Here is a 461,373-nt window from a genome sequence, read left to right as displayed (position 1 = left end):
GGGGATAGATTTAATGGTTATCGTTCCCGGAATACATTCATAGGGGGGTATGGACGACAAATTCTTAAAGCACAAAATCATAACTTACGTTTAGAAGCCGGTCCAGGTATGCGTCACGACGAGCATGATGGTGGCGGTAGAATGACGCAGGCATTGGTTTATGGCTCTGCTGCATACACTTATCAGTTAAGTAATTATGCAAAATTTACTCAAGGGCTATCAATATTTGCTAATGGTAATGCGATGATTCATTCTGAAACAGCATTGAATGTTGACATAAATAATCATTTTTCTTTATTATTTGCACATAATATTACGTGGAATAAAATGCCAATAAGGAATGCTACAAAAGAGACGGACATAAAAACATCACTATCTTTAGTGTATCGTATCTAGTTTGTATTTGATGGCGAAAAAGAAAAGCCATTCATACCCTTATACTTGGAAAAATCAAGCGCTTTTATATAATTCAAACTCTTGGAGAGCTTTATGGAGCATGTTTGATCAGATAAAAAAGCACTTATCCCGAAATAATTCGGGAAATAATATTAGCGCGCTCACGATAGGGTGAGCGTAACTGCGAGGTAAGAAATTAAAATTTGTATTTTTGTTTTTTTTCTGACTAGCGCTCAATCATAAATTTTCTTCTAAGTATATAATGAAAACCCCAGAAATTACACGTTATCATTATCTCCTGCTGACCGCAATAGTTATATGTCTGTGTCGCCTTCCCCCTATTAACTCTGCCTTTTAAAACACTTATAGATAGTCAATTAGCGCTGTTTTGCCATAATAGTCGTTGATAATAATGATATCATTTTGTCAAAAAACTCTTCACCAGCAAATCACACTTTTTTATTAGAAATATCATATACCATATGTATCTCTTAACAACGTTTGTTGATAAAAGCTAATGTGTCAAAAAATGCCTTTTTTATGCATCAAAGCTCTTAAAATATTGTTTTCCCAACACATATCGTAATTATATAAGAGTCTAGAAATTTAACTTTTATTGCAAACTATTCTACCGTTACTGATTTAGCTAGATTACGTGGATGATCGATGTTTGTCCCTTTAATTGTGGCGATATGATAGGCCAGCAATTGCATTGGCACGGTGTAGCAAATGGGCGCAAGAATATGTTCTACCTTCGGTAGCAAGATAATGTTCATATTTGCGCTACTAGTAAAGCCGGTTGCCTCTTCTGTAAAAATAAACAGCAATCCCCCACGTGCACGCACCTCTTCGATATTAGATTTTAGCTTCTCCAGTAATTGATTTTTGGGTGCAATAACAATGACAGGCATATAGGTATCGATCAGAGCTAGCGGTCCATGTTTCAATTCCCCTGCGGCATAGGCTTCGGCATGAATATATGAGATTTCTTTTAGTTTCAATGCCCCTTCCATGGCAATAGGATAAAGATTGCCGCGGCCGATAAAAAGAACGTGCCGTTTTTCAGAGAAGGATTTCGCTAGTGTTGCCATGGACTTATCCAGCAACAGCATCTGCTCGATGCGGCCAGGAAGAATCTGTAGCGCATGAACGATGCTTTTCTCTAGAGTCTTATCCATCCCCCGCATGCGACCGATACGTGTTACTAGCATCAATAGCAGGGTCAACTGGGTCGTGAACGCTTTCGTAGAGGCCACACCAATCTCAGTACCTGCCCGGGTCATCAGCGCCATATCAGATTCTCGGACCAATGAAGAATGATCGACATTACAAATAGTCAATGAAGCTAAGTAGCCAAGAGGCTTGGTCAACTTCAGCGCTGCTAGCGTATCGGCTGTTTCGCCAGATTGGGAGAGTGTAAGCAATAGATTACCAGTGCGTAATGCGGATTTTCGATAGCGGAACTCAGAAGAGATTTCTACATTACAAGGCACGCCAGCCAACTCCTCAAACCAATATCGGGAGACCATAGCTGCATGATAGGAACTGCCGCAGGCAGTAATCTGTACATGTTCTACTTGACATAGTAATGCATCGGCACTGTCGCCCAATTCGGACAATGTTACCATGCTATTCGTGCAGCGACCCTCCAGCGTGTTTTTGATCGACTGAGGCTGTTCAAAAATCTCTTTTTGCATATAATGACGGTAAAGTCCTTTATCACGCGCGTCGTCTTGTGCATGGGATTCGATTACCGAACGTTCTACATTATTGCCAGCTTGGTCCCATATCCTAATAGTACGGCGGGTAATTTCAGCAATATCGCCCTCCTCTAGAAACATAAAGCGACGAGTAACTGGTAGCAGCGCCAATTGATCAGACGCTACAAAGTTCTCGCCAACGCCGCAGCCAATAACCAGTGGACTACCAGAGCGTACGGCCACGAGCACGCTAGGATTCCGTATATCCATAACAACCGTTCCGTATGCACCTCGCAGTGCTCTGACCACACGTTTCATGACTTCATAAAGAGCGCCGCCCTCTCGTTTCTGCTCCCAATGTGTTAAATGCGCAATGACTTCAGTGTCCGTTTGTGTAACAAACGTATAGTTGTATTCGCGTAGCCGCTCACGCAAAAGTTCATGATTTTCGATGATACCATTATGGACGACTACAATGTGCTCTGAAATGTGAGGATGTGCGTTATTTTCTGTCGGCTCACCGTGAGTCGCCCAGCGCGTATGGGCGATCCCTATACCACCAGCAAGCATGTTCATGGGCACCGCCTCCATCAGTGTGTTCACTGTACCTACCCGACGCAGGTGCTGTAAATGCCCTTCATTAGTCACAACCGCCAGTCCAACAGAATCATAGCCACGATACTCAAGACGACGTAACCCTTCTAGAAGGATCTCAACAATATCACGCTGTGCAACTGCGCCCACTATTCCACACATCTCGTTTATTCCTAATTGGACGGCCGAAATTGCCATCATGTTAGCACTATCGCATCTACTCGGCACAAGGGGGGGGGTAGCACACTGCCAATGCATCATTCACAGTTCTTGTCGACTAACTAAAGTTAGGCTGCTTTCAGGGAGCCACTGACTGCTCACAACCCTCTAATTTATTACTTTTTCTTTAATGGCCGCTTCCAGTTAGCTACAGAAAACTGACGTATGCGACTAATGACCATTTCACCATCAGCCACATCGTGTGTCACGGTCGTGCCCGCACCGATTGTAGAGCCATGGCCAATGGTTATCGGTGCTATTAGTTGGCTATAGGATCCGATGAACACATCGTCACCAATAACGGTTTTATGCTTATTGGCGCCATCATAATTACAAGTGATCGTACCAGCGCCGATATTGACATGTGCCCCGACCTCAGCGTCCCCAAGGTAGCTAAGATGACCAGCTTTCGACCCCTTACCTAATCGGGCCTGTTTTATCTCGACAAAATTACCCACGTGCGCTCCCTCCCCCAGCTCGCTACCGGGGCGAAGGCGGGCAAATGGACCTAGTGTGCTATGCGCGGCGACTCGTCCATCTTCGATCATTGTGTAAGGGCTAATGACTACATCATCACTGATGATCGCATTTTTTAGTACGCAACCTGTACCGATTCTTACACGGTTTCCCAGCGTTACTTGGCCTTCTAAGATTACATTAGCGTCAATGAATACATCTTTTCCGTGCTGTAATTCTCCGCGCAAATCAAAACGTTCAGGATCTGATAGCATGACCCCGGAAAGCAGAAGACGTTCAGCTTGCTCTCGTTGAAACAGCCGCTCCAGATGCGCAAGTTGTAGACGATTATTCACACCCAGGACCTCACTATGCCGTGTGGGTTGAACTGTACTGATTCTACGACCTTCACGCCAAGCCATGGCTATAATGTCCGTTAGATAGAACTCACCTCTTGCGTTATTGTTGTTTAACTGTCCTAGCCAGCGTTTTAAATCACTACCTCCAGTAACCAAAATACCAGTGTTGACCTCCTTCATTTGCCGCTGCTCTTCACTGGCGTCTTTATGCTCAATGATACCAGAGACTGCGCCGTTAATACGCACGATACGGCCGTAGCCGTATGGTTTTTCGAGCGTTACCGTTATCAGGCCAATGCCTCCCCTTGGTCGTGCTATGAGTAGACGCTGCAACGTTTCGGGAGAAATAAGAGGTACGTCACCGTACAAGATGAGGATGTCTTCTTCTCCCTGAAGATAGGCTAGCGCCTGCTGGACTGCATGGCCGGTGCCGCGCTGCTCGGCCTGTAACACCCAGTGTAATACATTAGTGTGCCCAGCCAGGTGTTCGCGCAATAATTCTCCACCGTGACCATAGACTATAGAGATGCGTGATGCGTCTAGTTGAGTTGCAGTATCAATAACGTGCTGAACCATAACTTTACCAGCTAAGACATGCATCACTTTCGGTCTGGACGAAAGCATTCGATTGCCTGTGCCTGCTGCTAGAATAACCACACTTAATGCTCGATTCGACATAACCATACCTACAGGCATCGTGTTATCAGGTAAGAGTAAAGTATGTTAAAAACGTGCTTACTACGTATCTAGACCCGGGAAATACATTAAAGCGTCTAGCCGTTTGGTGCTCATGATTTTTAGAAAAATTCTATTAATATAAAAATAAATAACTGATTTAATGAATTTTTTATTTATATCACGATTAATAATATAGCGTCATGCTTTGCCCTGATTTTGGTTGGGAAAATGGAACGTTAGGTCCTCATGAGGTGAGAAAAATCGGTTCATTTTTATAATACGTTTTGATCATAAACAGTTTAAAATAACTAATTGGTCTACGTAACACCAGACTCTTAAGCAGTGCTGTTCTCTGCTAGAGTACATTCATCAGGTAGCTCTTAGCACAGGCATAGAGCGCACTTCTCTTAGGCGACGTCTATCAGCATGTTGTTATTTAGATGCCAAGATCAAGCAGAGTGTGTTAACAATAACACAAGCATTTGATTTTGCATTGCAGTCTTTACAGGAGTACATAGACGCAATTTTAAATCGTATAACACCGAAACGTATATTTTTGGACTAGGCTTATACAAAAAATAACTTATTTCATTTCAGGAGATATAGCGTGAGCACGCGCTAGAATTATCTTTTTGGTCACTACATTTGGTTATTGAAGATTGTGGCGCAGAAGCATAAAAAATTCGGTAGCATAATATCGAACAAGGTAAGATATTGCATAGACCTTATCCAGTAAATTAATGGATCGGACGAGAGGTGCTTTATGAGTGCTGATGTATAGCAAAAAAGTACCAAATTAGCAATATTGTATGCTCTCGATCGAATGTCATGCGCTAACGCCAAAGAAATATCAAAGCAGCTGAAGAAGACAAAATCGTTGATACACGTAGAATGCTACAATCCATCCTTTGATGAGGATCAATTTGCCCAGTAATCCTGCTTAGGCAGGGTGCCCCAATATTTATCAGGTCATACTATTTATGCGTTGCCGCTTTAAAGTAACGTTAAAATAACGTGCAGTGTTCTTAGAAAAACACATGCAGTCATTACCATAACTCCCTGCCCAAAAACTAGTTTTTGTTCAAAAGCTTTTTCACCATCTATCAAGTTTACGTGACGTGCAATACGTAGGCACGCAAGACTTTCAAAATGTTCATAGCAATGAACCATACTCATTTCTTTTTAAAAAGGCCGAACACCGTTTGTGTTGCATAATAATAATCTTCACTAGCTGGTAATTAGTAAATATGTGGCCGCTATCTGTCAAAGCTATGACTCGGGCAGCTGTCTGAGCATGAACGGATCTACTATACCGTTTGTAATGACCGAATTATATTCAATTAGCGAATTGTGAGTAACCGATCTTATTGATGTCCAAGTATGTAGTCAGTAAAAAAGTTAGTGGGCGTTGCTGAAAATGCACAATGCACTACAAAAAATAGCTAGCGATGATGAGTCTTTCCTTTGCATGGACAGCATCGCTCTAACATTACTGACATGCAACGAGAGTTTTAGCCTTTTTAACATCATGCGAGCACTGACCAATAACAACGCTATCTATCATACATGAGTATAAAACTACGTCAACATCAAGAAATGAATATCATTCGATTTTGATCGCTTATCGGGATTAATAAAATTTTATAGATTTTATCATTAAATGATAGCAAATCATACTATTCTGCCAGGAAAGTATTTAGTAGAAAATCTTTTGCATTTCTGGGAGCGTGGGCAGTGCGCTCTGAGCTATTGCATAACCTAACCTATGTTATGCAATAGCTGCGTTGAAAACTGTCTTGCCTAACTGCTAAACCTGAGCTATGCATTTTTTACTGTGTGTAATGTAATAAAAGTTTCCCCCAGCTTATCCCACCGGAAGTCACCGATAATTCACAGGATAAAAAGATAGATAATTCCATGTATACATTGAGGAAAAAAAAGTTATCCACAGATAAGTACGATTATAGTAATATATATAATATTAGCTTTTTAAATAAATAAAGATCTTTTTTAACTAGCCCGATAGATTGTCGAGACTTGCATCTCGCCTAAACTTGCGTACAATCTTTCTGCTAAGACCATTGATGATCGCTGCGCTTTGATGTGAGGTGTTTCTAGCATGTTGTATTCCGATCATTTTGACGTCATTATAATTGGTGGCGGCCATGCAGGCACAGAAGCTGCAATGGCGGCAGCGCGCATGGGATGCCAAACCCTGATGCTAACTCATAACATTGATACACTTGGAAAAATGTCTTGTAATCCGTCGATCGGTGGTATCGGTAAAGGTCATTTAGTCAAAGAAATTGACGCAATGGGCGGTTTGATGGCGAAGGCCATCGATAAGGCCGGCATTCAGTTCAGGACACTAAACGCCAGTAAAGGACCGGCGGTTAGAGCGACCCGTGCACAGGCCGATCGTATCTTTTACCATCAGGCGGTGCGCGCCGCCCTGGAAAAACAGCCTAATTTAATCATCTTTCATCCGGCGGTAGTAGAGGATTTAATCGTAGAAAGTGATCAGGTGGTAGGCGCAGTCACAGATATGGGGCAAAAGCTCCGTGCACGTGCTGTGGTGTTAACGGCCGGTACATTCCTTGATGGCAAGATCCATATTGGCATGGATCACTGTAGTGGCGGTCGCGCAGGGGATCCATCTTCGATCTCTCTGGCGCGTCGTCTTCGTGAGCTACCGTTCCGGGCGAATCGACTGAAAACTGGAACACCGCCGCGCCTTGATGCGAGAAGTATAGATTTCTCAGGTCTAGAGATCCAACGTGGTGACACCCCTCTTCCTGTCTTTTCGTTTTTGAAAACACCAGATCAGCATCTTCGACAAATACCCTGTTATATTACCTCTACCAATGAGAAGACTCATGAGATTATCCTCCAGAATCTAGATCGTAGCCCAATTTACGCCGGAAGTATCAAGGGGGTCGGGCCTCGATATTGTCCGTCGATTGAAGATAAGGTTATGCGTTTCTCGGACCGAGATGCTCACCAGGTCTTTCTTGAGCCAGAAGGTTTGATCAGTAATGAAATTTATCCTAATGGCATCTCAACTAGCCTTCCCCTATCTGTACAGATAGGGATGGTTCGCTCTATAAAAGGGCTAGAGAAGGCGCGTATAGTACACCCGGGCTATGCAATTGAGTACGATTTTTTTGATCCTCGCGATCTTCAGTTAACTCTGGAAAGTAAAGTGATTGCTGGTTTATTTTTTGCAGGCCAAATCAATGGCACCACCGGATACGAAGAGGCAGCTGCGCAGGGGATGCTCGCGGGTCTGAATGCTGCAATGTTTTCCAAAGGAAAAGATGCCTGGTTCCCGCGGCGCGATCAGGCTTATCTTGGTGTGCTAGTAGATGATTTATGCACATTAGGCACTAAAGAGCCTTATCGTATGTTTACCTCTCGGGCCGAATACCGACTGCTATTGCGTGAAGATAACGCCGATCTGCGTCTAACTGAAATCGGCCGGCAACTTGGGTTAGTAGATGAGCTACGCTGGGCTAGCTTCTGTGTTAAGAAAGAACGCATTGAACTCGAGCGTCAACGTCTTCGAGAGATCTGGGTGAATCCTACTAGCGAATGTGTAAAGCAGCTTAATTTAATACTCAAAACCCCACTGATGAGGGAAGCCAGTGGGGAAGAGCTGCTACGACGACCCGAGATGAATTACGTCCAGCTGACCGGCCTGGATCGCTTTAGTCCAGCGGTGAATGAAGACCAGGTGGGGGCACAGGTTGAACTTCAGATTAAGTACGAGGGTTATATTACCCGTCAGCAGAAGGATATCGCACGTCAGATACAGCATGCGAATACCCCCCTGCCAGCGAATATGGATTTCAGTGCTGTATCAGGCTTGTCCAAGGAAGTCATTGACAAATGCCAAGATCACAAACCGAGATCTATCGGGCAGGCATCACGTATCTCCGGAGTCACACCTGCGGCAATTGCCATCTTGTTAATCTGGCTTAAAAAAAGAAGTGGGTCGGTTATCGAGGGCAATCCTAATATCATTACTGATATTTGAGTTACTCGGATGCTGTATTGAATACGCAAGACATAGTGCTGTTGAAATTGAAAAAGCGACTTTCTGAGTTAGGGAGTATTGCTTAAAAAAGAGACATAGGGATATAACCTGTTGTTCATGTGTTTGCTACAGAAGATGCTAGATTCCCCGATTATAGCTTGCATTTTCGTTAACCTTCTTGTTTTTAGAAGATTTAGTGTTATTGATATTTAAGCCATCGAGGTAATTGGTACGCATCTGTACATGTGTAAAGAGTGCTTATAGAAGGAGGCAGCTTGTATTCTTATCTGCATCGTTGCAGCGTGACAATGTTCTTGTGGTTTATAAGAGTGAGCGTGAAACAAGCGCATGTCAGTAAAAATTTTTATATAAGAATATATCATTCAGACTCTTGAGATGTAGCTGGGAACATTTTGACCTAGAATATTACGTGGTCAATGCATTTTTTTGGTGATGTTAAAAAAGCCGCTAGTGCCTGCACTGAAGTACTCTTTTATATTGTGGCAGCGGAAATGCTGCGAACTAAAACATAGGCAGCAACTAAAAATATTTTTTGAGCATTGCGCTACAGTGCGAATTTTTCTTAAATAGCAGCCGTGTTAGCGCCGGTCTGATGACAACATGAGTGGTGCATGTCTAGATGCGAAGTGAAAATAGATTCATTGAGTTGAGCTTTAAACATACTAAGAGACGCTGATAAGATTGCTAAATTATTCTATTTTGAGAAAAAGAAAAAAGATAGTTGATATCAACCTAAGAATATTAACATTACGTCAAATAATTAGTGTAGTTACTTAGCGCGCTATCCTGAAAGTTTTGGTAAAATCAAAAAACCGTCTGCAGAAATAGTATGGAAAAATGCAAAAGATATCGTAGGCGCGATGTCTGGCACTATTTGCGTGAAATAGATGCAATGATCATGCATGCTGAAGCAGCATTAAAGACGTGAAAATGATGCGAACTTTTTTGCTAGTTAAAGAAATGCTAAAAAATCGTCCAGAGTCGCTTAATTTTGTGTAAAAATCCAAGTAACTACCGTAATCTGCTCTTGAAGAAGGGCCCGCATCACTCATCCCGCTGCAGCGGGATGAGTGATGCGGGCCTCTGGCGCCATGAAAATAACGAGATTATTAAAAATACGCACCGGATACGAACGCGGTATCTCTTAAACTAATACTTATTTGGGCAAGACGACTGCATATCCGTATAAAATCTTTCTGGATAATCATCGTCGCTTGAACGGTTCTGCTTATGAAGAACCAGAGCCGTAATGTCAAAGGTTTAGTCGTGTATCTAGATTGCCCGGTTAGCAATATTTAAGAGTAGTGGAATTGTATAAAGACAGCTTCGATGAGAGATAAGTCATCATAAAAAACTCTATAGTTTACAATCTATCTGTACAGGGCTTATATGTAAACGTTTTCAGCCAAATAAAATTTTTAGTATATAAAAATACATCAATAAAGTATTTATAAGACAATGAATTAATATCTAGACCTTAATAACCCTTACATGAATAATATTCCAGTATAATTTACGGGGTTTTATCTTTTGACTGATCTTATAAAAAGCATATGTATACATACTCGCGGACCTGTGAGCCGTGTTGGGGTAACATATAATGCATAAACTCTGAGCCATTATAGTTTTATAGATGCCGCGAAGTGACCTGCTACGCAGAGTTGATGAAGCTTATATTATTGAGTAAGCCTTGAGCTTTGTAAAAACTCCTGACATCTAGGAGGTCTGTTCTGGTCGTTTACCCTCATGAGACACAGAAACTGGCGTCTATGAACGCATTTCTGGTCATCACGCTTAAAATGATGCTCAAGCGTCACTATTGTTTATGCATACTGACTGTTTATCGGTACTGACTATATCGATAGCAGAGCTTGTTATCGGCCATACTTAATGAAAGGGGTAAGACGCATGATGTCTGCATCAGGAGCAATTATTACTCCACAGGAGTACATAGCCCATCACTTGAAAAATCTCCAAGTAGACCTGTGTACGTTTGAACTGGTTAATCTTCAGTCTTCGATGTCTTTTTGGGTCTTGAATGTTGACTCAATGTTTTTTTCTCTCCTGCTTGGCGCGATTTTCCTGCTGATATTTAGCTGCATAGCTAGAGGTGCTACTAGCGGTGTCCCTGGAAAAATGCAGACCTGCGTAGAGTTGGTGGTCGATTTTGTTGACGGCACTGTACGAGATATGTTCTACGGTAAAAGCAAGCTCATTGCCCCGTTAGCACTCACCATCTTCGTTTGGGTATTTTTAATGAACTTAATGGATTTATTGCCAATTGATTTTCTGCCCTATATTGCTGATCGCATCCTGGGAATCCCGATGATGCGTGTCGTTCCATCCGCTGACGTTAACATTACCTTGTCGATGTCTCTTGGCGTTTTTATCCTCATTCTTTATTATAGTGTAACCATTAAAGGGGTTGGTGGTTTCGTCAAAGAGCTTACTATGCGACCGTTTAATCATCCGATTTTCATTCCTATCAACTGTATTCTCGAAGGTGTCAGTCTATTGTCGAAACCATTTTCACTGAGCCTGAGGTTATTTGGCAACATGTACGCGGGTGAGTTGATCTTTATGCTAATTGCCAGCATGTTACCTTGGTGGTCTCAATGGATTTTAAATGTGCCATGGGCTATTTTTCACATTTTGATTATTACGTTGCAAGCTTTTATCTTTATGGTTCTCACAATCGTTTATCTTGCGATGGCCTCTGAAAACCATTGATTGTAAAATACTTTAATACTGATATTCACTGAAAAAACCGGAGATTTTCATGGAAAACCTAAATATGGATTTGTTATACATGGCGGCCGCTGTGATGATGGGTCTGGCGGCAATTGGTGCTGCGATCGGTATAGGCATCCTAGGAGGTAAATTTTTAGAAGGCGCTGCACGTCAGCCTGATCTGATCCCCCTCCTACGTACGCAGTTTTTTATCGTTATGGGTCTTGTTGACGCCATTCCCATGATCGCCGTTGGCCTGGGTCTGTATGTAATGTTTGCCGTAGCTTAATGTTGCGATACGAAAACATAGACGTTTTTATTCCCTGAATGTTTTTAACGCTCAAAGCCATAGCGGTGGTTGACGAATATCTAAAGAGTAAAGTAAATTTTCGATTACATGTTTGCTTTACCTTCATCGGTTCATAACCTTTCGATATTGGGTCATGTTTGATATGTCTAGATACTGGTGTTAAACCAACATCAAATAGTTAACTTTACAAGAGATATAGAGCTGTGAATCTTAACGCAACAATCCTCGGTCAGGCCATTGCATTTATTTTGTTTGTGCTATTTTGTATGAAGTATGTTTGGCCGCCTTTAATGTCTGCTATTGACATGCGGCAGAAAGAAATTGCTGCTGGTCTGGCAGCGGCCGAACGTGCCCAAATCGATTTGGAGATCGCCCATAATGCAGCTAACGAGCATTTACAGCAAGCAAGGCTGGAAGCCAGGGTGATTATCGAACAGGCGCATAAGCGTAAAGGGCAAGTGATTGAGGAAGCTAGAACTGCAGCTGAAATGGAACGTAATAAAATTTTGGCGCATGCGCGAACAAAAATTAATGCTGAATATAATCGCGCTCGTGAAGGTTTACGAAAGCAGGTTGCTACGCTAGCCGTGGCCGCTGCTGAGAAGATCATCGAACGTTCTCTTTATGAACATAATACCGACATCATAGATAAAATTATCGATGAACTTTAATCAGGAAGGTGACTGGTGTCTGAACTCGTAACTGTAGCTCGTCCGTATGCCAAAGCGGCGTTTGATTTTGCTGTTGAGCACCAGGACGTCGCACACTGGCAGGCAATGCTGGAGTTTTCCTCTGCAGTAAGCCGAAATGAGCAGATAGCTGCACTGCTTTCGGGTACGGCGTTGCCTGAAAAGCTGGCGGAAATTTTCCTCGCGGTATGTGAGAAAAACATTGATGCTTTTTTTCAGAGTCTGATTAGGATCATGTCAGAAAACAAGCGTTTAGCAGCTCTACCTAATGTGCTAGAGCACTTTATTCTTTTTCGTGCCGCACAGGATGCTGTAGTGGAAGTAAATGTTATTTCTGCTTACGCGCTGCAAGAAGAGCAGCTAGTGAAAATGAGTACTGCACTGGAGCAGCGTCTTGCACGTACAGTGAAGCTTAATTGTAAAATTGACAAGTATATAATAGCTGGCATCGTAATACATATAGGCGATGTGGTGATAGACGAAAGTGTACGCGGTCGTTTAGATCGCCTGAAGGACATCTTGCAGTCTTAGGAGAGGCTAGAGAGTATGCAATTAAATTCCACCGAAATCAGCGAACTAATTAAGCAGCGCATTGCTCAGTTCAATGTCGTGAGTCAAGCGAAAAATGAAGGCACCATTGTTTCTGTCAGCGATGGCATTATTCGCGTACATGGTTTGGCTGAAGTGACACAGGGGGAGATGATCGCGCTACCCAGGAACCGTTTTGCCATTGCCCTGAATCTGGAGCGCGACTCCGTTGGAGCGGTGGTTATGGGTCAGTATGCGGATTTGGCGGAAGGCATGAAAGTCAAGTGCACTGGGCGTATTTTAGAAGTACCGGTTGGCGCAGGCCTCCTTGGCCGTGTAGTGAATGCCCTGGGTATGCATATCGACGGTAAAAGCCCGCTAGAGTACGATGGCTTCTCGCCTGTTGAAGCTATCGCACCAAATGTCATTGAACGTCAGTCGATTGATGAACCATTGCAGACCGGTTATAAATCTGTCGACACGATGATTCCTATCGGGCGAGGTCAGCGTGAGCTTATTATTGGGGATCGTCAGACAGGAAAATCAGCTTTAGCAATTGACGCTATTATCAACCAACGCGACAGCGGTATCAAATGTATTTATGTGGCGATCGGCCAGAAAGCATCTACTATTGCCAATGTTGTTCGTAAGTTGGAAGAGAACGATGCGATGATGAACACTATTGTTTTGGTTGCCACAGCATCTGAATCCGCCGCGCTGCAGTACCTAGCGCCTTATGCTGGTTGCGCGATGGGGGAGTATTTTCGTGACCGAGGTCAAGATGCGCTGATTATTTACGACGATCTCTCTAAGCAGGCGGTGGCCTACCGCCAGATTTCACTTCTGCTTCGTAGACCACCTGGACGTGAAGCCTATCCTGGCGATGTATTTTACTTACATTCCCGCTTGTTAGAGCGGGCTGCTCGTGTCAATGCGGCATACGTTGAAAACTATACAAATGGCAACGTAAAAGGAAAGACTGGTTCGTTAACTGCACTGCCTATTATTGAAACTCAGGCCGGTGACGTTTCCGCATTCGTTCCAACTAACGTAATTTCAATCACTGATGGTCAGATATTTCTAGAATCAAATCTATTTAATGCTGGTATTCGGCCTGCTGTAAACCCCGGGATTTCTGTTTCCCGGGTCGGCGCTACGGCTCAGACCTCGATCATGAAAAAACTTTCTGGAGGCATCCGAACGGCGCTGGCTCAGTATCGTGAATTAGCTGCTTTCTCCCAATTTTCGTCTGAGCTCGATGATGCCACTCGCAAGCAGCTAGATCACGGTGAGAAAGTAACTGAATTGCTAAAGCAGAGACAATGTGCGCCTATGTCAGTCGCTCAGCAAGCGCTAGTTCTGTTCGCAGCTGAACGGGGTTATCTGGAAAATGTTCAGCTAGAAAAAATTAGTGATTTTGAAACAGCACTAATAGCTTATGCAAACTATAACGAAAGCGACTTGATGCATTATATCAACCAGACTGGTGCTTATAATGATGATATCGAAGGGAAACTGCAAGGGATTCTCGACACCTTTAAGGCAACCTCTTCCTGGTAATGCGTAATAAGTTACGTCGCCAGGCCATACAGCAATAAGGAGCATTAGACATGGCCGGTGTAAAAGAGATCAATAGTAAGATTGCAAGCGTACAGAATATGCAAAAGATTACTAAAGCGATGGAAATGGTTGCTGCGTCTAAAATGCGTAAAACTCAGGAACGCATGGCTGCTAGCCGTCCTTATGCAGAAGCAATGCGAAAAGTAATTGGTCACCTTTCATTATGTAATTTAGAATATAAACACCCTTATCTAGAAGAACGTGAGGTGAAGCGCATAGGTTGCTTGGTGGTGGCAACTGACCGTGGCTTGGCAGGTGGTTTAAACATGAATGTATTCAAAATACTGCTGGCTAAGATGAAAGATTGGGATGGGAAAGGTGTAAAAACCGACTTGGCTCTCATTGGTGCAAAATCGGTGTCTTTTTTCAGTTCGGTCGGTATAAAAGTACTGGCGCAGGTAACGGGAATGGGAGACAGCCCCACGCTGTCTGAATTGATCGGACTAGTCAATATTATGTTACAGGCTTATGACGCAGGCCAACTTGATAAACTCTATATTGTCAGCAATAAATTTGTTAATACTATGTCCCAAGTGCCGAAAATTCTGCAAATCTTGCCTCTTCCGACAGCGGAATCGGAGTATTTAAAGATAAAATCTTGGGATTATCTATATGAACCGGATCCTAAAACACTACTGGATACTTTACTGCGTCGTTATGTAGAATCACAGGTTTATCAGGGCGTCGTTGAAAACTTGGCTAGCGAACAAGCTGCTCGTATGGTAGCCATGAAAGCTGCGACTGATAACGGCGGAAGCCTGATCCAAGAGCTACAACGTGTTTATAATAAGGCTCGACAGACTAACATTACTCAGGAACTCGCTGAAATCGTCTCGGGAGCTACCGCAGTTTAGGTTACGCATTACGCAGAGGATTCAAGATGGCTACTGGAAATATTATCCAGGTTATTGGCGCCGTAGTTGATGTCGAGTTCCCACAAGACGCTGTACCCAAGATCTACAACGCCCTTGAAGTGGGTAAAGGTACTACAAAATTGGTGCTTGAAGTAGAGCAACAGCTGGGAGGCGGCGTCGTTCGCTGTATCGCAATGGGATCCTCCGACGGGTTACGTCGTGGCCTCATGGTGACCGATCTCGAACATGCAATTGAAGTGCCGGTTGGTAAAGCCACCCTGGGCCGTATTATGAACGTATTGGGTGAACCTGTTGACATGAAAGGCAGTATCAACACGGAAGAGCGATGGTCTATTCACCGTCTTCCTCCGACCTATGAAGAACTAGCGATTTCGCAGGATCTTCTTGCAACAGGGATTAAGGTTATCGATCTTATGTGTCCCTTTGCTAAGGGCGGTAAAGTCGGCCTATTTGGCGGCGCTGGCGTGGGTAAAACTGTGAACATGATGGAACTAATCCGCAACATAGCTATCGAACACTCTGGTTATTCCGTTTTTGCTGGTGTAGGCGAACGCACCCGAGAAGGTAACGACTTCTATCATGAAATGACGGATGCCAACGTTATCGATAAGGTTTCTCTAGTGTATGGCCAGATGAATGAGCCCCCAGGGAATCGGCTGCGCGTTGCACTAACTGGCCTCACCATGGCGGAGAAATTTCGTGATGAAGGTCGTGACGTTCTCTTGTTCATCGACAACATTTATCGTTATACTCTGGCTGGGACAGAAGTATCAGCTCTCCTGGGGCGTATGCCGTCTGCAGTAGGTTACCAGCCGACTCTCGCGGAAGAGATGGGCGTATTACAGGAACGAATCACGTCTACGAAAACTGGATCTATTACCTCTATACAGGCAGTGTATGTCCCTGCTGATGATTTGACCGACCCGTCCCCCGCAACCACATTCGCGCATCTTGACGCCACCGTGGTTCTAAGCCGTCAGATTGCCTCATTAGGTATTTATCCATCAGTAGATCCCCTCAACTCTACCAGTCGTCAGTTAGATCGACTGGTGGTTGGGCAGGAGCATTATGACGTGGCGCGCGGCGTACAGTCTATTTTGCAGCGCTATCAGGAGCTGAAGGATATCATTGCTATTCTTGGTATGGATGAATTGTCCGAAGATGACAAAGTAGCAGTTTCTAGGGCGCGTAAGATTCAGCGCTTTCTGTCTCAGCCATTTTTTGTCGCGGAAGTTTTCACAGGCTCTCCAGGCAAGTATGTAGCGTTAAAAGACACAATTATTGGCTTTAAAGGCATCCTAGACGGAGAATACGATCATCTCCCGGAGAAAGCATTCTACATGGTAGGTTCAATCAATGAAGCTGTAGAAAAAGGCAAAACACTTTAATGCCTTAATGGGGGGTTATGTCTGCAAAAACTTATCATCTCGAGGTTGTTAGTGCTGAAAAAAAAATTTTTTTCGGCGTCGTTGAGAAAATCCAGGTGACAGGTAGCGAGGGTGAGCTGGGGATTTTTCCTGGCCATGCACCGTTGCTAACTGCCATTCAACCTGGTATGGTGCGGATTGTAAAAGAACACTGCACTGAAGAGTATATCTACTTGTCTGGAGGGATGCTTGAAGTACAGCCCAGTAGTGTTACAATACTGGCCGATACTGCTATTCGAGGTAAAGATCTTGACGAATCTAGAGTGCTGGATTCTAAGCGGAGGGCAGAGGATCATATGAATAACTGCCACAGTGATCTTGATTATGCTCGGGCATCGGCTGAACTATCTAACGTGCTAGCAAAACTACGAGTCATAGAATTAATAAAAAAAGCGATGTAAAAAGAGAAAGTATCGTAATTAGAACCGAGATGGTCTATTATTTCAGTTCATGTGTTACTCTTACTTATTCTTTTTTTTGCATTATTAATAATGAGCCATTACATCGCTGTCTTTGATCAACACTTCTAATGTTAAACAAGATAAATAAATATCATCTCTGATGTTATTGAACGAGGTTGCTTAATAAGGAGTAATAAAAAATTATATTGCGCGTGATGTCAGTTAACATTGTTCGAATTTTTCAGAAAATCTGCTTGATTAAATGCGCTAAAGCCTTTTATCATTATTGTTTTTGGGTGAATAGTTATAGCTACGGAGAGCATTTTTTCTTGTTCTCTCAACTGTTACACTAGGAAGGTTTCCATGCTTCTTGCTTGTCGATAACATGCGACTGGATGTTGTAGTCTCACTTACTAAAATCTTGCAGCTAGTTTCCATAAATGATTAGATCGCTATAATTTTAGCACATGTTAATGTGTGCATGTTGCTACTAACATTCTGTTATCGATTATTAAAGAAAGAACGATCCGGAAAGCTTGTCGGACACTTTATAAGTTCACATGTCGACTGACAAAAGTTTTGTAAGATTCGCAGAAAAATATTAAAAACTTATTTTTTCGCGAACATCCTAGGTATAGTTTTTCGTCTTGCTTAGTAGAAAAATAGTAGGCCTAACCGACCTCTAAAACATTATCCATCTAGGATCAGAACTGAACCCAGATTTTGAAATAGCAAAAACTGGTTTCTGAAGTTTTTCTTATAAGAAAATCAGTGAATGATTTTGAGAAAAAATGTACTGAGTACATGGTCAAAGTTTTTTTAAAATCTTATATACTAATGAATGACTCTGATTAACATCGCTCTCAGTACTATCAAGCCCGTATTGATCCTCTAGAAATGTTCCATGAGAATGTTTTTGCTGAACTATAAGCTTTTTCTGGTTTGAGATTGAGCTCGAATAATACTAGAGAGCCAGAAAATACCATGAATGCTAAAGACGCTAAAAGCTTTTATTTTACTACTCTTTTAGAGTAGTGGCTATAAACTTTCTATTATTATAGAATATGCAGTGATATCTGTACATTCATGCGTGGGTTCTATGATAAGAGTGGAGGTGAGAGAGAGAAAAGAACACGGCGCTCCTCTGAAGAGCATGGAGCTAGGTATGGTGGTGAGCACGCTCTGTATCAAGAAACAGAGGTGCCACAATTTGAGCGTGTAGGTTAATTAATTCCGCCTGGATAGTGTTGTTGGTGATCAGTCACTGCTATTTGAAGAAAGGGCACGTTTATAAAACGTGAAAGCAAAATACCGGGAACAATTCTCACTCCTGAACATCGACCAGAACATACTCTAACATAGCGAATCTTCAATATTGTACACCTACCCTGGGGTGATTAACCCTAACCAATTTTTTAGTGTGAATGATAATCATCATGTAGCAAAATTAATTACGAGCTGATATGTCTTGAATAAGACACTTTCAAGTATGAGCTAGTGTTATTGATAGGCAGCGCATAAGGAGCCTACCGATCCAGCATAACAAATCACTAGTTGTGAAAATACTGATAAGAATACTTCTGATTACAAGTAGTTTTCTGAGCCCCACATTAAAGCTCAAATGTTACATAACCTACCGACTGTTAACGGCGGTGTTGCTCTTCGGTTGACTCTGGAAGAATACTTTTAAAGTAGTTATCTAGCCTTCATGTTTACGTATCACTAGGCTATCATTCTATCAACAGGCGCGCGGGGATGGACAGCACTTTTCTGGAATGGTAATATTTAAAAAAATATTTTTTCCACTCAAAATAGTTGCCAACGGACTCATTTGTCTGTACAGAATAATGTTAAAGGAAAGGAGTCACTGCAGGAACGTCATACTGAAGCGGCTATTCAGTGCATCGACATGAAGAGTCGCGCTCAGCATTTTTCCAAAAACCTAACAACCTTTTGACAACCGTAAAAATCGATATATAGCCAGCTGTATTGGTTAATAAAAATTTAAGATGCGATATTTCATCACAGGTCAGGTGACAACATACCCCCATAATAATCGCAATACTTATGTGCATGGTTCTTAGATAGCTTGCTACTAATGCTTCTTGTAATCACGGAAAGCGCGCATTCCACTATGAGGCTCTTTACATGTAGAACCGCATAGTGGAATGCGTTTTTATTTTTTTGGCAATCATTCTTTTGTTAATGCCAATACTATCGCAACGCTGCAGTGGTAAAATGTGTTATTTCTATTCGTGTTATATAACTGCCATGAGTAGGTAAGAAGCTTGCAGCGAGTATCTTATCAAACAATGTAATCTTTAATCAAATATATTTATAGTGCCTCATATCTTAATTAAATCCATTATTCGTGCTCATGACTTATCGGAGTGTAACTGCTTTTTGGCCATTCTGAATATTGTGCGTTAAGGTTAGCAATGTAAGGCCATCACTATAACAATCAGCATTACCGTACCGTGCCGTACCATACCTACCTAAATATCATTAGATGATATTCTAATTTTAATTACTCATTAGATATTTTATGAACTGGAAATAATTTTTATTTACTAAACGCTGCTAACAGTTAATGTTAATTTTAAATGAACATCTTATTACAGAAACATTGAGTTAAGAAGCCATGGTGATGAACATAACAATTTAAATTTCATTTGATCAAAATAAATTATTCAATTATTATGATTTGATCTCATCATCAGCAATGCTATACACGATTTTTATAGAACAGTAACATGTTTACTGATCAAGTAGACCATTTATATTAAGGATGTTCAAGCGATATGACTTTCTAGCAGCATGACGCGATAATTCAACTATTCTCTTCACAGAGAGAAACTTAATTTTAGAAAACGTTTAATTGACTTCTCATTAGTACAGCAGGCTTATCACTACGGAAATTCTATTTAAAAAAGTTTGTTTGGTTTTTTTCTCGTAGATTAGATACAAAGCTTAGTCTGCTCAATTTTTTAAACATGATGGAGCAGCGGCTAAGTTTCTCATGTGATCTATACCCATTACAATAAGGCCTCTTTTTTATTAATAAACAAGCTATATAGCTTATTGTAGCCTACAACCGCTGCGGTCGCATGAGTCCAAGGGGTGCATTAGAAAACTTGCAGCCGATGCAGCGAAAAGAATCGCCATGCTACTGCTATGTAATGCTTAAGAGTAGAGCATTTTGCCTAGGGTAGCTCAACAAGCGTACAGCATGCATTTCCATGCGTGAAGGAAGAGTGGCGTTTTTACACTCTAATCAGACGTAATTTCCTGCTCTAATCCTGTCAAGGTAGACCTTTAGCGGTCGCATATGTTTAGAAATGTAATCGGCAAGACAGATGACGATAGCTCGGCTAATATCAACTATGTTTTTTTTCATGCTGCGTGGCGCTGAATTTATTTCTAATGGTGTTGCATCAAACAAAACCGATTGAATTTTATCATCATTTATCGTTACAAGAAGGTTATATCTTGGGTGCATCAGACGTGTCTTTTAGTGCCTTCATTAAGCTGGAGTCTTCACGATGCCAGCGCATTGTTAACTCGTCATTATTGACCGCTTGAACTCACTTTTTTCTACAATGCAGAATATGGGGCGATGCTCTTCTTGTCCGACTTTCGTCGGAACTATGTTGTGTCTCTTACTGAACGCAGAATTACTTTAGTAGAAACTGGATCGTCTAGATGGATGAAGTAAGAAAACCTGCCGATGACTTAATAACGCCAGATGGAAAAAATTTTTTTGCTTAGGTTCGCTGGCTGCAGCTTATTGACTCTAGAAAACTAATATACCTCACGGATATCCCCGCTCTTTTTTACAACTACGCACTCAGTAGAATGCGCCGTATCTAAGACGAAGCAATTAGCGCCTAGTTACTAATCAGTATAGGAAGTGGCTATAGTTGTTTTTGTATTGGTTTTAAAGAAATCTATAGTATTTCTTCGAAAGGACGCATACATAGATCATGATGATGATCATGTTATTTTCATGTCTCTTTTCATATAAAAAGATTCTTTCTTGTATAAAATCGTAACTAGTGGAAAAAAGTTTACTGCTACAGTTTTTCAGCGATATTCATTCTTTATAATGTGCGTTATATCTATACCGGCTCTCATCGCTGCTTGAGGTTTGCTGAATAGCCAAGTATTGCTAACGGTTCTTGAGTGTTAGCACCAACATTCTAGAAATGAATTACAGCAAGAGTTAGTCAGCAGCACCTCTCCCTGCAATAATCAAAGGTCAGGTCATCTTTTATACATGTGCACTTGAGTATTATTCTGGCGATAAGTGCATGCTTTTTTATAAAAGCCGCATTTGTTTTGATAAAGTGTATTCTGAATGCATACAGATGGGATAGATAAGAGCCCTGATTGATGCAAGAATGAATAATAGCCAATCTCCCCGATAGATTCGGATGCTCTATTCTAGAAAGGTTGTATCAATTGATAACGAGTCCCTGTTTGTGAAAGGGGCCTGTATTATTCGCCACCTGAAAACATTTATACCTACGTATTCTTAATGAGCTATAAGTTCGTCTTGTATGGCTGCTCGAATGGAGCAAAGTTGACTATCGGACTATCCACCTTGGCAGAACACAGTTTGCATTGCTGCTAATGAGATCAGCAACTATACTCCGGTTAGCTAGAATGAACAACTAATTAGCTCATGAATAATATTTAGCATTAAGTGCTTAGCAACTTTTTCAACTTGTTCAACTTGTGCAGTCTTGTGGTAAGGTACTTTTACCTTAAATAGATAAAGTATCTAGTTTGCTAAAAGAGTAAGTTCCTACTGTAATGTAGGCAACGCTTCTCGTAATCAAGCTTTATTTTTCCGGGCCAAAATGATTTGTTGAATGAATAGATTTTTCCGTCGGTTGAATGATCAGATTGTTCCCTGTAATATAACCTGATGCGCTAAAAACGTATAAAAAAGGCACGGTAAGGAGACGACAGATCTTATCTACTAACATAATACTTAATAGTAGAAACCTATCACGCTTTATACATTTATATAATTTTGACATATGAAATTAGGTCTAGAGTGTTGCTAAAGAAAAACATCGTTAATGTTTTAGCGCTACTTGCCTTGATAAAGCGAACGTCCTAGAAAATTGAATAAGCATGTGATGATGGCTCTAATAATATAGCTTCTTGGTATCATACAGGTTGTATAAAAAAGATAGCTTTTGATTTCTCCTTTGCAGGATACGAAATGTATATTATTTTCATGATGCTAGTGTCGTCATGAACAGACGCTACATTCTCACTCTACTCATGGTTTGAAGCAGTCATATGCTAGCTCAGCATAGCGCTCTATAGTATCCATGTAAATTTTTGTGTAACAATGACGAAAGGTAGGCGATAAAAGAAGCAATAGCAATTTTTAAAGTGTTTTACTTGCATGACGTTGTTAGAAATTATTCACACACCCTCACAGGGCGCAAAGAGATTGCACGGGGTAGCGAAATTTAATCCACGATATCTTATTGTATATACGTTAAAAGAAATGGTTTTCATATTGGGAGTTTAGTTTTCTTATAATCTTTAACGCTATGACTGTGCATGAGAAAAATGTATCCTTTTACTGAACTAGCAGGATCAATCCTTTTTAAGGATCTCATGAGAAGTTGTAAAATGTCGCTTAAAGGCGCAACGGGGATTCCTACATATTCTAGAACCATAAATTTTTAATCATTGATTTAAAAAAATAAAAATCTATTACAGCATGCCTCTCTGTTTTTTTTGAAGCATTAGAGCATAACACACACATCTGACTGAAGATTTATCATGTTTAACTGCACCCAGTTAAGTTCTTTCATGCTTCTGGTGTTATTTAAAAGTTCTAATATCAGATTCTTCACTAAAGTCTCGTAGAAAAGAAGATTATACAGTTAAAAACTTTACAACCTTAACAGATTTAAAGTAAGATTATGAACTTTTTTTGAAAAGCGCTAAAACAAGTCAGCAAGTACATCCAAATTCCATCAAGAAGAGAATCACATGCCAGTAATTAAAGTACGTGAAAACGAGCCTTTTGATGTCGCGCTGCGTCGCTTCAAGCGCTCTTGCGAAAAAGCAGGCATTCTAGCTGAAGTGCGTCGTCGTGAGTTTTATGAAAAACCAACAACTGAACGGAAGCGCGCCAAAGCATCTGCTGTTAAACGTCATGCGAAGAAACTGGCTCGCGAAAACTCACGCCGTACTCGTCTTTATTGACTTTTAAGGTGAGAGGCTAGTCTGATTGCGTGATAAATCTTCAGACGTACCTGTCTCGTCGTCTGGATCGAGCGGTCTAGAAAAGTTTCACGCTTTTATTGGTTAAGTGCTTATTCGACAGGACTTATGGCTGGACGAATCCCACGTATCTTTATCAATGCTTTATTAGCGCGTACCGATATCGTCGATCTAATTAACTCGCGGGTGCCGCTCAAAAAGCAGGGAAAAAACTTTCACGCCTGCTGTCTATTCCACCATGAGAAAACCCCGTCATTTACTGTGAACGAGGAAAAGCAGTTTTACTATTGTTTTGGATGTGGCGCTCATGGCAATGCGATCGATTTTTTAATGCATTATGATCGGTTAGATTTTGTTGCCTCGATCGAGGAACTTGCCGCCCAGCTCCACTTGGAAGTGCCGTATGAGAGCGGTATAGGCCTAAATCAGAAGGCTCGTCATCAACGAAACACGTTGTATCAGCTTATGGGGAAGCTTAGTAGTTTTTATCAGCAGGCGTTGCAATCCAGAACGGCAAATTTGGCTAAGAAATATTTGCAATACCGTGGATTAAGCGAAACAGTTATTACACGTTTTGCCATCGGTTTTGCGCCGGCTGGCTGGGATAATATCATTAAGCATTTCGGTCAGTCGTCAGCCGATTGCAATGCGCTTAATAACGCTGGCATGGTGGCAATCAGCGATTATGGGCGAGCTTACGATCGTTTCCGTGAACGCATCATGTTTCCGATCCGAGACATGCGCGGTCGTGTTATCGCCTTCGGCGGGAGGATATTAGGGGATGAGCAGCCGAAGTACTTAAACTGCCCGGAAACAGAGATTTTTTATAAGAGCCGTCATCTTTATGGTTTGTATGAGGCAAAAAAACAGTATCCGACATTACCCCGGATGCTCGTAGTTGAAGGCTATATGGATGTAGTTTCACTATCCCAGTTCGGGATCCACTATGTAGTTGCTTCTCTTGGTACCTCGACAACGGCCGATCACATGCAAGTACTATATCGGCTTACTGACCAAGTGATTTGCTGTTATGACGGTGACAATGCTGGGCGTAGAGCGGCCTGGCGGGCGCTGGAGAATGTGTTGCCCCACCTGAATGATGGTCGGCAGCTAAATTTTATGTTTCTTCCGGAAGGTGAAGATCCCGACACTCTTGTGCGTAAAATCGGGAAAAAAGCTTTTGAGAATCGCATCGAACAGGCGATTCCACTATCAAGATTTTTATTTGAAACACTGATACCGCAGGTAGATTTGAGTAATCCCGACGGACGGGCAAAGCTCAGTACCTTGGCCTTGCCACTGATAGGCCAAATCCCAGGAGAAACCCTGCGTCTTTATTTGCGTCAGAAGTTGGGAAATACGCTCGGTCTTCTTGACGACAACCAGCTTGAAAGGCTGGCCCCTCAGGCAGCTCTAAAGAAACACATTAGAACAAGGCCGGGGATAAAACGCACAACTATGCGTATCCTGATAGGATTGCTCGTACAATATCCACAACTATCTGCACTAGTGCCTAACGTGCAGGATCTGGAGCAATCCAAACAGCTGGGTGTGCCGCTATTTATCGAATTAGTACAGACCTGCCAGGCAGGCTCTGGGCTTACTACCGGTCAATTACTGGAGCATTATCGGGAGACTCAATTTTCTTCCCAGCTTAACACCCTTGCGACCTGGAACCATATGATCATTGATGAGACGGTCGAGGCGACATTTCTTGACACCCTAGAAAATCTCTATGACTCTATACTCGAAGATCGCCAAGAAGCGCTGATCACTCGTGCTCGGACACATGGACTAACGGCCGAAGAACGCCAGCAGCTCTGGTCACTGAACCAGGCGCTGGCAAAAAAAACTTAATAATGAGGCTGCATCATTATCTAACATTTAGCAGGGCAAGACCCTGCGCTATGCTGCATTGGGCCGCGGCGTGAAACGGAGCCCATCTCTCTCGTTGGTCATCTATTTTTGTCAACCAACACCGATTATTACTCTTGAAGTGTGGATACCGTCTTATGGAGCAAAACTCGCAGTCACAGCTGAAGCTGCTTGTCACACGTGGTAAAGAGCAAGGTTATTTGACCTTTTCTGAGGTTAATGACCATCTACCTGAAGATATCGTCGACTCTGATCAGATAGAAGATATCATCCAGATGATAAATGACATGGGCATCCAGGTGATGGAAGAAGCGCCAGACGCCGATGATCTGCTTCTCGCCGAAACAACCTCCGACACCGATGAAGATGCGGTGGAAGCAGCGGCCCAAGTCTTGTCTAGTGTTGAGGCGGAGATTGGACGGACCACTGACCCAGTTCGTATGTATATGCGAGAAATGGGTACTGTGGAGCTGCTGACTCGTGAAGGTGAGATTGACATTGCCAAGCGTATTGAAGACGGGATCAATCAGGTGCAGTGCTCAGTAGCCGAGTATCCAGAGGCGATTACTTACCTTCTCGAACAGTACGAGCGCGTTGAAGCGCAAGAGGTGCGAATGTCTGATCTGATTACCGGGTTTATCGATCCGAACGCGGAAGAAGATATGACGGCCACTGTGACTCATATCGGCTCTGAACTTGCTGTTGACGATAGCACCGCTGATGACGATGAAGAAGACAGTAGCGGTGATAGTGCTGAAGACGATCATAGCATTGATCCGGAGTTAGCGCGACAGAAATTTCTTGAACTACGTGAACAGTATGAAATTACCCGTAATATGATAAAAGCTAATGGGCTGAATCATATTACATCTGCCTCGGAGATTCTTAATCTTTCAGACGTGTTTAAACAATTCCGTCTAGTGCCGAAGCAGTTTGACTACCTGGTTAATAACATGCGCGCCATGATGGATCGCGTGCGTAATCAGGAACGTTTTATTATGAAGCTATGTGTAGAAATCAGTAAGATGCCGAAGAAAAGCTTTGTCACTCTCTTTTCCGGTAACGAAACCAGTGATAGCTGGTTCAAAGCGGCATTGTCCATGAATAAGGCCTGGTCTGAAAGACTGCATGCAGTCGATGATGAGGTGCATCGTAGCTTGAAGAAGTTACGGCAGATTGAAGAAGAAACTGGGCTGACTATCGAACAGGTAAAGGACATCAACCGCCGAATGTCTATTGGCGAAGCCAAGGCGCGCCGTGCTAAGAAAGAAATGGTTGAGGCGAACCTGCGTCTTGTTATTTCTATTGCAAAAAAATACACGAACCGTGGACTGCAGTTTCTGGATCTAATTCAGGAGGGCAATATCGGTTTGATGAAGGCTGTAGATAAATTTGAATATCGTCGCGGCTATAAGTTCTCGACATACGCTACTTGGTGGATCCGTCAGGCGATTACTCGCTCTATCGCCGATCAGGCGAGGACTATCCGTATTCCAGTGCATATGATTGAAACTATCAATAAGCTCAACCGTATTTCTCGACAGATGTTGCAAGAAATAGGACGTGAACCGACACCAGCAGAGCTAGCAGATCGCATGCTAATGCCGGAAGATAAGATCCGTAAGGTACTAAAGATCGCGAAGGAACCGATCTCAATGGAAACACCTATCGGTGACGATGAAGATTCGCATCTAGGAGATTTTATCGAAGACACTACCCTGGAGCTCCCGCTAGATTCCGCTACTTCAGAAAGCTTACGTTCAGCGACACATGAGGTACTGGCTGGGTTAACGGTTCGAGAAGCAAAGGTATTGCGCATGCGCTTTGGTATCGACATGAACACCGATCATACATTGGAAGAAGTCGGTAAACAGTTTGACGTCACTCGAGAACGGATTCGTCAAATCGAAGCGAAAGCGTTGCGTAAACTGCGTCACCCGAGCCGGTCTGAAGTCTTGCGCAGTTTCTTAGATGATTAATTTTTTGAGCGCCTTGTGTTTACAAGCATTGGCTTCATTGGAAGCATGCCCGGCATTTCGGAGACATTCTGGAACAGGTAGATTGACAGCTGCAACGAGGCCAAATATTACGATAGTTCCCCTAACAATGATTAACTTTCTGGGATTCAAAAATGTATGTAGCTATTGTGAGATCCATGCCGGATTGCCTTAGTATCTGCTCAAAACACCTATTTTCAGAAGAGGCTGACGATTAGCGGGGCCTTGTGATTTTATTGGTATGGGTTGATCTCCTCCTTTTTGCAAAAGGCAGCGATATGCTCTGCTTTTCAATTTCGGCGTGAAAATAGAGCTCATATGCCCTATCCTTTGCATGTGAATGGGTTGTTTGAGAAGTGATCTTTATCTAGCACAGATAACTTGCGGTAGTTTTGCTAGATAAAAACGGGATATCTCTTAGAAAGAGCACCCTTAACTCTTGGCGTGAGCATGTTTTTCTTAGGGAATCTTATATGTTCTGAAGTCTCGTGTTGTGCTGCTATGAGAATTTTATAGATATGTATTGATTGCGAGCGTGTAATTTTTATACACTTGCGCTTGATGATTCGACGTTGTAGAGATTTATTTTAAAAATATCATCACCATAAATTATAATGCGCTCAGGTCATCATGGTTTTTATAAAATCGTTTTTTTTAAAAAAGCATTTAACATTAATAAATAGGTTTTTTATACCACAGATTTAAAGCATCGTACTGTCTTTGACAGTAGTAGATGCACAAGGTAGCTACTATTTCTGCACTAATGGAGACAACACTGCTTAGATTGTGCGTTCTTCGACGATTGCAATCGCGCATAGTGAACTGATATTAATTGATCTACGGAGATAGCCTGACTTTCAGGTCCAATTAAGAAGTCTAATTACTACATTAAGTTGCGCAATTTCACTATTTTCTTTGCATGCAACCCCAGCGGGGTTCTCAAAAAAGATAACACGGGGAGGGGAATGCACAGGCTAATTGAGTCCTTGACTCATGACTTCTCGTTGCTGATAAGAAGAGTCGCATTTAGGCATAAAGAGACTCAGAACTAGAGAACACTCGTGTCTAGTAGCGGTTCTAAAATAAAATTACCATTAGGCGTGTATGTGATGAAATCTCGAAAATCCATGTAAAACTTTAGCTAATTTATTAAATAATTGAGGAACATATATACTGCTGAAATTATAAGCATTTACTAGAAAACGTGTGTCGTCTTAAGTTTACAAGTCTTTTGTGACGTCTAATAGAATGCTTTTACATTACAGAGGTTAAGCGATTGGGTTGGGATATGGTTGTGACATTTCCTCTAGGGAGAATAATATACTGCTTCTTTGAAGTGCAAGAGAAGAAAAATTTTTTCTTCTTAAACAGCACATTGACCTGATGCTCGCCGCCATTTTCTTGTTCAAACCTGTAGGGATTACAATTTTAATATCTGTTTTTGCGCCTGCTTAGCAGATGCGGAGCTGGGATATAGTTTTCCAACCTGTTGAAAAACGGCCCGGGCGTTATCTTTTTGGCCTTTTTCCTGCATTAGCATGCCTACCTTCAACAGCGAGGAAGGAGCTTTAGAAAATTTTGGATAGGTCTTCGCGACCAGGGCGAAGTAATATATAGCATTCTCTTTTTTACCTTGCTTAACATTCAGCTTTCCAAGCCAGTAATACGCGTTGGGTTGATAAATTGAATTAGGATAGCTTTTAACAAAGTTCTGGAATCGACTAATCGCCTGGGCATACTGTTTTTTCTGTAGTACTAGCGCTACCGCTTCATTATAGTCTATTGCTTCATCGTTACTGCTAGCTGTTTTAGACGTTTTAGCCTCATTTTTCTTGGAAGCCGGCGGAGATTTACTGTACGGACTATCCATATTCTGGTAGATCTGTTGCTGCCGCTCGATCACGAGCGACAGCTGGTGTTGGTTTTCCTGAAGCTGACCTCGTAGAGAATCAATCTCGTGCTGATTGGCGACGAGCTGATCTTGAATCTGGGTTAGCAGTTGACTATGCGCGATAGCAATACGATCAATGTAAGTGACCCAGTCTTCTACTGCGCTAGAGCAGACGGTACTGATTGGCGCTTGAATTGTAGCAGCCAAGGGAGTTGATACACCAATCAATAATGACAGACTCAATAGATAAAATCTGAAATAATTTCTCATTGCATTCTCTTAGTAGGATAAGACAGCACGACGATTTTTAGCGTAAGCTGCTTCATCGTGCCCTAATACAGCTGGTTTCTCTTTACCGTAAGATACGATAGCAATCTGATCAGCGGGAACACCTTGCCCTTGAAGATATATTTTTAGGGCATTAGCCCGGCGCTCACCCAGCGCAATATTATATTCTGGCGTTCCATGTTCGTCCGCATGGCCTTCAACAGTCACTGTGTAGAGCGGGTTAATGCGCAAGAAAGTTGCATGAGCGTTAAGCATCTGAGTGTATGCAGAGAAAATATCGTATTTGTCTAAATCAAAGTACACCACATTGTCGCACTGAGGCTTCTTCATGTTCAGAGGGGCCTCCTGATCGTTGGAAAACGTATTGTTATTGTTTATGTCTATAGCAGTATTAGCATCGGCACTCATTGAAGCTAAGTCGGCATTGTTAAGCATTCTCTGAGAACTACATGCGGAAAGTATTATCACCGGCAACGCGACTATTAAATTTTTAAGCGCCTTCGTTATTGCCATTTTATATTCCTTTTATAGTGTAAAATTACATGCATAAGGTGTTTTGTTGAGCAACTTAGTTTGTTTAGAGCCGTTCCCTAGCGGGGCTATCGTTACGCGATAGTAGCGCTAATCTGTACTCAAGCGCCTTGAACATTATCAACGCCTCGAGAGTTTTTTACTTTCCCGCGATAATCACGTAAACATATGAGAGCTCTCACAGGTCTTTTCAACAGGCACATTCCTCTTTGCTCATAAAGCGCTGGTTGCCACTGATCTTGTTTAATCATACAACCTTTGGCTCAAATGCTGATTTTTAACCGCATAGTCACGCATATAGTATCATGAAGCATGAATCACTAACACTTCACCCCCAGCGTGGGCTTATGGGCTGTATCTAATGCCTCTTAATAAATGATTATTAAAAAATGTCTATTGCATGTCCGGTGATCTACTTATATGTTACATTTTCTGTTAGGTTTTCTGTATTTAATCATCAATGATGTTGCATCTGTTAGACTACTGTGATTCTGATAAATCAGTACAGATAGTTTTATCTATATAGGTATTTACGGCCTGATGGTGCTTAGGGTATATAATTTACCTTGTTCTAGATTTTTATGTTGGGTTTTCCTGTTCCCTTTGACTTAACTCTGTTAAGCGAATATGATGAGACATAGGCCAGTCATAGTAGGACGTAGATTATATTGTAACTCTAAGAGTCGCTTTTTTACGTGCAGTCTACGTAAAAATAATATAAGCATCTTAGCGTTTAGTTTATGCATGTGTGTGTTTCAAGATCGAGTCAAGAAATTCCGCTTACGCGCTCTGTAAGAGACCTAATATTCACTTTATTATCAACATAATGGGAAGCCCCGATCTAAAAAGACAAATAGCGACCTTCTCGATTCAATCGGAGTTTTGCTTTGTAAGGGGGAACAATGAAAATTGATGGATTAAGCCTATAAGGTTAGAGATCAGCGCTGCTTGAAGGTCTTATTATGAGAGGGAGCATGACTGATTTAAAACCTTTTTTTATCAACACTATTTTTAATATGCATCCAGTGAGCATCATTGATGATGATATATGATTTTTATGCTTGAAAATAATACAGCCATGTCTTACAGATATGGTGACCAGGCGGGAGATTTTACGTGTCCATCAGTTGCTGGAAGACGCGTTTTAAACTGCCCATTACTAGAAACTAGCTTTAACTCAGAACTTATCCCTTGAGAAGTGCTGTAGATAATCATTGTGCAATTGGGAGAAATGCTAGGCGTCTCATCCAATATACTATCTGTCAATACGTGTAGTTTTCCTGTTAGCAGATCGAGCTTTACTATATGCTGCGTGCCTTTATTGCTGCTGACCATAGCTAGGAACTCGCCATTTGAGCTAACGTTCACATTTTGGTTCTGGTAGCCATCCCAAGAAAGGCGCTGTGGTGTGCCGCCATTAATATTAATTTTATACACCTGAGGACGGCCGCCTTGATCAGAGGTATACGCCAGCGTCTGGTTGTCCGGGAACCAAGTCGGCTCTGTATTATTGCTACGACCATCCGTCACCTGACGAATATTATGCGATCTTAAATCCATGACATACAAATTTAGGCTGCCCGTTTTAGATAGAGCGAAAGCAAGCATATTTCCGTCCGGCGAGAAGGCCGGCGCACCGTTATGCCGCGGAAAACTAGCAACCTTATGAACAGCGCCGCTATCTAGAGTCTGAACAACCAATTCTGCGCGTCCGCTTGCAAAGGTAACGTACGCTAGCTTCGCCCCATCAGGGGACCAGGCCGGAGACATGAGTGGTTGAGGTGAGCAGTTTGCCTGCGTTTCATTATAACCATCATAATCAGCTATGCGCAATTCATATGGAAAGTGCGCGTCGTTAGTTTTTGCTACATAAGCGATACGCGTGCGGAACGCGCCTTTTATTCCCGTTAACTGTTCAAAACTATCATCACTAATAGTATGCGCTGCCCAGCGCAGCCATTTCCGGGCCACTGTGAATTGGTTTTGCGCTAAAATCGCACCAGGACTTTTTGAGGTATCTACTAACTGATAAGAGATTATGTAGTCACCGTCTGCACTTGGCTGTATTTTACCAACGATCACCTCGTCAATGCCACTTGCCGTCCAGGTGATTGGGGTGACTTCTGATGCGGTAGTTGGCTGCTGTGGTAGGCGGGTAGTGTCTAGAGGAGCAAACTTACCGCTGTTGCGTAGGTCATTAATGATAATACCGGCAATATTTTCAGGCGCAGCACCCGGCCCATTCCATTGAAACGGTACTACCCCAATGGGTCGGGCCGATTCCGTCCCCTGGGTGATTAAAAGCTGCACTTCCGCCTGCAGTACCGAAGTCCATAAAAAAAATACAACACTTAACACCGCTCGTAATACCTGATGCATTTTATCTCCTAAACCAACGATAGGGTCGGCTAATACAATTATAGCATTGTAAAGGAATCGGGTTACAAGCCCTTATATCTTTACTTTAAATAAATTATAAAAAACATTTAAACTAAAGCAGACTGTATAGATGACACTAAAGTTTCACAAAAGCATTTTATTCTGGCCTAAAGATTATCCTACCTTCTTTGGCAGCTTTATATATCGCCTGATTAGGTGGAGGGGGGATATTTGCTAATTTCGCTGCAGAGAGCGAAGCTTGGCATAGTTCCGGGTCACCTCCAATGGCATTGACCGATATCAAAAGACCGTCTGAAGCTAATTTAAAGCGGATGTCACAGGTTTTACCTCTATAGGCTCTATAGTCATAGAATTTTTTCTGGATAGCCTGCCGTATCTCCGCTGCGTAGGAGTCGATCATGGCTTGCTTGTCGCGACGGTGTTGCCGACCTTCCTCTGCTCGCCCTTCTTCGAATATGCTGTCGTTGGGTGCGTTCTTAATATCTGTAAGGGCGTTCAGCAAGGCATCGATATCTTTAGGCCATGTGGCAGTTTGCACGGTCGTGTATTTCTCAATCGAGGTAATATTATTTTTTACCTCCTCCTCGGCCTGAGTCTTGGTTTTGGGTTGAGTTCTGACAGTCTTATCCTGCCGCTTCTTGAATTTTACCTGTCTTGCTGTTGTTCGAGTGAAATCCTGTTGTTGCGTTTCGGCTCCGCTCTTCGCGGAAAAAGGTTGTTTCTCACAGACGCTGAGAGACGGCTGTTCTTGACGGTTATAATGCTGCATTACAGCATTGGTATCGACTATTACAGCATCAATATAGTCTCCGTTACCGCCTTGTCTAGATTCTTTTGGATTAGACATCGAGCCCCAGATCAGGAGGCCGCTCAGCAGGAAATGAAGTGCGAAAGATAGCATCATTGCACGTTTAAGTGTGTTGTTCTGTGTAATGACCTTCAAAAAAGTCGATTCCCAAAATGAGGTCGGCTGATAATAACGCGTGTCATAAGGGTATGTGTCATATAGGACGCGTCATCAGACCTACTGAATGTGCGCCAGCCCGATGTAGTAAGTTTAATGCCTTTATGATCCCATCATACGGTACCTCCTTGGCGCCGCCTATCAAAAACACCGTCTTAGTGTTAGTGGTTATATGGGCCTGTACCTCGGAAAAAATCTTTTCAGATGACAAGTTTTCTTGGCGGCGCTGATCTACCATGAGGTTGTATTGCCCGATCCCCGTCACTTCAACGATGATTGTCGGATTTTCGTCCTGACCGACGATCCTAGAGTCGGTTGAATCCGGCAAATTTACCTCAACACTCTGCGTAATCACTGGTGCTGTTGCCATAAATATTAACACCAGTACTAGCAGTACATCGAGCAAGGGGACGATGTTAATTTCGGACTTGATGGTGCCGTGAAAACGTTTTCTAGACAAAATATTATTTCCTGCTTATTTGGGGCTATCGCCGGCGAACGCCTGACGGTGCAGGATAGCGATAAATTCTTCTGTAAAGTTATCGTACCTCTGTGCAATCTTATTGACCCGAAGGGTCAGGTGATTAGAGCCTATGACTGCGGGAATGGCTGTGAACAGACCGATGGTCGTAGCGATCAGTGCTTCAGCTATTCCAGGCGCTATCATCTGCAGCGTGGCCTGCTTGACACCGCCTAGCCCAACAAAAGCATTCATAATGCCCCACACTGTACCGAAAAGACCGACATATGGACTGATGGAACCGATCGTGCCGAGAAATGAAACATGAGTTTCCAAAGCTTCTACTTCACGATTCATGGATATACGCATGGCACGGGAGGCGCCCTTTACCACCGATGAGGAGGCCCTGCTATTCGCACGATGCAGGCGTGCAAACTCCTTAAAGCCAGAGTAAAAAATCCGCTCCAAGCCGCTTAAATTGTCCCGGCGCGTCAGGCTTTCCTGATACAAGCGGGACAATTCGATGCCAGACCAGAATTTATCTTCAAAGGTTACTGATTCACGTGTGGCAGAGACAAGAACACGCCAACGCTGCATAATAATCGCCCAGGAAACGATAGAAAAAAAAATTAAAATGAGTATAACGCATTTTACTAAAAAGCCTGCTTTTAGAAAAAGATCAAAGAGGTTCATATCAGTCACTGCTTGTGCTCCGAAACAAAAGAAGAATGAACGTGCACAGACCATTAGAAACACGTCACACCGGGTCTAATGATGAGATAATAAAAACAGTGTTTATTATACGAAAGACAGTTTCTATTGGAAATGTATTACCCGAGGAGTAGATGAAATATTTTTAGGTAGTTTACGTCACAAACGGTTTTATTAGGCACTCGGGCTATTGTGACGAAATGCAGTCGGTTTTTTACTCTTAACACATTAATTAAATTACGCTTTTTACTCTTAACGTCGATCATTTACTGGCGTAGCATAATCATTCCGATGTAGGGGACTGCCTATAAGTACTGCGCGCAGGAATATAGCTGCTGTATGTAGCAGATGTCGCTAATCACTGACTGTTTTTTCTGGGAATACAAGTGCCTTCTGGGTGCTTATGTTTAACTATGTGGTGATGGCTCCAAGCCGGGCCTTCGGGCTGTTCGGCAAGGAGGTGCAGAGATTATTCCGTGCATCACACTCTCTACCATCAGATAGAGCTGATGGCATTTTTTGCGTTGCTCGATATTCTAGTTCTAGATGTTGAAGGTTTTTTTATAACAATCATTGAAGATTTTTTATCTATGAGATAACAGTGAAACTGCGTTATCTATTGATATGTTTATGATGTAATAGAGTTTATTGCTTCTCTTTCTAAATCAGGGATCCTGTAAGTATCCTAGCGTTAGCGAGATCAACTGTAAGCATAGGACTAAAAACTACTTTAGCTTCCTTCGTCATAAGTTGAAATGCCCATTGTATGCTTAGCACTATGATGATTGTCTGATGTGAGTAGTAAAATTATGCCCAATCATGCAAGAGCAGTTATCTATTTTTATGTAGCAATAGCCGACGTATTTATCAATTCTATTGATTTCTTTTAAAGGGTCGCGCTGCTTTAAGAGAGTTTATAAGTCAATAGAGGAGTAGAGCAGATAACGTCACGGTGCTGTTGAGACATGACGACTATTTATTAACATGAAGCTCATGAGTTGAGCTGTTAATTTACTAACAAGGAATGTTTTTTCAAAAAAAACTTAGTTATAGTGAGACAAGACCATTGCATGTAATGCACGACCTCATCACGCATGCCACGTTTTTATTAATCACCAGTTAATCAGCGAGATAAAATAAAATGAAAACGCTTGGAAATAAAATAAATTTTTATCGTTTACCGTGAGGCATCATGGAGTTTGCTTTTGCAAAATATATCTTTAAAGGTGTGCAATACGGCGTCAGAAACACTTTATAGGCAGGTGTTCATATTCCCATCGCGTAACGTAATAGCCACTGCTTAAACTTAGGTGTGCGCTGAACGAGCATTAGGCCGAGATTTCGCGCAATCTTGATGGGCGGCAAATCATTACTAAATACCGCATAAAACGTATCTATACTAGCTTGCATCATGAAATTATGGCCACGGCGCTGTTGCTGATAACGTTGTAATATTGGAAGCGTATCCCAGGGCTCGCCATGATTTCGAGCGTCAATTAATACCTCTGCTAAAGCCTGAGCATCACGCAACCCGAGATTGGCTCCTTGTCCGGCCAGTGGATTCAGAGTGTGCGCAGCATCCCCGATCAGCGCCAGCCCTGGCTTGACATATTCCCTGGCATGTCGGCGTGTCAGGGGAAATGATGCCGAATTATGTAGCGTAAACTCCCCGAGCCGATAGGGAAAGGCCTCCCGCACTTCTTTCGTTAGCAACGGCCGAGAGAGTGTTTCTAGTTGACGAATACGTGAAGCCTTGTCATACCATACAAGAGACGCCCATCTACCATAGAGCGGCAAAAATGCGCGCGGCCCGGAAGCATGCACAGCTTGCCAGGCGACATCCTTTTTTGGATCTAGAGTTTCTACATTGAGAAGAAGACAGGATTGCCGGTACTGCCAGCCGCTAACTCCAATACATGCTTGCCGCCGTATCCAAGACTCTGACCCATCGGCGCCTACCAAGACTTGGCTAATAATGCTAGTGTTGTCACTAAGCGTCAAGCGCCAGTGCCCATCCTCATAAATCATGCTCTTGAGGGTGTCTGGGCAACGGAAGTCTAGTGTATCGCAGGTGGCAAATCCCTGCCAAAGCGCCCTCTGAAGTCTAGAGTTCTCTACAATAAAACCCAGCTCTGGAAGGTTTAAGGAGGCGGAATCAAACACAACTCGTGAGGACGGCCATTCCCAGGTTTCTAGTCGGCGGTATGGTGAGCAGAAACGATCACCAATACGTTGCCAGGCTTTGATACGGCGCAGTAGCGCTACTGAAGCACAGCTCATAGCCGACACGCGTAAATCAGGTGTCAACTCATCCGATAAGGATTCTGGAAGCCTTGAGTCAACAACCAGCACTCGAAATCTCGCCAAGGCTAAGGTCAAGGCAAGCGTCGCACCTACTATGCCGCTGCCACTCACGACTACCTCATAGCATGCTGTTTCAGTGCTTTTCATTATCAGCTAATCCCTATTGTTGTTATTTTTGTATATTCAGGCAGTGTAGAAAAATATAAACAGTTGGAAGATGTTAGCGGGTTACTCTTGTTAAAATTTGAAAGTTAATATTAGTTGCATTGAATGGTATTGTTGATACTCTAACAACGTAAGAGATTAAGCGCCATCGAAATTAGAACGTAGCATGGTATATAAAAATATCAACGTGGTGTTTTAGAAGCTTTCTAAATAACAGTCACATTTTCCATAGTATAAATTTTTAGGCAGGACATGTGTGTTATCTCAAGCGTATCAGCTACTCATGCATTCTAACTGCATGACTGTCGGTCACAGTGATTCATCGGGTAACTGAAAAGTCATGATAACATCATTCTTATTTAAGAAGACTGATACAAATGCAACTTCGCATCTAGAAATGTACGGCAGTGCAGAAGAGTTATTTTATGGAAGCAAGCGGTTGTAATCCCTTTACTTTTTTAGGCATAGTGACCGCCAAATGGATACTGATTATTCATGGCTGTGGTATTTTGATAAAATCAACACGCCACCAGATTACAAACTTTGTTTTCACATATTATGTGTATAGCAATTCTAAAGTTTAGAAGCATGGTTTCCATTATTTATGAAAAGCACCAACAACATCGCCTCTCTCTAACCGCGTGCAGGCAGAATGAGACTGGCATTAGTAAAAAAAGATCACCGCTTGTTTGCAGCGTGACAGACTTCTGTTATGCCCAGATAAGACTATAGTACTATAGCATCGATGATGTAGTAGGTGGGTGTGCTGTAGATGGCGGTTGGAGGGTCGGGGGAGGTAACGAATTTTTTCAATTACTGTACTCGATTGTTTTTATTAAGCATAGGAAATAGCTGCTGCATTGCATAATAACTGCGCCACAATATAGTATTTCATGCTTTATAAGCCCTGCTGGGTTTAATTAAGGCCATTGCAGTACCTATCAATTCCTCGTGCGAGTCTTTGAGGAATCTATTGTCGATAATGAAGACGATTATCATCGCTAATAGCTTTTTTATCATATCAATGATCTATAAGGCGTCGCTTTGTTTTATACCGCTCCAAGGGTTACGTTCCGATACACCTTTAATGATGTTCCAGAACACCTACCTTGCTGGCTATGCGCCTGTAGGCATGTTGACGAATGTATCGTTGCTTATCTTCTCATGTATAACGAACATTTTCGACATATGGTCCTTATGAAGACGGAGTCATAGCCCGAGCCCTGCCAGCAGGCTTAGAGAGCCGTTTAGTTGCTACGTCAGCTCGCATGTCATCCGCAAGGTGTAGATGTATTATCAATCGTTCGCAGAAAGAGAGAGCCACCTCTTGTTTCAACCTGTCTGCTTCTGCTTTGCCCAATAGACCCCAGGTTGATATTCTTTTGGTAGTAGTTTTGCTAATTTCTGCAGACTGCTGCTAAGTGTGATTCTATCAGGGTGGGTCAGGTTAACATGCCCGACTTTTCGTCCAGCGTATACTTCCTTATCATACCAGTGTAAATGTACTAATGGGTCTTCCAGCCAGGCGGTATTAATACCATTTCCTATGATATTTACCATGGCTGCAGGAGCGCTAACGACGGGTATAGGTAGCGGTAGTTCTAAAATAGCGCGCAAATGTAGTTCAAATTGACTGATAGAGGCACCATTTTGCGTCCAATGGCCACTGTTGTGCACCCGCGGAGCTAGTTCATTGATAATCAGCTTCTTTCCGACAATAAAGCATTCCATCGCCATCACACCGACATACTCAAGCTCATCTAAGATCCTGCTGAGCATGTTTTCTGCTTGCGTCTGCAGGCAGCTATCTTGTAAGGGAAACGCGACGCTGGCACGTAGAATGCCAGTTTGATGAAAATTATAGGTCAGAGGATAAAAGACTTGGGTGCCATCAGCAGACCGTGCGCCCACTAACGATACTTCCTCGTCAAAGTGAATACCTTTCTCGACGATGCAGTGGCCGTAGCAATCCTGTGGTAGGGTATCCTGCCACCCCGGCTTGATCTGCCATTGGCCGCGACCATCATAGCTACCTTCCCGACGCTTTACGATGGCTAGATCATCGAAGGAGATAAACACCTCCGGCCATTGATTATCCCTTATCAACAGCACCCAGGGGGCTGTTGATAAACATAGCTGATCTAGAAACTGTTTTTGCATAAGCCGATCAGCTAGCCTCGGAAAGATATGACGATTAATAAAATTAGGATGACGTGTTAATTTACGGGTGAGATCGGTTGCCGACCATTGCTCTATTTCATTAGTAATCACGGCGTTCCTGAAAGGAATGTCCGAGGGTGCGGCATCTATCCCAACCTGGCACACTGTAATACCCAGGGGCTCACCAGCTTGTCGTAGCATGCGACCTAGTTGACCCGTCCCAAGGACATAGACTGGCTTCATACCCCCCCCTGAGGATCTGAATGACTCAGTACCTCATTGGTTTGTCGGCGGCGCCACTGGCTTAAACGAATCGCTAATGGCGCGTCATGTAGGGCTAAAATCTGGGCACCTAGCAGGGCGGCGTTGGTAGCGCCGGCAGTACCGATGCCCAATGTGCCAACTGGAATACCGCACGGCATTTGCACAATGGAATAGAGACTATCTAGTCCCCCTAGCGCCCCGCTTTGCACGGGCACCCCCAGTACCGGCACTAGTGTTTTAGAGGCCAGCATGCCAGGCAAATGCGCGGCCCCGCCCGCCCCGGCAATAATGATTGCATAACCGTTCTCAGCAGCCGTCTCAGCAAAATAAAATAATTTATCAGGCGTACGGTGAGCTGAAATAATTTCTGCATCAAAGGAAACGTTTAGAGCTGTCAAAATTTCAGCAGCACATTGTAGCGTGCCCCAATCGCTTTGCGAACCCATGATAAGCGCGATTTTTTCCGTAGCTGGGTTACACTGCATAGTGTGTGTGTTCCTCCTATATTTAGGATCGTGTGATTTTGAAAGGCACTGATTAAATAAACTGATTATATGTGCTCGTTTTCGTTAACAGATTAATCAATGAAAAGTAAAATTATAAAGTTAGGTCATATGTAAGAAAGTCGAGGTTGAGATCATGAGCATATTCTCATACAGGCTTATGCCAGAATAGTTAGTTTATATATTATTTTTAACTTTAAATAATTATTTAATCTCGGACAATAGTGCGCTGCTATATTAATCTAATTAAATACAACAACATTGACAGCATTACGCATCATAAACAGTTAAAAATTTTTAATTAAAATAACAATTTATTATTTTCAATTGCATTGATGCATTTAAAGTCTCTCATGGTTTATAACTATCTGTGATCGATTAGGAAATATAAAGCACGAGAGTGCTTCTGCTGAACCTAATAATGAGTCTATCTAAAGGGTGTAGGCTGTATGTGTGTTCTGATCTTTAGAAGAATCGAGGGTATAGATCTAAGAGAAATGCCATGCTTTGATTGCACGGCTTTACGCATTAGTTTTTTCATGCGTCAATGCTCTGTCAATAAAAGACGAGTGAGTAGGTTGCCTGTAGAAAAGATATTAACCGTTACCTACCGCTCACTGTGGTCCTAGAAGAAGTTATAATGTTTCTCGATGCTGCTTGGGACTTAAACAGTAACTCTTAATGCTTAAGAGTTTAATAGTTGATGGCGATCGATAATAACTGCCAGTAGAGCCATTGTATTGTTTCGCGTGCAGAGAGTTGTGCAGGCCCTGCTCAATCAGGCGAGTGGTGTCCTGTTCATGCATGTATTCTCATCAAAAAACTATAAACATAGAACGACCTCTTCTTCCGATAAGCACTTATAGCTGGCAGGTTAATCAAGCGCTCTTTATAGAAAAGACAGTATACTGTATTCGTCGGTAGACATGAGGGGATTCAGTTTCTCAAGAAGAGAGCGCTCAGAACTGCAGAGGAAACTCATGCAGTGAGACGTATTCTCCCGTAACCTCAATAGCTACGCCTTGGTGGTACCACGCTCCAAGCACTGCGCGAAGGCGTCCCCCAGGCAAAACGTGAATAGCCGGTTGATGCGTATGGCCATGGATCATCACCATGGCGTCGGTATGCGCCATTACCGACATCACGGATTGTGCATTGACGTCCATGACGCTGGCAGTTTTTTTAGCATTAGCGAGTCGACTATTGGCGCGTATTTTTTTCGATATTTGTTTTCGCAGTCGCAATGGAAGCGCCAAAAAGAGTTTCTTCAACCAGTCTTGATGAAATATGCGGTGCAAACGCTGGTAGTTTTTATCGTCGGCGCACAAGGTGTCACCGTGCAATATTACTACTCGAACGCCGTGAACACATATAACTTGTGGTGCGGAAAGCAGTTTCATATCGGAAATTATAGCATATCGGTGGCCGAGCAGAAAATCACGATTACCGTGAATGAAATAGCAGGGAATGCCTTTCTGACCGAGTGCCTGTAGCGCGTTAGCGATCTCGTAATTCAGGGGATTGGTATCATCATCGCCTATCCAGACCTCAAACAAATCGCCAAGAATATACAATGCTTGAGCGGCGGTAGCGCGGGTACGTAAAAAATGTAGAAAACTGCCGGTAATGACCGGCGCTTGTATGTTAAGATGAATATCAGAGACAAATAGCGTTGACATGCTAGGTAGGTTGACCTCGCGATCCGTAAAGAGCTGATAAAAAGTTTTGCTGTACTATTTTTGAATCCCACTACGATGCTTTTAGTTTTATATTCCACATGGAGATCCTTCTTGACCTCGTCAAAGAAAGACGATTTCCAGTTGTCTGGATGCTGAAAAACACTCAGAAAGTCATTATTCACCACGTTCATGCAATGGAGTATGCCTTGCATGCTGTGAATCGTTTCTATACTTGACTGCTACCATAACGCGATTTTTTCGGGGTATAATGTGTTTTCACTAGTGTTCAGACAACTTTTTTCTCTCCCAGTAATAAATCAGATACCTTTTATGAATAAATTATTAATGGTGATATAAAAATCATTTATTTCATAAACAATCCTGCTAGGGATCATTGAAAGCATGTGCTAAATGGCTATTGAATTTTTTTAAAAGCCCCGAGAAAGTTATTGTCGTAACGAGTAGGAAAAATCGTCATATCGAATGTTCAGGCAGGTTGATAAGGTGCATGCATAAACAGTATTCGAGTCAAAGATATTTATAGCCCTCACGTTAGGATGGCCTGAGGGGGCTGACCGAGCCTTTCCTTAAAGCTCAACGATAGATAGCTCCGCATCAAGAAAAGGTGTTATGCATAACATGCCTACCCCATAATCGCTACGGCTGAAGAGTTAAATCAACGCTTTTAATACCCTTAGCTGATGCTTTAGTTGCAGCATATCGATGCATCTCTGCATATGCAGAGATGCAGTTAAACTCTATAAGATAATGATCACTCCAAGATGACAAGCATGTGCTACTTAAACTTCATAGCAGCACAGCATAATGTGTTTTGATTTGATACGGATGCTTTCTTTAATGCCTTGTTAGGTTTATTGACCTGGCACGCCAGGCTTCGCTACACTCGTTATTTAAAGACATATGGAATAATTTTTGATGCTAAAGATCTTTAACACTTTGACGCGCCAAAAAGAGGAATTTAAACCTATCGATGCCCTTAAAGTTGGCATTTATGTCTGCGGTATGACCGTATATGACCTATGCCATATTGGACATGGTCGCACTTTCGTTGCTTTTGATGTCGTTATCCGCTATCTGCGCTATCGCGGTTTTGATGTTAATTATGTCCGTAATATTACCGATATAGAAGATAACATTATCCGCCGTGCTGCTGAAAGCGGCGAGCCCTATCATGAGCTAACGAATCGCATGATTCGGGCGATGCATGCTGATTTCGACAAGCTAAATATTCTTCGTCCTAACCATGAGCCACGCGCTACTCAATATATAAATTCAATAATTGCACTAGTAGGGCAACTGCTCGATAGAGAACATGCGTATGTGGCGACTAACGGTGATGTGATGTTCTCTGTTCAGAGCCATAGCGCTTATGGATTATTGTCGAAGCAGGATCTAAGGCAGCTACAGGTTGGAGCTCGTGTTGATGTAACTGAAGCAAAACGCAACCCCATGGATTTTGTCATGTGGAAAATGTCGAAGCCCGATGAGCCCAGCTGGCCATCACCGTGGGGTGCTGGTCGTCCGGGGTGGCATATTGAATGTTCTGCGATTAATCTTCAACAGCTTGGGCATCATTTTGATATTCACGGCGGCGGATCGGACTTGATTTTCCCACATCATGAAAATGAAATAGCGCAGTCCACCTGCGCTTATGATGGTCCTTATGTTAATATTTGGATGCATACCGGGATGGTGATGGTGGATCGAGAAAAGATATCTAAATCGCGCAGCAACTTTTTTACAGTGCGTGACGTTCTTCACTCTTATGATGCGGAAACAGTGCGATATTTTCTGATGTCCGGGCATTACCGTAGTCCGCTTCATTATAGCGAAGAAAGTTTGATGCAATCTCGGTCTGCGCTTGAGCGGCTTTATACCGCTTTGCGCGGCACGCATTGTGCAACCGTGCCCTCCTATGGAGAAAAATTTGCAGCGAAGTTTGCCGAGGCCATGGATGATGACTTCAATACCCCAGAAGCCTACTCAGTCTTGTTTGATCTTGCCCGAGAAGTAAACCGCCTAAAAAACACGAAGCCGATGGTCGCCCATGGGATGGCGGGAATTTTACGCCAGTTAGCTGGCGTGCTAGGGCTGCTCGGTCAAGATCCGGATATCTTTCTCCAGCAGCGGGGAGGTGCTAGCGGCTCCCCGTCTGTAAGTGCTGAAATCGCACTCTTAATCCAGAAGCGCAATCATGCACGTAAATCGCGGCAATGGGCATTGGCGGATGACATTCGCGACAGACTAACTGCACGGGGCATTGTATTAGAAGACGGCTATGAGGGTACGACCTGGCGCCGAGGTTAACCCCCCCTAAAACGCTGTTAGATCAAAACCGGGTAGTAGAGAGATGTGTTATCTCCTGGGTGCTCTTCCGCCTCCAGCTCACAGCGTTCATATTAGAGCGTCTTGGGGTGCCTTCTTGCAGTTTACAGTCATACAAATTGTTAGCTTTATGTATTACTAGCTTACTGATCTTGCAGGGCTTTTATCTTCCGCCAATCTTTAAAAGATTGTATGACTTAAGAAGAGAGAGGGGGCTCTTTAAAAAAGCAGACATTTTTATAATAAGGTCTTCTGTGTTGACGTATCGTGATAATCCTCACAGGCCTGCAAGGTATTCTGAATGAGTGTGGCAACCGTCATTGGGCCTACCCCGCCGGGTACCGGCGTAATGTACGCCGCACGCTTAGAAGCGCTAGCATAATCCACGTCACCGACTACTTTACCGCTATCTAAACGATTAATCCCGACATCCATGACTACTGCTCCAGGTTTAATGCCCTCACCAAGAATAAAACCAGCCTTGCCTACTGCCACTACTAGTAGATCGGCGTTTGCAATATGACGCCCTAAATCACGCGTGAACCGGTGTGTGATAGTTACGGTACAGCCTGCCAGCAACAGCTCAAGACTCATGGGTCGTCCGACGATATTCGATGCGCCGACCACGACAGCATTGAGGCCAAAGGTATCGATGCGATAACGCGTAAGCAGCGTCAAAATACCACGCGGTGTACAGGGTCGCAGTAACGGTGCGCGTTGACATAGCCGGCCGATATTATAGGGATGGAAGCCATCTACGTCTTTATCCGGCGCTATGAGCTCTAGCACGCCAATATTATTAATTCCCTCCGGAAGTGGCAGTTGCACTAAAATGCCATCTATGCGGTGGTCAGAGTTTAGCTGATTAATCAGGGCTAGTAATTCCATCTCCGTAACTGTGCTCGGAAGATTATGAAATAAAGAGAGAAAGCCAACGTCCTCACAAGCCTTACGCTTGCTGGCAACATAAATTTGCGAGGCGGGATCAGCGCCTACTAGTACTACCGCCAGTCCCGGTGGTCGCTTACCTGCCTCGAGGCGTTTTTGTACCCGCCTTGCCACTTCATCCCTGACTTGCTGAGCAATAGCCGTACCATCAATTATTTTTGCTACCATCTGAATAGGACATCCATTGTTGCAATTACCCTGAAGGGGCTATTTTGTCAGAAGAGCGTTCCGCTGTCAGGTGCAGAATGTATCCTAATCTTGTATTCGTAAAAGAATCGACAGAAAGAACATTGACTGAAATACTGATCTCAGTATAATGCAATATCAATGTAAGATTGCAGCTATTGCGTTTGCGCCCTTAGCTCAGTTGGATAGAGCAACGGCCTTCTAAGCCGTAGGTTACAGGTTCGAATCCTGTAGGGCGTACCAATTTGGTCAATCACTTTTGATGATGATTACAAAATTTATTTAACAACTGGTTGTATGAAAATGCAAATCCGTTGTTCTATATATCAACTGTATGCGGTTTGCTTTATCTGGAGGTAGTTATGAAACATGTTCAGATAAAAAATCTATCGTTCGGCAATGCATCCGCCGTTCAGAACTTCTAAAAGCTTAGTTCAGGAACGTGCGATTGAGACTATAACTACAGTACCTGCTACCTACGCAGAACGGTAGGTTAGAAAATTCATTTAATCAAAAGTGTGTATATTGTTGCCTCTAATGCTATTTCTTTATTTATTTTCTTAGCTTTGCTAGCGTAAAGTGCAGAATTAATGTTCTTTGATCATACTAGACCTGCGAAAAGAGAGGTGGGATATGCTCCTTTCCGATAGAAATTATGCTAGTAGCATGTACTCTACAGTTCTCTATATTTCCTGTAATAAAATTAGACTTATCCGAGTATTATAATAACCTTTTTGACAATATGTGTGATACACGTTACTTGCATAACGCTTTGTTGGGAAATGTAAAGATTGAGCATTCGTCTTAAACTTGCTCGAAAGATTAGTTAGATTAACCCTACTATTTTAAATAGGCTATCATTTATTATAGGTATGCAGTATAGCTGAAGATAGATCAAAAAACTTCTCAGTGGTTATGTGGGCTGTATAACTATAATGCGATAGGCATATTAGCCAATGGTGATATCAGCAGTACTGCACTAACTGATACACATCAGCCTGCCTAAGAGAGATATCTATATCAGCATTACATCTTTATAATTATTCGCGAAACATGCGTGTAGCACGCTCGAAAACGCACACCCCTCTCTAGGGCTTACATTAAATTTAAAATAATAACTTATCAGAAAAAGTAGCGCAACTATCATAAAGAACTATATAAACTATTGTTCTTACGTGAGTAAGTAAATATAGATGCATTACATAAGTAGAAGATCATGCAGAACCATAAAAGAGCAGGAAATCATTAGGTGCAGCATCCGCATCTCAAAAAGCTGCGGTCCTGAGGATACAAGCATTGTTGAAAAAAGTTATAACACTATGAAAGATATTATATTTTTAATTTAAATATACTATAGATGTATTGTTAAAGAAAAGACTGTAAAAGTTTTTTAAATAAAATTTAAGCATCAAGATATCGATCTTACTTATATATATTTTCCTCAATAAAAAAGCCTATGCTGTCTTGTTGTGCGTTGATCCCTGTCGGGTAACCTAAAATCATTAAGTAACACCTTATGGGCGGCATTACGGGTCTGATGTTATCAATATCTTTACTATACAGCGCATAGTGTGTGCGAAGAAAGTACGCGTGTTCAAAAAAATAATTACAATTATTAATAAATATACATAATTATATATTGATGCTCTCCTATGCAAAATTAGCCCTGGTTTTTCTGCTTATTAGCCTGGTCTTCTTTATATTACTGTCGGTTTATGTAAAGTATGTTCGGTTTTCTTCTGTTCGATAAATTAGAACAGCGCCTTTATATGCAGCGCGTGCGTTATCTTGAGATGTTATTAGGCTAGATGCGATGTGTTGATCTTTATACTGCTGATTTTTAACCACTTATTTAAAAACCTTAAGCCTTTTAAGAATAGAAGAGGTCATTTCATAACGCTGTGATATTTTCTTCTTATGCGAAAAGTCTTAGCTTGCTTTTGTAGAAAAGCACAGTTTAGTTGTGATTTCTTTACAATAACAGACGTTAAAATACAATCAATCAATGATTGAAATACATTCAATAAAAAACTTATTATCCATACTATTCTTTATGCTCTGTTAATTATTGTATCCGCGCTAAAGAGCAGATGTCTGGACCTTCTAAGCAAAGCTGCGGTCTATATATATAGTTAACAGGTAGCGGTGCTCTTGATGTCTTGAGCGCCAAACTTTATTCTAGAGAAAGCGTATCATAAAGAAGATATGTTTTTAATTTAACACTTTTTCATCAATGAGCGGTATTGAAATGAATACGGTAAGATGCGTCAAAGTTGACCATGGTGATTCGGAACCGGCTGAATGATGCGGTATCTACTCAGACTCGAGATAGGGTATCGCCGTGCTAATATATTTAATGCGTGCTCAACTATATGCCTCGTATGCTACAGAGAAGAGTGATTGCATTGTTAAACTGATGGCACTTCCGCCAAGGGTTAAAAGGTTATTTTTTATTGCCAAATAATATCCAAAGATTATTTCTATTAGTATATAAACATTAACATGCAGTGAAATCATTCCCTAGATGATTAAGAGAGTAGTTACCGGCTCACGTCTGGTGAAGTCAGCTAAAATAACTTACAGTCTCGTGGTGACGAATGAGTCATTTTTCTTTCGCACTATCTAAAGGAGATATGGTAAAATATGCACTGTTTCTTTTTTAGATGCTTCGCATAATAGCACCGTCGATGTATAGACGGTCCGTAGTTTGATAAAAAACTCCCTGGTGAAGCCGAACGCTGGCTGATATGACGTGGCTTAGGAGAAGTGTTACTGGTATCATTTTCTACTAGGTAATATTTAGCACCCCGTTTCTTCAAGGGGTAATAAATATTACCTAGATGTGAATATGTGCGTAGCTGCTGTATTGAGAGTGACTTTTAAGCGGGTGCTGTAGTCAAAACACCTGAGAAAGAACGTAGGTTATCAAAGGCAATCAGTAGAAAACTGCTACATAATTTTTTCAATCTTCATTCCTGATCCGCTTAGCTTTTGCATCGTAGAGGCTAAGGCTAAGGCTAAGGCTAAGGCTAAGGCTTAGACTAAGACGAAGCATTGTGCTAGCAATAACTATTTTTTGTACATTGCCTGCACTGGATAAAGCTGTTAAGAAGCCAAAATATGGCCAGCATCAACTTAAAACATCCTTTTTTAGATGGAAGATTGTTAAAAATTTTCTTTTTATTTAATAACATCATGTTGCTTATAATCCTGATATTAATCAGATAGAAAATATATCCTGAACACTTTAATGTTGTGCCCAGGAAGAAGCAGAACAGGTTAAATTGGGGCATTCGACTTACAAAAGTAATGCTTTTGACGATTTCTGACAGCGCCAGAGCTCGCTTCGTTGCAACATGAATTTTCTCTAGCATCATCATAAAAATTGACCGATATTGCGTATTTAAAAAAAGCATTTCCTAATATTACCTGGTGCGCCTACTCCAGGCAGGCATGAATCCTTATTTATAGAAGATATCGTGAACACATTAACAAATGAGTGAAACTCTCTTATGCCTACTGCGAAGTAAGGCATTCGTCTTCCTGTTCTTGGCGCTCTATCTGGTATTCAACACGAGTCAATGCTTCTTGGCAACGCTGTAATCGGCCTCCCAGCGCAGCGATTTCTTTTTGTAGTCGGCACGCGTTCACGTGATCGTTTTCAGTAGAGCATAGGCTATAGCGATCTCGGATCATGGCCTGTAGCCGCCTCTCGTAATTTTGATGTTTCGCCAGGAGGGCATAAATATCTTCCTCCGCATCAGAGGAGGGGTTTTGGGATATATTGTTTAGAGTCAGTTGTCGGGAAAGAGCCGACATTTGATCAATTAGCCGCTGCGATAGCCACCTAACACGATCGGCTTGCCCTATTTCCACAGCTCTGGACAAACGTGAAAGCGTTGTACGGCTCTCGGACATATAATCACTCAGGCGGTTGCTACGGGTGGCAAATAGAAGATGATCAAAACATGATTTTTTTGCAACATGTTGCCCCTGGGTTTCGAGGCGTATGCCTAGATTGTTAAGGTGGGCACTAAGAACGGTAAGCAGTTGAAATGCGCGCACGCTATTTGCCTTTAAAGCTGTCATATATAAAAGAAGAGTAGAATGCGATCATGCGCTTATACGTGTTGAATAATAGAAAGGATGTTATTGTTATGATGCGTTAGCAGAGCATGTTTATCGTCTTAGGTGTACTTTTCATTAGTTTAGAATTTTAAAAGATGTCTTGAGACACACTTAAAAGCATTAGCGCTATGGTCTCAAGGTATAACAATAGTTGATTTAAGCAATTTGAACATACCCTGTTATTTTTCATAATGTCAATATGTACGTGTGCATGACAAGCACGCAGTATGCTTTAAGTTAATATTTAACTCGTTAGCAATAACGCCTCGGCGATGCACTATCTGCTTACCACCGCGGTATAATCAGTGCCAAGGGGCATCTTATGCAACAATTTTATGCGATATATCAGGACAGCAGCACACATTATCTCTCTAGTAACCCTCAGAGCCAAAATATTCTTTAACACTATTGATGTAAGGAGCGACACCTGGGAGAGGCGGGCCTTGCTCACTGATGAAAACAGTCTCGCGCTGTTGCGTGCTGCTATGTTAAGATTATTTTCTATCCTTTCCACGTAAACGATGATTCATGAGCTACCAGGTGCTTGCCAGAAAGTGGCGTCCACAAATATTTGCCGATGTAGTAGGCCAGGAGCATGTCCTGACGGCACTAGAAAATGGCTTATCATTAGGCAGGATTCATCATGCTTATTTACTATCTGGCATCCGAGGCGTGGGTAAAACCACCATTGCTCGTCTCCTAGCAAAAGGGCTGAATTGCAAAACCGCTATTACTTCTAAACCCTGCGGACATTGCGATAATTGCCGTGAAATTGAGCAAGGTCGATTTGTTGATCTGATTGAAATAGATGCTGCCTCGCGCACAAAAGTTGAAGATACGCGCGAACTTCTAGATAACGTACAGTATGCCCCTGCATGTGGTCGATTTAAGCTGTATTTGATTGATGAAGTACACATGTTATCCCGCCATAGTTTTAACGCTCTTCTGAAAACTCTGGAGGAGCCCCCTGAACACGTGAAATTTTTATTAGCTACAACCGATCCAAAAAAACTGCCCGCAACAGTGCTTTCTCGCTGCTTACAATTTCATTTAAAGGCACTTAAGGTCGAGCAAATCCGAGGTCAGCTTGCAAAGGTATTGCAGCAGGAGGATATTGCTGCAGCGCCTCGCGCGCTGCAGCTGCTGGCCCGGGCGGCAACTGGCAGCATGCGTGATGCTTTAAGTTTAGCTGATCAGGCTATTGCCATGGGGAAGGGCGAGATCAGCGATCAGGTGGTCAGTCTGATGCTCGGAACGCTTAATACCGAGCAGCCACTGGCGCTTATCGAAGCGCTGGCGAATGCTGACGGCGTTGCGATCATGTCTCAACTTGCACAATGTGCTGCCCGAGGTATGGATTGGGATGCTCTTCTGCTGGAAATACTCAATTTACTACACCGTCTTGCAATAGCACAGTTATTACCCGGACAATTAAATGATGAGTCAGACCCTGACATTTTATTACGGTTACGAGCATTAGCCTCTCAACTGACTGCGACTGATTTGCAGTTGTATTACCAAATTATGTTGATAGGGAGAAAAGACCTTCCTTTTGTGCCAGATCCGATGATGGGGGTTGAAATGGCGCTACTCCGTGCACTAGCTTTTCATCCCACTGCAGTAGAGGTCGGCGATACAACACCAGCTAGTGTCGCGCTCTGCCAAAACGAGTCTTCTAACAGCGCGCCCAAAGATTACTTGAGGTCGCATACCGGAGTGCGCCTCGCTCCGATGGTTAAGGCTAGATCGCGAACCGCCCCCGGACTATCAACTTTTAAGGAGTCTAAAAAAATAACAGGCTCCTATGAGAAGGGGAGCAACCGGATCGCAGATACGGCATCTAGTAGCTCTTCTGGGAACGTTGCTATCGCCGAGCCTGTCGAGGAGGGTGAGCAGGAAAACAGACCTGCATTTGTGCACGCTGTTTATGAAAATAATCATGCTAGGGATTGCTGCTTATCTGAAGCCCCGACACAGAATATTGCTACTAGGCATTTTTCTGAACGGGCGGAAGCAGAATACCAGCAGGCTTCTGAGGATTCTCTAGACACGCGCAGGTTGACTGACCAGCATCTATTTTCTTTACCGAGTAGCAGCAAGCCATCCAAAAGGCACGTTACTACAATTAATAGCACGGATAAAAGCTTAATGGAGGGATACGTAAACAGCGGCGGTGATGATGATGAGGCTGCTCTGACTGGAAAGATAGGGCCGGGAACACTGAGGGACGCTAAGTTGCCAGCACCGTTCATTGGTGTCGATAGCTACCTGTTGGTAAATACGACACCGCAGCGCTTACAGACCCAAATCGGATTGTTACGACCTCAGGAGAGCAAACAAAAATCTAGACCGGAGTTTCCGAGCCAGAAAGAGGCCGTCCGTGCAGTAAAGCAACCGGAAGATATGGATGCAGGCGAGCAGTATAATCAGCAAAGCTTTAAGAGATCCAGGTCACCTAATAGGCCACTTTTGGATGCATACCGATGGCGCTCTAGTCAGAAGAATGCAGCAGTTACGCCGGTTCCGAGGGGCACCTTAAAAGGGCAGAATGTAAATCTGGAGCATAAAATAACCTCAGAATTGATGTTATGTCTTACGGAAGAATTGCAGAGACGCGATCACTGGGCAGCACAGGTGAATCGGTTAGCTTTGCCCCAACTGGCGCAACAGCTTGCACTGAATACCTGGAAAGAAGAGTTGGCCCCAGGTAAGTTCCGTCTACATTTGAAGACCTCGCAGCGCCATTTACACTCAGTTATGGCACAAAGTATCTTACGCAATGCACTCAGTGCAGATTTAGGCGTGCCAGTTGAATTAACTATAACAGAAGACAATAATTCAGCCATAAAAACCCCCACGGAATGGCATCAAGAGATCTATAAAGAGAAACTGATGCGTGCAAAGAAAGCGATGAGAACCGATGCACACATTCAAATGCTGAAGCAATTTTTTGACGCTGAGTTGGATGAAGACAGTATCCGACTAGTTTAACCAGAGCTGCGTCCCGTTAAAACGCTGCTAGAGTAGCTTTCTTCTACCACTAAAATAAAAAAATATGTGTATTAACGTTGAAATAATTTAATAAACTAGCACTTTTCAGTGAAAGACAATCTGTCCTTTAAAAATAAAGTTTCTAAAGATTAAGGTAAGTATTGTATCAAGAGATAGGCTAGTCTTAATCATTACTCAAAGAATTAAAAATACAATAGCGGTTATGTTTTAACCAATTCTAGTCGACTAGATGATACTGAACTACATCAATAAAGTTTCTGATTTAAAGTAACTGAAGTGAATCATGTTTTCATTATAACATGGTGCAGTACAGTGGGGCTTATTGAATGGAGAATAAACCGTATGATACGCTATCGGCTATCAGGTTCATTTTTTTTGATACTCTATGCGGATGCCGTTCTGCAACGCTTGACAGCGTCATCTCATTAAGGATTTTGACGATTACCATCGTTTTACTTGATTATGGGTTATCATCACCTGCCATTAGATGACTATTCAGATGTTTTTTATTGCAATAGCAACTTTAGCCAGTAAGTGCCTCGTTGGTGACCTACTTTTTAGGTCTTGTGATTACTCACTTAGATTTTATCTATAAACCTAGTGGTTACACCTATAGGATGATCTAGTTGTAGGCGGATCATCAGGTTGATTTTCTTTTATAATAGATCAGAATCATGACGATCATGCGTGTAGCGCAAGCGCTATGATACTGATGCGGTTCTTAGTGCCCAATTCCTTTGCTTTAAAAATCCCCAGAGGCTATGCATGCACAGAGCTGCGATACGATCACAGGATAAATTTTTATAGATTAACGTTATATATCGAGCTATCTATCTTTTCGATAATCTTTACTACTTATCCGGTTTTGCAAAACTACATTGCCGGATATCTTATTCTCTTTCATTCACAAAAGTTACGCTAATGCGACTAATGATTACATGGGAACATATATCGCTAGGTGACCGGTTACATGCCGATATGCATTATCTTTTCGCGATTATTGAGAATACCAGGCGGGTTAAACATTGCTTTTATTATTAGCGTGCGATTTAGTGATCGGGCTATCTGCATCGCATCGTAATTTTGCATGCTCTTCAGCAGAGATTACGTCTGTTTTGTAGCAGCAACTAGCGCCTGCCTGTTCTCAGAGCACTACGCTGCAGAGAGTCAGCAGATCAATAAATTGATTGCTTTTCAGCATTGTGCTTTAGAAAAGCTCTACTGTATACAAAATAATTTTTCTAATTTATACTATACTAGTATGAGCGACGCATGCCTTGTCTGGATTTAATTAAGCAGGCTAACTTCACATCCCGGTTAGCATAAGCTAACGATGTCTTCGTTATATGTTAATAATAGAATGTTGCTCTGTTTTAAGAAAAAGCAAGAGTTACTTATGCTATCTTAGCGAAGGTGAAAGACTGCTGAATCTACACCCTGAGCGTTATCACATGGCTGTCAAGCAGAGCAGTGGAGCCTCAGTGATGAGATTTCTAGTAAAGATTAGTAGATCACTATCAGAGCAGCTTGCTGAAAAGTGCTTTTTTAGTGCTAAAGCTTATTTTTTTAATCATCTGCATCTGCTTGAACATGACAGCAGGAAAAGGGATGAGGGGATGGTAATCGTAAAATAATTCACCACACTATGTTATAGTGATGTGGATTTTACTCTTAATAACGTGATATCACAGTCACTTTAATGGTATAATGCGAAATCGACAGTGTATTATCCTGACCCTACTTTTTAGGGTAAGATAAATAATAATCCCTATAGTCTCTTTGCGCATACAATACCCAGTGCAGTCAGCAACCAGACGTAAAGGCATAGGGAAATCCATCATCATAACAGTATAAGCTACGCGAGCATCTTCACATAGCGCGCATTGTCGTTGAGAGCGGTAATATAATACAACGATCTAGCGACGACATGTTCAAAGATATGTCGATTTTTTATTTGGATCTCTACCCAAGGCCTCTAAGTCATTAGCCGTACACCAGGACCACTCATCTGCACTCGAGTGACCGCCTGGGGATGGTAGCGCTTTCATTTTTTTCTTTGGAAGGCGCACTGGCTAGAGATTCAGCCTAAAGCGTTACTGAAAAGTCATTATCACCTGCTTTTCCGGATAATCTAGTCTTGAGCTCAGGGTTTCAGTCAAGGCCTGTCGGGTGGTGTCGCATCGCTGCGGCTAATCATCCTCCTCTTTAGTGTAGCTCTGTAGCATGTCGTGAAACGTGTTAGCGATATTGTAATTCAGTGCGACAATATATGCTAGATACGCCGCGTAATCGTCGCGAATAAATCTGATCTAAAAGTAAGGCCGCACGGCAGTGCTCGCTAATGCCCTGATAGAGTTTAGAGCTACTTTTGGCGCACGAAAAGGCGAGATAGCTCCGTAAAGCAGGAACTGTTCACAGTGCGTGAGGATTATGTATGACCCGCTTCTCGCTGAGCAATTCAGATAAATAGAGATTGACGGTCTTAGGATCAGGGGCTGATAAAGTTCCTAGATTAATTATTAATACGCTGTGTTGTTCTTACTTTATTGCAGGATCCTTATCCATCCTACCGTTTGTAGTGTTTTTTTAAAAATAATTTTATTGCTTCGATTGATTGAACTAATTAATCAGTTAAACATTAAAGCATGCATGCTAGACTTTGCGAAGCAACATCTCCTGAACTAAAATCTGTTCTTGTAGAATGACAATCTAGAGTAGAATTTGTGCTCTATTGCCCAATAGTAAGCTTTTTTAGATTTTACACTACTCATTGATAAAAATATAAACAGTTTTTAGAGTGGTGATTTTTACCTAACCAGCAGTCATTTACGTATATATGTTATTTGTTAGTGATTCTAAGCGGTAATATATATGAAAGCCTATTTAATCGTTTGGCATACTAGAGTGCGTTGTTTCAGTTTTAAAGATATTTAATAAAGACACCTAGGCAGTATGCAACTAGGCTAGCGCTTAGTTGCATATAGAGACGACGTTCTTGGGTCCTGAAAGATAGATTTAATAGTTCTTTTCTGTCAGTGCCCTAAAATGCGGTTAGCTGCGCGCTCACTTCTTTCACATTCCGAGTGGCATCGATAGTAACATAACGTATTTTCCCACTTTCTGCTTTTTGACGGTAATATGCAATCAAAGGTGCTGTCTGTTGATGGTATTCAGCTAGACGTATTCGCATAATGTGCTCCTTATCATCTTTTCGGCAGGATAAAGGCTCACCGGTAACATCATCTTTACCCTCATGTATGGAGGGGTTGAACATTACGTGATACACTCGACCTGAAGGAATATGAACCCGGCGACCTGTAATGCGATCGATAATTAGGGTATCCGGTACTATGAATTCTAGAACATAATCTACCGCTATACCGGCTGCTTCCATGGCATTCACCTGAGGAAGAGTGCGCGGAAACCCATCTAGCAAAAAACCATCTCTGCAATCATCTTGTTGAATTCGTGTCTGGATCAGCGAAATCACAATCGCGTCGCTTACGAGTTGTCCGGCATCCATTGAGATCTGGGCATACTGCCTGAGTTCGGTACTAACCTGCATTGCAGCACGTAGTATATCACCGCTGGAAATCTGTGGAATACCGTACTTCTTCATTATAAATTGCGCCTGAGTCCCCTTACCAGAGCCTGGAGGACCTAGCAGAATGATACGCATTTTTTAAAGCTCCTTTCAGACTCCCAAACTATGTGAAAGTTAAAAAGTAAACATTCAATGTGTTATCGCCCTTGGTAGTCTGAACCGCCACCCGAAGAGGGCATGCGGAAGCATCGATCGTACATTTAGCTATAGAGTAACGCGAGTCTAGCTTCATGTAGAAAAGTAGAGAGCAACACTGATTTTTTCTCAAGAAGGTTGTGCTATGCTATCGTCATGCTTTTAAAAGATGATTCATGCGTCGAATAAACTTATTAGGATCTTCAAGCGTACCACACTCAGCTAGCAACGCCTGGTCCAACAGTAGCTCTATCCATTCGCTGAATGTTTCGTCATCAGAGATATTAGCAGTACGTTTTACGAGCGCATTCTCCGGGTTCAGTTCAAAAATATACTTAATTTCTGGGGCTGTTTGCCCGGCGGACGCAAACAGTTTAGCCATTTGTGTTGTCATATCATTCGTGTCCGTGATAACAATAGCTGGGGTATCCGTTAAGCGATGAGTGAGCCGAACTTCTTTAATACGCTCGCCCAGGTATTTTTTCACACGTTCAACAAAAGGTTGAAGTGCTTTTTCGGCTTCTTTTTTTTCCTCTTGGTCCTTATCAGCTAGTTTATCCAGCTCCGGATCGGATTTGCTGACCGACTGAAAGCCTTTTCCGTCAAACTCTGTCAAATAGCTCATCATCCATTCATCAATACGATCGGAGAGCAGCAGCACTTCAATGCCTTTTTTACTCAGTAGCTCCAGATGGGGACTGCTCTTGGCAGAAGAATAGCTATCGGCGGTGATATAGTAAATTTTTTCTTGTCCTTTTTCTAATCGACCAACATATTCCTCTAGCGAGACGGTTTGTGTTTGACTATCGCTGTAGGTTGATGCGAAACGCAGTAGTTTGGCCACCACGTTACGGTTAGCAGAATCCTCCCCAACGCCTTCTTTCAGAAACAAACCGAACTCCTTCCAGAATGATTGATATTGTTTTGGGTCGTCTTTGGCCAGCTTTTCCAGCATCAATAAGGCCCGTTTAGTCAGAGCTGCTTTTAGATTGTGAGTAATACGGCTATCTTGTAAGATTTCTCTCGACACGTTCAGCGGAAGATTCTTGGAATCAATCAACCCCTTCATGAAACGTAGATAGTTCGGCATGAATTGTTCGGCATCATCCATAATGAAGACGCGTTGAACATAGAGTTTAAGCCCGTGTTTATGCTCGCGATGCCAGATATTCATAGGCGCCTTCGCCGGGAGATAAAGAAGACTGGTATATTCCTGCTGACCTTCGACACTGTTGTGGCTCCAACTTAACGGGTCACTGTAGTCATGTGAGAGATGTTTATAAAATTCCTTATATTCTTCATCGCTTATCTCTTTCTTTTTCCGAGTCCAAAGTGCCTGCGCTTTGTTGATTTTTTCCCAGGTTATTACTGGTTCATCGCTAACTTCTGCATCTATTTTAGTGGGTATCGCAATTTCGACCGGCAGTGCGATATGGTCTGAGTATTTTTGGATGATACTTTTAAGTCGGAACGCATCGAGGAATTCGTCCTCACACTTACGCAAATATAGAGTGATATCAGTCCCGCGGTCTGGCTTGATAATATCAGCAATGGTATAATCGCCCTCGCCAGCAGATTCCCAGAATACTCCCTCATCAGCATGCGCGCCAGCGGCTCGTGTCCGGACGGTAACTTTATCGGCCACGATAAACACGGAATAAAACCCCACGCCAAATTGACCGATAAGCGGATGCTCTTTGAGGTGATCGGATTTCATAGAGTCAAGGAAGGCTTTTGTGCCGGATTTAGCAATTGTTCCTAAGTTCTCGATGACTTCGGCGCGGCGCATGCCGATACCGTTATCGCTAAGTATAATCGTGCGTTTTTCTTTATTGAGAGCAATACGGAGGCGCAATTCGCTGTCTGTTTCGTATAAAGTTGGTTGCGACAGGGCTCGAAAACGAAGCTTATCCGCTGCATCAGATGCGTTGGAAACCAACTCTCGCAAAAAGATTTCTTTATTGGAATAAATAGAATTTATCATTAGATGAAGCAGGGACTTGACTTCTGACTGGAAGCCGCGAGTTTCTTGTCCTTTAATACTCATATTGCACCTCAATCCTAAATATGATTAAATAAATGGTTAACAACGAGAATGATTAATAAATGGGGTTAAGCGCAAGAGATTTCAAGCAGAAAGGCACTATCGTACTAACGACTCGCCCCAGACACGGGGCGATGATAGGTATGTGATGAGGTGATACTCTCGCTTCTAGCGTGCTAGAAGCGATAAAAAAGTAGGTAATAGCATCTTTATGTGCATGGATTTCCGATGGCTTCGTTGTATAAATTATAATATTCGGCACAAGCATCGGAAAAGTGCATTGAAGTGATGTTCACGCATACTCTTTACAGAATAGTTAAGGTGTAAAATGACTCACGATCCCATATGTAGGTAGCTAAGGTCTAAAATAACTAGGGGCTCTCATAGTATGAACGCATTCGGCAGTAATCTCTTCCGATTCAATTATAAAAATATAACGGTTTTCGCTTATATTTTAGGGCTGTTCTGTACGCATAACATGAGTCAGGATATTAAATATTAGCATAAAAATTAAAATTACGTGCAATCACTTATTGGGTCACGGATAGCGCTGCCTTAAAAGTTTGGTTCAGGTTAATAGATAGCCTCCGGCACCATGGACTAAAGATATGTAGCAAAGCATTATTGTAAGAAGCGCAATCTTCTAGTAGATAGCACGACACATGCAAGTGCCTATCTCTGTCGTTTATGTATTTTTCGGGAGTGCGCTTGATACACTGCCGCTCACGGATTTTTATCAAGAAATTTTATCAGACCATCCGGGTAACAGCATCCACCGTATTTAAAATACCTCCGTTTGTGTATAGGAATCAAATCAAGAGCCATTTCTGCTGTGAAGCAGAGAGATTGTAGTGTGTAATCTTGATTAAGGTTTTCTTATTCGTCTTATAACGCGCTTTCAACTTAGCTTCTGAATAAGGTCATGTTTCCTGAAAAATCGTGGCTAACTATTGCCGAATATCTGGCTGAAATTAGCATATGAAAAATTAAAGCATTTCTAGCGTTAGGAGAAATGGAGGTCGCATGATTATGCTGTTGCAGTAAGAAAAGGTAAAATAAAGGGGGTCCTAGTATTAAACTGTTGTCAGTTTATTAAGTAGTCCACATCGCTTCAACCTACCTGCGCCTACGAAGACCCTTGCTAGCAACTAATGCGTCAAAAACATGCTGCTTTGTTCAACACATCCACCTGCACGTTCAGTTAACTCAGCATATTAAGCATGATTGATTTTATCATAAACAGTGATTAATGACTTGTTGCATATGACATTAATGTTTGGCTACAGGTGTTAGCCGTCTTTCCACCTTTGAAAAAGATCTTTCGGTAGGACAAGATCGAATTGGTCTAGCACTCGATTTATCGTTTGGTCGATAAGCTCACTGATCTGTGCAGGCTTATGATAAAAGGCAGGAACCGGGGGCATGATGAGCGCGCCGAGCTCAGCTGCTAAGGTCATCAGGCGTAAGTGACCCAAATGCAGTGGTGTTTCTCGTACGCCTAGCACCAATCGTCGCCGTTCTTTTAGCACTACATCGGCCGCGCGCGTTAGTAGCCCATCGCTGTAACTATTAACGATACCCGAGAGGGTTTTTATGGAGCAGGGAAGAATGATCATGCCAAGAGTTTTAAATGCACCAGAGCTGATGCTAGCGGCAATGTCTTGAGGGTCATGAACTGCAGATGCTAGTGCCTGCACTTCGTGTAAGCTGTACGCTGTCTCCAGGGTTAAGGTTTGCTGCGCTGCCGAGCTCATGACCAGATGGGTTTCAAGCGCGGGTAGTGCGCTCAATACTTGTAGCAGTCGTACCCCATACAGGGCGCCGCTGGCGCCACTTATACCGACAATCAGACGTTTCATTGATCGAATCCCGTGAATAGGAAAACTATAAACAACCAGTGTGGTTGACCGGAATAGTGCTTGCCAATTATTGTAAAAAAGCGGGTCCCGCGGCAGAGCTTAGTGCATCGAGATGTCAAAAATGACATAAATAAAAAACGATCCCCCTCCTTAGTTGGGCATGGCAAACATTCATGGGGGCGCATTACTGCCAGACATATGCGGAAAAGCATCTTTACATGAAATCAATGTTCATGGTGTGTTTTAAACTACGACTTCACGGGTACGGCATTAATTAATTTTCGTCATGCATTGCAAGATGTTGCACTTCAGCTCGTGCGCGAAGTGCTTTGGCGTGATCGTTGCGAAGCGACTCTAGATAATCAAGGTATGCTTGATCTACATCACGCGTGATGTAGATGCCGTTGAATACCGAGGACTCAAATTGCTTAACATCGGGATTATCTTCCCGCACCGCTTTTTCCAGAGCTGCTAAATCTTGAAAGATCAGCGCATCGGCGCCGATCATCTGTCGAATTTCCTCTACCTCACGACCGTGAGCAATCAGCTCGCTTGCGCTAGGTATATCGATCCCATACACATTTGGGAAGCGGATTTCTGGTGCAGCGGAGGCCAGGTAAACTTGACGGGCACCCGCTTCCCTCGCCATTTCAACAATTTGCTCTGAGGTCGTACCGCGTACGATTGAGTCGTCAACTAGCAGTACATTTTTATCGCGGAATTCAGCACGGTTAGCGTTGAGCTTACGACGAACTGATTGACGCCGAACCTTCTGACCGGGCATGATAAAGGTTCGACCAAGATAGCGGTTTTTGACAAAACCTTGACGATAAGGGTTTTTGAGAATGCGGGCGATCTCTAGAGCGATATCGCAGGAGGTTTCTGGGATGGGGATCACCACATCGATCTTGAGCGTATCCCACTCGCGAGCTATTTTCTCTCCCAGCATCTTACCCATTCGTACACGTGCACTGTAGACTGAAATTTTATCAATAAATGAATCCGGCCTGGCGAAATAGACATACTCAAAAAGACATGGATGATGTCTAGGGTTCTGAGCACATTGCCGACTAAAAAGCTGCCCTTCTCCCGTAACGTACACCGCCTCACCTGGTGTAATGTCGCGTAGAAAATTAAATCCCAGTGTATCCAGCGCTACGCTTTCTGAGGCGACGATATACTCACTTCGTCCATCTTGTAGTGTTCGTTGACCAATCACTAGGGGGCGAATGCCGTTGGGGTCGCGAAAGGCAAATAGACCGTGGCCGATGATCATGCCGATGCATGCGTAGGCGCCTCGAATTTTCTGGTGGGTAGCTGCTACTGCGGCGAAAATATTGTCCGCCTCCAGCGGATAATTCGGGAAACAATCAAGCTCAGCCGCGAAGACGTTAAGCAGTATTTCTGAGTCAGAGGTGGTGTTGACATGACGACGACCGTTTTTAAACAGTGTCCTACGCAATTCGTGGGCGTTAGTCAGGTTGCCGTTGTGCGCTAGGGTTATGCCGAAGGGGGAGTTGACGTAAAATGGCTGTGCTTCTGAGGCACAAGAGCTTCCGGCGGTCGGATAGCGTACATGCCCCAGACCTATGTTGCCCTGCAAGCGCTGCATATGTGAAGCCTCGAAAACATCCTTCACCAGTCCATTCTCTTTATGCAGGTGAAAGCAATTCAATGCATCGATAGTCACAATGCCTGCTGCATCTTGTCCACGATGCTGCAGCACCGTTAATGCATCATATATAGACTGGTTTACCGGCATAAAACCAGCGATTCCGACAATACCGCACATGTTGTTATTTCCTTATCAGAATTACTGATTAACACTACCCAGGTGAGACACGTACCGTGCTTTACGGATAACCAAAAAACCATCTAATGATGTTTCTAAACATCGGTATCAGCTGGGACTGCTGCCAGTCCTGGCTATTGGAAAAACCAGTGAAGTGATTAAGAAAAAATAGTCCAGCTGTTACGATAAAAATGCCTCGTAGAATGCCGAAACAGACACCAAGCTCCCGGTCAGTGCCAGACAAACCGCCCCGTTCCACCAAAAAGTTAAGCAAATACTGTAGGATTGACCCAACAAGTAGCACTAATATGAATATTATTACAATAGCGATGCTGTTCCGCACCATCTGAGCTTTAAAACTACTGAAGTGTATCGCAAGGTCACCGTAGTAATGACTGGTGACAAAAAATGCACATCCCCAAGTCACCAGAGACAATGCTTCACATACGAACCCACGAAAAACGCTTACTAGAGCGGAAAATATAATGATGCTGATAATGACGTAGTCAACCCAGATCATGGATTTTTTCCTTGCTCATACGTGTAGTGAGCTGGTAGAAGTTGAAGTCTAACAGAAACAGTAACCATTTACTCAAGGGGATTAATACCTCATGGTGAAATAAATCATCGAGATTAAAAACTACTTTTTATTTATGAAAGCTCGTGCAGAGGTGTATCCACTGATCACCTGCCTCCCATTGGATGAACAGTCTCAGCATGATTCAGTGAGTCGGATTGAGAATGATGCAGTTGCGGTAACGGCATCGTCACCATGCTCGTTATAGCAGAGCCTACTGCTATGTCTCGTAACCTTTTCCTGGCTGCATGACAGACTTGCAAAGATGTATCATTTATTTATAGAAATGTAATACCCTATTTATGTCGCTACATTTTCTCCAGATTTGGGAGCGAAGGTCGTAGTTATTCCTTGGAGGCTACGGCCCAAAAAATATTCACCTAATCTGTTCCTTTGCTGGGTCTTTAAGGGTGGGGGATAAATAACATAAGCTAAAAATCGAATCTTAGTGATGATTTCTAAGACTTTTACAACGTTTTTCAGTGCTTCTAACTGTACCACCGAGGCTATATTCGCCCTTGGCGCCTTTTGGTTGACCGTCAAGGGTAATGGGTTGTATTGATTGCTATTAGTTTAGTAGTAACTGGGAAAGTGGCGGTGTAATATTATGAGGCTATCACGGTTTTCAGGTTGCGGCATCAGCAGAGTGATGGCGCGTGTTTTCTGGTAGCGTTTCTTGTTACTGTCTAGTAAACCACGCAGTATCAGTACTATTAGTGAGTATACGCACAGCAAGAAGAATCATATACTCTCATCAGGCAGAAGTGCATACCGGTGCTCGGCACATTATGTTTTTATGTCTTCTTTTTCGGCTACAGCCATGACTTCTGATATGGTATGGAACGAGCCGAAGATCAGTACGCAATCATCCTGAGCAGAGTCCGCTCTTGCTTGACGCCAGGCGCTTATCACATCATTGAACTGTTTCGAGTTACCGTCAAGATGGTCGGCGAGTTGCGCGGCGCTGGCGCCTCGTGGTCCATCGAGAGATGCGCAATACCAGACATCTACCTTCTTTTTCAGACAAGCGAGCGTACCTGCAATATCTTTATCCGATAGCATGCCTACGACCGCCAGGAGCCGCCCAGCTCGGGGTAGGACTCTGAGGCTGCTGGCTAGGTAGGCAGCAGCCTGGGGGTTGTGCGCCACGTCTAATATTGTTAGAGGCGTTTGGCTGATACACTGGAAACGTCCAGGCAGCTCTGCCATACGCAAGCCCTGGTGCACCGCTTCTTCCGGAACAGCGAATGATAAGCGGTTAATAGCAGCTAACGCGGTGGCGGCATTTCCCAGAGGAATCCCAGGTAGAGGTAGTGTCTTTAGCTCACGTACGCTGTCCCACCAACGCCAGTGCTGGCCGTTGCTCTGAAACCACCAATCGCGATCGCGGGCGTATAAAATAGAGCCGATATCGATTGCAGCAGAATCAACCGTCGTTGGCCTATCTGGCTCTCCCACAATTACTGGCCGATTACGCCTAAAGATACCGGCTTTTTCCCGCGCGATACTAGCGCGATCCGTGCCAAGGCAATCTGTGTGATCGAGAGCAATGGACGTAATAACTGCAAGATCGGCATCAACTATATTAGTGGCATCCAGACGTCCTCCTAGTCCAACCTCAAGGATAACGATATCCAGCGAGGCTTGCCGGAATAGCTCTAGTGCCGCGAGCGTGCCAAACTCAAAATAGCTAAGGGACATTTGTCCGCGGCCAGCCTCGATCACTGCCATAGCGGCGCTATGATCAGCGTTTGTCAACTCACGTCCTAGAATACGCACCCGTTCGGTGTAGCGCAGTAAATGAGGGGAGCTATAGACCCCAACCTTTATGCCATGTGCTAGCAAGATGACCTCTAATAGACGGCAAGTGGTGCCTTTTCCGTTAGTACCACCGACAGAAATGACGTAGGGCGCTGGATTTAGTAAGTTTAGGGTAGTGGCTACATGTCCTGCTCGTTCCAGACCTAGATCACAAGTCTTATCATGCAGGTGTTCAATATAATACAGCCAGGAGGCCAGCGGCGAGCTGGCCGTAGGGACGGGAAGATGTTTTATTTTTTTTTTCATTAGTTTATATGCAGTTCTCAATAAACCCGACCATGAACATAGGAGGGGGTAGAAGACTGTCACGGCCTATCTATGACTCATCCTGGCGATTGTCCTGAATAGGATCGGAGGAATCTTCGCGCGGTATTGTATCCCTTGGCTCCGCTTGGTGGGTAAGTTTTGCCAGTATGCGAGCAAGATGCAAGCGCATCTCTGGGCGCCGCACTATAAGATCGAGCGCACCTTTTTCCAGCAGAAATTCACTACGCTGAAAGCCGGATGGTAGTTTTTCACGTACAGTCTGTTCAATCACACGTGGTCCCGCAAAGCCAATGAGCGCTCTGGGCTCAGCAATGTTCAAATCTCCAAGCATTGCCAGGCTTGCCGAAACCCCTCCCATGGTGGGATCGGTCAGCACGGAAAGGTAGGGCAGCCTTCGCTCGCGCAGGCGAGCTAGGGCAGCGCTGGTTTTGGCCATCTGCATTAGCGACATCAATGCTTCCTGCATGCGCGCACCGCCGCTGGCGGAAAACAATACTAGCGGACAGTCGTCTGCCATGGCCCCTTCCACGGCGCGCACAAAACGCGCGCCGACTACCGAGGACATTGATCCACCGATAAAGGCGAATTCAAATGAAGCGGTTACCAACGGCATACGGTATAACGTTCCTTTCATGACCACCAAAGCATCTTTCTCTTTAGTAGTTTTCTGGGCGGCGGCTAGGCGATCCTTGTACTTTTTAGAGTCCCGGAATTTTAGGATGTCTTTCGGTGACAATTCGCTTCCGATTTCGGACCCACTGCCTGCATCTAAGAAAGACTTTAAGCGCGCACGCGCCGTGATACGCATATGGTGATCGCATTTAGGACAGACTTCTAAATTTCGCTCGAGCTCGGCTCGATAAAGAACCTGGCTACAGCTATCACATTTGGTCCATACGCCCTCAGGAATATTAGCGCGGTGCGTTGCGGTGATCGTACTTTTATTGAGAATTCGTTCAATCCAGCTCATCGATAGCCTTTCTTCTTGAACCCGGCATGTGCCAGTCGGGTATATGTCTACTGCATCTTTATATCGCCGCCAGAAGATCATCATCTCTGGTGCTTTCGGCGAGAAATGGTGGGAAGTGAAGTTTAACTATTACACCATAACGCTAGGGACTTGGCATCGAAAAGTATTACTTTTTGTATATTTTTTTGATAGTGTCTCGCTATGACTCGTGCGCCCTGTTAAGAAAAATGCAGTTTTGCTCTGCTTTTCCAGCAGGTCTAGCAGTGCTGAAAGTACTATACTCTCTAGGGCAAATCACTAATATATTTTTCTGAGCGATCGAAGTGTTGCCGAAAACATGACCTAGATACTTACGTAATAAAGTAACCGAAATGTGTTTTATTATTATAAAATTGAGATGCTCATTTATAAGACATGCTGGTGTTTTTTTGGAAAAATGATTTTTATGAGTCAAGCCAAACTTGAACATCATCTATGAGTCTCCTGACTACAAATTTTTTTAAGCATCGCGGGTCTTTGCATTGATGACTGAATGTGTCAGTTACTGCTGAATGGAGAGAGAAGGCACTCTTTAATGAAATAGATTATTGTTTTTTTCAAAACAAGCCACCGTAACACGATCGCCATGATGACCGTGGTGGGTCTCCCCTTTCTATGAGGATTCGCCAGAGATGAACGAACTATATTTTTACGCTTCAATAGAGTTATTCGGTTAGATTCTCCAGATTATTCCTTATTAAGAGGCAGCGAAAAGGTATTTTTTATCATCATAACCGGCTGCGTTCATTAATAGAGATGAACCTATATCTTTTATGACGACTCAGTATGAAGATAAGCGTTATCTCCCCCGGGGCCATCTTATCATGTATTCTCACTGCATGATTTTACGTTCTAATAATCGGGGGGTCAGTTTTGTTCACGAAGAAATAATAATCTATTGATTTAGAGAAATTGATATTATTATCACCATGATTTACTGGGACTCCCTGCGTAAAAATATTCAAGACCCGTCTAAATAGAGGCGTCTATCTACATTCAGTAAAGAGCCCCAAGGCATATCTCTTATACAGTATACTTTTTAGGGCGATGTGCTACTGCCGTGCCTTGTTGTACATGGCTTGTGGATGATTATAAACTGTAGTTATTTTACAGACGTCACGTGCTTTTAGCCATGTGATGAATTGAGCCAATGCGTCTCTAAACATTAGATTTCTGCGACATGTTAGTGCATGACACAACCCTCAGCATAAGATCCTATAAATCTTATTTACCCTGCCCATTACTTAAGTTGAGATATCCCAAAATAGCAACCAGGGAAAACAACGGACTATTATACTAATCTGCATTGGTGTCCGAAGTAATTTTGAGGGGGGAGACAGGTATATTACCAGCAGGTAGGTATACTGCCGGCTATCCCATAATATGCGCAGATTAAAAGAACATAGATTATCCAGACGTGGCGTGGAAACCTTCTAGGCACTGTTTTCCATTAATGAACAGTCAACGCAAGGTAGTCGTGGTTCGGTATAAATACATCGACCCATTAACTCGCTCTTTCCCCAGGTGAGTGTATTGAGTGCTTCTTGTACTGGCGGCGTGTGAGCATACATCTCATTGCTGTAGTATGATTGGATAGATATTACATTACTAACTGCGCATTTGATAGGCGCCGGGTATGCGCTAGCGGATTTGACGAACAGTCTCTAGAAGACGTCACCTGATAGTGAGGTCTTCTATCATTTACCTTATCAGGTTACGGTTGAAGATTGCGTGTGCCCTTAATATTGCGAGGTTTTGATAGTTATGACGAATGTAGGAATTTTTTTTGGCAGTGATACTGGTAATACCGAAAATATTGCTAAGAGAATCCAGGAGAAACTCGGTACCGATGTTGCTGATATTTTTGACATCGCTCATAGCAGAAAAGAAGATTTGGAACAGTATGATCGGCTTTTGTTGGGTATCCCGACCTGGTATTACGGAGAAGCGCAGTGCGATTGGGATGATTTTTTCCCTACGTTAAAAGATATCGATTGCAGAGGGAAGCGTATTGCACTGTTCGGATGCGGGGATCAGGAAGATTACTCGGAGTATTTCTGCGACGCAATGGGTACCCTTCGGGACATCATTCAATTTTGTGGGGCTACCCTGGTTGGCTATTGGCCAACTGCCGGTTATTGTTTTGAGGCATCTAAAGGATTAGCTGACGCGGATCACTTTCTTGGCTTAGCGATTGATGAGGACCGACAGCCTGAGATGACCTCCGAACGTGTTGACCTCTGGGTTCAAAAGGTTCGTGCAGAGATGGATTTGGGGGTTAACTGCTGATTGTCTCTCCAAGTTAAAAAAGCAGATTATATACTGAAATCATTTTTCACTTTTAAAGTGATAGTCATATTTTTACACCTTATTTGCGCTAAAAGTATAGTTATATAACTCTTATTGTGAATTTGTAACCTTACAGGATAAAGATAAGCGCCACTTCTAACTTAACTATAGCTACACATGATGCTCGTTTCCATGTTTGACTGAGAGTTTTAGAATGAGCAATGATACATGTTTACGCCGACGATTGTCATAGGATGTGTTATGGGGTCACCTGATTAGCAAGTAACAGGACTCAAGTTGCATGACTGACTAGAGCATTAGATTAAAAAAGCCGGCTTGAAAGTGATGTTGCCTAGACTGAAGATTCTAGAGGTGTTTCAAGTTCCGGCATGCTTCTATGTTAGAGTGAAAAATTTTTATAAAAAATGGATATTAAAGAGGATACAGGACATGAGCTACGGTTTGCCACATGCTCAATCAGTGCAATACCGCTGGTATTGTTACGCGTCATAATTTTCATGGCGGCAAAGCGGTGTTTAAGTTGACGCAGAAAAAAATAATGATCATCTATTTATGTGGTTTGTGGGCAGGGTCATCGAATTTCATGATGAGCTTACAGAGGCGCGTTAGCACAATATTGCGAAAAAGCATAACATAATACTTACTAACAACAGCCCCTGTCTTTAATTGCCATTTTATGGCAGGCAAATTCTATGAATGTAAAAACTGCATGATCTAATAGATTAGAGTCGTATGTAATAGCATTGAGATCATCTCTCTAGGCCCTGCACAAGCCTCATTCAGACGATATCCATGTCCTGCGTTCTATGAGACCCCGCTGAATATAAATCTATTATACTGTTAGTTCAGTACACTAAGGCAGCATCATTATGATGAAATGATTTAATGAATGACTTTCATTAGATCATTAAATAATAAAACAGCATGTTGTGCTGTTGCACGGCTACTTAGAATATGCTCATTATGACGAATATCACATTTTCTAATGAAATCTAGCTGAAGTATTATATATTGAGAATACTGGATTATGTTATTGAATTGATAAAATAAAATACTTTTAAAGATTGTACGCTGTCGGCGTACGGGAATGGCAGATATATCTAATCTAGAATCACGAGGCCATAGTTTATTGGCAAACTCAAGCTTGATACAGGCACGCTTTTTATTACAGTGACATATCGGGAAAGCGCAATATCAGAAAAACACAATCTCTATTCTCCAATAAGCACTATGACACCTTCATTATATTGCAATATAAGATTTCAAAAAAAATTTAGCAGTCAGTAAACTCACATAACCTGGCTAAATTTTCAGAGCACCACCAACCCTGCTGCTTACATTTTTGGGGGGCGCTTTGTCATGTGCTGTATGTTAACGTTAGGTCCCTAAACCGCACCAGAATGAGAGAGATCAAAACAGATGGAAAGAAAAATATAACCATTTGATTTAGATAATGTAAAGTTTTTATAGACGGAATTCTATTCCGTTAGTAAAAAAAAACGGCCTTCTCCCCTTGAAGCTTCTCTCAACGCCCCCATCTTAGTTCATTAACTAAGCCAGGTATGCCATCATGCTTGGCATTCATCCCAAAACTGCTATTGACTTTCTCAAAGGAGAGTTATCAATGAAAATTCGTCCACTACATGATCGCGTTATCGTTAAGCGTAAAGTTGAAGCCAAATCTGCAGGCGGCATAGTCTTAACTGGTGCTGCAGCAGGCAAGTCTACTCGCGGTGCCGTCATGGCTGTTGGGAACGGCCGTATTCTAGAAAACGGTGAAGTGAAATCGCTAGACGTAAAAGTTGGGGACATTGTCATTTTCAATGACGGATATAGCGTGAAAGCTGAGAAAATTGACAACGATGAAGTGTTGATTATGTCTGAAAGCGACATTCTTGCTGTCGTTGAGCAGTAATCTGCACGTCACTATCTAAACTGAAAGAATGTAAGGAAAATAAAAATGGCAGCTAAAGACGTAAAGTTCGGTAACGATGCCCGCGTAAAAATGCTGCGCGGCGTAAATGTTTTAGCCGATGCAGTAAAAGTCACCCTAGGCCCTAAAGGTCGCAATGTGGTGCTAGATAAATCCTTCGGTGCACCTATTATCACCAAAGACGGCGTGACGGTCGCACGTGAAATTGAATTGGAAGATAAGTTTGAAAACATGGGTGCGCAGATGTTGAAAGAGGTTGCCTCCAAAGCCAATGACGCTGCGGGCGATGGAACCACTACTGCAACCGTACTGGCACAATCTATTGTTAATGAAGGCTTGAAGGCCGTAGCCGCCGGTATGAATCCAATGGATCTTAAGCGCGGTATTGACAAGGCGGTTATCGCTGCAGTAGAAGAACTGAAAAAATTGTCTGTACCTTGCTCGGATTCCAAAGCGATCGCTCAGGTGGGCACCATCTCCGCCAATGCTGATGAAACCGTCGGCACCTTAATCGCTGAAGCGATGGCAAAAGTCGGTAAAGAAGGAGTTATAACTGTCGAAGAGGGCTCTGGTTTACAGGATGAGCTCGATGTAGTGGAGGGTATGCAGTTCGATCGCGGCTATCTCTCCCCGTATTTTGTGAACAAGCCAGAAACCGGCACGGTTGAACTTGAAAGCCCGTTTATTTTGCTGGCCGACAAGAAAATCTCCAATATTCGCGAAATGTTGCCAATGCTAGAAGCTGTAGCCAAAGCAGGGAAGCCATTATTGATTATCGCTGAAGATGTTGAAGGCGAAGCACTGGCCACACTGGTGGTAAACACTATGCGTGGGATAGTAAAAGTGGCTGCTGTAAAGGCGCCAGGTTTCGGTGATCGTCGCAAGGCAATGCTAAAAGATATTGCAATCCTGACCGCAGGTACCGTAATTTCCGAAGAAATCGGATTAGAGCTTGAAAAAGCTACCATGGAAGATATGGGACATGCCAAACGCGTCGTTATCACTAAAGATAGCACCACCATAATTGACGGGTTAGGTGATAAAGCGTTGATCAATAGCCGCATTGCGCATATTAACCAGCAGCGAGACGAAGCTACTTCTGATTACGATCGTGAAAAACTACAAGAACGTGTGGCTAAACTAGCCGGTGGTGTTGCGGTGATAAAAGTAGGGGCAGCTACCGAAGTTGCCATGAAAGAGAAAAAATCTCGTGTTGAAGACGCTTTACATGCCACCCGTGCGGCAGTTGAAGAGGGCGTGGTCGCAGGTGGTGGTGTGGCACTCATTCGTGTAGCCAATAGCATTGCTGAATTGCGTGGCGACAATGAAGATCAAAACGTTGGCATTAAGGTTGCTCGCCGCGCGATGGAAGCTCCCCTACGTCAGATCGTAGCTAACGCAGGAGAAGAACCGTCCGTTATTGCCGATAAAGTAAAGGCTGGTACAGGTAATACAGGTTATAACGCCGCTACTGAAGAGTACGGCAACATGATAGATACTGGTATTTTAGACCCCACTAAGGTCACTCGTTCCGCGCTGCAGTATGCAGCTTCTATTGCTGGTCTGATGATCACTACAGAATGCATGGTAACGGATTTACCAAAGGAAGAAAAACCTGACTTAGGCGGAGCAGGTGGCATGGGGGGAATGGGCGGAATGATGTAATCATTCTCTATTTTTCAGAGCATTAAAAACCCTGGCCTTGCCAGGGTTTTTTTTATCAACGTACCAGAGAGGATTGCTTGTTGTCGAGATTAAGAGCACTATCTAGGGGTGGTGTTTAAATCTAAAAAGTAACAGTTTCAGTTAGCAAACATTAGTAATGCAGCTTGCCCTTTTACTAGGTATTGTGAATGCTCTACGGATTCTTTTTGTTAACCACGACGCGATTATGTCGATAGCGTGAGATCGTTCAGCATTATGCTCGGCACTGCAGAATTGAGATAAACCTCCTTTTAGCTTATGTTTTTTAGATATTGCGCTACTGTGCATCTGTATTAAATTCAGAGAACCGTATTCATCAATGTCCTGTATCTGCAGAATAAACCTGCACAGAGAGTGACTCGTGTTATTCTTTTTACCTCCATATGGCATATGCAAAACTCTACTGTTTTTAACGCTCGATGACTTGACTAACCTCAGGTTTTAGTTAAAAAATTTATGGTTAGCGCTAAAATAGTCATATGAGTGATTTCTCGTTGTTGTGGTTATGTTTTTATTGCTCATTAACTATCCTTGCAAGGATGTCGCACACTCCGTTGAAAGAGAAGCTGTATACAGCACGGCAGCGCTCTGGGTAAGATCTTAAAAATATTATTTATTATTCGAATAATAATCAATAGCCAACTTAGTATAGTCAATCAGGCGATGAGGGTCTTCATAAAAAATGAGCCCTTTCATTTTTGCGAATAACAGAAATATTGAGCTTGGTTCTGAATAGAGCTACGATGTTTGAGATAGATTTTATAACATCACTGGTTGAGTGATTGTAAATTTTAATGTTATTATACTTGAATAACGTCACTATGAAATTAGTGTTCTGATCTGACGATCACTGAGCAGTGTTATTGATTCAACCCATCCCTTTATAACCTCAACGTTTAATGCGTTACTATAGAGTGTTCACTAGAGAAATAGCTTTCGGTCAGTATATGGTCAGGGGAATTTTTTTTGATACTGAGAGTTGGCTAATATTGTGCTAACTGAGAAAAAGCATTATTGTCAGTACCGGACTCCGGCTGAAAGGTACTAGTCTGTTGATCCGTCAGTAATGTTTGCGTTTAATTTTAATACTGAGATCAATGTTTTCTGAACGTGAGACTCTCTCGTCGACACTCTTAAGCAGCGATTACAACCAAGAGATGCACAACCTTTAACTACATGCTTTCTCAGTTTCGACTTGATACTATCTTGGGTCAAGAGACGTACGGTTTCGCGATTATTTCATTACATATAATGCCGCGTAACTGGTCTGTACGTATGTTTTTCCCCAGGGCTGGAGGGTGTACAGAATGCTCTAAAGAATCACTTTTATCTAAGTCTGTCATAGAAAAAGCGTATCTCTGTAATACTAAGAACGCATAGTAGTTTTCTTATTAGAACGGGCGTGTTTCTTATTAAGTTCAGGTCTTCTTCCCTATAATTAGCAGACTAGATAATATGATTGCAGGATAAAGTGCCGGCTCTGGAAGCGTAAGAAGCCTCGAGCACATTATCATAAAGAAGGGATATAAGGTACATTACTTCACCACGCGCAATAACGGTTTGCCTCGGCCTTTTAGTGGTGTGGATGGTGTTTTTTCCTGCAGATCCGACGGCGTTTGATCTGGCTGGGCGCCATAGATAACTGACATAGCAAGCGGTGTGTTCGGGTGATCAACTCTTTTGTTATCTTCTGGCGACATCGTCTCGTATGCCACCTCGGATTCAAATATTTCGCCGATCCCATTTTCGTAAGCGTAAATAGCTAGAATGCTTGACATTGGTAACAGAACCTTATGCGGCATCCCACTAAATCTAGCATTGAATTTTAATTCATCGATGCCGAGAAATAGATTGTTCACTGCACACGGTGCAATATTGAGCACGATTTTCCCGTAGCGCGCACATTCGATTGGCGCCATCACGCCATCAATGTTGACATCTACTACAAGATGCGGTGTGAGCTGATTATCAAGAAGCCATTGGTACCACGCTCTCAGAAGGTAAGGCCTGCGCGGTGAAAAGGGCATCACTTCCATTTTTCTTTATCCCCTGACTTTCAGGCGCATGTCGCGCTCTGCTTCTGTTAAAGACGCCAGGAATGTATCGCGTTCAAATACCCGCGTCATATAGCCCTTTACCTCTTTAGCACCAGGACCAGCCAGTTCAATGCCTAGTTGCGGCAAACGCCAGAGAAGTGGGGCTAGATAGCAATCTATTAGGCTGAATTCTTCGCTCATGAAGAAGGGCGCTTCGTTAAACACTGGCGCCGCAGCCAGGATCTCTGTGCGCAATTGCCAGCGCGTGTTATCTATTTCACTAACTCGGTTTTGTTCGATTTTATGCATCAGGGTGTACCAATCGTTTTCTATCCGGTGCATCATCAAGCGGCTGGTGCCTCGTGCTACCGGATAAACCGGCATCAGCGGAGGATGAGGGAATCGTTCACCTAAGTATTCCATTATAATACGGGACTCGTAAAGTGTTAGTTCGCGATCAACCAGCGTCGGTACGGTGCTGTAGGGATTAAGGTCAATTAAGTGCTGCGGCAGATTATTCATGTCAACCAGTTCAATTTCAACACTAACCCCTTTTTCCGCTAGGACTATGCGTACTTGATGGCTAAAAATGTCGGTCATACCGGAAAATAGTGTCATCACCGAACGTTTGTTGGCAGCGACAGCCATAGAACCCTCCAAGTTTTATTAAGAAAATACCGGCAATAACCCTAAATCTAGAGCTATATTCCTAACTTGTTTACCGTTGATTAGCAACCATTTTTCTGGTCCCAACCAGAGCTAGTAAGCATGTGGCCGATTAAAAACAAGGCTCGTTAATCAAAGGCAATAGACATAGAGTCTCTGCTTAGTTTAGCAGAGTTTGCTTATTTTGTGGGATCATATGGTCAATGACAGGTTAAATGTATATATACATTACATTTTAGCCTAACAGTGCTCTCACTGATGAAAAGAGTCTTCCATCACGAGGGCGCTGATTATCTTGCCATGCATGTTTATCCTTACGCTAAAGGGGTCTGAAGGACTATGTTGAGTAGATTGCTTTACATATTGAGAGATGCTTCTAAGATAGTAGAGACTATGCTTGCCTTATTAAGAGATAAAAGACAATTTATGATAGCATAAAAGGTTAATGTATTGTTTCATGCTGCTTTTGGTCTTTGATGAACTGCACAGGTCTGGCCGTGTGTGTTAAAGAAGCATTGACAATCTGGCAGTAGGGTACTAAAACATGACGTATCAAGCAATTAGCGTCTGACGCTTGTCTTAAGCATGAAATATAACAGTATCTTTATGCTGATGCTTTTTATAAGACTCTCAGTGATGCACTACCGCTACCGGGATGCAGTAGGTCACGTCTATCGGGCAACTTAGTAAACCATTGACTGATGCAGCTGACGATAAATGTGTGCTTGGTTTAGGAAAAACATAGCATAGCTCATCCAGCCATGGTGGCGATATTTTAGTAGCGTCACGCTATCCTAGCGTGCATCATCCTGATCATTGAATATCAACATCCGTGTAGTTAAAATTTAGAACCTGAACTGCAGATGTTAGATCAGTAAATGATAACCATTTCATCATCGTTAGGCATAAGGGGATCTGGCTATCTTCCGGTTTAAAACACTGTCAATCATTGCTTGATAGTCTGTGTGACTATAATGTGTAGGTGAGTGGCGGATGTCTAAGGTGTTATTTGTGCTCTTAAATTACTAAATAATATTTTTAAAAATGATTAATACTACAGACATGCCGCAAGAGCCGCGCTGTTAGCGACAAACTTATTATTGACGTGAGTGCATCCACAATACTCACTGAAAGAATGTTCAATTATTAGAAAGCGCTTGTTTCACATCTTTAGGTGCCTATAATTAATTGACATAAGTTGTTGTTTGTTAACCTATGAAACGCCCCGTCAACAGAAAAAGTTAGAAAAATTAAAAAAGCTTGACATTGTATACAAAACGCAGATAATGGAAAATTAATTTACTATTTTTCTTTTTTAACTTTTTTACTAAAAAAGCTAGCAGCTAATAAAACATAAACACAAAAGTAATAAAAATGTATATAGTCTAAATTATCACAAATCACCTACTTTTTAAAAAATTTTTATCCACTTACTAATCAAAGTTAAAGCATCCTAAGAGTAAAAATGGAAAAATATCTAATGTACTGCGTAAAAACTTTTCCGTCAAGAGGCTTCTAGATAAGAAGAATTTTAAAAACCTTTTTAATGAAAAGGTTGAGAATAAGATAAAAACATATTTAAAATACGGGTCAAGCCTATCTTTACGCTTCAAAACATAAAAAAGTGGCTACTTTGCAGTGTAACTTTAATGAATAAAAAACTTGCAACAAGCAGTAAAGCACGATAGGTTACTATAACACAAACAGAAATAATCACTTAGAAAAGCATGCATAATCTTATAATGACTTTAATTTTTTACAATAATCACAATTGAGTCTATGTCTGTGATCACTCGTAGTCATTATATATTTTATAGGTAAAAAGTAGCGCTTGCTTATACAGTAGGTTTTGGTGTAAGACTAATACCCAAAGGGTAATCAAAAAGCGGACAGCCCTATTAAATTTAGAGAAAAAATACAAATAAAGCCTTTAATGGGCGTTTTTCACAACTTTACCTATGAAATAAATTGCAATTCATGTCGTGCAGATTAACGCAAATTTTATGGTAAAGACTCTATTACAAGAGCAGGGACTAAGAGTTTTATAAACCACAACACTATGAAGCAAGTATCGTCAAATTTATTAAATAACAAAACCAGCGCCATGTGTCGCATAAGAAACATCTTATGTTATCATTCCAAATTTGCAGCGGGAAGTAATAACACCTTGATGATATTATTTTTGTAGAAAAAACATCTGGGGCTATACAAAAAATTAAATATGTGATATGCTTCTATCCATCGGTAGAAGACCAGCAAAATTTATTTTGCTAGATAATAAAAAAGCCTAATTTTGGTATAGGTTTTGCGTAGTAGAGCCCCATGTTAGCATGCTCTACTTCCCTCAGCTTTGAGCTGACCAACCTACTTATAGGGTAGGTTGGGTGTGATAGGCGTCACAAGGCAAGCAGCTTGTAGTCGCCTCTTATATGACGTTTTGTGTCCCCTTCGTCTAGCGGCCTAGGACACTGCCCTTTCACGGCGGCAACAGGGGTTCGAACCCCCTAGGGGACGCCATTGTTACGTGATTTCTGAGCTCGTTTTTTTAAAGCGTGCTGCGAAATACCGTTCTTTAAAAATCTGGAATAAGCTGACAATTTAACAATACTTGATTACAAGCTTAGTATCAAAAACAGCTCAGGGTTGTGAGGTTAAGTGAATAAGCGTACACGGTCAATGCCTTGGCAGTCAGAGGCGATGAAGGACGTGCTAATCTGCGAAAAGCGCCGGCAAGCTGATATGAAGCGTTACTAGCCGACGATCTCCGAATGGGGAAACCCGGTGTAACTCGTTACACCATCTTCAGGTAAATCAATAGCCTGATGAAGCGAACCAAGGAAACTGAAACATCTCAGTACCTTGAGGAAAAGAAATCAACCGAGATTCCCTTAGTAGCGGCGAGCGAACGGGGAGCAGCCCAGAGCCAGCATCAACTAACGCATTAGGAAAGCAGTCTGGAAAGACTGGCAATAGAGGGTGATAGCCCCGTATCTGAAAATGCGCTTGTTGTGAGCTCGATAAGTAGGGCGGGACACGTGATATCCTGTCTGAATATGGGGGGACCATCCTCCAAGGCTAAATACTACTGACTGACCGATAGTGAACTAGTACCGTAAGGGAAAGGCGAAAAGAACCCCGGCAAGGGGAGTGAAATAGAACCTGAAACCGTGTACGTACAAGCAGTGGGAGCACTTTTGAGGTGTGACTGCGTACCTTTTGTATAATGGGTCAGCGACTTATATTCTGTAGCAAGGTTAACCGTATAGGGGAGCCGTAGGGAAACCGAGTCTTAAATGGGCGATTTAAGTTGCAGTGTATAGACCCGAAACCCGGTGATCTAGCCATGAGCAGGTTGAAGGTTAAGTAACATTAATTGGAGGACCGAACCGACTAATGTTGAAAAATTAGCGGATGACTTGTGGCTAGGGGTGAAAGGCCAATCAAACCGGGAGATAGCTGGTTCTCCCCGAAAGCTATTTAGGTAGCGCCTCTTGAACTCATCTTCGGGGGTAGAGCACTGTTTCGGCTAGGGGTCCATCCCGGATTACCAATCCGATGCAAACTACGAATACCGAAGAATGTTATCAAGGGAGACACACGGCGGGTGCTAACGTCCGTCGTGAAGAGGGAAACAACCCAGACCGCCAGCTAAGGTCCCAAAGTCATGGTTAAGTGGGAAACGATGTGGGAAGGCCTAGACAGCCAGGATGTTGGCTTAGAAGCAGCCATCATTTAAAGAAAGCGTAATAGCTCACTGGTCGAGTCGGCCTGCGCGGAAGATGTAACGGGGCTAAACCATGCACCGAAGCTGCGGCAGCGGACGTATCACTTAAAACGCTTAATATGTTAGACAGCAAGTGCATCTAACACGCATAAAGTCCTAACACGGTCGGCTGCTATGGAAAAGCATTTTAAGGATACGTCCGTTGGGTAGGGGAGCGTTCTGTAAGCCTGTGAAGGTGGCTCGTAAGGGCTGCTGGAGGTATCAGAAGTGCGAATGCTGACATAAGTAACGATAAAGCGGGTGAAAAACCCGCTCGCCGGAAGACCAAGGGTTCCTGTTCAACGTTAATCGGAGCAGGGTAAGTCGACTCCTAAGGCGAGTCCGAAAGGCGTAGTCGATGGGCAACAGGTTAATATTCCTGTACTAGGTGTGACTGCGAAGGGGGGACGAAGAAAGCTAGGTTTTCTGGGCGCCGGTTGTCCCAGTTCAAGCGTGAAGGTGGAGTGAGTAGGAAAACCCGCTCATTCTTAACACTGAGGCGTGATGACGAGCCACTACGGTGGCGAAGAAATTAATGCTCTGCTTCCAAGAAAAGCCTCTAAGCTCCAGGTTGCATCTAATCGTACCCCAAACCGACACAGGTGGTCAGGTAGAGAATACCCAGGCGCTTGAGAGAACTCGGGTGAAGGAACTAGGCAAAATAGTGCCGTAACTTCGGTAGAAGGCACGCTGGCATGTAAGTAAAAGGCGTTCGCCATGAGCTGAAGCCAGTCGCAGAGAAAAGCTGGCTGCAACTGTTTATTAAAAACACAACACTGTGCAAACACGAAAGTGGACGTATACAGTGTGACGCCTGCCCGGTGCCGGAAGGTTAATTGATGGGGTTATCGCTTGCGAAAAGCTCTTGATCGAAGCCCCGGTAAACGGCGGCCGTAACTATAACGGTCCTAAGGTAGCGAAATTCCTTGTCGGGTAAGTTCCGACCTGCACGAATGGCGTAATGATGGCCAGGCTGTCTCCACCCGAGACTCAGTGAAATTGAATTCGCCGTGAAGATGCGGTGTACCCGCGGTAAGACGGAAAGACCCCGTGAACCTTTACTATAGCTTGACACTGAACATTAAGCCTTGATGTGTAGGATAGGTGGAAGGCATTGAAGTGTGGACGCCAGTTCGCATGGAGCCAACCTTGAAATACCACCCTTAAATGTTTGATGTTCTCACTTAGGCCCGTCATCCGGGTCGAGGACCGTGTCTGGCAGGTAGTTTGACTGGGGCGGTCTCCTCCTAAAATGTAACGGAGGAGCACGAAGGTTAGCTAATCACGGTCGGACATCGTGAGGTTAGTGCAAAGGCATAAGCTAGCTTAACTGCGAGAGTGACGGCTCGAGCAGATGCGAAAGCAGGTCTTAGTGATCCGGTGGTTCTGAATGGAAGGGCCATCGCTCAACGGATAAAAGGTACTCCGGGGATAACAGGCTGATACCGCCCAAGAGTTCATATCGACGGCGGTGTTTGGCACCTCGATGTCGGCTCATCACATCCTGGGGCTGTAGTAGGTCCCAAGGGTATGGCTGTTCGCCATTTAAAGTGGTACGCGAGCTGGGTTTAGAACGTCGTGAGACAGTTCGGTCCCTATCTACCGTGGGCGCTGGAAGATTGAGAGGGGCTGCTCCTAGTACGAGAGGACCGGAGTGGACGAACCGCTGGTATTCGGGTTGTCATGCCAATGGCATTGCCCGGTAGCTACGTTCGGAAGAGATAACCGCTGAAAGCATCTAAGCGGGAAACTTGCCTCAAGATGAGTCTTCCCTGAGGCTTCGAGCCTCCTGAAGGAACGTTAAAGACGATGACGTTGATAGGTTGGGTGTGTAAGCGCTGTAAGGCGTTGAGCTAACCAATACTAATGATCCGTGAGACTTAACCTTACAACACCTGAGCTGTTTAAAAAAATTCAAGGCAGTATGCCGCTCATATAAGATTCAAAAATCTAAACATGCAATAGCTGCTAAGCATAGAAATAATTCTTTTAAAAAAAGATGTCAGCGATCTTTCAGAAATACTTGAATAGTCACGATAATCACTGTAAAGCAAGAATAGCCTACACCCAAAAAAATAGTGTAGGAAACGATTTTTCCTGGCGGCACTAGCGCAGTGGTCCCACCTGATCCCATACCGAACTCAGAAGTGAAACGCTGTAGCGCCGATGGTAGTGTGGGGTCTCCCCATGTGAGAGTAGGGAGCCGCCAGGTATTTAATATGTCATACTCTGGGCCTGGGTAAAGCAGGCAAAATAATCAGGCATAAATAAGCAACGAGCATGATTAACAAAGAAGATCGTAAAAAAATCTTCACTACGTTTACACTATACTATTTGGTATAGTCAAAAGCCCTGAACCCTGGTTCAGGGCTTTTTATTTTTTCACTCTGTTAATGATTGTGTCAATACATTTTGATACGTACCAAATGCTTAAGATGCACCATGTCGTATTTATGAAGCTTCATAATTCATAATATCAACCTTCCTGCTCAAGAAATAAAAATTAATTTTCGGACGTTCTCTGAACCCATATCGAGTCTCGTCACAGAAACGTAAAAATGCGGATGATGTCGTGCGTGGATATCGATCGCGTTTGGCATGTTAATGTTGCTCAAGAAAGCATGAACATTGTGACTCACATGTATTGATTCCTTTGGCAGATTTATGAGTTATTATCAATCGCAGTATCATTAATATAGCAATGTATGGTTTTAGATTAAGCGTATCGCACGGGCATTGAGCATTAATCTAAATGTTTATTTAGATCCCCGGAAAGATTCAGTCAAGGCGGTTTTTTAGATAGAGGAATGCTTAAGACTGTAATCATGATCTTCTTATAAAGTAGATAAAAAATAGTTTTATTGAATACAAAAAATACTTTTTATGCTCTTTATCTAAACATCACAAGAAAAAAATTTAAACGTATATTATTTTGCTGAAAATTATTTTTTTGAACTCAATGAGGTGTTTCACGAGTTAGATTCTATTAAGGCGATTTTTATTTGACGCAGATAGTGTACATCATTTCTAACAGCGTAATCCGCTTAAAAAAGTGTTGATCATCATAGTTATCACCCCCCGGATGGTTAGATGATGGTAAGATAGAAGAAGATGACGAGCAGAAGGTGTTGTCATGTGAACAGTACTCGTGTAAGATAGAAGATAATAATGACAACCTATATTTTTATATGTTTTACGGTTAAAGATGTAGAGAAGCCGATATGAAGAAGGTTTACGTTCCTTCTCAAGCATAATAGCGTTTATTAAGGATAAAAAATCAGGCAAAAATGGCATTTACCACGCTAGAATAAATAGAAGGTTCAATAAATAAAAAGTTGCTTGACCTACTAGGTCAGCTTGCGTTTATTAATATTAAAGTAAAGGGTATGCAGTTTTTAATTCGTAGCAACATAAAAAAATTGATTAAACCAATAATCCCCAGATTATTATCTCACAGCACATCCCTCAGTGCCAAATTGTGTTATCGAGGCCTTATAGAAGCAGTTTCCTTATAAAAAAAGATAAAATCTGACTTAGTCAGTGTCTAAAATAATGATGTCTGCATTAAAACATAGTATTTATAAGAAAGAAAAGTTTTAGTGAATCAGTGTACTTTCAACGCGCCTCTCAAGCAGCACGATCGTCCAGATGCCCTCGATAAATGAAGAAACTATTACTGTACAGAATACACGAACCTTGCTCTTGCATAAGAGACGCTAGACCAGCTGTCTATATCAGAAAAGGCTATTCAAAACGCTGCGAACCATGAAGAAAAATACGCAGCTCTTTTATGAAGAGCTCTAGAATAATGGATTGAGCGTATTTTCAATGGATGACTCTAGAGGCACTGATAAGAAGGAAGGGTGATGCTTTGCTAAAAAATGAGCAAAAAAAACATAGTTTACTTAGCATTAATAGATCAATATGCAGTCAGACTGGCTATTAAAAGTGATAGAAATTTGATCTTGAAAGTGCCGGTGAAGGCAACTTTCAAGATCAATGGTGTTATTTATATACTAGAAAAGCATAGCAAAAATGCTATCTATTTTTTCGTGCATGACGCAAGACATTGACGTTTATTTTCGTCTACTGATTGCACATTGCTGCTCTGATCTCATCAGCTTTTTATACATCTGATCAAGAAAACCACCAAGACAAGAAGGGAAGAAATGACTTCATAAATTTTAAGATAGAAATGAGTAAGATTTTCTTATTTTGAGGAGTAAAATAACACAGCCACTGAGACTTCGCCGGATAACCGAGATCAACACATTAACAACCCTCATACTATGAACATCACCAGGTGTTAATTCACAGGCATGACGCCTGTGGACAAGAAAGCAGACTATTATACCTGCTGAGTAGTTGAAACAGCTATATTTTGCTTAAGAATAGCGCGAAAGATGTCCTTTTTTGACTCTGCTTCATCATACAGGAGTGCTTCGGATTTACAGGTTCTGCTAAAGATGATACAGCGCATGCCGGAAAAATTCAGGATTTTTCTGCTGAAATTACTAACGATACACGTTAGTGTGATAGGCGTATTGTACGCAAAAAATAACGCTGCTTATGCCGCTTCGGCGTGTATACACTTAATCTTATTGCACAAAACCAGAATCAATGTATCATATTTTTTATTCGCCACTCTTGATTATTGCCCTGTGAATCTCTAAAAGTCTCTGCATCAACTAACACTTACTCTTTCAGGTGTGAAAATGAAAAGGCATAATATATTGCAAAAAGAGATGAACAAATTTCAATACTTTACTTTTAACGACTGCATATATTTTATAATTTTTATTATGGGTCTATCAGTAACGTAGAAAACAGCATCCCAAACAAAACTTGTCCTAGTCATCTTAAAAATATGAAGATAAATGGTGTTCTTCAGGTATGAGAGAGCTCTGCCACATTTAGATCCATTATATCCACCCTGGCCTGTCTCTAACAAATTTTTGGTATCTTGGTTTTTGTGACATCAGGACATGAGATTAATTGTGCGATGTTGCTTAGAGGAACATCAATATGAGCAAGGCTGAACCCCGTTCAACTAACTTTATTCGTCACATTATCGAAAAAGATCTTGCCTCTGGAAAGCATAGATCGGTGCATACTCGTTTTTCTCCGGAGCCTAATGGCTATTTGCATATCGGCCATGCAAAATCTATTTTCCTTAATTTTGGTATTGCACAGGATTATCAAGGTCAATGCAACTTACGTTTTGACGATACCAACCCTGTTAAAGAGAACATCGAATATATTGAATCTATTAAGCGTGATTTACAGTGGTTGGGTTGCAATTGGAGCGGTGACATTCACTACTCTTCCGACTATTTCGATACTTTGTATGAGTATGCACTGGAGCTAATCGGAAAAGGACTGGCCTATGTTGATCAGCTTTCCCCTGACGAAATACGTGAACATCGCGGTACACTGACACGCCCCGGTCAAAATAGTCCCTATCGGGATCGTAGCGTAGAAGAAAACCGTGTGCTATTCGCTAAAATGCGTAACGGTGAATTTGCTGAGAGCTGTGCCTGTTTACGGGCCAAAATTGATATGACATCACCTTTTATGGTGATGCGTGACCCAGTATTGTACCGAATTAGGTTTGCCTATCACCATCAGACCGGTGACACTTGGTGTATTTATCCAATGTATGACTTTACCCACTGCATCTCCGATGCTTTAGAAGGTATCACGCATTCCTTATGCACTCTGGAATTTCAGGAAAATCGACAGCTGTATAATTGGATTCTGGACCACATTACGATTGATGGGCATCCCCAGCAGTATGAATTTTCCCGACTAAACCTTGAATACGCTATCATGTCTAAACGGAAGCTTAATTTACTAGTGACGGAAAAAATTGTTGAAGGCTGGGATGATCCACGCATGCCAACCATTGCTGGCCTCCGTCGACGAGGCTATACTGCCAATTCGATTTACGAATTTTGTCAACGCATCGGCGTGACAAAGCAGGACAGCAATGTAGAAATGGCCGCGCTAGAAGCCTGTATTCGCGAAGATCTAAACGAACGTGCGCCGCGAGCCATGGCAGTGATCGACCCCGTTCGTATAGTCATCGAAAGCCTCCCGGCGGGGCATGAACAGGATATTTTGATGCGAAACCACATCAAAAATCCGGACATGGGTACCCGATTGGTCGCGTTTAGCCGCGATATTTTTATCGATAGGTCTGATTTTTGTGAAGAGGCCAAGGAGCAATACAAACGTCTAGTGCTGGGTAAGGAAGTCCGTTTGCGCAATTCCTATGTGATTAAAGCTGAGCGCGTGAGAAAAGATACTCATGGGACTATCACCACGATCTTCTGCCGACATGATCCAGACACACTAAATAAAGATCCCAGTAATAAAAGAAAAGTGAAAGGAGTGATCCACTGGGTATCTGCCACCCGCAGCATTTTTGCTGAATTTCGTCTCTATAATCGGCTGTTTATAGCAGTTAATCCGTCGATAGAAAGTAATGTTTTCTCTATGCTAAATCCAGACTCACTAATAATACGTAGGGGTTTTGTTGAAGCAGGTCTAGAATCAGCGAAAGCGGGTGAACCTTTCCAGTTTGAGCGTGAAGGCTATTTTTGTGCTGATAGCCGCTACTTTACCCCTGCCTATCCGGTGTTCAACCGCATAGTGGGATTACGTGACACCTTTTTAGCAAAAGTCAGGATGTGATCTGCAGCTAACCCATGCCGTTAAATTTCTATCTCTAGCAATGTTAGTTTTAGTTACTATTATGCCAAAAGAGGGCATAGAATATCATTTATTTTTTTTCGTTATTGCCTGTTGTTTTTATGATCCAGCAGCCTATTTCGTTGTTATTTAGAAGTGATTTTGCCGAACTTGATGTAGATACTCTCTTTGCAACACATTCAGCCAGTCATAACGATTCTTCAGCCTCAATAGTAAGTGAAAATGGTACAGAAGAACTAGTCGAGAATAGTTGGAAATAGTTGAAACTGGAGAGCTGACCTTAAGTTTTATTATAAATGTAATCATCATTACATAATAATTAGATGCACAATATATGCTTAATATTAGTTTTGCAGAGGAGCAAGAGCACTCCGTCGATATCTGCATCTGGGGGATTACGGTGCTGAAAATTACAAAAAATAATTTTTTGAATCAACGATTATTTTTTGGTAATTCCATGCCTAGATAAACCTATAATTTCTGCTTTAGATACTGCTAGGGCCGTCTAGCGGTGCGCTCTAGAGATCACTTTAACCCTTTTCTCAGCTACTAGGGCAGAACGAGAAGACTAACTTACATGCCTCTTTAGAGAGTGTTCTAAACTACAAATAGCTGTTTTAGCTACTGATGTGCAATGGTAGTTTACTTTTTTTCTAAGTCTCATTTGTTCTAAAACAGATGCTGACTGACGACACCAAGGCGATGCTAATGATGCTTTTCCGGAAAAATACCGCACCCTATTGCACACAGAATCATTAGCCTTATGGTCTCTTCTTAGTAGAGAGTGATGCTTATCACATGTCATATAATCGGCGTGATTCAATATTTAATACTTTTGTGGGATTTCCAGCAGAGGTTTGCCTTATCAAATTTTGCAGAGCCAGTACCTCCTTGAGGCTGTTATGAGATAAATCAGTATAGAATATATATAATGCATTTTCGCAATATAATGCCCCAGATAACATGCATGTTATACATATCTGCATTTTTAATACCCAATTCCTAGTATTTATTGTCATTGTTTTCAGTAAACATGTTTAGAAGGGCATTCTATTCAACATAAAGTAGGTTATTGCACCCCACCTTGACATTTTATCTTATTGTTTTCCGTTTTTCTTTCTGAAAAAGGAATAGAGCGCGTCTATTAGTGTGTTCTTCTATCAGAATTGTATATAGTTAATACTCGAGTTATCGATATCTCGTAAAGTTCTTTATAAGAAGCTAAACACCGGTTGCATCAATGAGCAGATCAGAACGGTAGTTTTCATGGCTTGATTCATCTAAAAATGATCTTTTAGGCGATCTAAGAGCAACATTCTCGACTGATGTAGTTAATTATATTAATATATTTTTATACCTTCAGAGAGCCTCTTTTCTTGAGAGCCTTTTTGAAAATGGGGGAGTTTAGTGATGGTAATAATTTACTGTGCTGTATATCAAATATATTGAACTACGCCGCTAAGCGTACCTAATGAGTGCCGAAAATTTATCTTAATGCAATATTTTTGGTTATTTCTTGCTCGCTTTTACGTACAATAAAAGAATAACGCTTTATGAAAGAAAAACATTTCAGAGCGGGAGTTTCTTCTCAAGAAAAAATAGCATAGAAGCTTGCGTCTTTCAATAACATAATGTTAAAAAACAGCTAGGTTATGAGTCTCATGTTAAAAAACGCTCTTATGAGCGTAGTTTAACAGACAGCTATCATCAACGTACATAATGGGCTTAGACTGTAAGGCATCTCGTAAATTTTACGCATCTTACAATAAGAATACTTATAAAAGAAAAGTTAAGAACTTTTTTAAAGCATGTAGATTATAACTTTATGGGTTTACTAAAATAAACGCAACCATGTATTGAGTGAGCCCTACTCCCCTGGTGGGGGCTACATGATGCTAACCAACTCGCACGAGATCAAATGCCCCAGGCGAGTAAATACCCCGCTGTCCGGTCAGCACGCCAGCTGCTATAATGAGCGGACAAAAAATATCTCAATCAGGGACCTATGTACCAGACCCCGGCGTCACCCGCAGCGCCGTTTCGGCGCAGCGGGATACTTATTGCTTGTATGCTGGCCATGTTTATGTCAGCAGTAGAAGTGACTATCATCGCCACTGCCATGCCAGATATTATCGCAAACCTAGGGGGATTCCCGTTGCTCAGTTGGGTTTTTTCCATCTATCTGTTATTGCAGGCTATCTCAATACCAATTTACGGTCATTTAGCGGATATTTTTGGCCGTAAACCAGTCTTTTTTGTCGGTATAGGGCTATTCCTTACCGGATCCATGCTATGTGGTTTTTCGAGCCATATGCTAGCGCTTATTTTTTTTCGAGCACTTCAGGGGCTAGGAGCGGGCGCTATCGTTCCCCTCTCTATCACGATTATCGCAGACGTCTACAATCAGCAAGAACGCGCTCGTTTGCAAGGTTATCTTTCCAGCGTCTGGGCAGTATCAGCGATTATTGGCCCTCTGATGGGTGCGTTTATCGTAGAGCATTATCATTGGTCAGGTGTATTTTGGGTCAATGTGCCATTTGGCATTATCTCAGCGGGATTATTAGCGCGGTATCTGCCGGTTTCACCTAACCAGTCTGACGCTTCATCGCTCGATATGGCCGGTATTACCTACATGACATTGTCGGTTGGCTGTCTGTTAATCGCTCTTTTGCAAGGAAATGAGATAATAGGTCAATGTCGGGTAGGCCTGCTCGTACTGTCTTTGATCAGCGCAGTTTTATTGGTGCAGGAACAACGTCGAAGCACCTCACCACTGTTCCCGCTGGCTTTATGGAAAAGCCAAATCATTATTGCTGGTAACGTCGGCGGGCTGATTATTGGAGCATCTATGATGAGTATTGCTGCGTTTTTACCTACTTACATTCAGGCGGTGCTAGGCGGAACCACTCTCGAGGCAGGCTGGACCTTGGCAGTGATGTCTCTGGGTTGGCCGCTAGCAAGTACGCTATGCGGCAGATTCATGATACATACTTCTTACCGGCTGATGGCGTGGTGTGGCGCAGGTTTGCTCGTGGCTGGTAGTTTATTATTGCTGCGGCTGAACGCCGAGAGCAGTATGTCCTTAGCCCGACTAGCATCTTTTGTTATTGGCTTGGGGATGGGTGTAAGTAATACCACTTTTCTGGTTTCAGTACAAAATGAGGCGCCATTTGCAATTCGCAGCATCGCCACCGCCTCTACCGTTTTTACCCGTATGGTCGGTTCAGCCTTAGGAACGGCGCTCCTGGGTGCCACGCTGAATATAAACTTGCAGCGATTCCTACCAGGGATTGATAATCCTGTTCAGCATCTGATCGCGCATCACGGGCAGAGCAGCCAGGAGCTAGCATACATGGCACAGCAGGTAGCAGTATCGATGCATGGAGTTTACTGTGTCTCGTCGCTAATTGCACTCTGCGCATTGGGTGCTGCAGTACTCGTGCCTCGAGGATTGCGACCTCGTCAGGACGAGTAGCGCGCATTTGATAAGAGCCGGATGGAAAATAAAAGACATATACTTGTCTCTAATGTTGAGGAAAAACTTTCTATTAAAGAAATAGAATTTGTGACGTGCTCGACGCTAGAAACACTATTTTTACGTAAAGAAAGCGGTGTGCAGGCTGTCTAATAGAGGGGGGTAATCTCCTCCCCCTTCGTTTAGCCTTTTTACTATCGCTAACCACCTTGATTATCCGACGTCGAAGTCACTCAGACTCATATAACCATTCGGAAACATCTGAAAGATGCGCACACTTTTTAGTTTCTAGCCAGTTCTTAATAACCTAATGTTTGTAAGGTCTTATTGATTAGCATTGTGGGGATTACGTAAAATCAAAACCTTTTATTATTGCACCAATCCAAGAGATCTCTACAACGCAAAATTGCTCTTTTAAAAGATTCAAAAACCATGCATGTGCTGTAATTAATGCAATACACTGAGGCAATGCTGAGCAAAAAATTTTATTTCATTATCCTTGATAAAAGCTCAATCGATAGACTCTGTGCGATATCTATAGCTGCGAAGCTCGCGGAAGCTAACGCCGCTCACGCCAGCCGGTATGCCCTAAAAACTAGTAGCTGTTGCCCGGCACGTTAGACAACGACTAACAGGAAATGTATTTTGGAAAGGCGCTAATGTTTAATAAAGAGCCCAAAATAGATCTAAACATAGCTGTGGGCTAGATCGTGCGATCACCGGCACATATTTATGACTATAGAGAATGTACTGTTTCCCTACTCAGAAACCCTTAAGGATATGGGCTCGTGAAAAATGCACGTCGGATCGGGTGGTGGCCTTATGCTAAGAATTGGTAACTGTTATTTCGCAAAGCATACCGCCCATACCCGACAATTATGTAGAATTTTAAACACGTCCCACTTTTAGTTTTGAGCGCGCACTAAATCACGGTGTCTTCCGAGTACAGTCTTCTGGGTATGTTGCGCAGTATCGAGCTTTAACATGGCTAGTAACGACTGTTAGTGAGCGGCAGTCTCAGGTAGTCTATGTACTGCGAAAGCAGTATGTCATAGTAAATTTTATTTCCCATAGAACATTTAAAGATAAGACGCAAGCAACCAGGACGGTAACTCCGTTCAATAAAGATCAGTCAATCTGATAGAGGTCCACGGATAACTACAGCATCAACCGTTATTAATGAGCGTGTATCGGCTGAATAAATTAGAAGATTTTCTGAGAACTTGAGCTAGAACGGGCTATCCAGGAGCTTTTCCGTCGTTGAAACATCATCCTCTTTTACTACTAAAAGAATTGGGAGTAGGTAAAAAGATTATTAGAGAAGGGGGTAAATTAACGGATTTTGAGCGGTGCAGCTTCTGCAATTATTACTACATGCACCATGTACTATTTAATATACTTTCTATTCTGGTCGGAACTAAGCATTACAGTGCTTTCAAGCAATACTTTAATATGCTATGCGATTGACTTAAGCAGGAGCAAAACAGCATTTAGTGTATTGATATAACCTATAAATATGATCAGCTCCGGTGCGGCTTCAGGTAGGCAGGTAGATACTACTAACCTCATGCAGCCTTTTTCTTTAGTAAAAAGTGTATGTAATAGGCTCTACGACTAGTCAGAAATTCAGAAGTATTTTTAACAACAGCTCACGGTTTATTGTTTCATATCCAGAAGAGAGATATTACAGAACTGATAGTAAAAGATATAGTGCAGTTCCTAATGAGACTGAATTCTTAATATGCAGCCCATCATAACGGTATCCTGACCTATCCATGCGGTTTGAAGGATAAACGTGCGTCATGTTATGCTAGTCATTACTATTAATGCCGACGTACAGTAAGCCCCATCAGAAGTTGAGGAAACTGATTCAAAAGGATAACAACACGGCAGCTATATCAAAGATCAATAAAATGTTTGGGCTAGAATTGTACAACTGTTTTAATAGTGTGATTTGGTTGAAGGATCTCTCTACATAGATGATGTAACAGGTGATTGCGAGATATATTACTTTGTGCCAGGTTCAGATAGAGGTTTTTCGGTGTTTTTCTGGCACTTGGATAGAACTAATACGAGTAGCGGAGTGTAAAAACCATGATAAAGAGATGCCAGAATACTTAATGGGCCGCGTCATTTAAGACAATTCTGAGTCAACGAGCTCTTTTTTGTTAGTACATGACAGTTCGATTCAGGTAGAAAAGGAAGAAAAAATTGAAAGACTTGAGTGTCAGTTCTTAAGTGCCAAAAAATGTAGAGCTGATGAGAAATGCATTGAAATTGCCTTTCAGTGTGATCAGAGTAGGCTAAGACTATATCTCTTTTGTATCCCGCGAACACTTACGGAGCAGGCCTCTATTCCCTTTAAGTATTGCCCTTTTACCCAGAATACGGGTAAAAGCGAACAAAACGAAACAATACAATATGCTCGCTTTTACCGCAGAAACTGATTAGCTATTACAATGTGGCATTAGGCTTCGAGTGCGATGCATGCGGGCATGTAAAAGGATACAGATGACAAATGACATAGAAGAAAAAAATACAAAATTAGCCAAGATAGATCAAGGCTCAAAATAGGTTCTGATGTTAAAGGAGCCAGCCTTCGCGACATAATGCTCGTACTGAACGACATTAGACTATCTAACCTGTAGCTTAAAATTTATTGAATAAAAAACATATTATGCTCTTTTAATATAACGTTTTATGAGTACAGTCTTTTTTATTTTGAGAATTTTTTATGAGGTCATTTTGCATAACTTTTTTTAGGGATCAAGAATAAATAATTAATTGAGCGGTTCACTTTAGTTAAAAACACATCTAGAAAAACACCCGATTCTGCTGAACTATAATACATAGTTGGAGGTCAAGTAATGGTCATAGTTAAACAGCCGAACCAGAGAATTTCATTAGGACTACCGGACAGTGCTTGCACTATCTAATAATAGCCACTGATAGCAGAATGGCTATTATATTCTCTAGTGGATATACTCAATGCCTCCTAATGGGGAGGTGCGGGATTTATCGCTGTCTTGTAAACTGTTTTGAAGCTTAGAAAGGTTCACCTTGGTCTCGGTAAAGTAAATTTATCTCGAGCATGCTGCTGAGGGGGGATTATCGTAACTGAAAAAGCCTTGAAGAAACCCTGATCAGAATATCTTATCGGCTACGGAAGACAATGCGGCCTTTGCTTAGATCATAGGGTGTGAGCTCAACAGTAACTTTGTCGCCTGTCAGGATTCGGATATAGTTCTTGCGCATTTTACCAGAAATATGTGCGGTTACTACATGCCCGTTTTCTAATGCCACCCGAAACATAGTGTTAGGCAGCGTCTCCAGTACTGTTCCTTGCATCTCAATATTGTCTTCTTTGGCCATCTAATCCTCTAGGGGGGCGACTTTCTTTGTTGAAGAAATGGTTCTTATGTTGTTGCGTTACTGAACCAATGGATCTGTACAACCTCAAATGATGAAGTGAGGGTAGATGAAACAATCTTACGCCTTTGATGTGAAGCGTCATCTACTAAAATGTCATAGTAGAAAGCATGGTTCGCGATCATTCAAGAATGAATGTTTAAATACCATAATTCATGGGGAGAAATAATGCCGAAAAACCATCATCATGTAAAGCAAGGATAAGACAAGTTGCATAATCTGATTTTTAACATCTATAAACAGAATACATAGGTTTTTCAGTTGTCAGCAGATAACTACACGCGATACAGAGGTAGTAAGTACCCGGTCCTTCACTTCACCCATCAACTCTCCGTGCTTAATATTCTGTTCTTCAAGTTATAGAATAGGTCATTGAAATGATCTTTAGTATACTATTTTCGCTTTTCATGCAGAATATCGTACGAAAATACTCAAAAAGTATTATTAATGCATTCGAACAGCGTACATAATCTTTAAATAAATCTGATTTTGTGACCAGTGTGCCGCTAGACAATCGGGGCTTGTTATGCGATTGAAATGCCCCCATCATTGTGATGGGAGGCTGATCTCCTACAGCGCTTTGATTTTAAAGCAGTCAATTAGAATTACCTGTCTAGCCAGGAAGTGTTTGATATTGCGAAATTTATAGCAGTAATGAGGTATTTTATTTTGCGTTTGAACAGAAGATCTTAACGGAAAAGCCAGATTTCGCGCTACTTATCTGGGAGGTAGTCACGGATTCTGTTGAGATACCTCCTTGCCGGAATTGCTTTTCTGTGTTAAAAAATTCCAAGTCGATTCTCTCAGTTAAAAAATGCTGTATTTCCCCCTCACAAAGATCACTTTTAAAATCGACTTAACAGATTTATAGATAGGTCGCAGCGATCAGCAAATAAAATACGCGGCGCAGCATCACCGCCTTGAGAGAAAGAGAGTCGCGGAGTAGAGGAAAGAAGAGTCTATGACCCGGTGATAGGATCTTTGTACGGACGCTAACTTTAGTTCTTGTTTATGATTTTCGTGCCGGAGACAGCTGGAATTACTGCATGAGGGATAGCTGAAAACCAGGCATCGAGTTTCTGACGCAAAGTATCCACGCCCTGTTTTTTCAGTGATGAAAATGCTTCAACTTCCACATTACCCATAAATCTTAACACTCTTTTACATACTTGGTTGAGCTGTGCTTTGCAAGAGCGAGAAGATAGTTTATCGGCTTTAGTGAGCAAGATGAGCGTAGGAATATGATTATCAACAGCCCATTGTACCATTTTCTGGTCGAGTGCTTGCATTGGATGACGGATGTCCATCAACACTACCAGTGCCTTAAGGCTGTTACGTTTTTTCAGATATTCGCTCAGGGTTAGCTGCCATTTACGCTTTAACTCTGCCGGTACTGCAGCATAGCCATACCCAGGTAGATCTACCAGTCGGATGCCGGGCTCTATTTCAAACAGATTAATAAGCTGCGTTCGTCCGGGCGTTTTACTGGTTCTCGCTAGGTTTTTTTGATTGGTTAAAATGTTAATCGCGCTAGATTTTCCAGCGTTAGCGCGCCCCGTAAAAGCGATTTCTATCCCACTGTCAATGGGCAAATAGGACATGTCCGGCGCGCTAGTCATAAAATGGGTATTCTGATAATGATAATGTTTCGTCAAAGTGATTTGCTCTTTTCTTTGGAAGACAACATGTAAGTTTCTATGATACTGGTTATGAAACCAGTCCTATTTGTTGCCAAATAAGACTGTGTAGCGACGACCATATGAGAAGACCGATAATGTTCTAAGGTGATACGGATCGGAGCTCATTAAATGCCGGTAGCGTTTGCGATCAGTATTCAGATTTTTGGGTCATTATTACCTAGCGTGCAGGGTGTGCGGCATGCTCCGGAGCATCATCAAGGTAAGACTTTTGGTCATATGCATAGCTGCACGTGTATTTGCATCATAGATACGTAGACTCAAATAAGCATTTAGAAGTGTTTTTACTAACCTTCCTCTTTTCGGTCAGCAAGGATCGGCTCATTCTTTGCTGTTGCTAGGAGATAATCAGCTGTGCCACAGTTGATTATCAACCGCGTGTTCATATAGATAGTAAGAGAATAGGCTGGCGAATATTACTAGAGGGGACTTAAGTAGCGAGATTCTCATTGTAAGAGATTATAATGCACGTAACGTGTATTACAAGCGTCGTCAGCTGACACTTTCTCGATTTTTCAAATGTAATTTTGTCTTAAAGCTTGCTTAAAATCAGCAGTGCTGTGTGCACTCTCTATCTTCAGAGAAGATGTCATTTGTTGGGGGGGTCACCCACGGCTAGATAGAGCTGACGCTATCCTGTGTTTTTTTGATGCTCTCCTCGGGAGTTTTTCATTCTTTTGTGTGAAAAACTGTCAGACTGATAAGAGGACTGAGGCTATTGTTACTTTTACTCAAGCTGAAGTGTCTTATGCTTGCCTTAACTTTCTTCTTCTTGTTTTTAGCAGACAACAGTATAAGGACTTTAGGCGGTATCTGCATAAATGTAAACATTTCGCTCATGAATCTTTGTAACATCCTCAGAAAAAAGACAATCCTCATTTAATTACCGTCTGGCATTCATTAAGGATATGCAAGAAGAAAGCGTGCAGCGTTATTATAAGAGATGTTTTCTCCATCCGTGAAGACAATAGCTCACTTATTCTCTCTAATGCTACTAGAGAGCCGCACTGATTATTTTTTTTACTGGGGTGAGTGAGTAGATGTAAGGTTAGTCTTTGCTAGAGAGGTCGAGGTTTAAATGAAGTTCGTGAAATTAGGTAATGATTGGCTAAAATTTAGATGCATGCAAGGACAGCCTGATCTTGTTGATCGATAAACCTTAGAGCAACCTAGAAAGCTTTTTTTGAGACTCATTGTAATAGAGGCTACTAGCACGACGTGCTATTTGAGATAAGCAATCCATTTACTTCTTTCTCTGCGATGGGACACTCAACATTAACTAGATTGATTAATAGTATGCAAGTAAGTACATGTTTGCAATGTCGCATCCTCGGGGCGGTCATACTTTTTTTAGAAAGACAGTACGTTATCTTCGTTTTTTACTAGATGAACACATAATAGTTTTAATTCAAAACACTTCTAGATGGTTCACTGAGTCTATATGAGTAGTATATGAAGGCAAGTAAGCGGCTGAGAACAGTCAAAGCGTTTAACTAAATTATATATCCTATTAAGAATACGCACGCCATCAGTTTTCCGTAACATGAGCCTTGTGAGCAATCCGGGTTTTGCTCAGTATTGCAATAGATTCAATAATAATACGAAGTACATTCATGACACTCACAGTATAACTCCTTTATTTGGTACAGCTAAACATTAGCTTGTTCGAACAAAGTCCGTGCTATGCTATTAATTAGAAAACGGTATGTATACCCCCCCGGGAACAACTCTGAGCCACCTGATTCAAAAAAAGTGATATGCTGCCGTGTAACAACGAAAAAGAAGTCGTATCAAGACTGAATCAAGCGTAGTTTTTTATACCGATACGGTAGGTGGGTGGGGTTGAGTATCTGAATTCTAAGTTTTCGAAGGCATCAAAAGCAGCATTATTGCGGCGTCAATAACAGCCTGAAGAGGGAATGCGCTAAAAAAGACTACATTGTGTTCACGGTTTTAGGGGGTTGAAAAACTGTCATCCCACCCCACTTAATAGTTATCCGTGCACTCTCTGATGCATGAGAGTGTCCACCATCTCCATTCTAGGGGGTTGACTGTGACAACAGTCTTAAGTGTACGCCGAAATGGGCATGTCGTCATCGGTGGTGATGGACAAGCTACCCTAGGTAATACCGTCATGAAAGGTAACGTGCGTAAAGTCCGTCGCCTATATAATGAAAAAGTGATCGCGGGTTTCGCCGGTGGTACCGCGGATGCCTTTACCCTATTTGAACTATTTGAGCGCAAATTAGAGGTGCATCACGGCCAGCTGGTCAAAGCTGCGGTTGAATTAGCTAAAGACTGGCGTACTGACCGCATGCTGCGCCGGCTGGAAGCTGTGTTAGCTGTGGCCAATGAAGCCGCCTCGCTTATCATTACTGGCAGTGGTGATGTAATACAGCCAGAAAAAGACCTAATTGCCATTGGATCTGGCGGTCCTTATGCCCAATCCGCAGCGTGCGCATTGTTAGAAAATACCGATCTAGGAGCACGTGAGATCGTTAAAAAATCTTTAGGTATTGCCGGAGATATTTGCATCTACACTAATCATTTTCAAATAATAGAAGAATTAACGTTTAAGGCGTAAGGATCCTGAAGATGTCTGAAATGACCCCACGGGAAATTGTCGGTGAACTTGATGGTTATATCATAGGACAGAACAACGCAAAGCGTGCAGTAGCCATCGCATTGCGTAATCGCTGGCGCCGTATGCAACTAAATGATACATTACGGCATGAAGTAACACCAAAGAATATTCTCATGATTGGCCCTACCGGCGTCGGTAAGACAGAAATTGCCCGGCGCCTAGCAAAACTAGCGAATGCTCCATTTATTAAAGTTGAAGCCACTAAATTTACCGAAGTTGGCTATGTAGGCAAGGAGGTGGATTCTATCATCCGCGACTTGACCGATGCGTCTATCAAAATGGTACGTCTACAATCCATTGAAAAAAACCGTTTTCGTGCAGAAGAGCTGGCGGAAGAACGAGTCCTTGATATCTTGATTCCACCAACTAAGACTGACTGGTGGCAGTCAGCGGAGAGTTCTGATCCCTCCAGTATGCGACAGAATTTTCGAAAACAGTTGCGGGAAGGCAAGCTAGATGACAAGGATATTGAAATTAATCTTTCTGTAGCACCGATGGGGATGGAAATCATGGCTCCTCCTGGTATGGAGGAAATGACCAACCAGCTTCAATCGATGTTCAAGACTTTAGCCGGACAAACAAAGAAACAGCGTAAGATAAAGATTAAAGAGGCTCTAAAGCTGCTCGTAGAGGAAGAGGCAGCTAAACTGGTTAACCTGGAAGAGCTAAAAGAAAAAGCGATCGAAGCAGTTGAGCAGAATGGGATCATATTTATCGACGAGATAGATAAAATCTGCAAACGCGGTGTAGTATCTGGATCTGACGTCTCTCGTGAAGGTGTACAGCGAGATCTTCTACCTCTCGTAGAGGGATGTACCGTTTCCACTAAGCACGGTATGGTGAAGACAGACCATATTTTGTTTATCGCCTCCGGCGCATTCCAGGTTTCCAGCCCGTCTGATCTTATTCCTGAGCTACAGGGGCGTCTACCGATCCGTGTTGAACTGGAAGCCCTAACCACCGAAGATTTTAAGCGAATCCTAACTGAGCCAAGCGCTTCACTTACTACCCAATATATAGCCCTGATGGCGACAGAGGGGGTGCATGTCTCTTTTACAGAAGAGGGTATTAAGCGTATCGCTGAAGCAGCCTGGCAGGTCAATGAGCGAACAGAAAATATTGGCGCCCGCCGTCTTCATACTGTTCTTGAGCGTTTAATGGAAGACATTTCTTATGATGCCAGCGAGTGGAGCGGTAAAGCTATTTCTATTGATGCAGAATATGTTCGTAGACATCTAGATGCATTGGTGTCTGATGAAGATTTAAGCCGATTTATCCTGTAAAGCCTTATCACAATCATTGAGATTGACAATAAACGCTGCCTCCCTCTCAAGGTATGATGACATAAAATCATTAGACATTAAATTTGACATGTTATTTTTAAAGTATAGGCCCTGACTCTAGCGAAATTGATGATTTTTTGAGACTTTTCCAAAAATATGGTAATGGTAGAGACTGTCTGCTTTTTTTATTAAAAGGAATAGACTGCAATACCCTGGTTCTTCTATATTATACGCTTCCTGTGATTAACATTTTGATCATAGTTATGCAGACTTGGATATAAACAGTAGAAACGGATGGAGACAAAACGTGATTGTTGCAGAATCGCCTCTTTTCTGTAGCAAAAGATATTATTACTGCTTTTCAGGTGCTATTTTTAAATCTATATTGACGCTGGTAGTAAATTTTCGTGACCACTTAGACCCCAATAATGGGGGGGGTCTAAGTGGTCACTTTTTCTTAACAAAGCATTATGCTTGTCATGCTGTACAATACATCTTAGCTGATGTTTTGTGGGAGGCAATAAAAAACTATATACGTTGCGTTTTTTTAAGATTCTGCTACCGGATAGATTATTCGTCTTTACTAAACAATCCAATGCATCTATCCTGATGTTAATTTGATCGCTCTCGTTCTAGAGAGCAACCTACCCTGCAATTCACGCATTTTAGCAGCAGCACCAGAAGTTATAGAGGGAGTCAGGAGGTTTTTTGGACATGACTCAGCTAAAAGAGAAATGCTTTTTTACCAATCAGTGCTGCGATGATGATTGCGTCTAAGTAAAAAGTAATCGGTAATGTCATTCAAGATGCGTGTTCTATTTTATATAAAACGCGTTAAATCACCCATGATTTCCGAGAGCCGATCTGCTTGAACGACCTATTATAAAAGAGAAAATGGGTCATGAAGACCCTGTCTTTCTTATAGCAAGCATGTTTTTTTGAAGTTCATGTAGTAGGCCAAGAGGATGATCATATAAATTTTTATTTATGTAGAAAAGATACATGGCACAGCCAAAGCATTTAGAAAAATTCTATCAAGAGAGCGTATTATTTTAAGCAGTTGAAAAGATACACTTTCGATTTTTTGATATTTTCAGAAGAAGGTGATATAAATTATCAAAAAAAGAAAATCTTAAAAACCTTTAACCAATTATGCTATGTTTTTTTAAATTGAAATTAATCACTTAGATGCTGTAAAACTAAAAATTGAATATAAGTAATATTACTTGCATCCTAAGCTAGGGTGTTTTTATTGTGATCAATCAGCATCACGAAGCGTTCTGACCTATTAAGGATCATGTTGAAAATAAATCATCGCACTGATTGATGCTATCTACCTGTATTTAGGAGTGCATTTTATAGTCTACTATCTTATACTCATGCAACATGAGCAGCTTTCCGTTCTGAAATGATCTTTTATTAAAAACTTGGTGGCGTCATTTTTATTATCAATATGCTTCACTAGAGATACATACAACGATAGTGCACTTTCCCTTTACACTCTCAATGCAACATATCTTTATGAGAGGTCTTAGGGGAAAGTGCACTACTCTTCTCCATATGCGCAAACACGTAAGCACAAGCAACCTTCAGTCAGCGAAGAAACTAATTCAGCATTCGTTCTCTATTGTGAAAAAACGAAATGTAGTTTTATGGATGTTATTTTTATTGCACGATAGATAGTCATGCTACACTAGTAGACTTAAAAAAATCAGTAAGTATCTGTGATGAGTGAACCGTTGGTGAGGTGAGGGGTTATACAGTGGTACTGCACGTTATTCACTATTTCTAACAGCGTAATGCGCCTAAGTATTTTTTATAATAACTTTTATCGTCTCATCCCTACCTATGTATCTTACTCATATCAACTAATATGGCACGTCTGTCTGGAAGTGCTTTAAGCTGCACGAAAACGGTTTTGGCTCGTGAAAGACAGCGTTCTTTTTTCAGGAACTGCTTTTCCCTTCTAGAAGATTATCTTAGATCAAGCACGCTGGTGCTATCCGCTTTCTGAAGCAGTAGATAGTGTAAAATATATTTATCCCACAAAAGTGTTGGTGTATGCTGAGTAACAGCATCTCATTTAAAAGAGAGACGCAAAGAGGTTTTAGTGCTAGGTATAAACGCAAGAAGTGCATGTTGTATATAAAGGCGGCACCATGGCATCACATGCCAATGCCGTGACTATAAGCTAACCGCAGCTATCATGAATCTTTGCAATAATTTTTCTTAAAATAATTGACTATAACAACGCCCGATTGAGTAACGATTTTATTTCTGTGCGCTATTACCATGAGCGCACATGCCGTCTTAGTTGACACAAGGTCATAAAAAAGAGTAAAAATAAGACTGTATCTAACCAAAAAACCGCGGTTCTTTATGTTTCTCTCGAGATCGCCAATTGCCTATCGCGGTAGTTTGTAAATCTATTATAGTCAACAAGCACTTTTTAACTCTCCGCTTTTGATGAGTAGCATATAAAATGTTGATAAAAAATGAAATGACCGCTCATTATTGGGCCTTTGGTGTATTCCTCTTCGGTGCTCTGGGTCTGTGCGTTTTTATGCTAATCAGCGGGTATCTTCTAGGCGGACGCGCTCAGACGCGCTCGAAAAACCTGCCATTTGAATCCGGAATTAATTCGGTCGGTACAGCAAAATTGCGACTGTCAGCTAAATTCTATCTAGTGGCGATGTTTTTCGTCATTTTTGACGCTGAATCCCTTTTTTTATACGCTTGGGCTACCGCTATCCGTGAAACAGGATGGGTTGGCTTTATCGAAGCCGCGATTTTTATTCTTATTCTGTTAGTAGGCTTACTTTACCTGGTGCGTATTGGAGCGCTTGACTGGACGCCGGAACAATCCAGGCGTTTACGTCGAGCGGGCCCATTGGTTACAGGCCCTGTAATTCAAAGTAATAGCGAGGCTTAAAGATGAATTATACGCTCACCCGAGCGGACTCAGGCGGTGAAAATAACCAGTATCCTCTTCAAAAACAAGATATCGTTATGGATCCTCTCGATCAGCATGCCCACCGCAGTTTTTATTTCTACAAGCTCGAGCTAGCGCTTCACAATGTTGTGAATTGGGGCCGCGGCAATTCTCTTTGGCCCTACAATTTTGGCCTCTCTTGCTGCTACGTTGAAATGACTACCGCTTTTACTGCTGTGCACGACATTGCACGTTTTGGGTCTGAAGTGATTCGTGCATCACCACGCCAGGCGGATTTTATGGTGGTGGCCGGTACACCTTTCATCAAAATGGCCCCTGTCATTCGGCGTCTTTACGATCAGATGCTAGAGCCAAAATGGGTTATCTCCATGGGAGCATGCGCAAATTCCGGCGGCATGTACGATATTTATTCTGTTGTGCAGGGTGTCGATAAATTTCTTCCAGTAGACGTTTACATTCCTGGCTGCCCTCCACGACCCGAGGCATACATTCAGGCACTTCTGCTACTGAAGGAGTCTATAGGAAAAGAACGGCGTCCTCTCTCCTGGGTAGTGGGAGATCAGGGAGTCTACCGCGCCAACATGGAGTCAGAACGTCAACGTAAGCATGGTGAACGCATTTCGGTCACGCATCTGCGAACGCCAGACGAAAGTTAAACGCGTGGATACGCATACAGCTCCGGCTCAATAGTGCTACCGCATGCGTCGGCACAGTAAAATGTGGTGAAGATAATTATGACAGAGTCAATGACGCAACAGCTTGTCGCGCCGGTCTGGAAAACTCACGAGCATCTTGATGACCCGGTGATTCGGGAGTTACGTAGCTATTTCCTGAGCCCGGACACGTTTTTTTTACAGCCGACCCGTAACGGCATACCAGTGGTGTGGGTCAAACGAGCGCAGCTTCTCGACGTTTTAAGATTTTTGAAAAATCTTCGGAAACCTTACGTGATGCTCTACGACCTCCATGGGATGGATGAACGCCTCCGTACTCACCGTCAAGGTTTGCCAGAGTCGGATTTTACCGTTTTTTACCATTTGATTTCTATCGATCGAAATTGCGATATCATGATGAAGGTGGCACTTTTAGAAAAAGACCTACGCCTTCCGACCTGTACCGGGATTTTCCTGAATGCTAACTGGTATGAACGCGAAACGTGGGAAATGTTTGGCATAATATTTGAGGGCCACCCTCACCTCACCCGCATCATAATGCCAAAAAGCTGGGAAGGGCATCCGCTGCGTAAAGATTATCCAGCACGCGCTACTGAATTTGACCCTTTCGCTCTTACCAAGCAAAAAGAAGATTTAGAAATGGCAGGACTAACCTTTAAGCCGGAAGAGTGGGCCATGAAGCGAGGGACTGACAGCGAGGACTTTATGTTCCTCAACCTAGGTCCGAATCACCCCTCTGTTCATGGAGCCTTCCGGATCATCTTGCAGCTTGATGGCGAAGAGATTGTCGATTGCGTACCAGATATCGGTTATCACCATCGCGGCGCCGAAAAGATGGGGGAGCGCCAATCCTGGCACGGCTATATTCCCTATACTGATCGTATCGAATATCTTGGCGGTTGCATTAACGAAATGCCTTATGTTCTAGCGGTAGAAAAGCTAGCAGGTATCGTGGTGCCTGAGCGCGTCACTGTGATTCGGATTATGCTATCTGAACTGTTCCGAATCAACAGTCATCTGTTGTATATTAGTACTTATATTCAGGATATCGGCGGGATGACTCCGGTCTTTTTGGCGTTCACCGATCGTCAAAAAATTTATGATGTTGTTGAGGCAATCACAGGTTTTCGTATGCATCCCGCTTGGTTCCGCATCGGAGGTGTAGCTCACGATCTTCCGCGAGGGTGGGACTCCTTACTGCAGGAATGCCTTAGCTGGCTACCGAAACGTCTGGATAGCTATGTAAAAGCGGCTCTGAGAAATAGCGTACTTCGCGCCCGCGCGGAGGGCGTCGCCGCCTACGGTGCGAAAGAAGCCCTGGACTGGGGCGTAACCGGTGCAGCGCTACGTGCCACTGGCATCGATTTTGACGTTCGGAAATGGCGTCCCTATTCTGGATATCAAAACTTTGACTTCGAGGTGCCTGTGGGTGATGGTGTGAGCGACTGCTATAGCCGCGTGATGATAAAAGTAGAAGAGATGCGACAAAGTTTACGCATCCTCGAGCAGTGCCTGAAGAATATGCCGGAGGGGCCGTTCAAGGCCGATCATCCTCTAACCACGCCACCTCCGAAAGAGCGCACCCTGCAGCATATCGAGACCCTGATCACGCACTTTTTACAGGTTTCCTGGGGGCCGGTGATGCCAGCTAACGAAGCATTCCAGATGATCGAGGCCACTAAAGGTATCAATAGCTATTATTTAACCAGCGATGGCGGCACGATGAGTTATCGTACGCGTATCCGTACTCCTAGTTTTCCTCATTTACAACAGATCCCATCCGTTATTCGCGGTAGTCTGGTATCAGATTTAATCGTATATCTGGGCAGTATTGATTTCGTTATGTCAGATGTGGATCGATAATTATGCAGAAACAGACAGAAACTCTCCAGCATGCAGGAGGGGGCGTAGATACCAAGACCGAAATATTTGAGCTAAGTCATGAGGAGGGCATAGCCATCGGGCATGAGAGGCTCCATTATGAGGATGCGCGTGCAGTCTCGATCGAAGCGCTAAAAATTGTGCAGAAACATCGAGGATGGGTGCCGGATGGAGCGATTACTGCCATCGCTCAGTGTCTAGGTATTTCCGGTAGCGATGTTGAGGGGGTAGCTACCTTTTACAGTCAGATTTTTCGTCAGCCGGTGGGCCGTCACGTTGTTCGGTATTGTGATAGCGTGGTCTGCTATATTACTGGTTATCAAGGGATTCAGGGTGCTCTTGAGCAGGCACTGAACATCACACTGGGCCAGACAACACCTGATAACAGGTTCACGCTGTTACCCACCTGCTGTCTGGGTCACTGTGATAAGGGGCCAATCATGATGGTGAATGAAGACACCTACTTAGATCTGACGCCTGATGCGATCGTTCTTTTGCTGGAGAAATATCAATGAGCAAGCCCTTTATCCGCACTCCTGAAACGCATCCTTTGACCTGGCGGCTGCGTGATGACCACGAGCCAATTTGGCTTGCGGAGTATCAAAGTAAAAACGGATATGTTGGTGCACAGAAAGCATTAAGCTGTATGGCACAGGATGATATCGTTCGTCTGGTGAAAGACTCTGGTCTAAAAGGCCGCGGGGGTGCTGGCTTTCCCACTGGCCTTAAGTGGGGCCTGATGCCAACAGATTCCGCTATGAATGTTCGTTATTTGATATGTAATGCTGATGAAATGGAGCCGGGGACTTATAAAGATCGTCTGCTGATGGAGCAATTGCCCCATCTTCTGCTGGAGGGTATGCTAATTGCTGCATTTGCGCTGCAAGCCTACCGGGGCTATATTTTCCTACGCGGCGAGTACATCAAAGCGGCAAAAAATTTACACCGTGCAATTGTGGAGGCTACTACAGCAGGATGGTTGAGCAAAAATATTCTGGGGATCGGATTTGATTTCGAGCTTATCTTGCACACTGGAGCCGGCCGTTATATCTGCGGTGAGGAGACGGCGCTCATCAACGCCCTGGAAGGGCGACGTGCTATCCCGCGATCAAAGCCACCTTTTCCCGCCAGCGTCGGCGCTTGGGGGAAACCTACCTGCGTCAATAATGTTGAAACTTTGTGCAATTTGCCAGCTATCCTTGAGCATGGAGTGGGTTGGTATCAAGGCATCACCGCCGGTAAGAGCAAGGATGCTGGCACTAAGCTAATGGGTTTTTCTGGCCGAGTAAAGCATCCTGGTGTCTGGGAGCTGCCTTTCGGCATTAATGCGCGCGAGATCCTCGAAGATTACGCGGGCGGTATGCGTGATGGCCTAACCCTGAAAGCCTGGCAACCCGGTGGCGGCAGCACCGACTTCTTGACCCCGGATCATCTAGATCTGCCGATGGATTTCGAGAATATCAGCAAAGCTGGCAGTCGGCTAGGTACCGCATTGGCAATGGCAGTGGACCACGAAATCAACATGGTGTCGTTAACGCGTAATCTAGAAGAGTTTTTCGCCCGGGAATCCTGCGGCTGGTGTACGCCCTGCCGAGATGGCCTGCCCTGGACTGTCCAACTGCTACGAGCACTAGAAAACGGCAAAGGCCAGCCGGGGGATATTGAAACCCTCGAGCAGCTATGCCGTTTCCTGGGACCTGGTAAAACCTTTTGCGCGCATGCGCCTGGCGCGGTGGAGCCGCTGCAAAGTGCGCTTAAGCACTTCCGCTCCGAGTTCGAGGCGGGGATTAGCACAGAGTTTCTAAGCAATACCCACGCCATAGTGGGCGTGCAGTCAAACTTATTAAAAGCGCTCGAGTCATGATTCAATTGGCCCGTGCGGATCAGGCGGGTGATAAGCGCTTTCCATCCTAACACGGACGTTGATTAACATCCGCTCTTTGCGGACCTAACCTGAGCATGCTAACTTTGGCTACCATTCATGTCGATGGAAAAGAGTACGAGGTTAATAAATCAGACAATCTTCTAGCGGTGTGTTTGTCCCTCGGCTTTGAGATCCCCTATTTTTGCTGGCATCCGGCGCTAGGTAGCATAGGATCGTGCCGCCAGTGTGCGGTTAAGCAATACCAAAACACTAAGGATGCCCGCCGCTCACAGTTAGTGATGTCTTGTATGACACCAGCTGCTGATGGTACCTGTATTTCCATTGTTGATGATGAAGCAAAGCTTTTCCGCCAGAATGTGGTGGAGTGGCTGTTGACTAACCATCCGCACGATTGCCCGGTCTGTGAAGAAGGTGGTCACTGCCACCTTCAGGATATGACAGTTATGACCGGCCAGCATTTCCGACGCTACCGTTTTAGCAAGCGCACCCATCGCAATCAATATCTGGGGCCGTTCATTTCCCATGAAATGAACCGCTGCATCGCATGCTACCGCTGCATCCGTTACTACAAAGATTACACGGACGGAGATGATCTCGGTGTCTATGGTGCCCACGACAATATCTATTTTGGCCGCCTGAAAGACGGAGTGCTGGAGAGCGAGTTTTCCGGAAACTTGGTTGAAATTTGCCCTACTGGCGTGTTTACTGATAAAACCCATGCTAAGCGTTATAATCGTAAATGGGACATGCAGTTCGCTCCCAGCATCTGTCATCAGTGCAGCGTTGGATGCAATACAAGTCCTGGGGAACGCTATGGTGAGCTACGCCGCATTGAAAACCGCTACAACGGTAGCGTCAATCATTACTTTTTATGTGATCGAGGGCGTTTCGGCTACGGTTACGTCAATTTGCAAGACCGTCCGCGTCAGCCTATGCAGCGTTGCGGAGACGCCTTGATCACTCTAAGCGTGGATCAGGCGATCCAGGGTGCTGTAGCTGCGCTGCGCTATGCAGGGGCTACAATCGGCATTGGCTCGCCTAGAGCTAGCATTGAAAGTAATTTCGCTCTACGCGAACTTGTGGGGGAGGAGAATTTTTACGCAGGGATTAGCGGGGGAGAACAGGATTGTCTAGCGCTGATGCTTCATATTTTGCGTAATAGTGGCATCCGAACTCCATCGCTGCGAGAAATAGAAAGTTATGACGCTGTGCTGGTGCTTGGAGAGGATCTAACCCAGACTGGCGCGCGGGTTGCGCTTGCAGTGCGTCAGGCTGTAAAAGGAAAAGCGCGCGTGATGGCCGCAGCTCAGAAGGTGCCTGATTGGCAGATCGCTGCCATCATGAACATCGGACAGAATGCCAAACATCCGCTATTTATCACAAACGTTGACCGCACGCGTCTGGACGATGTCGCTACCTGGAGCTACTGTGCACCAGTAAATGATCAGGCTCGGCTTGGCTTTGCGATTGCTCATAAGCTAGACAAAACTGCACCGGCAGTCGCTAACCTTGATGATTCTCTTCAAAGTAAAGTTGATGTGATCGCACAGGCACTAGCCGATGCCTGTAAGCCTCTGATCATTTCCGGCAGCAACGCCTGCAGCGCCGCGGTGATCTCGGCTGCCGCAAACGTCGCGTACGCCCTAAAAAGCCTCGGAAGCCAGGTGGGGATTAGCTTTATTGCTTCTAGCGCGAATAGTATGGGGCTAGCGATGATGGGGGGGGGCAGCTTAGATGATGCGCTGGCCGCTCTCGAGAAGCGCGCGGCGGATTGCGTGATTGTACTAGAAAACGACCTTTACCGGCATGCACCTGCCTTGCGTATCGATGCTGCGTTAGCCAATGTTAAAAACCTTATTGTGCTCGACCACCAGCGCACTACCTTACAAAACAAGGCTAATCTTATTCTGTCAGCAGCAAGCTTTGCCGAAAGTGACGGTACACTCGTCAATCAGGAGTGTCGGGCGCAGCGCTTCTTCCAAGTCTATGATCCGACGTACTATAATAACAAGGTAGTCATGTTGTCTAGTTGGCGCTGGCTGCATTTAGTACACTCCACCCATTTACAGCGTCAGGCGTCTTGGACCCAACTTGATCATATTATTGATGCTGCTGCGGAAGCGATGCCTCAGCTCTCAGGAATCAAGCATGCTGCACCAGACGCTGGATTTCGTGTTCATGGCCAGAAACTAGCATGTGAACCACACCGATACAGTGGACGTACTGCGATACGCGCTCAGATTGATGTGCATGAACCGCGTGTGCCGCAAAATAAGGACAGTATGTTCGCCTTCTCCATGGAAGGAAATAATGCGCCCCAGGCGCCGCGGCAGCAGGTGGCATTCGCGTGGGCACCGGGTTGGAATTCACCCCAGGCCTGGAATAAATTCCAGGATGAAGTTGGCGGTCATTTGTGGTACGGAGATCCTGGGGTGCGGCTTCTAGAAGAGAGCGAGCACCGGGTGGAGTACTTTAAAGATATTCCACCCGCTTTTACGCTAGCGAAAGACGCTAGCTGGCGCATCGTTCCTTACTGGCACTTATTTGGGAGTGATGAAACCTCACAGAACGCTCCTGTTATCCAGGAGCGGATGCCGGCACCTTATGTGATGATGAGCCGGTCGGACGCCTCTAGGATGGGCATTAAGTGCGGGACATTGCTCGATGTCACCTGTGAGGATATAAAGCTGCGTCTGCCTGTGAAGTTCAGCGATTGCCTCATTTCTGGACAGGTAGGGCTTCCGCTGGGTTTCCCGGGCATTCCTACTATGTTAGCGGGACAGAGGGTGGTGAATCTTCGGGAGGTATCGCCATGAGGTGGTTGATACCAGAAGGCAATGCAATCTTCTTGGAGGTGTTGAAGGCGGTGGTTATTCTGCTACTGGTGGTCACCTGTAGCGCTTACCTAAGCTTTGTCGAACGGCGCCTACTCGGTTTGTTTCAAAACCGCTATGGACCTAACCGTGTAGGTTGGGGCGGATCCCTTCAGCTGCTAGCAGATGTTGTGAAAATGATGTTTAAAGAAGACTGGATCCCGCCGTTTGCTGATACATGTATTTTTACCTTGGCTCCGGTTATCGCGTTTACCTCATTTCTGATTACCTTTTCCATTGTGCCAGTGAGTCCGACTTGGTTAGTGGCTGATTTTAATATCGGAGTATTGTTTTTTTTGATGACAGCCGGTCTAGCGGTTTATTCGGTGCTTTTCGCCGGCTGGTCGAGCAATAATAAATATGCTTTGTTGGGAGCCATGCGTGCCTCAGCGCAGACGCTAAGTTATGAAGTGTTCCTCGGTCTATCGTTGCTTGGGGTGGTGGCACAGGCCGGTTCATTCAATCTTACCACGATCGTTGAGGCGCAGGCTTCCCTATGGAACGTGGTGCCACAATTCTTAGGTTTTGTCGCCTTTGCGATGGCGGGCATCGCGGTATGTCACCGCCACCCCTTCGATCAGCCAGAAGCCGAGCAGGAACTGGCTGATGGGTACCATATCGAATACTCAGGCATGAAGTTCGGTCTGTTTTTTGTCGGCCAATATATCGGCCTCGTGACCATATCAGCTCTGATGGTGACGCTATTCTTCGGTGGTTGGCAGGGACCGTGGTTGCCGCCATGTATTTGGTTTACAGTAAAAACCGCTTTTATTGTGATGATTGTTATTCTTATTCGAGCAGCGCTACCGCGTCCACGCTATGATCAAGTCATGGCGCTCGGCTGGAAAATTCTCCTGCCTCTTACGCTGCTCAACCTGTTAGCGACTGCAATAATCATTTTGTACAATGCGCACTAAGAGATCAATTAATCATGACGTTAAAAGAGTTAGTGATTGGCTGCGGAACCACGTTGCGCAGCATCTGGATGATAGGCAGGCAGGCATTTAACAAGCGTGAAACCCGCATGTACCCGGACGTGCCAGTCAATCCACCGCCACGTTTTCGCGGCCGTATTGTACTAACGCGCGATCCTGATGGAGAGGAGCGATGCGTGGCGTGTAACCTGTGCGCGGTCGCTTGCCCAGTGGGCTGTATCGCACTACAAAAAGCAGAGAGAAAAGACGGACGTTGGTATCCGGAATTCTTTCGTATCAATTTTTCGCGCTGTATTTTCTGCGGTCTATGCGAAGAAGCCTGTCCTACCACTGCTATTCAACTGACCACAGATTTCGAGATGGCCGAGTTTAAGCGCCAGGATCTGGTATATGAAAAAGAAGAATTGCTAATTTCGGGTCCAGGTAAATATCCGGAATATAACTTCTACCGCATGGCTGGTATAGCTATTGCTGGCAAGGAGAAGGGTGAGGCGGAAAACGAAGCCAAACCTGTCGACGTAAAAAGCTTGCTGCCCTAAGGAGAGCAATATGGAACTAGCGTTTTATCTGTCAGGCTTCGTCGCAATTTTAGCAACATTACGTGTCATAACCCATAACCAGCCAATACATGCATTGTTGTATTTTATTATTTCGCTACTAGCCATCGCTTGCGTATTTTTTTCGCTAGGTGCCTACTTTGCTGGTGCTCTGGAAATTATCATTTACGCTGGAGCTATCATGGTATTGTTCATTTTCGTGATCATGATGCTCAATACTAGCGTTAGCCATGAAAAACAGAAAAGTCGCTGGTTTCGGCCTCGGGTCTGGATCGGACCGGCTATCTTGTCGCTAATCCTACTAGCAGTGCTGGTGAATGCACTATCTTGGATCAACGCTCAAGGCATGTCGGGGGAAATTATTACACCTAAAACTGTCGGTATAGCTCTTTTTGGTCCTTATGTGTTAGCCGTGGAGCTCGCTTCAATGCTCTTACTAGCCGGGCTTGTAGGCGCTTTTCATTTGGGGCGACACGATCGCGTCAATCTCCAGGCGTTGTACAAGGAGGCGAATAAGGTAGATACGATCAAGAGCGACAGGGAGGGGAATACATGATCCCGTTATCACACGGACTCATTTTAGCTTCTATTCTGTTTGTTCTGGGCCTAACGGGTATGATGATTCGCCGTAATCTCCTATTTATGCTTTTAGGGTTGGAAATCATGATAAACGCCTCAGCCCTGGCATGCGTTGTAGCCGGAAGCTATTGGAACCAGGCGGACGGGCAGGTGATGTATATCCTCGCCGTGACTCTAGCCGCTGCCGAGGCCAGCATCAGCCTGGCCCTGCTCCTGAAATTACACTATCGCTACAAAACCCTAAATATCGACAGAGTCAGTGAGATGCGCGGATGAATATACTCTATTTAATTCCATTGTTCCCTCTGATGGGTTTTCTTTTTATGGTGTGCCCCCCGGCACGCCGGTCTGAAAGTTTGGCAGCAATAGTGGGTGTTGGGAGTATCGGAATATCGGCCATGACCACGGTTTTGGTGGGACTAAATTTCATCCTTGACCAAGGCGAAGAGTCATCGGTTTTTTCCCAGACGCTATGGCACTGGATGATGATTGGCGATTTTCTCATTCCTATTACACTCAGTCTTGATGGCCTATCGCTGACGATGTTGTCCATCATCACTGGTGTTGGGTTTTTTATTCATCTTTATGCTTCATGGTACATGCATGGGGAAGAGGGGTATGCTCGCTTTTTCGCCTATACCAATCTGTTTATTGCTAGCATGACCTTACTAGTACTGGCAGATAACTTGCTGCTAATGTATCTCGGCTGGGAAGTGGTCGGGCTGTGTAGTTACTTACTGATAGGCTTCTATTACAGCGAGTCGAAAAACGGTGTAGCAGCTATGAAGGCGTTTATTGTTACACGTATAGGGGACATCTTACTCGCATGTGCGTTGTTTATTTTGTATGACCAGCTAGGGACGCTTAATTTTCACGAGATAACGGTATGCGCGACTGAAAAGCTGGGGGAAGACTCACCGATGATCACCTTGGCAACCCTAATGCTATTGGGCGGCGCAATAGCAAAATCGGCTCAGCTGCCGCTACAAACTTGGCTGCCTGATGCAATGGTCGGTCCGACCCCGGTATCGGCGTTGATACACGCTGCCACCATGGTGACCGCCGGCGTGTATCTTATTGCTCGTACCCACGCTCTATTCCTTATGGCTCCGGTGGTATTGCATGTGGTTGCGATTATCGGGACAGTCACGCTGCTCCTGGCTGGGTTTTCCGCCCTAGTACAAACCGATATAAAGCGGGTTCTGGCGTATTCCACCATGAGCCAGATCGGCTACATGTTTCTTGCCCTGGGCGTTCAGGCCTGGACCGCTGCCATTTTTCACCTAATGACTCACGCCTTTTTCAAGGCCCTGCTATTCTTGTCCTCCGGTTCGGTGATCGTCGCGTGCCAATACGAGCATAATATTTTTAAGATGGGCGGTTTGAGAAAATCTCTTCCATTAGTCTATATTTGTTTTCTGGTCGGGGGTGCGGCGCTGTCGTCACTTCCGCTCGTCAGCGCCGGTTTTTATTCCAAAGATGAAATCCTCTGGCGGACCATGGTTAATGGGCATGACGTGCTAATATTGGCTAGCCTGATGGGGGTTTTCTTGACCTCGCTCTATACATTCCGCATGATCTTTATCGTTTTCCATGGTCAGGCGAAAATACATCCCCATGCCTGTCGAGGAGGCATCAGTCATCATCTACCACTAATCATACTAATAATATTGTCCACCTGCATTGGGGCGTGGATCACCCCCCCGTTATCAGAGGTTTTTCCGGCTAGCGAGTGTAGTCATGAAGGCAAAGTGGCGTTCGGTATCATCTCGGGCGCAATCTCTATCATAGGAGTTGTCCTGGCAGCAGGGCTCTGGCTTGGTCAGTCTCGTTTACTGACAGCTATCTCCGCCAGCGCGCCGGGACGTTTCTTCACAATCTGGTTGTTGCACGGATGGGGGTTCGACTGGCTTTACGATAAGCTCTTTGTCAAACCTTACTTACTTATTGCGCAGTTACTGACGAGTGACCCCCTTAACGCACTAATGACTCTTCCTGCTTTCCTGGTGCGCCGGGGTGGGCGGATCCTGACGGCGAGCGAGAACGGAGAGGTGCGTTGGTATGCGATCTCGTTAGTTATAGGGGCAATTTTTGTGCTAGCAATGTTAACGTTTATCTAAGTACTCTGAGCTTCATTTCCTATTTAGAGTGACACGGTCAGATAAATATTGCCCCTGTAATATGAAAGTTAATTGATTTTAGAATGAGGGACGCAAAACGCCATGCTATTACCTTGGCTAATTCTTATCCCCTTTATCGGCGGTCTGTTATGTGTAACATGTGAGCGTTTCGGTAACGGAGTTCCTCGCTGGGTCGCCATGATTGCTATGGGGTTAACACTAGCAATTGCATTACTGTTATGGAGGCAGAGCTGCTACATAGTAGCTATTCCCCGCGGGGCTCTGCAATGGCAGGAAGAGTATCTTTTCCCTTGGATTCCGCGATTTGGCATCAGCGTCCATCTAGCCCTTGACGGTTTATCACTTCTTATGGTGGTGCTTACTGGGATGCTTGGGACGCTGGCTATTCTTTGCTCCTGGGAAGACATTCGGCGCCATCAGGGGCTCTTCCACTTTCACTTGCTATGGATTCTGAGCGGCGTGATAGGCGTGTTCTTGTCTATCGACATGTTTCTCTTTTTTTTCTTTTGGGAAATGATGTTGGTACCGATGTATTTTCTCATCGCGCTTTGGGGGCATAAGCCCTCTAACGTTACAGCCCGCATGGGCGCCGCGATAAAATTTTTTATTTATACTCAAGCAAGCGGTCTGGTAATGCTAGTGGCGATTCTTGGGATAGTGCTAGCGCACTATAACGCTACCGGCATCTGGACTTTTAATTATGAAGACTTGATGCGCACTCCAATGTCGCTAAAAATAGAATATCTTTTGATGCTTGGGTTCTTTTTTCCTTTCGCCGTCAAAATGCCTGTGGTGCCCCTGCATGGCTGGCTTCCTGACGCGCATAGCGAGTCCCCAACCGCCGGTTCGGTCGACCTATCGGGGATTTTGTTAAAAACTGCTGCTTACGGCATGTTGCGATTTATCTTGCCGCTGTTTCCGAATGCCTCGCAGCAGTTTGCCCCGATCGCTATGTGGATAGGGGTGGGGAGCATCCTTTACGGCGCCTGGATGGCCTTCTTGCAAAACCACATCAAGCGCCTTCTTGCCTATACCAGTATCTCCCATATGGGCCTCGTGCTGATTGCCATCTATAGCGGCAGTCAGATGGCCTACCATGGGGTGGTGGTGCAAATGATCGCTCACGGCCTCGCGTCTGCTGGCATGTTTATTATTTGCGGTCAACTGTATGAGCGGTTATATACTTGGGATATGCAGGAAATGGGGGGGCTATGGAGTCGGCTGAGACTGATGCCCGCGTTTTCGTTATTCTTTGCTGTTGCAATGCTAGGCATGCCGGGTACAGGAAATTTTGTGGGCGAGATTACTATTTTATTCGGTAGTTTCCCGGTTGCACCTGTAATTACGGTGATTGCTGCATTCGGTTTGGTATTCGCATCGATTTACTCGCTTACTATGATACAGCGCGCGTATTACGGCCCGGCCAAATCCATTGATCCGCTACCGGGCATGACTTTACGAGAACGCTGTATTATTGTTTTTCTGGTTGTGATGTTACTACTGCTCGGGTTCTTTCCACAGCCAATTATGGATACATCGTCCAGCGCCATGAGCAATATCCAGAAGCGGTTCTCTGCCGCCGACGGTTTTACTATTTCAACGACAAGGACGTAATTTTTCATGACAATTACTTCTCAAGAACTGATCGCATTATTACCACTTTCGCTTATCGGATTAGCGGTAGTGTTGCTGATGCTATCTATTGCATGGCGCCGAAAGCATTTTTTTAACGCAATGATAACAATCATTGGGCTAACTTTATCACTGCTGTCGCTGTGTTTCTTGGCAAAGTTTGACTCAATAGACGTGACGCCGCTAATTAGAATCGATGGTTTTGCCAAATTCTACACTAGCCTGGTTCTGATAGCTAGTCTGGCTACAAGCGCGCTATCCTACGCCTGGCTGGAGGGATATCCGGGAAATCGTGATGAGTTTTATTTGTTATTATTGCTTGCTGCAATGGGGGGTATCCTGCTTGCCTGCTCCAATCATTTAATATCTCTATTTCTTGGTGTTGAGCTGATTTCGCTTCCGCTATTCGGGATGGTCGGTTATTCTTTTCAGAATAATTGCTCTCTAGAGGCCGGCATCAAATACACTCTTTTGTCAGCTGCTGCGTCATCATTTTTGATTTTTGGTATAGCGCTGATATATGCTGGTACCGGAGAGCTGTCTTTCACCGGCGTTGGTCAAGCGCTTCAGGATGCGATGCTGATGCATCCTGCCATGATAATAGGTTTTGGGATGATGATCGTAGGACTCGGCTTTAAGCTATCGTTAGTGCCGTTCCATCTCTGGACCCCGGATGTCTATCAAGGTGCGCCCGCATCGGTGTCTGGATTTCTGGCCACGGCCAGTAAAATTGCGATTTTCGCAGCGGTGGTGCGCTTTTTCTTTTGTACGCCGGTGACCGCCAGCGAACCGTTGCGGTTAGTGCTGACTATTATTGCTTTTGCCTCCATGTTGTTCGGAAATATGATGGCGCTTAACCAAAATAATATCAAGAGGATACTAGGCTATTCGTCTATTGCTCACCTAGGTTACCTACTGGTGGGCTTGATCGCAGTGAAAGCCCACAGCACTCTAGCCCTGGAAGCTATCGGCGTTTATCTCACCGGGTATTTGTTTGCAAGCTTGGGAGCTTTCGGCGTCGTGAGCCTACTGTCTAGTCCTTATGCTGGCGAGGATGTAGATTCACTGTATGCCTACCGTGGTTTATTTTGGCATCGTCCAGTGTTATCATCAGTACTAACAGTCATGCTGTTATCATTAGCTGGCATTCCTATGACTCTTGGTTTTATCGGGAAGTTCTATGTTATTGCGCTCTGTGTTCATAGTCATCTTGCTTGGCTAACGAGCGCTGTAGTAGCCGGAAGTGCAATCGGTTTATGTTACTACTTGCCTATCATGATTAGCCTATACCTATCCCCGAAAGAACAATGTTGCCATGCTGTTCCTGGCAACTGGGCAAGGAGCATCGGGGGTATGATGTTGTTGATATTCTCCTTCTTGGTGCTGGTTTTAGGGTGGTACCCAAAGCCACTCATCATGCTGGTGCAGTTGGGAAAGGCTGTTCTTTAACTCTCGAAAGAGCGCGCTAATTAGGTCATTTCCTCCCTAGACTAATTCAAGAGTTTCAAGACATCAACAATAACTCACGGCTGAGATTAAACAATGTGCTGGATAGTCATATACAGATCTGATCCTATGGTTTTAATCGACAAACATTTTATATAGACACTTAACTATAATGTAGTTGGAGCTATTGATACAGTAGAGCATTGCTTAGTGTAACTAGCCGGATGTAATAATCTATCATCCAAAAGCTATGTTTATAGATTTAAAAAATATCTTACATAAACTTAAAAACAAAAAGAATTTTTATAGAGTCTTTTCATACCTCAGGTAGTAATATGAGTGATATCTGAGTTTTTATGTGATAACAAGTTTCAAAAGATAGAGAAAGTGTGATTATTGCATGGCACATCAAAGAGTGGTTTTGTCTTTTTTACAAAAGATTATGACCGTTATCGTTATGCGCGATGAAAATTTTTTTGAATTAATAGACTGCATTTATTTAGCGTCGTAAATGTGCGTAATTTCTTTAACATAACACGATCTTGATTGAATCAAGAAGAACTTGAAACATGGTTTTGTTGTTATCTGAAGTTAGTATTATATGACATAAAAGGTGTGTGTTCTTAAAAATATTCAAATCTTATGATCATATGCTATGTAATATAATTAAGAATTCATCTATCTTGAGCGTTGAGTTTACTGCAAGTGATTGTTTTAATTTAATTATGTTTACTTTGTCCTCTAGTTGAAGGGCTTTAATCGATGCATAGAATAAAAACTTCCAAAGACTAAGATGATGCTTCAGTAGTATTTTTGGTATTAAGACGTGCATTGCAGTCTGTAAGATGAGACGGTAATTTAATGAATGACTCAGACTATCTTGTTTGCCATTTAGAACATGATATGTTCTTGCATTCTGATGCTCAGAGTAGAAGATTTTTAATTTTTTTACCAGTCAGAAATTTTGATTAGTAGTTTTAAATAGAGCGTTATGGTAGAGATGTCTCTCGCACGTACGGTTATCTAAAATATTACCGGATTTTCTAGTAACCTTGAGTCATTAAGGTTTGTAGATTCAGATTGAAAGTAATCATTTTAAAAAAATAGCATAGCACGATAAGTGCATGAGGCGTCATTCTTTATCTACTAATACATGGTGTTGCTTTATGTTGAAAGCTTTTCTACAGCATATTCTTAAACTTCCCCCATTCGTTTTTTACTAAAAAATCTACGGTCGATACGATCAATAACTAAAATAGGTAATTCTATCGTAACTTGAATATTTTCATTTTTTTGCCTAAAAAGAATAGTTACAAGGCTCTATGATAGATTGCAGAAGATTTTTATGGTCTCGCGTGTACCGTTTCCTTATCAGGACGTATGCTGTGATTGTATGTTGAATAGTAAAACACTTAATAAAAATGATAAAAACCAACCTAGTGATACAATAACGCTAATAGGCACTTCTTGAGCCTTAGGTATCTGTCTGAAGACAGTATAAAATAGTAGAGAGTTGTTCTACGAGAGCCTTTATTCCTCTTATTTGAGCGTAAGATTTTGTAGAGTGCTGACGGCCGGCGTACCGATGTGATCGTTATATAACTAAGCTATAAAGTTTTAAAAAATAGCACTCTAATCATATCAATATGGTTTTGCTATATTTCTTTTAAGCGCAACGATAAAAATGTGATCGAACTTTCGATAAACTTTTCTTTAAGACCCCCTTGACTTCTTTAGAGTGCGGGGGTCTTAAAGAAAAGTTCTCTGATTATACGTGAGGGAGCGCTTTTCCGACTTGCTGCATAAGACGATCTAGTTCGCTTAACTATTCTCAATTCTCCATTCGTGAGAAGGACAATTTAATCGATCAGCTCATCAACTGATGGGTTGTAAAATATAAATTTGTAAGAGCTCTAATTTCAGGCATATGCGCGTCAGCATTAATTATCATCTAGCGGCTGTGACTTAGATAAGATCTGAACAAATATTCCTTATGCTCTCTATTTAGAGAAGCATATTTATATATGAAATGTAAAACAATGACCTTAATCTAATGAGCAATTAGTATAGTAGAGATCATACCGATTATAGAAAACGCTAAATAGCACAAAAGCATGCTTTACTATGATTAAAGAGATTTTTAGTGACGTGTCGAGATACGAGCTATCGATTTTCTGTAAAGCACGAGAAAAGTAATTGACGGTCAATAAAGAGTAGGGCGGTGACCAGTCCCTGCTCAAAACTTAAAGCCTTCGAGCTGATATTCAGCATCAAGGTAAAATTAAAAGTGCTGGAGTTAATAAATATATATTAGCATCAGGAGTCTTCGTTAGCAACTAAATACATAGGGTGAAATTTTACTATATCTAAAATTTTTATGTTGAAACTCTTTTACATCACATGGTGAATCTTAAGTTTTTTAACAACCAAAGACTGTCTAGTAGACATTGTTACAGCAATTCTCTATGTATTACCAATTACCAACAACCTTCCGGAAGTCCGATATCTTCGGAGGCTTGAGACTCTTACCGCACGTTGATCTTATCAACGCTGAGAATACCCATTAAACTAGTCACTTTTTAAAAATATTTTGTTATATATGATATATTTTTGAAAAATTTTTCTATAATCAACAGAAAACTCAGACATAACATGAGTTTGACCTATAGTATAAGACAAAAAGAGTATAAGACTGGTCTAGAGTGTGAGCACCTAACTCATCAACGATCCAGGATAGCATTGCTGGGAAAAAAGATCGGCTATGAAGTCGCATGCTCGCGTTGAGCTCTGCTCATTCGGCGGTCTGTAAACACAGGACCATGTCTAAACTGTGAGTTTCGAAGTTCTGCTCGGGCATGAGTCTGTCTTGCCCATCTATAAAGCAGGAGGCGTGTCTTGATTCCTCTAGTTTTAGAGAAGTAAAGACGCATTAAAGATAAAACCACAATCAGGTTAATTAACCTATAGCTGTTGCGCAGCTTTTGGCATAGGTCGCAAGGCAGTACGCGTTATTGCAACTTGATCGTTAGAGCGTAATCTTAGGTGACAATCGTAGAGTAGTGCCCTATACTCCTCTTAGGAGTTGACTAGACAGTCGCCGCTTCGTCTTAATCCTCGCGAGGACAGAAAAGAACAAGGGGAGGAAAGTCCGGGCTCCATAGGGCAGGGTGCCAGGTAACGCCTGGGGGGCGAAAGCCCACGACAAGTGCAACAGAGAGAAGACCGCCGATGGCCTGCGAAAGTAGGATCAGGTAAGGGTGAAAGGGTGCGGTAAGAGCGTACCGTACGCTTGGTAACAGTGCGTCGCAAGGTAAACTCCACCTGGAGCAAGGCCAATAAGGGGTTCGCCTGGTACGGCCCGTACTGAACCTGGGTAGGCCGCTTGAGCTAGTGCGTGAGCACTGGCCTAGATGAATGACTGTCCACGACAGAACCCGGCTTAACGGTCAACTCCGTTCTTAGATTAATGCTATATAGCATTCTAGTATATTTCCTCTTAGCTCAACTGCAATGAATCAATAAAGTAGAATGCTATTCTGTGATGTGGTGTTACCAGAGAATACTTTTTATTTCTTCTGTGTGTTAGTTATCGGATGAAGCCTAACGTGATACTCGTAGCGGTGTATTGAAGACAGTAGAACCTTTAACTAACATATAGAAGTTAATGTTTTTTGACGTGTTATGGCTCGGCTCAGACAGCTAATCTCATCATAAAAAGTTAAGATATGTTATAGCATCGGCCTTAATGTTTTTGTTACAGGAGTATAATAGACGTTATTTCTATCATACTTTTTAAGTAAAAATTACTCATCCCTGAGCAAGGAAACATATAATGTCAGTCAAATTCATACTATAAGGCTAAGAAGCGTATAACAATGACCTCTTAAATAAAAAAGATGATATCTTTGGAAAAGATTACGTTATTACGAGGGAATGTAAAGTAGTCTTTGACTGTAATAACTATCTTGTTAGCTCAAAACATTGTTCAGTAGCCAGAGTAGTTTTAAATAAAAACACATTCTGCTATCGGGAAGAATGTAAGAGTATATTGCTACAACTAAACATTATTAGGGTAGGTCGTATCAGAAAATGATACACCTGCGATAATAAAGATCTGCTTTAAATACTGCTATAGCAGCATAGGACTGCTGTTGGTCATTTAATACACTCAAAAGTCATCTGAAGCTTCGTCATGATTATACTAAAGGTATAACAAAGCAAGCATGATTTCGACTGTCAAAAGACAGAGCTAATTATACGTATAAGCATATTAAATAAGTATGCTATATGCAACAAGCGCTGACTTGTTCTAGCTTTTTTATATAAATCATAATATATTCAATTAATGATGTCAGATTGAGTTATGGGTAGCTTACCCACCTTTTCTATCAGAAAGTCACGTGGCCTGAAGTTTTTTTATCGTTTTATAACTCAGTAATCTTATGCTCTGGCATCAATAAAAGCCATATATTGAAGTAACTTCAGTGCGCTTTCCTCATAATTACCTAAAGACTTTTTGTTTTAAAAAAAAGATTTTATATAATGTATAATGTTTTAAAGGCAATAATTCAAACGCATTTTTATAGTTAAAATATAGTTATTATTTATGCATAGGCATATAGACAAGTCTAACGCTAGTTGATACAGAAAAGCATTAGGGGAAATTGCCTATGTTCTAATTGAACTAGTTTGCTAAATACTTTTATACTAATCTTGATTCCCATGATCTTGATCTTGTTTATAACTAAAGAGTGATAATGAAAAAGTATATTGAAAGGATCACTTATGCATCTAGATGGCTTTTATTTCCTGTCTACATAGGCCTGTCGTTTGGATTCATGTTACTTACTGTGAAGTTTTTTCAACAAATATTCCATATTATCCCTGAGCTTTTTGCAATACCTGAGTCAGGATTAATACTAATAGTTTTATCTCTTGTTGACATTGCCTTAGTGGGCGGGCTTTTAGTTATGGTTATGTTCTCAGGTTATGAGAATTTTATTCTTAAAATGACCGTAGATGATCAACATCAAAAACTAAGCTGGATGGGGAAAATGGATGTTAACTCAATAAAGAATAAAGTTGCCTCTTCGATTGTTGCCATTTCCTCTGTACATCTATTAAGAATATTTATGGAAGCAGAAAAAGTACCGGATAATAAAATTATGTGGTGTGTCATCATCCATTTAGCTTTCGTTATCTCTGCGTTTGGCATGGCGCATATCGATAGAATGAGTAAAATTTCACAAAATTAAATAGTTATGTGCGATCATGATAACATTAACAAATCGCGGGCCTCGTCTTCGCACTAATGAGCACGTTGCCTTAACATTAGATTGTATTATCTTAATTGTGCAATATAAGCATTTAGATGTGTTGTACAGAATCTCTGCTTCCCCCCAAAAAAAGGGGGGAAGCAGAGATTCTTGTGCTCATCGAGACTATTTATAAATAAACGTTGACATACAACTTAATGACGACTCAAGATTTTGAATGAGAAATATTATCAAATACTTATCTCCTGCATCAAAAAATTTTTATTTTTTACAGATAATGTAATAATCACACTATTGCTTTTGCGTGTTTCAAAATTTATGTGCATCAATAAACATCAAGAGTAATGGGTGATATATTCTAAAGAGATAGAGAAAACCTTCCCTATACGGTATAGCTAAATAATTTTTACTACTAAAATAAAGCCAGCGCCACTGTGGTAGATGACATAAGGCTTTAGTTTTTTCTAATAAGGTTAGGGAGCCAAATTGACTGGAAGTGTAAATTTATCGCGCTTCAGTGAATCGACACTGAGTATTTTCTTCACAGAAAAACTAAAACAGTATGATCAGAATATAAACGTAACATGCGGTAAAATTAACTCTTGAGTTATTTTAGAATGATTTTCTAGTTTTTGGCGAAGAACAAGCAAAATAAGATAGTATGCTATTTATAAAAAATAGACCATAACATCAAATCCATATAGCAGTTTATGGCGTGAAAATAAGATGATCTATGCGGAATGATCATATAAACGTATCGTGTACGCGCAATCTCTAATGGATGTAATTAACCATGCATTAACCGATAAGTTATCGTATGGACGACTGATCACAATGATGATGAACGTGTTTGTAATAACACTGGTTAATGAAGTACATAAAACCTGGTCGCCTTCAATGGCGAGAGACGTAATCTTGACCTTCCTCGGGCTTGTTCAGCATCAAGATCAGCAGGCAGCTTAAAATCAGCATCTATAGACGGAGTAGTAATGCCGTTCCTGGAAAGTAGGTTATCACTTTTTTTTAATTGAGTGAGCATGATGCTTGTTGATCATGAAAGGAGATCAGGCAATGACTCAAAGTGTGTAAACCCATGATCGTACTAGCAATGCTGCTTATAGTCGAAGCGCATGAAGCAAGTTTGGCGCATAATATCTCTCAAGGGCTCTTACTTCATAACTTTTATATTGTGATCAGTAATAGACTCACGAAGTCTATGGCCTAAATGTTTTATTAAATAGCGATTAAGCGCCTTGCTAGCAGCTAATGCGACTTATCTATACGACTTTCTCCAATTTTACCCCGTAAAGCCTCAGAGAATAACAAAAGCTCTCTTTCACCATCATTACACCGCGGTTTCTTGTCTTGACCTGATGAGAACAACAGCAGCCTGAGACATATCGTCTAACAGAGAGTCTCTCTATTTAACATATGGAATAGCTAGCTCATCTATTTTCTGAGGCAGGAGATCGCGTTGCTCGAGGGTGTTCTTGTCAGTAGACAATTGAATAGGTGTATGCCATCTCGCTATAGAGATCGTTGATTGTAATGAATGTAGTGCGCTAATGGCCATAATGCGCGGAATGTTTATGTATGTACGATATCCTCTATAAAAGGTAAGTTCTGATACTCGTGTAGTATGACTCTAGCTAGATTCATTACTTTTTATATTACTGGTCGTGTGCTATATATTTAATATAGTGCCACCATAATGAAAAGAAAGCCGATGCATTTTGATGTTCAGCGGAATGGTATAGATTTCAGCCCCTCACATGGAATGACCATTACATCTCACTGCATAAGCTCTACTATCACCACGATCGATCCTATAAATCTCTGCCATCATTAATTATTAAAATCGTAGAGTGTAATTAAACACATCGCTGAATCACCCCTCATGAAGCAACATGATAAGTCTTTAGGAGGCAGGACGACGTTCAAGCAGCATAGCGATCAAGCCAGTTACTAGTGTCATAATCCAGAGCGGCCAGGCCCCGGCGCGGGCATAAGGGGTAACCCCGCGCGTTGGTGTGACGCGGACGCTGAGTACATCACAAGTAAATTGAGGCAATTGAGCTTGCGATGTCCCATCAGCGTTGATAACTGCGGTGATGCCGTTATTAGTGCTACGTATCAGCGGTCTCCCAAGCTCTAGTGATCTCATTCGTGCCATTTGGAAATGCTGCCATGGGCCTATAGAATGACCAAACCAAGCATCGTTGGACACGGTTAGAAGGAGGTCAGTATCCGGACGGAAATTATCCCGAACCTGCTTTCCCAAAATAATCTCGTAGCAAACGGTCGCGGTAAGCTTCACATCCGCCACCTTCAGCTGCGGCTGTAGGTATGGCCCTTTGCTGAGGCAGGACATGGGCAGATTAAAGAGCGGTGCGAGCGGGCGGAGAAGACTTGGAAACGGAACTGTTTCACCGAAAGGCACTAGGTGATGCTTGTTATAGCGATCTTGAGAGGGATAATGGTAAGGTATTTTTGCACCTAAGACTACGATACTGTTGTAATAATCATACCCGTATAGAGTGGGCCGTGCGTCAATAATGCCAGTGATTAAATGAGTTTGACATTGTAGTAATGTTTTGTCGAGTCTACTTAGAAAACCATTCTGGGTAATTTCAGCGAGGGGAATTGCCGATTCTGGCCAGATGATTATCTTCGCCTTACCGAGAGCCGGCAAGGTTCTCTTTAAATAAATATTTAACGTTGGCTCCACCTGAGCAGTGTCCCATTTTATTGACTGTGCAATATTACCCTGAATTAGCGCCACGTCAATTGCGCGCGTCGGCTGAGATTCGTACCATTGCAAAGAGCGCAGCGGCCAGGGGAGGAGCAAGAGTGCTAGGGCGCTGAACGTTGGTAGAGGTTTTTGCTTCGCTATTCCAAAGACCGCTATGCCGCTTATCATCATTAAAAAAAAGGTGATGGCCTGAACACCTAAAAGCGGCGCGATGCCTTTTAGCGGCCCATCAATTTGACTGTAACCGAATTCCAGCCAGGGGAAACCTGTCAGTATCCATCCGCGCAAAAATTCAGTGATCGACCATAGTGCTGGTGCACCAAGAGCCAGCCGAAATAGACTTGTACGTTGCCATAGCAGTGCTAGAAGGGCAGAAAATAGCATGGGGAATAGCGCTAAATAGCCAGCTAGCAACGCTACCAGTCCTACATGTATTGGACAAGGCAAACCGCTGAATTGTGCAATGCTTATGCCGACCCAGTTAACGCCGGTGCCAAAAAAGCAAAATCCCCAGACAAAGCCAAGCCAGCCTGCCTGCCGGCTACTGCGGTTGAGCGTTACCGCCAACAGGCCGCTGAGAGAAAGAATAGCTACTGGCCACAGATCATAGGGGGAAAATGCTAGTGTGCCGCTGGCACCGGTAACCATCGCAAGCAGGATGCGGAGCTGCTGGGGCATAGAACGTGGAGTGATGTCCATGTGGAATAGCCAGCTTTTATAGTGTGTTAAAGTGTATGCTTTGGTATTTTGACATGCATCTGGATAATGCGACGGTTGTCGGTTATTGCGGCTGTGAAATGATCGCCCTTGATATCGATAGCCTCACCATGTTCGGGTAAACTCCCACAGAGTTGCATCACTAGACCTCCTATGCTATCCCACGGCTTCGTCACTAAAGTGCGTCTTGAATTCCTTATAGGAGTCAGGTCCCAGAGAGTGCAGGTTTGAAGGTTCAGCTGGAGGATATTCCGCTCTTTCTTATCATCGTATTCATCCTCAATCTTGCCGACGATGAGCTACAAGATGCCTGCAATAGTAATTAGGCCAAAGACGCCCCCACATTCATCTATGATGATGGTCATAATGAGATAACATGTGGATCGGAACTCCTTAAGCATGAGATCGACCCGCTTACTTTCCGGAACTACTAGCACCGGCATCAGTATCCGCGAGATGCTAAAGAGGTCTTTGTAGCTCAGCATAAATGGTAGTAAATTTTTTGCCAAGAAGATTCCGTCTACATAATCTTTATCTTCGTTCATGACCGGAAGTCGGGAATGGGTTGATTAGACGATTATGCTAAGATATCCTTTTAGGGATTGGTGTTGCTTCAGCATGATAATCTGTGAGCGGGGATCATGATACCCCGGGCCCGCTTATTAGCAATATCGATGACTCCTTCTAGTATTTTGCATGTGTCGGGGTCGATTAGCTTATTATGTTTGTAATCCCGAATCAGCTTCAAAAGCTGGTCACGATTTTTTGCTTTACCGTGAAATAGTTGATGTTTCATCAAGGAAAAAATTTCTTTTTAGAACTGATGCGGCCATTGGACTGAGAGTAATCATTGTTCATAGCGTTTAGTTATTTTCAGTCTTTCATAATTAAAGGGAACAAGAGCTTACGTTTCTTGTTCCAAAAGATAGGGGTCTGGGTAACTAAGTTTTTGCATTATTATTGCTTCCATTGATTCCATCTCTAATGCTTCTTGATACAAGATATGCTCATACCCTAGTAAATGCAGTGAACCATGGACAACCATATGCGCCCAATGTGCATTTAACGCTTTTGCTTGTTGTTGCGCTTCACGTTCTATAACTTGGCGGCAGATGACCAAATCTCCTAGCAGTTGCAGTTTAACTTCTGGAGGTGATTCAAAGGGAAAGGCGAGCACGTTCGTAGGTTTGCTTTGACCGCGGTATGTAAGGTTGAGTTCGTGGCTTTCTGCTTCGTCTACTAGACGAACAGTCACTTCCGTGTAGTTGCGAAACAGTGGAAAAACGCCCTGAAGCCAGCGAAGAAAATCTTTCTCGTTAGGTAGATCACTTGTATTATGACACGCTACCTGCATGTCTAGTATTACCTTACTCATCTCTTCTGATCTCCGGAAGACAGCATGGCTACGTTTCCCTAGTGGTCCCTCGTTACTCTAGATTGTTAAATCTTTTGGGGCGCGCATAGAGTAGCCCCTTTTTTATGTTTCTGGTTAGCGATCTCATAGGTTTTATAGGGATGGATGAGAGGCCTCCCTATCAAATAAGGGCGCTAAGTGTTTTCTGTTGAATAAAATGATGCCTCGTTCCTCGATGCCTGCTAACGCTTCCCTTTTTTAAGGGACCCTCATTATTCATTAAGCAACTTCTCTCACTGCTTCCTCTCGCGGTTGGTTGCGTCTAAGAGATTATAGCCGATGCATGTCTTCAAGGTAAAAAAATACAGTAAGAGGTCATAAAAAATGACACCAGGGGAGAAGAAGGACATGTTCTACTAACACCTTATAGGAGAGTAGAATAGGTCTGTTTTTTTGCAATCCTTGATTTAGCGAAGTTACGGTCATCGCTTGATAGCGTACACCTGCGTCTCATCTGGCTCATGGATGTGTTGAAGCAAATCTCATGATTGAGCATGCAGGTGATGGATGATATCTAGTGACATGTATGCAGTTTTTCAATCCCCCTTGAATGGGGCACGGTATTTTGTGTTTCGTAATGTGATAATAAACCTAGTGAAATCGACCACATTATCTAACTATTTTTAATATATTACCATGTTAACTTCGCTTTATTTCTAACAGGCGCACTAGATGCTGGATGTTGTCATTAGACAAGTTACCTAGTATCAATAAACCATTGTTGTATATGAGGTCTAGAATTATTTCTTTTTTTCGATACATGCATTCTGTGTCGCTAAAAAATATTATAGGGCTCGCCACCAGTTATAAGCTGAGGCCGGAAACGGGAATGGCTCATAAGTTCAGTGTTGTCATCTTTAGCCTTAAGGGGCGCGAATTTTTTTTACATAGGATTGGTAAATAGTTGACTGAAAGTCACGCTATTGTGTCGCGCTGCAGATAATGCTAATCCTAAGTTACCGTGCACAATGCGCGTATGGGCTTTGATCGTTATTGGCACCCGACCTACTAGCATATTGTTGCTAGACAGATACGGCTGACCACCCAAAGGTTTGGCAAAAAATCTTGACTATGTTAGATAGTGATTTCTGTTGATAGCCCGTTGTTTTTTAGAGAGTTCACAGACGCTAGTAAGATATTAATGTTTAACCGTGTGGTAATGCTGAGAGAATGATCGGCTAGTCAATATTTCGGAGCCTATGAGCGTTGCCGTAGCGTTATGTGTTTCTCAATGGAGGGGGTCATGATAGTAATGCGCGCACTTGGTCGTCATGCGATGGTTTTCTGTTTTCTTGGTAGCGTTTATTAAATCTAGCAGAGCCACCCCCCATCATGAAAAGTGCTATAAAGCAGTTAAGAGTATTATTGCATCTTTTATGTATGCAGTTATCAGATGGATAGTGAGTCTACAATCTGCGTTTTTCAACGATATTTTACAGGACTGTCTGCATGCTTTTTTACTTTACCGGCTGATTGCGTAAGGCATCATCTGGGTACTATGGTGAGTGACAGATACATAAGTTTACAACTTGAGTTACGGAATGCTTTTAACCCCACTTTGATGAGACTAAATAACCCTTGTATTTTTTAGAACTTTAGTGATGACTATCCAAGTCAATAAGATCTTGTCAATCTCCTTTAAGAGATGTCGTTCCTGTCTCGTTAGCATAGATAAGTGATTCATACGTGTTTTTAAAAACTCCCTCTAATTGAGGCAGCTCTTGTACCTACGCTCGTAGATGATTGATCATTTTTGGTTTTCTGTAGAGTCTAGGCATTGTAATGCATGCACTGCGCTGAGCTTTTGATAATAAAAATTTTTTTAACAAACCTTTACATAACTAAACATGTGCATGGCTCTATTGATCCATAGAATGACTACATGCGTCATGTTGTGAATGTTCAGTAGATATGGTTCTGCATTTTAGGGTTGCTTTTGATGTCATACAGAAAAAGTGCATGATTTTACTTCATATGCGTGACTCAGTGCCTGGAAAAATACAAGGCATCACCATATCTTACTGGCTGCAGTAGGAGTCTACTGATTCAACATAGCTCTATCGGCTTATATAAGCTTATGTCACGATTATGCCGAATTTAGGCGATTTAGTATTCATGCTCGCAGACATTAACCCAATAATCCTATCAAGCACACCGAATGACGCATAAAAGTATCATAAAATTCGGCATAACACATGATTACAAGTATGTTTTCGACATTAGCTAGCGTTAAACCATTAGCCGTTCTAAAGGCATATTATGAATAGAAAGTGATTATTCCCTTTTAAGGTTATATGAGGGTAGAAAAGTTCTTTTGAGCAGCGTCAATACTATCCTCATGGTAGATGAAAAATTGAAAGTATACTTAAACGATCTTTGATCTCGAGAGTATTATAGCAATCTCCCCTCACTATGGGAGCGGAAGCACATCGTACAGGCAAGATTTAAATCTTTTCAAGCTTGCGTAGAGACGTAAATCTCTTGGTCGAATAGCTTTTGCATAAGTAACTAGCTGAAATAACAAACTTACATCAGTATCCCTGAGGAAAATAGAATCTAGATTCTATTTTCCTTATATTTGATATAGTCTGCGTTTTTCTAGTTACGCATCAGAGAGCCGCGGATCATGATCAGCAAGACGCTAATAAGGGTGAAATATTTTACTGTGAAAGAGCGTAGCAGTATATAACCGCACTGTGAATACTAATGAGCCAATGAGTGCGTCGTCTGCACAGTAAATGTTTTGCAGCATACTCATAATAAAAATATTTTAAGAGTGGGGAATAAGAACATTTCTGTATGAACTGTCATCGGTAAATATGTTATCCGCCGTTATTTTGGCTCCCGTAAAAACATATAAAGACGATAAAGATATAGCAGAAAAAGAGCGGAAATTAGATTGCTCAAGCTATTTAATAAAACAGTAACTGCAAGTGATGATAAGAGCGTTAACTTAGTTGCTAACAGCAGTATTCCTGCTTTAGCTAGTAGCCAGAAAAATACCGCCGGCGACAATAGTCGGAGATTGGAAAACGCTAGATTGGCACTTAGAAACATTGATTGTAGAGGTCCTAGGCTATCGTTTGTGCTAATAATCGGCGCTAGTATAAAAGCGATAGCTAATAAAATACCCGGGACAATCATAAGTAGCAGACCGAGTTGCACCAGGAGCGTCGTAAGAACCATGAGGAACAGCAGGCGGGGTAATAGCAGCGCCAATAGGGATAGTACAGGCAAAAATTTGACGAGCTCTCGGTTAGATACCAAGCGAATTATGGCAAGCATTCCGCCTGATAGAAAGACATTGCAGATTAGAGAGGACACTGTGCTAGCAGCGTAGGCTTTGAACAACACACGACGCTGATCGTTAGACATCTGCTCTATAAGCTGCTTCTGGTTAAGCTCGTTGTTTTCGGCTACATGGGCAACATCAATAAGCGTCATCAGCTGCTCATTGCCTGGGGACAATACATGCCCCAAGACAACGCTGATTATTGCCGTCAATATTGATAGTATAATGATACTAAAAGACTGATTACGGAAAAAATACAGCATGTCTCGAAAAAGGGTGCGTGCCATAATTGGCATAGTGGCTCCTTATAAATATTAAAAAAATAGGCTAAATGTTGATTCTACCTTGTTCATTTACAGGTTAGCACTCTATGTGTGCTCGCAAGGGCACGTGCAAGACAATAATTTATCTATTCACCTCCGATCATGCCAAGGGGAATAGTTTATTATGTTTTTTAGTGATTTTTCTCATAGCGTTCGGCGCTATTTTGTCCTTTATTTAGAAGGTGCGGCAAGGTGCAAAATGGTAGGCATAGGAGACATAGATACTTACTATCGTGAATCTATCCCAGAAAGAGTGCGCTGTTGTTTTTTTAAGGGGGGTGGATTTACATAAAGCAAAAATATGTGAGTAGTGCTCTTAATGCCACTAATACTGAAGATACGTTTCCCGTTACCATTGTTTGCCTCACTTAGTTCAAAAACAGGAGGGATATTAAGGGTAGCAGGATATCCAAAAAGTTGTCTTTATGCTTTATATTGACACTTATTCAATAAATAAGAGAAAAGACTAATTAGAAGACGACAAGGATAATTTGCTAAAGTTTTATAGCAGAAGAGTAAAAACATTTTTTTGAAAAAGTATTTCTTGGTAATAAAATATTATTAATTATGATCATGTATTATTAAAGATTCATGCTTTACTACTAAAAAATTTTATCAAATTATCTTTGTCGTCTTCGGGGGAAAACATATTCGTTGAATAATTTAAAACTTCAAGGAATCAACGGCTTAGTGTACTAGATTCATTGCAATAAATGGTTTTTATTATACAGTTAAATTGTGTAAGCAGATGCGAATATATTTATAAAAAAGCGTGTATGCAACACGGTCATTGGACAGTATGAATCGATGAGTGAAGTGTTGCTGTATAGATGGAGCTAGTTGCCGGTTGCCGTTTGATCAGAGCACTGCTCTCGGCAATGAAGAGTTATAACCAAGGTGATGTTTTTCAGTCGAGCTTGCTTTTTCACTATAAGAGTTAAAGATTTTTATTGACTGGATTCTTAAATATATGAAGTTCTTGCTTAAAACCCTAGAATGTTCTTTTCTTAGAAAGAAACGATAACGAATAACGGGATACAAACGTAAATATGAGATGCAATGGCCTATGTTGTTACTTCTTGCGCTAGAAAAAATTTTTTAGTAGAGGGGTCAGCAGTCTGGTTCGATGTGATCGAGTCACATAGAAAATAGCGTAAATGTTATCTGGTAGGAGGTGATGAAAATATTAAAGCAACAATGCTAATTAATTGTACTTTGGTCCAAAAGTATTTCTTTCAACAATCAATTGTAATGACATTGTATAAAAAAATTTTCGTCAACATGCCGGTCATGCATCCTCTACAGGATGTAAATGGGCAATATTAGTTCATTTTATACTGTGTTTTTAACTAAAAGATTGAAGACCAGCTTCTGATTAGGAGGCATGCTTTATGAGAACGAAAGCAGGCTATTAGCTTCGATAGAGGCTTCCTTCCTTAATACACTTCTGGTCATTCACCTGACTCCGCGTTATGTTGATGGACAATAGAACATGTAGGCGAAGGGGTAAAATTATCAAATAGTTGCAAGCGATCTTGCTAGGTTGTTGAGTAAAGATATATAATCTTAACAATTAGTTAAATTTTAATTTTAGCAAACTCGGAAGGCAATGGAAAGCCTGCAGGCTCTAATGAGCATGTGCTATACACTTCTCATGCTTTGCCGATTCCTCGTAAAACAAACCGGTTAGTTTTTCGTCAAGCGAAGAAAGTAAAAAATAGTTACTTTTATTTAAAACTAGCACTTTATCTCAAATAAATGAATTATTTTTTTATTGCAATGTACATTGCAATAACGAATATTACAGGCATGGCATATGCTATGTACATGCGAATATAGATGTTGCTGCTAGTTTTTTAGCTCAAACGCTTTTTTGCACTGGAAACATAATAACTAAAAGTAACGTTATAGTATGATAGTTATGTTAAAATCCCTAAGTATTTGTAAGGTTGATAAAAACAGTAAATTGAAAATGCTTGGTAAGACAGGCAGCTAATAAAAAAGACAAAGTCTTACCTTATGCTCAATAAGGTTGCGGCATATTATCTTTACACACGGAATAATGAGCGATGCAGTGCTTGATAGCAGGCACTAGCCTTGAAGTATTTAGCGAAAAACGATAGATAGTTTATACAGGAGGGTCTCAAGACGCCGAGTATTCGGCCTAGCGTCATCTCGTAGTAGATCGAAAAATGTATTAAATTATTTTTTTAGATTTATTCTACAGCAATACCACTAATCAAGAAGCTTTCTAGATTTGAAAATGCTAACCGAAAAGAATACCAAAATTATCTTAGCTATTTGTGCTAACGATACACGTTATTCTTATGCTGCTCTTTTGCAGCAGAAAATATATCTGTTAATCCTGCCAAAGCAGAGGTGTAATTTTCTTCGTCCCGCCCATAACCTAAAGGCAAGTGCACGGTTGAATATTAGCAACTAATTAGCTTATTTAAATAAATAGACTTTTGTGATTGATACAATAAAGCAAACTGATTTATTCCTGTAATCTAACAGATTACATAAGAATGTACGATACAACAGTGCGCTCGACATAACAATGATTGTTTAGTAAACCCATACAACAGCACCGTATACTGTTTTTACATTTAGAATAATGCAGTTATCTAAGCATGCATCACTATGATGCGTAAGAGGAACAGACCTAGCAGTAGTCAAAGTCGTCAATGAATCTTCGCTGTTAGGAATGCTGAATACCGATAACACCATTATTTAATGTGTGCTATTCAAATAAATAAATACAATTTTAGAATTATTCAAAAGCCGACTCTCTTATAGAGAGGTTAAGATGCTTAGAGTCGTGGTTTTTGTGCCTTCGTGGTAATATAGCGTTAGAAATCGTGAATCGGAGACTATTATGAAAGGCACCATTGAAAACCTACTTCTCCGCCAGGCTGAACAATTGTGTGAGGAGCGTAATGTTCGCTTCACGCCGCAACGTCAAGAGTTATTGCGCCTAATGCAGAGACAGAATGGCGCAATCAGTGCGTATCATTTGCTCGATTTATTGCGTCAGTCTGAACCACAGGCAAAACCACCAACTGTGTATCGCGCGTTAGATTTTCTTCTTGAGCAAGGCTTTGTACATCGCGTTGAATCAACCAACAGCTTTGTGCTATGCGACTACTTTTCCGAACCGTCGCATACCTCAGCTTTTTTTATTTGTGACGGTTGTAGCCTAGTCACTGAACAAACTACACAGAGCATTGAAGATATATTGCAGTGCATGGCTTCTGTTGCTAACTTTATAATTTCACATAACGTAGTAGAGGCGCATGGGCTCTGTCCGAAATGCGCTGAAGTGCAGGCCTGTGAAGATCCTAACAAATGCGAACACGACCATAGCATTGTAATTAAAAAACGATAAATCAGTTCTGATTGATCTGAGTCTCATCTTTAAGGTCGATGCACGCCTCATACGCCCAAGGGTTGGGGTTCCTTCTCGTTAGAATAAATACATTTTGGTTTTTTAGCCTAAGTTGTTCAATAAAGATCTAAAAGCATCAAGGTATATATTGTTAGGACGCAATACACTAGACATGATCATTATACTTTTCTGCCATTTCAGAAGATAATAGAATTATTTTATATAATACAACTAATTGCTATATTCTCTTATATATTATTATAATTTTATGGCATCTCTCGAAGAGATTATAAGATAGCATGATAGTTGTGGTTACTATATTAGTATCTTTGATGGACAAGATCAAGCGCTAGTAGCACTGTTGTTGAATTTCTACGCTCTGCGTACGGGGTGCGCCGTATGCCTGGGATGACAGATCCCAGGCATACGGCAATGTAACTGTTTTGATTTTTTATTGCCCCGTCTCTCTTAGCGTGAGAGACGCGGAGACTATGAGATGATCACCTGGCAGTGTTTTGATTTAGACGATGGCCAATTTATCTAGTAAGTACTAGTGATAATCTACAGTTTTGTCTAGTCATAATGACTAGCAGTCAGATGCTAATTATAAATCAAAAGGTCAGGCGCATAACATATTCTTGATCAAGACCATACACTGCGTGTCGAAGAGAAGTACAGCAGTTTTCTGTTCTATATTTAACTATGAACCATGACGTTTACTTGTAGCGTAAGCGTCGTTAGCCAATGCCTTTTTAAGAATTGTATAGGTTTATTTTATTATCATATCTATCATAGTACGTTCATGAGTATTAGGGATTTTTGAAAAGGGCCCATGGATTTTTTTATGTATTGTATGCTCTTTTTTCTACCTAGTGAGTATACCATGCGTTACGTGTGTAGAGATTTTTTACGCCAGATTATTTATCTGCTTTTTATCAAAATATTTCAGCCCGGTCTATTAATTATTTAATAGGGAATGTTACCTAGTGTTGGCATTTTATGTTGCTCTTCATTATCGTTGCTCGTTTGCTAAGAAAATAACCGATTGTGTATCTTAGAGGCTGTTTTATAATTTTAAAAATGGCATGAACGAATTCTTGTAAAACTTTCCGAGAAAGATCAAGACGCTGTTACATCATCAGCACTTTGGTAATCAGGATCTCTGAGTAGTGCAGTAACCGGTTATGCTATTCAAGAAAAACATTGACTGTTCATACAAGTACAGACTCTAGCATTGCTAGTATTAGAAAATTGCCCTGATTTAGGATTTTGTTGTAAGCAGGTCAGCGGGTCATTAGGCATATGGGTCGTGCCATGGTTGACCAGTTGTTGAAATGAATATAGTGAGAGAAGGGTATGATTACCAAAAATTTTGATTTACTTAAAAAACACATGCAGCCTCAAAACATTGTTGTGTTTTCTCTGTGTTTTGTGAAGGGAAGACCCAGATAGATAAAGTGAGAGTCGCGGTCTGATAGCTTTGAATAAATCTGTTAGGCATGCGGAGCGGCATCCGCATTACACAAAAATACCCTCTCTAGCAACTAACTCATAATATATGTTAAAACGTTCAAAAAAACCGAGACACTATATTTTCGAAAATCTCAGGCAATGAAAATATTAATTTTTAGAAATTCTAGCATATAACATGCTGGTGCATGTGCGTTTCGGTGTCGATCTAATCGTACTGTCGAGTTTATTTTAGCCGAAGAGCGAGCTATGCAGGGCTCTGACCACCTTTTCAGCGTCGCTACCTGGTACAAGTAGGCAGAGATTATGGCTGCTAGCGCCGTAGCAAATAAGGCGAATATTAAACGGCTCTAAGACGCTGAACACTTCTTTCCCCACCCTGCCGCCCTGCGATAATTGATTACCAATTACTGCTACTAGAGCGAGGCCTTCTTCCACTTCTACTCGACACAGAGTAGTGAGTTCGGCTAAGAGTGTGTGAGTTATGAGGCTCGCGCCAGTCGTGGTAGAGCCGGTAGTGTCTATGGTTAATGCGATACTGACTTCGGATGTGCTGATCAGATCCACTGAAATAGCATGTCGCGCCATTATATTAAATACCTCTGCTAGAAAACCGCGGGCATATATCATATTCAGACTGTGTAGCGTCAGTAGGGTTTGGCGACGGCGTAAAGCTAGAGCACGAAAAATCGGCGGATGTCCGGCATCATGATACACCAGAGTACCACCTGCACTGGGTTCTTTACTAGAGCCCACAAAGACCGGAATTTCGCTGCGTACCGCTGGAAGTAATGTAGCTGGATGCAGAATTTTAGCACCAAAAGTGGCCATTTCTGCCGCTTCTTCAAAGCTAATTTCGGTAATCCGTTTTGCTTGAGGTACGACTCGTGGATCGGTGGTATAGATTCCGGGAACATCGGTCCATATATCGATCCTCCCGGCATTGAGTGCTTCTCCTAGCAATGCTGCGGTATAGTCACTACCTCCTCGGCCGAGGGTGGTGGTCCGTCCTCGCCGCTCGCTGCCGATAAAGCCTTGAGTAATAACGAGCTCACTTGCGAGGCGAGGTAGAAGCAGTCGGCGAGTCTTTACCTTGAGTATATGGTTATCCGGCTCGGCCCTACCGAATTGAGCATTCGTGCGCATTACTTGACGCACATCAAACCACGCTACCGCGACATGCCGCTGCTGTAGGAGCGCAAAAAACAGCCGGGTTGACATAAGTTCTCCGTAGCTGACCAGCTCATCGGTAAGCGCAAGTGATGTCGCAAGGCCCGCTTCTTCAGAAAGCATGGCGATACTATCGATCATTTGATCTATTTCTGTACGGATTAACGTTTTCTCGCTCAAGCGATCAATAATGCTATATTGTATTCGGCGAATTTCGTAAAGATAGTGTGTTCTCTGTTCTGCTGCGTTCCCTTCTGACAAGGTGATTAACATATTAGTGACACCAGCCGAGGCAGAAAGCACGACTACACGGACTGCGGGACTGGCTAATACGATATCAGCGCTTCGGTTCATCGCGTCGAAATCTGCCACGCTAGTGCCGCCGAATTTTGCTACCCGAAGGGGGATAGAAGAGTTATTTGACATGCCTAAAAATGCCTCTTGTCAGATGAGATGGCTAGGTAACATCGATGATACCAAACCAGGTGCGTGTCAAGCGCGGCGAATGAGTCTCAAGTGATGTATGTGCGGCGGCCTACGGAATAGGTATTATATACCCCCCCAACAAAGCGTCTTATTATAGCTATGGCTTGGTGGCGACAATACTTTCTGAAACCTTAGAATACGCATCCTTCCTGGGTTGATGACGGTTTTCCCGCACGGCCCCTATTTTTTCGATAGACTGAAGGCTGTATTGAACAAAGTAGAAATTCTTGTGATCAGTATCTTTCTAGTTGGGGTATTGTGATAGGATCCGAAAAATGCTTGTCATGTTTTCATGGTGTCATTTTATCCAGCGCTGTGACTATGTTCATATTGCCGTTTCTGCCCAAGAATCATAGTTATGCAAAGTTAGATACTCACCTAGCAGTTGTTGAATGAAAAGACGCCTCCTTCAGCGAAGGTCTTCGGTTGATGGCGTATTTTCTCGAGGCATCTGGATTTCAGTTCAGTTTCGTGATTGCTCTCATGCTATAAAGCAGGAAAATTTTTTATACGCTGCTGTTAGGGGATAGGTAGTGTTGTTTTTTCACCATACCACGCAATGATCATGGCCCTGAATGGGGAACTTCATCAGAAGATGCTTGCCTGCTCTTTAGCTATTTAACTTGTTATGCTCGCGAGGAGATTTAGTAGCCCAGTAGTGCGGCTTTGTGAGAAATTAGTACTGGTAATGATATTGCATCGCGCTGTTTTTTCCAGATGTAGTGTACGCCATACTTTGCGTTTTTTGATAACCTACTCTACTGCTAGGATTATCCATGCGACTGTGCTAAAGAAACTAGCAACCAGTCCCTGACTTTTCACTTATATGCAGAATTGCACCATGTGTTAACGCTGTGATGCTTATATACATTTTTGTTGCTTTCTTAGCAAGAAGCGGATAGCGCTCGCATCTTAAGGCCAGTTCTATAAGTTTAAAAATTGACTCCAGTACACCTATGCTGCTTTCATCAAAAGATGAAATGCCGTTTACTTTATTACTCCGGGGTGTGCGCCTGATCTCAGGCTATTAGGGGTCGGGCATGTCGGCTAATAACAATGTTTTTTCGATGCAGCAATAGCTGACCGTGATTCACGGATTTTTTCAGAGAACCAAATTTCTGGAGCACCTGCTGATCATTTAGTCAGCAGGTAATGATAAACTTTAAGTTTGCTAGTAGAGGGCGTTTTGTTGAAAGGCAGGAACTAATTGATGCCGATAATAACCTAATATCTAATTTGTTAAAAATTTTATCACACTATAATGTTAGAATAATAAACAACGGAGCCTCTCTTAGAGAAAGAGATGGTTCAAAAAAATTAATATCAACACAGCAGGAGTTCGATTATTTAATACTTTCTCGTTCGGGTTAGCCTGCATAGGCAGACCGAGCTGATACGTCTAGAGAGGATTAATTTAGGCTCGGGCATTATTAAATTTTCTATCTGCACTGTTAGAGATAATGAGTAGTGGCCATGATGTCTATGTTATAGCTCTGACCTTTATGATTCATCATTTTAATTTCTAATCAGTCCTAATATACGGCAGTAACATTATTAAATATATTACATTTATTTTTATTTTAAATAAAACATTAGATATTTTTTACTTTAAAAAATATGTTGTTACTATAAATGATAATAATTTAAATTAAAATCATCATATAATGATCTTTTTTTTAAAATGCTTTATGAAATATATCAGTTTTGAGAAATGCTCACTTTAGATTAATCGGATTTGATGTGATTGAGCGATGCATTAATGTATGAGATATGTGAATGATGAGTTACGATCTCGCATTGACGTAATTTTATCGAATAGAAAAATTATCTTCCTGCAGTGCAGTTAAAGAAGATATTATTTTTAATATAGCATCAGTTTCTTTAGAAAAGCTAAAGTTTAGAAAATGATCACTACAGCTCAGAAGTTGTATCTTAAGAAAGTCTTTTTATGATAAAGTAAAAGGTGAAATCATTACCTTCGTGCTCATAAATCATCTTAATGCATCACGATTTTTTTAACAACATCAATAAATTCTCTAGCGATTCCTGGATGGAAAGAGCGCGTGCTTTTTTAAGGCCTGTGCCGATGATTTTTTACTAAGATCACACTATCTCTAGAGCACTGATAATGACATGAATGTTTTTTTTAAAACAGGCATGTCATTGATTCCTCGACTGACTTTTTCAACTTATTTAGTTCCTGCTAAGATTCTTGAAGTCTTTTTCAGCAGCTCGCATAAAAAGTGCATATCATCATAAAAATTTTAGTATGAAGTGCGCGTATAAATTACGTGATGATGATAGCATAGATTGCTAGGTGTTTATTTTTTCACCATCTGCATCCCGACGGGCTGTATCAAAAAAAGCAGAGCATGGTGTAAGTAGTATCCGTCAACAGACAGAAGGCTATATAAAATGAAGTGTACTAATTTATTGCACCTCAGTATTGATGGTGTTCCTGAGATGCCGGCTTTGATACAAGCTAACTAGCGGAAAAGTTAGAAGCATGATGATAACGGCGTGTAGGGGTAAAGATTCTTTATATGATGTTCTATTGAGAGAAAAAGAGTAGCCGCTGATGCTATTATGCTTTGGCGTGCAATCTTAGATTGCAACCTATTATACTATGCGTGTAATTTAGCAGTTGAAAATGCACATTTGATCTGGATTTAGCATGTTGTTTAAGGACAAGAATTTTCTCTCAGGGCTCGCGCTGAATCAGTAGATTCTAGTTCACACGATACTCTTAAAATACGCATCTTACTCTGCATGACCAAGATGCGTAGGTAAACCAGACGATAAAATTGCAGGAGCTCTATAAGAGAGAAATGCTTTTCGTTATGTCAAAAAGCACCTTTATCATGCAACAACAGTGAGGAGATTAATACACGGATCAAAAAAATTCTAGTTGTCTAAAGCCCTGAGTAGAATGAAAGGATATATAACATTTAGATGTTTATCTAAAAAATACTTTGCACTCAATTAGGGGTTTTTTAGAACACACCATGTCAGTAGCGTCAAAAATAATGTACGTAATGCTAACTGCCTGAGTATGTCAACATGTCAATAAGAGGGATATGCTAAGTAATACACCTCTCTGGTGGTGTATGATAAAAAACGAGTCAAAATAGCAACAATTTTTATCATAGGCATGACATGCGTTGAGTCTTGTCATATGATCTTTGTTAATACATGCAATATGTTCCACGGTGTTATTTTTTATTTTCAGTATGTTTATTTTTTTGATTATTACAGGTGAATACACCATTATGTGTTATGATAGTAATAATAACCGCCAGCGTTAAAAAATAGTTCTATACCTTCTGGTCGATTTTTTGATGGTTGATTCGGAAACGAATATAACCCCAATATTTCATTATATGATGATTGGTTACTAAATTCTTTCCAGAAGGTTATTTAGAGATAGGAGAATACAACATGCCCCTATCAAGGTGACGAGAATAATGAGTAAAAAAGTACAGTTGATCAATTTTATTTTTTCGATCCTTCTCATCTTTACATCTTCGTTGTCGGCTAGTAGGAGTATGCATGACATAGAGGTTGGATTTTCACCGGGAAAGATGGCGCAGTGGATTATCCTGAAAGCAATTCAAGAAGCAAAAATATCGATTGATATTGCCGCGTATTCATTTACGAGCTTACCTATTGCATTAGCGCTTGTTGATGCAAAAGCGAGAGGTGTTAATATTCGTATGATTACTGATAAAAAATCGAAAAAAGGAAAGAATATAACTGTTACGTATTTAGTAAATCACTGCGTACCAATCAAGCTCAATCATAAGTATGCGATTATGCATAACAAGTTCATGATTATTGATAATCATGCAGTTGAAACCGGATCGTTTAATTACACGAAAAGTGCTGCATGCTGTAACGCAGAAAATGTACTGTATCTACGTCATCGACCAGACATTGCCGATAAGTACACACGAGAATTCAATAGATTATGGACTGAATCGAAAGATATACAATCTAAACATTAGCACACGACGTAAGTAGAGATACTAACTTTAGGCATGTGTTTTTCTCCAGTAAAAAATTTGAAAATGAGTTACTAGCAGTAATGAGGAATAAAATATTATGCACAGATCTTTGATGAGAGCTATCAAGAAATAAAAAATATACGATATGTAAAAAGATCTCAGTACTAATAAATATTTTTAATATTTAACTTTAGGTCTAGACTTATAATGCTACGCTGCAGAGCGTTATATATTTACTAACTAAAAATAATAAAATAAATTTATAAAAAAATAATATGACGTAAAATACATAAGAAATTTTGCATATTAGTCAAATGATTTATGATCTGCTATAGCGGAATGAGCTATTTCCTTTTAACAATAAAAGGATATCAGAAGAGATAGACATGCATCCTGTAATTAAAAATACGCAATCTAGCGGTGTTGTTTAATGTAGTAAATATTTTTATTCAAACGGGAAGAGTAAAAAATTGGTAGTTATATTAAAAAATAACTAAGTTATTAAATGTTTTGATAAAAATAGCGTGAAAGCATTAGATGCTTGCCTGATTTTCAGGCAGCTATTTATAAAAATAAAAATCATCGCACACGTGCCAGATAGTGACTATGCAATAATATCTGAACGGGGAAATATCTTTCAGATCCTGAGACGATCGCCAAAATCAAAGAGGGGGGGGGTAACATGCAACTAAATAATATTTTTTAGGGCATTAGAGCTGCATGATAGAAAAAGCGTATGCTTCTCAAGAAAGAGCATAGTTTAAGGTACTGTTATATTTCTATGCTAAGCTAGCATAGCTCATCATAGCCATAAGCATCATCGCTTAATTCCAGTAGTGCAGAATAGCATTATTTCGTCACATACAATTCTAGCTATGAGAGCATTCAATCCATTCAATTCGCTTGAAGCTACGTTAAGCAATATCCAGATGCTCGTGTAAGCATGTCCTGTTATTAAAGATGCGTATAATCATTATGGCCATATCTGATAGACCATTCGGGAGCATGGTAAAAAATAAAGCAATATAAGTAAATAGCATGGAAGTGACTTAAGAGAGTACTGTGCGAAGACATCGTATATTATTTAATATATCTATTAGGTGCGTGATGATCGATTCAGCATGCTACATTAATTTTTAATCATAATCTTTATGGCAAAAAATGTCAAGTTACTCACCGATCTACTGCGACAGAGCTTCAGCAGTAGTGCTGTGCTGTTGATAGAATAAAAGAATGAGAGTCAAAAAGAGTATTCCTGAATGACACATCAAGGATTGCGCTTAGATGGGATATCAGACTGAATATTTATTCAGATATGTCTGGATGTTAATTGCTATCAATTTGCATGATAGCAAATGGCGTGTGGTCTTTATCTACGCACATGAGCGGCGATGCTCTAGAAACTTCGATACCAAATTACTACAGTAACCGTTAAGATGCCTCGACTTTTCTTGAAAAGTTTAGCGAGAAAAGTACAGTTGCTATTAAGATAAAATCTCCAGCATGCTGCGATAGCCTGTATTGATGTATTGATGTTAGCTCTCTCAAGTTATTTGCCGGGAGAGAGAGTGCCCAGTATGGCAAAACTGTGTTGCAGAACATCTTGTATGCCGTCACCCTGCTTAAGTCATGTAGAGTGTAAGGCATCATAAATTATCTTTTTTGATTTTACGCATCGCAGTCCCCGCGATCTACAAGTTTTATCACCTGTGATAAAGTACACTTTCCAAAAAATAATGCACGGGTTTGCTAACTTTCTTTACGACACGTGCTGTTATTATAATGCTCTATTAAGGACAAAAAAGAGATTATGTCTATTCTACTACAACTATTAAAATTTTTCAGTTTTTTAGACAAATTCGCTTGCACAACCCCGTACACTTGGCAAGATCAGTCAGTAATTTCTTAAAAGGTGCATAATTATCTAGCATGTTGTCTCTAAAAGAAGATCATAGTGCAGAACACAACAACACCATTTTCTTAAAATAAAAAGGGAGAAGTTGCTCTCGCGGCGGGCAGCGAGAGCGTCATATTCAGCAAGGGCATCACTATCAATGCTACCACTCAATTTTAAAGCAATATCTGATCTTTAGTCATGATAACTAGCCTAAGAAAGTAGACTTATGAACGTCCCTAACTATCTCAAGAAATGATAGTTTTATTCTCATCTTTAGATGGGTTTTCAGGCTTCGTTATTATCCTAGCAATAGGGAAGGTATTCATGATGGTCAAAGCATAGATATAATTAATTGTACCTTCTTAAGAAGCCTGGACACCGTAAGCGTGACGTATGAAGAGTGTTTTAGTCGCTTACTCACTATAGGTTTTTAAGTTATTCAAAATATTTTTTGACCATAAAAGTAAATCATTACATGATGCATAACTATCAATTCTATTGTAGTAGATGTGATGAATAGGTAAAAGATAAGCGCCTAGCTGTTTTTTGACCCTAAAAAATATCAAAAGATCTGAATTATCTTGCAAAATTAAAAAATAATTCTATCGTAAGCTAATACGATGTTCTATTAAAGCGTGAAGCAGCTTTTCAATCTGAAGGGCATCATGCCTCGATCCTTTAGGATTTAGTGGAAAATATTTTTTAGCTCGAATTGACAATGCATCATATTCTCTTAGAAAGAAATTTATTCAACAAAGGTACGTAAGTTTTTCAGTAGTAATGGAGCGTTTACAGATAAAACCCAAAAGCATGATTTCTTTCCCGAGAGTTCTATGCAATAGAAGCGTAGCATAGCGGCACTAAAGAAGTTGAAAGCAATAACATAAGTCTTTATAGTAGCAATAAGAACGGGTATAAAAAACTAGCAATATCAATTTTTTGATTTTATCAAATGGAGTTGTACAAGAGAATTTTCCTAAAAAGCGGAACGATTTTCATCGTTTTAGCAGAACAGACATAATATCCCTCAGCTTTATTTCGCTAGCGTGCACTGGCTACGACCCCCGATATTCTCTCCTTGATGAGAGGTCAATGGATGCGGACTATACGTATTAATTTCTGGATCAACGATGGTACGTAGGCATCATAATACCTTACCGATGCAGTGTAGATTGCAGATATAGTTCGCCATTTTATCAAAATAACATAGTGCGGGTTATCTATACGAAATTTTTTGTTTTTTAATCAAAACCATCCAGGGCTCGGGGTCTTGAAATGTTGAGCCTGAATGCCGGGGTGTAGAGCAAGCGTCATGAAGCACAAGCAATATAGAAAAAAGCTGGCAGAGCAATCACGCCCTTCTCAAGAAGCTTACCTCCTTGAGAGCGTTAATAACTGAATAAGGGATGGCTGTATAGATAGTAAAATCGTTTCTTAGATAATGTGGCTGATCATCTGTTATTTAAATAAGGTCATCAGCACCGAGCCGATAGTGCATCGGTGTTTTTCCTTATATGCAAAACCTCAGATGAGTGCATAGACTTGCTTTTTAATATTACAGCGCTGCCATTAAGATACTCGGACTATGTGGTTCTCAGTAAGAGAGTATAGACAGACATTACATGAACAATCATTAGTCACTTATTAAAAACATTAATCTTAAAGTTTTTTGGCGAAGAGGTATAAAAACAAATGCATGGTGTCGAAAAACGCAAAATACGGTATTCATCACGGGCCAGAAGTAGTAAACGCCCCGATGAGGGGCATTTACTATTACTTGGCATGATGTTCAATCACTCGGGCTAATTCAGGCTCGGCACCAATTGCGATCTTCTTCGGTTTTTCCTGCTCAGGAATATCATAAGTAAATTGTACAGTTAATAATCCCTTATCTATACTAGCCTTATGGATACTGATACGATGCTCGAGGTTGAAACCCAAGGAAAAGTCATGTTTTCTTATACCTTGATGCACCCATTTAATGCCATCTTGTTCCTTGGATACGGCGGTTTCCTCAACTTTCGGTTTACCGCTAATAGTTAACTGCTTATTTAGCAATGAAATATTCAACTCATCTTGTGTATAGCCGGGTACACTCACCGTGATTTCATAATGCTCTTTATTTTTCTTCAATAGATTATAGGCGGGCGTGTCAGTCACAGGACTTGCACCCGTCAATCGACTAAACAGATTATCGATCTGTGTAAAACGGTCAGATAGTAGATGATTACTGAGCGTTGGTATGAGAGAAAAAGAACGATAAGCCATAACATTCTCCTTTAATATGATTTTTATTGACTCAAGATTGACAATATTTATATAGGGACATTTGATGCATTTTCAAGCTTGATCATAATCAGATGAGACATTATTCTTCCTACATGATATTCAATGCAGTTTGCTGAAAATAAATACTGTTAAATAGATCAAGATGATTCGCTAAATTTGCAGTCTGAAATCTATTAATTTAATAAAATCGCGCAGCGATAGAAGTTTAGTAAGGTTAGAGTCCTTGACCGATAAGTATAAGCATATAGCAGAAAAAAGTACGCTTTTATGGGTCACGGCTTGATCTCTACATTATCACGGCAGAGGCTTCCTGTATGTGATGTGAGATAATTAATATGTACGCCGATGCTGCGGCGCACATTGCTCGTTCTAATGAGAGCGCTATCATGTGTGGGTTGAGGTTGACAAGATGTATTATTAGGATATTCAAAGCGACTGCATCTGGATAATACAGATGATGTAAAGTTAGTAACGCTCAGCTCAGTTTGAGCCTAAGGTAACAGAAAGTTATTGTAGATAGTCTACGGTTGCATGTCTTCTATGGAGGCTAAAAAAAGAAATAAAATGTTATGCTTTATCATTAACTGCAGCAAAAAAGTGTAGTGTTATTTAAAATAACTTCCACCTAACCGGTAGGGAGTGAGGGCTTATTTATGTCTAGAGACTATTAATGACGTATAGAGTATCCTTATCGCTTAACATTTAAACGTCTTAAAGTCACAGTGCAGAAATTCTAATGCATTTCATACATTTTATTTTCGGTTTAAAATTAAACTAAAGATATTCGGGTATGACGAAAAGCATTGCATAGTGCTATAAAGACTGATGCCGCGCTTTTTACTTTATTGAAGCGGGAGGATGACGCTCCTATCTCCCAGATCTTTCTTCTAACCTGCATTGCCTATTTTATTCTTTAAGCCTCAGACTAATATTATCTAGCATTCTACACCGCAAAAGACCTTATCGCTGGGCTCTGCTGTCAGATGCTGCAGGGATGCTGGTGTGGTAGGAGTAGTATACTGATTTTTCTTCTTATCTTTAGGCTATTAGGGAGGGAAGAAGTTTAGCTTCTTGAATGTAGCATCAGAGATCAATTTTATCATCTGTATAGTAATAGTGGTAGCAGCCGGGTGCTATTATAGGCAGTGTTTTCTGCTCATGCTCTAGATCATCGCGATGATTTATTTGGCCTGTATTATGCTAATACAGGGGAAGAGAGTGCTCTCTGAGAAGCTGCGCTAGTTTAATAAGTAATATTAGACTAGCGCTATTTTCTTATGCTCTGTTGATTACTATCGTAATATCTGATTACGAAATGACATAACATGTTTGTTGACTAAAAAATCACATCCTAATTTTTTATGCCGACATGTTGTTTCTAATGAGGCGAGCTGAAATTTTTTACAGCAATCAGTTCGCGTAGCATTCTTGATGCTAACACGCGTTAGCGGTCTGTGTTGTATATGGTTTCTTGTCATGGCCGCATACCGCGCTATAAGGCCATACTCTTTGTGATTGATTGGCAGCTGTATATAATAAATGTCATGAGTTGATGAAGGTTTGCTAGACTGACTGGAGTCATGTTTTGTTAAGTAAAGCTATACCAGCTGATAGGGTTGCATGATTTAAAGCAATATGCTCAAAAAAACAGTGTTTTTTGTAAAATACTCTTGTCAAAGACAGCAAGATTTCATGATAAGAATATTTAAAAGTATATGACTATTTATTATTGTTTGCCAACATAAATGATTATCTTTATATGTGCAATATATAAATACTCCGAATTACACGGAGTATTGAAAAGATGTACGAGAAATTTCTTGTTAGAGTGAGAAAAAATTATCTTTCTTCTTTACATTGGCATTTGGTAGGTCGGTAATAGTGTGTTCGTAAACTTCCGCTGCTAGACCTACTGATTCATGCAGCGTGGGATGCGCATGAATGGTAAGTGCAATGTCTGCCGCATCGCAGCCCATTTCGATTGCTAGACAGATTTCTCCCAAAAGTTCCCCGCCGTTGACGCCAACTACCGCACCTCCGATCACGCGACGGGTTGATTTATCGAAAAGTAGCTTAGTCATACCATATGGGCAGTCCGAAGCGATTGCGCGGCCGGATGCCGTCCATGGAAAAGTGGCAACTTCATAGCTGATATTGTGTTCTTTTGCTTTTTTTTCAGTCAGACCGACCCAAGCAACTTCTGGCACGGTATAGGCGATAGAAGGGATAATTGTCGGATCGAAATAGTGCTGTTTTCCCGAGATCACTTCTGCTGCAATATGCCCTTCGTGACTACCTTTATGCGCTAGCATCGGCTGGCCAACAATATCGCCGACAGCATAGATATATGGTACATTCGTGCGCATTTGTTTGTCTACAATGATAAAGCCCTGATCGTCCACTTTTACCCCGGCCTGGTCGACATCGAGTAGTTTACCATTTGGTGCGCGACCGATAGCGACCAGTAGGGCGTCATAGCGCTGGGTTGTCGACGGCGCGTTTTTCCCTTTCATATTGACGTAGACGCCATCTTTTTTGCTATGCACCTCGGTGACTTTAGTTTCGAGCATTAGATTAAAATCAGCACTGATCTTCTTGCTAAAGATCTTGATCACGTCTTGATCAGCCGAAGAGATCACTTGATCAAATACTTCTACAATATCAATTTTGGACCCTAGTGCATGATAGATAGTAGCTATTTCTAGACCAATGATTCCTCCACCTATCACTAGAAGTCTCTGCGGAAGGGAAGTCAGCGCAAGGGCGTCTGTGGAATCCCATACTCGGGGATCGTGATGGGGGATAAACGGCAGTTGGAGTGGCCGTGAGCCGGCAGCAATGATGGCGTTATCAAACGTTATAATTTTCATACTTTTTTCGCACGCCACCTGAAGTGTGTGGGCGCCGGTGAATTTTCCGTAACCGGTTATGACCTTGACGTTACGTGCGTGAGCCATACCACTTAGGCCGCTGGTCAATTGATGAACTACTTTTTCTTTCCATCTACGTACTTTGTCAATATCGGTTTTCGTTTCGCCAAAGATTATTCCATTTTTTCTCAGCTCTGTTGTTTCTTTGATGATTTTAGCGACGTGTAATAAGGCTTTTGAAGGGATACAGCCGACATTCAGACAGACCCCGCCAAGGGCTGCATGACGTTCTACCAAGACGGTCTCTAGACCTAAATCCGCACAGCGGAATGCCGCAGCATACCCTCCGGGGCCCGCCCCAAGTACCATGACCTGCGTTTTTATTGCTGTATTCATGATTTCCTCTCAGTTGATTCTCTGGCGGGTTAGACATTTATTCTATCGTATGTATTTATATGACATGCTGTATCAAAAAGGGATATCTGTATTAAGCATCTTTACATAAATGTAAAGATGCTGAAAAGCATATAACGTGTTCGAATCTGCAGTGGTATCCGTGACAACCGCCGTTCCACGGCGTCAGTTTTTCAGAAAAATCAGCTCAGCCTAGCCTTTATATTACTAAGCGACGGATATCGGACATCAGATAAGTAATAAAACTCATAAAACGCGCCCCGGCAGCGCCGTCTATCACTCGGTGGTCATAAGAGAGAGACAGCGGTAGCATCAGTCGGGGCATGAACTCTTTACCATCCCAAACCGGCTTGAGTGATGATTTAGACACGCCAAGTATCGCTACTTCCGGAGAATTAACGATAGGTGTAAATGCTGTACCGCTGATTCCACCGAGGTTGGATATGGTGAAACAGCCTCCCCGCATATCCGACAATGTCAGCTTTCCGGCTCGTGCCTTGTTCGATATTGCAGATAGATGGCATGATAGCTCTAAGATACCTTGCTTATTTACATCGCGGATGACTGGCACTACTAGACCATTCGGGGTATCTACCGCCACACCTATATTTATGTATTGCTTCAGAGTTAGTTTTTTTGCATCTGCTGATAGCGAGCTATTAAAACGCGGAAACTCCCCAAGCCCTTTGGCTATTGCTTTCATGATAAAAACAAGTAGAGTGATTTTTACATTCTGCTTCTTCTCCGATTCAGAATTCTGTTTTTTAAGGAAGGCTGCTGCGTCAGTAATATCGGCCTCATCGAACTGAGTGACATGGGGAACCATCATCCAGTTACGATGCAGGTTAGCACCGGAGATCTTCTGGATTCGGCTCAACTCTACCTCTTCGATTGCGCCAAACCTGCTGAAGTCCACTACCGCGCATGGAAGCCTGTCTGGCAGAAGCGCAACGTCTTCAGCACTGCTGCTGGGCTCGACTTGCTTGACGGCGTCTTTGATGTACGGTTGAAGATCTTCGTGTAAAATACGCCCTTTACGCCCGGTACCTTTTACATTTTCTAGGTTAAGACAGAATGCGCGCGCCAGTCGACGGATCAAGGGGGTTGCGTGCACGTAGGAACTGTTTTCTGCAGTTTTGGTCTTGCCTTCGGGTAGAGGATCGCTTTCTGCTTCGCAAACCATTATCAGAGATCCGGTACGGATTTTGTCACCAACATTAATCCTGATCTCTTTAATGGTCCCCCCAAAAGGAGCAGGCACCTCCATCGAGGCCTTGTCACCTTCTACTGTTAGCAGAGACTGTTCAGCATTAATTTTATCGCCTACCTTGACCATAATGTCGGTGATTTCCATTTCGTCGTTTCCGATATCTGGCAGATTGACGTCTTGACATCTGCTGGACTGATGAGGTTGACGTTGTCGTGTTGCAGCGGCTGATATAGGGATGCTTTTATCGCCTTCAGCCTCAAAAATCATAATCACTTTTCCGCTAGAGACCTTATCCCCGACAGCTACCTTTAGCTCTTTTACAACTCCTGCCTGAGGCGAAGGCACCTCCATCGAGGCCTTGTCTCCTTCAACGGTAATCAGAGGCTGCTCAGCTCTGATCTGATCACCTACCTTAACCAGGACTTCAATTACTTCGACTTCATCGGGACCGATATCCGGTACGTTGATTTTAATAGCCATATTTTACTCTACCTCTACCAGACGCGGATTGACTTTATCAGCATTAATGTCGAATTTTTTGATGGCCTGCACCACTGTATCAGCGCAGATATCGCCGCGTTTGGCTAATGCACCTAGCGCTGCTACTACTACATAGCTGGCGTTCACTTCAAAGTGATGACGGAGGTTCTCTCGGCTGTCGGAAAGCCCAAAACCGTCGGTTCCCAGAACTCGGAACTCACTGCTAGGGATATAGTGTCGGATTTGCTCAGCGAATAGTTTCATATAGTCAGTACACGCTACAGCCGGCGCATCGTGCAGTACGGTAGCTACATACGGCAAACGTGGCGTTTTATTCGGATGCAGTATGTTCCAGCGTTCGCAATCTTGACCATCTCGCGCCAGTTCAGTGAAAGAGGTCACGCTGTAAACATCTGAACCTACCCCAAATTCTTTCAACAAGATCTGTGAAGCTTTGCGCACGTGGCGAAAAATAGCACCGGAGCCCATCAGCTGTACCTTACCTTTGCTGCCTTTTAAAGTATCACACTTGTATATGCCCTTACGAATGCCCTCTTCTGCGCCTTTCGGCATCGCGGGCATGGCGTAGTTTTCGTTCAGCGTTGTCAGATAGTAGTATATGTTTTCCGGTTTATCGCCGTACATCCGGACTAAACCGTCTTGCATAATAACTGCAACCTCATAGGCATAGGCCGGATCGTAGGAGATGCAATTTGGTATGATTAGCGATTGAATGTGGCTATGGCCGTCTGCGTGCTGTAACCCTTCTCCGTTCAGCGTAGTGCGCCCGGAGGTGCCGCCTATCAGGAAGCCGCGTGCTTGCTGATCGGCGGCAGCCCAACACAGATCGCCGATACGCTGAAAACCGAATATTGAATAGTAGATGTAGAACGGAATCATTGGAAAATCATTGGTGCTGTATGAGGTTGCAGCGGCCAGCCAGGAGGCTGCTGCTCCCAGCTCGTTGATGCCTTCCTGGAAAATCTGTCCTTTCGCATCTTCACGGTAATAAGCGACTTGCTCGCTGTCCTGCGGTGTGTACTGCTGTCCCTGCGGGCTATAAATGCCGATCTGGCGGAATAGACCTTCCATCCCAAAAGTACGGGCTTCGTCAGCAATGATCGGAACAAGGCGATCTTTGATCGCCTTGTTCTTCAGCATCACGTTTAGAACTCGTACAAAAGCAATAGTCGTGGAGATTGATTTCTTCTGTGCTTCTAGAAGAGGCTGGAATTCTTCTAGTGTAGGGAGTGCTAGTGCCTTGGTAAAGTGCTTCAGGCGGTTCGGCAAGTAGCCATGCAGCGATCTACGACGCTCGTGTAAATAGTTATGCTCTTCAGAGCCTGCATTAAATTTGATATAGGGTAGCGTTTCGAGAGTCTCATCAGTAATGGTGTGCAGATTGAAGCGATTGCGGAAGTAGCGTACTCCTTCTATGTTAATTTTCTTTACCTGATGCGCAATATTCATGCCTTCGGCGGTTGTGCCCATCCCGTACCCTTTGATAGTGTGGGCTAGGATGACCACGGGCTTACCTTTTGTTTTTTTAGCCTTTTGAAGAGCCGCATAGATTTTCTTCGGATCATGACCGCCGCGATCGAGCGCCCATATCTCATCGTCGTTCATGTCCTTCACCAGCGCGGCGGTTTCTGGATATTTTCCGAAGAATTTTTCACGCACGTAGGCGCCGTTTTTTGATTTTAAAGTCTGATAGTCCCCGTCAACAGTTTCGTTCATCAATTGAATCAGCTTACCGGAGGTGTCTTTTCGCAGCAGTGCATCCCAGCGGCTGCCCCAGATTACTTTGATCACTTCCCAGCCGGCACCGTTGAATACGTCTTCTAGTTCGTTAATAATCTTACCGTTACCAGTGACCGGACCATCTAGACGCTGCAAGTTACAGTTAATGATGAAAACCAGATTGTCCAGCTTATCGCGTGTGGCAATAGTGATGGCACCTTTGGATTCAGGTTCATCCATTTCACCGTCTCCCAGGAAGGCGTAAACGGTTTGATGCCTTGTGTCTTTTAGCGCACGATGGTGCAGATGTTTTAGGAATTTTGCCTGATAAATAGCACTGATGGGGCCAAGACCCATAGACACCGTCGGAAACTGCCAAAATGAAGGCATGAGTTTGGGGTGGGGATAGGATGATAGCCCTTTTCCGTGAACTTCTTGTCGGAAGTTATTCATCTGATCTTCGCTCAAGCGGCCTTCCAGGAAGGCGCGGGCATAGATGCCGGGTGAAATATGCCCCTGAAAATAGACCAGATCCCCGCTGTCTTTGTTATTGGGTGCGCGGAAGAAGTGGTTAAAGCACACCTCATAAATCGTAGCGGAGGACTGGAATGAAGCGATATGTCCGCCAAGTTCTAAATTTTTCTTTGATGCACGCAGCACCATCATCATCGCATTCCATCGAATGGCCGAACGTATACGGCTCTCCAACTCTAAATTTCCCGGATACTCAGGCTCTTGCTCGATCGGGATTGTGTTGATGTAATGACGCCCATCGGATTTTAATTTGGTATTAACCCCATGTTTACGTGCTTTGTCTAACACCTTATCAATCAAAAATTGGGCGCGTTCAATACCTTCCTCACGGATAACAGATTCGATCGCCTGTAGCCAGTCACGTGTTTCGATCGGATCCACGTCATTGTAAAAATGTTCTGACATGGTGATATTCCTTTTGGTTGAATTAGGAGTCTATCTTTTTTATTCTCCTTACGTTAAAGCATAAGGGAGCAAAACCAATAGGTTATAGCGCTGCGGCGCGTCAGACTGCTATGTCCAGCGGCCGCATTTTTTGGCATTGAAGATATCGTAGCGACCATATGCATCCGCGATTACTCCGATCTAAGTCTAGAAAAAATTTCTTCAAGAAACGCCAGATTTCGCTGTGATATCTGGCCTGTTTTTCTCTTACATGAGGTTTTTCCACAAAATGCCAGTACGTTGCCTACTAGCTCTCCACAAGATGGCCGGCTGCAGATATAGCAAGTCAACAGTCTGAGTTATTATGTTATTTCTCAGCATCGGGATTTCATCCAGTGCAACAGATGCAATAAACGGGCATTGTCTCTGCGCGGGGTCGATAACGGCGATTTAACAATGCCTGCAAGCGTCGATATTTTCGTCAAGATCGTCGGTATCCGACGGTGCCTGATTGGAGTGCACTGAATATGCTCGAGAAAGCCTGCCATCTCCCCCCGCGTCTTTGAAATAATGGGTAGCAATACCTTTCGGGGGCAATAAAGGGTATCCAACAGGTCGTATTGCGACTTAAGAGATTCCGCTCATATTGAAGGTCGGCGGATCGCTGAAGCTTTTCCAAAATTGAAATTTTCAAAAACGTTTTTCCCTGCTGTCACTGCGGCAAGTCTGTGGTTGCTATTCGCTAGATGGCCTCAACTGCGAGGGGGAGTGAGACCTCAAATGCTTTCACGAGCACACGCGCTAGAGAAAATATTGCTCTGGTGTACAGCGCCTCTTCGAGCATAAACATTACAACTTTGGTTCTATGAAAGCCGATTGCTGGGGTGATCGGCTCTAGCTATAGGCCGTTGTTTAATGTCTCAGAGGGTGAGGCGGAGTAAATTGACAATACCGATGATATTTACATTTTATAAAATTAACAAAGTATTCACCTTCTGTCTATCGCGGCTTTTGATTTAAAGCAAGGTTAGCGCATACTTTTATTCATTATTAAATATACGAATGTTTTTGTTGAGAGAGCCGCGAGTGGGGGCTATGTTTACGTGATGCAGTTGATGTTTATGTATGATTCACTACGTAACCCGCTTCGGCGATTTAACTTTTTTAGCCCCTGACTAAGACCCGCATCATGCTCACGTAGGTCAAGATGACTAACTAGAGATACTTCTAAAATGATACACCGTTGTTATCATTAATTGCGGAATGTAATGATTGTCTATATCTTCATAATTATCATTAGACTACCGATTAGTAGTTGCTGATTTTCAGCTACTTGGTGGTCCACATTGACAGTAACACTCTAGGTACGTCTCGCATTTTGCTTTGGCAAAAAGCAACTTTGGCTTTTATTGAATCAATAAAGTGTAGGCTTTTATTTTAGTGAATGAATTTCGTTTTACAATCTGTAATCATTGAGTAAGCTTTCATAAGAAAATGTGCCAGTGATGACCAGTGATGCTTAATCAATTATTCATAATGTAACATAAGGATATGTCTCTATTATTCTACAACACCGTCGGTTTTACTTTCTGCCTAAATATAATATCATGGTGGTTGCATATATCGTAAACGTCATCAGTCGACGTTTTCCGGGTGTATCGATGATTGTGTTTTATTAAATACGCCTGAGTCTATAACTCAGTGCTGGTGTTTTTCGACAATACAACAGAGAGCTAGTTGAACGTGTCGTTCTATCTACTAGCGCCGACAGGTTACACACTCTTGCTCTGCGTTTTTTTGACACCCCGTTGACGGGATTTCTATGTTTCTTCACTAAAGACGCAAGACAGGGTGAAAAAATTCAGGACCGGTCCTATCAATTAGTCAATAGTTAATTTCAGTATGTTTTTATGTTATATGATCAAACGCGCTGTCTTTTGTATGTTCCGGGAACGGTATTGTGAAAACATTTTAGGGAGGTAGCACTATTAAGGTTACACATCGAGCCAATGTATTTTTCTATAGCGCTCAACGACAACTCGGATACTCGTTACATCATGAGCGACGCACTTAAAGAGACTACCGAGTGCTCTATATTGGGTGGTCGGGTCATTCAAGAGAGATGCACTCTTGTTTCGATAAAGCAATAAATACAGCCAACATATTTATCTATGCTGTTAGAGCACTTTACAGATTAAAAACATAATTATGAGAGGGAGCCTGTACTGTTAAATCATGAGATTTGCTATAGCGATAATACATGAACGTCTATCTAGTGAGCGGTTGCAATTATCACCAAGTATTGATTGATTTAAAAAAGCCAATTCTATTAGTACTATAGATGTTTGCAATGCCAACTCATTCCATCACCGTGACTTTTCCCTCTTTCTGCGGAATAGTACCGTACTTAGATGTTTATCTTCTGTCATTTATGATAGCAGAATTGCTTGTTTTCAATCGCTTCCTTTCCGCTCCCGATTACCATCAGAGATAGATCGACCATTGCGTTGGTATTGGCGTGGCTGGGGCGTCGGTCATTAGATCGACCGCCGAGGTGGTTTTTGGGAACGCGATAACATCTCGGATATTTTCTGTGTTGGTAAGCAGCATCACCAAACGATCTAGTCCCAAGGCTAGGCCGGCATGCGGCGGCGCACCATATTTTAATGCATTAAGCAGGAAACCAAATGCTTCCTGCTGCTCACGTTTATTGATACCAAGAATATCGAATACGGTCTTTTGCATATTGCGGTCGTGGATGCGCACTGAGCCGCCACCGATTTCATAACCGTTGATTACTATATCGTAGGCATTAGCTACCGCCGCTATCGGGCGGGATGATAGCGTCTCGGCATCAATATCTTTCGGTGCGGTGAAGGGATGATGCATCATGGCCAGACTACCATCTTCGTTCTCCTCAAACATCGGGAAGTCTATCACCCATAGAGGTGCCCAGGAGTTTATTTCTGTAAGCCGAAAATCTAGGCCGAGCTTGATACGCAGCGCTCCAAGGGAATCGCTTACGACACTTGCGCGATCGGCGCTGAAGAAAATGATATCGCGATCGTCGGCATGAGTTCGTGCAAGGATTGCTTCAATCACCTTAGGCCCCAAGAATTGCGCTATTGGGCTTTGGACCCCCGCTGCACCGGCGCCGCGTTGGTTGACCTTCAGCCAGGCCAGCCCTTTGGACCCATAGGGTTCAATATATTTAGCGTACTGCTCAATCTGCTTACGGCTTAACTGCGATCCACCAGGCATGCGCAACGCGGCAACACGGCCTTTTCCGTCGTTGGCGGGACCGGAGAATACATTGAACCTTACATCCTTGACCAAATCCGCTACATCGACCAACTCCATTGGATTGCGCAAATCCGGCTTATCAGAACCGAATCGGCGGATAGTGTCGGCATAGATCATTTGCGGAAAGACCCCCAGGTCGATACCGGTAATGTCGTGCCAAAGATTTCGTACTAGACGCTCTATTAATTTGCGCACCTTCTCCGCAGTCATGAATGATGTTTCCACGTCGATCTGAGTGAACTCCGGCTGACGATCAGCACGTAAGTCTTCATCTCGAAAACATTTTACGATCTGATAGTAGCGATCGAAACCCGAGATCATTAGCAACTGTTTAAATAGCTGGGGTGACTGTGGCAAAGCATAACATTTGCCTTTATGCACCCGACTGGGTACTAGATAGTCGCGCGCACCTTCCGGCATTGCTTTGGTCAACATCGGTGTTTCGATATCGAGAAACCCTTCTGTATCCATGAAGCGACGCACAATACCACAGACACGCGCCCGTGTTTTGAGTCGTTCCGACATTGCGGGACGACGTAAATCAAGATAGCGGAATTTCAGGCGTTGCTCTTCGGTGTTAGGCTGATTAGTGTCAATCGGAAGTGGCTCAGAGCGGTTGACGATGGTCAGTTGAGTTGCTAAAACTTCTATAGTGCCCGTAGCCATATCACTATTAATTTGGCTATCCGGGCGAGCTTGCACTATGCCAGTCACTTGTAGGCAGAATTCATTTCGTACCTCATCGGCGCGAATGAATGGATTCTGATGGCGGGGATTAAAACACACCTGAACTAGACCTTCCCGGTCACGCATGTCAATGAAAATCAGACCACCAAGATTGCGACGACGGTTGACCCACCCACATAATGTCACTTCCTGGCCAGCATGTGCTAGGTTCAGCTGTCCGCAATATATAGTACGCATAAGGATATCCTTAAAATTTAGCCAGTTAAAGAGTAGGTGAGGTAAGAGTGATCTAATGCTCCTTCATGCATTCCATTCTAGACGTCACCTGGCGTAGGCATATGTTGTGCTGGATCTTTTCCTGACATTCTCAAGAAGCGGGCGCGAGCAGTACAGGCAGTATTAAAAAAGAACAGTCTATAATCATAAAAGAAATTTAAGAAGAGCATCAGTACATCTTTTTTTGTCGGCTAGGGGAAACACGTACTTTCTCTAGTCTAGAGAAAGTAATGTTCTTTATGAACAATAGCGCCCTGTCCTCCCTTTCTATTTGTAACTTAGATTTTCTTATAGGGCTAAAAAGCCATATGTCATTTAATAAACCTCGGATGTATCTCCTGTCTGCTTTAGAACGCTCAATGGCTGTATGAGTAATACTTTTTATTTTAGTAGGTAGTTTTAACTTATGCTGTTCTGTTCATCGGGCATATGTGCACCACTTGATGCCTCGCTGTTTTTAACAAGATATAATAAATAGGCGTGACTATGTATTAGTTATCTAACAAAGAAATATATTCAAGAATATTATCTCATGCTTTCGGTTTATTAAGCGTATGAAGTGTGATATCTTCAATCATAATTTAAAAATTGAAAAATTATAGTAGACTTGATTAAGAAAAGAATTTTCTACTAAAATGACACAATAAAAGAGCATAATGCTTTTTTTCAAAAAATATCATAGATACACGTCTTATGCATCACTTTATAGCAAGAGCAAACTGATCGTAGTCGGCACGCTGACTGCTTTCCCCCGGATAGATTTAGTTAAAAAACGCTAATAATAAATCGGTTTTGCCCATCCTTGTAGTCTTCGTATGAATTTTTTTTGATTTTTTAAATTTAAAATCCTCTTTTTTATAATATGGACAATTTTTTCATAAAGTGAATAAATATACTAAAGATTATAACGCAAACATTAACACGAGCTGATAGTGAGCGCTGGAGCCTTGGCAGTAGTGCCCTTCAAGTTTTTGGTAAAAACATCAGGCGGGTATCAGGCTGCTGAAAAGCGCAGAGTATAGCATAAGAGCCATTATGCACTGAACAGCATAATATATGAGAGCTATCACTGCCTATTCACTACATCACGGTTCAATTAATTCATCGGCTCTTCTGGATTTGATAACGTAAACTCACTTGAAACTTAGGAAATCGCTGACTGACAAGACTGGCGATATACTTTAGTATTACGGTACTTTTTTAAGTAAGAACAGAAAGATGCTGATCGTATGGAGATGCGGCATGCAAAAAATATTGACTATGACACACTTTTAGCTAAACCGCGTCGTTCAAAATCAACAGCTCCACAATAGTAATGCTATTTAGGATAGGATAGGTAGATGTGTACGGCGGTTGAGCATCATAAAGCGGCGTTATGCTATCTGCTATATAATACCGTAATAAAACATGCTTATCATGCCTAACGTTCATTTTTGTGCAGGATAAGGCATTAAGAAAAGCACTTAAACCACGGAATACAATTTATTTATTCAAGAAAAATAATGATCACGTGCTAATTATAAATACCTATGGATCGCTAGCTGCGTCTGAGTTATCCTGAAACCTCAGAAAATTAATCAATTAAGAATTTTTATAAAGTGATGCACCGGATTATGTTCTGAGGAATCACTCATTCGGCTAGAATAGCCTATAAAACCCCGCCGCCTGCTAACTCATCACATACTCTAGTAAATTTAATGACTCTATTAAGTAGAGAGGTTAATCGCTGAGAGGCGAAACACGCTCTATAATGCAATGTGATTAGTGACGCCAGGACTTATAGCAATTAATCAAGCCGTTAGTCGAGCTATCATGGACTTCAATCGGATGATCCTGTACTAATTCAGGTAAAATACGGTTAGCGAGTTGCTTTCCTAATTCAACGCCCCATTGGTCAAATGTATATATATTTAATATTGCCCCTTGAGTAAAAATTTTATGCTCATACATCGCAATCAACGCTCCGAGCGTATAAGGAGTAATCTCCCGCAGCAAAATAGAGTTGCTAGGACGATTACCCTCAAAGACTTTAAATGGTGCAATATGCTGGACCTGATCTTTTGATTTACCGGCCGCTCTGAATTCTTCCTCCACTAAATGCAGTGACTTGCCGAAGGCTAATGCTTCGGTCTGGCTGAAAAAATTGGATAGTAGTTTTGGGTGATGATCAGTCAGTGTATTATGGCTGATAGCTGGCGCAATGAAATCGCAAGGAACGATTTTTGTTCCCTGGTGCAGTAGCTGATAAAATGCATGCTGCCCGTTGGTTCCAGGCTCGCCCCAGATAATCGGCCCAGTTTGATATGTAACAGGGCGCCCATCACGATCGACAGATTTTCCGTTAGACTCCATATTTGCTTGTTGAAAATAGGCCGCAAAGCGGTGCATATATTGATCGTAAGGTAGAATTGCCTCAGTTTCCATGCCATAGAAATTATTATACCAAATGCCGATGAGTGCTAAAATTACTGGTAAATTCTTATTTAGCGGCGTTTTGATGAAATGATAATCCATAGCGTGTGCACCGCTAAGTAATTTTTCAAAATTCTCAAAACCGAGTGATAGCGCAATGGATAAACCGATAGCGGACCAAAGAGAATAGCGTCCGCCAACCCAGTCCCATAACTCAAACATGTTTTTGGTATTGATACCAAATTCTTCCACCGCTTTTACATTGGTGGACAAGGCGACGAAATGGCGGGCGACGTGTTTCTCATTACAGGCGCTTTTCAGGAACCAATCTCGCGCGCTATACGCATTAGTCATGGTTTCCTGGGTGGTAAAGGTTTTGGATGTCACAAGGAATAAAGTAGTCGCCGGATTTAGGTATTTAATTGTTTCAGCGATATGAGTGCCGTCAATGTTAGAAACATAATGCATATGAATATGGTTTTTATAAGGCCGTAGCGCCTCAGTTACCATATAAGGGCCGAGATCAGAGCCACCGATGCCGATATTAACGATATCGGTGATCGTATAGCCGGTATATCCTTTCCATTCACCGCTGATCACCCATGTACAGAAGTGTTTCATTTTCGCCAGCACTACATTGACGTCCGCCATCACATTCCTGCCGTCAACATTAATCGGTGTATTGCTGCGGTTCCTCAATGCCACATGTAGTACCGCACGATTTTCAGTACGGTTTATCTTACTACCTTTAAACATGGAGATAATAGCCTCCTTTACCTTACATTCGTCTGCCAGCGCTAATAAATAAGTTAAGGTGTCAGCAGTAATGCGATTTTTGGAGAAATCTACCAGCATCTGGTCCTCGAATATTGCCGAGAAAGCTGCAAAACGCCCCGGCTGCTTCTCGAACAAGTCACGGATTTGTACGTCTTTCATCGAGTCAAAATGTTGTGTGAGTGCTTTCCAGGCTACGGTATGAGTTGGATTAATGTTGTTCATAACAATACTCTTACTTATCTGATTAAATTCTCGCATGTTTGTATTGTATCGCTTACAGCCCCTATGGGGGATATTTTTTCTCGAGAACGGATTCTCTTGCATTACCTAATGAGCGGTAGTGTTACTCTTCGGACTTTAGAGTCATCTTCTGACGTGATGATTAACAGGATGTTGCTAACGGTCAGGTCTACGAACTATTAATTTCTCATCAAGCTAGCAAACATAGCGTATGTCAGCATAAAAGTCTCAATACCTGGTCAATGCGTCTAGGTGGTCATTGATAATAGCATTGGACTTGCATGTGTTCATAAAGGCGAATCGAGCAGATGACGAGATAATGTTAGATAAAAGAGAGAATGGAGTAAGTGCTGTCTAGCAGCGGAAAATGCGCAATACAGCTGTATCTGGCAGTACGAATGCTGCCATGGCGATAATGAATTTAATAAATAGACTGATTTTTAAATGTACGATGAAGCAATCGTTAGCGAAACATATCGATGATGGAAGTAACTGTTATTGCCAATCTATATTGAGTTAGGCAATTAATGTTACCTACCCCTTTTTATCGGGGGTACATACGCCAGAGGGAATGCTATGTAACATAACATAAAAGGTTAATAATAAGTCCTTGAATAGCATAAATAGTAAAATTATCAGAATAGCATGAAATTATTACTGACACGAACAAGCCGCGATGTTGATCGTTCGGTGCAAGAGATTTATAAACAATCATCTAAGTCCGGATAACGATCAATACATGAGTGTGTGAGGAAATTATAATGCTCACAGTGCTTAACTGTGATGACTCTGTTAGGAATATCAAATAATGTTTCCATGATGACTTAATGACATTGCCAGTAGTTAAGACCTTAGAAGGTGGCCTAACTGACTTAAAAAAGTTGACCTTTTAGCTTAGTTTTTTGCTTTTATGAAGCAGTATATAGCAGGAATGATGACCAGTGCCTCATGCTATTCTGCTATTCTTGTATGCTGCTGAGACTATTGATGTCTTAGGGAGTCTGATTCACTGGCGATAAAGTCCTTTTCTGATACTTATCTGTTAATAGGAATATGGCTATAGTTAAGGATATGCTAGCTTAAAAAGCTGGTATGTCCTTTTGCATAGAAAATGTTTATCGGCAGTGGTGCAGGCTTTGCAGTGATATGTGTATTAAAACAGTCGCCTTTTCTTTTTCCTTTGGCATTTTATCGCAGACCATGCGATCCATTTATGTAAAAACAAGGGCGTAAAATGCTATGCTACATCTCTTCACTGGCCTAGAGTTCTATACCGGTCTAATGCTGGTACTTGGGTTAAGCTTTGTTCTAGTTTATGAGGCTATTAATGGCTTTCATGACACGGCTAATGCCGTAGCTACTGTTATATACACCCGTTCACTACGTTCTCAGCTAGCGGTCGTAATGTCTGGGGTGTTTAATTTTCTTGGCGTTTTGTTGGGCGGCTTAAGCGTAGCCTATGCCATCGTTCATCTCTTGCCAACCGAGCTCTTGCTTAATGTCGGTTCTGCTCATGGTATCGCAATGATCTTTTCCATGCTGATGGCAGCTATTTTGTGGAATCTAGGCACCTGGTATTTTGGTCTTCCGGCATCCAGCTCACATACCCTGATCGGTGCTATTATTGGGATCAGCCTAACAAACGCTTTGGTTAGCGGTAGCTCGTTAGTGCTAGCGCTAAATATACCTAAATTAATTGATGTTCTCCTCTCCCTGATTGCCGCACCAGTGGTAGGGCTGGTGTTGGCGGGTTCGATGGTTTTTATGCTGCGTCGCTACTGGGGTAGTACTAAAAAACGTCGCCGAATTCATTTAACGCCTGCGGAGAGGGAGAAAAAAGATAGTAAGCGTAAGCCACCATTCTGGACTCGTATTGCTTTGATCTTCTCTGCCGCTGGAGTCAGTTTTTCCCATGGCGCAAATGATGGCCAGAAAGGCATTGGGCTGATCATGTTGGTGCTGATAGGCGTTGCACCGGCGGGGTTTGTTGTTAACATGAGTGCTAGTAGTTACGATATCAGCCGCACTCGAGATGGGGTAAATCATTTTCAGCACTATTATACTGAGCACCTCCCCTCATTCACTCATGCTCTCGCTTTGGACGGGCGGTCTTTTCTATTTTCGGAAAGTCCGAGGCTTGAGGCACCTCTGGCGGGTAGCTACGGTTCGGAGCAGGGACTCCCTGAGCACACCCAGGTTTTTCATTGCGATCTTTCGCGGGTACTATTTGCGACTAATCGTGCTTTGCTGCTCTTGGAAAATCTAGACAGCTACGAAACGCTCAGTGCAGATCAGAGATTCCACCTACGATGTTTATTGATGTGTATCGCTGACACGGCCGATCAAATAGCGAAGCTGCCGGAAACCTCACCCGTAGATAAACGCTGCTTATCAAATTTGCGCCGGGATCTTCTCTATACCGTGGAATATGCTCCGATGTGGATTATTATCGCAGTAGCATTGGCATTGTCTTTTGGCACGATGATTGGCTGGCGACGGGTCGCTATAACTATCGGCGAAAAAATTGGTAAAAAGGATATGACTTATGCCCAGGGTTTATCTGCGCAAATGACTTCGGCAGTGTCCATTGGGGTTGCCAGCTATACTGGCATGCCAGTGTCTACCACTCACGTTCTGTCGTCTGCAGTGACTGGCACCATGATAGTAGACGGCGGTGGCGTGCAGATCAAGACCGTGAAAAACATTTTATTGGCCTGGGTGTTGACGTTACCGGTAGCTACCCTGCTATCAGGAGGTCTATACTGGCTGGTTCTAAAGCTGATATAAGCATCGTTAGGTCAATGAAGATACTTATTAAACAGATTTTTTAAACTACAAGATAGTGTTAGATGTCTAAAGCTATGCAGTGGGTACAGGGCCACTGGCAAACATAGAGTGTTTTGCCTGGAGGGAGTAGCAGACTATCGTCTAATATGTCTTGAAAATTCTATAATATTCTAATATATGTACTCATCTCTTCATAAATTTTATTTTTTTGATATTGACGAGCAATGATGCTCGAATAACATGCTTTGTGTATGTATTATATCTGTTTTTGACATAATAATATTTTCATCATCAAGACGTTGTATGTTATGGGGTGCATGGAAGGTATACTTCCCCTCTCGCTAGGTAGGGTGTTATGAACTCTTATAGCTGGTTAAGTCTGAGCAGATTTCCTAAATAACCTATGCAATAATAATTTAAAATTCTATATAGCATGCAATTAGCAATGCGAATACTTTTCTTAGGACTTGTGTATGTTTCAAGCAGCTGTGTTGCATGCCACTAGCACATGCAACACGTTAATTGCTAGTGTCGCTAGTCTGAAGCGATATATATGGTGTTCGAGATTTTTTTGTAACAAATCGTAAGTATGGTTAAGTGCTACTAGCATTGCTACAAAATTCAGCGACCTGCACATATGTAGTAATAAAGATTTAGATAATCATCTATACGTCCTTTGAATAAAGGACGGGCCTATTGTAGTTAGTGAAATTTAGTCTGATACCAGATGCTTTTTATAGAAAGTATTATTACTTCTGATTAGATATTGACCTTCAGTTATGTACTTGCGATAATAATAGCACTCTAAATGATATGATGCGCTTTGGTGCGGCGGGATCAGTAATTGTCTTTTCTTCCTTAAATGAAGATAGGGTAATAAATAGCTAATTTTACTACATTTTAAATAAACAGTTCCTATTAGTAAAGCAATATTTTATAGCACTATATTATTCTGCTTATAGCAAGATAAATCCGTAGCGTACTTTTCTGACAGGATGCTTGATCCTGAAAATTATTTGCTGTCTGAAGACAGATAACCTCTCGTTGAGAACGTGTTGCGTCCTTTTCTCTTCATAGGTAGAATCATCACGAAGGCACTGATAATAAAGCACAAATTTAGCCTTGTCCTAAAGGCTATATAAAGCACTTCGTGACTTAGTTTTAAACTTACACATCCTGCATTAGAGTCGCGGGGCTTTTCTTGTCAGAAAAAAGTCAAGACATTGATTGTCATAATAGAATCATTAAGACTTAGGGATATTAATTATGGCGTTATTAATAGCATTAGCTTCAAATTTCTAGTAAAAAATCAAGACGTTTTCTCTGTACCGTAGAAACACGAATGGGGTGGCGTCAGCAGCATAATTGCAGTGGACCGCGCCACAGCATTGAATGATCTATGCCTGATGCATCGCACAGCGGTATCACTGATGCACAGGCCTGCTAGATGCAGAATACAACACTCTATTTGAAACGTCGCATCAACAGCTGAGGTCGTGTAGAGTACACGTTACTCATTTCATTTCCTTTCGAAGAAGAAAGTTAGGCGACATAACTGGCTTCGGCTAGGCTCATCATAGATCCTGCTTGATTCAATGCAAAATAGACAAGCCAGAGAGCGTATATTATCCCTGACTTTATATGATACCACCTAGCTATTTCTAGAAAATAACATAGATGCATGTGATGCACAGTGACCCGAAATGACTTTCGCCACCCAATAGGTAGCAACATAATAGGTAGCATATAAATCCGACAGAACGCATCTGGAATGTAATTAATGACAGGACTGCCAAACAAGTGCTGTTGCGTGTTACCATAAGTATTTATAGAGAAACACACCCACTTCCTCTTCTGGGATTCATATACCGCAACTGGTAGTGATCTTCTGCATCAGGGTTCACGATAACTACTAGAGTCTATAGATTGCAAATTAACATGCGTCTCTCTATATCACCAAGCGTTTTACTATTAGCGTTGTCTTGAAAAGGGTGAATATAAGAATAGTCAATAAGGAACAGTTCGTGCAGCTATGCAAAAGACTAAAGATTTTTTGAATAACAAGATCTCGTGTTGTCGACTGAGCGAACTCATTATCCGCTAAAATATACGGCCATACAGATACAACTTATAAGTCAACCTTGCAGGCAATGCGAAAGTGAGATAAAATCTTTTCTACTCACAAGAGATATCATATATAATATGAGTTTTTATGATTTAAGACAGGTCACCCCAGTGCGTATCGCGGTTGCCGGCGCGGGTGGTCGAATGGGACGCCAGATAATCCAAGCTGTGGTGGAGTCAAAGCAAACGGTCTTGGGCGCGGTGTTAAGCCGACCCAGTTCGGGATTATGTGGCCTAGACGCTGGTGAGTTGGCCAAAATCGGGGCTCTAGGCGTCATTATCACTTCTGACCTCTCGGCAGTAAAAAAAGATTTTGATATTTTTATCGATTTCACCCGTCCTGCTACCAGTCTAATATACCTTGATTTTTGCCGCCGGCATCATAAAGGCATCGTGATCGGCACTACGGGGTTCAGCAATGAGCAGAAAGAGACTATTAACGCAGCATCAAAGGAAACGAGCATTGTTTTCGCTGCCAATTTTAGTGTCGGGGGTAATCTAATGCTTAAGTTGCTGGAAAAAGTAGCCTTGGTGATTGGAGAGGAGGCAGACATTGAGATTCTCGATGTGCATCACCGCCATAAAGTAGATGCCCCGTCAGGCACTGCGCTGACTATGGGGAAAGCAATCGCCGGCGCACTCGGGCGGGATTTTGCTCATTGCGCAGTATATAACCGTGCAAGTCATCCGGGCGAGCGCAAAGCGAAAAGTATCGGCTTTTCTACGATTAGAGGGGGTAACATTATAGGGGAGCATACCGCAATATTTGCGGAGGGTGGTGAACGTCTAGAGATTACCCACAAAGCATCGCATAGGATCACGTTCGCTAGAGGGGCAGTACGTGCAGCCGTTTGGCTTGTCAAGCATCAAAAAGGTCTTTTCGACATGCTGCATGTACTTAATCTTAATAAATTATAATATTTTTCTGAGAAGTTACTGGACGTTGTAGTAAAAGTAGATTTTTTCTATACACGTCAATATAAGTACAAGCAACACAAAACAAGATCTAAATTGTAGGCAATTTTTTATTTAAGCATTTTTCTGTATTAATAAAAATGATTGATGATACTGTTTTTCATAACAGCTATCCATATCATGGGAATGATCATTCACCCAACAAAAATATCGAAAAAATCTTAGAAATTTTTTCTTGGTAGAACATGTCGACTCTCATGTATATGAATAATGATACGGTTTTTTCTTTTTTTACGAAGATAAATAAACATCAGAAATAACTTCACACTCGCAATATATTATGTGAAACTACGTTATTCAATTACCTCAATGACTCAATGAATAAATAAGGCACTTACGACTTAAAATCGCGACTCTGATAGTTATCCGCATTAAGAGAAAATCAAAAGATAAATGGGCTATTAAAATTAAAATTCCTTGGACGATATTGATTAGTTTTGAAAAAATTTCTGCATGTTGTGGTATCCGGCAGTTCATTCCAAGTATGATGCGATGGTTGTACCTTAACGGTTTTGTTTTATAGAAGGCTTGCGGGGAGTGTGTTCCCTAAAACATGCCCTTTAGAAATGTAGTTGGCATTTCTGAAAATTTATAATGTAATAAAAAACATAGTAAAAATGAACGCATTATGTTTATCGATGTCGTTCATGCAACACAGAAAATAAAATTAGTGTTATAGCCAAATATCGTCTGGAAAGCACCTCAGATAGCAGATAAATGCACATTTCTAGCCGTACCCGTTTAAACAGCACGTACCCCGAAATCTGCATGACATCGACTGGTTTCTAGTGCAGAGCATGAAAGTAGTGATAGTTTTAATATCGTTTGATGTTATATCGCAATCCGGACATCTTGCTCGATCTTAGACTTCTTTGAACATAAAAGGAAGTTAGCGGAGCATGCGCGAAGTGCGCTGCCTGCGTTGCACAAAACAGTTTGTATAGTAAAGCTATAGTTTAGAGTGCGTTACTCACTTAATAACCGACAACAGGTCCCGGAAGAAGTAGGGTCTTCAACAATATGAGTGAGCTGAGTTAGCGAATGCTGGATGGGCAGAGGATACCGCTCCTACTCATCCTACATTGAGGGTGATTCTGATAAAGATAGAATGAATGCCTGCGGTGTACATGATGCACTAGGTGTGTAGCCTATTTCCGAGCATCGTACAGACATTCATTGACTGAATTTGGAAACTTGTTAAGGCTGCATACTCAAAGATGGTGGGTCTGGTCTTTCCACAGAAAGTGGGTACAGGCATTTGCTATTAGCATAGCAATGCTAAAATGTGCTGACAGTACTAATTGGAGTGCGCGATAAGAACGGTGTTTAATTTTTTAGTAAAGAGAGAAATGCAGGGTAGAGAAATGCAGGGTGTAGTAGTGCATGGCCCAGCAGAAGGCAGCGCGGGGTGTAAAGGCATCCTGTAGTTAGATATCTCATGACACATGAGATTATAATCCTTACTGATGGCTGTATTATATTAAAAAATAGATTGCATAGTATCGGCGTAGTGCACTGATTTATCTCGACAGCATACAGTCAAATTTGTTAAGCGTTTATGCTGAGTACCCTAATAAGAGGGCCTATTGTAACGCTATTAAATTTTTGCTTAAGACGCTTCATTGCGTAGAGCGTTTTGACTCTTGCTATCCATCTACCACGTGCTTCACGTCCTCATTTTAAATACTTCAATGAGCTAATATTATGTATCTAAGTCATATGCTCGATCTCGACTCAACATAAACGGCCTTATGCTCTCTCTTAAATAGATAATGGTAAAAAAACAACCCTGTATCATAAGCGCCACCAGCTTCTATCGCCCAGATAAGTCTGGTATAGACGTGATTGCATCCGGAAGCGCCGGTGTCTTTTTTTAAAAAACTTCCAAAGCGATGTTATCACAAACTCTCCAAAAGTACTGTTATCACGTCTAAACGTTCGTTTTCTAGCAGTAAATGGTTTTAACCATCATGCTGAAAAATGATTCGTGCCCGCATCTTTGCAACAGCATCTTGATAAGTTGCAAATTGATTAATGCATTCCCGTCATGTCCTAAGAAACATGCTACATGCCTATCTTGCATTACAGAAGCTTTATAAGCGTTCACCGTATTTTTAACAGAACAGTACTGGCGAAGATGAGCAAAAACGGCATGCTCTTCTGATGCAGTAATCTCTGACCGATCTCTTTAATAATACCAAAGACGATCTTAATTGAAAGAAATTAAGATCCAGCCTCAGTGCATATGTGGTAAATGTCTATTTTCAAAAAAAAATAGCATGAGTTAAATTATTGAAGAGAGATGATACTATCAGTAATACCAAATAGCGTCCTCATCGTGTTGCAACAACCTTTCTATCTCCTTAAAGTTTGAAAAACTTCAGACCATTCAATAAATTTTTTATGGGTTTTTTATGCATTGATTTATTCCTTTTAAATGAATTAATATGAAACTATTATGACTAAAAAGTTTTTTGGAGAATGTTTTGAGCTTGATAAAGTCAGCGCTATTAGTTCTAGAAGACGGCACCCAATTCCACGGTCGGGCGATTGGGGTGGAGGGCATTGCTGTAGGGGAGGTGGTATTCAATACATCAATAACTGGTTATCAAGAGATCCTCACTGATCCTTCCTATGCCTCCCAAATCGTTACTCTTACTTATCCCCATATCGGTAATACTGGCACCAATGCGTCAGACGAGGAATCACCTTGTGTTCAGCCAAAGGCGTTAGTAATCCGCGACCTAGCACCTATCGCTAGCAACTTTCGCAATACGCTACCTCTATCTGACTATTTGAGGCAGCATAACATTGTCGGCATTGCCGATATTGATACCCGAAAGCTAACGCGGTTGCTGCGGGAGCAAGGAGCGAAAAACGGCTGCGTCATCGCTGGCGATAGTCCAGATGCATCTTTGGCTCTGCAGAAGGCTCGTGACTTTCCAGGGCTAAAGGGCGTAGATTTGGTCAAAGCAGTAAGTACTACAGAACAGTACATCTGGACACAGGGTAGTTGGGCTCTAGAAGGGGGCTTACTCTCTCCCCCAATAACGCCTCTATTGTATCATGTGGTTGCCTATGACTATGGAATCAAGCGTAATATCATGCGTATGCTCGTAGACCGAGGCTGTAGTGTGACGGTCGTACCTGCACAGACTCCTGCTGAAATAGTGTTAGCTATGAATCCCGACGGCATTTTCCTGTCCAACGGCCCTGGGGATCCGTCGCCCTGTGATTACGCCGTCGAAGCCATCCAAATATTGCTTACCAAAAAGATTCCGTTGTTCGGAATTTGCCTGGGTCATCAATTACTAGCTTTAGCTAGTGGCGCCAAGACTGTAAAGATGAAGCATGGCCACCATGGTGCGAACCATCCAGTAAAAGATTTGCTGGCCGATAGAGTGATGATCACCACCCAGAATCACAGTTTCGCGGTAGACGAGAACAGGCTGCCGCTTAGCCTCCGTGTAACTCATACGTCACTATTTGATGGTACGCTACAGGGATTGCATCATACCGAGAAACCGGCGTTCAGCTTTCAGGGGCATCCTGAGGCTAGCCCGGGCCCGCACGATGCTGCTGCGCCGCTGTTTGATCATTTCATCGAACTCATTAACGCTTATCGCTCACACCCTAACGTACTCGGAGCCTGAGATGCCAAAACGTACCGATATAAAAAGTATCCTGATCCTGGGCGCCGGTCCTATCGTTATCGGCCAGGCATGCGAGTTCGATTATGCCGGTGTGCAAGCGTGTAAGGCACTACGAGAGGAGGGGTATCGCGTGGTGCTGGTGAATTCTAACCCAGCCACAATTATGACTGATCCTGATATAGCCGACGCTACCTATATCGAGCCTATTCACTGGGAAGTCGTGCGTAAAATTATCGAGAAAGAGCAGCCAGATGCACTTTTGCCAACCATGGGAGGCCAGACAGCACTAAATTGCGCCCTAGATCTCGAACGTGAGGGGGTAATGACAGCATTCAGTGTAGAGATGATCGGAGCCACTGCCGACGCGATTGATAAGGCAGAAGACCGGCAGCGTTTTGTGCGGGCGATGAAAAATATCGGCTTAGATACTGCCCGTTCCGGCATTGCCCATACCATACACGAGGCACTGGCGGTGGTAGCCGATGCTGAGATTGGCTTCCCCTGTATTATCCGCCCTTCGTTCACCATGGGCGGCACTGGCGGTGGTATTGCTTATAATCGCGAAGAGTTTGAAGAGCTTTGCGAACGGGGCATAGATTTATCGCCCACCAGCGAATTACTCATTGATGAGTCTCTCATTGGATGGAAAGAGTATGAGATGGAGGTAGTACGCGATAAAAAAGATAACTGTATCATTGTTTGTGCTATCGAGAACGTAGATCCGATGGGAATTCACACCGGCGACTCAATAACCGTCGCGCCTGCGCAGACTCTAACTGATAAAGAATACCAAATCATGCGTAACGCTTCGATGGCAGTATTGCGCGAAATTGGCGTCGAAACTGGCGGGGCTAACGTTCAGTTTGCGGTCAATCCGAAAAATGGACGGCTTCTTATTATCGAGATGAATCCGCGTGTTTCTCGTTCCTCTGCTCTTGCCTCCAAGGCGACGGGCTTCCCTATCGCCAAAGTGGCTGCGAAGCTAGCAGTAGGGTATACGCTCGATGAGCTCATGAACGACATTACCGGGAGCCGCACCCCTGCCTCTTTTGAGCCCTCTATCGACTATGTAGTGACCAAAATCCCGCGCTTTAATTTTGAGAAGTTCGCGGGAACAAATGACCGCCTGACTACGCAGATGAAATCGGTAGGTGAAGTCATGGCGATCGGGCGTACCCAGCAGGAGTCGCTGCAAAAAGCACTACGTGGATTGGAGGTTGGTGTAAGTGGATTTGATCCTAAGGTTAATCTCGACGATCCTCAAGCTTTGACTATTTTGCGGCGCGAGCTGAAAGAGCCTGGTAGCGAACGCATCTGGTATGTGGCAGATGCGTTTCGCGCTGGTATGTCAGTAGATGGCGTGTTCAACCTGACGAATATCGACCGTTGGTTTCTTATGCAAATCGAGGAGCTGGTCGAGATGGAAAACGACGTGTCGATAGGGGGAATTGCTATTCTCAGCAATGATTACCTGCGGCAGTTAAAACGCAAAGGATTTGCCGATGCACGGCTGGCCCGCTTAGTAGGTGTTAAAGAGGAGGCTATACGTAAATTACGAGAAAGCTATAATCTGCATCCAGTATATAAGCGGATTGATACCTGCGCTGGTGAGTTTTCGACCAATACTGCTTATATGTACTCGACCTATGATGAGGAATGCGAATCCTTGCCTAATCAGAATCCCCAGAAAATTATGGTGCTAGGTGGCGGTCCAAACCGGATAGGCCAGGGCATTGAGTTTGATTACTGTTGCGTACACGCCTCATTGGCATTACGGGAAGACGGTTACGAGACCATCATGGTCAACTGTAATCCTGAAACAGTTTCCACCGATTACGATAGTTCGGACCGTCTTTACTTTGAGCCAGTAACCTTGGAAGATGTGCTTGAAATTGTACGTATCGAACATCCCAAGGGCGTTATTGTGCAATATGGTGGGCAAACACCTCTAAAACTAGCGCGCTCGTTGGAAGCGGCAGGCGTGTCAGTGCTTGGAACAAGTCCCGATTCTATCGATCGGGCAGAAGATCGGGAGCGGTTTCAGAATGCGGTCAAGCGTATTGGTTTGCAACAGCCGGCCAACGCTACCGTGACTACCCTTGACCTGGCGTTAGAAAAAGCTGCTTTGATTGGTTATCCACTTGTAGTGCGCCCATCCTACGTTCTTGGTGGAAGAGCGATGGAGATTGTTTACGACGACACGGATCTTCTACGCTACTTCCAGAGTGCGGTTAGCGTATCCAATGATGCTCCCGTTCTGCTTGATCGTTTCTTGGACGATGCGGTAGAAGTAGATGTTGATGCCGTTTGCGACGGAAAAACTGTACTGATCGGCGGCATAATGGAGCATATCGAGCAGGCGGGCGTGCACTCTGGTGATTCGGCTTGTTCTCTTCCAGCATATACGCTGAGCCGTGAAATTCAGGACGTCATGCGTCAACAAGTAGAAAAACTAGCTTTTGAGCTGAAGGTTAAAGGGTTAATGAACGTTCAGTTTGCGGTCAAGGACCGAGAAGTCTACCTTATCGAGGTTAATCCTCGAGCCGCGCGCACGGTGCCGTTTGTTTCGAAGGCGACCGGTGTGCCGTTGGCTAAGGTTGCGGCTCTAGTGATGGTAGGAAAATCTTTGGTGGAGCAGGGTCTAACAAATGAAGTCATTCCTCCTTACTACTCAGTTAAGGAGGTTGTCCTGCCGTTTAATAAATTTCCTGGCGTAGACCCAAGCTTGGGGCCGGAAATGCGTTCTACAGGCGAGGTTATGGGTGTGGGAAAAACTTTTGCAGAAGCGTTTGCAAAGGCCATGCTTGGCAGTCATGTGCGCATAAAGAAAAGCGGCCGTGCGCTGCTCTCGGTGCGTGAAAGCGATAAAGATCGGGTAGTAGCCTTAGCAGCTCAGCTGATAAAATTTGGTTTTGATTTAGATGCCACCCACGGAACAGCCGTGATTTTAGGCGAGGCCGGCATCAATCCACGTCTGGTGAATAAAGTCCATGAGGGAAGACCTCATATTCAGGATCGGATCAAAAATGGTGAATATAGCTATATCATTAATACTACCGCTGGTCGTCAAGCTATGGAGGATTACAAACTCATCCGGCGGAGTGCTTTGCAGTATAAAGTACATTACGATACAACGTTGAACGGTGGGTTAGCTACCGCAATCTCTCTTAACGCCGACGCGACTGCTCAGGTCATTTCAGTTCAAGAAATGCACGCGGAAATCACCGGCTAAGAGACCTTGGATTGGCTTAAAAAGAGGAAATCACCCTTCTTATAGCTTTTTTCTCTACTTTGAGTACTGCACTGTGCTGGTAGCAAGAAGATTTTCAGTTCCTTTAAAAATTTTGACATCTTACAGAGACAGCTATCGAAATCCTGCATTTCTTTCCGTACAATGCAAACATTTTTCTGTAAGAGTGCTTATTTATGATTAGCCTTATTGCTGCTTTGGCGCTAGAGCGTGTTATTGGGATGAAAAATATGATGCCGTGGCGTATTGCCGACGACTTAGCTTGGTTTAAAAAAAATACTCTGAACAAGCCGGTTATCATCGGAAGGCAAACGTTTGAGTCCATAGGAAAACCGCTACCTAGAAGGCATAATATTGTGCTAAGCACTTATCCCGGCGATGCAGAAAATGTGACCTGGGCATCAACGCCTCAGATAGCTCTAGCTGCGGCGGGCGCAGTAAAAGAAGTAATGGTAATCGGTGGAGGGAAGGTGTACGAAACTTTTTTACCACATGCCAGCAGGCTTTACTTGACTCACATTGACGCTACGGTAGATGGCGACACCTGGTTTCCCTGCTATCAGACGGCTGAATGGAAATGTACCTTTACTGAATCTCATGACATAGATGAGGAGAAATGCAGGATCCGCTATCGCTTTGAAGTTTTAGAACGATCCCGATGGAAGACGGATCCGATGTGGGGGTTAGGCAAGAGGCACTGATGTACGTAATTTTTTCGTCATTAAGCTAATGTTTTATTAATAGAGACCCCAAGAGCTTTCATCGTATTTCTTGGTCTCAAAAAAATTGAGAATTTTATATGTTGGTCTTATGCTGCAAATTTGAGAGAACACGAGTAAAGGCTTTCTCCTCCCAGTGCAGTAAGGTTAGTTTTCCTCCCCAGCAGCAGCCGGTGTCGATCCCATATATATTCGTTTTTTTTCTATGTCCCATTAGTGAAGCCCAGTGACCGAAGACGATGCTGTAACACGTGGATAGCTGGCTCGGTAGTTCAAACCAGGGGTGTAGAGCTGCAGGTGCTTTTTCTGGAGCATCCTTGCAATTCATTTCCAATGCTCCATCCGAAAAGCAGTAGCGCATTCGCGTGAAAACGCTGATGCTGAACTGAAAACGTGCAAGCCCGCTGAGTTCAGAACTCCAATTTTTTGGCATATGATGGCTATACATGGCATTAAGGAATAGTGGATACCTATCACTCCTCAACACCTCCTCAACCTCGCGGGCGCATTGACGCGCTGTCGCAAGATCCCACTGTGGAGTAATACCAGCATGAGCCATGATTAATTTTTTATTCTCATCTACTTGTAGTACTGGCTGATGGCGAAGCCAGTAGATTAATTCATCTGCATCTGGCGCATCTAGTAGTGCTGTAATGCGATCGTCAGGCTTATTTCGGCCGATACCGGCATAGACGGCTAATAAATGTAGATCATGATTTCCCAGAACCATACGCAGGTTATAGCCAAAGCTACGCACTAAGCGTAGCACTTCCAGCGACCCAGGACCGCGCGCGACAAGATCCCCAGTGAGCCATAGGGTATCTAGCTCTGGATTAAAGCGAACATGGGATAATATGAGCTTTAGCTCGTCAAAGCAGCCGTGAATATCACCAATTAAATAAGTGGACATAGTGAGTAGTGTATCAGAGAAAGTTTTGCCACGAGAAAGCAAGGGAATGGTAACTTAGCCCTGGCTGCGCTGATTTAAAAAATATCTTGATAAGTCTTTATTTTACGATTCTGATTAACTAATACCGTACTAAGAATATCTTGACGCTCTTTACCGCGAAAGAGTGTGGGCTGTTTGCCCATTACACTCTCTACCTTCACCTGACTTTCTTGGCTGTTAATGCTTTTTTTGATATCGCAGTAAAGATGAGGCATCTTCATAAACCAGTTTCTAATATTACTCGATCTTAGCGTATAGGGGAAACGCTAAGGCTGTTTATTCTAGAAAATATCATTTCGCTAATATACATGTCTGAACATATTTATTGAGTCAATTGATGTTATGAATACCTAACGCGTCATCAGATGCATCCGTATAATGTTATATAATGCAGTGAAAGTAAGGGCTCATGAAAAAACATTATAGCCGAGGAAGAATATTTCCCCACTAAAATAGACTAGCATAAAAGCATAAAATTCTATTTTTAAACAGACAGACTCAGATCATGCATTTGAAGATTACGAGAAAACAGCACTTCCGAGATGGCTTAGCATGTTGCATCGAGAAACTTTCTACAGGCGGAGGATACAGCCGTTTTCTTGCAAAAAGTTTTTTAAATCCGTTATTAGAGATTAGATGAGCGGTGAATCACCATAATACTGATATTAGTTTTTTGCAATAGAACGTTCCGTAAGAACGTTAGCTAATCGGCAGTAATGCTCAACGCTCACATTTTCTGCGCGTAGCGTCGCGTCTATATTCTGTTCTTCTAGTTGTTGTACACTAAAAAGATTAGCAAGGCTATTACGCAGCGTCTTGCGGCGCTGGTTGAAGACCACTTTAGTTAAGGTAGTCAGTGTGTTTAAATCGTAGACTGGAAACGGTAGCGTCAAATAGGGCACTAGACGCACGACCGCTGAATCCACTTTTGGAACCGGCCGAAATGAAGCCGGCTGCACCTCCAGTATCGGGATAATATCGCAGTAGTATTGGGCCATGACGCTTAATCGGCCGTAGGATTTACTGTTCGGACGCGCTATGAGCCGGTTGACTACTTCTTTTTGCAGCATAAAGTGCATGTCACGAACAACATGAGTATATTGGAAGAGATGAAAAATCAGCGGTGTGGAAATATTGTAAGGCAGGTTACCAAATACCCGAAGAGGCCGTCCCAACTCGTTGGAAAGCTCGGAAAAATTTACTGTCAGCGCGTCCTGGTTTTTGATGTTCAGCCGGCCCCGTAAAAAAAAATGAGTAGCTAGGCGGTTAATTAAATCACGGTCAACTTCAATTACAGTCATGGCGTTAACGCGCGCTGCCACGAGCGCAGTCAGGGCACCTAATCCAGGCCCTATTTCAACCATTGCATCGCCTGCCTCGGGATGAATAGCAGAAACAATAGTGTCGATCATTTTTTTATCGTGCAAAAAGTGCTGGCCGAAATGCTTTTGAGCTACATGCCCCCGATAAACGCGGTTATTCATTACGATTTCTAATCATTCTTATGGTAAGATTCAGAGCAGTTTTAATACTGCCAGCCTTTGCATATCCTGAACCCGATAGCTCTAGAGCTGTGCCATGGTCAACGGACGTACGAATAAAAGGAAGCCCCAGCGTGATATTAACCGTACGGCCGAATCCCTGATATTTTATCACCGGTAGCCCTTGATCGTGGTACATAGCTAGTACCGCATCTGCCTGTTGCAAATATTTTATTTGGAATAAAGTATCAGCGGGCAACGGTCCGATCAAATGGTACCCTGTATCGCGCAGTTTATCCAGAACAGGGGTGATTATCTCAATTTCTTCCAGCCCCATATAGCCGCTTTCGCCGGCGTGGGGGTTCAGCCCACAAACATAGATGCACGGCTGCGGGACGCTGAATTGTTTTTTCAGGGACTGGACTAAAATCGTAATCACTTTCTGAAGGGACTGACGAGTGATGGCGCCTGGAACTGCCAGCAGCGGCACGTGAGTGGTTGCAAGAGCGACACGCAGCGACTGTGTCGCTAACATCATGACTACGAGATCACACCCACTCCGCTCAGCGAAATATTCGGTATGGCCGATGAACGGAATGCCTCCCTCGTTAATAATGCCTTTATGCACCGGACCTGTTAGCAGTGCTGCGAATTCGCCGTTGAGGCAGCCGTCACAGGCGCGGGCCAGAGTTGCTATTACATAATGGCTATTATCTACATTAAGAGTGCCGGCAATGACCGGTACCTGCGCTGAGACGGGTAGCACAGTTAGTTCGCCGGCTCTAGAAGGTATGGCTGGTTGTTCAGGTCGATAAAGAACAAGACGTAAAGGGAGGTGAAGTTGCTTTGCCCGGGACATCAATATTGTAGGCTCAGCACATATTACCAGCTCGACTGGCCACGCCTGCTGAGCTAGGATAACGATGAGATCAGGACCTATTCCAGCGGGTTCTCCCGGTGTGATGATAATGCGTTCGTTATTATTTCTCATTAGTTATTGATAATTTTCACATAGGCTGAAACACGCCGTTCCTGCAGCCAAGGCTGCACCTCATCGGAAAACTTGCGGTTTAATAGTAGTTGATAGGCACGGTCTTTCCTTGCGGCATCGGTGCAGTCTACTTGACGAATGTCTATAAGCTGAATTAGATGCCATCCGAAGGAAGAATGCACCGGCATGCTAATTTCTCCTTTCTTTAGCTGCATTAGTGCATTACGGAAGAGTGGATCGAATGCCGACGCGGAGATCCAGCCTAGATCCCCACCCTGATTCGATGAGCCCGGGTCCTCTGATAGCTGTTTAGCAGCAACGCTGAACTTGATCCGACCGTTCTTGATGTTCGCCGCGATATCCTCAAGCTTACCTCGGGCCTCTTGATCGCTGATCAGTACCGAGGTGCGTAAAAGAATATGACGCGCATGTACTTCGGTGACTGCTACCTTGTTATCACCGCCGCGGATGTCGGTGACTTTTAGAATATGAAAACCAACACCGGAACGAATCGGGCCGATAATGTCTCCTTTCTGAGCGTCCTGTAAGGGCGTCACGAATAGCGATGGCAGCTCTTCGAGTTTTGCCCACTCTATTTTACTTCCTTTCATTAGTCGCTGATTCTCAGGGTCTGTGATTGCATACTTGACTAAGTCATCAACGTATTTGCTTTTTTCAACTAAAGCATTGGCTATTGCCGCTGCTTGATGCAACTGATCTCGGGTTGTTTTTTCTGGTAGCGGAACCAGAATATGGCTGAGATTAAATTCCGTTCGGTTCGCCGCTTGCGCGGCGAGCTGATGAGCTAGTTCATCAATTTCTTGAGGAGAAATGGTAACTCGGGATCGGACTTCGCTATTACGTACTTCGGAAATCAACATCTCCTTTCGGATGTTCTCCCGATATGTCTTGTAGTTTATGCCGCTATGTTCTAGACGATTATGCAGCTGATTGAGAGTCATGTGGTTTTGGGAGAGGATATTACCGATAGCTTGATCCAGCTGCTGTTCGCTGATGGAGAGATTAGCGCGCTGAGCCAACTGTAGAAGGATATTGTCTATAATAAGCTGATTAAGGATCTGTCGACGCATCGACGTGTCATCTGGCAATTTTTGTTTGGTTTCTTGAATACTGCTCTTCAAAGCGGTTAATATGCTGTTCACATCACTTTCTAGGACGACGCCGTTTTCCAGTACGGCAGCCACTTTATCCACGACCTCTGGGGACGCAAAGGAAGGAATCGTGAACAGACCGAGGAAAATGATAAAGGCGCTCCATTTTTTCATGATCGTCCCATATATATCAGTGGTATATGCTGATTATGTTTAATGCGTCTCTTCGAGCATGCCGCATCACAAACCCGCGTAATATGGTTAGGTGCTCGATGTAAGCATGCTGTATGTATCCCGGCTTGAATTACTATTCAATCCGCGTAGTTCAATATTAAATGATACTTTGTTTTCGTACTGGCTAGAACTTTCAGTATTATTCAAGCCGGTAATCTTCCGTTCATAGCCTAGATTAATCGCCCAGCAGCAGGTGTTGTATCTTAAACTGATACATTGATCCGCCGTTTGGTTAGACTTAGTATCGTAACAATAAACACCGACAAGCGACCAGCGGTGAATCAGCGGCCAACTTCCAGTGACTCTCATCTGTGATAAGCCCTTGCGATACTTGGGGTGGCTAATGTTGGTAAGTATTTGATCCGTATATTTCGGACTTGTGTAACGGTAGTTTAGCTGTAGAATATTATTCTCGTCAAATCGGTACTGCAGCACTGCATCTCCGTGCGAAATGCTATTGATTCGGGAGTTATACTGTAGACCGCCACGTACCCGCAACTGATTGCTGAGCTGCCAGTAAGCATCTCCGGCCCAAACTACTTTTCCTATATTAGCATAATTATTGAAGGTGTTGTTGATATCCTCGGTGCGGGGCCGTGAGAAGTAGTAGATTTGACCTAGCGAGGCGTTAAATCGTTCTATGCATTGATCTTTATAAATTTGCGTAGTCAAGCCGCCAACTAATTGGTTAACAGATGCAATACGGTCAAGACCACTATAGATACGTTCGCGGAACAGGCTAGAGTAGTCAGAGGTTTGTAGCATCATGGAGTCGAAGACATTAATATTTTCCTGGTTTCGATAAGGCACATACAGGTATTGTAGCCGCGTTGCTAGCGTCTGTGTGTAATTTGGCGCGGAAGTTATATCACGTTCGAACACCATTTTTCCGCCGGTTTTAAACTGCGGTACAAACCGCTTGACTGACCTTTTTCGGTGATGATTAGGAATGGTATTATTTTTGTAATAATAGCTATTATCCTGTTGATAATAGGTGGCCATTAGTTTTGCTTCGGTATTGAGATGCCCCCAGATATTAGTCAGCGGGAGATTTAGGGTAGGCTCAATATGCAATCTCGTGGTTGCGGGATGGTCATTTCTAACCTTAACAAAGGTGCCTGCCTGGCTAATGACCTTGAGGTTCAATGGACCTATGTTGTTTTTATAGTAGATCAATGCGAACTGAGGCTCGGTACGATAACCGGCGCTGATATTTTTATCAAAAACTTGGAACTGCTTGTGTGATAAAATAGAGTCCCAGTGTTTATTAGTGTAGCTTATGCTGAATTTTTGTGGGGCGTAGCCGGCGATGGGGCCATACTTAGCATCCAGATCGTCGAAATAGTTCGAGTCACTGACTTTTGTGTAGTCAACATTGAAACGCCAGACCTGATTCATGACGCTGTCATGATACCAATAGACCATACAGCGGTCACTTTCCTTGGTGTTAGTATGCGCGGAGCTGTACGCCTGATCCTTGGGTAGCCAGTCAAGCTCTACTAGACCCTCGCCTCGGGTAGTTATATAACGGCACTCAGTCTGGATCTGGGTGCGTCCTCTACTCATGTAGTTCGGAGTGATGGTAGTATCGTAATTCGGTGCTAGCGCTAAATAGTAAGGTGTGTAAAACGCAAAGCCATTATTGCTGCCATATTTAGCATTGGGGATCAGCAACCCGGAACAGCGCTGTCCACTAACCGGCATTTGTAAATACGGGCTGTAGAATACCGGCACCTTGCCGATAGTAAAGCGTGCATTCCAAATCTCAGCGACTTGCTCTTCACGGTCATGAATCACCTCCGATCCACTCACGATCCAGCTGTCATCCCCCAGCATACAAGAGGTAAAATTGCCATTTTTTAAGACTGTGTAGCGGTTATTGCCCCGTTGTTTTATCGTGTCAGCCGCGCCACGGCCCTGCCTTCCTACTAATTGGTAATTACCGTGATAGACGTTAGTATCCTTAGTGTTGAGATTTGACCACGCCTTGTCTCCCTGCAGCTTGATCTCATTGTTCGCGTAATGAACATTACCAGTGGCGGTCAAGATACATACCGGCGTCTGATTGCTTTCCTGTCGCTGTATAAGCTCTACTTTATCGGCCGTTAGTGTGTTATTACCCTGCTCAATGTTTACGTTTCCGCTAAATAAAGCATGTGCTGGATCATGCGATGCAGCTTTATCAGCCTGTATATGCACTGGTAGTATCTCGGGATTATCATTAATAAAAGTTTTAGCATAAGCTGTTACGCCTGAAAAACATTCATCGCCTAGATTGGCTAGTGCTTTCTGGCTATTAAAAGCCAGCCACATAAGGCTTGCTAGCACTGTAGGTAAATATTTTTTATAAGGGTTATTAAAATGTGCCGTCATCTCTAGCCTAGCTTACCCCAGTAAACAGCTAGCGACTATATCACTTATAAGCGTTACGTCAGCGATGAATCCTGTTCTATCGCTGTTTTGCCTAGTGAAGTTAGGCTTCGTGTTTAATGATCGGTATGATACAGCAAAGTATGTAATGACGAGATTATAAATTGAGGAGTATATGCTTTATTGGGGTAAGTTATTAGGAGTGATTATAGCCATCTTGTCAGGTGGTGGCGTCTGGACAATCTTACTAGGTTTATTGCTTGGCCATATAGTAGATGTGGGGAAAGCGCGAAAATCGCGTGTGATAGGTGCTGGCTCTTTTTCTGATCAACAAACTCGGCAAAAGATTTTTTTTCGAACTACTTTCCAGGTAATGGGTCATTTAACGAAGTCTAAAGGGCGGGTTACCGAAGTTGACATCGTGAACGCCAATAGGCTCATGACCAGGATGCAACTGAGTGATGCGCTGAAAAGCAACGCGCATAAGGCTTTTCGAGAAGGGAAAGATAGAGCTTTCCCGTTACGGAGCTGCTTGACCGAGTTTCGACAGGTCTGTTATGGATGCTGCGATCTTGTGCGCATGTTTCTAGAAATCCAAATTCAGGCGGCCTTCGCAGATGGTTGGCTTCACCCTAAGGAACGGCAGGTTCTGTACGTGATCGCTGAAGAGCTAGGTATAAGCCGTAACCATCTTGATCTATGCCTGAGCATGATGGAGGGCACGGCGAAGTTCAGCTCGCAGAATCAGACTAATCATAGCAGCTACCGTCAACCGGGACAGGCGCCGATGCTAACCCTGTCAGCTGCCTGTAAAGTCCTTGGTGTTAGTGTTCAAAACGATGGGCCTACAATTAAGCGCGCCTATCGCAAGCTAATGAGCGAGTATCATCCCGATAAGCTGGTCGCGAAAGGCCTGCCGCCGGCAATGATGGAAATGGCGACACAAAAAGCCCAAGCAATCCAGCGGGCCTATAATTTCTTGAAGAAGGAAAAAAACTTCCGCTAAGCCACACAGATTTTACAGAATTAATGTACTGAGCGCAGGTCGTTTAAGAACGAGTAACGAGCGCTGAATAACAGTCAAGTGCTCGGAGATCAGAATGCAGTTTTCGATGTTGAAAGAGAGAAAATACGGTTTAGCAACACCCTTCGAAATAGCAATATATTAGTGAGCGCCTGATGAGGATGCATTATTGCCAGGGCGGTTAGGTTATAGGTTCATAGTCTTTACACGATACCCTGAGATTACACATTCATCGCCGACGCTGGCCTGATTAAAAGGAGCTGCATCTTGCTTCACTGCTCTCTGATGCGATCAGCTAGTGATCAGTTGACGCAGCCAACGAGTGGACTCTCATTAGCTGTGCGTATACAGCTTTTATAGGACGAGCTTTCGGGGAAAACAAGAGTGTACAAGAAGACTTCGGCTACGCGGATGTGTTCATTGAACATGACCAGGACACTACTGGTTGGCATCTGTAGATGATAACCTATTTAGAGTCATCAAGGCGGGCGTAGTATTTGTGAGACGACGCTAAAAAGGCGTAACACACGTTTGAGGTTTAGAAACTGAGCGGCGGCAGTAACGTAACAACATTTAGAGCAAAAAGTCGGTCATTATCGGCATTCACGGGTTGATACTGACTCACTTCAGTGTATAAAAATTAGTTTTATGTGACGCTGATGCACGGGTAGATGAAAGTATGCTAATGATTAAAGTTGCTGAATCCGATGATGCCTGTTAGTTATCCCTCTTCGGCTGGAGTAAGCATGGTTTTCGTAACAATTTATTGCTCACAAACTTTAATTTATTCAATTAAGTTCCGAGAGAGATGTGCAGTCATCCCGCTGACCATAAGAAATCTAATCTATTAATGTACTAAGCCAGCCAGCAAGGTGGCACTCCACGTGCCTCTGGCTCATAAAGGCCGTGAGGTGTGACGGGGATGTCTAGCAAGGGAAGAGAGGTACAGTGCTGATGACACGTGTAGCAATACCTGCCTCGACTTGTCATGTAGCTCGGTCTTCCTGCTGTAATTAGAAATTCAAGTCTAAGAAAAAGCATGATTGATGAACTCAACTATTTTAGTATCTTGACCTCAGAACGAAGAGCCTTGGGCACTTCAAAAAGAATGTTCTCTTCACAGCCCACGAGCTCTCTTTCGTCTTCAGCGCCCAGCGAGCGCAGATGTTTGATGACTTGCTCTACTAGTATATTCGGTGCCGAGGCGCCAGCGGTAACGCCAATAACCCGCTTTCCGCGCAGCCAGTTTTCCTGAATGTTGCTGGCCCTGTCAATGAGATAGGCTGGCGTGCCAACCCTCTGCGCCAGTTCTGCCAGGCGATTAGAGTTAGAGGAGTTTTTTGATCCTACTACTAGCACTACATCTGCACCAACCGCCAGAGAGCGTACGGCTCTCTGGCGGTTGGTGGTAGCGTAGCAAATGTCTTCTTTACGCGGCCCAATAATAGACGGAAACCGTTCACGCAGTGCTTGAATGATGTCGGAAGTACTCTCTACCGAGAGCGTCGTTTGGGTCATAAAACACAGATTATCGATGTTTTTAACTTGCAACTGCCACACATCGTCCGGTGATTCTACCAGATACATGCCGCTATCGGGGTTGTTGTATTGACCCATAGTCCCCTCTACCTCAGGATGACCGGCATGCCCAATTAGAATGGCTTCAATCCCTTTACGGCTGGCTCGGGCAACTTCCATATGTACTTTGGTTACGAGCGGGCAGGTGGCGTCGAACAGCGTCAAGGTGCGTTGGCGCGCCTCTGCTCGTACGGCTTGGGAAACACCGTGGGCAGAGAAAATCAGAATCGAGTTATGGGGTACTGTAGCGATGTCCTCAATGAAAATTGCCCCTTGTTGACGTAACGTATCGACTACATAACGATTATGTACCACTTCATGGCGAACATAAATTGGCGCACCGTATATTTCTAGCGCGCGCTCAACTATGCTAATTGCTCGGTCAACACCCGCGCAAAATCCGCGCGGATTAGCCAACAGTATACGCATCTTTCGCCTCCAGTTGCAGTTTATAATCTCCAGCACCTCAATATCACACTAGACTACTCGACCGGAGATTGCCTTGTTGTAATCAGCCGTCGTAGAGGTTTGATAAACGTCATCACGTTTCCCTAGAATTCCTCTAACGTTGTTGATTCTGCTAAATAAGGCGCTGTTACCCCCTACGACTGCTTTCCGGTCGCAGCAAAATTGCATCGCGAATAAAGCTCAATGAGCTTGAGGATTAATTAAACTGAATACTACCTTTAGTTTTAGGGAAATGACCGGCGTGTCTCCTGACCCTAGCCGCGTAGATTTTTCTTCAATGTAGCGTATAGTTTAGCGTTTCTCCTAACTAGAAAATAACCGCTTGTTCTGTGCTGAGTCGCATGAGGCTGACAGGGCTTAGCTTAGCCTGCCAAAGATTAAAATTCACCCATACGTTACTGTTTAGTTGATGGGTCATGAGGCATTACTTCATCTTTCTATTTAGTAATTGTCTTGCGGTGGTGCAGAAACAGTCTTCTCGTACAATGAGTACAGCGCCAATAAAAATTCCTATATCCGCTAAGTTGAAAGTCGGCCAGTGCCAATGACCTAAATAGACATCAATAAAGTCGATCACCACACCATGTACTATTCGGTCATATACGTTACCCAGGGCTCCACCAATCATCATCGCGTAGGCTGCTTTCGAAAGCCGGTCGCGCGTATCCAAATGATACATTATGATCAGCAGTATCATTGTTATGATTATTGCGATGCCGGAGAACGCGAAGCGGGACCATCCGCCCTTGTCTGCCAGAAAACTAAAGGCGGCGCCCGGATTCTGAGTATAGGTAAAATTAAGAAATGGTAGAACTGGTACCGACTTACCAAGCCAGAAATTCTGTACGATCCACTGTTTGCTAGCGCGATCCAATGCTATTACCGTTAGCGCTAGCCAAAGCCAGCATAGGCCCGTAGACATTATTTTTTTATGCATTAGACAAACTTACGTCCTTCTCCTAAGCCGACTACATTCGTGAGGCAGCGACTGCAAATCTCAGGATGATTGGCATGCTGGCTGATATTCATTTCATAATGCCAGCAGCGGGGGCATTTCTCCCCATCGGCTTTTGCCAACGCAATTCTTAACCCCTTTATCCCCGAAGACTGCACCGCGTCATCGCTTGCATCACCATAATTCGCAACAACGGCTCTTGAGGTTAGTAGCGCGAAGTGAAGCTCATCCCCTAATTCGCGTAGTGAAGCGGCAAGAACCGGTACTGCATAGAGCGTGACGGAGGCCTCTAGTGAACCTCCAATACGCTTGTCTACGCGTGCCTGCTCGATCACCTTATTGGTTTCGCTACGCACCTGAAGCAAAGTTTGCCAATAAGCATCATCCATTAACTGTGGAGCGGTGAGTCCGAACAGGCCGTCATACCACTCTTCCGTAAAGACATATTGCGAACGTTCTCCAGGAATGAAGCCCCAGATTTCATCAGCGGTAAAGGAAATAATGGGCGCGATCCAGCGCACTAAGGCTTCAATAATATGATACAGAGCTGTCTGGCAGCTTCGGCGGGCGATACTGTCTGCTTTAGTTGTGTACTGCCGGTCTTTGATTATTTCCAGGTAAAAAGAACCCATTTCGATCGAGCAAAACTGCATCGTGCGTTGTAGGGCATTATGAAAATCATAGCGTTCGTAAGCTGAGATAATCGAAGATTGCGCTGCTAGCGCTCGGCTTACCGCCCACAGATCTAGAGCTACCATCTTCTCAGGGCTAACCGTATCGCGCACCGGATTAAAGCCGTTGAGATTAGCCAGAAGAAAACGTGCAGTATTGCGGATCCGGCGATAGGCGTCGCTAGACCGCGCGAGAATCTTATCGGACACCGCTATCTCGCCGGTGTAGTCGGTAGAGGCGACCCAGAGACGAAGGATGTCTGCGCCTAGCTGATCTGTAATTTGCTGCGGACTGACCACATTACCCGCCGATTTAGACATTTTCCGGCCATGTTCGTCGACGGTAAAACCATGGGTGAGCACCTGACGATAAGGTGCTGTGTCGTAGATGGCGGTAGATATTATCAGCGATGACATGAACCAGCCGCGATGCTGATCAGACCCTTCTAGGTACATGTCGGGCACATGGCTTCTAAATTCCGGCCGGACCGCTACCACAGAGGCATGGGTGGATCCAGAGTCAAACCAAACGTCAAGGGTATCTTGTACTTTGTGATAATGAGCGGCATCCTCGCCTAAAATCTCGGATGGATCTAAATTCCACCAGGCCTCAATACCGTCTTTCTCAACCCGCTTCGCCACTGTTTCCATCAGCTCTACTGTGCGAGGATGAAGCGCTTCAGTCTTGTTATGTATGAATAAAGCCATTGGCACACCCCAGGCGCGCTGCCGTGAAATACACCAGTCTTGACGGTGTTCAACCATGGTTTTAATGTGCGCTTCGTTCCATTGGGGAATCCATTCGACATCCTTGATGTTTTCAAGCGATTGTTGACGAAGGTCGCGTTGATCCATACTGAGGAACCACTGCGGGGTGGCACGAAAGATAATTGGCGTTTTGTGGCGCCAGCAGTGTGGATAGCTGTGCCGCCGTTGATCCACGTGAAGCAGAGTGCCGCTGTCGCGGAGTAGGCCTATCACCACGTCATTAGCTTTTAACACTGGCAAACCATCCAGCAGCGGAAGAGTTCCAGGAAGATAACAGCCGTCAGGGCCTACGGGATTGGAGCACTCCAGGCTGTATTGTTGCCCGACGACATAGTCATCGGGGCCATGGACAGGGGCGATGTGTACTGCTCCGGTGCCCTGGCCCAGTGTTACGTGATGGCCTAGAGTGATCGGCAAATCGCAGCCCGTGAACGGATGGCGGAATCGTAGTAGCTCAAGCGATCGGCCTTTGGCACTACCTAACAGCGTCCAGTCCGTAATGCCTATGCGCGACATAACGCTTTCTACCAGAGCCGTGGCCATAATATAACCTTGCCCGTTACATTTGACTAATTGATAGTCAAAATTGGGGTGGACGGCGATAGCACGATTAGCCGGAAGTGTCCAGGGGGTGGTAGTCCAGATCACCAGTGAAACTTGGGCCGTAAAATTAGAAACGCCGAACTTAATGGCCACCGCGCTGGCGTCTTTCGCCGAGAAAGCCACATCAATAGATGGCGAAGTTCGGTCATAATACTCAACCTCAGCCTCTGCCAAGGCAGAGCGGCAATCGATGCACCAATGAACAGGCTTAGCGCCTTTATACAGATGGCCTTTGGCGATGATCTGCCCAAGAGTACGAATAATGTTCGCCTCTGTACTAAAGTGCATGGTGAGGTAAGGATGTGCCGAATCAAAAAGCACGCCAAGCCGCATGAAATCTTTTTTTTGTCTTGTTACCTGCGCGGCTGCATAATGACGGCAGGCGATCCGGAATTCCGAGGAGCTAACTTTTTCGCCCGGCTTTCCGATTAGTTGTTCTACTTGAATTTCAATCGGCAGGCCGTGACAATCCCAGCCAGGAATATAAGGCGTATCATACCCCATCATTCCTTTGGATTTTAAGATAATATCTTTAAGGATTTTATTAACTGAGTGTCCGATATGAATGCTGCCATTAGCATAAGGAGGTCCGTCATGGAGAATAAACATTTTCTTGCCTTTCTTAGCCTGACGCATAATCCCGTATAGATCTTGTTCATACCAGCGTTGCAGCATGATAGGCTCACGCTTGGATAAATCCCCACGCATGGGAAAGTCTGTTTTAGGCAAATTCAGTGTATTTTTGTAATCAGTCATTCGATTCTCGGTTCCGTTTTCGGTTTGAGAATTATTGAAGGCTTACCAGCCTGAAATAATCGCGCGCGCTCACGACATCATTAATAATTTGTCGCTTCAAGTCGTCTAAAGAAGCAAAGCGCTTTTCATTGCGTACTTTTTCGTGGATTATAACCTCTATATGCCTACCGTATAGATTCATGGCCACATCCAACAAATGTACTTCTAGGCGTTGGCGTAAACCAGCTACCGTAGGGCAGGTGCCGATATTAGCAATGCCAGGCAGCGGCTTAGCGCTGATACCGTAGACCCGTACCGCATACAAGCCATTTATTGGCGCCTGGCGCCCTTTTAGTGATACGTTAGCGGTCGGGAATCCGATAGTTCGACCCAGAGCGTCTCCATGCACTACACGGCCGGAAAGTCGATAGGGATGCCCCAGAAGCATTTCCGCTTCTACAAGACGATCCTGTGCGAGCGCCTCCCGTACAGCAGTGCTGCTAATGCGACGTCCACCTTCAGTGTAGGTTATAGTGCTCATTACTTCAAATCCAGTAGCTTTTCCCAGCCGCTGAAGCATGGCGTAGTCGCCCTGCTGCCGAGCGCCAAAACGAAAGTCGTCACCGACGCCTATAAAGCTTACGCCCATTTTTTTTACCAGCACATCCGTGACAAATGCGCTGGCGCTGAGTGCTGAAAACCTTTTGTCAAAAGTGACGCATATCACTACTTCTACGCCTGCAGCTGATAGATATTTTATTTTATCTCTCAACCGGGTCAAGCGTGCTGGTGCTGTATCACCCGCGAAATATTCTTGCGGCTGAGGCTCAAATATCATGACCATTACCGGAAGACTGCGCCGTCGTCCCTCAGTTTGCAAGGCTGCTATAAGAGCCTGGTGTCCACGGTGAAATCCGTCAAAATTTCCGATGGACAAGACGCACCCATAGTGACGTGGCTGTAAATTATGCATGCCGCAAATCAGCTCCATAGCAGCTTAAGACACCTAAAACAGTGGAAATCAACGCATTATACCTTTTGCTATGGCTAAGGGTAACCTGCAATTTGAATTTTTCAGAAAAACCATTCTTTTGGCTGATAATGACCAAAAAACGTTTTGATTGCATTAAGGAGAATGTCTAACGCGGGAAGACTATTAAGGCTGGTTATAGCTATGTCCTTCGGGGTCTGCAAGACCCCTAACAGAACAATAATAAGATGAGGCATTTTATTTTTTATCGTCCTACCTACCCGTTCATCATTATTTCTATCCCGCATCCTACGCTAATTATTCAGAAAGTATTTTAAATAGGAATAAGGAATAAAATCGGTGCAGGAAGTGAGAAAAAAGAATGCGTCCGGTGTTTCTTTTTCTAGAGATGATTTTACCCCCACGTAGAAGTAGATTTAGGAGCGCGTAGTTGCTCTCCATAGCAGGATCTAGTGTAATATTGCACACCAAACCTTGGCGGGTTCAGGTTTTTAACTCTCTCATCTAAGAGTCAATCTTACGTTGCGAAGATCAATTATTTGACTGAACTCACGAGGGCTCAAGTCTCTTCTGTGAAAGAGATATTGGCTGGTATTAATTGTCTTTTGTCGATTACTGCGCAAAAAAATACCTGGAAATCATAGCAGAAGAGTTGTGCGTTTACACATCAACGCAACAAAGCTTTACAGAGACTGCAGTAAAACTCTAAATACCTGTTTTAATATAGCTGTGTAGTGGGGCCTCCTGCCTGAGAAAATAACCTGTCTCTCGTGCGCAAGCGAAGTATTGTCTATTTATAAAGTGTTTTAGAATACAGACAGGTGATGCTGCAGTTTCAGTGAAACGATTGCCGTCCTTCATGTAAACTTATGATGTTAAACCTCAAGTGCAAGCAGAGGTTGTTGCAAAAATAAAAATTTTGGTGCGAATTAACTCTGTTCATCATTATCTTATTTCATAACGTTCTCTCACGGTCACTCAAAAGTTTTAAGTTACCCACTGATTGACTGATAATAATGTTATAAGAGCAAGTTGTTCTCTAGCAGCATGAAGAAATAATTATGCTATTGCTGAATCGTACAGAAAACATTCCTCTTAGATAACGTAAGAAATTTATTTTTTAATTAGATGGAGTGTTCAGCGCAAGGTAGATGATGTTGCGCTTCTTTGCGCTTCACTACGGCCGTTAAAGATACGTATTGTATCAATGTTAAAACTTATAGCACTATCAGTAATAGGATAGGCTAATTCTTTGTTTTTAAAACAAAAAATATATCATAGCATTATTAAGACGTTAAAATACGGTGAAATTACCCATTGTGTAATTAACTGACGCGACCTTGAAGTTTTTTTTTGAAACAAAATATCTCCTTTAGAAGCATGATGTCGAGCAATGTAGTTCGTGGTGTTGTAAATGCCATCAGGCGTTGGAAGGCATGGCACAGGGACTGCTTTTTGCTAATGCATTACAGAGTAGTTTACTAATTAATAAGTTCTGAAGGAGAAGACCAAGTTTACGCACTGGAAAAGTGGATCCACGTTGAATTAAGAGCGCTGACAAAACACCGGCATGTCATAACGCTCTACTGAGTATTATCATAACGCCGCTTCTTCTTGCCCAAAGGGCGATAATATCGCACATCGTCTAGTATGAATGCAATAATTCAATTAAAAATCAATTTTTAATTAGCGGTAATGATGCCTTAGGAGCAATAGCAGGTTTGAATTGTGCAGACCGCCCGGAATAGTTGTTGTATGGTGAATAATACTAGTCGGTAGTTTTAAGCAGGTGCGACTATAATACGTAAGCAGGAAAGCCGGTGAATAATAATTTAAACGCTTACTGGCATGCGCTGGTGAGGCATCCTTCCGCTGTTTGTATCGTAAAGACACAGCATCCCTAGAGTTACGCTTGTCATTTCCGCTAATGAGATGCTTTAGAATATCTTCTCCATGGAGCCACATACGCCCCATGGGGGAGTGCACTATATATTCTATAAGTGCACCCTGTTGCTTGCATCGCTTATTTTTAATTGTCTTTAGTTGTTACTTTTAAAGGTTATCTTTTGTGATAGAGGTTAGGCCTTGTAGGCACCCTACTGAGATGAGCAGTCATTATCAAATGTTCAATTTATTGATTTAAGCTATAGTACACTAATGAAGCTGAATGATATCAGCGGTCAATAGCATGAAGACAGATCACGTAACCCAGAAAGATTGGTGATGGGGCGTTTTTCTGTAAGTTTGCACCTGTATAGGTGATTATCTGCACGAATCAAGAAGAGTTCATTTATTTAAGGCGAGCTGCCTGCGGCCTGCAGTATTTTTCAGTTTAGGTCTTCCGAACCTGCGCATACATTTCCCACTATCGGGATGCTAAGATTGCTAAATGTAGCCTATTAAGCGGGGACAAAAGCTATATACGGGGCGGGTATTAGGTTCATAAAAATCAGCGACAGATGCTATTATTAGAGCAATGAGGGAAGAAAGATTACACCGGCACCCGCTTATTCTGCCTTAATTTCAATTTTTTTAAGTAGGTTCGCTAAGAGTTAGGAGTAAGAGATGTTAACGCGTGATATAAATATTATGGATGACACCGAATTATGGCAGGCAATCAATCAGGAAGTAGTGCGCCAGGAAGAGCACATTGAACTCATTGCTTCTGAAAATTATGCTAGCCAACACGTTATGCGGGCACAGGGCTCACAGTTAACTAATAAATATGCTGAAGGTTATCCTGGAAAACGTTACTACGGCGGATGTAAATATGTCGATGTAGTAGAGCGTCTTGCTATCGAGCGCGCAAAGCTGCTTTTTGGTGCCGATTATGCAAATGTTCAGCCTCATTCAGGATCACAAGCCAATTTTGCCGTTTATACTGCCTTGCTTCAGCCGGGCGATACTGTGCTGGGCATGAATTTATCACACGGTGGTCATTTGACCCACGGTTCTCCGGTCAACTTCTCTGGAAAATTATATAATATTGTGCCTTACGGTATTAATAGGCATGGGCATATCGATTATAAGCAGCTAGAAGAACTGGCGACTACGCATCAGCCAAAAATGATTATCGGCGGTTTCTCTGCTTATGCTTGCGTAGTAGATTGGCCAAAAATGCGGAAAATCGCCAACAGCATTGGCGCGTATCTCTTTGTAGATATGGCTCACGTGGCCGGTCTTATCGCCGCCGATGTGTACCCGAGCCCAGTGCCCTACGCTCACGTAGTGAGCACTACGACTCACAAGACTCTGGCCGGCCCCCGGGGCGGGTTGATCTTGGCAAAGGGGGGAAGTGAAGCGCTATATAAAAAGCTGAACTCCGCCGTATTCCCCGGAGCGCAGGGCGGCCCATTAATGCATGTGATCGCTGCTAAGGCGGTTGCGTTAAAAGAAGCGATGGAGCCTGCCTTTAAAACCTACCAGCAACAGGTGGTCAATAACGCTAAGATTATGGTAGAGGTCTTTTTATCTCGAGGCTTTACAGTCGTTTCTGGTTCTACCGAGAATCACCTGTTTCTGCTAAATTTAGTGGATAAAAATTTGACTGGTGTAGAGGCAGATTCAGCCCTAGGCCGTGCCAATATTACTGTTAACAAGAACAGCGTCCCGAACGATCCGCAAAGCGCGTTTGTTACCTCCGGAGTACGTATCGGTACGCCAGCCGTCACCCGCCGCGGTTTTAACGGGGCTGATGTTCGCGAATTAGCGGGCTGGATCTGTGACATACTCGAAGATATTAATAACGATACAGTGATTGAAAAAACTAAACATAAAGTGCTTGAGATCTGTGCCCGTCATCCTGTTTACGCCTAACAACCTACTGAAAGTTTTTTTTAGAAAACGAGGGCTCTCATGCTATCACTACTAGTGGGGAAGAAGAGGTCTTTGTTGGGAAAAGTGCCCTTAACCCTGCCTCCATGGGGCTGAAGGAGTATAATCGTGGTGATTGGCGGAGGACCGTTGTAACTAGATCGGAGATGTTCTGACGCATGAGTCTACTTTCTTTCGGGCCTAAAAATCCGTGACGAGTAAAGAGCAGGTTTTTATTTAAACATTAGAATGCCTATAATTGTTTTTTAAATGCGTACATTGCCTGCATATTGCTGACGGATTAAAAAGCGATCTTTAGAAATTATGGTATCTGTTCACAGTTTTATATCTTTACTTTATACGTTTTTGCCCCGTTTTCTGTAGGGCCACTTTAAATTGACCTAGCATGGAAATGCACGACAGCAGTCCGAGATTTTATTTGGTAAAAAAACACGATACTCCTTATTCCAGAGAAAAATATTACAGCGCGTTGGCGCGTAGAAAGATAAAGATATGTTGTATCTATTGTTATTTTAACTTTTCAGGTTTCTGTTATTGCCTTTCTGGCAATGGACGGCATGTAAAGGTAGAAAAATATTGATTGCTAAATGTTTTGATATTAAAAGATTGTTTATTGCGAAGGCTTGAGAAACTGCGAATCAGTCGATTAAAAGCCCACCGTAGCTGCCCGTTATTAGACTACTAATAAAGCTCTAGGGGCTTTACCTGTGTTATTATTTCATGACTGTTAAATTTTTTAGTGTTTTCTTGCTGAGGTGAATACTGTTTTATGCCTACTGGTCAGGTAGAATCGAGCATAGCTTTTCCCCTAAGTGATGTTTTAAATTATCTGGTTGTTAGAATCGGATGCGAATCTAGATAATGCGTGGCAAATATAAAAATATTTCAGTGAGCCGAGGAGATGTTTGTTCTTCTTAAATCTTAGGGACAATGTCCCCCTCTGGGAGGGGAGATATTACATCAAGCTGTTATTTTCGACAATTTCTTCTAGATTGAAATAGATTGCATCCTGTCAATGTGCTAAATGGATTGATCTTTGCAGCAGTTAATCATGGAGCCAGCCTTTATTAGTAAACATTAATTCGAGATGGCTACTTTTAGCGACTAGCAAAATTCACAGACGAATAGTAAAGTACGAATTTATTCAATAGTCTAATTGAGGAGGGCTGCACCGTAACAGACATTAGATCAGCATATAGTCGTGCTTGTTCATGAGGGAGAAAGTGCTCCTCTGAAGCATCGATCACAATGCTATATTTAGTGTCGAATATAGAGACATCTTGCGCGCGGCTAGAACCGGCTACAGCATGACACGAGTAATAAGTATCGGTGATCTGGACACTTACTCAGTCGTAAATCAGACATGATGATAATCGTGAGCCATCATATATTATTCAATTATTTTGTCATCTCATCATTTTTGTGTTTAAAAATAGTTTGAAATCAAGACCGTTGATATGGGTACGTACATTCAAGTGATGCGGCTGTATTGATCGGATATGTTTATTCTTTAACTAGATGAATAAAGTCGATGCAATAAGATCTTATAAAAACTCATATATAAGTCATTTAAAAGACTGTAACTGCATCTGCTTAAAGCAGACACCTACTTTTTCGGAGTCAATAAAGTTATTGCGAGTTATCTGCTTTCCGTAAAAAAACCATGCTTATCTTATTTAAAGTAGGATAATAAATATATTATCATACTATGAACTATTTTTAACCACGTTTACTGTGATTTTTGTAGATCTATGAAAACATTTTACAGAAAAATGTTTAATACCAGCTCAGTAAGCTAAAAGAATTAGTTTTTCTATTACGATATTTTAGTATAAGAACATAATGTTTCTAGTGTAGAATTTCTGTGTGAAGTTTTATACTGATAATGTTAAATTACAGATATCAATTAGCACATAGCATTCAATAACCTTTGATGTTTAGAAGACTAACAGATAATTATCTTCATCGAAGAATATCAATGATAGGAAAACATTTTACATTTCTCGCGATCTAGATTTTTAAGGAGCTAACGTGCATTGATGTTAAGGGTATATTGCAAAGAAAACTACTGCACATGTTTCTAAAACCATAAATCTGTGTTCTCCAGGTTTACCTTGTAAAGTGTTTTGAATACCCCTTATACTGCTTTCTGAAGGACCGCAGGAGCAGTAATTTTTTTGTTATCGTGAGAATTCCCCTTTTTAGACTATAGTCTTTGATGCATCAGTCGTGATTTCATTTGGGGTGCGAAAAACCTTTTTTAGCCCTCCCTTTCTTGCATTGAAAGAAAAATTTATGATCAATAGGATGGAAAATATCCTGCAGCTTTTTCCGGCCTTTAGCGCTGCTGAAGACTTTTGTGAAGGTTATGATACCGTTGTCAGAGAGTGTCTACACCTTTACAGTATCGGTTAGGTTTAGTAGCATATTGCATGTTTACAATTTCGAGCAAGATAGTTGCTTGAGAGCGATAATGTGGAGGCGCTGCAAGCGGCTAGCAACACTTTTTTGAGCGATGATTTTATGAGGATTTCTTAGAGACTCACACTGACAAGGGATGTGTCAGGTATACTGGGCAGTAACTGATTATGTAAAACACTACTAATATTTTTCATTTCATCATCATGCATTCATCAAACCTATTCAATAGATTTACTAAAATTTTTCTATATTAGAAATTCTATCATTAATTGATAGGAAAAATAGCCGACTTGCGAAGGCAGATCTTAGGATGTGCTGCCATGCTCCTCCTTAAATGCAAGATTGAAGGACCCGAACCTCTGTAGCATCCAACGTTCTTGAACCCAGTAAATAATCAAGAGCCAAAACTTGAAAAGTTTATTTTCGGCCACATATCAGTTTTACGACCATAACTAAATTGAACTTTTAGTGGAGATGTTTAGATGGGTAAAATCATTGGTATCGACTTAGGCACGACCAACTCCTGCATTGCAATTATCGAAGGGAAAAAACCTCACGTTCTTGAAAACAGCGAAGGTGATCGTACGACTCCTTCTATTATTGCCTATACGCAGGATCATGAAATTCTGGTTGGCCAGCCAGCTAAACGTCAGTCCGTTACTAACCCACAGAATACATTGTTCGCCATTAAGCGTCTGATTGGCCGTCGTTTTAAGGATGAAGAAGTACAGCGTGATGTCAGTATCATGCCTTACAAGATTATTGAAGCAGACAACGGTGACGCATGGTTGGAAGTCAAAGGACAGAAAATGGCGCCCCCCCAGATTGCAGCTGAAATTCTTAAGAAGATGAAAAAGACCGCAGAAGATTATTTAGGAGAGCCGGTGACTGAAGCGGTTATTACTGTTCCCGCGTATTTTAACGATACTCAGCGCCAAGCTACTAAAGATGCTGGTCGGATCGCTGGTCTAGATGTTAAGCGTATCATTAATGAACCCACCGCAGCTGCACTGGCCTATGGTCTTGACAAAGAAACAGGCAACCGCACTATTGCGGTGTATGATCTCGGGGGCGGGACGTTTGATATCTCCATTATCGAAATCGACGATGTAGATGGAGAAAAAACTTTTGAGGTCCTTTCAACTAACGGCGACACTCATTTAGGTGGTGAAGACTTTGACAGTCGATTGATAAATTATCTAGTAGATGCATTCAAGAAAGAGCAAGGCATAGATCTACGGAACGATCCTCTAGCGATGCAGCGCCTGAAAGAGGCCGCGGAAAAAGCCAAGATCGAATTGTCTTCCGCGCAGCAAACTGACGTCAATCTACCGTACATCACTGCAGATGGCGCCGGCCCGAAGCATATGAACCTAAAAGTCACCCGAGCGAAGCTCGCTTCTCTAGTAGAAGAACTCGTCAATCGTACGCTTGCGCCGCTGGAAGTGGCACTGAAAGATGCGGGATTGTCAGTTTCGGACATTAAAGATGTTATCCTCGTTGGAGGGCAGACCCGGATGCCTCTAGTGCAAAAGAAAGTTACTGACTTCTTCGGAAAAGAGCCTCGTAAAGACGTCAACCCAGATGAGGCTGTAGGTATCGGCGCCGCAGTGCAGGGCGGCGTATTGTCAGGAGACGTAAAGGACGTGCTGTTGCTGGATGTCACCCCGTTGTCGTTAGGTATTGAAACCATGGGCGGTGTGATGACGCCATTGATTTCTAAGAACACCACCATTCCTACCAAGCATAGTCAAGTATTTTCGACTGCGGAAGACAATCAGTCCGCTGTCACCATTCATGTTCTTCAGGGTGAACGCAAGCGTGCTAGTGATAATAAATCCTTAGGTCAGTTCAACTTAGACGGGATTGCTGCCGCGATGCGTGGCAAGCCTCAAATTGAAGTGACGTTCGATATCGATGCTGATGGTATCCTTCATGTCTCAGCTAAGGACAAAAACAGCGGCCGTGAACAAAAGATTACTATCAAGGCTTCCTCTGGTTTGAACGAAGAGGAAATTCAAAAGATGGTACAGGAAGCGGAAGCGAACGCTGAATCTGATCGCAAGTTTGAAGAGCTAGTACAAACCCGTAACCAAGCGGATCATCTACTGCATAGCACCCGTAAGCAGCTAGAAGATATGTGCGGAACGCTGCCATCAAACGATAAGGCTGCGATTGAGGAAGCACTTCACGATCTAGAAAGCTCGCTGAAAGGTACGGATAAGGCTGATATCGAAGCAAAAATGCAGGGGTTGATTCAGCTGTCAGGGAAGCTGCTCTCAGCAGCTCAGCAGCATGCTCAGGCAGGGAGCGCAGGTGGCACAGACCACTGCATCAAGCCAGAAGAAGATGTGGTTGATGCTGAGTTTGAAGAAATTAAAGACAAAAAATAATTGTCCTAAAGAGGTGAGGGGTGGCAATCCTGAGCCCCATGCAGTAATAAAAACGGGTGGTGCAGGCACTTCTTCGCCCCTGTAATCATGTTCGGGGCAAGTTATAAGAGACGACGATGGCGAAATCAGACTATTATGAGATTTTAGGCGTTTCCCGGGATGCGGAAGAGCGTAAAATCAAAAAGGCCTATAAACGCCTAGCGATGAAATTTCACCCGGATCGCAACCCAGGCAATGCTGAAGCTGAAGCAAAATTTAAAGAGATAAAAGAAGCCTATGAAGTCTTAACCGATACGCAAAAGCGTGCCGCCTACGACCAATATGGTCATGCCGCTTTTGAACGAGGCAGCATGGGCAGCGGAAGCGGCAAGGATTTTAGCGATATTTTTGGGGATGTTTTTGGCGACATCTTTAGCGGCGGCCGGCGTCAGCGATCCAGCCGAGGGGCTGATTTACGCTATAATATGGAACTATCCCTTGAGGAAGCTGTTCGTGGGGTAACTCATGAAATTCGAATTCCAACGCTTGAAGAGTGTATTTTCTGTCAAGGAACCGGTGCTAGGACGGGCACGTCACCTATGGCCTGCCCTACCTGCCATGGACAGGGTCAGGTGCAGATACGTCAGGGTTTTTTCGCTGTCCAGCAGACCTGCCCTACTTGTCAGGGGCAAGGTAAAATCATTAAAGATCCCTGCACTAAATGTCACGGTCACGGGCGTGTAGAGAAATCTAAGGCTCTCTTGGTAAAGATCCCGGCAGGCGTAGATACTGGAGACCGTATCCGATTAACGGGTGAGGGTGAAGCGGGTGAGCATGAGACGACCGCTGGGGATCTTTACGTACAAGTCCAAGTACGAAAACATCTTATTTTTGAACGTGAAGAAAACAATCTTTACTGTGAAGTGCCGATCAGCTTTGCAATGGCAGCGCTTGGAGGCGAGATTGAAGTCCCAACGCTCGATGGTCGAGTTAAGCTTAAAGTGCCTCCAGAAACGCAGACAGGTAAATTATTTCGTATTCTTGGTAAAGGTGTAAAATCTGTTCGCGGTGGATCAAAGGGAGACTTGTTGTGTCGGGTTGCGGTAGAGACGCCCGTAAAACTCAACGAGCGTCAGAAACAGCTACTGAGAGACTTAGAGGAGAGTTTTAGTGGACAAAGTGGCGTTCAAAATAGCCCCAGATCAAAAAGTTTTTTCGATGGCGTAAAAAAATTTTTTGATGACTTGACCCGATGAACAACCTCAAGTCTCTAAATAAGGCGCGGATTACCCTGACCCCAGGCTTCGCCCCCACTTTTTAGTCTTCGCGCAACGGGGGCGAATAAGTTTGATTCCAACAACGCTGGTCTTATACTGACCTACAAGATTCCCAGGTATATTTTTTTAAGTCCTGCTTTTGCCGTTCGGGATTGTCGTGGGGCTATTAAGCCGATGATAGGGGGCGGCTTTGTACCATCGTCATTATACATAACAGTCAATTTATTTATTTTCTGCTGTGTACTTTTCTGCTGAGGTCCGTGAAGAAGCGGCATTATTTAATGAGGATGGCCGGCTTTATTGACGAGTGTGGGTATATTATACGCGTGTTAGGGGCACTCAAGGGATTCAGGTTACGTCATGTGGGTCTAAAAAGCAACACATACTCTATAAAAGAGAGTGTGTATAAACACACCAGGAATTAAGTGGGATTGTGTTCTCAAGATAGCAAAAGAGCAGTGAAGGAATAAGTGTTTTCTATTACATTATTTTTTAGTAAAAACACTTTTATCTTAAGGGTTTTGTTGATCTTGCATTGCTCATTTTATCACGCTAGCTTTCAGGGCTTCATCGACTCATTGAACCAATAGTATGTAATACATGAATTCCATAAATACTATTATCACAATTACTGCATCGCATTAATTTTCGAGGTGAGATTTGATTTATGACGCGCTGCTTTATTTTTATGGATTAAACCTTTGCTAGCTTGTCGGTCAACAATTGGCTGCATCACAAAAAAGGCATCCCATGCGGCTTTTTTATCGCCTGCAGCAATAGAAGCGTAAACTTTTTTCAAAAAAGTGCGCATCATGGAGCGCCGACTTGTATTATGTTGACGACGTTTCTCAGACTGTACAGAACGTTTCTGAGCTGATTTGATATTAGCCAAGTTTTTACTCTCCCTAACTTTTTCTATGAAGCAATTTTCAGTAAAATTCAAAAAGCTATTCTATCAGCTTCTTCCTGTACAATACAGTTCTTTATGTCATAGCTGAATAAATAAAATCTCTGGCAATCATCAGCTTCACTGCTTATATTCATTTCAATATATCATTTTATAGCAGCACAAAAGTGTAAAATGATGATCTGGGAAGATAAAAAATGCTCAATTAATGAGTGACTTATGTCTGCATAAAACAGAAAGCTGAGCTTAGACAGTTTTTCTGCTCAAATACCGGAATTAACCAAGGGAATCATTAAAAAGTGGTTGACTCGATTTTTAAACTTATGAAGCTCTTGGTAAGATAGTGAGAACATGCTTTACGCACCTAGCGTAATGCAGATGGTCTATATTAGAACAAAGATGTTAAGATTCTACATACCTTACCATTAAATCATAAATATCAGCAGATTTAAAGTATTAGCGAAGAATCATAAACATCAGGGCGGGGAAAATAATTTAAACTTTAAAAATAGAGAGCATAACATAACAACTGCTGAAAACGTCACGCCAAAAAATGAGTCTTGGTTTCTACCAACACCTCATAGCAGAAATGCATACATCCTCATAAGTCTATTCTTCTTTTTTGAGGAGTATTGCTTAGTTCAGCGATAATGTAGCTTAAATTTAAGGAAGCTATACAGCATTCTTTAATTAGACAGGCGTACGCTGATGATGTTAAGTTCAACCTTAGACTCAGTGAGGACACTGCGGTGTTTCGATAATTTTTATCAGGGTGCTTACTGATAAACTGCGGCATGATCTGGCACGTAGTCAAGACAGTTACATATTTACTGTTCTTGACAGGGTCATGTTTTGACGATCATTAACACATGGTCCAGAATGCTAGATTCTATTATTTATGCACTAGTATTTGTTCTTGATCGTGTGAGATTGGGGTCGGTATGAGGACAAATCGTGCCCCGTATTACATAAGAGAATACGCCTTCAATAATAGTTTCCTGCTTCTGCATTACGCTCCGAGATTACTGGAGAAGAATAGTGCACATTGACATGTATGAGGATAGCGCATGTTTTGGTCAGTCAGCCACCTGGTGCCTGTTTTAGCACTATCTCACGTAGCCGTGGCAGGCAAATTACCAGAGATGAGAGGTTGGCTCTATCGGCAAGGTCCCTAAGAACGTGAATTCTGGAATGAGTTTTTGAAATCAGGGATATATGTTGTCTGTTTCTGTTATTGATGTTATATTTATAGATTTTTCATGTTTTTGATCAAAACCTGACTGCGGCTAACTCTAGTAAAAAGAAAAAGATCACTGATCTAGAGCGCTCTATTGATTGTGTTATCTCAGTTTAACTGTAATTTTGGAAATAACTGTTTAACTTGAGTGCGATATTTATCATGGTCTCTGCCGGTCAACCATTCGGTGCGGGGCAATTTTGCGGTTAGGGGGTCTACAGCCCGCTGATAGAGCCAAAATTCATAATGTAAATGCGGGCCGGTAGAGCGTCCGGTATTACCCGATAAGGCAATGCACTCACCGCGGTTTACTTTTTGTCCCTGCTTTACAAACAATGTATGTAGATGCATATAGCGGGTCATGCATTGTCTGCCATGCCGGATCTCGACGTAGTTACCAGAAGCACTGTTCCTTTTACTAACAATAACCTCGCCATCACTTACCGCTAGTACCGAGGTGCCGACTGGCATAGCAAAATCAACACCGTGATGTGCTGATATACGTCCTGTGATCGGATGTAGCCTTCGGGGATTGAAATGAGAGGAGACGCGAAATGTTTTTAGGGTAGGAAGTCGTATAAAACCACGCGTCAGACCGGTGGCTTCATTATTATAGAATTGACCGTTGTCTGCGAGAAAAGCGTAATAATCTTTTCCCTTTGTATGTAATCGCATGCCGTATAATTGACCGGAGGAGGCTGTTCCTTTCAGCGGTTCCCTCGAGGAAAGCACCGAGAACTGGTCCCCTTTACTCAACTTGCGAAAATCTATCTGCCATTGCAGTGCTTTAATCATAGAGTTGATATCGCCGGCTGTCAGACCTGTTAGGCGAGCGCTAGTGACAAAGCCTCCATTGAGCTGTCCGGTCAAGAGGGCAGCACGCGACTCGTCGGTTATATAAGTAATACTTTTTTTAAAATTGCCGTTAATGTGCTCATGTGTGCGAGTTTTTCTACGGGAGACATGCCAGGTTAATCGCCGAAAATATCCCTGAGAGGTCATCCTCCAGAAGAAAGGCTGATTTATCTTTAAACTATACAGTACCAGGTTTTTCTGAGACAACATAGTAGCGTCAGTGAGAGTAATTCTGTACTGAGAGAGAACCCTACTTATATCATCCCCAGTGGAGATGATATATCTATGCACTTTTTTCTCTCCTTCGATACTGATCTCATCTGCATCCTCTGGTATATCTGCATCTCTTTCAGGAGGGATCTGGTCGACTATCCTGTTGGCCTCTGGCACGAGTGTATGCGGTCTCTGATCTTTTAGAAGGAAGAGGCAATTAGTAAACTGTGGCACCAATAGTGCGTAGAGAGCCGGTCGCCAAATGGCAACTACTAAAGTCACTATGGTGAGTGAACCCAGTATTATACGTTGGGCTCTTGGCCGATCATTAAAGGCCAGAATGAAGGCGCGAGCTATCTGCTGCACTAATAACGATCCTCACTCATGTGTTCCTCTTTAAGTAGCTTGTGTACTAGTGCGTCAATTGCGACCAAAATGGCGCAATGAGTGTTGCTTTGAAAAAAAGCAACACTCATTGCAAGCCGCTATGGCATGTTAAATATGTGAGGGGGGTTGTTTCGTGGGTGAAAACGTTGATTATTGATAATAGATAGCCTGCATTGATAGGCCTAAAAAAATATACATCACTTTTATTTAATACACCACATGCTAGCTCTTACAAAGCTTGGTGTCAGTGGTGTATTTCAAAGCTAATAATGATAGATGGTGATCTTGCTTATTGGCATAGTTTTATTAAAAATAACCATACAATCGTGAAATACGTGATAACTTGCAGTGTGAACAAGTTACCTTTTAGTAAGGCTCTTCCATGCGATACTGAGGCTGTTCTGCATTCTTGGCCGCATTATTATTTTTTACAGGTTTATTATGACTATTTTCATTGCTATATAACATTGTTAGTGCTGCCTATGTATTTAACTAGCAGGTATACTCAGATGACCATCGGCTGTTATTTTAAACAGTAGATCTCTTTTTTAAAGATTAGGCTATGGATCATAGCTTAAGATCTTTTGATCTTGACTATTACTTCCGATGAGATCAATGGTTTTAATTGATAAAAAAAGCATTTCTCTATGTTATGAGAGTTAAATAAAAACATTTATCATTACGTTTTAAATGTTTTGATGATATCCAACTGCATGATACCAAGATAGCATTAAAATATAGATTTTATATTATCCATTGCGTGAATCAATTGATGGTTACAAAGTAAAAGCATGCAGTGAGGCGTTAGGAAAAAGCACTGGATCCGAGGCGATACGTGTTTTCTTCTTAAGATTTATACTGAAATAGTATACAGTTTTTTTTCAATAACGCCACATATATCATTAAGACTATTAGATGATACTCACTCAATGTGTCGGCATTTCTTATTATAAAACATAAAAGAGGGATTTCAGCAGGGCACTGCTAGATAGTGCTGATGCGATACTCTATTATGTTTTCGACTCTCTTCCTAGTCAAAGAAGAGAGTACACATTTTAGCGATAGCTAAGTAAGTTTAAAAGCGCCTTAACGTATACTTATAACACCCTCAGTACAAAGCTAAATATTTGTTTCGGCCTCAGAAGCAAGCTAATGGGTTGATTTAAGAAAAATGGAATCAAACATTTAAATTAAAAATAGGTTTCTGTGTTGATTAAGTAATAACTCATTTTTCCGTCGATGCTGTTAGAAACCCGTGATGAGTAAGGGCATTGTGATTAACAAGAGAGCGTGTTTTTGTAACCATGCGTTTTGTTATAGAGAGCATTTTTTAATATCAGTCGTTAGCTGATTTAGTAATGACCTAAATATTTTATTTTTAACAAATCAGGGTGAAAGATGCATGTCACGCCATATGATACTCTCTCGGTTAATTAAAGGGGTAAAAGCAACATGCTACAGAAAAGTATGGAAGGGGAAAAGGCTTTGCTAGTACATACCCAAGATTGAGAAAAATATTTACCCTGTTTCAGGGCAGCATGCTATATAGCTAGGCTCAGCTGTAGCTGATGACGGTGTGCGAATACTTGTGGTATTCTTTTTTGCCTGACTAATTATTCATGTGATTACAGTTTATCTAGCATTGTTACTAATGGTTTTTTTTGGAGTTATTATAATTTCACTTCCGATAAGGTTGACTTACCCGTCAACCCTTAACGCGTCGCTTTTTTGTAACTGACTCTTAGAGAGACCCGCTTGATTCAGATCATGTTTATACCCGCCTGGGTTTTACTGATGAGTTATTTTGTATTCTGACATTAAAACATTATTTAAAAAATCTAAATTCAAGCCTTATGTTGTCTGGAGGCGAGCAAGATCCTTGTCTTGTGGGTTAGATCACGAAGAGAACGCTGTGTCACTGATGAAATATACAGGGCGTAGCGCACAGACAGTAACTACTACTGCATTGTGATTCTTCAGGAGACAGAAGGTCTGAGGGGCATGCCCTCAGCTGGTGATGTGCGGGTGATCATCGGAGAATGACAGTATCTTTCTGAGAAAAACAATGTCTATGTATCACAGAATATTAATACTATATCGGTATGATTACCGACTCTTTGGTCGGAGTACTGCAATATCTATTTTTCTGCTTCTAGTTGGTACACTAACGGGTAATGTACTTCGGCTTTCAGTTTCTTAGGGCTCGCTGCGTCTTGTACAGGTTCTTTGGGGTTTCTGAGAGGTTAAGGCTTTGTCTGCTTTTGCTGTCATAAAATTTCTAAATAATCAAATAGCGCACGAAGAAGCTGAGCTTTTTTTACATTCCTACTATGGATCTGATATAGCCTTACTAGTTCTTTTACATAGTCTTTCCGTCTCTGCTCGGTTAAGAGAGTCTTACGATGCTCCAGCCAGCGTAATTGCTCATCGTGATTTAACGTATGCGGAAAATTGCGCGCACGGTAGCGAAATAGCAATGGCGTCAGGCGAGGATCTACACAACTAAGATCCAGCGAGTGTAGATGTTCCGGGGAGGTAGTTTGAAGAATGCTCATCATTGCATAGTCAGCATCGCTAAAAAAACCGTCATACAAAGTAGTATCTACGTTGGAGGAAGATATGAAGGAGGTGTTTTCAGAAAATATCGATATCACTTTTTTTTTGACTTCCGGCCGGCTCTTTAGCCATTGGAGGGTTTCCAGACAGTGCTCGCGATGAATACCTAGTCGTTCTGCATCAATCCGCCGCAGGGTATTAGCGGGAGCCAGCACCGGACATTTATTAAGATGTACTAGTTGTAGTGGTACAGCCGGATTGCTCCCCAATTCTGCACGCCGGGTATATAGCCGAGTCCGGAGCATCTCACTATTACAGTCCGCAAGAGCTCGTGTATCGCCGCTAAGATCACAGACGATGAGTGCATTAGGATTGTTGGGATGCCAGGCTAATGGGGCGATCCAGGCCGTATTTCCCCGGGCGGCGCCGAAGAGACCTGAAACATGAACTAGTGGGGTCATCTGTCTAATATTTATGAGTTTTTTTAACTGATGCTTACCTCGATGGCGGTAAAGATAGTTAAATAGCTTTGGTTGCGCTAGTCGTATTAATTTTGCCACTTCCAGTGTCGCGTATACATCGGTCATGGCATCATGGGCATTAGTATGTTCAATATTGTTAGCGCGGGTCAAATGTTTTAGGCGAAAGCTGGGTAAGCCCTCTGTATTCAACGGCCATGCAACGCCTTCGGGGCGAAGTGCATAACAGGCACGCACGACATTTAGTATGTCCCAGCGGGAATTACCATGCTTCCAGCTCCAGCCGTAAGGATCGTAAAAGTTACGGAAAAATAGGTTTCGAGTTATTTCATCATCGAAGCATACATTATTGTACCCTAGAATACATGTACCCGCCACGTTGAATAGTAGGTAGATACAGCGAGCGAATTCAGCCTCGGTAACGCCATCTTGTAATGCCTTTTGGGGCGTTATCCCGGTCATGAGTACTGCCTCAGGTTCTGGTAAGTAATCATTTGCTGGACGGCAAAACAAGATTTTTGGCTTGTCAAGAGTTTTAAACTGGCTATCGGTACGAATACTTGCGAATTGCGCCGGTCTGTCAAGGGCGGGGTGTGTGCCAAATGTTTCATAATCGTGCACTAAAAACGTGGGCTTTGATAAAGAGTTAGCCATTGTCTGATATCCTGCTTTTAAGGTAGTGGCTGTTCTTCGGGGGTCATTTTTAAGACGTAGAGCATGTACATAGGTTTTCCCTATAGTGTAACAGAAGAACAGCACTGATGTTGCTGGACAAAACGGCGTATGGCAGCTATGTAAACCTTGATAAACAGGGTCGACGCTACCGTCACTAAATGATTACCCGTAGAGGTAACCGCTACAGTTACGTGGTACTATTTTCATGCATTTTATCGGGCATGCATAATCGTACTTTCTGGTATCTTGATGCGCTAAATGATGTAATAAAATGTTTTTTTGATTTTTACCATCTGTTGCATCCAGATCCTCTTGGATATTTTTAAAAGTCTCAATAGGCTAGGTCGATCCTAGATTAGAATAGGGCTGAGCCTTTTTCGGTAAAGCCTGATTTTTCTTTAACCACTAGCGCGATCAAGTTTTAGGAGACTTGTTAGGTTACGTTCACTCCTGTTTTTCATAAATGTGACCAGATATGGATCTTTCCGCTGGTTAACTATTAGTTAAAGCAGCTATAACTGATTAATAATGCTATCCTCCGATGAGGGGCATTGATGGATGTAAAAGATACTAGATTCTTTGCCTGACTTTACTATCGTCAGTTAAAGTTACTAGTGTGAATCACAGCCACCTTGTATCGTGTCGCACAAGGTACTCTGGGAGTAAGTAGATACATGACATCACTGCTAGTAAGTTTATTTTACGTGCTATAACGTTCTTAACTAAGGAGTGCTTTTGTAGAAACCTATATTATTTATAATAACAATGTTATATATGTATTTAATTTTTACGGGCCCTCGAAGCATGCAGCCATCGTTCTTACTTATTTAAATATCTACAAGAATTTATAAATATAAATCATTAAAAGGACTGAGCTCCTGACGCTTGTTTGATGATGATAAGGATTGCAATGCCTGATCATGTTATCATTTATCTAGGGCGTGTTTGAAAAAACAATGACATCAGGATAATGTTTTATGTGCATACATGCATGAAAACATTTCATTTTACCTGAAAAGTATTATATTGCATCATAAAGAAAAATATTATTCTACCATGAATTATTTAGTAGAATAACGGCAGTTATTTTAGACGTACCATTGCGTTATTTTATGAGCTATTTATTTTTACTCCACCGGTTTTGATTCAATAGATTACAATTTTAGCTAATTCTTATCTGAGCCACTAGATGCTTTTTAAAAACGGTCTATAAATAAAAAGCTTAAAACTACCAATTAACTTATTAGCCAAAAGTAGCTTACGAAGAAGAGCGTTTTAATAGTCTAGAGTGATGAGTCATTTATTGCTGTATGGAAAGAGAGAGGGCCTTTTTGACAGATCGCTGATTAGCTGTCTATTAAGAAAGCATGGGTATTGCTCTGTTGAAAAAGGTGTTTAGCTTTTTCTAAATGCATTGAGGGGTTAGTTGGCTAGCTTTTAAACATATTCAGCATCTTCTTTTTGCAGAAAAGCACGCAAGGACAGGGAATGGTCAGAATCAAAAGTTAATACACAATGCAATGATCTATTTGAGTTCTGGGGGTTACTTAGCTTAAAGCGTTTGATCAACAGAATAGGTAAAAAAATAGTTATAGTATTGAAAAAAGAATAGCACAGCCTAATCGCCATCTGGGGAGGCATGCGGCGTGACTCATAAAGTGCTCTGTATTGATTGGGGCACGAAAATCAGTGTCATCACTGAAAAAGAATTTCGGATTGATATGTTACATTCGTTTCCTTCATCAAATACTCCGAGAGATCAGCACCTAACGGCGCTTACGGTAGATATAACTGCGATGATGCTCTATTAAGAAAAATAAAGTTAATTTATTCCTTAAACGCGTGCTTAATCGAGGGATTAAAACTCAGCATCTTTCGCATAAGTTACGATTTCTTTTAAAATAAAGCAGGCGATCTTCGTTGCTCGCTGGTTACAATAGCCAGTCTTCCGACTAACAACACTGTTACTTATTCAGATCAGTCTTCCTGACTATAATGCAAAGGTAGGCCACACCTACGGCAATAATATTTTTTGAATCAAATAATTATTTGAAGATAATAAAAATTATGTAGTTAGATTTTATAAGAACAATGCATGTCTACTAAAACCCGCACTAAACAAGCATTATGCTCTTTTATCTAACAATGGAATAATAATAGCGAAAGCGTTTCAGTGGAGTGTATTGTTAAGAATGCTAATAAAGTTTTCATCAATCAAAAAGAGCTCTGATACCGATTAACGCGCTATAGACGCTGCTTTATTTAAAAACATTTATTATATAAAATATGATATCAAAATATTTTTTTGATATAACCAATTTTTATCCAAATGTAAAATACAACCTAAAATAATCATAATATTAGCATAATTTAATCGCATTCTTCAGCCGATAGCCACGCAGGTGCATCGTTTAATCCCATCATCTGCTTAAGTAAGTGCTGTTTAGCGCTGGGGAGCGTATCGATTAGCCGAAAACCGGTAGAGCGGATCCACCTCTGGAACGGTTGATGGGTAGCGACAAGCTCATCCAATCCCCTCATTCTTAACAGCATGAGCGCCGCGCTGAGTTTTCGCCGGCGCTCGTATCGCCGCAGGTAAGGGTAATGGCCTATATCTTTTCCTGCTTTTTGCAGGCGCCTAACCTCTCCCAATAGTTCTGCGACGTCCATGAATCCTAAGTTGACGTCGTGTCCCGCTAATGAATGAACGGTATGCGCGGCATCTCCTAGCAGCACGAGGCGATGGGCGGCGAAATTGAGTGCATAACGGCTCGTGAGTGGAAAAGTGTTACGATGCCCCTGGAGCTCACATAGCCCTAGTGTTAGGTTGGAGTGTATGGCCACTGAGGCGTTAAATGCCGAGGTGGACGTTTTCAGGTACTCTTTCGCAACTGATGGTGGCAGTGACCATACTATAGAGCTTAAGTGAGGATTGCTTAAGGGGAAAAAGGCTAGAACACTATCACCTTTAAACGTCTGTCGGGCGATGTTGCTATGCGGTTGGGCAGTACACACGGTCGCTACCAGTGCATGATTCTGGCAGTCCCAAAAAGTCAGGGGGATATCAACATGACTCCTTAACCAAGAGCGCGCACCGTCTGCTGCTACAACTAGTCGTGCAGTGAGCATATGGTCGTTGTCAAGGGTGATAAATGCCGCATTTTCTCCCCAGACTACTTGTCGAAGCGTGGTAGGTGCTATCAGTATCACCTCGGCCAGTTGCTCAGCGCGGCGCCATAACGCTTGCTGAATGATGCAATTTGTAATGATATGCCCTAGCTCGGAATATCCCATTCCAGTAACATCAAAGGAAATACGACCGAAACTATCTCCCTCCCAAACTTCTAGGCTACGATAAGGATTGGCGTACTCTGCGGCGATTTCTTGCCAGACTTGTACGTGCTGTAATAAACGGCGGCTAGCAGTATTAATGACAGACACTTTGCGTTTCGATTGTTCTTCTATCTGCAGTGACAATGGTCTCTGGCGCTCAATGACTGCTACACGTAGCCCAGTTCCTTGTAACCCACAGGCCAACGCCAGGCCCACCATGCTGCCGCCATTAATTACGACATCAAATGCTTTACATTCCTTCATCGATCCTCTTGCTACAAGATAGAGCTCATCGCGCCACCCATCCCAGGGTTTTACGCGCCAGACCTGTGCGCAGAGATGGGATATAAGCCATCGCCAACATCCCTATATTACGGACAGCTACTAAAGGCAGGTAACGGTTGCAGAATAGATGGATAAGTCCGTCGGTAATGGTAATGATAACAGACTGATCCGGTTGCCGGCGTTTCTGATATGCTAATAGCACAGCATACGCCCCGAGATCCATCTTTTTTTCCTCTGCCTGAACAAGAGTTTCTGCTAGCGTCATCACATCGCGTAGCCCTAGGTTGAAACCTTGGCCAGCAATTGGGTGTAGCGTTTGCGCGACATTACCTACTAGCGCTATCCGGTGAGAAATGTGCTGCTCTGCAGTACGCAGCCTTAGCGGGTAATACCGGCGCTCGCTAGCAGTAGTAATACGACCAAGAGACCAGCCAAATGCTTGTTGCAGTTTTTGGCAAAACTGTTCTTCGTGCCAGGCAGTAATCTCCTGTGCATGCGCAGCGGGTAAGCACCAGACTAACGCGCTGCGCGCGCGCGAAATAGGAAGCAACGCTAGTGGGCCCTGTGGGGTAAATCTTTCAAACGCCGTGCCACCGTGAGGGACGGTGGTCCTGATATTAGCGATAATTGCAATCTGTTGATAGTCCCACTGGCGCCAGCGGATGCCGCATTGTGCCGCGAGTGGCGACTGAGAGCCATCAGCCACTACTACTAGTTTCGCGTTAAGTGCTACGCCATTATTCAGGAAAATGAAGCTGCCATCTTTCTCGCGTCTGATATTTTGAAAGCTCGCAGGGCAATGCAATTTCACGCCGGGGGCTTGGTACAGTAGGTCAAAGAGCTGTTTGCCAGCGGCATGGAGCTCCAAGACATAACCTAGGGCAGGCACATGATAATCTCTGGCCCTCAGGCACACTTTACCAAGGTGTCCTTTTTCGCTCACCTCGACTTGGGTAATCGGGGTGGTGTAAGGCGCCAGCGCTGACCAGAGGCCGATCGCGGTCAATTCGCGGCGGGTTCCGTCTGTCAGCGCAACGGCGCGGGTGTCGAATCCGGGATGATCGCGAGATTCTGGGTTGAGCGCTTCTACCAGGTCGATGCTCAAAGCGCCACGACTCATATGTGAAATTGCTAGCGCTAGCGTGGTGCCCGCCATGCCGCCGCCTATAATAGTAATGCTCATCCTGAGGTCGCCAGTGCCATAATGGCCTCAATCTCCGTAGCATTTTTGACGACTGAGGCAGTCAGGTTTTCATTACCCGAGGCGGTAATTACAATATTGTCCTCAATACGGATGCCGATACCGCGGTAGGCGTGCGGAACATTGGCATCGTTAGAAATATAGATACCCGGCTCGACAGTCAGCACCATTCCTGGCTCTAGTGGTCGATCACACTGAGATGTACTATAGTCCCCAACGTCGTGCACATCAAGACCCAGCCAGTGACTCAGGCTGTGCATAAAGAATTGACGGTACGCATTTTCTTTGATGAGCTGTTCCATATCCCCCTGCATGACGCCAAGCTTTACCAGTCCAGAGACCATAATGCGAACAGCCTCCTGACTTACGCTTTGAATATTTTGCCCTGGGCCGTAGAGCTCTAGGGCACGGTTTAGCATCGCCAGGACGAGGTTATATAGCGCATGCTGTTCCGGCGAGAACCGTCCATTGACTGGAAAGGTGCGAGTGATGTCCGCATTGTAGCCCTGGTATTCACAGCCGGCATCGATCAGCACTAGATCACCGCTTTTTATCTTAGATGCATTTTCGGTGTAGTGCAAAATGCAGCCGTTTTCGCCGCTGCCGACGATAGTATTGTACGACGGGTATCGGGCGCCATGACGGTTAAATTCATGCAGGATTTCACCTTCCAGCTGGTACTCGTACATACCCGGGCGACATTGCTTCATGGCACGGAGATGCGCCAAGGAGGTGATGTTGCAAGTCTGTCGTATTATGGCCAGCTCTTCTTCAGATTTTCTTAACCTCATGTCATGTACCCAAGGCCGCCAATCAACTAGCGTGGCCGGTGCCTGTAATTTCTTACGCCTGCCAGAGCGCAACTTATCAAGCGCGCTAAATAGCAATGTATCCGCAAAGTGGTATTCGCCCTGCGCATGATAAACCACTTGCAGGCCATTAAGAAGTAAATACAATCTCCTGCTAATGTCATGCCACGGTAGCGCTCGGGCAACTCCTAGGTGCTCTAGTAAGGCCTCTTGACCTAAGCGTTTTCCGGTCCAGATTTCATCGGCGTTATTTCGTGACCGGTGGAATAATATGCTATGGTGATTGAGATGCCCGCTCTTGAGTAAAATTAAGAGTGCCTGTGGTTCGTTAAAGCCTGTAAAATACCAGAAATCACTATGTTGACGATAGGGATACTCACTATCGGCACTGCGCTTCGTTGCGGGAGCGGCAAAGATTAGTGCTGCGCTATCTGGCTTCATTTTTGCCAGCAACGTTTGACGACGGAAAAGATATTCTTGTAGTTTCATTATTCCCTTTAAGATTTTTAAAACATCGATCCTCTCTGCTAGAGTCAACACTCTGAAGGAATAGCAGAGTTAATGTGACTGTATAGTTAAACTATTCAGCGTGAAAGCTACACTCTGATTCGCATCAAGTATAATATTACCGTAAAAGATGATAGTCATGCGGACATTCTCAATAATACCCGACAGTTATTAAGTGTACTCCTTGAAATATTAGATCTTTAGATAACCTAACTGTGCTATGTGACAAACACCGCGGATCGTCTCATGCAACTCGCATTTTACTTAATCTAAATCTCACTTCGTTTTCAGCACTTCAGACTGAGTAAGAAATGGTTTTCTTTCCGGGAAAACTTTATCTACCTATCTATTGACATCTGCGGATAGCGCATACTATGGCGTTATCTAGTGAAAATAATATCTGCCGACATATTATTGAGATGACCGACACGCTAGCGCTCTGGCGAGATGACCTAGTAGCACATCTCACGCCTCATGCTTTCTAAGCGTGGGGCGTGAGATGTGCTCATTATTAGTCAATACATGAGGCAATAATTAGTGCAACTATTCTTGTGAATGTCAAACACCTCCTCACTTAATATCGTATCTATTTTTTTAGTGGCTAATGCTAGCATCAGTTCTTCCAGATCTAGTTAAAGTTGTTATAAGAGGGCATGGTATTGGTCTAGATCTGTCCTCTTATGAACGGAAAAATATGCTGAAATTTATGATTGCATTAATGTAGCGAGCTACAGCATAAAGCACCTATCACTTCTATATTCATATAAATTATATTTAGTATTGTGATTCTCTCCTCGCCGGAAGGACGAGTTATTGATGAGGATTGGCTCGATAAAAAACAAGACTGTATCATGTCCGCAGAATTATCAGATGTGCAATTTTTTGGTCGTGCATTATGAGTCAATTGCCTGCCGAAACAACGGCTAGCGTTGAGACAGGTTGCTGACAAGCAGCATCAGCAGTTGGAAGATCTGCAGGTGTGTACTAAGGGTTACTAATAAAGAATAACCGTTTTTTATTGTCGGACTACATGTTTATTATAAATTAGCATAGGAAAGATTGAAAAACCTTAAAAATGTATCCCGCATTGAAGAGCGCATCCGTTTGCTGCAGAAAATAATTGAAAGGTATTGATTAAGAAGATTCGTACTATAACAATAGTGAGTAACTAGTTTTAATAACTGCTGCTTTGTCATGGACTCGATGCTGTAAATAATTGCATTTTAAAAAATCTCTTTTCAGAATATTGCTAGCAGTTAGATGACTTAAGAGAATATTCTATTCTAGAAGTATGCTGCTATTATTTGCATAGAGCCCCATGATCTATTGATCAAGGAAACTTTCAGGTCCCTACGCGTCATCTCGTTGACTCAAGTATTTCAGGATTAGAGGATGTAGCAGTTTTACGGAGATTTACATAAATCATCACCGCGTCCTTGTCTCCTTATCAACAGCAAAACACTGATGCGGTAGTCGATCTGCGCGCCTACTTTCTGTCGGCGTCGTGCGTTATCAATTTAAGAATAAAAAATTTCATATGAAGTGTCCTGGGGTTTATGATGCGCCATGCATATATCCATATCTACTCCGTACTTTCTCCGGATTTTTTTCGTTCGATGGTGAGCTCAATATGCATGTAATGATCAACGCCCTATGGGGATAGAAAGCAGGCTCATATCCCAGTGATGAATTCATATGCTCATAATCATCTGCTGTTCAAAAATTATACGGTTATGACGTCTTCGGCATTGAATTGCGCACTTAGTTACAAGCCCCTGTTAAATAGCGCCGCTTTATTGACGCGCTAGCTGATTAAGATATTTTGTTTACACTGCTGGTGGTATTTTCTTTTCAAGGATAGCACCCCGGAATGGAAAGTAGATTTTTTGACCTCGAGCCGAAAAATTCTAGACTAGAAAGTTTTTTCTATCGGATTAGAGCACGACTGCCAGTATTTGAAAGAGCCGCCGCAGGTTAAATAGACATAGAAAATAACCACCAACGCCACGATCTGTGATCGTGCTATTCGTAGATAGGCTTTCTATGTCATCTTTCGGAAGAAAGTAATATAATAATGAGACGCAATGTATATTCATAAGCGTCAGTTATTATAGTTCTATCAGCTGCAGGCTGGATAGCTATCCGGCGTCATTTCTGCATCGATCAGAAGATAATTTCTTTCCGAGGTTGTAATTGCATCTTGTATAACCATATGGTTTCGAATGATTTTCAGTCAGAAAAAGTATTGTAATATGGTGTAAGCGGTGTGAAATATTATATTATATCAGTATGATCTAATTAAGGCTCTTATACGACTTTATCGTCTTGTCTATCGGTGCATCATAGGCATTCAAACTTAGAGGATAACCCAGAGTTATGTTGTAGAAGAATATGGCGGTGTTATCTAGTGCATATTACCTGATAATTTACTATCTGTTTTCAGGCATCATAACTTTCGCTTAAAGACCGAAGCTTAACGGCATCATAAAGCTTATAGGTGCAGGCGCATAGCGCTGATGAATATTGCTTAGTCCCACTTATAGCAAATAACCGACTGGGTTTTTTCTTTAACAAGGTATTGTTAAGAAAGCCTCTATGCATAATCAATAAACCTCTCTTGCATATTCTTTTAGTTTTCTTGATCTAATCCGGAAGAGGTGATTGATCATCTGTACTGATATCAAATTAATTAGCATGAACATTTTGTAATTCTCGCGAATTACTGATAGATTTGTCGGGTTAGAAAGGTTTTATGTTCGCGATCCTCCTAATTAACTCTATATACTCCTGCATAAACAACCCAAGAACTTATGGTGATTAATTATATCACCAGATGGTTTCATCACATGTTGACGTTGTATGTTGATATGACTTGAAACTATGTAATTCCTAGATTGTTCTTACTCTATTTCTTTAAAAAAAGAAGCGCGTAAAATCTTATCTGCTCTTTAAGAGTTGTGATAATAAAACCAAGGAAGCGCTATATAGCTATCAGCAAAAAACTATAAAGTCGCATAATCATAAGCGAGCCATCTAGTATCGGGTTGCTCTTTTCATGCATGAACGGTTGTGTGATCAAGTTATGCCCCCCTCATCATGTCGCTTGAAAACTGCATGATGAGGCGGTGGTGACTGTATTTTTTCTTTAGAGTAGAGAAAGTATATTGGAATCAATGTTGTCAGCTGCAGAAAAAATGATTAACAATTTTAATTATGTAATCAATTCAAGAAACGGACATATTCGAGGTAACATGTATTTTTCTAAACCTTCACATTAGAACAGCATGACCCCAAAGGATTAAATAATGGGGGAATGCAGAATACTCAATCGGACTAATTTCTTTCTAGGAATTACATAGTTTCAAGTTTAACATCCCGAGTTTCACGTGCAAATAGATATACTATAGAGCCGAGAAAAAAAATAAAAGCGAATATAATAAAGGGAAAAGAGACTGAATCTTCAGACAAGGGCTCGCTTTTAATTAACCCCCCCAAAAAAAAAGGACCAATAATTTTCGCTATAGCACCAATACCATACCCTAGCCCAAGACATGTCGAGCGTATTTGATTAGAAAACATTTCTCCACCAAAGACATTGATAACACCAAATGCACCATCGCCAAATATCATGACCATCAGAATGCCGAAAAAGAAGACCCAGCCTGAAGAAGCGAGGTTTAAATTATAGGAAGGTATGATTACGCTAATTTGTGTAGAAAGTGCAGCAATAATACAACCTAACGCGCCCATGCAACCGAAGAGAAAGAGTGTTCGACGCCTTCCGAAACAATCAGAGAGCCATGCTGACACTAATCGCCCAATTAAGTCCCCTAAGGAGAGTATCATGAATAAATTTGCTACAGCGTGAATGCTAAAATGAAAAATGTTACCTAATAATGTCTGTCCCCATGACTGAATAAAAAAACTTCCGAGCATGAAACAAAATGAACCAATAGAAACAATACTTAGTTGTTTAGGATAATCTTGTATTATGTTAAAAAAGGATTTTTTAGTAAAGTATACATCTTCAGATAAATGTCCAATTTTATTGATCGGTCTGTTCATCGCCCAAGCGTAAGCTGCACGCGCTTCCTGAACATGTCCTCTAGATAATAAATATCGCGGTGATTCTGGAATAAAATTTTTCCATGCTAATACAATAACAGACAGACATCCAAGAATTAACATGCCTCTCCAACCAAGTGGTTCAGCAAGATACCGCGTTAAAACTGAACCAAGCAACAGGCCTAATGGCACAAATGCTGATGTTAAGCCAGTAAAAAAACCCCTATTTTTAGATGGTAAAAATTCTTGAACATAAGGTATGGAAGTTACATTAAGTCCACCAACGGCTATGCCGACGAAGATGCGCATGATTGACAAAAAGACCCAACTATTTTCAGGTGTTAGTGCAGACAGTCCGGTGAATATTACAAGTAATAACACACATAAGAAAAATGGTTTTTTTCGGCCATATTTGTCAGCAAACCTCCCCCAAAAAATTGCACCGATGACAGTTCCAACTCCAGCCCCTGAAAGAATTAGGCTAGACTGTACTGTGTTTAATGACCATCGCTGATCTTGCATAAGCAAGGTAACAGTAAAACCTATCAGGAATAAATCAAAAAATTCAAGAATGTTTCCTATAGTAACCATGCATATGAGAGATTTTTGATTTTTTGTTAGAGGAGATGCATCCAGTTGTTGTATAGCGGAGACATTTAATTTTATTGATTGCATATTTATTCCTTTTGCATCTAACGAGTGCACCCCGAGAAAAGAGTATGCACTTGGGATGTTGCATAATTAAAAATTATGCCTATCTGTCATGATTGTTTCTTAGTAAATAATTTTCGTCTCGGGTATATCCTTCAATCCTTAATACCAAATGAGTCATTTTTTTAATAAACTCACTGTATGTGGTGGGCGCAAGAAGCTTTATTACCTCTTTAATGTAAAATCAGTTTTTTAAAAAAATGGGGGCGCCTAACGATTGAGCTCTTAGCAGAGCTATTGTTACGAGATTCAGTTTATGCTCGGCTTGCTTAAGAGTATCGCTTAGTTAAGCATCTTAACCATTGTTAAAACTTTTCTGAGCTGCGAATCATAGTGAGTTAGGCTTCGATGCCTAGGACAAGTGTTTTTAACTCAATGATGGGCGTTAAACTAGTGATCTACTGTGATTATAGGTTTGTTTATTTTCAAGATAGCATAGCTGCTGTTTAGATTCTGATTATCAACCTCGTGCTTACGCTTTAGTTCAGGTGGATAAGATTATCATTACTTTACCTCCCTGTAGGGAAAGCGATTTTATTTTATTTCTCAATAGACCATAATGGGGCGAAATGTATATCACTACTTACCGTTATCGAATGCTGCCTGAATTGTTTAGTAGTCTTCTTTAGGAATCCCAGAAGCCCTTCTCGATCATCAGCGCTACTATGCGATCTATTGGCAAAAATATATCAAATATTTTTCACTATTTACTACCCGAGGTAGCTTACGTTGTACTTTAAAGTTGCTCACGCTATGCGTCCAGGCTTTTCTATGCCTCGCTTGTTAAAGAAAGCATAAGAGTTTATGAAGAGTGAGCTGCTAATAGCGCTATGCTGATGCGAGCCTTTTTTGTAATGCCTCACAGCGCGTAATCCAGAGCAGCACCTCAACCATTATTATCGACGAGCTTTTGCGGAGCAAAATATTCAGGGGGCCTTGTATGATAACTCAGGCATTTACCGAAACCGAAACCTCTTTATCTCGGATATTAATCACTTACTTTGCAACTTTATCTAAGTATCATGCGCTTTCTATCAGCTGTAGAGTGTTTACTCTATAGTGACGTTAACTTCACTGAAGTAGTGAGTATTGTGCATTCCATGACGGAATGATAAGAAGAATGTTTTTCCCTACAGTATTGCTATTGAAATAGATATTTTTAGTAAGAATTGACTCATGTCATTACAGTGATTTCAACATATGTGATATATAGCAAAAAAAATTTAAAAGCACTAGCTGCTGAATAACAATAAGATCTGTAGCAGAGGGGTGTTCTGACAGAACAGATGCATGCGTCAGATGTTGCCGAATGTAAAAAGAAACTGCTTGTAATTGCCTAGATGACTAATTTTTCCGAAAGGAAAGGTAAGAAGTGCTTAGCAACATAAAAACGTCACAAAACTCTGTAATTACCCATTTAGTCGTTAATGGAAATGACTTTACAGTTTTTGGTAAGGGAGCATAAAACGTCCTGAAGCCTAGTATTGACAAACGACCAGCACGACGTCAGTTACAGCAAGCATTAGATAGCGTAACAGATGCAAGGATTTTTTCGGCAGATCACGGTACTAATGATGCGTTCGCTCTTTTGGGGTAAAGGTTTCCTGAATGAGTGACTATCATTTTTTCTGTGATGATGTTGTAGAAGAATATTTCTGGCATTGCCAGGACAGGATCCTCTCATGAGCGCGAACCGCATGATCTTGCCTTAAGGCATCTCGATGTAAGCTCACTGAGAAGACAGGAGTAAATATATTTACTCAATAGTGTTGCTAGTACCATGATCGTAACTGCGCCGTTATGCATCAGCGTCTTACTGCTAGTAACGATCTCGGGAACAGGCCGGTAAACTTATTATCGACATGTGATCATTGAAAGAGTGAGATGCGGGTTAACAATACTTCCAGATGGTATGCTAATTGTTTCTGACTATAAGTTACCGATCGTTGAAATGATCGGCAATGGTCAAATCGCTGAACTAGATTTATACTTATAGGTATACCTATAAGTATAATAATAGCCTAATAACGGGCTCTTTCTGGGTTATGCAGGTACTACAAAGGCTCATGTATTTAATAAAGAATTGATATTGACTTAATGTAGATTGATTCAAAAAATACGATGGTACGGTAAAAATCGTATGATGATGCTAGAATAGCTACAAACAAACAAATCACTCCGGAAAAGAGGGTTATAATAAAATGAACATAGCCATTATGTTACCCGGAGATGCAAGATGACGGAACTAGCCGTTAAACATATTATACTGGGTGTCAGCGGCGGCATCGCTGCCTATAAGACTCCAGAGCTCGTTCGTCTTTTGCGCGAGCGTGGCGCTGAGGTGCGTGTAGTTATGACGGCGTCGGCTAAAGCATTTATTACCCCCTTAAGCCTGAAGTCGGTATCAGGTTACCCTGTAGCAGAAGATGTTTTGGATTCCTATGAAGCAGGGCCGATGAGTCATATTGAGCTGGCAAAATGGGCGGATCTGGTGCTTCTTGCACCAGCAAGCGCTGATTTATTGGCGCGTCTAGCAGCTGGAATAGCTAATGATCTACTAACTACGCTCTGCCTTGCGACAGAAGCGCCTATCGCTGCAGCGCCAAGTATGAATCAGAAAATGTACAGAGCAGCTGCTACACAGGCGAACTTAAATACGTTAAGCGGCCGAGGCGTACTACTGTGGGGGCCAGATAGCGGTTGTCAGTTATGCGGCGATATCGGCCCAGGCAGGATGTCTAATCCTCTTGTGTTGGTAGATCAAGTAGAACAGTATTTTACACCTTCTCCTACCCTACACCACCTGAATATCATGATAACAGCTGGGCCGACCCGAGAAGCTCTGGATCCTATACGTTTTCTTAGTAATCATAGCTCTGGCAAGATGGGTTTCGCCATTGCTAGAGCTGCTGCGGCCAAAGGCGCACGAGTGACGTTGATCTCGGGACCTGTCTGCCTACCAACGCCAGCGGATGTGCAGCGTATCGACGTAACCAGTGCGCTAGAAATGCAGGATGCGGTGATGGGCAATATCCACAAACAGCAAATTTTTATTAGCTGTGCAGCGGTGGAGGATTATCGCGTCCGCCACTTTTCTCCAGAAAAAATCAAAAAACATAGCGATGATTTAATCATTACCCTGATTAAGAATCCTGATATAGTAGCAACTGTAGGCGCATTAAAAACACAACGTCCTTACGTCGTCGGATTTTCTGCTGAAACTCACAATATGGAAGAGTATGCCCGTAAAAAGCGCATTAATAAGCAGATGGATTTAATTTGCGCCAATGATGTTTCTCAGAAAGGACAAGGATTTAATAGTGATAACAATGCATTGCATCTTTTCTGGCAGGATGGAGAAAACCTGTTACCTCTAAGCGACAAATCACAGCTTGCTCAGCAATTGATTGACGAGATTTGTAGCCGTTATGATGAAAAAAATCGACGTTAAGCTATTGGACCACCGTTTTGGTGATCGTTTTCCGCTACCGGCTTATGCTACTATAGGCTCTGCCGGTCTCGATTTGCGGGCCTGTATCCATGAGCCTCTTGTGCTAGATCCGGGGAAAACAAGGTTAATCTCGACCGGGTTAGCGATTCACATTGCTGATGCTAATCTAGCGGCTATTATATTACCGAGGTCCGGTCTAGGTCATCAGTGCGGTATAGTATTAGGTAATTTAGTGGGGCTAATTGATTCAGACTACCAAGGGGCGCTGATGGTCTCGGTCTGGAACCGAGGAGAGTATGCATTTACTTTAAAACCAGGAGAGCGTATGGCGCAGATGATATTTGTTCCGGTCGTGCAGGCGGAGTTGAATGTAGTAGTATCCTTCGATGACGCCAGCGAGCGTCGAGATAAGGGATTTGGGCACTCTGGTCGACAATAGATTCTGAAGACTCGGTCCATGATACGGTATCGAACAAATATTTTTTGACGCTATAGGACCTCGCCCGTTAAAAATATGTCTGGTGTTTAGCGACACGATTGACAGTTATGATAAAGAAAGTGATTTTGCATGAATGAGAGGGCGAGAGCATAGGACATGCAACTAACGCGAGAAGGTATTTCTGCATAAAGAATGAAACACTATCAGTCCATATTGGTGTTTCGGAACGACGCTTCACCGTCACTATTTCAGTAAAACAAAAATTACAGAGAGCTTGAATCGGGATGATGCATATGTTATACGAGTGTCTCATCTGGGTTTCTCTGAAGGTAATGCAGGACTCATGTGCATTATTATCAGCTATATGCTCTATAACGTTTGAACAAGATCGATGTTAAGGTCGCATCGATGAGCTGCATGAGAGTATTTAGGGCAGTTTTCGCTCCGTTTTTGGGTCTTGCCTTAACAAAACTTACATTAAGAGGCGGCATTTCAGCTAGAGTAGTCGTTTCTCTCCATAGTGATATTAGCTTCTTTCGAAGGGATGCTATCGCGATTGTTACGTACTGAATTGAAACATCAGCCCGTGAAGAGTGGTGCGCATTGCAGCACTGGAACCTGCTGCTTTTGGAGAAGGTCAATGAGCTGTTTTGTGTCAGATACAGTATTTTTTCTGATAGTCTAGGACCGCCTCAAGGTGGTCGGCCATTTCGTCTTTTTGTTTTAGATACGTGAGAAGATCGAACAGCGTGATGATAGCAAGTACCTTGCAGCAATACTCTCCCTCTATTTCCTGAATAGCAGAGGAATTGCCACGCCCTTTTTCTCGCCGATCTAGTGCAATCAGCGCCCCAGAAAGCGTTGCTTGATGATCATTGATGATAATCATTGACTCTCGGATGGCGGTACCCATGGTAATGACGTCGTCGAGAAGCATGACTCTCCCCTGGAGAGGACTACCAATCAGGATCCCGCCTTCACCGCGTTGCTTGACTTCCTTACGGTTAAAACAATAAGAAACATTCCACTGATGCTGCTGAGCCAGCGCCACAGCAGTTGTAGTAACAATAGGGATCCCCTTGTAGGCAGGCCCGAATAACAGATCAAATCTTAGGTCTGAGTCGACTAATCTCTCCGCATAAACTTGCCCCAAAAATTCTAGATCACGCCCTGTATTAAATAAACCAATATTAAAGAAATAGGGGCTAACACGACCGGATTTAAGTATAAATTTGCCGAATTTTAATGCCTGCCTTTTTAAGGCATACTCGATAAATTTATACTGATATGTTTTCATCAATTTTTGATTTCTCACTATAAGAACGGACAAGACTGCACTGTAGTTAGGGTCGCTCTGGGTGGATCATAACATCACTTCGGCCCTGGATATGAGTTTTCTCGATCGTGCAATGCACTATAGATGTGCAGTGCACGATCGAGAAAATGATAGAGTGTGTAATGAGCTAAACGCCAGCATGACCGCTTCTGATACGATGTTGAAATTGTTCGTCATTCCTAGCAGCGTAATCTTGTTTAGTGCCTTGACTATTTCTATCTCCGCACCTTATTTTTTTTATCATAGTTACGTAGAGATAGCTGAATATCAAGTGTTTAATTTTATGTTAGGCAAAAAGTTTTCTCTAACATTGCATAATTGCCTTACCTAAAAGGCAAGGCAGCCTGTTGTTATACGCAGTGAAATAACTACACGTACCACATTATGTATCGTTACTAAAACGACGGCGCCGTCCGCTGTCACGGCGGTCACCACCATAGTTGCCACGGTTAGCGCTCGGTATGCCGCGGCGTTCGCTGTTACGAGTCGGTGACTCACCTATGAACTTCATATTCATTGGCTTGTTTAGAATACGCGTACGTGTAAAGTGAGATAGAATTTCTCGCGGCATGTTTTTCGGTAGCTCAATTATTGCATAAGAAGAAAATAATTTAATATTACCAATATAGCGGCTACTGATATCGCCTTCGTTGGCGATCGCGCCGACTATATTACGAACCTCGACGCCATCATCACGACCGACTTCGATGCGGTAAAGATTCATTTCTCCTAGGTCACGGCGTAAACGCCGCGATGAACGTTCACCAGCGGCATCCCTGCGCTCGTCCCGTTCACGGGGGGGGAGGAGGCGCTCTAGCACTGTATCCTTCGGAAGAAGGAGAGGGCGTTGGCCTTGGGCTATTTTCAACAGCGCCGCTGCGAGCGTTTCCATATCTAGCGCTTCCGCTGGCAACAGTTTAGCTAGAAGTGTGCGGTACATGTGTAGATCGCTGCTTTCCAGGTGGGTTTTTACCTTACGGGAAAACTTTTCCAGGCGGCGGGCTTCTAGTACTTCAGCGCTCGGTAGTGCTACTTCCGGGATAGTCAATTTCATGATGCGTTCAATATTGCGCAATAGACGTCGTTCGCGGTTTTCTACAAAGAGCAGTGCACGCCCCGCACGTCCAGCACGACCTGTACGGCCGATACGGTGTACGTAGGATTCGGCATCCATGGGAATATCATAGTTCACGACCAGGCTGATGCGATCAACATCTAGACCGCGTGCAGCGACGTCAGTTGCAATTAGAATATCTAGTCGCCCATCCTTTAAACGATCAAGTGTCAGCTCGCGTAGTGCCTGGTTCATGTCTCCGTTTAGTGCAGCGCCATTGTAACCACTGTTTTCCAGTGCTGCGGTTACTTCTAGTGTAGCACTTTTAGTGCGTACGAAGATAATAGTTGCGTCGAAATCTTCGGCTTCTAGGAAACGTACAAGTGCTTCATCTTTACGCATTCCGTGTACTGTCCAATAGCTCTGGCTGATATCAGGGCGGGTAGTTAAATTGGATTGAATTCGCACTTCCTGTGGCTCATTCATGAAGCGGCGGGTAATGCGGCGAATTGCGTCTGGCATGGTGGCGGAAAATAGAGCCGTCTGATGCTGTGCGGGCACCTGAGTTAAAATGTTTTCCACATCTTCGATAAAGCCCATACGTAGCATCTCATCGGCTTCGTCCAGTACTATCCCGCGTAAATTAGACAGATTGAGTGTGCCTCGTTTCAAATGGTCTAGGAGGCGGCCAGGAGTACCGACCACAACCTGTGGTCCCTGACGCAGAGCGCGTAATTGCACTTCGTAACGCTGCCCTCCGTATAGGGCGACTATGTTGATACTTTTCATATGCTTCGCAAAATCAGAGCAGGCTTCTGCAACCTGCACTGCAAGTTCGCGGGTCGGTGCCAGTACTAGCAACTGAGGCACGGATAGCGCAGGATTGATATTGTGCAATAGCGGAAGAGAAAACGCAGCGGTTTTACCGCTACCCGTCTGCGCAATACCCAGCACGTCACGTCCGGCTAATAAATGCGGGATACAGGCGACCTGAATAGATGACGGCTTGTCATAACCGAGATCAGTGAGCGCACTCAGGATAGGAGCATTGAGCCCCAGATTGGTAAAAGAGGTTTCTACTTCAGACATGTATACGAGCCTTATTTTTTAATGGCCGCCAGTCTACATACCTCGTACTGAAAACTTTTATTCATTTTCATCAAAAGTGTGAACCGGCTCAAATGAGATTTAAAACAAAAAATAAACCCTCAAACGCGCAGGTGCAAAAAAAAGAGTAACGCGGGCTATATAAATTTTTTGTCAGCTATTTCTGGTCCGATTCTGATAGATGGTTTTGTACATGTGCTAAGCTTCAATTGAAACAATGCATAGTAGTAGTTAATAAAATTATACATGTTGTTAGTAACTGTCAGTGTTAACAGTGGTGAAGACGCCTTATTATTTCCTAGACTCAGATGATTTTGCTGAAATAGCAGTCACTGTCTGAGTCGTTACATCCGCCTCAAGGCAGACTATCAGTATTGATTATCTCATGGACCTCAGATTAAATCTCTCTTTCTTTTAATTCGTTTTTATACCAAGGTGTTGTAGAGGGCTATCTATAGTACGCAATTATAAGGTGTTCGGGGGAGACCTCGAACTTTTTTGTGCTTAGTATATGTTGTTCAGCATATGCCGAAAAATTAATATTTTCTTGGCATATTGAGTTTAATGCTATGATACAGCACTTTTCCCTCATAGCATAGCTCTAAGGATTTTTACTAAATCAGGCTCTGGTGCGTCAGTGTTTTTGTTTATATAATTTACGATGAGCCTTTTCATAGCGCGCGCTGGTGTAACCACGACAAGAACTTTCTTGTTATCCTACCAGGATTAGCACTTTGACAACAATCAGCTATGTTAAGTAAAACGCATTTTTGCTTTAGGCACTACAGCGGTTCTGTCGGCGGATGCTAGCTTCCTTGATGCTGAGTCGCACGCGACCTTGACGGTCAACTTCCAGAACCTTTACCTGAACTATCTGGCCTAGTGCTAGGTAATCGGTTACTTTCTCTACATGCTGATCGGTGATTTGGGAGATATGTACTAATCCTTCTTTTCCGCCTCGGATCCCAACAAAAGCACCAAAGTCTACTATGCGGGTTACTTTACCATTATAAATACGACCGACTTCTATTTCTTCAGCGATCTCTTCAATGCGGCGAATTGCGTAGCGCGCTTTATCGCTGTCAGCAGCCGCTACTTTCACGGTGCCATTATCTTCAATTTCGATAGTTGTACCGGTCTCTTCGGTCAGAGCACGGATAACCGTCCCACCTTTACCAATGATGTCTTTAATTTTATCGGGATTAATTTTAATGGTATAGATACGAGGCGCCAATGCAGAAATATCGGCCCGTGGCGAGCTGAGTGTCTTATCCATTAGGCTGAGGATGTGCATGCGCGCACCTTTGGCTTGATTTAGGGCTACTCGGATGATATCACGTGTGATGCCTGAAATTTTTATATCCATTTGCAGCGCGGTAATACCTTCACGGCTACCAGCAACCTTGAAGTCCATATCGCCCATACGATCTTCGTCTCCTAGAATATCAGATAACACAACGAAGCGCTCGCCTTCTTTTACTAGACCCATGGCGATACCGGCAACGGCTGCCTTGATGGGCACCCCGGCGTCCATTAGAGCGAGCGATGCGCCACACACGGAGGCCATAGAGGATGAGCCATTGGATTCTGTAATTTCCGATACCACGCGCACTGTGTACGGGAATTCGCTGGCGCTTGGCATCACCGCTAGAATAGCACGCTTTGCCAAACGGCCATGGCCTATTTCTCGACGCTTTGGTGATCCTACGATACCAATTTCGCCAACGCAATATGGAGGGAAATTATAGTGTAGTAGGAAACGGTCTGTTCTTTCACCCATCAATTCATCAATATTTTGTGCATCTCGTTCGGTGCCAAGGGTCGTGGCGACCAAGGCTTGGGTGTCCCCGCGTGTAAAGAGCGCAGATCCATGGGTACGTAGCAGGATGCCGGTACGCATATCTAGTCGACGAATCATATCGTTTTCACGGCCGTCGATGCGTGGTTCACCGCACAATATGCGGCCTCGCACAACGGTTTTCTCGAGAGAAATTAAAATATCTTTGATTTCAAATATGTTTACGTTTTCGTCTTCGTGCGTTAGCGATGCTACGATATCGGCTTTAATTGACTCTATCGCGGTATAGCGCTCTTGTTTTTCGGTGATACGATAGGCTTCTCTAAAACGGGATTTCGCTAGTTTTGTGATTTGTGTCTTAAGATCGAGGTTAACATCCTTAGCTTTCCATTGCCACTTTGGTTTACCGGCTTCAGTCACGAATGTATTAATATTTTCGATTACTACCTGCTGCTGTTCGTGGCCGTATACTATGGCGCTTAGCATTTGGTCCTCGCTTAAAATCCTCGCTTCGGATTCTACCATCAGCACTCCCGTTTGAGTACCAGCTACCACTAAGTCTAGGTGGCTTTCAGCGAGTGCCGTCTGTGTCGGGTTTAGAACATATCGATTATTAATGTAGCCAACACGTGCAGCGCCGATAGGGCCGTTGAACGGAATACCGGAGAGGCTGAGCGCAGCAGACGCACCAATTATCGCTACGATATCAGGGTTCACCTGAGGATTAACGGATACAACAGTAGCGATAATCTGCATTTCATTCAGGAAGCCTACTGGGAAAAGCGGACGGATGGGACGATCAATCAGGCGCGAAATCAGCGTTTCGCTTTCGCTTGGGCGGCCTTCCCGGCGAAAAAATCCGCCCGGGAAACGCCCTGCGGCATAAATTCGCTCTTGATAGTTCACAGTCAGCGGAAAGAAGCACTGCCCCAGTTTTGCTTGTTTTTCGCCAACGACTGTCACAAATACTGCCGTATCGTCCATGCTGACCATGACTGCGGCAGTCGCCTGACGTGCCATCATTCCAGTTTCCAGTGTTACGGTGTGATGGCCATATTGAAACTTGCGAACAATCGGATTTAGCAAAATCATTTCCTTTGTAAAGTACACGATACGGTTACATTAACCGCGCGCCATTGACTAAAAACTGCTTATTACATACTCGCTATTAATCACAATCTTTCATAATTGTGGAATGAATACAGCTCGCTTATATATGTTTATGATCACATATACAGACAACCCCACGACTGGGTTACTCACCCCCTAGAAGAAAGGGGCCAGATAAGGCCCCTTTCTCTGAAATAGCTTGGTTTAGCGCCGTAGACCCAGGCCGTCAATAATGCTGACGTAACGTCCCACATCTTTATGCTTCAGGTAGTCTAGTAGTTTACGACGCTGCGCAACCATACGCAGTAAGCCACGGCGGCTGTGGTGATCTTTTTTGTGTTCCAAAAAATGGCCTTGTAGGTCGCTAATTTGAGCGGTTAAAAGAGCAACCTGTACTTCAGTGGAACCGCAATCTTTGATATCACGACCGAAATCAGAAACACATTTCGCTTTCGCTTCAACACTTAAAGACATAGTAACGCTCCAAATATCACTATAAAATGCTTGCAGCAACAGATTCAGGCCGATTGCTAATTTAGATAATGATTTTATAAGACCCTATATTATACGCTTAGAGCTTGATTAGCACAAGCCGATCACATTATTACGCAAGGAAAGGTAAAAATTAAATGTATTTTTTAGCAAATACAGTCTTTTTTTGCACAAATATTTTATCCCCTTTCTGCAGATGACTGCTGACATCTTTTAGCTGAAAGATAAGTATTTTTCAAAGGTGGTCTAGAAAGAGTGACACTTTTAATTGCTCTTGTGCCATTATTAAATGTTAACACGCTAATAATCTTGATGCAGCATAACGTCAAGTATTTAGTGCATTTTAATTGCAAAATTTTTAATGTCCGAAAATGAGATCTGCTAGATTCTTTGAATCTTCAGGGAGCTCTAGTGAGAGAATTGTTTCTCTTGGTCTAGAGGGTTGTTCCGCATGCTTTCAGGTGAGGCCGGAGACTGTTATTAGCATATTGTGAGTGATGTAGACTTATGATCATTCTCTGTAAGATTAAGAGTTAAAACTTAAATAAATTTATCTTTCTTTATGGTGGCGTAGTTGATTAAGTGCAATATCATTATCATTTGATATCAATTTTTTAATGCTAAATTTTGTATACTATAGCGGCAAACGTTTTAGTGCGATGTTCATTATAAAGCATCCTAGTTAGATATAAAAAACTATCATTGATATACGAATGATCAGTGCCGTATGCAGGGATGTTATGCGGATATTGTAGTAGCCTGTAGACTATTTTGATGCATTTGAAAAGTCTCAACAATGCTTCATTGTTGAAGAAATAAAAATAGATTATTAGCTTAGTGAATCGATAGTTTACTACACAGCAAGATAATAACACAGAAAGATGATCACACTAGACTTAGTGAAACGCCATTTTTGATCCTACAAGGATTGAGTACAAACACTTGATAAAAAACAGCATGATGGTCTATCATTTAACAAATCCCATCATGGTTATTATAAGAAATAAAGCTAGCTAAAAGTGTTTTTCACTAACTTGCTTGATAAGAAGGTTCTCATATAGCACCGTCTCTGACGATATAGATAAAATCAATCAGAATATTCCGGATGATGAAATAGGCACTGAGAGTTTCGGGGGTATGATGATTTTATAAGACCTTGCCTGAGCTATCTTCTTAATAAGATAGCTCTAAGGAGGGAGGTCTTAAATACATAGCTTTTGTACGGTCAGTGATTATTTAATTACTGATGCAACAGGTTGTTTCATTAACCTAACGCACACAGCGCAACCTAATTTTTTTACACAATGTCTGATGTGTCATATGGAGGCATAAAAAATCTGGCTTTGCTTGCCTCACAAGCAACGTCACCCCCAGCATATGCAGGGGGTGACGACTCCCTACAGTTTTACCATTCTAGATTAAAAGAAGCATTATACATAATGTCATTTCCTCCAGAATAAGCAAGGCCGATTTTAACCGCTGCATTTTCATTCATACGATACCCGCTACCGACAGCCAACGCTTGTGAAGAGCGGTAACCGCCTAGACCCGCAGTGACATTCGCTTTGCCGACACAATAAGGTTGGAAAAGACCCGCTAACGCAGCGGAAGCGGCTAGCCCTCGGTCAATTTTCGTGTTGGTTTTAGATACTTGCTGTTCAAGCCTATTAATACGTGGAGTATTATTTTGCCCCATAGTATAGGCGGACCTAGCAGTTCTTCTAATGCGATTCAATTGAACATGATTAACAGGAGGATGATTATCTTCAGTAGTATTCGCTACACTGGTACTGGCTATTTCTCCAGAAGTGCCCGCAACCGCATGGTACTTTTCTTCGAGACCTGCACCCATATGCATTGTATGGCTTGTGTTTTTAGAGATCTTCAGATTTTTGCGCGAAGCCTTAGAAAGCATGCTTGTTGGATGAGCATCTTCCTGCGCAACAGCCGCTAATGCTGCTTTGTTAGCAGCGGTGTAATATAGATTCGTATGCGAATCTTCATCTTCTTGAGCGGCTACTGTTTTGATGTCTTTTTTAGATGCAGTGTCGGTATTTTTGTATGCATTAGCATCGCTAGCGGAACGCTGCGCCCGTTCTTTTTTTTCTTGTTCGGCTAGAGTAAATTTTCTGTCTAAACTATTTACCGTGCTATTTACCGTACCGATTCTTTTATCTATACTCTCTTTTAGGGTATTTAATTGATAAAGATTCACGGCATCAGTTTCTTCGGTGCCGGAGGCAACATGAGTAATTTGAGCGTATTTTCTATAGAATAGTTCATCGTTAGTATCATCCTCATATGTGCCACCAACAGAGACTTCAGCAAATCGATTATCAATCTGCGCTGAAGCGTCCGAATTATAATAAAGCCCCCTATTTGGCATTTCATTTGCAATTTTCTCATTGAGAAACGAAACGTATTTTCTTGTTGTGGATGCATGACTACCTAATGCTGTTGAATGCTCTTGGTACGCTTTGGCTCCATGTCCAATTGCAGTGGTCTCCGATGCACTTGCTTCTGTGTCTTCACCCATCACATAAGCATTTTTACCAGTACCAGAGTGTGTAATTTCATCTGCGATTGCCGTATAAGGCAATGCGGTCAGAGTGCTGATAATAGCGTACGAAAAGACGGTTTCAGGTAAAAATTTTATTTTACTTAACACTCTTTTTCTTTCGCTGATGATTGCCGTGTGCGTATTATTGCAGAGATGAAATGCACTTTTTAAATCTTTTTTTAATAGAGAATGTCTATTCTTTTGAAGTAGTTTATCTATTATTTTTTCTTTGCTTAGTGGTGCTGTTTTTATTTTTTTGTTTTTAACTAAAATTACTTTAGAAGTAAAAATATTATTTACGCTTAACCGTTTATTTTGAATAAAAACATGATCTGTAAGTGCTGTTTTTAAAGCATGGATTGTTTGCATAGCAGATGCTAAATAAGCAACAGGAGGTACGTTTAATAATCTAGCTTTTTTTTCTGTTTTATTCATAATCATTCCCTTTTTGAAATAACGTGGTTACATCATTTATGCGAAAAGACGAGCTTATGAGCATGATTTAAAATATTCATCAATGAAAAAGAAAAATAAAACGAGTTATATTGATAGTATCGATTCATTTTTTTAATGGAACATTGTACTTGTTTTTTTATAGAAAATGATGCTATTAGTTTTAATATTTATATTTTTATCCTATTAATATAGGAATAGCATTTCATAAAGTGATTAAAAAAACTTTATGTTGTCTTGAATAATTTTCAAGAGAACGGGCTGATTTATTTAAATAGTTGTTGAATAAATAAAGAGTCTGTGACGATACTACTTTCGTACGAGTCATTGTCGAGCAATGCCTATTTTATTAGCGGGCTATGTTTGCAACATGGCCCGCTTTTCGCCAAAATCATATGCGATAGCATCATGGTGCATTCTGGATTAGGTCAACAGATGTCCATCAGCCGCCTAGGATTCCTACTGGTGTTGTATGATCCAGATTGGCACCGAGTGATGCGTAATTTAAATTTTCAAATCGCGAAAGAAAGTCGCGACTCAGAGTTGTTAGCAATGTACGAAGATCAAAGAAAGAAAAAATTTTCATGATAAAGATCATTACTTTTATTATATGCAGTATAAAGAAAGCAAGAATCTATCTACAATCATTGTAGATAGTAGAGTCAGTCCTAATGCGATATTCATTCAGGGTCACAGGCTCAACATGTCTTGATATAAACGATATGCCTTATGTTTATAAGTGGGTTTTTCTATTTTTTCTATTGAAATGTATAACTAATTATACATGAAACTATAGTTGTTACAAGTTTATAGCATTAAAAATAAAAAGACGCTAAATAAGCGTTAGTAGTATAACCTAATCACTCAGGTCCATCTTTTATCTTTTATAAAGCAGTTAAAAATCATTAACTTCTGATCGAATAAATAAGCATTTCGACGCGTTGACTAGTATAGGACGCTATTTCAGCAATCGATTCGGTGTGCAGTCTTAAAAAGAGCGAACCTTGGTTCGTCGCATCTATCCGCGTATCGATAGCTACGAGGATGCAAACAACTATCCAGAACATTTCTTAACAGACAGAAAACATACTGATGATGTTATTTTTTAGTAAAGTATCTTTTTAGGCGGTGTCATGACTTATATGAGGTTGAGCTTGAGGACTTTATGTTAGAACAGCTCATGACCGCAATAAACCAATAGGATTAAAGTCTTATTGTAATTAAGCATATGATGTTATGTTTTTTATTCGAATCAAGTGTCTTGTTTGCTGTTAGGCATGACATAACTCTTCTCCTAGAATAGGAGTTATGGGATAAAAACCAGAAAGAGTCTGCTATATATTCCGCTGCATCATCTTTTAAACAGTGCGATCTAGAGGATCACACTGCTGATCTCTCTCCCAAATATCTATCTGTTAACAAAATTTTTTCATAGCTATTTGAACAAAAATTTTTCACAGGTTCTTGACGCCTGCGATTAATGCGGCTGATTTTCGAAATCTAGCGCTGTTGAACCAAACGGCATGCATAACGATTTCGCCAAGGAGAAGTTGATTGTAAAGTGATTGTGACACTGTAAGACATATACCTAGAATCAAAAATAGTTAAGTACGTTGACGATTGCTGTCGTCTCGCTTATTTTGGTGATCACTGAAGAGTGATATGAACCGGAGCGTACCTGTTTTAGGTAGTGAGCTGCAATGATGACATAGTGAATTTACGAGGTCTCATACGGAGCTACTCAGATTCGGATTTTTAAACATATAGTTACCCTAAGAGTACAACTCAGCCGACATGATGCGCTCCTGCGTGACTGGAATAAGGAGCGCGCGTTTTTGCTTTAATAAAAGCGCATGGCAGTAACATGCATCTTAAATAAAATTAGCCACCACTGCTCTGATTGTCTTTAGCCTTGGCTGCATTAAATCCGGAAGAGCCGCTGTATGTGTAGGTACTGATCTATGATCGACCTGCAAAGATAAAGTTTATTTATAGCACTCCCAATATTAGATCAGATTAATCCCCTGCTGCGTTGTTCAACACTCTCTTACTGTATGTTCTGTGCCCGCTAAGTAAACATTTTAGGCTGATGCGATTCATCATACGAGAAATTATCTTATTTACACCTTGACGTTTCATGTTACTAGTCACTGCCTATTCCCGTGTTTTCAGTTAAGAATGAGCTGCACCCCGAGCGACGGCCTCAGATAGCGTAACATTTTAGTTAATTAATTTCTGTAAGACTCTAAGTTAGCAATTAAAAACTTTTTTATCATTCTCACGGGAAGTGAAAGCCGCATCCGAGTAGAAAATATTCCGCTACAACGTCCAAGAAAGACTGTTTCTTGCTATTTGGTCATAGACCAGTGATCCAGCAATGCTGTCAGAGAGCCGAGCTTCTTTAGAACTTTTTTGCAAGTAGCTGAGGTGGTTGAAAGAATCGTTTTCTATAGAAATTATTTTTAAATAATGGGAGCGGGTGAAGTGAATAATTAGCAGAATATAAATATATTCAACAAGTTCTCCCGAAAATGACCGCCTGTATCATTTCGTCATCGCATAGGGGTCCCGGTGATGACGTGGCCGCTTCTGAATGTTATGAAGTGCATTTATCGTAACAGAAAAGAACCATCAAAGCCGATCGCTTTTATGAGAGACATGACTAATATAACGCTTTGTTGAGGAAATAATAAAGCCGTTTACCCCACCACCTTAAGATGCGCAAGATTAGCCAGTCTGTATTATGAGTATAACTATGCGGTTGAAAATTAGCCCGTGAAACAGCACTAGCGATAACTGGAAAAAGATATTCACGGATCACTCAGTGTGCTAATTAAAACAGCGATGTTCTGTTTCAAAATATTCTCTAGCCTAATGATGTCTGATGTTTCATGACGATTCCAGGCGGCAGTTGAGACAGCGGGCAGAGTGAATGTATTGAACCAAATTACGCTGTTAGGAATTTGGAAAACCAGGCGGGTCACTTCCCTATCTTCCGGCTAGAGGCACCCTAGTCATTAACTAATCAACGCATGAATGAGGTCAGACTATTAATTATTTATGCTAACACTGTTAAGCACTTGTCTCTAGATTATCTTCTAGAGCGGCCCCGCACCTGGGATAGCCAAAATAACATATTGATAACTTTATATGCACATCACAGCTGCCTAGCGGTCGAGAGTTTTGTAAGAATAGTGTTGACAGGCAAAAATTTTTATCAACAAAACTAGAATTCAAACACAAAGCAATAAACTTTGCGTTATTTCATTTTTTATTTCATATCACCTTTATCACAAGATCAAAGATCATATTGATTTATTTTTCAGCTTTATAAGAACCTGTTTATTATCTGGCGTTGACGGGTGTTTCATGAAATCTCACAACATGCTTCTACGTTGCAGCAAGTAATCAGCTCATTGACCCGACAAATCAATTTTTTCAACAACTTATTCTATGGCTTCTCGGTACTGCATTGCTATTCAAAGGCTAACGTCGTTTGGTTAATAAGATTTTTCTATACCTGCATAGAGTCACGTTTTTTCTATTTTCTTTATTGTCACGTCAGGAGCAACGAGCTAATAATAAGATCATGTCTTGTCAAGACGTCTTCTGCGCGAGCGTCACAGTGTTTCACTTAAGGATCCCTGTCTACCATGCAAGAACTTTATCGTCCTAAAGAGATCGAATTCACCGCCCAGCAATACTGGGATGCACATAATACGTTCAGGGTCACTGAAGATTCTGGAAAGGAAAAATACTACTGTCTCTCCATGCTGCCCTATCCCTCTGGCCGTCTGCATATGGGGCATGTACGTAACTATACCATCGGGGATGTGATCGCACGCTATCAGCGCATGCTAGGAAAAAATGTCCTTCAGCCCATAGGATGGGATGCCTTTGGTCTGCCAGCCGAAGGAGCTGCGGTGCAACATAATACCGCGCCTTCGGCATGGACCTACACTAATATCGCTTATATGAAGCGCCAGCTAAAACTGTTGGGCTTTAGTTACGACTGGAATCGTGAAATCACCACGTGCCGACCAGAATATTACCGTTGGGAGCAATGGTTTTTCACCCGCCTGTATAAACAAGGCTTAGTGTACAAAACGACCTCGGCGGTCAACTGGTGCCCACAGGACCAGACGGTCTTGGCTAACGAGCAAGTAATCGACGGTTGCTGCTGGCGCTGCGATAGCAAGGTTGCGCGGAAGGAAATCCCGCAGTGGTTTTTAAAAATTACTGCTTACGCTGATGAGCTGCTGTACGGTCTAGATAAGCTAGAGAGCTGGCCTGAAAAGGTAAAAACCATGCAGCGTAACTGGATCGGCCGTTCAGAAGGAGTGGATGTCACTTACAAGGTTGTCGATAGCGAAGAAACCCTCACGGTTTACACCACCCGCCCGGATACCTTGATGGGCGCCACTTATTGCATGATCGCAGCGGGTCACCAACTTTCCCTTCAGGCGGCGGTGTCGAAGCCGGCACTGGCCACTTTTATCGAGGAATGCAGCATAACCAAAATAACGCAAGCAGACATGGCTATGATAGAAAAAAAAGGCATGGACACAGGCCTGCACGTACTACATCCGTTGACCGGTGAGAAGTTACCGATTTGGGTCGTCAACTGCGCGTTAACAGATTATGGGACTGGTGCGGTGATCGCGGTTCCGGGCCATAACCAGGGCGATTTTGATTTTGCCCGAAAATATAATTTGCCAGTCAAGTCAGTTATCCGTCACGATGCCGGTAACGAGCCAGATCTTAGCATCCAGCCAATAATCAACAAAAGTGTGCTGTTCAATTCTGGTGAATTTGACGGCCTAGATTCCCAGGCTGCCTACAATGCCATTACCGAGGCGCTTGTAGAGCGCGGTGTAGGCGAGCGAAAGGTCAATTATAATCTGAGAGACTGGGGAGTGTCCCGGCAGCGCTATTGGGGTGCTCCGATTCCGATGATCACGCTTGAAAATGGTAGCGTGATTCCGACGCCTGAAGACCAACTGCCAGTTGTTCTGCCAGAAGACGTGATTCTGAACGGTATTACAAGTCCGCTAAAGACCGATCCCGAGTGGGCTAAAACCACTTACCTCGATCAACCTGCGATGCGTGAAACCGACATTTTCGATACCTTCATGGAATCCTCCTGGTACTACGCACGCTATACCTGCCCAGATTATGACCGTGGCATGCTGAATCCCGATGCTACCTACTATTGGCTGCCGGTGGATCAGTATATTGGGGGTATCGAACATGCCATCATGCACCTAATGTATTTCCGTTTTTATCACAAGCTGCTTCGCGATGCGGGACTGGTGCCCTTCGACGAGCCTGTAAGGCGTCTTCTCTGTCAGGGTATGGTGCTGTCTGATGCCTTCTACTACATTAGCCCTGGCGGAGATCGAGTCTGGGTATCTCCGGCGAAGGTTAACGTAGAGCGAGATAAGAAAGGCTGTGTCGTCAAAGCGACTGATGATACTGGTCGCTTACTCGTATACGCCGGCATGAGCAAGATGTCAAAATCGAAAAATAACGGCATTGATCCGAAGGAGATGATAGAGAAATATGGCGCTGATACAGTGCGCTTGTTTATAATGTTTGCCGCGCCTGCAGAGATGCAGCTTGAATGGCAGGAAGCTGGGGTGGAAGGAGCTAATCGGTTTTTGAAACGCGTGTGGAAGCTTGTGTATGGTCATATACAGCAGGGCGAAGTAGGTAGGCTGAATCTCTCAGCTTTGAACAACGAGCAAAAAGCGCTGCGGCGTGCAGTGCATAAAACTATCATAAAGGTTACCGACGATATCGGCCGCCGCCAGACGTTTAATACCGCTATCGCTGCAATTATGGAACTGATAAACCATCTGGCACGTGCACGTCAGCAAACTAGGCAGGATCGTGCTTTGCTGCAAGAGGCTCTTTTGGCGGTTGTGCGGATGTTGTATCCCTTTACGCCACACGCCTGTTTCACACTTTGGAAAGCGCTCAGGGGAGAAGGGGGGATCGATCAGGCCCTGTGGCCAATTGCTGATGATATCGCGCTGGTAGAAGATACTAAGCTGGTTGTTATTCAGATCAACGGCAAGTTGCGGGGTAGAATTACCGTACCTGCAGACGCCGATGAAACCTTAGTGCGTGAGCATGCATTTCAGGAGCGTGTGATAGCAAAACATCTAAAAGGGACTACAGTACGCAAGGTGATTTATGTGCCGGATAAACTGCTGAACTTGGTTGTGGGTTAACAGAGGAGAATCTTTTGCGATATTACCCATTACCACTAATACTGGCGTTGGCGGTGATAAACACCACAAGTTGTGGTTATCACTTGTACGGCAAAACCGCACAAGTGCCGCCTTTAATGAAAACCATTACATTAAATAGTTATGATCCTTATAGTAAACTGACCCGCGCCATACGAACTGAGTTAACTCTGAACGCTGTGACGCTGTTGGATGCTACCAAGGAACAGCATAATACGCTTCCATCGCTTCAAATTCTTAATGCGTCAGAAAGTCTGTTAATCGCATCGGTACTCCAGGACGGGAAAGCTGCTGAATACCAGATGATACTGAGCGTAAATGCACAGGTGTTGATTCCTGGAAAAAATTCCTACCCTATCAACGTAAAAGTGTATCGTTCGTTCTTTGATACCCCAAGGACGGCGCTCGAAAAAGATTCCGAAAAAGATCTCTTCCTTCAAGAATTGCGACAGCAGGCGGCGCAGCAGCTAGTGCGTAAACTGCTGACGGTTTCTACCCCTGAGCAGGTGGATAAAGTGCTAGAGGAAAAATTGAAAAAGCAAAAATCATGGCATCTTGCGGCCTCAGCCTGATGAGGCATACAGACTCCTCCATATCACGAAAGAAAGCCTCATGATCCGGTTATATGCCGAGCAGTTAGATGCGAAGCTACAGGAGTCATTAGGGCGCTGCTATTTTCTGTTCGGAAATGAACCCCTTCTACTGCAAGAAAGTCAGAGTTGTATTCGCTCCTGCGCACAGAATCAGCAGTTCGAAGAACATGTTAGCATCACGCTAGACGCTACTACAGACTGGTATGCGATCTTTAGCTTATGCCGAGAACGTAGCCTGTTCGCTAGGCGACAGACGCTATTGTTAATCCTACCGGAGAACGGTTTGCAAGCCCCTATGGGGGATAAACTGCTTGAGCTAATATCACTGTTGCATGAAGATTTACTACTGATCGTGCGTGGCAATAAGTTAACCCGTTCCTTGGAAAATAGCAGATGGTTTAAAGCGCTGAGCGCTCAGGCGGTCCTAGTGCGCTGTATCACTCCAGAACAGGAAGAATTGTCGCACTGGGTGGCAAATCGTGCCAAAAGTATGCATCTAACGCTAGATGACGTCGTCTGCCAGACTCTATGCTATTACTATGAAAATAATCTGCTAGCGCTAGCCCAAGTCCTAGAACGGCTTTCTCTCATTTATCCTGATGGTTATCTAACGTTGCCGCGGGTTAAAGGCACATTAAATGACTCCGCGCATTTTACGCCATTTCATTGGGTAGATGCTGCAATAGCGGGCAGAAATAAACGCGCGATGCGAATTCTATGGCATCTGCAGATTGAAAGTGCGCAGCCAGCCCTTCTGCTACGTAGCATGCAGCACGAAGTCTTACAGCTGCTGACCTTTAAAAGGAACCTGCATGCTGTGCCAATAGGCAGATTATTTGATCGGCATAAGGTATGGCAGAATCGCAGGCCTTTGCTTACCCTGGCATTGGAGCGGCTAACTTTCTCGCAATTGCGAAAGGCGGTGGCTTTGATGGTTCATATTGAACTGGCGCTAAAGCAGGATTACGATTATTCCATCTGGTCTAATCTGAATGCATTAGCCCTGCTCTTGTGTGGTAATACCCTACCTACGGGGGCGCTTGATGACTAACGGCACTCTGCGCGCTTTTTACGGCGGCACCTTCGATCCCATTCACTACGGCCATCTTTTGCCCGTGATTGCACTAGCACGGCTTGTCAACCTACAGAAAGTTATCCTCCTGCCGAACCATGTACCACCGCACCGGCCACAGCCGGTAGCGTCGGCATATCAGCGGTTGTCAATGGCGCGCCTAGCAATTGCCGAGCTTCCTGGCACGCTCTTTAGTCTTGATGATCGTGAAATACGTCGCCCAATACCGTCCTGGACAGTAGATACGTTTGAAGATCTGAGGGGAGAATATGGTCCTAACGCAACGCTGGGCTTTATTATCGGGGAAGACTCGCTGCAGACCCTGCCTCAATGGCACCGTGGTTTAGCACTGTTAGACCTTTGTCATATTCTAGTGTGTCTCCGTCCTCACCATAACGACCTGATGAATAGCGGTGAGGGCGATAATTATTGGCTTACTAGCCGCTTAACCCGGAATCCGCAGGCACTATATCAACAGCCTTCAGGAATGATTTATTGCCCTTCGACGCCAATATTTTCGATTTCCGCCAGCGACATTCGGGCGCGTTACCGGCAAGGAAGAGCCTGTGATGGTCTGCTTCCCTCTTCAGTATGCCTGTATATTCATGAACAGGGGTTATACCGCTAGCTATAGAGAACACACATACTGTGGGAATGTTATGTAAGACATTAGAATTTTTAACATCCGTGCCATAGAGGGATTGTTTGCTATATAATGTAATCGTGTGAGTGCTGCTGAACATTTTTACGCAGTCTTATCGCCGTGATGATTGCTATATTTTTTAGTCATTCAACACATGCATGTGTGACCACATACCTCGATATTTATGGATTCAGAGATCGGCATATTTGCCATAGAGGAGGGGTTTTACATACCCCTTCTAGTCTTTTCTTAGAGTAGTTCTTAAGACTCTATATCCCTGACCCCTCTTAATGGTAAAGCCAAATTGTACGAAAGATGTGCTTCTGAATTAGAGGTGATAAGCCTTGAATGAACCGCGATCCTCAGCCTTAGCTGAATATCGGTCTTTTTAAATTACTGTTATTTCAAATAGGTGAAGGCAGTATAGACATGTTTCACCCCAGTCACCTTACTGGCGATGTTAGCAGCAGTTTTTCCTTCAGCATGCGTTACGAGCCCTAGTAAGAACACTTCACTATTTTCTGTGATCACCTTTACATTGCAAGACTTGACTGCGTCGCTGACCAGTAGCTTTGAAAAGACCTTGGTGGTTATCCAAGCATCTAGTGACGCACGGCCAAGCGATACCGGCTTCCCCCGACGGATTGCGTTATAGACCTCATTGGTGCCATCGACGCCTATCGCAATTTTCCTGGCGCGAGCGGCAATCACGGGGGTCGGTGCCTGGCCAGTAAGAAGGACTTTACCCTGATATACGGTATTGATGACGCGATTGTTTTTATTTATAAACTGATCTTTCGCCAGCGCATTAGCGATGCGAGCTTCAAGCGTGCTGTCATCGACCTGGGTGCCGATAGTGCGACGATCAACCGAGGTTTTGGTAGCCACAACCGTAGTTCCAATCACTACCGCGCTGACGCAGCCTTGCAGACTTACAACGGCACACAGCAGGATTGATAACATATGAACCTTCATCTTGCCTCCTGTATCGTCTTAAATTAGGGGAAAGGTTGTGTATCTCTCAAATCACATAGATCTTTTACGATGAACATATGCATCGTAGCTTTTTTTAAAAGTATATTTTTTGACGCATTCACTACTAGTAGTACTCTTGTTAGGCGATAGGGCTTTATTTACCATTCCTAACAGTTTCTGCATAGGCCAAAAATTAGCCTTACCGGGCATGCAATCGTGATCAATTTCTGATGTATGCACACCCCTTGATTCTGTTGGTTGTATGAGTTTACGTGCCGAATCAGCTAAATATATGTTCTTTATGCTTGTATTCCAGGGCGCCTCCCCACATATTAGGTCTTTGGCATACTTTTTACTGGAGGTCTCATGATTGCCAGCAAATTTGGCATAGGACAGCAGGTCCGGCATAAGCTGCTGGGTTACCTGGGGGTCATTATAGATATAGACCCGGAATACTCCCTAGAGAAGCCTTCGCTGGATGACATAGCAGCTGACGATAGTCTTCGTGCAGCTCCTTGGTATCATGTCGTAATGGAAAATGAGGAGGGAAAACCAGTTCATACCTATCTTGCAGAAGCGCAGCTGGGCTATGAATCTTTTCCCGTTCATCCTGAACAGCCAACGCTCGATGAGTTGGCTGAATCTATCCGTCTACAACTGCAGGCGCCTCGTCTAAGAAATTAATCTCATCGTTATCTACGCATGCCACCCTAATGGTATCCCGAAAATAGGGAGAGACATTTAATGCTTAATGCTTCTAGCACTATGAAAGTAAATATACTCGCTTGTATGAGCGGGTAATGTTTGATTATGAAACATATGTATGAGAGTGGTGCTGGATTGCTAAGAAATAAAAATAAATCATTGTAAAGGTTCATGTTATCCGTGATAATTTTAGTGCTATTTCTAGTAAAATTACAGCAGAATAGTATAGCGAAGATTAATTCACGTCATTCTCACTTTATTAGTGCCAGTTAGACTCAGTCAGGCATGTATGGTATTTAATATACCGAAATGGCAAAAAAGACATGCAATGTAGGTGCTCAAAGCAAAACGGTTGCTCGTCCACCCTTCATTGTTCATATTAAAAATATGTATGAAAAAATTAGTGTATGATGATATGACGAGTGATGTGGTATCAGAAAACCTGGGTTACGATCCAGTAATGAAGAGAGGACGCACAATAACACGCTATGCTCGAATACGGTAGGGATAAAAGTGTTATCCTTTATCAGGTTGACTATTGCGGAATGCAACGTTCTATGGCAGTTCTGTTATCAGCATCTGACTCAGTCAGCGTTTTTATTATTGTTACCACCACCCTTACTTGGGCTGCATTATCAAGCAGATGCTTGGTTGTATATTAAAAAATAACCTTCTCTGATAACGAGCAGAGAAGTCAGTAGACTGCATGCACTGTTATAGTACAGTGAATAGATATTCATCTATCAATGATAATCATGCAGTTAGCACTGATGAATATACGGTCTTCCCAAACAATAGCAGCATAATTCTTGATTATTCAATCGTACATCATGAAGATTCTTATCCCGCAGTTACTAGTAACAAAAGATGAAACCATTGCATAATGATAAAACTTAATACGTGCTTGAAAATAGGCTCTAATTAACATTCATGATATCTAAAATAATCAGTCGGCACCCATAGACGCTTGCCGTTTAAATACGCTTTCGTTTAGTTCACAATATTTTGTATGAGCATCGCATAATGCATGATAGTCAAGACTAAGATGAGTGAGCCTATGAAAGGAATTTAATTTATTAAGAAATATAACGTTAGATATGCTAAAGACCGTCCGCATAGCATAATAGTAACGTTAGCATAGATCAATAAATTACATACTTTAATTTATGCAACTATTTTATATCGAGTCAATATAAATAAATAACAGTATCTATTGCTTGATGATGTAAGAATTTTATGCGCAATTTCTAGCAGATCGGTTTTATCTAAAACCTCCCCGCTAAATCTGGAAAACTAGAAAAAATGAATCGCACAATGCTTTTTTTTAAAAAGAGCATTGATAGACTTGCACTTCCGTACTAGTGACAATATATTTGAGATACTACATAGTTTTGACTATAGCAATGTGCAATCAACATTAATTAGAATAGCTGAGATGAAAACGATGCATAATTTGCGTCTGATTTTAATCGTGGCGGTTGCAGTGACGATTGCAGCGCTACTGTTATACGCTCTTTGGATAAACCGTAAAGAGAAGCTAACGGTTTTTCGCGAGCCCTTGGCCAAACGACTAAAAATAGAACCTCAGCATCAGAGCGAGTCGATAAAGTCTGAACGCAATGAGCAGTTAAGTAGAGCCCGACTTTCGCGAGTCTGTTATCTCGACGATGTGAATGATGAACGTATCGATGCCTCGCGCTTTTCAGGTCTCACTGCTTGCTCTTCCCCGTCCTATGAGGCAACAACGCCGGATGAAGAGATCGATCCTCCTCTCAATGCCGATTTCAGAAAATCGGCATGCAGTGCAGATAGACCTCATACCCTGATGCTGACAATCCACAAACCTGATTGTTATACGCCGGCTCACTCACAGGTGGCGCCACGCTGCCATTCTGGGTCAAAGAACTATTATGGGTCTGTGCTCCCTTCGCCTGAATTTGAATCCATCGAAGCAAAAGAGAGTGCAGCGTTGAAGGTGCCGGAAAAAGAAATAGTCCTGGTGCTGCATGTCACCGCCCAAAACGGCAAGGTGTTAGGCGGGGAGCAATTGCTGAAAAGCGTGGGCCAAGCCGGTTTTCAGTTCGGGGAGATGAATATTTTTCACCGCTACTCTAATACCATAGGCGGCGGGCCAGTACTGTTCAGTCTGGCAAACATGGTAAAACCCGGTTTTTTTTATCTTGAAGATATGGCTTCTTTTATGACTCCTGGTATTTCCATATTCATGAAGGTGCCAGGGTATAGCGATGCTCATCAGAACTTCAAGTTAATGGTGGAAGCCTCGCAGTGTATCGCTGATGATTTCGGAGGGTTCGTGCTTGACGATCACCGTCGCATGATAACCTCGAAGACACTTGACGAGTATAAAAAGCGAATTCTTCGGGCACTAAACGTTTATGCTTCTAGCAACTGAGTTCTGTATTGCAAAGATATGTTTGCGAACAACTCCATCCGAAGTTGCTATTGAGTCATCTTTTTCTACTGCTTAAAACTATGCTTATTAGGTTTATGACTCTTGCAATAGTTATAACTGCCCTACTTCCGCTTACGGGGTTTTTTCTGATGGTGCATGATGAAACGGATAGAAAAACATATTTTGCGGTTACGTGCGAAGCTACAACATTGGGAAGATCTTTATTACGTCGCGTCTTCCCCTGAAGTGCCAGATAGTGAATATGATCGGATGATGGCCGAGCTGCGCGTACTAGAGACTAAACGACAGGACTTACTGACCGTCAACTCTCCTAGCCAGCGTGTCGGAGGGCATGCTCAGCATAGCTTTGGCCAGGTGCGTCATCATGTGCCCATGCTCTCGTTAGATAATGTTTTTGAAGAGTCTGATTTCCTGGCGTTCGATCAGCGGTTGCGGGAGAGGCTTAAGTGCTATGAGGACCTGACCTATTGTTGTGAACTCAAACTAGATGGTCTGGCGGTAAGCTTGCTATATGAACGAGGAGAGCTAGTACGGGGAGCCAGTCGGGGCGATGGAACTACCGGAGAAGATATCACCGCCAATATCCGTGTTATTCGCACTGTTCCATTGCGCTTGAGGGGGGAGACCAGCTCTCTGCCGCGCTTGCTTGAGATCCGTGGGGAGGTGTTTATGCCAGAAGCTGGATTCCAGAAGCTTAATCACGCTGCAAAAAGAAATGGGGGAAAAGTCTTCGCCAATCCACGCAATGCCGCTTCCGGCTCCTTGCGTCAGCTGGATCCTGCCATTACCGCTCAGAGGCCGCTGATGTTTTCTTGCTATGGCGTTGGGTTGCTGGAACATGGCATGTTGCCTGATAGTCATTGGCAGAGGCTACAGCAGTTGAAATCCTGGGGTGTATCAGTTAGCGATCAAATGCGACTCTGTACCGGCACCGATGCGGTACAGAAGTTCTATCAAAAAGTGTATAAAGCGCGTTCAACGCTCGGGTTTGATATCGATGGAGTGGTTATTAAAGTAGATGCGCTATTGTTACAGCAGCGTTTAGGTGTTGTTGCACGAGCGCCACGCTGGGCCATTGCCTACAAGTTTCCAGCGCAGGAAGAAATAACACGAGTGCGTGATGTGGCGTTTCAGGTAGGGCGTACCGGGGTGATTACGCCGGTTGCGAAACTAGAGCCGGTCTTGGTATCTGGTACAATGGTTACAAAAGCTAGCCTACACAACGCAGATGAGATCAATCGGCTAGGGGTAAGAATTGGCGATGCGGCGATTGTTCGCCGTGCGGGGGATGTAATCCCACAAATCGTCGGTGTAATCTCCTCTAAGCGGCCAAAGAATGCGCGGCTAGTCGCCTTCCCATCTCAGTGCCCGTCCTGTAGCACGGAGCTGGAGCACGTAGGGGGTGCGGTAGTGTTACGTTGCCCCGCAGGTCTCGTTTGTTCTGCGCAACTACAGGAGGCGCTGAAGCATTTTGTGTCGCGTCGAGCGATGAACATCACCGGGATAGGGGATAAGACGATCGATCAGCTCGTGCAGCGAGCGCTAGTGAAAACGCCGGCTGATTTATTCCGGCTAACAAAAGATATCTTGAGACAACTTGATCATGTGGGGCCAAAGGCGGCGCAAAATTTGCTGGATGCACTCGAGAAGGCTAAGAAGAGTACTTTCGCGCGTTTTCTCTACGCGCTCGGGATCCGCGAGGTGGGAGAGACGACGGCCGAAAATCTAGCTGCCGCTTATGGCACCCTAGACTCGCTGATAGCCGCCGATATTCATTCACTAACTGAGGTGAAAAATATCGGCAATATTGCGGCAACCCACGTGCAAAAGTTTTTTGAGATAAGGCATAATCTTAAGGTTGTTAGAGAGTTGTTAAGTCCACCGATAGGTATTCATTGGCCGGTGTCTGTGGTCCCTTCTACCGAAGAAGAGAGCTGTTTTTTTTCTGGTAAGACCGTTGTACTTACAGGAGTACTCAGAAGCCTTTCGCGAGATGCAGCCAAAGATAGGCTAGTGTCGCTCGGTGCTCGGGTCAGTAACAGAATTTCTGCTACAACTGATCTCCTGATCGTAGGGGAGCTAGCTGGCTCTAAGTTATTTAAGGCACAGCAATTGAGTATTCCGATGATGGATGAGGCAGAAATGATACGTCATTTAGGATAATCATTGAGGCGGACGAAGCAGAAACAATGAAGAAAAATATCTAGTGAAATATTCAATATGAATATATCGTTGAGCACGAACTAGGGGGAGACTAATCGATATATGATAAATTCAGCATTCTACCCGGCATGTTGAGATATAAAAACCTCAGGTAAAGATATTATTTTGCAGTTTGCTGCATGCATATCAATTCATAGGTCTTATGGTGCAGGTCAAAGCTTAAGACGACTAACTTTTTTCTTACAGATTAGCCCTCACACACCGCCGTGCTCAAATGGTCGGAGCGTGTTTTGTTGAAAAAACCTAAAGAGAGTATAATACATATCCGATATAAACGTTATTACACAGTAACATTATTCATGCAGTTCTGGATAATGTTGAAAATGCAGAGTATTATGGTTGAGGCGCCAGTTGCAAGTAGAAAGAGGCATAGTATAAAAGTGTCTATGATAATGTATCGTACAGAAGCATCACTCATGCACAGAATTCACCTGCTTTGTGATAAAGTCGATTAACTAGAAAATTCGAGCAATGTCGGCTGAGGGCGATGCCGATAGGCTCTGCTTTTCTGAGTTATTGTTTGAAGAAGAAAATACAGCTGCTTATCACCCTCTAGTTTAATATTGACCAGTTTCCAAGTATAAGCGTTACAATGCAATTGATAATCAGCATGTAACTAGCAACGTTCATAACGTCTAGAAAAAACAATAGCTGATTTTTTATCTGCCTACGGATTATTTGAAAGTGTTATTTTCTGGTTTAAACTACTTATGATGAGCCGTTTGAGTCTGGTGATTATCATGCGGGATGAGCATTACTACTATAATGTTGAGGGCAGATGTCCCGACGAGCCTCAGAACGCAAACAAGAGTGTATACACATCCTATTGATGTTGAAGTGAGATTTATTTTGAGTTCAGGGAGGGTGTTGAATGTGGTTTTACCAGCCTAATATTACATGAAGCCTGCCCCGTCACTTTATTATTGATCCATATCTCCTGCGCGTCATCTAGCGATTTTTTTGATGAGATAGCGCTGACTCTGAGACAAGATGATACTAAATCAAAGATGTTTTTCAGCTCTCATCGAGAGGAAGTCAGGCGATGCTGTGATATTAAGCGCAATGATGACATGCTGTCCCCTGAAGCTAAGGTTGTATTTTCGCTAAGGGAAATCTCAAGAAATTCCCGCGCCTGACAGACAACCTATCCCAGTTGCTTCTGTAGCAAACGAACCTGTGTCAACGCTTCCATCGTATCCACGCCTATGAAAGACTCAACGCTTGCCATCGCAACATGTATTTTCTCTCCATGCCATAAGACACGGAGCTGTTCAAGGCTTTCTATCTTCTCCAGAGGACTGGCCGACCATCTAACATAGCGACGAATAAAGTCAGCGCGATAAGCATAAAGACCAATATGACGCAGTAGAAAATGGGACAGGTGGTCACGACCACAGGCGAATCCAGAATGATTCCAAGGAATTGTGGCGCGTGAAAAATACAGAGCATAACCTTGCGAACTGACGACTACTTTAACCGCGTTTTGGTTAAATGCCTCTTCCGACGTGGTGATAGGCACTGCCAAGGTGGTCATGCTCGCATCGGTGCTCGCCAGATTCTCGACCACCTGACTGATAAGCGTAGGTGGAATGAGTGGTTCATCCCCCTGAACATTGACGATGACCTGATCGTCAGGAACGTCATATCTGTCAACGACCTCTTGTAGACGCTGAGTGCCAAACTGATAATTTCCCCGTGTTAGGCAGACTTCTCCGCCGGCCCGCTCAACTGCCTTGACCACGTCGGCATGATCGGCAGCTACAATGACCCGATCTGCACCAGAGGCTTTCGCGCGTTCCATGACACGCACCACCATAGGTTTACCATTAATGTCAGCCAATGGCTTACCAGGCAGCCGTCTGGAAGCAAAACGGGCAGGAATAATTGCGATAAAACTCATGAATGGGTCTTGCTAACCGTCATGGCACGCGCTTTACTCTTTAGAAGTACGGGAACGCCGTCGCGCACGGGGTAGGCCAGCGCATCAGACTTACACAAAAGTTCTTGTCGTTCTAGGTTGTAATCAAGCTTACCATGACAGCATGGGCAAGCAACGATTGCCAATAGGCGATGAATCATGATCTCTCTAAGTATTAGATATTTGGGGGAAGGAAAGATAGCGGATAGAATAGCATAAGTGTTACAGGTACGGGAACCACTGACAGACAATATTTTTGCTGATTATAGCATGTATTATAATCTTAGGAATAGCGGACGGAGGATATGTGCGTACTAAATAATATCTTAAAGATGTAATAAAGATTTGCGAGTTAATTTTTCTCAATAGAAAAGATACTATAGATTCAATTGAGCAGTTAGCCCCATGTATCCGGTCTGCATATTTTTTATTTCCTACTCTGAATATCATATTTTTTCGACGCCGTGAGTACTTGATTATAGCTCTGGATAGCCTGAATAATCGGCGTCAGTAAATTATGCTCAGCATCCTCAGGCAGGCGTGCGTAGACTGGCAGATACCACCAATTCTCACGGGCGAAGGATCGGCACTTAACAGCGTCTTTCTCGGTCATGAGCAACTGTTCATCTGGCGCAATGAGAGGGTAGAGCATTTCTTTTCGGTAGGCTTGATGATCAGCAAACGCCACCTCTCGTATCGGAATCGCGCCTCCCGCTCGTACTGTTTGAAAGAATCGCGGTGGATAACCAATACCGGCCATAGCCACAATCGGCGTCAAATCAGTCAGGAAGCGACGTTGACCTGTTATTAAATTGACGGCTGCACTAGCATCAAGCCACATCGGCACTTCGCCACAACGGGCGTTACCGCCGTTGACGATAACCGCCTGCACCGTCTCTAGACGGCTTGCTAATTCGCGCATAGGGCCTGCCGGGAGCAACCAGCCATTGCCAAACCGACGCTCACCATCTATGACGACCCACTCAATATCCCTGCCTAGTGCATAATGCTGCAAACCGTCATCGGCAATCACCACGTCTAGGGGATGTGCCCGCAGAAGCGCTGCTACCGCTTCTGCGCGTCGGGGCGCTACTGCAACCGGCGCCCCTGTGCGCTGCCAGATTAAGAGTGGCTCATCACCGCATTGAGTACTGGTCGTAGTGGCATCGAGTAATAGCGGGTATTTTTTAGTCCACCCCCCATAGCCGCGGGAGACCAATCCAACCCTCCAGCCGAGCGATTGTAATCGTGTCACTAACCATAGAACCACTGGTGTTTTACCGCTTCCTCCCGCTGTCAGGTTGCCTACCACGACAACCGGCAGCGGAAAGCGATGAACTTTACGCCAACCTCGTCGGTAGCTGCAACGGATAAGTGCGGTTATCAACCCATATAGCCAGGAAAACGGTAACAGAAGAAGATACAGCCGCGAGGTGCCGGACCAGATACGGGCAATCATTGACCGCACTGTAATCTGTGTAGTTGGGCGTAAACCCCCTGGAGGAACATTAGTGTTTTATGATTGCCTCGTTCGACAATCCTGCCCTCTTCAACTACTAAAATCTCATCAGCCTTTTCAATAGTGGATAGACGATGGGCGATAACCAAGGAGGTTCGATTTTTTTGTAGCGCATCGAGAGCTTGTTGGATGGCTCTTTCCGATTCAGAATCCAGCGCCGAGGTGGCTTCGTCTAAGATCAGTATGGAGAAATTGCGTAGAAGCGCGCGGGCGATTGCAATACGCTGCCGTTGTCCGCCTGATAGCAAGACTCCATTTTCGCCGATTACCGTGTCCAGTCCCCTATCCATTTTTTCGATAAACTCCATAGCATAGGCCATGCGAGCGGCGTTCTTTATCTGCTCTAGGGAGTAACCTGCCTTACAGGCATAAGCGATATTATTGGCGATAGTATCGTTAAACAAATGCACATTTTGAGAAACCAATGCTACCTGCTGACGAAGCGAAGCGAGTTTATAAGCGCGCAAATCATTGCCATTAAGAAGAATCTCTCCTTGTTGAATATCGTAAAAACGTGTTAGTAAATTGGCAATAGTTGATTTTCCGGAGCCGGAGCGCCCTACTAGCGCTACCGTATGTCCTGAAGAGATTGTGAGATTAATGTCATATAGGGCGGGTGTCTCTTTGCCCGGGTAGGTAAAAGTTACGTGCTGAAAGGTGATATCACCTTTACTGCACTCAACTTCCATAGTGCCCTCATCCTTTGCAATAGCCATGTCAAGAATAGAAAATAGCGTTTGGCAAGCTGCCATACCGCGCTGAAACTGAGCGTTGACGTTAGTCAAAGATTTTAGAGGCCGCATCAGAGCGATCATTGACGAAAATACGACGGTCATGGTACCGGCCGTCAAGGTGTTCATAACTGCCGGTAAACTTGCGGCATACAGCACAAAGGCCATCGCCAGGGATGCGATAAATTGAATCACTGGATCTGAGACCGAGGATGCAGCTACCATCTTCATGCCCTGTTGGCGCATTTGGTTGCTGACGTTATTGAAACGTTCTTTTTCTACCTTCTGTCCGCCAAAAATTAGCACTTCCTTATGTCCTTTTAGCATCTGCTCGGCGCTGGTAGTGACCTGCCCCATGGTGTTTTGCATTCTTTTGCTAATCTGACGGAAGCGCTTTGATACCTGTCGAATGGCAAACGATACCACTGGCGCAATCACTACTAGGATTAGAGATAGTTGCCAGCTGTAATAGAACATCATCGCGAATAGGCCGATGATTGACGCGCCTTCACGAATGACGGTAATCAGAGCGCCGGAAGACGATGAAGCCACCTGTTCGGAGTCGTAGGTAATTCGGGAAAGCAAGGTACCCGTAGATTGCCGGTCGAAAAAAGACACTGGCATATCCATCATGTGATTAAATAACCGACGGCGCATCTGCATCACAACTTTTCCGGAAACCCAGAATACGCAATAGCTAGAGATAAAGCCGGTCACACCACGTAGTACCATCAGGCTAATCACCATTAAGGGCATCCAGACTAGAATATTGCTTTTAGCCTTGCCAAATCCATCATCCAGAAGCGGTTTGAGTAGCGAGAGCATTAAGGTATCACTGGCAGCATTGAGTATCAGGGCAATGGCGGCGACGATTAGACCTGTCTTGAAGGGTGAGATCATCGGCCAAAGACGACGGAAGGTCTGCCAGGTGGAAAGATCTTTATCGTTTAGCATGCAGTATACCATGACCGGGACTAAGATGTTTATTCTACCTACTTTAGCGCGGTGACGCCAAATCACCAACCATCCCATCATTGTGAACTGTGATCGGGACAGGGCGGTATTTTCAATAATAGGAGATGAAAACGTGCGTTTCGCTCGTCATGTATCATTCTGTTTTGCTCATGAATGATGAGATCTCGCTATGAGGTCCTCTAGAACGACCAGTTTTCTCCGGAAGGCTCCCGAAAGGCCCATGGAAAGGAGGGAAGAGGTCGCGCTTAGCAAGAGGAACAGACTCCTTTGTAGTGCAGTGCCCAGAAAAACGGTGCCACTAAAATATATGTAACTTCCTCATCAGCGCATGCCTTAACTAGCTTTTCTCGTGTTTAACGTCTTAGACCCTAAAGAACTGACAGGCTCTATTTCTCTGGGGCTACCGATGTTGCTGGTGAAGAGTAGGAGGAGGCGATCGTTAACTGTCAGTTGCAAGGAGAGTTCGTTATTATCGGTGTTTCCATTCGATGAGGATGGCTCGGCTAGAGACTGCTGCAGACGGAAATCCTCCATAAGTAACTTATTACTGAAAGGAGGTAACGCAGGTGCTTATGCGCTTTCCTGGAAGTAGAAGCGAGTAAGTTTTGCATAAAGACTCTCATTCCACGATCTACGGTACTGCTCATTAAAAAAAGATTATCAGCCCTGATGGACTACCTACAATAAAACTTCTGGTTAATTAGACAGCCAAACCAGTAGATCGGTGATTAGGTTGCTCAGAACTTTTATCGAAAAACATTTCGCAGGCGCAATGTGAGGCCACGTTCATGAACGGAGACCCAATACTTCGGTCTCATCAGGAAGTCCTGAGGAACCTGGCAGTTTTCTACTAGAAGGCTCTTGCCTCCTACGCATAACCAGAAAAACAGTAAAAACCCCACCTCACGGACGATCCGCAACCCAGAAGAGCGTCTTGATTTTAAGCCGATATTGTTCTATGATAAATATCATAGCAATAGAGAAAAATATGAGATATCTTTTTCTATTTTAGGTCTCTTGATTCCTATATTTTTTCATGCAATCAATGCTATTGAGCAAACTAATAAACTAAATTATTATGCCGCGGCAAGGTCCGCGGTATTCATCAACCTCAGATCATACATGACATGCATGTCATGTATGTAGTTGACAGTCATACACTGCACAGAAGGTAATGCTAGATGATAAAAAAACTATCCTATGATCAGTGATCATGCCTTTCTAGGGCCATTTTTCGGGTTTAAAGAATTACTAAATAGTTATCGGATTTTGCTCAACTATGATGTGCAGAGAAATGAGATCATGGCGATGATCACAGCACTGTGCAAAATGATGCCGTCCTAGGAGACGTAACAGCATTGGGATTGTAGAGCAATAGAGCGTGCCAGTTTGCAGTCGTTGCAAATTTATTTTATTCAATAAGTATTATGTAGGTTTGCAGTAGACAACTGCCTGCGTATAATTCTTTCGCATTTTTCGGGAGAGGCAATATGCGCAGCATTAGAACATTAGCTGATAATATACAGCAGCTACATTTTACTCGGGAAGCCAAGCAGTCAAGTCCTGCTTGCGTTCTGTACTATTTTTATTATAGCTCCTCAATGAGGGGCTTTTTTTTGGGTGAGACCCGGCGCGTTGTGTTGCATCTAATGGCAAGACCTGCACTTAAGGAGGAAAGAAAGATGGTAAATCCCCTTTATCAAAAGCATATAATTTCCATTAACGACCTGAGCCGTGGGGAGTTAGAAATGCTCTTATCTACCGCAGGCGCCCTAAAGGCGCAACCACAGCCAGCATTATTAAGAAATAAAGTGATCGCTAGCTGTTTTTTTGAGGCTTCAACACGAACCCGCTTATCTTTTGAAACGGCGATTCATCGGCTCGGTGCTTCGGTCGTCGGCTTCCCCGATGCCGACAATACTTCATTGAGCAAAAAAGGTGAGACATTAGCGGACACCATTTCAGTCATTAGCACGTATGTTGATGCAATCGTCATGCGTTATCCGAAGGAGGGAGGAGCTCGACTCGCTAGCGAATTTTCCGGACAGGTACCAATTCTAAATGCAGGCGATGGTGCCAATCAGCACCCCACCCAGACCCTCTTAGATCTATTCACCATTCAAGAAACTCAGGGTCGCCTGGATCATCTCAGCATCGCGATGGTCGGTGATCTGAAATACGGCCGTACCGTACATTCACTAACCCAAGCACTAGCTAAATTCGACGGGAACCATTTTTATTTTATCGCTCCGCAGGTGTTGGGAATGCCACGTCATATTCTGAACATGCTAGAAGATAGTGGCATTGCTTACAGTCTTCGCATGAGCATTGAAGAAGTGGTACCGGCCCTAGATGTTCTTTATATGACTCGAGTGCAAAAAGAGCGACTAGATCCATCAGAATACGCCAACGTGAAAGCACACTTCGTCCTCAATGCCGCAGATTTGCTTCAGGCACGTACTAATCTGAAGATCTTACATCCACTACCGCGAGTTGATGAAATAGCTATTGATGTCGACCATACGCCGTATGCGTATTATTTTCAGCAGGCTGGTAACGGAATTTTCGCCCGCCAGGCGTTGTTGTCCGCTGTACTCGGTCATCACTCGCACTAATTCCCCTCTGAAGTCGTGAGATTTTCGTTTTCTTCCGGAAAATCAGTGCTCTATTGCCTTCTCATACAGGAGGCAAAAGTCGTATTATGCGCTACTAGCATTCTCCTCCTGTAGAAGATCATGCTGAATTAGAGATTAGAATACAAACTTGCTAGTAGTTGTAAAAGTAGCTGTCATTGGTGCTGTGCAGGGGGTGGCAGGGTGCTGAAGAGGCTAATTAATGCTCTACCTAATGAACTGTCGCTAGTGTAAGGTTTACGAGTGGCATTCTGAGATTCTTCACCAGTGCCCTTCAGGATCATTCCAGCATGATGCGAATCATGATTCCGAACGCCGTGTGCTAACGCGCCTTAGGATAATAGACAGAGATGCTGCTTTACGAAGTAACCGATTAATCAGAAATAGGAAAATGAGGGTACCGTTCATGACGCAAGATAATAAATTACAAGTAGAAGCGATATGCCGCGGTACGGTTATCGACCATATCCCTGCACAGGTAGGCATAAAATTGCTGAGTTTGTTTAAGTTAACCGAAACTGATGAACGGATTACGATTGGCCTTAATTTGCCATCTAACCAGCAGGGAAAAAAGGATCTGATCAAGCTAGAAAATGTATTTTTCACTGAAGAACAGGCTAATCAGCTAGCTATTTATGCGCCATATGCCACGGTAAATCGTATTGATCGTTACGAGGTAGTGCGTAAACAGATGCTGCAATTGCCGGAGCGTATAGATGGCGTTCTCACCTGTCCCAATAGTAACTGCATTAGCCGTAGCGAGCCCGTAGCGTCAGGATTTCACGTAAAGTTTTTCGCTCAGCAGGTGCACTTACAGTGCAAATATTGCGAGAAAGAATTTGAACATCAAGCAGTGATTCAAAACTCCTGATCTCCTCGTAGAGGCAGATCCACGTCTTAGGCTATCAGTTTGCTGCATCTAGGTATTTATTCGATTGTTCTTTAGATTAACGTGTGGTGGTAAGGCATCATATAACATCTAGTTTTTCTATGTGTATAATGTAATTTATAAAAAAACAGTGTTGAGCGAGAGACCTGTGATGTAAACAGGTGCGTTTAAGTTATGCTTCTGGATCCGAAAGATATATTTTTACTTGCTACATGATTAACGAAGTCCGAATATACCGCATAGAAAGACAATACATCACTCATAACAGCTTATATAACTTTGTTTAATAGTACTCATACTTTTTAGATATTTTGCAGTACGAAGAAAAAATGATCTCACGCTAACATACTTATCCAAATATAACCCGTAAACAGCTATAGCGCATGCGATTTTTTCTGCAAAAAAGCTCATAGTTCGTTTATCGCATAACAGAAAAAGACCAACGCCTTAGCTGAGAACATCATTTTTGACCTGCTCTGTTGTGATATAATATTTGAAATTGATAAGCATAGTCTTTACGTTAATGCCTGATATTCTTACCATCTTTCCGCATCCAAAACCATGCATCATCACATTAATGATGCTTTAGTTTGTGGCATGTTTAATGGCGCGCTTTGATAGTGAAAGAAGTGTTTAAGGATGTTCAGGTACAGCTTACAGCTGTAGTGTGTCGCCTTTGATATCAAAGGACTGTGATATCGTACTCTATTAGCATTACCACTACGAGTACTCGTAGTGGCTCAATCTGTGCGATAGTATTTTTCTTAAAAACGGAAAGCATACTCAAGCGATGATGAGTTATGACTTCATGTTGCATCAATCACCAGAGGTAGCCATGATCTGCATCATCAAGAAAGAAACCGGCCTGTATTTATTGCCCCTGATGTGCAGGTAGTCGAGCGTGGTCATATCATTATTACGGCCATCTATATTGTAGGGTGTTTGAAGAGCGGCGAAGTAGCAATAGCAGTTACCGATGAGATGTGCAAGTCGCTTAGAGAATAGTGAAGTTATCGTCAGCACCGTGACTACCCAACTTGACAGATATGATCAAATGAAAAATGTTAGAAATAGATCAAAAGGCCTGACTCAGGAAAGGTTGTTGTAAAGTATTTTGACTGCATATTATAGTCTGCTTTTTATATACCTAGACATTGCCCGTTTGTCAAAAAATAAAAAATTGGGATTTTATCTAGTTGCGATTTCATAGCGTATTTCTATACGTCTTATCTCTTAACGATATCTAAGGTTAGATCGATAATCAATAATATTACTAATAGATTAGTAAGCTTAGATTGCATGCGGTGTGGCCGTCATATTGCCGCATAATTGGCCGTTCTTCTCTAGCCTTATCTATATTAAGTGAACCTTAATAATACGTTATCCTCATTCTCATTAGAGACACTACTGTTTAAGTAGAAGTCTCTAATGAGAATGAGGGCACATTACACTTCGACAGTTAGTGAGTAATTAGGTAATGAGTGATAGATGCTGAGCATGAAAAGGATACCGAGTAGCACATCATGTGGCTCACCGACCCAAAATTTACCTATATACTCCAGACGTGGTACCTAAGAATTAGATTTATTGAATAAATAAAGTGCTCTGGTAAACCCTGGAGTCAGCTCACTACATGTCCTCCAAAAAATTATTTATTATAAGCAATGTAATCTTATGAAGGAATGTTTTCATCAGAAGGCGCTCAATCAGCTCATGTATCTAATAAGTGTAGATGTATGCTTTAGATATTGCCATATGAAAATAGAAAACTGATGAGGGCGGTGCACAGTTTTACCGAGTGTTGAGCCTTTTACTACCAGCATTACAGAGATTCGTTATCTCTATTTTTACATTTATAGATTTTTCGCTAAGACTCGAAAACTATGATGTTCGTAGTACGCGCGAAAAAAGATTGATCTCATGATAGAAATGGCTTTATTGAAAAAAGTTAAAACCTGTATCGAGTTGTAGGCGAACAAGGCTATTGTAATACGATGAAGGCAGTGTGCGGTATTGCTAATACCCTCATTCTGTTGCAAATCTTCTCATTATTACATCTTTTTTGCCTAATTAAGTATAATACTTTAGGCAGGATGAGATGGTGCTGGCCCAGTCTTTTAAACCAAAATATTACCGTTTGAGGAATCGAGTGCTCGTGTAGTAATTGATGTACTCTTCTCAGGGAGCACGAGAACCGGTTAGAGGTTAATTGTTAACCACGTGCTGACCTGTTTATATAACTTTTCGAAAATAAAACATTATTTCGCTCTACTATACGTCATGATTAGCAAATTTTGCTCTTTTTGAAAATGTTCTTGTCTCATGTGGGTCTAACTTAATAATGATGAATGCTGGTAGGGATTCAGCTATTCACTGAACCGACAGTATTAATCTATAGAGTTAAAAATCCCACTCTATGCTAATATGTCCTATCTTCACTTAAGTGAAGAGGAAATACCGGTCCCTGTATCTTTACAATCGCTCTATGAGTTGTAAAATACCAGTAACCCATTCCTGTAACTCTCTTAGATAAAATCTAGATATTTGTTGCACCATGAGCATGGTGCTCATACCACTTCTCTGACTAGAACAGTTTTCGCATCTAGGGTCGTAAAGAGATCTGTGCTCTCTTTTGCAGCAATAATCTACCTTAATACCTCTCTGTGCTATTAAAGAGCTGCGCTGCTTGACGAGGCAAGCACGTCGGTGAGGCATTTGAAAGAGTTTTCTTTGCCATGAGAGACCATTGATTAAAATAAACATCATGATCTAAATGCATCATTACCGATCATATAGTTGATTTAATCAAGATATGTCTTATTGCTTTAAGATGGAGATGCATGGACTAGATGATCGCTTGATAGAGCAGGGTGCGACACACTTTCCTGGGTTCAGCACTCGTCCAGATCTTTGACCCGAAGACTTTATAAGAAAGTCTTATGTGACAAGAATATGAGTTGTTTTCCTCACTTTCTGAGATGGGATGGTCGGCACACGGCAGGTGACGTTAAGTAGAGCGCTGACTGTTCCGTATGGTCTCCACGAGACATACGAGGTTGATATCTTTCTTCCTGGTTTCTAGATCGTGCAGCAGATCAACCTTGGGCCCCTCCACGCTAAGACAGGAGGGCAACATGCACCTCAAAGGACGGAGGGAGCCTGAGGCGATCGCATCGATATAGTTATAGTGCGCCTGATGTGATATTTCCAGTATCTTACTGATTTTGCATGCTCTTTAATAGTAAAGCGAATATTCTGTATACAGGAGGTAAGAGGTGCAACAGACCCCTTAGGAAGGCAGATAATGCATTCCGTCAGAGTCGTTTTCGAGGCGTGGTTCGACAATATTTTTGAATAAAGCTAACCCTGATCTAATCCCCGTACTGCAGTAGTTCACGTTCCATGAGAGGATGCTGAAGGGAGATGTGAGACGCGATAGAAACAGGTTATACTGATATTTTCTGTACTAGCGCTGGTCGTCTAGTGTGACTCCTTCCGGAAGTGTAAAATAGAATTTTTTATCCTCCTCCAGGGGAGTCTTTTTAATGCTTAACTCATAAACACTTCTCTGTCTATCTTGGCCCACAGTAGTGAAGCCCTCAATGGTGCCATTGGCAGTGACTGTAATCGTCAGCTGATTCAAATTACTGTTATAGGACTTTGGCTCTAGCGAGAATCTATTGCCTTTCTGCGTTACATGATATTGGTTCCAGTCGATCGGGTTATTGCGGGTTATTAGAATAATAGGTGTATTGCCGGTAGTATTTTTCAGCCAGGTTGCGGTCGCTTGTGCAATAAAAGGATTATAAAACCACAGCGTTTTTCCATCGGAAACTAGTACGATTTCATCTGGAAACGTTATATGAAAGTGAAAAAGATTAGGTCGCTTCACCCAAAGTTTACCAGCACTATCCTGGACCATAGCGCCTTTAGCGCTAGTCACACGCTGTGTGAAACTAGCATAGAAACTATTAATTTGATCTAATCGGCTTTTTAAAACATCGGCATCGTCGGAAAAAGCAGGGGCCGACAGTATGGCAGACAATAGACAGGCCGTGATCAACTTTTTTCCCATTATGAGGGTTCCTTGAAGGCGCCAACTCGGGGTGCTCCTTCGAGGCGCCGAAAGCGAGCGTGAACGTTATCTTAGAGGACGTAGGAAGGTATAGATAGGTATTCCTCTGAAATATTTGATTTTGTATACTGTCCTCGACATCTTCCCTGAAGGGTGAGGGTTAAGCCTCCTTCAGATGTTCATGCTCTGCAAGGTGATGGGGGTGATCGAGCCGTAACGCGGTAATGCTTTGCCATCTATTGGCTTGACGATGAGCGCATCAAAAGATGTATAGTCAGTGCTGAAATAGTGCTGAAAATCTCTGGCGATTCAGACAAGGTAATTGCCGCTAAGGACACGTTAGTACCTAGTCACATAACAAACTTAGCTAGATTTTTCACTATCTATGCCCTACTGTCATTGGACTTATTCGCTGGCGCTGGTTATTCTTTTGGTCCATTATGGCCGTCTGGAGACTTTCTAATCTTGACCAAAAAAGTACCTATAGATCATAGAACATGCATGATAAATAATTCTTGGTGGCGAGAACCGGCTCCGGATCAACAGGGATGACGATTTTAAATGTTCATCCGGGGGTATTGAGCAGAATAATTTAGCTACTTCGGGAAGCCCAGAGAAAGACCATCTGCCTCTGAGACTAAGGCCGCCCCTTGGTAGATTTGTTACCTGCTTTTTTATGCGTAGGCAACAGGTCATCGTTGTTCTGTGAGCGGCCAAGAGATAGAATCAGAATGATGCCCCTGCCGGTAATTGGGCATAGTCCTGATCTAGAACGTCGCGTAACCGGGATTTTGCTGGCGTATTTCTATGCCTAAACCATACAAACGGCCGGTTAGCAGAAGGGACACGGCGCTCCCGATAATCCAAGCAAGTGGGAGCGGATTTAGCGGTTAATATTGTGGCGCGATGGTAGAGGCGATGTACTTATAAGGGTACGGATAACACCGAAGGAAGTAAAATAGCAGAGGTTTTCTATAGTCAGCGCTTCCTTACCCGTAAGAGAAGAGTATAATGACTATGGATCGACTCATCCGCCGAAAAAATTAATTTAGGCATATAGAATAGGTTTTTTTACCGGGCACGTAGGCTCTACCAAAGCAATGAAAGGATGCATGGTAGAAAATCAGCCAGTACCAATAAGGTATAATGCAGCAGGTGGTGTCAGAAAACTATGACTCTACACGCCACCTAGATTTTTACAGGGCTATGTTCAGTGGGTTTGTGAACAACTAGAATCGGACAGGCTCAAACTTATCATCACGTCTATTACATAAAAAGCACACTCTCCAAGATACTCACGATAGAGTTTAGTAAAAACATTGGTCTAGATCTTAAGTGTTTAGCGGTCTGTTGTATTTATGTTTTATATGTTTTAGTTCAAGAAAGGGTCATTAATGTGTTCTTATTAACTAATGCAATAGTATCTTCAAGATTTTTTTCGGTGCCCAACTGATACGAATTCAAAGAAAATTTTGCTAAAATAGATTTTATATACGCCTGAAATTATATGTAACGTGTGTTAATAACGCGCAGCTGCTTTTTTGCTTCTGCTATGAACAAACATAGGCGAGGGTGTTTATTCACTCTAGAAAGCTGTATTAGTATCTTACCCAGCAGTGTGCAATAAACAAATATATTCCTTCCTGCATTTTCTAATAACAGTTAAAATCCGCTGCAACCACATAGCACGTCGGAATGTCTTGTGGCGTCTTCACGGACACCATGAAGTGCTCGAAGACATATTTTTTCAATATTGACGCGATGTTAAAAACACGAGTAGTAGCGATCAATCTAAATAGTACAATATAGCAGTTGTATTTTTTGCAGGATTACTGTGATTCTTGCGACCAAGATCTTTTTCCTTGCACCGTTCTTGTTTATTATCGTAGGCAGATTTCCTAATTTCTTTTTTATTCTGATAATGCCTTTACTAACTTTATTGTTTAGAGTTAAGTAAATGCTTATTGTCATTTTTAAGAATATTTTAGCAGTCATTTGAAATGATTTCATCAACATACTAAAAGCTAAAAAATAATAGGTGTCGTGACAGAAAATTACAATAGAAGCAACGTCTACCCACTCTGTTTAGAGTGCGGTCGGTAGCTATATGACGTGTTGATTAATTACCAATAGTATCATATTAACATGATGCATAATAATCAAAGTACAACGTTAAAAATTAGGATAAAAGACTAGTTTTTAATAATAATATTTAGCTTAAGGCGTATTTAACGAGGCCCTCTCTTCCGATTATGCCTTATCGGTGGTATTGATGCCCGCGCGTTTTTTTGGAAACGTTGTTAACTACTTTTTGTATCTGTTTTTAACTCTCTTAATATTCTTATAAATCCTTAGTTATTGCGTCTATGACAACGAGGGCAATATGTCTACAGTGAAATACAGTACATTGCTTATATTAGGTTCAGGACCTGCGGGTTATACTGCAGCAGTATATGCGGCGCGCGCTAATCTAAACCCCGTTTTAATCACTGGCCTGGAGCAAGGTGGACAGCTAACGAGTACTACTGAGGTAGAAAACTGGCCTGGTGAGCACAATGGAGTGAGTGGGCCATTGCTGATGGATCGCATGCACACCCATGCTAAAGCATTCAATACGGAAATTATTTCCGATCATATTACTCAGGTTGATCTACAGAATCGGCCATTTCACCTAATCGGAGACAGCAGCGAATACGCTTGCGAGGCGCTGATTATTGCCACCGGCGCCTCTGCTCGGTATTTGGGTCTACCCTCTGAGGAGGCTTATAAGGGAAAAGGGGTTTCCGCCTGCGCTACTTGCGATGGCTTTTTTTATCGCAATCAGAAAGTAGCGGTGGTAGGCGGAGGCAATACCGCCGTGGAGGAGGCTTTATATCTAGCTAAGATCGCTGAAGAAGTGCATGTAATTCACCGCCGTCTTACCTTCCGTTCGGAAAAGATTCTTATCGACCGGATGATGGATCAAGTTGATCACGGTAATATTATTCTGCATACTAATTGCACCCTTGAAGAGGTGTTGGGTAATAAGATAGAGGTCACCGGCGTACGGATTAAAGAAGTGTCCAGCAATTTTCATGCAGATTTAGCCGTTAAGGGGGTGTTTATCGCTATCGGCCACAGCCCCAATACGTCTATTTTCGGCTCTCAGCTGGCTTTGAAAAAAGGCTATCTACGCGTGCAGTCCGGAATTAACGGTAATGCAACTGCGACATCAATCCCAGGCGTCTTTGCGGCAGGTGACGTCACGGACTCTCACTATCGCCAGGCGATTACCTCCGCGGGGACCGGCTGTATGGCGGCTTTAGATGCCGAACGGTACCTTGATAGACTCTTCCTTGCTTCTACCTATTGACTTAGTAAGGCCTTTGTTGAGCGCAAAAGAATTTCGTATCCGATGAACACTTTTTTGCTACTTTATCTGATAGCTTGACAAGAAAAGGTGATTCTTTTTCATCTTCTAGTGCTATTGACTGTATAGTAGTGCGGAGATCAAGGCTTTGGAAGTATTAACCTTCAACTTTTAGCAATCATTATCTTAACGCGCTATGTTTATTCCAAAACACAGTCTTGATGGTAAAGAAAAAGTTTAAAATTATACAGGAATCGCCTTATAATGAGGTCTTTAAGAAGCAGAATTATCTAACAGTATAAATGGGCGAACGAGCGCTTTGGTCACGCTATCAGAAAACAGACCTTCCTGATAAGCGTGAATGACCAGGTATCTTTTTAGATGCATCTATCACTATGGCGCTGTGATAATAAAATAGGTGTTGCGTTTTTTTGATGACGGCTTGCCAGGAAGCCTTTGCCTCGATTTTGAAAGTATATAGAGGCCAAACAAGATCTCTAGACTGGATTAATATCTAGAAAAGCGAAAAAAAAGTTTCTTTTAGAATAAAAATATTAAGATGCAATAAAGTTACTGCATGATGTTGAAGAAGTATAGTAGGCCATTAGCATTATCTACTCATGACCGTGTCACATATTCAATTCTCTATACCGCTCTATGGTATCAAAAAGCCATTGATATTCAGGGTTTTCTGGGTGTAATAAAGAAAAAGTACACCGGTAATTTAGAAAGATTCGCATGACGTCGCTGACAAAGCATTAAAGTGGCCCATCCCACCGTCGCGGTGCATATAAATTTTAGGATTATACGCTATTTCGGTGACTACATGAATAAATATCAGCAGCTAAGAGTTGTAATGATGAACGGGCAAGATAAATAGAGCATTATGGGTGTTTACGACCTAAAACGGGTATCTTCTGGCTTGTTAAGTGGTTAAGAAAACTTATTTGATTCTGTATAACTATGATGCACAGGTAAACGTAGTCATGGAGATGATTCAAATGCTTAAATAAATGACACCTTGTTGGATATACTGCACTCTATCTCCATCGCGCAACCATTGACATGCTAGTAGAGAGCTCATTACATTTTCTTTTTTTAACAAAGCTATGATGATCTGAATGTTTTATTTTTTTCGAGAAAGCTAACCACGATCCAAACTAACTCTGCATTAGGTATTGGCGCAGACTTGTCGTTACTTCTAGATTTTTTTTGAAAAAATTCTGATGTCCAGGACAATCAGCCAATGTAATTTTAGATGTAATGATGGTGTCTTAAGATCACAAAAGATAGTCGCTTAACGCTATGCTAAAAAAAGATAAAATCAATCACTTTTTCAATAAAAAATCGCTTTTGTTGTATGATAGAGGAATATTTTATATTGCTATGCATTTTAGTGGCATATTTTTATCTCAGATATGCTATTTTTAATGATTGTTCACCTCATCATTTGACGCTTTAGAGCTCAATTAGTTTGCTAATCTCGTCATCAAATAATCTAGCGATTCAATAAAATTAATTAGACCTCGATTCATTTCCTGATAAAGTCCTGTTTAGGATACGGCATCGCATAATAATCACAGCTTACCTTACACGGAAGACCTATATCTAAAAAAACGAGCTATGAAAAAAATGAGGATAACAGCTAATGGCTCTTGCTGCTCTACAAAAAGATCCAACTCTCGAGTGGTTCTTATCTCACTGCCATGTTCATAAGTATCCATCAAAGAGTACGTTAATTCATCAGGGTGAAAAGGCAGAGACACTGGACTATATAGTCAAAGGTTCTGTCGCGGTACTTATCAAGGATGAAGACGGTAAGGAGATGATACTCTCTTATCTTAATCAGGGTGATTTTATCGGTGAAATAGGGCTTTTTGAAGAAGGGCGGGAGCGAAGTGCATGGGTAAGAGCTAAAACAGCCTGTGAAGTGGCCGAGATATCCTATAAAAAATTTCGTCAATTGATTCAGGTGAACCCTGATATTCTTATGCGCCTGTCTTCACAAATGGCTCGTCGTCTTCAGGTAACTTCTGAAAAAGTCGGCAACCTGGCTTTTTTAGATGTGACCGGTCGTATTGCTCAAACGTTACTACATTTAGCTAAGCAGCCAGATGCGATGACTCATCCAGATGGTATGCAAATAAGAATCACTAGGCAAGAAATCGGCCAAATTGTTGGCTGTTCAAGGGAAACGGTCGGCCGTATTTTGAAAATGCTTGAGGATCAGAATCTCATATCTGCCCACGGAAAAACGATTGTTGTTTACGGTACTCGGTAATTCCTGTGTACCACGAATCTGGTGAGGAGAACGGATTTGTTGTTATTAGTGTACTCCTCCATTTAGTATAGTCCGCTTCTACTACCTTGCACTGTGTTCAGCTCGCTATAGGCGCGGTATAAAGTAGACGTGATAATTTTAGTCGGATATCTAAATAAGGGATTGAATGATTTTAATATTTTAAGTTATTGCCTATCCTCAGGGTATACGTTTTACTGACTATATGGTTGACAGAGTTTAAAAGACCATATAACAAGCTATGTATAAGTTATGTGCAAGGCTATAATATGTGTTGATGAATAAGAATCACGCTATTTCCTAGTTCCGCTTGAGTCAGTAATTCATCACATCTGGCTACACCCTGTTCTGATGAGAATGAAGTGGATGATGTTGTGTTGCAAGCAGTCGGCGGGTCATTCAACCTACCGACTACAATATTTTCATTGAAAGCAAGTGACTACACTAAGATCAGATATCAGGAGAGAGTTCTCCTGGTTGAGAATTCTTACTAAAATAGTGTACAGCGGTTTGCTGTATGCAGCAAGAGTGCTATTTGTTTATCAGGCGTCGGGGGGTCAGAAGGCCTGAGGCTTCAAGCTCTCCAATACCGAAAAAGCGTCGGGCACCTCCCTCGGTGAGTCGTACGAGACCCACCTTCTTCGGTACCGTGATCGCTACTTTTTGTCCGAGCCGTATTCGTTCGGCAGTTTCAATCCCTAGATTCACCTCAGGCATTTCAGTCAACGCGCTATCTATTGGCAACAGCAATGAATCTAGCTGCGCTAAAGTTTCAGGATGTCCCGGTGCCTCGGAAGCGATACCCTCTAGTGTCGCAAGGGTTATCATACGCTTTCTGGGAAAGCAAGCGACTCCTAGACGGCGTAGCGCTATGACGTGTGCGCCGCAGCCAAGACGTTCACCTAAGTCGTCGACCATGGTACGAATATAGGTTCCTTTAGAACAATGAATTTCCAGCTTCACCTCCGTAAGATTCCAGTGGAGTAGACGTAAATCATAAACATAAATCGGTCTCTCCTTGCGCACGACGTTGATGCCTTTTCTAGCATATTCATACAGAGGCCTTCCTTGGTGCTTAAGCGCTGAAAACATCGAAGGTATTTGGCGCCCTTCGCCGCGGAAGTGCTCAAGGGCGGCCTCCAGCAGTTTTTCTTCTAGCAATACAGGCCGGATGCTAACTGTCTTGCCTTCGGCATCATACGTATTAGTACGTATGCCAAGACGAGCAGTCACCCGATATCGTTTATCGGCCGAGAGTAAATGTTGGGAAAACTTAGTTGCTTCACCAAGACATACAGGCAGCATGCCTGTTGCCAGAGGATCCAGCGAGCCAGTATGGCCGGCCTTATTAGCACGAAATAGATGTTTTACCCTTTGCAGCAGATCGTTAGAGGAAATTCCAATGGATTTATCCAACAGAATGATGCCGTCGATATTACGACCACGGCGAATTAGACGGCTCATTAGTCTTTCTTATCCTCAAATTTTTTCTACTGATGTGTTCCTGCTGTAGCGCAGTCGGTCATTTTGTACCGTCTGACTGACCAATTTAGAAATGCTCATGCCTGTTGCTAGCGAATTATCATAAGCGAACGTTAGCTCCGGCACCACACGCCTATTTGCAACTTTACCTAACAGGCTACGAATAAATCTTGCTGCATTCTGCAGAGTCTGGACGCCGTTTTTCATCTGATCAGGTTTGCTCTCATCCAAAAAAGTGACAAATACTTTGGCATACGCCAGATCACGCGAGACCTTTACTCCAGATATTGTCACCATCGCCAGGCGAGGGTCTGTTATTTTTCGCTGAAGAATAATAGCGATTTCTTTTTGCATCTCCTGAGAGATACGTTGCGTACGAGTATATTCTTTTGCCATTGCACATTCTCTAGATAAACAACAGAAGGTGTTAACTTTATGATCTGAAATTTCTGATAACCCGATGTCAGCTAATTACACGTTGAATTTCTATGGTTTCAAAGACTTCAATCATGTCGCCTGAGCGAATATCGTTATAGTTTTTTATGCCGATTCCGCATTCTATCCCGTTACGCACGTCGTTGACGTCTTCTTTGAAGCGTCGTAGCGACTCGAGTTCACCTTCGTAGATTACGATGTTTTCACGCAGTATGCGGATTTTGTTGTGACGCTTTACTATGCCTTCCGTGACCATGCAGCCGGCGATATCTCCGAATTTAGGTGAACGAAACACATTACGTACTTCTGCCAGACCAATAATTTCTTGCTTGTATTCTGGCGACAGCATGCCACTCATCGCTTGTTTGACTTCATCAAGCAAGTGATAGATAACTGAGTAATAGCGAAGATCTAGATTTTCCGCCTCTATGAGGCGTCGAGCCGATGACTCGGCTCTAACGTTAAAGCCTATCACTATGGCGTTAGAAGCCGCAGCGAGTGTCGCATCTGTTTCGGTAATACCTCCTACGCCGGAGCCGACAATCCTTACCTTCACCTCGTTAGTAGACAAATTCTCTAGTGCGTCACTAATGGCTTCGGCGGAGCCCTGCACGTCAGACTTCAGAACAATGTTCAGCTCGGACACTGCATCTTCGTTCATGCTGGTAAACATGTTTTCTAGCTTGGACTTCTGTTGGCGCGCCAGCTTGACATCGCGGAATTTACCTTGGCGATATAGCGCTACTTCACGCGCTTTCTTCTCGTCACGCACTACCGTCACTGTATCACCAGCTTCGGGAACCCCGGAAAGACCGAGGATCTCGACTGGAATCGATGGCCCAGCGAACGCAACATCACGACATACTTGATCTTGCATACCTCGCACGCGACCGTACTCAAAACCGCATAGTACAACATCCCCCCTATGAAGAGTGCCTTCACGCACGAGCACGGTTGCGACCGGGCCACGGCCTTTATCCAGCGAGGATTCGATGACCACACCACTGGCCATACCATTGCGAATTGCCTTGAGCTCTAGTACTTCCGCTTGAAGCAAGATGGCAGTTAGCAGATCATCAATGCCCTCGCCGGATTTTGCAGAAATATGCACAAACTGGCTTTCACCACCCCATTCTTCGGGAATGACTCCATGTTGGGTTAGTTCTTTCTTAACTCGCTCTGGCTCTGCTTCTGATTTATCGATTTTGTTAACCGCAACTACTATTGGTACTTTGGCCGCTTTTGCATGCTGGATGGCTTCAATAGTTTGCGGCATTACTCCATCATCGGAAGCCACTACCAGTATAACGATATCTGTTGCTTGGGCACCTCGGGCGCGCATTGCGGTAAAAGCCGCATGTCCAGGTGTGTCAAGGAAGGTGATCATGCTGTTGCCGGCTGCGACATGATAGGCTCCGATATGTTGTGTAATACCTCCAGCCTCTCCTGAGCTTACTTTGGTGGAGCGGATATAGTCCAAGAGCGAAGTCTTGCCGTGATCGACATGGCCCATGATTGTTACGACTGGCGCACGCGATTCCGCAGAAGCCCGGATGCCGGTGTTACGGTCGGACATAATAGATTCTTCTAGCTCATTTTCACGGCGTAAAATGACTTTATGACCCATGTCTTCGGCTAAGAGCTGTGCAGTTTCCTGATCGATCACTTGATTAATGGTCGCCATAGCGCCTAGCTTCATCATTACTTTGATAACGTGCGATCCTTTCACGGCCATTTTATTGGCCAAGTCTGCCACGGTAATGGTTTCGCCGATGATTACAGCACGATTCACCGCCTGAGCTGGTTTGTTAAAGCCTTGCATCAAGGTGCTGAGTTTACGCTTTCCCTTGCTGCTACGACCCACTGCACGCGCTTCTTCGCGATCAGCCTTTGATTCGGACAAGCGGCTGGTCTTCTTCTGTTTGATAGCCTTGCCGCTACGTGGATGGCTACGACGATCGCCTTCTACTTTGCGATCGTTTTCATCTTCAGCTTCTCGCGCGTGATGAGAAGTTGTCACGTGGTAATCGGTGGCGTCTTCTTCAGCTAGCTCAGGCACATTATCCCAAGTACCGCCGTGTTCTTCGGCCATGCGGCGCACGTCTTCTGCGATCAGACGAGCTTTTTCTTCAACCTTGCGCCGCATGCTTTCTTCTGCTTTGCGTCTTAGCTCCGTCACTTCAGCCTCACGACGAGCTTTTTCAGCTGCCGGAGATGCTTTAGTCACGGTATGTGTTTGAGGGTTAATAAATTGATGATTTGTTGCTGAAAGATGTTTCTCTGAGGTAGCGGAAGCACGTTTCGCCTTCTCTGTAACTGTATATTTTTCTTTTTCTGTGGCCTTACGTTTTTCTATCTCATCGGCTACATGCTGACCCTGTTGCTGAGCGAACGCCTCCGATTTAGGCTGTTCTTGTTGCGTATGCAGATCGCGTCGTACATAGGTGCGCTTCTTTCGGATTTCGATTTTTACTGACTTACTTTTACCGCCAGAGCTCGGAATGTTTAAGGTACTGCGCGTTTTACGCTGTAAAGTTAGTTTATTAGGCGCGGGGCCGCGTTCCTGATTTAGGTGCTCCAGTAAAGTTTCTTTTTCTTTCTGAGTTACGACACTCACTGCGGTTTTATGGATGCCGGCATCAGAAAATTGCTGTACCAGGCGTTCAACTGGAGTTTGGATTTCTTCGGCGAGCGATTTTACGGTTACATCTGTCATGCTGTTCCTTTCCTGCTACTTATTACGTGTTGTCGCCAAACCAGCAAATATTACGCGCAGCCATAATCAGCACGCCAGCTTTTTTACTACTGAGCCCTTCAATATTTGACAGGTCGTCGACACCCTGTTCGGCAAGATCTTCCAGCGTACAAATACCATTCGCCGCTAGTTTGAATGCCATGTCGAGCTCAAGTGCAGGTAAACTCAGCAGGTCTTTATCTGGCACACCCGTACCGCGATGTTCGTTCTCTGATAAGGCAATCGTGGTTAATGCATGCTTTGCCTGTTCGCGCAGTCCTATCACCGTTTTTTTATCGAGCACTTCAATTGCTAGTAGTTCGTTTATAGGTACGTAAGCGAGTTCTTCCAGGGTTGAAAAGCCTGCTTCTACTAATACCGTAGCCAATGCTTCATCGATAACCATATTTCGGGTAAATATATTGATGGCTGCATGGGCTTCAGCTTGATGTTTTTCCTGAAGAGCCTCCACTGTCATTACGTTTAGCTCCCAACCGCTCAGTTGAGAAGCGAGCCGGACATTTTGCCCGTTTCGGCCGATAGCCTGGGCAAGATTTCCCGATTCTACAGCAATATCCATCGTGTGCGTGTCCTCATCTACCACGATAGAGGCGACATCAGCAGGAGCCATGGCGTTAATAACGAACTGAGCTGGGTTGTCATCCCAGAGAACGATATCTATACGCTCACCACCCAATTCACTAGAGACCGCTTGGACCCGCGCACCGCGCATGCCAACGCAGGCGCCGACCGGATCAATGCGCTTGTCGTTAGTTTTTACGGCAAGTTTCGCCCGAGACCCAGGATCACGAGCGGCGGCCTTGATTTCAATGACATCCTCGCCGATTTCCGGTACTTCAATACGGAATAACTCTGCAAGCATTTCTGGTCGAGATCGGCTGACAAACAATTGCGCACCACGTGCTTCCGGCCGCACAGAATATAAGACGCCGCGAATACGATCTCCAGGTCGAAAATTTTCTCGTGGGAGCATCTCCTCTCGACCGATCAATGCTTCGGCATTACTTCCTAAATCTAGACTAATGCTTTCCCGGTTAACTTTTTTTACTATGCCTGTTACGATTTCACCCTCATGACTGCGGAACTGCTCGACCACCATGGCGCGCTCGGCTTCACGTACTTTCTGAACGATTACTTGCTTTGCGGTTTGGGTGGTAATACGATCAAATACTACCGATTTAATTTCATCCTCTATGTACCCTCCCAGCTTCGACTCAGGGGCGTCAAACTTCGCTGCTTCTAAGGTAATTTCCCGGGTAGGCTGGGTGACGCTGCCCACGATGAGCCAACGGCGGAAAGTATCAAAATCCCCCGACTTACGGTCGATGCTGACGCGTACTTCGATGTCTTGTGCGTATTTTTTTTTCGTTGCCGTAGACAGTGCTGTCTCTAGCGCCTCAAAAATTTTTTCCCGAGGGACGGCTTTCTCGTTGGACACTGCTTCAACAACAGCCAGAATTTCTTTATTCATCCTCGTTGCCTTAGTAAAACGTTAAAAGTCAGGTACCGGGTTCATTTTGTGGATATTGTTTAAGTGAAATCGTGCATCCTCGCTTTCACCTGCAGGGTAAGCATCCCATTGCATCAACTTGGTTAAGACTACCGCCATTTCTGGTGGTGTTGCACTGCGATACGAAGGAACACTCTGATGTCGCTATTCTGTAGCACATTGGCTTTTTAAATGCGCGGTAGTATACAGAGGGCAAAATTCACAGGCTCGGTGATAAAACCGCAAGGCTATAGGTCATTTTGGGGAAAGTATAGTCGATGTTGAGTGCCCCGCTGAGCCGGTGTTTGACAACAAGATCATCCATCCATGGTTTATGATCTTGTCACTATCGATATTAATACGCAGCGCTGAAAGCTTGGGTATTCCAAAAGTTTCATGATCATTTCTGTCAATTTTTTAATATAGATACATTACCACCCCAAAGACATAAAAAAAGGGCTTATTAGCCCAGTATTACTGCAGTGAAAGAACAACAAGCCCCGAAATTTCGGGGCTTGTTGTGACCTAGACCCTGTAAACGGCACGCGGCTCTTAAAATCTTCCGGAAGACTTTCTTTAAAAACTCGTGATCATACACTGAATGCTTACATGTAGTATATTTGAAAAATATTTCTAAATCTATGCTTTTATGGGATATGTCTTTGCGACGACGAGCGTTGGAGGGTAAGGTCGTGCAGATATTATGTTGATATGCCTCGCTGCTGAAAACGCTTAAAACGCTAGATTGATAACCCAAAAAAACAAGAATTTTTTTGGACTGGTACCGAGGGCGGGACTTGAACCCGCAAGCCTAATTAGGCACTACCACCTCAAGGTAGCGTGTCTACCAGTTCCACCACCTCGGCTCATGCTATCGTTATAGTCTATTTTTTTATTTTTTGACTAGTAAAATTTTTTAAAACTTTCTGGGGAGTATCCTTATCGGGTGTCGATCACGTTTTTTTTGACGCTGCATCCATCCGCCTGTTGCGTTTTCGTCAAGGTGTCCCAAGAATTATTTTTTTTAGGATTATTGTTGTTCAGGTTCCCCAGTAACAGGCTAAGAAAGAAGAAAAACGTCGCCAGCACGGCTGTCATGCGAGTCATGAAGTTACCGATTCTACTTGAACTGAAAAGCGTGCTAGAGGCAGCTGCACCGAAAGACGCGACCATATCAGCGCCTTTACCTTTTTGCAGAATAATCAGCGCTACTAAGCTGATCGCTACTAACAGGAATATGACTAACAGAGCGTAGTACATAACTTTCAGTATCCTTTTATTTTTTAATATACGTTAAGCTATTATGCCCTCGAGCCAGCGATTGACGTCTGAGACTGTAGTATTGCTCAATACTAACTAAAGCGTCTTTTTTATGCAAGGAAATGGGGACGATTAGGTGCTTTTTAAGGAATAAGAAGCGGTTTTTATTGATATAAAGCCGAAAAGCTGCTGATACTAGCTCTCGGCTTTCACGGCATCTGCGATATTCTGCGCTAGCCGGCTAATTTTCCTGGCATCATCTCCTTCCACCATGACGCGAATCAAAGGCTCGGTACCCGACTTACGCAACAGCAACCTCCCGTGCCCAGCTAGGTGATGCTCCGCCTCGGCGCTGGCTTTTTTTACCGCCGCCGATTTTAGTGGATCCTGAAGTCCGGCAAGGCGTACATTGACTAAAACCTGTGGCAATAGGTGCATGTCGCTGCACAGGTGATGTAAATGCATCTTATTACCGACCATGGCCGACAAAACCTGAAGACCGGCAATAATACCATCGCCAGTAGTAGTCTTATCTAGTAAGATGACATGACCAGAATTTTCTGCGCCAACACGCCAATTTTTTTCCTTCATTTTTTCAATCACATAACGATCTCCAACGCGAGCACGTTCGAAAGGCACCCCCAGTTGCTTAAGCGCAAGCTCTAAGCCCATATTGCTCATTAGCGTACCAACTACGCCGCCAGATAACTTTCCCTGGCGTAATTTTTCTCGTGCAATGACATACAAGATTTGATCGCCATCCACTTTTCGTCCCAAATGATCCACCATGATTATCCGATCGCCGTCGCCGTCATAAGCGATACCTAGATCAGCTTTTTCTGCCAGTACCCGGCGTTGTAGCAGCCGCACATCGGTAGAACCGCATTGCTGGTTGATATTTATACCGTTCGGTTGGCATCCGAGTGGTACCACCAGCGCGCCTAGTTCGCGCAGCACGGTAGGCGCGATATGGTAGGTTGCGCCGTTGGCACAATCAATGACTATCTTTAATCCCTGTAAACTCAGATCGCTCGGGAAAGTACCTTTGCAAAACTCTATATAGCGCCCGGCTGCATCGATGAGTCGACTGGCTTTCCCTAACTTCGACGATGCGACGCAGGTTAATGGTTTGGCTAATGCCGCCTCGATTTCCTTTTCTACCTCATCGTGCAGTTTCGTACCGTCGATTGAAAAAAATTTAATACCATTTTCATCGAAAGGATTATGGGATGCGGAAATGACAATACCAGCCTCAGCGCGAAAGGCGCGGGTCAAATAGGCGATAGCTGGTGTTGGCATCGGACCGGTAAAAGCAGATGATGAACCAGCCGCCGCTAGCCCCGCCTCCAGTGCTGACGCTAGCATATAGCCAGAGATGCGAGTATCTTTTCCGATGATAATTTGACGCGATCCGTGGCGGGCGAGAACTTTACCTGCGGCCCATCCTAGCTTAAGGACAAAATCTGGAGTGATAGGGGCATTGCCGACTTTGCCGCGGATGCCATCGGTGCCAAAGTATTTACGCTTACTCATTGAAAAAATCTTTCCTTAGCTGCAAGCGTAGCTTCCACTATGCAGATTGCTTCAACGGTTTGCTTAACGTCATGCACCCGGATAATTTTCGCCCCCTGCAGCGCAGCGATTACTGCACAAGCAACGCTTCCCGCAACCCGATGGTCTGGCGGCAGATCTGACAGCTGACCGATCATTGATTTTCTCGACATCCCGACTAGCAGGGGTTGGCCAAGATGCTGGAAATGCCCTAGCCTAGCTAGTAATTGATAATTATGTTCTAACGTTTTTCCGAAGCCGAATCCGGGGTCGAGTAACAGACGATTTTTGATAATGCCGGCTGCCTCACAGCGATGTATTTGTTCGAGAAAGTACGTCTCTACCTCCCCTAGGACATCCTTATAGTAAGGCGCTTGCTGCATGGTGCGTGGATTGCCCTGCATGTGCATCAGACAGACGGGTAACTGGCTGGCGGCAGCTTCGACTAAAGCGCCAGGTTCGCTAAGCGAACGGACATCATTAATCAAATGTGCACCAGCTATTGTGCTTTCGCGTATAACCAAGGCCTTAGAAGTATTTACTGAAATAAAGGTGTCGAGGCGCTCCGCTATCGCTTCCACTACTGGCACTACGCGGGCGGCCTCTTCTTGTTCGCCCACTGTCTCCGCCCCTGGGCGGGAGGATTCACCACCTATATCGATAATAGCTGCGCCGGCATTTAGCATCGCCGCGGCGTAGTCGATAGCAGCCCCTAAAGATTGGTAGCGCCCACCGTCGGAGAATGAGTCTGGCGTTACGTTAAGGATCCCCATAACGCGTGGTACTGAAAGGCAAAGAGTGCGTTCTCGAGCTATTAGTTGCTTAACGACGAGTCCTTGTGATTTACAAGCTTTCCTGCCGATACGTAAAGGGGTCATGAGCTATTGCCATATTGTTCTGGTATCGTATTGCTGGGGTTAGGCGTGTGAGGCGGTTCATCCATCGGTGTTGGAGAGCGCGGCGTGCTATCATCGCTGCCATTACTAGCGATGGTATCGTCCCACCCTGCTGGCGGTCGAACGGAAGGCTTTCGTCCCATCAGATCATCTATCTGCGGCGCATCGATTGTTTCATATTTCATCAGCGCATCCTTCATGGCATGAAGAATATCCATATTGTCAATTAGCAGATTGCGAGCGCGGATATGATTTTTTTCAATGAGTAACTTCACTTCCTGATCGATAATACGCGCCGTTTCATCAGACATATGCTTTGCCTTAGCCATCGCGCGACCGAGAAATACTTCGCTCTCTTCTTCTGCATATAGCAGAGGGCCTAGTTTTTCTGAGAAGCCCCATAGGGTTACCATGTTTCGGGCAATAGAGGTCGCTACTTTAATATCATTTGAGGCTCCGGTAGATACTTTTTCCGGCCCGTAAACAATCTCCTCCGCTATCCGGCCACCGTAAAGGGTGGAGATTTGGCTTTCAAGCTTTTGGCGACTGGCGCTGATAGCATCTTCTTCCGGAAGGAAAAAAGTTACTCCTAAGGCTCTTCCTCGTGGTATAATTGTCACCTTGTGTACAGGATCATGCTCCGGCATTAAGCGGCCGACGATTGCATGACCGGCTTCGTGGTAAGCGGTGGACTCTTTCTGCGCTTCGGTCATCACCATCGAGCGGCGTTCGGCGCCCATCATGATCTTGTCCTTGGCTTTCTCGAATTCGACCATAGATACTACACGCTTGATGCCGCGCGCAGCGAACAATGCAGCCTCATTCACCAGATTGGCCAAATCGGCTCCAGAAAATCCGGGCGTACCACGTGCAATGATCGATGCATCCATGTCAGGGGCCAGAGGGACGCGTCGCATGTGAACTTTTAGAATCTGTTCACGTCCTCGCACATCGGGGAGGCCTACTACTACCTGGCGGTCGAAACGGCCGGGCCTCAGCAGGGCTGGGTCTAACACATCGGGGCGATTGGTTGCGGCTATAACGATAATGCCTTCATTTCCTTCAAAGCCGTCCATTTCCACCAGCATTTGGTTCAGGGTCTGCTCACGCTCGTCGTGACCCCCACCTAGGCCAGCGCCACGCTGACGTCCGACGGCGTCGATTTCATCAATAAAAATGATGCACGGCGCCGATTTTTTCGCCTGCTCAAACATATCGCGCACGCGAGAGGCGCCTACACCCACGAACATTTCTACAAAGTCAGAACCAGAAATGGTAAAGAAGGGGACTTTGGCTTCCCCCGCAATAGCTTTCGCTAAGAGCGTTTTACCAGTCCCAGGTGGCCCTACCATCAGCACACCTTTAGGAATCTTTCCGCCTAGCTTTTGAAACCGGCTCGGCTCGCGAAGATAATCTACTAACTCGCTGACTTCTTCTTTCGCTTCATCACATCCTGCAACATCGGCGAAGGTGGTTTTGATTTGGTCTTCGGTCAGCATTCTGGCTTTGCTCTTACCAAACGACATTACGCCTTTACCGCCGCCGCCTTGCATTTGACGCATAAAGAAAATCCAGACTCCGATCAGCAATAGCATTGGAAACCAGGAGATAAAGATAGACGTTAGTAGACTGGGTTCTTCTGGTGGCTCGCCCACGACTTTAACGTTTTTAGTTAAAAGGATATCAAGCAGTTTTGGGTCGTTGACCGGAATATAGGTCGTGTAGCGATTATTGTCTTTTTTAGAAACAGTGATTTCACGACCGTTAATGCGAGCTTCTTTAACCTGATCCTGATTTAATTCAGACATAAAGGTAGAGTAATCTACTTTACGTCTATTAGACTCGTTGGGCCCGAAGCTCTGGAATACCGACATCAAAACAACTGCGATAACTAGCCAGAGAATCAGGTTCTTCACCATATCACTCAAGGAATTAACCTCATATTACAACGGTCTTAACAATTAGCGAAGGATACTATATTTTGCGCCCTGTCGCTACAATGTACACTTCGCGAGCCCGCCCCCGAGATGCGTCTGGCTTACGGATTTTTACTTTCGCAAAAAGGGAGCGTATTTCTTGCAAATAGGAATCAAAACCCTCCCCCTGAAAGACCTTGACCAGAAAACTCCCACCCGGAGCCAGCACATCTCGGCACATATCGAGCGCCAGCTCTACGAGATACATAGATGCGGGAATGTCGACCAACGGCTTACCGCTCATGTTGGGCGACATGTCGGACAGCACTACCTCTACCTTCCTCTCGCCTACGCGCTCAATTAGAGCCTGCAGCACAAGGGGGCTGCGAAAATCCCCGGATACAACTTCTACTCCTGGGATAGGAGCAATCGGTAGGATATCGCAGGCAATTATAGATCCCTTGATACCAATTTTCGTAGCGACGTATTGCGACCAACTGCCGGGCGCTGCACCAAGATCCACTACGGTCATTCCCCGGTGCAGCAGGTTGTCTCGCTGCTGTATTTCATCAAGCTTAAACCAAGCACGGGAACGGAGTCTTTTTTTTTTGCCTGCTGAACATATTTATCGCTGAAGTGTTCTTGTAGCCAGCGGATGGAGCTTGCAGAACGCTTTTTAGTCGCCATCTGATTTCCAACTATCGTAGTCATCGAGTACAACGGTGAAAAGATTTTGCCGATGAGGGGCCTATATCGACGGCCGTCGATTTGATAATATGTATGAGATGGCGGTAAAATATGCTATTTTCAATGCCCATCTAACTAAAAAACATTACTTAATCTTAATTCTCAGTAAAAATAGTATGTAAAATGAACATGCGATTCATTGCACTCTGTAGTTATGCTAAGCAATAAGGGATTTTCGTAAGAATTGCATGCGAAAATTCAACAGGTATTAGAACAATATCCGCCAAATAATATGTAACTCTTTGCGTATAGAGTAAAAGACGAAAATATTACTAGCCACTTCCATCATCTATAAAAGTAGCATTAGAAAGGGAGAGGTTAGTTAAAAGATTTTGGCGTTATAACATCCGATAGAAGAGGAGTCATGCCGCTGTTACCCTAACGGAATCTTTTACGATAAACAGCAAACGCGTTGAATAATAAAGAATTATGTTGTTCTGTTGTGTATTGTGATCAGTGCATGCCTGTCATCTCTAGTGCACTTTATATTCATGATTTCTTGCGTCATGATTTTACGTTTCAGAGCTTAATCAGGTTACAGGAACCGACAAAATTCTTAATTGAATACATGATATCATTTCACCAGGATGGCTGATAAAAAGACTATTGTGAGGCCATAATTATGCAATGTTGACAAGATATTATTTCTCCATCATCCCTCATAGCGTAATTCATCTAAGTGCTTGCAGCACATCTTCAGTTCTTCTCTCATCCATAATGCATGACAGTTAGAGAGACCATCAAACATGCGAGGAAGTATTTTGAACCCGAGCATATGCGTTACAGCAAGTGAGCGTGATAACCAATTTTACTGTTCCATAGATTATTCTTTCTAATCAGATCTTGGTTGTCAATTAAGTGGTGACGTTAATAGTACAGGTTAGCTTAATCTTGAAGACTTTAATTTCTGCCTATTTAGTAGATGCATATTATGTCAAAACAGGGGGTCGTGATGCTGACGTGTATCGTCAGTGTCTAAATCTAATGCTGGCCTGATTTTAAGATAGACTTTTCTTTTGTGCAGTTCCGTATAGCTTGTGTGGCAATTTTACTGCTGTTTTATTAAGGCGCGCCGAAAATGTTATTTTGTTGTGCTGTTTGCTTCTAGCCGCAGCTTATGGCTATACATATCTTCGGTTTGTGACCCCCTTCAGTCGGATTATGTATTCTAGTTCACGAAAAACTTTTAGGAGAATGATCGATAGACTTCATAGGTCATGTCACTATATTTTGATTTTTTGACGCTTAAAGTCACTGTTTTTGCATATTTTATGAGAAAAAAGACTCTAGGAATCTTAGAATCAGCTGTATAATTTAAAAAACGATTGAAAGAATCCTCGGCGCGTTCTTAGCGAGCGGTCACAGATTTTTTGCATTACGAAAATTGTAGGTCATCGCCTACACTAAGCAGAAGAAAAACCTACTTATTGACAAAGAGAGGGTAGATTTTGATAGGCATCAAAAGTTAGTGAAGCTATCTCTAGCCTCTTAGAGAGAGGCTCTAATTAACAGCCAGCCGTATTGTAAGTTAGGCAGATGATGATCGTGAGCTTAACTGTATCATTAATAGAATACGTGTTGAATTTTAGATCAAAATATCGGCCAATTATAACGAAAGGTTTTATGTATAAAGCAAATGAGCGTGTACCGTACAGCAGCTGTGTCACTGCTGTACAATCCTCTGCGACCTATTATTAATTAGATCCACAGGACTATCAAGAAAGGTCGGAATAACTTTACTTATGAGCGTTCTGTATATTTGGAATATACAGGTTTTATTTTATCGATTTATTTCAGTTGAGTGTTTTCTTCAACATACATGTATTAAAAGAGGTGCTATCAGCAACAAATATTCTCGAGATGACGAGCATTTTCTGGTAACAACCGCATAGGGAAACAGTATACGGCTCAATTTTATAAGAAAAAATATGATTTTAACTTATGTCTATTAAAAAGTAAGCAATATTACAATATTCAACCTAGAAGGACAGGATATGCGCGATCTTTTTCTTTTTTTAAAAAATCTAACAGCGTATTACAGGTCAGAGAAGTGACTGAGTTCGGATGAGAGGCCGTCTGATTAGAGATACGCTACTTGCAGAATCTCGTACTCTACCTCTCCGCGAGGAGTGTTGATGACAACAATATCGCCTGCTTGCTTGCTCACCATCCCTCGGGCGATGGGAGAATTGATGGAAATTAGGTTTTTTTTAAAATCGGCCTCATCATCTCCCACGATGAGGTATGTCTTCTTTTCTGCGCTATGAAGGTTTTTTACACTAACTGTAGAACCAAAAATGACTCGGCTGCTTGGTAAGAACTTAGTCACATCAATGATTTGTGCATTAGACAGTGTTGCTTCTATTTCTTGAATTCGCCCTTCGCAAAAACCTTGTTTTTCTCTAGCTGCATGATACTCGGCGTTTTCTTTTAAATCGCCATGCTCGCGGGCCTCGACGATAGATCGGATGATGTCAGGGCGCTGAACGTTTTTAAGATATTCGAGCTCTTTTCTTAGTTTTTCAGCGCCGCGCAGTGTCATGGGAATTTGGTGCATCATTGTACCTCTTTTTGGCTGTGTTAAATACAACGAGAGTTTTCGGGAAGTTAGACATTATCACATTGTGTGATACGGGGTGTAGGCAATATGCAGCATTCTTAATGCCATGATGTTGGTAAACGCGTCATGGCCTTGAAATCGCGTCGCCATACATACCTGCGCATCATCATCAGGTAGGATCAGGCTGCCTATCAGAATTTGAAACAAAAAATAGCACTTTCTATTCAGTGAGTTCCGGTGATCATTTACGATTATACAGATGCTGATTTGTCACCGCGTAGTTACTAACATACTTATAAGCTGGGATGATGGTTATCACCCCGCTGCGGTGCAAGAAGAAGCTTGATTGTCTTTGACAAAATAGAGAGAAAATTATGACAGTACCGTCTATCGTGAGCGCTTTTAGCGCTATTGCTGCTCTATTTCCCGGCGGGCCTGTCTTAAAAACCCGGCAGATCTGGGTTTTACTGGTAGCGCTTGACGATAAGCATTAGCAATACTTTCATGTTTCTATCTGTCCACTAATATATGCGGCGGATGGGAGGCTTTGTGTTTTTTTATTCTATTCTGTTCTTTGTTTGATTTTGTAGTCTTTACTAAACACTTTCAGGTCCTTGATGTGATTAATTTAAGTAATCATGTCAATGTATGTTCATGCTTGAATGCTAACATTCAGTTTCTTTTTCAGTTTCTGATAAAAGAACCTAGAGCATCTTAGCAACAGATTTGTAAGTTTACACATAGAGTCAATACGCCCCTGAATAGTCTTTATTGAAAAACGCAATGTCTATTGCATACTTTGGACTGTAGTAATTTTATATCGGGTGTAAAATAAGCAGTGCTCATTCATTTTCTACAAGCGCAGCTGTCTTTTTTCATGAAGCAATAGCTAAGTGCTGCCTATTCTGTTAGAGAAGCACGTTCCTTGAGGGCTTTGTGTCAGTCATTGGCGAGTGATGTTAAATTTTTGCTTTGCGATATATGTTATTTTTTGACATTTACGAAGCAGATGTAGCAAATAATTACAAAAAATTTTTGATTGTTTTAAACACTAGGCAAATCGAGTTACTTAAACAGTAAGTATTTCTAAATAACTTTCGCTATGCATAACATCATTTTCTAGTTGTTACCTAACTTTTAGCGCAACATAGCCCCAGGGCGCAACTCCACGTTGCTTAACAAGTCCAGCACATGCAAGAGTTTTTTTAAACAACTGCCTTCCTGCAGGGTCAAGAATTCAGTATCCCCTTACGGTTAGCATAGCACACGCGTTTAGTAAGAAAAAAGCAATACGAATGCTTTGGGTTCGCTGCTGAATGAAGCATTAGTGTCTTCTTTGAATAGGAATTTTCTAATACAGAAAAGATTTTGGATCATCGTTTACTATAGCTCTCTTTGAACTCTAGTGGTGCGGTGCATTACTTTGATGCTAATAAAAATATAAGTTTTTACGATTTTTAAATAAGACTGCACTTTATGTTTTTACTTGCAGTGCAGGTTGACCACTATAGTAGATATCTTCTCTACAGTGCGAACCTGGGGCTAATGGCGTACATGGTCCTATCCCGGCTCTTGATTTTTAATCATTATTAGCAGATAGACTTAGGATCGTTAGCGGCATGAAACGGCGTATTACCCTTCTGGTCTTGGTCTAGGAAAAACTTTAACTATTGATCGTCTTATGATCCGCTATCTACTTATTTGTAGCGAGTGCCAAGCCTGCTGCTAGTCTTGGAAAGAATTTGATGAAAGACTTTATCATCTCATTAGGTTCGGCCGCTTCACTCGCAAGGATTGCGTGCCTTCTTTCTGAAGCATCTGAGCACCTAGGGATCCAGTGTTGTGTCGCGACAGCTGTTATGAGCTCGGTGTATATATTCAGCAAGCTTTCTGCCTAGAGCGGAGGAAAATTGATATACAATATTGCGGACCTGTAGCGGGATTAGTGAGGCGGAAAGCTTTACTGCATATTATTTTCTTTTTTGGATTCATAGCAACCTAAAGTGATCCTTATCTTTGTTGACATAAGTCATTGTAACATATGGTTTCCATAGGAAATCTAAGGTTTCAAATGAGTAAGTCATTTTTTTACAACAAACCCTCAAGCAGCGCAGTGCTCTGACAGTATAAATAGATGAGTTAGTTATTACCTTTTACAGAGACAGCTTGCTTTTTAAACTAATAGATCATTTGATAATGGCGCTCAGACTATGCTTTTCGCAACCAAAGAGATAAGAATGATGACTATCAGCATAAAACCAGCCATGCGTTATTCAATGACCTATTGGGGTGTTGATAAATAGCACAGGTCTTAAAGTGTTGTAGTATAAAATCATCCACAGTCTTTGAGCATGGTATTAAAAACAAAGCGCATGGTGTAAGCATCACGTAAGCGTATAGAGCGTGAGAGATGCAAGATTCCCTGTGCTAATATATGATGATTGCACATAAGTGCGACTTATTTTGCTTCCATGGTGAATCTGATAAAGCTAATCTACTAAAAGATGAGGGAGTAAGAAGCTAAAATTACTAATAACATGCGTTCCTGGCATCATATTCTCTCTTAGAGAAGAGAAGCAATCTGTTCGTCCCACTACTGCTATGTGCACAATATCAGAAAAGCTCATTCGAGCAGTATGGCCCCTTTTGAAACTGAAAATGTAATTAGCAATAACAAGCTCTTTGAAAACACAGTAGGTTATAGCGTTCAGTTAACAACCCTTTGATCTCCCCCTGATATTGCGTAACTATAATCTGAAACTAGATTGGTAATGGCTATAGACAAAGTGTCGAGGATAATGCTATCAGAGATTCTGAATAAAATTCAGAACACATCAGAGTAACCTACTGGCCGTTAATATATAAAACATAATGATGTATTTAATAAAATAGTATAGTGAATGCGTATTTATGCAATAAAAATCCAGAAATAATACACTAGTATTTAGATATCAGTCAATACATGAGAGAGGATATTTGCAATAAAAATAAGCAATGTACGCAATGCATATTGTTTCATGTTCGGAGATGCTGGGTTATTAAAAATAAGCATCTATATAGAGCGAGATAGAAATTGAGCTGCCTCTCCCAAGAAACAGGCCCATTGCGTCCATGGGTTAGATCTCACAGGATCGTCGTCTCATTCAGCATTCTGGGATATAAGGCATAATGTCGCTGACGAACGGCCTCAAATAAGCATATCCCGGTGGCCACTGATACATTAAGAGACGAAACTGTGCCGGCCATGGGAATGCTGGTCAGTGTATCGCAATGTTCACGGGTCAGGCGACGTATGCCTGCCCCTTCAGCGCCCATTATTAAAGCTAAAGGTCCTGTCAGTTTACTTTGATATATATGACGCACCGCTTTATCGGTGGTTCCAACGATCCACACATTATACTTTTTTAGTAGGCGTAGCGTGCGCGCTAGGTTAGTTACACGGATCAAAGGCACTGATTCTGCAGCAGCGCTGGCGACTTTTTTAGCGATAGCGTTCAGAGGCGCAGCGCGATCGTGAGGTGCAATTACTGCATGCACACCTGCGGCATCGGCACATCGTAGACAGGCGCCAAGATTATGTGGATCAGTAACACCATCTAAAATTAGTAGGAGCGGTTCACCTTTCTGCGACAATAGCGAGGGCAGATCGTCCTCGCGGAACCGCCGCCCCGCCTGCACGCGTGCGATCACTCCCTGGTGTACTGCCCCGGATACTTGTTTGTTTAGCCACTGGCGACCGGCTATGTGGATAATGATGCCGGCCTGCTCTAGTTGCTGAACTAGAGGCCGTAAGCGGTGGTCAGAGCGTCCTTTTAACAAATAGATTTCTAAAAAACGCTGAGGTTCGCGTTCTAAGACGGCCTGCACGGCATGAATACCATAAATGATTTCGCTCATGATCGTCTTTCATCGTACACGGGACGACAAGCCCGTTTCGTGTTTAGGTAATGAACGTCACGTCCCTGCGCTCAGTATTCTGAGCGACCAGAAGAAGAAGTGGGCTTCCTGTGACGACGTAGTTTTCCTCTGGCAACTTTATTCTTCGCATCCCACTCAGGAGAGGATTTTTCTCGTACTAAGCATGTGGGACTGCCTGTCCGGTTGCGTTCATGCCGGACCGTAGGCTGAGTTACGTGGTCACTCTGATCTGTTTCTATAATAATGCCACGTTCATCTTCAGGCTTGTCGCTTGCTTTCCCTCTAGCTCGAAATGCGCGATCAGGTGAAAAATTGACGGGTTTTTGACTTCTGCGTCGACGCTTTAGGGCTCCGGCTATATGACTGTGGCCCGCTTTCTTCTGACGCTGAGGCTTGGTTTTTCCTGTAGTGCGCAGTTTACGTTCGCTAGAAATTAATGAAAAATCGATTTTTCGTTCGTCCATATGTACAGCTTCGACGCGGATTGTTACCGCATCCCCCAGACGGTATATTGTTCCGCTGGACTCACCTATCAGCCTCTGACCAAGGTTATCATGCCGGTAATAGTCATTATCCAGAGAAGAGACATGCACCAAGCCATCGATAAACAGTTCATCCAGACGCACAAAGAAACCGAAACTAGTGACGCTGGTAATGACGCCCCTAAAAACATGCCATACCTGATCCTTCATAAAATCACACTTTAGCCAGTCTGCTACGTCTCGGGTAGCTTCATCGGCTCGTCGTTCACTCAGAGAGCATTGCTGCCCAAGCTGTAACATTTCCTCCTGTTCAGAATGCCAGCCACCGGTTGATGTAGACCTCCCATTGACGTCGCCATTCTCTCTCCCAAGAAGATATTTAATTGTCCGGTGAAGTACAAGATCTGGATAGCGGCGAATAGGTGAGGTGAAATGAGCATACGCTTGCAGGGCTAGCCCGAAGTGGCCGCGGTTTTCGGGATCGTAAATTGCTTGTTTCATCGATCTGAGCAACATAGTTTGCAGCATTTCGTGGTCTTGGCGGCTGGCGATTAGCTGCATAATATGCGCATAATCTTTAGGCTCAGGCTTGTCGCCACCCCCTAAGGTCAGTCCAAGTTCACCTAATATCGCACGTAATGAGTTGATATGCTCATCACTTGGCCTGTCATGTACGCGATAAAGCGCCGGTTCTTTATGTTTCTCGACAAATCGTGCTGCAGAAATGTTCGTTAGAATCATGCATTCTTCGATTAGTTTATGGGCATCATTGCGCTGCACTGGCTCGATACGCGCTATGCGACGTTCCGCGTTGAATATGAACTTAGCTTCTTCGGTCTCAAAAGAGATGCCCCCACGCCGCAATCTGGCTTCTTCTAGCGTCTGATACATTTTATGCAACTGTGTTAGCGGTTTAGTTAGTGATGCATCATGGATGTCTAAACCCTCCTGTCCCTTTAAGATCTGCCAAGCCTGGTTATAGGTGAGGCGAGCGTGAGAATGTATCACAGCTTCATAAAACTTGTAAGAAGAGAGACGACCCTGGGCGGAGATAGTCATCTCGCATACCATGCACAATCTGTCTACCTTAGGGTTTAGGGAGCATAAGCCGTTAGACAGCACCTCGGGGAGCATTGGTATGACCTGAGAGGGAAAATAGACAGAAGTCGCTCGCCGGTTTGCTTCCTGGTCCAAAAGTGTATGTGGTTGGACATAGTAGCTTACGTCAGCAATCGCTACCCAAAGACGCCAGCCTCCACTACGTTTTGTCTCGCAGTACACTGCGTCATCGAAATCGTGCGCATCCTCTCCGTCGATGGTCAAAAAAGATAATGTACGTAAATCGATACGGTTGCGCTTAGCTTCTTCTGGTACTGCTTCTTGCAAATTCTCGAGCAGCTGTCCGACTTCTGGCCACCAGAGGTAGGGAATATCGTGCGTGCGAAGCGCAATATCTACTGCCATACTGGTACCCATATTATTACCCAGCACCTCGACTACTTTACCTATGGCTTTGGTGCGCCGTGTAGGACGCTGAGTCAATTCCACCACCACCACGAACCCTATGAGGGCTCCATGAGTTACGTCCGGCGGGATCAGGATATCAAAACTGAGACGGCTATCGTCCGGCACGACAAAAGCACTGCCGGCATCAATGAAAAAGCGCCCTACGATTTGGCTGGTTTTCGGAACCAGCACTCGTACAATACGTGCCTCACGGCGGCCTTTTCGGTCCGAGCCTTGCGGTTGAGCCATGACAACATCGCCGTGAATCGCCATTTTCATTTGTTCGGCGGATAAATAATAATCATCTTTACTGCCTTCGACCCGGAGGAAACCGAAACCGTCACGATGGCCGATAACTTTTCCGCGCAACAAATCGAGTCGTTCTGGAAGCGCATAGCACTTTCGGCGGGTAAAAATCAGTTGTCCGTCACGCTCCATCGCGCGCAGGCGGCGGCGCAAGCCTTCTAATTGATCTTCGCCACTGATATCTAGTTCTTGTGCTAATTCTTCTCGATTAGCCGGCGTTTCACGCTTGGCTAAATGGGAGAGAATGAAGTCTCGGCTAGGTATCTGGAACGCATATTTCCTCACCTCTCGTTCCATAAAGGGATTTTGTGACATTCTGCTATCTCCATAATGTCAAAATAGGCTACGCTCTTCCGCTAGTGGGAGAAAGCGCGGTTTTTTATAGGGTGGCGTTTAGCGCAATCATGCCGGCCACGCAAGGTATGGCATGATGCTATGAATACTATAAAACTACCTTCGGGCAGGACCTTTTCAGCCTCAGAACACGTGTCAATGGAAGGCCCTGTAATCTCCGTTAGAGCATGCACAGTGGTAAAAAAGGGAAACTTGCACCAAAAAGAGTAAACGTTAAGCAGCAAGGGACCTTAATGCCTGTTAATTGGTAATGAGAAAGTTTGTGATTATAGTGGGATAATCAATTGGAATATAAAAACAAACCGGGTCAATCCCGGTTGTCTCTCATTATTGCTAATCTACGCCTGACCCCCGCTAAGCGTCAAAGGGATCGCGTAGAATCATGGTTTCAGTACGATCAGGCCCGGTCGAAATAATGTCAACTGGTACACCGGTCATTTCTTCTATGCGTTTGATGTAGCGACGTGCCGCATAAGGCAGCTTATCGAAGTGCTTGACGCCTACGGTGCTTTCCTCCCATCCCGGCTGTATCTCATAAATCGGTTCAATTTCGTCCCATTTTTCTGCTGCCAAAGGAGTATGTTCCACAATGCTGCCATCAGAAAGGCGATAGGCGGTGCAGATTTTTACCTCTGGTAGACTGTCAAGGACGTCAAGTTTGGTGAGGCAAAAGCCAGAAAGAGAGTTAAGCTGCACCGCACGGCGTACCGCTACAGCATCTAGCCATCCAGTACGGCGTCGACGGCCAGTAGTGGCCCCAAATTCATTGCCCTTTTTGCACAAGAACTTGCCTGTGTCGTCAAATAGTTCGGTAGGAAATGGACCAGCCCCGACGCGGGTAGAATATGCCTTTACGATGCCAAGAACGTAATCTATATAGCGAGGGCCAAGCCCGGAGCCGGTAGCGACCCCACCGGCGGTAGTATTGGATGAGGTAACGTAAGGATAGGTCCCATGATCGATATCTAGCAGTGCTCCCTGGGCGCCTTCAAACATTATTATATCACCACGTTTTCGGGCAGCGTCCAACATTTCAGAGACATCCACTACCATCTCGGTCAGAACCTCGGCTACTCCTAGAACATCATCTAGCACTCTTTGATAATCTACCGCTTCGGCTTCATAATACTGTACCAGCTGAAAATTATAGTAATTTACAACCTCTTTAAGCTTAGCAGCGAAAGTCTTTTTATTGAACAGATCACCGACACGCAGCGCGCGTCGTGCCGCTTTATCTTCATAGGCCGGACCTATGCCGCGCCCGGTAGTACCGATAGATGTGGCGCCGAGAGCTTTTTCGCGCGCGACATCCATGGCTACGTGATAGGTAAGAATGAGGGGGCAGGCCTCAGAAATTAGCATGCGCTTGCGTACTGGAATGCCCTTCGCCTCTAGCGTCCAAATTTCTTTTATAAGGGCTTCCGGGGAAAGTACGACGCCGTTGGCGATAATACTAAGGGCGTTTTCACGTAGAATGCCTGAGGGGATCAAATGAAGGATTGTTTTTACACCGTTGATAACTAAAGTATGGCCGGCGTTGTGTCCGCCCTGATAGCGAACAACATATTTTGCCCGTTCGGTTAGTAGGTCGACAACCTTGCCTTTACCTTCGTCACCCCATTGAGTGCCAAGTACGACGATATTCTTACCCATATCTTAACTTTACCCGATTGCTTAAAAATGGATTCTATCATCTGCATCCATGACTTTCAGCACTTTTTCACGATGGTTGTTTCTGATATTAAGTGTCTATTTTTTATTAAAAATACGGAATACTACGCAGTAGACGACAACTAAATTATTGCCGAAAAAACGACGGACCCTCTCCCGGGTCGCTGTTGTCAGCATAATCTATCATCTGGCAATAAATAACAGGGAAGCGTATTGATACCCCGATCTTTTTTCGCAGTAAGACTTAACCAAGCACTATGTCAATAGCTACACTGATGACATCACGTTAAAAAAAGCTGAGGAGTCATCGAGCCTAATGCACTTTACAAGACAACCATTAGGGATGGTTTTTCCCTCGGGCATCTTCCGGGGACTGCATGAAGCGAAAGAAATGGCTGTCTGGGGTTAAAATCATCACATCATTATAACTGTTAAAGCTGTTTTCATATGCACGAAGGCTTCGGATAAATGCATAAAATGCCGGAGCCCGGCTGAACGCATCGGCATACAGCTTTGCGGTGGCTGCATCCGCTTCACCTCGGGTAATCAGCGCCTGCCGTTCAGCTTCCGCCAAGGTTCGGGTCACTTCGTAATCCGCGGCTGCACGCAACTTCTCCGCCTCTTCCTGTCCCTGCGATCGGTGCCGGCGTGCGACGGCCTCACGTTCCGCGCGCATGCGTTGATAAATAGCATCAGATACTTCCGTCGGAAGGCTGATCTGCTTAATGCGTACGTCCATCACTTTAATGCCCAGCACCGCCATACTATTTGAGTTTACAGCTGCTTGGGAGCTATTAGCTTCATGCTCCACCTGCTCGGCGACGGAGGCGATAGCGTTATCGGCCGAGGTAGCGCTTATCTCTTCATCGTTGCCGGAAGTCCCATTATTGAGCGCATCTCGCACATCAGTCATCAGGCGGTTGCGAGAGTCGGTGACGATGCCTTTAACATCTAGCTTCCCAAGTTCAGAACGCAGGCGGTCGGAAAACTTCCGTTTCAGTAATACTTCCGCCTGCGATACATCGCCTCCTCCGGTCGCCAGGTAATAGCGGCTGAAGTCACTGATACACCATTTGATATACGAATCAACGATCAGGTCTTTTTTTTCCATGGTTACAAATCGATCAGCCTGGTTTTCCATGGTTTGAATGCGTGCGTCGAGATTTTTAACCTTTTCGATAAAGGGTATCTTCATGTGTAGCCCTGGATTGTAAATCAAGGGTTTATTGTCTTCCTCGCGCAATACCTTACCAAAGCGTAGGACGATGCCTCGCTGTCCTTCCTGTACCACAAATAGTGACTCATACAACGCGAGTAGCACTATAATTAATAGAATCATAAAAGGTTTATGCATCGATTATTCCCTCCTGTTACGCTTTATATCGTAACGCTGTGCATTGGCGCGGCGCTGATCCATAACAGTTTCACTGTCCCCCTCGTCGGTTCCAGAAGACAGCCGCAACAGATTCAGTGGTTCGTTGCCTGATGGTGTTTTTCGATTGCCATCCGGCTGGCTAGACAACATTTTATCTAGCGGCAGTACGAATACATTCTTCCCCTCCTTGTCAGTGACCAGAATTTTTCGGGTCTTGCATAGTACGCGCTCCATCGCATCGATATAAAGACGCTCACGGGTGATGCCGGGTGCCGCTTTATACTCCGGAAGGACCTTGACAAAACGCTGCACCTCCCCTTGCGCTTCGAGTACAGTGCGAGCTTTATAGGCACGGCCCTCTTCTAGAATACGCTGGGCCTGACCGTTAGCCCGTGGCTGGACTTCATTGGCATAGGCTTCCGCTTCGCGGATGTATTGCTGTTCGTTTTCCCGTGCGGCGATGGCGTCGTCAAAAGCTGCTTTCACTTCTTCCGGAGGGCGAGCGACTTGAAAGTTAACGTCCAGCAGGTTGATGCCCATGTTATAAGGCTGAATGGTTTCTTCTAGTACTTTTTGGGTATCGCTACGCACAACGGTTCGACCTTCTGTCAAGATGCGATCCATCGTATATTTACCTATAACGCCTCGTAGAGCACTGTCAGTGGCCTGGCGCAAACTGTCGTCGGCATGGGTGACGCTAAACAAATAATGCTTGGGATCTGTCACGCGATATTGTACATTCATTTCAACCCGCACCACGTTCTCATCGGAGGTCAGCATTATTCCTGAAGCCGCCAGTTCCCGCACTGATTCTACGTTAACCGCGCGCACTGTATCAATAAAAGTCGGCCTCCAGTTTAAGCCAGGCTGCACGATATGAGAAAACTTACCGAAACGCAGCACTACACCGCGCTCTGCTTCTTTAATGGTGTAGAAGCCGCCGCCCGCCCAGAGAAGCGCCACGGCTGCAATCGCTAGGCCGAAATAGCACCCGTTTCTACGTGCTCCGCCAGCGCCGCCGCTTTTTTTGCCGAACACGCTTAGCTTCCGGCTGAGCGTGCGGAAGAGATCATCTAGATTAAGCGCCCCTGGCACATGCCCGGGGTTATTTTTTTCCCCGCCAGAGTTGCCGCTATTATTAGTACCGCCTCCCCACGGATCACGGTCATGTCCACTATTACTGGGCTGGTTCCAAGCCATGTTTTAGCTCCATTGTTACTTTACATTAGTAATCTTCAGGATTGCACTCCCAAAGGACCGTCAGAGCAGATAAGTATATTCAGGCCATACCTGCTTATAGTATGTGATGCCAGTCGATGATGGGTCGTCACAACACAATCCCTGCAGGGTTTTGTGAAAGTAATTAAGTTGTAGGTCTGTGCTTCAGTCAACCGAGTACTCTTTGAACACTAACAGTATCCAGTCAGACTCCATGCGAAAACCCCAGCTGCGATAGGACAAGCATTTCTAATAAAATGTCATAGTAGAACAACATGATTCTAAATGATGCAATATACTGTTCCCAAGTTTCTAGATTACTGGATGCAGGTTTTTTATATTTTTCAGTTTGTAAAAATAGATGCGATATTAGCCAGGCCTGCGGGCGAAACTATAGGGACAGCTAATGGGAGATCGCCATCAGAGGGCAAAACACCTCAGTACAGTGTGCAGGCATCAGGAACGTTATCGTTTTCTCTGATATAGTCCCTGAACATGACACCTGCACCAATCGGCTTTCTGGATCGCAAGTAAGATGCGAGGCCCTACATTATCAGTCAGATTTTTTTATTAATGACCACTGAAGTTAGAATACTGTTGAATGCGATCTTACGCAGCTCTAGACGTTCACCACATTAGTGTTTTCAGTAGTATGCGTATAAGCGACTTCAAAGCTATATAGCAGAATGCTAGCTAACCGCATTTCATATGGTATTGATTTAAACACCCTCGCCAGCTTCTGGGAAAGAGGGTAGAGCAATTTTAGTCCGTCTACCAGAACGATCTCCCTCATGTTGCTGAGGGCGATACGCTGGAGCAGCCGGTTAAGCATTTCAAACAGCTGAGCATCATATCTAGCCCCGGTATTCAGATTACACAGCAAGCCTTTTCGCTGTTGGTATAATCTCTCAATGAGAAGCTGAGCATGGCCGGCTCTTATTAGCGGATCTTTCTTGCTTCTTCTTATGACCCTCGTGAGCGGTTGCGTAGTCTCAGCATGCAATGTAGAGCATGTATGTCACATAATCTCTGTGCGGATAACCCGCTAGTTGCACAGGCGTTGCAGATGACCCGAATAGGCAGAAAATGAAGACACAATACAAGCAACATACAGACGCGCGCTACGGATTTTAGTCATCTCTGTGAACTTCTCTCTTTCTACCCTTGTCTAGAATATTAATGAAGCCGTAGTGCTTTGCAGTAGTTTCTAACCATCTCAACCACCTCTACTCATAGGGACAAGAGCGGGAATTAACGCTGCTGTATATCTTTCATAATTCTTGTCTGTTGAAAAAATATATAGGCCGGTGGTATCTGCTCCCTGCATAATAAAGGTTAAACAAGCAGACGTCTGTACATCTCTGTATATACTGAAGCTATAATCTCAGGTAATCCGTGCCAACAGCATGCTAAAGTGCTGTGTTAAGATTAACCGGGCTGGACGTTATTCGTCATGTTTTTTTTCCGGCTGCGACGGTTGTGCATCAGAGATGCTGCCATGGCGATAGCTACTGGAGATACCGCTCAGATTGTTATTGTGATGCGATATAGGGCGCGAAGGTACGACGGTGGAGATAGCATGCTTGTAAACCATTTGACTTACCGTGTTTTTTAGCAATATGACAAATTGATCGAAAGATTCAATCTGCCCCTGTAGTTTAATGCCATTTACTAGATAAATAGAAACCGGAACACGTTCCCGACGCAACGCATTCAAGAACGGATCTTGCAAAGATTGCCCCTTAGCCATTCTGTTTTTTCCTTATGTGCTTGTTGTGTATAACAAGAACCATGTGGCTCTAAATAAAATAATTGTTGTAAAAAGCGCGTGTAGTCTCATCAATTGTACACAATCATCCAACCTATGCACTAACAACCTGTATTATCCTGCCGATGGCAGCAGTTTCATCTCTATCCGGCCAATGAAGATCACTCCATCCCTTCATCCAGGTAATTTGACGCTTAGCAAGCTGTCGTGTTGCACAAATCCCGTGAAATACCATGTGATCGTAATCGGTTTCACCAGCTAGATATGACCACATCTGTCGGTAGCCGACGCAACGCATGGATGGCATGTCTCGGTGAAGATCCCCTCGGGCAAGAAGCATACTAACCTCTTGCTCAAATCCCGCAGCCAACATCTGATAAAACCGTTTTGCAATACGTTGATGCAGCAATACACGCTCAAGTGGTGCAATAGCAAATTTATGCACCCGATAAGCAAGCTTTTTACCGGAAATTTTAGTTAGTTCTGTTAGAGTGTGACCCGAAATGAAAAACACCTCCAATGCGCGCGATAGTCTCAGTGCATCATGAGGGTGAATACGATTTGCGGCCATCGGATCAATCTCTCGCAATTGTAGATACAACGCCTGCCATCCCAGCCTCTCCGCCGTGCGTGCAATGTCTTCTCGCACTTTGGGATCTGCCGCGGGCAAGGGAGGCAATCCTTCCAGCAGCGCCTTGAAGTAGAGCATGGTCCCACCTACGAGCAATGGTATACGACCAGCCTTCGTGATCTCTGCCATTTCCTTCAGCACATCGCGTCGGAATTCGGCCACTGAATAAGCCTCAGCCGGATCACGGATATTGATCAGTCGATGGGGTGCTCGAGTTAGTTCTTCTTCGCTTGGCGTAGCCGTGCCGATATTCATGCCGCGATAAATCATTGCGGAATCGACGCTGATAATCTCTACGGGTAAGTGTTGGCATAAAGCTATTGCGAGGGCGGTCTTACCAGAGGCGGTAGGCCCCATCAAAAAGATAGCCTGATGCTCGCGTAGGCGTGTCATTCTTGTCATCCTGCAGGGCTTTAATAGCAGCTTCAAAAATTCAATCTTACCAGAACTCCGGCAGCTGGGGATCGCAGCCAATTAGGGTATATCCGCTCAACCTCTGTAAGCAATTGTATAGCCCAAGTATGGCTCTAGACAGCCGATGCTTTCTCTAGTCAGAGGGCAAGATAGACTGCAATTTGATGATGCGTAACCGACGTTTTGTGGTGAAAATAGCGTAACAAGTCTGGAATCAATGTCTGTAAATTTTTTTGTTTAATAGTACAGGCACCGCATGTATTATTCCTTGATAAAGATTTGCCTTGTGTACGATGCTACCTCCTTCAGCAGTGACTGATGGCGTTGCAGGGCTATGGTCTCGTCATCTGGAAACGGCGTGCGAAGTGGAGTTAGGAGCGGATGAGAAGGAAGATGTTCATTGCTGGTCGTCAGTTACTATTCGGTTAGGTTACGTTCTGTAACTTGAAGTGATAATAGCTACAGGCTATTCTCTGATTCTACTAGCGCATCGCAGGATGCTGCAAGGGATTAATACTATACCGAAACTGTAGGGAGTGGTGTCGGCATGCTTTGTATCGTTTTCGCCATCGAAAGGAGAGACACCAATAGGATGTTGCTGTGCACAATTATTAGTTTGTAAAGTTTTCTCTTCTTTCGGTAGCGACATGGTTTGCATCACATGCTGGTAAATCGAGCCTTCTTTGTCCTGAAAGTGGTCACTGCGCATTCGTTCTGCTCCGCCGTGAGTGGCACCACGGGGATGCTGATGCGATGCAGTACTCGCACGATCCATCGACACCTGACCGGACATCTCATGGTATTCGGACTGGCTCAGTCTCGCATACTCTTTAGTGATCAACAGGCTGGTCTTTATACGTACCTGGAGGATGCTCACCACTGCCTGATAAATAAAATCGCCTACTAGTCGTGCCTGGCGAAATCGCACCTCGTGTAGCGAGATGCACATTAACGTCTAATTGAATCGGGTCTACTTCAAGAAACAACACGCAGTCCGGCTGTTGTCTCTCTGCTAGCTGTTCTTAGTATGCCTGTCGGATGGCATGATGAATTATTTCATTGCGAACCGTCCGTTGAGTAACATGGCTGTACTGTATCTCAGCTCATTTCCTCCGAGCCGGATCCGCTGCCTAGAGATGTTTCTCCAGGCCCCTGTTGCCAAGATGCCCAAAGGGCTGGCTAGCTCGAAAAATGTGGTACCGAAAAGTTTAGTCAGCGCTTACATGGGGGATAATTTTCTGGTTCATGCTGCGCTACTGACGCAGCATTTTCCTGTTGTGCTTTAAAATGAAGCTCACGTTGTATCGTGTGAGCGCGATAAAACGAAGTACTGCATCGATATGAGTGACTTCATTTTTTTGGTGCGCATAAACTTACGTCGGGAGGGGTGTATTATAAAGTAGATCCAGAACGTCCGCCGTCGTTCCGACCGGATGGGCAGTGCGTTGTAGTGTCACTGTCATGTCGCGCCCCTCGGGTCATACCTGCCATGCTTCGATCTGTTAGGCTGTGCTTGAGGTTAAAGTCAAACGCGACACGGAGATTATTCTGGCCAATGTCTCGCTGAGAAAGCCCATGATGGTAATACTTTCGAGATGGTTCAATCTGCGATTTTACTGGTTGCATGGAGGGTCAGCGCCAGCGCGCGTTCCTCTTTAGCGATACCACCGCTGTTATCGCGGATATGGATATGGATATGTTTAGTGCCGCCGCGATCGATATCAATCTCAATACGGGTTGCGCCGTTCTCAAGACTATTTTTAAGAAGTTCTTTTAACACTGGGAAAGGTCGTGAGGCGACTAAACCTGCAGAAATTTTATTAATAAGAGCAGGTGGAAGTAATTGAATCAGAATAATAATAGGGGCCTATGAATCAAGTTGGGTGATGATGATCAATATATGTTTCAGAATCATGTTATTAAACGAGATGATTGAATAAATAGCGGTTTTCAATAACCATTACTGGCGTTCACGACATCGATTTCAACAAATAATGTGTATGGAAAAGAGATTGTTGCACTTCAAGAAAGTGTATGAGTAATGGCTGCGTTAGCAGAGGCATAATGATATTATTCTGATGGAACGCGGCATTCCTTAGAGTGCTATCCAGTCAAGCATATACATGATTGAGATGACCTCATTTCACTTCATAGTACAGCTACGCTGGGTTAGATAACCAACTAGCAATTTTTAATCTTGAGATGTCTACTTTAGCACCCTGAGCGCTGATGATAACTTGCTTGCATTTTCTAAGAAGCCCTTGTTATTGAAATGCTGATTTTCAATGACCTAGGTATGCTTATGGTATAGGGTATAGAGTAAATAAATATTGCGCACCTCTGTTGCCAGACAGAGGCCTCCTCTAGAGGCCTGCTGGTAAAGAGGAGGCGAAATAGTGCTGGGTTAAGCAACAAAAATCTAGGTCGAATCTGTTGGTCTCGGTGTTAACCTGATGTCTAACAGCCTACGGCCAATCTTCTAAGATTTTAGCAAATTTTTACTGCCTGTACCAGAAAGCAGGTGCGCGCGTCCAGATAGAGGGCATGGGTGATCTGATGCTGGTCTGTGTGATTGTTCAGATGTTACGCTTCCCACCTATGACTAATACAGCCTGTGTTTACGAATAGCGATAGATTGTTCGGCGAGCGCATTGTCCTGAGACTAGCATTTTGGGCCTGTATTTATGCAGAAAGCCACCTGCTGAAGTTATCTCAGCATCGCATTATCGTATAATAACCGCACCCTATCAGCTACGCATGACCTAACTCTAGCTCCAGAACCGATAACGCTGTGGTTGGGTATAATCGTGAACGGGGACAGCAACACGCTGTCGATTTCTTTCTAGGCTACGTCAAAACGGCTCATCAGAGACACGCAAGAATCGCCTTCGCGGGGTCAAGACTGTTTTGAGCATCTTTCCCAATTGAGTTGGTATTTGCAGCTTGCATACAATAGAGATGGTTACATGTCGCTCATACAGACTATTGAGTTTTTTGCTCCCTGGGATCTGCATGCCGTCGTCCATACCTATCGTGAATACCAGCATGCCGTCCTTCACTAACCCCAGTTGCATGGCGTCTATATCAGCGCTGTAACCGCTCCATAGCTCTCGACTATTGTCAGCCCCGGTTGATAAGGGGTTTTCCTCAATCTTGATGGCCTTAGTGCCTGCTATTTTATGGCCTGCGCCTGGGATTCAGGGCTTAGCTCGAATGCTAGGCGTAACCTCTGTTGAGCGATCAAGTTTCTGGTTAGAATATACGTTTCATCACAGTATTGTTTCTGAAGTAAGCGATAGTTTTTGAACCTTGCCACTTTAGCACTTTAGAAAATGTCTATCATGACCCGTTCCGGATGATACTAGAGAGAAGCGTAAAGTAGGTATTGATTAAAACAGAGAATGACTGTCGATTAATTGGTGTTATTCGTAATGGGAACATTGCGGAGTGTCGTGACTGTTGTCACACTTACAAGTGTGCAGACTGCTGTTACCAGCACTAATATGACATTGCACTTCAGCATCATGACTGCGATTCCTTCAGTGGCATCAGAGATGTGCTAGAACACTCCCCCCAGCTGGGCTGAAGGCTTGCACTAGCGCCTGCCGTCCTTCCCCTTGATATTCGAGCCTAAGGGTAATATCCGCTATTGGCAAGAACCCCCCCCCCTTCTGCGGCCATTCAACTAAACATATGGCGATACTATCGAAATAGTCCCGCACTCCCATAAATTCAAGCTCCTCCGGATCTACCAAACGGTAAAGGTCAAAATGATAAACTACCCAGCATGGTAATATGTAGGCTTCTACTAAAGAATAAGTGGGACTTTTTACATTGCCTTCATACCCCAGAGAACGCAAAAATCCGCGGCAAACTGTAGTTTTCCCGGCACCGAGGTCGCCATAAAGATAAATAACACATGCCTTCCTGCAGGCCGTAGCTAATGCTGCGCCGAAGGCGATGGTTGCCGTTTCATTCGGAAGGAAGATAATACGCTTTTTCATGTCCGCTTACTATGCGATCAGCTCTAAATGGGTTTATATGAGAATGCTCGCAGTAAATCTTTAGCTAACAACATATAACTGATTCCTTTTCTGCCGTAGATGAGTGGTGGTGGCGACATGCAGTACGTAGTGGGAAGAACCCACATTTTCTCGGGCGAAACGTGATCACTCGATTGTGAAGTTGATCAGAATTTAATAGCAGCACGTTAAGTGCCCTCGGCGTCTAAAACATGGCCTATTTAATGTTTTTACCACGCGCTTTTTCTGCAAAAATATCATGCATGATCTTAAGTGAGTAAATGCCGGTTTTCTGAAAAGCAGAATAATGACGTTACACCTAATTTGCAGTAGAGCAATAAAGTCCTTTTTTATGCAAAAATACTATACTTAATACATTGAGGCATCATTAATCATTTGATGGGAGCATCTAGACGAACCCTCGTCTCATCCTCTTAATTACAGACTGTGCTACAGGGTTAAGAGCTCTTATTTTTTTATTATAAAGTGATTTTACTAATGCAAGCACTCATTCTCTTATGTTTCTTTTCAACGTAATAGTTTGTTTTATTTTACTGAGCGCGCAAGTCTGGTGTATTATGGCTTTTTATGCAGCTATACGACTTGATTAGGCTTAGCCGTATTATCCCGCATCGTGCTGTTTGATGTCCTTGCCATGAGGTTGAGGCCGGGTTTTGAGTATGATCAAGATTCTTACTTTAACTTTACATGCATCTGACTTCATGTGTACAGATTTTAAGAATAAACCCGGCTGAGCACTATATCAGCCTAGGCTTTACTGCTCGGTGTTGGTAACACTAAGAAGTTTTTTTGGAACATGATGCAGTTCCTAACATACCGGATGAGCCCTGTGATTTTTTATCCTTAAGATCATCAACAGGGCTCCGCTTTGTAGCGGAGGGCCCGCCTGGTCTGGGTAAAATATACCATTTCTTTTTGTTACAGCATATCGTTTTAGTGGCGAATTTTCCCTTGCTCGTAAATCTAATTCTGAAAATGCTGATGTTCATCGCGGTTCTTAGGTTTTTTCGTAGACAATCATTATACATGTTGGTTTATCCATACAAGGAAGCATCTAGGGTCTGTACAAAGGTTGTGCGAGAGACTGGTGCTCTCCGTAGGAGATTTATTTTTTGCATACCTTAAATTGTATAACTGATGATGTATCTACGATAGGCTTTTTTGAGATGACGCGGATACTGTAAGGCATTTTTAGTGGTCATGGGAGCACCACATGTTTTCCATCGCCCAATCAAAGGGGGAGCATCACTAATCGGGCTAATTATAAGACATTCCGCAATGCGCGGAGTTCTTAAGCAGTCTGAAAATGGGTGCGCTCATCATATTGCTCGTATAAAAAAGAGAGATCTACGCTTCAATAGCATTGATAGCTTTTATCTCATTTAGATGTGCTGATCAGCCATGGTTCTAATAATGCAGCGCATATTTAATTTTCTCTCAGAGCCTTACGGGGCTTACGCTGCTGCAATTTATAAACTTATAAAGCTGCTGGCTGGATAAGATGCATAAATGGGCTCTATCGCGCAGAACGCCCAAGAAGAAAATTTTTATCATCATAAAAAATGTCAATACTCAGTTAAGTTATTTATGTGGTATAGTAGTAAAATTATAGTCTTTTCTGAAGGCGTAATGCAAAGGTCTGCAGCATAGTTCCGACAACCCCTACCTGGGGTAGATAAAATCTTTTTAGTAAAATAGTGCGAAAAATTGCCTCTTCAGTATCGGTTAACCGTACAGTAAAATCACTTATGAAGCAAAACAGGTGGTGTAATAGAGCAGTCTAACAGGACACGGGACCGATGACTGAACCTTGCGTTCCGTTGCTATATTAAACTGTTTTAATTATAAAATATTTCTGAGTGGTCCTCGATATCTGTATCACCGGGATACGTGCGTCGATGAGGTTTGATGGCAATGTCCAACTCATGTAACTAGCGTGCGCCCTGTTAGGGTTTGGTTAACACCGTCTTCGTAGTGTTAACAAGGTCATTTTCTGGCGACTAACTCATGATGTATACTAGCGTATTCAACAGCACCTATATCTAACGAAGCGCTGCAATAGCGATAACAGAGAGGGAGGATTAGCTAGTGTAGTATTAAGAATGTCATGTTGATTGGCAGATAGCGCATGATTATTGCAGCGACCTCCTAAGTGACCTGACTAAAACGAGGAAACAAAAATTCAATATTTTGTATGATACTGCATCACACTCAAAGTGTATTATGAATATATCTGAGTCGCAACCTTATACCGTTATTACCTCCTGCTAATATGCTCGTCCTTGCGCACGAGCTAGACAGCTACGGGGGGGAGCGCGCGCCATCTTCGGCAAGCTGTAAGATGCGGGCGCTTTGCTCTACCGGGCCCCCGAGGTGGAGTCTTTCTATCCGGTAAGAGCTTAAGCACTAGCGGGTTCCTTATAGGGACTTCATGCTATTAACGTTGCCGAAGTCCAAGATCCAGCGGTATTTTACTTTTCTCGCCTCCAATTTCTCGTACGAGCCGCGGTACGAGATAGCCGGGTACTTTGACTAGCAGCCGCCGCATAATTTCCCGTGCTTGCGTATCCTCGACAATAAAATGTGCAGCCTGATCTACTCTATCCAGTACATGCAGGTAGTAAGGTAAAATGCCAGCGGAAAAAAGAGTTTCACTGAGAAGGGCTAGTGTATCAGCATTATCGTTTACGCCGCGCAGCAGTACGCTTTGGTTGAGTAATGTAACCCGTGCATCGTGTAATCGTGCCATACTATCGCACACGGTGACATCGATTTCATTGGGGTGGTTTATGTGAGTCACTATAATAACTTTTAGGTGGCAGTCAGCTAGCCGCTTGCAGAGTTTTGCGGTAATACGTGCTGGGATGACGATTAGAAGCCTACTGTGAATACGTAGAGTAGTCAGGTGGGGAATGTCTTCTAGCAAACAAATCAGCTTCTCCAGTTCATGATCTTGAGCCATTAACGGATCTCCCCCGGAAAGAATGATCTCATGTAGCTCAGGATGCTGCCGGATATAGGCCACGGCGCTCAGCCAATTCGTTTTATTACCATGATTTTCTTTATAGGGAAAGTGGCGACGAAAACAGTAGCGGCAATTGACCGCGCAGCCGGTTTTTACCAGCATTAACGCACGGTTGTGGTACTTATGCAGTAGTCCAGGCACCGCGCTGTGCTGCTCGTCTAGCGGATCGGTGCTGAATCCTGGTACTGAATAGAATTCGTCACGTGTTGTAATGACCTGTCGCAATAGTGGATCGTCCGGGTCGCCCGGTACCATGCGCGCCGCAAAAGCTCGTGGTACGCGCAGGGGGAATAGGCGCCGGGCTTTGGCGCCTTCACGTAGAGTGCGGTGTTGCCCAAGTCCAAGCAGCTCTAAGAGTTGCACGGGATCGGTTATGACATAGGCAAGTTGATCTAACCATTCGGCTCTATCAGGTACATTGCTAATTATAGTATGTTCCATTTTTGGCTGCATGACCCCCGTTTATCTTTAAGAGGACTATCATGGTATTTTATAGTATCAATGAATTCCGTGCCGGTCTCAAAATCATGCTTGATAGGGAGCCTTGCGTGATCATTGATAATGCATTCGTGAAACCTGGGAAAGGTCAGGCGTTCAACCGAGTCCGTCTTCGAAAATTGATTTCTGGTAAAGTTTTGGAAAAAACCTTTAAAGCCGGTGATGCGGTAGAATCCGCCGATGTTATGGATGTGAACCTGACCGCCCTATATAACGATGGTGAGTTTTGGCATTTCATGAATCATGAAAACTTTGAACAGCTGGCTGCTGATGCCAAAACGATTGGCGAAAACGCTAAATGGCTAGTAGAGCAGGCAGAGTGCGTACTAACTTTGTGGAATGGCCAGCCGATCGCCGTGACACCACCTAATTTTGTGGAATTAGAAATCATTAAAACAGATCCCGGCCTCAAAGGGGATACGGCGGGCGCCGGTGGAAAGCCCGCTACACTAACCACCGGCGCTGTGGTCAAAGTGCCGCTCTTCGTGCAAAACGGTGAAGTCATCAAAGTCAACACGCGCTCCGGCGTATATGTCTCCCGGGTTAAATAACGTGTTATGTACAGAGCGGCTTAAAATACATAACTTTATTAGATGATATTATCATTTTGATGCGTATCATACTGTATCCTCTGATGCTCACTGTACAGGAGCATGGTGTGTTCGGAGCGTTATAGCGCTTAGGCTTACCAAGCTAATTCAGTAGCTTTTTTGCTGTTTATTTTAGTAAATTAATGAAAAGTTGTCAGGGTTTAACTGCTAGAACAGCTATTGTGATGTGGTTCGGGCGGGTTTTCGTTTTTCCTCGCAAAGTACGCAAGTTTAGCGCTTGAACTATTGCTATCGTGTTGCCACTAGCACATTTAAGGAGGTGTGTTGAAAGATAGCGAATCATGCTGTGCTATTATTAGCGTCTGGTAGAAAAGTCTATATACGTTATAGGTACTTTTTCTTAAAATCTTACCGTATCATTTGATCTTACATGGTGGACGCGGATCGCTAAACCAACAGAACAGTATCTGTTGATTCCAGAAAAACGATAATAATAAAATAGACTCAGATAAGCATCTAGCAATTTTAACCATAGTATTAACACTTCAGCGAGCGAACTCCTCTAGTCACTTGCTTGCTTTTCTTGAATATCATGACTGTTGTGCAGAGACCATTTATCAATAAAATTTATTATTACTCTGTATTTAATCGCTTTATTTTTCAATATGCAATTATCTGATTAAGACTGTGTGAGAAATCGGAGAATGTAAGGTGATGAGCGTTTTATGCTAAAACCGTCATAATAAAAAACATAAGGTAATTTTCTTTAACAAACACTGTGTAGCATACCGTATCTTGCTTGACTATGATACGCAAGCAGGAGAGGTGAGATAGTCATATTCAAAGAGCTGCATTGGAGGGGCGCTATCAGTAATCTCTGAAATCGTTTTCATGACGTTATAATAAAGCTAGTTTACTGTTAACTCATCACAAACTACTACCATGTATTCAATAGCGCCTAGAAACTACTGTTTATGGGTCTTTCACCACAGAGGCATCGTTTTTAAATACGTAACCTGCTTTTTTAGTACACTAAACCAGAGCCTGCTTTACTCAACAGTATTTTCATGCGGCACTTCTAGCGCCAAATAAACTGTTTGTGCATAATCTTTCCGAGGGTTGCGTTAGATGATAGTCACACTAGACCTATTACGCTTATAATATAGACTGTGATATATCAGGCATTATTCATCTTACATTGATGAAGGGCGTACTTTTATTAGCTCTTTAATTATATCGGCCAATAACTTCAGCTTATCACTGGTCATAACATGGAGTAAAACTTTTCCGCTCTACCTAAAGTTTCTTAAGAGCTGGGATGAAACTTATCTTTCTGTGGAAATCAGTGATAGTGAGGAGTGTAGAAACTGTAAAGAGGTTCATGAAGGTTATCAAAAATGCTATTTTAGCGTAATTTATCTGACACCCTTTGGACCCAAAAATGCGTGATGTTAGCGGTATGCATTATCATTACTCATAGCTGATGTTAAAGTGCTCAAAGCGACGTTCAAAGAGAGCAGCTCTAATAAGTGCTAGGCCGTGAGAGATCATAACCATGCTCCAAAGAACTTATTGAATACATTCGAGAAAGAAGGTGTGTTATGTAATGCATCACTCGTGATGTAGAAATAATCTTCTTAATATATTGAAAGATAGATGATTTTAGGTTGAACTAAGTATGTAAGAATTACGGTCAAGGTGATAGCTCTCATCTGAGTGTTGCAGCCAACGATATTTGCAGTCCCGATATAGAAAATCTAATTTAGCTTTTTTAAGGATATTCTGATAAGGGGTAGAGTACCATGAGGCCGGCATTTATTTTCCGTAGGAACACTGATCAAAACCTAGCAACTGTAATCATAACATCAAGCGCTGGCGCGAGATCAGGTCATGGCTGACTATAACAACAGTATATAATTCCCGGAGAGTACCTTAGCTTCTATCTTTGGACATAATATCCATTAGTCAAGCGATTGCGAAAGACATATTTATAGACATGCTTCTGGTTATGTCTTTAGTAATGAGAATAGACATCTTCATGGGAAGAAGAATGAACGGTTTCAGTTGCTGCTAAACGTGAGCCTTAAAGGTTCCTGGTCCCTCAGAAATGAGGGGTTCTCTCAGGGCGGCGATAAGGAAAGGAAGCTATAAGGGAAGAGCGTTGTGCTGCCAACTGCTCGGTGAGCAACCATAAGTGTGACTTCAGCCGATTAATGTCGCGCTGGTAGGTTAAGTAGCCTTTGATGTAGTTCTTCAATCGCGTTGCCCCGGAAAGCGCTCGTCTTTCTAATAAGTCTAGATATTTTTCCAGCGCTAAATGCGTAATCATATGCCTCTTTTGATTCCGACTCGGTCTAGATACATCTAGTCTATGTATCGTCTATACAACGTGGTTGCCTTACGCGAGCATATCCTTCTGGACAGGACTGCGTCGACCTAATGGTTAAACTAATAGAGAGCTAGGTGCTCAGATAGATAAACTATCCTGCGTCCAGTAAGCGATTAAAGGCCCCCCGCATTATATAATATCATACGTATATTGACGCGTAGTTACCTTACCCATCTCCTCATGAATAATACTCACCCTACATTTTATGTCGAAGAACATCAATTGGGCTCTCACACGCGTATGTAATATTTTCTATACATATAATCGGAACAACATAGTTGAGCGCCCGCATCTGAGAAAGATCTATGTTGCCGTGAAAATGGCAATCGATGATGGCCAGCGCTGACTAGCTAAAACCGCCATGCTCTGGTTTAAAACACTGCTTGGCGATGAATCCGCATATAGGTGACCCTGATGCGTAGATCAGGGTATGCGACTCTACTACATTAAGCTAGCGGATAGACTGAAGTGCGCTGTTAGTAAGGTTGCCACCGTGTTCACATTGTTAAAACAGTAGCTCTGTTAGCTGCTAACCTCTTAAAAATGTTAATCTATACACACAAAGCTGACCTATATAAACATGCCGGTTGATATTTATCGAACACGCTATGCCACATTGTCTAATTCTTGCAGAACGGAACGCATAGCCATAGAATAATCTAAATTTTTATCCTGAAGTGATTTTTCATGCGCACTGCCGATTTCTCTTTTACACTACCCAAAAATCTGATCGCCCGCTATCCGCGGGCGCAACGCAGCGCTTGCCGGCTGCTGTCTTTGGATGCCAAGACAGGTACGCTGGTGCATGGGGTCTTTACCGATCTTCTGGATAAATTAGCGTGTGGTGATTTACTAGTATTTAATAATACCCGTGTGATCCCGGCCCGTTTATTCGGCAATAAAGTTAGCGGTGGAAAAATTGAAGTTCTGGTAGAGCGCGTGCTTGATAATCAGCGGGTACTTGCCCACATACGCGCGTCTAGGGCATCAAAAACCGGCACCGTGCTGCTATTAGGTGATGATGACCGAATTCCCGTTACTATAGTAGCGCGTCACGAGTCATTTTTTGAACTGCGTTGTAATTCTCCCGATAATTTTCTGACTTTACTGAATGATCATGGTCATATTCCTTTGCCGCCCTATATCGACAGGCCGGATAATAACGTCGATCGTGAGCTTTATCAGACTGTGTACGCTGAAACGCCAGGTGCGGTAGCAGCTCCTACTGCAGGCCTACATTTCGATGAGCCGCTGTTATCAGCTTTACGCCTAAAGGGGGTTGAAATGACATGTATCACCCTGCATATCGGGTCTGGCACCTACCAGCCGGTACGGGTGGATCAAATCGAACAGCATCAGATGCACGCGGAGTATGCTGAAGTACCGCAGGAGGTAGTCGATGCAGTGTTGGCATGCAAGTCGCGAGGTAATCGAGTCGTGGCGGTCGGCACCACCTCCGTACGTTCACTTGAGAGCGCAGCCGTCGGGGGAGGGGGAAGACTAGAGCCATTTTTTGGCGATACGCGCATTTTTATTTATCCTGGTTATTATTTTCTCGTTATTGATGCGATTATTACTAATTTCCATCTGCCTGAGTCTACCCTTATCATGCTCGTAGCAGCTTTTGCTGGCTATAAGCATACCTTGCAGGGATATCGTGTAGCAGTCGAGAAAGCGTACCGCTTTTTCAGCTATGGAGATGCCATGTTTATTACCAAGCATCCCGCTCAATAGGGCTTTTCTAAATTAGATAATTTACTCCAATATTGCAGATCCATCATGAAAACAATAACATGATACGCTTTAGTAAAGCAAGACTGGGCACTGCGTGGCGTACTGGGGACTGAGAGTGAGTATGCGCTAAAGTAAAAGGTAATTTCGTCTACTTTTAGCATAAATATTGCCTGCATTCTCGAGATATTGCGCCTATATATTAAGCAACATGACTCGCTTCGGATAGTCTCAGGCATCCTTAATACCAACAAACGTTAGCACCGCCAGGATCTAGCGTCTGATAACCAGGCATTGCGTTATAATAACGAAATGCTAGCATATAGGTGTCAGAATATTGCTTTCAGGCGGAGAGTTATGATGATTGTAAGTAATCGTGTCGTTAACGGTAGCGCTGATGCAAAAATATGGGATCGATCCTAGGTATTTTAGGAATGACATATTTCCCCAGCAACACGTTTTATTAAATCATGGAGGAGGATAGTATCCTGCTATACAGTGTTAGTAGAAAATGCATGTGATGATTATACGTGGAATCTGTTGTCATAACGTCGCAGGCTATATGCGTACGTTGAAGAGAGTAATCATGTCACTTAACTGACAGTATGAAATCTTTTTTCAAAAAAAGGCCTTGTTAGCGTACAAGCAGTCTGACTGCATCCGCAGCATTTAGGTCCTAAAGTAGAGTAATAAAAACTAGAGGGTCTAATAATCGAGAGGGCACTCGTCGGTATTAGCCTGGCTGAAAGTATAAGCGCTGTGTATAATGATAAGGCTTTGGTTGTGAGAGAGTCCTAGTTGAGCTAGGAGGTCATAGTAGTTCAACCTAATCAGCGTTAGGTAGCTGATTTTACCTACATGATTACGATGTGTAGAACTTAGTTTCTAGGGATTTTATTATCAATGTATGTACAGGTGCTATACAGCAGAACTAGTGTGAGATCGTAGCGTCGATGGAGGGAGTATCTGTTCTGATCCTGGATTTGCTTGAGTTCGAGGGCTCCCATCAGGAGGAGATTTACAATGCATATTGAGGATCAAAATATATTTTTTGAGCATATGAAAATCCTTTATAAGATATCGCATACCTGTGCTGACTCAGAACCGTCGAAAGATGCTTATCATTATACTATGGCAGCTAGCATTAATAAATTGTATCAAATTTCAGCGATGCACTCACGCATCAGTTCCGAAAATCATCCGGAAGCGGGAGTAAACGCTCTATAGGTGGTAAGATTTTATGAAAAAGAAGGTTGCTGCGGTGGCTGGGTTGCATCAGTATGACTAAAGTCATAAAAACTATTATTCTATGTAAGTAGCGTCAGAGAGTGTTTTAATATGAGATGCGCCCTTAGACTGATTTAAACATCAGGAATGATAGATAGCAAGCTAGTACAATCAGAATATCTGATGGTAAGCGCGATTTTGCTATTCCCGTATCGCTTTATTCCTTGGCGCTATTACAGGCAGGGAGGGAAAGCAGGACCGATCCTGCCTGCTAAGGGTTTAAGGTGCGCAAGCGAATAGCGCGATAGCCGATATCTCGGCGGAAAAAACAATTATGCCAATAAAGAAGCTTGGCTGTGCGGTAGGCTCGCGCCTGCGCGTCGATCACTGTCGATCCCAGTGCCGTGACACAGAGTACGCGTCCTCCCCAGGTTAATACCTTATCCCGGTGCAGGCGTGTGCCAGAGTGAAATATTTTTTCTCCTTCTACCTCATCTTTCGGAAGACCGCTAATTTCATCTCCCATACGGTAGTTACCGGGATAACCTTCTGCCGCTAAGACCACCCCCAATGCCGCCCTTTCATCCCACTCTAAAGTTTCCTCATGTAAACGGCCTTCGATAGCAGCCAAGCAGTGGGCGACCAGGTCAGAACGCATACGCAACATGATCGGTTGGCTTTCCGGATCCCCGCAGCGGCAGTTAAACTCAAGTACTTTCGGGTGACCTTCAGGGCCGATCATTAATCCGGCATACAGGAACCCTGTATATACGTTGCCCTCTGCTGCCATTCCCTTTACCGTTGGAAAAATAATCTTTTCCATAACCCTGCGATGCACCACATCACTTACAATCGGCGCTGGTGAATAGGCTCCCATGCCACCTGTATTGGGTCCGGTATCCCCTTCGCCAACGCATTTATGGTCCTGACTAGTGGCCATGGGGAGTGCATGCTCACCGTCTACCATAACAATAAAACTGGCTTCTTCACCCTGCAGGTGTTCTTCAATGATAATGCGGTTCGCCGCATCAAAAAAAGCGTTGCCGGACAACATATCATGCACGGCAGATTCCGCTTCATTAATTGTCATTGCTACAATCACGCCTTTCCCCGAGGCCAGCCCGTCGGCTTTAATAACAATTGGCGCGCCCCACCGCCGCACATGGTCCAGTGCCGGGGCTATCTGGGTAAAGCTGGCATAGCGTGCGGTGGGAATATTGTTGCGAGCGAAAAACTCTTTGCTAAAAGCTTTAGAACTTTCTAATTGTGCTGCCGCCCGCGTTGCGCCGAAAATTCGTAGGCCTGCGGTGCGAAAAGCATCTACGACTCCCGCCACCATTGGTGCTTCTGGTCCAACGATCGTCAGTCCTACCTGTTGTGCTTGAGCAAAGGCCAGTAATGATAGAATATCAGTTGAAACGATATCTACATTTTTCAGAGCCGGCTCGAGCGCGGTACCGGCATTCCCGGGCGCCACGTATACGTTGTCAGCAAACTTCGATTGTGCGGCTTTCCAGGCCAGGGCGTGTTCGCGTCCGCCGTTGCCGATAATCAAAATGTTGATGGCGATATCACTCCTATACTTAGTGGCGAAAATGACGAATATGGGTGAAAATCATGGCGATATCATGTTCATTTGCGGCAGAAATGACTTCGTGGTCGCGTATCGATCCGCCGGGCTGTATTACACAGCGCACGCCTAGCATGCCCGCGGCATCAACAGAATCACGAAACGGGAAGAAGGCATCAGAGGCCATGGCCGCTCCCTTGACATCTAGACCTGCATTCGCCGCCTTCATTCCAGCGATGTTTGCCGAGTCAATGCGACTCATTTGCCCGGCGCCGATACCGATGGTGCGCTGCTCTCGGGAATAAACAATCCCATTGGATTTGACAAATTTTACTACCTTCCAGCAGAAAATTGCATCGCGCATTTCTGACTTGGTTGGTTGGCGTTGCGTAACTACTTCTAAATTTTTTAGGGCTACTATAGCTACATCACGTTCTTGCACTAAAAGTCCGCCGTTAACCCGCTTGAAATCTAATCCCGGCACCTGCTGTTGCCAGCTGCCATAAACGAGCACCCGAACGTTTTGTTTTCCGGCGAGCAACGCCAGGGCGTCATTGTTAATATCCGGAGCAATAACAACCTCCACAAATTGGCGTCTCACGATTGCATTAGCAGTATCGGCGTCAAGAACTCGGTTGAACGCAATAATACCACCGAAAGATGAGGCAGGATCAGTCTGGTAAGCGTGATCATATGCTACCATTTGGCTATCGTGGGTAGCCACACCACAGGGATTGGCGTGCTTAACAATGACACATGTGGCTTCGGTGAAGGTCTTAACACATTCAAGAGCTGCATCAGTATCGGCAATATTATTATAGGAAAGTGCTTTCCCCTGCAACTGCCGTGCAGTCGCTACTGATGCTTCACGCGTTTCTGAGTCAGTATAAAACGCTGCAAGTTGGTGGCTATTTTCGCCGTAGCGCATGTCTTGTTTCTTAATGAAGTTAAGATTCAGGGTCCGGGGGAATAAACCAGCAGGCTGATGAGCATCGCCATGATAGGTTGGTACCTGGCTCCCGAAATAGTTAGCGATCTCACTGTCATAGGCGGCAGTGTGCTCAAAGGCTTTGATAGCGAGGTTGAAACGGGTTTCCAGGCTGAGCGAGCCGCAGTAGAGATCCATTTCTGCAAGAACTATAGGATAGTCAGCACTATCGATCACAGTGACAACATCAAAGTTCTTGGCCGCAGCACGCACCATAGCAATTCCACCGATATCAATATTATTTACCGCCTCTTCTCGGCTACACTCTCTCCGCTGCACTGTGGCTGAAAAGGGATAAAAGTTAACAACTACCATGTCAATCGGTGCAATATGATGCTCGCGCATCACGACATCATCCATCTCACGTCGTCCCATGATGCCTCCATGCACTTTAGGATGCAGAGTTTTGACACGGCCGCCCATTATTTCGGGAAAGCCAGTATAATCGGACACTTCGGTCACCGGAAGTCTCGCCGTGTTAAGCAGGCTGGCGGTACCGCTGGTAGCAAGGAGCTCGACACCCCGCTGCACTAAGGACTGAGCGAATTCAAGAATACCTGATTTGTCGGAGACACTGAGCAGCGCGCGGCGGACAGGACGTGCTCGTTTCATGGCACAGGACCCTTAATATAAATAGTAATAACGTTAATTGTCAAACTAAGTCAACGCTGAATTAGCGTTTTCATTCATAAACATACGCGATCCGGAGCAGAAAAGTCTTCCTGAATTATAGCGACAACGATTGCACGATGCTTGCTAAATTTTTTAGCTATACTTTTTGCGATTTTTAAATATATATAAAACCGATCCTTAATTCATTGGTTTTTTTGGTAATTACCTTTTGGTAAAGCATCTCTAATATAATTTGGAGGGGTATGAGGTTTTAGTCAAAAGGCTAGCGCGGATGAGTTAGCCACGAGGATGCTTATGATTACGAATTCCTTTTGGGGATCGCGTAAGCGTCATGAGCTATAACACTACCCGGATTTTTTTAAAAAAATAATTTATTAAAATTAAAGAATAATAATATGATAAAATTATTTTTTTGATACAGATCAGTATAAATGTTCATTTTTTGTGCTCTCCGCTTGCAGATGGAGCTTACACCCTCACGCTTTGCATTTATCGACATGATCTTGATAATGCCTTCTATACCGATTTCACTAGAAGCTTTCAGATCAAGGATGATTAATGTATGAAAGGGTGATAACGCTGCGTGTTGAGTTTTAATGTTGCCTATTAAGCAATAGCAGAATAGCATTTTCTGCTATTGCGTTTTAGTAAATGATTCTTTTCATCTCGATCAGGTTTATACCTCCCATAAGCATCTAATGAATACAGCTCTTGCAGTTGCCGCTGTTTGATTGTTGCTTAGAAGAGCATCGGAAAGACGTTTACTGTCTTCTATGTAATATGCATATGTCTAGATGAAAAGGATAATGTTATATTAACTAACTATGTTTAGTTTGGTCTCGTTTTCCAAAAATATCCGCTCTGTTTCTTGACCGGATGATATGTAGGAAACCTATTGCTTTTCTGTAACTGCAATCGTTACGGTATAAGTACTGAGTAATCCTAAGAACTCTGTATCGGAATATGCGATTTAGCAACCTGCTTAATCAGGGCAGGGTGGAGCAAAAACATTATTCGTCAAACATATGATGCTTGAAGCGGCTTTACCTTAGTAACATCATGCTTTAGAGTCGTGATCTTAGGCATAGGTGTATTATAATTTCACGAGTCATGGGGTAACAACATATCGTCGCTTCGTTCAGAAGCGGAGCACGAGTAATCATTTTTTTAACATGGATCCTGCGGTTTATAAAAGAATACACTGTATCCGATTTCGGACGTAATGTTTACGGCTGGTCGGATAAAGTTTTCTGAGTGTTTATTTTTTGTTCTTCAGTCAGAAGGGTGTTCGTAGTAACGAAATAAGGGTTTTTCATGAAAAACAGGCCCTATTAATCATCACGAGCATATAAAAAACCCTGCATTGATGCAACAGAAAAGTCTTGGATATAAAGCCCCTTTGAACATTGTTGGTATTGTGGAGTATGGTCAACATAATTATTACGTCACTAACGTATGCCTGCTGAGGCAGTCTTGTTCAATACAATGCCACTATATAGTCAGTAAATGTTCCCCATCGCATTAGAGTGCTATAACTTGCATGGACGTGCTAGAACTGAACATGCAAGTAGTAAAGTTTTTTTTTAAAAGCAGCAATGATAATATTCTTAGAGGGTATATGAGTCTACAGCGCGATTAGTATATATGTTTCAAGAACAAAGAATCAGTTCTCCCTTCTTAAATTAGGAGGTAAAGGTAGACTATACAAAAGCGTTTTATCCGCCTACATTCACAGCAGAGACATTCCTCTTCTAGATTTAGAACGTTACGCTAGCTCTCGCCCAGATTGTGCGACCAGGCTCCATTAGGGGCGCATCAGAAGCATAGCCAAAACTGTGGTTTCCCGCTAAATTCAGGTGTTCGCTATAGCGTTTGTTAAAAAGATTGTCTACCCCGGCGCTAATTGTAATATTAGGGGCTGTTTTCCAAGCCATGTGGGCCGATAGAATGCCAAAGCCGGCACTACGGAGAAAATCTCTCCCCACTACATTGCCTTCGTTAAGCGCAATGCGGTGTTGCGCCGCTACCAGTCGCCACATGGCAGTGCCGCTCCATTCCCCCACTGCGCAGGTTAGCGATAGCCGTCCTTCAAACGGCGGGATCTGCGGTAGTGGCTGGTGCGTAGCTTGATTTTCCCCGAAGGCCCAAACGAGGCTGCTATCAAGCTGCCATTGATCTTGAAAATGATAAGCAATACCCGCCTCTCCGCCATGAATGAGAGCGGTGATATTATCCGCTCGGGTTGTGTTCGGATGTAAAGTGCCGTATCGGAACAAGATAAAATCTCGCACTTGGCCGATATAGGCGGAGCCCCAGGCGTCTAGCGGTGCTAGCTGTAAATGTGCGCCGAAATCAAGCTGCATGGTTTTCTCGCGTTTTAGGCGACAAAATGAATCATGGCCGGTGCCCCGGCCGGCCTTAGGCGTGATTAGTTCCCAGTAGTCAGGGAATCTTTCAGTTAACCCTACGCCGGCATAGGCCATTAACGGTAGCGTCTCGACTTGTTGTTCTAATCGAAAAAAGGTGGAGGGATAGATTTCACGGCGCCACTCCGACCCTTGTGCGCCATGACACTGGACTCCTGTATGTTCAAGACGCATGCCGCTTATCAAGGCGTGTGTTGGCCTGAAATGCCAGCTCACTTCGGTAAAAAGCCCGCTATCCTGAAATTGCGCATCCTCTTGCCATTGGCTGCTAATCTGCAACCTATGGCGGTTAACCTGTAAGTCCACTCCACCCTGCAATTGCACATCCTGCCATTGCCAGATGCTAATACCTCGGCCGCCGAGCATCAAACGGTCGACGTGGTTACGTATGGGCGCCCAAGAAGATGTGGGCGACTCGCTCCCGCCCTGATACAGCAGGTTCTGCAGGTTCCGTCGGGCATAATTATCCATGACGTGATCGGTGTAATGATACCAGCCCCGTATTTCGACGCTGTTCCACAGTTGGCTTAATGCATGTTGCGCAAAGCGTAAGCCAATACTTTCCCGGGCGAAGCGAGTCCCGTCCATTCCTCGTGCAGCATAACGGGCATTGCCGTCACCTTTCCCTGCCGTCAGCTCGATCAAGGTGTCGGGTGTCAGTCTAAAACCGGCCGCTACATCGCTGTTCCATTTATTCCACCCGGAAGATAGCCGCCGCCCTGCACCATCTTTGTAATCATCTGCATGAGCAATATTGCCCATTAAGTGGAGATAGCCTAATGTATTCCCTAAAGCCCCATCAATATTCTGATCTAGCCGATTATTTGAGCCAGCTAGAACGGCGGCGTGCGCCATTATTCCCGGATGATCAAAGTGTGGAGGCACCCTTTCGAAACGTAAGGTGCCGGCAGAGGCACCCGGTCCCCATAGTACGGTTTGGGGTCCTTTAGTTAACGAAACGATGTCAAAATTTTCCGGTGAAATATAGGCGCTGGGCGGATCCATACGTGACGAGCAAGCCCCAAGCACTTCGCCGCCTTCTACTAACATACGAAGTCGGGAACCAAACATACCACGGAATACTGGATCGCCATTAGTGCCGCCATTACGAACCAGGGTAAAGCCGGGAGTGTATTTGAGATAATCAGCGCTGTCGCTGGCGGGAAGGGGCTGGCGCTGCATTCTAGGCGTCATTCCAGAGGTCAGAGGGGATTCACTGGGGGCGGTCACAGTGATTACATCTTCCTCGGAAGTGTCGGCGGGGGTATCGTTCTCGGTTGCTGCGATGGACGCTTGTGCCAAAGAGACGACGCTTACGGCTGAGAGTATAGCTGTGGCGCGAATGCTAGTAGAAACGCTCCAGGCAAATAACATCAACAGCGATATTGCGCGCGGTACCAAGGCTGGGCATGAGCGCCCATGGAGGTTAATGTACATATCACTTCTCTTATGCAATTAGAACCGACTTTCTGCCGATAGTCGCTGTCGCGCGTTCGAGACTCAGATTAAATGATAGTTGTGAATGGTCATATACCATCCAAAAATGTTGTCATGTATTGTTGCTGTTTTTTTAAAAAAATGCTTAATGATGTTAAGTTATGAGCAATAACATATGTTTATTAAAAAGGAAAACAATATCACATCTTGACTCTTCTAAGTTACCAATGTGTGATTTTTATAGATAATTGTAGCATCAAAATCTTTCTCTTCCTTCAGAGTGAATCACTGCAAGCATCAAGAAATATGAATAGCGCCTGTGATGAGGCGTAGAGCGTTGCTGTTGAAAATGAGGTTAGCATGCCGTAACGTAGACGCATAAAATAAAAGCACTTTTCCCTAGTAACGGTACTGCCATTATGAGTGCCGAAATTATAACGGAATGTCAAAAAATGCATTTGCTATTTCCTCATGATTTGCAGTTTTTTTAAAAAACAGCTCTGAGTGTGTATACCAGAAAAGCATTATGATTTATTTTTCAATAAATATAAAAAGAGCGGAAAACTATTTATCAGCAACGGATGAAAATTTTTAAATATACCCAAAATTAATTAAGGTTATTAAGGCTAATAACAGTCTGAATGATGCGGTGAGTTATGTTAAGGGATTATGTTCTGCGATTTTAAGAGCGGACTATATCAAGAATTGATATTATGCGGATAAATATGTGAAGATGATTTTTTTTGCATGAAGCGTCCTTTATGTAATGGGGATCCGGTTTCATTTCGTTGGCGAGGCGTGTATGAAAAACGAATCTTATTAAGAAGAATTCCTTATCTAAGCTATTATTATATCATGCAGATGTTTTCGTTATTCGTTGCATCATAAGGCCCAAGAAGCGATTTGACTATTTCCATAGTTCTCCTCACTTTACACCATGGTCACGCAAATGAATGCTAACTACCCAGAGATATTTTAAACCGCAACATAACCGGTTAATTACTATGTGCTAGTATAGCCCATTTTCTTTTCAGGACGCACAGGCTCTTTTGAGATGCTAAGTATGCTTTATGCCGTAACGCTTATCGTCAGAGCAGGTTAATATTGAGTCTCTCCGAATGGCCTAGATACGTGGTTTCACGTTATTCCTCAATAGAATATTATGATAGCAATCTGTATGATAAGCGCCATCAGCTATTGATGCCGGTCTGTGTTAGTAGGTTGGCTCTATCAAGTCCGGGAAAATATTTGCGTCAGTAGTATTCTTGTGCGATCCATGTAATCAGAAAAGATAAGTACATGCGTAACGCTGTCTAGCGTTATAGAGCGCTAACGCCTTGCATTTTTCGTGCTACGCTACCAATGTCTTATGCTTCTTCATAAAGAATATCTTAAGGCTGGCGATGATCTATTGATTTAATCAGCACGTGAACAGAGAGATTAAAATAATTAGAAAAATATTAACACTTACTGACATGAGTGATTGACCCAGATTTTTTTAAACCATGCAAAATCTTGCCATACTGCTATAAGGGCTTATTGGGACATGAGTATTATCTCGTGTAGCCATTGGCTTAGGCGGTTTAATTGTGTCCTCTGATATTGTAGGAATTAATGATTGTATGGATTGCGACAGAATACGATATATTTCAATCAGCAAGCTTTCAGGTTCTCTGTGGGGTCTACAAAACGAAGATAAATGCTATCACTGCAGCTAAAAAACCGGGAAAACTCGGTATTTCCTTTTACAGTCCGAGTCTAATTGTAAAAAAATAGCAAGCTGCTCATGCGCTTAGTTAGAGACAATCCTACTATAGCTAATAATGAACTATGACGCTCGTCAAGTAGATGTAGTAGCGATGGCAGCATAGTCTATGCCCAAAAATCACCATCTCATACCACAGGGGTTCTTCAGTCATGCTAGAGCGTCATTACGCCGTCTTCCGTTTTCTGCCGCTAGCCAGTCTTCTGTTGGCTTCCTGTAGCGTGCATATTTTTTCAGGCTCGTATAAAAGCCATGCATTACCCGATTGGCGAAGCCATCAGAAGGCAGTCTCCAGACTCACCAATTACCAGATACGCGGTGTTTTTGCTTATTTTTCCAAGGGGGAAAAAGTTTGTGCACGTTTTTACTGGTACCAGATCAGCGATGATAGCTACCAAGTACTTCTGATTAATCCGCTCGGCAATACGGAAATGGAATTGAGTGTTAAGAAGGGCATGGCGCAGCTCGTCAATAATCACGGGACACGCTACGTTAGTAGCGGTGACCTAGAAATCATGTTCCAAAAACTAACTGGTATATCTATCCCTTTTGACAATCTACGTCATTGGATGCTCGGCCTGCCTGGTGATGCACTTGATTTTATGCTCGATTCCCTAGGCCATCTACATCAGGTGAATTATAGGCACAACAATCAGCATTGGGTCGTGACTTACCAAGGCTATCACAGTAATACCCCGCTGGTCCTTCCATCGCATTTAGAATTATGCCAGGGCGAAAATCGCATCCAATTCAAAATAGATAGCTGGAGCTTGTAATGCAATACTCCTGGCCAGCCCCGGCTAAGCTGAACCTGTTTTTGTATATTACCGGATGCCGTGCCGATGGCTACCACATGCTACAAACACTTGTGCAATTTCTCGATTATGGCGACACACTGAGCATCACTCCGACCGTCGGCGGCCGCATTCGCCTATTGAATCAGCTCGAAGGCGTCGCGGAAGAGGACAATCTTATCGTGCGCGCTGCCCAGCTGTTGCAGCGCTACTGCTGGGCAGTTGATGATTCATCGTCGCCTGGAGCAGATATTTTCCTAGATAAAGTTCTCCCGATGGGCGGAGGGCTCGGCGGGGGATCTTCCGACGCTGCCACAGTTCTAGTGGCTCTCAATTTTCAGTGGGGCTGCGCTTTGACTACGCCTACCCTGGCGCGCCTGGGTATGACTCTTAGTAGCGATGTGCCCGTATTCGTACACGGCCAGGCGGCGTTCGCCGAAGGCGTCGGCGATCAGCTCACGCCTGCTTTTCCGGCGGAAAAATGGTATCTTGTTTGCGTGCCACCGATTAGTATTGCCACCCCGCGTATTTTCGGTGATCCTGAGCTACGAAGAGACGCGGAAAAACGCTCGCTTGCCGAGCTTATAGCGCTTCCCTTTCAGAATGATTGTGAACCGATTGTAAGGAAATCTTTTTCTTTGGTTGAACGGCACCTTGCATGGCTGTTAAAATACGCGCCGTCGCGATTGACCGGAACAGGCTCTTGTGTATTTGCCGAATTCGATACCGAGAGTGCCGCCCGCCAGGTTTTATCGCTGGCGCCGGAATGGATGTGTGGTTTCGTAGCTCGAGGTGTTAACATTTCTCCTCTCCACCATGCATTGTTAATGGCAAAATGAGCCGCCTGCCGGCGCTCTGATGCATTGTTCTGCTTGTCGCTAAAAGTTTTTTCAGTGTCAGGCTGGATCAATACCCCTTTGGACGCAAAAGCTTGAGGTTCTTCTCGTGCCCGATATGAAGATTTTTTCTGGGAACGCTACCCCTGAACTGGCGCAGCGTGTTGCTGATCGTTTATATACTAGTCTTGGTAATGCTGCTGTTAGCCGTTTCAGCGACGGTGAAGTTAGTGTGCAAATCAATGAAAACGTTCGCGGTGGCGATATTTTTATTATCCAGTCTACCTGCGCGCCTACTAATGATAATTTCATGGAACTGGTTGTCATGGTTGACGCATTACGACGGGCATCCGCCGCCCGCATTACCGCTGTGATCCCATACTTTGGTTATGCGCGTCAAGATCGTCGGGTCCGTTCCGCACGTGTACCAATCACCGCCAAGGTGGTCGCCGATTTTCTCTCAAGCGTTGGTGTTGATAGAGTACTGACAGTTGACCTACACGCGGAGCAGATTCAGGGGTTTTTCGACGTACCCGTGGATAACGTGTTCGGCAGCCCGATTCTGCTTGAGGATATGCTGCAGCAGAATTTAGACAGTCCAATAGTTGTTTCGCCCGATATCGGCGGCGTGGTACGTGCGCGCGCGATCGCGAAGCTTCTCAACGACACTGATATGGCAATTATCGACAAGAGGCGCCCGCGCGCTAATGTTGCTCAGGTCATGCATATCATTGGTGACGTTGCTGGTCGAGACTGCGTGCTGGTGGATGATATGATCGACACCGGGAGCACTCTGTGCAAAGCTGCAGAAGCATTGAAAGAGCATTGCGCTAACAGGGTCTTTGCCTATGCTACGCATGCGATCTTCTCTGGTAACGCTTTTGAAAATATCAAGCGATCTGTAATTGATGAAGTGATTGTCTGTGATACTATTCCGCTGGATCCAGCCATCAAGGCGTTGCCTAATGTACGACCCCTAACGCTCTCTGGAATGCTGGCTGAAGCGATACGTCGTATTAGTAACGAAGAATCTATCTCGGAGATGTTCGAGCATTGAGTGATCGCGGCGCGATGTGATTCCGTGTGGAGGCGTCAAGTTTGTAGTTCGGGGCTTAATAAAAGCCACGTACAGTGTGTGTTGATAACGTACAGACGGATTTTAGCTCCCTGGCGGTTAGATTCGCCCGACCTTGACCTATCCGGATCAAGTTGCCTGGGGGTGGTCGGTCAACTCACCGCTAGTCGGCGTATAAAAGACAGCCAAATCGTCCGTTCAGGTAAGGTGAGAACGACGGCAAGCGTCGTGGTGCCCGTTAGCGTTAGCCTGCGGCTCTCTTTTTATAAAATAGAGTTATAGTAGCTGTGAGTTCTTGTGTTTTCGGCGGGTACTATGAAAGCTGGAGTATCACGATCACCTGTCTCAGCTTTCGTCCTCAATGCTTATCGTTGCAATTAAGCTGATAATAACGCTATAAATAAAAGATTTCCAGAACGCAGCTGATGCGCGTGATGATCTGTTGTATGGATTTAGGGAAGATCATTAAATATTGATATCCTGATACTAAGAACTATCAGCATGATCTCTCTGTTCGAGATATTTATCGGCAACGAGCATCACCGCTTTCAGTCGTATGTGAGATCTTCTGCATTTTCTGTAAAGACAGTTTTGCTCTTGGGGTCATTACTTTATCTCACGATGTTTTGCACTACTTCAATGATATTAGAAAGAATTTCTGATCATCTTTTATGTAATCAAGCGGGGCTGCGCGTAACTGTGTGTCGAATATTCTGGATTTTATATCAGGCGAACACTACTTCCTGTTAGGAAAAGTCTCAATACTATTCACATCACTTAACAACATCTTTTTTATCGGCTTCTACATGAAGAGGATGTAGAGGTAAGTGAGATGCTAACGAACTGTCAAAGCATTTTCCGTATGACAGATGCTTTGGATGATGAATAGTATCTGAATCGCCTAAAACCCTCCTATTCTTTTGGCTGTCAGAGGATATTCCGATTTTTCAATGTGATATTGATGAGCAGATGTTATTTAAAAATATAATGTATTGGTAAGAGCCGCACCTCTGCCGGTCTATCATTGATTTGACATACCCGATCTTGGCAGATTACATGAACATACACACAGCCAGACGAGGGAAAGACGTGACGATAAAATTAATTGTAGGCCTAGGCAATCCTGGCACTGAATATGCCAATACCCGCCATAATGCCGGCGCTTGGTATGTTGAGTTGCTGGTAGAGCGCTATCAGAAAACCTTAAAAGAAGAAAGAAAATTCTACGGCTACACTAGCCGCCTAGCCATAAACGGTAACGATGTTCGCCTGCTGATTCCGACGACTTTTATGAATCTTACAGGAAAAGCGGTAGTGGCGATAGCCGCCTTTTATCAGATTATGCCTGAAGAAATGCTGGTGGCTCATGATGACCTGAATTTGTTGCCCGGAAATGTTTGGCTGAAGCTCGGGGGCGGTCATGGTGGACACAATGGCCTGAAAGACATCGTGACCCGTCTGGGTAATAATCAGGCATTCCAGCGTCTCCGGATCGGCATTGGCCACCCCGGAGACAAAAAAAAAGTTGTAAGCTTTGTGCTTGGAACGCCCCCAGAGGGGGAAGTGGAGTTGATTGATAGCGCTCTCGATGAGGCGGTACGCTGTACAGAAGCTCTGATTACCCATGACACCGCAAAGGTTATGAACCGCCTGCATGCCTACAAGCCCTGTTAAACTTTAAGAATTGAGTAATAATGCAGTGCTGTAGAAGCTAACATCTTATAATAATCTTATGCTAAGAATAGCACGTAACTAAATAAAAATATAGTAATTTAAGGCGAAATAAATATGGGGTTTAAATGCGGCATTGTTGGGTTACCTAACGTAGGAAAATCTACCCTGTTTAATGCGCTGACGAAAGCGGGTAGCGAGGTGGGGAACTTTCCATTTTGCACTATTGAGCCCAATGTAGGTGTAGTTCCGATGTTTGAGCCACGCATCAAACAGCTGGCAGAAATCGTTAAGCCAGAGCGTATCGTGCCGACAAGCATAGAATTTGTTGATATCGCCGGTCTGTTGAAAGGCTCCTCAAAAGGGGCGGGATTAGGCAACCAGTTTTTGACCAACATCCGTGAAACCCAGGCCATCAGCCATGTTGTTCGCTGCTTTGAAAACGAAAATATTATGCATGTATCAGGAATAGTTGATCCCGCGGAAGACATCGACATCATTAACACCGAGCTAGTTTTATCAGATTTAGACACGTGCGAACGTGCCATACACCGAATAAAAAAACGTGTCACGGGCGGGAAAAAGGGTTCTGCTCTGGCACTATCAGTGCTGGAAAAGTGCCTTACCCATCTAAGCAATGCCGGCATGTTACGAACGCTAGATTTGTCGATTAATGAGAAAAATGCTATCTGCAATCTGAGTTTTCTAACACTCAAACCGACTATGTATATAGCAAATGTGCATGAAAATGGCTTTGACAATAACCCTTATCTAGATGCGGTACGCGCTATTGCGTCGAAGACGGGCTCGGTTGTGATCGTGGTCTGCGCCTCACTTGAGTCCGATATCGCCGAGCTTGACGAAGAAGAGCGCACGATCTTCATGGGGGAGCTAGGTTTTGCAGACCAAGGCTTAAACGGAGTCATTCGCGCTGGATATGAATTGTTGAATTTGCAAACTTTTTTTACTGCGGGGGCGAAAGAAGTGCGGGCTTGGACCATTCCAGCAGGCACTACCGCAGCGCAGGCCGCCGGTAAAATTCACACTGATTTTGAAAAAGGCTTTATTCGTGCTCAGACCATTGCCTTTGCCGATTTTATGACTTATAAGGGAGCGGCAGGAGCTAAAGAGGCAGGTAAAATTCGCTTCGAAGGAAAAGAGTATGTGATCAAAGACGGCGATGTGCTGAATTTTTTATTTAATGTATGACTAAATGATGCCATCTGGATAACCCCGACTTATCTCCATAACTATCTCTTTTATGATAATCTTCATGTTAATAATTTGAGGTAAATGAGCTTGCTAGGCCCGGTAGAGGTCATCTTAAATTCAATACATCCGGGGGTGGTGTGTATCATGAATATTAAGCTCTCCTCTCTGCCGTCTCTTTTCGTAAATATGCAGCTCATAGAGCAATTCTCAACAAGAATATATTGCACAAGCGTGATAAAACCGCTACTTTTCTTCAGAAAAAGCCTGAAATGTTGAATGAATATTAGTTTCATATAATTACTGTCTGGTTTACTAAAAAAGCGCTTCAGAAGCGCGTGATACTAGTGATAGTGTAGAGCTCTTTGTAAAATGCTATTGTATAGCCAACAATATCGTTCTAAAACTGCGATCACTAGCCTACTGATGAAAAAATTAGGATTTAGTCACTTGATGAGGGTATGTATAGAGATACTTCGATTCATCTTAAACTTAATGAAACTGCCCTTACGTTGGCTCAACTATGACTTGTTCATACAAGTAGAAAAGAAGTTCTTATCAGAATAAGAATGTTAACTTGCGGCGCAAGAACATCCTTGATGTCTGGATAGAATCATAATGACAGTATTTGGTAAAGATGCATAGCAAGTCTGGTATGCGAGTATCAACAACCCTAGCGAGGGGGTCATCGGCGTCTAATCGCTTTTATCATAACATATAACATTATATATGCGAATTGATTTCAGCAAAGCACTAACTGATACAGATACCGTACTGTCCTTAATACAGAAGACGACCCATTAGATAATCAGAGAAGCATGAGGAAATGGCGCTGATGTGGAAGTATTGAAGAGATGCAAGCCTCTGATGCCGCTGCAGGGGACTAGCCAAGATTAGCACACCCCTTCTATGGGAGTCTCACCGCAAGGATGAATATTAACATCGGTGCGGTAGTTATGACACCTGGGGGAAAGAGATTGAATTATGAGAAGCTAATCTATAAAAACGGTTATGTTCTAGTTAAAAGCTTTTTGAGGGTATCATTCTTAGGGTGTCTCCGTACGAAGCGCAGAGGGGGGCTCACTGCATCAGATGATGTTGTTAGGAGGCGAAAGAGCCCCGTTTATATCTCGGTACAGTACTCCCGGAAGGGACGCATAGAAGATAGAATCTGTGCTGAGACAAGGCAATTAAAAATTAAATGCAACATTTAATTCAGGCCATATTATATAATCAATATAGTTTTATTTTTTTAAACATATAGATCTTGGTTTACTAGCTGACTGAACGCATGCATCAAATCTTTTTAAACAAAACCATATTCAACCATTAGCGCCCAATAATCGTCGTCGTTCTGGCATCATGATGCCATCGATCAGATCGCCAGGGTCTTCTATGCATTCTTCAATCTTTCCCCCAAGAGCGTTCTGAATTTTTTTAATTTCTAACTCTGTGACCGAAAAGGTAGCTATATAGACAGCGCATCCATAATGATACGTATCGAGCAGAACAACACGATAACCATTAAAAGATAACTGCAAAATTAACTCAGTTCCCTTAAGAAATATCCTGCTCTCAGCGCGCTCAATTGCAAACTGGAAATCAGGTACTCCGGGGCGAGCGCGTAAAGTCATTTTCGTCAGGCGCACTTCAGTAGATTCATGTTTATCTAAAATATATTGCGCTAGAGTATGTATCTTTTTTTTAGCGTCCATATAATACTTTTTATCCCCGTGATGCTGTTTCACAACATCGTCTTATACATACAAAATAGATGAAATAATATTTCATAAGATAATAGGCATTCTATTCGATGATAGTAATAAATTATCACATGTATCCGATCAAAACAAGATCGCCGATCTGAGCAGCTATCTGTAGTTCTTCACCTCTTCATTCATTACTATCGTAATCATTCTATTCGATTCATATTGCAACTACAAGGTAGAAGAGATTGAGGGTTGATATTCATCACATATGTCTAGTCTTTTTTCAGAGATCATGACTACCGCCGCAATGCAGCAGTTGAACCGTGTACCTCTAATCATAGTAGTGCTGGCTCATATTGGGTATCCTACTCCGATTCTCGATACTCGGTTTTATTTTATTCTTCAAATAAGAATGACGACAATAACGTAACTGCTCAACATACCTCTGCTACGAGCTTGATTGTCTAATAATTTTCTATATCAGATGTAACAGAGGCGTTGCATCAGCAGTAAGTGCTATGTGATCGATTAGTAATCGATCCTTGTTTCTTTCTTTCGTCTTTTAGCGTTGTTGGAACCTGGAACGTTTAGGGAATCCTTAACTCTTCTTGAGGCCCGCACCACAATATATAATAGCCATAGTACAGAAAACATTTCTTTGGCAATCTGGCCGATTTGTGATCGTATGAGATGCAGTGATCAGGACGCTAATAATGCCAGGCTATCTAGCCTTTCGCTTAGGGTGTGCGTGTGATAGGGACTCATTGAGTTTCTTGTTAGATTGATGACACTATTTTACCAAAATGAACAGAATCTTCCTTGGTCGGAACGCTAAACATAATATTGAATCTTCTCATAAAAAACATCCATGCGCGATGAGATCATGCTTCAACACATTGATAGGTCAAGCTTAAAGATTTTGATGAATGCGCATAGCAAGTCCTGCAGCCTGGCTTCTAGAAAAAAGAGTATAGCCTAGCGGTATCTTCCAGTGGATTGCATGACATGTGCAATTATTTTTACGGTGCTATCGAACAGCAGTGCCTTAGATGTGCCGATTCTACCAGATATAATACACCATAGTTACTAAAAAATTTAGAACGCATTAATCGATCATGCTGACTAGAGATGTCACTTTTATAATATTCTACTAAGGCAGAGTAGCAACTTACTTACTACGGTAAAATGTACAACATGAGCCGATTGAATAATCAGCGATGGAATAAAGTTAAGCATTAGCATTTACGACGCAGTCATGACATTAAGGAGAGCGCAGTCATTTTTATCGTACAAGACCTCTAGGTATGCATCAGGGTGTTCTTAGTGAAGATGCGTAGAAGAGAAGTAGGTGAGGTACGCGCGATCGTTACAGTTCTGAATCGAATGCCGCCGTTAAGAAGACTGGATACGATATGCATCGTGCAACACTCGTCCCAACTAGCAATCAGATAGTCAAAAAAATCTATTTTTTAAAAAGTTATGAGTGTGTTGTTGTAAAAACATGGCACGAAATTTTCGTCTACACTTTCATTTAAAAAAACTTTCTAGTCGTGAAAATTGAATTTTCATCATATAATGTACAATAACCTGATTTAGATTACAATTTCCATCTCCTATCAAAAATTTTGTGCCTACATCAATTGTGCTGCTATAAGAGACATTAATCAGCTGATGTTGATTTTTTGGCAACCAGTGATACAATTTCTCTTGACGGTGCACAGGGTTGTTGTAAATTTACAGGCAATCTTTTATTAAAAAAAGCTGGTGAAATATATGACTATTAAGATAGGTATCAACGGTTTTGGCCGTATCGGCCGTATTATTTTTCGTGCTGGGGAGGAACGTAACGACATTCAAATCGTTGCAATCAATGACCTACTAGATGCCAATTATATAGCCTACATGTTGAAGTACGACTCAACACATGGCCGCTTCAAAGGCACCGTCGATGTGAAAGACGGTCATATAGTAGTCAACGGTCACACTATCCGCTGTACCTCTGAGCAAGACCCGGTTAATCTTAAGTGGGGCTCTATAGGAGTAGACGTTGTTGCCGAGGCCACGGGTATCTTTCTGAACAGTGAAGCTGCGCGCAAGCACATCATAGCGGGTGCTAAAAAAGTAGTCCTAACCGGACCTTCCAAAGATAACACGCCAATGTTTGTTATGGGTGTTAATCACAAACTTTACGATGGACAGAAGATCGTTTCTAACGCCTCTTGTACAACGAACTGCTTAGCGCCGTTAGCCAAGGTTATTAATGACAACTTCGGTATTGTCGAAGCCCTCATGACTACCGTACACTCCATGACCTCAACACAGAAAACTGTCGATGCTTTATCTAATAAAGACTGGCGCGGTGGGCGTGGCGCATCGCAGAATATCATACCGTCCTCTACGGGCGCAGCAAAAGCGGTGGGTAAGGTAATTCCCGCGCTAAGTGGTAAATTAACTGGTATGTCTTTTCGCGTCCCTACTCCTAACGTCTCGGTTGTTGACTTGACTGCACGGCTGAAAAAACCTGCTTCGTATGCAACGATCTGCGCTACATTTAAAGAAGCAGCTGAAGGCGAGATGAAAGGCATAATGGGTTATACTGATGAGGATGTTGTTTCGACCGATTTTAACGGCGAGACGCTCATCTCCGTATTCGATGCCAAAGCGAGTATCGTGCTAAATGATACATTTATCAAGTTAGTTGCCTGGTATGATAACGAAACGGGATATTCTAATAAAGTGCTAGATCTGATAGCTTATATCGCTCATGAATCAGCCTAGGGACTAGATGAAGCAAGGGCGGTAGTAATTTTCATGGTTTCTTTTTTTCGATAGCGGTTATTTAGAAAAATCAGCGTTTCTGACGCGTTGATTTCTACGAAGAGCTATTCTTATGCTCATTATACGGAAGTATGCTGACATTAGAAACCTCGCTGCAGCAGGATCAGCGTATGCATTATTTTTGCAACAAAACATTTTGATACCACACTTTCTGTTGAACATACCATCTGCCTATATATCTTTGTTGTATTTTTTTAAGTATCTTCCCTCAAGGCCGGCAGGGCACGTGCATTAAAGAGGTTTTGTTGATCAAAATGCACTAGGTCGTAGTCTACAAAAGAGCAGGTCGCTCCAGAGGCTGAAGGTTTTCCCTCACGCCATATCCGAAATAAACTATTAGGATGTGAAATTAGCATCATAGGATTCAGCTTATAGTATTACTGTAAGTAATATCTAATAAAAATCGAGAGAATTCAAAAATAGCTAGGCCCCTTCACCTAGGGTCAGGGCTTATTTTTTCACTAAGGCGATATATTTCCGGGAAATCGTGGCGATCTCATAGGGTTGTAGATGAAAATATGAAATCACGGGCGGCTTTCTATAAATTTTCCGCATAGTGTTTGCCAGAGAAGTAGCACACAAATCCGCTAATCCCGACGAAAGTTCGCCAACCAGAATTTCCTCTGGACCGAAGGGACAGCGGGTGCTGACCACCGGTGTGTTACAGATCAGTGCCTCTACTAGCACATTACCAAAACCTTCGCTATCGGAACTCAAGATTAGCATACGGGCGTGACGGATGTAGGGATAAGGGTTGGTAGTAAATGTCTTGAAAAGCACTCGATCAGTAATGTCTAGTGCTTTAGCTAAGGCTTTAAGTGTGTGCAGCATAAACTTGCTGCCTTTCCCAAGAATTACTAAAGGTGCCTGAAGACCGCTTATTGCGTAGGCTTCCAGCAATCGATCCTGGCGTTTATTGGGCTCAAAGCGACCAACGTGAATAAGGTAATTCTGACCAGCTAAGTCACAAGTAGCTTCTGCCAGTTGCCGGATAGCCGCTACATCGAAGGGATTGTAAATCACCTTGGCTTGGCTTGGCTTCACTTTGAAGTTCCGACGCATATCGTTTAAAACGCCATGTGAAACGGCGATAATATTACGCTTTTGGTAAAGAGCAGCAATTTTATGCCGTTTTAGCCAGTAAAAAAAACCTTTTCGTTGGCTTAAATAACCTAAAGAAAATATCGTATGGAGGCAAAGCCAGATGCGCTCCGGCTGCAAAGCGCGGCTACGTACCACGATACGGTCGGTTTTATGTAGATGGGAAACAACAAGATCAAACTCGCCATCGCGCTGTTGCGACGCAAGCACTGCCTGATCCAAAGCTCGAGCTCGACGCGATAGCTCTGTCAATTTTCGCCAGGGACTGCAGGCGAAATCAGCGATAATCTGGTATTCAATGACTTCTGGTAGCGTGTAGTCGCATGCGGTTTGTAGCGAAAAAATTGACACCCGATGCCCCTGGGCAACTAACCCTTCTGCTAGTGTTACTACCGATTTCTCTGCACCGCCGCCGGGTAACCCATCTATTATCATTAATACACGCATTGTAAGTGCCGTTGTAAATAGTCTATGTGTCTAGTGACCGGATGCTGAGGCGAAAGATATAAATTTTTTTTAGTGCGTCATCACAATGCAGCAATGTATTGTGCTATTTGACGGCTTATTTAGCATATCATAAACAATTTTCTATGCGCTATGAAAGACAGCTGCATAGTATAAATTTCTCCGATTGCAGCCTAGGTTGAGTATGCATGTCCTTGTTGATATCATTACTGTAAACACAGCAGAAAGTTTTTTTGAAAATAAATATTTATTTTTAATATTGCAGTACGGTAATGGATGCATGTGTCATAAAATGACTATTTTTGAAAATACTAAAAATTTTAACGAGTTACATGCTAGTGCTGCTATTTTGACGTGATGTAGACGATATGCGGTATTTATAATACCGTCACTCGGTGAAGTTAATTTTTTTTGGTATGATGACTGCCGAAAACATGCTAATTATTAACCGAATCACAAGGGTTGGCTAACATGCCCTAGTAAAGAAATAATTAGATTAATTTTCTCCCTTAATAAAAATGATTAAAAATAACGTATATAATAAGCATTATCAGCCTACACAACCAAGACGTTCTCATGCTAGAGTGCGGTATTAAATAAAACATTAAAAATTTGGTTAACTATTTCTTCAGTTGAAGATCTACTTTTCTACAACTAATCCTTATGGAGAATTAAATTTTCCAATTACACCATAATTATTAACAACATAGTTTTCGAGCATCAGGGTGCTCTAGAGGCATAACTAGATGCTTCCGTTATTGCTATATGAATAGAAACAATTTCTCTTAGACGCTCTCGCCGACTACTGCCGATCTACGCAGACAAGCCCCATCACTATAGTGCTGATGATCAAATAGGTATTTGTTCTGTTACGGTGAATGTGACATGACTCTGTTGACGCGAACTGTAACTTATGAAGCTTCTTCTCAGAAGCCCGGGTAATTTTTTCAGAAAGAGCTCTAACACATTGAAGATAAAGATAAAATATTAATATGCAGGAGCATGACCTCTTTTTTGCTTGATAAAAGCAGCCTCGGGTTTTTATTTAATGAAGCAGAACAAAACGTCATGCAGTAATTTTGTATACGGATGTAGAGTATCGTTAAATCTAAAATTTAGCAGTAGATTTCAGGGTGTCATATTACATTAACTATGAAGATGTACCGTATAGCAGTGGTGCTAATACATGCGCTCTATTCTACTGGGATTTAATAAATAAGTCCCATCGGACAGCCCGCTGATGCTATACGTGACTTTAACAATAAAGTGTGTCTACCATGCTATAATAAATACCTACCATAAGACATGACGTGATCATTAACGCTCACGGGCCGATAACATCTATGTTCCGGTTAAAAAACTTCTTCGGAGCTCTCGGAGTCGATGCGACAGCGGTCTGGAAGTAGTTAAGAAGATGATTAATAGACTTCAATAGATGCAGTCTATTAGGAATCTTGACATACGTTCGCGGCGCATCACAACGCTTTTCTATTGAAAAATACATCATACATATACTGCATTCAATAACATAGCGCTTATATAAGAGGACTTAGCCATACAGCGATTTATTTTTAAAAAATCAGCAATCATTCATGATTAGATCATGATATGAGACACAATTGCCAATTACGATCATCAACGCCGCAGTCACACCCTAAAAATTTAACAGAAGATAGAATAGTATTTTCTAGATAAAGGTTAAGGCGCGCAATATGATGAACTGATTAGTTTGAGGGCGAAGAGAGAGAGGCTTATGGGCTTATAAGTGCTCGTAGAGCCTGCTGCTTGTCTCGGGTGTGCGTTTTTTCGATCTTTAGTCTTATGAGTTGAGGACCCAGATCTCAATCCTTTTCCGGAGCCGATATCATAACGTGTTTTTTTTAATACGGTTGCTATATGTGTAAAAGGATCAGAAAGAAAAAAGATCTACAGCGTTTTAATTTTCTAAATAAAAGTATTGTACTCGATTAAATTTTTTCGATTTTAATCAGTTTATGGATTTTATTTAGGCACATTGTGTGTAACGTTTCGAGATACTCGAAGACCAAGGATTTAAATATTTATATGGGATTTACGTATGCCTGATACTTTTTCTTTTTCGGATCAAATTCTGGACGTTCGAGGACTTCGGTGCCCTGAACCGCTTATGATGCTACGTAAAGCTGTTCGCCATATGGAAAACGGGCGTACTTTGTTGATTATCGTCGATGATCCAGCTACTAGCCGTGATATTCCTAGCTTTTGTCGCTTTATGAAACATGTATTGTTAGGGCAGACGATAGACAAGCTACCGCATCTCTATTTATTACGAAAAAAGTAATGATGATGTGCAGAATTAGCCTGCATGAAAATCTGGCATAGACGAAATGAGGGCCCTATGATGCCAATCAGAATAGTTGAGTAATTTACTTTTTTTAAAAATGTTAAATGAAGAGTGTGTATAGTGGCTTGTCTTATGAGCATCGAGCAACTCATGCGCTGCATATCGTTTATTAATCATAAAAAACATTATGTGTTTTAACCTCTGGTTGGATTCACAGATTCAGCCGTAGCGTTATCGAAATCAGCTATGATTTGTGCAGTATTTACGGCCTTCTAACAGAGAAGAAAAAGAATAACTAAAACCGCGGAGTGTAGTAGAGTTAGCTGAAGCATACACCGCTAGCAGGGCGTAAAATAAAGATTACTATCATCGCGCTCTGTTAAGCCATCAGATACATCTGCTTATCTCGCTCTCATGGTGATTGTCTGATTTAACATCATAAGAATAATTAAACGGTTGGCAACAGCATGTTTACGCGGTCGTAATACTATTAAGCACGATACAGTAACTTCCCGGGCTGTAAAATGATTATTTTTTAGTTCAACATAATACTAAGTGGTCATCTGAGTCTGCTTCAGCATGATGCAGCAGACATCCTTCCTCAGGCACCGTCAATAATTAAAGTGCTAAGCCCTATAACGCTATAGGGACAGCAAACACTATTTATATCGCAGAGAAATTATATATACTACTGACATCGTCACAAACTCTTTTTTTCAAAAACAGTTCTTACATAATAGTCTATATTTCTTGACAGCACGCTGTCAGACTCTTGACGTTCTTCTAACAAAGACTGTAAAGAGGGTGAGATCAATATTCACATCAGTTCTGTCACGGCGTATTGAAGTTTTTTAATATATACGCTCTTTGAGCACTGACTGAGCAACAGCTCATCTGATCTCTTTAGGGGGAGATGTATCAGTTGGAAACCGTCATCAAAGAAGCTCTGTAGACCCCCTCTAAAAAAATAAACATCTGTTGCATTATCAGCACTATTTTAATGACTTGACATGAGAAGAGAATCCGGGGATACCCAGGCATGCTAAGAGATACTTCATCTCTCTATAGCAGAGGGCATCGCTAACTTTCTCGTTGATACTTCTACTGTCCAGGTGACATGCTTATTGATGGCGGTCTTATAAGTAGTCTAGTGAGTGAGTTGACACTTTCCCGCGCTATAAAGTCGCAATAATTACCTAAATGTTGATCGTTTCAACGCAGTCAGCGTCAAAAGTCATTTTCTCAGAGAGGGCAGTTATTGATTCCTTTTAGGGCAATGAGTTTGTTAGTATAAAATCGTAAAATCTAGATCATGTCGATAGGATAAGCAATGATGATCAGGCGAGATTGGCTTTTACAGCAACTAGGAATTACGCAATGGACGCTCCGGCGTCCAGAGTTACTGCAAAGGGGTGTTGCTCTGACCTTACCCGGTCATGTCCGTTTATTGATAATAGCTGAAACACCACCGCCTCTTGATCATCCCCTGGTGATCGATGTGGCACGCAGCATGGCTCTGATTCCAGAACAGCTCTATTGGCTCACGCCCCTGCAGGCGAGGTATTTGTCGGACAGTGTCCGTTATTATTTCTGGTGGCTAGGTCTTGAGGCCGAGCTTGATTTCGATGGAATCTCTTTCCATACACCACCCCTATCGGTGCTTTCAGCAGATGCTGTCGCAAAGCGCGAGCTATGGAGTCGGATCAGCAATTATGAATACCATCGTACCGCTATTACCTGATGACATGAGCGAAGCTTGGAATATTGAACAGCTTAGCCACGAACTTCCCTGGAGTGAAAAGACCTTTTCCGAAAATCAGGGAAGAAACTATTTAAATTTTAAACGGTGCGTAGGAGATCGCATCGTAGCGTTCGCGATCACACAGACTGTACTAGATGAGGCGTCTCTTTTTAATATTGCAGTTCATCCTCATTACCAGCGATTGGGACATGGAAGCGCGCTGCTCGATCATTTGATCACCGAACTGACACAGCGGAAAGTCTTGACACTATGGCTGGAAGTACGTGAGTCTAATGCAACTGCTCTCGCCCTGTATCACAGTCGGGGGTTTAATGAAGTCTCGATCCGCCACCATTACTACCCATTAACAGAGGGCCGCATGAACGCTTTGATTATAGCGTTACCGCTGGGGTGACGTTCGGCTGGATGGGTGACGCTCCATCACCCACTCTCAGTATGTAGAATGTACAACCCGAAAAGCTCACTGAGATAGCATCCTGTAGCGCGCGGGCCGCGCGCTTATCGAGCAAGCGACCATGAAGAACGATCTCTACATTGACAAAATTGCAACACGACTTACTTTTGCGATGATCTCACACCCTGATGCCGGTAAAACAACAATCACTGAAAAAGTGCTTCTTTTCGGAAATGTGCTTAAAAACGCTGGTACTATTAAGGGACGAGGTTCTAAACAGCACGCCACGTCTGACTGGATGGCAATAGAAAAGCAGCGTGGTATTTCTATTACCACATCCGTCATGCAATTCCCTTACCGTCAAGCGCTAGTCAATCTACTGGATACGCCGGGTCATGAAGATTTCTCTGAAGATACCTATCGCACTCTAACTGCGGTGGACTGTTGTTTGATGGTGATTGATGCGGCCAAAGGAGTTGAAGAGCGGACCCGTAACCTAATGGCAGTCACCCGTCAGAGAGATACACCCATCTTGACCTTTATGAATAAATTGGATCGAGATATACGCGATCCAATGGAACTGATTGATCAAGTGGAAGCTGAGCTGCGTATTGCTTGCGCACCGATTACGTGGCCTATCGGTTGTGGAAAACTATTCAAGGGCCTTTATCATCTTCTCAAAAATGAGACCTACTTGTATCAGAGCGGTCAAGGTCATTCTATCCAGAAAATACGGGTTATAAAAGATCTAAATAACCACGAGCTGAATCGAGCGCTGAGCGATGATCTAGCCTTTCAGTTACGTGAAGAACTAAAACTCATTCAGGGAGTCTCGCATCCATTTGACATGCAAGCTTTTTTAGCGGGCAAGTTGACGCCAGTATTTTTTGGTACTGCGCTAGGTAACTTTGGCGTTGATCATATGTTAGATGGTTTAGTGGCTTGGGGTCCACCCCCCATGCCTCGTCAGACTGACGTTCGGCTAGTGCACGCTGGAGAGGAAAACTTTACCGGATTTGTGTTCAAGATCCAGGCAAATATGGATCCACGGCACCGGGACCGAGTGGCGTTTTTACGCATTGTATCCGGCCGTTATGAGAAAAGCATGAAATTATACCAGGCGCGTACCGGTAAAGCTTTTATCGCTGATGCGCTAACTTTTATGGCAGGCGACCGCTCCCGTATTGAAGAAGCATACGCCGGTGATATTATTGGCTTACATAACCACGGTACAATTCAGATTGGTGATACTTTTACCCAAGGTGAAGAGCTGAAATTTACCGGTATTCCTAATTTTGCTCCAGAATTATTCCGTCGTATCCGTCTGCGTGATCCGCTGAAGCAAAAGTCATTGCTTAAAGGGCTAGTGCAACTCTCAGAAGAAGGGGCAGTGCAGGTCTTTCGACCGTTGGCCAATAACGATCTTATCGTTGGAGCTGTTGGCGTGCTGCAGTTTGAAGTGGTTGTGGCTCGATTGAAAAGTGAATATAACGTTGACGCTTTGTATGAGCCAGCAAACGTTTTCGCCGCCTGCTGGGTGACATGCGTAGATGCTAAAAAGCTAGCAGCGTTCAAGCGAAAAAATGAACTCAATTTAGCGCTCGACGGAGGTAAGCATCTCTCATATATCGCACCTAGCGTAGTTAATTTGAAGCGGACCCGTGAACGCTATCCAGACATTCAGTTCCATAAAACGCGTGAACATTAAGCAAGATTTACCGTGAGTATTTACGAAATGATCGGATAAATTTATTAAAAAAATTAGAGTGTATAACAAGGTGACAAATAGAAAAACAATTGTTTAGGAGATGAAAATGGCCTGTTAGACGTTCATTACAGCATGATCCGGTGGTTGTAGAACTTCAAGAATGTCGATCACCTCACCTATCTGTGTATTATAGTCACTTCGACTCAAATAATCAGCAGAAGCATGTTGAACTGAACCCCCGAGTTGCAGCTGCAGAGCAAGTATACAAGGCAACCTATACTATCCTGTTTCCTAGATATTATTATTGCTTTTCAGAGGCCTCCTCGATGCCTAAACAAGCGGCTATATCGCGGGGCCACGCTAATATTGCGTATCCCGCTACGGCTGCCATAAGGAGTGTTTATGTTCGTTGCTCACATGATGTTTTAATAAAAATCTTTTCTAATTATTTACGTTAGTTTATTAAATATTGGTTTAATAAACCATAGCCTATGACACACATGATTAGCATGCTTACGCTTAATCCGTTTTCTAACAAGGATGAAGGCGTGAGTAATTCCTATATGAACGAAGGAAAGATCTTTTAGAGGATCTGATGTGATTATTTTTTTGCTTAAATAGCATTCTCAATACCGAGATAATGATTAAATAGGCCTTTATCGTGTCGCTAAGGATTTTATAGTTTTGCGTTAATTACCTGTATCGAATAAATATACTATAAAATTACTGTTTATTGTACCTATTGCTCACAAAGCAGTATAACTGCTGAAAAGGTTTAGAGGTATTTAATAACATAAGCCGATTAAACACTCATGTAAGTATCGGTTGGTAGCGATTATGATGCGTATGTTATCATGATGATGTGTTATGAAGGGAAATACACCTGGTAATAGGGCTCTTAAGCCCCGCTTAGTGTGATGAAAATCATCGTGAGATCGAGCTGTATTATCTACACTACAATCAACAAAGTGAATCGCTCATGTTTTCTATAATTTATTGTGAAAATTTCAGACAATCATAAATAAAAATCGCCTTCAAATCCTGAAATCAATATTAGCAAATCTGAGTCAAAAATAGGAAAGAGCATTGCATTTAGAACGACTGATTTTTGCTAGCTGCTGCAATAATAGAAGCGCATGAGTTCTAAAATAGAATGTCTTTGACGATCTAAAAAGATATATTATAAGTATGCAATATGCGATTAGCTAGCCACAACGAAGAAGGCGAAGGCTCATCATATTCGATGAGCGCTTCCTAAGAGCCTGTTCCCGTTTGGATAGTTTTGTGGCTTTCGGCGGGGCGATAGTAAAAGAGCAAATCATGCTTAGTGCTAATTGATTGTTTTTATGCTATCTTTATCTGCGTTATCTTCACCCTCTTCACCCTCTTCACCCTCTTCGAGCGCTACTTGTTGCGGCTGATTTCTTTCTGGTTGTGATCCCATATAAATTCTTCTTTTCCCAGTTGAGTTTCAAGTTCCGCTAACTTTCTAGGACATGCATTGATAAAGACCATCAGGTCCCAGCACAGCGCCTTCACGCCGTCGCGATTAACAGAGGAAATCAAATAAGATGGCGTTACCCAATCTAGAGCTGCTGCGATATCCCGAGCTCGTTTTTCCGCTTCTTTGGCCTCAAGTAGATCTATTTTGTTGAATACAAGCCAGAGTGGTTTGTTAGCTAGCTTTTCGCTGTAGCGTTTTAGCTCGATCTCGATAATACGAGCGTTTTTAACCGGATCTGACTTATCTATTGGACATAGATCAATAAGATGCAGCAAGACTCGGCAGCGCTCTAGATGCTTAAGAAAACGGATACCTAATCCAGCGCCCTCAGACGCGCCCTGGATTAGTCCAGGAAGATCCGCTACCACAAAGCTATGTGCATGATCTATTCGCACTACGCCGAGGCTGGGCACTAGAGTCGTAAAGGGATAATTCGCGACCTTTGGCTTAGCCGCAGATACTACACGAACAAATGTCGATTTGCCAGCATTAGGCAGTCCGAGCATACCGACGTCTGCTAACAGCATCAGTTCGAGGCGGATCTCTCGGATTTCGCCTTTGGTGCCGTCAGTTTTCTGGAGGGGTGTTCGGTTAACTGAGGATTTGAACCGTGTATTGCCTAGACCGTGAAAACCTCCCTTAGCCACCATTATCTGCTGCTTATAGTGGGTCATATCGCCCATGATTTGGTTGGTGCATCGATCCAGTATGCGAGTTCCTAAGGGTACTTTAATAACGATGTCTTTTCCACGCTTACCAGTACAAACCCGGGGCTGGCCGTTTTTCCCGCTCTCGGCGTGAAATTTTTTCTCAAAACGGTAATCGATGAGGGTATTGAGATTTTCATCCGCTAGAAGCCATACGTCACCGCCGTCGCCGCCATCTCCGCCATCTGGCCCGCCTCGGGGGATGTATTTTTCTCTTCGAAAACTGACGCAGCCGTCACCTCCGTCGCCTGCCGCTACTACAATATCGGCTTCATCAACAAACTTCATGATAACTCTCCATTACTTGTTTTCAGGGATGTTGAAGTATCAAGCCCAGGAGCTCTTCTGTATAGCTTTCGTTACGAGCAGCGACTGACGGTAAATATTACGCTTACACTAGTACAGCTGCTATAGCCTATCAAGTCGGCTGGTGCGGATGCTTTTGCTGGAGGCGAGAGCGCCCGCGCGAAGAATTTAGAATCATCAGGGAAAAAGAAGTGCCTTAGAGGAATTATAAAGCTCATGTGCACTAGTTGCTAGCGGGGCATGCCTTTCGCTAGAGGACTCTATTCCCTTGAAAATAGGACACGGATACATTAGGAAGGTAAAATGCTCTAAAGGTTTTGTTAAACCCCTGAGCTGATGTTATGCATTGCGCCGAAAGATAACGTTTTCCCTCCCCATACTTTATTTATTTCATTGCCATGTTGCAGTCCAAAATTTGGAATAGGCTTGCAGCGAGAAGGTGGGTAATAATTTTGTGCACTTTACATGTTGTATACAGTAACGGATCATATTTTAACGTGATTGCGTAAGTAGCTGAATAATTTGCATGCGCTTTTCGTGATGAGCGTCTTCAGAAGAATTATGCCATCGGTGCTATTTAGCAGCTCTTCTGCTATGCTTTTGGATTCAAATGTTGTATAGAGGAGGTATGATGAAACATACAACGTTCATTCAAACGGGTATTACCGCGAGTAGTCCTCGGGCAGTGAGGGCAGCAGAAAAGATGTAGAAAACTACTAACTGATTATTAAAAATGAGCACCCGACCCCGGGTGTTTAAAACACTCCTCGTGGTCAAGAGAATATGCTGTATTGCAACGGGAGATACCCGCGAAAGGCAGAAGATGGCGGTACTCAAGGCTAGCGCAACGCCGATGCTCGTCTGCTGAATGTTGTTTATGATAAAACCGCGCATAAAGCAACCAAAAGTTAATCATTCCTGAATGAGAATCTAGGGTGCGCTCGGGCGTCAGAGCGCAACACTTTATTCAGCAACAATACTAATCACTTTACGCTTTTTCTGGCCTTTCACTGCAAACTGAATTTTGCCCGCTTTTAAAGCGAATAGCGTGTGATCTTTACCGCATCCTACATTTTTCCCGGGATGGAACTTAGTTCCACGCTGTCGGACGATGATAACGCCGGCATGGACAGCTTCCCCCCCGAAGCGTTTAACGCCTAGGCGTTTACTTTCTGAGTCGCGACCGTTACGTGTAGAGCCGGCCGCTTTTTTATGTGCCATGAGTAAGCTCTCGTGTTAAGCGCCTATACTGGTAATTTTAGCGTCAGTGAACCACTGACGGTGACCTTGATGTTTTCGGAAGTGTTTTCGGCGCCGAAATTTCACAATCATTATTTTATCACCTCGACCATGGGCTAGAATTTCTGCTGTGATCTTACTGCCATTGACAAAAGGAGTTCCAATTTGAACATTTTCACCATTAGCAATCATTAAAACTTTTTTAAATTCAACCGTTTCACCTGTCGTGACGCCTAGCTTTTCAAGGCGGATGGTTTGACCTTCGCTGACCCGGTGTTGTTTACCGCCACTTTGGAAAACCGCGTACATAAACACTCCACTATCTACGTCTTCAACATTAAACTTTCTTGGGCATGATCTAAATAAAAAAATAATTAATTTTATTATACGCAAAAATATAATTAAAAACAACTATGGAACATATAAAAGAAGTGGAAAAATCTTTTTTTTCATGATAGAGCATCATCCTGTTCTGCTATTTTATTTTATTAGAAAATACTTTTCATTTCGACTGAACTATTTTCATGAGGCTTGAACTCATACTTTAATGTAACAGGGAGCGATTGGTGTACTGACGCCATGATATAAAATATTTTTATATTATAAACTCCATAAAGGCTCAGTGTTGTCATCTTTGCTTCTATTTTATTTTTTTAATTAAAATGAACAGACTCTTTCCGCCATCCAGTTTTTTGTGTGCGGCATTATAATGACGGTATGCGGACAAACTGATAGAATATAATGAATATTAAACAAATTACTGAACTAACCGCGCAAGATATGGCGGAAGTCAATACGGCAATTCACAAGCAGCTAAACTCAGAGGTCGCCCTGATTAATCAGCTCGGCCGCTACATTATCAGCGGGGGTGGCAAGCGCATCCGTCCTATGATCGCCTTGCTGGCGGCACGTGCGCTGCACTATCAGGGAAAGAGGCATGTCACCGTTGCCGCGCTGATTGAATCTATTCATACCGCAACTTTATTGCATGACGACGTCGTAGACGCATCGTACATGCGTCGCGGAAAAGCGACAGCGAATGCGGCATTTGGCAACGCTGCAAGTGTGTTGGTTGGTGATTTCCTATATACTCGTGCTTTTCAAATGATGACTAAGCTAAAATCTCTTCGGGTACTGACGCTGATGTCAGAGGCGGTTAACATGATCGCTGAAGGTGAAGTCCTGCAATTAATGAACTGCAATGATCCGGATATTACTATCGATAGTTATATGCGGGTTATCTATAGCAAAACCGCACGATTGTTCGAGGTTGCTTCGCAATCCTCTGCTATTCTTGCCGGAGCACGCGCCCTCCAGGAAGCTTCACTGCGTGATTACGGGCGTTATCTAGGCACCGCCTTTCAACTTACCGATGATCTACTAGATTACTGCGCAGATAAAACAAAATTGGGCAAGAATACTGGTGATGATCTAAATGAAGGTAAGCCAACGCTACCATTACTGCACGCTATGCATAACGGTACGCCGGAACAGGCGGCGCTGATCCGCCAGGCGATCGAGCAAGGGAATGGGCGCCGCCATATGCAGATGGTGTTGGAAGCGATGTACCACTGCGATTCTCTTGAATACACGCGCTTGTGCGCAAAACAGGAAGTGGAAAAGGCTATCGCCTGTTTATCCTGCCTTTCGCCTTCCCCCTATCGAGATGCGCTAGAGGGACTTGCCTATTTTGCGGTGCAGAGAGATTCTTAACTAATTGATAAAGAAGTAAAAAGATATTTAAGAATAACTTTTTCAAACAAATATATTACATTAGTCGATGTCATGATGTTGCGTTAGTAAACTGATATTTCTTTATCATATCAAATGATACGGTGAGATGCTATGAGCAAACAAGACAGGTGAAGGGGGGGAAGAAGAGCCTACTACAACTGCGTTACGGGCGGATATGATCCTCTGTTATTCAAGAAAGATACTTTTGAATAACAAGCTACGGTGCTATGCAGTCGTTGACCTATGGTTACTCTTTCTTCATAACCTTGGCGACATGTTCCATAAGCTGCCTCCATTTTAAACAATGCTGGAAATCACTGTTTTTTCTCTTTTATGGTGCTCTAGAAGTAATAGTGATGCAGGTTACGCAAGGTAGGCAAGATCTCTAGATCGCTTTAAGTGATCATTTTATCTTATTTTGATCCTGTATTTTTTGGCGCAAGAAGACTGTTTACATGACCGTGTATGGCCACCTTCCACCAGATATTCAAGATATCTGTATTCTTTCGCCTATTTTTTCATGCTCGGTTTCGGTTATTGCGCCTTGCAAGATCATGCAGCCCTTAATAGGTATCGAGCAGTCTAGCCACTACGAATAGCAGTTCATATTACCAGAATTAAGTTGCCTTAGGTTTTTTAAATACATGAAACTTTCTGAGTAGGTGGCAGATAGTCATGCTATTGTGAGGCTATGTAAAGAATATTTAGTATACCTAATATATTCATGTTGGTAAAGTTGTGAACTAGTTTCTATCGCTGCGCCTACTTACGCATGATTATCAGGAAAGCTACTATGATTACCTACAAGTATAGTGCACCAGAATATAGTTGTTTCATATAGAAAGTGTTGCTAATAGCTAATTAGCTTTTTTCGGGTCTGCTTAGGGCGACTTAGATGCTGATTTATAAAAGAGCACTTGAAGCTTATAGTATAGAGGCTAGTTAAAATATTTGCTATATCCCGGCGCGGAAGATGTTATCGGCCTGATTTACTGTCTTAATAGTACCTCGTCGCGGTGACGTTTATGATCAGCGCCAATAGCCTTCTTTTCCCGGATTTCCCGGTAGGTTTAGCATATTAAATTCTGAAAAGCTTTTTCATCAACAGTCCTGCGATGCTGCGAATTAGCGAAGTGAATTGTATCCCGTCGCACTTGCGATTCTCGTTCATAAAAACCTAAAAAGATGCACTAGAAATGAGTTAATAGATAATATATACCGTGTATTAACGATTTTATACGCTGCGTGGAATAGAAGAAACTTTAGGGTATTATTGGTTCTACATACCACAATTTCTTTCAACATAAAGTCTCTATAGGTGCAGAAAAAGTTTACAGTGGTGATTCACCAGGTACCGCTAAAAAGGCAGGAAAATATTCAAGTGCTCTTAAAGCATGAATAGGTACATCAGGGAGAGTTTCATAGACAGCGGAACGTCTCTTAGAAGGCGCAGGTAATGATCTGTCTATGTTATAGAGGGTTGTTACCACGAGAGTAAAAATAAAATAGTTTCATTGTTCACTCGATGAGAGAAGTAACGCCCTTGTTAACTCGATTTTTTACATCTATGTATAGTGTTTCGACTAACATTCTTATACTAAAATTTTTACTTTATGCGAAAAATATGGTTAATAATTAACTATTAGCATAAAAGCGATCCCTCTAACATTCTCTATGTATGTCATAGCTAGCATTTGGCTGTAATTTTTTTAGCAAAGGGGTTTTAGAATAGCCCGGCGCATCGTGTTGGGAAAAGCAGCGCAGAGCTAATCTACATGCAGCAGTGGGTAGTGCTACTAAGAATTTTTCTTGAATCACATCAAGTCATGCCGTTCTATTGTTAATGTTTAGTAAAACATTATTTTCGTTTTAGATGTATCTTTTCTCATACAGCCGCCTCCATGATGTTATATTGTAGGGAGGAGGTAGTGCACTAAACAATCAGTATGCAATCACTGCATTCAATAACGCGAATGAAAGATGAAAGTATCTATAACTGATTGATTGCATAGCAGTGTTGCTCATTTTGAGATTTTACCTAGTTTAATACAGCAAGCCCACCAGAAACGTAGATAAACCTTGGTTGATATTACTGACGATACACATTAGCATCACCACCTTTATTGAGAAAGAAAATGCAAGACGCTTCTTCAGCCTTCTCTCACCAGAGTCTTTAATATTTGTTAACCTCTAGATTATAAGCGTAACAACACTTTTAGAAGTCCGCCTCTGGCGAGAGGTCCTGCTGCCTAGAGAAAAAGTAGTCGGTTTAGTAGCGCGGCATATTTTCTGAAGCAGCTATATTTTAGTTGAAACATATCTCGGTGCTTATCGGATTTTTCCTACCTACGATAAGACAGTAGACATAGGCCATAGAAATTCTCACAAGTCTTAATCAAATAACGTTGTTAGGAATGATGCAGACTATGCGTATCGTTTCAAAATAGCTCTGCTAGCTTCTAATAACTCGTCATACACTCTAATTTATTCATAACTCTAATGACCCGCAGAAGGGTTACTATTAAAACGTTAATGCTCTACTCAAGCCATGTGACGGTCAAACGTAAAAAATTACGCGCGCTATCGCAACTCATCTTACTGGGTACTATAAGTGCGATTTAGTAGATTATCGCCAGACATGTGCTCTTGAGCTGAAGAGTGATCGGCGCGTAGGGGTTGGAAAGGCTAGCCGCTATGGTTGTTTTGCCAAAAAGCCGGATCATTTTATAACGCAGTAGCTTGAGTGGCCACACAATATCCTTAGCGCATTTTATTCTATTAATTTAATGGCGCGAAAACTTGATAAAATAGGCCTATAACGAATACTCCCACCTGGAAAGTTTTGGCGAAAACCCTTTGTAGGTTAGATTTTTCGCTGTGTTCTCAGGTGTATGATGCTAGAAATGCTATTGCTGGTTTGATCGTCGGGTTATGATTCAATCAATTATGAGATTGGTTGGTGGTGCAACCGATCGCACCAAAGAAGCGCAGCATATACAAATTGGCAGGAAGTATCTGCTTTTTATGTTGAGTTTTTTAATTAACAGTCGTGACTGAGATTGATAAAGTATGCTCTTCTATATAAAAAATAAATTGTGAAAAAAGATTCGCCCTAACTCAAAAAATTTAGAAATTGAAACAAATATCAATGTTGCTCGAAAGACTCATGAGATATCTGTCGCAGCATGCGGCGCAAGGGTTCAGCAGCGCCCCACAATAGCTGGTCGCCTACTGTAAATGCCGAAAGATATTCTGGCCCTATATTCAATTTTCGTAACCGACCGACTGGAGTTTTCAGCGTCCCGGTTACTGCTGACGGCGTCAATTCCTTCATCGATAGTTCACGATCATTAGGGACGACGGTCACCCAATCATTATGTGTTTCGAGTAAGTGTTCAATTTCCGCTATCGGAAAGTCTTTCTTTAGCTTTAGCGTAAAGGCCTGGCTATGGCAGCGTAGGGCGCCGATGCGTACACACAAACCGTCTATCGGTATTGTCTGACGGGTGTTAAGAATTTTATTGGTTTCCGCCTGCCCTTTCCATTCCTCTCGGCTCTGGCCATTTTCAAGCTGCTGATCTATCCAAGGTATCAGGCTACCAGCTAGTGGCACACCTAAATGATCTGTCGGCAGATTGCCGCTACGACTTAGATCGGTAACCTGCCGTTCGATCTCTAGCATGGTTGAAGCCGGGTTTTTTATCGGTTCGGCTACTGCATTGTACAGGTCTCCCATTTGTAATAGGAGTTCACGCATGTGATGTGCGCCGCCACCAGATGCCGCCTGATAAGTGGCAACCAAAGCCCATTCAACTACATCCCGAGCGAATAACCCTCCCAGAGACATTAGCATGAGGCTAACGGTGCAGTTGCCGCCGACAAACGTCTTAATACCACGGTCCAGGCCTCGCTGAATCACTGCCTGGTTGACGGGATCGAGGATAATAATTGTATCATCTCTCATACGTAGCGATGATGCCGCATCAATCCAATATCCCTTCCAGCCTATTTCACGAAGGCGCGGATAAATTTTGTTGGTGTACTTACTTCCCTGACAAGTGACAATAATATCCAGCACGCTGAGCGCGTCAAGATCCCAGGCATCTTGCAGTACACTTTTCTGGCTGGTTATGGCTGGCGCCGGATGACCATGTTGAGAGGTAGAAAAAAATATCGCGCGGATGCCGTCAAAATCGCACTCTTCGGTCATGCGCTGTATCAGCACTGAACCAACCATACCGCGCCATCCAATAAAACCAACTTTTTTCATCGTTAGCTGTCCTGCCGTAGGGGGGGTGACAAACCATTTTCCGTACTCTTATACTGAATATTGTCACGTCAGTAGAATACGCTACTAACCACCATATAAAATGTAGCAGCAATGCCGCAAGTGATATTATTCTATATGAAGTTTTTTCAGCAGCAGCGCTGATATTGGGCGCTTGCCGTTACTAAGTCTTTGACGCTGATGACGTCGAGGTAATGAGGGAATAATGAGTGAAATGATATCGGTCACTGTTTTGTTATTTTTAATTATGGATCCCTTAGGCAACTTGCCTATATTCATGTCGGTGCTCAAACATCTCGAACCGAAGCGACAGCGTATTATTATCATCAGGGAAATGCTTATAGCGCTGCTTTTCATGCTGGTTTTTCTTTTTGCAGGAGAACACATTTTATCTTTTCTCAGCCTACGCACTGAAATGGTATCTATTTCCGGCGGAATTATTCTCTTTCTAATCGCTATCAAAATGATTTTTCCTGCCCAAGAAGGCAACTGTACCGGCCAGCCGATGGGGGAAGAACCGTTTTTGGTGCCTCTCGCAATTCCGTTAGTTGCCGGACCTTCAATCCTCGCGGCGATAATGTTGCTATCGCATCAGTATCCAGAGAAAATCAACTATTTAGTTTTGTCTTTACTAATTGCATGGCTACTTTCTTTTGTGATCTTAATAATGTCAAACATTTTTTTGCGGTTGCTTGGGAGCAAAGGAGTGAGCGCGCTTGAGCGGATCATGGGCTTATTATTGGTCATGATCGCGACGCAGATGTTCTTAGACGGTGTCCGAGCCTATCTCTGCGCCTAGGGATGGGGAATAAACGTTATCGCCCCTCTATAGACAATAGACTGAACGTTAGGGTTGCCTGCACGGCTTAAGAAAAATGCGCGACGGTCGATTAGTCACATCCGGCTCAGTGCGGCGCCAGACGATACAAGAACCTTACTGTAGCAAGGAGGAAGGAGCCATGTAAATAGCGTGCCGAAATCATACTTACCCGGAACGACTAGAAGAAAATGGTGTTGCGCAATTTTTTTTGAACACCCACAAGCTTTGATCATGTCTATGAAAAAAGATGATAGTACCTACATCAGGGGGGTTATTTTTATGTTTTGCCATTTAACGATATTGGTGGAGATTCTCGTCGAGAATCTGCTTGCTGAAATCGGCGCTAGATGAATTATACCGCTTCCTCTTATGGAAACGATATATTATAGCTATATCGCTATCAATAATTCTTGTTTCAGCGCCCTGTTTATAGACGAGAATCAATAGGACCATAATGATGAGGTTGAATTAATAAGCATTGTTCTTTCGGTTCAAGAAATCTATTGTTCTCTGAAACGTAAAATCATGCAAGTAGACTATATGCAAAAATAGCACACCTGATATAAAAGCAAATTTTATTCAAATGACAGAATAAAACAGCATGATACTATATAATTCAAAAAATCTTTGTAGGATGGCGAATGTAGAGCCGATATGCTACTTGACCGGTAACTTTTCCCCGATGTAACGCCCAGTGGGCGGGCATCTGAAGGGTCAGTGCTTCTATTTCGGTTTCAATGTAAATCCAGGCACCGTTAGACAATCTCCGGTATTGTTCTAGTACATCTACCGTCTTGTTTATCAGGCATTGCCTAAATGGCGGATCGATAAAGACCAGATTAAACGTATTTCCCGTCTGCGCAAGCCAGCGTAGACTATTGGTAGTGACGACCCGAGCTTGCTGCGCTTTTAATACCCGTAGATTCCTGACGAGCAGCGAGCTGACCGATCGATCCTGCTCAAGCAGGGTGAGGCTAGCAGCACCACGTGATAGAGCTTCCAGACCCAACGCCCCGCTTCCAGCAAAACAATCCAGACAATGCGCTTTCTGGATGACGGGCTCTAGCCAGTTGAACAACGTTTCCCGTATGCGATCACTCGTCGGTCTGAGGCCACTTCTATTGGGTACTGGCAATTTACGACCTCGCCAGCACCCGCCGATGATACGAATGTGACCGGCTGATCGGGGGCTGTTGGTGTTTGATATAACTTTCTTATGATGCATCAAAGCGCAAAAGACTACAGGTCCCATCAACGATATGCCCTTCTATTGTAGCGTACATGTTTTTCTTTAAGCCTAGCTCATAGATAAGACTGAATAATTGCATCTGGATCATGATATCACCACAGCGGTTGAAGAAATAGATTGTATGCCGTTAGCTTAGGGAGCTAATGTAGCTCTTTAAATTTAACACCAGCTTTAGTGCACATGCCGAAGTTTTTATACAAGGTTTCGCGTCCAAAAAGCTATTGTGAGGTGGTTCGGGTAGTAGGTATCATATATCTCATAGCCTATAATGCGGTTAAGGGTTGTAACTTTTAAGATGACCGCCCCTAGGCAGTGCCTCATAGTAATGCTGACTGCTATGATTACAGAGAAGTGTTTTGAACCGAAAAAGCTCTCTTTCAGTTATGTTAGGGCTCATGATGGCCTATTTCTTATTTTCAAGTATCATGCAATAGCGATTAGGGCTTGATTGTCAATAGCATTTTCACCTTTACAGCAAAGGTGTTTGGATGATCTTAAGCACTCTGAAACGGGGTAGGGGTTGGAAACTTTCTCTTGTTCCCCTATGAACCATGAACGTAGTAATTAATGTGTTTTTAAGCTTGCTCAGCCGATACGTCATAAATGTGTTCTTGAACATGCTTTATTAAAGCCAATGCGGCTTATGTAGTAGCGGTACTACCCATAAGATAATTAGCAAGCACTAGATCATGTCATAGGTGCGCGGTTTGATTACTGGATATCGTTTATATCATATGCTGCGATTTTCGAGATGCTGATATTATGCTCTTTGTACTCCTGTACCAAAAATTTTAGGTCGCTTCTATCAAGGACTCAACGAATGCTTTCATTGTCTTTGGAAGCTGCATGCTGATATGTACTTTTTTTGGTCGTCGCTTGCTACGTAAAGCAGAGTTCCGGTATCTTAGCGGCAGATTTGTCAAGTCGAATACGTAAGCTAACGAATCGCTATGAGGCTCTTAGCGAAAAAATGCATACCTTTTATATCATCAAAAACACGGTTCGTTTTCTTTAATCAAAACTGATATCGCCACCGTTTTCTGAGAAAAGTTTCTTTTTTTGTTCAGCAATATCTGACTTAATGTGTTCACGACAGTTGAGCAAGCGTTGTACGAATAAGTTGATTGAACAATCTTAAACTATAACATTATTATTATTTAATAACGCTAGATGAAATATAAACCTTGATATAGTGACGCTTTAATATCACAAATCAGTGAGTGAGGCATTAGTGGCATTGCAATTTACTAAGGTTTTTCGAAAAATCATTTATTACTGGCCAAAATATATTACTGGAACTGATGGTGTTTTGTCTCTGAGGGTTTATTACAACCCCCAGACGCTGGAAAATATAACTTTCATTGAAGCGTGTATAGTAGTGAAGAGCTAAGAAATTATATATTCAACAATATTGACATATCTGATCAAAGTCAATTTTTCCGAATAATGTGATTCAACACAATAAAATTTAAGAAAATTTTTTAGCTAGCCCACTATCTGCATTTTCAAAAAAAATCGCATTTATCGGTTAAAAATATTAAAGTTAACAACCTAAAAAATAGTCCTCAAGCATTGAAACTATCTTACAGTTTTAGATTAAAGAATGCTGCTATTTCTGCATAGAACGGTTTGGCTAATCACCGTTTTACTCAAAATAAAAATATTAGCAGGTGGCTGATTATCACACAGCGCTTCACTGGTTGCCCGGAGCGTTATAGACAGTCATGAGCGCAATGTCTAAGGTGTGTGGCTCTACTAATAAAAGTTTCAAATCAGTTTTTCTTAGCAAAAGGACGACAAAAAATACTGAATATTAGCATAAGAAAGTTAGACAACCGTGGAAGTAGCTATTTTATATGATGATATAGCACAGACTTGAAATTTTTTCGAAGGCAAAATAGGGAGTTTATGCGCAGTATTTATAAAATAGTTAACTATATCACACAAAAATATGCTAGTAAATAAAAAAGACATGTGATATTATTAAAAGATATTAATAGAAAAGAAATATTAATAATGTATCGGGCCTGCTGGATTGTATACAGAAATTCTACGAAAACAGCAGTAACAGACTTAACCCACTGAGGTGACATATTATAGACTTTCGTCAAGATTCAATTTGAAGAAGAATAGTACACCGCTGATCTCGACTCTTCATAGGTTCATAATATGCGCTATTCCTGACTATGCAAGTAACCCTGTAGTCACAAATAACTGCATTGACTGCAATAGACCAGATACATAAACAAGCAACTCAATGCTTATAAAGGACTAACTAAAATAGCTCGAGACTGTGTTACTATACTGAGAGGCTATGATTTGAGTTTTTTCAACTATGATGTGCCGATAGATTCGGTGATGGAAATCATCACCGAACGCCTTACATTAAATGAACCTGTTAAGAATGAAGCGCGCGGACCGTATCTTGCCACACTAATTATGCGAATATGTTCATTCGTTATAAACCGTTAGCTTTGTGTAACAAAGTTCCTCAAAAGGTTGCTATTAGACTGTGATCAGACAAGCGTCGATTTTGGCGAGACATTACCCCACCCACATTGTCCCGTGTAGGTGAGAAAAAATGAGGCCAGCCTCTCTGGGGGGTGAAAATAAATAGACTGAAGGAGTTCCCCCCGTACATTCGATACTAAAGATTCACTATGGCGATGTAATGATCCGCTCACTTCCCCTGCCTGCCTTTTTTGGTAGCAGGATAATTAATTGCTAAAAAAGTAGCACCTACCGTGGTTGCTGTTGCAATATTCATGTATATCATTAGGAGTAGTTATGCTTGCAGTAATTTTCGGTCGTCCGGGCTGTTCTTATTGCGTAAGCGCTAAAAAGTTAGCTGAAAAACTAACTGCAGAGCTAGATAATTTCACTTATAGTTATGTTGATATCTACGCTGAAGGCCTCTCCAAGGCTGATCTTTCGAAAATGATAGGCAAGCCAGTGAAAACAGTGCCTCAAATTGTTGTAGATCAGATCCATATTGGCGGCTACACTGATTTTGAGGCTTATATTAAAGCAATATTATAATCTCTACTGTTCTTCATGACGGCGACAGAAGTCAGTATTTGAGTTCGCTCGGGGCGTTACTACTACGCCGTTCTTTCAGAGTGTCATCCAAAGAACCGGATAACATATACTATTTTACTGAAGCATTAGATGATTATATTACCTGCATAATAACATACAGCGCTTATGATGTAATAGCGAATCATGCAAGTTTGAGCGGGGTGGGACGCCGATATTCTACAGCAGATAATAATACAACCTTTCTACTTCGAGAAAGAAAGCGTGATTCTGGGTATCATCTAGCTTATGCTGGCTTACTAGAGCACACCAAGCATCCTGGATAAAATCAATAACAGCATGCCTACATTGTACTCGGTATATCCGTCTTTGACTCAGGATAGCAGAGAGGTTTTTGACCCTGCTTCCAATTCGTTGATTATGCTCTATGATTTTAAGAATAGGCTCTAGAAGCGATTGCAGTTATTTGCCGTCCTTGATGTAATTTCAAGGAATTGCAATGTAAAAATGACTTGATATTCGTTGACCAATGCTACAGCTGTAAGCGGTGTTTAAAAAAAATCCAGTTCTATTGTCATTATTCAGGGGTTCAAAGAGAGATAAATCAACTATCGCTGATATTGCAACAAATGATTCTGGATGCTGGTATTGCATGAAACTTCGAAGGAAGTGCTACTGTATTTTTCAATAACGCGCATAAGAGAAACCAGAGGAGCATCCACAACATGGATCCTTACGCGTAAAGAATAATGATTCAGTTTATGCCGGGCGGGCAATGACCGAGCGATTTTCCATTTTTACCTCGGTGAGGGTGACGTCAAGGGTGTCGCCCTGACGGTAGCGTTCTCGCCCTTTTACCTGTATAGTGCCAGTGTCTTGGCGGAAGACAAGTTCATCACGTACGTTATGAATAAAGTGTGAGGGAATAAAAGCCCCCGCGCCGTTATCTAACAGACGTACTCGCATGCCGCCCCGCAGGATATCGACTATCTCCGCCGAAAATCGGCGCCCGCTTCCTGCTTTCGGCTGCAGGAAGCGGGCGTAGAGCCAATCTCCTACATCTCGCTCCGCCATGCGATTTTTTCGGCGGCGTTCGGCGAGTAGAAGCGTATCGTCTTCGCCTGGCCGCTCAGCTTCTCCGACACCAATTAATGATTTTAGAAGGCGGTGATTAAGCATATCGCCGTATTTACGAATAGGTGACGTCCAGGTTGCATAGGCATCTAGTCCTAGCCCAAAGTGCGTTCCAGGTGCCGTGCTGATTCCAGCAAAGGTTTGAAAACGGCGAATACGGCTATTCAGGTAAGTAGTAGGTAGGGCATCCAGCCGACGACGCAGTGCACAAAACCCCTCCAGCGTCAAAAGTTCACTTGCTTCGACATGAATGTGATGAGCGCGAAGAAGTGCCACTGCCCGATCTACTAGTAGTGGATTAAAACCATGATGAACATTGTAGAGGCCGTAGCCTAATCTGTCACGTAATATGCGCGCGGCACAGATGTTTGCGGTGATCATTGCCTCTTCTATCATGCGGTTAGCGATGCGGCGTGGCTCGATGACGATATCGTCTACATTCCCTTTTTCGTCAATTAAAAAGCGATAATCTGGACGATCCCTGAACACTAGGGCGTGATGCTGACGCCAGGCACTGCGGGCCTGGCAAACTTCGTATAGCAAGCGTAGCTGATCCCTTATAGCCTCACGGTTCGGATGCCATGTGCCGGTATTTTCTAGCCAGTCCGAGACATGGTCATAGGCCAGTTTGGCTTTAGATTCTACCCAAGCAGTAAAAAAATACGCATCATCGCATAGGCTTCCATCCTGCTGTACTGTAACACGGCACACCAACGCCGCCCGCCGTTCATGGGCACGCAGAGAGCAAAGATCGTCGGATAGCTCACGAGGCAGCATGGGGATATTGAGCCCTGGAAGGTAAGTAGTGAAAGCGCGTTCGCGGGCGATACGATCCAGCAGACTGCCGGCCGGCACCCACGCGGTGGGATCAGCGATGGCAACTGTCATGACCCAGTTACCGTTAGAGGTTCTGGTTAGATAAATGGCGTCGTCCATGTCTTCGCTAGCGGCGCTATCGATGGTGATAAAATCTAGCATAGTCAGGTCGTCTCGGGCGAGACCACTTTTCTCTATGGCAAGCCCTTCAGGCATTTCCGGTGCAGCGCGCGCAAGATTATAACGGGCGAGCGTAACCCACCAGGGTGCAAAATGGTCCTCTGCAGTAGCGACTAGTGCGGTGATTTCCGCGTAAAACTGGTAATCGCCTTTCAGTGGGTGGTGACGTAGTTCTGCAACTGCCCAATCGCCGGTTTTGAAAGTGTGGCCAATGCCGTGCTGCGGCCGCGTTAAAATTACTTCAATCAGCGGGTGATCTGGTGAGACGGTCATATAATCGTCTTTAATATAAAGACGCCCCACAAACCGTGTCAAAAATGGTTCGATAAGTTCTTCTGGCTCCGCAATCTCCCGGTCTTTCTGAGTTCGTATTACAGCGGTGATTTTATCACCGTGCATCACTTTTTTCATAAAAGAGGGTGGAATAAAATAACTTGTCTGCGGATCGACTTCTAGGAAGCCAAATCCTTTTTCTGTGCCTTTTACCACTCCTTCAACTCGTGGTTTCTGAGAATGTAGTTGCTTTTTTAGCTGTGCAAGCAGCGGATTGTTTTGAAACATAATGCCCAAAAAAGTGGATGAGAGTGTGTTAAGTTGCAGTAGATAGTTTTACGCGATTCGTTCTTTGGCGGCAAGTCTAGTGGTTATGTGAAGTAGGGGAAACGCATTCTTTAGCTTGCTTTCACCAAAAATAATCTCATTTATGAGCAGAACCAGCTTGTTCGCTTACCTTAACTTAGTGCGATAATATTTTTTTAGAAACCAATTTTGCAATATTCAGGCTTTATTGAACTTAATAGAGTATAGGAGGATTTAGTAGCCAGCAAAGCTGGTATAACCTAAAGCCTACAATGTACGGCATTTCTAAAAGCATTGTTCGGTTAAGTGTATTTTTAACTATTACTATCGCCATGGCTGCTTGTATCTCATACTCACGTAGAGCTAGCAATGGCCACTCAGCAGTGTGTTGAACCAGAACATAGCCGTTTTCAGCCAGCGTGGTGCGGTGAACGTATCCTGGCTGTTCCATGGATTATTACGCCTAATGAGATCTTTGTTTTCAGCCACGTGAGACTTTATGAAATAAAAGAGAATTATTCTGTTCTATGTTAAATTTTTTCTAGAAACACGCTATATGTTTCGCGGATGCGGTTTTCTCATCTAGTCTAACCTCATGATTGTACGCTACAGCAATCACGCTATACACTGCACGCTACCAGTTTTGAATCTGATTATTCCTATAATCTTGTGTGTAGTTACACTACAGAATAAGGATAATTCGTACTTAGACGTTTTAATGCAACAGAATAAGTAGCTTAATTTCCTTCCTTAATAGAGCATGATAACAGTAATGTGCATCGTAAGCCGCGGGATCAAGAGGCATTTTACTGACCGGGTCGTGGAGTTTGTTTGACACATCTGGCAGACGCCAGTACATCAGTCTTACTGGCGCCAGATAAATGGAAATAGATGGTATTATCTACGGTATTTTTAATGTAAGATGTCACTTACGCTATACTTTGCTTTTTTGCTGGGCTAAAATAGTTCGGTCTTCTTCTCAAGAAGTAGGGCAGTGTTAACTGATAGCATGTATGATACACGTTACTTTATGATCTTCCTGTATTGATGGAGATGATGAGGCCACTGATCCGCTCTTGGAAGAGGTCCGCAACCTTCTATAGCTTATTACCATAAGAATAAAGACAGGACTCAACATTAAATTTTGAGCGGTAGTCTTGATCCCTGGGGCAAGACAGTAGGGTATGGCTGGCGGCTGACTTGCTCGAAACGGGAAGTCACTCCCCTTGAAAACGCTTTCGTATAATCATCTGCGTTTATATGAGTATAATGTGTAGCTTCAAAGGCAAGCAGCGATAGCGACGTTGATTTTGTTGTGCCAAAGTACTTAACCGCATAATGAAATGTTCAGGCATCTCTCGTAGTCTTTCATAACGTTTATAGTCATGTTAAGTATTCCTGCTCTCCATGCATTATTTTAATCAACACCCCGTCTGCGTCGGAGAAAAGCATCACTGTAGGAATTGGCATGAGTCTATCTTTGATATACGTGGGTTGCAGTTTTGGCATGTATCAAAAAGATATGCAGGTAATGCCTAGATCTCTGTACAGCATCTTTCTCATTATTTAGAACAATGTAGTACCGTTGACAGAACAGTATCCCAGTCTATCTTGTTAAATGTTTTAATGGCGGATATGGGGCTAAAGCGTTTTTTAGTACAGCGTACAGATCTAGTATTTATCACCTATTATCTAATAATTTTTATATCAAATTTTATTAACTTCATTATTAAAAAAGGAAAATAATATCAAGCTGTGCAAGAAGAGATTCTTAAAACTGAAAAAAATACACAATATCGGGACTGCAGTCACGCCACAATAATCAGTTCGCGTGAGGGACCTCATCATACGCCCATGTCCATCTCTTGATGAAGAAATACCGCCCGTAGCGTTAAAGCAGTTTTGTTTTGCTAAAAGCCAGCACAGGTAGGTATAGAAACAATATCATGCAGCATACATCTACCTTACTTGATATAAAAAGTTTATTGACCGTGCTGCGCAAGCAGCGGGTTATCGCTTATCCGACAGAAGCCGTATTCGGGCTGGGTTGCGATCCGGACAGCGAAATTGCGGTTCAGGCGCTGCTCAAGCTAAAACGGAGATCTTGGCAAAAAGGGTTGATTTTAGTTGCGGGTCATTATGCCCAGCTCACGGATTATATTGACGAAAGCGCATTAGATAATACTGTACGGGAGCGCATCTTTTCGCGTTGGCCCGGCCCTGTCACTTGGGTGATGCCAGCACATCCTACAGCCCCGTACTGGTTGACGGGTCAATACGCATCACTAGCGGTACGTAATAGTGCATTTGAACCTGTCCGCCGTCTTTGCCTGGCATTCGGTAAGCCATTGGTGTCTACCAGCGCCAATCTGACCGGCATGCCTCCAGCGCGCACCACTGCCGAAGTGCATGACCAATTAGGAGTCGCTTTCCCAGTCTTCAACGAAGTCGTAGAAGGGCGTGATAATCCTTCTGAAATTCGCGATGCACTGAGCGGCGACTTGATTCGTCAGGGTTGAATATACTTGTAATCATTGCTTATTCTGAATCGGGTATTAAGATTCATTAAAGAATGCTGATGTTATCGATTTATTGATGCGAGCGCTCTCCAACGCTAAATCATAACGTTATCCAGGATAAGAAAAGGCTATATTGCCAAAAAGTAGAGCATGGCTTACTAAGCTTGCTTTATGGCATAGCAGGCTTATTTGTTTTTTTCGAAAACAGCTATTAATAGAAAATAATCTTTGACGGCTACCGTACATTGTAGCTCACATACCCTGCACTTTCAGGCTCACATCAAACTATGTATATTTTTTTAAAAAAAGGGAAAAATAATACAATGATTAGTTAATATATAACTATGCATCCTTATTTTCATGTCTGAGACAGGACAACAACATCGTAACGAATCAAGAATGAAGCTAAATTATAACCTGTGCATTATCACATACTTTTTCTGTTTATATTCTTTTGACATATTAAAATATGCAAGTGTTTAGGTTCATCCTGATCTCGTCCGTTATCTCTTGCCTGCTATTAGCAGGTGGTCTTTTTTCTTTACGCAAATTATGATTCTTCTTGAGTATTTGTCTTGTAAAGACGTGAAAACAGTTTCATACAACAGCGCGCTCTTAGTGGCGCTGAGCCGATTATGTACTTGGTGCAGGGTGTGTGAGTTAGACGAAATCTAACGAACCTTTAGACGAATTGATATGTTACCTTTTTGAGCTATTCAATGTTTTCTATTTGTAGCATAAAGACTGATAGATATTTCTTTCCATGTTTTATTGGTGTGACTATAAGAGCCCAATGAAAGAATGTCAATTGTAGAAAGTTTGCTAATGATGTTGTATATCTCAACACGTTCGACTTCATGCTCGCTAAAGTTGCTTTTGATCACTCCTGCCTATTATTCTTTACTTGTCTTTTTTGCATGACTAAAAAGCGCGAAATAGTGCGTGATGTTTCAACGTGATGTTTTAATAAAAGCATTCACGCTATCGATTCAAAAAATGGATTGTGCGGTGAAACGTAGAATTGACTTTATTGAATAATGCAGAATTGTTCGGTTCTGCTATGTATGTGTAATAGACAACGCTTGTCATTTTATATATGTCGTGATTTTTTTGAGGTGTAAGTTCATAATATTACGCTGAAGAGACTCATTAGTACACTGATCCTAATGCGTAACATTCATTTATTTAATCAGTCTTATCATCACTCAACACGCGCCGAAGCTGATACCAGCCTATATATAGGTTGCTTCCTAATATTATGCATGTACGCAAGAAAAGTTAGAGACCGAACGGAGCTGGGGTACCCTAATCGGGGTTAGGGGCTGGTTACTCCGTGGTTCATGAACTACAATAATTCTCAATAAGTTATGTTTAGGTCATTGCTGATTGCGAATAGCATCCTAAGGGCGTGATTTTTTATCTTCAGACATAGTTTGTAGCCATTTTTTTAATGATTCTTGCACTGTAAGCCTGCCGATGATTAGTAAGAGTATAGGGCATCACTGTAGAAAAACGTCGAAAGATGGTTGAAAAGTTTGTCGCACAAGGCCTGCCCTTGTTGATTGCCAAAACTATGGTAAAAATATGGTGAAAGATGATGCAGTACCTGGAACAGGGTTTGCTCGAGCACTGATAATACCTCAGAAGCCTACGAGAAAAACCTTTTATGATATTATGAAAGAGATAATATCTTTTGAATAAAAAATAGGTGCTTCCGTCTCCTGCTAATAGCCTCTTGCCTTGAATAGAATTATATTCTTCTTTAATTATACAGTAGACCACTATGTGGTTCGTAGTATGCTTGGATTGCATTAACGAATATAAGCCGCTGTATTTTTTTGCGAAACACACTTAGCATGCATACTTCTGCGTAAAACAAGACCTCTTCATTGGCGCCTTGCGCTTGTCATAATTGTGGTCGATATGGGTCAGACCGTTCATATACGGCTGTAGTGCTGTGGGTATTTTAATACGACCATCAGCCAACTGATAATTTTCTAGTACCGCTACCAACGTACGACCAACTGCTAGACCAGAGCCGTTTAGTGTATGCACCAGCTGTAGTTTTTTATCCTGTTGGCTACGGTAACGTGCCCTCATGCGTCGCGCCTGGAAGTCTCCGACGTTCGAGCAAGAAGAAATTTCACGGTAAGTATTCTGCGCGGGCAGCCAGACTTCTAAGTCGTAGGTTTTACAGGATGAGAATCCCATCTCACCAGTACATAGAAGCACTTTTCGGTACGGCAGTTGCAGCAACCGTAGCACCTTTTCGGCATGACCTGTCATCTCCTCTAGTGCTTGCATCGACTCCCCAGGGATGACCACCTGCACCAGCTCTACTTTTTCGAACTGGTGCAAGCGAATGAGACCGCGAGTATCACGCCCGTACGAGCCAGCTTCAGAGCGAAAACACGGCGTATGAGCGGTTATTTTAAGCGGCAGTGCGTCTTCCTCCAAGATCTCGTCGCGTATCAAGTTTATCAGTGGTACTTCCGCACTTGGGATCAGCACATAGCCTCGAGTGTTTACATCTTTTCTAAGAGGATACGTATAAAAAAGATCCTCGGTAAATTTTGGTAATTGACCAGTGTTATATAGTGAGGCCCGATTCACCAGACAGGGCAGATTATGCTCCAGATAGCCGTGCTTTTCAGTATGTAGATCTAACATAAACTGAGTTAGCGCGCGGTGAAGGCGAGCAATTTGGCCACGCATTACGACAAAGCGCGCACCGGTTAGCTTCATCGCTGCAGAAAAATCAAGACCGTTAGCTATGTTTCCTAACTCTATGTGGTCGAGAATGGGAAAGCTGTATTGGCGGGGCTCGCCCCAGCGAGAGACTTCTCGATTGTCATTTTCATTTAAGCCGTCGGGAACCTCGTCGGCGGGAATATTGGGCAGCAATAGCATGTAGTTGCGGATTGTTCCCTGAAGGATGTTTAGTTCAGTCTTGGTGGCGCTTAAACGTTCACTTAGCTGATTGCCCTGCTTGCGAAGCAAGTCAATATTTTGCCCGTACGATTTCACGATGCCAATTGCCTTGGAGCGACTCTTGCGTTCAGCCTGTAGATTTTCGGTTTTTACCTGGAGTGCTTTTCGGCACCTTTCCTGCTGGTGTAAGGTCGTTACATCTAGTCTAAAGTTCCTGCGAGCTAATTTTTCGGCGACTGCGTTGAGCTCGTTACGCAGTAGATTAGGATCGAGCATATTAGTCCTGTGCTTTATGGTTATCTAATGTACATGAACGCTGTCAGGCTATGGCCGCGGCCCTCTATATCGAGGGCCGCGCGTCAAATTAGTCAGTGCTAACCTTACGTTAACTTTGAATTTATCGGTAGTTTTTTGTTTTGTCATGTCAACTCAGTTAGCCAAGTTAGGCATGCGTGTTAGCATTGTTTCCTCATTTGTTCTATCTTTCGCCAGCTAACCATATAGTAACCGTGATGGTGATTAAGATTTGACGCTAGTGGTAGCTTATAATATTCGATTGAATCATCTTGTCATATATCATCGTTTATTTTGGAAAAGATGTTATAAGAAAGATATGTGATGTAAGCATGAATTGATGAAATCCACTAGATTAGGTGAAAGCATACTGCTAGAAGAGATGCTGTACAAGATGCGAAGGTGTTCGGTATGCCTAACATCGCAACCCAATTACGTATCGTGATCCTTACCCTCTCTGAGCTGCTCGGTGCATCATAGTCACATAGATTCAGTGAACTGCCAGGAATTATTATAAGACAGCAGACAATCTTGTTAGATAGTGAGTTGCGGTGAAAGCGCACGAGTTTCCCCCCCGAGTATCATAACTGCCACTCAGATGCTGATTGCAACTAATTAGCTAGGCCAATCGGATGGAGCTGGCGACTATGCCATATCCAGCTAGTGGGCACATAACCAACTTGATTTTTCCTCAACAGTACATCACATAAAAAGTCATGTGTCTGGTTAGCATTATTAGGCGAGGATTTTCGCACGTTATAGGGGTTGTTTCATGACATCAGATCAATTTGGTATTTTTATAGAACTGCTATGGGAGCAAATAGCATAAATAAAATTTTATCTAGTACCGATGTCTATTTCCAGATGTATCTGATGTCTATGACTTTCCTATCTCTATGTTTTTTGATTAGTTTCTTTATGTGTATTCACCAAAAAATGTAAGGCCGGAGTTATCACAGTGACTAGATAGGTCACTGCACTACATGTCGACATGTGTCTGCGTGTATAACTTTTCTTTACTCTCTTGTTCAGAAAAGAAAACTCGTCTTATCTTCAAAATAGTACCGTATGTTTACATATGCGTCAAAAAATTCTTCTTATGCATTCACGAAAGGCTGAGCACCTATTGCATCATTAGCATAGTGAACGTTGATCTATCTGATATCGTCCCGGATCTTATCGCTATGCCCTAGAGCACTTTTTTCTATCTATGCAGAAATAGTTGATGCATCTCTAATATTCTGTCAGGGAACTGCGCTTCTTACGTGCTTTGCTATCAGTCGTTCTAATGAACATTAGAAAACTTAACTTTTCCATAGATGCTATTTTTTGAAATTTTTAATACACATGTAATTAGCTGCATTAATAATCACTTAAATTTCGCTTTGTTCAAAAAAATATTTTCATCGTTCTATCAGCAATTGAACCGAGTCGGTCAGACAGCGCAGAGCTGTCTTGAGGGTGCGAGTTATCACCTCCCAGCTCTGGTGAAGACGTAGAGATAGCTAATACATAGGAACTACTGCTCTCTCCTACGTTACATTTCCAACATGAGTCGAATATAATGATTGTGAAAGATAATGAATGCATGGGTGCGTAAATATTCTTATGGCTCGCTAGAGACGATGTTGTAAGAGACAAGAGATGACTGCTTTCTTAATATGTTCCTGATACTAGCCGAGCCTTATGATGTAGTTTGCGTGATTACTGACGGATCCTGAATTATTCACTGTCAAGTGCATCACGTATCGTCCGAAAGAATACACTCATCAGATGGAGAGATAGAATTCTAATACAGGTCATGACATGAATTGTATTTATCTCGTAAAATCATTGATTTTTTAAAAATCAAACACCATAAGGTTTTTCTCGTAGGCTTCTGAGGTGTTATCAGTAGAAGAATAAGATAACTGTGTGATATAGGTAGGGTTTGTTAAATAACCAAGCATTAGACTGTTATTTTACTACGCATCTTTAATGGCAGTTACGCTCATCTCGGGTCTGTTGTTTTCTAACAAGACTGAATGATGCGAGTCTTTTCTTTATTGAATCAGAATATTTTATACTATTTGTTTAGTAAAAAATGGCGCTCTCTACTTTCATGTTATGCACTAAGACCTTATAAAAATAGCTTACTCGAGATAAGTGGCATCGCCATGAAACATGCATCGCAGTATAGTGTGATGCCATGATAAGACATCATATTTTATTATATATTGAAAAGATCTTTCGGCTCTTTGAGCCAAAAGTATATAATGCATTTTTCAACAAAAATGATGCATGGTTGTTAACCCCTTCTCATTCACTCTGAGTCATGCGTGAAATGATCAAGAAAATATGCGGTTATTACTCATCTAGTTATCGTAATGTTAATGCAATCACTAAAGAAGTGTTTAGTTCAACTATAGTACAAATTTCCCCTGCAAGGTAGTTATGTAGGTCGAGGCGAAGCAATATCTATTCTTGTATAATCAGCGGTTCCCTGAACAGCGACGTTATTTATCATTGTGACTAACAAAAAATTAGCATGGAAACATTTACTGCCCGATCTGGCCAGTTTCAAGGAGGTATTTGAAAAACCCTTCTCGCCTCTGACTTCTCCGTTAGAGACGATTCAAGCCCGTCTCACGGACGGGTTGACACGGTTTTGCTATGCACACTCGCCGAACCGTTTTATGGTGCTGATGGCACAAGAGGAAGAAGAATATCTTCAGCTCATTTCTGAGACGGTTAAGCAGATTTTGCCAGAGTCAGATCAGCCAGTCGGTAGCCGCTATATCGTAAGCGGTATGAATGTCAGTGAACAGCCTGCAATTAATGTAGACGATAATTTTGCTGCTCGCTCCACCTGCGTCTGGGAGGCCTGGGTTGAGTATGAGCGGCTGTTTGGCACGCTTAGCTATTATCACGACACCATCAATCTTCATCCAGGTCTAGTACATCGCGTCAACGGCGGTGTTCTTATCGTCGGTGCACGCACGATAATCAGCCAACCATTTCTCTGGCTGCGGCTCAAACGGATGATCTTACAGCAGCGCTTTGATTGGCATCCTGCGGATGAACGCCGTCCATTGCCGGTATCCGTACCATCGATGCCGCTGAACTTACGGCTTATCGTAGTCGGTGATCGTGAAGGGTTAGCTGCCTTAAACAATGTGGAGCCCGAGCTGATGTGTTTGGCGTTGTATGGGGAATTTGAGTCCGAATTACGTACTTCAGACGCGCAAAAGATGACCCAATGGTGCACTTGGGTAAACACGCTTGCGCAGCGCCAGGGCTTACCGCTACTAAGCGCTGATGCATGGCCAGCGCTAGTTCGACAGTCAGTTCGCTTCAGTGGAGATAAGTGCCAGCTACCGCTGTGTCCGCAGTGGATCATTCGCCGGCTAAAAGAAGCTGCGTTGCATAGCTCGCAGCAGGAGTTAACCGGCTCGGCTTTTACCGAGAGTAAGCGTAACCGGATGTGGCGCGAGAGTTATCTCATCGAGCGTATGCAATATGAGATTACCGAAGGGCAGATCGTAGTGGCAACGGAGGGACAGGTCGTCGGCCAAGTCAATGCGCTGTCTGTGCTCGATTGTCCGGGTCACCCTCTAGCATTCGGCGCGCCTTTGCGTATTAGCTGTGTTGTGCATGGGGGTGATGGAGAAATTAACGACATTGAGCGCAAAGTAGAATTAGGCGGAAATCTTCATGCTAAAAGCATGCTAATCATGCAGGCATTTTTAATTTCAGCGCTGGATCTTAAGCAACAGTTCCCTTTTTCAGCTTCGCTGGTTTTTGAGCAGTCTTATGGCGAAGTAGACGGTGATAGCGCCGCGCTAGCGGCAGGGGTAGCACTGATTAGTGCCTTAGCGGATCAACCTATTAATCAGCAAATGGCTGTTACTGGATCCGTGGATCAATTTGGCCACGTACAGGCCATCGGCGGCATCAACGAGAAAATAGAAGGCTTCTTTTCCCTTTGCCAGGCACGCGAGCTGACCGGGAAACAAGGAGTGATTCTTCCTAGTGCCAATGTGCGCCATCTTTGCCTCAATGACGATGTCATCGAGGCAGTGCGTACAGGAGACTTTTCTCTTTGGGCAGTTCGAACTATTGATGAGGCATTAGAAATCTTGATTTCCATGCCATTTAACCACGAAAAGCATCCTAGCCTGCTCGCGGCGATACGCAAGCGTATAGCCAATATTAATCTGCATGAAGGGCAACGTTTTCCTTGGGGTCTCCGCTGTTTAAACTGGCTCAAGGATCGCTAAGAGTATTGTTAGTGCCCTATATGTCGGGTAATGATTGGGAATCAATATTTAAGGTTTAGAGAAATATGGTAAATAAACGCTCATTCTATACTAAAGAAGATCTTTTGGCGTCTAGCCGCGGCGAACTGTTCGGAAAAGAGGGGCCAAAATTGCCGGCACCGAATATGCTGATGATGGATCGGGTAGTTAAAATGAACGAAGATGGGGGTAAGTACCATAAAGGTTTCGTGGAAGCAGAGCTAGATATTCACCCGGATATGTGGTTCTTCGGCTGCCATTTTATCGGAGATCCGGTAATGCCCGGCTGTTTGGGTCTGGATGCTATGTGGCAGTTGGTGGGTTTCTATTTAGGATGGCTGTCCGGTGAAGGAAGAGGTCGCGCGCTTGGGGTAGGTGAGGTAAAATTTACCGGGCAGATTTTACCAAGTGCGAAACAAGTCACCTATCGAATCCATTTTCGTCGCATCATTAATCGAAAACTGTTAATGGGCATGGCTGATGGAGAAGTCCTATGCGATGGAAGGATCATTTATATTGCCAGTGATTTGAAGGTCGGTCTGTTTAAAGATGCCACTATCTTCTAATGTGGCATGTCTCGGCATAAGTGTAATTTCTGCTAAGGCGTGCCGATTCTTGCTACAAAAAACTTTCACATCAGACGGTGGTCTTTCATTTTTGAAAGGAGTAGAGAGCTACTTGCCGTTTCTCTATGTCTCCAGACGAAAAATCAGTCAGATGTTATCTGAACTGATTGATATGAAAATATTCATTAAGAGGTTCTTGCAAACCTTCTGGATGCTTTTAAAAATTAAAAGGGGCCGGATTAAAAATCTACTACTTAGTGACGATTAGAATATAAACCGACAATACTATATACTCTAAGTAGAGTAGAGGATAAAAAACGCGATTGTCTTCTTCAGACTCTCATTATCTACAGTTACGCTGAGAATAGGCGCCCGTATTAATTACTTTCCTGATTGTCCAGCGGGTTTACTATGCGATAAATCAATGCCGCGTTCATTCATGTGTCTTGCTATTTAGTGCCAGATAGAGACTCAGCCCTGCTCTTCATGTGTTCACAGCATACTGCTGTGATGTTCTTTTTCTTTGCCAACATTTTTTAGTGCAGTGTTATCCATAACGTCATGAGTGGGTGCACGGCGTATTAAAGTTATTAATAAATAATATTCATGCTCTTTTTGCAGTATAGTAAGCCAAAATATACTCTTGGTATTGTAGTATTAGGTACATCGTTGTAAACATTGAAACCATGCAACTCTGTAAAGCTCTTTTCGAGATACTATACACTTATGTTTATTATTGCTACGATAGTAATCGTAGGAATCGGTATATTTCAGCAGAAAAAACGGCCGGACACGTTATCTAAGAAAAGCGCGCTCTGTCCATGCTGCAAGATGGGTGAGTAAACCATTGATGCTGCAAAAGCACCGCGCTGCTTCAGGGGTGTGTTTTAAGTAGATTATTTATTTTTGCTGATTGTAAATTTTTTCTTTGCCATAGTGGCCGCGTGTTGAAAGAATTTTACTGAGTACAGCGGATCCTGACCAAATATTTCCATGCATTTTATAGAGTCATGGTCTCATCGCAATGAGAGAATCAAAACTCTATCAACATGAGCATCTCGATGCAATAGACATCTTTAATAGCCATTTATATCCCTTAATAATTAGACTGTCTATCGGGTGTAGGTATGTGTGAATACCCATACTACAGCATCTTCCTTTTCCTGCCCTTAATCTTGCCTGTAGAAAATCACTGTATGTTGCTGCTAAATTTTAAGGAAGACAGGCAAGGCTCGTTCCTTGCGCACCTAATACATAATACATCACTTAAGCGTGAGGGACGGTGCCTCTTCGCCTCTAAGTTAGAGGATAAAAATCCATAACGACTACAGCGCCACCAAGCAATACAAGAAGAGGCTAGAGTGGCTCTACGATTTTGCAACGAGCAAGTATGCGCGAGTCATGTCTCCACGACAAACTCTTTATTATAGAATATAAAAGAAACAAGGAACGCAAGATGCTGGTATTACAATGTAATATCAGCACGGCACTGTACTAATCAAAGAATGCCAGTTATGCGGAAGCAAGCTATAGCATAGAAGCGTGAAGTTTTTAACACCATGGCACCGACTAAAGCGACCGGGTAGTAGTGGTCAATAAAAAAGACGAGTGTATTTAGATAACGTCACGAGTGAGGTTATCATCCACCGATAAAATTAAAACCTCGATCTCTCCTCTACATGCTAGTTGCACCTATCAGAGAATGTAATCAATGTACGGACATAGCTTAATGTATTAGAAAGAGTAAGTTGAGCAAATACTACTCTGATGTTGTCATGCTTATTCTGTAGTATCTGTCTTGAGTCTTACTTGCGAGTACGCAGGCTGTAACCGAGCTACCTTAACAGCCTGCTTGTTATTTAATCATTTCAGCTAAGTTTAGGGTGGTAAACTCATTTGCTATCTGGCTGTTATGAAAGCATGTATTATAATTTTAACGGATCGCTATTAATCATTCAGTAGTAATCATCCAGAAGACTATATTGAATATCTCTAAGAAGACTGAGAAGTTTTTTTGTAGACCATAACAATCTTTTGATTAATAATTAAGAGGTTGAGATTATTGCTTGATAGAGTCATGAGCAGAACACCGTTATCTATAATTATTTTTTGTCCGTATATATTTTTGCATAATGAGTACGTTGCACGATATATTTTTTAGTATCAACTCTAGTAGGTACTTGAAGCATTTCTATGACTTGATATGTGCCTATGGCACATAGGCACCCAGGGCTCAGATAAACCCTTAAAAGTCTCTTGTACCGGAACATAGCCGGTAATTACACCTCTAGTAACAACCAACCTGCTTTCCTAGGCACCTCTCTAGGTTCTACTTAGGTGCTAATGTGTACTCTAGGAGGAGGGGACATAGGTCCATGATGTGTGAAACTCGCCAAGATTCCCCTCGCTTCATATTGGAATACAATTTGCATTTTTTTTGCATAAGCGATATTGACTGATGAGAAATGATGCTGTCTAATCATCCATGTATAAAATAACTATTTCTGTTTTAGGATTTTTTCTTTTTTTCATAACGTTTCAGTATATAATGTAACGTGGCAGAGAATAATAAGTACTCTAAACCGACAGAGTACAATGCGTATATTCAAAAAATATTAGCTACAGCGGCTAGCTAGGTGCCCTATGTCGAGACTCGGCTCCCCGAAGGACTGTAAGGCCTCGTTCGCTGCTAATAATCGCTAGGTCAGCGCCTCGGCGCGCAAATAACCCTACGGTAACAACCCCTGCGATGTTATTGATTTTCTCTTCCAGCGCTACCGGATCCAGGATTGAAAGATTGTGCACATCCAAAATAATATTACCATTGTCCGTTACCACGCCCTGGCGGTACCGGGCCTGTCCACCTAGGAGCGTCAATTGGCACGCGACCCAGGCGCGTGCCATGGGGATTACCTCGATTGGCACCGGAAAGGTACCAAGTATATCCACGAGCTTACTGCCGTCAGCGATACAGATGAACTGATGCGCGACGGCGGCGATAATTTTTTCGCGGGTCAGGGCTGCGGACCCGCCTTTTATCATCTGTATGCTATGATTAATCTCATCAGCGCCATCCACATAAATAGCAAGGGAGTGGACATCATTAAGGTCGAATATCCGAATGCCTAGGCGTTTCAGTTTAGCAGAAGACGCCTCAGAGCTGGAAACCGCCCCCTGGATTTTATGCCTAACTGATCCCAGCGCTTCGATGAAATGTGCCGTGGTAGAGCCGGTTCCTACCCCGACAATCGTGCCAGGCTGGACATATTGCAGCGCCGCCCAGCCCACTGCTTTTTTTAATTCATCTTGCTTCATGGTCTAGCTCTGCCCGTATTCAATCTCGTTCTGGCATTAGTATAAATCAAACTTGACCATAATGGCGTAAATATTGCGACAATCTTGGATAAGAACGGTTAGGAAACAAGCTTTAGCCGTGTTCAGCCGTTAAGAAGTTTTTTTAAATTTTAAAGTATCATGCAACTCTTTTATATAGTTTTAGTAAACAGTGTCGATCATCGCAGGAATGTTTATCTTCTTATAAGATTTCATTTCATAAATGTACGCGATGAAGTTAAATTCCCTTATGGAACTAACAGTAAAGACTTATGTCTTTAATAAGCCCCTTATCGGGTAGGTATCCTGGATAGCGATAAATAGCAGGCAAGCTTGAGACGATCGAGAAGATTTTTTGAAGAAGCAAACATTATAAGTAACGATTTATTCATTTCACTACATGTGTTGCAACTAATGCTTCTATGGCAAAAAGTTTTAAGTTACTAGCTATGCCATTTACAGACAGACCCCCAAGTACCGCGGTGATCTAGTGCTATAAATGATTGAGGCATTTATAGCTGCCTAGAAACAGAAAAGATGTCTTTGACAGATTAGTGGAGCACTTTTTAAATCAGATAGACCACTACTACGTCTCTGATAGTACAGAGGGTAGTGATCTCCTATCACTCAACTTCTGAAAGAAACGCATTGACTTGATTGGTAAACTTATGAAGCTGGTGCTAAGATGAAACCGACTATACTTTTCGCAGAAGGCGAGAAAAGAGTGTGTATCAGCATCAAAAGATTAAAATGAGGTGGAAATTACCCACGTTGTGCTGCATCGCAGCGACCTGACGGTTTTGTTTAACGAAGAAGCAAAAAAAGCCGTTAGTAGGTGATCTAAAAATGCATACTATGCTGTAGCGAGACAGCAATTGATAGCACGATAGATACGATGATCTGTACTGCTTGCTTGCGCACTAGTACCTTTAATGCAGAGTGCCTGGATGCGACTACATGCAGACAACATCGAAAAATTTCGCATTATCGGTTGATAGTTCTCACCACACAATATAAATATAGTTCTCTATTGAGGTAGAGAACGGGATTATACCAGAAAGAGGCGCGACAACATGAGCTTGTCTAGACTATGAGACACTGCCCCTTCAGCCGACGAGGTTCAACATCATGCTCTGCATAACAGTAACGATGCCTTGAAATATGCTAGTCGATCCCCTACTGCTCAATAACCGATGCAATCATAGCTTTCGGAGTGGATAGAAGATTTTGGATTAAAGATCTGACGCGTGCACCGGTGTACTCTTGACTAGGTACAGAGATTAATGCCGTTATTTGAGGTGTATGTTTTTTATTACTGCGCTAGGAATTGAGGTGACTGGTATGCTGTGGTGTTATAACAACTGCTGAGTCTGCAATTATTGCGAGATTACAATAGTAGAAGTTGTATCCGAGTCAAGTAAATGATCTAAGGATATGCTCAATAAAGGTGTTTCAGAATTTTTTGTTTTCTTCGGGTGGAGGCCGCCTCATGCCCATCACAGAAGAGTTGTTGCGAAAGGAATAAGTATCAGTAATTCTTATGTTTATGAATGTATAATGGGATCTAAAAAAATCTCATAAGCAGGCTATGCATGAGCAATATGGAAAGCTATAATGCACTTGCTTAATGATATAAATTATTTTCGTAAACATAGACCCCTCCCTTGTATAAAAATATGAACTAAAGCTTAGTTTCTGATGTCATGATACGTGAACAACCGTTATCGAGGATTATTTTTATGCTGAATATAAGACTATATTTCAGCTGCTGAAAAATAGATAACGATTTTAGAGTGAAGAGCGAAGCTATCTTCGAATGGCCTTATCTTAATTTTGCAATACATCAGAATTATCTTAAAGATAATACCAAATAGTTATGTGCAGGTCCCTTGTATGACGCACCATGCATTGCTATATCTGCAGTAGTGTGTGTATATGTGGTTAAGGCTAGTGACAGTGCACATAGAGCTGAAGCATCTTTAATGATAGTTTACAGATCTAGAGTTGAGCCTTTAATAGCGAATGCTTAGTGTCTCTAACTTGCTTGGCTGCACTACAACCAGGATTGATAACCCTCAGTGTTGATATAATCGATGCTTAATTATAGTAGAGCAGATTAGATCAACACAATTGATGTACGACTTAAAGCTTGATGCTAATAAAAAGTATTTTAAGTCAAGTAAAGAAGGTGAGGTAAGGTATTTTATTGATCATTAAGAGGGTTCTTGATTAAGATCAGAAGATATTACGCAGGTGTATTGCACCAGAAACACGGTTTCGTTAACCATAAAAGGTTATTTATAAGATTTGTCTACGTGATTCTCTGTGATCCCTAACTGTTAGGTACTTGAGTATTAGCTCATCAAAGTGTATAATGTTTACTTTGAGATTTTATGGTTTCGTTTTGAGCCTCGATCTTAAAAGATTTCTCTTATGCTAGGATTCTATCCTGTAAGGATATCCTGAGGTAGGGTATAAATCCAAAAAAATTGTTTACTGATCCTTTGATCAGTGAAAGCCAATGTAAATTTTGGAGAAGTAATATGTCCCGAGTATGTCAAGTTACTGGCAAGCGACCAATAAGTGGCAACAACCGCTCCCACGCAATGAATGCGACAAAGCGCCGTTTTTTGCCGAATTTACATTCTCACCGTTTTTGGGTTGAGAACGAAAAGCGTTTTGTCACGCTGCGCGTATCTGCTAAAGGAATGAGAGTAATCGATAAGAAAGGTATTGAAGCGGTTTTAACTGATCCTCGTGTTTTTGGGGGGAGGTATTAAAGACGAAGGAGATAAATCATGGCTAAGAGTGTTCGCGAAAAAATTAAGCTAGTGTCTTCTGCTGGTACTGGTCATTTTTATACGACCACTAAGAACAAGCGGACTCAACCTGATAAGATGGAATTAAAAAAATTTGATCCGTGCTTACGGAAGCACGTGATATACAAAGAAGCTAAAATCAAATAATTTTGGCGACTCTACAGCAGAGAAGTTCTAGGCAGTCTTTGTATAAGTCTTTTGGCGGATACTGCTGATGCCAGAAGCTTGCGAGTGAACAAAAAGTATCAGAGGCCGGCAATTAGTGACACTGCACGCTAGTATTCGATACATTGCAGCCCTGAATAGCCAAAAAGATTATACCTCCAATCGGTTCTAGTTCACTGAATATTATAACTGCGTGGTAAAAAGCAAGATAGCTCTCAATCCATAACCGATTGATAATAGGCTGTTTTTTTACATTAACAAGACTTATGATCGTCAATCACTGTCTTTCTTTTGGGAAGCACTTCTTAGCCGATTTTCAGGGCCTGGATCCTTGCTCTGACTGCTTTCGCAATAATTTCGGGCAGAAAGTGATCTACATCGCCACCGTATAAACCCACCTCCTTGACGAGAGTAGAAGAAATACAAGACCAGGCTGAGGAGGGGATCATCAATACGGTTTCCAGTGTCGGCGTTAAATGGCAATTCATTTTGGCTAGCTGAATCTCATGTTCGACATCCGTTACCGCACGCACGCCACGGATCAGGATGCTCACCTTCTGCTGGTGAGCAAAATTAGCTGTTAGATTGCTAAAGCCCATTACAGTTACATTGGGCAAGTGAGAAGTCACTTGGGTTGCCAGTCCTATACGTTCATCCAAATCAAACAGTGGCTGTTTACTGGGACTTGCAGCTATTGCTAGCAACACCCAATCAAACATCTTTGCAGCGCGGGTTACTAAATCTAAATGGCCATTAGTGAGTGGATCAAACGTCCCGGGATAGATGGCTTTGGTGGTCATAGGTCCGGTCCCCTCATGGCCTTGTTTAAGGCCCACAGAGTGGTGTATTTATTGAAAGTATATTGTGCGTTTACCATTGCAAGTAACCAGCCATGTTTTCCGTCTAAAAAACCGGTTTTTAGGAGCCATGTTTTGAGGAAAGCACCGTAGGTATGGGTAATAATTGCTAAGATGCTACATTTACGTCCCTGTCGATAACGCTCTCTTGCCCACGTTTCGGCATAGAGTAACTGTTTTCGCTGAAAATCTGGTAAATCTCGGCATGTCAGATGTTGTAAATCACCGGCTAGCGTGACGATACTAGCGCTGTTTGTCTCGAGCGATTCATGAACAGGTAAAGCATTGTACTGATAGCGCTTGCGCGGATACAGCCGGACAACCCGGTCTGGATACCACCCGCCGTGGTGCATAAAGCGTCCGAGAAAAAGATTACACCGTGCACAATTGTAGACCACCTCAGGGTCAGGATGCAGGAGCACCGCCTGGATTGCCAGGCGCAGCGGCAGTGTAACACGCTCATCCGCGTCAAGCATAAGGATATACTCACTGCTGGCATATGACTGCGCTAGACGTCGCTGTATCCCGAAGTTGGGCCAGTCTGCAGCCGTCGTTGTAGTCTGGAAGACGCGCCCGCCTGCCTGAGCGGCGATGTAGCGTGTTGCATCAGTACTTCCCGCATCAAGCACCACGATTTCATCGGCCCAGCTCACCGATTCGAGACAATCCGTCAACACTTCGGCTTCGTTACGGGTAATGATCACCACAGACAGACGCTTTCTTTGCGACATTCACAGACTCCGTTTCGGTAGATAGGGTTCAAGTAGATTCAGTAGGCGCTCTAGTGCGCCCTGATTCTGGTAGAGAACATGAACAGCATGACGACCATAATATAGCCGATAATGCTCATTGCTCAATAGAGCGGAGACGGATCGGACCAGCGATGGAACGTCAGTCACGGTAATCAACCCGCCGGCCTCATGCAGTTTGCTACAAATATTACGGAAATTTAAAGTATGCGGCCCCATCAGCACCGGGATAGCGTGCGCCGCAGCTTCCAGGGGATTATGGCCTCCCCGCGCCACCAGGCTTCCGCCGACAAATGCCAGGTCGGCGATGCCATAGAGTAGCATCAGCTCGCCCATGGTATCACCCACCACTACCTGAGTACTTCTGGATGGCACTTCGCCGCTACTGCGCATGATATAATTGAACCTTGCCTTCATTGTCATCTCCCGTGCGACTCGAAAACGCTCCGGGTGGCGCGGAACTAAGATAAGCAACAGATCAGGAAAGCGTGTTAGTAGTTGGCGATGAGCTTGCAATAACAGCGTCTCCTCTCCTTCATGTGTGCTGGATGCGATCCAGACTGGTCGACATTCTGCCCACTGGCGGCGAAGGGCGCAGGCTTGCATCGCCAACTCAGGAGTTACTGAAATATCGAATTTTAAGCTGCCAGTGATCTCAAGTTGATTCTTTGTCAGCCCGAGCTCAAGAAAGCGCGCATCATCCTCCTCGTTTTGTGCTGCGATAAGGGTAATACGGCGCATGATATCGGACACAAAGCCACTAAACCTTTTATAGCTGGCGGCGGAGTGGGCCGAGAGTCTAGCGTTAGCAACTACTAGCGGAATTCCGCGGCGGTGTAGTGCCTTGATCAAGTTTGGCCAGAGCTCAGTTTCCATAATAATAACTAGCTTAGGGTTAACCCGATCCAGGAAACGGCTCATCGCTCCAGGTAGATCATAGGGCAGGTAGACGTGATGGACGTCATTGCCAAATGCCCACCGTACTCGTTCGGAGCCAGTAGGTGTCATCGTTGTGACGGTAATAGGCAAGGGCGGATAGCGGTGCCGTAAGGCACGCACAAGTGGTATGGCTGCCAGCGTCTCTCCCACCGAGACCGAATGCAACATGATCCCTCCGGGTTGCACTTTTCCCTGGCAAAATCCGTAACGTTCTGACCAGCGGCGGCGGTAGGCCGGCGCTTTTCTACTGCGCCATAATAACAGTATCCATACGAGTGGCTGGATTAAATATATGATGATGTTGTAGAACATTATAATTAACTATTGTAAGGCACAGCGACCCATGTGCTGAGTGAGTGTTTCACCAAAAAATATTTATTTTTTAACATTAGGAGCATGCTAGCAGAGCAGTCAGCATCCCGCCGCTATTAGCAAGGGAGGGTTTATTTGATGAGCGATAACGTTGATCGTGGTGCGGGAGTCACCATATACCTACGGTAAGTCTATGATAGCAGTTGCCGATACAGGCCCATCAGCTGACGTGAAAGATTCTCCGGCGTGCATCTGCTGACGCGTTGGCGCGCGGCTACGCTCATAGCAAGATCCTGTTCCCAGCGCGGAATTTCTGCAACAAACGTCCTGAGACTATGGATATCTAGCGCATCGCATATGAAGCCCTCCCGGCCTTGCTTGATAAATTCTGCACCGCCGCAGTGGTGGCTGGTAATAACCGGTAGGCCGCAGGACATGGCTTCAAGAATCGCATTGGGAAACGGGTCGTACAGCGTTGGCAAGATTAGCGCATCAGCGGCGTGGTAATAGGGTATTACGTCCTGACAGACGCCAATGAAACGCACGTGCGATAGGCAACCCAAGCTTTTCGCCAGAGCTTGATAGCGCCACTGGTGTTTGTCTTGTCCGACGACAATCAGGTAGAGATCGGTCTTAACAATTGCGCAGAGAGCCTGACGTAATCCTTTGCGAGCAAAACCTGATCCGACGAAAATTAGGGCCCGTGCCTTTTCGGGAATCGATAAGGCTTCACGAGCCACCTGACGCTGTGCACCGTTTCCGGGAGCGAACTGCGTTGGATCGATGGCATTGTAAATCAAGGCGCATTTATGCTCCTTTACGCCGTAATAGCACATGATGTCGTCTCGTACCATAGTCGAGTTACAAATAATTTTCTTGAGTTGCGAAGAATAAAACATTTCGCGCTCCGCAGACAGGACAGATCGGTGATAGGGGCTAATGTGAGTCAACCAGCGCTTATGGATGGGGACGATCCGCTCGCGATGTTCTAGCCATGCCCGGTGGGCCCCATCTCCAGCACGAAACACATCACATCCGGAGATGCGCTCATGGCTTTGTACTAGATCAAAATGATGCTGCTGCCAGTACCGCCTGGCAGCATCGGAAAACCCCCGTTCACGGGCGATACGGCTGTTACCTCGCGGGTTGCATATATGCAGATGACAGGCAGGCCATGATGTGCCTGGCCACTGGCGCGTGATGATGTGCAGCGCCAGTACTTTTGGATCAAGCGCTTCCAGCGCGCGGGAGATAAAGCGCTCCGCGCCACCGTCAGGACGGTATTTTTGCCGTACTATCGCAAGGCGTATGGTTTTCATGTCAGATTTCTCTTGCCACCGACGATCTGCTGATGGTGGTTCCTTGGTGAAGGATATGCCCTTTTCAGTAGAGTGCTATGTATTGATAGCGCTTTCTTGAGGGGGTGCTTTTTTATGGAATAGCATCTCTATTTAGTCATCGGACTGGGCCTAGGCAGGCATAAAGAGCCTTTCGATTCTGTAAATAAAAGTGACTCAAACGCTATCGCACTCAGATGGCACTGACAGATTTTGACATAAATCTCACCCGATTGGATGGTGGGATATAATGACTAACTCATAGCACAATACAGTACGCTTTTTATTCTAGGGAGCCCTAGACTAAAATGTTAGTGAGGGCGTCAAAGCGACATGTATGTGTTTTTATAGCAATGAGATGCCTTAGTGTAAAATCAAAATTGATGAAAAAGCGCAGAGTGTTTATGAGTCTCGCCAGTTGCAGCAACCGGCGCTACCCGGCCATATCGAAAAGTCTTACACCGGAAAAAAAGACATTCTCACCAGCGCCTATTCTTTTTTATGCGGTGTAGGAATCATCAGCTCCTGCAATCTTCTGATTGCTACTCTCTTAATCAGCTGCGATATGAGCCTATCCCTAGTTTTTATATAACCAGAGAGGGTGTCTAATTAATAGGTTTTGTATACTAGCCTGTTACCCTCTTGTCGCGCAATAACGTGCTACCCTAGTCTTGATCAAATGGTACATTTACAGTAGATAATCGCAATGTTAAGATGATTACAGCATGCTAATCTTTTTTCCAGGTATGTCGTTAGCTGCGTTTAGCGGTAACGACTAAACTGTTTTATGTGTCAAGGGCGCGAGACAAGCATCCTTCTTGGCTATAGTACGCGCTGATGCCTAATACCACACTGCTGCCTGAGGTGATAATCAAGGGCATCTATTGCATTGCAGGGGAAATAGTCATTAGATAAGAATCTAAGCTCACATCAGGTTCTTGCTAATGAGCATTGCTATTCTAACTGACGTCGAGGGCTATGTTTTCCCATAGAAGATCGAGGACTTAAGACTGGAGTTTATTAAAACAATGTACTGGGATTGACATCTTGTCTTTAATATAAAAAGTTAGTGTATGGCCCGCTTCTTGCTCTACGAGCGTCGATTATGAATCACGGCGTCATCTCTGACGATTGAGTGATGATGCACTAGGATTTCTAATAAGATACTGTAATAAGTGTAAAGATTTTTTACTCGTTAGCAATGAAGCGAGGGAGAATTGGGCGTGATGGCTCTCATGATATCAGGAATTCCAGGCTATATTTCTAAGCCATACTTGAAACAACAGCAGCGCTATATTTTTCTAGAAAGAAACTCAATCAGATTTTTACTCAATCATGATTAATCTTGCAACAAACGGTGCCGTATTCAGTAATGTGTTTTTTGAAACAAGAAGAATATTTTTGATGAGTGACTCATCAAAAGAGAGTTGAGTATGCGCTTCAGGCCGTGTCTAGGAAAGCCTAATATCGTATTTTTTTATCATTTTGATTAATGCTAATGCCTTATTTACGTGCTCATCATAGTTATCTAGGTTCATGATGAAGGCGCAGATTTTTTGTGATTTGGTGGGAGTGCAGTAGTTTTATCTAGTGCGTCTCTGTAATAAGCTACTAGCTGTTCTAGGCATCATGACTTGTCGCTCAGAGGCTGATTATTAATCGCATGATAATGCGGATAGCATGACCTAGTCAATACTCCCAACCTACCGAGATGAAATACGCGGGAGTGTTTTATTTTAAAATACATAAGGATGACAGTAATATCTATCGCCAGTGCTGTCAAATTATGATTCCCGAATGATACGGGGTTGTACTGCATGAAACCTGAACAAGCCTGTACATTAGTGCTGCTAGCTTTGTGATCAATGCGGAACAAATAATTGCTTGTATTGCGATGTGCATTCCCAGATGTGCAGTACATCCTGCTCTTTTTTGTCTATTACCACGCCGCCGGACCTTCTATGTACCTTCATTAAAAACTGTCAGTCTGATTCCTATATATCACTCAATGAGTAACGTTCCCTAGTATTGAGATGTTTATTCTCATATCAACAGTCCTTTCTCCCTTAGTGAGCGAAAGTATACTTCTGAAATTTTAGCTGCGCCTCCTTAAGTTTAAAAATCGCGTCAACTAAGTACTATAAATCTCTCAGTGAATAGCAAGACCTAGTTTCAAAATCAGCGCCTTGGCGATATGCACAGTATTCGAAGCGAAACGTAATAGGCTGCGTTGTTCAAAGGAAGGTTTTTTTGATGAAGGAATAGTTAACGCATAGCATCATATTTTCAGAATACCGCATTACTTGGCACATGTGTTGTGCAATGCACTGCGTTGTTTTTATTCAAAAATCCCTGCCAGGAAAAATAATGCTGCTTATCCTGTTGCGATGCTATATGAGATATTGATTAGCCTAAGTCCCTTAGGTTATCCCCAGGATTGCAAAAGAGGATCTCAGAGATAGTCATCATATCTGAAAAAATACAGTAATTAATTAATGGTGTTCACTAGGTGAAAAAACCGGTGCTGTTGAGGAAAACTAGCGGGTAGTCTCATCTGTATCTATGCATCTATGATCTGCTCCCAGGTAGGTAATATGACCGTAATGGCCACAGCGCTTAATCGGAGTATTAGTCTATTAGACGCTGCTGAATACTTCTCATAGCGCCTAACAATCGTCTTGCTAGAGGATAACGAGTCAAATACTCTACTTTATTCAACAAGGCATTAAGGATAGTGCAGATATGCATTTTCGCACCATAACCCGCATAGTGGGTCTTCTTGTCATTTTATTTTCCGTGACCATGATTATTCCTGGTTTGGTAGCCTTAATCTATCGGGACGGTGCTGGCAGCGCATTCGCAAAGACATTTTTTTTCGCGCAGACTATTGGGCTCGTATTGTGGCTACCTAACCGTTGCCAGAAAAGCAAATTAAAATCTAGAGAAGGATTTTTCATTGTGGTCTTATTTTGGACCGTCTTAGGTAGCGTAGGCGCTTTACCGTTTTTGTTTTCCGCACATCCCAATGTATCGGTGACTAATGCTTTTTTTGAATCATTTTCAGGGCTAACTACTACAGGCGCTACCGTACTGGTTGAGCTAGACACCTTACCCCACGCAATTTTATTTTACCGGCAAATGCTGCAGTGGTTTGGGGGCATGGGGATTATTGTTTTGGCCGTGGCAATTTTACCAATGCTTGGCGTTGGCGGCATGCAGCTCTATCGTGCGGAAATGCCAAGCCCTCTAAAAGAGAATAGAATACGTCCGCGTATTGCAGAAACTGCTAAGACCCTATGGCTTCTCTATCTTGCGTTGACGATTGCTTGCGCGTTAGCGCTGTGGGTGGCTGGTATGCCAGCCTTCGACGCGATAGGCCACAGCTTTTCTACGATTGCGATTGGCGGCTTTTCCACCCATGATGCGAGCATCGGTTATTATTGTAGCCCGCTTATCAATACAATTGTCGCTGTCTTTTTACTGATATCGGGTTGCAACTACGGTTTACATTTCGCCGCTCTGAGCAGCCACACGTTACAAGTCTACTGGAGAGATACTGAATTTCGCATGTTTATTGCGGTACATTTAACGCTGGTGGCGGTCTGCATTTTGATTCTATGGCGCTACAATGTATACGATTCGAGCATGCAAACGCTGAACCAGGCGTTCTTTCAGGTAGTATCGATAGCGACTACAGCTGGATTTACTACCGACAGTATTGCCCATTGGCCCCTGTTTTTGCCGATATTACTTCTTTTTTCAGCATTTATAGGTGGCTGCGCTGGTTCTGCCGGCGGCGGATTAAAAGTGGTGCGCATCCTACTACTATACTTACAAGGCTCGCGAGAACTTAAGCGTTTAGTACATCCTAACGCCGTTTACATTATTAAATTAGGGCACCAGGCGCTGCCAGAGCGGATGCTGGATGCGGTGTGGGGGTTTTTTTCTGCTTATGTGCTGGTGTTTTTTCTTAGTATGCTCGCAGTAATTGCCACCAGCGTCGATAATTTTTCTGCGTTTTCAGCGGTAGCGGCAACGCTTAACAACCTTGGTCTCGGTTTAGGGGTCGTAGCTGATAATTTTACCCCCATGAATACAATGGCCAAGTGGATTCTTATTCTGACAATGCTGTTCGGGCGTCTCGAGGTATTTACTTTATTGCTCTTGTTTACGCCAACTTTTTGGCGAGAGTGAGAGTGTGTTAAAGCAGCCAATAATATACCGTCGGTCTTGTGATGCGTGTGTTCTCTATAATGTAGAATTATGACGTTATCCCCTATAAGAACGCCGGGCACCAACAACGATCATTGTTTTTTCTAACACCTATATGAAAGAAGTCATGCTCCTCATACTTTATACAACAAATTAGTATCCAGAGAGTAGCATTTAGAACATGCTTTCTAAAAATGCGATTCTTTCAAAGAAAGGTGAAGAAGTGATTTTCTTGACCACGATCCGCATGACGAGTGTCTATGCAGCGTATTGTTAGCGATCATCCTGCATAACGCTACGAAGCTTTTTATTTGCTGTACACCAACACTCAGGAGATAAAAAGTCAGCGGTTCTGTCCCGTTACATTACGCGATTGCATTATAAATTATCCTTTTGATTAAAAGGGAGGTGGCTCGATATATCTGCAAACCAATATCTGAATCCGGGCTGGGAATAGGCCGGCGTAAATGCTCACTATAACAGAAGATCTCTGCCTGATTTCGAGGGGCGTCCTGATGTGTTTTACTGCGCATGTCTATTCATCCCCTTCCGACAACGCTACCTGCTTACCGGGGAAATGCGAAATGTGCACTTTATGCCAAGTGTTGCGATAGAATAGATCGATACTCTCCAAATGATACCGATGCTGATTGAAGCGAAAACGTCCAGATTACGACAATCGATATGCATAACTTAGTTATAAAATGCTACTATTAGAGCGCGCGCTGGATTGATAATAATCGCTACATGACAGATTGCGGAGGGGCTATAGAGTTTATCTGGTGTCGGTATCGACATGCGTCATAGAAAGTAGTGGGTAACATAAGAGATCATTGCATTCAGTATGGTGTTATCGTAGGCATTGCTTTTCTGAAGATACATCTGGCGATCAGGTTAACAACTCGTTACGCCAGGCCAAGGCTAATAATTGATTGCGATAGCGATTATGTTTTAGCGGCTCATGGTGATTGATCCTGTCCATCGACGGGGATAGGTTAGATCAATAGCGTCTAGAGGAATTGAATCGACCCCCTGATAGGGGTGTGTTTACGTCAAGTACGGTTCCGACAGATTTAATCAGCTCTATGGATTGTGAAGTAACTTCACTTTGCCTGTCGTCGCTTCACAGGCTTTCGCATAGCTTGCAGGTTAGCACACCTATATCCTTCCGGGCTTGCGCTCATGCTGAAGTGGTTGTGTGGGTGTGCATTAGATCAGATTTCGGTAACTCTGCATCATAGCGTCTAGCAGCTCATTATGCACCTCACGCACTTGGCCTATCTTCCAATTCACACGATCATCTAGCATTTTCAGTCGTGCCTCACCCCAACCCCAACTAGTAACTAACTGTGTCAAGATTTCACGGCGCCAGGGAGCGCCTGTTGGATCCTTCGATAATTTTTCGCACACTTTCAGATAAAAGCAGCGTCGCACCATATCTAGACGCCGCATGTCGTTTATTTGGGTTAGGTAATATGTTAGCCGTTCTAACATCATGCAGTAGGGATCGAGTCCGAAAGAAACAATTTCTCCGTCATGTAGACGCTGTTTACTCTTCATCGCCAGCAGTTCAGTATGGGGAGACTCCCAGGAGTAGGCCTCTAGAAGCAGTGTTTTCATTACTGCCTTGTAAGGTGAGTCAATGCTTTTATATAATTGCCAAAGGCTGGCACCGAAATACTCTTCCACTGATAAGGGGCCGAGTCCGCCCAAATCGAGCCACTCGTTTGGTGTTAGTGCGCCGCGGGAGTACAGCGATAAAACATATTCGTCGTAATGAGTCTCTTCGGCGCCCGGCACCATGTTCCATAAAATACGCTTACCGCCCATCCGAACGGCAGTTCGATAGAATTCATCCAGAAGAAGGATGTGCTGGGTAGCGCTACAGTCCTCATCGCCCCCACTCCCGCTTTTTTTATGGCGAAAACGGTTTTCATCTATCAAGAATAAGTTGACGTCTACGCCCTGGCGTATTGCCCACTGCTCTAGTAAATCACACTTGCGCTGCAATTGAGCACGTTCTGCTTTATCCAACCAGGACTGGTGGCATACCCAGATGTCAAGATCAGAATTTGCATTCTGTCCTATAGAAGAGGTGCTGCCCATAGAATAAACGCCCGTGATCGGCCGTTCGCTACTATCCGGGGGTGCTATCACTGTTCCAGCCTGGCGACTGATATTGTCAAGCAAGGCGCTATGAGTTGCTGCGGGAGAATAAAAACAGATTCCGTGGGGCACATTACCGTCCAGGTAGCCCGGAAGCATTGAGTGATGAAAATGTAGTAAAATTGACAGTAGACTGTACACTTTTTGAAAGTCCGGCCCCATGGCCGCCAACGCGCGATCCACCCGCAGTTGGTTAATCGCATCTAGTCTCTGTTGCAAGGTCTGGATGTAGAAGCGCAAGACGTCTGTTTTGATTACCCCGGTCTGTTAGAGAAACTTATTTCTTACCCGAGACGGCGTACTGAAGTGGCGGCTTTATAGACCGGCGCATGCTGAAAATGTGCTAAATTTAACATCTCATTGATGGACCGTAAAGGAAAGTTAAGAAACATCTCATAGAGCATAATACTTTCCTTAAGAGTAGATTGTTATTCCTTTTTTCCTTTCAAGTTTGCTCAATCGCCTTGAAAAATGATAGTTTGTACTATTGGTGTTATGATTATTTGTGAATAGCCACATTGGTACTGACTATGCAAGACAATCTCATCAGAATTGCCACCCGTCAGAGCCCCCTAGCTCTTTGTCAGGCGGCGTACGTGCGAGATGCATTGCTGCGACATCACCCTCATTTGCAAGTTCCCTTGGTGCCTCTAGTCACCCGCGGCGACACGATCCTAGACACCCCGCTGGCAACGATCGGCGGCAAGGGATTATTTATGAAGGAATTGGAATGGGCGCTGATGGAACAGCGCGCTGATATTGCCGTGCATTCGATGAAGGATCTCACCATATCTTTTCCTGATGGCCTTGGAGTTTGTGTACTGTGCGAGCGCGGTAATCCCCGCGACGCCTTTGTTAGCCCACGCTATCCTAGTCTTGATGCGCTGCCGTCTGGCGCGATTATCGGTACTTCAAGTTTGCGCAGGCAGTGTCAGCTTCGCGCTCGCCGTCCTGATCTTCAGCTACGCGATCTGCGAGGCAATATTGGCACTCGGTTAGCGAAACTCGATCGAGGCGATTTTGATGCGGTTATTTTAGCGGTCGCTGGCTTAGAGCGCCTAGGTCTGGGGGATCGCATTCGTCAGGCTATCGATCCGGCCGATTTCCTGCCGGCGATCGGCCAAGGGGCGCTTGGCATCGAATGTCGGCTGGATAACATCAACACGTTAGCACTACTGGCTCCGCTTCATCATAGGGACACTGCCTTGTGCGTGGGCGCTGAACGCGCAATGAACGGCCGTTTACAGGGCGGGTGCCAGGTGCCTCTAGGCAGTTATGCTGTGCTAGATGGCGATGAAGTATGGCTTCGTGCTCTAGTGGGGTCGCCGGACGGTAGTATCGTCATCCGTACTGAAGGGCGCGTGCCGATAGAGCAGGCAGAGCAGCTTGGCCTACGCCTGGCCGAGGAGCTGCTGGATCGCGGCGCCCGGACCATTTTGGCTCAAGTGTATCATGCTCAAGAGCCGCAATGAGCATTTTAGTCACCCGACCAGCACCTGCAGGTGAACAGCTGGTGCGGAAGCTTCACGCTCGAGGAAAAACCGCGTGGCACCTGCCGCTTATCAACTTTACCCCAGGGTATGATTTACCGCATCTTCCGCAACGGCTCGCTGATTTATCTTCCGGCGATTTACTCTTTATCGTCTCACAGCATGCAATCAACTACGCCCACCCCTGGCTAACACAGAAGGGCGTCAGTTGGCCCGACGAATTGCAGTATTATGCCGTAGGGCGCAGTACTAGCTTACGGCTGTATACACTCATTGGATTGCGGGTTAGCTACCCCGATAAGGGAGAAACCAGCGAGGATTTGCTTCGACTGCCCGCGCTAGAGCGCATCAATGGTAAGCGCGCGCTAATCCTACGTGGTAATGGTGGTCGGGAGGTACTCGAACAGACTTTGCGTCAGCGCGGCGTGCAGACTACCTATTGCGAATGCTATCGTCGAAGTCCAATACATTATGATGGCGAAGAGCAGGGGCGGCGTATTCGAATGCTGGGCATAGATACACTGGTGATAACCAGTGGTGAAATGTTACAACAATTTTATACTTTAATGCCGACATATTATTGTCGAGCCTGGCTGACGCAATGCCGTCTGATAGTAGTGAGCAAACGTTTAGCCATACTTGCTCATCAATTGGGATGGACAGACATAGTAGTGGCGAATGCAGCAGACAACGATGCATTGATGCGTGTATTGCTCTAAATTTATTAATGATATATCTAAAGATAACAGATGTACGTGATTCCTTCGATCCCGACGGATAGGTTAAACAAAAGGCCGATGATCTACATGCATGCAGATTGCCGATCATTAGAGCAGAGCTTTGTGCAACCCAGCTCCAATAAGGAGATGCCCTTCCCCGACGGGAAGCAACGCAGGAGCACCCAGAAAAGATAACTACTAACGTAGATACGATCGTTACTAAAAAAGTAATGACTATATTCTAGCGCTTGCTTCTTATGTTGTTAAGTGTACATAAACGAAAAGAAAGTGTTGATACGCGCACCCAGGTGCGACAGATGTAAAGTCATCGATACTATATAAGTGACTATATGTGGCTTGCTCAGCAGAAAGCACTTACCTTCTGCCAGAAGGATTGATTGAATAAAATAGAGCGCGCAAGGTCTGCAGAGCCAGCCGTAGGTGTTGTTTCGTAAAGCGGATCATGCGCGGCATTCTTTAGTAGAAGTGCTTTCAAGCGGTATGCGCAGGACTATCAACTAGCCTACCGGCGCGCACTATCGTCACATAGACTTAGAGATAACACTCAGAAGTGTTTGAAACCGAACAAGGGGAGTTTTAGATCTATAGGGCTTGCAAATCACCTCATATATAGATACGGTGTTGAATAAACAAAGACTTTAGATCAGCAGCGGATGGGCTGCTTAGAGATATCGCTGTAAATTTATCGCTGATGAGAAAGAAAACATTTAACGTTACTGGCGGGTCTACGTAGAACCAGACCCTAGAGCTGCGCTCGACTTTGACAAACTAGATGCATGAGTTAAGCATCCCTGCATCGAAAGAGGATACTTTTGGGAGATAACGTGCCCAACTACTATACATCTCAGCTATTGCATCAACATATTATTAATGATACGAAAAGTTTTCGACCTTTCGTACGAGTTTGTAGAAATACCTCTGTTGACTCGATTTTTACACTTAATTAAGTGACCACTAAGACGCCCAGATTATGCTAGGATTAGGAATCAAAAAAAAGACAATATCGCTTAGTATGCACATAATAACATATTCTGAAATAACTGATTTATTCATTACTAATAACGGGCTGATAATGTTTTGTGTAGGAGCACAATAATTCCGCTAAAGGGTGTCTAAAAAACGGGACATAACCTAAGCTGATATCTAGCGGTTGCGTGCGCTATGCATAAAATTTTCTTTGCAGATTTCTGGCATCATAGTGCTATTGCTGCAGTGGGCTTGTCATTTATTTTATCCGCATTCGATCGGTTTTTATAAAACCAAGAAATCCGAAAATAAGAGAGTCGTCGACTGACTATGTTCATGAAACACGTTATTGTTATGATCTCTTATTTAGGAAGGAATATCGCTACCGAGTGTGCCGTGGTGGGGTATGCAATATTTAGTGCCATTCCCTGCTATCCGAGCACCATCACATGACTGCAGTGCGGTATCTGAGCCGCGCTCATGATCTTTAGGAAAAGATAGTAGGCGATCACATGCCTCTTTACTAGCGTAGAAAATTCGGTTTCCGTTCCAAATATTTTTGGGTCGCTCCTCTGAGTCTGAGGTACTATTGAGTCACCATATAATTCACAGGAAGTCGAGGCGACGGCAACAGTCACGGCACTGAGCCGTAGTACTCGGGTAGAAAAGGGGACACAGTGTCCGCAGCACTAATAATAGCCTGACTAGCGACCATAGACAATGAGCTCTACTTGCTTCAAAAAATCACGTGAAGCTTTCTAGTTAAAATTTCAAATAATTTTTCGACCAGCCAAGCTTTCTGCTTAAAGTATTGAAATAATTATAATCTTTTGGATGAATTAAATCGAGATAGTGCTCACTTCGGCGGATAAAAATCTCTTCACCCTCCTGTATAGGCAAAGCTATCTGACTATCACAGCTAATTTTGAGAGCCGGGGTTCGTTGAGAAAACTTTAAGCGTATAGTACTACTGCCGTGAATAACTAACGGACGTGAGGAGAGGCTATGCGGGAACATTGGTACTAGCGCGATCGCATCCACTGGCGGCGTTAGTATTGGTCCACCCGCAGAGAGGGAATACGCCGTAGATCCGGTTGGTGTGGCGATGATCAGGCCATCAGAACGTTGAGAAAACGCAAAAGCGTCATCAATATACACTTCGAACTTAATCATATGCGCCACTTTGTCAGGATGCAAGACCACCTCGTTAATGGCGCGGCTTAGCCGCCCGCAGACATTGTCTCGGTAGGCCTGCACTTCGAGCAAGAAGCGTTTTTCCGTACGAAAGTGCCCCGCTAGTACGTCGGATAATTGCATAAGCGCTGAGTCGGGATCTAGGTCGGTTAAAAAACCAAGAGCTCCCCGGTTGATGCCAATAACTTTGATATCATAATCCGCTAATATGCGCGCTGCGCTCAGCATGTTACCATCACCACCTACCACGATCGCTAGATCGGCTTTCTGGCCAATATCGGCCACACTACCTTTTATAGCCTGATTCAACATCAGATCGTGGGCGATCTGATTTTCTATAATTACTTGATATAGTTTCTCTTTCAGCCAGTGGTAAAGAATTTCATGAATGGCGAGTCCATTCAAGTGACGCGGATGTCCGATGATGCCGATAGTGTGAAAGGGGGTAGTCATTTGATTGTTTCGCCCTGACGTATTTTTACAAGCTTCATTATGCGTCATCTATTGAATCCCTACTATTCATCCCCATAATAATCGGACTAGGGAGAATAATACTGAACCGCGGAGAACGCTCATTATGAGTAGTAAAGAAGAGAACACCCTTGACGAACAAGTCTCACAAGAGACTGATCTAGAGCAAGAGCAGAAAGCGGAAGCGATACTAGAAACGCCTTCTATCTTAGACCCGAGAGACGAGCGTATTTTGGAACTAGAAGCCGCTCTTTCCCAAACGCAACAGCGCGAGCGCGATAACGTGCTACGCGCTAAAGCGGAAATAGAAAACGTGCGCCGCCGAAGTGAGCAGGATGTTGAGAAAGCCCATAAGTTTGCGCTCGAACGTTTTTCTGTGGAACTATTACCGGTGATCGATAACTTGGAGCGCGCGCTAGTTATGTTGGACAAAAACAATAGCGAGTTAGCGGCAACTATTGAAGGAATTGAACTGACACTGAAAGCATTTCTGGATACCTTAAGTAAGTTCGGTCTTGATGTGGTGGGCGATACGCGCGTCCCGTTTAGTCCCGACATACATCAAGCAATGACCCTGATGGAGTCTGACGAATACGAGCCCAATCAAGTGATGAGGGTGATGCAAAAAGGCTATACGCTTCATGGCCGCCTGATCCGACCCGCGATGGTTGTGGTATCAAAAGCAAAAAGCTGATAGTGCTGCTTTCAAAGAGATATGAGAGAGAAAAGCCAGATGAAATAGTGTAACTTAACGATCAGGAGATTCATAATCATACGTTATATTATCACATTCTCGCGCTATGTCTTGTAAAGACGCCCATAATGTGTTACCTACCTTACTTTTTTATCTTGTCGTTGACGCGACCCGGTTATGTGTTTCTTTGGGCCCTGAGGACCACAAGAACACTATCTTTTTTTACTAATTAGATGCGCAGAGAAGGATTCAGCCACCGTTAAATGACTATTAGCGCTGGCATCCAATCGATAGGCTTTTGGTCTTGGTGTTGTAGCAGGAGATTAGTTCGGGAAAAATGATCACAGCCAAAGAAGCCGCGCGGTGCAGAAAGAGGAGAAGGATGCGCTGCTTTAAGCACATAGTGCCGTTTAGGGTCAATGATCTTTTTTTTTGCCTGAGCACGAGAACCCCACAGTAAAAACACGATTCCCTCACGGTATGTATTCAGTATTTGAATGACCTGATCCGTAAAAGTTTCCCAACCTAGATGGGCATGGGAATGGGCCTTTCCTGCTTCCACGGTCAGCACGGTATTGAGCAACATGACGCCTTGTTCCGTCCAGCTCTGTAGACAGCCATGTTTAGGCATGGAAAAGCCGGGGATGCTCCTAGCAAGTTCTTTATAGATATTGAGCAATGAAGGCGGTACGGGGACGTGTGGTTTTACGGAAAAAGCGAGGCCATGGGCCTGATTGGGGCCGTGATACGGATCTTGGCCGAGGATTACTACTTTTACCGCATTCAACTCCGTGAAACGTAAAGCATTAAATACATCCTTTTTCGGTGGATAGACAATAATGCCCTTTGCGCGTTCCCTGGCGACAAAAGCCAGCGTTTCCTGAAAGTAAGGCAGGTTTTTTTCTTTCTCGAGAGTATGACTCCAGGTGAGTATTTTTGTCATCATAGACTCTATGATCGTGGCTAGAAGTGTGAAGTTTAACTGATTCTCTCTTTTGGTAAAATCTTTTCTTATTGACGGCAGAGAAAACATTCCCTGCGTTAGTGGTATGCAGCAAAGTTTTTAAGGATACATAAAAATCATAATTTTGCATAATCACGTCTCTATTTTTTGAAAGATATTGCCTGCACTCTTTTGCCAGCAGGTTGCTTGGGAAATCGTTAGTGCTAGAGATGAGTCTTACGATATTTTTAGGTAAATCAGAAAGTCATAGAGACAAGAACCAATGTTGCAAGAAAAGCGCTTATAGACTATTTCTAGTTGCTGAATGAGCCGAATGAGTGCCCCGTGGTCTGTCATGCATTGCTGTTGATGCATGGGATTTAGTAGTCTCCATGAGTGATCTAAAGAACGTTTATGACCGTGCAATACTGTGCAGGCATTAAGAGGATTCATCTTGAGTGCAAGGCGAGTCTGAATCGCAATATTATGTGCTATTAGATGTTGTTTTTTAAGGAAGACATTGTCTGTTTTTAATGCAGTGCGCTAGTGTATTGCTTAAACGTACAAGTATGTTATTGAGCCCTTAGGAAGGAGTTGCAGATGCGCCCGTTTTTTTGCAAGTTAGCAAAATATTTCTATATACGCCGGGAACAGCGTGCAGCATACTTTATGCTGTAATCCAGGCGCGTTTTTTGGTTATTACCAACGCCTCGCCTCCGGGCACATCTAAATCACCTAAAATCAGATGATCATTCGAACGTGTATTGACTCCGAACAGGGTTTTCTGCAAAGCATGAGGGCTGGTGCAATAATTAACGGCTTTTATCTAAGCATCATGCATGCTGTTCTCAGCTGCTACTATTTTATCGTGTAGGTGTGCTCATAGTAAAAAGATGGAAGATATGCTATGCACTGCCGTGATGGGGCGCGCCGCTTTATTTCTCCCTGAAGGAAGCATCATAACATATATGTGTATTGCAAGCATCATTAGCTGACGCCTTCCGGATCTACCGGTGAGGAGTTGTTTTATTAAACTCAGAAAAGCACATGCATTGTTTAGCAGTTCATATGTGCGATAAATCTATATAAATGATTGCATATGTCTGCCTATCTACTGTCATATGCATCTTACACCTGAATAATGAATTTGTTGAGCCCATGCTACCGGGGTGTCCTGTCTTCTGGAACTGTAACGTATACAGCTAAGTGTCATCAGGTATTACTCCGGAATTGCATTGCATGTTTTCACATTCTTATTCAGCAAACTGTCATCGTAGGTTTGACTTCTCAAATCATAGTACGCAAATTTTAGCTCCACCTTCAATTATTTTACATATGCAGTCAATGCGATCCTATCCAGTCCCAAGCGCGAAAAATTATATCCTCTTTTCATTCTCACTAAAGAGCTTATAACGCTTATATGACCACTTTGATGGATAACAGCGATTCTGAGTAAAAACCATCTTTAGCTCTTTTGAAAAGCGGTTTCTTTTATCCAGTGAGCAGTAGAATATAGCTGATGCGTCTATTTACTCCGTTAGAGTAATCCCCTGCCTGAGAGCGGGTTTTCATTTTCCATGCATTAATCCACATCATTAGCGATGTCATAAACATTATTAATTATAATATATGTAGTAAGCCTGAAGCAGCAATTGCCTAATATGCACTTTTCAAGAAAGCCGTTGAGACACTAAAGATCAACCCATCTTCTGTCTTTCAGCCAAAATCGTTCTTTCATTATCTTAAATAGGCCTCTCGTAAATCATGGGGCGCTCAGATCACCTCACAGTATAGTCTTTTTACCTGGCCCACCACAGCTTCTTTTACCTATGGCGATGGTGAAGACGGATAGCATCCTTGACTAATAATCACAGCTCTTAAATACAAGGACAGCGTTTACTGAAGTTGCTAGACTAAATAAAAGCACTATAAATCAAAGCTTTTGATACGATAGCTGTAGATTAATAGTCGTTGGCAGGTATTTCTAGATGCCTATATCTCTTCTACATTCTAAGACTGTTAAGCTGTATTTACTAAACGCGTATTTTTTCAGCGAAGTAGATCATGAAGTGCAACAGTTTCTCATAAGGTTATTTTAGATGCCTTTAGGCTGCTCATTGAAAGATATAACGAGCTTATGATTCTTTCCTTAAAGAGCAACGAAGATATTCTGCCTTTCGTGTCTCTAATGACGAAGACACCGGACGTCAGTGCGGGAACTGATTCTAAATTTTAGGCAATGCCTGATGGATGATATGGGGAGTGATGACATGTAGAGTTATTGCACTTATTTGACTCATGCTGTAATTAAGATCTTGATACAATAGCTCACCATGTCTATCGCTAGACGCAAGAAGAGACTGACGGGTTCCTGTAGATGGATCCCAATCTTTATTCGCTGTTTTCTTAGATTAAGCAAGCACTTTCCCTCTAGCAGCGCCGGATATGACGAGTGTGTGTTGTTTTTATCATCCGCGAACGCCCTGGTGGCTTAGAGAGCCGAAGTATGTTTTTAAAAAGCTCAACGTTGATGGTAGCGTCTCTAACAACATCAAACATCAGCAGATCGTGCTTGCTATTTATGAGCAAGAGTGTTTTGAGATCCAGGATCTATTAATCCGGTTGCTGATAGGCTGAATGTTTCTAAATACACCGTGTATCTACAATTTGTTTATATTTTTTCTTTGATTAGGATAAGATTAGTGAGTCTAGATTACTGCCTCATGGTCACCGGCCCGCCTTTTGGAAATCAGCGCGCTAGTAGTGCACTACAGTTCGCCCTAGCGCTGCTAGCCTGCGGTCACTGCCTCAATACTGTGTTTTTTTATCAAGAAGGCGTTACTAACGCCAATCGTCTTACCGCCCCCGCCAGCGATGAGATGGATCTAGTGCGTGCATGGTGCGATTTAGCGCATCGGTATCGGGTGGGCCTGCATGTTTGTGCGGCTGCAGCTTTGCGGCGCGGCGTTACTGATGCTTTACAGGCGTCGCTTTTGAAATGTGGGAGTGACAATCTTCAACCAGGTTTTGAGCTCAGCGGCCTGGGAACGTTAGCGCAGGCGGTGCTCGGTTGTGATCGCTTTATTCAGTTTTAAGGTCCTATGAATCACATTGCTTTCATTTTCACGCATGGGCCACACGGCGATGCTGCTGGACGGGAAGGACTTGACGCACTCTTAGCAACCTCGGCTCTTGCTGAAAATATCGGCGTATTTTTTATCTCCGATGGAGTCTTTCTACTATTGCCGCAGCAGCAGCCAGAGCAAATTCTAGCGCGTGACTTCATCGCTACCTTTAGTCTTCTGTCCATCTATGATATCGATAGAGTCTATCTCTGCGCTGATTCGGTGGAAGAGCGCGGCTTAGATGTCGGATCTAGTTGGGTGCTCGCTGCCGAGCCGGTATCGGCAGCTCAGTGGCGACAGCATCTGGCACCCTACGATACTCTATTGACGTTTTAACTCTAGAGAGAGATGTCCGTGCTGTATACCCTGAGCCATTCTCCCTATGCATGTGATCTGCTATCGCTGCTACGTATAGCGTGGCCCGGAGATGATCTGCTCCTGCTGTCCGATGGCGTGATCGCCGGACTGCGTGGTTCACCAGCCGAAGGCGCCCTGATTTCATCGCCTCTGGCGCTACATGCACTTGAAAACGATATTGTTGCCAGAGGGTTGACAATGCATTTTTCGCCGAATATCGGTATTATCAGTTATAACGATTTTGTGAGTCTGACTGAAAAGCAGTCGCAGCAGATGGCCTGGTAAGTTAAAGTAATTTGTATATTTGTTGACACTTGCAGCCGGTCAGTCATAAAATTCTCGTTCCTCGTACTTTTACCATTGGCATCACGAGGGGCATGCGTTACATGGTTACGCAGTAAAATTCAGGAGCATTATTAAATGGCAACGATTAATCAGCTGGTACGCAAACCGCGCTCTATGAAGGTTGCTAAGAGCAACGTTCCGGCGCTGAACTCCTGCCCGCAGAAACGTGGCGTATGTACGCGCGTATATACTACTACTCCAAAAAAACCGAACTCCGCATTGCGTAAATTGTGCCGCGTTCGTTTGACCAACGGGTTTGAAGTCACTTCCTATATCGGTGGTGAAGGTCATAATCTGCAGGAGCACTCAGTGATCCTAATTCGCGGCGGTCGTGTAAAAGACTTGCCAGGCGTACGCTACCACACCGTTCGCGGCGCCCTTGATTGCTCTGGTGTAAAAGAGCGAAAGCAGGCTCGCTCTAAGTACGGCGTAAAGAAGCCAAAAGATTAATGTTGTTCCGTTTAGTAAGGAAAGAAACTTTATTAATATCGTCAAAGAACTCATAGAGTTTTTGAATTATTCTGAATTAGAAACGGAGTCTTTCCATGCCGCGTCGTCGCGTTATTAGTCAACGTAAAATCCTGCCGGATCCGAAGTTCGGATCCGAACTTCTAGCTAAATTTGTTAACATACTAATGGTAGACGGTAAGAAATCTACCGCAGAAGCAATCGCCTATACTGCTCTTGAGACCCTAGCTCAGCGTTCAGGAAAGAGCCATTTAGAAGCTTTTGAAATTGCCCTGGACAATGTTCGCCCGATTGTAGAGGTTAAAGGGCGCCGTGTTGGTGGTTCTACTTATCAGGTGCCAGTAGAAGTTAGGCCGGTTCGCCGCAATGCGCTGGCAATGAGGTGGATAGTTGAGGCCGCTCGTAAACGAAGTGATAAATCTATGGCTGTGCGCTTAGCAAATGAATTTTTCGATGCTGCAGACAACAAAGGTTCTGCCGTGAAGAAACGTGAAGAGGTTCATCGTATGGCAGATGCCAACAAAGCATTCGCCCACTACCGCTGGTAATCTTGCCTAAGTAGTCATGCTAATGCGGCAGACACTCATTAGCTGTGAGCGCCAGGTTGGTTCTAAATGAACACCCCAGTAATCGAGGATTGAAATGGCTCGTATAACACCCATCGCATGCTACCGTAACATTGGTATCAGTGCACACATCGATGCGGGTAAAACAACCACCACTGAACGTATTCTATTTTATACTGGCGTCAACCACAAGATTGGTGAAGTCCATCATGGCGCAGCTACTATGGACTGGATGGCACAGGAACAGGAACGTGGCATCACCATTACGTCTGCCGCGACCACCTGTTTCTGGTCCGGGATGGCTAAACAGTTTGATTCGCACCGGATTAACATTATTGACACCCCAGGACATGTTGATTTCACGATCGAAGTAGAGCGCTCTATGCGTGTACTTGATGGTGCTGTAATGGTTTACTGTGCGGTAGGTGGCGTGCAGCCGCAGTCTGAAACCGTATGGCGCCAAGCAAATAAATACAAAGTGCCACGTATCGCATTCGTTAATAAAATGGACCGTATGGGCGCTAACTACCTGCGCGTGGTTGAGCAACTGAAAAGCCGTCTGGCTGGTAATCCAGTTCCAATCCAACTGGCTATCGGCTCCGAAGAAAAATTTACAGGGATCGTTGATCTGGTGAAGAAAAAAGCGATCAACTGGAGCGAAGCAGATCAGGGCGTCAGTTTTACTTATGAAGAGATCCCTACTAATTTGATCGAGCTGGCTGATAAGTGGCACCAGCATATGGTTGAAGCTGCAGCTGAAGCGTCTGAAGAGCTGATGAATAAATACTTGAGTGGTGAAGAGCTGACTGAAGGTGATATCAAAAATGGTCTACGCCGGCGCGTTTTGAATAACGAAATTATTCTAGTTACCTGTGGTTCTGCGTTTAAGAACAAAGGGGTTCAGGCGATGCTAGATGCTGTCATCGAGTACCTACCATCGCCATCTGATGTTGCTTCTATCAAGGTTGTACTTGATAACAACGAAAATTACGCTGAACGCCATGCTAGGGATGATGAGCCGTTCTCAGCGCTAGCATTCAAAATCGCCACAGACCCATTTGTCGGAAATCTGATCTTCTTCCGCGTCTATTCTGGTGTAGTTAACTCCGGTGACACGGTGCTGAACTCGGTCAAGGACAAGAGAGAACGTTTCGGTCGCATCGTACAGATGCATGCAAATAAACGTGAAGAAATCAAGGAAGTGCGCGCTGGCGATATTGCTGCAGCTATCGGTTTAAAAGATGTAACCACGGGGGATACTCTATGTAATCCGTCTGCTCCCATCATTCTTGAACGTATAAAATTTCCGGAACCAGTTATTTCGGTCGCACTGGAACCAAAAACTAAAGCCGACCAGGAAAAAATGAGTCTGGCTCTAGGGCGTTTGGCACAGGAAGACCCTTCTTTTCGTGTTTGGACTGATGAAGACTCTGGTCAGACTATTATCGCCGGTATGGGCGAGTTGCACCTTGAAATCCTAGTCGATCGTATGCGGCGCGAGTTCAAAGTGGCAGCCAATGTCGGTAAGCCGCAGGTGGCCTACCGCGAAACGATTCGCTCTACTGTAGAACAAGAAGGTAAATTTATTCGCCAGTCAGGTGGTCGCGGTCAGTTTGGTCACGTATGGCTCCGTCTTGAACCGATGGAGCCTGGTGGTAAATCTTACGAGTTCTTAAACGAAATCGTCGGAGGTGCAGTTCCTAAAGAATACCTTCCGGCAGTGGATAAAGGCGTTCAGGAACAGCTAAAAAGTGGTGTCTTAGCCGGCTACCCGATTGTAGACGTGCGGGTAGCTGTCTTCGATGGTTCTTACCATGAAGTCGACTCTTCGGAGATGGCTTTTAAGATCGCCGGCTCCATAGCGTTTAAGGAAGGTTTTCTAAAGGCACAACCAGTGCTACTGGAGCCTATCATGAAAGTAGAAGTTGAAACGCCCGAAGAATACATGGGTGATGTGATTGGCGACTTAAACCGTCGTCGCGGTATGATTGACGGCATGGAAGGCACCACGACCGGTAAAACCGTGCGTGCGCAGGTCCCTTTGTCTCAAATGTTCGGTTACGCGACTGATCTGCGTTCACAGACTCAAGGGCGTGCTTCGTACTCTATGGAGTTCCTGAAGTATAATGAAGCACCGAATAACGTTGCTCAGGCCATTATCGAAACCCGAAGAGCTAAATAAGAACGTTTTAAACGGGTTACAATTAATATCGTGTACTCTCACCCCTTTTTGAGAGTATAAGAGTAAGGAATATAGCCGTGTCTAAAGAAAAGTTTCAACGCACTAAACCTCATGTTAACGTTGGTACTATTGGTCATGTTGACCATGGTAAAACGACCCTGACTGCCGCTATTACCACCGTTCTTGCCAAGATTTACGGCGGAAGCGCGCGCGCCTTTGATCAGATTGATAATGCTCCTGAAGAAAAGGCCCGTGGTATTACCATTAATACTTCGCATGTAGAATATGATACTCTAAACCGACATTACGCGCACGTAGACTGCCCAGGGCACGCTGACTACGTGAAAAACATGATTACTGGTGCAGCCCAGATGGATGGCGCGATTCTGGTGGTTGCCGCTACTGATGGTCCGATGCCACAGACCCGAGAGCATATACTGTTGGGTCGTCAGGTCGGCGTGCCTTACATTATCGTATTTATGAACAAATGCGACATGGTTGATGACGAAGAGCTCTTAGAACTAGTGGAAATGGAAGTGCGAGAACTACTGGCGCAGTACGATTTTCCGGCTGATGAAACACCAGTCATCCGCGGTTCAGCGCTGAAAGCTTTAGAGGGTGACGAAGCGTGGACGCAGAAAATTATTGAACTTGCAGCAGCACTAGACAGCTACATTCCGGAACCGGCACGTGCCATTGATAAGCCTTTTCTATTACCCATCGAAGACGTATTCTCTATTTCTGGTCGGGGTACGGTGGTGACGGGGCGTGTAGAGCGAGGTATTGTTAAGGTCGGTGAAGAAGTAGAAATCGTTGGCATAAAAGAGACCATCAAAACTACATGCACCGGCGTTGAAATGTTCCGTAAATTGCTGGATGAAGGTCGAGCCGGTGAAAACGTAGGTGTACTGTTGCGCGGAACTAAGCGTGACGACGTGGAACGAGGCCAGGTCCTGGCTAAACCAGCATCGATTAAACCACACACTCAATTTGAAGCAGAAGTATATATTTTGAGCAAAGATGAAGGAGGTCGCCATACGCCGTTCTTTAAAGGCTACCGTCCGCAGTTCTACTTTCGTACCACCGACGTAACTGGTACTATCGAACTGCCGAAAGATGTTGAAATGGTGATGCCTGGTGACAATATTAAGATGGTTGTCAATCTGATCGCTCCGATCGCCATGGATGAAGGTTTGCGTTTTGCAATTCGCGAAGGCGGACGTACTGTTGGCGCAGGTGTTGTTGCTAAAATTATAGCATAAAAATATATCACAAAGTCAATGCCGTCGTTAATCAAGAAACATAAAAGGGAAGCTTTAGTCTTCCTTTTATGTTTTTCTATCGGATAGTCTAGCGAAATATGTCGCTATCGCACTTTTCAATTTTCGCTAATACTCAAAGCTACGGACCGTCGCTTTTCAGAACTTCTTTATCCTTTCGATGCCTTGTTCTTCTCAGGAAAGCAGCAGTCTATGAACATTCATCGCACTCGCACCATAGTGCGCCCCATGCTTTCAAGATCGGTGTCATGATCGTGAAAATAAACGTTTTATTTGTTAATGATAGCTTGATGATTGCACGTTAGAGGGTCTTCAGAGGGAAAGATCAGTTTTTTTGATTTACGCAGTGCTGTTTGGCGGTACCATAATCTCTAAAGTCTTTACGTCAGCCTCCGAGGTATCCAGTTTTTAGGCGGGATCCTCATGAAAAAAACTAATACGTAGACTCAATCTTTGTTGCATTGCATGATTTTTTATCTAATTTGAGACTGATGTTCTCTAACAGACTAAAGGGTCATAATTTTATAGACTCGTTAAAATACTCGTAAGAGTTGCCAGTGGCGCTGATTAGGCCAAAATCTCATTAATTTTTAGGGTTTTTGGATACGAAGGATAATTACGCAGGATGCCAGATGTAACGCATCGAGCACCAGCAATATCCGCTCTATCGATGTTGCAATAGAGTGCCATGCAAAAAGTTCGACGATAAAAGTTAGCTTTTATGCTTTGCATGAAGATAACGGATATAGCTCTGCAATATGTCAGCATGAAATGAGACTGCATAAAAATACAGAACAGTCAGAGAAGATAAACATCCCCACTAAAATATTTCACTTGCACAGTATTTTTTTCTATTTGTTAGGGATGCGCTTACAGGACTTATAACTAAAGCTCATCATCTTGCTACCTTAGGCGCGGTGCGTCACTCAAAGTTGAGCATCAGGCGCAGTACTGTTTCATAAGTTGATTAAAATAAACTTTTTTCGCTACGAAGGTTACGCGGGATTGATGTCTAATGCGGGATTAACGCCCCCCTGTTCTTAGTAAACTTCTAAAGAGAAATGTTAAATCATTGTTATGGGAGATCTTGATTTTTTAAAATGTGCTGTCTACTTGATCAAGGAAGGGCTATTCAAACTAAATATTAGGTTTTGTTGCAAGATCAAGAGGCATGCTGTTCTGCTATTATAATTTTATTAGATAAGATTCTTGATCTTGGGTGCACGATTGTCTCATTAGGTCTAACTGCATGCATGTATCTTAACATAATAAAAAATATTTATTGAGTTGTGAGTTGATGATATATAATGTTTTTATTCAACGACTCCCTACAGATAAAAAAGATCCATACCCAGAAAGATAGGAACCGAAATAAGCTGAAGTAAGTGGAATGCAGTGATCGATTTGGCAATGTGCTCATATATTTGCAATATGTGATAGAAAGTTCTATTCGAAATGACATAGGCGGGTAAATAGTTTACGGTTGCGCTGGATCCCTCTATAATTCGCGTCTTACCAGAGATACCTCATGACTATAATGCAATTTTCTGAGCTCGATCTACACGAAAACCTACTGACCGCCTTGAGAGAGAAAGGCTTCAATTGCCCTACCGCTATACAAGCTATTATAGCTATTCCGGCTATTATAAAAGGTCCAAAGGTATTGGGTCCAGCGCTCTAACTGGCACCGGAAAAGCTGCAGCTTATCTACTGCCGATATTGCAGCATCTTATTGATTGACAAAAAAAATATTTGGTCCTCCGCGCGTGATGATCGTTACTCCAACCCGAGAATTGGCAATACAGGTTGAAGAGCAGGCTAAGAAGTTGGCCATTCGCACTAACCTAGATTATTGATACTATCACCGGCGGCGTCGCCTATATGAATCATATGAACGTTTTCAGTAAAAATCAGGATGTAGTGGTGGCTACAACCCCGGCTGGTTGATTCAAGACATCACGGAAAAATTTTGACTGTCGATAAGCAGAAACGCTCATTCTGGACGAAGCAGATCTTATGTTGAGTACAGGTTTCGCTCAAGACGTCGAGAAGATCATTACAGCCTCTCGATGTTGCAAAAAAGCGCTATTATTTTCTGCCGCCTTAATAGGTAATACGGTTAAGAATTTTTCCGAACGTCTTCTAGATGGTCCAGTGGAAATCGATGTCACTCCGTTACACTGCGAACGGATGAGCATTAAACAATGGTACTCTGTCGGGCTGACAACCCATCGCATAAAACCGCGCTAGTTTTCTACCTTCTCAAGAAACCTGAAATCAATAAAAGTATCGTTTTCGTTCGCAAGCGTGAACGGCTGCATGAGTTGGTAACCTGGCTACGCGATGCTGGTATTTCCTACGGCTATCTGGAAGGGAAACTTGCTCAGCTTAAGAGCTTAATGAGGCTATCAAACGGGGGGCATAGCCAGTGGCCGATACAACGTGATGGTAGCCCGACAGATATCGCAGATCGTAAACTAGATATCGACGATATTAGTCATGTAATTCATTTTGATCTTCCCTCGACGCCAGAGGCTCATCTGCATCGGATGGGCAGAACGGCCCGCGCTGGAAGGAAAGGCTGCGCTATTTCTCTCGTGGAAGCGCATGATTATCTGCTATTACCTGTGAAATTAGTTGTTTTCTTAATAAATTGTTAAGAGCGCGTACGATTGCTGTATTGCGACCAACTACCCGTGAACTATCAGAAAAAATAACAGGAAAGCCATCGAAAAAAGTTCTGGAGAAGCGTAAAGCAAAGGGAAAACAGACTCCCCGGGAAAAAGATAAAAATAAAGCACGTTCACGCGAAAAAAATATTGGGAAACGGCGAGTGCCAAACGCGGCACGCGACATATCTAGCTTGAATAAGACGTAAGCTAAGGTTTTTAAGTAAGTGCGGAGCCTCGTCGTGTCGGAAAGGGTTGCTCAACATCCATTCAGAAAGTAATAGGACATGAGATAGGTTCCGGATCAGGTTGCAATCTATGCTTGAACTGTGAAAAACGACACGATAATAGTGAGCGCCAATCAGTCTTGATTTTCAGCTTTCATGTGCACCGCAGTGCAACAAGCTGCAGTACTATTTTGTGCATCGACGTAAAAAAGTCTTGAGACGCTCTTTATATACGGAAGAACCTTTAATCTCTTACTGTCTAAACATACCGCGCTGGCGTGCAGAGGGGCCTGCTTTATATGCAATCTTGTACATCCAGTAAAAGGATATTAGATGGCATTTAGGTGTTGCTCAGGAATGAGATCATGAAACATCCGGCATAACCTGATAGGGTTTTTTAAAAAATAGCAATTTGATTAATGCATCTGCTGATTATCACTGCATGCATGTCAAACTATAACCTATATGGTAAAACTATAGTTGACAATCATTCATTGACGCACTTATGCATATGCTTCATATGCCGATATTAGCAAATCTAAATGATGAATGATGCTATTTATCTATGATATTTCATTGGGGGAGGGGGTGATTACGGCCTCCGGTTTACCTCTTATCTTGTAAGAGGTCAGTTGAGAATCAAACTATTTTTTAAAAACCAGAATTGCTACTAGCTAGTCACTAGCAGACCTAATGTTACGTTTAGGCGAGCGGTGTTCTAGCTTTCTGACAGCGAAGCCCCGTTAAGCACTTGTGCTGGAAATGATTTTTTGTGTCCAGGCTTGGCAATCTTAGCCACATCCCGCTGTCTTTTGAGGTGGTATTGTCGTATCATGCGGATGCATCTGTTACGTTATCAAGCGTATGGTTATGTTTATAGCATCATGCACTTGCTAAAACTCCTAACCCTACTGCTTCGGCATATAAGCGACAAGCGTGATTGATCCCTTAATACCACATCACTACAATAGCATCTTTTGACATTTTATGCCGTTATTAACTGTTTCAGTGCTCGAAGAATCAGCAAAGAATTCTCCGTGTATCTTATCGGTAGCTCCAGATTTTTAAAAAATCGTGCCGATGATGCCCTAGCAAGCCTCCTGAAAAGGGAAAACACTTGTTCATCATCGGGGGGGGGTTAGCAAGTAAGGATGGCCTTATCTAAGTAGCGTTATAACCCAAGGGGGCTTTGTCTAAGAAATGTTTTCTCTGTTGCTTCAGAAGTGACTTACTAAGTAATTTATAGGTGTATAATAAAACCCAACTACTTTAGCGCCTCGTTGTAAATAAAGCAGTTAGTGACTGTAAATTTTTACTTTACGATAGAGATCATGCGTGTAGTGAATATAGAAAAATCAGATCGATGCTCTAAGAAATGTTATTTTCTCAAGAAATCTGTCAGTTATGTATATCCCGTAAGGTGTCTAGGGGCCTTGACTACTACGCAACCTATTTAAGCATATCCTAACATTCTTGAATAAAAAGTTTTTATGCTTTTACTTTTCTGAATTTTTGATCGCTGAGACAGAAAATGATGTGGTCAGGGCTTATGAAGAATTTGCTTTTCAAAAAAATAAAAAATTTAGTAAATCAGAGGGTTACCTCCTCTAAATAAATTTTATAGGTAGGCTGATAGCAAAGTAAAAAGTTTATAGTTACTAACTATCCTGAGTATAACTAGGATCTTAAAAAGCCCAGTGTTGTAACAACATAAATAAATAAAGCAGCAGTCATTGCTTCATAGATAGAAAGTCTGATTTTAGACAGTGTTGGTGACTGGTTATTTACTCATCTCAGGAGATCACCACGGTACTAATGATGACGCGGGGTATTTATTTTATTAGCTAAGCCCACTAATAAGTAGTGTGGTTGACTCAATTTTTAAACTTATTATAATACCAACATTATACTCCTAGTTACTTTTTTTCGCAGCTAGTCTGTATGCACGAACTCTCCCGGAATCGATACGGTGAATGTATCAAAAAATCTGGAAGGCTGTTGGTTGATGACGCTCACTTTACACCTTACTAAAAGGTTTCTCTAGTGAAAAATAAGAAAAAGTTTTTGATCCTTATGAGTTTAAGTATTTGATATTACTTAGTATATTATTATCGTAACCTCTTGGATGCACACTAGAACAAGAGCGGGATGAGTCACATCTAGATTAATACAGCGCCTTATCACTATCGCTCACTAGCTAAAGTGAGCATTTTAATTCAACGATAGAGCGCAAGACTTACCGTATGATTTTAGCTGCGTTAATAACCGATACGCCAAAAAAACCGGAAGTAAGAGCTGCTTGCAAGGCCCCTTAGATTTTCTGCCAATAGCCTGTTTTCAAATCATTAATGAGAGTATTTCATGTCATCTCAAGTCCAATGCCCTCGGCATTTTCCAGTGCCGTCCAGGAATTTACCGCTGACACTAATGTCACTACGTGATTGGGTGTTGATCAAAATTAATGGTTTAGATGCTATAAAATACTTGCAGGGCCAGCTAACTTGTGATGTGGCATCGTTAGGCGCTGATCGCTTTAGCTTTGCGGCCCATTGCGATGCCAAGGGTAAAATGTTTAGCTATGTGTGTATTTTTCATCACTGGACAGGCATGGCGTTTATTGAACGGCGTAGCGTGTGCGAGCACCAGCTTGCGGCATTGAAAAAGTATGCGGTTTTCTCCAAAACCACCATATCAACCGATGACGAGGAGGTCTTGCTGGGCCTAGCGGGCTTTCAGGCCTCCATTGTGCTTAGAAGACTTTTCACGACAGTTCCCGACGCATCGCATCCCGTAGCTCACAACCAAAATGCTACGGTGCTCTTTTTTAGTTTACCCGCCCCGCGCTTTTTACTTGTCACCACTCCTAAGATGCATGCCACACTGCAACACAAGTTAGCAGGTCAAGCCCAGTTTGATGACGGCCGGCAATGGCTAGCGTTAGATATTGAAGCGGGCTATCCAGTTATAGACATCGCCAATAGCACGCAGTTTATTCCGCAAGCAGTTAATGCGCAGGCGTTAGATGGTATCAGCTTTAGCAAAGGCTGCTATTCGGGGCAAGAAATAGTGGCCCGCGCCAAATATCGCGGCGCCAATAAACGTGCTCTCTACTGGCTAGCAGGTAGAGCTAGTCACCTTCCCTCCGCAGGGGAGGATTTAGAGATCAAAATGAGGGATCATTGGCGGCGGACTGGTACGGTACTGGCGGCCTGTCAGTTGGGCGAAAGAAGTATCTGGGTGCAGGCGGTACTGAAGAAAGATTTAGCGCTCGACAGCTTATTACGTGTGCGTGAAGACATCGGTAGTGTCTTAGCCGTGCAGCCGTTACCGTACGTTATTAGGGAGTGACGTGTCGCAGGCATCCTAGCAGGCGTGCGGTAGATAATAATTATCTCGTTGCAAAAATGTAATAGCAACCGGGCATGCGTACTCGTTATGAAACACCATTGACGGCAAAACACAATGGGTATCAGGTAAGCAATGGATAGATGGCTGGCACGTCAAACAGCTTTGATGCATGAGAAATGATAGTTAAAAACTAGAAAGTGCGTTTGATAAAAACCAAAGTTTACTCACTAATAGCCTGTGAGTCAGCAGTAAAGCCAGGATTGACGGCCCGGCATGCGGCTAGTTGACACTAGAAAACGCTCTATTTGCTGCTACCAAAGATTCACAGCATACCTATGATGCTACACATCTATAGAGCAAGGCATATGAATAGAACCTTTTGGTGAGAAGATCCTAAAACATGATATGCAGCGCAAGCTTCGTGGTAGTAGCGATATTGATTTATAGGCATCAGTATGTTTTTCTAGTCGTAGATAAACGGTGACCATTTTAAGTCATGTCGTTAGTTTCTTGTATAAACCAAACGATGTGACGCATAGTCTGATTGTAGGGCAATATTTTTCCGTCCGCATCGCATGGTTTTCGGCATTTTCTCTCATCAGTAAATGCGGTTAAGCACTTTGACTAGTGTGATCAGCACCTCCCCCTAAGGTATAATAGTGACTCAGATTCAGATGATGCTGTGAGCATATTATCAACTGGGCATTAGTTGTTTCAGCTAATAAGTTCCGGCGATAATCTAATCTCTTATCCCAAACATCATGACTGCTGATCCAATCTTGATTTTCAAGAAAATGGATGCACATATCGTTATGTATGTGGTGAATATTGCGCACCCGGCAGCTGAGTGATAATTAATTCTATTGTCTTTTCAGCTAATCTTTATGACAGTAAAATGTATTGTCAATACTATTAGTCAATGGCATCCCTGATGTTTCAGGGGGCTGCGGATTCATATTGTTAACTCCGGCAGAGTGTGTGTATGCAATGGTGCTGCTTTTTTCTGAGCCGATACAGGGAGCGTTTAATGTACCAGACCATCTACTGCTAGATAGCGTTTACGTTCTACTCTGTACTTTTCAATATCCGGTTACCAAAATTTTATGCCCGATTATTAATAAATTTAAATCCGATGCTATGAGTGATCTCATGATTTAATGAGTAATTTCACTACGCGCGGATGCTTATTATGTTTTCAACCCCTCCTTTTCGTCGTCTGAGAAAAGAACAAAATCGGGAGATTTATAGTGTAATCTTAATAAGCCCAAGAGTACCATCAATGAATTCTAGCAAAGACCTCCGAAAAACCTACATGCATTAGAGAGAATGCTAGCACCTCAGGCCATTAAGTGCCATATCAATGATCACGCACTAAACAACTGGCTCGTCATATTCATAACGCAACTAGAGGTATGATTTTTTAAAAACAAAGTAAAAAATCACATTTGAAATTAGATGCTTAAGAAATTCGAGATCGCAGGCCTTATGTGTTACTAACAAAAATGTTATATCACATTAAGCTTTACTATAGTCTATTTTTAGAATAGCAAATCATTAATTCATTATGAGCAACTATTTTGAATAACCGCTCTCGGCTGCGCGAAAAGATTATAAAAACTTTATTTACAATAAATCAGTAAAAAGTATTGTATCAAAAAAACACAGCACATCTAGATAACAAATATTTTCTAATAAAACTGCATAGCAGCATCTCACATTACTCAAAAAAAACTGTATATGACTATCTGTTACTGCCATGACATCTGGGTTACGATCACACACAAGACGGTGTTGTTAGTGCACCAGAGCAAGAGAGATAGATAGATTTTTCAGCCGTCATTTCATTTATAATGATAATTAAAGCAAATCACGTATTACCTCTTGTTAGAGATATAATACATTCCCTTTTTGCTATGAATGATTAATAATAGTGTTGCAATTCTAATCGAGAATCAGGAGACCGCATGATATACCCGCTTATCAAGCAGGCACTATTCCGGCTTGATCCGGAACGAGCCCATGAATTCACTATTCGGCAGCTAAAGCGTATTACCGGCACCCCTATGGAATGGTTAGTGCGCCAATCAGTGCCGACAAAAACCGTCAACTGCATGGGGATTGCTTTTAAAAACCCCCTTGGGTTAGCTGCGGGATTAGATAAAAACGGTGATTGCATTGATGCACTTGGTGCAATGGGTTTTGGTTTTATTGAAGTTGGCACGGTCACGCCTCGTGCGCAAGAGGGTAATGCAAAGCCTCGTTTGTTTCATCTGGCGCAAGCGCAAGGTCTGATAAATAGCATGGGGTTTAATAACCACGGAGTAGACAACTTAATTGAAAACATCAAGAAATCACATTTCGGTGGGGTTCTAGGTATCAATATTGGTAAAAATAAAGATACTCCTATGGAAAAGAGCAAAGATGACTACCTTCTCTGCATGGAGAAGGTCTATCCCTACGCTGGATATATCGCTGTGAATATTTCATCCCCTAATACACCAGGACTTCGCACCCTTCAATTTGGTGATATACTAGATGATCTATTGCTGGGTATAAAAAATCAGCAGGCAGCGCTGCAAGCGACTTATCAGAAATATGTACCAGTGGTGGTCAAAATCGCTCCTGACATGAGCGAGTCCGAACTGATTCAGGTTTCGGATAGTTTAGTGCGTCATAATATCGACGGGGTCATCGCGACTAACGCAACTACAAGTCGAGCGCTGGTCCATGGTTTGGATCACAGCACAAAGACTGGTGGGTTGAGCGGTCGACCGCTGCAACTACGTAGTACGGAAATTGTCCGGAAATTGTCAGCTGAGTTAAAAGGTAAAGTACTGATTATTGCGGTCGGAGGGATCGATTCGCTAATCGCGGCTAGGGAAAAAATAGCAGCCGGCGCTGCGCTGATTCAAATTTATTCAGGATTGATTTTTCATGGCCCCCGCTTGATCAAGGATATTGTCATTGACATTTAGCGATGTTTGATAAGAAAATGATATTTTTCGGGATACCGTTATCCCCTCAAAGGCTGAGACATAATTTTTGATTTTACTGTAAGATAATTCATGATAAACCATCATAAGCATTATTTTTGTATTAGCTTTTCAATCTTGTAGATTTAAGGATATAGTATTTCATGAAGATCGTTACAAAACTCCGTTTGCTCAATCTTTCAACTGGTTCAGCGTCCTTATCTATACTGAGTAATTGCACATTAAAAGTAAGCTGCTAGAATTTTTCGCTAACAGTGCCGAAAATACAGGATTCATTCTTAAAATGCTTTTATCGGTGTTGCCTACTCTACTAGCCATGCGAGATATTGATTGCAAATCGACACAATCATGCTCAAGGAATACAACTGATAATGTATGATAGTGTATTCAAAATGCCGTGCGGTTTAAAATAAACATAGTTACCTCAGTCAAGAAGTGTTTAATCAATCAATTAATTAAATGATTCAAGTTATTATATCATAATAGCAGGTCTCCTAATTTAACCAGGGACATCCTCCCTGGTTGTCATGTCTGATCTTTGATGGGAATATATCAAGCACTAAATGCTTCAAGAAGAGATCCTAGGGAAGACCCTTGGAGTCCCCCGCGCGCAGGCCCTTCGCTTATGAGGACCGAAGATGTAATATGGCCTCATTCTGAGCCTCAGCCGCGCAGAGGAAAGGCATCAAGAGTTACAAAAACGCGAAGAGGCTTCATCCCAGTTCACTATGTTCCAGAATGACTTGATATAGTCCAGGCGGCGATTCTGATATTTCAAGTAATAAGCATGCTCCCAAATGTCTAGGCCAAAAATAGGATAACCTGAGGCGCCGGTAATCACTTCCCCCATAAGCGGGTTATCCTGGTTAGCTGTGGTTACAACGGCTAAATGTTCGTCTTTCTTCACAAGCCAGGCCCAACCGGATCCAAACCGAGATGCAGCAGCTTTCTCAAATGTCTCTTTAAATGCTTCAACGCTGCCAAAATCATACGCAATAGCACTCTTTAATTCGCCCTCCAAAGTAGTGCCTTGCTTCAACCCTTTCCAGAATAAACTGTGGTTGGCATGACCACCGGCATTGTTACGTAGTACAGTCCGTTTGTCTTCCGGGAGTTGGTCTAGTTTTTGAATCAGGACGTCAACCGGAAAATGAGCAAAGTCTAGTAGGCTTTCTAGGGCACAGGCAGCGTTATTGACATAAGCCTGATGGTGTCTAGTATGATGGATTTTCATAGTTTCTTTGTCAAAATATGGCTCCAGAGCATCATAGTTATAAGGCAGGGAAGGTAGCATAAATCCCATAATACTTTCTCCATATTGAGCTGAATCAGCTCTTTAAAATGTAAGTTAGAGTCGTGTAAGTGATGGTATGATTATAGTATATTTTACGTTAAATAAAACGTTTATTGGTTATTTCAAACGGGAAGGCGTATCAAGTAAGTGACCGTTAATTATGTTGAAAAAAAGTGTAGCGCATTAACCTCTTAGGTTATTGTAACTCAAAGCGAATGATAGACGTCTTCCTGACAGGCTTCATTCATTGAAGCATCTTGATCATTTCCATCATATTTCTCCTAACTGTTGATTCTCGTGACGCGGCCTTAGATGAGCGTCCAGAAGTTGTTTAAACCTGACAATAGTTTTTGCAATGAGCGATAACCTATGATCTCTTCGAAGGTGCAATGACTGCCATGCAGATGCTTATTTTTAAATGTAGGATTACGCTTATGGTATGGGCACGCGCCACCACTGCATCCTAAAGATCAGGATGCAGTGGTGTTATTTTCTTCCTTACTCGAGTTCCATTACACGTATATGTATCATAAGCGATATTAAGGCGAAGCTAGCCAGCGCTTTCTAGATTGTTTGCTGAGGGAAATTTGTTTGGTGAAACCCAAAAGAGGCAATGAATGAGTTTTAAGGCCGTCTAGATACAGCGTACTCCGATAATTTTATTTTTTGGTGCATCTACATCCCAGATAGACCGAACGTCTACTCTTTTTTCGACACCTTCCTTTCGGACTGTCTCTTCCCCTACAGCAAATAGCCTTAAGGATAACGCTTGTGCATGACTCAATTTGGGGTAATCTCAACCCATGTTGACACTTTGATCTTGATATGCACTCTTTGTTCTTAGTTGCTAAGAACAGTATTATTCAGGCGTCTTGAGTGTAGTGCAAGCAGTTTAAAAATCACGTCGATGACGACCTTGTAAGCTTTCACTCTTCGTTCAAAAACTGTTCCATCAGCAATATTATTCTGATAACACTTTTGTGTAGAAGACTCATCGTATCCGTCATCTAAGATTCACTTCCCTTGTCTATGCATTCATTGCTGAAGCCTTGATCTAGAATGTCAGACAAGGACTATACTTGAGGTTTTTTCATTGGGGGGGAAGAAGTGCTATGAACGTTTTTCATAGAGAGTATGCGTTAATATGAATATATGTGGCTAATACCACGCTTATCTAAAAGTTATAGAAAAAATGATATCGAACGATCTCACGGAACGGGATAATGTCCCCGACCCTATTCTACTGATAAGAAAAACTCTAAACTTGAAAATTATGATCTGATCAACGATGATGAGACTTGCAATCCTGTCAGTGCTCACAATAAAAGTGATGGGCTGAAATACACACAGAAGTTTTAGTTAAAGACGTCTGGGGTAATTATCTGAGTCAGCTTGACTATGATGCACAATATGAAGAAGCGATATTAATGACTACAGCAGCTTAACTGCATGACATTGAGGTGTCCCAAAGACCGCTTGAATGAACAATGATAAGGCCATGCTAGCGGTCTCACATAATAATATTTTCACTGATTCAAAAAAAATATTTTTAAAGCACCCGTGGGATAGCGTACTTCTGATTGAGATTGGTAATACCGCCATAGACTATTACGATAATGCGCTGTCACACAATGGAAGTTAAGATACGGTTTTTTCTGTAAAACTAGATGACAATCTGAGGTAATCCTGTGAGAGTGGTTTTAATAGAACTATCACATAAGATTTTAAAGAATTTCAGGTTACATCTTTTCTCTCTAAGCGGAAATAAGCAATCAGTCTTTAAAATGAACACCATAGATACTAGTGTAGTATTGCGAATGTCATTTTATAATCAGTCAGAGACTATGCAGTAACGCACCTCTGTTGAATGCATATGCGATTAGCAGTCGGCATACTGGTGAGTCACTTCCAGAAGAAACAAAGCAAATACCATTTCGGTATACGGTTTTATGCCTGTAGTGTATTATTTTAGGCCTGAAGCGTCACGAAGTAATGCGGCTTTATCGATCTTTTCCCATGGAAAATCTTCTCGCCCAAAATGGCCGTAGGAAGCCGTTCTGAGGTAGATTGGCCGCAAAAGATCTAACATGCTGATGAGGCTATACGGTCGGAGATCGAAGACTTCGCGTACTATGGCCGTCAAGTGCTTCACGGGGATCTTTTCGGTTCCGAAGGTTTCTAGTGCAATAGATGTCGGATCCGCCACCCCGATAGCATACGAGAGCTGCAGTTCACAGCGTTCCGCCAGACCTGCGCTGACGATGTTTTTTGCCACATAGCGGGCGGCATATGCTGCTGAACGGTCGACCTTAGACGGATCCTTGCCGGAAAAAGCCCCCCCACCATGACGAGCCATTCCCCCGTAGGTATCGACAATAATTTTACGTCCAGTTAGTCCGCAGTCACCCATAGGGCCGCCGATTACGAAACGCCCGGTTGGATTGATAAAATATTTTGTCTGAGGGAAGAGCCATGCCGTAGGTAAAACCGGCTTAATAATCTCTTCCATCACAGCCTCCTCCAGCTGCAGAGGGGATATCTCTTCTGCGTGCTGCGTAGACAACACTACAGCCTTAATGCCTACCACTTTACCCTGTTCGTAGGCAAAAGTAACCTGACTTTTAGCGTCTGGCCGTAGCCAGCTTAAGGCTCTACTTTTGCGAACCTCAGCTTGGCGCGCTACTAAACGGTGCGCATAGGTGATTGGCGCCGGCATCAGCACATCAGTTTCATTAGTCGCGTAACCAAACATTAGCCCTTGGTCACCCGCGCCCTGTTCCAGCGGATCGCTGCGATCCACACCCTGCTTAATATCAGAAGACTGTTTACCAATAGCGTTCAGAACTGCGCAAGAGTTAGCGTCAAACCCCATATCCGAATGAATGTAACCGATTTCACGGATAGTACTACGCGTTAATTCTTCAATATCTACCCAGGCGCTGGTGGTGATCTCGCCACCTACAAGGACCATTCCCGTTTTAACATAGGTTTCACAGGCGACACGTGCTTTAGGATCTTGGGCCAGAATAGCATCGAGAACGGCGTCGGAAATCTGGTCAGCAATTTTATCAGGATGCCCCTCTGAAACAGATTCGGATGTAAATAAATTTTTAGCCATTAATTTTTACCTTTGATTCGGTTTGGAAATGACTGGGCGCTCCTTGGAAAAAGCTATTTATAATGCCCGATTTTCAGATGGTAACGCTAGACTTCATCATCTTTTCTGATGAAGTGGTCTTAAAGAAGCAAAAAGTAATGTCCATCAACGCCTTGACGTATAGATGCCTGTTTTCATAAGGTCTTTTTATTGAATGCCGATAATTTTTTTGAATACACTGACATGTTAGCTGATTATCAGTGCAAAAATGCTGCGTGTATTTTAACACATGCTCTCTATAGTCAAGTGAAAGGTTACAATTATTCACCGGCCTATCGAATAACTAATCTTTTTAGCGGTGAAGTTTACTAACAGTATCGATAGATCAGTTATCTTTTATTTATTAGTGCTGCATGGAGAGAGCACCTCCTTTCAGCGGCAGTGCCGATTATTTTTACTTAGATGCTGACATCAGCATACTTTTGATAATGAAACAGATGCTTAGCTCTTTTCTTCAGCATCACGGTGCTGCATGTATGCGATATAGAAACTTATACAGCGGTCTTGTAGATATCTTAAATGTTATTTTTACATTAAATCATCACAGACAGTTCATATCAGCACAAAAATGTCAGTTTTTGGCGGAAGTGCTCCTTGATTCTATGATAGAGGTAGTCTAAAATTTTTTTAGTGAAGAATCATAGTAAGTGTGTTAACAGAGTATGAATACACGCAGGTTGAAGGGGGTTAGTTCCGTTCTTGTACGGGAGGCAGCAATACATAAAATTAATGATCTGTGCCTGATGTATGGGAGAGTACTAGAATTGACGCACCTGGAATACAGGATAAAACCACTCAAGAATCAGGGCACTACCTTGTCTCGTCGGTGTTGACGAGACAAGGTAGTGCCCTGATTCTTGAGTGGGGTAGCATATATAGCTTTTTTATTCTTCTATAGCAAGGGTATGCAATATTTTTTAATCTAAAATAATAGCATCACTATGCATGTAACCTCGTAGTTGACTATCGGTCTTTTGATCGGAAAAAGACTAACTGGAAAAGATAGTAGTTTATCACTGGCATTTTTCTTGCTGAAACGGCTATATTTTCAATTAAAACACTATTGCGATTCATTTCATGCTGCCTAAATACAATAGATATTAGTGTGGCGAGTGTAATACTTACAGTGTTGCACCGTATTGCCGCGTTAAACATGCCGTATACTTTCCTCATCGTATAAAAATCTTTCAGGAAATAAACCCGTTACACATGTCAGTTGATGAAAGAACGTGCTGTCATTGTACTTCAGCGATCTAGGATTGGTGAATAGTTATAACAGGAACGCATTTTATGAAAATTTGCATTATCGGTGCCATGGAAGAGGAAATCACGCAGTTGAAAAATTGCTTAAAGAAACCTAAGATTGAGCAGCAGGCGGGGTATAAAATTTATATCGGCCAGTTACACGGTATTGAGATAGCTCTAGTCAAATCTGGGATCGGTAAGGTTGCCGCCGCGTTAGGGACGACGCTATTGCTGAATCGTTTCGAGCCAGAGCTGGTCATTAACACAGGCGCCGCCGGTAGTCTAGCTCCGTTGCTAACAGTTGGTGATATTGTGATACCTCATGAACTGCGTTATCACGATGTAGATCTTACAGCTTTCGGCTATGAGCTAGGTCAGATGGCGCAGTGTCCAGTGTCATTTAACGTTCCTCCATCACTAGTGAAGCTAACGGAGGAGATAATTGGTCGCCTTGGTATGCATGCCGTATACGGTTTAATGGTTACTGGTGATGCTTTTATCAACGGTGCTGTAGGTTTATCCCGCATCTGTCAGGCGTTTCCTCAGGCGATTGCGGTAGAAATGGAAGCGACCGCTATCGCCCACGTGTGTCACCATTTTTCCGTGCCATTCATCGCAGTGCGCGTCATTTCTGATTTCGCCGATCACCTATCTCATTTAAGCTTTAAAACTTTTCTTACCGCTGCGTCGCAACGTTCTTCCCGTTTAGTAGAACAAATGGTACAAGCGATATCTAGGCAGCGTCAATAGGACAGTGATTTTCTGAGCTAACCGCACTATACTTTTTACGTGTCGTTAGCAGAACAAAATAATTTTCTATCTTATATTAGAGGTAGCGGAATCATTTTAAATACATCATAGTCTATATAAGCTTTGGTGCATACACGAGAGTTGATAAGTAGTCAGTTACTAGCAGCGTTAGTGTTATGCACTACGAACGATGTTCGGTTTTTCTCATTCTCACCGTGTAATTTAATTAAGTGCCTTAGCTTTTTTAGCGCTTTCTGATCGCCATATCATGCTAAAGTAAACTACGATAATGCACCCTAATCTGATAAGATGCGGGTCTTGATTTGCGAACTGAAAGAAGATTGTCATAGTCACACATATCGCTTGTGTTGAAAAATCAAAATATGGGGCAATCATTCCCTAAGCTCCATAGTATGCATTTTCACACACGGTCTTTATGGTAAAGCAAAATCTTCAATTACGCATTAGTATTTTTTATAGCATACCCATCAAGAGGCCAGCTTTTTGATGGGGTCAATAGATCAGGCAGCTATTGCGTATGGAGAGAGAAAACTTTTCTTAAATAGTAGAGCGATCATGTGTAATCAAAGAGTAGCTTTAATATACTGCTGATGATAAGGGGGGGGTTGTTTGACTTTATGCTCAGGATGCGAAGAGAGTGCGTTAACTCAACGTTTGAGTTGATGAAGTAGCCCCCTAAGATGCGCCTAGACTATCAGGCGTTTAGCAAGAAAGCATGGGTCAATCTGGCTTTATGATGTCGGTATGTGAAGGGTGGGACGTAATCCGAAATCTTGTAGTGGAAAGCGAGAAACATAACATGATCTATGTTTAATGTATTAAAAGTACTGCTATTGATATAGCAGCTTTGGCGAATTTGATAAAGCAATCCCGTGAAAAAAATTTAGGCAGCGTCAGTTAGCGGTGTTAAATTGTATTTAACTAGAATCATGTTTTCTTGAAGACAGCAAGGTGAATTTTCACGCTGTGCGAAATATTGCTAGTTACTACTATAACTATAAGAGTTATGCTACGATTAATAATCAGGATCAGATTAGTAGTAATGATGACGGTGGAAAAGCGCAGGCTCTTCATAGGAACTGACTCGATGAAAAAGTAAGTATTATTTTGATTTAGGGTACTGCTGGGTGATCAATCTGAGTCTGATTGACTATGGCTGCGCGGGTAGCTGAGGCAATAACAAGAACGAAAGAGCGTTAGCGGATGACGTCGTCAACTACTCTAAATGCCTTCGCGTCGCTTAACGCGAGCTCTTATAATCATTCATCAAATGGTCGCATGCATTCACTAACGCTACTTGTAGCGTTAGGCGCCTTTGTCGAATTTTTCGCCCCCCTGACTTTATTAAATCCGGGCAAGCTCCTGTCTCAATGGCAGTACTATTTTATAAGTTAGCACAAAGAGACATCACCCCGTTTCTTGCTATCTACTATCACTAGATGGTGCGTACACCCTACTTTTCATTGTTAAACATTCTTCTCTCTTTGACTTTCTATATTTTTTTGCTAAAGAATTTCAGGCCCTTACTATCCTTGGCTCAAGGAGATCGAGGTGAGAACTGATGCATCGGTGATTGAGAGCATGATTATTTGAGAAAAAGCTAAAAATAATGAAGAGGAGAATAAGAAAGACAGAACTTATATAGCAATAGAGTCAAAATCAAGACGCTCTCCCTACTAATTATCTTTACTCTCAAAATAAAAGCGTCCGTCGGTGTTTTTTTGATGCTGCTTTGCATATGTTGTTGAGCACGTCATGTATGTAACTTATGCATTCACGTGCCATCACGGCACGATGCCAAAAAAGTTTACTAGTATCTGGGCTTTAGCGTGTCTAGTGTCTAATATCATATTTACAAGGCATAGTTATTAATGCTATGTGTGTGGTCTATGTCAGATCAGAATAAAAATGTAGTGGCGTTAATTTTGTTGCCCACACACCTCAACACGCATAAAGAATTTTTTGTTGAATAATAAAAAATAAGACTATTTTGATATGAGGTTTTAATAGTGTATTTTACACTTCTCGGGTGTAATGTTGCTCATTACGTCTAACGTTTAGGATAGTATCCTAAAGAGGTCCATGTATTTACTGAATTGACGGTAAAAACGCGCTGTATTCAACAGAGCTTTATTTGCGATACCGATAATTAGTAGGGGTTATTTAAAACGTATTAAAGATTTTTATTTTTTTGGCCTGTATTCTTTTCGGAAAGAATAATATAGGGGGTATATTTAGCATTAACATGTTGAGATTACGTATACATTTTGTAATGTGTGATTTAACTACATAGAGCAAAATTGATGCGATCATTAGTGGCGCTTTCTCAACTTTTTCTAGATAATCAAAAGAAAAAACAGACATGCGGAACCCGCTGCTGTTTAAATGGTGCCGATAATAGGAGTCGAACCTAAGACCTTCGCATTACGAATGCGCTGCTCTACCAACTGAGCTATATCGGCATGGGATGCAAAAGTGTACTTTATTAAATCTAATTTCATTAGAGTATACAAAAAAAGAGAAATAGTCAATAGATATGCGTGAAAGTGCTGAGCATTGCAGAATATTACTTTTTCGGGAGGTCACAAGAGAGGATAGAATCTAGTGTTTCTTATTTAATTGCCACGTCTTCTCTTTTGCGCATTTTCACACCTATAGATCCCCGCCTCAAGATTGCTGTATTTTCCCTAAGTGAAGATGATCACTTCTTGATTATCAATCCCCCGACTAGTTTTTTTTGACCTTGGCTACATGAGCTGTTTTTGAGATAATACCTCTCTTTAAGTAACTTTTTGTTGTGCTTATCAGCATAAAATATTGATGTTTAATAAACAGGCCAGTTTATTAACATATACACTCCGTTCAATGAGGGGCAGAAATTAATCCTAAAAAATTAATAGGTAAGGATTTAATAATAATGTATCCCAATTAGATGAGTTCTATATCTGTTGTATGTCAATAGTTAGATGGCGTGAATATTTTTCACACATGGAACGTATTTACTCAACCATGGCACGCCGTTACCTTAACGACTTTCTGCATGATGCACTACTTGAGGCTTTGATGGAGTTATCTTAGTTAAGATGCTTCTGCTGAACTGGTCATACATCTGATGAAAAAATTCTGCCTACTATGCAGGGTCTGCTTGAGCAGAGCGGTGAGTGATGAAGCCCCTGAATATTTTGAAGTAAAAAATGGTTTTTCTTTATAGTCAGATGTAACAGGTTGCAAGATGCTTGTAAAAAAACAAAATTTGTGCGATAAAATTAAAAGAACAGAGTTATCATTTAGTTTAACAGGGTGGTGATCGCGCATCAATTGATGCGCGGGGAGTCACGCAGTGTCTTAATTTTTCAGGATACGCCCGGCCCTGATTAAAAATGGCTTGCCATTATTTACGTGGTATGTGATAACCCAATATTAGTAAATGAGGTGCAGTTTTGTTTATGAGTAGGATTTTTAGTAAAGAAGTTTTTCATGTAGATGATGTAGCTGTATATCGCTTCTCTAGCCCTATTTTTCTCTGATTGCTTTAAGCAGTAACGACTCGCGTTTGTCTCTGTATCGCCAAAAAAACGATTTAAACACTCCAAAGGAAATATGCAAGATGGCAAAGATCAAAGGTCAAGTGAAGTGGTTCAACGAATCTAAAGGTTTTGGTTTTATCACTCCGGCCGATGGCAGCAAAGATGTATTTGTTCACTTTTCCGCTATTCAGGGTAACGGCTTTAAAACTCTAACCGAAGGCCAGAGCGTCGAATTTGAAATCCAAGATGGCCAAAAAGGGCCTTCAGCAGTCAATGTGACTGCCCTATAAGCCAGGTTATTACGGCAACAGTGAGTACTTTGACTGACCTATAGCATCTAAGCGCCCCCTGCGGGCTTTGCGCTCGCACGGAGCTTTAACGATATGTCTACATTTTATAGCTGCATTAGCAAAAGTATACGGGGGAAAGTAAAATTTTTTGATATCTTTAGCATTACTTAAGTATTTGATATTTAACTAGATTCTGTAGCTAAATATATAATTTTCTGCTTTTCTTTTATCGCGACACGATATTTCAGCACTGACTCTGCATCTTGAGTTGCAAAAAAACATCAACCTTGGTTTTCTGCGTCACTCAGAATGTAGTCCTGAGGAATAATACTCCTACTATGCTAATTTCGTCTAACGATACTCAGACGATTATAAGCTCACGATTTCTGCGTGCTATTGCAGTGAAAATTTCCGTAGCGCATACCTTGTCCTAGATCAGGGTCAAAATAATTCATGGAGCGAGCGTATCAACCCCGCTAAACTTATCTCCACTAGCGATTGAGTTACGTAATAGCTCTGCCCAGTCTAGATAACGCGGGCGCGGCACCATAAGCTCGGCAAAAACCCTATTCTTGCAATGTAGAAGGACGCGGGGCGGTACCTGCAAGCCTTGAGTGTAGCTCTGAGCTTCCCTAGCATCCCTGCTATAAGACCTAGAGAACCCCACATGTACTTAACCGATACCCTTCTATCATCTCTCGGCGGTAGAATAGTACTGAAGAGCAATCCGTGGTTCGTAGAATTAATAATATACTAAAGATATTGGTAACAACACCATCAAGCTTTTTATTTTGCTCTCCTGCCAGTCGAATCCATTCAATACTGTTGTCGTGAACTTGTTTCTTGCCTGGTGGCGTTATTTTCTAGGCTTGTAGCACTTTAGGCCTCAGCTAGGCACTGTCCCAAAAACGATAAGTTACTGTAAGGATTTTGGAAAATAGGAAATGAATAAGTTGTCATCGTTAGTATGTGAAATCGGTGCGTAAAGCATTTACTCTAGAGTGTTTTCTACCGAAAGAGGGGTTCTTTTTCTCTCTATCTCGGAGGAGCATGTTGTCATAATCAGGATCGTGGTATTTTTTTCAGTATCCACTTTCCCATATAACGCTGTTACGAAACTCTTTTTATTTAACACCGAGCCCTTGCTAGGCACTTGCTTCTCTCAGCCGATTTTAGGATAACGATTGATGAAGTCTAAGGCCGTTCTCAAACCGTATTAGGGACTCAGCATGGCTTGTTTTGGCATTGGGTGTGCTGCGAAAAGGCTATTACATTCTTGCGCCGGTGGGATCTCCTGAAGCGCTAGGACAATAAGTAAAAGTTTTTGATAGAAGTTTCTAAAAAAAACGGCATACACCGTAGTTAAATGCTAAGATTAGATTATTTATTCTATCATGGGCATCATAGTTGTTGCTTTTTTCTGATGCGTAGATAGTCGTATGTATCATATGTATACTGTGATGCACTCATGCATCCTGAGAAGCTGTTCTGAGCTAGCCTAGTGTGCCGCGGCGGCCTGTAGTCTTGACAACTCTAGCATAAGTCAACTGAAGGTTCTAATTAATCGCGATGTGTAGTGCGACTAGTTAAACACTTGGAAATGACGTAGTCGATGATTTTTAATAGAAAAATGCTTTCATCTTAGAAAGAAAGTTATCAAGAGTTATCGCTACATTCTTTGCTCTTCTAGGGATTGCGGAGCTTTCTGTACCCATCGGATACAATCTATTTCTTAAAAAGCTTCTCAACGTCTGTATTTAAAAAATGAGCGCTTGTGACTAAAAAATGCTCTACTAGCAGTAAGTTAAAGCTGTCACGTGGCTGTTTTAGTGTGTGAGGCGCCCGCAGTAAGTTGCTATCTCTTCATGGCGTCACTATATCATGTCAGCCGTGATCTTGAGTTTCAATCCGGTTACGTAGATACTCATCGTGCTGGCTTAGTTAATTCCGCTAGCCCGATACCGTCGAATAAGAGACTTTAGCGCCTATTGTAACAGAGGATCATAACACTCATACGTATCGCAATCATCTGCGTCAGATGCTTCGCGAATGTTATGGTAAGTTAGAGTTGTTTGATCCGATCGACGCGATAAATCAGTAGAACTGTGTTATACGAGCAATCGTTACACACAATGCTGTGATGTATGTCTCTAGCTATTGGTAGATGCGGTAGACGTTTTACGTTAGAGCTACAAATACCATTCTACTAAAATTTTATACAAATTTACCTAACTCTTTTAGGTCAGTTTTATAAAAAAAGTAACATTGACAGTATCATATGGTGTTGATATTTTGATTCCGAAATCTACTGTCTTTATTAGAGTCTCGAGAAGAAAAATAGCTTGAGTTTCTTAGCAATAGAGCCGTCATTTTAACACTCGGTCCCACGAAGATCTGCGATTCCTTGATCGCAAGGGAAAAGACGCATATAGTTAACTGGAGCTATGGTTATGGGACTCATATGAGTCGGCAGGTCATTCGGTATGATTTTTAAAAAAAAGCGTCTCTTTTTATCGCACCATCCCGTCATGGTGCGATTGTGCATCGATTGTTGCAGAGCATAATATCGCTTATAGTTTTCTTATTAGTGAACTACTGGGTAGTCACGCAACTTTTTTGGTGATAGTAGAGAAAAATTGTGGCAATGAATGTAGTGAGTAAATCGAGAAATGATGTGCAGTTGGATATTTTCAACAAGATATATTATAGGGAATAGTAGGACTGTTAACATTCGTCGTTACAATTAGAGTGTAGCCTAATAGTTGATCCTATTGCTTGTCGCACGAATAAACGTATGCATTTGACCCGCTACCTACTGGCTAATCTATGCTATAATACTTTATTGCGCAAGTAGGTAAGTTTGGCCATCTCAACCCGTTGTGTGTTGCCGTGGCGATATTGATGCAGCGCTATTGGCAACATATCCCGCGCACTGGGCATCAGGGTTTCCCCTGAAATGAGTTCTAGACCTTCATGATCTAGTAGCGAGGGATATGCCTCCCACCCAGTTCCGGCGGTGGCCCAGGAACCAGTCAGATCCGCATGAAGCGCAGTGAGTGCTGCGGGCGCTGACACTACTTCACAATCTTCTCCTAGCCAGACCCCTTCTTTAAGCTGATAGGCGGCCCAGTATACTTCCCCCATGCGCGCATCTATCGCGGTCAGCACCTTTGAAGCTCCGGTTTGACGCAAGGCGCCTTCGGCCAACGCTGCCAACGTGGAGACGCTAATAATCGGTAGATCGACCCCCATTGCTAAGCCTTGCGCAATCCCTATGCCAATTCTCATGCCAGTAAAGCTACCGGGGCCGCGGCTGAACGCCAGCGCATTAAGACTATCAAGCGTAATACCGGCCTCAGCTAACAGACTGTCTATCATAGGTAAAATACTCTGCGTGTGTGTGCGGGGTGTAACAGCGAAACGCTCCAGAAATACTGCATCGTCAAGCATGAGCGCGGCAGAACAGGCTTCGGTTGCAGTATCAATAGCTAAAATTCGGGTAGACATACCAAACCTCAGGAGATGATAAAAGAACTTAATGGGTATTTATCATAAAAACCTTTTGCGATAAGCGGATAGTGCTTCTTAGCTATCGTTCGATCAGCGATCCTAGGCTCTACAGTGAGGGGGATACAGCGCGCCTGCTGTAGACCTAAACAGGAAAGCTTATAGAATATCGATAGGGTGCCTCCCTCCATTGACCCTAGATCACCTGAAGGCTACGGTAATTCGTGGCAGCGTATGCACGAGTAGAGGCCCTGTACGAGGCAGATAGATCTAGCGATTACGCAATCTGGATACTGTTCCGTATCTTGAACACTGTCATTATCGTAAAAGTGTTCTCTAGCGTAATGCTGTGACTATTACTATCGTCTTACTTACTTTTGGATTAAAGTTACATGGGATTAGATTTTTATATCCTAGGATTTTAACCTAGTAGATAGTCCGTACAGGCTAGTGCAGACAGGCAGTGTCTGCCTTGCTTGTGCAAGGGCGACAGCATACGTTTTTTCAGATGCACGGTGTTGCATAAAAGGAAATGATACTGTGTTTCTATAAATATTGGTAGCACATGTTTATCATTTATCTTGAGCTGTGTGCCAAAAAATTGCTTACATTCTGATTTTCAGCTTTATCATGACGCTTATAGTATGATTTAAATGATATTGCACATTCTTCCAGAGTGGCGGTTTTCGTTTCTAACGAAACAGAGTCTCATAAAGAGTAAAGTCTTGCAGTTGCATTATCCCTAAGTGCCAAGTCTTTTATCTGCTTTAGCAAATTCGGCAGAGGCCGTGTATCAGTGATACTGCTGCACGATAAGTTAGGCCGAAAACGAGCTGTCTTGATAAGTGATGAACAACCATATCAAGAATATACTATAGCAAAGATTGATGTTATTGTTTTTTTGTTTTAGCAAAAAACATAGCGTTCGATCTTATGTTGATTGAACATACAACGTTTAATGCTATATGCGTAAGCTTTTGATGAAAAAGTTTTAGCTCTATTTTTCTATAGACTCGCCTCATCAGATATGCGCCACACTATTGTCAGTAGTGCGATGAATACCTTGAGATATTTAGGGAGGCGGCATAAGTATTGTGTATTAACCTTCTTTATGCTGGGCTAATCTATTTCAAATGTATTTGAAAGAAGGCGACGTATAGCATAGCTCGCTGATACCTTGTAGTCGTGATTTTTGTAGCGGTACACCCACACGCTTTGATTTAAAGCAACAAGACACTCTGTATGGCTGTTTCGCTTATGCACAAATAAGATCACACGAGAGCTAGCTCATCATGTTGTCTGATGACGCATCACTTTTTTAAATATATAAATTTCAGGTAAGCAGTAGCTAAGAATCTTACAGTTATTTTAAAATTTTTCCTTCCATAGAAAAAAAGTTTAAAAACATTCACTGATTTATTTACCATCAGGCTCTCAATCGGGGAGTGGCGCTGACAGTGATAGATCACAATGAGTCATCTTTTACCTGTACGCAAAGAAAAGGCTGGTCTTGGACGGCATAGATGACTACTGTTTTACGTAGATCGGGGCCATCAGCATGACCCTGAAGATAAAGCGCGTACTTCGTGTTCAGTTGAGAACGTAAGAGAAAGTTGCGGGCTCGCTTGTTAAGCTTCTGTAAATTTTTTTAAGTTGACAGCAGGATTTTTTGATCAAAAAAAACTAGCGGTGATTATTAGTATTGTTATAAAAAACATCAATACCCGTTGTCATTGCTACTTTCGTTATTGACAGCACTAATCTTACGGTTTTGGGCAAGGTTGGACACCTTTGGTAACAGGATATCGTGACATGCTGAAAATAGACGTTAGTGGTATGATACTCTATCTAGTAATAAATTAACATGGCTTATCCAGCGGTGGTAGAGTGCGCAATATTCGCCATTCAGATACGATGAGAATAACCACAAAGTTAACACTTAGCGTCTCATCTAGGATAGCAATGAGAGCTAAAAAAGACGACTGATTATCACTAGCGCTCATGGGCTTAAATGGTCATATTCTGTGATTGAAAAAGTAATAGCGGCTGATCTGAGTCCGTATGACTATAATCCACAGGTAGGTGGGGTAATAGCGATGGTCACAGCGCTGGGCAAGATGACCTAACTAGCAAAGATCGCAGATAGTCCACATAGGCTAAGGCTAATAATATCTATAAGAGGAGCGAACGCCCTAAACATGTTATGTGATACAACCAGGCTGAGGTGAATTGAAGAATATTAAGAAATGTCTAATGCTTTTGCTTTTTTCTCGACATTTTTGCTCACTTTCATGAAAAGTAACCTTTACCTCAAGTAAAGCGCCTCTTGACGTAAGGGGCATTTGTATCGATAATGCCTTCTTAATATTTTGAGCATCTCGTTAGTATTGTGACAAATTACCATTACGCGAAAGGAATAAGATTACCCTAGAAACAATCGAAAACGTTTTATTCTATCAATTTAATAAATCAATGCACATTGAGGCGCACCTGGATGACGTTAAGTCTCATGAGAAAACAGAATGCTTAAGATGATAATTAGACTTTACTAGAAATGCATCACAGAGCAGTATCGTTCCTCATCATTCAAGACACTCATGTTCATGGTTTACTGTAGAGGAATGTAGCGATAAGAGAATCGAGCATTGAACATATAATTAATTATATCAAAGAGCTGCAAGAAACGATTTGCACAACGTTTTCCGCAAGGAGCTATAACGCCACACCGAGGATATGGCGTTAGAAGGAAGCGCGTGCTGCGCCAATGGCGAGTTTTCGAACAGGCAGGTGTGAATTGCTCTCGAGTACATAGCCAAATATTGCCGTTATCCGTAACGTTTTTTCGACCGGAACTGGCTTAACCGATCGTATCAAGGCACCGGCGTTTCGCTTGGTATAAATCCCCAGAGAATCCCTGTCTACCCGCCAGCCACGCTAATGTGCGCTTTTATCACCGCAAAACCGGGAACGTCAAACCTATGTGGTGGCTTAGCAGGAGTTTTGACTGAACGCTATTTTACGGCCTTCAAAAAGAAGCCGCTCGCTGGCATTGAACAGCGCAATCGATTTTTCAGTCATTTGAAAGCGACATCTACCTCCTCTATGAACGCTGAAGCGATATGACTATTCTTTCTTAGATACCGCAATGAGACACGTGGTATTAGTGGGCTATTTTTGATGATCTGAATACGTTCGACTTTGACCTAGGCTATCTAGCCTCTTATTTTCCGATCATCGAACTACGGAAGTCTCATGTCTGGGGCGAACGTGAACGACAGTTCCCGTTTGATCGTCGCGGACGATATGTCGAGTGTGATTTAATCTGGGGAAAAGGAATGTTATTTTGTCTGCAATCAGGCCACTTCGCCGATTTGATCTGGCTTTCAATGCCGACCTTAGTGTGATGGGAGCATCATTACGAGCGGGCGAAAAAAGTCCCGCGGCTGCGTCATATGGCGTCTTTTTATCGGCTTGCGACTGGTTTCAGGAGTGACTGCTATGGAAATCTGGGTAGATGCAGATGCCTGTCCCTTGGTAATTAAAGAGATTTTATTTCGTGTCGCGGGTCGACATGCAATCAAGGTCACTCTAGTAGCAAATAAATTACTTCAGGTACCTCCGTCACGTTTTATACGAACATTGCTAGTGGCTGCTGGTTTCGATGTAGCGGACGATGAAATAGTTCAGCGTGTTGCCGCAGGTGATCTGGTTATTACGGCTGACATTCCGCTAGCGGCCGCAGTACTGGCAAAGGGCGCGTTAGCGCTTAATCCATACGGCGAGCTTTATCAGCGGTCTACGATTCGAGGAAAGCTGATCTTACGGGATTTTATGGATACCTTGCGCGGCAGCGGTATCCAGACAGGCGGTCCTCCGAAGCTTGGGCATCGCGAACGCCAGAAATTTGCGAATCAATTAGATAAATTATTGTAATAAAATTAATAAATATTTTTTAGAATACAATAGATTATTAACCTTACCTGACAGCATTAGCAATTTAGGCGCCGTCTTCTTTGCGGCCACCGATTATAGACATGAGCACAATCAGAGTCAGCATATTCATTCTACGTTTTAATTGATTCACCGTTATCTTCACACTAACCGCGACTTATGCGCTTGGTAGTATTGAATGAATGGAGTAGAGATATGAACCAGTTAGAGGGTCTGAAAAAATTTAGTACTGTCGTGGCCGACAGCGGAGACATAGAGTCAATCCGTCATTATAAACCACAAGATGCCACCACGAACCCGTCTTTAATCCTGAAAGCGGCCAGACTCAAGATTTATCAAGCGCTCTTGGAAGATGCTCTGGTTTATGCTCGAAAAGAAGGGGGTACCCAAGCAACTCAGATTCTTAACGCCATCGACAAATTAGCAGTTAATATTGGTGTGGAAATTCTAAAAAGTGTGCCGGGGCGTGTCTCTACTGAAGTAGATGCGCGCTTTTCTTTTGATCGTAGGATGTGTATCGTACAGGCCCGTAAACTAGTTTCCCTTTATCAAGAACAGGGTATTAATAAATCTCGTATTCTCATTAAGCTTGCTGCCACTTGGGAAGGGATTAAGGCTGCAGAAGAGCTTGAAAAAGAAGGCATTCATTGTAATCTAACGCTACTTTTCTCCTTCGCACAAGCACGCGCCTGTGCCGAAGCAGGCGTATATCTTATTTCGCCGTTTGTCGGTCGAATTTATGACTGGCATCACCAGCGTGCACCGCTAGATCCGTACGTAGTCGACAAGGATCCGGGCGTATTGTCGGTGCGAAGAATCTACACTTACTATAAACACCACTCCTATAAGACCGTTATCATGGGTGCTAGTTTTCGCAAAGTTGAACAGATTCTAGCGCTAGCTGGATGTGATCTCCTAACCATCTCCCCCGCTCTCCTGAAAGAGCTGCATACACAGCAGGGTTCTGTTCAGCGTAAACTATCACCTTCTGCCGAACGTAGTGATGATCCGGTAGGGCTATCTGAAGAGGAATTCAGATGGCAACATAACGAAGATGCGATGGCCGTGGAGAAACTAGCCGAAGGTATTCGGCAGTTTGCGTTTGACCAAGAACGCCTTAACGATCTTTTGGCAGCAAAATTCTAACCTTTGGAGCATCTAATGACATCAAGAAAATCCCTTGCTAACGCTATTCGTGTGTTAAATATGGATGCTGTACAAAAAGCTAATTCCGGGCATCCTGGTGCACCAATGGGGATGGCGGATATCGCCGAAGTCCTGTGGCGCGATTACATGAGCCATAATCCGTTAAACCCAAACTGGGCCGATCGTGACCGTTTTATCCTTTCTAACGGTCATGGTTCGATGCTGCTTTACAGTCTTTTACACCTAACCGGTTACGACCTGCCGATAGAAGAATTAAAAAACTTTCGTCAGTTGTATTCTAGAACGCCAGGACATCCGGAATATGGCCACACCAGTGGCGTAGAAACCACAACCGGACCACTAGGCCAAGGCATTGCTAACGCTGTTGGTCTGGCGATAGCCGAGCGCATGCTAGCAGCGCAGTTTAACCGCCCTGGCTATGACATTGTCAATCACTATACCTATGTGTTCCTCGGTGACGGCTGCATGATGGAAGGCATTTCCCATGAAGTCTGCTCGTTAGCCGGCACTATTATGAAACTGGGAAAACTAATCGCGTTTTACGATGATAACGGTATCTCTATCGACGGCGATGTTCAAGGTTGGTTTAATGATGACACCGCCTCTCGTTTTGAAGCCTATGGCTGGCACGTCGTACGAAATGTCGATGGCCATGACAGTAATGACGTCAAGGTAGCCATCGATAAGGCCCGTGCCGTTACTGATCGGCCGTCTTTATTGATATGTAAAACAGTTATCGCATGCGGAGCACCGACTAAAGCTGGCACGCACGGCGCTCATGGTGCCCCTTTGGGAGATAAAGAAATTGCCGCTACTCGTAAAGCGCTCGGCTGGCATGAGCCTCCATTCGTCATCCCTTCGGAAATCTACCAGGCTTGGGACGCAAAAGAGGCGGGTAATAAGAAAGAATCAACCTGGAATAAAAAATTCCTCACCTATGAAAAAGCCTTCCCCAAGTTAGGATCTGAGTTCAAACGTCGCATGAATGGCGAACTGCCAGCACATTGGCAAGTGGAGGCACAGAAAGTCATCGAGCAACTTCAGGCTCATCCGTCGAAGATAGCTAGCCGTCAAGCTTCGCGGAATGTGCTGGAAGTTTTTTGTCCTCTGCTCCCAGAATTAGTTGGAGGGTCGGCGGATCTGGCGCGAAGTACTTTGACAATGTGGTCACAAGCTACTTCTATCGCCGATGATTACGCAGGTAATTATATTCATTATGGCGTACGCGAATTTGGCATGACGGCTATTGGTAACGGTATTGCCCAGCACGGTGGCTTTCTCCCCTATACGTCTACCTTCTTGATGTTTGTCGAATATGCCAGAAATGCTGTTCGCATGGCAGCGTTAATGAAGTCCCGCCACATTATGGTATATACGCATGACTCTATTGGTGTGGGTGAAGACGGCCCAACCCATCAGCCGGTAGAGCAGTTAGCTAGTTTGCGAATGACGCCTAATATGAGCAACTGGCGTTCTTGCGACCAAGTAGAAACTGCGGTAGCCTGGAAGAAAGCTATTGAGAACCGAAACGGTCCGACAGCGCTAATTCTATCGCGCCAAAATTTAGCGCAGCAAGATCGTACAGCGCAGCAACTGGCGGATATTGCCCGCGGCGGCTATGTACTTAAAGATTGCGCCGGGCAACCAGAATTGATCCTTATTGCCACTGGTTCGGAAGTGGAGTTGGCAGTGGAAGCATATCAACAGTTAAGGAATGAAGATCGCAAGGTGCGAGTGGTATCACTGCCCTCCACCGATGTTTTTGATGCACAGGACGGGGCATATCGAGAGTCGGTATTGCCGAAAGAAGTGACGGCTCGTATCGCCATTGAGGCTGGTATTACAGATTACTGGTACAAATACGTTGGTCTGAAGGGGAAAATTATTGGCATGACCACCTTTGGAGCATCAGCGCCGGCAGAAGAATTGTTCAAGTTTTTCGGCTTTACCGTCGAAAACGTGCTGAGAATAGCACGTCTACTGCTGAAATAATTTTTTGTCTTCCCCTTAGCTCTGCGGGGGACCTTAGGGTTCCGGATGCTTCTACGGTTTTTGTTGACCCTAGCCACTCGTAGCCTCTTAGTAGCATTAAAACTACAAAAGTCTTTTTAAAATAAAATGAGCCCTGATGTTTGTAATCCTAATGATAATTTAAGCAGTTAGTATATCAGTACCTATATCCTAAGCGTTCAATTGTTAAGGATGCTTTTTGTTCGCTATCGTGCTTACTCGCGATGAGAAAGGGGAAATAACGCTTTCTGCCAAGGAGAGAAGCATAGAAGTCGTGAGCCGAGTGAAGATAGCGCGAATAGGGGTATTTGAAACTAATCTGATGCCTTACAGTTAGGATAGGTTATAGCTGGATTCATAAACTCGATATTTTCTGCAATCTTTAATGCAGCTTATTGCATTTATGTCCATACGTGGTTTCTATAACAACGCTAATAGTTAACATAACAACCTTAGTGACCTAGAACTTTGCGGGGGGATTAGACTATATGACGAATTTCCTGTCAGTGGCATTATTATGTGATACAGATAATGTTAGGAGGGTTTCTAAACTAATGTAATCGTTAGTGATTACCATGCCTTGTGATACATTAGAGACTCATCTAGACTCCAGATAGCGCCCCGACTAAAAAACGTTTTGAATGAAAACATGCCTATTTTATAGCTAATAAACATTGATAATATCCCGGTGTCTTTTTCTAAGTATTGCGCTCGCTTCGGACCTCAAAAGCTAACTTATTAAGGCGAGATCATCAATCATATTTAATTTCTAAGCAACGCATTCTCTCCGTCATGTGTGTCGATAGAGCCGTTAGGCGCCGCCTATTAGATTTCCCGCTAGCTTTGCTTTATCAAATCGTCAGCCTTTGGGCACGCATGATATGACTATCCAAAGGTGTGGGATAAATCTGAACAGATGATTACATTTCTTTCTCTGCCAAAGGGGTAGCACTAACAGCATTATCCGCTAATACTTTTAGAGCTTTCGTTCTACTTAAGGATCTGTTTATAAAGAGACTAGTTACTAATTCTAAACTGCTGCATAGTGCCTCTCTCTTGATCTGATGTACTTAATAAAGATGACAACACGTTGTTGAAAGCAACGCTTGCTGGGCAGAATGTTTGAATAAACATGTTTTATGCTATCGGATGAATTAATCGACTGACCGATAAAATGTAATAGCATGAAGGTAGGTCTTATCAGCATCGGTAGAACAGAGATCAAACGTATTGTCTATAAACATTTATGCATGAACAGTATCTGGATATTTCATTTACTACAGATTTTAAAATTATAAACCATGGATGATGCATTGGTCGAATGATGTATGACTATGCTATCACTATGATCACGTTTGAGTAAAATCTATTTTTAGCTCTACTGCTCTATCTCAGTAGAGTTGGTTTTGTTATAGTGAATGCAAGGTTTATATTCTACCTGCTGTCCCTAGTGCGCTTTCGCTCCCCCCCCTGCGCTTTTTCAGGCATCCTTTCTCACTATAGTAAAAGTGAAGGGTTTTTGGTGTAGATAGAGAAGCATCTTTCTCAAGGCTACGCTGCTGATAAGATTGTTACTTGGCTCCGTACCGAAGCGATAACCCTATAAGCGCGCTCAATCGGTCCCGAGGCGTCAGAGGGGGGGAGTATGTGAGGTGCCCTCAATGATTTGAGGAGATACACCATGGATATCTGTAAAGAACTATTGTGCTTTTTCTGGCAACAGGATTTTGAAACACTTGCTGACTCTAACCTAGTTTGGACAATTTATTTTTTGGTCTTTATCATTCTTTTTTTAGAGAATGGATTGCTACCTGCAGCTTTTTTACCCGGAGACAGTTTATTGATATTGATAGGTGTCCTGATTGCAAAAGAAACGCTGAATTTCCCTCTAGTGCTTATGCTTCTGACCGTCGCTGCTAGTTTAGGCAGCTGGATCAGCTACATGCAGGGAAAGTGGCTGGAAAATAACCGGGTAGTTAAGACCTGGATGGCACATTTTCCAGCCCATTATCATCAACAGGCATACCGGATGTTTCATCGCCATGGGCTTTCGGCTTTGCTTATTGGCAGATTTATCGCGTTTGTGCGTACTTTACTGCCAACGATCGCCGGTTTATCTGGGCTAGGAAGTGCGAGGTTTCATTTTTTCAACTGGTTCAGTGCTTTTCTATGGGTATCTGTTTTAACTCTACTTGGGTTTATTCTCGGGAAGACACGTATTTTTCAGCGTTATGAGGAGCGTGTGATGCTATGCTTGATGCTGCTGCCATTGGCATTATTAACGATTGGACTGCTGAGTTCGCTGTTCTTAATTTGGCGCCGTAAACGTGTCACTGATTTAAATAAAGAATCATGAACTTGTGTTGATCTCCCGAGCTCTTTTGCGAATGAAAATATTTCATGCCATTGGCACTATAAAATGAGAAGTCCCTAGAATTGAATATGATGCAGCGCGCCCTCGTAACAAGCCAGAAAATCCCAGATCAGCATGCATTTTAAAATATCTTGTGGTTAGGTAAATAAACTATCAAGCCTTTCGGTGTGAACTTAATTTTTTAATATAGCTGGAGCGCAGCAGATGGCACTGTATAAGTGTCTCATTCCGGCCAGGTGTTCAAGTATGCGAGGGTGTGTTACCGTGTAATTTTCTCCCATATGAGACGGGAAGAGTACAGTTAAGGAGGGGATTCTATTCAGCTTAATATCACGCAGTATCCACCTGTTTATACTGTAATGTGCTCATCAGGTGTGTCAAGATTAGAAGTTAAGCGTGAAGGAGATCGCTGGGAAGTGTTGCTGCTTCAGCGATATAGTAGAGTAGATATTCCCTGACGATAACGTTGTTCCAGTATTTCGCGACTGGTGGCGGTCATCTGTAGATCGTGCAGCAGTCCGTCGTGCAGGGCGTACACCCATCCGTGAATAACCACGTTTTGTCCCCGTCTCCACGCAGAGCGCATAATAGTCGAATGTCCTAGATTATATACCTGCTCTATCACATTAATTTCGCTGAGGATGTTTACGCGCTTCTCGGGGTTTTTTGCGCCAAGTAGTGAGCTATGTTTGTACCACAAATCACGGATATGTAAAAGCCAGTTATCGATTAGCCCTATTTCGGAATTATTGATGGCCGCTTGTATGCCGCCGCAGCCGTAATGACCACAGATAATAATATGCTTCACCTCTAGCACGTCTACTGCATATTGCACGACTGATAGGCAATTGAGATCTGTATGAATAACTAGGTTCGTGACATTGCGATGCACAAAGAGTTCACCTGGTTCCATCCCGGTTAATGTTTCTGCCGGTACACGGCTATCGGAACAGCCAATCCATAAAAAACGCGGTTTTTGTGCCAGAGAGAGTCTCTCAAAAAAATCAGGGTCTTCTTCGTGAAGAAGCTTAGACCAATCTCGGTTGTTACTGAAGAGGGTTGCAATGTCTTTCATTGATCTGAAGAGCTCATAATTTTTTTGAAGTAAATAGATTTTATGCTATTGCTGCAGTGAACCTGAGTGTTTTTAAGGCAAAAAGCTAAAGATTTGAAATAAATGATATTTGTTGCTATCGACTGATATAAAGAAAAGAATCATATTCTCATCGTAATATTGTTTCGCATTATTATTCTTCTTATCACACAGTAAGATAATAGATGTTAGGCCATTCAAGAACAAAACCCCTCGGGGCCGAGAAACGCATAGAAGACTCATGTCGCGTGGCCCCTGTAATGTACGATGAACACATGAAAGACAACGGGGAAAAGCAGTGCAATAATAAGCGAGCGCGTTTCTAAAAAAGAAAAAATTGAGAAGACAACTCGGGTTAGATAAGAATGGTCCTTACAAGCCCAACAATCCAGTCCAGTAGCCAAATATACCAATGATGAAAAATCCCATAATAATCCATAGTGCATTCACTTTTCGGCGCAGAAGCCACATACAGCCGAAGGTAAGTAATAGCGGAACCAGTCCTGGCATCAGTTGATCTAGAATCGTCTGGACTGTGGTGACGGTAGTTTGCCCCTCGATGTTAGTGATGCGGGATACTACACAAGGGATATTGACATGGGTCCATTTATTGACCAATGCCCCCATAACAAACAGTCCGAGGATCGAGGCCCCTTCCGTTAATTTTTGAAGGAAGCCACCGCTAATATCATTAACAATATTGAGCCCTTTACGGTAGCCATATGCCACCCCGTAATAATGGGTTGTTATGCGGATCAGGTTAAACAAAATAAAAAACAGCATAGGCCCGAGCAGACTGCCGCTCATGGCGATGCCAGCGCCTAGGGCAGCAAATACCGGTCGAACTGTGCCCCAGAAGATAGGGTCACCGACCCCTGCCAGCGGGCCCATTAAGCCGACTTTGATGCCGTTGATGGCAGCATCATCAATCGGGGCACCGTTGGCGCGCTGTTCTTCCATGGCCATGGTGACGCCCAATACCGGTGCTGCTACATAGGGGTGCGTGTTAAAGAACTCCAGATGTCGTTTGATTGCCTGCTTGCGGTCGTCATTATTTTCCGGATATAGGCGACGAATTACTGGCACCATCGAAAAACAAAAACCGAGTGCCTGCATGCGTTCAAAGTTCCAGGAGCCCTGGAACAGATTAGAGCGCATAAAGACGCCGCGTATATCGCCTCGCGTTAGTTTCTTTTGACCTTTAGCTGTTGTAGTGTCGACCATTGCTTTCACCTATTAATCCAGTTCATTATCGAGCTCTTTAGCAGTCTGATCCTGTGCGGCCTTTCCTGCAATCTGATTGTAGCGTGGGTTGAGCTGGATATAGATCATGGCCATGACCACGCCGATCACCCCTAGCGCCACCAAGTTAAAGCTAGTAAATGCTGCAGTGACGAAACCGAGATATAAGAAAGGCATCAAATAGCCAGCACGCATCATGTTGATTACCATCGCATAACCAACAACTACAATGATACCGCCAGCGATATTGAGTCCGCTGGTGACGACATCTGGAATCGATCTTAGCATATTGTGTACGGCTTCGGTACCAACCGATACACCAACGATTACCGCAGGAATAGCAATACGCATTGCCTGCAGCACCAGTGCCGAAACGTGTATCCAGCTCAGAGCAGTCAGATTGCCGCGTTCGGCGGCGCTATCGGCGGCGTGCTGAAAAGCAACAGTAATGGTACGTACAATGATAGTTAGCACTTGTCCTGCGGCCGCGAGTGGTATGGCGAGCGCGATACCGGCACCAACGCTTTGATGACCTACTATCACTAGTATGGTAGAGATAATAGAGGCCAGGGCAGCATCCGGTGCGATTGCGGCTCCTATGTTCATCCAGCCAAGCGCGATCATTTCTAATGTTCCACCGATGATGATACCAGTTTTCATGTCGCCAAGGACTAGACCAATCAAGGTACAGGCCACCAGCGGACGATGGAACTGAAATTCATCGAGAATCGAACCCATTCCTGCAATACAAGCGACGATGAATATCAGTAAAATTTGCAGTGTGCTAATCTCCATTGCACCTATCCTCTCTCTTAAGTCAGTAGAGCGATGACTCTGTTGTCAGGTAAAGGGACGCTATTATAAATGGTAATAGTTCGGCGTCGGGCTTATCGGCTGAGTTTTTTAATTAAATCCATCATGTTCAGCGCGGAATCGCTGGAAACTTTACGCACTTCTAGTTCAATACCGCGCTCATTGAGTTTATTGAACGCCTCAATGTCCTTTTCTTCTACCGATACAGCATGGTTCACTTGGGTTTTTCCCTGCCGGAAGGCCATACCACCAATATTAACAGACGTAATCGCGACACCCCCTTCAATGAGACGTAGGACGTCGACTGGGTTGGTAAATAACAGCATGACGCGGTCATTCGCATATTTCGGGTTATTGTAAACGCGGATAGCTTTGGCTACGTCAACTACATGGGCTGTGACTCCAGGAGGCGCTACCTGGGTGAGTAGAGTTTTTCGCACTTTATCTGCGGCTACTTCGTCGCTGACTACGATAATGCGTTTAACGTTGGTTTCCTTCGTCCAGCAAGTGGCTACTTGGCCGTGAATAAGACGGTCGTCAATGCGAGCTAAACCAATGCTCATGTGACCCTCTGATCGGGCGGACATCGATGATGAGGTTGCGCGTATCGGTGCCGGCGTCAGTTGCACGGTTTTCAGAGCTCTTACGCCAACACGACCGGTTTCTACTGCGATACCAACAAGTTCCTGAAAGGTAGGGGTATCGTCGCGAGCCATAAATGTTTCCGCCAGCATAGGGATATTAACACCCGTCACGACTTCATGATTCTCTTTATCGAGTACAATCCGGCTAGCTGCATTAAACGGACTCCCCCCCCAGGTATCGACTAGAAATAACACTCCTTCTGTCGTTTCAAGAGATGCTAGACGAGCCGCATATTTTTTAATTAATGTTTCAGCGTTTTCGCCGGGGACGAAATCGATCCAGGCCACGTTTTCCTGCGTGCCTAAAATCATTTCGGTTGTTTTTAGTAATTGCTCGGCCGCTAACCCGTGAGTGCCAATAATAATAGCAATGCTCACTAGATACCTCCTAATATTAAAAAAATGGGTTATGCGAATTGTGCAAAAGCCCTGTTGAGGGCTTTAACTATCACTCTTTGTTGGCATGACTAAAACGTCAGGAGTGATCTTTAACCTGAATTTTATTTTTTCGATATCTAAATACTTTTACTGATCTAAGCAAACAAACAGCTCTTGATTCAACGTTTATTTTAGTGTGTAAAAAAATAAAAATTGTGACGACGCGCAGTTATTTTCCTACTGTGATCAGTATAAACATACATAAAAGTGTCAGGGATAATAACTAATGAGTCTAAATTAAAATATTTTGTTCCGAGCTATGATGATCTGATACAATTGAAGTTTAAACTCATAGATAAAGAGAAAACACCTCTCAGATGGACTGTTTCCGAAGCTATTGCATTATGCTGTGTCCGCTCGTTCGGTTATCGCTTCCCCCTCACTGGCGCTTCGCGCTGGATCCTGCCTTACGTGATATTTGACTGACCCCCCTTAAGAAAGCGCGCATCTTAGCCGGCCAAGATGCGGTGCAAACTTTTAAGCATTACAGTCTAAATGCTTTACGGAGCCCGTGATGGAACTCTTAATGGATTCCTCAATTTGGGTAGGATTATTGACCCTAATAGTATTGGAGATTGTTCTTGGCATCGATAACGTAGTCTTCATTGCGATACTGTCAGATAAGCTACCGCCGAAAAAGCGCGATCGCGCACAAGTGGTCGGTCTTTCGTTAGCACTAATGATGCGCCTTGGGTTGTTGTCGCTGATTTCGTGGATTGTTACGCTGACGCGGCCGCTATGTGCTTTTAGCGACTTTTCTTTTTCTGGCCGAGAGCTCATCCTGCTTTTAGGTGGAATTTTTCTTTTATGCAAGGCAACGACGGAGTTGCATGAACGTTTAGACCATAAAGAACACGACAGTAGTGCTGGGCGAGGGTATGCTAGCTTTTTCGCGGTAGTAGTGCAAATTGTAATTCTTGACGCGGTATTTTCTTTAGATGCGGTCATTACGGCAGTAGGGATAGTCAACAATCTTCCCGTCATGATGATCGCGGTGGTGATTGCTATGGCAATTATGCTACTAGCATCTCGTGCGCTCACGCGTTTCGTTAACCGACATCAAACCGTCGTTGTGCTGTGTCTCAGCTTCTTGCTGATGATAGGTCTTAGTTTGATTGCTGAAGGGTTTGGTGTTCATATTCCGAAAGGTTATTTGTATGCCGCCATTGGCTTCTCAATGCTGATTGAGACGTTTAATCAGATTGCACGACGCAATTTTATCAGAAATCAGTCTATCAAGCCGATGCGCGAGCGTACCGCAGAAGCGATTATGCGTTTGATGAGGGGCGCTCCACAGCGCGAAATTGGCTCCGATGATGCGCCAAAAGCGTTGAGGCAAGTGCATTTTGCCGACGAAGATCGCCATATGATCACCTGTGTTTTGTCGCTATCCTCGCGCACTCTACGCAGTGTGATGACGCCGCGTAATAAGATAGCCTGGCTAGATTGCCAGCGGCCGACAGAAGAGCTACGTGCGACACTGATGAAGACACCGTACAACATGTTTCCGGTTTGTAACGGTGAGCTGGATCAGCTGATTGGTATAGTTCGAGCAAGGGATGTAATGGCTGCGGTGGATAGCGGAGAACAAGTAAAATCCTATGCCGCTGCTAATCCGGCGATTGTCGTCCTAGAAACCCTAGATGTATTGAAGCTGCTAGAGGAGCTACGTCGGGCGAAAGGCAGTATGGTGATGGTGTCTAACGAATTCGGCGTTTTACAGGGGCTTGTGACGCCGCTAGACGTGTTAAAGGCGATCGCTGGCGAGTTTCCCGACGAAGATGAGACGCCGGTAATAAAGGCCTACGAGGACGGCTGGTTAGCTAAAGGCCTCACTGATCCGCGTGCATTAAAGCAGATGCTAGATATGCAGGCGTCAGGTCTTGGGTGTGAGAACGTTGCCTCCTTGTCAGGGTTGTTGCTGTCTCAGTGTGATCAGATGCCCGCGGAGGGTGATGTACTGATAATGGACGAGTGGCGTTTTACTATTCGCAAAATGGTTGGATATCGCATTGAACTAGTTTGGATTGAACGCATAGCATCAAGACATGGCGACGAACAGTAGGTATTCATCAGCTAAAAGCGATGACACGGGAGACAAATATTCTCCGCCGGACCGCCACTGCTTTATGCATGAATGAGTAAACTATTAGCTATTGCTGCATGGACAGAAAAACATCTACTGGGTAGCGTGACTGCCTACTTTTTTACTCGAGGATCGTGCAATGACTACTGTTCCAATGATGCAGCAAGTGTTTTGCCTTTCGCTATGTCCTGCATAAGGCTGCGTTTACGCGATTGTTAAGCATTTCGAGCTACTGCTAAGATGTCTGGACTGTGCGTTTTTAGAAAAAATAAAAAAGTGCATATCAGCATCAAAATGTCAAAACTCAGTGAAAGTCTTGATTGAGTCGTTGATCTTAGGAAGATGAAGAGCCTTTCTAAGGAAGCATAAATACAGTCAGCAGCAAAATTTTGATACATGCAAAGTATGACCTCAGGTCTAATCTATCGCGAAAAGTATCTTCGTTGCTTTATTGCACAGCAAGACCAGTCATGAGCTGGCTTTATTTGATCTGACCAGTTCAAGTCCCGGGCAATATGTAGAAGGACAGCGCGGGCGCTTAGGATTGAGGTTAATATCATGATAGCCCATTCATGGAATGGTAGGAATGATTAGGAAGTATGCTATTTTACCATGAAAGTGTAATAGACAATTCTTGTTATCTCGGAGCGCTCTGTCCTCATAAAGTTTTGCTTTATGATTTTACATTGCAAATGGCACTCACTTGATGGAAGGGTGGCAAGAAATCTTTTTGTTGAACAAAGTCCTATTGAGGGAATAGATAACCGTTTTGCCGAAATAACTAGGAGAAAAATATTAGCTGGACCCATAATGATATGGCTAACTACTAAGTTAAAAATCAGCACAGGCACCTGCACCAGTCGTGCATAATGCCCTAACATTTTCAGAGAGCGGGTGCTGCTCACAGGCCCCATGTTTTTGCTGAAAAGCTATATTTTCAATTCACAACACACTACTAAATAGTCACGTTACATCTGGTTGATGATGCGAGGCTAAACAAGGATGATGATAATAGTCGCAACACTTAACGACATAAACTACTTGTATAAGAGAATAGCGTTCTCATAACATCAAATATAGCTTTAAAATCTCTGCTATCTTCTCATAAACTCTAATACATTCAAAAAAGATACGACGTTTCGATTGAACGTGCCCGCAGTGTCAATAGCGATTCATCGTTTAGGACTGTGTATACGATCACCTATGGTGATTTGTCGTAAGGATCGCAATCAGGACGGCGAGTTCTTTGATTTTTTAGCTTCACACCACACGGTCTATGCAGTCTTACTTGTGTACGTATTTTAAGTGCATTGGAGTACGTTCACTGAAGGGGGGGGTCACCGCTCGACGTTTGAGCTAAGCATTATGCTGTTGGTAGCTGAAGAAAAACCCTGCGCATAGCCACTTTTTCTAAGTTCGTAGATTTGCTACGGCGACATCTGATGACTGGATCCCTAACGTGCGAGGCGGCTAACCGCCTCTGTCAGGGCCTATGGGAGGCGATGTGGTCCAGTCTCTGCTCTTGACGGATGCTTTTGACTTATGCTTTTTGAGACTTGTAAATCACCAATCGATATATAAAAGCGTTACTAGTTATCTACGCGTTATAAATAGACTGTAAAGATATCTGGGCGGTTTTTGTCCTTCACCAATAGGATACATCATGACCTTTACGCTTTTTTTCAGCCGGGCAATGCGTGGGTGCGTCACAGTGGCGATGCTGGTCTGTGGACCAGTGCACGCCACGGCATTGCTGAACAGCTCCTATGACGTCGCCCGTGAGTTGTTCGCTGCCTTGAACCCTGGCTTTATCGCTCAATGGAAACAGGCGCATCCTGGAGATACGCTAACCATTCGTCAGTCTCATGCAGGATCGTCCCGGCAAGCACTAGCTATTTTGCAGGGGTTTCCAGCGGATGTGGTCACATATAATCAAGTCACGGATGTACAAATCTTTCATGATCGCGGTCAACTCATTGCCGCCGATTGGCGTGCTCGGCTGCCTAACCAAAGCTCGCCTTATTATTCGACTATGGCGTTTTTAGTACGTAAGGGAAACCCAAAAGGCATCTACGAATGGCGAGATTTAGCCCGGGAGGGCGTGCGGTTAGTGTTTCCTAACCCAAAAACTTCGGGGAATGGCCGCTATACCTATTTAGCCGCCTGGGGGGCGATGGAGGAAGCGTTTTACGGAAATCGCGATGAAACCCGTGCTTGGATGCAGAAATTTCTTGCCAACGTCGAGGTATTCGATACCGGCGGCCGTGGCGCGACAACGACCTTTGTTGAGCGTGGGCAAGGTGATGTGTTAATCAGTTTTGAATCAGAGGTTAATACTCTACGTGACCATGCCGGTTCTGGTAACTTTGAGGTTATCGTGCCGAGCACGAATATTTTGGCGGAGTTCCCAGTAGCCTGGGTAGATAAGAATGTAGAGAAGAACGGCACTACCCAGGTGGCCAAAGCTTATCTCAACTACCTATATAGTCATGACGCACAGCAAATTATCGCCGGTTTTTATTATCGGGTGAATGACGCGCAGCTGATGCATGAAAAGAAAAACCAATTTCCTCTGACTCGCCTATTTAGAGTAGAGGATCGGTTCGGCAGTTGGCCTTCGGCCATGGTCGAGCATTTCGATCGCGGCGGTGAATTAGACCAGTTGCTATCAGCAGGTCGCCGCTAATGTTAGGCTTGACTAACAAGAGAGTTCTGCCCGGCTTCGGCCTGAGCCTAGGGTGTAGCGTGTTTTTCGTCTGCCTAATTTTACTGCTACCGTTAAGTGCGCTGGTCATGCAACTGGCGCAGATGAGCTGGTTGCAGTACTGGAGTCTCATCACTGAGCCGGAGCTAATAGCGGCGTATAAAATTACGCTCATTTGTGCCGGAGTAGCGTCCATGTTTAATGCGATCTTTGGCATGTTAATGGCCTGGATTCTCAGCCGCTACCGGTTTCCAGGCCGTGTATTTTTAGATGGCTTAATAGATTTACCGTTCGCGCTCCCAACCGCAGTGGCGGGTCTTACATTAGCCACGTTATTTTCTACGACGGGCTGGTACGGTTTCTGGTTAGCGCAGCTCGGGATTAAAGTGTCGTATACTTGGATCGGTATAGCAGTGGCCATGGCTTTTACCAGCATCCCATTCGTGGTACGTACGGTGCAGCCAGTTCTAGAAGAACTCGGGCCAGAATATGAAGAGGCAGCACAAACTTTAGGCGCGAGGCATTGGCAGACGTTTTGTCGCGTCATTTTACCGGAAGTCGCTCCATCGCTATTAGCTGGAACTGCGCTATCTTTTACCCGTAGCCTGGGTGAGTTTGGCGCGGTTATCTTTATAGCTGGTAACGTTGCCTGGAAGACAGAGGTCGCCTCGTTGATGATTTTTATTCGCCTTCAGGAGTTCGATTACCCAGCGGCCAGCGCGATGGCCTCGGTCATTCTCTCGGTGTCCCTAATGCTTCTGTTTGGCATTAATGTGCTGCAATCATGGTTCGGTCGCCGACTAGGGAGGGGGAAATGATGACGAATATCTCCAGATTTAACGGCACCGTCCGCGCCCCTTTTCTTTGGAGGCAATGGATTTTGATCGGCCTGGGGGCATTCATTTCTCTACTATTGATTTTGATGCCGCTAATTTTTATTTTTGCCAGCGCACTGGCGGAAGGTCTAGCAGTTGTGGGGAAAAACCTCAATGATAGGGACATGCTACACGCGGTTTGGCTGACGGTGCTGATTGCCCTAATTACCGTGCCGATTAATGTCGTCTTCGGTACCTTAATGGCCTGGTTAGTAACTCGGTTTAATTTCCGAGGCCGTCAATTACTGCTGACGCTGATGGATGTGCCCTTCGCGGTGTCGCCAGTGGTGGCGGGACTGCTTTATTTGCTGCTTTACGGCAGCAATGGTGCTGTAGGAAATTGGTTAAATGAGCATGATCTTCAATTGATGTTTTCTTGTCCGGGTATGGTGCTAGTGACGATATTCGTTACATGTCCATTCGTAGTGCGTCAACTAGTTCCGGTGATGCTCAGTCAGGGTAGCGAAGAGGACGAAGCGGCCGTTCTATTAGGCGCATCTGGATGGAAAATGTTTCGCCTTGTTACACTGCCTAATATCCGCTGGGCATTACTATATGGCGTCATTCTAACTAATGCTCGCGCTATCGGCGAGTTCGGAGCCGTATCGGTGGTATCGGGAGCTATCCGAGGGGAAACTTATACTTTGCCGCTACAGGTGGAATTGCTATATCAGGATTATAACGCCGTGGGCGCGTTTACTGCTGCCGCGCTGTTGACATTTATGGCAATTGTAACATTATGCTTGAAGCGCGGGCTGCAGTGGCGCCTTGCGTGCTATCGAGAGAGGGAGGCGCAATGAGTATAGCGATCGATAAGATCACTAAGTTTTTTGATAGCAGCAAAGTACTGAACGATATCTCGCTAAACATCAACTCCGGGGAGTTGGTTGCGCTTCTGGGACCGTCCGGGTCGGGAAAGACAACGCTCTTACGTATTATTGCGGGGCTCGAATATCAAAATAGCGGTCGTGTATGTTTCAGCGGTAAAAATGTCAGTCGAATGCATGCCCGTGAACGTCACGTAGGTTTTGTGTTTCAGCACTACGCTCTTTTTCGCCACATGACCGTCGCTGAGAATGTTGCCTTTGGTCTGACGATCCTGCCCCGACGAAAACGTCCTGCGCAGTCCGTTATTAAGCAGAAAGTGGCCAGCTTGCTGGAGATGGTGCAACTAAGCCAGTTTGCTACCCGATATCCTTCCCTGCTTTCCGGTGGTCAGAAACAGCGCGTAGCCTTGGCGCGCGCCCTAGCGGTAGAGCCGGAAATTTTACTACTCGATGAGCCTTTTGGTGCTCTTGATGCACAGGTCCGTAAAGAGTTGCGCCGATGGCTGCGTCAGTTGCACGAAGAGTTAAAATTTACCAGTGTATTTGTCACTCACGATCAGGAAGAGGCGATGGAGGTCGCTGATCGGGTGGTGGTGATGAGTCAGGGTAATATTGAACAGGTAGGAACGCCGCAGGAGGTTTGGCGTGAGCCAGCAAGTCGTTTTGTATTGGAGTTTCTTGGCGAGGTCAATCGCCTAGACGGGGAAATCCGAGGGGCCGAGCTCTTGATCGGCCCGTGTCATTGGCCGCTTCATTACAGACCAGTGCATCAGGGGTCGGTGGAGTTGTTTTTCCGGCCGTGGGAGATGAGTTTAAGCGAAGAGTCTACTACTGCCTGCCCGTTGCCGGTACAGATTATTGATGTCAGTCCGCGGGGGCACTACTGGCAATTGGTGGTGCAGCCGATAGGTTGGCACACTGAGCCTTTGACGGTGACACGATCGGAATTAACTGCTATCACGCCTTCTCGCGGTGATCGCTGTTACCTAGGTGGTCAACACGCACGCATCTATATTGGTGATCAAGCCATGAAATCCATCGTTTTCAATGACAGAGCATAAGTTCTGCTTATTTCTTCTTATCACTAATCTTTTGCGTTCTGTTACTAGTCAACTATTGATAAGGCCTGTGGCCTCTTGCATTTGATAAGCCTATAAAGTTAAAGTCTGTAGCGTCTTATACATTTTGATTGCAATTGATGACATATTTATTTATCCACGTAAAATTTAAATATCTTTCCATAAATCGTGTTCTTAATGAAGAGACCAGAGCGTATGATGAATTTTGCTGTTAGTGGGGGCTATTTACGAGATCCGGGTATTGTGTTAATATTTTATTTTAACAACGTCATATAATTAAGTTCTGTGACCATTTTTATGGTCATGTAGACATAAAGGTAATGTCAACAGAGTATCTCTAGTCTTTCATTTTCTTTTGAAGCATTCCGGTCTTAAGGGCTCAATCTATATTTTTAGCATGCTTCTGTCAGCCTTACTTGACTATTTTACAAATAGCCACCAGATTGATAAGGTTTATGCATGAATCAATGACGAATTTCACTACCTGTTAACATCTATGTGCCGAGACAACCTGTAATGTTATTAGTATTTTACTGTTACTCTCATTGAGAGGCACTAATTGTTTAGTGTGCTGAGGAGATTATTACAAACACTTCGACTAAAGTAATAAAGCCTCCAGTTATTTGAAGTTTTCTACCTATAGTTTACAGGCAATGAGAGATGATAGAAGAAATATTTATTGAATTAAAAGAACGGAGAGAGTTGCCATATAAGTACTTGAACATTAACATTATACGGCTAGATTTTATGAAAAAAGCGTACATATGAGGTGATCAAAACTTCATACTAGCAAGATAGCAGTAATTTGCTAGAAGAGACTGTATATCCCCCGGTGGATTTATGTGTAGTCTGGCGGTGAGGGAGGGATTCGAACCCTCGATATACATTCGCATATACACACTTTCCAGGCGTGCTCCTTAAGCCGCTCGGACACCTCACCAAATAATTAGTACATGTGTCAAAAGAAAATTAGTATAGGAATACCATCTTTTATAGTCAAGTATAATTTTGACATCAAGTGCTATTTTCATAAAATATGAGGCTGTATTTGATTGATCACTGATGACCCTTTCTTTCAGGAGATTGAGATGAGGTTGTACGAATAAACTACTGAAAATTAGAACCTCAAAGACAACATCCTTGAAGTGGCGTTGTTAAATTCTTTACAGCTTATGACAAGTTATGCACTGTGGCTTCTGTGGCTTGTATTCCTTATCGCTAGCAGCGCAACCCAAGAACGTGATTGCACGCTACTATTGCAATTGCTTCTCTTTTCTTTTGTAGAGGAGCACCCAATAAGTTTTTGAACCGGAATATATCTGCTGCAGCGATTGAACTCAGATAATATAAATAAAATTAAAAAATTTTTCTTTTCTTTGAGAAAAACCTTATTGTATTAGCGTGAATATGAGTCTTCTTCTAGCGTAGAAAAAATATGCAGTAATTTTAACCGAAAAAAGTGCTGATTGAGATACTCTCCATTGCATGCCATGTTTTACAGCGATGATTGAACGCTAGAGATGCTTGGACACTTGCTGAGAATTTACACACGTCACGACAAGATTTGACCATCAGTACTAGCTACATAATGCAAGGCTTGCATTTTAAAATAACGGCCCTGACAGTTTGTTTGCGTGGTCGAGAGACAGCAGCTTCAGTCCTAATATATTTGACGCAATATCCTCTTATTGCTATGTAAGCTATTTTGCAGCAGTGAACTGAGCAGCGCGCTATCTTCTATACTGTCCGGCGCATTACTCATAGCTGTATTATAACGATTGCAGTTACAGATAACGTGTCGGCGCCTTATGTTTTTTGAATTAATAGATTTAATCGTGATGAGGCATGACTTTATGAGAACAAAGTACACCGGACAACACTAGAATTTTAACTACAATGTATGAGAAGAGCAGTCAAACTACTTTTAATTCAAAAAGCTTCGATTCTCGTGATACAACGCACTTCGTGCGTAACTAAGGGATATTTCTGAGTTATGCACTCTTGTTCTATAGAGTGCGTCTGTCTCATTGAAGATGAATCTCCACTTTTAGCACAGAATGCATTAACTGTTAACCCATGTTACCAAAAAACACGTCGAGGGACAATAGATATGCTCTTCCGCAATAAATTACTAAAACCAGACGGGGCTGTATCAAGAAGGATACATGACAACCCGGAGACACTGTAAGAAATCACTTTTAGTTTATTAGGCGTAAAGTAATATCTTTTCCCTGTTTATCATGATTGCCGCTGAGACGCTTATTTTAAGCGCGTAGAGATAATCATATTATAGCATGAAGAATCTTCGACCCTGCAGCTAGATAATCAGCTGTATTTTTTCAGTCAAAAAACATCATTCTAGTAATGTATATTACTAGCTTTATGGATTTCTGTTGCCTAGATTTACTTCTGAATTTGCTTTATAAAATGCAGCAGAAGCTATTGATTGTTAGGACTGATGTGTGATAAAGAAATAGCAATCATTTATACCTAGTGCTGGCTACTACCAAATTGATTTTACGTCTGATGCTGTGTTTTTCTATATAAAAACTGAAGCACGGGATCATATCACTACTTTTATGCTGTTATGCTGATACGAGAAGGGGCCGCCCCCATGAGAAAAGAATAGTCTTCGCATTTTTCAGGTAGTGCTGTAAGTTTACAATAGATTCCAGGAATCTTTTTCATGCTCTTCGCGCAAAGCCGACGATCTTGTTTTATGATTCGAACCTCATCAATAGTTTATTTAAGCAGAAAAGTAACCGGTTTACTTGCCAAGAGCAATGTTCTTTACTTATCAAAAATAGATTACGCAGACCTGTATATTTTCAGACAGCGGCGCTGTTTTAGGCCTGATTGTAAGAACTCTAGTTATTGATTTGAAATGGTCGGCTTGCTATAGGGCGCATGTTTTAAAATGAAGACAGTAACATGCTCTAATGTTTACCTCGTGATCTATGTATTTAGGTAAGCATTAGGCATCCCTAACACTAACCGCATTTCGTAAGAATAGAGATGCTAGTAGGACGCTCACGACATCATTCTAGTGTATTCAGAAATGCTTTTGTAATGATGTTCCTGAATGAGAAAAAGTCTTTTGAAAAAAAATCTTTTACTTTATTGCTTTAGTAAATTTTTTACTCTCTAAAGCGTAAAGCGATACAGTCACCCCGATCCGGAAACAGCTTTGAGATGAAGAGGTTTTTTACTAACACCGCATCTCAGAACTGCATCATGCCTTGCTGTTCAATAAGATCTTGATGTTATTGCTACATCCCCCTACTGTTCGTAGAAAAGTGTTGATAGCCGCATGAACCTGTAGGTAATGCAGGTTGCGGGAGAGAGGTTTTTAGCCATAAAAAAGGAATAAACTATCTTGATATTCTAGCTTTATTGTAGTTTAATCTCTAGTAGAGCGAGTACTAGAGCATCTAAAATGAGTGCGCCCAGGCAGACACGGCTAAATTTTGAAATCAAAAGAAGATACTGCTTTTTTGATTTGCTGTACATTTTTAATATGCAGTATTCAATATTTTCTTCACTTTATATCATACCCAATGTTTTTAAATAACGTATGACTACTCATTGATCTTTAAAGAGATATTATACATTCTTCAAGATACCAAAGTTTCAAATAAATTAGAACAGCATTTTTTAGCGACAATGCGCTTAAGTTGTACGGAACAATTTCAGCACCGTCTCGTATTCATGGATATGAATACGACGGGCATAAATAGATGCAAGGCTACATACAAACTCGTGTGATTTTATTCGAGCATAAAAGTCATTCTGTTGACCTTTTACACAAACAGTTATTTTTGCTAAAGTAATGCAAAGGTTGCTGCGCGATACTTTAGAAAAGCCGCCTACCTGAGCGAATACAGGTGTGTCCTAGGCTCGGCATACCCTATTAAGCCGTGCACAAGATACAATCCGCTATCGCTTAGCAGATAACCCTAATTCAGCTGGAGCTTTAGGCCGCTATCTCTTTGAGATATGTATCTAAATAAGCGCTCTAAATCACGCGTGCTGGTTACCTACTTTCACAAGGCCAGTGGCCCCGTTCAAACAACTCAATCAGCTCCCTAAAACTATGCATAGCTATCGTTATCGGACATTTAGTGCACAAAAAAGCAGCGGTGAAGTAGAATCACGCTATCTGGCTATTCACTATAGGTTGTTCTAAATAGAGATTTGATGCAGTAGTGAGTGATAATTTTAACGCTAAACAGTTTCTGAGCACGGTAACCAGTCAGCCTGGAGTCTATTGCATGCATGATGCATCTGGTACGGTTATCTATGTCGGCAAGGCCAAAGATCTAAAAAAACGTCTGGCGAGCTATTTTGGTACTCACCTGACCACTAAAGCCTCATGTCTGGTGAAAAAAATTCGGTATATTAATGTGACCATTACCCATACTGAAACCGAAGCACTACTACTAGAGCATAACTATATTAAGCTGTATCAGCCACGCTATAACGTATTACTTCGCGATGATAAATCGTATCCTTTCGTTTTTCTCAGCAGCGATGCGCACCCTCACCTCATAGCCCATCGTGGGGCTAAGCATGCAAAGGGGGAGTATTTTGGGCCGTTTCCTAATAGCGATGCGGTCGAGAAGACCCTCTCCATTTTAAAAAAGCTATTCCCCATTCGTCAATGCAAGGATAGCGTATATCGTCATCGCTCACGGCCGTGCCTACAGTATCAGATCGGTCGTTGTCTGGGCCCATGCGTGCCGGGGCTAGTCAGCGATGAGGCATACCAGCAGTACGTGGAATATGTCCGCTGTTTCTTGTCAGGCAAAGATGACAAGGTGATTGATCACCTTGTGGAGCAGATGGAGTTGGCAAGTCGTATGCTAAAGTTTGAGGATGCAGCGCGTGCGCGAGATCAGATCCGTGCGGTGCGCCGAGTCACGGAAAAACAGTTTGTTACCGGCGCCCGGAAAGATGTAGACGTTATAGGCGTATCATTCGCCGCCGGTATCGCGTGTATCCATGTTCTGTTTATCCGACAGGGACAAGTATTGGGTAGCCGTAGCTATTTTCCAACAGTGCCTTCCGGAACGGACTTGGCAGAAGTAGTACAGACTTTTGTCGGGCAATTTTATCTTCAAGGCAGTCAGATCAGGTCGCTACCGGAAGAGATTCTATTAGACATTCCACTGCCTGAGAAAGAAGTGCTAGTAAGCGCACTTAGTAAGAAAACAGGAAGGCGCGTGAGTATCCGAACAAAACTGCGTTTCTATCGCGCTCAATATTCAAAGCTAGCCTATACCAATGCCGCGACGGCGTTGATGGCAAAGCTATCGCAGCAGTCAACAGTACATCAACGGTTATTGGCCCTGGAAGAACAATTAAGCATTGCGAAAATTAAGCGAATGGAATGTTTTGATATTAGCCATACGATGGGCGAACAGACGATCGCCTCTTGCGCCGTTTTTGATAGACACGGACCGGCGCGCGCTGAATATCGCTGTTATAGCATTCAAGGGATTACTCCTGGTGATGATTATGCTGCAATCTTACAAGTCCTTCGCCGTCGTTATGGTAAAGCTCTTGAAGAAAAGAAAAGACCGGACGTGGTGATTATCGATGGTGGTAAAGGGCATTTGGGTATAGCTAAATTGGTTTTCAAGGAGCTGGACGCATTTTGGGACACATCAGGTGTAGTCTTGCTTGGGGTAGCAAAAGGCTTAAACCGTAAAGCTGGCCTGGAAACGCTTTTTTTTGAACCGCATGAATCGGGGATAGCACTTCCGACAGATTCTCTAGCGCTGCATCTGATTCAGCATATCCGTGATGAATCACATAATCATGCGCTTACAGGTCATCGCAATAAGCGTGCGAAAGTAAAAAATACCAGCTCACTAGAATTGATTCAGGGAGTAGGATTGCGACGTCGACAGTCGCTACTAAAGTACCTTGGCGGCCTGCAAGCGTTACGAAATGCTAGTATAGCGGAAATAGCCCAAGTACCGGGTATCTCGAAAGTCTTGGCCGAAAAAATATTTAATGCATTGAAACACTAGCTAAAATATAGCAACATACTTGTTATCCCCACCCAGGCCAGATAGTTCACAACGTTTTATGCAACTGAATATACCGACTTGGATTACTCTCTTTCGCGTCTTCACGATGCCATTTTTTTTCCTAGCTTTTTATCTCCCCTTAAAATGGGGACCGCTTAGTTGCTCGCTAATTTTTATTTTCGTAGCGGTAACAGATTGGTTAGATGGCTTCCTGGCGCGAAGGTGGAAACAAACGACCCGCCTTGGTGCTTTTCTCGATCCCGTTGCGGATAAAGTGATGGTTGCTACAGCCTTGGTGCTCGTAGCAGAACATTTTCATTCATGGTGCATAACATTGCCTGCAGCAATAATGATTGCACGTGAAATCCTCATCTCCGCATTGCGTGAGTGGATGGCGGAAATAGGTAAACGCAGCAGCGTCGCGGTTGTCTGGATTGGTAAACTAAAAACTACCGCGCAAATGCTAGCATTAGTAGCATTGCTGTGGCACCCGGATGACATAGTGTCAGCGATAGGCATTGCTGCGCTATATGTCTCTGCAGTGCTGACTTGCTGGTCAATGTGTCAATATCTGTCTTCTGCCTGGCACGATTTGTGTGAGAATTAAAAAAGCTCTATAAGAATCAGAGATGCGCTTTTTATATTCCCGGGAAAATTCATGCTTATATTTAATGTTTGACGTAAAACGATCTGCTTGCGAATCTAAATTTGCGCCTCCCTCTGCACGTTACCTTACTTCGGATACTCTTTTTTTAGAATCAAAGCTTTTCAAATATTAAACGCTGTCTTGTAAATCTAATATTATTCGCCCTATGACAAAACTGATACACAAAGCATATGTATGTAAACTAAGGTCTAGCAATATAGTGAGCCTGGCGTTCAAGTGCTTTATGGCGCCGGATTGCGTCCGTGATAGTCTCAACTTTCAGTATAGGGCTTGCTGACCGTATAGTTTTATGCCCTGGTTGTGGTGTATTGCATTTTTAGGTGATGACCTCAATGAGATGATCGTGGTTGAGAATGTTCTTTTTTTTAATACACGCGTCGTATTTTTTTTGAATCACAAAAATCATGCTTTTCTTCTATGGAAGGTTGAAGAGACAATGTCTGTCATCTAGGATGTGCCGCTTTCTCATCAGGCTTAACTGTATAAGTGAAGGTTTCAAAGCGGATCTGAGTCAGTGAGGGTGCTGCATAATATCTCATATTATTACATACAGTCTATGGATAGGAGATATTGATCTAGCCTATGATGCTAAAATTAAGTCCATGCCGAAGATGTTGAGTCTGTAAGATAAATACCCTAAAAAAGGGTAGCAAAATTTATTGAAAAAAGCAGTCTATCAGAGGGAAGCATTGCCCCGACAGGCTGGTTTTAGGCAATTTGGATACTATTAAGTCATGCTGACAACGTGTAATTTAATTCAACACGATGATTATCGTAACAGTAATCTGCAGATTATAGTGTTCGGGAATTACAAAACTATCAAGAAGCGTTTTGAATCAGCACATACCCTTAGGGAGTGACTTTGCGCTGAGAGTAATTCTTGTTCGTTTTCAGGTATTCTTAGTGGCGCCAAGAGACTACCGCCCGACCGCTTTAGTGATGCTCATTATCCCCGTCTGGCGAATACCTTTTATTTTTTAACTTATAGAACATTAGTTTTCTTTTGTGCTCATCTGAGAATCATGCTAACAGGATTTTTTAAATCAAACGATTGAAGCCTATCGGGCTATGTAAAGTAACATATTGTAATTAGATCTTATGGGAACACGGAACGTTCGAGATTATAAGTATTGTTTTATAAACCATTATAGCAGAATATCATGATGCTTTATTATTTAATAAGGGAAACAAGATGTATATCTACTAATATTAAATGACTATTTTATTGCATTCCATCTCCGTAAGTATAGCCAGGGAAGGTAATAAAAATTATTATCATACTGTTTTCTTTCAATCCTACAGCGAAAAGCAGAAGCCAGAGTGGTAATCTTTGTTGCGCGTATCAGCAGATTTTAGATGATGACGGGAAAGCAGTCTCACCATCTGCTAGCCGTTCAATCAGGCCACTACACCGCTGAGTTTTTGTTGCAATAGCATACTGCAATACCTCGTCAGTCGCGTACAGTGATAACCGTTCTCGGGCACGCGTGACTGCGGTATATAGTAATTCCCGCGTTAACACTGGAAAGCTCTGACTGGGTAACGCTAGCGCTGTACAATGGAACTCCGACCCTTGGGATTTGTGCACCGTCATCGCAAATGCCGTCTCGTGCTCCGGGAGCTGCCTGAGGTGTGCTGTTTTGACGTCGCCGTCCGGAAGAGAGAAATACCCGCGTAGTATTTTTTTTTGATCCCAGAGTAGTATGCCGATATCGCCGTTATACAGCCCGAGTGTCGGTGCATTGTGCAGGATCATCACCGGCCGACCTGCATAGTAGCGACCAGTACTACCGAGGACAAGCAGTCCTGAACGGACCAAAGCATGCTCAATACGTTCGTTTAGACCCGACACCCCAAAAGGCCCTTCCCGCAACGCACAGAGCAGGCGGAAGTGGTTAAAAGCATCTAGAATTTCGGCCGGCGAATCATGGTTCCACACCCGCTTCCAATACTCCCTATAGCCGTCAACACAATCATCGATCATGCGCTGATATTCCGCCTCCCCCCGCAGCTGTGAGTAGACGACATCCTTCACCGTTCCGGCGTGCAGCAACGCTAGTGCTGCGCTGGCATTGCCAGTATTGACGGCATTTGCTAGCTGGCCAATACCGGATCTTTCATTGAAGCGATAGCTTTTACGTAGCAAACATAAACTATCGGCAACTCCATAACCGCCGCTGTTCGAGCATGCGGGTAGAGGCGCTCCTGTTAATCGTTCGAGTTCCGCGCAACGCGAAAGGCTGTAACCGGCATCGGAGAAATGGCAGAGATCACCTAACACAGCCCCCGCCTCTACCGACGATAGCTGGTAACGATCTCCTAGGAATATAACCCGGGTTTTCGGCAGCAGTGCTGAAATCAGATTAGCCATCATAGGTAAATCAACCATTGATGCCTCATCAATAATGAGAGCATCTAGATGAAGCGGGTTTCCACGATGATACTGTAGCCGCTGGCTGTTGCGCCGAGCCCCCAGCAAACGGTGCAGCGTTATCGCTTCGCGCGGCAGACACTGTCTCTGCTCTTCAGTGAGCCTGAGACGCTGTAGGGCCAGGCCAAGAGATGTGCTGAGCCGCGCAGCGGCCTTACCGGTAGGAGCCGCCATCATCATGCGCTGACGGCCGCCGGAACTCAACTGCAGCAATGCTGTTAGCAGCTTTGCCACTATAAATGTTTTTCCGGTGCCCGGTCCTCCTGATATCACTGATACTGGGCGCGTTATCGCAACCGCCGCAGCGATTTTTTGCCAATCGATTACTGCTTTCTTACCGGGAAAATAGCGCGCTAGTAGTGAGGCAATAGTAGTTTCGTCATTGATCACTAGCTCCGTCCTCATCTGATTGAAGAACTTTGCTACTGTGCACTCATCTTCCCACGTGCGGTGTAAATACAAGCGTTGCCTGTCTAGAACCAGAGGTGTTGGACATGAGCCGTCGCTGACAGCATTGGATGCCAGCAAGTGTCGTTGCCATTCATGCAGAGAAAGCCCGCCAGCGCACAGCCACGCTTGCTGCGCTAGCGTTGGCATACGATTTTCAAATAACTTCCCCGGCATCAATAAAGTCAATGGGAGACATACATGGCCGGCGCCGGCATAAGCGCTAAGGCAGGCGCTAGCCAACATCAGCGCGGGCTCAGCGTGTGTGGCCAGCATGCGGGAAAAGTGAACGTCAAGTGGCCGAAAAAGAAATAAACTTTTGGCCTCGGAAAGAATATCTTCCATTAAAAAACCTTTTGTGTGAGGACTGTATGCCGTAGCCATCGGTTTCCTCTAGTGAGGTAAAAACTATGTAGATAGTTTAAAAAGAACAGTGCGGTTAACCATCAACCGTTAACTGAAGTAATTTGCAGAGCTTTTATTATGTTAGCACATTGTAAAAATGAATCAGGAATGATTTTCCCTCACGATTTTTAACTAAAGCACTAGTCATAATTCATGTTTTTAATTCTCATAAGACACCAACAGTGCTCTTGAATTAGTCAGCACTCCTGACGTGTGCGCTAGTAGGAAGGACTTATTTTGTGTGATGTATAGACCATTTGGTGTTGTTCATGGTGCAATCTAGTGACGGGCTGCGAACAGTAGTAGTGGCTCGATGGCCTTATCCATCAGAGTCGAGAAGACATAGCTGATTACTAAAAGTTACCTAAAACCAGAATATAGCGCTTTTAGCCGATGATCACCGGTTACGCTTTATTTTCTTTTCTCATTCCATGTCTCCTTACTACGGCTTATACGCTGATTGTCAACCGAGTACTTATGTGCAGAGTATATGCGGTGGTAATATTAACAATTCACTGAGGCGTGATCGACGCCTTGATTGTCTTGCCGAATAGAGGATGATGGTCAAAATCTTTATTTGCAGCGCATTCAGCTCTGACTGCTTTGCTAGTTTTTGACTCTATTTTATCAAAACTCACAGAACGAATCTCTTCTATCCTAACAAAACACTTTCAGGCCGGATCTGTCAATGATCAAAATAACCTCATAGGTTGCTCGCCACGGCGTGTTGACCTCTTGTTTCGATAATCTTTGTTGAATAAACATCCGATACTATGAGCTCAGTGCACTGATTGATGAGTATCACTTAAAAATATGAACTGAGACGTTGTCGGTTATCTAAGCTCAGCTTCCAAAATAACCTCAGTGCCGCCCATTCCTTTGATTGACGCATCTAGACTTCACCTACCGTGCCGGTAAAGAGTAGAGAAAATATACGTCAATTGAGGTGTGGGCAGATGCCAGTCGTCGAGACTGATAAAGATTAGCTTCTGCATCCCCACCATCACATTTGCAGAAGTGAAAGCAAGTTGGCGAAGAACCCTAACCGATAGTGGCGATAGCCCGAAAAGAGACAACATATGCACCCCGAGCATTGGCAAAGCGCAGGGGAAGCATGTCTGCGCCTTTCTCATTCTTATCGACGACCCTGATAAAGCGATTAAGACTTAGGATAAGAGTAATAGCCATGATTGGGAAGACGTCATGCAGGCAGCAATAATAGCATGAGGGGATATGCTTTTGACAGAGCGGTAGAAATGATAATGGCGATGACTTGCATGACGTATACTTGCTAGATAGGGTATCAGCTAAGCCGATGGAGCCGGTGCGAAGGACTATAACTATATATAGCATTTGGACTGTAATGTTGCTTCCTCATTACTCTCATAATCTTTTCCATAGTCTCATTTCTAATGCAATATTATTTGGCTTTTGTTAACATGATAATTAATAGTATCTTGAGAAAGACCAGCGAGGTCTTGCATTGCATTACCCTCACATAAAACCCCTTTAATTTTATCAAGGCATTTTTTTCGCGCATGCTTATAGCCAACCAGGGAGGGCTGAAACCATCCTACAGCTATCAGCACGCATTCTTAGCTCACAGAGCGTTTGTAACTCAGGTTTATTGATAATTCTCGAAGATTGTAATCGCACATTATTAAAATATCCGCGTTATATTCTTTTCTTATTGATGCTCATAGCGCGCTAGGGAATAGGCATGCGACAATTTTAAAATACATAGACATATTTTATGGGTGAAATGCACCGCTTGTTTCTATAATACAAAATTATACGGTGGTATTTCATAAGAAGTAGTAACGCTGCGATTAATGTACTTCTAGTGCAGTTTGTAGAAAATATGATTATATCAATGATACGCTAAATCTTACTGTATGATAAATCTGCACTCTTTTCTAGAAAACGTTATAGCTGTATCTTGATTATCGAGGTATACAAGTAGATATGGATCAAATTTTCGTTGATATGCCAAGAAATTGTTTTAGATGTAGGGATACTAAACAGGCATTGAGAATTAGCCTGAGGTCTGGTGCTGATGTATTTAAAACGTATACCACAGCAGTTTTCAGATAATACATTTCTACACATTACAATCCGTATCTATTTTCAAGAAGAAAAAACATGCCTGCGCGTTCAAGATCTTCTTAAACAGAATAGAATCTCTAACCATTTGGTAGTTATCAGCACGATTGATACGCAATGCGAATGACGTGTCGTCCTCTTAATAGCACAAGCATGTGAAGAACTGCAACTATATTAGTACTGATAATTCTGATTCGGATTTATATGATTACCCAGAATTTTTTTTGAAACAAAAATATGCCCCTCCTGGACAGGAGGGAGGACGTCATAAGCTGCCTGTTTGCAGATATTATGCTGCTTCTAAGATTCTCAGCAGTAGCTGAGTGGTTAGGCGCATGGCATGGGAATGGACAATATTGCGCACTTTTCAGTCAGAGAGGCATGTTTTTCTTTTTCGATACAGAACAATAAAGGGAAGGTGTATCAGCATTGCTGCTAGACCGCTAGTTCCGGATTGTTTGATCGGTCTCTTATCTTATGTTTAGTAGAGACTGCAGATCAGTGAAACGCCTATACGCTAAACAAGATATACAGGACTGTATGTGTTGCATTACCAACGGCCTAACGGGGTAGCGCTTGCATGACACTCGGAGTGTCCCGCCACTACACTACCTCGGACATGTGATGTTTTTTTCACTACAAACTGTCAGGCTGATCTTATCAATCACTACAAGTACGCTGTCACTGACAGTAAACTTTTATGCTGATAAAAGCCGCCTGCTAGTTGATTTTTGAATACAAAGAAGTCCAAGTATCTTAGTAATCACCCGTAAGCTTACAAATGCAGTTATCTAAAGCCTCATGAGTGTTTAGAAAAAGCTCTAATATCCGTTGCATGAGCAGTATCGTAGCGATGCCCTTATCTGGGCAAAAGAGTAATCAGCTGCAGCTTCCCAGACAATGATCTCTGTTGATGAAGTAATCACTAATTGATTCATGACTTCGGTTAGGCACTACTCTACTTGATGGTTTGTTGCTCAGTAAACAGCAGTTGCTATTTTAAGCGTTCTTTCGGAAGAAAGAAGATGCATTACTATCAGTATAGTGATCTGTACCAATAATTACCTTAAGTGCATTTCTTCAACAAAATTTTTTTGTCAAAATTTCTATAAAGAAAAGATATTTTGTAATTTTAATTACAAGCGAATAATGATACATAGCCTGATATGATTTTAGCCTATTTTTCGATGTAGCATGTGGGCTGCTGCTGAATAGCAATAAACGATGCAAATAATCTTCTTTGTAGTAATGTGGTCCCTTGACAATGTTTTTATACCATTCGTAAACTGTGTTTCTTTAAAATGGATACGCAAGAATCGTGATGAATTTTTTTGGAGTCGTAAGACACCTGTTTCGTGGCGTAACCATGGTTCACCTTAACAGAAAGAGCCGATGCATTTTCCCTGCCCGTTATCAGATCAGGATGCAATAAAAAGTCGATAGCTTTAACTGTATGTACCATGCATCTCTATCAGCTATATTTATGGCTACTCGCCAGGAGACCTGGACAAGGACTGAATACATGCCGTCATGAGTCTTAAGTGTAAATTCGCAGGGTTTCCAGCACCGCGTTGTTTCGGCAGGCATACGTATCAGCGTATAGTGACTGACGATAGAAGCGTAGAGCGCTGAGAACTCTTCGGCAGCATGTTCTGTTCTCAAAAGAGGTGATGTGGGTTAGGAATTGAATCAGTTTCCGTTTTGGCAGGGAGCACTTGTTATCACTACGCTGCAAGTGAAGGATGATGGCGATACCGCACTGTTGATTTCTAACCGCCTGCAATATTGATTGATATAACCATGTCAAAAAGTTATTCACATATCCCTGTATTGCTAAACGAAGCAGTGCAGGGGTTAAACATCCATCCAGATGGAGTCTATTTAGACGCAACATTCGGACGCGGAGGCCATTCTCGTCTTATTTTATCAAAGCTAAATTCGGAGGGGAAGCTGTTTGCGGTTGATCGCGATATAGCTGCCATTGCAGCAGCACGAAGCATTAATGATACGCGTTTTACCATCATCCATGGGCCGTTTTCGGCCATCGCGGATTACATGAAAGAAAGAAATCTTTTGGGACAGGTTAATGGCATCTTGCTAGATCTGGGCGTCTCCTCACCCCAGCTCGAGGATCCTGAGCGCGGTTTTTCATTTATGCGTGATGGACCGTTGGATATGCGTATGGATACCACGCGTGGTCAGTCCGCCGCTCAGTGGCTAGCGAAAGCGTCAAAAGAGGATATTGCTGGGGTATTAAGAACCTTTGGGGAGGAGCGCTTTGCTAAGCGTATTGCTCAAGCTATTGAGACGCGAAATCTCCAAAAAAAAATCACCCATACTCGTGAATTGGCAGCCGTAATTTCTGATGCTAGTCCATTTCCCGATAAGCATAAGCACTCGGCAACACGTAGTTTCCAGGCAATCCGCATGTATATCAATAACGAGCTCGAAGAGATCAAGCGGGCACTAGATAGCGCACTAACGGTCCTGGCTCCCTGCGGCCGATTATCTGTAATCAGCTTTCATTCACTAGAGGATCGGCTAGTCAAGTATTTTATCCGACGACACAGTCGGAGACCGCAGGTGCCGGTAGGGCTACCTCTTACGGAGGCGCAGATCGCTATGCTGCATCAGGAACAGCGCCAACTGAAAGAGGCCGGAAAAATGCAGCCATCAGAACGACAGATTTATGATAATCCGCGCGCGCGAAGTGCCGTTTTGCGCTTGGCGGAGAAGCTGCCGCAAGCATCAATCACATACGAGCAGACTTAATCAGGAGGATTATCGGTAGCGATTTTTTTCAAAAAAATCAGCTACCTTTGGTGCTTTTAATCCTAGTATATACTGTCACTGGCGGCGACGACTACTTACTAGCATAGTCATCTGACTCCTGAACGTAAATAGAGGCGCGTGGATACAGAAGGGCGCTTGATATCGCTGGAAGCGACCTTGATATCCTAGCAGAAAACGTTCTAAGCACGTCAGACCTGAATAAAGCGTATCGCTACCAAGACGCCATTAGATTCAGGGTGTGATTCCTGCAAAAGAGACTAAAGAGAATATTGTGGTTCAGCATTACTCTACCCAGAGATCCGCTCACGATACATGAACGCCGTAGCACGTAAGATGAAACTACAACCTAGGGAGGATAGGAGCAGCCTTATCAGCTATCGCTTTTCCTCGCTTTGCGACTGCATCCGGCTGCACCGGTAACACTCACACTGCCCCGCTTTATCATCAGGCTCCCAACCTTGAGAAATCGGCACTTACAAACGATATGCTCCTTTGGCAGGTACAGAGAGTCACCACGACTCGTCGTAATATGACAAGCAATCTTGTCTGCTGTTTAATGACGGAAAGTGTGATGGTTCGGGCAATCTTTTCTACTGTGAAAGAACGCAGCAGAGGATGCGAGTATGATCGCTAATAGCCTCTACAAGGGGTGCTATTTTATGCGACTTCCATGCCTCTAGAGAAGGCATCTTGGTGCATTAACATCAATTTTCAAAAGTATGCTGTCTATTTCTCGCACCGGGTTAATCCTGCTATTGGTGACTACATGAATCAGCTTTATCTTATCGGCATTGATCTATGCCAAGAGTTATGGATCTATTACTCTCACGTTAAGGTCACCGCACATCTGCTTAGCGTAAGCAATATCGATCGTCAGAGCATTTACGGCGCGCAAAAAAGCTTCGCCCGGAGGGCGAAAATTTATTCAGGCGCTCTCCCGATGCGAAAAAACAGGCTCAGCCGTGTCACAAAGGCTCTTGCATTTGTAGATAGCCAGGACGATTTGCACACTCTGGCGCTGAGTATTGATAAACGGTCGCAATCGTTCGTGTATTGTGAGCCGTACAACGCCGCGGCGTGTAATGCAGCAGAAGTAGAAACAGTCATATCGATAAATGTCAATACCGATGCAGAATTATATATAGTTAATAATCTGTCCTACAACCCTTATATTTTAAAGGGAGGCACTATGGAGGCAATTCAAAATCGCGCTATTACTGACATTTATGAGCTAGTAAACTTGTTAATCAAGGTGATCGCAGTGATGGAGGCAATGAGGTTTTTCATAGTGCGGAAAAACAGTGTGTTCAAGACACCGCCTTACATAATTATCAGTCATCAAATTAAGGATTTGGTGGGATCTGCTGTATTGAAGATGAGCAGTATTTTGCAGCAATCGAATAACATCAGTTTTTCTAAACTAAGATTAGCAATGCCAAGCTTGCCCCTGATAAAAATCTATGCGTCCTTTGGATTGGTCAAGGCAATGTTGTTGGATCTGATCAGGGACTGTATTAACTTATATTGCCATAAAAAACGGTACCCCGATATAGAGAAAGTCCTCCTCTCTTACGATCATGGGCTGATAATTATGCAATCAGAATTAGGACGGGCCCATACAACAATCCGCAACATGAATGCTCTACCCGTGCTTTTAAGTACATGGATCGATCTTCCGGTGGCGGGAGAGTGGGTGCTTACCGAAGTGCCGGCGCGTCCCGTGGTACCGCCGGGTAGTCATGCGTCTCACGCCGAAAGCAATAAGTATTGCATTGCCAAAAATAGCGGTATCGCTAAAACAATCAGGCCAGCCGGTCATGGTATTAATAAATATATTATTTATACAGTCAGGATCGGCCTTTTCAGTAATCTGTGCCTTGCTCTCGTGTTGGTGATCAATATTCCTCAAGGTAGCACAGGCTGCAGAGTGACGGTCTTCGCAACAACATTTAGCACTATTATGGGGGTAATGAGACATAGTATATACATATCACTGGATACGCGGTCGAACAAGTCTCATACGAAATCTGTAATAATTGTTCATAATCAACAAGAGGCATCCGGTGACCTATTGTAATTTGCGTGATCTGATCTCCCCCTGGGTGCCCGCAGCGCCGGAGCGCGTTCTTAGGAACATGACCCTAGACAGCCGAACCGCGGCTACTGGCGATCTGTTTTTGGCAGTCGTTGGCTATCACACAGACGGGCGGCGCTATATACGCCAAGCGATCGTGAAAGGCGTAGCCGCAGTCCTCGCACAAGCTGAGTGCACAGCGGAAGAAGGCGCAATCCGTGAGATCCATGGTGTGCCTATTATCTATCTTTACCGCCTGCGAGAACAGCTGTCCGAGCTGGCGGGTCGTTTTTATCAGCAGCCATCACGCGCAATGCAAGTCATTGGTGTTACCGGTACCAATGGGAAAACTACTACTACGCATCTTTTAGCACAATGGGTTCAGTTATTAGGTGATATGAGTGCGGTGATGGGCACTGTAGGTAACGGCGTGATGGGCCACATCCATCCGTCAGCAAGTACTACCGGCTCACCGATCGAAGTCCAGAAGGTGCTGTCGCAGTGTCGGATTCAGGGCGCAAGCTTAGCGGCAATAGAAGTCTCGTCCCACGGTTTGGTGCAGCACCGGGTCAGTGATCTACATTTCGCCGCCGCGGTATTTACTAATCTGAGCCGCGAGCATTTAGAGTATCATGGTGATATGGCGCGGTATGAGGGGGCGAAATGGAGGCTTTTTAGCGAACTAGATGTCCATCATCGCATTATCAACGCCGATGACGCTACCGGTCGTCGCTGGTTAAAGAAATTGCCGAAGGCGATTGCAGTAGCGGTCTGTGGTTCGCTTCCAGACAAATGGCGGGGAGACTGGCTGCGCGCAGGGGCGGTTCGCTATCATGCTCGGGGGGCGGATATACCTTTTTTTTCAAGTTGGGGGAAAGGGATAATTCATAGTCAATTAATCGGAGCATGCAACGTTACCAACCTATTGCTGGCACTGACCACACTGCTCGTGCTTGGTTATTCAATACAAAAGCTACTGAAGAGCGCCTGCCGTCTGCAATCAATTATTGGTCGAATGGAAGCTTTTCACGCTAAAGGTCGTCCCATGGTGCTGGTAGATTACGCTCATACCCCGGCTGCCCTGGAACAGGCACTGACGGCTGCCAGGCTGCATGTTAAAGGTAATATCTGGTGTGTGTTCGGCTGCGGAGGTGAACGTGATAAAGGCAAGAGGTCGCTAATGGGCGCTATTGCTGAGCAGTATGCGGACCGTGTGATTATTACCGATGATAATCAACGTGGGGAAGCTTCTCAGGATATTATTAACGACATTAAGAGCGGCTTTTTGGATTCAAGCCGAGCGCATACGATTACGGCCCGAGCCGAGGCGGTGTCCAGCGCCATTTTGCAGGCCTCGCCTACGGATTTAGTTCTGGTAGCCGGTAAGGGCCATGAGAATTGCCAAATTATTGGCCAGCATCATCAGGCCTATTCTGACCGAACGACAGTAGCGCAGCTGCTTGGAATGATGGAATGATTCCCTTTACTCTCAGCGCTATCGCGCCCTTCCTTAACGCCGAACGAGTAGGTGAGGATCGCACTATCCTGGATATTGTAACTGACTCTCGGGTACCGAGCCTAGCTACAAGTAGTTTTTTTATCGCTCTGAAAGGTGATAGGTTCGACGGGCATCACTTTGCGGAACAGGCGGTTGCTTCCGGCGCAGCAGCCCTGCTGGTGAATCGCTGGCTACCAATGAAAGTACCGCAGCTGATTGTTCCTGATACTGTTCGGGCGCTGGGGCAATTAGGTGCCTGGATGCGTCAGCAGGTTTCGACACGCATCGTAGCGTTAACTGGATCCTCTGGAAAAACCTCGGTCAAGGAAATGACCGCTGCAATCCTGCGGCAGTGCGGGCACGTGTTAGCAACCGCCGGGAATTTTAATAACCATATCGGTGTACCGCTGACGCTGTTGCGTCTAACTCCGGAGCACGATTTCGCAGTTATCGAGTTGGGCGCTAATCATCTCGGAGAGATTGCCTGGATGAGTGATCTGGTACGGCCGGAAACGGCGCTGGTGAATAATCTTTTCGCTGGACATCTAGCTGGGTTAGGTTCGATGTCGGGCGTCGCGCAGGCTAAAGGTGAAATCTTTACCGGGCTACCGCCTAACGGCCGCGGTATTCTTAATGCTGACAGCCACGATTGGCCGCACTGGAAAAAGGTGCTGGGCCAGAAAGCTGTCTGGCGCTTCGCTGTCGACTTTAATAACAACGTAGATTTTTTTGCCAGCGATATTATCAGCGATCAGCGGTGTGTGTGTTTTATCCTACACAGCCCTCAGGGGGAGTGTGCAGTACGGCTTCCCCTGCCGGGAAAGCATAATGTCGCTAATGCCTTGGCTGCTAGCGCGCTAGCGTTGTCAGTAGGTGCCAGACTGCCGGCACTTGCCGCTGGCCTGGCACAGTGCAAGAGCGTGCCAGGACGGCTATTCCCTATTGAACTAGATGCTGGGAAGCTGCTACTGGATGATAGCTATAACGCCAACGTCGGGTCTATGATTGCCGCCTCACAGGTACTGGCAAACATGCCCGGATACCGGGTGATGGTGGTGGGGGATATCGCGGAGTTAGGTGATGTAGCCGTCGAATGCCATCGGCAGGTTGGTGAAGCTATCGCCTTAGCCGGTATTGATAAGGTATTAAGCGTAGGGAATCTAAGCCATCTAATCGGTGAGACCAGCAGCTGCGGTGAGCATTTTCAGAACAAAGAAACACTAACATCCCGTTTGGTACAGTTGTTTACAGACCACCCACAGATTAGTGTTTTAGTAAAAGGTTCACGCAGTGCCAGAATGGAGCAAGTGGTATGTACCTTACGGGAGAAGGAAGCATGTTAGTTTGGTTAGCCGAACATTTAGTGAAATTTCATTCGGGATTTAACGTTTTTTCTTACCTAACATTTCGTGCCATCGTGAGCTTGTTGACCGCATTATTCCTATCGCTATGGATGGGGCCCCGACTTATCTCCTGGCTACAAAAATTTCAAATCGCGCAAGTGGTTCGCAATGAAGGCCCGGCATCACATTTCAGCAAGCGCGGAACGCCCACTATGGGTGGTTTGATGATTCTTACTTCGATCACTATTGCCGTTCTGATGTGGGCCTATCCGTTCAATCCCTACGTGTGGTGCGTGCTATTAGTGCTACTGGGTTACGGGATGGTGGGCTTTATCGACGACTATCGTAAAGTGGTGCGTAAAGACCCCAAGGGGCTCATCGCTCGCTGGAAGTATTTCTGGCAGTCTTTGATAGCGCTAGCGGTGGCGTGCATCCTTTTCGCCATGGGGGAAAGCGTGGCGACGACGCAGCTAGTCGTTCCCTTTTTTAAAGATATTATGCCGAAGCTGGGGCTTTGGTATGTGCTTTTGGCCTACTTCGTTATTGTAGGGACCAGCAACGCGGTCAACCTGACTGACGGCCTAGACGGTCTAGCGATTATGCCAACGGTGTTCGCGGCCGCTGGTTTGGCGCTCGTAGCATGGGCGACCGGTAACGTGAATTTTTCGGGCTACCTGCATATTCCTTACGTGCGCTTTGCGGGGGAGTTGGTGGTGGTGTGTACGGCGATCGTCGGTGCGGGGCTGGGGTTTTTATGGTTTAACACCTACCCTGCGCAGGTATTTATGGGCGACGTCGGCTCCCTGGCGCTGGGAGGCGCACTCGGCACTATTGCAGTGCTACTACGCCAAGAATTTTTACTCCTCATTATGGGAGGGGTGTTCGTTTTAGAAACCCTGTCGGTAATTGTACAGGTAGGGTCATTCAAATTTCGAGGTCAGCGTATTTTCCGTATGGCGCCCATTCATCACCATTATGAACTCATGGGCTGGCCCGAGCCGCGAGTCATCGTACGCTTCTGGATCATTTCGTTAGTGCTGGTCCTAATCGGACTGGCGACGTTAAAGGTGCGGTAATTATAATGAACTACCGCGGCGAGAAGATCGTTATTATTGGGCTTGGGCGTACCGGTCTTTCTTGTGTTGACTTCTTTTACACCCGAGGCGTCACACCTCGGGTTATGGATACACGCGTCACGCCTCCAGGCTTAGACCAGCTTCCGACTGATGTGCCTCGTCATTTAGGTTCACTGAATGAGGCATGGCTTCTTGCCGCCACACTGATTGTAGCTAGCCCCGGCATCCCTCTATCCCATCCTGCATTAACCGCTGCGTCGAAGAAAAATATCGCTATTATTGGCGATATCGAGCTGTTTGCTCGCGAGGTTGCAGCCCCAGTCGTAGCGATAACCGGCTCTAACGGAAAAAGTACTGTTACCTGCATGTTGGGTGCAATGGCTGCCGAAGCCGGATGGAAGGTGGGACTCGGTGGTAATCTTGGCTTGCCAGCTCTAACGCTACTGCAGCAGCCCAGCCAGCTGTATGTTCTTGAGCTATCGAGTTTCCAGCTAGAAACTACCGATAGCCTGAAAGCATCAGTAGCCACTGTTCTCAACATTAGCGAAGATCATATGAACCGTTATCCACTTGGCCTGCCACAGTATCAAGCTGCTAAAATAAAAATTTATCATGATGCTACGGTATGCGTAGTCAACGCGGATGATACTCGTACCCTGACGATATCCAGCCAAGTAGCGAACTACATCAGCTTTGGCATCGAGCTCGGTGATTATTATCTTAGTCATCGAAAAGGGAAGACTTGGTTAATGGCATACAGCTTACCGTTATTAGATTGCGATGAAATGCCCATTAGGGGCCGCCATAATTACCTCAACGCTTTAGCGGCATTGGCACTAGCCGATGTTATTGGTATTCCGCGTTGGGCTAGTTTAGAAGCGCTACGGCAGTTTCGCGGATTAGCACATCGCTTTGAACTGGTGCATGACGACCGCGGCGTGCGCTGGATTAATGATTCAAAATCGACTAACGTGGGCAGCACGGAAGCGGCGCTGAAAGGGCTGATGGTCCCAGGTACATTACATCTTCTGCTAGGCGGTGATGGAAAAAATGCTAATTTTACGCCGCTGGCGCCTTTGGTGCTTGGTGCTCGGGTGAAGCTATATTGCTTTGGTCAGAACGGACCCCAATTGGCATCCCTGAACCCTGAGGAATCCATACTTACCGATACACTAGAGCAAGCGATGCGGATCATTGGGAACCGGGTGAAATCAGGGGATCTAGTGCTACTGTCGCCGTCCTGTTCCAGCCTAGATCAGTTCAGTAATTTTGAAGTACGTGGTGAAGTATTCACTCGTCTAGCCCGGGAGGTAGGGTGATCTTTTTTTGTGGTTGAGGCTTGATATCATGCCTTAAAGCTTAGGGGGCTGGCTCAGTGTAAACCGGAGGTACTAACGGAGCTACTTTGTATGGACGTATGCAGATTTTCTTGATTCTGGTCAAGCTAGCTGGTATCTGTGTTTTGATGCCGACCTCAAAAATCATGCGAATTAATACCACCTGTCGTACGATCCGTTTGATGTAACTAACTCCCCCATGCCTTCTCTCTTTTTAGCTTTTGAACTTTTTCTAGCAACGCGTAGGGTCCCGATAGTCATTTGGTAGCACTGTAGCTTAAGGATTATATCCTTAAGTATTTTTTTGATGATGTGTATGGGGTTATAGTGATTGGTTTTGTTCGTAATGATCTGCGAGAGCGATCTCTCAATCAAGTAAAGATCCAGCCTGGGTAACCATCTAAGTTATTATTTGTTATGATCTTCGCAGTTATCTATTCCTCAAGACACAAGCAGTGCGGAGTAACATTTTAGGTATTCTGTAAATCCATAAACGTCATAGCGCTATTGGCAGTACTACTACTGGCGCAGACAGATCTCCAGACAGGACCGGTACTATTTTCACTACTGCGGCAATCCTTGTGTTAGCTGGTGCCAAGCTGAAGCAATGTTGAGTGAGCGTCAGTGCAGGTATGATGTGGGTCATAGTGTTTATTATCGCTGCACCGCATGCAATTTTCGACTGAGTTCTAGAGCCTGTGGGATCTTGATTTCAGTAATTGCCGCGCATGGACTCAATCGCTGATTGCATGTGAGCCGGAACGGCTTGGAGGCGGGGTCTGGTAATTCGATGAAGGAACTAGAGTGCTGACCAGTAGTTCATGCCAACTTTATTGTATAAATTGTAGGTTAAAAGTTATCTTGTTGCAGCGTGGTCTTTGTTGAGAAAAATGATTTTTTTAGTCTATTTTTGCGATGTCTATTCGTATCTAGTTCCACTTCCAGCCAATCATCAACGTCAGCGCCACCGCATGTAGTCTGCCTACGCGCCAGTAAAGGCTCCTGTTAATGTGCGACGGAGGATTCAGGGTTCTAATGAGTCGATGGCTATTGCGATTCTGCGGAGAGTAAGTTTTCAGACGCGCCTGCCTAAGGCTCGGTGTATTTTCGAGGAGATTGCGATGCTGGAACAGCCGAGGCGGCTCATGGTGATGGCAGGCGGTACTGGCGGCCATGTTTTTCCGGGACTTTCTATTGCCCATTATTTAATAGCCCAAGGTTGGCAGGTGCGTTGGCTCGGCACACCCAATCGCATGGAGGCCCGTTTAGTACCCCAGCATTCTATCGACATTGATTTTATCCATATCAGCGGCCTGCGCGGTGAGGGCATGACAGCAAAACTGATAGCACCGGTGCACATTTTTCGTGCCTGGCGTCAGGCACGGCGCATTATGCACGCATGGCGACCGGATGTCGTGCTGGGGATGGGTAGCTATGTTTCCGGGCCTGGAGGTTTAGCAGCCTGGAGCTGCGGTATCCCTCTGATCATACATGAGCAAAATAGCATTGCTGGCCTAACTAATCGAGGTCTAGCGAAAATCGCTCGAAAAGTACTACAGGCGTTTCCCGGTGCATTCCCCCATGCCGATGTAGTAGGAAATCCATTGCGACGTACGGTAATCTCGCTTCCGGTGCCCGCAACACGCTTTTTCGAACGCACTGGCCCGATGCGGGTTCTCGTGATTGGTGGAAGTCAGGGTGCAAAAGTGCTGAATCAGATTATGCCGTTGGTTGCTACCCGCCTGTCGGGACAATTGCTCCTTTGGCATCAAGTTGGCAGAGGATCGCTGGAGGAGGTGAATCATCTCTACGCATCGGGCGGTGAGATGCCCCACAGAGTGGTTGAGTTTATTGATGACATAGCCGCCGCTTATGCTTGGGCAGATGTAGCTGTCTGTCGCGCAGGGGCGCTAACGGTGAGTGAGCTCGCCGCTGCCGGTGTGCCAGCATTGTTTGTGCCCTTTATGCACAAAGATCGTCAGCAGTATTGGAATGCACGGCTCCTCGAACGGGCTGGAGCGGCGATAATTGTTGAGCAGCCAGCTTTTACTCTCGAGCGAGTCAGTAATATACTGACCGGTTGGGATAGGTCAGCGCTGTTGTCTATGGCAGAGCGGGCTAGGGCAGTAGCGATTACCAACGCGACGGAGAGGGTGGCGCGTGAAGTGGTAAACGCCAGTCTCTAGGCTGTCGGTTGATCATCGCCCCCTTAAGACTGTGTGTTCTGCCCAGAACTTTTTTGACTTAAGCGATACTTTCGTGAATACACAACAACTAGCTAAATTGAGAACCTTTATCCCTGAGATGCGCCGTGTCCGGCATATTCACTTTGTTGGCATCTGCGGTGCTGGCATGAGCGGTATCGCGGAAGTGTTAGCAAATGAGGGTTATCAAATCAGTGGATCTGATCTGACGCCAAACGCAGTGGCGCGCCAGCTTACTGACCTAGGCGCACAGATATACTTTACCCATCAGCCAGAGAATATCAGCGACGCTAGCGTAGTGGTGGTGTCGAGCGCTATCTCCGCCGATAACCCGGAAATTGTGGCAGCTAAGAGGGCGCGTATTCCGGTGATTCAGCGTGCGGAGATGTTGGCGGAGTTAATGCGTTTTCGTCATGGTATTGCGATAGCCGGTACCCACGGGAAAACTACTACAACCTCTATGGTAGCCAGTATTTACGCTGAGGCCGGCCTGGACCCGACATTTGTTAATGGAGGTTTAGTTAAGGCAGCCGGCGCGCATGCCAGACTGGGCTGCAGCCGCTACTTGATTGCGGAGGCCGACGAAAGCGACGCCTCCTTCTTGCATTTGCAACCGATGGTAGCGATTATCACCAATATCGAAGCCGACCATATGGATACTTACCAAGGCGACTTTGAGAACCTAAAGCAAACGTTTATTAACTTTCTTCACAACTTGCCGTTTTACGGCCGAGCAGTTTTGTGTATCGACGATCCCGTGATCCGTGAACTATTGCCCTGCATCGGACGACAGATGATCACATATGGATTTAGCGATGATGCCGATTTTCATGTTACCGATTACTTCCAGGACGGTGCGCGAGGGCGCTTTATACTTAACCGGCAGAATAAGCCTAAATTAAAGGTAGAGGTAAATGCGCCCGGTCGGCACAACGCGCTGAATGCGGTGGCAGCAATTGCAGAGGCAACCGAAGAAGGCATCAATGACGAAAGCATTTTGAAAGCGATGCTCCACTTTCAGGGGACTGGACGCCGCTTTGACGATTTAGGTGGGTATGATTTAACTAAAGTTAACGGTAAAACAGGTGAAATCATGCTAGTGGATGATTATGGGCACCATCCAACTGAGGTTGCTGCCACTATTAAAGCAGCAAGAATGGGGTGGCCGGACAAGCGGCTAGTGATGGTGTTTCAGCCGCATCGTTATACCCGTACTCGGGATTTATATAACGATTTTGCCAATGTACTATCTAGTGTGGATGTCTTGTTGATTTTGGAGGTGTATCCTGCCGGCGAAGCTCCGATTCCTGGTGCCGACAGCCGTTCCCTATGCCGCACTATACGGAAACGTGGTAAGGTGAACCCAATTTTAGTGCCGGATATAGATGCGTTGCCGGTGACCCTAGCACAAGCCTTGGAGGACAATGATTTAGTGCTGATGCAAGGTGCCGGAACAGTGGGAAAAATCGCTCGTAAACTTGCTGATACCCGGCTGCAGCCACGGCCGGACGACTGAGGTGATGGTTAACTAACCGCGGACCCTTACCCATCTGTATTCTGACGGGTGCCTCGGAAAAAGTAACCTGATGTATTTTACAGGTGGCTATAAATGTACGTAAATGTAAAAGGGCTATAGGACACGGCCTGTGAGGCTGGCTTTCAGGTTTTCTCTTTCTTTTGAGTCTTCTTAGCATGATTAGATTGGGAGGCCGGATGGTTCGGAATTGGACAAAAGACGCAAATTCTGTGCTGATGCTCTCACTGGTAGTGAGCACGGCTCCTCGGGATACTACTAATGAGGATATGCATCAGGCGATTCTAGCACCGTGGGCGCACGGCCCGTCATGAAGAAAGAGATCAACCTTCTCCATGAGAAGAAAGAGCGCATTCCTTTGATGCAGAAGGTTAGAAGGTACCCGAGGTCACTAGATCAGGTAAAAATCTACGGGTGGACTATATG

234 protein-coding genes, 5 tRNA genes, 2 rRNA genes, 1 other RNA gene and 7 pseudogenes (1 of these 249 cut by a window edge) are annotated in these 461,373 nt (G+C 43.3%); 126 read left to right on the top strand and 123 right to left on the bottom strand.

Translation table 11 applies throughout. The features are described 5' to 3' along the window. A protein-coding gene (locus tag A359_RS02750; RefSeq protein ID WP_014888336.1) for a DUF481 domain-containing protein crosses the window boundary here: on the top strand, nt 1-396 show its 3' portion. 351 nt of this gene lie to the left of the window's left edge; the window shows 396 of its 747 coding nt (coding positions 352-747); its start codon lies off the left edge, out of view; its stop codon occupies nt 394-396. A 623-nt stretch (nt 397-1,019) separates the two neighbouring features. Here A359_RS02750 and glmS read toward each other — a convergent pair. After that, entirely contained in the window at nt 1,020-2,852 is a 1,833-nt protein-coding gene (gene glmS, locus A359_RS02745; protein ID WP_014888335.1) for a glutamine--fructose-6-phosphate transaminase (isomerizing), read from the bottom strand. 173 nt (nt 2,853-3,025) lie between these two features. Next, entirely contained in the window at nt 3,026-4,402 is a 1,377-nt protein-coding gene (glmU, locus tag A359_RS02740) for a bifunctional UDP-N-acetylglucosamine diphosphorylase/glucosamine-1-phosphate N-acetyltransferase GlmU (RefSeq protein ID WP_014888334.1), read from the bottom strand. Between the two features lie 2,119 nt (nt 4,403-6,521). Between glmU and mnmG the strand changes: the two genes are divergently transcribed. From mnmG to rpoD, 12 genes are all read left to right on the top strand, one after another. Next, nucleotides 6,522-8,438, top strand: a complete 1,917-nt coding sequence (gene mnmG, locus A359_RS02735; protein ID WP_014888333.1) for a tRNA uridine-5-carboxymethylaminomethyl(34) synthesis enzyme MnmG — start codon at nt 6,522-6,524, stop codon at nt 8,436-8,438. A 1,932-nt stretch (nt 8,439-10,370) separates the two neighbouring features. Continuing rightward, nucleotides 10,371-11,189 (top strand): F0F1 ATP synthase subunit A, encoded by an 819-nt coding sequence (gene atpB / locus A359_RS02730; protein ID WP_044104738.1) that lies wholly within the window; start codon nt 10,371-10,373, stop codon nt 11,187-11,189. A 49-nt stretch (nt 11,190-11,238) separates the two neighbouring features. Continuing rightward, nucleotides 11,239-11,478, top strand: coding sequence for a F0F1 ATP synthase subunit C (atpE, locus tag A359_RS02725; RefSeq protein ID WP_000429386.1), 240 nt, complete (start codon nt 11,239-11,241; stop codon nt 11,476-11,478). 224 nt (nt 11,479-11,702) lie between these two features. Beyond that, nucleotides 11,703-12,170, top strand: coding sequence for a F0F1 ATP synthase subunit B (gene atpF, locus A359_RS02720; protein WP_014888331.1), 468 nt, complete (start codon nt 11,703-11,705; stop codon nt 12,168-12,170). Nucleotides 12,171-12,185: 15 nt separating this feature from the next. Beyond that, complete coding sequence (gene atpH, locus A359_RS02715; RefSeq protein WP_014888330.1) at nt 12,186-12,719, top strand: F0F1 ATP synthase subunit delta; 534 nt, start codon at nt 12,186-12,188, stop codon at nt 12,717-12,719. Between the two features lie 15 nt (nt 12,720-12,734). Continuing rightward, nucleotides 12,735-14,276: a F0F1 ATP synthase subunit alpha gene (atpA, locus tag A359_RS02710; protein ID WP_014888329.1), complete on the top strand. Its 1,542-nt coding sequence runs from the start codon at nt 12,735-12,737 to the stop codon at nt 14,274-14,276. Between the two features lie 50 nt (nt 14,277-14,326). Beyond that, on the top strand, nt 14,327-15,190 hold the full coding sequence (atpG, locus tag A359_RS02705; protein WP_014888328.1) for a F0F1 ATP synthase subunit gamma: 864 nt from the start codon (nt 14,327-14,329) through the stop codon (nt 15,188-15,190). 26 nt (nt 15,191-15,216) lie between these two features. Next, complete coding sequence (gene atpD, locus A359_RS02700; protein WP_014888327.1) at nt 15,217-16,599, top strand: F0F1 ATP synthase subunit beta; 1,383 nt, start codon at nt 15,217-15,219, stop codon at nt 16,597-16,599. Nucleotides 16,600-16,616: 17 nt separating this feature from the next. Then, nucleotides 16,617-17,039 (top strand): F0F1 ATP synthase subunit epsilon, encoded by a 423-nt coding sequence (locus tag A359_RS02695; RefSeq protein WP_014888326.1) that lies wholly within the window; start codon nt 16,617-16,619, stop codon nt 17,037-17,039. A gap of 6,021 nt (nt 17,040-23,060) precedes the next feature. Then, nucleotides 23,061-23,276, top strand: coding sequence for a 30S ribosomal protein S21 (rpsU, locus tag A359_RS02685; RefSeq protein ID WP_014888325.1), 216 nt, complete (start codon nt 23,061-23,063; stop codon nt 23,274-23,276). 126 nt (nt 23,277-23,402) lie between these two features. Further along, nucleotides 23,403-25,151, top strand: coding sequence for a DNA primase (gene dnaG / locus A359_RS02680; protein WP_014888324.1), 1,749 nt, complete (start codon nt 23,403-23,405; stop codon nt 25,149-25,151). 155 nt (nt 25,152-25,306) lie between these two features. Further along, nucleotides 25,307-27,148, top strand: coding sequence for an RNA polymerase sigma factor RpoD (gene rpoD, locus A359_RS02675; RefSeq protein ID WP_014888323.1), 1,842 nt, complete (start codon nt 25,307-25,309; stop codon nt 27,146-27,148). 1,438 nt (nt 27,149-28,586) lie between these two features. Here the strand turns inward: rpoD and ybgF are convergent. The 10 genes from ybgF to A359_RS02625 form a co-directional block, all read right to left on the bottom strand. Continuing rightward, on the bottom strand, nt 28,587-29,327 hold the full coding sequence (gene ybgF, locus A359_RS02670) for a tol-pal system protein YbgF (RefSeq protein WP_014888321.1): 741 nt from the start codon (nt 29,325-29,327) through the stop codon (nt 28,587-28,589). Between the two features lie 9 nt (nt 29,328-29,336). Next, nucleotides 29,337-29,858 carry a peptidoglycan-associated lipoprotein Pal gene (pal, locus tag A359_RS02665; RefSeq protein ID WP_014888320.1) on the bottom strand — a complete coding sequence of 174 codons (522 nt, stop codon included), beginning with the start codon at nt 29,856-29,858 and terminating at the stop codon, nt 29,337-29,339. 1,101 nt (nt 29,859-30,959) lie between these two features. After that, the gene (gene tolB, locus A359_RS02660; protein WP_014888319.1) at nt 30,960-32,255 is read right to left on the bottom strand and encodes a Tol-Pal system beta propeller repeat protein TolB; all 1,296 of its coding nucleotides are present in this window, start codon (nt 32,253-32,255) and stop codon (nt 30,960-30,962) included. A gap of 157 nt (nt 32,256-32,412) precedes the next feature. Then, nucleotides 32,413-33,123, bottom strand: coding sequence for a cell envelope integrity protein TolA (tolA, locus tag A359_RS02655; RefSeq protein WP_160142731.1), 711 nt, complete (start codon nt 33,121-33,123; stop codon nt 32,413-32,415). Between the two features lie 154 nt (nt 33,124-33,277). Then, nucleotides 33,278-33,700 carry a colicin uptake protein TolR gene (gene tolR / locus A359_RS02650; protein WP_014888317.1) on the bottom strand — a complete coding sequence of 141 codons (423 nt, stop codon included), beginning with the start codon at nt 33,698-33,700 and terminating at the stop codon, nt 33,278-33,280. A 15-nt stretch (nt 33,701-33,715) separates the two neighbouring features. Beyond that, nucleotides 33,716-34,402 carry a Tol-Pal system protein TolQ gene (gene tolQ / locus A359_RS02645; protein WP_014888316.1) on the bottom strand — a complete coding sequence of 229 codons (687 nt, stop codon included), beginning with the start codon at nt 34,400-34,402 and terminating at the stop codon, nt 33,716-33,718. 1,275 nt (nt 34,403-35,677) lie between these two features. Continuing rightward, on the bottom strand, nt 35,678-36,862 hold the full coding sequence (locus tag A359_RS02640) for an FAD-dependent monooxygenase (RefSeq protein WP_014888315.1): 1,185 nt from the start codon (nt 36,860-36,862) through the stop codon (nt 35,678-35,680). A 1,350-nt stretch (nt 36,863-38,212) separates the two neighbouring features. Beyond that, entirely contained in the window at nt 38,213-39,283 is a 1,071-nt protein-coding gene (gene purK, locus A359_RS02635; RefSeq protein ID WP_014888314.1) for a 5-(carboxyamino)imidazole ribonucleotide synthase, read from the bottom strand. Further along, on the bottom strand, nt 39,280-39,789 hold the full coding sequence (purE, locus tag A359_RS02630; protein WP_014888313.1) for a 5-(carboxyamino)imidazole ribonucleotide mutase: 510 nt from the start codon (nt 39,787-39,789) through the stop codon (nt 39,280-39,282). Before purE ends, purK begins: the two co-directional genes overlap by 4 nt. 977 nt (nt 39,790-40,766) lie before the next feature. Next, complete coding sequence (locus A359_RS02625) at nt 40,767-41,486, bottom strand: UDP-2,3-diacylglucosamine diphosphatase (RefSeq protein WP_014888311.1); 720 nt, start codon at nt 41,484-41,486, stop codon at nt 40,767-40,769. Between the two features lie 936 nt (nt 41,487-42,422). Between A359_RS02625 and cysS the strand changes: the two genes are divergently transcribed. Then, complete coding sequence (gene cysS / locus A359_RS02620) at nt 42,423-43,814, top strand: cysteine--tRNA ligase (protein ID WP_014888310.1); 1,392 nt, start codon at nt 42,423-42,425, stop codon at nt 43,812-43,814. A gap of 255 nt (nt 43,815-44,069) precedes the next feature. Here cysS and folD read toward each other — a convergent pair whose 3' ends face one another. Continuing rightward, complete coding sequence (gene folD, locus A359_RS02615; protein ID WP_014888309.1) at nt 44,070-44,948, bottom strand: bifunctional methylenetetrahydrofolate dehydrogenase/methenyltetrahydrofolate cyclohydrolase FolD; 879 nt, start codon at nt 44,946-44,948, stop codon at nt 44,070-44,072. 184 nt (nt 44,949-45,132) lie between these two features. Between folD and A359_RS02610 the strand changes: the two genes are divergently transcribed. Then, nucleotides 45,133-45,209: transfer RNA gene (locus A359_RS02610), tRNA-Arg, on the top strand. 3,273 nt (nt 45,210-48,482) lie between these two features. Here A359_RS02610 and priC read toward each other — a convergent pair. After that, nucleotides 48,483-49,031: a primosomal replication protein PriC gene (gene priC / locus A359_RS02600; RefSeq protein ID WP_160142730.1), complete on the bottom strand. Its 549-nt coding sequence runs from the start codon at nt 49,029-49,031 to the stop codon at nt 48,483-48,485. 591 nt (nt 49,032-49,622) lie between these two features. Between priC and dnaX the strand changes: the two genes are divergently transcribed. Continuing rightward, on the top strand, nt 49,623-52,085 hold the full coding sequence (dnaX, locus tag A359_RS04235) for a DNA polymerase III subunit gamma/tau (protein ID WP_014888306.1): 2,463 nt from the start codon (nt 49,623-49,625) through the stop codon (nt 52,083-52,085). A 3,061-nt stretch (nt 52,086-55,146) separates the two neighbouring features. Here dnaX and adk read toward each other — a convergent pair. The 7 genes from adk to accD all read right to left on the bottom strand — a co-directional run bounded on the left by adk (nt 55,147) and on the right by accD (nt 65,175). Then, nucleotides 55,147-55,785: an adenylate kinase gene (adk, locus tag A359_RS02585; protein WP_014888304.1), complete on the bottom strand. Its 639-nt coding sequence runs from the start codon at nt 55,783-55,785 to the stop codon at nt 55,147-55,149. A 214-nt stretch (nt 55,786-55,999) separates the two neighbouring features. Next, the gene (htpG, locus tag A359_RS02580; RefSeq protein WP_014888303.1) at nt 56,000-57,892 is read right to left on the bottom strand and encodes a molecular chaperone HtpG; all 1,893 of its coding nucleotides are present in this window, start codon (nt 57,890-57,892) and stop codon (nt 56,000-56,002) included. 1,286 nt (nt 57,893-59,178) lie between these two features. Further along, nucleotides 59,179-59,748: a UbiX family flavin prenyltransferase gene (locus A359_RS02575; RefSeq protein WP_014888302.1), complete on the bottom strand. Its 570-nt coding sequence runs from the start codon at nt 59,746-59,748 to the stop codon at nt 59,179-59,181. 274 nt (nt 59,749-60,022) lie between these two features. Next, a complete protein-coding gene (purF, locus tag A359_RS02570) occupies nt 60,023-61,540 on the bottom strand; it encodes an amidophosphoribosyltransferase (RefSeq protein WP_014888301.1) in 1,518 nt (505 codons plus the stop codon). 61 nt (nt 61,541-61,601) lie between these two features. Further along, nucleotides 61,602-62,060 carry a CvpA family protein gene (locus tag A359_RS02565; protein WP_014888300.1) on the bottom strand — a complete coding sequence of 153 codons (459 nt, stop codon included), beginning with the start codon at nt 62,058-62,060 and terminating at the stop codon, nt 61,602-61,604. Nucleotides 62,061-62,903: 843 nt separating this feature from the next. Continuing rightward, nucleotides 62,904-64,172 carry a bifunctional tetrahydrofolate synthase/dihydrofolate synthase gene (folC, locus tag A359_RS02560; protein WP_044104732.1) on the bottom strand — a complete coding sequence of 423 codons (1,269 nt, stop codon included), beginning with the start codon at nt 64,170-64,172 and terminating at the stop codon, nt 62,904-62,906. 82 nt (nt 64,173-64,254) lie between these two features. Then, nucleotides 64,255-65,175 carry an acetyl-CoA carboxylase, carboxyltransferase subunit beta gene (gene accD, locus A359_RS02555; protein ID WP_014888298.1) on the bottom strand — a complete coding sequence of 307 codons (921 nt, stop codon included), beginning with the start codon at nt 65,173-65,175 and terminating at the stop codon, nt 64,255-64,257. Between the two features lie 1,803 nt (nt 65,176-66,978). Here accD and fldA point away from each other — a divergent pair. From fldA to groL, 3 genes are all read left to right on the top strand, one after another. Next, a complete protein-coding gene (gene fldA / locus A359_RS02545; RefSeq protein WP_014888296.1) occupies nt 66,979-67,503 on the top strand; it encodes a flavodoxin FldA in 525 nt (174 codons plus the stop codon). Between the two features lie 1,645 nt (nt 67,504-69,148). Beyond that, a complete protein-coding gene (locus A359_RS02540; protein ID WP_044104547.1) occupies nt 69,149-69,439 on the top strand; it encodes a co-chaperone GroES in 291 nt (96 codons plus the stop codon). Nucleotides 69,440-69,484: 45 nt separating this feature from the next. After that, nucleotides 69,485-71,122: a chaperonin GroEL gene (groL, locus tag A359_RS02535; protein WP_014888294.1), complete on the top strand. Its 1,638-nt coding sequence runs from the start codon at nt 69,485-69,487 to the stop codon at nt 71,120-71,122. 1,574 nt (nt 71,123-72,696) lie between these two features. On the opposite strand, the gene A359_RS02530 is transcribed toward groL, so the two are convergent. Further along, complete coding sequence (locus tag A359_RS02530; RefSeq protein WP_014888292.1) at nt 72,697-73,197, bottom strand: ClpXP protease specificity-enhancing factor; 501 nt, start codon at nt 73,195-73,197, stop codon at nt 72,697-72,699. Between the two features lie 6 nt (nt 73,198-73,203). Further along, nucleotides 73,204-73,845, bottom strand: a complete 642-nt coding sequence (gene sspA, locus A359_RS02525) for a stringent starvation protein SspA (protein WP_014888291.1) — start codon at nt 73,843-73,845, stop codon at nt 73,204-73,206. Between the two features lie 2,459 nt (nt 73,846-76,304). Here sspA and A359_RS02520 point away from each other — a divergent pair. The 5 genes from A359_RS02520 to A359_RS02495 all read left to right on the top strand — a co-directional run bounded on the left by A359_RS02520 (nt 76,305) and on the right by A359_RS02495 (nt 87,815). Then, nucleotides 76,305-76,380: transfer RNA gene (locus A359_RS02520), tRNA-Glu, on the top strand. Nucleotides 76,381-76,512: 132 nt separating this feature from the next. Next, nucleotides 76,513-79,514 (top strand): 23S ribosomal RNA (locus tag A359_RS02515). Nucleotides 79,515-79,722: 208 nt separating this feature from the next. Continuing rightward, nucleotides 79,723-79,838 (top strand): 5S ribosomal RNA (gene rrf, locus A359_RS02510). A 2,813-nt stretch (nt 79,839-82,651) separates the two neighbouring features. After that, nucleotides 82,652-84,322 (top strand): glutamine--tRNA ligase, encoded by a 1,671-nt coding sequence (gene glnS, locus A359_RS02500; protein WP_014888289.1) that lies wholly within the window; start codon nt 82,652-82,654, stop codon nt 84,320-84,322. Between the two features lie 2,023 nt (nt 84,323-86,345). Next, nucleotides 86,346-87,815 (top strand): MFS transporter, encoded by a 1,470-nt coding sequence (locus A359_RS02495; RefSeq protein WP_014888288.1) that lies wholly within the window; start codon nt 86,346-86,348, stop codon nt 87,813-87,815. 3,153 nt (nt 87,816-90,968) lie between these two features. Here the strand turns inward: A359_RS02495 and infA are convergent. Both infA and yihA read right to left on the bottom strand, forming a co-directional pair. Next, nucleotides 90,969-91,187: a translation initiation factor IF-1 gene (gene infA / locus A359_RS02490; RefSeq protein ID WP_014888287.1), complete on the bottom strand. Its 219-nt coding sequence runs from the start codon at nt 91,185-91,187 to the stop codon at nt 90,969-90,971. 1,055 nt (nt 91,188-92,242) lie between these two features. After that, the gene (gene yihA, locus A359_RS02485; protein WP_014888286.1) at nt 92,243-92,899 is read right to left on the bottom strand and encodes a ribosome biogenesis GTP-binding protein YihA/YsxC; all 657 of its coding nucleotides are present in this window, start codon (nt 92,897-92,899) and stop codon (nt 92,243-92,245) included. A gap of 2,095 nt (nt 92,900-94,994) precedes the next feature. On the opposite strand from yihA, the gene hslV reads away from it, so the two are divergent. From hslV to A359_RS02395, 18 genes are all read left to right on the top strand, one after another. Continuing rightward, the gene (gene hslV / locus A359_RS02475) at nt 94,995-95,525 is read left to right on the top strand and encodes an ATP-dependent protease subunit HslV (protein WP_044104537.1); all 531 of its coding nucleotides are present in this window, start codon (nt 94,995-94,997) and stop codon (nt 95,523-95,525) included. A gap of 11 nt (nt 95,526-95,536) precedes the next feature. After that, nucleotides 95,537-96,868 carry an HslU--HslV peptidase ATPase subunit gene (gene hslU, locus A359_RS02470; RefSeq protein WP_014888283.1) on the top strand — a complete coding sequence of 444 codons (1,332 nt, stop codon included), beginning with the start codon at nt 95,537-95,539 and terminating at the stop codon, nt 96,866-96,868. 2,482 nt (nt 96,869-99,350) lie between these two features. Continuing rightward, a complete protein-coding gene (ndhC, locus tag A359_RS02465; protein ID WP_014888281.1) occupies nt 99,351-99,800 on the top strand; it encodes an NADH-quinone oxidoreductase subunit A in 450 nt (149 codons plus the stop codon). Between the two features lie 2 nt (nt 99,801-99,802). Continuing rightward, complete coding sequence (locus A359_RS02460) at nt 99,803-100,477, top strand: NuoB/complex I 20 kDa subunit family protein (RefSeq protein ID WP_014888280.1); 675 nt, start codon at nt 99,803-99,805, stop codon at nt 100,475-100,477. Between the two features lie 78 nt (nt 100,478-100,555). Beyond that, nucleotides 100,556-102,358: an NADH-quinone oxidoreductase subunit C/D gene (nuoC, locus tag A359_RS02455; protein WP_014888279.1), complete on the top strand. Its 1,803-nt coding sequence runs from the start codon at nt 100,556-100,558 to the stop codon at nt 102,356-102,358. A gap of 2 nt (nt 102,359-102,360) precedes the next feature. After that, nucleotides 102,361-102,891 (top strand): NADH-quinone oxidoreductase subunit NuoE, encoded by a 531-nt coding sequence (gene nuoE / locus A359_RS02450; protein ID WP_014888278.1) that lies wholly within the window; start codon nt 102,361-102,363, stop codon nt 102,889-102,891. Continuing rightward, entirely contained in the window at nt 102,888-104,240 is a 1,353-nt protein-coding gene (gene nuoF, locus A359_RS02445; protein WP_014888277.1) for an NADH-quinone oxidoreductase subunit NuoF, read from the top strand. The genes nuoE and nuoF overlap by 4 nt, the downstream gene beginning before the upstream one ends. A gap of 95 nt (nt 104,241-104,335) precedes the next feature. Next, the gene (gene nuoG, locus A359_RS02440) at nt 104,336-107,077 is read left to right on the top strand and encodes an NADH-quinone oxidoreductase subunit NuoG (protein WP_014888276.1); all 2,742 of its coding nucleotides are present in this window, start codon (nt 104,336-104,338) and stop codon (nt 107,075-107,077) included. Next, a complete protein-coding gene (gene nuoH / locus A359_RS02435) occupies nt 107,074-108,051 on the top strand; it encodes an NADH-quinone oxidoreductase subunit NuoH (protein ID WP_014888275.1) in 978 nt (325 codons plus the stop codon). Before nuoG ends, nuoH begins: the two co-directional genes overlap by 4 nt. A 14-nt stretch (nt 108,052-108,065) precedes the next feature. Next, nucleotides 108,066-108,608 carry an NADH-quinone oxidoreductase subunit NuoI gene (gene nuoI / locus A359_RS02430; protein ID WP_014888274.1) on the top strand — a complete coding sequence of 181 codons (543 nt, stop codon included), beginning with the start codon at nt 108,066-108,068 and terminating at the stop codon, nt 108,606-108,608. A gap of 10 nt (nt 108,609-108,618) precedes the next feature. Next, nucleotides 108,619-109,182 carry an NADH-quinone oxidoreductase subunit J gene (gene nuoJ, locus A359_RS02425; protein ID WP_014888273.1) on the top strand — a complete coding sequence of 188 codons (564 nt, stop codon included), beginning with the start codon at nt 108,619-108,621 and terminating at the stop codon, nt 109,180-109,182. Further along, entirely contained in the window at nt 109,179-109,481 is a 303-nt protein-coding gene (nuoK, locus tag A359_RS02420) for an NADH-quinone oxidoreductase subunit NuoK (protein ID WP_014888272.1), read from the top strand. Before nuoJ ends, nuoK begins: the two co-directional genes overlap by 4 nt. Beyond that, nucleotides 109,478-111,325: an NADH-quinone oxidoreductase subunit L gene (nuoL, locus tag A359_RS02415; RefSeq protein WP_014888271.1), complete on the top strand. Its 1,848-nt coding sequence runs from the start codon at nt 109,478-109,480 to the stop codon at nt 111,323-111,325. The genes nuoK and nuoL overlap by 4 nt, the downstream gene beginning before the upstream one ends. Before the next feature lie 102 nt (nt 111,326-111,427). Further along, a complete protein-coding gene (gene nuoM, locus A359_RS02410) occupies nt 111,428-112,960 on the top strand; it encodes an NADH-quinone oxidoreductase subunit M (RefSeq protein ID WP_014888270.1) in 1,533 nt (510 codons plus the stop codon). Nucleotides 112,961-112,966: 6 nt separating this feature from the next. Continuing rightward, nucleotides 112,967-114,427: an NADH-quinone oxidoreductase subunit NuoN gene (gene nuoN, locus A359_RS02405; protein WP_014888269.1), complete on the top strand. Its 1,461-nt coding sequence runs from the start codon at nt 112,967-112,969 to the stop codon at nt 114,425-114,427. 3,075 nt (nt 114,428-117,502) lie between these two features. Beyond that, nucleotides 117,503-117,882: RNase P RNA component class A (rnpB, locus tag A359_RS04190), an RNA gene on the top strand. Between the two features lie 1,299 nt (nt 117,883-119,181). Then, the gene (locus A359_RS02400; protein ID WP_014888268.1) at nt 119,182-119,679 is read left to right on the top strand and encodes a TIGR00645 family protein; all 498 of its coding nucleotides are present in this window, start codon (nt 119,182-119,184) and stop codon (nt 119,677-119,679) included. A gap of 798 nt (nt 119,680-120,477) precedes the next feature. Next, a complete protein-coding gene (locus tag A359_RS02395; protein ID WP_044104536.1) occupies nt 120,478-120,663 on the top strand; it encodes a hypothetical protein in 186 nt (61 codons plus the stop codon). Between the two features lie 955 nt (nt 120,664-121,618). Here the strand turns inward: A359_RS02395 and lnt are convergent. The 4 genes and pseudogenes from lnt to A359_RS02375 all read right to left on the bottom strand — a co-directional run bounded on the left by lnt (nt 121,619) and on the right by A359_RS02375 (nt 128,171). Then, nucleotides 121,619-123,151 (bottom strand): apolipoprotein N-acyltransferase, encoded by a 1,533-nt coding sequence (gene lnt, locus A359_RS02390; protein ID WP_014888267.1) that lies wholly within the window; start codon nt 123,149-123,151, stop codon nt 121,619-121,621. 26 nt (nt 123,152-123,177) lie between these two features. Next, a pseudogene (locus A359_RS02385) lies at nt 123,178-124,027 on the bottom strand (transporter associated domain-containing protein). 46 nt (nt 124,028-124,073) lie between these two features. Beyond that, nucleotides 124,074-124,544, bottom strand: a complete 471-nt coding sequence (gene ybeY, locus A359_RS02380; protein ID WP_014888264.1) for an rRNA maturation RNase YbeY — start codon at nt 124,542-124,544, stop codon at nt 124,074-124,076. Between the two features lie 2,871 nt (nt 124,545-127,415). Further along, nucleotides 127,416-128,171, bottom strand: a complete 756-nt coding sequence (locus A359_RS02375; protein ID WP_014888263.1) for a YciC family protein — start codon at nt 128,169-128,171, stop codon at nt 127,416-127,418. A gap of 2,905 nt (nt 128,172-131,076) precedes the next feature. On the opposite strand from A359_RS02375, the gene zur reads away from it, so the two are divergent. Further along, nucleotides 131,077-131,586 (top strand): zinc uptake transcriptional repressor Zur, encoded by a 510-nt coding sequence (zur, locus tag A359_RS02370; protein ID WP_014888261.1) that lies wholly within the window; start codon nt 131,077-131,079, stop codon nt 131,584-131,586. 1,701 nt (nt 131,587-133,287) lie between these two features. On the opposite strand, the gene lysC is transcribed toward zur, so the two are convergent. Then, nucleotides 133,288-134,652 (bottom strand): lysine-sensitive aspartokinase 3, encoded by a 1,365-nt coding sequence (gene lysC, locus A359_RS02365; protein WP_014888260.1) that lies wholly within the window; start codon nt 134,650-134,652, stop codon nt 133,288-133,290. A gap of 3,524 nt (nt 134,653-138,176) precedes the next feature. On the opposite strand from lysC, the gene A359_RS02355 reads away from it, so the two are divergent. Next, nucleotides 138,177-138,716 (top strand): phospholipase D family nuclease, encoded by a 540-nt coding sequence (locus A359_RS02355; RefSeq protein WP_014888259.1) that lies wholly within the window; start codon nt 138,177-138,179, stop codon nt 138,714-138,716. 3,670 nt (nt 138,717-142,386) lie between these two features. On the opposite strand, the gene A359_RS02350 is transcribed toward A359_RS02355, so the two are convergent. The 6 genes and pseudogenes from A359_RS02350 to pgi form a co-directional block, all read right to left on the bottom strand. Next, nucleotides 142,387-142,881: an Hsp20 family protein gene (locus tag A359_RS02350; RefSeq protein ID WP_014888257.1), complete on the bottom strand. Its 495-nt coding sequence runs from the start codon at nt 142,879-142,881 to the stop codon at nt 142,387-142,389. 1,844 nt (nt 142,882-144,725) lie between these two features. Continuing rightward, entirely contained in the window at nt 144,726-146,168 is a 1,443-nt protein-coding gene (gene lpdA / locus A359_RS02345; protein ID WP_014888256.1) for a dihydrolipoyl dehydrogenase, read from the bottom strand. Nucleotides 146,169-146,385: 217 nt separating this feature from the next. After that, a complete protein-coding gene (locus tag A359_RS02340; RefSeq protein WP_014888255.1) occupies nt 146,386-147,876 on the bottom strand; it encodes a dihydrolipoyllysine-residue acetyltransferase in 1,491 nt (496 codons plus the stop codon). A 3-nt stretch (nt 147,877-147,879) separates the two neighbouring features. Next, complete coding sequence (gene aceE / locus A359_RS02335) at nt 147,880-150,555, bottom strand: pyruvate dehydrogenase (acetyl-transferring), homodimeric type (protein ID WP_014888254.1); 2,676 nt, start codon at nt 150,553-150,555, stop codon at nt 147,880-147,882. A gap of 2,404 nt (nt 150,556-152,959) precedes the next feature. Then, a pseudogene (gene aspS, locus A359_RS02330) lies at nt 152,960-154,761 on the bottom strand (aspartate--tRNA ligase). A gap of 1,800 nt (nt 154,762-156,561) precedes the next feature. Continuing rightward, nucleotides 156,562-158,211, bottom strand: coding sequence for a glucose-6-phosphate isomerase (gene pgi, locus A359_RS02325; protein WP_014888251.1), 1,650 nt, complete (start codon nt 158,209-158,211; stop codon nt 156,562-156,564). Nucleotides 158,212-159,468: 1,257 nt separating this feature from the next. Here pgi and pitA point away from each other — a divergent pair. From pitA to folA, 5 genes are all read left to right on the top strand, one after another. Continuing rightward, nucleotides 159,469-161,016, top strand: a complete 1,548-nt coding sequence (gene pitA, locus A359_RS02320; protein WP_014888249.1) for an inorganic phosphate transporter PitA — start codon at nt 159,469-159,471, stop codon at nt 161,014-161,016. A 2,202-nt stretch (nt 161,017-163,218) separates the two neighbouring features. Further along, nucleotides 163,219-164,058, top strand: a complete 840-nt coding sequence (dapB, locus tag A359_RS02315) for a 4-hydroxy-tetrahydrodipicolinate reductase (protein WP_014888247.1) — start codon at nt 163,219-163,221, stop codon at nt 164,056-164,058. 2,549 nt (nt 164,059-166,607) lie between these two features. Next, the gene (gene carA / locus A359_RS02310; protein ID WP_044104728.1) at nt 166,608-167,768 is read left to right on the top strand and encodes a glutamine-hydrolyzing carbamoyl-phosphate synthase small subunit; all 1,161 of its coding nucleotides are present in this window, start codon (nt 166,608-166,610) and stop codon (nt 167,766-167,768) included. Nucleotide 167,769: 1 nt separating this feature from the next. Then, nucleotides 167,770-171,000, top strand: a complete 3,231-nt coding sequence (carB, locus tag A359_RS02305; RefSeq protein WP_014888245.1) for a carbamoyl-phosphate synthase large subunit — start codon at nt 167,770-167,772, stop codon at nt 170,998-171,000. Nucleotides 171,001-171,194: 194 nt separating this feature from the next. Next, the gene (gene folA, locus A359_RS02300; RefSeq protein WP_014888244.1) at nt 171,195-171,719 is read left to right on the top strand and encodes a type 3 dihydrofolate reductase; all 525 of its coding nucleotides are present in this window, start codon (nt 171,195-171,197) and stop codon (nt 171,717-171,719) included. A gap of 94 nt (nt 171,720-171,813) precedes the next feature. Here the strand turns inward: folA and apaH are convergent, their stop codons facing one another. The 5 genes from apaH to lptD all read right to left on the bottom strand — a co-directional run bounded on the left by apaH (nt 171,814) and on the right by lptD (nt 178,877). After that, entirely contained in the window at nt 171,814-172,647 is an 834-nt protein-coding gene (gene apaH / locus A359_RS02295; protein WP_014888243.1) for a bis(5'-nucleosyl)-tetraphosphatase (symmetrical) ApaH, read from the bottom strand. Nucleotides 172,648-173,351: 704 nt separating this feature from the next. Further along, nucleotides 173,352-174,170, bottom strand: coding sequence for a 16S rRNA (adenine(1518)-N(6)/adenine(1519)-N(6))-dimethyltransferase RsmA (gene rsmA, locus A359_RS02285; RefSeq protein ID WP_014888241.1), 819 nt, complete (start codon nt 174,168-174,170; stop codon nt 173,352-173,354). Continuing rightward, nucleotides 174,163-175,158, bottom strand: coding sequence for a 4-hydroxythreonine-4-phosphate dehydrogenase PdxA (pdxA, locus tag A359_RS02280; protein ID WP_014888240.1), 996 nt, complete (start codon nt 175,156-175,158; stop codon nt 174,163-174,165). The genes rsmA and pdxA overlap by 8 nt, the downstream gene beginning before the upstream one ends. After that, nucleotides 175,158-176,444 (bottom strand): peptidylprolyl isomerase SurA, encoded by a 1,287-nt coding sequence (surA, locus tag A359_RS02275; protein ID WP_014888239.1) that lies wholly within the window; start codon nt 176,442-176,444, stop codon nt 175,158-175,160. The genes pdxA and surA overlap by 1 nt, the downstream gene beginning before the upstream one ends. A gap of 87 nt (nt 176,445-176,531) precedes the next feature. Beyond that, on the bottom strand, nt 176,532-178,877 hold the full coding sequence (gene lptD / locus A359_RS02270; protein ID WP_014888238.1) for an LPS assembly protein LptD: 2,346 nt from the start codon (nt 178,875-178,877) through the stop codon (nt 176,532-176,534). 172 nt (nt 178,878-179,049) lie between these two features. On the opposite strand from lptD, the gene djlA reads away from it, so the two are divergent. Next, nucleotides 179,050-179,880, top strand: coding sequence for a co-chaperone DjlA (gene djlA, locus A359_RS02265; RefSeq protein WP_014888237.1), 831 nt, complete (start codon nt 179,050-179,052; stop codon nt 179,878-179,880). A 1,074-nt stretch (nt 179,881-180,954) separates the two neighbouring features. Here the strand turns inward: djlA and ispH are convergent. The 4 genes from ispH to ribF form a co-directional block, all read right to left on the bottom strand. Further along, entirely contained in the window at nt 180,955-181,905 is a 951-nt protein-coding gene (gene ispH / locus A359_RS02260; RefSeq protein WP_014888235.1) for a 4-hydroxy-3-methylbut-2-enyl diphosphate reductase, read from the bottom strand. Between the two features lie 463 nt (nt 181,906-182,368). Beyond that, entirely contained in the window at nt 182,369-182,881 is a 513-nt protein-coding gene (lspA, locus tag A359_RS02255; protein ID WP_014888233.1) for a signal peptidase II, read from the bottom strand. Next, nucleotides 182,881-185,697 (bottom strand): isoleucine--tRNA ligase, encoded by a 2,817-nt coding sequence (gene ileS / locus A359_RS02250; protein WP_014888232.1) that lies wholly within the window; start codon nt 185,695-185,697, stop codon nt 182,881-182,883. The genes lspA and ileS overlap by 1 nt, the downstream gene beginning before the upstream one ends. A 31-nt stretch (nt 185,698-185,728) precedes the next feature. Beyond that, nucleotides 185,729-186,667 (bottom strand): bifunctional riboflavin kinase/FAD synthetase, encoded by a 939-nt coding sequence (ribF, locus tag A359_RS02245; protein ID WP_044104530.1) that lies wholly within the window; start codon nt 186,665-186,667, stop codon nt 185,729-185,731. Nucleotides 186,668-189,232: 2,565 nt separating this feature from the next. Here ribF and glyA point away from each other — a divergent pair. The 3 genes from glyA (at nt 189,233) to dnaJ (ending at nt 196,550) form a co-directional block, all read left to right on the top strand. Continuing rightward, entirely contained in the window at nt 189,233-190,483 is a 1,251-nt protein-coding gene (glyA, locus tag A359_RS02235) for a serine hydroxymethyltransferase (protein WP_014888229.1), read from the top strand. 2,921 nt (nt 190,484-193,404) lie between these two features. Beyond that, a complete protein-coding gene (gene dnaK, locus A359_RS02230) occupies nt 193,405-195,315 on the top strand; it encodes a molecular chaperone DnaK (protein ID WP_014888228.1) in 1,911 nt (636 codons plus the stop codon). A 116-nt stretch (nt 195,316-195,431) separates the two neighbouring features. After that, nucleotides 195,432-196,550, top strand: a complete 1,119-nt coding sequence (gene dnaJ / locus A359_RS02225) for a molecular chaperone DnaJ (RefSeq protein WP_014888227.1) — start codon at nt 195,432-195,434, stop codon at nt 196,548-196,550. Between the two features lie 649 nt (nt 196,551-197,199). Here dnaJ and rpsT read toward each other — a convergent pair. From rpsT to A359_RS02190, 7 genes are all read right to left on the bottom strand, one after another. Continuing rightward, on the bottom strand, nt 197,200-197,463 hold the full coding sequence (gene rpsT / locus A359_RS02220) for a 30S ribosomal protein S20 (protein ID WP_014888226.1): 264 nt from the start codon (nt 197,461-197,463) through the stop codon (nt 197,200-197,202). 1,360 nt (nt 197,464-198,823) lie between these two features. Beyond that, nucleotides 198,824-200,149, bottom strand: a complete 1,326-nt coding sequence (gene mepM, locus A359_RS02215; RefSeq protein ID WP_014888224.1) for a murein DD-endopeptidase MepM — start codon at nt 200,147-200,149, stop codon at nt 198,824-198,826. Nucleotides 200,150-202,437: 2,288 nt separating this feature from the next. After that, nucleotides 202,438-203,859 (bottom strand): exodeoxyribonuclease I, encoded by a 1,422-nt coding sequence (sbcB, locus tag A359_RS02210; RefSeq protein ID WP_014888222.1) that lies wholly within the window; start codon nt 203,857-203,859, stop codon nt 202,438-202,440. Between the two features lie 2,391 nt (nt 203,860-206,250). Continuing rightward, nucleotides 206,251-207,477: an FAD-dependent monooxygenase gene (locus tag A359_RS02205; protein WP_014888220.1), complete on the bottom strand. Its 1,227-nt coding sequence runs from the start codon at nt 207,475-207,477 to the stop codon at nt 206,251-206,253. Between the two features lie 25 nt (nt 207,478-207,502). Next, the gene (gene ubiH / locus A359_RS02200) at nt 207,503-208,681 is read right to left on the bottom strand and encodes a 2-octaprenyl-6-methoxyphenyl hydroxylase (RefSeq protein ID WP_014888219.1); all 1,179 of its coding nucleotides are present in this window, start codon (nt 208,679-208,681) and stop codon (nt 207,503-207,505) included. Beyond that, the gene (gene pepP / locus A359_RS02195) at nt 208,678-209,997 is read right to left on the bottom strand and encodes a Xaa-Pro aminopeptidase (protein WP_014888218.1); all 1,320 of its coding nucleotides are present in this window, start codon (nt 209,995-209,997) and stop codon (nt 208,678-208,680) included. Before pepP ends, ubiH begins: the two co-directional genes overlap by 4 nt. Nucleotides 209,998-213,366: 3,369 nt before the next feature. Further along, nucleotides 213,367-214,755, bottom strand: a complete 1,389-nt coding sequence (locus tag A359_RS02190) for an MFS transporter (RefSeq protein ID WP_014888215.1) — start codon at nt 214,753-214,755, stop codon at nt 213,367-213,369. Between the two features lie 2,272 nt (nt 214,756-217,027). Here A359_RS02190 and coaBC point away from each other — a divergent pair. Next, nucleotides 217,028-218,242 carry a bifunctional phosphopantothenoylcysteine decarboxylase/phosphopantothenate--cysteine ligase CoaBC gene (gene coaBC / locus A359_RS02185; RefSeq protein ID WP_014888214.1) on the top strand — a complete coding sequence of 405 codons (1,215 nt, stop codon included), beginning with the start codon at nt 217,028-217,030 and terminating at the stop codon, nt 218,240-218,242. Further along, nucleotides 218,220-218,681, top strand: a complete 462-nt coding sequence (dut, locus tag A359_RS02180) for a dUTP diphosphatase (RefSeq protein WP_014888213.1) — start codon at nt 218,220-218,222, stop codon at nt 218,679-218,681. The genes coaBC and dut overlap by 23 nt, the downstream gene beginning before the upstream one ends. A 655-nt stretch (nt 218,682-219,336) precedes the next feature. On the opposite strand, the gene pyrE is transcribed toward dut, so the two are convergent. The 5 genes from pyrE to A359_RS04180 form a co-directional block, all read right to left on the bottom strand. After that, nucleotides 219,337-219,978 (bottom strand): orotate phosphoribosyltransferase, encoded by a 642-nt coding sequence (gene pyrE / locus A359_RS02175; protein WP_014888211.1) that lies wholly within the window; start codon nt 219,976-219,978, stop codon nt 219,337-219,339. 421 nt (nt 219,979-220,399) lie between these two features. Next, entirely contained in the window at nt 220,400-222,160 is a 1,761-nt protein-coding gene (locus A359_RS02170) for a DEAD/DEAH family ATP-dependent RNA helicase (RefSeq protein ID WP_014888209.1), read from the bottom strand. Between the two features lie 793 nt (nt 222,161-222,953). Then, a complete protein-coding gene (gene pnp, locus A359_RS02165) occupies nt 222,954-225,062 on the bottom strand; it encodes a polyribonucleotide nucleotidyltransferase (protein WP_014888208.1) in 2,109 nt (702 codons plus the stop codon). Nucleotides 225,063-225,290: 228 nt separating this feature from the next. Further along, the gene (gene rpsO / locus A359_RS02160) at nt 225,291-225,560 is read right to left on the bottom strand and encodes a 30S ribosomal protein S15 (protein ID WP_014888207.1); all 270 of its coding nucleotides are present in this window, start codon (nt 225,558-225,560) and stop codon (nt 225,291-225,293) included. Between the two features lie 1,423 nt (nt 225,561-226,983). Next, nucleotides 226,984-228,573 (bottom strand): YadA C-terminal domain-containing protein, encoded by a 1,590-nt coding sequence (locus A359_RS04180; RefSeq protein WP_014888206.1) that lies wholly within the window; start codon nt 228,571-228,573, stop codon nt 226,984-226,986. 318 nt (nt 228,574-228,891) lie between these two features. Here A359_RS04180 and A359_RS04435 point away from each other — a divergent pair, with 318 nt between their 5' ends. From A359_RS04435 to nadD, 5 genes are all read left to right on the top strand, one after another. After that, nucleotides 228,892-229,179 carry a hypothetical protein gene (locus A359_RS04435; protein ID WP_160142728.1) on the top strand — a complete coding sequence of 96 codons (288 nt, stop codon included), beginning with the start codon at nt 228,892-228,894 and terminating at the stop codon, nt 229,177-229,179. A gap of 3,065 nt (nt 229,180-232,244) precedes the next feature. Beyond that, nucleotides 232,245-234,827: a leucine--tRNA ligase gene (gene leuS / locus A359_RS02145; protein ID WP_014888205.1), complete on the top strand. Its 2,583-nt coding sequence runs from the start codon at nt 232,245-232,247 to the stop codon at nt 234,825-234,827. Nucleotides 234,828-234,841: 14 nt separating this feature from the next. Further along, nucleotides 234,842-235,417, top strand: coding sequence for an LPS assembly lipoprotein LptE (lptE, locus tag A359_RS02140; RefSeq protein ID WP_014888204.1), 576 nt, complete (start codon nt 234,842-234,844; stop codon nt 235,415-235,417). A 40-nt stretch (nt 235,418-235,457) separates the two neighbouring features. Next, nucleotides 235,458-236,489: a DNA polymerase III subunit delta gene (holA, locus tag A359_RS02135; RefSeq protein ID WP_014888203.1), complete on the top strand. Its 1,032-nt coding sequence runs from the start codon at nt 235,458-235,460 to the stop codon at nt 236,487-236,489. Continuing rightward, entirely contained in the window at nt 236,482-237,138 is a 657-nt protein-coding gene (nadD, locus tag A359_RS02130) for a nicotinate-nucleotide adenylyltransferase (protein ID WP_014888202.1), read from the top strand. The genes holA and nadD overlap by 8 nt, the downstream gene beginning before the upstream one ends. Before the next feature lie 414 nt (nt 237,139-237,552). On the opposite strand, the gene dolP is transcribed toward nadD, so the two are convergent. Beyond that, nucleotides 237,553-238,128, bottom strand: a complete 576-nt coding sequence (gene dolP, locus A359_RS02125) for a division/outer membrane stress-associated lipid-binding lipoprotein (protein ID WP_014888201.1) — start codon at nt 238,126-238,128, stop codon at nt 237,553-237,555. A gap of 366 nt (nt 238,129-238,494) precedes the next feature. On the opposite strand from dolP, the gene hspQ reads away from it, so the two are divergent. The 3 genes from hspQ (at nt 238,495) to ligA (ending at nt 243,430) form a co-directional block, all read left to right on the top strand. Continuing rightward, nucleotides 238,495-238,812: a heat shock protein HspQ gene (hspQ, locus tag A359_RS02120; RefSeq protein WP_014888200.1), complete on the top strand. Its 318-nt coding sequence runs from the start codon at nt 238,495-238,497 to the stop codon at nt 238,810-238,812. Between the two features lie 1,456 nt (nt 238,813-240,268). Then, on the top strand, nt 240,269-241,246 hold the full coding sequence (gene zipA, locus A359_RS02115) for a cell division protein ZipA (RefSeq protein WP_230197406.1): 978 nt from the start codon (nt 240,269-240,271) through the stop codon (nt 241,244-241,246). A gap of 159 nt (nt 241,247-241,405) precedes the next feature. Beyond that, entirely contained in the window at nt 241,406-243,430 is a 2,025-nt protein-coding gene (gene ligA, locus A359_RS02110; protein WP_044104725.1) for an NAD-dependent DNA ligase LigA, read from the top strand. Nucleotides 243,431-244,634: 1,204 nt separating this feature from the next. On the opposite strand, the gene kdsB is transcribed toward ligA, so the two are convergent. The 4 genes from kdsB to msbA all read right to left on the bottom strand — a co-directional run bounded on the left by kdsB (nt 244,635) and on the right by msbA (nt 248,612). Further along, nucleotides 244,635-245,390: a 3-deoxy-manno-octulosonate cytidylyltransferase gene (kdsB, locus tag A359_RS02105; RefSeq protein WP_014888197.1), complete on the bottom strand. Its 756-nt coding sequence runs from the start codon at nt 245,388-245,390 to the stop codon at nt 244,635-244,637. Beyond that, a complete protein-coding gene (locus A359_RS02100) occupies nt 245,387-245,569 on the bottom strand; it encodes a Trm112 family protein (protein ID WP_014888196.1) in 183 nt (60 codons plus the stop codon). The genes kdsB and A359_RS02100 overlap by 4 nt, the downstream gene beginning before the upstream one ends. A gap of 266 nt (nt 245,570-245,835) precedes the next feature. Beyond that, complete coding sequence (lpxK, locus tag A359_RS02095) at nt 245,836-246,867, bottom strand: tetraacyldisaccharide 4'-kinase (RefSeq protein WP_014888195.1); 1,032 nt, start codon at nt 246,865-246,867, stop codon at nt 245,836-245,838. Further along, entirely contained in the window at nt 246,864-248,612 is a 1,749-nt protein-coding gene (gene msbA, locus A359_RS02090; protein WP_044104722.1) for a lipid A ABC transporter ATP-binding protein/permease MsbA, read from the bottom strand. Before msbA ends, lpxK begins: the two co-directional genes overlap by 4 nt. Nucleotides 248,613-250,315: 1,703 nt before the next feature. Between msbA and pyrB the strand changes: the two genes are divergently transcribed. Continuing rightward, nucleotides 250,316-251,248, top strand: a complete 933-nt coding sequence (gene pyrB, locus A359_RS02085) for an aspartate carbamoyltransferase (protein WP_044104518.1) — start codon at nt 250,316-250,318, stop codon at nt 251,246-251,248. A 424-nt stretch (nt 251,249-251,672) separates the two neighbouring features. Continuing rightward, nucleotides 251,673-252,137, top strand: coding sequence for an aspartate carbamoyltransferase regulatory subunit (pyrI, locus tag A359_RS02080; RefSeq protein ID WP_014888192.1), 465 nt, complete (start codon nt 251,673-251,675; stop codon nt 252,135-252,137). 3,484 nt (nt 252,138-255,621) lie between these two features. Here the strand turns inward: pyrI and lolA are convergent. Beyond that, nucleotides 255,622-256,230: an outer membrane lipoprotein chaperone LolA gene (lolA, locus tag A359_RS02075; RefSeq protein WP_014888191.1), complete on the bottom strand. Its 609-nt coding sequence runs from the start codon at nt 256,228-256,230 to the stop codon at nt 255,622-255,624. 2,383 nt (nt 256,231-258,613) lie between these two features. On the opposite strand from lolA, the gene trxB reads away from it, so the two are divergent. Further along, a complete protein-coding gene (trxB, locus tag A359_RS02060; RefSeq protein ID WP_014888190.1) occupies nt 258,614-259,582 on the top strand; it encodes a thioredoxin-disulfide reductase in 969 nt (322 codons plus the stop codon). A gap of 1,645 nt (nt 259,583-261,227) precedes the next feature. Continuing rightward, nucleotides 261,228-261,860: a cAMP-activated global transcriptional regulator CRP gene (crp, locus tag A359_RS02055; RefSeq protein ID WP_014888189.1), complete on the top strand. Its 633-nt coding sequence runs from the start codon at nt 261,228-261,230 to the stop codon at nt 261,858-261,860. Between the two features lie 549 nt (nt 261,861-262,409). Here crp and truB read toward each other — a convergent pair. The 20 genes and pseudogenes from truB to miaA form a co-directional block, all read right to left on the bottom strand. Beyond that, on the bottom strand, nt 262,410-263,342 hold the full coding sequence (gene truB, locus A359_RS02050) for a tRNA pseudouridine(55) synthase TruB (protein WP_014888188.1): 933 nt from the start codon (nt 263,340-263,342) through the stop codon (nt 262,410-262,412). A gap of 15 nt (nt 263,343-263,357) precedes the next feature. Next, a complete protein-coding gene (gene rbfA / locus A359_RS02045) occupies nt 263,358-263,756 on the bottom strand; it encodes a 30S ribosome-binding factor RbfA (protein ID WP_014888187.1) in 399 nt (132 codons plus the stop codon). Nucleotides 263,757-263,823: 67 nt separating this feature from the next. Beyond that, a pseudogene (gene infB, locus A359_RS02040) lies at nt 263,824-266,004 on the bottom strand (translation initiation factor IF-2); the annotation flags it as partial. A 77-nt stretch (nt 266,005-266,081) separates the two neighbouring features. Then, a pseudogene (locus A359_RS04565) lies at nt 266,082-266,511 on the bottom strand (translation initiation factor IF-2 associated domain-containing protein); the annotation flags it as partial. A 22-nt stretch (nt 266,512-266,533) separates the two neighbouring features. Next, entirely contained in the window at nt 266,534-268,021 is a 1,488-nt protein-coding gene (gene nusA, locus A359_RS02035) for a transcription termination factor NusA (RefSeq protein WP_014888185.1), read from the bottom strand. A gap of 797 nt (nt 268,022-268,818) precedes the next feature. Then, nucleotides 268,819-268,905, bottom strand: a tRNA-Leu gene (locus A359_RS02030). Between the two features lie 73 nt (nt 268,906-268,978). Then, nucleotides 268,979-269,299: a preprotein translocase subunit SecG gene (secG, locus tag A359_RS02025; RefSeq protein ID WP_014888184.1), complete on the bottom strand. Its 321-nt coding sequence runs from the start codon at nt 269,297-269,299 to the stop codon at nt 268,979-268,981. Nucleotides 269,300-269,494: 195 nt separating this feature from the next. Further along, on the bottom strand, nt 269,495-270,832 hold the full coding sequence (gene glmM, locus A359_RS02020; protein ID WP_014888183.1) for a phosphoglucosamine mutase: 1,338 nt from the start codon (nt 270,830-270,832) through the stop codon (nt 269,495-269,497). Continuing rightward, nucleotides 270,829-271,623, bottom strand: coding sequence for a dihydropteroate synthase (gene folP / locus A359_RS02015; protein WP_407635083.1), 795 nt, complete (start codon nt 271,621-271,623; stop codon nt 270,829-270,831). Before folP ends, glmM begins: the two co-directional genes overlap by 4 nt. A 101-nt stretch (nt 271,624-271,724) precedes the next feature. After that, complete coding sequence (ftsH, locus tag A359_RS02010) at nt 271,725-273,665, bottom strand: ATP-dependent zinc metalloprotease FtsH (RefSeq protein WP_044104510.1); 1,941 nt, start codon at nt 273,663-273,665, stop codon at nt 271,725-271,727. 55 nt (nt 273,666-273,720) lie between these two features. Continuing rightward, a pseudogene (gene rlmE, locus A359_RS02005) lies at nt 273,721-274,349 on the bottom strand (23S rRNA (uridine(2552)-2'-O)-methyltransferase RlmE). Between the two features lie 2,140 nt (nt 274,350-276,489). Continuing rightward, nucleotides 276,490-276,966: a transcription elongation factor GreA gene (gene greA / locus A359_RS02000; RefSeq protein WP_014888179.1), complete on the bottom strand. Its 477-nt coding sequence runs from the start codon at nt 276,964-276,966 to the stop codon at nt 276,490-276,492. Between the two features lie 3,126 nt (nt 276,967-280,092). Further along, nucleotides 280,093-280,866, bottom strand: a complete 774-nt coding sequence (gene rlmB / locus A359_RS01995; protein WP_014888177.1) for a 23S rRNA (guanosine(2251)-2'-O)-methyltransferase RlmB — start codon at nt 280,864-280,866, stop codon at nt 280,093-280,095. Nucleotides 280,867-280,937: 71 nt separating this feature from the next. Then, nucleotides 280,938-283,496, bottom strand: coding sequence for a ribonuclease R (gene rnr, locus A359_RS01990; RefSeq protein WP_014888176.1), 2,559 nt, complete (start codon nt 283,494-283,496; stop codon nt 280,938-280,940). 393 nt (nt 283,497-283,889) lie between these two features. Then, the gene (locus A359_RS01985) at nt 283,890-285,188 is read right to left on the bottom strand and encodes an adenylosuccinate synthase (RefSeq protein WP_014888175.1); all 1,299 of its coding nucleotides are present in this window, start codon (nt 285,186-285,188) and stop codon (nt 283,890-283,892) included. A 355-nt stretch (nt 285,189-285,543) separates the two neighbouring features. Beyond that, nucleotides 285,544-286,560 carry a protease modulator HflC gene (hflC, locus tag A359_RS01980; protein WP_014888174.1) on the bottom strand — a complete coding sequence of 339 codons (1,017 nt, stop codon included), beginning with the start codon at nt 286,558-286,560 and terminating at the stop codon, nt 285,544-285,546. Nucleotides 286,561-286,563: 3 nt separating this feature from the next. Then, a complete protein-coding gene (gene hflK / locus A359_RS01975) occupies nt 286,564-287,781 on the bottom strand; it encodes an FtsH protease activity modulator HflK (protein ID WP_014888173.1) in 1,218 nt (405 codons plus the stop codon). Between the two features lie 637 nt (nt 287,782-288,418). After that, a complete protein-coding gene (locus tag A359_RS01965) occupies nt 288,419-288,682 on the bottom strand; it encodes a hypothetical protein (protein WP_160142726.1) in 264 nt (87 codons plus the stop codon). A gap of 561 nt (nt 288,683-289,243) precedes the next feature. Next, nucleotides 289,244-289,549 carry an RNA chaperone Hfq gene (gene hfq, locus A359_RS01960; RefSeq protein WP_014888171.1) on the bottom strand — a complete coding sequence of 102 codons (306 nt, stop codon included), beginning with the start codon at nt 289,547-289,549 and terminating at the stop codon, nt 289,244-289,246. A gap of 112 nt (nt 289,550-289,661) precedes the next feature. Then, complete coding sequence (gene miaA, locus A359_RS01955; protein ID WP_044104718.1) at nt 289,662-290,600, bottom strand: tRNA (adenosine(37)-N6)-dimethylallyltransferase MiaA; 939 nt, start codon at nt 290,598-290,600, stop codon at nt 289,662-289,664. A 296-nt stretch (nt 290,601-290,896) separates the two neighbouring features. On the opposite strand from miaA, the gene A359_RS04430 reads away from it, so the two are divergent. Beyond that, nucleotides 290,897-291,055: a hypothetical protein gene (locus A359_RS04430; protein ID WP_160142725.1), complete on the top strand. Its 159-nt coding sequence runs from the start codon at nt 290,897-290,899 to the stop codon at nt 291,053-291,055. Nucleotides 291,056-291,078: 23 nt separating this feature from the next. Here the strand turns inward: A359_RS04430 and A359_RS04175 are convergent, their stop codons facing one another. Then, on the bottom strand, nt 291,079-291,561 hold the full coding sequence (locus A359_RS04175; RefSeq protein ID WP_014888169.1) for a hypothetical protein: 483 nt from the start codon (nt 291,559-291,561) through the stop codon (nt 291,079-291,081). Nucleotides 291,562-291,694: 133 nt separating this feature from the next. Here A359_RS04175 and A359_RS04170 point away from each other — a divergent pair, with 133 nt between their 5' ends. Continuing rightward, nucleotides 291,695-291,898: a hypothetical protein gene (locus tag A359_RS04170; protein WP_160142724.1), complete on the top strand. Its 204-nt coding sequence runs from the start codon at nt 291,695-291,697 to the stop codon at nt 291,896-291,898. Nucleotides 291,899-292,004: 106 nt separating this feature from the next. Here the strand turns inward: A359_RS04170 and A359_RS04425 are convergent, their stop codons facing one another. The 5 genes from A359_RS04425 to epmB form a co-directional block, all read right to left on the bottom strand. Continuing rightward, nucleotides 292,005-292,238, bottom strand: coding sequence for a hypothetical protein (locus tag A359_RS04425; protein WP_160142723.1), 234 nt, complete (start codon nt 292,236-292,238; stop codon nt 292,005-292,007). Then, a complete protein-coding gene (locus tag A359_RS04165; protein WP_052306310.1) occupies nt 292,213-292,392 on the bottom strand; it encodes an ATP-binding protein in 180 nt (59 codons plus the stop codon). The genes A359_RS04425 and A359_RS04165 overlap by 26 nt, the downstream gene beginning before the upstream one ends. Before the next feature lie 1,072 nt (nt 292,393-293,464). Then, nucleotides 293,465-293,686, bottom strand: coding sequence for a hypothetical protein (locus tag A359_RS01945; protein ID WP_044104506.1), 222 nt, complete (start codon nt 293,684-293,686; stop codon nt 293,465-293,467). Nucleotides 293,687-294,160: 474 nt separating this feature from the next. Further along, complete coding sequence (gene tsaE, locus A359_RS01940) at nt 294,161-294,616, bottom strand: tRNA (adenosine(37)-N6)-threonylcarbamoyltransferase complex ATPase subunit type 1 TsaE (protein WP_014888166.1); 456 nt, start codon at nt 294,614-294,616, stop codon at nt 294,161-294,163. Nucleotides 294,617-297,092: 2,476 nt separating this feature from the next. Then, nucleotides 297,093-298,121 (bottom strand): EF-P beta-lysylation protein EpmB, encoded by a 1,029-nt coding sequence (gene epmB / locus A359_RS01935; RefSeq protein WP_014888165.1) that lies wholly within the window; start codon nt 298,119-298,121, stop codon nt 297,093-297,095. Nucleotides 298,122-298,162: 41 nt separating this feature from the next. Here epmB and efp point away from each other — a divergent pair, with 41 nt between their 5' ends. Then, a complete protein-coding gene (gene efp, locus A359_RS01930) occupies nt 298,163-298,729 on the top strand; it encodes an elongation factor P (RefSeq protein WP_014888164.1) in 567 nt (188 codons plus the stop codon). A gap of 2,101 nt (nt 298,730-300,830) precedes the next feature. Here the strand turns inward: efp and A359_RS01925 are convergent. Further along, a complete protein-coding gene (locus A359_RS01925; protein WP_014888163.1) occupies nt 300,831-301,058 on the bottom strand; it encodes a hypothetical protein in 228 nt (75 codons plus the stop codon). A 747-nt stretch (nt 301,059-301,805) separates the two neighbouring features. On the opposite strand from A359_RS01925, the gene queA reads away from it, so the two are divergent. Continuing rightward, complete coding sequence (gene queA, locus A359_RS01920; RefSeq protein ID WP_014888162.1) at nt 301,806-302,852, top strand: tRNA preQ1(34) S-adenosylmethionine ribosyltransferase-isomerase QueA; 1,047 nt, start codon at nt 301,806-301,808, stop codon at nt 302,850-302,852. Between the two features lie 1,495 nt (nt 302,853-304,347). On the opposite strand, the gene purD is transcribed toward queA, so the two are convergent. From purD to A359_RS01895, 3 genes are all read right to left on the bottom strand, one after another. After that, complete coding sequence (purD, locus tag A359_RS01910; protein ID WP_044104504.1) at nt 304,348-305,640, bottom strand: phosphoribosylamine--glycine ligase; 1,293 nt, start codon at nt 305,638-305,640, stop codon at nt 304,348-304,350. Between the two features lie 19 nt (nt 305,641-305,659). Next, nucleotides 305,660-307,246 carry a bifunctional phosphoribosylaminoimidazolecarboxamide formyltransferase/IMP cyclohydrolase gene (purH, locus tag A359_RS01905; protein WP_014888158.1) on the bottom strand — a complete coding sequence of 529 codons (1,587 nt, stop codon included), beginning with the start codon at nt 307,244-307,246 and terminating at the stop codon, nt 305,660-305,662. 1,778 nt (nt 307,247-309,024) lie between these two features. Beyond that, nucleotides 309,025-311,130 carry a TonB-dependent copper receptor gene (locus A359_RS01895; protein ID WP_014888156.1) on the bottom strand — a complete coding sequence of 702 codons (2,106 nt, stop codon included), beginning with the start codon at nt 311,128-311,130 and terminating at the stop codon, nt 309,025-309,027. Nucleotides 311,131-313,047: 1,917 nt separating this feature from the next. Here A359_RS01895 and lolB point away from each other — a divergent pair. The 5 genes from lolB to ychF all read left to right on the top strand — a co-directional run bounded on the left by lolB (nt 313,048) and on the right by ychF (nt 318,480). After that, nucleotides 313,048-313,671, top strand: coding sequence for a lipoprotein insertase outer membrane protein LolB (gene lolB, locus A359_RS01890; RefSeq protein ID WP_014888153.1), 624 nt, complete (start codon nt 313,048-313,050; stop codon nt 313,669-313,671). Then, entirely contained in the window at nt 313,671-314,528 is an 858-nt protein-coding gene (gene ispE, locus A359_RS01885) for a 4-(cytidine 5'-diphospho)-2-C-methyl-D-erythritol kinase (protein ID WP_014888152.1), read from the top strand. Before lolB ends, ispE begins: the two co-directional genes overlap by 1 nt. Nucleotides 314,529-314,634: 106 nt before the next feature. After that, nucleotides 314,635-315,582, top strand: coding sequence for a ribose-phosphate pyrophosphokinase (locus A359_RS01880; RefSeq protein WP_014888151.1), 948 nt, complete (start codon nt 314,635-314,637; stop codon nt 315,580-315,582). A gap of 1,074 nt (nt 315,583-316,656) precedes the next feature. Further along, nucleotides 316,657-317,274, top strand: a complete 618-nt coding sequence (pth, locus tag A359_RS01875) for an aminoacyl-tRNA hydrolase (protein ID WP_044104502.1) — start codon at nt 316,657-316,659, stop codon at nt 317,272-317,274. Nucleotides 317,275-317,388: 114 nt separating this feature from the next. Further along, nucleotides 317,389-318,480 (top strand): redox-regulated ATPase YchF, encoded by a 1,092-nt coding sequence (gene ychF / locus A359_RS01870; RefSeq protein ID WP_014888149.1) that lies wholly within the window; start codon nt 317,389-317,391, stop codon nt 318,478-318,480. 1,322 nt (nt 318,481-319,802) lie between these two features. On the opposite strand, the gene A359_RS01865 is transcribed toward ychF, so the two are convergent. Next, a complete protein-coding gene (locus A359_RS01865; protein ID WP_014888146.1) occupies nt 319,803-320,195 on the bottom strand; it encodes a hypothetical protein in 393 nt (130 codons plus the stop codon). A gap of 1,767 nt (nt 320,196-321,962) precedes the next feature. On the opposite strand from A359_RS01865, the gene gap reads away from it, so the two are divergent. Then, a complete protein-coding gene (gene gap, locus A359_RS01860; protein WP_014888145.1) occupies nt 321,963-322,967 on the top strand; it encodes a type I glyceraldehyde-3-phosphate dehydrogenase in 1,005 nt (334 codons plus the stop codon). A 510-nt stretch (nt 322,968-323,477) separates the two neighbouring features. Here the strand turns inward: gap and A359_RS01855 are convergent. Continuing rightward, entirely contained in the window at nt 323,478-324,575 is a 1,098-nt protein-coding gene (locus tag A359_RS01855) for a glycosyltransferase (protein ID WP_014888144.1), read from the bottom strand. A 2,095-nt stretch (nt 324,576-326,670) separates the two neighbouring features. Here A359_RS01855 and tusA point away from each other — a divergent pair. The 4 genes from tusA to prfC all read left to right on the top strand — a co-directional run bounded on the left by tusA (nt 326,671) and on the right by prfC (nt 330,780). After that, complete coding sequence (gene tusA, locus A359_RS01850; protein WP_014888142.1) at nt 326,671-326,913, top strand: sulfurtransferase TusA; 243 nt, start codon at nt 326,671-326,673, stop codon at nt 326,911-326,913. A gap of 1,333 nt (nt 326,914-328,246) precedes the next feature. Continuing rightward, nucleotides 328,247-328,657: a DNA polymerase III subunit psi gene (locus A359_RS01845; RefSeq protein ID WP_044104500.1), complete on the top strand. Its 411-nt coding sequence runs from the start codon at nt 328,247-328,249 to the stop codon at nt 328,655-328,657. Continuing rightward, entirely contained in the window at nt 328,629-329,072 is a 444-nt protein-coding gene (gene rimI / locus A359_RS01840) for a ribosomal protein S18-alanine N-acetyltransferase (protein WP_014888139.1), read from the top strand. The genes A359_RS01845 and rimI overlap by 29 nt, the downstream gene beginning before the upstream one ends. Before the next feature lie 121 nt (nt 329,073-329,193). Further along, nucleotides 329,194-330,780, top strand: coding sequence for a peptide chain release factor 3 (gene prfC / locus A359_RS01835; protein ID WP_014888138.1), 1,587 nt, complete (start codon nt 329,194-329,196; stop codon nt 330,778-330,780). Nucleotides 330,781-332,184: 1,404 nt separating this feature from the next. Here prfC and cgtA read toward each other — a convergent pair. From cgtA to rplU, 3 genes are all read right to left on the bottom strand, one after another. Continuing rightward, entirely contained in the window at nt 332,185-333,279 is a 1,095-nt protein-coding gene (gene cgtA / locus A359_RS01830) for an Obg family GTPase CgtA (protein ID WP_014888137.1), read from the bottom strand. Nucleotides 333,280-334,260: 981 nt separating this feature from the next. Beyond that, nucleotides 334,261-334,518: a 50S ribosomal protein L27 gene (rpmA, locus tag A359_RS01820; RefSeq protein WP_014888135.1), complete on the bottom strand. Its 258-nt coding sequence runs from the start codon at nt 334,516-334,518 to the stop codon at nt 334,261-334,263. A gap of 15 nt (nt 334,519-334,533) precedes the next feature. Next, a complete protein-coding gene (gene rplU, locus A359_RS01815; RefSeq protein ID WP_014888134.1) occupies nt 334,534-334,845 on the bottom strand; it encodes a 50S ribosomal protein L21 in 312 nt (103 codons plus the stop codon). Between the two features lie 432 nt (nt 334,846-335,277). Here rplU and ispB point away from each other — a divergent pair, with 432 nt between their 5' ends. Further along, complete coding sequence (gene ispB / locus A359_RS01810; protein WP_014888133.1) at nt 335,278-336,249, top strand: octaprenyl diphosphate synthase; 972 nt, start codon at nt 335,278-335,280, stop codon at nt 336,247-336,249. A 3,166-nt stretch (nt 336,250-339,415) separates the two neighbouring features. Here the strand turns inward: ispB and asd are convergent. Further along, nucleotides 339,416-340,540, bottom strand: coding sequence for an aspartate-semialdehyde dehydrogenase (gene asd / locus A359_RS01805; protein WP_014888132.1), 1,125 nt, complete (start codon nt 340,538-340,540; stop codon nt 339,416-339,418). 223 nt (nt 340,541-340,763) lie between these two features. On the opposite strand from asd, the gene A359_RS01800 reads away from it, so the two are divergent. After that, nucleotides 340,764-341,357 (top strand): YhgN family NAAT transporter, encoded by a 594-nt coding sequence (locus tag A359_RS01800; protein ID WP_014888131.1) that lies wholly within the window; start codon nt 340,764-340,766, stop codon nt 341,355-341,357. Between the two features lie 637 nt (nt 341,358-341,994). Here the strand turns inward: A359_RS01800 and rsmD are convergent. Beyond that, nucleotides 341,995-342,603 (bottom strand): 16S rRNA (guanine(966)-N(2))-methyltransferase, encoded by a 609-nt coding sequence (gene rsmD, locus A359_RS01795; RefSeq protein WP_044104713.1) that lies wholly within the window; start codon nt 342,601-342,603, stop codon nt 341,995-341,997. Nucleotides 342,604-345,414: 2,811 nt separating this feature from the next. Between rsmD and A359_RS01790 the strand changes: the two genes are divergently transcribed. Further along, nucleotides 345,415-345,666 carry a GrxA family glutaredoxin gene (locus A359_RS01790; protein ID WP_014888129.1) on the top strand — a complete coding sequence of 84 codons (252 nt, stop codon included), beginning with the start codon at nt 345,415-345,417 and terminating at the stop codon, nt 345,664-345,666. Nucleotides 345,667-346,422: 756 nt separating this feature from the next. Here A359_RS01790 and A359_RS01785 read toward each other — a convergent pair. Together A359_RS01785 and A359_RS01780 are read right to left on the bottom strand one after the other, a co-directional pair. After that, a complete protein-coding gene (locus tag A359_RS01785) occupies nt 346,423-348,354 on the bottom strand; it encodes an exoribonuclease II (RefSeq protein WP_014888128.1) in 1,932 nt (643 codons plus the stop codon). Between the two features lie 232 nt (nt 348,355-348,586). After that, nucleotides 348,587-348,823 (bottom strand): hypothetical protein, encoded by a 237-nt coding sequence (locus A359_RS01780; RefSeq protein WP_014888127.1) that lies wholly within the window; start codon nt 348,821-348,823, stop codon nt 348,587-348,589. A 1,495-nt stretch (nt 348,824-350,318) separates the two neighbouring features. Here A359_RS01780 and A359_RS01775 point away from each other — a divergent pair. Next, nucleotides 350,319-350,891 carry a Sua5/YciO/YrdC/YwlC family protein gene (locus A359_RS01775; protein ID WP_014888126.1) on the top strand — a complete coding sequence of 191 codons (573 nt, stop codon included), beginning with the start codon at nt 350,319-350,321 and terminating at the stop codon, nt 350,889-350,891. Between the two features lie 1,851 nt (nt 350,892-352,742). On the opposite strand, the gene serS is transcribed toward A359_RS01775, so the two are convergent. Continuing rightward, nucleotides 352,743-354,098: a serine--tRNA ligase gene (gene serS, locus A359_RS01770; RefSeq protein WP_014888125.1), complete on the bottom strand. Its 1,356-nt coding sequence runs from the start codon at nt 354,096-354,098 to the stop codon at nt 352,743-352,745. A 2,525-nt stretch (nt 354,099-356,623) separates the two neighbouring features. Here serS and A359_RS01765 point away from each other — a divergent pair. Continuing rightward, complete coding sequence (locus A359_RS01765) at nt 356,624-358,375, top strand: AAA family ATPase (RefSeq protein WP_014888123.1); 1,752 nt, start codon at nt 356,624-356,626, stop codon at nt 358,373-358,375. 65 nt (nt 358,376-358,440) lie between these two features. Further along, on the top strand, nt 358,441-358,959 hold the full coding sequence (fabA, locus tag A359_RS01760) for a bifunctional 3-hydroxydecanoyl-ACP dehydratase/trans-2-decenoyl-ACP isomerase (RefSeq protein ID WP_014888122.1): 519 nt from the start codon (nt 358,441-358,443) through the stop codon (nt 358,957-358,959). A 2,628-nt stretch (nt 358,960-361,587) separates the two neighbouring features. On the opposite strand, the gene rpiA is transcribed toward fabA, so the two are convergent. After that, nucleotides 361,588-362,274, bottom strand: a complete 687-nt coding sequence (gene rpiA / locus A359_RS01750) for a ribose-5-phosphate isomerase RpiA (RefSeq protein ID WP_014888120.1) — start codon at nt 362,272-362,274, stop codon at nt 361,588-361,590. A gap of 2,561 nt (nt 362,275-364,835) precedes the next feature. Between rpiA and rpmB the strand changes: the two genes are divergently transcribed. Further along, nucleotides 364,836-365,072 carry a 50S ribosomal protein L28 gene (gene rpmB / locus A359_RS01745; protein ID WP_014888119.1) on the top strand — a complete coding sequence of 79 codons (237 nt, stop codon included), beginning with the start codon at nt 364,836-364,838 and terminating at the stop codon, nt 365,070-365,072. A gap of 18 nt (nt 365,073-365,090) precedes the next feature. Beyond that, nucleotides 365,091-365,258, top strand: coding sequence for a 50S ribosomal protein L33 (gene rpmG, locus A359_RS01740; RefSeq protein WP_014888118.1), 168 nt, complete (start codon nt 365,091-365,093; stop codon nt 365,256-365,258). A 323-nt stretch (nt 365,259-365,581) separates the two neighbouring features. Here the strand turns inward: rpmG and coaD are convergent, their stop codons facing one another. The 4 genes from coaD to A359_RS01720 all read right to left on the bottom strand — a co-directional run bounded on the left by coaD (nt 365,582) and on the right by A359_RS01720 (nt 369,452). Further along, the gene (gene coaD, locus A359_RS01735) at nt 365,582-366,076 is read right to left on the bottom strand and encodes a pantetheine-phosphate adenylyltransferase (RefSeq protein WP_014888117.1); all 495 of its coding nucleotides are present in this window, start codon (nt 366,074-366,076) and stop codon (nt 365,582-365,584) included. Further along, nucleotides 366,073-366,864 carry a glycosyltransferase family 2 protein gene (locus A359_RS01730; RefSeq protein WP_014888116.1) on the bottom strand — a complete coding sequence of 264 codons (792 nt, stop codon included), beginning with the start codon at nt 366,862-366,864 and terminating at the stop codon, nt 366,073-366,075. The genes coaD and A359_RS01730 overlap by 4 nt, the downstream gene beginning before the upstream one ends. Continuing rightward, entirely contained in the window at nt 366,865-368,133 is a 1,269-nt protein-coding gene (gene waaA, locus A359_RS01725) for a lipid IV(A) 3-deoxy-D-manno-octulosonic acid transferase (RefSeq protein ID WP_044104495.1), read from the bottom strand. Between the two features lie 191 nt (nt 368,134-368,324). After that, a complete protein-coding gene (locus tag A359_RS01720; RefSeq protein WP_014888114.1) occupies nt 368,325-369,452 on the bottom strand; it encodes a glycosyltransferase family 4 protein in 1,128 nt (375 codons plus the stop codon). A 2,760-nt stretch (nt 369,453-372,212) separates the two neighbouring features. Between A359_RS01720 and trkH the strand changes: the two genes are divergently transcribed. Continuing rightward, nucleotides 372,213-373,664, top strand: a complete 1,452-nt coding sequence (gene trkH / locus A359_RS01715) for a Trk system potassium transporter TrkH (RefSeq protein ID WP_014888113.1) — start codon at nt 372,213-372,215, stop codon at nt 373,662-373,664. A 430-nt stretch (nt 373,665-374,094) separates the two neighbouring features. On the opposite strand, the pseudogene A359_RS04560 reads toward trkH, so the two are convergent. Next, nucleotides 374,095-376,088, bottom strand: a pseudogene (locus A359_RS04560) (class I adenylate cyclase); the annotation flags it as partial. 290 nt (nt 376,089-376,378) lie between these two features. On the opposite strand from A359_RS04560, the gene hemC reads away from it, so the two are divergent. Together hemC and hemD are read left to right on the top strand one after the other, a co-directional pair. Further along, nucleotides 376,379-377,320: a hydroxymethylbilane synthase gene (hemC, locus tag A359_RS01705; protein WP_014888109.1), complete on the top strand. Its 942-nt coding sequence runs from the start codon at nt 376,379-376,381 to the stop codon at nt 377,318-377,320. Beyond that, nucleotides 377,317-378,057, top strand: a complete 741-nt coding sequence (gene hemD / locus A359_RS01700) for a uroporphyrinogen-III synthase (RefSeq protein ID WP_014888108.1) — start codon at nt 377,317-377,319, stop codon at nt 378,055-378,057. Before hemC ends, hemD begins: the two co-directional genes overlap by 4 nt. Nucleotides 378,058-379,806: 1,749 nt before the next feature. Here hemD and nadK read toward each other — a convergent pair. Continuing rightward, nucleotides 379,807-380,691: an NAD(+) kinase gene (gene nadK / locus A359_RS01695; protein WP_044104710.1), complete on the bottom strand. Its 885-nt coding sequence runs from the start codon at nt 380,689-380,691 to the stop codon at nt 379,807-379,809. 124 nt (nt 380,692-380,815) lie between these two features. Here nadK and grpE point away from each other — a divergent pair, with 124 nt between their 5' ends. Continuing rightward, complete coding sequence (gene grpE, locus A359_RS01690; protein ID WP_014888106.1) at nt 380,816-381,403, top strand: nucleotide exchange factor GrpE; 588 nt, start codon at nt 380,816-380,818, stop codon at nt 381,401-381,403. A gap of 259 nt (nt 381,404-381,662) precedes the next feature. Here grpE and ung read toward each other — a convergent pair whose 3' ends face one another. Further along, on the bottom strand, nt 381,663-382,346 hold the full coding sequence (gene ung, locus A359_RS01685) for a uracil-DNA glycosylase (protein ID WP_014888105.1): 684 nt from the start codon (nt 382,344-382,346) through the stop codon (nt 381,663-381,665). 2,723 nt (nt 382,347-385,069) lie between these two features. On the opposite strand from ung, the gene tusD reads away from it, so the two are divergent. From tusD to pyrD, 10 genes and pseudogenes are all read left to right on the top strand, one after another. Beyond that, nucleotides 385,070-385,441, top strand: coding sequence for a sulfurtransferase complex subunit TusD (tusD, locus tag A359_RS01680; RefSeq protein WP_044104493.1), 372 nt, complete (start codon nt 385,070-385,072; stop codon nt 385,439-385,441). A 6-nt stretch (nt 385,442-385,447) separates the two neighbouring features. Continuing rightward, nucleotides 385,448-385,807, top strand: coding sequence for a sulfurtransferase complex subunit TusC (tusC, locus tag A359_RS01675; RefSeq protein WP_014888103.1), 360 nt, complete (start codon nt 385,448-385,450; stop codon nt 385,805-385,807). Nucleotides 385,808-385,825: 18 nt separating this feature from the next. Continuing rightward, entirely contained in the window at nt 385,826-386,113 is a 288-nt protein-coding gene (gene tusB, locus A359_RS01670) for a sulfurtransferase complex subunit TusB (RefSeq protein ID WP_044104707.1), read from the top strand. A 135-nt stretch (nt 386,114-386,248) separates the two neighbouring features. After that, nucleotides 386,249-386,623 (top strand): 30S ribosomal protein S12, encoded by a 375-nt coding sequence (gene rpsL, locus A359_RS01665; protein ID WP_014888101.1) that lies wholly within the window; start codon nt 386,249-386,251, stop codon nt 386,621-386,623. Nucleotides 386,624-386,718: 95 nt separating this feature from the next. Further along, a complete protein-coding gene (gene rpsG / locus A359_RS01660; RefSeq protein ID WP_014888100.1) occupies nt 386,719-387,189 on the top strand; it encodes a 30S ribosomal protein S7 in 471 nt (156 codons plus the stop codon). Nucleotides 387,190-387,283: 94 nt separating this feature from the next. After that, a complete protein-coding gene (gene fusA / locus A359_RS01655) occupies nt 387,284-389,389 on the top strand; it encodes an elongation factor G (protein ID WP_014888099.1) in 2,106 nt (701 codons plus the stop codon). Nucleotides 389,390-389,466: 77 nt separating this feature from the next. Continuing rightward, complete coding sequence (gene tuf / locus A359_RS01650; protein WP_014888098.1) at nt 389,467-390,651, top strand: elongation factor Tu; 1,185 nt, start codon at nt 389,467-389,469, stop codon at nt 390,649-390,651. A gap of 1,546 nt (nt 390,652-392,197) precedes the next feature. After that, a pseudogene (srmB, locus tag A359_RS01645) lies at nt 392,198-393,547 on the top strand (ATP-dependent RNA helicase SrmB). Between the two features lie 2,379 nt (nt 393,548-395,926). Then, nucleotides 395,927-396,913, top strand: a complete 987-nt coding sequence (gene ygfZ, locus A359_RS01640; protein WP_014888093.1) for a tRNA-modifying protein YgfZ — start codon at nt 395,927-395,929, stop codon at nt 396,911-396,913. A gap of 1,964 nt (nt 396,914-398,877) precedes the next feature. Next, nucleotides 398,878-399,888, top strand: coding sequence for a quinone-dependent dihydroorotate dehydrogenase (gene pyrD / locus A359_RS01635; RefSeq protein WP_014888091.1), 1,011 nt, complete (start codon nt 398,878-398,880; stop codon nt 399,886-399,888). A gap of 703 nt (nt 399,889-400,591) precedes the next feature. On the opposite strand, the gene sodA is transcribed toward pyrD, so the two are convergent. Together sodA and metK are read right to left on the bottom strand one after the other, a co-directional pair. Next, nucleotides 400,592-401,209, bottom strand: a complete 618-nt coding sequence (gene sodA, locus A359_RS01630) for a superoxide dismutase [Mn] (RefSeq protein WP_014888090.1) — start codon at nt 401,207-401,209, stop codon at nt 400,592-400,594. Between the two features lie 1,954 nt (nt 401,210-403,163). Continuing rightward, a complete protein-coding gene (metK, locus tag A359_RS01625) occupies nt 403,164-404,318 on the bottom strand; it encodes a methionine adenosyltransferase (RefSeq protein ID WP_014888089.1) in 1,155 nt (384 codons plus the stop codon). Nucleotides 404,319-405,647: 1,329 nt separating this feature from the next. On the opposite strand from metK, the gene mtnN reads away from it, so the two are divergent. Next, complete coding sequence (mtnN, locus tag A359_RS01620) at nt 405,648-406,352, top strand: 5'-methylthioadenosine/S-adenosylhomocysteine nucleosidase (protein ID WP_014888086.1); 705 nt, start codon at nt 405,648-405,650, stop codon at nt 406,350-406,352. A gap of 2,407 nt (nt 406,353-408,759) precedes the next feature. Here mtnN and A359_RS01610 read toward each other — a convergent pair. Beyond that, nucleotides 408,760-408,835 (bottom strand) — tRNA-Thr (locus A359_RS01610). 1,145 nt (nt 408,836-409,980) lie between these two features. Between A359_RS01610 and cspE the strand changes: the two genes are divergently transcribed. After that, the gene (gene cspE / locus A359_RS01605; protein WP_014888082.1) at nt 409,981-410,190 is read left to right on the top strand and encodes a transcription antiterminator/RNA stability regulator CspE; all 210 of its coding nucleotides are present in this window, start codon (nt 409,981-409,983) and stop codon (nt 410,188-410,190) included. A gap of 653 nt (nt 410,191-410,843) precedes the next feature. On the opposite strand, the gene A359_RS04555 is transcribed toward cspE, so the two are convergent. Together A359_RS04555 and tsaB are read right to left on the bottom strand one after the other, a co-directional pair. Beyond that, a complete protein-coding gene (locus A359_RS04555; RefSeq protein WP_407635082.1) occupies nt 410,844-410,996 on the bottom strand; it encodes a hypothetical protein in 153 nt (50 codons plus the stop codon). Between the two features lie 2,023 nt (nt 410,997-413,019). Then, complete coding sequence (gene tsaB / locus A359_RS01600) at nt 413,020-413,697, bottom strand: tRNA (adenosine(37)-N6)-threonylcarbamoyltransferase complex dimerization subunit type 1 TsaB (protein WP_014888081.1); 678 nt, start codon at nt 413,695-413,697, stop codon at nt 413,020-413,022. Between the two features lie 3,170 nt (nt 413,698-416,867). On the opposite strand from tsaB, the gene A359_RS04495 reads away from it, so the two are divergent. From A359_RS04495 to A359_RS01575, 5 genes are all read left to right on the top strand, one after another. Next, nucleotides 416,868-417,101 (top strand): coproporphyrinogen III oxidase, encoded by a 234-nt coding sequence (locus A359_RS04495; protein WP_326544381.1) that lies wholly within the window; start codon nt 416,868-416,870, stop codon nt 417,099-417,101. 94 nt (nt 417,102-417,195) lie between these two features. Beyond that, on the top strand, nt 417,196-417,630 hold the full coding sequence (locus tag A359_RS01590; protein ID WP_014888080.1) for a YaiI/YqxD family protein: 435 nt from the start codon (nt 417,196-417,198) through the stop codon (nt 417,628-417,630). A gap of 213 nt (nt 417,631-417,843) precedes the next feature. Then, a complete protein-coding gene (gene tal / locus A359_RS01585) occupies nt 417,844-418,794 on the top strand; it encodes a transaldolase (protein ID WP_014888079.1) in 951 nt (316 codons plus the stop codon). Between the two features lie 15 nt (nt 418,795-418,809). Further along, complete coding sequence (gene tkt / locus A359_RS01580; protein WP_014888078.1) at nt 418,810-420,807, top strand: transketolase; 1,998 nt, start codon at nt 418,810-418,812, stop codon at nt 420,805-420,807. Between the two features lie 1,699 nt (nt 420,808-422,506). Next, nucleotides 422,507-423,181, top strand: a complete 675-nt coding sequence (locus A359_RS01575) for a DedA family protein (RefSeq protein ID WP_014888077.1) — start codon at nt 422,507-422,509, stop codon at nt 423,179-423,181. 445 nt (nt 423,182-423,626) lie between these two features. Here the strand turns inward: A359_RS01575 and can are convergent, their stop codons facing one another. The 4 genes from can to manX form a co-directional block, all read right to left on the bottom strand. Next, the gene (gene can / locus A359_RS01570; protein WP_014888076.1) at nt 423,627-424,274 is read right to left on the bottom strand and encodes a carbonate dehydratase; all 648 of its coding nucleotides are present in this window, start codon (nt 424,272-424,274) and stop codon (nt 423,627-423,629) included. A 390-nt stretch (nt 424,275-424,664) separates the two neighbouring features. Beyond that, the gene (locus A359_RS01565; RefSeq protein ID WP_014888074.1) at nt 424,665-425,516 is read right to left on the bottom strand and encodes a PTS mannose transporter subunit IID; all 852 of its coding nucleotides are present in this window, start codon (nt 425,514-425,516) and stop codon (nt 424,665-424,667) included. Between the two features lie 12 nt (nt 425,517-425,528). After that, nucleotides 425,529-426,329, bottom strand: coding sequence for a PTS mannose/fructose/sorbose transporter subunit IIC (locus A359_RS01560; RefSeq protein ID WP_014888073.1), 801 nt, complete (start codon nt 426,327-426,329; stop codon nt 425,529-425,531). 92 nt (nt 426,330-426,421) lie between these two features. Next, entirely contained in the window at nt 426,422-427,369 is a 948-nt protein-coding gene (manX, locus tag A359_RS01555; RefSeq protein ID WP_014888072.1) for a PTS mannose transporter subunit IIAB, read from the bottom strand. 574 nt (nt 427,370-427,943) lie between these two features. On the opposite strand from manX, the gene A359_RS01550 reads away from it, so the two are divergent. The 5 genes from A359_RS01550 to cysA all read left to right on the top strand — a co-directional run bounded on the left by A359_RS01550 (nt 427,944) and on the right by cysA (nt 434,982). Continuing rightward, nucleotides 427,944-429,494 carry a TerC family protein gene (locus A359_RS01550; RefSeq protein ID WP_014888071.1) on the top strand — a complete coding sequence of 517 codons (1,551 nt, stop codon included), beginning with the start codon at nt 427,944-427,946 and terminating at the stop codon, nt 429,492-429,494. A gap of 1,714 nt (nt 429,495-431,208) precedes the next feature. Further along, complete coding sequence (gene cysP / locus A359_RS01545) at nt 431,209-432,201, top strand: thiosulfate ABC transporter substrate-binding protein CysP (protein ID WP_407635081.1); 993 nt, start codon at nt 431,209-431,211, stop codon at nt 432,199-432,201. Continuing rightward, nucleotides 432,201-433,037 carry a sulfate/thiosulfate ABC transporter permease CysT gene (gene cysT, locus A359_RS01540; RefSeq protein ID WP_014888067.1) on the top strand — a complete coding sequence of 279 codons (837 nt, stop codon included), beginning with the start codon at nt 432,201-432,203 and terminating at the stop codon, nt 433,035-433,037. Before cysP ends, cysT begins: the two co-directional genes overlap by 1 nt. Further along, the gene (gene cysW, locus A359_RS01535; RefSeq protein ID WP_044104487.1) at nt 433,037-433,894 is read left to right on the top strand and encodes a sulfate/thiosulfate ABC transporter permease CysW; all 858 of its coding nucleotides are present in this window, start codon (nt 433,037-433,039) and stop codon (nt 433,892-433,894) included. Before cysT ends, cysW begins: the two co-directional genes overlap by 1 nt. Then, entirely contained in the window at nt 433,891-434,982 is a 1,092-nt protein-coding gene (gene cysA / locus A359_RS01530) for a sulfate/thiosulfate ABC transporter ATP-binding protein CysA (RefSeq protein ID WP_014888065.1), read from the top strand. Before cysW ends, cysA begins: the two co-directional genes overlap by 4 nt. Before the next feature lie 868 nt (nt 434,983-435,850). Here cysA and A359_RS01525 read toward each other — a convergent pair. Continuing rightward, a tRNA-Ser gene (locus A359_RS01525) sits at nt 435,851-435,940 on the bottom strand. A gap of 3,265 nt (nt 435,941-439,205) precedes the next feature. Between A359_RS01525 and uvrC the strand changes: the two genes are divergently transcribed. Both uvrC and pgsA read left to right on the top strand, forming a co-directional pair. Beyond that, nucleotides 439,206-441,035, top strand: coding sequence for an excinuclease ABC subunit UvrC (gene uvrC, locus A359_RS01520; RefSeq protein WP_044104486.1), 1,830 nt, complete (start codon nt 439,206-439,208; stop codon nt 441,033-441,035). 58 nt (nt 441,036-441,093) lie between these two features. Beyond that, complete coding sequence (gene pgsA, locus A359_RS01515; RefSeq protein ID WP_014888060.1) at nt 441,094-441,642, top strand: CDP-diacylglycerol--glycerol-3-phosphate 3-phosphatidyltransferase; 549 nt, start codon at nt 441,094-441,096, stop codon at nt 441,640-441,642. Between the two features lie 1,402 nt (nt 441,643-443,044). Here pgsA and recD read toward each other — a convergent pair. Continuing rightward, complete coding sequence (gene recD, locus A359_RS01510; RefSeq protein ID WP_014888058.1) at nt 443,045-444,964, bottom strand: exodeoxyribonuclease V subunit alpha; 1,920 nt, start codon at nt 444,962-444,964, stop codon at nt 443,045-443,047. A 1,062-nt stretch (nt 444,965-446,026) separates the two neighbouring features. Then, nucleotides 446,027-446,173, bottom strand: coding sequence for a hypothetical protein (locus A359_RS04415; protein WP_160142722.1), 147 nt, complete (start codon nt 446,171-446,173; stop codon nt 446,027-446,029). A 2,715-nt stretch (nt 446,174-448,888) separates the two neighbouring features. Here A359_RS04415 and rsmH point away from each other — a divergent pair. The 9 genes from rsmH to A359_RS04400 all read left to right on the top strand — a co-directional run bounded on the left by rsmH (nt 448,889) and on the right by A359_RS04400 (nt 461,261). Next, nucleotides 448,889-449,860 (top strand): 16S rRNA (cytosine(1402)-N(4))-methyltransferase RsmH, encoded by a 972-nt coding sequence (gene rsmH / locus A359_RS01505; RefSeq protein ID WP_014888055.1) that lies wholly within the window; start codon nt 448,889-448,891, stop codon nt 449,858-449,860. A gap of 691 nt (nt 449,861-450,551) precedes the next feature. Beyond that, nucleotides 450,552-451,958 (top strand): penicillin-binding transpeptidase domain-containing protein, encoded by a 1,407-nt coding sequence (locus tag A359_RS01500; protein ID WP_014888054.1) that lies wholly within the window; start codon nt 450,552-450,554, stop codon nt 451,956-451,958. Continuing rightward, the gene (gene murE, locus A359_RS01495; RefSeq protein ID WP_014888053.1) at nt 451,945-453,432 is read left to right on the top strand and encodes a UDP-N-acetylmuramoyl-L-alanyl-D-glutamate--2,6-diaminopimelate ligase; all 1,488 of its coding nucleotides are present in this window, start codon (nt 451,945-451,947) and stop codon (nt 453,430-453,432) included. The genes A359_RS01500 and murE overlap by 14 nt, the downstream gene beginning before the upstream one ends. Then, nucleotides 453,429-454,796 carry a UDP-N-acetylmuramoyl-tripeptide--D-alanyl-D-alanine ligase gene (gene murF, locus A359_RS01490; protein ID WP_014888052.1) on the top strand — a complete coding sequence of 456 codons (1,368 nt, stop codon included), beginning with the start codon at nt 453,429-453,431 and terminating at the stop codon, nt 454,794-454,796. Before murE ends, murF begins: the two co-directional genes overlap by 4 nt. Beyond that, the gene (gene mraY / locus A359_RS01485) at nt 454,790-455,872 is read left to right on the top strand and encodes a phospho-N-acetylmuramoyl-pentapeptide-transferase (RefSeq protein WP_014888051.1); all 1,083 of its coding nucleotides are present in this window, start codon (nt 454,790-454,792) and stop codon (nt 455,870-455,872) included. Before murF ends, mraY begins: the two co-directional genes overlap by 7 nt. Nucleotides 455,873-455,874: 2 nt before the next feature. After that, complete coding sequence (gene murD / locus A359_RS01480) at nt 455,875-457,191, top strand: UDP-N-acetylmuramoyl-L-alanine--D-glutamate ligase (protein ID WP_044104484.1); 1,317 nt, start codon at nt 455,875-455,877, stop codon at nt 457,189-457,191. A gap of 1,139 nt (nt 457,192-458,330) precedes the next feature. After that, a complete protein-coding gene (gene murG / locus A359_RS01475; protein ID WP_014888049.1) occupies nt 458,331-459,395 on the top strand; it encodes an undecaprenyldiphospho-muramoylpentapeptide beta-N-acetylglucosaminyltransferase in 1,065 nt (354 codons plus the stop codon). A gap of 73 nt (nt 459,396-459,468) precedes the next feature. Next, a complete protein-coding gene (gene murC / locus A359_RS01470) occupies nt 459,469-460,929 on the top strand; it encodes a UDP-N-acetylmuramate--L-alanine ligase (protein WP_044104483.1) in 1,461 nt (486 codons plus the stop codon). A 176-nt stretch (nt 460,930-461,105) separates the two neighbouring features. Beyond that, nucleotides 461,106-461,261: a hypothetical protein gene (locus A359_RS04400; protein ID WP_160142719.1), complete on the top strand. Its 156-nt coding sequence runs from the start codon at nt 461,106-461,108 to the stop codon at nt 461,259-461,261. Nucleotides 461,262-461,373 lie beyond the last annotated feature (112 nt).

Source organism: secondary endosymbiont of Ctenarytaina eucalypti (genome assembly GCF_000287335.1).
In the GTDB taxonomy this organism is placed as follows: Bacteria; Pseudomonadota; Gammaproteobacteria; order Enterobacterales; family Enterobacteriaceae.
Note: the sequence above shows the minus strand (reverse complement) of the source record. Positions and strands in the feature narration are given on the sequence as shown.

What these genes read in the sequence shown, in the direction of transcription:
- ispB (WP_014888133.1), top strand. Translation starts at nt 335,278, where the DNA reads ATGAATATTAAACAAATTACTGAACTAACCGCGCAAGATATGGCGGAA.
- djlA (WP_014888237.1), top strand. Translation starts at nt 179,050, where the DNA reads ATGCTTTATTGGGGTAAGTTATTAGGAGTGATTATAGCCATCTTGTCA.
- apaH (WP_014888243.1), bottom strand. Translation starts at nt 172,647, where the DNA reads ATGTCCACTTATTTAATTGGTGATATTCACGGCTGCTTTGACGAGCTA.
- A359_RS04425 (WP_160142723.1), bottom strand. Translation starts at nt 292,238, where the DNA reads ATGCAACCAGTAAAATCGCAGATTGAACCATCTCGAAAGTATTACCAT.
- ung (WP_014888105.1), bottom strand. Translation starts at nt 382,346, where the DNA reads ATGACAAAAATACTCACCTGGAGTCATACTCTCGAGAAAGAAAAAAAC.
- pgsA (WP_014888060.1), top strand. Translation starts at nt 441,094, where the DNA reads ATGCAACTGAATATACCGACTTGGATTACTCTCTTTCGCGTCTTCACG.
- fabA (WP_014888122.1), top strand. Translation starts at nt 358,441, where the DNA reads ATGGTAAATAAACGCTCATTCTATACTAAAGAAGATCTTTTGGCGTCT.
- rpsG (WP_014888100.1), top strand. Translation starts at nt 386,719, where the DNA reads ATGCCGCGTCGTCGCGTTATTAGTCAACGTAAAATCCTGCCGGATCCG.
- trkH (WP_014888113.1), top strand. Translation starts at nt 372,213, where the DNA reads ATGCATTTTCGCACCATAACCCGCATAGTGGGTCTTCTTGTCATTTTA.
- A359_RS02530 (WP_014888292.1), bottom strand. Translation starts at nt 73,197, where the DNA reads ATGGAAGTGATGCCCTTTTCACCGCGCAGGCCTTACCTTCTGAGAGCG.
- A359_RS02400 (WP_014888268.1), top strand. Translation starts at nt 119,182, where the DNA reads ATGAAAAAGTATATTGAAAGGATCACTTATGCATCTAGATGGCTTTTA.
- can (WP_014888076.1), bottom strand. Translation starts at nt 424,274, where the DNA reads ATGAAAGACATTGCAACCCTCTTCAGTAACAACCGAGATTGGTCTAAG.
- nuoL (WP_014888271.1), top strand. Translation starts at nt 109,478, where the DNA reads ATGAATATACTCTATTTAATTCCATTGTTCCCTCTGATGGGTTTTCTT.
- A359_RS02460 (WP_014888280.1), top strand. Translation starts at nt 99,803, where the DNA reads ATGAATTATACGCTCACCCGAGCGGACTCAGGCGGTGAAAATAACCAG.
- nuoH (WP_014888275.1), top strand. Translation starts at nt 107,074, where the DNA reads ATGAGGTGGTTGATACCAGAAGGCAATGCAATCTTCTTGGAGGTGTTG.
- nadD (WP_014888202.1), top strand. Translation starts at nt 236,482, where the DNA reads ATGACTAACGGCACTCTGCGCGCTTTTTACGGCGGCACCTTCGATCCC.
- mraY (WP_014888051.1), top strand. Translation starts at nt 454,790, where the DNA reads ATGTTAGTTTGGTTAGCCGAACATTTAGTGAAATTTCATTCGGGATTT.
- purK (WP_014888314.1), bottom strand. Translation starts at nt 39,283, where the DNA reads ATGAAGCCAGTCTATGTCCTTGGGACGGGTCAACTAGGTCGCATGCTA.
- rlmB (WP_014888177.1), bottom strand. Translation starts at nt 280,866, where the DNA reads ATGAGCGAAATCATTTATGGTATTCATGCCGTGCAGGCCGTCTTAGAA.
- rplU (WP_014888134.1), bottom strand. Translation starts at nt 334,845, where the DNA reads ATGTACGCGGTTTTCCAAAGTGGCGGTAAACAACACCGGGTCAGCGAA.
- ybeY (WP_014888264.1), bottom strand. Translation starts at nt 124,544, where the DNA reads ATGAGTAAGGTAATACTAGACATGCAGGTAGCGTGTCATAATACAAGT.
- A359_RS01500 (WP_014888054.1), top strand. Translation starts at nt 450,552, where the DNA reads ATGCCTCTAGAGAAGGCATCTTGGTGCATTAACATCAATTTTCAAAAG.
- tolB (WP_014888319.1), bottom strand. Translation starts at nt 32,255, where the DNA reads ATGCATCAGGTATTACGAGCGGTGTTAAGTGTTGTATTTTTTTTATGG.
- ndhC (WP_014888281.1), top strand. Translation starts at nt 99,351, where the DNA reads ATGTTGATAAAAAATGAAATGACCGCTCATTATTGGGCCTTTGGTGTA.
- infA (WP_014888287.1), bottom strand. Translation starts at nt 91,187, where the DNA reads ATGGCCAAAGAAGACAATATTGAGATGCAAGGAACAGTACTGGAGACG.
- prfC (WP_014888138.1), top strand. Translation starts at nt 329,194, where the DNA reads ATGAAGAACGATCTCTACATTGACAAAATTGCAACACGACTTACTTTT.
- ubiH (WP_014888219.1), bottom strand. Translation starts at nt 208,681, where the DNA reads ATGAGCATTACTATTATAGGCGGCGGCATGGCGGGCACCACGCTAGCG.
- asd (WP_014888132.1), bottom strand. Translation starts at nt 340,540, where the DNA reads ATGAAAAAAGTTGGTTTTATTGGATGGCGCGGTATGGTTGGTTCAGTG.
- atpG (WP_014888328.1), top strand. Translation starts at nt 14,327, where the DNA reads ATGGCCGGTGTAAAAGAGATCAATAGTAAGATTGCAAGCGTACAGAAT.
- adk (WP_014888304.1), bottom strand. Translation starts at nt 55,785, where the DNA reads ATGCGTATCATTCTGCTAGGTCCTCCAGGCTCTGGTAAGGGGACTCAG.
- lpdA (WP_014888256.1), bottom strand. Translation starts at nt 146,168, where the DNA reads ATGAATACAGCAATAAAAACGCAGGTCATGGTACTTGGGGCGGGCCCC.
- sspA (WP_014888291.1), bottom strand. Translation starts at nt 73,845, where the DNA reads ATGGCTGTCGCTGCCAACAAACGTTCGGTGATGACACTATTTTCCGGT.
- mnmG (WP_014888333.1), top strand. Translation starts at nt 6,522, where the DNA reads ATGTTGTATTCCGATCATTTTGACGTCATTATAATTGGTGGCGGCCAT.
- A359_RS04415 (WP_160142722.1), bottom strand. Translation starts at nt 446,173, where the DNA reads ATGGCTATTACTCTTATCCTAAGTCTTAATCGCTTTATCAGGGTCGTC.
- A359_RS01550 (WP_014888071.1), top strand. Translation starts at nt 427,944, where the DNA reads ATGGAACTCTTAATGGATTCCTCAATTTGGGTAGGATTATTGACCCTA.
- sodA (WP_014888090.1), bottom strand. Translation starts at nt 401,209, where the DNA reads ATGGGATTTATGCTACCTTCCCTGCCTTATAACTATGATGCTCTGGAG.
- A359_RS01720 (WP_014888114.1), bottom strand. Translation starts at nt 369,452, where the DNA reads ATGAAAACCATACGCCTTGCGATAGTACGGCAAAAATACCGTCCTGAC.
- rpoD (WP_014888323.1), top strand. Translation starts at nt 25,307, where the DNA reads ATGGAGCAAAACTCGCAGTCACAGCTGAAGCTGCTTGTCACACGTGGT.
- atpB (WP_044104738.1), top strand. Translation starts at nt 10,371, where the DNA reads ATGTCTGCATCAGGAGCAATTATTACTCCACAGGAGTACATAGCCCAT.
- A359_RS01855 (WP_014888144.1), bottom strand. Translation starts at nt 324,575, where the DNA reads ATGCGTGTATTAATGATAATAGATGGGTTACCCGGCGGCGGTGCAGAG.
- nadK (WP_044104710.1), bottom strand. Translation starts at nt 380,691, where the DNA reads ATGACTACCCCCTTTCACACTATCGGCATCATCGGACATCCGCGTCAC.
- purF (WP_014888301.1), bottom strand. Translation starts at nt 61,540, where the DNA reads ATGTGCGGTATTGTCGGAATCGCTGGTTTTATGCCGGTAAACCAGTCT.
- A359_RS02170 (WP_014888209.1), bottom strand. Translation starts at nt 222,160, where the DNA reads ATGTCTGAAGTAGAAACCTCTTTTACCAATCTGGGGCTCAATGCTCCT.
- tusA (WP_014888142.1), top strand. Translation starts at nt 326,671, where the DNA reads ATGCCTGATACTTTTTCTTTTTCGGATCAAATTCTGGACGTTCGAGGA.
- coaD (WP_014888117.1), bottom strand. Translation starts at nt 366,076, where the DNA reads ATGACCACCAAAGCCATCTATCCCGGGACGTTTGATCCACTCACTAAT.
- serS (WP_014888125.1), bottom strand. Translation starts at nt 354,098, where the DNA reads ATGCTCGATCCTAATCTACTGCGTAACGAGCTCAACGCAGTCGCCGAA.
- hspQ (WP_014888200.1), top strand. Translation starts at nt 238,495, where the DNA reads ATGATTGCCAGCAAATTTGGCATAGGACAGCAGGTCCGGCATAAGCTG.
- rsmA (WP_014888241.1), bottom strand. Translation starts at nt 174,170, where the DNA reads ATGAATAACCGCGTTTATCGGGGGCATGTAGCTCAAAAGCATTTCGGC.
- ispH (WP_014888235.1), bottom strand. Translation starts at nt 181,905, where the DNA reads ATGCGTATACTGTTGGCTAATCCGCGCGGATTTTGCGCGGGTGTTGAC.
- pyrI (WP_014888192.1), top strand. Translation starts at nt 251,673, where the DNA reads ATGACGCAAGATAATAAATTACAAGTAGAAGCGATATGCCGCGGTACG.
- cysP (WP_407635081.1), top strand. Translation starts at nt 431,209, where the DNA reads ATGCGTGGGTGCGTCACAGTGGCGATGCTGGTCTGTGGACCAGTGCAC.
- A359_RS01730 (WP_014888116.1), bottom strand. Translation starts at nt 366,864, where the DNA reads ATGTCGCAAAGAAAGCGTCTGTCTGTGGTGATCATTACCCGTAACGAA.
- pyrB (WP_044104518.1), top strand. Translation starts at nt 250,316, where the DNA reads ATGGTAAATCCCCTTTATCAAAAGCATATAATTTCCATTAACGACCTG.
- hflK (WP_014888173.1), bottom strand. Translation starts at nt 287,781, where the DNA reads ATGGCTTGGAACCAGCCCAGTAATAGTGGACATGACCGTGATCCGTGG.
- surA (WP_014888239.1), bottom strand. Translation starts at nt 176,444, where the DNA reads ATGAAAAAATGGAGCGCCTTTATCATTTTCCTCGGTCTGTTCACGATT.
- recD (WP_014888058.1), bottom strand. Translation starts at nt 444,964, where the DNA reads ATGGCTACGGCATACAGTCCTCACACAAAAGGTTTTTTAATGGAAGAT.
- cysW (WP_044104487.1), top strand. Translation starts at nt 433,037, where the DNA reads ATGACGAATATCTCCAGATTTAACGGCACCGTCCGCGCCCCTTTTCTT.
- A359_RS02565 (WP_014888300.1), bottom strand. Translation starts at nt 62,060, where the DNA reads ATGATCTGGGTTGACTACGTCATTATCAGCATCATTATATTTTCCGCT.
- hemC (WP_014888109.1), top strand. Translation starts at nt 376,379, where the DNA reads ATGCAAGACAATCTCATCAGAATTGCCACCCGTCAGAGCCCCCTAGCT.
- pepP (WP_014888218.1), bottom strand. Translation starts at nt 209,997, where the DNA reads ATGAAACTACAAGAATATCTTTTCCGTCGTCAAACGTTGCTGGCAAAA.
- A359_RS01560 (WP_014888073.1), bottom strand. Translation starts at nt 426,329, where the DNA reads ATGGAGATTAGCACACTGCAAATTTTACTGATATTCATCGTCGCTTGT.
- truB (WP_014888188.1), bottom strand. Translation starts at nt 263,342, where the DNA reads ATGAGCCGTCTAATTCGCCGTGGTCGTAATATCGACGGCATCATTCTG.
- dnaG (WP_014888324.1), top strand. Translation starts at nt 23,403, where the DNA reads ATGGCTGGACGAATCCCACGTATCTTTATCAATGCTTTATTAGCGCGT.
- nuoN (WP_014888269.1), top strand. Translation starts at nt 112,967, where the DNA reads ATGACAATTACTTCTCAAGAACTGATCGCATTATTACCACTTTCGCTT.
- epmB (WP_014888165.1), bottom strand. Translation starts at nt 298,121, where the DNA reads ATGGAACATACTATAATTAGCAATGTACCTGATAGAGCCGAATGGTTA.
- rnr (WP_014888176.1), bottom strand. Translation starts at nt 283,496, where the DNA reads ATGTCACAAAATCCCTTTATGGAACGAGAGGTGAGGAAATATGCGTTC.
- dnaJ (WP_014888227.1), top strand. Translation starts at nt 195,432, where the DNA reads ATGGCGAAATCAGACTATTATGAGATTTTAGGCGTTTCCCGGGATGCG.
- A359_RS01775 (WP_014888126.1), top strand. Translation starts at nt 350,319, where the DNA reads ATGCAGCATACATCTACCTTACTTGATATAAAAAGTTTATTGACCGTG.
- aceE (WP_014888254.1), bottom strand. Translation starts at nt 150,555, where the DNA reads ATGTCAGAACATTTTTACAATGACGTGGATCCGATCGAAACACGTGAC.
- nuoI (WP_014888274.1), top strand. Translation starts at nt 108,066, where the DNA reads ATGACGTTAAAAGAGTTAGTGATTGGCTGCGGAACCACGTTGCGCAGC.
- cspE (WP_014888082.1), top strand. Translation starts at nt 409,981, where the DNA reads ATGGCAAAGATCAAAGGTCAAGTGAAGTGGTTCAACGAATCTAAAGGT.
- A359_RS02190 (WP_014888215.1), bottom strand. Translation starts at nt 214,755, where the DNA reads ATGCAATCAATAAAATTAAATGTCTCCGCTATACAACAACTGGATGCA.
- folP (WP_407635083.1), bottom strand. Translation starts at nt 271,623, where the DNA reads ATGGGGATCCTTAACGTAACGCCAGACTCATTCTCCGACGGTGGGCGC.
- A359_RS04180 (WP_014888206.1), bottom strand. Translation starts at nt 228,573, where the DNA reads ATGAATAAAACAGAAAAAAAAGCTAGATTATTAAACGTACCTCCTGTT.
- nuoG (WP_014888276.1), top strand. Translation starts at nt 104,336, where the DNA reads ATGCTAACTTTGGCTACCATTCATGTCGATGGAAAAGAGTACGAGGTT.
- A359_RS01575 (WP_014888077.1), top strand. Translation starts at nt 422,507, where the DNA reads ATGGATATCTGTAAAGAACTATTGTGCTTTTTCTGGCAACAGGATTTT.
- ygfZ (WP_014888093.1), top strand. Translation starts at nt 395,927, where the DNA reads ATGTCATCTCAAGTCCAATGCCCTCGGCATTTTCCAGTGCCGTCCAGG.
- miaA (WP_044104718.1), bottom strand. Translation starts at nt 290,600, where the DNA reads ATGACAAGAATGACACGCCTACGCGAGCATCAGGCTATCTTTTTGATG.
- A359_RS01895 (WP_014888156.1), bottom strand. Translation starts at nt 311,130, where the DNA reads ATGTACATTAACCTCCATGGGCGCTCATGCCCAGCCTTGGTACCGCGC.
- queA (WP_014888162.1), top strand. Translation starts at nt 301,806, where the DNA reads ATGCGCACTGCCGATTTCTCTTTTACACTACCCAAAAATCTGATCGCC.
- pitA (WP_014888249.1), top strand. Translation starts at nt 159,469, where the DNA reads ATGCTACATCTCTTCACTGGCCTAGAGTTCTATACCGGTCTAATGCTG.
- nuoM (WP_014888270.1), top strand. Translation starts at nt 111,428, where the DNA reads ATGCTATTACCTTGGCTAATTCTTATCCCCTTTATCGGCGGTCTGTTA.
- A359_RS02205 (WP_014888220.1), bottom strand. Translation starts at nt 207,477, where the DNA reads ATGAAGGAATGTAAAGCATTTGATGTCGTAATTAATGGCGGCAGCATG.
- atpE (WP_000429386.1), top strand. Translation starts at nt 11,239, where the DNA reads ATGGAAAACCTAAATATGGATTTGTTATACATGGCGGCCGCTGTGATG.
- nuoE (WP_014888278.1), top strand. Translation starts at nt 102,361, where the DNA reads ATGCAGAAACAGACAGAAACTCTCCAGCATGCAGGAGGGGGCGTAGAT.
- tusC (WP_014888103.1), top strand. Translation starts at nt 385,448, where the DNA reads ATGAATCACATTGCTTTCATTTTCACGCATGGGCCACACGGCGATGCT.
- rbfA (WP_014888187.1), bottom strand. Translation starts at nt 263,756, where the DNA reads ATGGCAAAAGAATATACTCGTACGCAACGTATCTCTCAGGAGATGCAA.
- folA (WP_014888244.1), top strand. Translation starts at nt 171,195, where the DNA reads ATGATTAGCCTTATTGCTGCTTTGGCGCTAGAGCGTGTTATTGGGATG.
- A359_RS02350 (WP_014888257.1), bottom strand. Translation starts at nt 142,881, where the DNA reads ATGGCTTATCGTTCTTTTTCTCTCATACCAACGCTCAGTAATCATCTA.
- tsaE (WP_014888166.1), bottom strand. Translation starts at nt 294,616, where the DNA reads ATGAAAAAGCGTATTATCTTCCTTCCGAATGAAACGGCAACCATCGCC.
- A359_RS02495 (WP_014888288.1), top strand. Translation starts at nt 86,346, where the DNA reads ATGTACCAGACCCCGGCGTCACCCGCAGCGCCGTTTCGGCGCAGCGGG.
- A359_RS02340 (WP_014888255.1), bottom strand. Translation starts at nt 147,876, where the DNA reads ATGGCTATTAAAATCAACGTACCGGATATCGGTCCCGATGAAGTCGAA.
- pdxA (WP_014888240.1), bottom strand. Translation starts at nt 175,158, where the DNA reads ATGAGAAATAATAACGAACGCATTATCATCACACCGGGAGAACCCGCT.
- pth (WP_044104502.1), top strand. Translation starts at nt 316,657, where the DNA reads ATGAACATACACACAGCCAGACGAGGGAAAGACGTGACGATAAAATTA.
- A359_RS02625 (WP_014888311.1), bottom strand. Translation starts at nt 41,486, where the DNA reads ATGTCAACGCTATTTGTCTCTGATATTCATCTTAACATACAAGCGCCG.
- glmM (WP_014888183.1), bottom strand. Translation starts at nt 270,832, where the DNA reads ATGAGTAAGCGTAAATACTTTGGCACCGATGGCATCCGCGGCAAAGTC.
- nusA (WP_014888185.1), bottom strand. Translation starts at nt 268,021, where the DNA reads ATGAATAAAGAAATTCTGGCTGTTGTTGAAGCAGTGTCCAACGAGAAA.
- rimI (WP_014888139.1), top strand. Translation starts at nt 328,629, where the DNA reads ATGAATACCATCGTACCGCTATTACCTGATGACATGAGCGAAGCTTGG.
- dnaX (WP_014888306.1), top strand. Translation starts at nt 49,623, where the DNA reads ATGAGCTACCAGGTGCTTGCCAGAAAGTGGCGTCCACAAATATTTGCC.
- metK (WP_014888089.1), bottom strand. Translation starts at nt 404,318, where the DNA reads ATGGCTAAAAATTTATTTACATCCGAATCTGTTTCAGAGGGGCATCCT.
- lysC (WP_014888260.1), bottom strand. Translation starts at nt 134,652, where the DNA reads ATGTCAAATAACTCTTCTATCCCCCTTCGGGTAGCAAAATTCGGCGGC.
- tkt (WP_014888078.1), top strand. Translation starts at nt 418,810, where the DNA reads ATGACATCAAGAAAATCCCTTGCTAACGCTATTCGTGTGTTAAATATG.
- A359_RS01985 (WP_014888175.1), bottom strand. Translation starts at nt 285,188, where the DNA reads ATGGGTAAGAATATCGTCGTACTTGGCACTCAATGGGGTGACGAAGGT.
- htpG (WP_014888303.1), bottom strand. Translation starts at nt 57,892, where the DNA reads ATGAGTATTAAAGGACAAGAAACTCGCGGCTTCCAGTCAGAAGTCAAG.
- hfq (WP_014888171.1), bottom strand. Translation starts at nt 289,549, where the DNA reads ATGGCTAAGGGGCAATCTTTGCAAGATCCGTTCTTGAATGCGTTGCGT.
- lolB (WP_014888153.1), top strand. Translation starts at nt 313,048, where the DNA reads ATGCTAGAGCGTCATTACGCCGTCTTCCGTTTTCTGCCGCTAGCCAGT.
- dut (WP_014888213.1), top strand. Translation starts at nt 218,220, where the DNA reads ATGATGAAAAAAATCGACGTTAAGCTATTGGACCACCGTTTTGGTGAT.
- greA (WP_014888179.1), bottom strand. Translation starts at nt 276,966, where the DNA reads ATGCACCAAATTCCCATGACACTGCGCGGCGCTGAAAAACTAAGAAAA.
- hslU (WP_014888283.1), top strand. Translation starts at nt 95,537, where the DNA reads ATGTCTGAAATGACCCCACGGGAAATTGTCGGTGAACTTGATGGTTAT.
- A359_RS01800 (WP_014888131.1), top strand. Translation starts at nt 340,764, where the DNA reads ATGAGTGAAATGATATCGGTCACTGTTTTGTTATTTTTAATTATGGAT.
- dnaK (WP_014888228.1), top strand. Translation starts at nt 193,405, where the DNA reads ATGGGTAAAATCATTGGTATCGACTTAGGCACGACCAACTCCTGCATT.
- sbcB (WP_014888222.1), bottom strand. Translation starts at nt 203,859, where the DNA reads ATGGCTAACTCTTTATCAAAGCCCACGTTTTTAGTGCACGATTATGAA.
- cysT (WP_014888067.1), top strand. Translation starts at nt 432,201, where the DNA reads ATGTTAGGCTTGACTAACAAGAGAGTTCTGCCCGGCTTCGGCCTGAGC.
- ligA (WP_044104725.1), top strand. Translation starts at nt 241,406, where the DNA reads ATGAAACGGATAGAAAAACATATTTTGCGGTTACGTGCGAAGCTACAA.
- secG (WP_014888184.1), bottom strand. Translation starts at nt 269,299, where the DNA reads ATGTACTACGCTCTGTTAGTCATATTCCTGTTAGTAGCGATCAGCTTA.
- pgi (WP_014888251.1), bottom strand. Translation starts at nt 158,211, where the DNA reads ATGAACAACATTAATCCAACTCATACCGTAGCCTGGAAAGCACTCACA.
- nuoK (WP_014888272.1), top strand. Translation starts at nt 109,179, where the DNA reads ATGATCCCGTTATCACACGGACTCATTTTAGCTTCTATTCTGTTTGTT.
- cysS (WP_014888310.1), top strand. Translation starts at nt 42,423, where the DNA reads ATGCTAAAGATCTTTAACACTTTGACGCGCCAAAAAGAGGAATTTAAA.
- A359_RS02375 (WP_014888263.1), bottom strand. Translation starts at nt 128,171, where the DNA reads ATGCCAATTATGGCACGCACCCTTTTTCGAGACATGCTGTATTTTTTC.
- lolA (WP_014888191.1), bottom strand. Translation starts at nt 256,230, where the DNA reads ATGGGAAAAAAGTTGATCACGGCCTGTCTATTGTCTGCCATACTGTCG.
- atpA (WP_014888329.1), top strand. Translation starts at nt 12,735, where the DNA reads ATGCAATTAAATTCCACCGAAATCAGCGAACTAATTAAGCAGCGCATT.
- lptD (WP_014888238.1), bottom strand. Translation starts at nt 178,877, where the DNA reads ATGACGGCACATTTTAATAACCCTTATAAAAAATATTTACCTACAGTG.
- ribF (WP_044104530.1), bottom strand. Translation starts at nt 186,667, where the DNA reads ATGGAGCTGATTTGCGGCATGCATAATTTACAGCCACGTCACTATGGG.
- folD (WP_014888309.1), bottom strand. Translation starts at nt 44,948, where the DNA reads ATGGTAGCAAAAATAATTGATGGTACGGCTATTGCTCAGCAAGTCAGG.
- groL (WP_014888294.1), top strand. Translation starts at nt 69,485, where the DNA reads ATGGCAGCTAAAGACGTAAAGTTCGGTAACGATGCCCGCGTAAAAATG.
- rsmD (WP_044104713.1), bottom strand. Translation starts at nt 342,603, where the DNA reads ATGCATCATAAGAAAGTTATATCAAACACCAACAGCCCCCGATCAGCC.
- purE (WP_014888313.1), bottom strand. Translation starts at nt 39,789, where the DNA reads ATGCAGTGTAACCCAGCTACGGAAAAAATCGCGCTTATCATGGGTTCG.
- ybgF (WP_014888321.1), bottom strand. Translation starts at nt 29,327, where the DNA reads ATGAGAAATTATTTCAGATTTTATCTATTGAGTCTGTCATTATTGATT.
- rpsL (WP_014888101.1), top strand. Translation starts at nt 386,249, where the DNA reads ATGGCAACGATTAATCAGCTGGTACGCAAACCGCGCTCTATGAAGGTT.
- efp (WP_014888164.1), top strand. Translation starts at nt 298,163, where the DNA reads ATGGTATTTTATAGTATCAATGAATTCCGTGCCGGTCTCAAAATCATG.
- holA (WP_014888203.1), top strand. Translation starts at nt 235,458, where the DNA reads ATGATCCGGTTATATGCCGAGCAGTTAGATGCGAAGCTACAGGAGTCA.
- lnt (WP_014888267.1), bottom strand. Translation starts at nt 123,151, where the DNA reads ATGGACATCACTCCACGTTCTATGCCCCAGCAGCTCCGCATCCTGCTT.
- lspA (WP_014888233.1), bottom strand. Translation starts at nt 182,881, where the DNA reads ATGCATAAAAAAATAATGTCTACGGGCCTATGCTGGCTTTGGCTAGCG.
- rpsU (WP_014888325.1), top strand. Translation starts at nt 23,061, where the DNA reads ATGCCAGTAATTAAAGTACGTGAAAACGAGCCTTTTGATGTCGCGCTG.
- kdsB (WP_014888197.1), bottom strand. Translation starts at nt 245,390, where the DNA reads ATGAGTTTTATCGCAATTATTCCTGCCCGTTTTGCTTCCAGACGGCTG.
- A359_RS01845 (WP_044104500.1), top strand. Translation starts at nt 328,247, where the DNA reads ATGATGATCAGGCGAGATTGGCTTTTACAGCAACTAGGAATTACGCAA.
- A359_RS02395 (WP_044104536.1), top strand. Translation starts at nt 120,478, where the DNA reads ATGGATGTAATTAACCATGCATTAACCGATAAGTTATCGTATGGACGA.
- rpmA (WP_014888135.1), bottom strand. Translation starts at nt 334,518, where the DNA reads ATGGCACATAAAAAAGCGGCCGGCTCTACACGTAACGGTCGCGACTCA.
- cgtA (WP_014888137.1), bottom strand. Translation starts at nt 333,279, where the DNA reads ATGAAGTTTGTTGATGAAGCCGATATTGTAGTAGCGGCAGGCGACGGA.
- atpD (WP_014888327.1), top strand. Translation starts at nt 15,217, where the DNA reads ATGGCTACTGGAAATATTATCCAGGTTATTGGCGCCGTAGTTGATGTC.
- pyrD (WP_014888091.1), top strand. Translation starts at nt 398,878, where the DNA reads ATGATATACCCGCTTATCAAGCAGGCACTATTCCGGCTTGATCCGGAA.
- A359_RS01865 (WP_014888146.1), bottom strand. Translation starts at nt 320,195, where the DNA reads ATGGACGCTAAAAAAAAGATACATACTCTAGCGCAATATATTTTAGAT.
- msbA (WP_044104722.1), bottom strand. Translation starts at nt 248,612, where the DNA reads ATGCTAAACGATAAAGATCTTTCCACCTGGCAGACCTTCCGTCGTCTT.
- coaBC (WP_014888214.1), top strand. Translation starts at nt 217,028, where the DNA reads ATGACGGAACTAGCCGTTAAACATATTATACTGGGTGTCAGCGGCGGC.
- dolP (WP_014888201.1), bottom strand. Translation starts at nt 238,128, where the DNA reads ATGAAGGTTCATATGTTATCAATCCTGCTGTGTGCCGTTGTAAGTCTG.
- tusD (WP_044104493.1), top strand. Translation starts at nt 385,070, where the DNA reads ATGGTCACCGGCCCGCCTTTTGGAAATCAGCGCGCTAGTAGTGCACTA.
- ftsH (WP_044104510.1), bottom strand. Translation starts at nt 273,665, where the DNA reads ATGGTGAAGAACCTGATTCTCTGGCTAGTTATCGCAGTTGTTTTGATG.
- glyA (WP_014888229.1), top strand. Translation starts at nt 189,233, where the DNA reads ATGTTAACGCGTGATATAAATATTATGGATGACACCGAATTATGGCAG.
- rpsO (WP_014888207.1), bottom strand. Translation starts at nt 225,560, where the DNA reads ATGTCTTTAAGTGTTGAAGCGAAAGCGAAATGTGTTTCTGATTTCGGT.
- pyrE (WP_014888211.1), bottom strand. Translation starts at nt 219,978, where the DNA reads ATGAAAACATATCAGTATAAATTTATCGAGTATGCCTTAAAAAGGCAG.
- accD (WP_014888298.1), bottom strand. Translation starts at nt 65,175, where the DNA reads ATGAGCTGGATTGAACGAATTCTCAATAAAAGTACGATCACCGCAACG.
- fusA (WP_014888099.1), top strand. Translation starts at nt 387,284, where the DNA reads ATGGCTCGTATAACACCCATCGCATGCTACCGTAACATTGGTATCAGT.
- rpmG (WP_014888118.1), top strand. Translation starts at nt 365,091, where the DNA reads ATGGCTAAGAGTGTTCGCGAAAAAATTAAGCTAGTGTCTTCTGCTGGT.
- nuoF (WP_014888277.1), top strand. Translation starts at nt 102,888, where the DNA reads ATGAGCAAGCCCTTTATCCGCACTCCTGAAACGCATCCTTTGACCTGG.
- gap (WP_014888145.1), top strand. Translation starts at nt 321,963, where the DNA reads ATGACTATTAAGATAGGTATCAACGGTTTTGGCCGTATCGGCCGTATT.
- hflC (WP_014888174.1), bottom strand. Translation starts at nt 286,560, where the DNA reads ATGCATAAACCTTTTATGATTCTATTAATTATAGTGCTACTCGCGTTG.
- tolA (WP_160142731.1), bottom strand. Translation starts at nt 33,123, where the DNA reads ATGTCTAATCCAAAAGAATCTAGACAAGGCGGTAACGGAGACTATATT.
- nuoJ (WP_014888273.1), top strand. Translation starts at nt 108,619, where the DNA reads ATGGAACTAGCGTTTTATCTGTCAGGCTTCGTCGCAATTTTAGCAACA.
- nuoC (WP_014888279.1), top strand. Translation starts at nt 100,556, where the DNA reads ATGACAGAGTCAATGACGCAACAGCTTGTCGCGCCGGTCTGGAAAACT.
- cysA (WP_014888065.1), top strand. Translation starts at nt 433,891, where the DNA reads ATGAGTATAGCGATCGATAAGATCACTAAGTTTTTTGATAGCAGCAAA.
- hemD (WP_014888108.1), top strand. Translation starts at nt 377,317, where the DNA reads ATGAGCATTTTAGTCACCCGACCAGCACCTGCAGGTGAACAGCTGGTG.
- purH (WP_014888158.1), bottom strand. Translation starts at nt 307,246, where the DNA reads ATGAAACGAGCACGTCCTGTCCGCCGCGCGCTGCTCAGTGTCTCCGAC.
- glnS (WP_014888289.1), top strand. Translation starts at nt 82,652, where the DNA reads ATGAGCAAGGCTGAACCCCGTTCAACTAACTTTATTCGTCACATTATC.
- A359_RS02355 (WP_014888259.1), top strand. Translation starts at nt 138,177, where the DNA reads ATGAGTAAAAAAGTACAGTTGATCAATTTTATTTTTTCGATCCTTCTC.
- crp (WP_014888189.1), top strand. Translation starts at nt 261,228, where the DNA reads ATGGCTCTTGCTGCTCTACAAAAAGATCCAACTCTCGAGTGGTTCTTA.
- mtnN (WP_014888086.1), top strand. Translation starts at nt 405,648, where the DNA reads ATGAAAATTTGCATTATCGGTGCCATGGAAGAGGAAATCACGCAGTTG.
- A359_RS01565 (WP_014888074.1), bottom strand. Translation starts at nt 425,516, where the DNA reads ATGGTCGACACTACAACAGCTAAAGGTCAAAAGAAACTAACGCGAGGC.
- rpmB (WP_014888119.1), top strand. Translation starts at nt 364,836, where the DNA reads ATGTCCCGAGTATGTCAAGTTACTGGCAAGCGACCAATAAGTGGCAAC.
- waaA (WP_044104495.1), bottom strand. Translation starts at nt 368,133, where the DNA reads ATGTTCTACAACATCATCATATATTTAATCCAGCCACTCGTATGGATA.
- pal (WP_014888320.1), bottom strand. Translation starts at nt 29,858, where the DNA reads ATGGCAATAACGAAGGCGCTTAAAAATTTAATAGTCGCGTTGCCGGTG.
- dapB (WP_014888247.1), top strand. Translation starts at nt 163,219, where the DNA reads ATGAGTTTTTATGATTTAAGACAGGTCACCCCAGTGCGTATCGCGGTT.
- A359_RS02695 (WP_014888326.1), top strand. Translation starts at nt 16,617, where the DNA reads ATGTCTGCAAAAACTTATCATCTCGAGGTTGTTAGTGCTGAAAAAAAA.
- A359_RS01925 (WP_014888163.1), bottom strand. Translation starts at nt 301,058, where the DNA reads ATGATTACGCATTTAGCGCTGGAAAAATATCTAGACTTATTAGAAAGA.
- trxB (WP_014888190.1), top strand. Translation starts at nt 258,614, where the DNA reads ATGTCTACAGTGAAATACAGTACATTGCTTATATTAGGTTCAGGACCT.
- tal (WP_014888079.1), top strand. Translation starts at nt 417,844, where the DNA reads ATGAACCAGTTAGAGGGTCTGAAAAAATTTAGTACTGTCGTGGCCGAC.
- murF (WP_014888052.1), top strand. Translation starts at nt 453,429, where the DNA reads ATGATTCCCTTTACTCTCAGCGCTATCGCGCCCTTCCTTAACGCCGAA.
- A359_RS02100 (WP_014888196.1), bottom strand. Translation starts at nt 245,569, where the DNA reads ATGATTCATCGCCTATTGGCAATCGTTGCTTGCCCATGCTGTCATGGT.
- ychF (WP_014888149.1), top strand. Translation starts at nt 317,389, where the DNA reads ATGGGGTTTAAATGCGGCATTGTTGGGTTACCTAACGTAGGAAAATCT.
- A359_RS02640 (WP_014888315.1), bottom strand. Translation starts at nt 36,862, where the DNA reads ATGAAAAGCACTGAAACAGCATGCTATGAGGTAGTCGTGAGTGGCAGC.
- A359_RS04400 (WP_160142719.1), top strand. Translation starts at nt 461,106, where the DNA reads ATGATTAGATTGGGAGGCCGGATGGTTCGGAATTGGACAAAAGACGCA.
- grpE (WP_014888106.1), top strand. Translation starts at nt 380,816, where the DNA reads ATGAGTAGTAAAGAAGAGAACACCCTTGACGAACAAGTCTCACAAGAG.
- lpxK (WP_014888195.1), bottom strand. Translation starts at nt 246,867, where the DNA reads ATGATTGCCCGTATCTGGTCCGGCACCTCGCGGCTGTATCTTCTTCTG.
- ispE (WP_014888152.1), top strand. Translation starts at nt 313,671, where the DNA reads ATGCAATACTCCTGGCCAGCCCCGGCTAAGCTGAACCTGTTTTTGTAT.
- carB (WP_014888245.1), top strand. Translation starts at nt 167,770, where the DNA reads ATGCCAAAACGTACCGATATAAAAAGTATCCTGATCCTGGGCGCCGGT.
- fldA (WP_014888296.1), top strand. Translation starts at nt 66,979, where the DNA reads ATGACGAATGTAGGAATTTTTTTTGGCAGTGATACTGGTAATACCGAA.
- glmU (WP_014888334.1), bottom strand. Translation starts at nt 4,402, where the DNA reads ATGTCGAATCGAGCATTAAGTGTGGTTATTCTAGCAGCAGGCACAGGC.
- rpiA (WP_014888120.1), bottom strand. Translation starts at nt 362,274, where the DNA reads ATGAAGCAAGATGAATTAAAAAAAGCAGTGGGCTGGGCGGCGCTGCAA.
- tsaB (WP_014888081.1), bottom strand. Translation starts at nt 413,697, where the DNA reads ATGTCTACCCGAATTTTAGCTATTGATACTGCAACCGAAGCCTGTTCT.
- rsmH (WP_014888055.1), top strand. Translation starts at nt 448,889, where the DNA reads ATGTCAAAAAGTTATTCACATATCCCTGTATTGCTAAACGAAGCAGTG.
- A359_RS01780 (WP_014888127.1), bottom strand. Translation starts at nt 348,823, where the DNA reads ATGGAACAGCCAGGATACGTTCACCGCACCACGCTGGCTGAAAACGGC.
- A359_RS01945 (WP_044104506.1), bottom strand. Translation starts at nt 293,686, where the DNA reads ATGCAACTGGGGTTAGTGAAGGACGGCATGCTGGTATTCACGATAGGT.
- ileS (WP_014888232.1), bottom strand. Translation starts at nt 185,697, where the DNA reads ATGACTGATTACAAAAATACACTGAATTTGCCTAAAACAGACTTTCCC.
- zipA (WP_230197406.1), top strand. Translation starts at nt 240,269, where the DNA reads ATGAAAACGATGCATAATTTGCGTCTGATTTTAATCGTGGCGGTTGCA.
- A359_RS04175 (WP_014888169.1), bottom strand. Translation starts at nt 291,561, where the DNA reads ATGTGCATCTCGCTACACGAGGTGCGATTTCGCCAGGCACGACTAGTA.
- leuS (WP_014888205.1), top strand. Translation starts at nt 232,245, where the DNA reads ATGCAAGAACTTTATCGTCCTAAAGAGATCGAATTCACCGCCCAGCAA.
- A359_RS02540 (WP_044104547.1), top strand. Translation starts at nt 69,149, where the DNA reads ATGAAAATTCGTCCACTACATGATCGCGTTATCGTTAAGCGTAAAGTT.
- A359_RS01790 (WP_014888129.1), top strand. Translation starts at nt 345,415, where the DNA reads ATGCTTGCAGTAATTTTCGGTCGTCCGGGCTGTTCTTATTGCGTAAGC.
- A359_RS01590 (WP_014888080.1), top strand. Translation starts at nt 417,196, where the DNA reads ATGGAAATCTGGGTAGATGCAGATGCCTGTCCCTTGGTAATTAAAGAG.
- A359_RS02575 (WP_014888302.1), bottom strand. Translation starts at nt 59,748, where the DNA reads ATGAAACGTCTGATTGTCGGTATAAGTGGCGCCAGCGGCGCCCTGTAT.
- glmS (WP_014888335.1), bottom strand. Translation starts at nt 2,852, where the DNA reads ATGTGTGGAATAGTGGGCGCAGTTGCACAGCGTGATATTGTTGAGATC.
- murG (WP_014888049.1), top strand. Translation starts at nt 458,331, where the DNA reads ATGCTGGAACAGCCGAGGCGGCTCATGGTGATGGCAGGCGGTACTGGC.
- A359_RS04170 (WP_160142724.1), top strand. Translation starts at nt 291,695, where the DNA reads ATGGCTGTACTGTATCTCAGCTCATTTCCTCCGAGCCGGATCCGCTGC.
- zur (WP_014888261.1), top strand. Translation starts at nt 131,077, where the DNA reads ATGAAAGGCACCATTGAAAACCTACTTCTCCGCCAGGCTGAACAATTG.
- A359_RS01785 (WP_014888128.1), bottom strand. Translation starts at nt 348,354, where the DNA reads ATGTTTCAAAACAATCCGCTGCTTGCACAGCTAAAAAAGCAACTACAT.